Annotated in this window: 432 protein-coding genes, 5 tRNA genes, 2 other RNA genes and 6 pseudogenes (2 of these 445 only partly in view); 199 read left to right on the top strand and 246 right to left on the bottom strand. The window is 70.4% G+C overall.

The genetic code is table 11. The features are described from left to right. A protein-coding gene (locus HS109_10180; protein MBE7522737.1) for a TldE/PmbA family protein crosses the window boundary here: on the top strand, positions 1-879 show its 3' portion. Its footprint begins 465 nt before the window's first position; the window shows 879 of its 1,344 coding nt (coding positions 466-1,344); its start codon lies off the left edge, out of view; the stop codon is at positions 877-879. Positions 880-915: 36 nt separating this feature from the next. On the opposite strand, the gene HS109_10175 is transcribed toward HS109_10180, so the two are convergent. The 5 genes from HS109_10175 to HS109_10155 form a co-directional block, all read right to left on the bottom strand. After that, entirely contained in the window at positions 916-2,622 is a 1,707-nt protein-coding gene (locus tag HS109_10175; GenBank protein MBE7522736.1) for an ABC transporter ATP-binding protein, read from the bottom strand. Between the two features lie 19 nt (positions 2,623-2,641). After that, positions 2,642-3,835: an ABC transporter permease gene (locus HS109_10170; GenBank protein ID MBE7522735.1), complete on the bottom strand. Its 1,194-nt coding sequence runs from the start codon at positions 3,833-3,835 to the stop codon at positions 2,642-2,644. A gap of 14 nt (positions 3,836-3,849) precedes the next feature. Beyond that, positions 3,850-4,788, bottom strand: coding sequence for an ABC transporter permease (locus tag HS109_10165; protein MBE7522734.1), 939 nt, complete (start codon positions 4,786-4,788; stop codon positions 3,850-3,852). A 189-nt stretch (positions 4,789-4,977) separates the two neighbouring features. Beyond that, positions 4,978-6,774, bottom strand: a complete 1,797-nt coding sequence (locus HS109_10160; GenBank protein ID MBE7522733.1) for an ABC transporter substrate-binding protein — start codon at positions 6,772-6,774, stop codon at positions 4,978-4,980. After that, complete coding sequence (locus HS109_10155) at positions 6,771-8,552, bottom strand: ABC transporter substrate-binding protein (protein ID MBE7522732.1); 1,782 nt, start codon at positions 8,550-8,552, stop codon at positions 6,771-6,773. Before HS109_10155 ends, HS109_10160 begins: the two co-directional genes overlap by 4 nt. 47 nt (positions 8,553-8,599) lie before the next feature. Here HS109_10155 and HS109_10150 point away from each other — a divergent pair, with 47 nt between their 5' ends. Together HS109_10150 and HS109_10145 are read left to right on the top strand one after the other, a co-directional pair. Further along, complete coding sequence (locus tag HS109_10150) at positions 8,600-9,163, top strand: DUF2062 domain-containing protein (protein MBE7522731.1); 564 nt, start codon at positions 8,600-8,602, stop codon at positions 9,161-9,163. Then, positions 9,160-9,804 (top strand): DNA-3-methyladenine glycosylase 2 family protein, encoded by a 645-nt coding sequence (locus HS109_10145; protein ID MBE7522730.1) that lies wholly within the window; start codon positions 9,160-9,162, stop codon positions 9,802-9,804. The genes HS109_10150 and HS109_10145 overlap by 4 nt, the downstream gene beginning before the upstream one ends. Before the next feature lie 161 nt (positions 9,805-9,965). Here the strand turns inward: HS109_10145 and lolD are convergent, their stop codons facing one another. After that, the gene (gene lolD, locus HS109_10140) at positions 9,966-10,640 is read right to left on the bottom strand and encodes a lipoprotein-releasing ABC transporter ATP-binding protein LolD (GenBank protein MBE7522729.1); all 675 of its coding nucleotides are present in this window, start codon (positions 10,638-10,640) and stop codon (positions 9,966-9,968) included. Then, positions 10,633-11,880: a lipoprotein-releasing ABC transporter permease subunit gene (locus tag HS109_10135; protein MBE7522728.1), complete on the bottom strand. Its 1,248-nt coding sequence runs from the start codon at positions 11,878-11,880 to the stop codon at positions 10,633-10,635. Before HS109_10135 ends, lolD begins: the two co-directional genes overlap by 8 nt. A 1,517-nt stretch (positions 11,881-13,397) precedes the next feature. Here HS109_10135 and recJ point away from each other — a divergent pair. From recJ to HS109_10115, 4 genes are all read left to right on the top strand, one after another. Beyond that, positions 13,398-15,092 carry a single-stranded-DNA-specific exonuclease RecJ gene (recJ, locus tag HS109_10130; protein ID MBE7522727.1) on the top strand — a complete coding sequence of 565 codons (1,695 nt, stop codon included), beginning with the start codon at positions 13,398-13,400 and terminating at the stop codon, positions 15,090-15,092. Positions 15,093-15,399: 307 nt separating this feature from the next. After that, entirely contained in the window at positions 15,400-16,140 is a 741-nt protein-coding gene (gene fabG, locus HS109_10125; GenBank protein MBE7522726.1) for a 3-oxoacyl-ACP reductase FabG, read from the top strand. Positions 16,141-16,241: 101 nt separating this feature from the next. Next, a complete protein-coding gene (locus tag HS109_10120; GenBank protein MBE7522725.1) occupies positions 16,242-16,820 on the top strand; it encodes a hypothetical protein in 579 nt (192 codons plus the stop codon). Positions 16,821-16,874: 54 nt separating this feature from the next. After that, positions 16,875-18,878 carry an ATP-dependent DNA helicase gene (locus tag HS109_10115; GenBank protein MBE7522724.1) on the top strand — a complete coding sequence of 668 codons (2,004 nt, stop codon included), beginning with the start codon at positions 16,875-16,877 and terminating at the stop codon, positions 18,876-18,878. A 149-nt stretch (positions 18,879-19,027) separates the two neighbouring features. On the opposite strand, the gene HS109_10110 is transcribed toward HS109_10115, so the two are convergent. Beyond that, the gene (locus tag HS109_10110; GenBank protein ID MBE7522723.1) at positions 19,028-19,900 is read right to left on the bottom strand and encodes an outer membrane protein assembly factor BamD; all 873 of its coding nucleotides are present in this window, start codon (positions 19,898-19,900) and stop codon (positions 19,028-19,030) included. Positions 19,901-19,918: 18 nt separating this feature from the next. On the opposite strand from HS109_10110, the gene HS109_10105 reads away from it, so the two are divergent. The 3 genes from HS109_10105 to HS109_10095 are packed head-to-tail and all read left to right on the top strand — an operon-like array spanning position 19,919 to position 22,501. Further along, a complete protein-coding gene (locus HS109_10105) occupies positions 19,919-20,875 on the top strand; it encodes an RluA family pseudouridine synthase (GenBank protein MBE7522722.1) in 957 nt (318 codons plus the stop codon). Continuing rightward, positions 20,872-21,675 (top strand): peptidoglycan editing factor PgeF, encoded by an 804-nt coding sequence (gene pgeF, locus HS109_10100; protein MBE7522721.1) that lies wholly within the window; start codon positions 20,872-20,874, stop codon positions 21,673-21,675. The genes HS109_10105 and pgeF overlap by 4 nt, the downstream gene beginning before the upstream one ends. Positions 21,676-21,709: 34 nt before the next feature. Beyond that, positions 21,710-22,501, top strand: a complete 792-nt coding sequence (locus tag HS109_10095; GenBank protein ID MBE7522720.1) for a ZIP family metal transporter — start codon at positions 21,710-21,712, stop codon at positions 22,499-22,501. Here the strand turns inward: HS109_10095 and HS109_10090 are convergent. Beyond that, the gene (locus HS109_10090; protein ID MBE7522719.1) at positions 22,439-22,654 is read right to left on the bottom strand and encodes a hypothetical protein; all 216 of its coding nucleotides are present in this window, start codon (positions 22,652-22,654) and stop codon (positions 22,439-22,441) included. The two genes, HS109_10095 and HS109_10090, sit on opposite strands and share 63 nt — an antisense overlap. 69 nt (positions 22,655-22,723) lie before the next feature. On the opposite strand from HS109_10090, the gene phaC reads away from it, so the two are divergent. The 4 genes from phaC to HS109_10070 all read left to right on the top strand — a co-directional run bounded on the left by phaC (position 22,724) and on the right by HS109_10070 (position 28,638). Continuing rightward, positions 22,724-24,487 (top strand): class I poly(R)-hydroxyalkanoic acid synthase, encoded by a 1,764-nt coding sequence (phaC, locus tag HS109_10085; GenBank protein MBE7522718.1) that lies wholly within the window; start codon positions 22,724-22,726, stop codon positions 24,485-24,487. A gap of 155 nt (positions 24,488-24,642) precedes the next feature. Continuing rightward, positions 24,643-25,395: an acetoacetyl-CoA reductase gene (gene phbB / locus HS109_10080; protein MBE7522717.1), complete on the top strand. Its 753-nt coding sequence runs from the start codon at positions 24,643-24,645 to the stop codon at positions 25,393-25,395. Positions 25,396-25,720: 325 nt separating this feature from the next. Then, positions 25,721-28,144, top strand: coding sequence for a hypothetical protein (locus HS109_10075; GenBank protein ID MBE7522716.1), 2,424 nt, complete (start codon positions 25,721-25,723; stop codon positions 28,142-28,144). A gap of 26 nt (positions 28,145-28,170) precedes the next feature. Further along, a complete protein-coding gene (locus tag HS109_10070) occupies positions 28,171-28,638 on the top strand; it encodes a hypothetical protein (GenBank protein MBE7522715.1) in 468 nt (155 codons plus the stop codon). A 235-nt stretch (positions 28,639-28,873) separates the two neighbouring features. Here the strand turns inward: HS109_10070 and HS109_10065 are convergent, their stop codons facing one another. Then, on the bottom strand, positions 28,874-29,425 hold the full coding sequence (locus HS109_10065) for a phasin family protein (protein ID MBE7522714.1): 552 nt from the start codon (positions 29,423-29,425) through the stop codon (positions 28,874-28,876). Positions 29,426-29,679: 254 nt separating this feature from the next. Here HS109_10065 and phaR point away from each other — a divergent pair, with 254 nt between their 5' ends. The 5 genes from phaR to HS109_10040 all read left to right on the top strand — a co-directional run bounded on the left by phaR (position 29,680) and on the right by HS109_10040 (position 38,208). Next, positions 29,680-30,249 (top strand): polyhydroxyalkanoate synthesis repressor PhaR, encoded by a 570-nt coding sequence (gene phaR / locus HS109_10060; GenBank protein MBE7522713.1) that lies wholly within the window; start codon positions 29,680-29,682, stop codon positions 30,247-30,249. 70 nt (positions 30,250-30,319) lie between these two features. Continuing rightward, positions 30,320-31,714: a 30S ribosomal protein S12 methylthiotransferase RimO gene (gene rimO / locus HS109_10055; GenBank protein ID MBE7522712.1), complete on the top strand. Its 1,395-nt coding sequence runs from the start codon at positions 30,320-30,322 to the stop codon at positions 31,712-31,714. Between the two features lie 127 nt (positions 31,715-31,841). Further along, complete coding sequence (locus HS109_10050; GenBank protein ID MBE7522711.1) at positions 31,842-33,536, top strand: efflux RND transporter periplasmic adaptor subunit; 1,695 nt, start codon at positions 31,842-31,844, stop codon at positions 33,534-33,536. A gap of 15 nt (positions 33,537-33,551) precedes the next feature. Next, a complete protein-coding gene (locus HS109_10045) occupies positions 33,552-36,743 on the top strand; it encodes a multidrug efflux RND transporter permease subunit (protein ID MBE7522710.1) in 3,192 nt (1,063 codons plus the stop codon). A 1-nt stretch (position 36,744) separates the two neighbouring features. Then, positions 36,745-38,208 (top strand): efflux transporter outer membrane subunit, encoded by a 1,464-nt coding sequence (locus HS109_10040; protein ID MBE7522709.1) that lies wholly within the window; start codon positions 36,745-36,747, stop codon positions 38,206-38,208. 111 nt (positions 38,209-38,319) lie between these two features. Here the strand turns inward: HS109_10040 and HS109_10035 are convergent, their stop codons facing one another. The 6 genes from HS109_10035 to HS109_10010 all read right to left on the bottom strand — a co-directional run bounded on the left by HS109_10035 (position 38,320) and on the right by HS109_10010 (position 43,397). Continuing rightward, on the bottom strand, positions 38,320-38,931 hold the full coding sequence (locus HS109_10035) for a membrane integrity-associated transporter subunit PqiC (GenBank protein ID MBE7522708.1): 612 nt from the start codon (positions 38,929-38,931) through the stop codon (positions 38,320-38,322). Then, a complete protein-coding gene (locus tag HS109_10030) occupies positions 38,928-40,013 on the bottom strand; it encodes an MCE family protein (GenBank protein ID MBE7522707.1) in 1,086 nt (361 codons plus the stop codon). The genes HS109_10035 and HS109_10030 overlap by 4 nt, the downstream gene beginning before the upstream one ends. A gap of 145 nt (positions 40,014-40,158) precedes the next feature. After that, positions 40,159-40,968, bottom strand: coding sequence for an ATP-binding cassette domain-containing protein (locus tag HS109_10025; protein MBE7522706.1), 810 nt, complete (start codon positions 40,966-40,968; stop codon positions 40,159-40,161). A 5-nt stretch (positions 40,969-40,973) separates the two neighbouring features. After that, positions 40,974-42,086, bottom strand: coding sequence for an MlaE family lipid ABC transporter permease subunit (locus HS109_10020; GenBank protein MBE7522705.1), 1,113 nt, complete (start codon positions 42,084-42,086; stop codon positions 40,974-40,976). A gap of 10 nt (positions 42,087-42,096) precedes the next feature. Continuing rightward, positions 42,097-42,549 carry a hypothetical protein gene (locus tag HS109_10015; protein MBE7522704.1) on the bottom strand — a complete coding sequence of 151 codons (453 nt, stop codon included), beginning with the start codon at positions 42,547-42,549 and terminating at the stop codon, positions 42,097-42,099. Then, the gene (locus tag HS109_10010) at positions 42,546-43,397 is read right to left on the bottom strand and encodes an amino acid ABC transporter substrate-binding protein (protein MBE7522703.1); all 852 of its coding nucleotides are present in this window, start codon (positions 43,395-43,397) and stop codon (positions 42,546-42,548) included. The genes HS109_10015 and HS109_10010 overlap by 4 nt, the downstream gene beginning before the upstream one ends. Positions 43,398-43,553: 156 nt before the next feature. On the opposite strand from HS109_10010, the gene HS109_10005 reads away from it, so the two are divergent. Beyond that, positions 43,554-44,429, top strand: coding sequence for an amino acid ABC transporter substrate-binding protein (locus HS109_10005; protein ID MBE7522702.1), 876 nt, complete (start codon positions 43,554-43,556; stop codon positions 44,427-44,429). A gap of 11 nt (positions 44,430-44,440) precedes the next feature. Then, positions 44,441-44,887 (top strand): glycine zipper 2TM domain-containing protein, encoded by a 447-nt coding sequence (locus HS109_10000; GenBank protein ID MBE7522701.1) that lies wholly within the window; start codon positions 44,441-44,443, stop codon positions 44,885-44,887. A gap of 107 nt (positions 44,888-44,994) precedes the next feature. Here the strand turns inward: HS109_10000 and HS109_09995 are convergent, their stop codons facing one another. Beyond that, positions 44,995-45,684: a GntR family transcriptional regulator gene (locus HS109_09995; GenBank protein MBE7522700.1), complete on the bottom strand. Its 690-nt coding sequence runs from the start codon at positions 45,682-45,684 to the stop codon at positions 44,995-44,997. 263 nt (positions 45,685-45,947) lie between these two features. On the opposite strand from HS109_09995, the gene xdhA reads away from it, so the two are divergent. The 15 genes and pseudogenes from xdhA (at position 45,948) to HS109_09920 (ending at position 60,645) form a co-directional block, all read left to right on the top strand. Further along, a complete protein-coding gene (gene xdhA / locus HS109_09990; GenBank protein ID MBE7522699.1) occupies positions 45,948-47,477 on the top strand; it encodes a xanthine dehydrogenase small subunit in 1,530 nt (509 codons plus the stop codon). A 4-nt stretch (positions 47,478-47,481) separates the two neighbouring features. Then, a complete protein-coding gene (gene xdhB, locus HS109_09985; GenBank protein ID MBE7522698.1) occupies positions 47,482-49,830 on the top strand; it encodes a xanthine dehydrogenase molybdopterin binding subunit in 2,349 nt (782 codons plus the stop codon). Further along, on the top strand, positions 49,827-50,936 hold the full coding sequence (gene xdhC, locus HS109_09980) for a xanthine dehydrogenase accessory protein XdhC (protein MBE7522697.1): 1,110 nt from the start codon (positions 49,827-49,829) through the stop codon (positions 50,934-50,936). Before xdhB ends, xdhC begins: the two co-directional genes overlap by 4 nt. Next, positions 50,933-52,510 carry an ABC transporter ATP-binding protein gene (locus HS109_09975; GenBank protein MBE7522696.1) on the top strand — a complete coding sequence of 526 codons (1,578 nt, stop codon included), beginning with the start codon at positions 50,933-50,935 and terminating at the stop codon, positions 52,508-52,510. The genes xdhC and HS109_09975 overlap by 4 nt, the downstream gene beginning before the upstream one ends. Positions 52,511-52,577: 67 nt before the next feature. After that, the gene (locus HS109_09970; GenBank protein MBE7522695.1) at positions 52,578-53,651 is read left to right on the top strand and encodes an ABC transporter permease; all 1,074 of its coding nucleotides are present in this window, start codon (positions 52,578-52,580) and stop codon (positions 53,649-53,651) included. A gap of 89 nt (positions 53,652-53,740) precedes the next feature. Continuing rightward, complete coding sequence (locus HS109_09965) at positions 53,741-54,661, top strand: ABC transporter permease (protein ID MBE7522694.1); 921 nt, start codon at positions 53,741-53,743, stop codon at positions 54,659-54,661. Between the two features lie 175 nt (positions 54,662-54,836). After that, positions 54,837-55,937 (top strand): BMP family ABC transporter substrate-binding protein, encoded by a 1,101-nt coding sequence (locus tag HS109_09960; GenBank protein ID MBE7522693.1) that lies wholly within the window; start codon positions 54,837-54,839, stop codon positions 55,935-55,937. A 177-nt stretch (positions 55,938-56,114) separates the two neighbouring features. Then, complete coding sequence (locus tag HS109_09955; protein ID MBE7522692.1) at positions 56,115-56,948, top strand: DUF364 domain-containing protein; 834 nt, start codon at positions 56,115-56,117, stop codon at positions 56,946-56,948. Between the two features lie 57 nt (positions 56,949-57,005). Beyond that, positions 57,006-57,494, top strand: a complete 489-nt coding sequence (locus HS109_09950) for a 2,4'-dihydroxyacetophenone dioxygenase family protein (GenBank protein ID MBE7522691.1) — start codon at positions 57,006-57,008, stop codon at positions 57,492-57,494. Between the two features lie 79 nt (positions 57,495-57,573). After that, positions 57,574-58,032, top strand: coding sequence for a thioredoxin family protein (locus HS109_09945; protein ID MBE7522690.1), 459 nt, complete (start codon positions 57,574-57,576; stop codon positions 58,030-58,032). Positions 58,033-58,169: 137 nt separating this feature from the next. Further along, the gene (locus HS109_09940; protein MBE7522689.1) at positions 58,170-58,796 is read left to right on the top strand and encodes a LysE family translocator; all 627 of its coding nucleotides are present in this window, start codon (positions 58,170-58,172) and stop codon (positions 58,794-58,796) included. Between the two features lie 130 nt (positions 58,797-58,926). After that, positions 58,927-59,412 carry a GNAT family N-acetyltransferase gene (locus HS109_09935; protein MBE7522688.1) on the top strand — a complete coding sequence of 162 codons (486 nt, stop codon included), beginning with the start codon at positions 58,927-58,929 and terminating at the stop codon, positions 59,410-59,412. Next, a pseudogene (locus HS109_09930) lies at positions 59,412-59,525 on the top strand (GFA family protein). Before HS109_09935 ends, HS109_09930 begins: the two are co-directional and overlap by 1 nt. A 6-nt stretch (positions 59,526-59,531) precedes the next feature. Further along, the gene (locus HS109_09925; GenBank protein MBE7522687.1) at positions 59,532-59,852 is read left to right on the top strand and encodes a GNAT family N-acetyltransferase; all 321 of its coding nucleotides are present in this window, start codon (positions 59,532-59,534) and stop codon (positions 59,850-59,852) included. A 4-nt stretch (positions 59,853-59,856) separates the two neighbouring features. After that, positions 59,857-60,645, top strand: coding sequence for a class I SAM-dependent methyltransferase (locus HS109_09920; protein MBE7522686.1), 789 nt, complete (start codon positions 59,857-59,859; stop codon positions 60,643-60,645). Positions 60,646-60,774: 129 nt separating this feature from the next. Here the strand turns inward: HS109_09920 and HS109_09915 are convergent, their stop codons facing one another. After that, positions 60,775-61,461 carry a hypothetical protein gene (locus HS109_09915; GenBank protein ID MBE7522685.1) on the bottom strand — a complete coding sequence of 229 codons (687 nt, stop codon included), beginning with the start codon at positions 61,459-61,461 and terminating at the stop codon, positions 60,775-60,777. A 292-nt stretch (positions 61,462-61,753) separates the two neighbouring features. Here HS109_09915 and HS109_09910 point away from each other — a divergent pair, with 292 nt between their 5' ends. The 17 genes from HS109_09910 (at position 61,754) to HS109_09830 (ending at position 73,995) form a co-directional block, all read left to right on the top strand. After that, on the top strand, positions 61,754-62,044 hold the full coding sequence (locus tag HS109_09910; GenBank protein MBE7522684.1) for a GYD domain-containing protein: 291 nt from the start codon (positions 61,754-61,756) through the stop codon (positions 62,042-62,044). A 101-nt stretch (positions 62,045-62,145) separates the two neighbouring features. Next, positions 62,146-62,823 (top strand): GNAT family N-acetyltransferase, encoded by a 678-nt coding sequence (locus HS109_09905; protein MBE7522683.1) that lies wholly within the window; start codon positions 62,146-62,148, stop codon positions 62,821-62,823. A gap of 44 nt (positions 62,824-62,867) precedes the next feature. After that, positions 62,868-63,242: a hypothetical protein gene (locus tag HS109_09900; GenBank protein ID MBE7522682.1), complete on the top strand. Its 375-nt coding sequence runs from the start codon at positions 62,868-62,870 to the stop codon at positions 63,240-63,242. Continuing rightward, positions 63,239-63,451, top strand: a complete 213-nt coding sequence (locus HS109_09895; protein MBE7522681.1) for a hypothetical protein — start codon at positions 63,239-63,241, stop codon at positions 63,449-63,451. The genes HS109_09900 and HS109_09895 overlap by 4 nt, the downstream gene beginning before the upstream one ends. A gap of 163 nt (positions 63,452-63,614) precedes the next feature. Then, positions 63,615-64,052 carry a YciI family protein gene (locus HS109_09890; protein MBE7522680.1) on the top strand — a complete coding sequence of 146 codons (438 nt, stop codon included), beginning with the start codon at positions 63,615-63,617 and terminating at the stop codon, positions 64,050-64,052. 11 nt (positions 64,053-64,063) lie between these two features. Further along, complete coding sequence (locus HS109_09885; GenBank protein MBE7522679.1) at positions 64,064-64,480, top strand: VOC family protein; 417 nt, start codon at positions 64,064-64,066, stop codon at positions 64,478-64,480. A gap of 82 nt (positions 64,481-64,562) precedes the next feature. Beyond that, positions 64,563-65,846, top strand: a complete 1,284-nt coding sequence (locus HS109_09880) for an RNA polymerase sigma factor (GenBank protein ID MBE7522678.1) — start codon at positions 64,563-64,565, stop codon at positions 65,844-65,846. A 268-nt stretch (positions 65,847-66,114) separates the two neighbouring features. Beyond that, on the top strand, positions 66,115-66,390 hold the full coding sequence (locus HS109_09875) for a hypothetical protein (GenBank protein ID MBE7522677.1): 276 nt from the start codon (positions 66,115-66,117) through the stop codon (positions 66,388-66,390). Between the two features lie 248 nt (positions 66,391-66,638). After that, positions 66,639-67,007 (top strand): cytochrome-c oxidase, encoded by a 369-nt coding sequence (locus tag HS109_09870; protein MBE7522676.1) that lies wholly within the window; start codon positions 66,639-66,641, stop codon positions 67,005-67,007. A gap of 152 nt (positions 67,008-67,159) precedes the next feature. Beyond that, positions 67,160-67,312: a hypothetical protein gene (locus tag HS109_09865; GenBank protein ID MBE7522675.1), complete on the top strand. Its 153-nt coding sequence runs from the start codon at positions 67,160-67,162 to the stop codon at positions 67,310-67,312. A 64-nt stretch (positions 67,313-67,376) separates the two neighbouring features. Beyond that, the gene (locus HS109_09860; protein MBE7522674.1) at positions 67,377-67,670 is read left to right on the top strand and encodes a DUF1330 domain-containing protein; all 294 of its coding nucleotides are present in this window, start codon (positions 67,377-67,379) and stop codon (positions 67,668-67,670) included. Positions 67,671-67,772: 102 nt separating this feature from the next. Further along, entirely contained in the window at positions 67,773-68,840 is a 1,068-nt protein-coding gene (locus tag HS109_09855; GenBank protein ID MBE7522673.1) for a trypsin-like peptidase domain-containing protein, read from the top strand. Positions 68,841-68,904: 64 nt separating this feature from the next. After that, a complete protein-coding gene (locus tag HS109_09850; GenBank protein ID MBE7522672.1) occupies positions 68,905-69,921 on the top strand; it encodes a MoxR family ATPase in 1,017 nt (338 codons plus the stop codon). Then, on the top strand, positions 69,896-70,849 hold the full coding sequence (locus HS109_09845) for a DUF58 domain-containing protein (GenBank protein ID MBE7522671.1): 954 nt from the start codon (positions 69,896-69,898) through the stop codon (positions 70,847-70,849). Before HS109_09850 ends, HS109_09845 begins: the two co-directional genes overlap by 26 nt. Continuing rightward, the gene (locus HS109_09840; GenBank protein ID MBE7522670.1) at positions 70,830-71,882 is read left to right on the top strand and encodes a VWA domain-containing protein; all 1,053 of its coding nucleotides are present in this window, start codon (positions 70,830-70,832) and stop codon (positions 71,880-71,882) included. The genes HS109_09845 and HS109_09840 overlap by 20 nt, the downstream gene beginning before the upstream one ends. A gap of 147 nt (positions 71,883-72,029) precedes the next feature. Beyond that, the gene (locus tag HS109_09835) at positions 72,030-73,454 is read left to right on the top strand and encodes a flavin monoamine oxidase family protein (GenBank protein MBE7522669.1); all 1,425 of its coding nucleotides are present in this window, start codon (positions 72,030-72,032) and stop codon (positions 73,452-73,454) included. Next, complete coding sequence (locus HS109_09830) at positions 73,438-73,995, top strand: hypothetical protein (protein MBE7522668.1); 558 nt, start codon at positions 73,438-73,440, stop codon at positions 73,993-73,995. Before HS109_09835 ends, HS109_09830 begins: the two co-directional genes overlap by 17 nt. A gap of 369 nt (positions 73,996-74,364) precedes the next feature. On the opposite strand, the gene HS109_09825 is transcribed toward HS109_09830, so the two are convergent. From HS109_09825 to HS109_09800, 6 genes are all read right to left on the bottom strand, one after another. Then, complete coding sequence (locus HS109_09825; protein ID MBE7522667.1) at positions 74,365-75,765, bottom strand: coniferyl aldehyde dehydrogenase; 1,401 nt, start codon at positions 75,763-75,765, stop codon at positions 74,365-74,367. 35 nt (positions 75,766-75,800) lie between these two features. Beyond that, positions 75,801-77,252 carry a patatin-like phospholipase family protein gene (locus HS109_09820; protein ID MBE7522666.1) on the bottom strand — a complete coding sequence of 484 codons (1,452 nt, stop codon included), beginning with the start codon at positions 77,250-77,252 and terminating at the stop codon, positions 75,801-75,803. Continuing rightward, positions 77,249-78,148: a tetratricopeptide repeat protein gene (locus HS109_09815; protein ID MBE7522665.1), complete on the bottom strand. Its 900-nt coding sequence runs from the start codon at positions 78,146-78,148 to the stop codon at positions 77,249-77,251. The genes HS109_09820 and HS109_09815 overlap by 4 nt, the downstream gene beginning before the upstream one ends. 4 nt (positions 78,149-78,152) lie before the next feature. Continuing rightward, positions 78,153-79,076, bottom strand: a complete 924-nt coding sequence (locus HS109_09810; protein MBE7522664.1) for an alpha/beta hydrolase — start codon at positions 79,074-79,076, stop codon at positions 78,153-78,155. Between the two features lie 178 nt (positions 79,077-79,254). Beyond that, complete coding sequence (locus HS109_09805) at positions 79,255-79,791, bottom strand: methylated-DNA--[protein]-cysteine S-methyltransferase (GenBank protein ID MBE7522663.1); 537 nt, start codon at positions 79,789-79,791, stop codon at positions 79,255-79,257. Continuing rightward, positions 79,788-81,221 carry a helix-turn-helix domain-containing protein gene (locus HS109_09800; protein MBE7522662.1) on the bottom strand — a complete coding sequence of 478 codons (1,434 nt, stop codon included), beginning with the start codon at positions 81,219-81,221 and terminating at the stop codon, positions 79,788-79,790. Before HS109_09800 ends, HS109_09805 begins: the two co-directional genes overlap by 4 nt. A gap of 496 nt (positions 81,222-81,717) precedes the next feature. Here HS109_09800 and HS109_09795 point away from each other — a divergent pair, with 496 nt between their 5' ends. The 3 genes and pseudogenes from HS109_09795 to HS109_09785 all read left to right on the top strand — a co-directional run bounded on the left by HS109_09795 (position 81,718) and on the right by HS109_09785 (position 84,336). Further along, the gene (locus HS109_09795) at positions 81,718-82,713 is read left to right on the top strand and encodes an ABC transporter substrate-binding protein (GenBank protein ID MBE7522661.1); all 996 of its coding nucleotides are present in this window, start codon (positions 81,718-81,720) and stop codon (positions 82,711-82,713) included. Continuing rightward, the gene (locus HS109_09790) at positions 82,661-83,542 is read left to right on the top strand and encodes an ABC transporter ATP-binding protein (GenBank protein MBE7522660.1); all 882 of its coding nucleotides are present in this window, start codon (positions 82,661-82,663) and stop codon (positions 83,540-83,542) included. Before HS109_09795 ends, HS109_09790 begins: the two co-directional genes overlap by 53 nt. Further along, positions 83,539-84,336, top strand: a pseudogene (locus tag HS109_09785) (ABC transporter permease). Before HS109_09790 ends, HS109_09785 begins: the two are co-directional and overlap by 4 nt. Positions 84,337-84,409: 73 nt before the next feature. Here HS109_09785 and HS109_09780 read toward each other — a convergent pair. Both HS109_09780 and HS109_09775 read right to left on the bottom strand, forming a co-directional pair. Beyond that, positions 84,410-84,641 (bottom strand): annotated as a pseudogene (locus HS109_09780) (helix-turn-helix transcriptional regulator). Positions 84,642-85,095: 454 nt separating this feature from the next. After that, on the bottom strand, positions 85,096-85,395 hold the full coding sequence (locus HS109_09775) for a QacE family quaternary ammonium compound efflux SMR transporter (GenBank protein MBE7522659.1): 300 nt from the start codon (positions 85,393-85,395) through the stop codon (positions 85,096-85,098). 91 nt (positions 85,396-85,486) lie between these two features. Between HS109_09775 and HS109_09770 the strand changes: the two genes are divergently transcribed. From HS109_09770 to HS109_09735, 8 genes and pseudogenes are all read left to right on the top strand, one after another. Next, complete coding sequence (locus HS109_09770; protein MBE7522658.1) at positions 85,487-86,224, top strand: FAD-dependent oxidoreductase; 738 nt, start codon at positions 85,487-85,489, stop codon at positions 86,222-86,224. 103 nt (positions 86,225-86,327) lie between these two features. Then, positions 86,328-86,672 (top strand): FAD-binding oxidoreductase, encoded by a 345-nt coding sequence (locus HS109_09765; GenBank protein MBE7522657.1) that lies wholly within the window; start codon positions 86,328-86,330, stop codon positions 86,670-86,672. 76 nt (positions 86,673-86,748) lie between these two features. After that, a pseudogene (locus HS109_09760) lies at positions 86,749-87,720 on the top strand (TAXI family TRAP transporter solute-binding subunit). After that, positions 87,720-88,211 (top strand): DUF1850 domain-containing protein, encoded by a 492-nt coding sequence (locus tag HS109_09755; protein MBE7522656.1) that lies wholly within the window; start codon positions 87,720-87,722, stop codon positions 88,209-88,211. The pseudogene HS109_09760 and the gene HS109_09755 overlap by 1 nt, the downstream one beginning before the upstream one ends. A gap of 13 nt (positions 88,212-88,224) precedes the next feature. Next, positions 88,225-90,504: a TRAP transporter permease gene (locus HS109_09750; GenBank protein ID MBE7522655.1), complete on the top strand. Its 2,280-nt coding sequence runs from the start codon at positions 88,225-88,227 to the stop codon at positions 90,502-90,504. A 48-nt stretch (positions 90,505-90,552) separates the two neighbouring features. Further along, complete coding sequence (locus tag HS109_09745; protein MBE7522654.1) at positions 90,553-92,787, top strand: trehalose-6-phosphate synthase; 2,235 nt, start codon at positions 90,553-90,555, stop codon at positions 92,785-92,787. Further along, complete coding sequence (otsB, locus tag HS109_09740; GenBank protein MBE7522653.1) at positions 92,784-93,572, top strand: trehalose-phosphatase; 789 nt, start codon at positions 92,784-92,786, stop codon at positions 93,570-93,572. The genes HS109_09745 and otsB overlap by 4 nt, the downstream gene beginning before the upstream one ends. An 8-nt stretch (positions 93,573-93,580) precedes the next feature. Beyond that, positions 93,581-95,368, top strand: a complete 1,788-nt coding sequence (locus HS109_09735) for a glycoside hydrolase family 15 protein (protein ID MBE7522652.1) — start codon at positions 93,581-93,583, stop codon at positions 95,366-95,368. A 303-nt stretch (positions 95,369-95,671) separates the two neighbouring features. Here the strand turns inward: HS109_09735 and HS109_09730 are convergent, their stop codons facing one another. Continuing rightward, the gene (locus HS109_09730; GenBank protein MBE7522651.1) at positions 95,672-96,274 is read right to left on the bottom strand and encodes a hypothetical protein; all 603 of its coding nucleotides are present in this window, start codon (positions 96,272-96,274) and stop codon (positions 95,672-95,674) included. A gap of 159 nt (positions 96,275-96,433) precedes the next feature. Further along, positions 96,434-97,099 carry a DsbA family oxidoreductase gene (locus tag HS109_09725; GenBank protein MBE7522650.1) on the bottom strand — a complete coding sequence of 222 codons (666 nt, stop codon included), beginning with the start codon at positions 97,097-97,099 and terminating at the stop codon, positions 96,434-96,436. A gap of 151 nt (positions 97,100-97,250) precedes the next feature. On the opposite strand from HS109_09725, the gene earP reads away from it, so the two are divergent. Both earP and efp read left to right on the top strand, forming a co-directional pair. Next, positions 97,251-98,396, top strand: coding sequence for an elongation factor P maturation arginine rhamnosyltransferase EarP (gene earP / locus HS109_09720; GenBank protein MBE7522649.1), 1,146 nt, complete (start codon positions 97,251-97,253; stop codon positions 98,394-98,396). 63 nt (positions 98,397-98,459) lie between these two features. Next, positions 98,460-99,014: an elongation factor P gene (gene efp, locus HS109_09715; GenBank protein ID MBE7522648.1), complete on the top strand. Its 555-nt coding sequence runs from the start codon at positions 98,460-98,462 to the stop codon at positions 99,012-99,014. A gap of 142 nt (positions 99,015-99,156) precedes the next feature. Here the strand turns inward: efp and HS109_09710 are convergent, their stop codons facing one another. The 17 genes from HS109_09710 to HS109_09630 all read right to left on the bottom strand — a co-directional run bounded on the left by HS109_09710 (position 99,157) and on the right by HS109_09630 (position 116,092). Beyond that, positions 99,157-99,801, bottom strand: coding sequence for an energy transducer TonB (locus tag HS109_09710; protein ID MBE7522647.1), 645 nt, complete (start codon positions 99,799-99,801; stop codon positions 99,157-99,159). A gap of 231 nt (positions 99,802-100,032) precedes the next feature. Beyond that, positions 100,033-100,236: a hemin uptake protein HemP gene (locus tag HS109_09705; GenBank protein MBE7522646.1), complete on the bottom strand. Its 204-nt coding sequence runs from the start codon at positions 100,234-100,236 to the stop codon at positions 100,033-100,035. Between the two features lie 238 nt (positions 100,237-100,474). Further along, positions 100,475-101,350, bottom strand: coding sequence for a Kdo hydroxylase family protein (locus HS109_09700; protein ID MBE7522645.1), 876 nt, complete (start codon positions 101,348-101,350; stop codon positions 100,475-100,477). A gap of 56 nt (positions 101,351-101,406) precedes the next feature. After that, positions 101,407-104,997 (bottom strand): DUF748 domain-containing protein, encoded by a 3,591-nt coding sequence (locus HS109_09695; GenBank protein MBE7522644.1) that lies wholly within the window; start codon positions 104,995-104,997, stop codon positions 101,407-101,409. A gap of 101 nt (positions 104,998-105,098) precedes the next feature. Next, positions 105,099-105,431, bottom strand: a complete 333-nt coding sequence (locus HS109_09690) for a hypothetical protein (protein ID MBE7522643.1) — start codon at positions 105,429-105,431, stop codon at positions 105,099-105,101. Positions 105,432-105,535: 104 nt separating this feature from the next. Continuing rightward, positions 105,536-106,903 (bottom strand): guanine deaminase, encoded by a 1,368-nt coding sequence (guaD, locus tag HS109_09685; protein MBE7522642.1) that lies wholly within the window; start codon positions 106,901-106,903, stop codon positions 105,536-105,538. 255 nt (positions 106,904-107,158) lie between these two features. Then, complete coding sequence (locus HS109_09680) at positions 107,159-107,488, bottom strand: hypothetical protein (GenBank protein ID MBE7522641.1); 330 nt, start codon at positions 107,486-107,488, stop codon at positions 107,159-107,161. Positions 107,489-107,750: 262 nt separating this feature from the next. Beyond that, entirely contained in the window at positions 107,751-108,233 is a 483-nt protein-coding gene (locus HS109_09675) for a redoxin family protein (protein MBE7522640.1), read from the bottom strand. A gap of 109 nt (positions 108,234-108,342) precedes the next feature. Beyond that, positions 108,343-109,779: a TRAP transporter large permease gene (locus HS109_09670; protein MBE7522639.1), complete on the bottom strand. Its 1,437-nt coding sequence runs from the start codon at positions 109,777-109,779 to the stop codon at positions 108,343-108,345. Next, positions 109,730-110,251, bottom strand: a complete 522-nt coding sequence (locus HS109_09665; protein MBE7522638.1) for a TRAP transporter small permease — start codon at positions 110,249-110,251, stop codon at positions 109,730-109,732. The genes HS109_09670 and HS109_09665 overlap by 50 nt, the downstream gene beginning before the upstream one ends. A gap of 7 nt (positions 110,252-110,258) precedes the next feature. Next, positions 110,259-111,278 (bottom strand): TRAP transporter substrate-binding protein, encoded by a 1,020-nt coding sequence (locus tag HS109_09660; protein ID MBE7522637.1) that lies wholly within the window; start codon positions 111,276-111,278, stop codon positions 110,259-110,261. Continuing rightward, on the bottom strand, positions 111,275-112,267 hold the full coding sequence (locus HS109_09655; protein MBE7522636.1) for an NAD(P)-binding domain-containing protein: 993 nt from the start codon (positions 112,265-112,267) through the stop codon (positions 111,275-111,277). The genes HS109_09660 and HS109_09655 overlap by 4 nt, the downstream gene beginning before the upstream one ends. Further along, positions 112,267-113,070 (bottom strand): SDR family oxidoreductase, encoded by an 804-nt coding sequence (locus tag HS109_09650; protein ID MBE7522635.1) that lies wholly within the window; start codon positions 113,068-113,070, stop codon positions 112,267-112,269. Before HS109_09650 ends, HS109_09655 begins: the two co-directional genes overlap by 1 nt. Positions 113,071-113,118: 48 nt before the next feature. After that, positions 113,119-113,451: a cupin domain-containing protein gene (locus tag HS109_09645; GenBank protein MBE7522634.1), complete on the bottom strand. Its 333-nt coding sequence runs from the start codon at positions 113,449-113,451 to the stop codon at positions 113,119-113,121. Between the two features lie 7 nt (positions 113,452-113,458). Continuing rightward, positions 113,459-114,247 (bottom strand): cyclase family protein, encoded by a 789-nt coding sequence (locus HS109_09640; protein MBE7522633.1) that lies wholly within the window; start codon positions 114,245-114,247, stop codon positions 113,459-113,461. 22 nt (positions 114,248-114,269) lie between these two features. Beyond that, a complete protein-coding gene (locus HS109_09635) occupies positions 114,270-115,079 on the bottom strand; it encodes a cyclase family protein (GenBank protein MBE7522632.1) in 810 nt (269 codons plus the stop codon). A 113-nt stretch (positions 115,080-115,192) separates the two neighbouring features. Beyond that, positions 115,193-116,092, bottom strand: a complete 900-nt coding sequence (locus tag HS109_09630) for a LysR family transcriptional regulator (protein MBE7522631.1) — start codon at positions 116,090-116,092, stop codon at positions 115,193-115,195. A gap of 261 nt (positions 116,093-116,353) precedes the next feature. Here HS109_09630 and HS109_09625 point away from each other — a divergent pair, with 261 nt between their 5' ends. Then, positions 116,354-117,373: a LysR family transcriptional regulator gene (locus HS109_09625; protein MBE7522630.1), complete on the top strand. Its 1,020-nt coding sequence runs from the start codon at positions 116,354-116,356 to the stop codon at positions 117,371-117,373. Here the strand turns inward: HS109_09625 and HS109_09620 are convergent. The 14 genes from HS109_09620 to ssrA all read right to left on the bottom strand — a co-directional run bounded on the left by HS109_09620 (position 117,297) and on the right by ssrA (position 129,443). Then, a complete protein-coding gene (locus HS109_09620) occupies positions 117,297-118,088 on the bottom strand; it encodes an ABC transporter permease (protein ID MBE7522629.1) in 792 nt (263 codons plus the stop codon). The genes HS109_09625 and HS109_09620 overlap by 77 nt on opposite strands. Next, positions 118,085-119,020: an ABC transporter permease gene (locus tag HS109_09615; protein MBE7522628.1), complete on the bottom strand. Its 936-nt coding sequence runs from the start codon at positions 119,018-119,020 to the stop codon at positions 118,085-118,087. Before HS109_09615 ends, HS109_09620 begins: the two co-directional genes overlap by 4 nt. Further along, a complete protein-coding gene (locus HS109_09610) occupies positions 119,017-119,916 on the bottom strand; it encodes an amidohydrolase (protein ID MBE7522627.1) in 900 nt (299 codons plus the stop codon). The genes HS109_09615 and HS109_09610 overlap by 4 nt, the downstream gene beginning before the upstream one ends. A 23-nt stretch (positions 119,917-119,939) precedes the next feature. Next, a complete protein-coding gene (locus HS109_09605) occupies positions 119,940-121,364 on the bottom strand; it encodes an amidase (GenBank protein MBE7522626.1) in 1,425 nt (474 codons plus the stop codon). Positions 121,365-121,380: 16 nt separating this feature from the next. Continuing rightward, on the bottom strand, positions 121,381-123,030 hold the full coding sequence (locus tag HS109_09600) for an AMP-binding protein (protein ID MBE7522625.1): 1,650 nt from the start codon (positions 123,028-123,030) through the stop codon (positions 121,381-121,383). 22 nt (positions 123,031-123,052) lie between these two features. Then, a complete protein-coding gene (locus HS109_09595; GenBank protein MBE7522624.1) occupies positions 123,053-124,096 on the bottom strand; it encodes an extracellular solute-binding protein in 1,044 nt (347 codons plus the stop codon). A 26-nt stretch (positions 124,097-124,122) separates the two neighbouring features. Next, entirely contained in the window at positions 124,123-125,319 is a 1,197-nt protein-coding gene (locus HS109_09590; protein ID MBE7522623.1) for an ABC transporter ATP-binding protein, read from the bottom strand. Positions 125,320-125,534: 215 nt separating this feature from the next. Then, positions 125,535-126,323 (bottom strand): hypothetical protein, encoded by a 789-nt coding sequence (locus tag HS109_09585; protein MBE7522622.1) that lies wholly within the window; start codon positions 126,321-126,323, stop codon positions 125,535-125,537. A 113-nt stretch (positions 126,324-126,436) separates the two neighbouring features. Then, positions 126,437-126,859 (bottom strand): hypothetical protein, encoded by a 423-nt coding sequence (locus HS109_09580; protein ID MBE7522621.1) that lies wholly within the window; start codon positions 126,857-126,859, stop codon positions 126,437-126,439. A gap of 331 nt (positions 126,860-127,190) precedes the next feature. Next, the gene (locus HS109_09575) at positions 127,191-127,559 is read right to left on the bottom strand and encodes a type II toxin-antitoxin system RelE/ParE family toxin (GenBank protein ID MBE7522620.1); all 369 of its coding nucleotides are present in this window, start codon (positions 127,557-127,559) and stop codon (positions 127,191-127,193) included. Next, the gene (locus HS109_09570; GenBank protein MBE7522619.1) at positions 127,546-127,815 is read right to left on the bottom strand and encodes a CopG family transcriptional regulator; all 270 of its coding nucleotides are present in this window, start codon (positions 127,813-127,815) and stop codon (positions 127,546-127,548) included. Before HS109_09570 ends, HS109_09575 begins: the two co-directional genes overlap by 14 nt. Positions 127,816-128,100: 285 nt before the next feature. Next, on the bottom strand, positions 128,101-128,601 hold the full coding sequence (locus HS109_09565; protein ID MBE7522618.1) for a GNAT family N-acetyltransferase: 501 nt from the start codon (positions 128,599-128,601) through the stop codon (positions 128,101-128,103). Beyond that, a complete protein-coding gene (locus HS109_09560) occupies positions 128,598-128,876 on the bottom strand; it encodes a DUF1778 domain-containing protein (protein MBE7522617.1) in 279 nt (92 codons plus the stop codon). Before HS109_09560 ends, HS109_09565 begins: the two co-directional genes overlap by 4 nt. A gap of 191 nt (positions 128,877-129,067) precedes the next feature. Beyond that, positions 129,068-129,443, bottom strand: a transfer-messenger RNA (tmRNA) gene (gene ssrA / locus HS109_09555). Between the two features lie 139 nt (positions 129,444-129,582). On the opposite strand from ssrA, the gene HS109_09550 reads away from it, so the two are divergent. Beyond that, positions 129,583-130,179, top strand: a complete 597-nt coding sequence (locus tag HS109_09550) for a lipocalin family protein (GenBank protein ID MBE7522616.1) — start codon at positions 129,583-129,585, stop codon at positions 130,177-130,179. A gap of 66 nt (positions 130,180-130,245) precedes the next feature. Further along, positions 130,246-131,613, top strand: a complete 1,368-nt coding sequence (locus tag HS109_09545) for a CHASE3 domain-containing protein (GenBank protein MBE7522615.1) — start codon at positions 130,246-130,248, stop codon at positions 131,611-131,613. 11 nt (positions 131,614-131,624) lie between these two features. Here the strand turns inward: HS109_09545 and HS109_09540 are convergent, their stop codons facing one another. The 3 genes from HS109_09540 to HS109_09530 all read right to left on the bottom strand — a co-directional run bounded on the left by HS109_09540 (position 131,625) and on the right by HS109_09530 (position 133,262). Then, positions 131,625-132,023 carry a response regulator transcription factor gene (locus tag HS109_09540; protein ID MBE7522614.1) on the bottom strand — a complete coding sequence of 133 codons (399 nt, stop codon included), beginning with the start codon at positions 132,021-132,023 and terminating at the stop codon, positions 131,625-131,627. 74 nt (positions 132,024-132,097) lie between these two features. Next, the gene (locus HS109_09535; GenBank protein MBE7522613.1) at positions 132,098-132,730 is read right to left on the bottom strand and encodes a response regulator transcription factor; all 633 of its coding nucleotides are present in this window, start codon (positions 132,728-132,730) and stop codon (positions 132,098-132,100) included. A 31-nt stretch (positions 132,731-132,761) separates the two neighbouring features. After that, positions 132,762-133,262: a hypothetical protein gene (locus tag HS109_09530; protein MBE7522612.1), complete on the bottom strand. Its 501-nt coding sequence runs from the start codon at positions 133,260-133,262 to the stop codon at positions 132,762-132,764. Between HS109_09530 and HS109_09525 the strand changes: the two genes are divergently transcribed. Next, positions 133,255-134,700, top strand: a complete 1,446-nt coding sequence (locus tag HS109_09525) for a mannose-1-phosphate guanylyltransferase/mannose-6-phosphate isomerase (protein ID MBE7522611.1) — start codon at positions 133,255-133,257, stop codon at positions 134,698-134,700. The genes HS109_09530 and HS109_09525 overlap by 8 nt on opposite strands. 53 nt (positions 134,701-134,753) lie before the next feature. Here HS109_09525 and HS109_09520 read toward each other — a convergent pair whose 3' ends face one another. After that, positions 134,754-135,701: a DMT family transporter gene (locus HS109_09520; protein ID MBE7522610.1), complete on the bottom strand. Its 948-nt coding sequence runs from the start codon at positions 135,699-135,701 to the stop codon at positions 134,754-134,756. A 191-nt stretch (positions 135,702-135,892) separates the two neighbouring features. Here HS109_09520 and mfd point away from each other — a divergent pair, with 191 nt between their 5' ends. After that, the gene (gene mfd, locus HS109_09515) at positions 135,893-139,378 is read left to right on the top strand and encodes a transcription-repair coupling factor (protein MBE7522609.1); all 3,486 of its coding nucleotides are present in this window, start codon (positions 135,893-135,895) and stop codon (positions 139,376-139,378) included. Between the two features lie 255 nt (positions 139,379-139,633). Here the strand turns inward: mfd and HS109_09510 are convergent, their stop codons facing one another. After that, on the bottom strand, positions 139,634-140,467 hold the full coding sequence (locus HS109_09510) for an HDOD domain-containing protein (protein MBE7522608.1): 834 nt from the start codon (positions 140,465-140,467) through the stop codon (positions 139,634-139,636). Positions 140,468-140,754: 287 nt separating this feature from the next. On the opposite strand from HS109_09510, the gene HS109_09505 reads away from it, so the two are divergent. Further along, the gene (locus HS109_09505) at positions 140,755-141,705 is read left to right on the top strand and encodes an MBL fold metallo-hydrolase (protein MBE7522607.1); all 951 of its coding nucleotides are present in this window, start codon (positions 140,755-140,757) and stop codon (positions 141,703-141,705) included. Positions 141,706-141,800: 95 nt separating this feature from the next. Next, on the top strand, positions 141,801-142,259 hold the full coding sequence (locus HS109_09500) for a cytochrome c (protein MBE7522606.1): 459 nt from the start codon (positions 141,801-141,803) through the stop codon (positions 142,257-142,259). A gap of 52 nt (positions 142,260-142,311) precedes the next feature. On the opposite strand, the gene HS109_09495 is transcribed toward HS109_09500, so the two are convergent. The 19 genes from HS109_09495 to HS109_09405 form a co-directional block, all read right to left on the bottom strand. Further along, complete coding sequence (locus HS109_09495) at positions 142,312-143,028, bottom strand: cytochrome b/b6 domain-containing protein (GenBank protein ID MBE7522605.1); 717 nt, start codon at positions 143,026-143,028, stop codon at positions 142,312-142,314. Continuing rightward, positions 143,025-143,711, bottom strand: coding sequence for a hypothetical protein (locus HS109_09490; protein MBE7522604.1), 687 nt, complete (start codon positions 143,709-143,711; stop codon positions 143,025-143,027). The genes HS109_09495 and HS109_09490 overlap by 4 nt, the downstream gene beginning before the upstream one ends. A 5-nt stretch (positions 143,712-143,716) precedes the next feature. Next, positions 143,717-144,319, bottom strand: coding sequence for a MarC family protein (locus tag HS109_09485; protein MBE7522603.1), 603 nt, complete (start codon positions 144,317-144,319; stop codon positions 143,717-143,719). Positions 144,320-144,360: 41 nt separating this feature from the next. Continuing rightward, the gene (locus HS109_09480) at positions 144,361-145,677 is read right to left on the bottom strand and encodes an NAD(P)/FAD-dependent oxidoreductase (GenBank protein ID MBE7522602.1); all 1,317 of its coding nucleotides are present in this window, start codon (positions 145,675-145,677) and stop codon (positions 144,361-144,363) included. Positions 145,678-145,696: 19 nt separating this feature from the next. Then, positions 145,697-147,442 (bottom strand): gamma-glutamyltransferase, encoded by a 1,746-nt coding sequence (gene ggt / locus HS109_09475; GenBank protein ID MBE7522601.1) that lies wholly within the window; start codon positions 147,440-147,442, stop codon positions 145,697-145,699. Between the two features lie 54 nt (positions 147,443-147,496). Continuing rightward, complete coding sequence (locus HS109_09470; protein MBE7522600.1) at positions 147,497-148,432, bottom strand: phosphotransferase family protein; 936 nt, start codon at positions 148,430-148,432, stop codon at positions 147,497-147,499. 92 nt (positions 148,433-148,524) lie between these two features. After that, positions 148,525-149,754 carry an acyl-CoA dehydrogenase family protein gene (locus HS109_09465; protein MBE7522599.1) on the bottom strand — a complete coding sequence of 410 codons (1,230 nt, stop codon included), beginning with the start codon at positions 149,752-149,754 and terminating at the stop codon, positions 148,525-148,527. Positions 149,755-149,863: 109 nt separating this feature from the next. Further along, positions 149,864-151,453: a hypothetical protein gene (locus HS109_09460; protein ID MBE7522598.1), complete on the bottom strand. Its 1,590-nt coding sequence runs from the start codon at positions 151,451-151,453 to the stop codon at positions 149,864-149,866. Between the two features lie 157 nt (positions 151,454-151,610). After that, positions 151,611-154,058, bottom strand: coding sequence for a sodium-translocating pyrophosphatase (locus HS109_09455; protein MBE7522597.1), 2,448 nt, complete (start codon positions 154,056-154,058; stop codon positions 151,611-151,613). A gap of 167 nt (positions 154,059-154,225) precedes the next feature. Next, a complete protein-coding gene (locus HS109_09450; protein MBE7522596.1) occupies positions 154,226-154,825 on the bottom strand; it encodes a 2-hydroxychromene-2-carboxylate isomerase in 600 nt (199 codons plus the stop codon). Positions 154,826-154,968: 143 nt separating this feature from the next. Next, complete coding sequence (locus HS109_09445) at positions 154,969-156,231, bottom strand: 6-phosphofructokinase (protein MBE7522595.1); 1,263 nt, start codon at positions 156,229-156,231, stop codon at positions 154,969-154,971. Between the two features lie 51 nt (positions 156,232-156,282). Beyond that, positions 156,283-157,353, bottom strand: coding sequence for a glycosyltransferase (locus HS109_09440; protein MBE7522594.1), 1,071 nt, complete (start codon positions 157,351-157,353; stop codon positions 156,283-156,285). A 31-nt stretch (positions 157,354-157,384) separates the two neighbouring features. Next, a complete protein-coding gene (adk, locus tag HS109_09435) occupies positions 157,385-158,041 on the bottom strand; it encodes an adenylate kinase (protein MBE7522593.1) in 657 nt (218 codons plus the stop codon). Between the two features lie 141 nt (positions 158,042-158,182). After that, complete coding sequence (gene kdsB / locus HS109_09430; protein MBE7522592.1) at positions 158,183-158,962, bottom strand: 3-deoxy-manno-octulosonate cytidylyltransferase; 780 nt, start codon at positions 158,960-158,962, stop codon at positions 158,183-158,185. A 105-nt stretch (positions 158,963-159,067) separates the two neighbouring features. Beyond that, complete coding sequence (locus tag HS109_09425) at positions 159,068-159,262, bottom strand: Trm112 family protein (protein ID MBE7522591.1); 195 nt, start codon at positions 159,260-159,262, stop codon at positions 159,068-159,070. After that, on the bottom strand, positions 159,243-160,259 hold the full coding sequence (locus HS109_09420) for a tetraacyldisaccharide 4'-kinase (protein MBE7522590.1): 1,017 nt from the start codon (positions 160,257-160,259) through the stop codon (positions 159,243-159,245). The genes HS109_09425 and HS109_09420 overlap by 20 nt, the downstream gene beginning before the upstream one ends. 22 nt (positions 160,260-160,281) lie before the next feature. Continuing rightward, the gene (locus HS109_09415; GenBank protein ID MBE7522589.1) at positions 160,282-160,707 is read right to left on the bottom strand and encodes a biopolymer transporter ExbD; all 426 of its coding nucleotides are present in this window, start codon (positions 160,705-160,707) and stop codon (positions 160,282-160,284) included. Between the two features lie 13 nt (positions 160,708-160,720). Next, on the bottom strand, positions 160,721-161,326 hold the full coding sequence (locus HS109_09410; protein MBE7522588.1) for a MotA/TolQ/ExbB proton channel family protein: 606 nt from the start codon (positions 161,324-161,326) through the stop codon (positions 160,721-160,723). 88 nt (positions 161,327-161,414) lie between these two features. Beyond that, positions 161,415-162,227, bottom strand: a complete 813-nt coding sequence (locus HS109_09405) for a YihY family inner membrane protein (GenBank protein ID MBE7522587.1) — start codon at positions 162,225-162,227, stop codon at positions 161,415-161,417. A 154-nt stretch (positions 162,228-162,381) separates the two neighbouring features. Here HS109_09405 and msrA point away from each other — a divergent pair, with 154 nt between their 5' ends. Further along, entirely contained in the window at positions 162,382-162,927 is a 546-nt protein-coding gene (gene msrA, locus HS109_09400) for a peptide-methionine (S)-S-oxide reductase MsrA (protein MBE7522586.1), read from the top strand. A 6-nt stretch (positions 162,928-162,933) separates the two neighbouring features. Here msrA and HS109_09395 read toward each other — a convergent pair whose 3' ends face one another. Together HS109_09395 and pdxH are read right to left on the bottom strand one after the other, a co-directional pair. Further along, positions 162,934-164,088 (bottom strand): MFS transporter, encoded by a 1,155-nt coding sequence (locus tag HS109_09395; GenBank protein ID MBE7522585.1) that lies wholly within the window; start codon positions 164,086-164,088, stop codon positions 162,934-162,936. Beyond that, on the bottom strand, positions 164,085-164,729 hold the full coding sequence (pdxH, locus tag HS109_09390) for a pyridoxamine 5'-phosphate oxidase (GenBank protein ID MBE7522584.1): 645 nt from the start codon (positions 164,727-164,729) through the stop codon (positions 164,085-164,087). Before pdxH ends, HS109_09395 begins: the two co-directional genes overlap by 4 nt. A 462-nt stretch (positions 164,730-165,191) precedes the next feature. On the opposite strand from pdxH, the gene HS109_09385 reads away from it, so the two are divergent. Next, on the top strand, positions 165,192-165,590 hold the full coding sequence (locus HS109_09385; protein ID MBE7522583.1) for a hypothetical protein: 399 nt from the start codon (positions 165,192-165,194) through the stop codon (positions 165,588-165,590). Between the two features lie 152 nt (positions 165,591-165,742). Here the strand turns inward: HS109_09385 and HS109_09380 are convergent, their stop codons facing one another. The 3 genes from HS109_09380 to HS109_09370 form a co-directional block, all read right to left on the bottom strand. Beyond that, positions 165,743-166,450, bottom strand: coding sequence for a hypothetical protein (locus HS109_09380; protein ID MBE7522582.1), 708 nt, complete (start codon positions 166,448-166,450; stop codon positions 165,743-165,745). Positions 166,451-166,573: 123 nt separating this feature from the next. After that, positions 166,574-167,449, bottom strand: coding sequence for a protease HtpX (gene htpX, locus HS109_09375; protein MBE7522581.1), 876 nt, complete (start codon positions 167,447-167,449; stop codon positions 166,574-166,576). A 332-nt stretch (positions 167,450-167,781) separates the two neighbouring features. Beyond that, positions 167,782-169,626, bottom strand: a complete 1,845-nt coding sequence (locus HS109_09370) for a glutamine--tRNA ligase/YqeY domain fusion protein (protein ID MBE7522580.1) — start codon at positions 169,624-169,626, stop codon at positions 167,782-167,784. A gap of 431 nt (positions 169,627-170,057) precedes the next feature. Between HS109_09370 and HS109_09365 the strand changes: the two genes are divergently transcribed. Further along, positions 170,058-171,413, top strand: coding sequence for an exodeoxyribonuclease VII large subunit (locus HS109_09365; GenBank protein MBE7522579.1), 1,356 nt, complete (start codon positions 170,058-170,060; stop codon positions 171,411-171,413). Between the two features lie 104 nt (positions 171,414-171,517). Here HS109_09365 and aroC read toward each other — a convergent pair whose 3' ends face one another. Then, complete coding sequence (gene aroC, locus HS109_09360) at positions 171,518-172,681, bottom strand: chorismate synthase (GenBank protein MBE7522578.1); 1,164 nt, start codon at positions 172,679-172,681, stop codon at positions 171,518-171,520. A 6-nt stretch (positions 172,682-172,687) separates the two neighbouring features. On the opposite strand from aroC, the pseudogene HS109_09355 reads away from it, so the two are divergent. Next, positions 172,688-173,277: pseudogene (locus HS109_09355) on the top strand (hypothetical protein). On the opposite strand, the gene HS109_09350 reads toward HS109_09355, so the two are convergent. The 3 genes from HS109_09350 to HS109_09340 are packed head-to-tail and all read right to left on the bottom strand — an operon-like array spanning position 173,187 to position 178,300. Then, entirely contained in the window at positions 173,187-176,024 is a 2,838-nt protein-coding gene (locus HS109_09350; protein ID MBE7522577.1) for a DUF2339 domain-containing protein, read from the bottom strand. The pseudogene HS109_09355 and the gene HS109_09350 overlap by 91 nt on opposite strands. Before the next feature lie 22 nt (positions 176,025-176,046). After that, entirely contained in the window at positions 176,047-177,954 is a 1,908-nt protein-coding gene (locus HS109_09345) for an MFS transporter (GenBank protein MBE7522576.1), read from the bottom strand. 34 nt (positions 177,955-177,988) lie between these two features. Continuing rightward, the gene (locus HS109_09340; protein ID MBE7522575.1) at positions 177,989-178,300 is read right to left on the bottom strand and encodes a helix-turn-helix transcriptional regulator; all 312 of its coding nucleotides are present in this window, start codon (positions 178,298-178,300) and stop codon (positions 177,989-177,991) included. Between the two features lie 144 nt (positions 178,301-178,444). Here HS109_09340 and HS109_09335 point away from each other — a divergent pair, with 144 nt between their 5' ends. Further along, complete coding sequence (locus tag HS109_09335; protein ID MBE7522574.1) at positions 178,445-179,239, top strand: thymidylate synthase; 795 nt, start codon at positions 178,445-178,447, stop codon at positions 179,237-179,239. A 183-nt stretch (positions 179,240-179,422) separates the two neighbouring features. On the opposite strand, the gene HS109_09330 is transcribed toward HS109_09335, so the two are convergent. The 4 genes from HS109_09330 to HS109_09315 form a co-directional block, all read right to left on the bottom strand. Further along, on the bottom strand, positions 179,423-179,575 hold the full coding sequence (locus HS109_09330) for a hypothetical protein (protein ID MBE7522573.1): 153 nt from the start codon (positions 179,573-179,575) through the stop codon (positions 179,423-179,425). A gap of 258 nt (positions 179,576-179,833) precedes the next feature. Continuing rightward, a complete protein-coding gene (locus tag HS109_09325; GenBank protein ID MBE7522572.1) occupies positions 179,834-181,183 on the bottom strand; it encodes a sigma 54-interacting transcriptional regulator in 1,350 nt (449 codons plus the stop codon). A gap of 39 nt (positions 181,184-181,222) precedes the next feature. Then, a complete protein-coding gene (locus HS109_09320; protein ID MBE7522571.1) occupies positions 181,223-182,047 on the bottom strand; it encodes a hypothetical protein in 825 nt (274 codons plus the stop codon). Continuing rightward, the gene (locus tag HS109_09315) at positions 182,044-183,525 is read right to left on the bottom strand and encodes a HAMP domain-containing histidine kinase (GenBank protein MBE7522570.1); all 1,482 of its coding nucleotides are present in this window, start codon (positions 183,523-183,525) and stop codon (positions 182,044-182,046) included. Before HS109_09315 ends, HS109_09320 begins: the two co-directional genes overlap by 4 nt. A gap of 115 nt (positions 183,526-183,640) precedes the next feature. Between HS109_09315 and HS109_09310 the strand changes: the two genes are divergently transcribed. The 9 genes from HS109_09310 (at position 183,641) to HS109_09270 (ending at position 191,397) form a co-directional block, all read left to right on the top strand. After that, positions 183,641-184,138, top strand: a complete 498-nt coding sequence (locus HS109_09310; protein ID MBE7522569.1) for a dihydrofolate reductase — start codon at positions 183,641-183,643, stop codon at positions 184,136-184,138. A 76-nt stretch (positions 184,139-184,214) separates the two neighbouring features. Next, positions 184,215-184,300: transfer RNA gene (locus HS109_09305), tRNA-Leu, on the top strand. Positions 184,301-184,317: 17 nt separating this feature from the next. Beyond that, positions 184,318-185,367: a tRNA preQ1(34) S-adenosylmethionine ribosyltransferase-isomerase QueA gene (gene queA / locus HS109_09300; GenBank protein ID MBE7522568.1), complete on the top strand. Its 1,050-nt coding sequence runs from the start codon at positions 184,318-184,320 to the stop codon at positions 185,365-185,367. Between the two features lie 125 nt (positions 185,368-185,492). After that, a complete protein-coding gene (locus tag HS109_09295; protein ID MBE7522567.1) occupies positions 185,493-186,206 on the top strand; it encodes a hypothetical protein in 714 nt (237 codons plus the stop codon). A 16-nt stretch (positions 186,207-186,222) separates the two neighbouring features. After that, positions 186,223-187,347 (top strand): tRNA guanosine(34) transglycosylase Tgt, encoded by a 1,125-nt coding sequence (gene tgt / locus HS109_09290; protein ID MBE7522566.1) that lies wholly within the window; start codon positions 186,223-186,225, stop codon positions 187,345-187,347. Positions 187,348-187,514: 167 nt separating this feature from the next. Then, the gene (yajC, locus tag HS109_09285) at positions 187,515-187,841 is read left to right on the top strand and encodes a preprotein translocase subunit YajC (protein MBE7522565.1); all 327 of its coding nucleotides are present in this window, start codon (positions 187,515-187,517) and stop codon (positions 187,839-187,841) included. A 43-nt stretch (positions 187,842-187,884) separates the two neighbouring features. After that, entirely contained in the window at positions 187,885-189,753 is a 1,869-nt protein-coding gene (secD, locus tag HS109_09280; GenBank protein ID MBE7522564.1) for a protein translocase subunit SecD, read from the top strand. Between the two features lie 39 nt (positions 189,754-189,792). After that, positions 189,793-190,734: a protein translocase subunit SecF gene (gene secF / locus HS109_09275; GenBank protein MBE7522563.1), complete on the top strand. Its 942-nt coding sequence runs from the start codon at positions 189,793-189,795 to the stop codon at positions 190,732-190,734. 3 nt (positions 190,735-190,737) lie between these two features. Then, on the top strand, positions 190,738-191,397 hold the full coding sequence (locus HS109_09270; protein MBE7522562.1) for a DedA family protein: 660 nt from the start codon (positions 190,738-190,740) through the stop codon (positions 191,395-191,397). Here the strand turns inward: HS109_09270 and purB are convergent. Further along, positions 191,394-192,767: an adenylosuccinate lyase gene (gene purB, locus HS109_09265; protein MBE7522561.1), complete on the bottom strand. Its 1,374-nt coding sequence runs from the start codon at positions 192,765-192,767 to the stop codon at positions 191,394-191,396. The genes HS109_09270 and purB overlap by 4 nt on opposite strands. A 34-nt stretch (positions 192,768-192,801) precedes the next feature. After that, on the bottom strand, positions 192,802-194,784 hold the full coding sequence (gene acs / locus HS109_09260; GenBank protein ID MBE7522560.1) for an acetate--CoA ligase: 1,983 nt from the start codon (positions 194,782-194,784) through the stop codon (positions 192,802-192,804). A gap of 236 nt (positions 194,785-195,020) precedes the next feature. Here acs and HS109_09255 point away from each other — a divergent pair, with 236 nt between their 5' ends. From HS109_09255 to HS109_09245, 3 genes are all read left to right on the top strand, one after another. Further along, complete coding sequence (locus HS109_09255; protein ID MBE7522559.1) at positions 195,021-195,668, top strand: TIGR00645 family protein; 648 nt, start codon at positions 195,021-195,023, stop codon at positions 195,666-195,668. Between the two features lie 15 nt (positions 195,669-195,683). Further along, complete coding sequence (locus tag HS109_09250; protein MBE7522558.1) at positions 195,684-197,204, top strand: fumarate hydratase; 1,521 nt, start codon at positions 195,684-195,686, stop codon at positions 197,202-197,204. Positions 197,205-197,374: 170 nt separating this feature from the next. After that, on the top strand, positions 197,375-199,669 hold the full coding sequence (locus HS109_09245; GenBank protein MBE7522557.1) for an EAL domain-containing protein: 2,295 nt from the start codon (positions 197,375-197,377) through the stop codon (positions 199,667-199,669). A 212-nt stretch (positions 199,670-199,881) separates the two neighbouring features. Here the strand turns inward: HS109_09245 and HS109_09240 are convergent, their stop codons facing one another. The 8 genes from HS109_09240 to hrcA all read right to left on the bottom strand — a co-directional run bounded on the left by HS109_09240 (position 199,882) and on the right by hrcA (position 207,419). Next, positions 199,882-200,460, bottom strand: a complete 579-nt coding sequence (locus HS109_09240) for a nucleotidyltransferase family protein (GenBank protein MBE7522556.1) — start codon at positions 200,458-200,460, stop codon at positions 199,882-199,884. Between the two features lie 34 nt (positions 200,461-200,494). Further along, positions 200,495-201,631, bottom strand: a complete 1,137-nt coding sequence (gene dnaJ, locus HS109_09235; protein MBE7522555.1) for a molecular chaperone DnaJ — start codon at positions 201,629-201,631, stop codon at positions 200,495-200,497. A gap of 37 nt (positions 201,632-201,668) precedes the next feature. Beyond that, positions 201,669-202,007 (bottom strand): four helix bundle protein, encoded by a 339-nt coding sequence (locus tag HS109_09230; protein ID MBE7522554.1) that lies wholly within the window; start codon positions 202,005-202,007, stop codon positions 201,669-201,671. 54 nt (positions 202,008-202,061) lie between these two features. Continuing rightward, positions 202,062-204,023, bottom strand: a complete 1,962-nt coding sequence (gene dnaK / locus HS109_09225) for a molecular chaperone DnaK (protein ID MBE7522553.1) — start codon at positions 204,021-204,023, stop codon at positions 202,062-202,064. A 69-nt stretch (positions 204,024-204,092) separates the two neighbouring features. Then, positions 204,093-204,641: a nucleotide exchange factor GrpE gene (grpE, locus tag HS109_09220; GenBank protein ID MBE7522552.1), complete on the bottom strand. Its 549-nt coding sequence runs from the start codon at positions 204,639-204,641 to the stop codon at positions 204,093-204,095. 208 nt (positions 204,642-204,849) lie between these two features. After that, positions 204,850-205,890, bottom strand: coding sequence for a ferrochelatase (locus HS109_09215; GenBank protein ID MBE7522551.1), 1,041 nt, complete (start codon positions 205,888-205,890; stop codon positions 204,850-204,852). Positions 205,891-205,903: 13 nt separating this feature from the next. After that, entirely contained in the window at positions 205,904-206,386 is a 483-nt protein-coding gene (locus HS109_09210) for a nuclear transport factor 2 family protein (GenBank protein ID MBE7522550.1), read from the bottom strand. Positions 206,387-206,393: 7 nt separating this feature from the next. Next, positions 206,394-207,419 carry a heat-inducible transcriptional repressor HrcA gene (hrcA, locus tag HS109_09205; GenBank protein MBE7522549.1) on the bottom strand — a complete coding sequence of 342 codons (1,026 nt, stop codon included), beginning with the start codon at positions 207,417-207,419 and terminating at the stop codon, positions 206,394-206,396. A 117-nt stretch (positions 207,420-207,536) separates the two neighbouring features. Here hrcA and HS109_09200 point away from each other — a divergent pair, with 117 nt between their 5' ends. From HS109_09200 to HS109_09190, 3 genes are read left to right on the top strand one after another with little or no spacing between them, the layout of a single operon-like run. Continuing rightward, the gene (locus tag HS109_09200; protein MBE7522548.1) at positions 207,537-208,439 is read left to right on the top strand and encodes an NAD kinase; all 903 of its coding nucleotides are present in this window, start codon (positions 207,537-207,539) and stop codon (positions 208,437-208,439) included. Between the two features lies 1 nt (position 208,440). Then, positions 208,441-210,111 carry a DNA repair protein RecN gene (gene recN, locus HS109_09195; GenBank protein ID MBE7522547.1) on the top strand — a complete coding sequence of 557 codons (1,671 nt, stop codon included), beginning with the start codon at positions 208,441-208,443 and terminating at the stop codon, positions 210,109-210,111. Continuing rightward, complete coding sequence (locus HS109_09190; protein MBE7522546.1) at positions 210,108-210,860, top strand: galactosyltransferase; 753 nt, start codon at positions 210,108-210,110, stop codon at positions 210,858-210,860. The genes recN and HS109_09190 overlap by 4 nt, the downstream gene beginning before the upstream one ends. A 27-nt stretch (positions 210,861-210,887) precedes the next feature. Here the strand turns inward: HS109_09190 and pbpG are convergent, their stop codons facing one another. The 16 genes from pbpG to HS109_09110 form a co-directional block, all read right to left on the bottom strand. Then, on the bottom strand, positions 210,888-211,826 hold the full coding sequence (gene pbpG, locus HS109_09185) for a D-alanyl-D-alanine endopeptidase (protein MBE7522545.1): 939 nt from the start codon (positions 211,824-211,826) through the stop codon (positions 210,888-210,890). 183 nt (positions 211,827-212,009) lie between these two features. Next, positions 212,010-213,896 (bottom strand): ABC transporter ATP-binding protein/permease, encoded by a 1,887-nt coding sequence (locus HS109_09180; protein ID MBE7522544.1) that lies wholly within the window; start codon positions 213,894-213,896, stop codon positions 212,010-212,012. A gap of 69 nt (positions 213,897-213,965) precedes the next feature. After that, positions 213,966-215,153 carry a cardiolipin synthase ClsB gene (gene clsB, locus HS109_09175; GenBank protein ID MBE7522543.1) on the bottom strand — a complete coding sequence of 396 codons (1,188 nt, stop codon included), beginning with the start codon at positions 215,151-215,153 and terminating at the stop codon, positions 213,966-213,968. 10 nt (positions 215,154-215,163) lie between these two features. Continuing rightward, positions 215,164-215,925, bottom strand: a complete 762-nt coding sequence (locus HS109_09170; GenBank protein ID MBE7522542.1) for an endonuclease/exonuclease/phosphatase family protein — start codon at positions 215,923-215,925, stop codon at positions 215,164-215,166. A gap of 18 nt (positions 215,926-215,943) precedes the next feature. Beyond that, positions 215,944-216,852, bottom strand: coding sequence for a polyphosphate kinase 2 family protein (locus HS109_09165; protein ID MBE7522541.1), 909 nt, complete (start codon positions 216,850-216,852; stop codon positions 215,944-215,946). A gap of 139 nt (positions 216,853-216,991) precedes the next feature. Beyond that, complete coding sequence (locus HS109_09160) at positions 216,992-218,389, bottom strand: alkaline phosphatase (protein ID MBE7522540.1); 1,398 nt, start codon at positions 218,387-218,389, stop codon at positions 216,992-216,994. Positions 218,390-218,510: 121 nt separating this feature from the next. Next, positions 218,511-218,585: transfer RNA gene (locus HS109_09155), tRNA-His, on the bottom strand. 60 nt (positions 218,586-218,645) lie between these two features. After that, a tRNA-Arg gene (locus HS109_09150) sits at positions 218,646-218,722 on the bottom strand. A gap of 119 nt (positions 218,723-218,841) precedes the next feature. Next, positions 218,842-218,918: transfer RNA gene (locus HS109_09145), tRNA-Pro, on the bottom strand. Between the two features lie 81 nt (positions 218,919-218,999). Continuing rightward, positions 219,000-219,341, bottom strand: a complete 342-nt coding sequence (locus tag HS109_09140) for a metal-sensing transcriptional repressor (GenBank protein ID MBE7522539.1) — start codon at positions 219,339-219,341, stop codon at positions 219,000-219,002. Next, positions 219,325-219,534 (bottom strand): heavy-metal-associated domain-containing protein, encoded by a 210-nt coding sequence (locus HS109_09135; GenBank protein ID MBE7522538.1) that lies wholly within the window; start codon positions 219,532-219,534, stop codon positions 219,325-219,327. The genes HS109_09140 and HS109_09135 overlap by 17 nt, the downstream gene beginning before the upstream one ends. Before the next feature lie 11 nt (positions 219,535-219,545). Then, positions 219,546-221,828, bottom strand: coding sequence for a copper-translocating P-type ATPase (locus HS109_09130; GenBank protein MBE7522537.1), 2,283 nt, complete (start codon positions 221,826-221,828; stop codon positions 219,546-219,548). Between the two features lie 290 nt (positions 221,829-222,118). Then, positions 222,119-223,624, bottom strand: coding sequence for a lysine--tRNA ligase (gene lysS / locus HS109_09125; protein ID MBE7522536.1), 1,506 nt, complete (start codon positions 223,622-223,624; stop codon positions 222,119-222,121). Next, positions 223,621-224,280, bottom strand: a complete 660-nt coding sequence (locus HS109_09120) for an HAD-IA family hydrolase (protein MBE7522535.1) — start codon at positions 224,278-224,280, stop codon at positions 223,621-223,623. Before HS109_09120 ends, lysS begins: the two co-directional genes overlap by 4 nt. Before the next feature lie 53 nt (positions 224,281-224,333). Beyond that, a protein-coding gene (prfB, locus tag HS109_09115; protein ID MBE7522534.1) for a peptide chain release factor 2 occupies positions 224,334-225,441 on the bottom strand; the annotation gives its coding sequence in 2 pieces (ribosomal slippage) (positions 224,334-225,359 and positions 225,361-225,441; 1,107 coding nt in all). Then, the gene (locus tag HS109_09110) at positions 225,358-225,609 is read right to left on the bottom strand and encodes a hypothetical protein (GenBank protein ID MBE7522533.1); all 252 of its coding nucleotides are present in this window, start codon (positions 225,607-225,609) and stop codon (positions 225,358-225,360) included. The genes prfB and HS109_09110 overlap by 84 nt, the downstream gene beginning before the upstream one ends. A 73-nt stretch (positions 225,610-225,682) precedes the next feature. On the opposite strand from HS109_09110, the gene HS109_09105 reads away from it, so the two are divergent. The 9 genes from HS109_09105 to HS109_09065 all read left to right on the top strand — a co-directional run bounded on the left by HS109_09105 (position 225,683) and on the right by HS109_09065 (position 234,232). Further along, entirely contained in the window at positions 225,683-226,147 is a 465-nt protein-coding gene (locus HS109_09105) for a (2Fe-2S)-binding protein (GenBank protein MBE7522532.1), read from the top strand. Positions 226,148-226,158: 11 nt separating this feature from the next. Further along, the gene (locus tag HS109_09100; protein MBE7522531.1) at positions 226,159-228,372 is read left to right on the top strand and encodes a xanthine dehydrogenase family protein molybdopterin-binding subunit; all 2,214 of its coding nucleotides are present in this window, start codon (positions 226,159-226,161) and stop codon (positions 228,370-228,372) included. A gap of 109 nt (positions 228,373-228,481) precedes the next feature. Further along, complete coding sequence (locus tag HS109_09095) at positions 228,482-229,615, top strand: ABC transporter substrate-binding protein (GenBank protein ID MBE7522530.1); 1,134 nt, start codon at positions 228,482-228,484, stop codon at positions 229,613-229,615. A 96-nt stretch (positions 229,616-229,711) separates the two neighbouring features. Beyond that, entirely contained in the window at positions 229,712-230,542 is an 831-nt protein-coding gene (nudC, locus tag HS109_09090; protein MBE7522529.1) for an NAD(+) diphosphatase, read from the top strand. A gap of 75 nt (positions 230,543-230,617) precedes the next feature. Next, on the top strand, positions 230,618-231,208 hold the full coding sequence (locus tag HS109_09085) for a tetratricopeptide repeat protein (protein MBE7522528.1): 591 nt from the start codon (positions 230,618-230,620) through the stop codon (positions 231,206-231,208). Between the two features lie 26 nt (positions 231,209-231,234). Further along, positions 231,235-231,807, top strand: a complete 573-nt coding sequence (locus tag HS109_09080) for a peptidylprolyl isomerase (protein ID MBE7522527.1) — start codon at positions 231,235-231,237, stop codon at positions 231,805-231,807. A 46-nt stretch (positions 231,808-231,853) separates the two neighbouring features. Beyond that, positions 231,854-232,354 carry a peptidyl-prolyl cis-trans isomerase gene (locus tag HS109_09075; GenBank protein ID MBE7522526.1) on the top strand — a complete coding sequence of 167 codons (501 nt, stop codon included), beginning with the start codon at positions 231,854-231,856 and terminating at the stop codon, positions 232,352-232,354. A gap of 26 nt (positions 232,355-232,380) precedes the next feature. Further along, positions 232,381-233,109: a UDP-2,3-diacylglucosamine diphosphatase gene (locus tag HS109_09070; protein ID MBE7522525.1), complete on the top strand. Its 729-nt coding sequence runs from the start codon at positions 232,381-232,383 to the stop codon at positions 233,107-233,109. A gap of 232 nt (positions 233,110-233,341) precedes the next feature. Further along, positions 233,342-234,232, top strand: a complete 891-nt coding sequence (locus HS109_09065) for a TerC family protein (GenBank protein ID MBE7522524.1) — start codon at positions 233,342-233,344, stop codon at positions 234,230-234,232. Positions 234,233-234,242: 10 nt separating this feature from the next. On the opposite strand, the gene HS109_09060 is transcribed toward HS109_09065, so the two are convergent. The 24 genes from HS109_09060 to miaA form a co-directional block, all read right to left on the bottom strand. Further along, entirely contained in the window at positions 234,243-235,484 is a 1,242-nt protein-coding gene (locus tag HS109_09060) for a cystathionine gamma-synthase family protein (GenBank protein MBE7522523.1), read from the bottom strand. Positions 235,485-235,691: 207 nt separating this feature from the next. After that, entirely contained in the window at positions 235,692-235,943 is a 252-nt protein-coding gene (locus HS109_09055) for a hypothetical protein (protein ID MBE7522522.1), read from the bottom strand. A 15-nt stretch (positions 235,944-235,958) separates the two neighbouring features. Beyond that, a complete protein-coding gene (purF, locus tag HS109_09050) occupies positions 235,959-237,464 on the bottom strand; it encodes an amidophosphoribosyltransferase (protein ID MBE7522521.1) in 1,506 nt (501 codons plus the stop codon). A 3-nt stretch (positions 237,465-237,467) separates the two neighbouring features. Beyond that, positions 237,468-238,013 carry a CvpA family protein gene (locus tag HS109_09045; protein ID MBE7522520.1) on the bottom strand — a complete coding sequence of 182 codons (546 nt, stop codon included), beginning with the start codon at positions 238,011-238,013 and terminating at the stop codon, positions 237,468-237,470. A gap of 69 nt (positions 238,014-238,082) precedes the next feature. Further along, positions 238,083-238,805, bottom strand: coding sequence for an SPOR domain-containing protein (locus tag HS109_09040; GenBank protein ID MBE7522519.1), 723 nt, complete (start codon positions 238,803-238,805; stop codon positions 238,083-238,085). Between the two features lie 20 nt (positions 238,806-238,825). Continuing rightward, positions 238,826-240,121 carry a bifunctional tetrahydrofolate synthase/dihydrofolate synthase gene (gene folC, locus HS109_09035; protein MBE7522518.1) on the bottom strand — a complete coding sequence of 432 codons (1,296 nt, stop codon included), beginning with the start codon at positions 240,119-240,121 and terminating at the stop codon, positions 238,826-238,828. A gap of 16 nt (positions 240,122-240,137) precedes the next feature. Then, entirely contained in the window at positions 240,138-241,004 is an 867-nt protein-coding gene (locus HS109_09030; protein MBE7522517.1) for an acetyl-CoA carboxylase carboxyltransferase subunit beta, read from the bottom strand. Between the two features lie 61 nt (positions 241,005-241,065). After that, positions 241,066-241,884, bottom strand: coding sequence for a tryptophan synthase subunit alpha (locus HS109_09025; protein ID MBE7522516.1), 819 nt, complete (start codon positions 241,882-241,884; stop codon positions 241,066-241,068). Next, positions 241,881-242,132 (bottom strand): hypothetical protein, encoded by a 252-nt coding sequence (locus tag HS109_09020; protein MBE7522515.1) that lies wholly within the window; start codon positions 242,130-242,132, stop codon positions 241,881-241,883. The genes HS109_09025 and HS109_09020 overlap by 4 nt, the downstream gene beginning before the upstream one ends. A gap of 2 nt (positions 242,133-242,134) precedes the next feature. Next, positions 242,135-243,352, bottom strand: a complete 1,218-nt coding sequence (gene trpB / locus HS109_09015) for a tryptophan synthase subunit beta (GenBank protein ID MBE7522514.1) — start codon at positions 243,350-243,352, stop codon at positions 242,135-242,137. Beyond that, complete coding sequence (locus HS109_09010; GenBank protein MBE7522513.1) at positions 243,330-243,995, bottom strand: phosphoribosylanthranilate isomerase; 666 nt, start codon at positions 243,993-243,995, stop codon at positions 243,330-243,332. Before HS109_09010 ends, trpB begins: the two co-directional genes overlap by 23 nt. Then, positions 243,992-244,771, bottom strand: a complete 780-nt coding sequence (gene truA, locus HS109_09005) for a tRNA pseudouridine(38-40) synthase TruA (protein MBE7522512.1) — start codon at positions 244,769-244,771, stop codon at positions 243,992-243,994. Before truA ends, HS109_09010 begins: the two co-directional genes overlap by 4 nt. A 202-nt stretch (positions 244,772-244,973) precedes the next feature. Next, complete coding sequence (locus tag HS109_09000; GenBank protein ID MBE7522511.1) at positions 244,974-245,795, bottom strand: HAD-IIA family hydrolase; 822 nt, start codon at positions 245,793-245,795, stop codon at positions 244,974-244,976. 43 nt (positions 245,796-245,838) lie between these two features. Next, positions 245,839-247,572 carry an iron ABC transporter permease gene (locus HS109_08995; protein ID MBE7522510.1) on the bottom strand — a complete coding sequence of 578 codons (1,734 nt, stop codon included), beginning with the start codon at positions 247,570-247,572 and terminating at the stop codon, positions 245,839-245,841. Beyond that, positions 247,569-248,723 (bottom strand): ABC transporter ATP-binding protein, encoded by a 1,155-nt coding sequence (locus HS109_08990; protein MBE7522509.1) that lies wholly within the window; start codon positions 248,721-248,723, stop codon positions 247,569-247,571. The genes HS109_08995 and HS109_08990 overlap by 4 nt, the downstream gene beginning before the upstream one ends. Next, entirely contained in the window at positions 248,723-249,817 is a 1,095-nt protein-coding gene (locus HS109_08985; GenBank protein ID MBE7522508.1) for an extracellular solute-binding protein, read from the bottom strand. Before HS109_08985 ends, HS109_08990 begins: the two co-directional genes overlap by 1 nt. An 83-nt stretch (positions 249,818-249,900) precedes the next feature. Next, on the bottom strand, positions 249,901-250,707 hold the full coding sequence (locus HS109_08980; protein ID MBE7522507.1) for a DeoR/GlpR transcriptional regulator: 807 nt from the start codon (positions 250,705-250,707) through the stop codon (positions 249,901-249,903). Positions 250,708-250,895: 188 nt separating this feature from the next. Further along, complete coding sequence (locus HS109_08975) at positions 250,896-253,547, bottom strand: hypothetical protein (protein MBE7522506.1); 2,652 nt, start codon at positions 253,545-253,547, stop codon at positions 250,896-250,898. A gap of 336 nt (positions 253,548-253,883) precedes the next feature. Then, entirely contained in the window at positions 253,884-255,044 is a 1,161-nt protein-coding gene (gene asd, locus HS109_08970) for an aspartate-semialdehyde dehydrogenase (protein ID MBE7522505.1), read from the bottom strand. A 320-nt stretch (positions 255,045-255,364) separates the two neighbouring features. Beyond that, positions 255,365-256,429 carry a 3-isopropylmalate dehydrogenase gene (gene leuB, locus HS109_08965; GenBank protein MBE7522504.1) on the bottom strand — a complete coding sequence of 355 codons (1,065 nt, stop codon included), beginning with the start codon at positions 256,427-256,429 and terminating at the stop codon, positions 255,365-255,367. Positions 256,430-256,583: 154 nt separating this feature from the next. Beyond that, positions 256,584-257,222 carry a 3-isopropylmalate dehydratase small subunit gene (gene leuD, locus HS109_08960; protein ID MBE7522503.1) on the bottom strand — a complete coding sequence of 213 codons (639 nt, stop codon included), beginning with the start codon at positions 257,220-257,222 and terminating at the stop codon, positions 256,584-256,586. Between the two features lie 23 nt (positions 257,223-257,245). Then, entirely contained in the window at positions 257,246-257,389 is a 144-nt protein-coding gene (locus HS109_08955) for an entericidin A/B family lipoprotein (GenBank protein MBE7522502.1), read from the bottom strand. An 11-nt stretch (positions 257,390-257,400) separates the two neighbouring features. Next, positions 257,401-258,807 carry a 3-isopropylmalate dehydratase large subunit gene (gene leuC / locus HS109_08950; protein ID MBE7522501.1) on the bottom strand — a complete coding sequence of 469 codons (1,407 nt, stop codon included), beginning with the start codon at positions 258,805-258,807 and terminating at the stop codon, positions 257,401-257,403. A gap of 90 nt (positions 258,808-258,897) precedes the next feature. Further along, positions 258,898-259,821 carry a tRNA (adenosine(37)-N6)-dimethylallyltransferase MiaA gene (miaA, locus tag HS109_08945; GenBank protein MBE7522500.1) on the bottom strand — a complete coding sequence of 308 codons (924 nt, stop codon included), beginning with the start codon at positions 259,819-259,821 and terminating at the stop codon, positions 258,898-258,900. Positions 259,822-260,158: 337 nt separating this feature from the next. Between miaA and HS109_08940 the strand changes: the two genes are divergently transcribed. Both HS109_08940 and HS109_08935 read left to right on the top strand, forming a co-directional pair. Next, the gene (locus HS109_08940) at positions 260,159-260,404 is read left to right on the top strand and encodes a hypothetical protein (protein MBE7522499.1); all 246 of its coding nucleotides are present in this window, start codon (positions 260,159-260,161) and stop codon (positions 260,402-260,404) included. Continuing rightward, the gene (locus tag HS109_08935; GenBank protein ID MBE7522498.1) at positions 260,405-260,818 is read left to right on the top strand and encodes a putative toxin-antitoxin system toxin component, PIN family; all 414 of its coding nucleotides are present in this window, start codon (positions 260,405-260,407) and stop codon (positions 260,816-260,818) included. Positions 260,819-260,981: 163 nt separating this feature from the next. Here the strand turns inward: HS109_08935 and HS109_08930 are convergent, their stop codons facing one another. After that, positions 260,982-261,668, bottom strand: coding sequence for a hypothetical protein (locus HS109_08930; protein ID MBE7522497.1), 687 nt, complete (start codon positions 261,666-261,668; stop codon positions 260,982-260,984). Positions 261,669-262,993: 1,325 nt separating this feature from the next. On the opposite strand from HS109_08930, the gene HS109_08925 reads away from it, so the two are divergent. The 5 genes and pseudogenes from HS109_08925 to HS109_08905 all read left to right on the top strand — a co-directional run bounded on the left by HS109_08925 (position 262,994) and on the right by HS109_08905 (position 268,930). Beyond that, positions 262,994-263,356 carry an IS66 family insertion sequence element accessory protein TnpB gene (locus HS109_08925; protein MBE7522496.1) on the top strand — a complete coding sequence of 121 codons (363 nt, stop codon included), beginning with the start codon at positions 262,994-262,996 and terminating at the stop codon, positions 263,354-263,356. Beyond that, positions 263,356-263,715: an IS66 family insertion sequence element accessory protein TnpB gene (gene tnpB / locus HS109_08920; GenBank protein ID MBE7522495.1), complete on the top strand. Its 360-nt coding sequence runs from the start codon at positions 263,356-263,358 to the stop codon at positions 263,713-263,715. The genes HS109_08925 and tnpB overlap by 1 nt, the downstream gene beginning before the upstream one ends. Positions 263,716-263,745: 30 nt before the next feature. Continuing rightward, positions 263,746-265,359, top strand: coding sequence for an IS66 family transposase (locus HS109_08915; GenBank protein ID MBE7522494.1), 1,614 nt, complete (start codon positions 263,746-263,748; stop codon positions 265,357-265,359). A gap of 1,886 nt (positions 265,360-267,245) precedes the next feature. Beyond that, positions 267,246-268,574, top strand: a pseudogene (locus HS109_08910) (transposase). Between the two features lie 179 nt (positions 268,575-268,753). Beyond that, complete coding sequence (locus tag HS109_08905; protein ID MBE7522493.1) at positions 268,754-268,930, top strand: hypothetical protein; 177 nt, start codon at positions 268,754-268,756, stop codon at positions 268,928-268,930. A gap of 15 nt (positions 268,931-268,945) precedes the next feature. Here the strand turns inward: HS109_08905 and HS109_08900 are convergent, their stop codons facing one another. Beyond that, on the bottom strand, positions 268,946-269,203 hold the full coding sequence (locus HS109_08900) for a hypothetical protein (GenBank protein ID MBE7522492.1): 258 nt from the start codon (positions 269,201-269,203) through the stop codon (positions 268,946-268,948). Between the two features lie 172 nt (positions 269,204-269,375). After that, positions 269,376-269,618, bottom strand: coding sequence for an isochorismatase family protein (locus HS109_08895; protein MBE7522491.1), 243 nt, complete (start codon positions 269,616-269,618; stop codon positions 269,376-269,378). Between the two features lie 453 nt (positions 269,619-270,071). On the opposite strand from HS109_08895, the gene HS109_08890 reads away from it, so the two are divergent. The 6 genes from HS109_08890 (at position 270,072) to HS109_08865 (ending at position 274,080) form a co-directional block, all read left to right on the top strand. Then, entirely contained in the window at positions 270,072-270,890 is an 819-nt protein-coding gene (locus HS109_08890) for a helix-turn-helix transcriptional regulator (GenBank protein ID MBE7522490.1), read from the top strand. Positions 270,891-271,057: 167 nt separating this feature from the next. Then, positions 271,058-271,741, top strand: a complete 684-nt coding sequence (locus HS109_08885) for a beta/gamma crystallin family protein (protein ID MBE7522489.1) — start codon at positions 271,058-271,060, stop codon at positions 271,739-271,741. A 3-nt stretch (positions 271,742-271,744) separates the two neighbouring features. Beyond that, a complete protein-coding gene (locus HS109_08880; GenBank protein MBE7522488.1) occupies positions 271,745-272,416 on the top strand; it encodes a hypothetical protein in 672 nt (223 codons plus the stop codon). Next, a complete protein-coding gene (locus tag HS109_08875) occupies positions 272,413-273,162 on the top strand; it encodes a hypothetical protein (GenBank protein ID MBE7522487.1) in 750 nt (249 codons plus the stop codon). The genes HS109_08880 and HS109_08875 overlap by 4 nt, the downstream gene beginning before the upstream one ends. 145 nt (positions 273,163-273,307) lie before the next feature. After that, positions 273,308-273,676, top strand: coding sequence for a hypothetical protein (locus tag HS109_08870; GenBank protein ID MBE7522486.1), 369 nt, complete (start codon positions 273,308-273,310; stop codon positions 273,674-273,676). Between the two features lie 29 nt (positions 273,677-273,705). Beyond that, entirely contained in the window at positions 273,706-274,080 is a 375-nt protein-coding gene (locus tag HS109_08865; GenBank protein ID MBE7522485.1) for a hypothetical protein, read from the top strand. A 250-nt stretch (positions 274,081-274,330) separates the two neighbouring features. Here the strand turns inward: HS109_08865 and HS109_08860 are convergent, their stop codons facing one another. The 3 genes from HS109_08860 to HS109_08850 all read right to left on the bottom strand — a co-directional run bounded on the left by HS109_08860 (position 274,331) and on the right by HS109_08850 (position 277,765). After that, entirely contained in the window at positions 274,331-275,155 is an 825-nt protein-coding gene (locus HS109_08860; GenBank protein ID MBE7522484.1) for a hypothetical protein, read from the bottom strand. A gap of 127 nt (positions 275,156-275,282) precedes the next feature. Next, positions 275,283-275,621, bottom strand: a complete 339-nt coding sequence (locus HS109_08855) for a hypothetical protein (GenBank protein MBE7522483.1) — start codon at positions 275,619-275,621, stop codon at positions 275,283-275,285. Beyond that, positions 275,618-277,765 (bottom strand): RHS repeat-associated core domain-containing protein, encoded by a 2,148-nt coding sequence (locus tag HS109_08850; GenBank protein ID MBE7522482.1) that lies wholly within the window; start codon positions 277,763-277,765, stop codon positions 275,618-275,620. Before HS109_08850 ends, HS109_08855 begins: the two co-directional genes overlap by 4 nt. Before the next feature lie 261 nt (positions 277,766-278,026). Between HS109_08850 and HS109_08845 the strand changes: the two genes are divergently transcribed. Next, on the top strand, positions 278,027-279,571 hold the full coding sequence (locus HS109_08845) for an IS21 family transposase (protein MBE7522481.1): 1,545 nt from the start codon (positions 278,027-278,029) through the stop codon (positions 279,569-279,571). Positions 279,572-279,592: 21 nt separating this feature from the next. Then, on the top strand, positions 279,593-280,342 hold the full coding sequence (locus tag HS109_08840; GenBank protein MBE7522480.1) for an ATP-binding protein: 750 nt from the start codon (positions 279,593-279,595) through the stop codon (positions 280,340-280,342). A gap of 95 nt (positions 280,343-280,437) precedes the next feature. Here the strand turns inward: HS109_08840 and HS109_08835 are convergent, their stop codons facing one another. From HS109_08835 to HS109_08805, 7 genes are all read right to left on the bottom strand, one after another. Beyond that, positions 280,438-281,166, bottom strand: coding sequence for an RHS repeat protein (locus tag HS109_08835; protein ID MBE7522479.1), 729 nt, complete (start codon positions 281,164-281,166; stop codon positions 280,438-280,440). Between the two features lie 439 nt (positions 281,167-281,605). Next, positions 281,606-281,761 carry a hypothetical protein gene (locus HS109_08830; protein MBE7522478.1) on the bottom strand — a complete coding sequence of 52 codons (156 nt, stop codon included), beginning with the start codon at positions 281,759-281,761 and terminating at the stop codon, positions 281,606-281,608. A 601-nt stretch (positions 281,762-282,362) separates the two neighbouring features. Further along, positions 282,363-282,584, bottom strand: coding sequence for a hypothetical protein (locus HS109_08825; protein ID MBE7522477.1), 222 nt, complete (start codon positions 282,582-282,584; stop codon positions 282,363-282,365). Positions 282,585-282,829: 245 nt separating this feature from the next. Further along, positions 282,830-290,716 carry a VCBS repeat-containing protein gene (locus tag HS109_08820; protein ID MBE7522476.1) on the bottom strand — a complete coding sequence of 2,629 codons (7,887 nt, stop codon included), beginning with the start codon at positions 290,714-290,716 and terminating at the stop codon, positions 282,830-282,832. A 126-nt stretch (positions 290,717-290,842) separates the two neighbouring features. Further along, a complete protein-coding gene (locus tag HS109_08815; protein MBE7522475.1) occupies positions 290,843-291,619 on the bottom strand; it encodes a hypothetical protein in 777 nt (258 codons plus the stop codon). 625 nt (positions 291,620-292,244) lie between these two features. Further along, positions 292,245-294,023, bottom strand: a complete 1,779-nt coding sequence (mutL, locus tag HS109_08810) for a DNA mismatch repair endonuclease MutL (GenBank protein ID MBE7522474.1) — start codon at positions 294,021-294,023, stop codon at positions 292,245-292,247. 2 nt (positions 294,024-294,025) lie between these two features. Further along, entirely contained in the window at positions 294,026-294,733 is a 708-nt protein-coding gene (locus tag HS109_08805; protein MBE7522473.1) for a type 1 glutamine amidotransferase, read from the bottom strand. Positions 294,734-294,851: 118 nt separating this feature from the next. On the opposite strand from HS109_08805, the gene HS109_08800 reads away from it, so the two are divergent. Next, positions 294,852-296,918, top strand: coding sequence for a S9 family peptidase (locus tag HS109_08800; GenBank protein MBE7522472.1), 2,067 nt, complete (start codon positions 294,852-294,854; stop codon positions 296,916-296,918). 70 nt (positions 296,919-296,988) lie between these two features. On the opposite strand, the gene HS109_08795 is transcribed toward HS109_08800, so the two are convergent. The 4 genes from HS109_08795 to HS109_08780 are packed head-to-tail and all read right to left on the bottom strand — an operon-like array spanning position 296,989 to position 300,862. Beyond that, positions 296,989-297,807 carry a GTP cyclohydrolase I FolE2 gene (locus HS109_08795; protein MBE7522471.1) on the bottom strand — a complete coding sequence of 273 codons (819 nt, stop codon included), beginning with the start codon at positions 297,805-297,807 and terminating at the stop codon, positions 296,989-296,991. A gap of 17 nt (positions 297,808-297,824) precedes the next feature. Further along, a complete protein-coding gene (gene dxs, locus HS109_08790; GenBank protein ID MBE7522470.1) occupies positions 297,825-299,711 on the bottom strand; it encodes a 1-deoxy-D-xylulose-5-phosphate synthase in 1,887 nt (628 codons plus the stop codon). A gap of 1 nt (position 299,712) precedes the next feature. Then, complete coding sequence (locus tag HS109_08785; GenBank protein ID MBE7522469.1) at positions 299,713-300,597, bottom strand: polyprenyl synthetase family protein; 885 nt, start codon at positions 300,595-300,597, stop codon at positions 299,713-299,715. Between the two features lie 34 nt (positions 300,598-300,631). After that, positions 300,632-300,862 (bottom strand): exodeoxyribonuclease VII small subunit, encoded by a 231-nt coding sequence (locus HS109_08780; GenBank protein MBE7522468.1) that lies wholly within the window; start codon positions 300,860-300,862, stop codon positions 300,632-300,634. 287 nt (positions 300,863-301,149) lie between these two features. Here HS109_08780 and HS109_08775 point away from each other — a divergent pair, with 287 nt between their 5' ends. Together HS109_08775 and HS109_08770 are read left to right on the top strand one after the other, a co-directional pair. Beyond that, a complete protein-coding gene (locus HS109_08775) occupies positions 301,150-302,259 on the top strand; it encodes an aromatic ring-hydroxylating dioxygenase subunit alpha (protein ID MBE7522467.1) in 1,110 nt (369 codons plus the stop codon). Positions 302,260-302,291: 32 nt separating this feature from the next. Next, complete coding sequence (locus HS109_08770; GenBank protein MBE7522466.1) at positions 302,292-303,155, top strand: sulfurtransferase; 864 nt, start codon at positions 302,292-302,294, stop codon at positions 303,153-303,155. Positions 303,156-303,216: 61 nt separating this feature from the next. Here HS109_08770 and thpR read toward each other — a convergent pair whose 3' ends face one another. Further along, positions 303,217-303,744: an RNA 2',3'-cyclic phosphodiesterase gene (gene thpR, locus HS109_08765; protein ID MBE7522465.1), complete on the bottom strand. Its 528-nt coding sequence runs from the start codon at positions 303,742-303,744 to the stop codon at positions 303,217-303,219. Positions 303,745-303,788: 44 nt separating this feature from the next. Here thpR and HS109_08760 point away from each other — a divergent pair, with 44 nt between their 5' ends. After that, positions 303,789-304,568, top strand: coding sequence for an SDR family oxidoreductase (locus HS109_08760; protein ID MBE7522464.1), 780 nt, complete (start codon positions 303,789-303,791; stop codon positions 304,566-304,568). 124 nt (positions 304,569-304,692) lie between these two features. Here the strand turns inward: HS109_08760 and HS109_08755 are convergent, their stop codons facing one another. From HS109_08755 to HS109_08740, 4 genes are all read right to left on the bottom strand, one after another. Continuing rightward, the gene (locus tag HS109_08755) at positions 304,693-305,658 is read right to left on the bottom strand and encodes a tripartite tricarboxylate transporter substrate binding protein (GenBank protein ID MBE7522463.1); all 966 of its coding nucleotides are present in this window, start codon (positions 305,656-305,658) and stop codon (positions 304,693-304,695) included. Positions 305,659-305,734: 76 nt separating this feature from the next. After that, entirely contained in the window at positions 305,735-306,550 is an 816-nt protein-coding gene (locus tag HS109_08750) for an SDR family oxidoreductase (GenBank protein MBE7522462.1), read from the bottom strand. A gap of 79 nt (positions 306,551-306,629) precedes the next feature. Continuing rightward, the gene (locus tag HS109_08745; protein MBE7522461.1) at positions 306,630-307,274 is read right to left on the bottom strand and encodes an RraA family protein; all 645 of its coding nucleotides are present in this window, start codon (positions 307,272-307,274) and stop codon (positions 306,630-306,632) included. Positions 307,275-307,323: 49 nt separating this feature from the next. Then, positions 307,324-308,481, bottom strand: coding sequence for a mandelate racemase/muconate lactonizing enzyme family protein (locus tag HS109_08740; protein ID MBE7522460.1), 1,158 nt, complete (start codon positions 308,479-308,481; stop codon positions 307,324-307,326). A 155-nt stretch (positions 308,482-308,636) separates the two neighbouring features. Between HS109_08740 and HS109_08735 the strand changes: the two genes are divergently transcribed. Then, complete coding sequence (locus HS109_08735; protein MBE7522459.1) at positions 308,637-309,593, top strand: LysR family transcriptional regulator; 957 nt, start codon at positions 308,637-308,639, stop codon at positions 309,591-309,593. Between the two features lie 214 nt (positions 309,594-309,807). Here HS109_08735 and HS109_08730 read toward each other — a convergent pair whose 3' ends face one another. From HS109_08730 to HS109_08715, 4 genes are all read right to left on the bottom strand, one after another. Continuing rightward, positions 309,808-310,065, bottom strand: coding sequence for a hypothetical protein (locus HS109_08730; GenBank protein MBE7522458.1), 258 nt, complete (start codon positions 310,063-310,065; stop codon positions 309,808-309,810). 216 nt (positions 310,066-310,281) lie between these two features. Further along, on the bottom strand, positions 310,282-311,124 hold the full coding sequence (locus HS109_08725) for a DUF3883 domain-containing protein (protein MBE7522457.1): 843 nt from the start codon (positions 311,122-311,124) through the stop codon (positions 310,282-310,284). A 127-nt stretch (positions 311,125-311,251) separates the two neighbouring features. Further along, on the bottom strand, positions 311,252-312,562 hold the full coding sequence (gene aceA, locus HS109_08720; protein ID MBE7522456.1) for an isocitrate lyase: 1,311 nt from the start codon (positions 312,560-312,562) through the stop codon (positions 311,252-311,254). A gap of 545 nt (positions 312,563-313,107) precedes the next feature. Then, complete coding sequence (locus HS109_08715) at positions 313,108-314,583, bottom strand: MBL fold metallo-hydrolase (GenBank protein ID MBE7522455.1); 1,476 nt, start codon at positions 314,581-314,583, stop codon at positions 313,108-313,110. Positions 314,584-314,786: 203 nt separating this feature from the next. Here HS109_08715 and HS109_08710 point away from each other — a divergent pair, with 203 nt between their 5' ends. The 11 genes from HS109_08710 (at position 314,787) to HS109_08660 (ending at position 324,906) form a co-directional block, all read left to right on the top strand. Continuing rightward, complete coding sequence (locus HS109_08710; protein MBE7522454.1) at positions 314,787-315,092, top strand: c-type cytochrome; 306 nt, start codon at positions 314,787-314,789, stop codon at positions 315,090-315,092. A 16-nt stretch (positions 315,093-315,108) separates the two neighbouring features. Further along, positions 315,109-316,392, top strand: coding sequence for an FAD-dependent oxidoreductase (locus HS109_08705; protein MBE7522453.1), 1,284 nt, complete (start codon positions 315,109-315,111; stop codon positions 316,390-316,392). A gap of 182 nt (positions 316,393-316,574) precedes the next feature. Beyond that, positions 316,575-317,180: a hypothetical protein gene (locus HS109_08700; GenBank protein ID MBE7522452.1), complete on the top strand. Its 606-nt coding sequence runs from the start codon at positions 316,575-316,577 to the stop codon at positions 317,178-317,180. 318 nt (positions 317,181-317,498) lie between these two features. Beyond that, on the top strand, positions 317,499-318,485 hold the full coding sequence (locus tag HS109_08695) for a LysR family transcriptional regulator (protein ID MBE7522451.1): 987 nt from the start codon (positions 317,499-317,501) through the stop codon (positions 318,483-318,485). Further along, the gene (locus HS109_08690) at positions 318,475-319,887 is read left to right on the top strand and encodes an aspartate ammonia-lyase (GenBank protein MBE7522450.1); all 1,413 of its coding nucleotides are present in this window, start codon (positions 318,475-318,477) and stop codon (positions 319,885-319,887) included. The genes HS109_08695 and HS109_08690 overlap by 11 nt, the downstream gene beginning before the upstream one ends. Positions 319,888-319,927: 40 nt before the next feature. After that, positions 319,928-320,752 (top strand): transporter substrate-binding domain-containing protein, encoded by an 825-nt coding sequence (locus HS109_08685; protein MBE7522449.1) that lies wholly within the window; start codon positions 319,928-319,930, stop codon positions 320,750-320,752. Between the two features lie 28 nt (positions 320,753-320,780). After that, positions 320,781-322,121 (top strand): MmgE/PrpD family protein, encoded by a 1,341-nt coding sequence (locus HS109_08680; protein MBE7522448.1) that lies wholly within the window; start codon positions 320,781-320,783, stop codon positions 322,119-322,121. After that, positions 322,118-322,855 (top strand): amino acid ABC transporter permease, encoded by a 738-nt coding sequence (locus tag HS109_08675; protein MBE7522447.1) that lies wholly within the window; start codon positions 322,118-322,120, stop codon positions 322,853-322,855. Before HS109_08680 ends, HS109_08675 begins: the two co-directional genes overlap by 4 nt. Then, positions 322,855-323,619 carry an amino acid ABC transporter permease gene (locus tag HS109_08670; GenBank protein MBE7522446.1) on the top strand — a complete coding sequence of 255 codons (765 nt, stop codon included), beginning with the start codon at positions 322,855-322,857 and terminating at the stop codon, positions 323,617-323,619. Before HS109_08675 ends, HS109_08670 begins: the two co-directional genes overlap by 1 nt. A gap of 20 nt (positions 323,620-323,639) precedes the next feature. Further along, positions 323,640-324,386, top strand: a complete 747-nt coding sequence (locus tag HS109_08665) for an amino acid ABC transporter ATP-binding protein (protein ID MBE7522445.1) — start codon at positions 323,640-323,642, stop codon at positions 324,384-324,386. A 10-nt stretch (positions 324,387-324,396) separates the two neighbouring features. Beyond that, the gene (locus tag HS109_08660; GenBank protein ID MBE7522444.1) at positions 324,397-324,906 is read left to right on the top strand and encodes a hypothetical protein; all 510 of its coding nucleotides are present in this window, start codon (positions 324,397-324,399) and stop codon (positions 324,904-324,906) included. Between the two features lie 88 nt (positions 324,907-324,994). On the opposite strand, the gene clpA is transcribed toward HS109_08660, so the two are convergent. Both clpA and clpS read right to left on the bottom strand, forming a co-directional pair. After that, on the bottom strand, positions 324,995-327,271 hold the full coding sequence (clpA, locus tag HS109_08655; GenBank protein MBE7522443.1) for an ATP-dependent Clp protease ATP-binding subunit ClpA: 2,277 nt from the start codon (positions 327,269-327,271) through the stop codon (positions 324,995-324,997). Between the two features lie 88 nt (positions 327,272-327,359). Continuing rightward, positions 327,360-327,668, bottom strand: coding sequence for an ATP-dependent Clp protease adapter ClpS (clpS, locus tag HS109_08650; GenBank protein ID MBE7522442.1), 309 nt, complete (start codon positions 327,666-327,668; stop codon positions 327,360-327,362). Positions 327,669-327,925: 257 nt separating this feature from the next. Between clpS and HS109_08645 the strand changes: the two genes are divergently transcribed. Continuing rightward, positions 327,926-328,129 (top strand): cold-shock protein, encoded by a 204-nt coding sequence (locus tag HS109_08645; protein ID MBE7522441.1) that lies wholly within the window; start codon positions 327,926-327,928, stop codon positions 328,127-328,129. Between the two features lie 215 nt (positions 328,130-328,344). Here HS109_08645 and icd read toward each other — a convergent pair whose 3' ends face one another. Continuing rightward, positions 328,345-329,598 carry an NADP-dependent isocitrate dehydrogenase gene (icd, locus tag HS109_08640; protein ID MBE7522440.1) on the bottom strand — a complete coding sequence of 418 codons (1,254 nt, stop codon included), beginning with the start codon at positions 329,596-329,598 and terminating at the stop codon, positions 328,345-328,347. A gap of 89 nt (positions 329,599-329,687) precedes the next feature. Here icd and HS109_08635 point away from each other — a divergent pair, with 89 nt between their 5' ends. The 6 genes from HS109_08635 to HS109_08610 all read left to right on the top strand — a co-directional run bounded on the left by HS109_08635 (position 329,688) and on the right by HS109_08610 (position 334,872). Further along, positions 329,688-330,410 carry a pseudouridine synthase gene (locus HS109_08635; GenBank protein MBE7522439.1) on the top strand — a complete coding sequence of 241 codons (723 nt, stop codon included), beginning with the start codon at positions 329,688-329,690 and terminating at the stop codon, positions 330,408-330,410. Then, a complete protein-coding gene (gene pcnB / locus HS109_08630) occupies positions 330,407-331,783 on the top strand; it encodes a polynucleotide adenylyltransferase PcnB (GenBank protein MBE7522438.1) in 1,377 nt (458 codons plus the stop codon). The genes HS109_08635 and pcnB overlap by 4 nt, the downstream gene beginning before the upstream one ends. Continuing rightward, positions 331,780-332,286 (top strand): 2-amino-4-hydroxy-6-hydroxymethyldihydropteridine diphosphokinase, encoded by a 507-nt coding sequence (gene folK / locus HS109_08625; protein MBE7522437.1) that lies wholly within the window; start codon positions 331,780-331,782, stop codon positions 332,284-332,286. Before pcnB ends, folK begins: the two co-directional genes overlap by 4 nt. Positions 332,287-332,293: 7 nt before the next feature. Further along, on the top strand, positions 332,294-332,938 hold the full coding sequence (locus tag HS109_08620) for a deoxynucleoside kinase (GenBank protein MBE7522436.1): 645 nt from the start codon (positions 332,294-332,296) through the stop codon (positions 332,936-332,938). Further along, positions 332,935-333,792 (top strand): pantoate--beta-alanine ligase, encoded by an 858-nt coding sequence (locus tag HS109_08615; protein ID MBE7522435.1) that lies wholly within the window; start codon positions 332,935-332,937, stop codon positions 333,790-333,792. The genes HS109_08620 and HS109_08615 overlap by 4 nt, the downstream gene beginning before the upstream one ends. A 114-nt stretch (positions 333,793-333,906) precedes the next feature. Next, positions 333,907-334,872, top strand: coding sequence for a tripartite tricarboxylate transporter substrate binding protein (locus HS109_08610; protein MBE7522434.1), 966 nt, complete (start codon positions 333,907-333,909; stop codon positions 334,870-334,872). 31 nt (positions 334,873-334,903) lie between these two features. Here the strand turns inward: HS109_08610 and HS109_08605 are convergent, their stop codons facing one another. The 10 genes from HS109_08605 to HS109_08560 are packed head-to-tail and all read right to left on the bottom strand — an operon-like array spanning position 334,904 to position 343,469. Then, on the bottom strand, positions 334,904-335,779 hold the full coding sequence (locus HS109_08605) for an EamA family transporter (protein MBE7522433.1): 876 nt from the start codon (positions 335,777-335,779) through the stop codon (positions 334,904-334,906). Then, positions 335,776-335,919, bottom strand: a complete 144-nt coding sequence (locus HS109_08600; protein ID MBE7522432.1) for a hypothetical protein — start codon at positions 335,917-335,919, stop codon at positions 335,776-335,778. Before HS109_08600 ends, HS109_08605 begins: the two co-directional genes overlap by 4 nt. Continuing rightward, complete coding sequence (locus HS109_08595) at positions 335,916-337,082, bottom strand: ABC transporter permease (GenBank protein ID MBE7522431.1); 1,167 nt, start codon at positions 337,080-337,082, stop codon at positions 335,916-335,918. The genes HS109_08600 and HS109_08595 overlap by 4 nt, the downstream gene beginning before the upstream one ends. Positions 337,083-337,086: 4 nt before the next feature. Then, the gene (locus HS109_08590; protein ID MBE7522430.1) at positions 337,087-338,244 is read right to left on the bottom strand and encodes an ABC transporter permease; all 1,158 of its coding nucleotides are present in this window, start codon (positions 338,242-338,244) and stop codon (positions 337,087-337,089) included. An 18-nt stretch (positions 338,245-338,262) separates the two neighbouring features. Next, entirely contained in the window at positions 338,263-338,976 is a 714-nt protein-coding gene (locus HS109_08585) for an ABC transporter ATP-binding protein (GenBank protein ID MBE7522429.1), read from the bottom strand. A gap of 9 nt (positions 338,977-338,985) precedes the next feature. Beyond that, positions 338,986-340,197, bottom strand: coding sequence for an efflux RND transporter periplasmic adaptor subunit (locus HS109_08580; GenBank protein ID MBE7522428.1), 1,212 nt, complete (start codon positions 340,195-340,197; stop codon positions 338,986-338,988). A gap of 42 nt (positions 340,198-340,239) precedes the next feature. After that, positions 340,240-341,637: a 4Fe-4S binding protein gene (locus HS109_08575; GenBank protein ID MBE7522427.1), complete on the bottom strand. Its 1,398-nt coding sequence runs from the start codon at positions 341,635-341,637 to the stop codon at positions 340,240-340,242. Further along, entirely contained in the window at positions 341,634-342,473 is an 840-nt protein-coding gene (locus HS109_08570) for an FTR1 family protein (GenBank protein MBE7522426.1), read from the bottom strand. The genes HS109_08575 and HS109_08570 overlap by 4 nt, the downstream gene beginning before the upstream one ends. 13 nt (positions 342,474-342,486) lie before the next feature. After that, positions 342,487-342,828, bottom strand: a complete 342-nt coding sequence (locus HS109_08565) for a cupredoxin domain-containing protein (protein MBE7522425.1) — start codon at positions 342,826-342,828, stop codon at positions 342,487-342,489. 5 nt (positions 342,829-342,833) lie between these two features. Continuing rightward, complete coding sequence (locus tag HS109_08560; GenBank protein ID MBE7522424.1) at positions 342,834-343,469, bottom strand: iron transporter; 636 nt, start codon at positions 343,467-343,469, stop codon at positions 342,834-342,836. Between the two features lie 112 nt (positions 343,470-343,581). Here HS109_08560 and HS109_08555 point away from each other — a divergent pair, with 112 nt between their 5' ends. Then, a complete protein-coding gene (locus HS109_08555) occupies positions 343,582-343,779 on the top strand; it encodes a (2Fe-2S)-binding protein (GenBank protein MBE7522423.1) in 198 nt (65 codons plus the stop codon). Between the two features lie 69 nt (positions 343,780-343,848). Beyond that, on the top strand, positions 343,849-344,343 hold the full coding sequence (gene bfr, locus HS109_08550) for a bacterioferritin (protein MBE7522422.1): 495 nt from the start codon (positions 343,849-343,851) through the stop codon (positions 344,341-344,343). Between the two features lie 72 nt (positions 344,344-344,415). Here the strand turns inward: bfr and HS109_08545 are convergent, their stop codons facing one another. The 3 genes from HS109_08545 to HS109_08535 are packed head-to-tail and all read right to left on the bottom strand — an operon-like array spanning position 344,416 to position 346,560. Next, entirely contained in the window at positions 344,416-345,327 is a 912-nt protein-coding gene (locus HS109_08545) for a DMT family transporter (GenBank protein ID MBE7522421.1), read from the bottom strand. After that, positions 345,324-346,223 carry an alpha/beta hydrolase gene (locus tag HS109_08540; protein ID MBE7522420.1) on the bottom strand — a complete coding sequence of 300 codons (900 nt, stop codon included), beginning with the start codon at positions 346,221-346,223 and terminating at the stop codon, positions 345,324-345,326. Before HS109_08540 ends, HS109_08545 begins: the two co-directional genes overlap by 4 nt. A gap of 19 nt (positions 346,224-346,242) precedes the next feature. After that, positions 346,243-346,560 (bottom strand): hypothetical protein, encoded by a 318-nt coding sequence (locus HS109_08535; GenBank protein ID MBE7522419.1) that lies wholly within the window; start codon positions 346,558-346,560, stop codon positions 346,243-346,245. A gap of 145 nt (positions 346,561-346,705) precedes the next feature. Here HS109_08535 and dnaE point away from each other — a divergent pair, with 145 nt between their 5' ends. Continuing rightward, positions 346,706-350,137: a DNA polymerase III subunit alpha gene (dnaE, locus tag HS109_08530; protein MBE7522418.1), complete on the top strand. Its 3,432-nt coding sequence runs from the start codon at positions 346,706-346,708 to the stop codon at positions 350,135-350,137. Between the two features lie 73 nt (positions 350,138-350,210). Next, the gene (locus HS109_08525; GenBank protein ID MBE7522417.1) at positions 350,211-351,398 is read left to right on the top strand and encodes an MFS transporter; all 1,188 of its coding nucleotides are present in this window, start codon (positions 350,211-350,213) and stop codon (positions 351,396-351,398) included. On the opposite strand, the gene HS109_08520 is transcribed toward HS109_08525, so the two are convergent. Beyond that, positions 351,363-352,931: an AMP-binding protein gene (locus HS109_08520; GenBank protein ID MBE7522416.1), complete on the bottom strand. Its 1,569-nt coding sequence runs from the start codon at positions 352,929-352,931 to the stop codon at positions 351,363-351,365. The genes HS109_08525 and HS109_08520 overlap by 36 nt on opposite strands. Positions 352,932-352,985: 54 nt before the next feature. Beyond that, positions 352,986-353,732, bottom strand: coding sequence for an SDR family oxidoreductase (locus HS109_08515; protein MBE7522415.1), 747 nt, complete (start codon positions 353,730-353,732; stop codon positions 352,986-352,988). Positions 353,733-353,976: 244 nt separating this feature from the next. On the opposite strand from HS109_08515, the gene HS109_08510 reads away from it, so the two are divergent. Further along, the gene (locus tag HS109_08510; GenBank protein ID MBE7522414.1) at positions 353,977-355,875 is read left to right on the top strand and encodes an NAD(P)-binding protein; all 1,899 of its coding nucleotides are present in this window, start codon (positions 353,977-353,979) and stop codon (positions 355,873-355,875) included. A gap of 244 nt (positions 355,876-356,119) precedes the next feature. Then, positions 356,120-357,766 carry a hypothetical protein gene (locus HS109_08505; protein ID MBE7522413.1) on the top strand — a complete coding sequence of 549 codons (1,647 nt, stop codon included), beginning with the start codon at positions 356,120-356,122 and terminating at the stop codon, positions 357,764-357,766. A gap of 21 nt (positions 357,767-357,787) precedes the next feature. Here HS109_08505 and HS109_08500 read toward each other — a convergent pair whose 3' ends face one another. The 3 genes from HS109_08500 to HS109_08490 all read right to left on the bottom strand — a co-directional run bounded on the left by HS109_08500 (position 357,788) and on the right by HS109_08490 (position 359,948). Next, a complete protein-coding gene (locus tag HS109_08500) occupies positions 357,788-358,663 on the bottom strand; it encodes a tripartite tricarboxylate transporter substrate binding protein (GenBank protein MBE7522412.1) in 876 nt (291 codons plus the stop codon). Positions 358,664-358,895: 232 nt separating this feature from the next. Continuing rightward, positions 358,896-358,968, bottom strand: a tRNA-Thr gene (locus HS109_08495). Positions 358,969-359,012: 44 nt separating this feature from the next. Further along, positions 359,013-359,948, bottom strand: a complete 936-nt coding sequence (locus tag HS109_08490; protein MBE7522411.1) for a helix-turn-helix domain-containing protein — start codon at positions 359,946-359,948, stop codon at positions 359,013-359,015. Positions 359,949-360,299: 351 nt separating this feature from the next. Between HS109_08490 and HS109_08485 the strand changes: the two genes are divergently transcribed. From HS109_08485 to HS109_08475, 3 genes are read left to right on the top strand one after another with little or no spacing between them, the layout of a single operon-like run. After that, positions 360,300-361,220, top strand: coding sequence for an MBL fold metallo-hydrolase (locus HS109_08485; protein MBE7522410.1), 921 nt, complete (start codon positions 360,300-360,302; stop codon positions 361,218-361,220). Further along, positions 361,220-363,088, top strand: a complete 1,869-nt coding sequence (locus HS109_08480) for an arylsulfatase (protein ID MBE7522409.1) — start codon at positions 361,220-361,222, stop codon at positions 363,086-363,088. Before HS109_08485 ends, HS109_08480 begins: the two co-directional genes overlap by 1 nt. 41 nt (positions 363,089-363,129) lie before the next feature. Further along, positions 363,130-364,128 (top strand): transporter, encoded by a 999-nt coding sequence (locus HS109_08475; GenBank protein ID MBE7522408.1) that lies wholly within the window; start codon positions 363,130-363,132, stop codon positions 364,126-364,128. A gap of 58 nt (positions 364,129-364,186) precedes the next feature. Here HS109_08475 and HS109_08470 read toward each other — a convergent pair whose 3' ends face one another. The 5 genes from HS109_08470 to petA form a co-directional block, all read right to left on the bottom strand. Further along, positions 364,187-364,606 carry a ClpXP protease specificity-enhancing factor gene (locus tag HS109_08470; protein ID MBE7522407.1) on the bottom strand — a complete coding sequence of 140 codons (420 nt, stop codon included), beginning with the start codon at positions 364,604-364,606 and terminating at the stop codon, positions 364,187-364,189. A gap of 478 nt (positions 364,607-365,084) precedes the next feature. Then, on the bottom strand, positions 365,085-365,684 hold the full coding sequence (locus HS109_08465) for a glutathione S-transferase N-terminal domain-containing protein (protein MBE7522406.1): 600 nt from the start codon (positions 365,682-365,684) through the stop codon (positions 365,085-365,087). Positions 365,685-365,786: 102 nt separating this feature from the next. Further along, entirely contained in the window at positions 365,787-366,590 is an 804-nt protein-coding gene (locus HS109_08460) for a cytochrome c1 (protein MBE7522405.1), read from the bottom strand. Between the two features lie 20 nt (positions 366,591-366,610). Continuing rightward, positions 366,611-367,885: a cytochrome b N-terminal domain-containing protein gene (locus HS109_08455; protein ID MBE7522404.1), complete on the bottom strand. Its 1,275-nt coding sequence runs from the start codon at positions 367,883-367,885 to the stop codon at positions 366,611-366,613. A 13-nt stretch (positions 367,886-367,898) separates the two neighbouring features. Beyond that, complete coding sequence (petA, locus tag HS109_08450) at positions 367,899-368,486, bottom strand: ubiquinol-cytochrome c reductase iron-sulfur subunit (protein ID MBE7522403.1); 588 nt, start codon at positions 368,484-368,486, stop codon at positions 367,899-367,901. A gap of 272 nt (positions 368,487-368,758) precedes the next feature. Here petA and HS109_08445 point away from each other — a divergent pair, with 272 nt between their 5' ends. Beyond that, positions 368,759-369,925, top strand: a complete 1,167-nt coding sequence (locus HS109_08445; protein MBE7522402.1) for a trypsin-like peptidase domain-containing protein — start codon at positions 368,759-368,761, stop codon at positions 369,923-369,925. A 72-nt stretch (positions 369,926-369,997) separates the two neighbouring features. On the opposite strand, the gene tatC is transcribed toward HS109_08445, so the two are convergent. The 26 genes from tatC to HS109_08315 all read right to left on the bottom strand — a co-directional run bounded on the left by tatC (position 369,998) and on the right by HS109_08315 (position 389,911). Further along, positions 369,998-370,756: a twin-arginine translocase subunit TatC gene (gene tatC / locus HS109_08440; GenBank protein MBE7522401.1), complete on the bottom strand. Its 759-nt coding sequence runs from the start codon at positions 370,754-370,756 to the stop codon at positions 369,998-370,000. A gap of 12 nt (positions 370,757-370,768) precedes the next feature. Then, the gene (gene tatB / locus HS109_08435; GenBank protein ID MBE7522400.1) at positions 370,769-371,191 is read right to left on the bottom strand and encodes a twin-arginine translocase subunit TatB; all 423 of its coding nucleotides are present in this window, start codon (positions 371,189-371,191) and stop codon (positions 370,769-370,771) included. 51 nt (positions 371,192-371,242) lie between these two features. Beyond that, the gene (tatA, locus tag HS109_08430; GenBank protein ID MBE7522399.1) at positions 371,243-371,494 is read right to left on the bottom strand and encodes a Sec-independent protein translocase subunit TatA; all 252 of its coding nucleotides are present in this window, start codon (positions 371,492-371,494) and stop codon (positions 371,243-371,245) included. A 10-nt stretch (positions 371,495-371,504) separates the two neighbouring features. Beyond that, positions 371,505-371,867: a histidine triad nucleotide-binding protein gene (locus HS109_08425; GenBank protein MBE7522398.1), complete on the bottom strand. Its 363-nt coding sequence runs from the start codon at positions 371,865-371,867 to the stop codon at positions 371,505-371,507. A gap of 3 nt (positions 371,868-371,870) precedes the next feature. Further along, positions 371,871-372,338: a hypothetical protein gene (locus HS109_08420; protein ID MBE7522397.1), complete on the bottom strand. Its 468-nt coding sequence runs from the start codon at positions 372,336-372,338 to the stop codon at positions 371,871-371,873. 22 nt (positions 372,339-372,360) lie between these two features. Further along, positions 372,361-372,693, bottom strand: a complete 333-nt coding sequence (locus HS109_08415; GenBank protein MBE7522396.1) for a phosphoribosyl-ATP diphosphatase — start codon at positions 372,691-372,693, stop codon at positions 372,361-372,363. Continuing rightward, positions 372,683-373,066: a phosphoribosyl-AMP cyclohydrolase gene (hisI, locus tag HS109_08410; protein MBE7522395.1), complete on the bottom strand. Its 384-nt coding sequence runs from the start codon at positions 373,064-373,066 to the stop codon at positions 372,683-372,685. Before hisI ends, HS109_08415 begins: the two co-directional genes overlap by 11 nt. A 115-nt stretch (positions 373,067-373,181) precedes the next feature. Next, the gene (gene hisF / locus HS109_08405; GenBank protein ID MBE7522394.1) at positions 373,182-373,937 is read right to left on the bottom strand and encodes an imidazole glycerol phosphate synthase subunit HisF; all 756 of its coding nucleotides are present in this window, start codon (positions 373,935-373,937) and stop codon (positions 373,182-373,184) included. Between the two features lie 220 nt (positions 373,938-374,157). Continuing rightward, the gene (gene hisA / locus HS109_08400) at positions 374,158-374,904 is read right to left on the bottom strand and encodes a 1-(5-phosphoribosyl)-5-[(5-phosphoribosylamino)methylideneamino]imidazole-4-carboxamide isomerase (protein MBE7522393.1); all 747 of its coding nucleotides are present in this window, start codon (positions 374,902-374,904) and stop codon (positions 374,158-374,160) included. Positions 374,905-374,948: 44 nt separating this feature from the next. Then, positions 374,949-375,587 (bottom strand): imidazole glycerol phosphate synthase subunit HisH, encoded by a 639-nt coding sequence (hisH, locus tag HS109_08395; protein MBE7522392.1) that lies wholly within the window; start codon positions 375,585-375,587, stop codon positions 374,949-374,951. A gap of 224 nt (positions 375,588-375,811) precedes the next feature. After that, positions 375,812-376,417: an imidazoleglycerol-phosphate dehydratase HisB gene (hisB, locus tag HS109_08390; GenBank protein ID MBE7522391.1), complete on the bottom strand. Its 606-nt coding sequence runs from the start codon at positions 376,415-376,417 to the stop codon at positions 375,812-375,814. Then, a complete protein-coding gene (locus tag HS109_08385) occupies positions 376,414-377,520 on the bottom strand; it encodes a histidinol-phosphate transaminase (protein MBE7522390.1) in 1,107 nt (368 codons plus the stop codon). Before HS109_08385 ends, hisB begins: the two co-directional genes overlap by 4 nt. Beyond that, positions 377,517-378,857, bottom strand: coding sequence for a histidinol dehydrogenase (gene hisD, locus HS109_08380; GenBank protein ID MBE7522389.1), 1,341 nt, complete (start codon positions 378,855-378,857; stop codon positions 377,517-377,519). The genes HS109_08385 and hisD overlap by 4 nt, the downstream gene beginning before the upstream one ends. Further along, positions 378,854-379,513, bottom strand: coding sequence for an ATP phosphoribosyltransferase (locus HS109_08375; protein ID MBE7522388.1), 660 nt, complete (start codon positions 379,511-379,513; stop codon positions 378,854-378,856). Before HS109_08375 ends, hisD begins: the two co-directional genes overlap by 4 nt. Positions 379,514-379,623: 110 nt before the next feature. Continuing rightward, positions 379,624-380,436, bottom strand: coding sequence for an NADPH-dependent 7-cyano-7-deazaguanine reductase QueF (gene queF, locus HS109_08370; protein MBE7522387.1), 813 nt, complete (start codon positions 380,434-380,436; stop codon positions 379,624-379,626). Positions 380,437-380,540: 104 nt separating this feature from the next. Next, a complete protein-coding gene (gene murA, locus HS109_08365) occupies positions 380,541-381,869 on the bottom strand; it encodes a UDP-N-acetylglucosamine 1-carboxyvinyltransferase (GenBank protein ID MBE7522386.1) in 1,329 nt (442 codons plus the stop codon). A 75-nt stretch (positions 381,870-381,944) separates the two neighbouring features. Further along, positions 381,945-382,208, bottom strand: coding sequence for a BolA/IbaG family iron-sulfur metabolism protein (locus HS109_08360; protein MBE7522385.1), 264 nt, complete (start codon positions 382,206-382,208; stop codon positions 381,945-381,947). 8 nt (positions 382,209-382,216) lie between these two features. Further along, positions 382,217-382,990, bottom strand: coding sequence for an ABC transporter permease (locus tag HS109_08355; GenBank protein ID MBE7522384.1), 774 nt, complete (start codon positions 382,988-382,990; stop codon positions 382,217-382,219). A gap of 17 nt (positions 382,991-383,007) precedes the next feature. Next, entirely contained in the window at positions 383,008-383,973 is a 966-nt protein-coding gene (locus tag HS109_08350; GenBank protein ID MBE7522383.1) for an ABC transporter ATP-binding protein, read from the bottom strand. Continuing rightward, on the bottom strand, positions 383,970-384,206 hold the full coding sequence (locus tag HS109_08345) for an STAS domain-containing protein (GenBank protein MBE7522382.1): 237 nt from the start codon (positions 384,204-384,206) through the stop codon (positions 383,970-383,972). Before HS109_08345 ends, HS109_08350 begins: the two co-directional genes overlap by 4 nt. 68 nt (positions 384,207-384,274) lie before the next feature. Then, positions 384,275-384,901, bottom strand: a complete 627-nt coding sequence (locus HS109_08340) for an ABC transporter substrate-binding protein (protein MBE7522381.1) — start codon at positions 384,899-384,901, stop codon at positions 384,275-384,277. Next, positions 384,898-385,620, bottom strand: a complete 723-nt coding sequence (locus HS109_08335) for a VacJ family lipoprotein (GenBank protein ID MBE7522380.1) — start codon at positions 385,618-385,620, stop codon at positions 384,898-384,900. Before HS109_08335 ends, HS109_08340 begins: the two co-directional genes overlap by 4 nt. Further along, positions 385,617-386,087, bottom strand: a complete 471-nt coding sequence (gene mlaD / locus HS109_08330; protein MBE7522379.1) for an outer membrane lipid asymmetry maintenance protein MlaD — start codon at positions 386,085-386,087, stop codon at positions 385,617-385,619. Before mlaD ends, HS109_08335 begins: the two co-directional genes overlap by 4 nt. 160 nt (positions 386,088-386,247) lie before the next feature. Continuing rightward, positions 386,248-387,054: a lipid asymmetry maintenance ABC transporter permease subunit MlaE gene (gene mlaE / locus HS109_08325; GenBank protein MBE7522378.1), complete on the bottom strand. Its 807-nt coding sequence runs from the start codon at positions 387,052-387,054 to the stop codon at positions 386,248-386,250. After that, positions 387,044-387,910 (bottom strand): ABC transporter ATP-binding protein, encoded by an 867-nt coding sequence (locus HS109_08320; protein MBE7522377.1) that lies wholly within the window; start codon positions 387,908-387,910, stop codon positions 387,044-387,046. Before HS109_08320 ends, mlaE begins: the two co-directional genes overlap by 11 nt. A gap of 36 nt (positions 387,911-387,946) precedes the next feature. After that, entirely contained in the window at positions 387,947-389,911 is a 1,965-nt protein-coding gene (locus tag HS109_08315; protein ID MBE7522376.1) for a cation:proton antiporter, read from the bottom strand. Between the two features lie 84 nt (positions 389,912-389,995). On the opposite strand from HS109_08315, the gene HS109_08310 reads away from it, so the two are divergent. From HS109_08310 to HS109_08210, 21 genes are all read left to right on the top strand, one after another. Next, the gene (locus HS109_08310) at positions 389,996-391,000 is read left to right on the top strand and encodes a KpsF/GutQ family sugar-phosphate isomerase (protein ID MBE7522375.1); all 1,005 of its coding nucleotides are present in this window, start codon (positions 389,996-389,998) and stop codon (positions 390,998-391,000) included. A gap of 46 nt (positions 391,001-391,046) precedes the next feature. Then, on the top strand, positions 391,047-391,550 hold the full coding sequence (locus HS109_08305; GenBank protein ID MBE7522374.1) for an HAD hydrolase family protein: 504 nt from the start codon (positions 391,047-391,049) through the stop codon (positions 391,548-391,550). 135 nt (positions 391,551-391,685) lie between these two features. Next, positions 391,686-392,312 (top strand): LPS export ABC transporter periplasmic protein LptC, encoded by a 627-nt coding sequence (gene lptC / locus HS109_08300; GenBank protein ID MBE7522373.1) that lies wholly within the window; start codon positions 391,686-391,688, stop codon positions 392,310-392,312. Continuing rightward, a complete protein-coding gene (lptA, locus tag HS109_08295) occupies positions 392,309-392,965 on the top strand; it encodes a lipopolysaccharide transport periplasmic protein LptA (GenBank protein MBE7522372.1) in 657 nt (218 codons plus the stop codon). Before lptC ends, lptA begins: the two co-directional genes overlap by 4 nt. Next, the gene (gene lptB / locus HS109_08290; protein ID MBE7522371.1) at positions 392,962-393,684 is read left to right on the top strand and encodes an LPS export ABC transporter ATP-binding protein; all 723 of its coding nucleotides are present in this window, start codon (positions 392,962-392,964) and stop codon (positions 393,682-393,684) included. The genes lptA and lptB overlap by 4 nt, the downstream gene beginning before the upstream one ends. 101 nt (positions 393,685-393,785) lie before the next feature. Further along, complete coding sequence (locus HS109_08285) at positions 393,786-395,276, top strand: RNA polymerase factor sigma-54 (GenBank protein ID MBE7522370.1); 1,491 nt, start codon at positions 393,786-393,788, stop codon at positions 395,274-395,276. 55 nt (positions 395,277-395,331) lie between these two features. Further along, complete coding sequence (raiA, locus tag HS109_08280) at positions 395,332-395,676, top strand: ribosome-associated translation inhibitor RaiA (GenBank protein ID MBE7522369.1); 345 nt, start codon at positions 395,332-395,334, stop codon at positions 395,674-395,676. Positions 395,677-395,834: 158 nt separating this feature from the next. Further along, positions 395,835-396,293, top strand: a complete 459-nt coding sequence (locus HS109_08275; GenBank protein MBE7522368.1) for a PTS sugar transporter subunit IIA — start codon at positions 395,835-395,837, stop codon at positions 396,291-396,293. 29 nt (positions 396,294-396,322) lie between these two features. Next, entirely contained in the window at positions 396,323-397,276 is a 954-nt protein-coding gene (locus HS109_08270; GenBank protein ID MBE7522367.1) for an HPr kinase/phosphorylase, read from the top strand. A 29-nt stretch (positions 397,277-397,305) separates the two neighbouring features. Next, positions 397,306-398,145, top strand: a complete 840-nt coding sequence (gene rapZ / locus HS109_08265; protein ID MBE7522366.1) for an RNase adapter RapZ — start codon at positions 397,306-397,308, stop codon at positions 398,143-398,145. A gap of 11 nt (positions 398,146-398,156) precedes the next feature. Next, positions 398,157-398,762: an LON peptidase substrate-binding domain-containing protein gene (locus HS109_08260; protein ID MBE7522365.1), complete on the top strand. Its 606-nt coding sequence runs from the start codon at positions 398,157-398,159 to the stop codon at positions 398,760-398,762. A gap of 64 nt (positions 398,763-398,826) precedes the next feature. Beyond that, positions 398,827-399,555 carry a YebC/PmpR family DNA-binding transcriptional regulator gene (locus tag HS109_08255; protein ID MBE7522364.1) on the top strand — a complete coding sequence of 243 codons (729 nt, stop codon included), beginning with the start codon at positions 398,827-398,829 and terminating at the stop codon, positions 399,553-399,555. A 54-nt stretch (positions 399,556-399,609) separates the two neighbouring features. Further along, a complete protein-coding gene (gene ruvC / locus HS109_08250; GenBank protein MBE7522363.1) occupies positions 399,610-400,155 on the top strand; it encodes a crossover junction endodeoxyribonuclease RuvC in 546 nt (181 codons plus the stop codon). A 2-nt stretch (positions 400,156-400,157) separates the two neighbouring features. Then, positions 400,158-400,865 (top strand): HAD family phosphatase, encoded by a 708-nt coding sequence (locus tag HS109_08245; GenBank protein MBE7522362.1) that lies wholly within the window; start codon positions 400,158-400,160, stop codon positions 400,863-400,865. 29 nt (positions 400,866-400,894) lie between these two features. After that, positions 400,895-401,476, top strand: coding sequence for a Holliday junction branch migration protein RuvA (gene ruvA, locus HS109_08240; protein MBE7522361.1), 582 nt, complete (start codon positions 400,895-400,897; stop codon positions 401,474-401,476). A 23-nt stretch (positions 401,477-401,499) separates the two neighbouring features. After that, on the top strand, positions 401,500-402,552 hold the full coding sequence (gene ruvB, locus HS109_08235; protein ID MBE7522360.1) for a Holliday junction branch migration DNA helicase RuvB: 1,053 nt from the start codon (positions 401,500-401,502) through the stop codon (positions 402,550-402,552). Beyond that, positions 402,549-402,965, top strand: coding sequence for a tol-pal system-associated acyl-CoA thioesterase (gene ybgC / locus HS109_08230; GenBank protein MBE7522359.1), 417 nt, complete (start codon positions 402,549-402,551; stop codon positions 402,963-402,965). Before ruvB ends, ybgC begins: the two co-directional genes overlap by 4 nt. Further along, a complete protein-coding gene (gene tolQ, locus HS109_08225; GenBank protein MBE7522358.1) occupies positions 402,962-403,630 on the top strand; it encodes a protein TolQ in 669 nt (222 codons plus the stop codon). Before ybgC ends, tolQ begins: the two co-directional genes overlap by 4 nt. A 259-nt stretch (positions 403,631-403,889) precedes the next feature. Further along, complete coding sequence (locus tag HS109_08220) at positions 403,890-404,306, top strand: ExbD/TolR family protein (GenBank protein MBE7522357.1); 417 nt, start codon at positions 403,890-403,892, stop codon at positions 404,304-404,306. 13 nt (positions 404,307-404,319) lie between these two features. Further along, positions 404,320-405,186, top strand: coding sequence for a cell envelope integrity protein TolA (gene tolA, locus HS109_08215; GenBank protein MBE7522356.1), 867 nt, complete (start codon positions 404,320-404,322; stop codon positions 405,184-405,186). A gap of 12 nt (positions 405,187-405,198) precedes the next feature. Beyond that, positions 405,199-406,281 carry an NAD(P)/FAD-dependent oxidoreductase gene (locus tag HS109_08210; GenBank protein MBE7522355.1) on the top strand — a complete coding sequence of 361 codons (1,083 nt, stop codon included), beginning with the start codon at positions 405,199-405,201 and terminating at the stop codon, positions 406,279-406,281. Between the two features lie 272 nt (positions 406,282-406,553). Here HS109_08210 and HS109_08205 read toward each other — a convergent pair whose 3' ends face one another. Further along, positions 406,554-408,248, bottom strand: coding sequence for a hypothetical protein (locus HS109_08205; GenBank protein MBE7522354.1), 1,695 nt, complete (start codon positions 408,246-408,248; stop codon positions 406,554-406,556). 241 nt (positions 408,249-408,489) lie between these two features. Here HS109_08205 and HS109_08200 point away from each other — a divergent pair, with 241 nt between their 5' ends. After that, positions 408,490-408,960, top strand: coding sequence for an FKBP-type peptidyl-prolyl cis-trans isomerase (locus tag HS109_08200; protein ID MBE7522353.1), 471 nt, complete (start codon positions 408,490-408,492; stop codon positions 408,958-408,960). Between the two features lie 14 nt (positions 408,961-408,974). Further along, positions 408,975-411,626 carry an aminopeptidase N gene (gene pepN / locus HS109_08195; GenBank protein ID MBE7522352.1) on the top strand — a complete coding sequence of 884 codons (2,652 nt, stop codon included), beginning with the start codon at positions 408,975-408,977 and terminating at the stop codon, positions 411,624-411,626. Between the two features lie 20 nt (positions 411,627-411,646). Here pepN and HS109_08190 read toward each other — a convergent pair whose 3' ends face one another. Together HS109_08190 and HS109_08185 are read right to left on the bottom strand one after the other, a co-directional pair. After that, positions 411,647-412,768 (bottom strand): hypothetical protein, encoded by a 1,122-nt coding sequence (locus tag HS109_08190; protein ID MBE7522351.1) that lies wholly within the window; start codon positions 412,766-412,768, stop codon positions 411,647-411,649. Between the two features lie 554 nt (positions 412,769-413,322). Then, on the bottom strand, positions 413,323-414,078 hold the full coding sequence (locus HS109_08185) for a ferredoxin--NADP reductase (protein ID MBE7522350.1): 756 nt from the start codon (positions 414,076-414,078) through the stop codon (positions 413,323-413,325). Positions 414,079-414,110: 32 nt separating this feature from the next. Between HS109_08185 and HS109_08180 the strand changes: the two genes are divergently transcribed. The 3 genes from HS109_08180 to HS109_08170 are packed head-to-tail and all read left to right on the top strand — an operon-like array spanning position 414,111 to position 415,737. After that, positions 414,111-414,680 carry a GNAT family N-acetyltransferase gene (locus HS109_08180; GenBank protein ID MBE7522349.1) on the top strand — a complete coding sequence of 190 codons (570 nt, stop codon included), beginning with the start codon at positions 414,111-414,113 and terminating at the stop codon, positions 414,678-414,680. After that, on the top strand, positions 414,677-415,042 hold the full coding sequence (locus HS109_08175) for a hypothetical protein (protein ID MBE7522348.1): 366 nt from the start codon (positions 414,677-414,679) through the stop codon (positions 415,040-415,042). Before HS109_08180 ends, HS109_08175 begins: the two co-directional genes overlap by 4 nt. Next, positions 415,039-415,737 (top strand): HAD hydrolase-like protein, encoded by a 699-nt coding sequence (locus HS109_08170; protein MBE7522347.1) that lies wholly within the window; start codon positions 415,039-415,041, stop codon positions 415,735-415,737. The genes HS109_08175 and HS109_08170 overlap by 4 nt, the downstream gene beginning before the upstream one ends. A gap of 156 nt (positions 415,738-415,893) precedes the next feature. Here the strand turns inward: HS109_08170 and HS109_08165 are convergent, their stop codons facing one another. From HS109_08165 to HS109_08155, 3 genes are all read right to left on the bottom strand, one after another. Further along, positions 415,894-416,769, bottom strand: coding sequence for a histone deacetylase (locus HS109_08165; protein MBE7522346.1), 876 nt, complete (start codon positions 416,767-416,769; stop codon positions 415,894-415,896). Between the two features lie 78 nt (positions 416,770-416,847). After that, positions 416,848-417,411 carry an SDR family NAD(P)-dependent oxidoreductase gene (locus HS109_08160; protein ID MBE7522345.1) on the bottom strand — a complete coding sequence of 188 codons (564 nt, stop codon included), beginning with the start codon at positions 417,409-417,411 and terminating at the stop codon, positions 416,848-416,850. Between the two features lie 55 nt (positions 417,412-417,466). Continuing rightward, complete coding sequence (locus tag HS109_08155) at positions 417,467-419,182, bottom strand: IS1634 family transposase (protein ID MBE7522344.1); 1,716 nt, start codon at positions 419,180-419,182, stop codon at positions 417,467-417,469. Positions 419,183-419,207: 25 nt separating this feature from the next. Here HS109_08155 and HS109_08150 point away from each other — a divergent pair, with 25 nt between their 5' ends. After that, on the top strand, positions 419,208-419,579 hold the full coding sequence (locus HS109_08150) for a hypothetical protein (protein MBE7522343.1): 372 nt from the start codon (positions 419,208-419,210) through the stop codon (positions 419,577-419,579). On the opposite strand, the gene HS109_08145 is transcribed toward HS109_08150, so the two are convergent. The 9 genes from HS109_08145 to HS109_08105 form a co-directional block, all read right to left on the bottom strand. Then, entirely contained in the window at positions 419,548-419,844 is a 297-nt protein-coding gene (locus HS109_08145; protein MBE7522342.1) for an SDR family NAD(P)-dependent oxidoreductase, read from the bottom strand. The genes HS109_08150 and HS109_08145 overlap by 32 nt on opposite strands. A 13-nt stretch (positions 419,845-419,857) precedes the next feature. Further along, positions 419,858-420,964 (bottom strand): zinc ribbon domain-containing protein, encoded by a 1,107-nt coding sequence (locus HS109_08140; protein ID MBE7522341.1) that lies wholly within the window; start codon positions 420,962-420,964, stop codon positions 419,858-419,860. After that, positions 420,961-421,389, bottom strand: coding sequence for a DUF4019 domain-containing protein (locus HS109_08135; GenBank protein MBE7522340.1), 429 nt, complete (start codon positions 421,387-421,389; stop codon positions 420,961-420,963). The genes HS109_08140 and HS109_08135 overlap by 4 nt, the downstream gene beginning before the upstream one ends. Further along, positions 421,386-422,450, bottom strand: coding sequence for an SPFH domain-containing protein (locus HS109_08130; GenBank protein ID MBE7522339.1), 1,065 nt, complete (start codon positions 422,448-422,450; stop codon positions 421,386-421,388). Before HS109_08130 ends, HS109_08135 begins: the two co-directional genes overlap by 4 nt. Positions 422,451-422,576: 126 nt before the next feature. Continuing rightward, positions 422,577-423,392, bottom strand: a complete 816-nt coding sequence (locus tag HS109_08125; GenBank protein MBE7522338.1) for a DsbC family protein — start codon at positions 423,390-423,392, stop codon at positions 422,577-422,579. 41 nt (positions 423,393-423,433) lie between these two features. Then, complete coding sequence (locus HS109_08120; GenBank protein MBE7522337.1) at positions 423,434-424,606, bottom strand: FAD-dependent monooxygenase; 1,173 nt, start codon at positions 424,604-424,606, stop codon at positions 423,434-423,436. Between the two features lie 56 nt (positions 424,607-424,662). After that, positions 424,663-425,196: an ATP-dependent protease subunit HslV gene (hslV, locus tag HS109_08115; protein MBE7522336.1), complete on the bottom strand. Its 534-nt coding sequence runs from the start codon at positions 425,194-425,196 to the stop codon at positions 424,663-424,665. A 130-nt stretch (positions 425,197-425,326) separates the two neighbouring features. Next, on the bottom strand, positions 425,327-426,571 hold the full coding sequence (locus HS109_08110; GenBank protein MBE7522335.1) for an STAS domain-containing protein: 1,245 nt from the start codon (positions 426,569-426,571) through the stop codon (positions 425,327-425,329). 111 nt (positions 426,572-426,682) lie between these two features. Next, entirely contained in the window at positions 426,683-427,279 is a 597-nt protein-coding gene (locus HS109_08105; protein ID MBE7522334.1) for a superoxide dismutase, read from the bottom strand. 356 nt (positions 427,280-427,635) lie between these two features. Between HS109_08105 and HS109_08100 the strand changes: the two genes are divergently transcribed. Beyond that, positions 427,636-428,127, top strand: coding sequence for a urate hydroxylase PuuD (locus tag HS109_08100; GenBank protein MBE7522333.1), 492 nt, complete (start codon positions 427,636-427,638; stop codon positions 428,125-428,127). 95 nt (positions 428,128-428,222) lie between these two features. Here the strand turns inward: HS109_08100 and dksA are convergent, their stop codons facing one another. Further along, positions 428,223-428,669, bottom strand: coding sequence for an RNA polymerase-binding protein DksA (gene dksA, locus HS109_08095; GenBank protein MBE7522332.1), 447 nt, complete (start codon positions 428,667-428,669; stop codon positions 428,223-428,225). Between the two features lie 162 nt (positions 428,670-428,831). Between dksA and pyrC the strand changes: the two genes are divergently transcribed. The 3 genes from pyrC (at position 428,832) to HS109_08080 (ending at position 430,605) form a co-directional block, all read left to right on the top strand. Continuing rightward, on the top strand, positions 428,832-429,875 hold the full coding sequence (gene pyrC / locus HS109_08090; protein MBE7522331.1) for a dihydroorotase: 1,044 nt from the start codon (positions 428,832-428,834) through the stop codon (positions 429,873-429,875). Positions 429,876-429,938: 63 nt separating this feature from the next. Then, positions 429,939-430,293, top strand: an RNA gene (rnpB, locus tag HS109_08085) — RNase P RNA component class A. Positions 430,294-430,365: 72 nt separating this feature from the next. After that, positions 430,366-430,605 (top strand): hypothetical protein, encoded by a 240-nt coding sequence (locus HS109_08080; protein MBE7522330.1) that lies wholly within the window; start codon positions 430,366-430,368, stop codon positions 430,603-430,605. A 6-nt stretch (positions 430,606-430,611) separates the two neighbouring features. Here the strand turns inward: HS109_08080 and HS109_08075 are convergent, their stop codons facing one another. Genes HS109_08075 through HS109_08065 form a run of 3 tightly spaced genes read right to left on the bottom strand, consistent with a single transcriptional unit; the run spans position 430,612 to position 433,673 of the window. Further along, positions 430,612-432,240, bottom strand: coding sequence for an NAD(P)/FAD-dependent oxidoreductase (locus HS109_08075; protein ID MBE7522329.1), 1,629 nt, complete (start codon positions 432,238-432,240; stop codon positions 430,612-430,614). A 34-nt stretch (positions 432,241-432,274) separates the two neighbouring features. After that, positions 432,275-433,066: an SDR family oxidoreductase gene (locus HS109_08070; protein ID MBE7522328.1), complete on the bottom strand. Its 792-nt coding sequence runs from the start codon at positions 433,064-433,066 to the stop codon at positions 432,275-432,277. Positions 433,067-433,085: 19 nt separating this feature from the next. After that, a complete protein-coding gene (locus HS109_08065; protein MBE7522327.1) occupies positions 433,086-433,673 on the bottom strand; it encodes a superoxide dismutase family protein in 588 nt (195 codons plus the stop codon). Between the two features lie 114 nt (positions 433,674-433,787). Here HS109_08065 and hslU point away from each other — a divergent pair, with 114 nt between their 5' ends. The 3 genes from hslU to HS109_08050 all read left to right on the top strand — a co-directional run bounded on the left by hslU (position 433,788) and on the right by HS109_08050 (position 436,743). Beyond that, positions 433,788-435,116 (top strand): ATP-dependent protease ATPase subunit HslU, encoded by a 1,329-nt coding sequence (hslU, locus tag HS109_08060; GenBank protein MBE7522326.1) that lies wholly within the window; start codon positions 433,788-433,790, stop codon positions 435,114-435,116. 106 nt (positions 435,117-435,222) lie between these two features. Then, positions 435,223-436,098: an AEC family transporter gene (locus HS109_08055; protein ID MBE7522325.1), complete on the top strand. Its 876-nt coding sequence runs from the start codon at positions 435,223-435,225 to the stop codon at positions 436,096-436,098. Positions 436,099-436,113: 15 nt separating this feature from the next. Next, positions 436,114-436,743, top strand: coding sequence for an HAD-IA family hydrolase (locus HS109_08050; GenBank protein MBE7522324.1), 630 nt, complete (start codon positions 436,114-436,116; stop codon positions 436,741-436,743). A 78-nt stretch (positions 436,744-436,821) separates the two neighbouring features. On the opposite strand, the gene HS109_08045 is transcribed toward HS109_08050, so the two are convergent. Then, complete coding sequence (locus tag HS109_08045; GenBank protein MBE7522323.1) at positions 436,822-437,451, bottom strand: LysE family transporter; 630 nt, start codon at positions 437,449-437,451, stop codon at positions 436,822-436,824. Positions 437,452-437,650: 199 nt separating this feature from the next. Between HS109_08045 and HS109_08040 the strand changes: the two genes are divergently transcribed. The 5 genes from HS109_08040 (at position 437,651) to HS109_08020 (ending at position 442,851) form a co-directional block, all read left to right on the top strand. Then, positions 437,651-438,274 (top strand): TetR/AcrR family transcriptional regulator, encoded by a 624-nt coding sequence (locus HS109_08040; GenBank protein ID MBE7522322.1) that lies wholly within the window; start codon positions 437,651-437,653, stop codon positions 438,272-438,274. Positions 438,275-438,300: 26 nt separating this feature from the next. Continuing rightward, complete coding sequence (locus HS109_08035; protein MBE7522321.1) at positions 438,301-439,236, top strand: HlyD family efflux transporter periplasmic adaptor subunit; 936 nt, start codon at positions 438,301-438,303, stop codon at positions 439,234-439,236. Continuing rightward, the gene (locus HS109_08030; protein MBE7522320.1) at positions 439,233-440,177 is read left to right on the top strand and encodes an ABC transporter ATP-binding protein; all 945 of its coding nucleotides are present in this window, start codon (positions 439,233-439,235) and stop codon (positions 440,175-440,177) included. Before HS109_08035 ends, HS109_08030 begins: the two co-directional genes overlap by 4 nt. Positions 440,178-440,239: 62 nt before the next feature. Beyond that, entirely contained in the window at positions 440,240-441,340 is a 1,101-nt protein-coding gene (locus tag HS109_08025; protein ID MBE7522319.1) for an ABC transporter permease, read from the top strand. 11 nt (positions 441,341-441,351) lie between these two features. Continuing rightward, positions 441,352-442,851 (top strand): efflux transporter outer membrane subunit, encoded by a 1,500-nt coding sequence (locus HS109_08020; protein MBE7522318.1) that lies wholly within the window; start codon positions 441,352-441,354, stop codon positions 442,849-442,851. Positions 442,852-443,028: 177 nt separating this feature from the next. On the opposite strand, the gene HS109_08015 is transcribed toward HS109_08020, so the two are convergent. Then, entirely contained in the window at positions 443,029-445,170 is a 2,142-nt protein-coding gene (locus tag HS109_08015) for a thioredoxin family protein (GenBank protein MBE7522317.1), read from the bottom strand. A gap of 188 nt (positions 445,171-445,358) precedes the next feature. On the opposite strand from HS109_08015, the gene HS109_08010 reads away from it, so the two are divergent. The 4 genes from HS109_08010 to HS109_07995 are packed head-to-tail and all read left to right on the top strand — an operon-like array spanning position 445,359 to position 450,144. After that, entirely contained in the window at positions 445,359-445,928 is a 570-nt protein-coding gene (locus HS109_08010; GenBank protein MBE7522316.1) for a TMEM165/GDT1 family protein, read from the top strand. Between the two features lie 45 nt (positions 445,929-445,973). Next, a complete protein-coding gene (locus tag HS109_08005; GenBank protein MBE7522315.1) occupies positions 445,974-448,610 on the top strand; it encodes a leucine--tRNA ligase in 2,637 nt (878 codons plus the stop codon). Next, a complete protein-coding gene (locus tag HS109_08000) occupies positions 448,607-449,107 on the top strand; it encodes a hypothetical protein (protein ID MBE7522314.1) in 501 nt (166 codons plus the stop codon). Before HS109_08005 ends, HS109_08000 begins: the two co-directional genes overlap by 4 nt. Further along, the gene (locus tag HS109_07995) at positions 449,107-450,144 is read left to right on the top strand and encodes a DNA polymerase III subunit delta (protein ID MBE7522313.1); all 1,038 of its coding nucleotides are present in this window, start codon (positions 449,107-449,109) and stop codon (positions 450,142-450,144) included. Before HS109_08000 ends, HS109_07995 begins: the two co-directional genes overlap by 1 nt. Positions 450,145-450,952: 808 nt before the next feature. On the opposite strand, the gene HS109_07990 is transcribed toward HS109_07995, so the two are convergent. Continuing rightward, entirely contained in the window at positions 450,953-451,933 is a 981-nt protein-coding gene (locus HS109_07990) for a sugar-binding transcriptional regulator (GenBank protein ID MBE7522312.1), read from the bottom strand. A 56-nt stretch (positions 451,934-451,989) separates the two neighbouring features. Here HS109_07990 and HS109_07985 point away from each other — a divergent pair, with 56 nt between their 5' ends. The 6 genes from HS109_07985 to HS109_07960 form a co-directional block, all read left to right on the top strand. Then, positions 451,990-453,324, top strand: coding sequence for a homoserine dehydrogenase (locus HS109_07985; GenBank protein ID MBE7522311.1), 1,335 nt, complete (start codon positions 451,990-451,992; stop codon positions 453,322-453,324). A gap of 4 nt (positions 453,325-453,328) precedes the next feature. Continuing rightward, positions 453,329-454,336 (top strand): thiamine pyrophosphate-dependent dehydrogenase E1 component subunit alpha, encoded by a 1,008-nt coding sequence (locus HS109_07980; protein MBE7522310.1) that lies wholly within the window; start codon positions 453,329-453,331, stop codon positions 454,334-454,336. Beyond that, entirely contained in the window at positions 454,326-455,348 is a 1,023-nt protein-coding gene (locus HS109_07975; protein MBE7522309.1) for an alpha-ketoacid dehydrogenase subunit beta, read from the top strand. Before HS109_07980 ends, HS109_07975 begins: the two co-directional genes overlap by 11 nt. Next, the gene (locus HS109_07970) at positions 455,348-455,587 is read left to right on the top strand and encodes a biotin/lipoyl-binding protein (protein ID MBE7522308.1); all 240 of its coding nucleotides are present in this window, start codon (positions 455,348-455,350) and stop codon (positions 455,585-455,587) included. Before HS109_07975 ends, HS109_07970 begins: the two co-directional genes overlap by 1 nt. A 78-nt stretch (positions 455,588-455,665) precedes the next feature. Further along, positions 455,666-456,664: an ABC transporter substrate-binding protein gene (locus HS109_07965; protein ID MBE7522307.1), complete on the top strand. Its 999-nt coding sequence runs from the start codon at positions 455,666-455,668 to the stop codon at positions 456,662-456,664. Positions 456,665-456,682: 18 nt separating this feature from the next. Next, a protein-coding gene (locus tag HS109_07960; GenBank protein ID MBE7522306.1) for an iron ABC transporter permease crosses the window boundary here: on the top strand, positions 456,683-457,847 show its 5' portion. The gene runs 542 nt beyond the window's last position; only the first 1,165 of its 1,707 coding nucleotides appear in the window; it begins with the start codon at positions 456,683-456,685; its stop codon lies beyond the right edge, outside the window.

Genomic DNA, 457,847 nt, shown 5'->3' with positions numbered 1-457,847 from the left:
GGGCTCGCGAACGACGCGGGCCAGCGCAACTGGCACGCGGCGACGACGTTCAACCTCGACTGGAGCCTGTACGACCGCACCGACAAGGCGGTGAAGAGCGCGTACGCCGGCTTCGCCTGGGACCGCGCACAACTCGCGCGGCGCATGGGCGAGGCGCGCGAGCGGCTCGCGCTGGTCGCGCGCGGGTCGAAAGTCCTCGAACCGGGACGCCATCGCGCGTTCCTCGCGCCCTCGGCAGTCGAGGAGATCGCCTCGATCCTGGGCTGGGGCGGCTTCTCCGCGCGCGCGCTCGAGACGCGGCAGAGTTCGCTCACCCGCATGCGCGCCGGCGAGCGCCTCGATCCGCGCGTGTCGATCGTCGAGGACATCGCGGGCGGCGTCGCCCCGGGATTCCAGGCGGAAGGCTTCGCGCGGCCGGCGCGGGTGACGCTGGTGCGCGACGGCGAACTCGTCGGCGCGCTCACCTCGCCGCGCACGGCCCGCGAGTACACGCTCGACGCCAATGGCGCGAACGGCGACGAGTCGCCCGAGGCCCTCGCGATGGACGGCGGCGACCTTCCGCAGGCCGATGCGCTCGCCGCGCTCGACCGCGGCCTGTGGATCGGCAACCTCTGGTACACGAACTACTCGGACCGCCCGGCCTGCCGCATCACCGGCATGACGCGCTTCGCGACCTTCTGGGTCGAGCACGGGCGCATCGTGGCGCCGGTCGACGTGCTGCGTTTCGACGACACGATCTACCGCATGCTGGGCGCGAACCTCGAGGCGCTCACCCGCGAGTCCGAACTCTCGCTGTCCGCCGAGACCTACCACGGACGCCGGTTGTCGTCGGTGCGCGTGCCCGGCGCGCTGGTGCGCGAACTCGCCTTCACCCTCTGACGCCCCGGTGTCCGGCACCGGGTTCGCCGCCCGGGGTCAGGCGGCGGCGCGCTCGCCCTGCCACCCCTTCGGGATGGCGGAGAGGAGGCGGCGCGTGTAGTCCTCGCGCGGGCTGCGGTAGATGGTGTCCGCGTCCGCGATCTCGACCACCCGCCCCTCGTTCATCACCATCACCTCGTCGGAGATGTACTTGACGACCGCGAGGTCGTGCGAGATGAAGAGGTAGGCGAGCTTGAACTCGTCCTGCAGGTCTGCGAGCAGGTTCAGCACCTGCGCCTGCACCGACACGTCGAGCGCGGAGACCGACTCGTCGCAGATGAGGATCTCGGGCTTGAGCGTGAGGCAGCGCGCGATCGCGACGCGCTGGCGCTGGCCGCCCGAAAACTCGTGCGGATACTTGTAGAACGACGCGTCCGGCAGTCCGACCTTCCCGAGCAGGTCGAACACCAGGTCGGTGCGCTCGCGAGCGTCCGCACCGATGCCGTGGATCTGCATCGGCTCGGTCAGGATCTGGCCGATGGTGAAGCGCGGGTTGAGCGACGCGTAGGGATTCTGGAAGATGATCTGGATGCGCCGCTTGTAGGCCATGAACTCGCGGTCGCTCATCGCGAGGATGTCCTTCCCCTCGAAGAGCGCCCGGCCCGCGGTCGCCTCGTGCAGGCGCATCAGCGTCAGCCCCACCGTCGTCTTGCCCGAGCCCGACTCGCCGACGAGGCCGAGCGTGCGTCCGCGACGCAGCTTGAACGACACGTCGGCGGCGGCCTTGAACTCGCGCCGGCCGAAGATCCCCTCGCGCACGAAGAAGCTCTTGCCCAGGCCCTGCACGTCGAGCACGACCGGGTCGGCGGGGGTCACGCCGCGCTTGCGCTCCTCGAGGCGCTGCGGCCCCTTCCCGCCCATGAAGTCGTCGATGACCGGCAGCCGCATCGGACGGTGGTCGAGCGCCGGGCGGCATTCGAGCAGCGCCTTCGTGTACTCGTCCTTCGGCGATTCGAACACCTGCTTCGCCGCGCCCTGCTCGCGGACCTCACCGTTGCGCATGACGATGACGTGGTCGGCGATCTCGCCGACGACCGCGAGGTCGTGCGTGATGAACAGCACGCTCATCTGGTGGCGCTTCTTCAGCTCGGCGATCAGGTCGAGGATCTGTTTCTGGATCGTCACGTCGAGCGCCGTCGTCGGCTCGTCGGCGATCAGGAGCTTCGGCTCGCAGGCGATCGCCATCGCGATCATCACGCGCTGCTGCTGGCCGCCCGACATCTGCGACGGGAACGCGCGGACGCGCCGGCGCGGCTCGGGAATGCCGACTTCGTCGAGGAGTTCGATCGCGCGGCGGTGCGCCGCGCGCGGCGAGAGTCCGCGATGGAGCTGCAGCACCTCGGAGAGCTGGAACCCGACGGTGAACACCGGGTTCAACGAGGTCATCGGCTCCTGGAAGATCATCGAGATGTCGGCGCCGCGCAGGTCGCGCATCGTGCGCAGCGGCAGGCCGACGAGATTGCGTCCGCCGAAGAGGATGCGGCTCCGCGGATCGACGATCGAGTTCTCCGGCGGCAGCAGGCCCAGGATCGAGAGCGCGGTCACGCTCTTGCCCGAGCCCGATTCGCCGACCAGCGCGACGGTGCTGTCGGCCGGGATGTCGAACGAGACGCCCTTCACCGCGTCGAAGGTCGCGTCGCCGCCGAGGCGGAACGACACGCGCAAGTCGCGGACCGAGACCAGCGGCTCGCCGGACGAAGGCATAGCGGTCGGCGTGGCCATGTCAGTGCCCCTTCAGTCCCTTGAGCTTCGGGTCGAGCGCGTCGCGCAGCGCGTCGGTGAAGAGCGAGAACGCGGTGACGAGCGTCGCCATCGCGATCGTCGCCGCGACGAGCTGCCACCATTTGCCGAGGATCAGCTCGTTCTGCGCCTCGTTCAGCATCGAGCCCCAGGAGACGACGTCGACCGGCACGCCGAAGCCCAGGAACGACAGGATCACCTCGGCCTTGATGAAGCCGACCGCGAGGATCGAGAGCTGCACCAGCACCACGTGCGAGACGTTGGGGAAGATGTGGACGAACATGCGGCGCGCGTTCGACGCGCCGATCGCGTCGGCCGCCTGCACGTACTCGCGCGCCTTGTGCTTCAGGTACTCGGCCCGGATCAGGCGGAACACGCCGGTCCAGCCGGTCAAGCCGAGGATCAGGATGATCGTGAGGATCCCCTTCTGCTGCAGCACCGCCGCGACCGCGAGGATCAGGAGCAGGTAGGGTATCGAGTTGAACACCGAGTAGAACCAGTTGAACGCGTCGTCGACGAAGCCGCCGTAGTAGCCGGAGATCGCGCCGAACAGCGTGCCGAGCGCGACGGCGACGATCGCCGACATGATGCCGACGAAGATCGAGGTCTCGGAGCCCTTGATCGTCTTCGCGATCACGTCGCGGCCCCACTTGTCGCCGCCGAACGGCAGCGTCGCCTGACGGAGCTCCGCCGGCGCCGCGGCGGGCGTCACGCCCTTGCCGGCGCGGATGTCCGCCATCACGTCGGCGAGCGGGTCGACGCTCTTCGCGTCGGCCCCGGTCGAGGGCGCGGTCGGCGCCGGCTTCGCGCCGCGGATCTCCGCGATCGCGTCGGCGAGCGGGTCGACGATCTCGCTCTTCCACTCGGCGGCGGGGATCGGGGGCTCGGGCGCGGCGGCGGGCGAGGCCGGCGTGCCCGACTCGGCGTCGGCGCCGATGAACGACGGCGGCGCGTAGTTGACGCCGACCTCCTTCGACCAGTCGCGCGCGATGAGTCCGGTCGCCGAGAGGATCATCATCGCGATGAACGCGGCGACGATCGCGAGCGAGACCATGCCGACGCGGTCGACGAGAAGCCGCCGCCAGGCGAGCGTCCACAGACCGGGCGAGACGTTCTTGGGAACCGCGCGCGAACCGTCGGCGTTGCGCGGCAGCGTGGTGGCGAGGGGAGCGCTCATGGCCGGGGCTCCCGTCAGCGCAACTGCACGCGCGGGTCGACGGCCTTGTACATCAGGTCGGCGAGCAGGTTGAAGACCATCGTCGCGACCGCGACGTACACGGTGATCGCCTTGATGACCGGAAAATCGCTGCGCTCGACCGCGAGGATCACCTCGCGTCCGATGCCCGGGATCGAGAAGAAGCGCTCGATCAGGAAGGCGCCGATCAGAAGGCCCGGCAGCGACGCCATGATGTTGGTGATGATCGGGATCGAGGCGTTGCGCAGCACGTGCACCCACATGATGCGGTTCTCGGAGAGGCCCTTCGCGCGCGCGGTGCGCACGTAGTCCTGGTTGATCTCGTCGAGCACGAAGGTCCGGTAGAGCCGCAGGCTCGGCGCGATCGACACGACGAGACCGATCAGGATCGGCAGCGACGAGTAGCGGACGAGGTTCTCCCAGAACGAGTCACCCCAGCCCTGCACCGGGAACCAGCCGAGCTTGTAGGCGAACACGTACTGGAACACGATGATGTAGACGAGGATCGAGATCGACAGCCCGACCGTGCAGATCACCATCACCGCGCGGTCGGTGAGCGAGCCGCGCACGTAGGCGACCGCGAGCGCGAGGCCGATCGCGATCAGCGCGTCGAGGATCGTCAGCGGCACCAGCACCGTCAGCGACGGCGGCAGGCGGGTGAGGATGATCGAGCTGATGCGCTCGTTGGTGCTCCAGGAGGCGCCGAAGTCGCCGGTGACGATCTGCTTGACGAAGATCCAGAGCTGGACCCAGTAGGGCTGGTCGACGCCGAGCTGCCGCCGGATGTTGTCGATCTGCTCCTGGTTGCTGATCTTGCCGGCGAGCACGTAGGCCGGATCGCCGCCGACCCAGTTGAACAGGAAGAACACGAGGATCACGACGCCCGCGAGCGTCGGGACCATCTGCCACAGGCGCCGGATGATGTACGCCGTCATCGCCTCTCCTCGCCGGAGTCCCGGCCGTTCGCACGGCCGCCGGATCGCATGCCCGCGCTGCTCTGCCCCGCCCTCACACTCCGCGCCCGCCGCACGCCCGGGTGCCCCGGTTCTCGTCCGGCGGGCGCGGATCCGTGTGATGCCGCCCCGCGCGCGGCGGCCCCGCCGCCCGCGCGTCCTGCCCTCCCCCTACTTTCCCTTCGCCGCCGCGTCGACGTCGACGAACTTCCAGTGCGCGTGCAGGATCGGATGCCGGCGGTAGCCCAGCACCCACGGCTGCGCGAGCATGTTGCGGTAGCGGCTCACCGTCAGGCGCCACGGCGCGTAGGCCTCCATCACCTTCGTCATGTCGCGGTAGAGCGCGTCGCGTTCCGGTCCGGGCGGAAGCTTGACGGATTTCTCGTAGAGCCGGTCGAATTCGGGCATCTTCGCGCACGCGTTGTTGCTCTGGAACGTGTTGGGCCCGTAGAGCAGCTGCATGAAGTTGTCGCCGTCCGGATAGTCGGCGATCCACGCGGCGACGCGCATCTGGAGCTTGCACTGCTTCTCGGCCTTCAGGAGTTCCGGGAACTTGTCCTTGTGCACGTCCATGCGCACGCCGATCGCGTCGAGCGACTTCTTCCAGATCTCGTCCTGCTGGCGGCCCAGCGTGTCCGGCCGCGACGACAGCCGGACGGTGAGCGGCTTGCCGTCCGGAAGGGTACGCCATCCGTCCGCGCCGCGCTTGTAGCCGAAGCGGTCGAGCAGCGCGTTGGCGCCCGCGGGATCGTGGACGATGCCCGGCTTCCACGCGCTCTCGTGGCCCACCACGCCCGGCGGGATCGGGTATTTCGCCTCGATCGCCTGGCCGTTGCGGATGACCTTGATCTCCTCGGCGACGTCGTAGCTCATCGCCATCGCGCGGCGGAGCGCGACCTTCTCCTTCGAGAGCCCGCCGACGACCGGATCCTGCATGTTCCAGTAGGTGTAGGAGATCTCCGGATCGATGAGGCGCGAGAGCTTCACGCCCTTCGCCTTCATCTCGGGCCGCAGCGTCGCGCCGTCGAGCACCTTGGGCGCGAGCGGTCCCTCCATGTTCATCAGGTCGACCTCGCCGTTCTGGAACGCGAGGAGGCGCGCCTGGTCCTCCTCGATGATCGAGACCTCGACCCGGCCGACCGCGGGCATCGACTTGCCCTTCATCTCGCGGATCAGTTGCGCGTCCGCCGGGTCGGTCGACGAGAAGTTCCAGGTGAAGCCGCGATAGTGCGGATTCGCCTCCAGCACGATCTTCGAACTGCGCACCCAGCGCACGAGCCGGTAGGGGCCGGTGCCGACCGGATTCGCCTGCGCGCGCCCGTCGACCTCCGCGTACTTCGCGATCACCTCGCGCGCCACCGCGGCGGACGGCTCGTGCGCGAGGATGTAGGGCAGGTTGTAGTCGGTCGCCTCGAGCCGGATACGGATCGTGTAGCGGTCGACCGCCTCGAGGCCGGGCACCTTCGCGTCGTAGTCGAACCTGCCGCTCGCCTTCGCCTTCGCGGCGATCTCGTCCAATCCGACGATCTTGCCCTCGACGAGGAAGGCCCAGGGCGAACGGATCTTCGGGTCGATCAGGCGCTTGAGCGAATAGACGTAGTCCTCGGCGACCAGTTCGCGCGGCTTGCCTCCGAACACCGGGTCGTCGGCGAAGCGGATGCCCTTCTTCAGCCGGATCGTCCAGGTCCTGCCCTCGTCGGTGACCTCGGGCATCGCGTCCGCCGTGAGCGGCACGAGCTTCGAGGGCCGCGCGAGGTAGTCGTAGGTGTAGAGCGTCTCGAAGATGCCCTGCACGAGCGTTCCGGAGTACAGGTCGTGCACCGCGGCGGGGTCGAAGCCGGACTCCGCGGCCGGAAACACCTCGCGGATCACCTTGTTCATGTCCGGCGCCGCGAGCGCGGGCGCCGCGGCCGCCGCGATCAGGATCGCGAACGCGCGGCGCGCGAGTGCGAGCACGATGCGGGTCATGAGCGCGGGGCGAGGTCCATGTAGAGCCACTCGCCGTGCAGGATCGGGTGCTTCTTGTAGCCCAGCACCCACGGGCGGATCATCTGGTTGCGCTCGCGCGACACGTGCATGCCCCAGGCGCCGTCGACGTCCATCTGGCGCGTCATCTCGAGGAACAGCCGGTTGCGCTCCGGCGCGTCGATCGGCAGCGCGCGCATCTTGACGTAGAGCGCGTCGAAGGACTTCGACTCGTAGCAGCCGTTGTTGCTCTGGCCGGTGTTCGGCCCGTAGAGGAGCTGCATGAAGTTCTCGCCGTCGGGGTAGTCGGCGGTCCACGCGGCGCTCCACATCATGAGCTGGCAGGCCTTCGCCTGCTTCAGGTTGTCGGCGAACTTCCCGGCGTCGAACACCATGCGGACGTGGATCGAGTCGGCCGCCTTCTTCCACAGCTCGTTGAAGGTGCGGTCGATCTGCGTGGTGCCGGTCGCCTGGCGGATCACGAGCGGCTTGCCGTCGGGCTGCGTGCGCCAGCCGTCCGGGCCCTTCCTGTAGCCGAAGCGGTCGAGGAGCTTGTTGGCGAGATCCGGATCGTACGGGTTGACCGTGCGGTAGGACGGATCGTGGCCGACGACGCCGAACGGGATCGGCATCTGCGCGCGCACCGCCTGTCCCTTGCGGACCACCTCGATCTCCTCGCGCACGTCGTAGGCCATGATGATCGCGCGGCGCAGCGCGAGCTTCGCCGGCTCGAATCCGCCGACGACCGGGTCGCGGAAATTGAAGAACGTGTAGCTGATGTCCGGATCGATCGCCTTGTAGAGCTTGACGCCCTCGCCCGACCAGCGTGGCAGCAGTTCGCCGTTCGCGCCGATCGCCTGCGGGCGGAACGTGCCCGGCAGCGCCAGCACGTCGAGTTCCTTGCCGCCGAACGCGAGCCAGCGCGACTGGTCCTCCTCGATGATCGAGATCTCGACCCGACCGATCTGCGGCATCTTCTTGCCGCGCATGTCGCGCACGACCTGCTGGTCCCAGGGGTCGTCCGACGGCGCGAAGTCCCACACGAAGCCGCGATAGTCGGGATTCGCCTCGAGCACGATGCGCGCGGCGCGCTTCCATTCCTTCAGGAAGTACGGGCCGGTGCCGACCGGATGCGCGCCGACCTGCTCCTGTCCGTAGTGCTCGACCACCTCGCGCGCCTGCGCGCCGAACGGGACGTGGGCCACCGTATAGTTGAACAGGTAATCCGGCGCGACGAGCCGGATCACCAGCGTGTAGGGATCCGGCGTCTCGAGCCCGGGGATCTTCGCGTCGTAGTCGAACTTGCCGGTCTTCTTCGCCTGCTCGATCAGGCCGTCGAGCCCGACGATGCGCCCCTCGACCATGAAGACCCACGGCGAGCGGTTCTTCGGGTCGGCGTGGCGCTTGATCGTGTAGGCGAAGTCGGCCGCGACGAGTTCGCGCTTGACACCCTTGAACGCCGGGTCGGGCGTGAAGAAGATGCCCTTGCGCAGCTTGAACGTGTAGGTCTTGCCCCCGTCGGTCACCGCGGGCATCGTCTCGGCGACCAGCGGCACGAGCTTCGAGGGACGCGCGAGGTAGTCGTAGGTCAGGAGGCGCTCGAAGATCGCCTCGTTGACCGTGTTCGAATAGAGGTCGGAGACCCGGGCCGGGTCGAAGCTCGTCTCGGCGACGCCGAAGGCGATGCGGTAGACCTTCGCGGGGTCGGCCGCGCTCGCGCCGGTCGCGAGGGCGAGGGCCAGGGCGGCGGCCAACCCCCGGAACAGCGTGACGATCGACATGGACGACCCCGCGAAAAAAGCGGCGCATAGTACCATTTTCCCCACCCATGCTCCGGCAAGCCCTGAGGCAGCAGATCGAGCGGCTCAAGCCCTCGGTCGAGAAGATCACCCGCCATCCATGGGTGCTTCGCTACGTCCCGGCGCTGTCCGACCCGGACCTGTGGCACCTGAACCGCCGCTCGACCGCCCGCGCGGTCGCCGTCGGCCTCCTGTGCGGCCTCATTCCCGGGCCGGTCCAGGTCGCCGGCGCGATCGGACTCTCGCTGCTGTGGCGCGCGAACTTCCCGCTCGCGGCGATCACGACGCTCTACACCAATCCGTTCACCATCGTCCCGCTCTACGTGGTGGCCTACGAGTACGGGCGCCTGTTCTTCCCCGACGCCCCGCACGCCGTCTCGGTGACGCCGCCGACGTTCACGAATCTGTCCGGCTACCTGCCCGCGCTCGTCGCCTGGATGGGGGACCTCGGCAAGCCGCTGGCGGTGGGACTCGTCCTCCTCGCATTCACGCTCGCGACGCTGGGCTTCGTCGCCGTCCGCCTCGCGTGGCGCTGGCACGTCGTGGCCGCGTGGCGCCGCCGCGCACGGCTGCGGGCGCGGACCGCGCAATGAAGCCGCGCTGGTGGGACGACGCGGCGGCCGATCTCGCGCGCCGCGACCGCGTCATGCGCCGACTCGTGCGCGCCCATCCCGGCGTGAGCCTCAGGCGGCGGAGCGACGCGTTCACCGCGCTCGCCCGCGCGATCACCGGACAGCAGATCTCGGTGAAGGCGGCCGATGCGATCTGGCGCCGCTTCGTCGCGGCGGCCGCTCCGGCGGAGACGCGCAAGCGCTTTCCGCGCCTCGACCCGGTGGCGGTCGCGGCCCTCGACGCCCCCACGATGCGGGCGATCGGATTCTCCGAACGCAAGGCCGGCTACGTCCGGGACCTGGCCGACCACTTCGCGAGCGGCAGGCTCGATGCGCGCGCGTGGACGAGCCTCGACGACGAGGCGCTGATCGGCGCGCTCACCGGCGTGCGCGGTATCGGCCGCTGGACCGCCGAGATGTTCCTGATGTTCCACGAGCTGCGGCCCGACGTGTATCCGGTCGACGATCTCGGACTGCGCAAGGCGGTCGCGCAGCACTACCGGAAGGGCGCCGACATGCCGCTCGCCGACATCCGCGCGCAGGGCGAGCATTGGCGGCCGTGGCGCACCGCGGCGACGTGGTACCTCTGGCGTTCGCTCGACCCGGTGCCGATCGAGTATTGACCGGTTCCGCCGCCGGGGCGCGGCGCGCTACGAGAGGGTGGGTCGGCCTTCAGGCCGACGCCGTTTCCGCGCATCGGCACGGATTCCGTCGGGCTGAAGCCCGACCCACAGCCTCATCCCGTGGGTCGGCCTTCAGGCCGACGGGGTCAGCGCCTGCGCGATCAGGCGAGCTTGCCGTCGACGAGGTGGAGCGTGCGGTCGGCCCGCGCGGCGAGGTCGGGATCGTGCGTCACGATGACGAGCGCGGTGCCCGCGGCGCGGTTGAGTTCGACCATCAGGTCGAACACCGACTCGGCGGTGCGCCGGTCGAGGTTGCCGGTGGGTTCGTCGCCCAGCACGCAGCGCGGATTCGTGACGAGCGCGCGGGCGAGCGCGACGCGCTGGCGTTCGCCGCCCGAGAGTTCGCCCGGCACGTGGTCGAGGCGGTGGCCGAGGCCGACGCGCTCCAGCATCGCGCGCGCCTGACGACGCGCTTCCGCCGCCGGCGTCCGCCGGATCGCGAGCGGCATCGCGACGTTCTCGACTGCCGTGAACTCCGGCAGCAGGTGGTGGAACTGGTAGATGAAGCCCAGCGCGCGGTTGCGCACGCGGCCGCGCTCGGCCTCGGAGAGTCCGCCGAACGCGCGGCCCTCCACCGTGACTTCGCCCGCGGAGGGCAGGTCGAGGCCGCCGAGGAGGTGCAGGAGCGTGCTCTTGCCCGAACCCGACGCGCCGACGATCGCGATGCGCTCCCCCGGCGCGACGGCGAGGTCGACGCCGGTCAGCACCGCGACGTCCTGCGGGCCGCCGGTGTAGGTCTTCGCGAGCCCGCGGCAGGCGAGCACCGGCTCATTCATAGCGGAGTGCCGCCGCCGGGTTCACGCGCGCGGCGCGCCAGCTCGGGTAGAGCGTCGCCACGAGCGCCAGCACGAGCGCGATCGCCGCGATCGTGACCACGTCGCCGCGCTGCAGGTCGGACGGCAGGTCGCTGATGTAGTAGATGCTCCGGTCGAGGAAGGCGACGCCGAACGTGCGCTCGATCCAGGGGACGACCGTCTCGACGTTGAGCGCGAGCAGCACGCCGCCCGCGACCCCGATCAGCGTGCCGATGACGCCGATCAGCGCGCCCTGGATCACGAAGATCGTCAGGATCGACGCGGGCGACGCGCCGAGCGTGCGCAGGATCGCGATGTCGGCCTGCTTGTCGGTGACGAGCATCACCTGCGCCGACACGATGTTGAACGCCGCGACCGCGACGATCAGCGTCAGGATGATGAACATCACGCGCTTCTCGATCGCGACCGCGCGGAAGAAGTTCGCGTGGCTCTGCGTCCAGTCGCGCAACTCGGCGTCGAAGGTCATCGTGCGCGCGAGCGAGCGCGCCACCGCGGGCGCCTGGAACAGGTCGGCGAGCTTCAGCCGGACGCCGGTCACGCCGTCGACCCGGTAGAGTTTCTGCGCGTCCGCGAGATCGATCAGCGCGAGGCCGCTGTCGAACTCGTACATGCCGACCTCGAAGACGCCGACGACCTTGAAGCTCTTGACCCGCGGCAACGTGCCGGCAGGCGTCACCGTGCCCTGCGGCGTGATCGCGACGACGGTGTCGCCGACGGTCACCCCGAGCGCGCGCGCGATCTCCGCGCCGAGCACGATGCCGAATCCGCCGGGCTTCAGGTCCGCGAGCGACCCGAGCCGCATCGAGCGGCCGATGTCGGCGACCGTGTCCTCGCGCGCGGGATCGATGCCGCGCACGATCACGCCCCGGTTCACGTCGCCGGCCGAGAGCATCGCCTGCCCGGCCACGTAGGGCGCGGCGGCCAGGACGCGCGGATCGGCGAGCGCGGCCTTCGCGACTGCGTCCCAGTTGGCGAGCGACGGCAGGCCGCGCACCTCGATGTGCGACGCGACCGACAGGATGCGGCTGCGCAACTCCTGCTGGAAGCCGTTCATCACCGAGAGCACGACGATGAGCGCGGCGACGCCGAGCGCGATCCCGGCCATCGAGATCAGCGCGATGAACGAGATGAACGCGTTGCGGCCGGAGCCCTTGCGGGTGCGCGTGTAGCGCAGGCCGACGGCGAGTTCGTAGGGAGACACGGGGAGATTCGTCCGTCCGGCCGACGCGGCGCGCGATTATCGCATGCTAGACTCGAAGACGCGTCGCGGGTTCCCTCGCGATCGCTCGCGGCACCCGCCGATGCGCTTCACCTTCGTCGTCCCCGGACTCGCTTCGCTCGACCGCGCCGCGCTCGCGTCGTCGCGTTCGCTCGCGCGCATCGCGTCGTGGGCGAGCGTGCGATCGGAATCGCGCGGATGGCGGGCCGCGCTGCTCTCGGCGCTCGGCGCGCCGCACACCGACACCGCGCACGACCTCCCGGCCGCGCCGCTCGCCGCGCTCGGCGCCGGCGCGGACCCGCACGGCGGCTTCGCGCTCGCGGCCGACCCGGTCGCGCTCGTCGCCGGCCGCGAGGACGTCGCGATCGCCGGGCGCGTCGACGACCTCGGCGCCGCGGACGCGCGCGCGCTCGTCGCGGCGCTCGACGCGCACTTCGCCGACGACGGACTCGCGTTCGAGGCCCCGCGCCCCGACGCCTGGTTCGCGTTCGCGCGCCGGCGGCCGGACCTCCGCACGACGCCGCTCGACGCGGCACTGGGGAGTGCGATGTCCGGGCTCCTGCCGAAGGGCGGCGACGCGCGGACGTGGCTGCGCTGGGCGACCGAGATCCAGATGCTGCTCGCCGCGCACCCGGTCAACGCCGAGCGCGAACGCCGCGGTCTCGCGCCGATGAACGGCCTGTGGTTCTGGGGCGGCGGAACGCTCGCGGACGTGGGGCTCGTCGCGCCGTTCCGCGCGCACGCACCCGACGGCGCCGAAGGCGACTTCCTGCGCGGACTCGCGCGTCACGCGGGCGGCGAATCGCTCGCGCTGCCGTCGTCGTTCGAGGCCGCGATCGAAGCCGTGCCGGCCGCGCGGCCGGCAACGCACGTCGCCGCGATGCTGCCGCCGGTGGCGGACGCGCACGCGCTCGCGGCCCTCGACCGCGCGTGGCTCGAGCCGGCCACGCGCTGGCTCGAACGCGGACGGATCGCATCGCTCGCGCTCGTCGCCGACGAGGGCTCCGGCGCGGCGGCGACGACCTGGACCGCGCGCCGTGTCGATCCGCTTCGACGGACTGCGTTAGGCCGCCGCCTGGTTGCGTTCGCGCCGGGGCCTCCCCGACGCCGCGACGGGCCGTCGATTCGGCCCGCCGAAGGGCGACCGGACGGCGCGTGCCGATCAGATGCGCTCGCGCGCAGTACGCGCGCGACGCGCGGTCGCCGTGGCCGGTTCGGGCGGCGACGGCGTGGGCTCTCGCGTTCCGCCGACGCGCCAGGCGCGGGATCGCGTCACGCGGGCGGCATCGCTCGCTGCCGTCGTCTAGGCCGCGATCACCGTGCGCGCGCGGCCGCACGCGTGCGCATGCGCGGGCGGACGCCTGCCTCGACCGCCCGCGGCCGCGCTCGACGGATCGCATCGCGTGTGCGACGGCTCGCGCGGCGACGACGGACGCGCGGCCGTCGTCGCGGCTCCGCGCGAGCGTCGCTCCGCGCCGCTTCGCGCCCGCTCGGCGATGATGCCGGCGATCGTCCGCCGCCCGGTGCCCGCGGCGGCGGCCTCGCTCGCCGCGGCCGGCGTCGATCCGGTGCTCGCGCGGCTCTACGCGTCGCGCGGCGTGGGCGATGTCGCCGACCTCGACACTTCGCTCGCCGGACTGCCGCCGCCCGCATCGATGAAGGGCCTCGATGCGGCCGCCGACCGGCTCGCGCACGCGATCGCGTCGCGCGAGCGGATCCTGATCGTGGCGGACTACGACGCCGACGGCGCCACCGCCTGCGCGATCGGCATGCGCGCGCTCGCGGGCATGGGCGCCGACGTGCGCTTCCTCGTGCCGAACCGCTTCGAGCATGGCTACGGACTCACGCCGGAGATCGTCGCGCTCGCGGCAGCACAGTCGCCGAAGCTTCTCGTCACCGTCGACAACGGCATCGCGAGCGTCGAGGGCGTGGCGGCCGCGGCCGCGCGCGGCATCGACGTGCTCGTGACCGACCACCATCTGCCCGGCGAGCGGCTGCCCGAGCCCGCGCTGATCGTGAACCCGAACCAGCCGGGCTGCGCCTTTCCGTCGAAGCACCTCGCCGGCGTGGGCGTCATGTTCTACGTGCTCGCGGCGACGCGCGCGCTGCTGCGCTCGCGCGGCCGCGACGAGGCGTCGCTGCCCAAGCTCGCCGACCTGCTCGACCTCGTCGCCCTCGGCACCGTGGCAGACGTCGTGCGGCTCGACCGCACCAATCGCATCCTCGTCGATCAGGGCCTGCGCCGCATCCGCGCCGGACGCGCGCATCCCGGCGTCGCCGCGCTGTTCGCGGTCGCGTCGCGCGACGCCGCCCGCGCGAGGGCCACCGACCTGGGCTTCGTCGCCGGTCCGCGCGTCAACGCCGCCGGCCGCCTCGCGGACATGGCGATCGGCATCCGCTGCCTCGTCACCGACGACGCGCGCGAAGCGCAGGCGCTCGCGGCCGAACTCGACCGGATGAACCGCGAGCGCCGCGCGATCGAAGCGACGATCGAGGAGGAGGCGCTCGCCGATCTCGAGGAGTTCGCGGCGGAGTCGGCCGGGCGCGCCTCGGCGTGCGTGCATCGGGCGAACTGGCACCCGGGCGTGGTCGGCATCGTCGCGTCGCGCCTCAAGGATCGCGCGCACCGTCCGGTCATCGTCTTCGCCCCGGGGAACGACGGCGAGCTTCGCGGGTCGGGACGATCGATCGCCGGATTCCACCTGCGCGACGCGCTCGACCTCGTGTCCAAGCGCGCACCCGGATTGATCCTGCGCTTCGGCGGCCACGCGTTCGCGGCCGGGCTCTCGCTTCGCGCATCGGACTTCGATCGGTTCGCCGACGCGTTCGAAGGTGTCGCGCGCGAACGGCTGTCGCCCGACGACCTGCTGCAACGCTGCGAGACCGACGGTGAGCCCGCGCCGGGCGAACTGTCGGTCGATCTGGCGGGGCGCCTGTCCGAAGCGGTGTGGGGACAGGGCTTCCCCCCGCCCCGGTTCGATGCCGGCTTCCGGGTCGCCGGCCAGCGTGTCGTGGGCGCGCGGCACACCCGGCTCGTCCTCGACCGGGACGGTGAGCGCTTCGACGCGATCGTCTTCCGCCACGCGGACCCGCTGCCCGGTTCGATCCGCGCGGTCTTCCGGCCCGAGGTCAACCGCTGGCAGGGCGCCGAATCGCTCGAACTCGTGGTCGAGCACTGGGCGCCGGAACCCTGACGGGACGCAGGCAGGCTCCGGTTCAACCCCCGGTGGGCACCTCTCCAGGATCCAGCCTTCGCCGGCCGCCCGGGATGCGCTACACCGCAGCAGGCGTGTGGCGCCGCAGCCGGGCGAAGCGCTCACTTACCCACGGCGCTTTTCGGAGGAATTCGCATAACCTGTTGTTATCACGACGATAAACCAGCATTGGACCGACAGGGATATCATGCGATCGAGACTTGTGCGACGCATCATTTGCGGGTAGATTAGGCCAGTTTGGCCGCGGCCATGCTGCGCTGCGGCCCCAGGCTCCCGGAGGGCACGCATGCGTCTCAAGGACAAGGTCGCGATCATCACCGGCGCCGGCCAGGGCATCGGCCAGGCGACCGCGATGAAGTTCGCGCGGGAAGGCGCCAGGGTCGCGCTCTGCGACATCAATCGTTCGGCGGTCGACGCGACCGTCGAAACCATCGTCGCCAACGGCGGTCAGGCGCTCGGCTTCGTCGTCGACGTGACCGACAAGTCGTCGATCGCCCGGATGGTCGAGGGCGTGATGGGCGCGTGGGGGCGCATCGACACGCTGGTCAACAACGCGGGCATCGTGCAGGACGCGCAGTTCCGCAAGATGACCGACGAGCAGTTCGAGCGCGTGATCGACGTGAACCTGAAGGGCGTCTACAACGTCACCAAGGCCGTCGTCGACATCATGCTCGAGCAGAACTCGGGCTGCATCCTCAACGCATCGTCGATCGTCGGCCTCTACGGCAACTTCGGCCAGACCAACTACGCCGCCACCAAGTTCGGCGTGATCGGGATGGTGAAGACCTGGGCGCGCGAACTCGGCCGCAAGGGCATCCGCGCGAACGCGATCTGTCCGGGATTCATCAGCACGCCGATCCTCACCTCGATGCCGGACAAGATCGTCCGGATGATGGAGGAGAAGGTTCCGCTCGGCCGCCTGGGCAAGCCCGAGGAGATCGCCAACACCTACGCGTGGCTCGCCTCCGACGAGGCGTCCTACATCAACGGCGCGGTGATCGAGGTCTCCGGCGGCGTCACCATCTGACGCATCCGCGGTTCGCCGGGCGCCCGGCCGGCGCCCCGGCTTGAATCTTCCGCATCGACCGGCGTAGGATGCCCGGTTCGTGTCCGGGGGAGTTCCACGTCATGCCGTCTGTCCTGCCCGTCACCGCGCTGGCCGTCCTGGCCGCGCTCGCGTCCCCCGTCTCGGCGCAACGGACGATAGGCGGGAATTCCGGCCCGCAGTACAACTACGTGTGTCCGAACGCGGACGGCGGCCCGCCGCTCGACTGCTACTTCGACGCCGTGCGCCACCTCTACACGATGTGCCGCCACGTCAAGTCGATCGAGATCATCGAGTGGGGCTTCGAGAAATCGCAGGAAGGCGTCAACAACGCCAAGACCATCTCGTGCATCGACAAGCAGCGCGGCAACATGCACAAGCCCTACCAGGCGGCGTTGCGCGCCGCGTCGATCTCGAAGCAGGCGACCGACGCCGTCAGGGACCTGCAGACGGTCTGGGTCGCCTCGCTCGAAGATCTCACGTGGCGTCCCGGCGAGACCGGCGACGACTACCTCACCCGGACGGTGACGCCGTACATGGAGTTCGAGGAGCGGATCGCCGGCATCCAGATCATCGTCGACACCGTCAAGGCGCACGTGCGCCCGGCGCCTTCGAAGTCCGCGGCGCCGAAGGCCGCAACGCCGAAGTCCGCCGCGAAGTAGTCTCCAACCGTCGCCAGTCGCACGCTGCCGGCGGGCGCGCGCGCCGGGTCCGCCATGACTGAGCGCGACGCACCGGTGGTGGATGCGGTCGTCGAAGCGGAGATCGCGGCGGCCTTCGCCGCCGACGGTCCGCTCGCCCGGCGCCTGCCCGGCTACCGGGAACGCCCGCAGCAGGTCGCGATGGCGCTCGCGGTCGCACGCGCGATCGGCACACAGGGGCGTCTCGTCGCGGAAGCCGGCACCGGCACCGGCAAGACCTTCAGCTACCTCGTTCCCGCGCTCCTCGCCGGCGGCAAGGTGATCGTCTCGACCGGCACCAAGACGCTGCAGGACCAGCTCCACGAGCGCGACCTGCCGCTCGTCCGCGACGCACTGCGCTCGCCGGTGACGATCGCGCTCCTGAAGGGCCGCGCGAACTACCTGTGCCTGCATCATCTCGAGCGCACCTCGCGCGAAGGACGGCTGCCGTCGCGCGACGACGCGCGCCACCTCGCGACGATCGCGCGCTGGGCGCACGCGACCGAACGCGGCGACCGCGCGGAACTGGGCGACGTGCCGGAGAACGCGACGATCTGGCCGCTCGTGACCTCGACGCGCGACAACTGCCTCGGCTCGAATTGCGCGCACTACCGCGAGTGCCACGTGATGCATGCGCGCAAGGACGCGCTCGACGCGGACGTCGTCGTCGTCAACCACCACCTGTTCTTCGCCGACGTGATGCTGCGCGACGAGGGGCTCGCCCTCCTCCTCCCCGCGTGCAACACGGTGATCCTCGACGAGGCGCACCAGCTCCCCGACACGGCCACGACCTTCTTCGGCGAGCAGACGACTTCGGGCGCGCTCGCCGAACTCGCGCGCGACGCGGAAGTCGCCGCGCGCACGGCGCTCTCCGACATCCCGGGGCTCCCCGACGCCGCGGCCGACCTGGCTCCCGCGCTGCGCCGGCTCCGACTCGCCGGGGGCGAGCTGCCGGGGAAGCAATCGCGCGAGGTCGCGATGGGCCGCGACGGGTTCGCCGAGGCGCTCGACGAGCTGGCCGCCAGCGTCGACCGCGTCGCGACCGAACTCGGACACTTCGCCGAGCGGAGCGAAGACCTCGCGAGCATCGCGTCGCGCGCGCACGACGCGTCGCTCCGCATCGCGCGCTGGCGCGAAGCCGCCGACGCGCCGGACGACGGCGGCGAGCGGTGGATCCGCTGGCTCGACGTCACGCAGAACGGCTTCCAGCTCCACGCCTCGCCGCTGTCGGTCGCGAACCTGTTCCGGCGCCAGCTCGACGCGACCGCGCGGGCGTGGATCTTCACTTCCGCGACGCTCGCCGTGGGCGGCGACTTCACGCACTACACGCGCGAACTGGGGCTCGACGACGCCGCGACCGGCGCGTGGGAGAGTCCGTTCGACTACGGCGAGCAGGCGCTGCTCTACGTGCCGCGCGGCCTGCCCGAGCCGAACAGCGCCGCGCACACCGACGCCGTGATCGACGCGGCGCTCCCGGTGCTCGCCGCCTCGCGCGGCCGCGCGTTCCTGCTGTTCACGACGCTGCGCGCGCTCGCGCAGGCGCGCGAGCGCCTCGCCGGCGAACTCGCGAAGCTCGGCATCGACGGTCCGCTGCTGGTGCAGGGCGAGGGCTCGAAGACCGAACTGCTCGAGCGCTTCCGTCGCGCGGGCAACGCGGTGCTGCTGGGGAGCGCGAGCTTCTGGGAAGGCGTCGACGTCGCCGGCGACGCGCTGTCGGTCGTCGTGATCGACAAGCTGCCGTTCGCCCCGCCCGACGATCCGCTGCTCGCCGCGCGCCTGAAGCAATTGCGCGACGACGGCGGCAATCCGTTCCGCGACTGGCAGCTCCCGCAGGCCGCGATCGCGCTCAAGCAGGGCGCCGGGCGCTTGATCCGCACCGAGACCGACCGCGGCGTGCTCGTGATCGGCGATCCGCGCCTCGTCGACAAGCCCTACGGCAAGACGCTGTGGCGCTCGCTGCCGCCGATGCGCCGCACGCGCGAGATCGAGGAGGTGCAAGCGTTCTTCGGTGTCAGGAGTCAGGAGTCAGTTGACAGTTGACAGTTCCGGCGGCGATTCCGGTGGCGGCGGATCGACCGCCGTTGATCTGCTTCGGTTGATGAAGGAGATTCACCGCGCTCGACGCGCGGCCACCGGAGACTCCGGCGCCGCTGTCAACTGTCAACTGTCAACTGACTACGGACTCCTGCCTACCACCACTGCCACCACGGCTTCGCCGGCTCCGCACCGGCATCCATCCCGGAGTCGACGCCGCTGTAGATGTCGCTGCCCCAGAACTTCCACCACGGTTTGGTCGGGATGCCCGACAGATACGGGCTCTGCGGGTAGGTGCGCGCGAGGATGGCCTTGGTGTCGTCGCGGAGTTGCACCAAGCCGAGCCTGTCGTACGAACGCCACAGGACGTCGAGCGCGTGCTCGTTCGCGGGCGTCCGCGGATAGTTGACGAGCGACTGCTGCGCCCGTCCCGCGGACGCGACGTACGCGCCGCGGTTGTAGTAGTAGCGTGCGACGTGCACTTCGTACATCGACAGCGCGTTGACCAGGTAGACCATCCGCTGACGTGCGTCGTCGGAGTACCGGCCTTCCGGGAACTTCGCGACGAGTTCCCTGAACGCGGCGTAGGAATCCTTCATCGCCTTGGGATCACGCTCGGAGAGGTCGAACTCGTAGACGTAGCCGAACAGGCCCTGGTCCTCGCGGAAGTTGACGATGCCCTTCAGGTAGTACGCGTACTCGACGTTCGGATGGTTCGGATAGGTCCGGATGAAGCGGTCGAGCGCCGAGATCGCCGTCGGGACCTCGTTCGCGCGGAAGCTCGCGTACGCCCCTTCGAGCATCGCCTGCTGAGCGTAGCGTCCGTACGGATAGCGCGCTTCGAGCGACTGAAACAGCTTCACCGCGCGCGTATAATTGCCCTCCATCATCGCGTCGTGCGCGTTGCGGTAGATGCGCTCCGCGGTCCAGCCCGCGGTCTCGTCCTTGTCGGACGGCAGGAGTCCGCAGCCCGTCGCGAGGAGTGCCGCCGCGAGCAGGGTCGCGAGCGTACGAACGAAGGCGGACATCGGTCGGGAATCGCTGCGTTGAAGAGCGACAAGTATAGCCGACCGGTGCCCCCGGACGGCCTCGCGCTGACCGTGCCGCGCTCGTGCGCGGGCCTGCGGCTCGACCGGGCGCTCGCGGAACTCCTGCCCGACCATTCGCGCAGCCGTCTCAAGGGCTGGATCGTGGCCGGCCGCGTCACGGTCGACGGCGCGCTCGCGCCGCCGCGCCACCGGCTCGCGGGCGGCGAGCGCCTCGACATCGCGCGGGGTGACGACGCGGTGGAGCTCGCCGACGCGCCGCAGGCGATCGCGCTCGCGATCGTGCACGAGGACGCCCAGGTGTTCGTGATCGACAAGCCGGCCGGTCTCGTCGTGCACCCCGGCGCGGGCAACCGCGACGGCACGCTGCTGAACGCGCTGTTGCACCGCGATCCCGCGCTCGCGGCGGTCGCGCGCGCGGGCATCGTGCACCGCCTCGACAAGGACACGAGCGGGCTCATGGTCGTCGCGCGCACGCCGCGAGCGCAGACCGACCTCGTGCGCCAGCTCGCCTCGCGCAGCGTGCGCCGCGAGTACCTCGCGCTGGTCGCGGGCGACCTCGCGAAACCGGTCACGATCGACGCGGCCATCGGCCGCCATCCGGCGCACCGCACGTCGATGGCGGTGGTCGCGCGCGGCAAGACAGCGCGCACCCATGCAACGCCGGTGGAGCGCCACGGCACGACGACGCTGGTGCGCTGCGCGCTCGACACCGGCCGCACCCACCAGATCCGCGTGCACCTCGCGGCGGTCGGCCATCCGCTGGTCGGCGACCCGGTCTACGGCGGTCGGCGGGCGGCCACGGGTGTTCCCGCGTTTCCGCGCCAGGCGCTGCACGCGCAGACCCTCGCCTTCGTCCATCCCGCGACACGCAGGGCGCTCACGTTCGAGTCGCCGCTGCCCGCGGACTTCGCCGCATTGCTCGACACCGTGCGCGCGCGACGGAGCGCACGATGAGCGCGCGCGATGCGCTGCGCGCGCGCGTCGCGGCGGCGGGGCTCGACTGGATCGTCCCGCAGTGGGATGCGCCCGACGGCGTCGTCGCGATCTCGACCACGAGGCGGGGCGGCATGCGCGGCGACTTCGACCCGGGTCCGTCGCGCGTGTCGGAGGCAGCGGATCCGGCCGCCGTCGCCGCCGACCGGGCGCACCTGGCATCGTTCGTTCCCGCGGCTCCGGTGTACCTGCACCAGGTCCACGGGACGCGCGTCGTCGAGATCGACGTGGCCAACCGCACCTCGGCGATCGACGCCCCGCCGCATGCGGATGCTGCGGTCGTCCGCGACGCGGGCATCGCGATCGCGGTGCGCACCGCCGACTGCTTGCCGGTGCTGTTCGCGGACCGCGGCGGAACGGTCGTGGCCGCCGCGCACGCCGGGTGGCGCGGACTCGCCGCGGGCGTACTCGATGCCACGGTGGCCGCGATGCGCGTACCGCCGGGCGAACTCGTCGCCTGGATCGGCCCGGCCATCGGTCCGCGCGCCTTCGAGGTCGGGCGCGACGTGTTCGATGCGTTCACCGTCCGCGAACGTTCGGACGCGGCGTGCTTCGCGCCGCATCGCGACGGCAAGTGGCTCGCCGACCTGCCCGCGCTCGCGCGGCGCGCCCTCGCTCGTCTGGGCGTGGGTCGCGTGGCCGGCGGAGACTGGTGCACCGTCGAGGATCCGGCGCGCTTCTTCTCGTGGCGGCGCGACCGGAGCGCGGGCCGGATGGCCAGCGCGATCGCGCTCTCGCCGCGCGGCGCAGTCGTGCGATGATGCCCGGCCCTTCCGTCCCGCCACGCCGCCACGCATGACGCCGCTCACCTCCATCGTGCTCGCCGCGCTCGCCGGCGGCGTGCTGTCGACCCTCGTCGCCGCGTCCACGCTCGCGCTCGGCCCCGCGTGGATTCCGCGCCTCGTGAGCTTCGCTGTCGGTGCGCTGCTGGGCGCGGTGTTCCTCGAACTCGTTCCGCATGCGCTCGAACACGGCGAGTCGCAGCGCGTGATGGTCGTCATGCTCGCGGGCCTGCTCGCGTTCTTCCTGCTCGAGAAGCTCGTGCTGTGGCGCCACAGCCACGGGCACGTGGCGCACGACCACGCCGCCGACGAGAGCGAGCACGACCACGCGCTGCACGCGCCTCCGCCCGAGGGCGGCCGGTCGGGACTGATGATCCTGATCGGCAACGGCGTGCACAACCTGTGCGACGGCATCGTGATCGCCGCGGCGTTCCTCGCGAGCCCCGCGCTCGGCGTCGCGACGACGCTCGCGATCGTCGCGCACGCGGTGCCGCAGCAGGTCAGCGACTTCGCGGTGCTCGTGCACTCGGGCTACACACGCCCGCGCGCGTTCGCCACCAACACGGCGGCCGGCCTCGCCACGCTCGTCGGGGCGCTCGTCGCGTACTACGCGCTCGCCGACATGCAGCGGGCGCTGCCGGTCGTGCTCGCGATCGCCGCGGCCTCTCTCCTCTACGTCGCGGTGGCCGACCTGATCCCCAGCCTGCACCGCCGGCCGGAGCCGATCGAGACCGCGAAGCAGTCAGCGCTGATCGCGGCCGGCGTCGGCGTCATCGCGCTGGCGCGCGTCCTGTTCGAGTCGTGACCGCGACGCGAGGGCGCGGGCCTTGATCCACGCATGGAGCGCCACCGGCGCCACGCCCGCGAACGCGAAGAACGCGACGCCGCCGATCGCGCTGCCCGACGCGAGCGCCATCGTGCCGACGACGAAGAGCCACGCGGCGATGACGATGTGCACGTCGGCGTCGGCATTGATGGAGGACCGCGCGCACGATACCATCGACGGGACGATGCGCAGAACGACTGCATGAACGCCCACCCGGAACCCGGCGCCGCGATGCCCGTGCCGCCCGCCTGGGCGGCGCTCGCGCAGGAATGGACGCGCCTCGGACAGGAGTGGGGAGCGTGGTGGACGCGTGCGGTGCTCCCGCACGCACCGAAGGACGCGAGCGCCCCGCCCTCGGTGCCTGCCGCCCTTCCGGTCGATCCGCACGCCGCGATGGAGATCACCGAGCGCTACGCCGCGAAGCTGCAGTCGCTCTGGCAGGCGATGGCCGCGGCGGGCGGCGGCACCCCGCCCCGGCTGGTCGAGCCGAAGCCCGGCGATCGCCGATTCGAGGCGCGCGAGTGGCGCGAACTCCCCTGGTTCGCGTGGCTCGCGCAGAGCTACCTCGTGTACGCCGACTACCTGCGCGAACTCGCCGCCGCCAGCACGCTTCCCCCGGAGGACCGGCGGCGGCTCGCGTTCATGACGCGCCAGTTCGTCGACGCGATCGCGCCGTCCAATTTCGCCGCGACCAACCCCGAAGTGCTGGCGGAGGCCTTGCGCACCGAGGGCGCGAGCCTCGTGCACGGCCTCGCGAACCTGGTCGCCGACGCCGGCCGCGGCCGCATCTCGATGTCCGACGAGTCCGCGTTCGAGGTCGGACGCAATCTCGCGGTCACGCCCGGCCACGTGGTGTTCCGCAACGAGCTGATCGAGCTGATCCAGTACGCGCCGTCGACGCCGACGGTGTTCCGTCGCCCGCTCGTGATCGTGCCGCCCTGCATCAACAAGTACTACATCCTCGACCTCCAGCCGTCGAACTCGTTCGTGGCCCACGCGGTCGCGGAAGGGCACACCGTGTTCATGGTGTCGTGGCGCAACATCCCGCCCGAACTGGGACACCTGACCTGGGACGACTACCTCGTCGACGGCGTCATCGCCGCGATCGAGACGACGAAGGCGGTCACCGGCAGCCGGACCGTCAACGCACTCGGGTTCTGCGTGGGCGGGACGCTCCTCGCCTGCGCGCTCGCGGTGCTCGCCGCGCGCAAGGACCGCAGCGTGACGAGCGCGACCTTCCTCACCACGATGCTCGACTTCGCCGATCCCGGCGAGATCGGCGTGTACGTCACGCCGGAGTTCCTCGCCGCGCGCGAACCGGCGCTGCGATCCGGCCAGATCATGCGCGGCTCGGAGCTCGCGGGCGCCTTCGCGAGCCTTCGCGCGAACGAACTCGTCTGGAACTACGTCGTGCGCAACTACCTCAAGGGCAGGACGCCGCCGCCGTTCGACCTCCTCTACTGGAACGGCGACTCGGCGAACCTGCCCGGCCCGATGTACGGCACCTACCTCGCCGAGCTCTACCTCGGCAACCGGCTGACCGAGCCCGGCGCGCTGACGATGGCGGGCGAGGCGATCGACCTGGGCGAGGTCGCGATGCCGGTGTACCTCTATGCATCGCGCGACGACCACATCGTGCCGTGGAAGTCCGCGTGGCGGTCCACGACGCTCCTGGGCTCGACCGACCTCACCTTCGTGCTCGGCGCGTCCGGCCACATCGCGGGCGTCGTCAACCCGCCCGGGCCGAAGAAACGCAGCCATTGGGTGAACGAGCTCCTGCCCGACGACCCCGACGCCTGGTTCGCGCGCGCGGAGGAAGTCGAGGGGAGCTGGTGGCCCCATTGGTGGGGCTGGCTCGCGCCGCACGGTGGCCCGCGGGTCGCTGCGCCGGCGACGCCGGGCAGTCGCGCGTTTCCCCCGCTGGACCCGGCGCCCGGCCGCTACGTGCTCGAAACCGCGCGCTGATCGCTGCGGTGCAGCGAGCGCGGGCCGCGGAGCCTGCGCTACCATGACGCGGTCCTGCCCGCACGGCGGAGAAAGCCCGTGACGCCGGTGCGCGAGGTCCTCGCGCCGCAGGCGTCGACACGACAACCACGAACCCCCAACAAGGAGGCCGCATCATGGTCCTGAAGACTCCGCGCGTCGCACTCGTCACCGGCGGCATGGGAGGCCTGGGCGAGGCGATCTGCATCAAGCTCGCGGCGCTCGGCTACAAGGTCGTCACCACGCACTCGCCCGGCAACACCAAGGCGTCCGAGTGGCTCGACGCGATGAACAAGCAGGGCTACGGATTCCGCGCGTACCCGTGCGACGTCGCCGACTACGACTCCGCCGCGGCCTGCGCGCAGAAGGTCGCCGCCGAGGTCGGCCCGATCGACGTGCTCGTCAACAACGCCGGCATCACGCGCGACATGACCTTCAAGAAGATGGACAAGGTCAATTGGGACGCGGTGATCAAGACCAACCTCGATTCGTGCTTCAACATGACGAAGCAGGTGTGCGACGGCATGGTCGACCGCGGCTGGGGCCGCGTGATCAACATCTCGTCGGTCAACGGCCAGAAGGGCGCGTTCGGCCAGACCAACTACTCGGCGGCGAAGGCCGGCATGCACGGCTTCACCAAGGCGCTCGCGCTCGAGGTCGCGCGCAAGGGCGTCACCGTCAACACGATCTCGCCCGGTTACATCGGCACGAAGATGGTGATGGCGATCCCGAAGGACGTGCTCGACAGCAAGATCATTCCGCAGATCCCGATGGGCCGTCTCGGCAAGCCCGAGGAGGTCGCCGGACTCGTCGCGTACCTCGCGAGCGACGAGGCGGCGTTCCTCACCGGCGCGAACATCGCGATCAACGGCGGGCAACACATGCAGTAGCCGCGGTTCGGGCGGAAGCTTCGTCGCCCTCGCGCACGAGGGCGGCGAAGGTCGCCCGCGCCGTCGCACCGCACGCTGAAATCGCCGTCAGCTTTCGCGCCGCCGCGCGGTCGTCGAGTCCGCGAGGTCATCGGCGCGGCGCGCAGCGCGCGTGCGCCTCCCGTCAACGCTCCGGAGGCGTCGGAAATTCCCGTTGCGCGGGTCGCGGTGTCCGCGCTAGTGTCGCGGACCCGGTCGAAGGCGCGTGAGAAGGGCCTCGTCGAATCGCGACGATGCGGAACCCTCGGGCGCACCGCCGTATCCGATCATCAGGAGGGAATCGAACGTGACGCCAGACCCGAGGCCAGTAGCCACGATCGCGCTGTCGCTCCTCGCGGCGATGCCGCTGTTCGCGCAGCAGCCGGCACCCGGCCAGTCCGCAGCGCCCGCCACCGCGGCCGCAGCCCCCGAATGGCCGCACACGGTCACGACCGCGAACGGCACCGCGACCGTCTACCAGCCGCAGGTGATCTCGTGGCCGGAACGCCGGACGCTCAACACGCGCGGCGTCGTCGGCGTGACACCGGCGGGCGCGAAGCAGGCGACGCTCGGCACGGTCGAGATGGCATTCTCGACCGACGTCGACCTCGCCGGACGGACCGTCGTGCTGACCGAGCCGCGCCTCGTGTCCGCGCGCTTTCCGGCGCTCGACGCCGCGCGAAGCGCACAGTTGGAGCAACGGATCCGCGAGATCGCGACCGGACTCGGCGTGAAGCGCGTGCCGCTCGCCCTGGTCACGAAGAGCCTCGCCGAGCAGGCGGACAAGCCGCCCGCGATCGCCATCGACAACACGCCGCCCAGGATCTTCGCGAGCGCGCGGCCCGCGAGCCTCGTCGTCTACGACGGCGAACCGGTGCTCGCGCCGATCCCGGGCACGGCGCTCTCGTTCGTCGTGAACACCAACTGGGACGTGTTCCGCGACGCCGGAAGCGCGACCTGGTTCCTCCTCGTCAACGGCGGATGGCTCGCCGCTCCCGACGCGAAGGGTCCTTGGGCTCCGGCAGGCACGCTGCCCGCAGCGTTCGCCGCGCTGCCGGCGAACGAGAATTTCCGCGACGTGAAGGCGCAGATCCCCGGACGGCGCTACGGCCCGGCCGACGCACCGACGGTGTTCACGTCGACCACGCCCGCGGCGATCATCGTCACGCAGGGTCCGCCGCAGTGGACGGCGATTCCCGGCACCTCGCTCCAGTACGCGGCGAACAGCGACGCGGCGCTGTTCCGCGACCTGACGCAGGGCGGCAAGCTCTACTACCTCGTGTCGGGCCGCTGGTTCTCGGCGGCCACGCTCGCGGGACCGTGGACCTACGCGACGCCGTTGCTGCCGACCGACTTCGCGCGCATTCCGGCGGACGGCCCGCGCGGCTTCGTGCTGGTGTCGGTGCCGGGCACGCCGCAGGCGCAGGAGTCGCTGCTCGAAGCGCAACTGCCGCAGCAGGCGACGCTCGCGCGCGATTCCGCGAAGCTCGCCGTCTACTACGCCGGCGATCCGGTGTTCGCGCCGATTCCCGGCACCTCGCTCTACCGCGCGACCAACACGTCGTTCGTCGTCGTGCGCGACGGCGCGAGCTACTACTCGTGCTACCAGGGCGCGTGGTTCGTCGCGGCCGGGGCGAACGGCCCCTGGGTCCTCGCAGAGACGGTGCCCGGCGCGATCTACGCGATCCCGCCGTCGAGCCCGGTCTATCCGTGCACCTACGTGAAGGTGGTGTCCTCGACGCCGACGAGCGTGACCTACGCCTACACCTCCGGCTACACGATGAGCTACGTCTCCGCGGGCGTCGTCGTCTACGGGACCGGCTACTACTACCCGCCGTACCTGTATCCGGCGGTCGTGCCGATCTACTACCCGTATCCGTACAGCTACGCGGGCGCCACCTACTACAACCCGGCGACCGGCGCGTGGGCGCACGGCGGCGCGATCTACGGCCCCTGGGGCGGCGCGGCCAGGGGCGGCACCTACTACAACCCGACGACCGGGACCTGGGCCCGCGGTGGCGAGATCTACGGTCCGAACGGCGGCGCGGGCGCGTTCTCCGCGTACAACCCGACGACCGGCAGCTACGCGCACGGCAGCGCCGTGTGGGGGCCGGACGGCGCGTCGGGCAACGCGAGCTGGTACAACGCGAACACCGGACGCTCGGGTTCGACCAACCAGAACAGCAACGCGTACGGGCACTGGGGCTCGTCGACCGTCTCGGGCCCGAACCAGACGGTCCACACGCAGAGCCAGGGCGACTCGCGCGGCAACGTCGGCTCGTTCACGTCGTCGTCGGGCGCGCGCGGCGCGGGTTTCTCCGGCGCCGGTGGCAACAAGGGAGGCGTCGTGCAGGGTTCGGGCGGCGACGTCTACGCGGGCGCCGACGGCAACGTCTACAAGAAGACCGACAGCGGCTGGGAGAAGTACACGGGAACCGGCGGCAGCGGCACCTGGCAGCCGGTGCAGCCGGGACAGAACGCGCAAGCTTCGCGTTCGAACGCGTCGTCGCAGAACCTCTCCGGCGCGACGCAGGGCAGCGCGTCGCGGCAGGGCAACCTGTCCGGCGAGACCGAGCGCGGCGGCGCGGAGCGCCAGTCGTTCCAGGGACAAAGCCAGCTCGAGCACGACCGCTCGGCCCGGCTCGGCGGTGAACGCAGCTACCGGCAGTTCGGAGCGATGCGTGGCGGCAGCGGATTCCAGGGACGCGGCGGCGGCGGATTCCGCCGCTGATGCCAGCCCCTCACTCGGAGGACACCATGAACCGGTCTCGCAGTCTTCGTCTCGCCGTCGGGGCGGGCATCGCCTTCCTCGCAGTCTCCGGCATCGCGGAGGCGCAGTGGGTGATGCTGGCGCGCCACGTGGTCGGGCGCGTCGAGTCGATGTCGCAGCAATCGAAGGCTCCGGGCAGCGCGAGCTACGACACCGCGACCGTGGTGCTCGAAGCCGCTCCCGCCAAGGTCTACGACGCGGTCGTGCGGCACGTGCGCGCGCGCACCGACCTCACGATGACGCAGAACGATCCGTCGTCGATGGTCGTGCAGTTCACCAACGGCGAGCAGATCGCCGGCGTCAAGGTCAACCCGATGGGCGACAACCTGTCGCAGCTCCTCATCACCTCCGCGCACACCGCGGCGCAGCCGAATGCGGCGGATCTCGTCGTCGACGGCGTTCTGCGCGTGTGCGGCGAGTTGAAGGTCGAGTGCGCGCGGCCCGGGCCGCGCTGATCAAAGGGGTCAGACTCGATTGAAACTCCGAGAACGCATGCCCACGACAAGCAGGCCGGCACGGCCGTGTGTCCAGGGCGGATCGGCAGAGCATCAATCGAGTCTGACCCCATTGATGCACGAAGGCGGCCATCGGCCGCCTTCGTGCATTGCGTTCCCGCGACGTCACCCCTGCCGTGACGGGCCCGGCGACTCTGGGGGTGCGCCGGAACCCGCCCCGGGGGGCGATGCCGAGTTACGCGTACTTGCGGCCCTTGCCCTTGGCGGCAGCCTGGGTCGCGTTGGCGGCGGCAGCGCGGACGCTCGCGTCGGCGAGGTTCACGACCTGCTTGGTCGCCTTCTGGAACTGGTCGAACGCGGCCGTCGAGGCGGCGAACGTCGACTTGAGCGCGTTGACGGCGACGTCAGAGCCGGCCGGGGCCGACTTGCTCGCCTTGTCGACGAACGCGGCGACGCCCTTGGTGTAGCTCGCCCACGACTCTTCGGCGATCGACGAGTACTCGGCCTGCGCTTCCGACGCGAGGTCGTACAAGGTGCGCGAGTACGACAGCGCGGTCTGGACGCCCGACTCGGCGTACTTCGCGCGGATCGCGAACAGCTCCTGCACGTCCTTCACCGACGCGGCGGCCTGCGCGCCTTCGACGCCCTGCGCGAGCGCGATCTTGGCAGCGTTGAGGTTGAGCTTGAAGAGCTTCTCGGCGTTGTCGATCGAGAGCGCGGCCAGCTTGGTCGCGTTGGCGACGTTGACCTTGTTGAATTCGGCGAACTGCTCGGTGGCGTTGACCATGATTTCCTCGCTTGGGGTGACCGTGTGGGGACGACGGGTTCGGTTATGTGCCGCGCCCCGGAGGCCGGTGCCCGTTTCCGGGTCTTCCGGCGGCCGGTTTGCTGCACCGCACAAACCGAGTATAGGGACGGGAAACGCCCAAGTCAAGACTTTTTTTGTGCGACGCACCAAAGCCGCGCCGACACCCGGTCAACGCCGATCAAACGGCCGCCGAATCAACGGGTTATAATGCTCACCCCCCTCTGGAGGCGGCGATGAGCGCTCCGATCCGCACGATCAAGAAATACCCGAACCGCCGCCTCTACGACACGGCCAACAGCGGCTACATCACGCTCGCCGACGTGAAGCAGATGGTGCTCGAGCAGATCGACTTCCAGGTCATCGACGCGAAGTCGGGCGAGGATCTGACGCGCGCGATCCTCCTGCAGATCATCCTCGAGGAGGAATCGGGCGGGGTGCCGATGTTCAGTTCCGAGATGCTGACGCAGATGATCCGCTTCTACGGCACCGCGCAGCAGACGATGATGGGCCAGTACATGGAGCAGAACGTCAAGGCGTTCCTCGCGATCCAGAAGAAGCTCCAGGACCAGGCGAAGCAGGTCTACGGCGACAAGATGATGCTGACGCCCGACCTGTGGAAGCAGTTCATGCAGATGCAGGCCCCGGCGATGCAGGGCATGCTCGGCAACTACCTCGAGCAGAGCGCGAAGCTCTTCATGGACATGCAGCAGCGCATGCAGGACCAGACGCGCGGCATGTTCTCGTCGTTCCCGTTCCCCGGGTTCCCGCAGCCGTCGGGCGCCGACGACGACCGGAAGCGCTAGCCGCTGCGTCGTTGTCGGCTTGTGCGCCGCGGTTGTTGCGGCGCACGCGAACGTCTCCTCGCACCGCACCATGAGCGCGCCCCGCGCCCGCCCGCCCGCGCCGCCGCGCGTCGGCTTCGTGTCGCTCGGCTGTCCGAAGGCGCTCGTCGACAGCGAGCAGATCCTCACCGGACTCCGCGCCGAGGGCTACGCGATCGCGCCGACCTACGAGGGCGCCGACCTCGTCGTCGTCAACACCTGCGGCTTCATCGACTCGGCGGTCGCGGAATCGCTGGACGCCATCGGCGAGGCGCTCGCCGAGAACGGCAAGGTGATCGTCACCGGCTGCCTCGGTGCGAAGGACGGCGGCGCCTTCGTCCGCGAAGCGCACCCGAAGGTGCTCGCGGTCACCGGCCCGCAGGCGACCGCGGAAGTGCTCGGCGCGGTCCACGCGCACCTGCCGCGCCCGCACGACCCCTACACCGACCTCGTGCCGCCGCAGGGCATCCGGCTCACGCCGACGCACTACGCGTACCTCAAGATCAGCGAGGGCTGCAACCACCGCTGCACCTTCTGCATCATCCCGTCGATGCGCGGCGACCTCGTGTCGCGGCCGATCGGCGAGGTGCTCGCCGAGGCGCGCCACCTCTTGCGCGCGGGCGTGAAGGAACTCCTCGTCATCTCGCAGGACACGAGCGCCTACGGCGCCGACGTACGCTACCGCACCGGCTTTGTCGACGGCCGCCCGGTGCGCACGCGCATGACCGAACTCGCGCGCGAACTCGACCGGCTCGCGCGCGACCACGGCGCGTGGGTGCGCCTGCACTACGTCTATCCCTACCCGCACGTCGACGAGGTCATCGACCTTATGGCCGACGACCCGTCGAAAGGAGGGCTCGTCGCCTACCTCGACGTGCCGTTCCAGCACGCGAGCCCGCGCATCCTCAAGCAGATGAAACGTCCGGCCGCGCCCGAGCGCGTGCTCGAACGGGTGCGCGCGTGGCGGCGGGCGAAGCCCCAGCTCGCGATCCGCAGCACCTTCATCGCGGGTTTCCCCGGGGAGACCGCCGCCGAGTTCGACGAACTGCTGGCGTTCCTCGACGAGGCGAAGCTCGACCGCGTCGGCTGCTTCGCGTACTCGCCGGTCGAGGGCGCCGCCGCGAATGCATTGCCCGATCCGGTCGACGCGGGCGAACGCGAGGCGCGGCGCGCACGGTTCATGGAGAAGCAGGCCGCGATCAGCGCCGAGCGCCTCGCGGCGAAGGTCGGCCGCACGCTCGACGTGCTCGTCGACCGCATCGAAACCGCCGGCCGCGGCAAGGCGAAGCGCACGGTCGCGGTCGGCCGGACCGCCGGCGACGCGCCCGAGATCGACGGTGTCGTGCGCATCCGGGACGGCGCGGGACTCGCCCCCGGGACGTTCGCGCGGGTCGTGGTCACCGCGTCCGACGCGCACGACCTCGACGCGCGCCTCGCGGCGCGCTGACGCGGGCGAGTCGCCCCGCCGATCCGGCGACGCCGTCATCCGGCAACGGCTGCACGCGGCGCCCGTCCCCGCCTATAATCGCGCGGTCCGGCAGGCGGCGCATGCGCGCGTCGCGTGGAGGTTTGCGATGGCGTCGCGAGGGTCGTTCGCAGGGAAAACCGCGAAAGCGTTCGCGGCCATCGCCGTGCTCGGCATCGTCGCGGGCTGCGGACGGCAGCCCGCGCCCCCGGCGCCGCCCGCGGTCACGCAGGTCACCACGGTCACGGTCGCCGCGCGCGACGTGCCGGTCGTCCCCGAGTTCGTCGCGCAGACGCAGAGCTCCCAGTCGGTCAACATCCAGGCCCGCGTGTCGGGCTTCCTCGACAAGCGCGTCTACACCGAGGGAGCCATCGTCAAGGCGGGGCAGACGCTCTTCCTGATGGACCCGAAGCCGTTCCAGGCGCAGGTCGACGGCGCGCAGGCCGCGCTGTCCCGCCAGCAGGCCGCCTACGACGTCGCGAACGCCAACCTGAAGCGCGTTCAGCCGCTGGTCGAGCAGAACGCGCTGTCGCAGAAGGACCTCGACGACGCGAAGGGCCAGTTCGAGCAGGCCGGCGCCGCGGTCGAGCAGGCGAAATCGCAGCTCGAGGAGGCGAAGCTCAACCTCTCGTACACGACGATCACCTCGCCGGTCGACGGCATCACGAGCAACGCGGCGGTCGCCGACGGCACCTACGTCAACGCGCAGAACTCGCAGCTCACGACGGTGGCGGTGCTCTCGCCGATGTGGGTGAACTTCAGCGTCTCGGAGAACGAAATGGCGCGGATCCGGCGCGAGCAACGCTCCGGACAGTTGAAACTGCCGGAGGCGCAGGCGTTCGAGGCGGAGATCATCCTCGTCGACGGCACGGTGTTCCCGTTCACGGGACGCATCACCTTCACCGATCCGTCGTTCAACCCGCAGACCGGCACCTTCCTCGTGCGGATCTCCGTGCCCAACCCGAAGGGCTTGCTCCGCCCGAACCAGTACGTGCGCGTGCGCATCAAGGGCGCGACGCGGCCCGGCGCGATCGTCGTGCCGCAGCGCGCGGTGCAGCAGGGCGCGCGGGGCCATTTCGTCTGGGTCGTCGACAAGGACGGCAAGGCGCAGTCGCGACCGGTCGAGGTCGGCGACTGGCTCGGCGACGACTGGGTGATCCCGCAGGGACTCGCCGCCGGCGACGTCGTGATCGTCGAAGGCACGCTGCGGCTGCAGCCCGGCTCGCCGGTGAAGGCGGCGCCGTACGTGCCGCCGCGCGAGGCGCCGGCGGCCGGTGGCGCCGCAGTCGCGCCGTCTCCGGCCGCGGAAACCGCTGGCGCGAAGGCCGCCGCCACGGCGTCGGCGCCGGCCGCGACCGGAGCACCCGCTCCTTCTGCCGCGCCGCTGTCGCCTGCGCCGGCGTCCGCGCCTTCCACCACGCAACCGCGCGCTTCGTCGCCCGCGAGCGCGGGCGCGGTCACGTCCGCCGCGGGCGCGACGTCGTCCGGCGCCGCGGCCGCCGCGAGCGTGTTCTTCGAAACCGGAAGCGCGACGCTCGACGCGACCGCGCGCGGCATGTTGTCGCGCCTCGCCGCGAAGCTCGCCGCAGGCGGTCCGCGCGTCGCGATCGCCGGCTACACCGACCGCACCGGCGACTACGAGGCCAACGTCGCGCTCGCGAAGAACCGCGCCGTCGCGGTGCGCGACGCGCTCGCCACCGCCGGCGCGCCCGAGGCACGCATCGTCATGCGCCCCCCGGAGAACGTCATCGGCGATGGCACCGCACCGATGGCGCGCCGCGTCGACCTCTTCTTCGTCGACTAGGCACGACCACCGCGCATGTTCTCGCGCTTCTTCATCGAGCGGCCGATCTTCGCGACGGTCGTCGCGATCCTGCTGGTGATGGCGGGCGCCATCGCGATGCTGTTCCTGCCGGTCCAGCAGTACCCGACGATCACGCCGGTCCAGGTCACGGTGCAGGCGACCTATCCGGGCGCGGACTCGAAGACGCTCGCCGACTCGGTCGCCGCGCCGATCGAGGCCCAGATCAACGGCGTCGACAACATGCTCTACATGTCGTCGTCGAGTTCGTCGAACGGACAGCTGATCCTCACCGTCTACTTCTCGCTCGACACCGATCCCGACATCGCGCAGGTGCAGGTGCAAAACCGGGTGAACCTCGCGCTGCCGCAGCTCCCGACCGCGGTGACCCAGCTCGGCGTGTCGGTCCAGAAGAAGTCGTCGTCGATCATGATGCTGATCGCGGTCTACCCGAAGGGCGGCCGCTACTCGGGCGACTTCGTCGCGAACTACGCCAACGTCTACGTGCTCGACGCGATCAAGCGCGTCAAGGGCGCCGGACAGGCCAACATCATGGGCGTCGCCGACCAGGCGATGCGCATCTGGATGAACCCGGACCGCATGGCCTCGCTCGGCATCACGACGAGCGACATCGCCAACGCGGTCAACGCGCAGAACGCGCTGTTCGGCGCGGGCCAGGTCGGCGCGCAACCGACCGCGAGTCCGGTCGACCTGACGGTGCCGGTCGTCACCCAGCCGCCGTTCACCGACCCGAAGCAGTACGAGAACATCATCCTCCGCGCGAGCCAGGACGGCAGCGCGATCGTGCGGCTCGGGGACGTCGCGCGCGCCGAGGTGGGCCTCAAGCAGTACCTGGTCGATTCGCGCCTGAACGACGTCCCGGCGACCTTCATCGCGGTCTACCTGCAGCCGGGCGCGAACGGCCTCCAGGTCTCCGACGCGGTCCGCAAGACGCTCGCGGAGATGAGGACGCGCTTTCCCGAGGGCATCGACTACACGATCGCGCTCGACACCAACGACTTCGTCCGGATCTCGATCGAGGAGGTCATCAAGACGCTGTTCGAGGCGCTGGCGCTCGTGGTGCTGATCGTCTACCTGTTCCTGCAGAGCTTCCGCACGACGGTCATCTGCGCGGTGGCGATCCTGGTGTCGCTGGTGGCCACGTTCGCCGGCATGCTGGCGCTCGGTTTCTCGATCAACCTGCTCACGCTGTTCGGCCTCGTGCTCGCGATCGGCATGGTCGTCGACGACGCGATCGTCGTGGTCGAGAACGTCGAGCGCAACATGGCCGAGCACCACCTCGCGCCGAAGGAGGCGACGATCCGCTCGATGGAGGAGATCGGCACTTCGCTCGTCGCGGTGGTGCTGGTGATGGCGTCGGTGTTCGTTCCCGCGGCGTTCCTCCCGGGCTCGACCGGGCAGCTCTACAAGCAGTTCGCGATCACGATCGTCGTCTCGGTGGCGGTGTCGGGCTTCGTCGCGCTGACGCTCACGCCGGCGATGTGCGCGCTGATGCTCGAGCATCAGCCTCCGCGCGACCGCGGCTTCTTCGGCTGGTTCAACCGGCAGGTCGACCGCGTCACCGCCGCGTTCGGGCATGCGGTCGAGTTCATGATCGCGCGGATGCTCGTCGCGTTCGCGCTGCTCGCGGTGTTCCTCTACGCGATCTGGCACTTCTTCCACATCCTGCCCACCGCGTTCGTGCCGCAGGAGGACCAGGGCTACGGGATGGCGGCGGTGATGATGCCGACCTCGTCGTCGATGGAGCGCACGCAGGCGGTGATGGACGAGGTCAACGCCTCGCTCGCGAAGATTCCCGGCGTCGAGTACCGCGCGTCGGTGACCGGCTACAGCCTGATCGACGCCGGCCTCCAGACCAACTCCGGCACGGTGTTCATCACCTTCAAGCCGTTCGACGAGCGCTACGCGTCGCTCGCGACGACGAAGGAGCAGAACGCCCGCGCGATCCTGACGACGCTCTTCCGCGACGTCTCGGGCCTGACGAGCGGACTCGTGCTGCCGATCGCGCCGCCGTCGATTCCCGGCCTCGGCACCACCGGCGGGTTCGAGTTCTGGATCCAGGACACCGGCGCGGGCGACCCGACGCACCTGGGCGAAGTGCTGCAGGAGTTCCTCGCGAAGGCGCGGACGCGTCCTGAACTCACCGGGCTGGCGTCGACCTTCCGGCCGAACGTGCAGCAGCTCCGCACGACCGTCAACCGCGACAAGGCGACGCTCCTCGGCGTGCCGATCCAGGACGTCTACAGCGCGGTGCAGGCGCAGTTCGGCTCGCTCACCGCGAGCCAGTTCAACCAGTTCAGCCGCGTCTGGTGGGTCGTGCTGCAATCCGACGCGCGCTACCGCCAGGTGCCCGGCGACCTGACGCGCCTGTACACGCGCTCGGAGTCGGGCAAGATGATCCCGCTCTCGGCGCTCGTCGACGTCTCCTGGACCTCGGGGCCCGACATGCTGCCGCGCTTCAACGGCTTCCCCGCGGCCAAGGTCATCGGCAGCAACACCGCGGCGTTCAGTTCCGGCGACGCGATCGAGGCGATGGAGGAGGTCGCGCGGGAGACGCTGCCGCCCGGCTACACGTTCGCGTGGTCCGGCGTCGCGTTCGACGAGAAGCAGTCGGGGGGCACCTCGTCGATCGCGTTCCTGTTCGGCCTCATCATCGTGTTCCTCGTGCTCTCGGCGCAGTACGAGTCCTGGTCGCTGCCCGGCGCGGTGATGACCGCGGTGCCGTTCGGCATCTTGGGCGCGCTCGTGTTCGCGTGGCTGCGCGGCCTCAACAACGACGTCTACTTCCAGATCGGGCTCCTCGTGCTGATCGGGCTCGGCGCCAAGAACGCGGTGCTGCGCGTGACCGCCGCGGTCGAGTTCCGCCAGCAGGGCAAGTCGATCATGGAGGCGACGATCCTCGCGGGCGAGCAGCGGCTGCGGCCGATCATCATGACCTCGCTCGCGTTCGCGGTCGGCGTGCTGCCGCTCGCGCTCGCCGCCGGCGCGGGCGCGAACGCGCGCCATTCGATCGGCACCGGCATCATCGGCGGCATGTTGGGCGAGACGACGCTCGCGATGCTCTACGTCCCGCTGTTCTTCTACCTCTTCGACCAGATGAAGGAGCGCCGCGAGAAGCGCGGGGCGCCCTCCGGCGAGGACGCGCCATCGGAGCGGTCCGCCGGCGACAGCGCGCGCGCGGACGACTGACGTGCGACGACGCCTCGCCCTCGCCGCCTGCGCGCTCGTCGCCGCGTGCACCGTCGGCCCGGACTACCGCAAGCCGGAGGTGGACTCGCCCGCGCGGTTCCAATACCAGCCCGACGAGGTCGCCGACACCGCGAACACCGCGTGGTGGCGGCAGTTCGGCGACCCGGTGCTCGATGCGCTGATCGACGAGGCGCTCGCGAACAACCGCAACGTGAAGGTGGCCACGGCGAACGTCGAGCAGGCGGCGGCGGTCTTCACGCAGGCGCGCTCGTCGCTGTTCCCGCAGGTCGGCTACGGCGTCGACGCCGGGCGCGCGCGCCAGAGCGAGTCCGGCCTGCGCCCGGAGGTGGCCGCCGCGCTCCGCAACCCGGCATCCGCCTACCAGGCCGCGCTGTCGGTGAGCTGGGAAATCGATCTCTGGGGGCGCATCCGGCGCGAGAGCGAGGCGGCGCGCGCGAACCTGCTCGCCACGGCCGAGGCGCGGCGCGGCGTCGTGCTCTCGCTCGTCGCCGGCGTCGCGACCAACTACCTGCAACTGCGCGGGCTCGACGGCCAGCTCGAGGTCGCGAAGAAGACGCTCGGCGTCTACGCGGAGTCGGTCAAGCTTTTCCAACTGCAGTTCAAGTACGGTCAGGTCTCGCAGATGACGGTGGCGCAGGCGCAGTCGCAGTACGAGACCGCGGCCGCGCAGATCCCGCAGATCGAGACGCAGATCGCGCAGACCGAGGACGCGCTCGCGATCCTCGTCGGCCGCAATCCCGGCCCGATCGCGCGCGGCAAGGCCATCGACCAGCTCGCGTCCCCCGCGGTTCCCGCGGGGCTCCCCTCATCGCTCCTCGAGCGCCGGCCCGACCTCGCGCAATCCGAGCAGCAGCTCGTCGCGGCCAACGCCCAGATCGGCGCGGCGAAGGCGCTCTACTTTCCGCGCATCACGCTGACCGGCGCGCTCGGTTTCGCGAGCCCTGAACTCTCCGATCTGTTCAAGGGACCGTCGCGCATCTGGAGCTACGCGGGGCAGCTCGCGGGTCCGATCTTCACCTTCGGCGCCGTGAGCGGCCAGGTCGCGCAGGCCGAGGCCGCGCAGCGCGCGGCGCTCGAGAGCTACCGGCTCGCGATCCAGAACGCGTTCGGCGACGTCGACAACGCGCTCATCGCGAACGCGAAGGGCCGCGAGCAGGTCGCCGCGCAGCAGCGACTCGTCGCCGCGCTGTCCGACTACACGCGCCTCGCGCGGCTCCAGTACAACGGCGGCTACGCGCCCTACTCGACCGTGCTCCAGGCGGAGCAGGCGCTGTTCCCGGCCGAACTCAACCTCGTCGCGTTCCGCACCGCGCAGCTCAACACGTCGGTCAGCCTCTACAAGGCGATGGGCGGCGGCTGGGTCGATCTCGCCGCGGAGCGCGCGCGCTGGGGCGAGGATCCGCCGGCGGTCGGGAACCCGGCGCCGCCGCAGCCCTGGTTCTGACGCCGCCCGGCGGATCGAAGCGAACGGCGTCCGGCCTCAAGCCGGACCCACGCATGACCCGAGACGCTTCGCCTTCCTCGTGGGTCAGACTTCAGTCTGACGGGGTTCGCGTCAGCGCAATGCAGGCTCCGCAGCCATGTCGCGCGCGGCCTCGGCGAGGATGTCGCCCAGCGCGGCGCTCTGCGCGGCCACGTAGGTCGCGGCGGACGGCGCCGTCATCGCGCTGCGCCGGCTGTAGCTGCGCGACCAGATCGGCGCGCCGCTCCCGCCGCTCCGCGACACGTAGAACGTGATCGCGAGTTCCGCCGCGGGCGCCTTCGCGTCGCGGTTGTCGGCGTAGAGCGCGCCGACGAACGCGTCGATCGTGAGGTCGGCCTCCGGCGGCGCGCCGGGCGGGATCACCTTCGCGAACACGCGGGCCTGCGCGAACGAGCGGGCCATCGCCTCGGCGATCATCGCGGAGGGCGCGACCACGTACTGGTGGTAGAAGTCGTTGTCGAAACGCAGGTCGGCTTCGCGCACGACGAACCCGCGGTCGCGGTAGGGCGCGGCGACGGTCACCGTACCGATGCGCGCGGTCCGCGGGCTCATGGCGGGCACCGCGGTCGCGGCCGGCGGCTCGAGCAGATACATCTCCTTGACCGGCGCGGGGCGCGTGATCGAGCACGCGGCGAGCGTCGTCGCGGCGACGGCGAGGAACGCGATTGCGGGCATTCGGCTCATGGCTGGCGTCCCGGCAGCGGTTTCGGGGGTTCGCCGAACAAGAGGTTCGACGGGTAGCGCTTCGCTTCCTCGGTCAGGTCGCGCAGGTTGTCGGTGATCGCGCGCAGGTTCGCGATCGTCGACGCGAGATCCTGCTCGCCGCCGCCGAGGATGCGATCGACGCGCGACATCGTGCTGTTGAGGCGCGCGATCGTCGCCGCGAGCTTCGGATCGGAGACGAGTTCGCGCATGCGCGCGGCCGCGGCCGCCGTGTCCTCGGGCACCTTCCGCCATGCCGGGTCGCCGAGGAGCGCCTTCAGCTCCGCGTTGGTCTGGCGCAGTTCGGCGAGCAGCGCGCCCGCTTCGTCGCCGATCTTCTTCGCGTCGACGCCGGCGAGCGTGCTGTCGATGCGGGCGAGCGTCGTGTCCGCCCGGTCGAGCGCCTTCGACGCGCGGTCGGACAGGCCCTTCGTGTCGATCGCGGCGATGCGTTCGTTCGTCGTCGTCAGCAGGCGATTGATGTTCGTGAACGTGCCCTCGAGGTCGAGGCGCTGGAGTTTCTCGAGGATGTCGGAGGCGGCGTTGACGAACTGCGCCACCGTCGACGGCGCGCTCGGGATGTACAGGTTGCGGGGCGTCCACGACACCGGCAGGAGCGGCGGCGGCGGATCGACGTAGTCGAGTTCGAGGAACGAGGTGCCGGTGATGCCCTGCGGCGTGAGCCGGATGCGCAGTCCGCGCTCGATCTCCAGTTTGGCGTTGACCGGGTCGGTCATGTCGCCCGCCGCGGCGCGCCCGCCGACGAGCCGGGGCTGGATCTGCGCCTCGACCAGCACGAAGCGCGCGCGCTGGGCCATCGGCAGGTCCTGCTGATAGACGACGTAGGTGAACGAGATCTTCGTCACCTCGCCGATCGCGACGCCCTTGAACTTGATCTTCGAGCCGATGTCGAGGCCCTGCACCGACTCGTTGAAGTAGGTCTCGATGGTGATCTTGCGTTCGAACCAGCGACCGGAACCGATCACGAGCAGCACGACGATGCCCGCGACGACCGCGCCGATCACGAACAGGCCCAGCTTGAAGTAGTTCGCCTTCTGGCTCAAACGACCTCCCCCAGGCTAGCGCGCTTCGCGCGCGTCGCGCCCCCCCTCCGCAGGGCGGAGGGGGCACGGCGCCCGCGGTTCGACCTCGGGGCGGCCCGTCGGTCGGCGGGCGCCGGGTGGCCCCCCGAAGCGCGCTGCGCGCGGTTCATGCCGCCGCCTTCTCGGGTTCGCGGCGCAGGAACGCCCGCACGCGCGGATCGGGCGAGGCGTCGCGCAGTTCGCGCGGATCGCCCTCGGCGATGATGCCGCGCGCCTTCTTGTCGAGCAGCACGATGCGATCGATCGCCGCGAACACCGAGGGCAGGTCGTGCGTGATGATCACGAAGGTCATGCCGAGGCTCTCGGCCAGACGCCGGATCGTGGCGTCGAGCGTCGCCGAGGTGATCGGGTCGAGGCCCGACGACGGTTCGTCGAGGAACAGGATCGGCGGATCGAGCGCCATCGCGCGCGCGATGCCCGCGCGCTTCTGCATTCCTCCGGAGATTTCGGACGGCAGGTGCCCGGTGAACGCGTCGAGCCCCACCTGCGCGAGCTTCATCCGCGCGAGCAGGTTCATCGCATCGTCCGGCAGCTCGGTGTAGACCTCGATCGGCAGGCGCACGTTCTCGAGCAGCGTCATCGAGCCGAACAGCGCGCCCGACTGGTACATCACGCCGAACCGCCGGCGGATGCGCTCGAGTTCCGGCCCGTCCGCACCGACGATGTCCTCGCCTCCGAAGGTCACGCTGCCGGAGACCGGCGGCACCAGTCCGATCATGTGCTTGAGGATCGTGCTCTTCCCGCCTCCCGACCCGCCGAGGATGCCGAACACCTCGCCCGCGCGCACCGAGAAGTTGACGTCGTCGAGGAACGCCGTGCCGTCGTAGCCCGCGTAGAGCTTCGTGACCTCGATCAGCACTTCGCCGGGTTCGCGGCGTTTCGGTCCGGCGGCGGCGAGCGGATCGGAGGTCGCCATGGTCGTCAGAGGTCGAGGATGTAGAGCGCGACGGCGAAGATGCCGTCGACCACCACCAGCAGGATGATGCCCGAGACCACGGCGCGCGTGGCGGATTCTCCGACCGCGGAGGCCCCCGCGGCGGTCTGCAGGCCGCGCAGGCATCCGATGCCGGCGACGAGGATCGCGAACACGAACGACTTCACGAACCCGGCCATGAAGTCGGTGAAGGTCACCGCGCTCTCGACCTCGGTCATGAAGGTCACCACCGGGATCGAGAACGTCGTCATCGTGATCGCGCCGCCGACGAGACCGATCAGCATCGAGAACAGCGTGAGGAGCGGAGTCATGAGGATCGCGGCGACGATGCGCGGCGTCACCAGGAAACGCACCGGGTCGAGGCCCATCGTCGTGATCGCGTCGACTTCCTGGTTGACGCGCATCGTGCCGATCTCGGCGGCGAACGCGGCGCCGGAGCGGCCGGCGAGCAGGATCGCCGTCATCAGCGGCCCGAGTTCGCGCAGCATCGACAGGCCGATCAGGTCGGCGACGAAGATCTCGGCGCCGAAACGCTTCATCGGCACCGCCGACTGGAACGCGAGGATCATGCCGAGCAGGAAGCTGATCAGCGCGACGATCGGCAGCGCGTCCGCGCCGACGCGTTCGCAGACGTGCCAGACGTCCTTCCACCGCACCGAGCGCGGATGCCAGAGCGCGTGCCACAGCGCCCCGGTCAGTTCGCCCACGAAGGTGACCAGTTGCGCGATGTCGCGCCACGCCGCCCAGGCGGCGCGGCCGAGTTCCTCGATCGCGGGTCGTCGCTTCGCCTCCGGATCGAGGTCCTTCGCGAGCCGCGCGGGATCGAACTGCCGGAACAGCGCCTCGAACGGCGGCTTGAGGTTCGCGACCTCGACCGGCGCGCCGCGTTCCTGGGCCACGAGGTCGATCAGGAGCGCGACTCCGGCGTTGTCGCAGTAGTCGACGTTCGCGGCGTCGACGGTCACCGGGCGCCCGGCCGCCTCCCTGAGCGCGCGATGCGCCTCGCCCCACAGCGAGCGCACCGTTTCCGCTTCGAGCCGTCCGTCCAGCGCGACGACGCGCCGCCCGTCGGGGAGGTCGCGGATCGCGAGGGCGGCCACGGCTGTCCCGTCAGGGCTGGATCAGCTCGAGTTGCGTGCCGAAGACGCGCACGCGGTCGCCGACCCGGAACGGCGGATCGTAGGACATCGACACGGTGCGCGGAGGACCGCCGGCGTCCATCTTCACCGTCAGGTCATAGCGCGTCTGCGCGTATTCCTCGGGCCGCCGCGCGTAGCTCCCGCCGCCCGCCGAGCCCAGCAGCACCATGCCCTGGTTCTTGAGATCGCGGCCGACCTGGTAGGTCGCCGTCACGCGGCCCGGCGCGAACGTCTCGTCGCCCGACGTCGTCGTGCCCGGCGCGGTGCTGCCGAGCGGCGTCCAGGTGCTCCTCGACGTGGACTGCCGGATGTCGGCGATCGTGCCGCAGTGGTCGCAGCGTTCCGGCGCCTGCGCTTCCGCGCCCGGCGCCATGGCGGCGAGCGAGGCCGCGACGCCCATCCGCATCACCTGGCGAAAGCTCATGGGGGAAGGGTGTTGAGATAGAACATCGCGTGGAGCATCGGCCCCGGCCGCCCGAGCAGCCCGAACCAGCGCTGGAAGATCGGGTCGATACCGCCGCTGCGGTAGAGCTCGACGACCGCGCGGTTGACCGCGAGCCGGAAGTCCGGGTCGTCGCGGCGCATCACCAGACCGTAGGGCTCGTACGAGATGTCGCTCGGCAGGAAGTCGGTGCCGGTTCCGCCGGTCGCTTGCGAGCGCATCGTCGTGAGCGCGATGCGGTCGCCTGCGAGGCCGTCGACCTTGCCCGATTCGAGGAGGAGGATGCCTGCGCCGTAGGATTCGATCGGCACGATGATCGCGGGCGAGGCGATCGCGGTGAGCGTTCGCGTCAGCGCCAGCTCGGTGGTCGTGCCCGGTATGACCGCGACCCGCTTCCCCCGGAGATCGGCGAGGCGCACGAGCTTCGAGGTGTCGCGCACGAGGACCGCGCCGCCGTCGACGTAGATCGGCACGCTGAAGTCGACGTTCGCCATGCGCGAGAGCGAGATCGTCGTCATGCCGCATTCGAGGTCGACCTCGCCGCGCGCGACCGCCTCGAGTCGCGTCGCAGCGGTCAGCGGGCGCCAGTCGAGCCTCGGCGTCGCAACGCCCGCCGCCTTGCCGATCTCCACCGCGGCGCGCTCGCACAATTCGACCGAGTAGCCGCGCACGCGACCTTCGCGGTCCTTGAACGAGAACGGCGCCGCGTCGGCGCGGTAGCCCATCACGATGGTGCCCGACGACTTGATGCGGTCGAGCGTCGGCCCGGCGAACGCGGGCGGCGCCAGCGCCAAGGCGGCGAAGAGTCCGGAAACGAGCAGGGCGCGCATGTCGAAACGGTCGATCGTCCGGTGGCCGGGACGTGGATCGAGTGTAGCACCCCGCCTGCGCGAGCGAGGCGAACGCGGGGCACCGCACGGCGATTGCGCTACCATGTCGGCCTCGCGCACGACGATGCGCCCTCTCATCCGCGTCAGGAGACCTCCGTGAAACCGTCGCCCGCCCGCTTCGCCGCCACGACCGCCGCGTTCGCCGCCCTGCTGTGCGCCGCCGCGGTGCAGGCGCAGGCCCTGCCCGACACGCTCGGCAAGATCAAGGCCGCCGGCGAGATCAACGTCGCCTACTCGCCCGACTCGATCCCGTTCTCGGCCCAGGGCGCCGACGGCAAGCCCGCCGGCTATTCGATCGACCTGTGCAACAAGGTGATCGCGGCGATCGGGCGCTCGGTCGGCAACCCGAACCTCAAGGTCAACTGGACGCCGGGCACGGTGTCGGAGCGGCTCGCCGCGGTCAGCGCCGGCCGGGCCGACCTCGAATGCGCCAACACGTCGGCGACGCTCTCGCGCATGCAGCACGTCGACTTCAGCAACCTGTCGTTCGTCGATGCGGGCGGCTTCCTCGTCCGCGCCGACGGCCCGATCCAGAGCATCGCCGACATGATGGGCAAGAAGATCGCGGTGATCGGCGGGACCACGACCGAGCAGCGGCTCCATGCGACGCTGAAGGACCGCAAGGTCCAGGCCGGCGTCGTGGCGGTGCGCGACGCGAACGAAGGCGCGCAACTCCTCGAGACCAGGCAGGTCGACGCGTTCGCCGGCGACAAGATCAAGCTGATCGGCATCGCCGTGACCGCGAAGGACCCCGCGTTGTTCTCGCTCTTGGTCGCCGACTTCTCGATCGAGCCCTACGCGTTCGCGCTGCCGCGCGGCGACTCGGCGCTGCGCCTCGTCGTCAACCGCGAACTGACGCGCGTGTACGTCTCGGGCGAGATCGAGGAGATCTTCGCGCGCTGGCTCGGCAAGCTCGGCCGCCCGAGCGGGATGCTGGCCGCGATGTACGTGCTGAACGCGGTGCCCGACTGAACGGAGCGGCCATGACCATCGACAGCATCCTGAGGCGCAGCTCGACCGCGCTCGTCGCGCTCGCAGCGCTCGCGCTCGCGGCCTGCGCACCGCAACCCGCGTTCCAGGTGACCGATGTCCCGTCGACGCGCATCGGCACGGTCGAATCGGTGCAGCAGGTCGTCGCGAGCAACGACACCTCCGGCTTGGGCGCCATCGGCGGCGCGTTGATCGGCGGCGGGCTCGGGAGCCTCATCGGCGGAGGCACCGGCCGCACCGTCGCGACGGTCGTCGGCGCGGTCGGCGGCGCCTATGCCGGCAACCAGATCGAGGCGCGCAATCCGCGCATGGTCTGGCAGATCGCGGTTCGCTACGACGACGGCAGCTTCGCGACGATCCGGCAGGAGGCGACGCCGATCGTGCGTCCCGGCGACCGTGTCCGCGTCAACCCCAACGGCCTCGAACTGATCGGCCGGTAGCCCGCTGGTGGCATCGACGAAGGCCGGGCGCGCGCGCAGCACGCCGCGTCCGGCAAGCGCCGCGAGGCAGGGCGCCCGCTTCGCGGCGGGCGCCGCATCCGCCCCGGTCAGCGGGCGTCCGGCCCGAGCATCTGCGCGAGCGATTGCGCCGCCGCCGTGCCGTCGAGCGCGAGTCGCCGCTCCAGTTCATCGACGTGCGAGGCCATGAGCCGGGCGACGCGTTTCGCGTCGCGGCGCACGATGGCACCGAGGAGCGCCCCGTGCCCGGCGTGGTCGCGCGGGAGCCCGGCGCGCTCGTAGAGCGCGATCGCGAGCGAGGAATGGAGCACGAGTTCGCGCGCGTAGCGCGCGAGCACCGGGTTGCCCGAGGCGTCGGCCAGCCGATGGTGGAAGGCGAGCGAGAAACGCAGGCCGCGCCGGCGATCGTCTTCGGCGTAGGCCGCGTCCTCGTCGCGCACGAGCTTCCGCAGCGCATCGAGGTCGGCGCGGCGCAGTCGCGCGACCGCGGCCTCGGCGACCGCTGCCTCGACGACGCGCCGAGCCGCGAACACGTGCCGCACGTCGGCCGCGGAAGGCCGGGCGACGACCGCGACCCGTTTCTCGCGCAGCGCGACGACGCCCTCGTGATCGAGGCGGCGCAGCGCCTGCCGGACGATGGTGCGCGACACGCCGAAGAAGTCGCCGAGCGCGAGTTCCTGCAGCTTCGTGCCCGGCGCGAGGCGGCGCTCGAGGATCGCCTGCCGGATGGCCCGGCAGATGCGCGCCTCCGCACCGCCCGCCTGACGTCGTGCCGCCATCGCGCGAGCCTACTCCCGCGGGAGATCGCCGGTCAAACGATCCGGGATACACCGAGGGCGTCATCATGTATGCATGATCGGGCGGAGCCTCCGGCCGGTCGTGCCCCCCCGGCCTCCCGCCCCCGCCGCGCGGCGGCCCGGGCGCGTCGGCGCGCGATGCGGTATGCATTCCCGCGCGCGCGGTTGACAAACCCCCTCCGCGGCGGGAGCATCGCAGGCGACCCCCGGGCGCGCCGCCCGGCCCTTCCGGAACCGCGCCCCCGATGCCCGCCGACGGGACCGACCCGATCCGCCTCGTGCTGAACGGCGAGCGCGTCGACGTCGCGGGACGCTCGCCGCAGACGACGCTGCTCGCGTGGCTGCGCGAGGAACGCTCGCTCACCGGGACCAAGGAAGGCTGCGCCGAAGGCGACTGCGGCGCCTGCACCGTCGTCGTCGCAGGGTCGCGCGGCGACGGCACGCTCGACTGGAAGCCGGTCAACGCCTGCATCCGGCTCCTGCCCTCGCTCGACGGCAAGGCCGTGTTCACGGTCGAGGCGCTGCGCCCGTCCTCCGGGACGCTCCACCCGGTGCAGCAGGCGCTCGTGGAGTGCCACGCCTCGCAGTGCGGCTTCTGCACGCCGGGCTTCGCGATGAGCCTGTTCGGACTGTGGAAGAACGCGCACGCGCCCGAGCGGGAGGCGATCGACGACGCGCTCTCGGGCAACCTGTGCCGGTGCACCGGGTACCGGCCGATCGTCGACGCCGCGCAGCGCATGGGAGCCATCGACGCAAAGGCGTGCGGCGCCCTCGGCTGGCGCGGGCCCGGTGTCGCCGCGGACGGAAGCCGCATCGTCTCCCCGGAGGAACAGCGGCTCGCCGCGGAACTCGACGCGCTCGCACGCGACGCGACGTTCGACTACGAGGGCGCGGGACAGCGCTGGCTCGCCCCGATCGACGCGGACGGTCTCGCCGCGGCCTGCCTCGCGCACCCCGACGCACGCATCGTCGCCGGCGCGACCGATGTCGGCCTGTGGATCACCAAAGAGCACCGGGACCTGGGCACGCTCGTCTCCACCGGCGCGGTCCGCGACCTCGCGACGGTCCGCCGCGACGGGCACTCGATCGAGATCGGCGCGGCGGCGACGCTCGCCGACGCGTTCGAGGCGCTCGACGACGACTACCCCGAACTCCACGAAGCGTGGATGCGGTTCGCCTCTTCGCCGATCCGCAACGCCGGCACGCTCGGCGGCAACGTCGCCAACGGATCGCCGATCGGCGACTCGATGCCCGTGCTGATCGCGCTCCGCGCGTACGTCGTGCTGCGTCGCGGCGAAGCGACGCGCGCGATGCCGGTCGAGGACTACTACCTGGGCTACCAGAAGACCGCGCGCGTTCCCGGGGAGTTCGTGGCGTCGGTGCGCGTGCCGCGCCGGCCCGCGGGGCTCGCGCTCCGCGCCTACAAGCTCTCGAAGCGCTACGACCAGGACATCTCGTCGGTGTTCGCCGCGTTCGCGCTCACGCTCGACGCGGGCCGCGTGACGGCCGCGCGCATCGGTTGCGGCGGCGTCGCGGCGACGCCGAAGCGCGCGTCCTCGGCCGAGGCCGCGCTCGAGGGCAAGCCGTGGGACGAGGCCTCCGCCGAGGCCGCCGCCGTCGCGCTCGAGGCCGAGTTCGCGCCGATCGACGACATGCGGGCCTCCGCGGCGTATCGTCGCCGCGCGCTCGGCAACCTGATGCGCCGCTTCTGGCTCGAGACCGGCGCGAAGACCTCGGCGCCGACGCGGATCGGCGACCTGTCGCCGGTCGAATGACGCGATGAACGATCCGCGCACTCCGCTCGCGGCGTTCGGTGCCGCGCTCGAACCCGAACCGGCCGGCGCGGCGCTGCCGCACGAGTCCGCGGCGCTGCACGCGAGCGGCGAGGCGAACTACACCGACGACCTCGCCGAGCCGCGCGGGATGCTCCACGCCGCGGTCGGCGTCTCGCCGATGGCGCACGGGCGAGTGCGCTCGGTCGACCTTCACGCGGTCCGCGCGACACCCGGCGTCGTCGACGTGATCGTCGCCGCCGATCTTCCGGGCGCGAACGACGTCGGGCCGGTCCTCCACGACGACCCGATCCTCGCCGACGGCGTCGTCCACTTCGCCGGCCAGCCGGTGTTCGCCGTCGCCGCGACGAGCGTGGAGGCGGCCCGCCGCGCGGCGCGCGCGGCACGCTTCGACATCGAACCGCTGCCGCCGATCCTCACTGTCGCGGAAGCGATGGCCGCGCGGTCGTTCGTGCTGCCTCCTGTGCACGTCGCGCGCGGCGAGCCCGCCCCCGCGCTCGCCCGGGCGCCGCACCGTCTCGCCGGTACGATCGAGAGCGGCGGCCAGGACCACTTCTACCTCGAGGGTCAGATCGCGCTCGCGATCCCGCAGGAGGGCGGCGGGATGCGCGTCTGTTGCTCGACCCAGCATCCGGGCGAGGTGCAGCACACCGTCGCGCGAGCGCTCGCCATCGATGCGCACGACGTCGTCGTCGAATGCCGGCGCATGGGCGGCGGTTTCGGCGGCAAGGAATCGCAGATGTCGCTCTTCGCCTGCGTCGCCGCGGTGCTCGCGCGGCGCAGCGGCCGCGCGGTCAAGCTGCGCCTCGACCGCGACGACGACATGCGCTCGACCGGCAAGCGCCACGCGTTCGTGCACGGCTACGACGTCGGCTTCGACGACGACGGCCGCCTCCTCGCGCTCGACCTCACGCTGGCCTCGCGCTGCGGGTTCTCGGCCGACCTGTCCGGACCGGTCAACGATCGCGCGATGTTCCACGCCGACAACGCCTACTGGCTGCCCGACGTCGCGATCCACAGCTACCGCTGCAGGACCAACACGGTGTCCGACACGGCGTTTCGCGGTTTCGGCGGCCCGCAGGGCATGTTCGCGATCGAGGCGGTGATCGACGCGGTCGCGCGCGCCACCGGCCGCGACCCGCTCGACGTCCGCAAGGCGAACCTCTACGGCGTCGGCGAGCGCAACGTCACGCCGTTCGGCATGACGGTCGAGGACAACATCGCGCCCGCGCTGATCGAGCGCCTCGAGCGCACCTCGCGCTACCGCGAACGCCGCGCGGCGATCGCGCGATGGAACCGGACGAGCCCGGTGATCCGGCGCGGCCTCGCGCTCACGCCGGTGAAGTTCGGCATCTCGTTCACCGCGACGCACTACAATCAGGCCGGCGCGCTCGTCCACGTCTACACCGACGGCACCGTGCTGCTGAACCACGGCGGCACCGAGATGGGCCAGGGCCTGTTCACGAAGGTCCGGCAGGTCGTGGCGCAGGAACTCGGGATTCCGCCCTCGCGCGTGCGCGTGTCCGCGACCGACACGAGCAAGGTGCCCAATGCATCGGCCACCGCGGCCTCGTCGGGCACCGATCTCAACGGCATGGCCGCGCGCGACGCCTCGGTGCGCCTGCGCGCGCGCCTCGCCGCGCACGCGGCGCGCACGTTCGGCTGCGACGACGGCGCGGTCGCGTTTCGCGCCGGCGTCGTGACCGGCGGCGGGAAGTCGATGACCTTCGCCGAACTCGCCCGCTCCGCTTACCTCGCGCGCGTGTCGCTGTCGGCGACCGGCTTCTACGCCACGCCGAAGGTCCACTACGACACGAAGACGCTGACCGGCCGCCCGTTCTTCTACTACGCGTACGGCGCCGCGTGCGCGGAAGCGGCGATCGACACGCTGACCGGCGAGCACCGCCTGCTCGCCGTCGACATCCTGCACGACGTCGGCACCTCGCTCAACCCGGCGATCGACCGCGGGCAGATCGAGGGCGGGTTCCTGCAGGGCTGGGGCTGGCTCGCGATGGAGGAACTGGTCTTCGACGCCCGGGGCGAGTTGCGCACGCACGCGCCGTCGACCTACAAGATCCCGACCTCGCGCGACTGGCCCGCCCGCGTGCGCATCGACTTCTGGCCGGAGGCGAACCGCGAGGAGACGATCTACCGCAGCAAGGCGGTCGGCGAACCGCCGCTGATGCTCGCGCTCGCGGGCTACCACGCGTTGCGCGACGCGGTGTCGAGCCTGTCGGACTACCGGTTCGCGCCCGATCTCGACGCTCCCGCCACCGACGAGCGCATCCTGCGCGCGGTCGACGACATGCGGCGGCGCGCGAAGGCGGCGGCGTGAGCGGACTCGCGTCGGAACTCGCCCGCGCCATCGCCGCGGACGGCCGCGCCGCCATCGTCGCCGTCGCGCATGGCAGCGGCTCGATACCGCGCGAGCCGGGAGCATGGCAGGTGGTCTCCGCCGGCGGCGCCGCGGGCACGATCGGCGGCGGACACCTCGAGCACGAGGCCTCGAGGCTCGCGCGCGACGCGGTCGCGGGCACGACGCCCGCGGCGACCTGGCTCGTGCGTTTCCCGCTCGCCGCGCGGCTCGGCCAGTGCTGCGGCGGCGTCGCGACGGTCGCCTTCGCGGTCGTCGATGCGGCGGACGGCTGGCTCGACGTCGCGCTCGCCTGCGAGCGCACCGGCGCAGGCTTCGCGCTCGTGCATCGCCTGGGCGTGGCGGACGGCGCGGCGCGGCTGCTGGTCGTGACGGCCGACGATTCGCGCGGATCGATCGGGGACGCGGACCTCGACTCGGCCGCGGTGGCGGCCGCGCGGGGGCGCCTTGCCCCCGGCGGCGTCACCGGGCTCGCCGAGGTCGGCGCGGCGTCGCTCTTCATCCACGTCGTGCGACCGCAGGCGTTCGACCTGCTGGTCTTCGGCAACGGCCACGTCGGCCGCGCGCTCGTGCAGGTGCTGGGCGCGCTGGCCTGCCGGGTGCGCTGGATCGACGAGCGCGAGGCGGACTTCCCGGCGCACATCCCCGGCAACGTCGAGGTCGTCGTCACCGACGCGCCCGCCGACGAACTCGCCGACGCGCCGCGCGGCGCCTGCGTGGTCGTCACCACGCACTCGCACATCCTCGACTTCGAGATCGTCGAGGCCGCGCTCGCCCGCGACGACTGGACCTACCTCGGACTCATCGGCTCGGCCTCGAAGCGCGCGCAGTTCGCGCGGCGCCTCGCCTCGCGCGGCGTGTCCGTGGATGCGTTCGCGCGCGTCACCTGTCCGATCGGCGCGAGCGCCGGGCTCGCCGGCAAGGAGCCGGGCGTGATCGCGGTCGGCGTGGCGGCGGAGATCCTCGCGCTGCGCGAGCGCCGCGCGAGCGATGGCGATCACCGCGGCGAGACGACGAACGGGGGCGGCCTCCGTTCCGCGCCGGCCGCGCGAGGAACCCGGGCGTGACGGGCGACGCTGCCGGCTCCGCCTCGCGCCTCGCGCTCGCGGGCATCACGAAGGCCTATCCGTCCGTCGTCGCGAACGACGGCATCGACCTCGAGGTGGCGCCCGGCGAGATCCACGCGGTGCTGGGCGAGAACGGCGCCGGCAAGTCGACGCTGATGAAGGTGATCTACGGCGTCGTGAAGCCCGACGCGGGAACGATCCGCTGGGAAGGCAAGCCGGTCACGATCGCCAATCCCGCGCGCGCGCGCCGGCTCGGCATCGGCATGGTGTTCCAGCACTTCTCGCTGTTCGAGACGCTGACCGTGGCCGAGAACATCGCGCTCGCGCTCGACCGCGAACGCGCCGGCGGCGACCTGCCGGCGCGCATCCGCGACGTGTCCGCCCGCTACGGCCTGCCGCTCGACCCCGACCGCCACGTCCACTCGATGTCGGTCGGCGAGCGGCAGCGGGTCGAGATCGTGCGCTGCCTGCTGCAGGATCCGCGGCTCCTGATCATGGACGAGCCGACCTCGGTGCTGACGCCGCAGGCGGTCGAGAAGCTGTTCGCGACGCTGCGCCGGCTCGCGGGCGAAGGCTGCAGCATCCTCTACATCAGCCACAAGCTCGACGAGATCCGCGCGCTCTGCACGCGCGCGACGGTGCTGCGCGGCGGCAAGGTCACCGGCACCTGCGACCCGCGGCGCGAGTCCTCGGCATCGCTCGCGCGGATGATGATCGGCGGCGACCTGCCGCATCCGCGGCATCGCGACGTCAGCCGCGGCGAGCCGAGGCTCGTCGTCGAGGGACTTTCGCTTCCCTCCGACGACCCGTTCGGCACCTCGCTCGTCGACCTGCGGCTCGCGGTGCACGCGGGCGAGATCGTCGGCATCGCCGGCGTCTCGGGCAACGGCCAGAAGGAACTGATGGCGGCGCTCTCGGGCGAGCGGCGGATCGACGACGCGCGGGCGATCACGCTCATGGGCGTCGCCGCGGGCCGGCTCGACGCCGACGAACGGCGCGCGCTCGGACTCGCGTTCGTCCCGGAGGAGCGACTGGGGCGCGGCGCGGTGCCGGAGATGTCGCTCGCGGAGAACGCGCTCCTCACCGCGCACGCGCGAGGACTCGTGCGGCGCGGATTCGTGCAGGCCGCGGCCGTGCGTGCGTTCGCGCAGACGACGATCGAGCGCTACCACGTCAAGGCCGGGGGCCCGGACGCGGCCGCGCGCTCGCTCTCGGGCGGCAACCTGCAGAAGTTCATCGTCGGGCGCGAGATCGGGCAGAGTCCGAAGGTGATGGTCGCCGCGCAGCCGACCTGGGGCGTGGACGTCGGCGCCGCGGCACAGATCCGCCAGGCGCTGATCGACCTCCGGGACGCGGGCGTCGCGGTCCTCGTGGTCTCCGAGGAGCTGGACGAACTCTTCGAGATCTGCGACCGCATCGCGGTGATCGCGCAGGGCAGGCTCGCAGAGGCGCGGCCCGCTCGCGAGACGAGCGCCGCGGAGATCGGGATGCTGATGGCGGGTTCGTTCATCGCCCCGGGCGCTCAGGCCGCGCGCGGGTTCTCGCCGGCCGGGGCCATCGGGGCGGAGCCGTGATGTTCGACTCGACGGTCCTCACGAACCCGCGCTCCGTCCGGCGACGAATGGCGTCGCGGATCCCATGATGTTCCGCCTCGAAGCCCGCCCCGAACCGTCGCGCACCTTTCGCTGGGCGTCGCCGCTGATCGCGGTCGGCATGACGATCGCGGTCGGGCTCGTGCTGTTCCCGCTGATGGGCAAGAACGCGCTCGACGCGTTCCACGCGTTCTTCGTGAAGCCGGTCGACTCGCTCTACGGCGTGGGCGAACTGCTGCTCAAGGCGTCGCCGCTGATGCTGATCGCGACCGGCCTCGCGGCGGGCTACCGTGCGAACGTCTGGAACATCGGCGCCGAAGGCCAGCTCACGATGGGCGCGATCGCGGGCGGCGGCGTCGCGCTCGCGTTCGAGGGCAGCACCTCGCCGCTGCTGCTGCCGGTGATGTTCGCGGCGGGCATGGCGGGCGGGATGGCGTGGGCGGCGATCCCGGCGTTCCTGCGCACCCGCTTCAACGCGAACGAGATCCTCGTCTCGCTGATGCTGGTCTACGTCGCGACGTTCGTCCTGTCGATCCTCGTCCACGGCGCCTGGCGCGACCCCGAGGGCTTCAACTTCCCGCAGTCGAGGATGTTCACCGAAGGCGCGATCCTGCCGAACCTCCTCGCCGAGACGCGACTCAACGTCGGGCTCCTGGTCGCGCTCGCCGTCGTGGCCTCCGGCTGGGTGTTCATGGAGAAGAGCTTCGTCGGCTACCAGATGCGCGTCGCCGGCCTCGCGCCCGCCGCGGCGCACTACGCCGGCATCTCGTCGCCGCGCACCGTGTGGATCGGCATGCTCGTCGGCGGCGCGTGCGCGGGACTCGCGGGCGTCGGCGAGGTCGCCGGGCCGATCGGACAACTGCTGCCGTCGGTGTCGCCGGGCTACGGCTTCGCGGCGATCATCGTCGCGTTCGTCGGCCGGCTGAATCCGGTCGGGATCGTGTTCGCGAGCCTCCTCATGTCGCTCCTCTACCTCGGCGGGGAATCGGCGCAGCTGAATCTCGCGCTGCCGTCGTCGGTCACCGGACTGTTCCAGGGAACGCTGCTCTTCTTCCTGCTGGCGGCGGATGTCCTCATCGGCTACCGCTTCCGCCGGCGCCGGGTCGGAAGGGCGCCGGCGTGAAGCGCCCGGTTCCCGCGACCGGGTCGATCCGCGGCGCAACCGCGCCTCGCGCGCACGCGCGCCTCCGCCCGACGAAAGACTGACCGACGATGGACACCGTCGCGCAACTCGTCGTCCTGACGCTCGCCGCGGGCACGGCGCTCGTGTACGCGAGCCTGGGCGAACTCGTCACCGAGAAGTCGGGCGTGCTGAACCTCGGCGTCGAGGGCATGATGCTGGTCGGCGCGGTCGTCGCGTTCATCGTCGCGTCGAAGTCCGGATCGCCGTGGCTCGGCGTCGCCGCGGGCACCGCGGCGGGCGCCGCGGTATCGCTCGTCTTCGGCGTCATCGCGCTCTCGCTGATGGCGAACCAGGTCGCGACCGGACTCGCGCTGTCGCTCTTCGGCGTCGGGCTCTCGGCGTTCGTCGGCCTCGACTACGTGTCGGTCGTGATCGAGGGCATCAAGCCGCTCGCGATCAAGGGGCTCTCCGACCTGCCCCTCGTCGGGCCGCTGCTGTTCGGCCACAACCCGCTCGTCTACCTGTCGTTCGTGCTGTTCGCCGCCGTGCAGTGGTTCCTGACCCGATCGAGGGCGGGACTCGTGCTCCGCGCGGTCGGCGAGTCGCCGCAGTCGGCGCACGCGATCGGCTATCCGGTCGTCGCGATCCGCTACGCCGCGGTGGTGTTCGGCGGCGCCTGCTCGGGGCTCGCCGGCGCCTACCTGTCGGTCGCCTACACGCCGCTGTGGGTCGAGGGCATGGTGGCCGGACGCGGCTGGATCGCGCTGGCGCTGGTCGTGTTCGCGACCTGGCGGCCGTGGCGCGTGCTCGCCGGAGCGTACCTCTTCGGCGGCGTCACGCTCGCGCAGTTCCAGGCCCAGGCCGCGGGCTCGGCGATTCCCGCGCAGTACCTGTCGATGCTGCCCTACCTCGCGACCATCGTCGTGCTGGCGATCATCTCGCGCGACGCGGTCACCATCCGCCTGAACGCGCCGGCGTCGCTCGGCAAGCCGTTCCACCCCCACGCGTGAGCGCTGAATGCACGTTGATCGGCGCGGCCGGCGACCCGCTTCGGTGCCGCCGGACACCAGCAACCCCGCCGGCCGGCCCCGCGCCCGTTCCGGCGTAGAATCCGCCTCCGCACGACGCCATCCGCCGACGGGTGGCTTCCCCCTCCCGCCCCCGCATTCCAAGGAGATTGCCGCAATGCCGAAGATGAACCGCAGGACCGCGCTGGCGACGATGGCCGGCGCGCTCGCGTCCACCGCCATCCCGGCGCTCTCGCAGCCGAAGGCCGCCGGTCCGATGAAGATCGGCTTCGTCTACGTGAGCCCGATCGGCGACGCCGGCTGGACTTTCCAGCACGACATCGGCCGCAAGCAGATGGAGGCGGCGCTCGGCGGCAAGGTGACGAGCAAGTACATCGAGAACGTGCCGGAGGGCGCCGACGCCGAGCGCGTGATCCGCGAACTCGCGCAAAGCGGCCACCAGATGATCTTCACGACCTCGTTCGGCTACATGAACCCGACGATCAAGGTCGCGCAGAGCTTCCCGAAGACCCATTTCGACCACGCGACCGGATACAAGACCGCGGCCAACGTCGGCATCTACAACGCGCGCTTCTACGAGGGCCGCTATCTCGCCGGGATCGTCGCGGGCCGCATGACCAAGTCGAACGTCGCGGGCTACGTCGGCGCGTTCCCGATCCCCGAGGTGGTGATGGGCATCAACGCGTTCACGCGCGGGATGCGCAGCGTGAACCCGAAGGCCGAGGTGAAGGTCGTGTGGGTCAATTCCTGGTTCGACCCGGGCAAGGAGCGCACCGCCGCCGATACGCTCGTCTCGCAGGGCGCAGACGTGCTCACGCACCACACCGATTCGACCGCCGCCGTGCAGGCCGCGGAAGCGAAGGGCGTCTACGCGGTCGCCTACCACAGCGACATGTCGAAGTACGGCCCGAAGGCGCAGCTCACCGCGGTCACCCACCAGTGGGGCGACTACTACACGAAGACCGTGCAGGCGGCGGTCGACGGCAAGTGGAAGCCGTCGAGCCTCTGGGGCGGCATCAAGGAAGGCATGATCAAGATGGCGCCGTTCAACGCCGCCGTGCCGAAGTCGGTCCAGGACGAGGTCGGCAAGGTCGAGGCCGACATCCGGACCGGCAAGTTCCACCCGTTCACCGGCCCGGTGAAGGACAACGAGGGCAAGGAGCGGATCGCGGCGGGCAAGACGATCGACGACGCGACGCTGAACAAGATGGACTACTACGTCGAAGGCGTGCAGGGGAAGCTCCCGGCGTCGAAGTAGCGCATCGCGCAACGTTGCGGGCGGGCGCACCTCGGTGCGCCCGTTTCGCTGGTGCCGCGGAGGCCGACATGTGCAGGAGCTCAAGGAGGCTGTTCGACGTCGCGCCGCCGGCCTCCGACGACGGGAGCCGCGCGGCATCGCGGCAGCGCTGCCGCCGCCACCTGCCTCCGAGCCGCGATGCCGACGGTCACTGAGCGCTACGTCGAACTCGCCGGCCGCGTCGCGCATCGGCTCGGCGCGCCGCGGGTGCGGGCGTTCCACCTGCCGCCGGCGAGCGGCACCAAGGAGGCGGAGTTCTGCGCGCTGGAACTCGACGAGGGCTCGATCGGCTTCGCCTACATCCAGCTCGCAGGCACCGAATCGCCGTTGCGCGAACGCCACGGCGGACATGGCCTGGCGGGCATCGATGCCGCTTCGCTCGCGGCGGGGTTCGCGACGGACGATCCGGTCGCGCGCGCGCTCGGCTTCGCCACGATCAACGCGCTGTCGCAGGGCCTGTTCACGCGCGCGCGTTGGGTGCCGGACGCCGGCGGCGATCCGCTGGGCGCGATCGACCCGCGGCCCGGAGAGCACATCGGCATGATCGGGCTCTTCACTCCGCTCGTCCCGATCGTCCGTCGGTCGGGCGCGAGGCTCACGGTGCTCGAACTCAAGCCGGAGCTCGTGCGCGACGAGCCGGGCGTTCGCGTGACGCTCGACCCCGCGGAGCTCGAGACTTGCGACAAGGTCGTCTCGACCTGCACGATCATCCTGAACGACACGCTGGACGACGTGCTCGCAGCCTGCCGTCACGCGCGCCACGTCGCCGTGGTCGGCCCGACCGCGGGCACCCTGCCCGATCCGCTGTTCGAGCGCGGCGTCGCGACGCTCGGCGGGCGGCGCGTCGTCGACCGCGATGCGTTCCTGCGGGCATTCACGAGCGGCGGCAAGTGGGGCGGGTACGCCGCCAAGTACGTCATCGCGCGCGGCGACTACCCGGGCGTCGAGCGACTCATCGCGGCCGCGGCCTGATCGCAGGGGCGCGATGACCGCCGACTCCCCGAGAACACCGCAGGAAGGAGTTTCACGATGATCACGCAGGTTCCGCGCATCCAGCCCGAGATCGCAGAGCGGGCGATCCCCGACGACGAGCGCGTCTGGGTGCCGCAGGCGAAGGACGTCTGGTTCCGGCCGCTGCTCCTGAACACCGTCACCGGAAGCTGGTGCAACCTCCTGCGCGTGCGCAAGACCGGCGTGCTCTCGCGCCACGTCCACCCGTCGTGGGTGACCGGACTCGTGATGAAGGGCGCGTGGCGCTACCTCGAGCACGACTGGGTGGCGACCGAAGGGAGTTTCGTCTACGAGCCGCCCGGCGAGATCCACACACTCGTGGTCGACGAAGCCGTCGGCGCGCAGGAGATGATCACGTTCTTCAACATCCACGGCGCGATGATCTACGTCGACGACGAGGGGGCGGTCACCGGCTACGAGGACGTCTTCACCAAGGCCGAGATGTGCCGCAGGCACTACCGCGCCTGCGGGCTGGGCGAGCGGTTCGTCGACCAGTTCATCAGGTAGGGCCGGGGCGCGACGCGGGCCGGGCACCGTACGCCGCGCGCGGGAGTAAGCTTCCGCAATACCTGCGACCGCCGACGCCATGCGCCGAACCCTCACCGCCCTCTTGGCCGCGATCCCGCTCGCCGTCGCCGCCGCGACCGGCCCCTACGACGAGGGCGCGGACGCCCGCGCCGACATCGCCTCCGCGCTGTCGCGCTCCGCGCACACGCGGATGCCGGTGCTCGTCGTGTTCGGCGCCAACTGGTGCGCCGACTGCAAGATCCTCGACCTGGCGTTCCGGCAGGGCGCTGCGGCTCCGCTCATCGCCCGCCGCTTCAGCGTCGTGAAGGTCGACGTCGGGCGCTTCGACCGCAACGTCGACCTCGCCGCGAAATTCGGCGTCCCGCTGAAGAGCGGCATTCCCGCGGTGGCGGTGCTCTCGCCCGAAGGCACCGTGATCTACGCGACGCAGGCGGGCGAACTCGCCGACGCGCGCAACATGGGCGATCGCGCCATCTACGATTTCTTCGATCGCGTCGCCGCGCAGGGCGGGAGGTAGCGAACGCGCGATGGCGTGGCGCCGGGGGCCATCGCGCGGCCGGCGGCAGGATGCGGGATCCGGCCGCTTCTCAACCGGCGCCGCTTCGGGTACAAGGGACGTTTCGCCCGTCCTCCGCGCCTTCGCCCCGCCGACCCATGATCGACGCCACCTGGATCCTGTTCATCGTCGCCTCGCTCGTGCTGATCGTGACGCCGGGCCAGGACATGGTGCTCGTCATGTCGCGCTCGATCGCGCAAGGCGCGCACGCGGGCGTCGCGACCGCGGCAGGCGTGAGCGTCGGGCTGGTCGGCCACACGATCCTCGCGACCGCGGGATTGGGCGCGCTGCTGCGCGCCTCCGAGTGGCTGTTCCTCGCGTTGAAGCTCGTCGGCGCGGTCTACCTCGTCTACGTCGGCATCCAGTTGCTCTCCACCCGCCACGCGGAACTCGCGTTCGCAGGCGGCGCGCGGAAGTCGCCCGGCCGCCTGTTCGTCGAGGGCGCGCTGTCGAATCTCTCCAATCCGAAGATCGCGGTGTTCTACTTCGCGTTCCTGCCGCAGTTCGTCACGCCGGGCACCGCGCATCCGACGCTGTCGATCTTCGTGCTCGGCCTCGTCTTCGCCGGGCTCACGTTCGTCGTCAAGGGCCCGGTGGGCCTTTGCGCCGGCATGCTGTCCGGCGCGCTGCGCTCACGCCCGCGTGCGCTCGTCTGGCTCACCCGGACGAGCGGCGCGGTGCTCGTCGGGCTGGGCGTCGGGCTCGCGTTCGAACGGCGTGCCTGACCGGATCGACGCCGCCGTCCGCTGCTGCGCCAAGGCGCGCATCGGCGGACAAGGCAGGTCCACCCCCGCGTGACGGCGGGTTCGACGCGACGTACCGCACCCGATTCCGCAACCGACCCGAGGTCCATCGATGGCATTCCTGCCCCGGGATTTCGTCGTCCCGGCCGTCGTCGAGACCGCGCGTTTCCGCATGCGCTCGATCACGATCCACGACGCGTTCAAGGACTACGATGCGGTCATGTCGAGCCGCGAGCACCTGTGGCGCCGCTTCGGCGAGGTCTGGGGCTGGCCCGCGGACGACCTCACGATCGAGCAGAACATCGTCGACCTGGGCTGGCACCAGAAGGAGTTTCAGTTGCGCTCGTCGTTCGACTACGCGGTGATGTCGCGCGACGACGCGCGGCTCCTCGGCTGCGTCTACGTCGATCCCCCGCATGTCGGGGGCACCGACGCCGACGTCTGGTTCTGGGCGCGGGCGAGCGAACTTTCGAGCGGCCTCGAGGACGACTTGCACTCGTTCCTGCGCCGCTGGCTCGCGAACGACTGGCCGTTCTCGAAGGTCACGCTCAACGGCGAGCCCACCACGCTCGCGTCCTCCGACCGGAGCGGCGCCTGATGCTGAAGACCTACCGCGGGCGCTGCCATTGCGGCGCCGTCGTCTTCGAGGCGGACCTCGACCTGACGCAACCGTCGTTCCGCTGCAACTGCTCGATCTGCCGCCGCACGCGACCCTGAATGAGAAGTCCCGTCGATCCCGCGCCTTCGCCCCCCCTCGCGCGCCCTTCGCGCGTCGCGCAGACGGAGCGTCTCGTCGTCCACTGGTTCGAGCCGGACGACGCCCCGTTCGGGCTCGCGCTCCTGAACGATCCCGATTGGCTGCGCCACATCGGCGATCGGGGGGTGCGTGACCTCGACGGCGCGCGCATCGTCGCGATCGTCTCGCAGGAGAACCCACCGTCGCGACGGCTGCTCGAACGCCTCGGCTTCCGCCGCGAGGGGACGATCCGCCTGCCGCCCGGCGACGAGGAACTGCTGCACTACGTGTCGGAGGCCTGATGCGATGAGTCGCGCGCCGATCCCGTTCGACGACGGTGCCGCGTACGACCGGATGATGGGCGGCTGGAGCCGGCTCGCGGGCGACGTGTTCCTCGACTGGCTCGCGCTCCCCGCCGGGTTGCGCTGGCTCGACGTCGGCTGCGGCAACGGCGCGTTCACCGGCCGCATCGTCGCGCGCGCCGCGCCGTCGGGCGTCGACGCGATCGATCCGTCGGCGGGCCAGATCGAATGGGCGCGCGCGCAGGCCGCCACCGCAGAGGTGCGCTTCCGGACCGGCGACGCGGCATCGCTTCCCTATGCCGACGCCAGCTTCGACGTCGCGCTGATGGCGCTGGTGATCTTCTTCGTGCCCGACCCGGCGGCGTGCGTCGCCGAGATGGTGCGCGTCGTGCGTCCCGGCGGCGCGGTCGCCGCCTACGTCTGGGACATGCACGGCGGCGGCTTCCCGCACGCCGCGCTCGCCTCCGTGCTGCACGAGATGGGCACGCCGGCGCAAAAGCCGCCGAGCGTCGAAGCCTCGCGGATCGACACGATGCGTGTCCTGTGGCAGGACGCCGGGCTCGCCGGCATCGAGACCCGGCAGATCGCCGTCGAGCGCCGATTCGCGAACTTCGACGAGGTGTGGGCTTCCGGCATGTCGGGCGCGGCATTCCGCTCGATCCTCGACGCGCGACCCGCGGACGAGGTCGAGCAGATCCGTTCACGGGTGCGCGCGCGCCTCGCCATCGCAGCGGACGGCAGTGTCACGCAACGCGCGCGGGCCAACGCAGTCAAGGGACGACGGCCGGGTTGATCCCCTCGGCACGACCGGGCACGGTCCGCGCGCGGGCCATCATGCCTTCGACGCGAAGCGTGATCGGAGTTGCCCGTCCGGGAGTGCGGGGAGGCGGCGCGCGCCCCCCGCACGCGCCGGCGAACGCCGTCAATTCGTGGCGAAGCAGTAGAAGAGTCCGGCGCTGCCGGTCGCCCGGAGCTTCGCCGCGTCGCAACCCGCGCTCGGGTGCGACATGTTCCACGACTGCGCCCAGGGCACGGGCGCGAGCCCCGTGCGATCGTGGTGTCCCACCATCGCCGAGCCGTCCGGACCGCCCTTGGTCCAGTTGCCGCAGGTCATGTCGGGGTTGGTCCCTCCCCCCGGAAACGCGGTGCCGTCGAGGCGCGACCCGGTGAGGATGTCGTGGTTGTTCGGCGTGTCGCCCCGGCCGTTCACCGTCTGGCCCCGTTCGTCGATCGCCGTCTGCTTGTCGAGGTTGTTCGACGCGGAGTGCAGGTCGTTGACGCTCTGCGCGATCACCTCGCCTTTGTAGTTCCGCCACGGACCGCTCCCGATGCGGTCGCGCGCGTTCACCGCGCTCGCATCGGTGGGTGCGGGCGCCTGCGTGCTCAGGTAGGCCCGCCAGGTACGCCCGCCCGCCCCCGCGGCGGCGGCGAGCTTCTGGCAATGGGCATCCGCGCCCGCGAGGCCGCCGAGGTTCGCGCCCTGGCCCGGGCCGGCGCTCGTGACGAAGAACGTCATGTCCTGCGGTCCGCCCTGCGTCGCCATCCCCGCGCATCCGGTCAGCACCACGCCTGCGGCTGCCAGCGCCATTCCGAGCATCGTCCTTCGCATGGATCCTCCTCCAGGTTCACGCGTTGCGCGGCCGGATGCGCCGCGGTCCCGGCCCGTGCCTCGCCGGACATCCGGTACGACGCACGAGCCAAGGTGGACGAACAGTCGCCCGCGCAGGTTATTCCTCCGGGATGGCGAAGTTTCCGTCCCCAGCGCAATCGGCCCGCCGAGGCCGCGCGCCGTGCGCCCACCGGTTCGCGTATCCTGCGTGCGGGCCGGAGCATCGGACTTGCCGCGACACCTCGATCGCGGCGCGACGGCCGTCCGGCCGATCCGACGGAGGAGGTGCGACATGGCAACCTACGTGGTCCTCGCGAACTTCACCGACCAGGGCATCCGCAACGTCAAGGATTCGCCGGAACGCCTCGCGGCCTTCCGGGCCGCGGCCGAGAAGCTCGGCTTCTCGATCCGGCACGCGTACTACACCGTCGGCGCGCACGACATGGCGGTGGTCGTCGAAGGGCCGGACGACGCGATCACTGCGGGCCTGCTGAAACTGGGTTCGCTCGGCAACGTGCGCACGACCTCGATGCGTGCCTGGTCGGTCGACGAGATGAAGGCGATCATCGGCCGGATCGGCTGACGGCGGGTCCCGGCGGGAGCGGCATCGGTCGACGACTGCGGCGTGCGAACGACACGTACGCCGGCCGCACGGGCCTGCGCTCGGCGCGGCCGGCGAAACCCATGATCTCCCTGCTCGACAACATCGTGTGGCACGCGTTGTCCGGCGCGCAGGCCCGCTTCGCGCAGGGCGCGGGCGCGGCGCGCCGGTACACGCGCGGCTTTTCGCCGATCGTGGGGTTCGCCGACCAGGCGCGGCCCGACTTCGCCGCGCTCGCGCCGTTCTGCGGTCCGGACGAGCATTTCTACTGCGACGGCTGGTCGGGCACCGCGCCGCTGGGGTGGCGGGTCGAAGCCGAGACGACGATGTTCAAGATGGTGTGGGACCGGCCACCGCCCGGCCGCGACGAGGCGCCCGACGCGCTGCCGCTCGCGCCCGCGCACCACGAACAGGCACTCGCGCTCGCGACGCTGACGAAGCCCGGCCCCTTCGGCCCGCGCACGCCGGAACTCGGCGAGTATTTCGGCATCTTCGACGGCGAACGGCTGATCGCGATGGCGGGCGAACGCATGCAGGCGGGCACGCTGCGCGAGGTGAGCGGCGTGTGCACGCACCCGGAGGCCCAGGGGCGCGGCCTCGCGCGGCGGCTGATGGAGAAGCTCGTCTTCCGCCAGATGCGGCGCGGCGAGACGCCGTTCCTGCACGTCATGAGCGGCAACGCGAACGCGCGAAGGCTCTACGCGCGCATGGGATTTCGCGACTACCGCGAGGCCGTCGTGCGCGTCGTGGCGCCGGCCTGACGACACGCCGCGGTCGCGATGACTGCACCTGCCTCCGATCCGCCATGACGATCGACGCCCAACCCGAATCGAGCGACGGCCATTGCGTGTTCCGTCCGCGCGGCAACGCAACGCTGGTCGAGGCGGTGGACTTCGTCGCCGACTGCGTGGCCTACTGCCGCAGCCGGGCGCTCGGCCGGCTCCTGATCGACGGCCGGGGACTCGAAGGCATCCCGGTACCGTCGCTCGTCGATCGATTCCTGGCGGTGGAAGAATGGGCGCGGGCGGCGGGCGGGATGGTCGCGGTCGCGCTCGTCGTCGAGTCCCGGTTGATCCATCCGGACCGGTTCGGCGTGCGGGTCGCGGCGGACCTCGGCCTCACCGCCGAGGTGTTCGTCGACGAGTCGCTGGCGCGCTCGTGGCTCGGGAGCATCGCGTGAGGAGGCTCGGGTTCGGCGTGGTCGGCGTCATCGCGGGCTTCGCGCTCGGTGCGGTCGCAGGCTACGCCCTCGTGTCGCTGCTGTCGTCCAATGTGCACGACTCCGCGGTCGAGGCGAGCATGACGGCGGTGTTCGTCGCGGGTCCGATCGGGGCGCTCATTGGGCTCGTCGCGGGCATCGTGCGCGGCGGGCGCAAGCCGCCGGCGTGAGCACCCGCGGGGGCGATTCCGCCGCGCCGCTCGCGGCGTCCCGCACGGCGCTGGGCCGAACGTGCGTTCGGCGCGCGTCGATGTCGATTTCCCGCGCGCCCGATCGTCGTGCGGGTGAAGCCCGGCCGATCGGCGGCCGGGACGACAACCACGTGAGGCATCCATGAGGTTCATGGTCATCGTGCGGGCGACGAAGGATTCCGAGGCGGGCGTCATGCCCGACGAAAAGCTCTTCGCCGACATGGGCCGGTTCAACGAGGAACTGGTCAGGGCCGGCGTCATGCTCGCGGGCGAAGGCCTGCACCCGAGTTCGAAGGGCGCGCGCGTCCGGTTCGAGGGCACGAAGCGCACCGTCATCGACGGTCCGTTCGCCGAGACCAAGGAGCTGATCGCGGGCTTCTGGCTCTGGCAGGTCAAGTCGAAGGAGGAGGCGATCGAATGGGTCAGGCGCTGTCCGAACCCCTTCGCCATTCCGTGCGAGATCGAGATCCGCCAGGTCTGCGACGCCGAGGACTTCGGCGCGGCGCTGACCCCGGAGCTTCGCGCGCAGGAGGAACGGCTGCGCGCGGAAGTGTCGGCACGCAACGCATCCGGCCACTGAAGGAGACGACGATGCAGGTCCAGAGCTACCTGATGTTCGACGGACGCTGCGAGGAGGCGCTCGCGTTCTACGGCCGCGCGCTCGGCGCCACGGTCACGTTCCTGATGCGCAATCGCGAGAGCCCGGATCCTCATCCGCCCGGGATGCTCCCGCCGGGGAGCGAGGACCGCATCATGCACGCGGAGTTCAAGGTGGGCGACACGGTGGTCATGGCGTCCGACGGGTATTGCGCGGGCAAGCCGCAGTTCGCGGGCTTCGCGCTGGCGGTCAGCGTGCCGGACGACGCGATCGCGAAGCAGCGTTTCGACGCGCTCGCCGACGGCGGCCGAGTCGGGATGCCGCTCGGGCCCACGTTTTTCGCGACGAGCTTCGGCATGGTGCAGGACCGCTTCGGCGTCGACTGGATGGTGCTGGCGCGCAAGGCGTGATCGCACCATTCGCGCCGCGGAGATTCGCGGGCCGATCGCTGCGATCGCATGCCGCGAGCCGCGGCGGCGGGGCCCGCGTCCGGTGAGCGAGAACGCCACGCATCGCGCCATCGAGGCCGTCTGGCGCATCGAGTCGGCGAAGATCGTCGCGGTGCTCACGCGCATGCTTCGGGACGTGGGGCTCGCCGAGGAACTCGCGCAGGACGCGCTCGTCGCCGCGCTGGAGCACTGGGCGGCCTCGGGCGTGCCGGACAACCCCGGCGCGTGGCTCACCGCGACGGCGAAACGCCGCGCGCTCGACCTCCTGCGCCGCGACAGGCTCCTCGAACGCAAGCACGCGGAACTGCTGCACGAACTCGAGCTCGACCAGGAACTGGCCGACCGGCAGGCGGAAGCCGCGCGCGACGACGAGATCGGCGACGACCTGCTGCGCCTCGTGTTTGTGGCCTGCCATCCGGTGCTCTCGCCCGAGGCGCGGATCGCGCTCACGCTGCGGCTCCTCGGCGGACTCGCAACCGACGAGATCGCGCGCGCGTTCCTCGTGCCGGAAGCGACGGTCGCGCAGCGCATCGTCCGCGCGAAGCGCACGCTCTCCGAGGCGCACGTGCCGTTCGAAGTGCCCTCCGCCGCCGAGCTCGCGCCGCGCCTTTCGTCCGTGCTCGAGGTGATCTACCTGATCTTCAACGAAGGCTACGCCGCCACGGCGGGCGAGCACTGGATGCGGCCGCAACTCTGCGAGGAGGCGCTGCGGCTCGGCCGGATCCTCGCCGAACTCACGCCGCGCGAGAGCGAGGTGCACGGCCTGGTGGCGCTGATGGAGATCCAGGCCTCGCGCATGCACGCGCGCACCGGTCCGGGCGGCGAACCGGTCCTGCTCCTCGACCAGGACCGGGCGCGCTGGGACCGGCTCCTGATCGGACGCGGGCTCGCGGCGCTCGAACGCGCCGAGAAGCTCGGCGGCACGCTCGGCCCCTATGCGATCCAGGCCGCGATCGCGGCTTGCCATGCGCGCGCGCGCGTCGCCGGCGAGACCGACTGGTCGCGCATCGCCGCGCTCTACGACGCGCTCGCTCAGATCGCGCCCTCCCCGGTGGTCGAGTTGAATCGCGCGGTGGCCGTCGCGATGGCCTTCGGTCCGGCCGCCGGCCTCGAGATCGCCGACGCGCTGCGCGACGAGCCTTCGCTTCTTTGCTACCACCTGCTGCAGAGCGTGCGCGGCGACCTGCTCGCGAAGCTCGGATGCCGCGACGAGGCGCGCATCGCGTTCGAGCGCGCGGCCGCGCTCACGCGCAACGCCCGCGAGCGCGACCTCCTGCTCGCGCGGGCGGCGCGATGCGTCGTGAAGGCGCCTCCGGCCGAGCGATGACGCGACGAACCCCGCCAGGCCTGACCCACAAGACCTCCGACGCCTCTTGCATGTGGGTTCGGCTTCAGCCGAACGCCTTTCGCATCGACTCAGCGAACCCCGTCGGGCTGAAGCCCGACCTACAGGTTCCAGGCGACGGCATCCGATCCGCCGCCACCGGAGACACCGCCGCCATTGCCAACTGACAACTGACAACTGACAACTGACAACTGACAACTGACAACCGTACCCCCGCGATCCGGAGTACGCTCTGATCCACGGAGCGCCCGTGGAACCGTTCCTCGTGCTCGTCGTCCTGCCCGTCGCCATCGGCGCGCTCGCCGAGGCGGCCTTTCGCGACGCGAAGCGCGCGTCGCTCGCTGCGGCCCTCGGTGCCGCGTTCGCGGTGACGCTCTCGGTGCACCTGCTCGACCGCGATCCCGGCTGGGGTTGGCTCGCCGCGGTGCTGGTGTGGCCGCTTCCGGTCGCGCTCGCGATCGGCACCGTGCTGTTCTGGTACGGCCGCACGACGACGCACGGCCATCCCCCGCGCCGCAGCGCCTGAAACGCGGTGAACTGGCGCGGCGATCGCGCCGCAATCACGGCTTCCGTTCCGTCCCGACGCGCGCGACATGCGCACCGCGCGCGACATCGCGCCGCGCTCGACCGCGCGCGTCTCCTCGATCGCGACAGGGGCACGCACCGAGCCATCGACTGACGCGGCCGCAAGAAATTTCTGCTTGCTCCGGCTCTACGCGGCGCCCAGAATGCACGCCCGAAGAAACGCTTCGCCTGCGCGAAAGGAAAGCTCCCATGGGCCTTCGCTTCCTGAAGATCGCGGTCGTCTACCTCTTCGTCGGCGCGTCGCTCGGGCTGTACATGGGCATGATCGAGAAGTTCACGCTCGCTCCGGTACACGCGCACCTCGTCCTGCTCGGCTGGGCGACACTCGCGCTGGCGGGCGTCGTCTACCACTTCTACCCGGCGGCGTCGACGACACTGCTCGCGCGCATCCACTTCTGGGCGCACAACCTGCTGCTGCCGCCGCTCATGATCGCGCTGGGCGTGTTCCTGTCCGGCAATCCGGCGGCGGGGCCGTTCGTCGGCGTCTTCTCGATGGCGATGCTCGCCGCGCTGGGGTGCTTCGCGCTGAACGTCCTGTCGAACGCGAAGACGTCCTGACCGACGTCTGCCGGTCCTCCCGGCCCCGGACGCGCCACCCGGCGAACCCCGGGGACGGTCGCGAGCCGTTATGACAGAATCATGGGGCCGGTGCGCGGGTCCCGGCCGAAGCGCATGCACGCCGCCCCGCACGGCACCCTGTGGACCGGCACGTGGGCAACATCCTCGTCGCGCTGTTCGCCATCCTGCTCTGCCTCGTCAACGCGGTGGTGTGGACCTTCGTCTCGGACATGCCGATCGCCGGGTTCGGTTGGGTGATCGCGGCCGCATTCTGCTTCTGGCTGCAGAAGTGGTCGCGGGGATAGCGATCCTCCTCCGCGGACCGACCCTTCCCGGCGCACCCGCGGCGCCGATCTCACTGGACTTCCGATGCCTGCCTACCTGATCGCCCGCATCCACGTCACCGATCCGAAACGCTACCAGGACTACGCGGCGCTCGCGCCCGCGGCGATCGCGAAGCACGGCGGCCGCTACCTCGTGCGCGGCGGTCCGGTCACGACGCTCGAAGGCCCCGACGAGCGCGATCGCGTCGTCGTGCTGGAGTTTCCGACGATGGAGCACGCCCGGACCTTCTGGTCGTCGCCCGAATACGTGCACGCGAGGTCGGTGCGCTCGGACGCCGCGATCGGTCAGTTCTTCCTGATCGACGGCTACGCCGGGTGATACCCGCCCGCAAGGGCGACGCGGCGGCCTTGCGCGCGCCGCGATATTCTCTATGCTAGCGAGGGCGCGCCCGGCTCAGGTGGGCGCCCAGGCGAGGCCCCCATGCGCCGCACCGCGCTCTACAGCCGTTCGGTCCTCCGGGAGATCCCGGCACCCGCAGCCGTGCCCCCGCAACGCGCTGCCGCCTCGCCCCCCGCTCCGGATGCCCCTGCCGCGGTCGCATCCACCGCCGTGACGCCAGGCAACGGCCGTGCATTCGGCCGCCTGGTGCGCCGGCAAGAGCGCTGGATTTCCCCGTTCGCGGTACTCCTCATCGGCGCGCTGGCCTTCGCCTGGTGGCAGTCGACGCGTCCAGCGGGACGCATGCTCACGCAGAAGGACATCGACGGCGCGGTGCTGCACACTCTGGCGACGCAGTCGCTCCCTTCGCGCGCCGCGAAAGCCTACGAGGTGATCGAGCCCTCGGTCGTGAAGGTCATCGGCACCGGCTACGCGGATGACGACAAGGACGCGAAGCCGCCGAAGGACGGCGCGAAGAAGCCGGGTGCGAAACCCGCTGCGCCGGGGCCGGGCAAGGACGGCAAGCGCACCGACCGGCAACCGTTGCCCGAAGGCCATCCCGACATCGGCAAGGGCGTCGGCATCGGATCGGGCGTGGTCATCGTCGACAACGGAACCATCCTCACCAACCTGCACGTCGTGCTCGGAGCCTCCAAGCTCAAGGTGATCTTCTACGACGGCACCGAGTCCGACGCGAGCGTGATCGGCATCCAGACCGAGAACGACCTCGCGGTGCTCAAGGCGGCGAAGTTGCCCGACGATCTCAGGCCCGCCGCGCTGCGCTCGACGCAGGACCTCGCGCCCGGAGACGAAGTGGTGGCGGTCGGATTTCCGTTCGGCATCGGTCCTTCCGCGTCCTCGGGCATCATCTCGGGGCTCAAGCGCGAGTACCGCTCGTCGGACGGCAAGCGTTCGCTCACCAACCTGATCCAGTTCGACGCCGCGGCCAACCCCGGCAACTCGGGCGGCCCTCTCGTCACGATGGACGGCGAGGTCGTCGGCATCGTCACCGCGATCCTCAATCCGACCGACCAGCGCGTGTTCGTCGGCATCGGTTTCGCGGTGCCGATCGAGAACGCCGCCGCCGCGGCCGGGATGTCCCCCTTCTGAAGGAGCGTTGGACGTTGAGCGTTTGACGTCGAACGTTGAATCGCATCATCGACCGGACACCGACATGGACCCCCACGACCTCGCGCCGCCGACCCACGCCCCGCTGACCGAGCGGCTCCTCTACGAAGTCAAGAAGGTCGTCGTCGGCCAGGACGCGTTCCTCGAGCGCGTGCTGGTCGCGATCCTCGCGCAGGGCCACCTGCTGGTCGAGGGCGTGCCCGGGCTCGCGAAGACCCTCACGGTGAAGACGCTCGCGCGCACGATCCGCGGCACGTTCCGGCGCATCCAGTTCACGCCCGACCTCGTGCCCGCCGACCTCGTCGGCACGCGCATCTACAACCAGAAGACCGGCGAGTTCTCGACCGCGCTCGGCCCGGTGTTCACGAACCTGCTGCTCGCCGACGAGATCAACCGGGCGCCCGCCAAGGTGCAGAGCGCGCTGCTCGAGGTGATGCAGGAGCGCCAGGTGACGATCGCCGGCGAGACGCACAAGGTGCCCGACCCGTTTCTCGTGATGGCGACGCAGAATCCGATCGAGACCGAGGGCACCTATCCGCTGCCCGAAGCGCAGGTCGACCGGTTCATGATGAAGGTGCTGGTCGGCTATCCGAGCGAGACCGAGGAGTTCGTCATCGTCGAGCGCGTCACCGGGACGTCGCAGGACGTGATGCCGGTGGCTTCGACCGACCAGCTCGCCGCGCTCCACCGCGAGTGCCGGTCGGGCTACGTCGATCCGGCCCTGATGCAGTACGCGGTGAAGCTCGTCGCGGCGACGCGCGAGCCGGAGCGCCACGGCATCCGCGACATCGCGCGCTACATCACCTTCGGCGCGAGCCCGCGCGCCACCATCGCGCTGGTCGAGTGCGCGCGCGCGCTCGCGTTCCTGCGCGGCCGGTCCTACGCGCTGCCCGAGGACATGATCGACATCGCGCCCGACGTGCTGCGCCACCGCCTGTCGCTGTCCTACGAGGCGCTCGCCGACGGCGTGTCGGCGGACCGGCTGATCCTCGAGATCCTGCGCGGCATCGCCGCGCCGGACAAGCCGCTCGACACCCATGTCGCGCTCGCCGAACGATCCTGAGCGGCTGCTCTCCCGGCTCGAGTGGACGGTGATCCGCCGTCTCGACGGCCTCCTGCAGGGCGACTACCGGACGCTCTTCCGCGGCTTCGGCCTCGACCTCGCCGACCTGCGCGAGTACCAGTACCACGACGACGTCCGTCGCATCGACTGGAACGTGACCGCGCGGCTGCAGACGCCCTACGTGCGCGAGTACGTCGAGGACCGCGAAGTGACCGCGTGGTTCCTGCTCGACCTCTCGGCGTCGATCGACTTCGGCTCCTCCGAGGTCCGCAAGCGCAACGTGTCGACCGAGTTCGTCGCGGTGCTCGCGCGCCTGCTCACCCGGCACGGCAACCGGATCGGCGCCATCCTCTACGGCGACCGCGTCGACGCGGTGATCCCCGCGCGCGGCGGAAGGCGCCAGGTGCTGCACCTGATGGCGAGCCTCGGCAGGCGCCCGCCGGTCGCGAAGTCGTCCGGAACGAAGCTGTCCGATCTGCTGCAGGCCGCGATCGGGATCGTGCCCCGGCGCTCGCTGATGTTCATCGTCTCGGACTTCGTGAGCGCGCCGGGTTGGGACCGTCCGCTCGCCCATCTCGCGCGCCGCCACGAGGTCGTCGCGGTGCGCCTCTACGACCCGCTCGAACGCGCGCTGCCCGATCTCGGCATGGTCGTCATCGAGGACAGCGAGACCGGCGAGCAGATGTTCGTCGACACGCACGACCGCGGGTTCCGCAAGCGTTTCGCCGCCGCCGCCGAGCGCCGCGAGGCGATCGTGCGCGACGCCTTCGCGACCGCCGGGGTCGACGCGCTCGAACTCGCGACCGACGAGGACTTGACCGGCGCGGTGCTCCGTTTCGCCGATCTCCGCAAGCGGCGCACGCAACTCGCGGTCGGCGGCGGACTCCCGAAGCATCTCGAGGCCCGGCGTGTCGTTCCAGTGGCCTGAACTCCTCTGGGGGCTCGCCGCGCTGCCGCTGTGCGTCGGCGCGTACCTGCTGCTGCAGCGCCGGCGCAAGCACCTCGCGCTGCGCTACGCGAACCTGTCGCTGGTGCGCGACGCGCTCGCGCGCGGCGCGGGCTGGCGCCGCCACGTCCCGCCGCTGCTGATCCTCGCCGCGCTCGCGACGATGATCGTGGCGACCGCGCGGCCGGAAGCGACGATCCTGCTGCCGTCGAAGCAGGAAACGATCATCCTGGCGATCGACGTCTCCGGCAGCATGCGCGCGACCGACGTGCAGCCGACGCGCATCGCCGCGGCGCAGGCGGCGGCGCGCGCGTTCGTCGAGGACCTGCCGTCGACGGTGCGCGTCGGCATCGTCACCTTCGCGGGCACCGCGTCGCTCGTGCAGCCGCCGACGAGCGCCCGCGACGACCTGCTCGGAGCGATCGACCGTTTCCAGGTGCAGCGCGGCACGGCCGTCGGCAGCGCGATCCTGGTCTCCCTCAAGACCCTCGTGCCCGACGTCGTGTTCGATCTCCGCAGCCAGAACCCGCGTCCGAAGCAGGATGGCGGAGCGCGCGCGCTCGGGAGCGGCGACCCGACCAAACCGCCGAAGGAGCCGCCCGCCCCGGTCGAACCCGGTTCGCACGGCTCGGCCGTGATCGTGCTTCTGACCGACGGGCAGACGACCACCGGTCCCGATCCGATCGAGTCCGCGAAGATGGCGTCCGAGCGCGGCGTGCGCGTCTACACGGTCGGCGTCGGCACGCCCAAGGGCGAGGTCCTCGCCGCCGAGGGCTGGTCGATGCGCGTACGTCTCGACGAGGACACGCTGAAGAACATCGCCAACCTGACGCGCGGGGAGTACTTCTACGCGGGCAGCGCCGACGACCTGCGCAAGATCTACGACGCGCTCAACACGCGCTTCGTGTTCGAGAGGAAGACCATCGAGGTCACCGCGATCTTCGCCGCGGCGGCGGCGCTCCTCACCATCGCCGCCGCCGCGCTGTCGGTGCTCTGGTTCCACCGAATCGTCTGATCAATGGGGTCAGACTCGATTGATCCGCGCTCGCCGCCTCCCGCCGGACTCGACCAGGCCGATGACGAATCCTGAACCGTCGATCGGCGCCCCGGTGCCGCGGTCGCAGGGGCGCGCCTGATCCTGCATCGGCATGGACCTCCCTCGATGAATCCATCCGTCGAACGCGACCTCGCGACCATCCATCACGGCCTGCCGCCCCGGCACGGCAAGCGCCATCGCGTGATCGTCGTGGGGGCGGGCATGGCCGGGCTCGTCGCCGCGCGCGAACTGCTGCGCGCCGGCCACGATCCGCTGCTGCTGGAGGCGCGCGGGCGCGCCGGCGGCCGCATCTACACGATGCGCGAGCCGTTCGCGCCCGGGCTGTACGCCGAGGCGGGCGCGATGCGCATCCCGCGCTCGCACGAACTGACGCTCGCCTACGTCGACGCGTTCGGCATCGCGGTCAAGCCGTTCACGATGCACAACCCGAACGCGTACTGCCATCTGTTCGGCCGGAAGCTGCGGTTGGCGGAGTTCGAACGCAACCCCGATCTCCTCGGCAGCGAGCTCGCGGAGCACGATCGCGGACTCACGTCGGGTGCGCGCTTCGAGGCGCTGATGAAGCCTTTCGCCGAGAAGATCGAGCGCGACGGCGAACGGGGCTGGGCCGAGATCGCCGCGAAGTACGACGGCTACTCGACCCGGGAGTTCCTCGAGGAACAGGGCTGGTCGGAGGCGGCGATCGAGCTCTACGGCCTCGTGTGCAACCAGGAGTCGATCATCAGTGCCTGCTTCCTCGAACTGGTGCGCGAGGAGGTAGGCCGCTTCTACACCGACATGGTGCGCATCGACGGCGGCAGCGACCGGTTGCCCAACGCGTTCCTCGCGGGACTGCGCGAGCGCGTCCGCTTCGGCGCGCGCATGATCGCGATCGACCAGTCCGAGACCGAGGTCACCGTCCACTATCAGACCGACGCCGGAAGGATGCGCGCGACCGGCGACTATGCGATCGTCACCGTGCCGTTCCCGGTGTTGCGCCACGTCGAGGCGCTGAAGCCGTTCTCGCACGCGAAGCGGCGCGCCATCCGCCAGCTCCGCTACGACGCGGCCGCGAAGATCTTCTTCCAGTGCCGGCGGCGGTTCTGGGAGGTGGACGACGGCATCTTCGGCGGCGGCACCGTCACCGACCTGCCGGTGCGCAACGTCTACTATCCCGAATCGGGCCGCGCGACCGGCCGCGGCGTGCTGCTCGCGAGCTACACCTGGGCCGAGGACGCGCAGCGCTGGGGCTCCCTCTCCCCCGACGACCGCATCGAGCAGGCACTGGAAGATGTCGCGCAAATCCACCCGCAGGTCGTCGACGACTTCGAGGTCGGCGCGTCGTGGATGTGGCACGACGATCCCCACGCCGGAGGCGCGTACGCGCTGTTCGAGCCGTCCCAGCAGGGGCTCCTGCACGAGCACATCATCGCGCCCGAGGGGCGCATCCACTTCGCCGGCGAACACGCGTCGCTCGCGCACGCGTGGATCCAGGGCGCGATCGAATCCGGCCTGCGCGCGGCGCGCGAGATCCATGCGCACGCGGCGTAGCGTCGCGGCGCTGGCCTCGGCAGCCGCGGTCGTGACTGGATTGGCCGGCGGTGCGGGCACGGAGCGGCCGCCGGCCGGGCAGACGCTCGACGTGTCGCGCGAGATCACCCTGCCCGCTTCCGTCGCCCGGCCCTGTATCGCGGTGATCGCGTCGGGCGCCTCGATCCTCATCGCGCGCGATCCGCTCGAAGCCGCGGCCGCGGCCACGCCGCATGCGTGGAAGGACGAGCGCGAACGCCAGGCGCTCATTCGCGGCCGGCGCGCGAAGGCGCTGCTCGCGCAGGTCGCGGGTTCCGTCGACGACTCCGGATGTGCGCCGATCGAGGCGGTGAGGCTTGAGGACACCGCGCATCTCGTCGCCGAACTTCTCGAGGCGGGCGAGGCCGCGGTCGTCGCCCACGGCGCGACTTCGGCGGACCGCACGATCGCCGTTCGCTACCAGGGCCTGCGCGCCGGACCGACGTCCGGATTCGGCGAGATCCGCTTCCTTCGCGGCGAGCCCCGGAGGGAGTTCCTCACCGTCCATTGGTGGCGGAGCTGAACGCGCCCCACGCGGCAGCAACGGAACGGGTTGGCGGAAAGACGTCAGGCTGAAGCCGACCTTGCGCGGCGATCACCATGTCGCCGGACATCCTCGTAGGTCAGGCCCGACGGGGTTCGGTGCATCGGGGAGAAAGGCGATGCTCGCTGCATCGAAGCGAGAAGCGTCCGGCTGAAGCCGGACCCACCAGCCATCCGAAGCGTCCGCCTTCCCTGTGGGTCAGGCTTCAGCCTGACGGGGCTCGCCGGATGGAAGCGAAAGGCGTTCGACTGAAGTCGAACCTGCATGGAATTCGCAACGGCGCTCGATGCGCCGCCACCGGAGACGCCGCCGCCCCTGTCAACTGTCAACTGTCGACTGTCAACTGATTCACCCCGCCACCCGCTTCAACAGCGCGAGCACCTTCTCGAACGCCGCACCATAGGGCGGGCGCAGCAGCTTCGCCGCGGTGAACCGCGGCTGCACGTAGACGCCCTTCATGTGGCTGAACGTGCGGAAGCCGGTCTCGCCATGGTAGGCGCCCATGCCGGAGGCCCCGACGCCGCCGAACGGCAACCCCTCGTGCGCGAAATGCCACAGCGTGTCGTTGACCGTGACGCCGCCGGCGACGGTGCCGCGCAGGATGCGCGCGATCGCCGCGCGATCTTGGCCGAACGCATAGAGCGCGAGCGGGCGCGGCCGCACGTTCACCTTCGCGATCGCATCGTCGAGGTTCGCGCAGACCTCGACCGGCAGGATCGGTCCGAAGATCTCCTCGCGCATCACCTGCATGCGATCGTTCGCGCCGACGACGAGCGTCGGCGGCAGGCGTCGCGTCGCGGCGTCCGGCGCCGCGCCCTCCGGCAGCGTCACGATGCGCGCCCCTTGCGCGCGCGCGTCGTCGATGAGCCCCGCTAGCCGCGCGTAGTGCCGGTCGTCGACGATCGCCGTGTAGTCGTCCCCACGCATCGGATCGGGATAAAGGGTGCGCACCGCGCCGGCGAGGGCGGCGACGAACGCATCGAGCTGTGCCTGCGGCACCAGCGCGTAGTCCGGCGCGATGCAGGTCTGGCCCGCATTCAAGAGCTTGCCCGCCGCGAGTCGCGGAGCCACGAGGGCGAGGTCCGCGCTCGCATCGACGATCGCGGGACTCTTGCCGCCCAGTTCGAGCGTCACCGGCGTCAGGTTCTCCGCAGCCGCCTTTGCAACCAGGCGTCCGACCACGGTCGAGCCGGTGAAGAACAGGTGGTCGAACGGCAGGCGCGAGAACGCCGCACCGGTCGCGGCGCCCCCTGTCACGACCGCGAACTCGTCGGGAGCGAAACGCGCGGCGATCGTCCGGGCGAGGAGCGCGGAGGTCGCGGGCGTCACCTCGGAGGGCTTCAGCATCACGCGGTTCCCCGCGGCGAGCGCCGCGATCGCCGGCGCGAGCGCGAGTTGCACCGGGTAGTTCCACGGGCTGACGATCCCCGCGACGCCGAGCGGCTGCGGCAGGATGCGCGCGCGGCCGGGCTGCAACTGGATCGGCGTGGGCACCCGCACCGGACGCATCCATCGCGCGAGCCGCCGCATCGCGTGCCGCGCCTCGGAGGCGACGATGAAGAGTTCGGCGAGTCGGGTCTCGTGCGCCGAACGGTGCCCGAAGTCGCGGCCGATCGCCGCGACGAAGTCGTCCTCGTGGTCGCGCACGATCGCGGCGAGTCGCGCGATCCGGTCGCGGCGGTCCGAAAGATCGGGATACGGTTCGCGCGCGAACGCCGCGCGCAGCGCGTCGAAGCGGAGCCGAAGCAGCGCCTCGTCCGCGTCGGCTTCGCGGTGCGCGGCGCTCACTGCGCGGGACCTTCGCGCCGGGTCTTCGTGGCGTCGAGGTCCTCCAGCAGCAGCGCGAAATCGGCCGACGTGCGCAGGATCGCCGCGGGCGCCGCCCGCAGGCGATCGACCTGCTCGCGGGTGAGCACCCACGACGTCGGTGTCTGATTCAGGAACGTGCGCTCCTTCGGATCCGGGTGCGCGTCGATCGACACATCGATCGCGTAGAGGTCGATGTCGGGCACATCGATCCCCTGCCCTTTCGCGCCGCGGCCGCCCCGGAGCGCGCCCGATTCGCGCAGCTCGCGAACCGTGTCCCAGCGTGCCACGATGTCCTTCAGGATCTCGACCGCCTCGTACGAATAGCGGTCGATCGGCACGCCGGTCGCCTTGAGCAGGATCTGCAAGTCGTTCGGCGGACGCTCGGTGCGATCCCAGTTCGTGGCGGGCACCGACAGCGAGTTGACGACCAGCACGACGACGCGCCGGATGCGGTTGATGCGCTTGCTCTGGCGCAGCACGGCGGACGCCTCGATCTCCTCGAGCGATTCGATGATCGCGCGCACGCCGAGGTTGTCGGAGATGCCGCCGTCGACCAGATGCAGGTACGGGCGGTCCTTGCCGTCCTGGTAGGCGTTCATCTCCTTGATCCGCTGGAGCGCGCGCCCCGCTGGCCGGAGCCGGTTGTCCGGATCCTCGAACTGCCGCAGCCAGTACGGCGGCCGGAAACCGCAGGTGCCGCCGTAGTTGTTGATCGTCACCGGCGACATCACGAGCGGCACCGCCGAGGACGCCGCCGCCGCGCGCGAGACCGGCATCGTGAGCAGGTTCGAGCAGATCAGGTCGAACTCGGATTGCGAGAATGCGAGTCGCGAGCCGGTCGAGATGTCGGTCGCGGAGGCGAGGATCATCGGGCCGGGAGTCGCGTCGAGGTCGGCGTAGGTCTTGTGCTCGAACAGCAGGTCGTCGTAGAGCTGCGCCGCCATCTCCGAACGGCCCCATCCTTCGGAGACCAGGTCCGGCCAGGTCGCAGGATTGAGGAACCGCGCGACGAGGTCGCCTTGCACGTCGTGCTCGAGGAAGCGCGTCACGTAGTCGTCGAAGAGCTTCTCGCCGTAGAGCCCGTAGGCCAACGCCGTGAAGCTCCCGCCCGAAACGCCGGTGATGAGGTCGACCTGATCGAGGAGGCGCGTGGGCTTGCCGTCGATCGAGACTTCGATGCGCCGCAGTTCCTCCAGCACGCCGAACGAGAACGCGGCCGCGCGCATGCCGCCGCCGGAGAACGCGAGCACCACCACGGTCCCCGGGTCGTTGCCCGGCCGCTCGGGCCGATTCTCCAGCCGATAGCCGGCCCGCCGATCGAAGGTCTCGAGCGGCGGATTCACCGGACGGCTCGCGCAAGCGGCGAGCAAAGCAGCGACGAGCGTGAAGACGATCGCCGAGTAGACCCGTTGCGGGATCGCCTTCATCGCGCGCCCGGCGGCGGTGCCCGGCCGAGATCGCGCGCGAGTTGTCCCGCGCGCGTCCCCAACACCTCCGCGCACTCGGGCTGGAGCTGGGCGCAGCGCACCAGGTCCACGCCCGCCGCGGCGTCATCGCCGAGCTGGATCGACACCAGCGCGCGTTCTCCCAGCCATAGCGGTTCCCCGCCCGAGACGATCGCGCGATCGTAGGCCTCGCGCGCGCCCGCCCAATCGCCGGTCGACGCCAGTGCGAGGGCGAGGCGGTGCTGGTCCTCCGGCGCACCGCGCGCATCGGCGACCCGACGCAGATCCTCGAGCGCCCCCGCGTGATCGCCAGACACGACACGGGCGAGCGCGCGGTCCGCGCGCCAGCGCGTGAGCGTCGCCGCATCGACTCCCCCAGCGTCGCCGATCGCGAGCGCCCGGTCGAAATCCGGAATGCCGTTCGCCGGCTCGTTCGCCTGGATCCACGCGAGGCCGCGCGCCGCATGAGCGTCCGCGTCGTTGCCGTCGAGCTCGATCGCGCGCGTGAAATCGGCGATCGCCGCCTCGGGATTGCCGGCGGAGTATCCGCGTTGTCGCCACGCGGCCGCCCAGTCCGGTCGCTTCTCGATCACGCGGTCGAAGGCGATGCGCGCCGCATCGGTGCGTCCCGCGGAGAGCGCTTCCACGCCATCCGCGTATGCGCGCTCGACCGCCTGCCGCTCCACTGTCCGCCACGCGAGCACGGCGATCACGATCGCCACCGCGGCGAGCGCGATCCACGCCGAGGCGCGCAACGCCGGGCGGCGCGCGCCGATCGGAATGCCGCCCTGCCCGTCGTCGATGCCGGTCGGATCGTAGGGCGACACCGGCGGGCGCGGGCGCGGGCGCGGAGACGACGGCGGAACAGGATCGCTCATGGTCTCACCGATGAAGTGCCGTTCGCGCCACCGCACCGAGCGCTGCCTGCGCCGCGCGCGCGGCCGCGGCATACGGTGCGGCGCGCAGGAATCCGTGCGGCAGCGCCGTCGCCTCGGCGAGGCTCGCGTTCACGTCGGCCTCGGCGAATCGATCGGCGAGCGCGGCACCCTCGTCGCGCAGCGGATCGAGTTCGGCGATGACGATGTGCGCGGGCGGCAACCCCGCGAGCGTATCGCGTGCCGGCACCGCCCTCGCGCCGCCGTCGTCGGATTCCGGCGGCAGGTAAGCCCGCCAGTACCCCTGCATGTCCTCGCGCGTGAGCGTCGGCGATGCTGCGTGCGCGAGGTAGCTCGAGGTGTCGAATTCGGGCGCGACGACCGGATAGATCAGCAACTGGAACGCGATGGCCGGACCGCCGCGGTCGCGGGCCTCGATCGCGCAACCGAGCGCGAGGTGCGCGCCGGCGCTGTCGCCCGCCACGGCGATGCGGCGCGGATCGACGTCGAGGGAGCGGGCGTTCGCGTGGAACCACGCGAGCGCGGCGTATGCGTCGTCGTTGGGCGCCGGATAGGGATTCTCCGGCGCGCGGCGGTACTGCACGCTCGCCACGACCGCGTTCGCATCGCGCGCGAGCGCGGCGGCCGCGCCGTCGTGCGTCGCGAGGCTGCCCGCGACCCAGCCGCCGCCGTGCAGGTAGACGATGCCGGGCAGCGTGCCGGACTCCGGGCGGTAGATGCGGACGGAGAGTTCGCGTCCCGGCAGCGTGATCCACGCATCGCCGCGTGCCACCGCATCCTCGGGCGCCGGGAACCGGCGCGCGATCACCTCCATGCGCTGGCGTCTCGCCTCGGGCGTGGTCGAGGCGAGCGGCGGGACCTCCGCGGCGACGCGGGCGAGGTAGTCGGCGAGTCCGGGATCGAGGGGCATCGAGGCTTCGTCGAGGCGCGGCGCGCCGCGCCCCCGCACTATGAACGCGTGGACGCCGCCGGGCAAGCCGAGGCCGGGATCAAGCGGCCGGGGCCGCGACGCCGCACGGCATGCAGCGGGCGAAGCACCATCGGGGCACCGGGAACGGCGAGCGCGGCGTCGGCACGGCGCAACGCGCTCAGCGCGTGGATGCAGGCCCTCCGGCGACGGCATCGCGGCGCGCGTCGAGCGCGACGTGCTCGAGCGCGAGCAGCACGCGCTTGCGCTCGAGCCCGCCCGCGTAGCCGGTGAGCGAACCGTCGGACCCGACGATCCGATGGCAGGGCACGACCACCGACACCGGATTTCGCCCGACCGCCGCGCCGACCGCCCGCACCGAGCGCGGACTTCCGATCCGTCGCGCCAGATCGGCGTACGAAGCGGTGCGCCCCACGGGCACCTTCGCGATCGCGCGCCAGACCCGCTGCTGGAACGCCGTGCCCTCGGGCGCGACCTCGAGTTCGAAGCGGTCCCGCCTGCCGTCGAAATAGTCGCGCACCTGACGCGCCGCGTCGCGCAACAACGGATCGCCCGGCGCCTCCCGCCAGTCGTCGCCGGGCGGCACGTCGTGCTTCTGGCCCACGAACCACAGGCCGACGAGCGTTCCGCCGCGCGCGGCGAGTCGCACCCGTCCGAGTCGCGTGTCGCAATGGCACCACCTGATCGCATCGTTCATGTCGTCGCTCCGTTCCACAAGTGCATCACCGCATAGGCGCGCCACGGGCGCCACGCGCCGCTGCGCGCCTCGGCCTCCTTGGCGGAGGCGACGCCCATCGCCCGCCGGACGACGAGGTCGCCGGCGAGGAATGCGTCGGGCCAGCGCAGAGCGCGCATCGCGATGTAGTTCGCCGTCCAGTCGCCGACGCCCGGCAGCGCCGTCAGCGCGCGTATCGTCGCGTCGACGTCGGCGCCCGGATCGAGCGACAGGGCGCCCTCGTCCACTGCCGCCGCGAGCGCGTGCACCGCCCGTGCCCTTGCGGCGACGAGGCCGATTCCCGCGAGTTCGCCCGGCGCGAGTGCAGCGAGGGCGTGCGCAGGCGGGAAGAGCCGCGCCGGACCGTCGCGTGAAACGTCCACCGCGATGCCGTGCGCCGCGACGAGCCGGCCGAGCAAGGTGCGCGCGGCCTTGACCGACACCTGCTGGCCGACGATCGCACGCACGGCGAGTTCGAAGCCGTCGAACGTGCCCGGCACGCGCAGGCCCGGACGCGCACCGGCGAGCGACCCCAGCGCCGAGTCGATCTCAGCCGGATCGGCGGCGAGGTCGAACGCGTGGCGCACCCGGCCGAGCACCGAAGGCACGACGCGGGCGAGCGAAGACGACAGAACGACGCCGATCGCGCTCCGGCGCGCCCGATGGCGCACGGTCACGCGGCCCACGTGCGTCTGCGCGCCGCGTCCCACGGCGAGCGTGCGCGTGTAGCTCGCCTCGTCGGCCGACTCGATGCCGTCGACCGCGCGGTCGCGCAGAAAGCCGAGCAGCGCATCGAAGGCGAACGGAGGACGGTAGGCGAGTTCGAACGCGAGGACCTCGGCGTCCGCCGCGCCGGACTCGCGGCGCAGGCGCGACGGCGCCATCCGGTAGCGTTCGCGGAACAACGCGTTGAAGCGGCGCACGCTGGCGAATCCGCTCGCGAGCGCGACGTCGGTCACCGGGAGGCGCGTGTCGGTGAGCAGGCGCTTCGCGAGCAGCAGGCGATGGGTCTGCGCGTACTCGACCGGAGACACGCCGAACTCGGCGTCGAACACGCGGCGCAGATGACGATCGGACACGCCGACCCTCGCGGCGAGTCCGGCGGCGCCGTCGTCGTCCATCACGCCCGACTCGATCAGTTCGATGGCGCCCTGCGCGAGTCGCGACGAGGCGTCGATCGCGGCACGGCCGGGCGCGAGTTCCGGACGGCAACGCAGGCAGGGGCGAAAGCCGCGCGCCTCGGCGGCCGCGGCGCTCGTGAAGAAGCGGACGTTCTCGCGTCGCGGCGTGCGCACGCGGCAGACCGGCCGGCAGTAGATGCCGGTGGTAGCGACGCCCACGTAGACGCGACCGTCGAAGCGGGCATCATGGGTCGAGAGCGCGCGCCAGCAGGCTTCCGCGTCGAGGTTCATGGGCGCCATCCTACGCCCGGCACCGAGGGCGGACTCGCCGTTTTCGGACCACGTATCCGACCCCGCGTGTTCCCACCGTCGTGTCGGGCTGAAGCCCGACCCACAACCGCGCCCCGTGGGTCGGCCTTCAGGCCGACATCGCGCCCGCCGTCGTAGGTCGGCCTTCAGGCCGACATCGCGCCCGCCGTCGTAGGTCGGCCTTCATGCCGACATCGCCTCTCACCGTTGTAGGTCGGCCTTCAGGCCGACATCAGGGATCAGGAATCAATCAGGACGCAAAGGACAGACGCGCCGGCGACTCCCGGGGCGGCGCATCGAGCGCCGGTGAGCGTCCTCGGTGTCGGACTGAAGCCCGACCCACAGCAGACGTTGGTGGGTCGGCCTTCAGGCCGACGCCGTTCCTTCGCATCGGCACGGATTCCGTCGGGCTGAAGCCCGACCCACGGCGATGCGCGTTCCCGGCATAATCGGCCCTCGCATTCGCCCGGGAGGTCCGATGGAATCGCCAGGCCGCCGACGCTTCGCGCTCCTCGCGCTGTGCGCGCTCGCCGCTGCATCGCTCGCGGGGCTCGCGCATGCGCAGGGCAGGGACCGGGTCGTCTTCGCCACCGACTGGTTCGCCCAGGCCGAGCACGGCGGTTTCTACCAGGCGCAGGCCGAAGGCATCTACGCGAAGCACGGGCTCGACGTGACGATCAGGATGGGCGGTCCGCAGGTCAACGGACTGCAACTCCTCGCGGCCGGACAGCTCGACGTCGCGATGGCGGACGGGCTGCAGGTCCTGAGCGCGATCGAGCAGAAGGTCCCGCTCGTCGCGATCGCGGCGACGTTCCAGAAGAATCCGACCGTGGTCATCGCGCACCCCGGCGTATCCCGCCTCGAACAACTGAAGGGCAAGCCCATCGCGATCGCTTCGGCCGCGAACACGACGTTCTGGCCGTGGCTCAAGGCGCAATTCGGTTTCGACGACGCGCAGAAGCGCCCGTACGCGTTCTCGGTGCAGCCGTTCCTCGCAGATCCGACGCTCTCGCAGCAGGGCTTCGCGACCTCCGAGCCGTTCTCGATCGAGAAGGCCGGCGTGAAGCCGGTCGTGTTCCTGCTCGCCGACTTCGGCTATCCGCCCTACTCCGAAGCGCTGGTCGTCCGGCGCGACACGCTCGTCCGCCGCGCCGACGTGCTCGAACGCTTCGTGCGCGCGTCCGCCGAAGGGTGGAAGAGCTACCTCGCGAATCCGGCGCCGGGGAACGCGCTCATCCGGAAGGACAATCCGCAGATGAGCGACGAACTGCTGGCCTTCAGCGTCGACCAGATGAAGAAGCACGCGATCGTCGAGGGCGGCAGCGCGAAGCGGGACGGACTGCTGTCGATGACCGACGCGCGCTGGCGCGCCACCGTCGATTTCCTGAAACTCACGCGGCTCGCGAAGCCGGACGTCGACTATGCGAAGGCGTGGAGCCTCGCGATCGTGCACGGCGTCAAGGTCCTGCCCTGAGCATTCCCGCGCACCGGCCGGCGCGGAACGACGCTCCGCGGTCGCCTTGTCGGGCGCCGCCAAGACCTGGCCCAACGGCACCCGCGCGCTCGACCCGATCGATCTCGAGGTCCGCCGCGGCGAGTTCCTGACGGTGCTCGGCCCTTCGGGCTGCGGGAAGTCGACGCTGCTGCATCTGATCGCGGGCCTCGAAGCGCCGACCTCGGGCGACATCGCGTGGTGGGGCGCCCCGTTCGAGCGGACCGGCACTTCCGGCCGCCGTCTCGCGATGGTGTTCCAGGCCCCGACGCTGATGCCCTGGGCGCGGGTCGACGCCAATGTGCGCCTGCCGCTCTCGCTCGCCGGCACGCCGCGCGACGAGGCGGATCGCGCGGTGGATGACGCACTCGCCCTCGTCGGGCTCGCCGACAGCGCGCGTCGCTGGCCGCGCGAACTCTCCGGCGGCATGCAGATGCGCGCCTCCATCGCGCGCGCGCTCGTCACCCGCCCCGACCTCCTCCTGATGGACGAGCCGTTCGGCGCGCTCGACGAGTTCACGCGCGCGCGCCTCGACGACGAACTCTCCGCGCTGTGGCGCGAGCGCGGACTGACCGTCGTGTTCGTCACGCACAGCATCCACGAGGCGGTGTACCTGTCGACGCGCGTCGCGGTCATGGGCCCGCGCCCTGGCCGCCTGGTCGACGAGGTCGAGATCGACGAACCGTTCCCGCGCGGCGAGCGCTTTCGCGTGACCACCGCATTCGCGGGCTACGCCGAACGGCTGTCCCGGCGCATCGCCGAGGCCGGCGGCGGCATCCCGGATGACGCCGGCAGAAGCAGGCGCAGATGAATCGCGCGGCCTCCGAGGGCGCGTCGCGCTGGCGCTTCGCGGCCCCGGCGATCGTCGCCGTCGCGGTGCTCGCGCTGTGGCAGGCGTGGACGGTCGCCTGGGACGTCCCCGCGTGGCTCGTTCCGTCTCCGCTCACCGTCGCGCGCACGCTCGTCGCCGATGCGCCGCTGCTCTTCGCCTCGCTCGGTGTCACCGTCTCGATCGCCCTGACCGCGCTCGCGCTCGCCATCGTCTGCGGGGTCGCGATCGCGCTCGTCTTCGTCCAGAGCCGCTGGATCGAGACCGCATTCACGCCCTGGGTCGTGCTGCTGCAGGTCACGCCGATCGTCGCGATCGCGCCGCTCATCATCATCTGGGTGAAGGACACCCGCACCGCGCTCGTCCTGTGCGCCGTCGTCGTCGCGATCTTTCCGATCGTCTCCGACACCACGCTCGGACTGCGGAGCGTCGATCCGCGCCTCGCCGACCTGTTCCGCATGAACCGCGCGACGCTGGCAGGTGCTGACGCGCCTGCGCATCCCGAGCGCGCTGCCGTACTTCTTCGGCGGGCTGCGCATCGCGAGCGGCCTCGCGCTGATCGGCGCGGTCGTCGCCGAGTTCGTCGCCGGCACCGGCGGCCAGGGCGCCGGCCTCGCCTACCAGATCCTGATGGCGGGCATCCAGCTCGACATCCCGCGCCTGTTCGCCGCGCTGGTGCTGATCGCGCTCGCCGGCGTCGCGTTCTACCTCGGGCGGCGCTCGCCTCGAAACTCGCGCTCGGGCAGTGGCACGAGAGCGAGCTGTCCGGGCGCTGAGAGCTGTGAAAGAACCCGGCAGCGGCGCGATCGAGGCCAACGCTTGGTCAAGCCGCCGGCTCGAGCGGCACCTCCAGCCCGGGAACAGGGCACGGCAGGGTGGCAATTCAGCGCCCGGGCGAGAACCTTCGCGCGCTCGACCCCAGGTTGACCCGGCCGTTCTCGATGGCAGAGATGTTCGCCTGCGACATGCCGGTCAGCTTGGACAACTGGCTCTGGCTCAGCTCCTGCAACTCGCGCAGGATGCGCACGGACTCGCCCACGCTCACCTCCACGCGCCGCCTGGCGGGACGAAAGGTCTTCATGTCAGGTTCTTCGATAGTCGTGAGGCGTCACGTGGACCACCTGGATCAGCTGCACCTCTGCGGCGACGCGATAGATCACCCGCCACTGCGCTCCCAGGCGTGACGATCGATGTCCTTCCATTCGCCGGACAGCGCTTCGTCGCGAAATCCCTGATCGCGCGCAGTCCCGGTGGTCCGGAGAGCACGGCGATGTCCTTCCACTTCTCGTAGCGCTTCAGGATCTCGATCGGCACGGAACCCGACGGCTGCCTGTCGACGCGGCGGTGCTCCTCGAGGCGCCACATGTATCATCATGGATATGCCGCATATGGCATGTCAAGCCCCGCGTGTCCGCGAATCAGTCGGCCTGCCCGCATTCCGAGGCGGCCAGCCGCCGGCGACGATGTTCGCGGGTGCAGCCCTGATCCACGGTGGCCAAAGGCTCCCGGCGATACGCCTCAATCCGTCACGAGCTTCAAGCCGACGATCCCGCGACGATCAATCCCACGCACGAGAGCCGCGCGACCGTGGCCGCCTCGCCGAACAGCACGATGCCGAGCGCCACCGTCCCGACCGCGCCGATGCCGGTCCACACCGCGTAGGCCGTGCCGACCGGCAGCGTCTTCATCGCCCAGCCGAGCAGCACGACGCTCGCGACCATCGCCGCGCCGGTCCCGAGGCTGGGCCAGGTCCGCGTGAATCCCTCGGTACTGCCCGGCCCGATCGCCCAGCCGACCTCGAAGAGTCCCGCGACGAACAACGCGAACCACGCCATGCTCCGCCCCTTGCGATGGGAAAGCGCCGATTATCGCTCCGCCTGTGGTCCAATACGCTCGATGCCCCGCGCCCGCAGCCGCTGAAAGGCCATGGAGAGCTTCGACGTCGTGGTCGTCGGCGGAGGCGTGGTCGGGACGTCGATCGCCTGCCACCTCGCGATGCTCGGCGCCCGCCGCGTCGCGCTCCTCGAACGCGGCACGCTGGGCGGCGGCACCACCGCGCAGTCCTCGTGCATCCTGCGCACGCACTACTCGGTGCGCGAGGACGCGGAACTCGCGCACGCGGCGATCGGCATCTTCGCGCGCTTCGCCGAGTACCTCGAAGACCCCGAGGCGGTCTCCGGCTACAACCGCTGCGGGCTGATGATCGTCGCGCCGGAAGGGGCGCGCCGAGGCGCTGAAGGCGACGCTCGCGGTCGAGCGCTCGCTCGGCATCGACGCGCGCGACCTCCCGATCGCCGAGGCGCGCGAGCGTCATCCGCTCGTGTCGTTCGACGACATCGCGCACGTCGGCTTCGAGCCCGACGCGGGCTACGCGGACGCGCACCTCGTGCTCTCGTCGTTCGTGCGCGCCGCCCGCCGTCGCGGCGTGTCGTTCCGCGAAGGCGTGAACGTGACCGGCCTCGTCCGCGACGCCGCCGGACGGGTCACCGGCGTGCGCACGCCGGCGGGCGAGCTACGCGCCGGCGCCGTCGTCTGCGCCCAGAACATCTGGTCGCGCGAGGTCGCGGCGTGGACCGGGATCGACCTGCCGCTCACGATCTCGCGCCACGCCGTATTCACGCTCGAAGGGCCCGCGGCCCTACACGAAGGACCTGCCGGTGCTGAAGGATCTCGCGTCGCACGCGAAGCTCTACCTGCGGAGCTACGCGACGCGCCAGCTCCTGGTCGGCGACGGCAACGAAGGCGAGACGCTCGACCACCCGACACCGTGCAGGCCGACGTCCCGCTCGACCACGTCGTCGAACTGGGTGCGGAGGTCGCGCACCGCCTGCCCTCGTTCGCCGAGGCCGGGCTCGCGTCGTCGTGGACCGGCGTCTACGACGTGACGCCCGACTGGAATCCGGTGCTGGGCGCGCTCCCCGGGGTCGAGGGGCTAGCGGTCGCCTACGGGTTCTCCGGGCACGGGTTCAAGCTCTCGCCGATCGTCGGCCGGCTCCTCGCCCAGCAGGTGCTGGGCCTTCCCACCGACTACCCGCTCGAACCCTACGCGCTCGAGCGCTTCGTCACGGGACGGCTCCTCTCCGGCCGCTACGGCTCCGGGGCGGTCTCCTGACCGCTCCGGACGCGCTCGCCGTGGCATACTGACCGGACGATCGCCCGCCGCGTCCGCGGGCTCCTGGGGAGGTTCCATGCGTCAACAGCGCCTTATCGCCGCGGCCGCGATCGCGGCCGCCGTCGCCTTCGCGGGCCACGCCACCGCGCAGGAGCGTGTGTTCTTCGGCATCGCCACCGGCGGCACCGGCGGCACCTACTATCCGCTCGGCGGGATGCTCGCCCAGCTCATCAGCAACAAAGTGACGATCGGCGGCAAGAAACTCTCCGCGACCGCCGAGACCGCGGGCGCGTCGGTCGCGAACGCGCAACTCCTCGGCCGCAAGGACATCGAGAGCGCGCGTCGTCGCGGCCGACATCCTCGACGCCGCGTACAACGGCAAGGGCCAGTTCGACGGCAAGCCGCTCAAGAACCTGCGCGCGCTGGGCGCGCTCTATCCCGAGCAGGTGCAGCTCGTGACGCTCGCGTCGGCCAACGTCAACACGTTCCGCGACCTGAAGGGCAAGAGCATTTCGTCGGGCTCGCCCGGTTCCGGCCAGTGGCAACTGCTGGGCGACCTGCTCGAGACCTACGGCATGACGCGCAAGGACATCGGCGAGGACCTGTCGTCGTTCACCCAGTCGGTCGACAAGATCAGGACGGCAACCTCGTCGCCTCGCTCATCACCGCCGGCGCGCCGACCTCGTCGATCACCGACCTCGCGAACGCCCGCGACATCCGCATCGTGCCGCTCGCGGGGCCGGAGATCGAGGCGCTGCGCAAGAAGCAGCCGTACTACGCGAACGTGCAGCTTCCGGCGAACACCTACAAGGGCCAGGCGGCGCCGGTCGACACGCTCGCGGTGATGGCGGTGTGGGCGACGCACGACGGACTCTCCGACGCGATGGCCTACGAGGTGACCAAGGCGCTCTACGAGAACACCGCGACGTTGGGCCAAGTGCACCCGAAGGGCAAGGAGATCTCGCTCAAGACGGCGCTGCTGTCGGTATCGATCCCGCTGCATCCGGGCGCGGAGCGCTACTACCGCGAGAAGGGCCTCATCAAGTGATGCCCGGGCCCGGGATCGGGCTCCTGCTCGTCCCGGGCCTCGCCTTCGCCGCTGCGGGCGCCGACACGGCCTGCCTCGCCATCGCCTCGCACCCCGACGGCCGGCCGCTCGCGCAGGTCGAGGCAGGACGCGAAGCGTTCACGGTGTCCTACGTGCATTCGGTCACGCGCACCCCGGTCGAGGAGCGTTACCGCGTGGAGGGCGACGCCATCGTCGAGACCGAGATCCGCTTCCGCCGGCACGGCCCGGGCCTCCCGACCGAAGCGGACGCGGGCGGGCAATGGCGCCGCGACGGCGATGCGTGGGTGGTCTCGATGGCGCGCCGATTCCATACGATCGCGATGCGCGTGCACGCCGACCAGCGGTGGCGCCTCGTCGCCGAAGGCGACCCGCGTCCGGTGAACCTCGCCCAGTGGGGCAATCGCGCCGTCGCACTCAGTGCGCGACCGGGACCGTGCCTCACCGGCCCCACCGGCTTCGGCGCGCGCTGAACCACGTTCCGCGATGAGCAGGCACGACCGCGCCCACGCACCGTCGCCGCACGGCGGCGCGCTCACCGACTCGATCGAGGCCGTCTCGCAGGAGAAGCAGGCCGAACTCATCCGCGCCTACGACGCGGAATCGAATTTCCGCAAGCTGGTCGGCCCGATCGGGCTCTTCGTCACCACGATCGCGGTCGTCCTGTCGTCGTTCCACATCTACACCGCCGGATTCGGACTGCTGGACGAGATCAAGCACCGCTCGTTCCATCTCGCGCTGGTGCTGGGCCTGATCTTCCTCGTGTTCCCGCGTCCGGCGCTGCCGAAACGCACGGCCGACGCGGCGAAGGCCTGGGGCTGGAGCCTCGTCTTCTCCGCGTTCTACGTCTATCTCGCGTGGTCGCTGGTCGACCGGCTCTCGACGCTGGGCGAGGTCCGGAACGGCGCGGCCTTCGTCGGATTCATCGCGCTGGTGGCGCTCATCTCGCTCCCGTTCCCGCAGTTCGGGGGCACCGGCGATCGCGTGTCCTGGCTCGACTGGCCGCTCGCCGCCTGCGCCGCATCGATCTCCGGGTACTTCCTCGTCTTCTTCGACGACGTGTTCATCGGTCGCGTCGGCGCACCGATCGCGCAGGACTACATGATGGGCGTGCTCGCGATCGTGATCGTGATGGAGGCGACGCGGCGCACGATGGGCCCGCTGCTGCCCGCGATCGGCATGACCTGCCTGCTCTACGCGCTCCTCGGCCGGCACATGCCCGGCATCCTCGCGCACCGCGGTTATCCGGTCGACCGCGTCGTCAACCACATCTACGTGGGCACCGAAGGCATCTACGGAATCGCGGTGGGCGTCGTCGCCACCTACGTGTTCCACTTCGTGCTGTTCGGGATCCTCGCGCAGATCACCGGGCTCGGCCGCCTGTTCATGGACCTGGCGACGATCGTGGCGGGACGGTTCTCGGGCGGGCCGGCGAAGGCCAGTGTCGTCTCGTCCGGACTCTTCGGGATGATCTCGGGCTCCGCCATCGCCAACGCGGTGACGACCGGGTCGCTGACGATCCCGCTGATGAAGAAATACGGCTTCTCCGCGCGGTTCTCCGGCGCCGTCGAAGCCTCGGCGTCCTGCGGCGGGCAGGTCACGCCCCCGGTGATGGGCGCCTCCGCGTTCGTGATGGCGGAACTCCTCGGCGTGCCCTACAAGCTCCTCGTGATCGTCGCGATCGTACCGGCGCTGTTCCACTACTTCGCCTGCCTCACGATGGTCCATCTCGAGGCGAAGCGGCTGCGGCTGAAAGGCGTCGAGCCGCATCTGATCCCGAAACTCTCGCGCGTGATCGGCGAGAGCTGGCACCTCGTGTTCCCGCTCATCGCGCTGGTGACGATGCTGCTGCTCGACTACACGCCGTTCCTGTCGGCGTTCTGGGGCATCGTGCTGTGCTTCGTCTGCTCCTACATTCCGCTCATCGCGCGGAAGCTCGGCTGGGGCGAGTTGCAGGGCCGCACGCTCACCTGGGGACCGCTCGTCGAAGGATTGTCCGAGGGCGCCAAGTACGCGCTCGCGATCGGTGCGGCGTGCGCGTGCGTCGGCCTGATCCTCGGCACGCTGACGCTCTCCGGGCTCGGATTCAAGTTCTCGGGCGCGGTCGTCGACCTCGCCGGACAGGCGGGCACGGCGATCCGCGCGATCGATCCGACCGGAACGATCACCCAGAACGGCGCTCAGGTGTTCTTCGGCCTCATCTTCGTCGCGATCGCCTGCATCCTGATGGGCACCGGCATCCCGACGACGCCGACCTACATCATCCTCGCGTCGATCGCCGCCCCCGCGCTCGCGACGCTCGGCGTGCCTCTGCTCGCCACCCACTTCTTCGTCTTCTACTACGGCGTGCTCGCCGACGTGACGCCGCCGGTCGCGCTCGCCGCCTACGCCGCCGCGGGCATCGCCGGATCGGAGCCGATGCGCACCGGCCTCACCGCGTTCCGGCTCTCGATGGGCAAGGCGCTCGTGCCGTTCATGTTCACCTACACGCCGGCGCTGCTGTTCATCGACTTCACCTGGAGCGCGTTCGTCTCCGCGCTCGTCGCGGGCGTCGTCGGCATCCTCGCGCTGTCGGCCGCCTTCTCGCGCCACTTCGCGACCTCGATCACGCGCGTCGAACAGGCGCTGCTGTCGATCGGCGGGATCGTGCTGGTGTTCAACCAGTTCTGGCTGAACCTCGCCGGCTTCGTCATCGTCGGCGCGATGCTCGCCGCCAACGTGCTGCGCTCGCGCCGGGCGCCCGGCCACGCACCGGACCCGGGTTAGGGGTTTGTCCGACAGACCCTCGGAGGGCGTCCGGCTAACGTCGACCGGATGCGCCTGTCGCTCCGGTTCCTGCTGCCGCTGATGCTGGTCGTCGGCCTGTTCGCCTACGCGGCGGTGCCGCTCGCCGATACGCTGATGCTGCGCTGGTTCGTGCGCGACCTCGACACGCGCAGTTCCCTCATCGCCTCCGCGGTCAGCGAGCCGCTGTCCGGCCTCGTCCTGACCGGGTCGACGCCGCGCATCGAGCAGTTCTTCGAGCGCCTGACGAAGGACGAGCGCCTCTACGCGGTCGGACTGTGCATCGCCGGGCGCACGGTGCCGATCGCCACCCCCGGGTTTCCGTCGGACATCGCCTGTGCGGCGCTGCGCGACCACGCCGCCGCCGCGCGGGCGCTGATCCGCACCGCCCACGGGATGCTGCACCTGTCGGTCGCGCCGATCGACACCGGCGGCGCGGGACCGGCGGAGCTCGCGATCCTGCACGACATGAGCTTCGTCGAGAAGCGCAGCGCGGAGACGCGGGGCTACCTGTTCGCGTTCTTCGCGGTGCTCGCGTTCCTCGTGGCGCTCATCACCGTGATCGTCGCGCAGCTCTCATGGCGGGGCTGGGTGAGCGGGTTGCGTGCGCTCCTGCGCGGCGAGGGGCTGGTGCGGCCCGCGACCGGCGGCGGCCTCGCGACGCCGGAACTGCGGCCGATCGCGGGCGACGTGCGCGAACTGATCCGCGAACTCGAGGAGCGCTACCGCCCGCGCGACGAAGGGCAGCTCGCCTGGTCGTCGGCGAGCCTGCGCGCGATCCTGGAGCGTGAACCCGGCGGCGGCGACGTGATCGTCGTGTCGAACCGCGAGCCCTACATCCACGTCCGGACCGACGCCGGCATCCGGGTCCAGCATCCCGCCTCCGGGCTCGTCACCGCGCTCGAGCCGGTCATGCGCGCGACCGCGGGCACCTGGATCGCGCACGGCAGCGGCAGCGCGGACCGCGAGACGGTCGATGGGCACGATCGCGTCGACGTGCCGCCCGGCGAGGCGGCCTACCGGTTGCGCCGGATCTGGCTCTCCAAGGAGGAGGAGGACGGCTACTACAGCGGCTTCGCGAACGAGGGCCTGTGGCCGCTGTGCCACATCGCGCACGTGCGGCCGGTCTTCCGCTCGTCGGACTTCGCGCGTTACCGCGAGGTGAACGCGAAGTTCGCCGACGCGGTCGCGCGCGAGGCCCGCACCGACGCGCCGATCGTGCTGGTCCAGGACTACCACTTCGCGCTGTTGCCGAAGATGATCCGCGAGCGGCTGCCGAACGCGACCATCGTCACCTTCTGGCACATCCCATGGCCGAATCCGGAGGCGTTCTCGATCTGCCCGTGGCGCGCCGAACTGCTCGACGGCATGCTCGGCAGCAGCATCCTCGGGTTCCACACGCAGTTCCACTGCAACAACTTCCTCGACACCGTCGACCGCGTGCTGGAGGCGCGGGTCGACCGCGAGACCTCGGAGGTCCACGTCGCCGGCCACGCGACCGCGGTGCGGCGCTACCCGATCTCGATCGCGTGGCCGCCCGAACCGCTCGCCCGCCAGTGGGGCGTCGGGCACGCGCGCGCCGCGGTGCGCGAACGCCTGGGGCTCGCGCACGACGTGAAACTCGGCATCGGCATCGACCGTCTCGACTACACCAAGGGCATCCTCGAGCGCTTCCACGCGATCGACCGCCTGCTCGACCGGCATCCCGAGTGGGCGGGCCGCTTCGTGTTCGTGCAGGTGGCGGCGCCCTCGCGCGGCATGATCGCCGACTACCGCGACTACGCTTCGCGCGCGAAAGCGCTCGCCGACGAGATCAACGCGAAGCATGCGGCCGGGGGCGCCGCCCCGATCCGCCTCATCGCGGAACACCACGAGGCGGACGCCGTCTACGAGTACTACCGGGCCTCCGACCTCTGCATCGTGTCGAGCCTGCACGACGGCATGAACCTCGTCGCCAAGGAGTTCGTGTCCGCCCGCGACGACGAGCGGGGCGTGCTGGTGCTCTCGCAGTTCGCGGGGGCCTCGCGCGAACTGCCCGAGGCGCTGGTCATCAACCCCTACGACGCCGACTCGTTCGCCGCCGCGATCCATCGCGCGCTGACGATGCCGGTGGACGAACAGCGCGACCGCATGCGGCTCATGCGCGGCCTGTTGCGCGAGTTCAACGTCTACCGCTGGGCCGGCCGCATGCTGATGGACGCCGCGGCGATCCGCCAGCGACGCAAGCTCGGACGTCGCGCGCGCGAAACGGCCCTCTCCGCATGATCGGAGCGGCCGCACACGAGGGCACGGCGGCGAAGCACGTTTCCCGTCGTCGGCTCCCGCCGCCGCTGCAGAGGACCGACGCCCTGTTCCTCGACATCGACGGCACGCTGCTCGAGCTCGCTCCGACGCCCGATCGCGTGGACATCGACCCGGCGCTGCGCTCGACCCTGGCGGCGACGGCCCGCTCGCTCGGAGGCGCGCTGGCGCTCATCACCGGCCGGTCGATCCGCAGCGCCGACAGCCTCTTCCCCGGCCTCGCGCTGCCGATCGCCGGGCAGCACGGATGCGAGCGGCGCGGCGCGGACGGCGCGATGCACCTCCACTCGAGCCATCCCGGCACGCTCGATCGCCTGCGCGATCTCGTCTCGGCGTTCGCGACGCGCCATCCGGGCCTCCTCGTCGAGCACAAGGGCGCGTCGCTCGCCGTCCACTACCGCGCGGTGCCCGAACTCGCGAGCCTCGTCCATCGTGAGATTCGCCACGTCGTCACCGAAGTCGACGGCTGGACCGCCGAAGGCGGCAAGATGCTGGTCGAGGTGCGCCCCGGCGGTCCCGACAAGGGCCGCGCGATCGGCGAATTCCTCGCCGAGGCGCCGTTCGCGGGACGAAGGCCGGTGTTCGTCGGCGACGACCGCGGCGACGAGCCGGGGTTTCGCATCGTGGAGCGCGCCGGCGGCATCGGCGTGAAGGTCGGCGCCGGTCGCACCTACGCGCGCCATCGGCTGGCCGACGTCGATGCGGTGCGCGCCTGGCTCGCCGCCCTCGCGCCGCCGGCCAGCGCTTGAGCCGCGTCGTGCGCCATCTGGACCTCGCGCTCGTGGGCAACGGGCGCATCGGGCTCCTCGTCGACCCGGAAGGGACGATCGTCTGGGGCTGCTACCCGCGATTCGACGGCGATCCGGCCTTCTGCGCGCTCCTCGACGACGCGCCGCCGGCCGAGGCCCGCGGCCTGTTCGCGATCGAGCTCGACGGCCTCGCCGACGCGGAGTCGACCTACGTCCGCAACACCGCGGTGCTCTCGACCCGCCTCATCGACCGCGACGGCGGCGAGATCGAGATCATCGACTGCGTGCCGCGCCACGTGGAGCACGGTCGTGTCCACGTCCCGCACATGCTGGTGCGGCAGGTCCGGCGCATCGCCGGCCGCCCGCGCATCACGATCCGTCTGCGACCGTCGCGCGACTGGGGCGCGGCGCGTCCGGCCACGACCGCGGGCAGCCATCACATTCGCTACGAGACGCGCGAAGGCGTGCTGCGGCTCACGACCGACGCGTCGCTCACCGCGATCGCCGACGAGCGCGCGTTCCTGCTCGAGGACGAGTGCACGCTCCTGTTCGGCCCCGACGAGCCGCTGCCCGGCGCTCCGTCGGCGTACGCGCGCCGCGCGATCGACGAGACCGTCATGTGGTGGCAGGACTGGGTGCGCCGGCTCGCCATTCCCTACGAATGGCAGGCCGACGTGATCCGCGCCGCGATCACGTTGAAGCTCAATGCGGACGAGGACACCGGCGCCATCGTCGCCGCGATGACCACGTCGATCCCCGAGTCGCCGCACGCGCAGCGCAACTGGGACTACCGCTACTGCTGGCTGCGCGACGGCTACTTCGTCGTCGACGCGCTGAACCGGCTGGGCGCCACCGCGACGCTCGAAGGCTACATGCGCTACCTGGCGACGATCGCCTCGGGCGTCGACGGAGCGCCGCTGCAGCCGGTGTACTCGATCGCCGGCGACGCCGCGCTCGACGAGCGCATCGTGACCTCGCTGCCCGGCTATCGCGGCATCGGGCCGGTGCGCGTCGGCAACCAGGCCTACCTGCAGGCGCAGCACGACGCCTACGGGTCGGTGGTGCTGGCCGTGACGCACGCGTTCTTCGACGAGCGGCTCGCGCGAGTCGGCGACGCGGCGCTCTTCGCCCGACTCGAGCCGCTCGGAGTGCGGGCGATCGCATTGCACGACCAGCCGGACGCCGGATTGTGGGAGCTGCGCGGGAAGCTGCGCGTGCATACCTGGTCGGCCGTCATGTGCTGGGCCGCGTGCGACCGTCTCGCGCGGATCGCCGCGCAGCTCGGGCTCGCCGATCGCGCCACGCGCTGGCGCGCCGAGTCGAAGCGCATCCGCGACTTCATCCTGGCCCGTTGCTGGAACGAGCAGCGCGGCGCCTACGTCGCGACCATGGGCGGCGAGGCGCTCGACGCGAGTCTGCTCCTGCTCGCCGACCTCAACTTCCTCGCATCCGACGACCCGCGCTTCGCCTCCACCGTCGAGGCGATCGGCCGTGAACTCAAGCGCGGCGACTTCGTGTTCCGCTACGTCGAGCACGACGACTTCGGCGCGCCCGACCACGCGTTCGTCGTCTGCACGTTCTGGTACGTGAACGCCCTCGCGCGGCTCGGTCGCCGTGACGAGGCCCGCGACCTCTACGGCCGGCTCCTCGACTGCCGCACACGGTTGGGCCTCCTCGCCGAGCACGTCGACCCGGTGACGCGAGAGCCCTGGGGCAACTTCGTGCAGACCTACAGCATGGTCGGCGTCATCGCCGCCGCGAAGCGGCTGTCGATGCCGTGGGACGAGGCGTTCTGAGTCTCAGGTGTCAGAAGTCAGTTGACAGTTGACAGTGGCGGCAGAGTCTCCGGTGGCGGCGCATTCAGCGCCGTTGCGAGATTGCCGTGGGTCAGATTGGCGGACGCGCACCGGCCACGGCTTTGCGGTCACTCGGCAGCCGTGAACCCATCTATTCGTCGTACGTCGGGCATCCCCATTCGGGGGCTCGCCGCATCGAAGCGAATCGCGTCCGACCGAAGCTCAACCTCGCAACGGCGCTTGATGCGCCGCCACCGGTTACGCCGGCGCCACTGCCAACTGTCAACTGTCAACTGTCAACTGTCAACTGACTCCTGACCTGCGCGCCGCGAACCGCATGCCCAGACCGAGGCAGGCGAGCGCCAGCGCGAGGAGCGCGGCCGGCGAATCGACCGGAACCGCCATCGCCGACGGGGGCCGGATGTCGTCGACGACATCGACGATCGAGGCATTGCCGTTGACGTCGCACTGGAGGGTAAACCGGGCCGACGTGCCGACGACGTTGCCCGACCCGTCGATCGGCGAACCGACGATCGTGCCCACCCAAGGCTGCGTCGGAGCGCCCGGAACCGGGATCGACCCGCCGAATTCGGCGTCGAACCAGTCCTGCACGTCCATCTGGACCGCGGATTCCGGGTCGAACCAGAAGTTCATCGTCTGGTTGATGACCGGCCCCACCGACGGCGTGATCGTCCAGGTGAACCGGATGTTGTAGACGTTCGTTCCGTTGTCGAGGAGGTTGTAGGAGACCGCGAGATCCTGGACATTGGTGATGACCGAGTTCGCGCAGACGCCGGACGGTGCCTGTCCGATCGAGATCAGCGTGAAGTCGATGGCTTGGGCGGCGGGCGCTACGGCGAGCGCTCCGGCCAGGGTGAATGCACGGAACAGGTGGTCCGGTCGCATGATGGCCCTCGCTTGATCGACCGGCGCGACGCCCGCACCGGCCGGGTTCGCCCCTCCCTGGGGACCGCCCTTCCCAATCCTAGGCTGGCGGTGTGGACAACGGCAACGGGTGGAACGTGACGCGAAGGTGACATCCGCGCCGCGGCGCGGCGGCGCGAATCAGTCGGCGGCCTGCGGCTGGCGGGCTCGGCGCATGGCGTCGGCGATCGCCTCGGGCGGTTGCGCGCCCGAGAGACCGAAGCGGCCGTCGATGATGAAGAACGGCACGCCGCGGATGCCGAGCGACGCTGCACGGGATTCGGCGGCCTCGATTTCGGCATCGCCGACCGGCGAGAGCAGGAACGCCACCGCGGCCGCGCGGTCCTCGCCGGCCTCGGCGGCGAGATCGGCGAGGACCTCGTGCGAACCCACGAACCGGCCTTCGACGAAGAACGCGCGAAAGAGCTTCTCGACCAGCGGCCCCGCGTCGCCGCGATGCTGGGCCCACGCGATCAAACGATGGGCGTCGCGCGTGTTGGGCTGGCGCGCGATGCGCCCGAAGTCGAACGCGATGCCGGCCTGCGTTCCCGCGCTGTGCAGCCGTTCGTGGACCTGCGCGAGACGCGAGCCCCCGCCGAACTTGCGTTCCAGGTACTCGCGCCGGTCGATGCCGTCGCGCGGCACGCCCGGGTCGAGTTCGTAGGGGTGCCAGCGAACGGTCGGACGCGTAACGCCCTCGCGCTCGAGTTGCGCGAGCGCGGCGTCGAGGTGGCGCTTGCCGACGTAGCACCACGGGCAGACGACGTCGGAGACGACGTCGACGGTCGGCGAATCGGGGGTGCTCATCGTGGACGTTCCGTGCTCCGGGGAATTCTGCTCGATCCGCGTTGCGCACGGTCGCGCAGGGCCTCCTTGCCGGTCATTGTAGCAAGCGGGCCAGCAAGCTCCGCGCCAGTCCGCGGGCGGCGATAATGGCGAGCGCAAGGGTGCCGATGCGATGCGACCGAAGCTCGACTGGAACGTCCTCTGCAAGGTGGTCGACAACTACGGCGACGCCGGCGTCGCGTGGCGGCTCTCGCGCCAGCTCGTGCACGAGCACGCGCAACGCGTGACGCTGTGGATCGACGATCCGGCGCCGCTAGCGCGGATGGTCCCCGGCATCGATCCCGCCGCAGAGGAATCGCGCGCGGAAGGCGTTCTCGTCCGGCGCGGTCCCGCGGACGCGCCCTGGGTACCCGGCGATGTCGTCGTCGACGCGTTCGGCGCCGGGTTGCCGCCCACGTGGATCGACACGATGGCGCACGCGTTGCGGCCGCCGGCGTGGATCGTCCTCGAGTACCTGTCCGCGGAAGCCTGGGTCGACGGCGCCCACCTGCGCGCTTCGCCCGAACCGCGCACCGGTCTCGCGCGGCACTACTGGTGCCCGGGGTTCACGCCGGCCAGCGGGGGCCTGCTGCGCGAACACGACCTCGTCGCGCGCCGCGACGCGTTCCTGCGCGATCCTGCCGCCCGGGCGGCCACGCTCGCCTCGGTCGGAGCGGAACCGCCCACGCACGGCGGCGTCGTGCTGCTGTTCTGCTATCCGACACCTTCACTCGCCGAACTCTTCGACGCATGGAGCGAGGCCGATGCGCCGTGGGTCGTGCTCGTGCCGCAAGGCGTGGCGGCCGATGCGATCGACCGCTGGAGCGGCGGCCGCGTGCCGCATCCGGGCGCGCCCCTGGTGCGCGGCGCGCTCACGCTCGTGTCCATCCCGTTCGTCACCCAGCGCGACTTCGATGCGCTCCTGTGGTCGTGCGACATCGCGATCGTGCGCGGCGAGGACTCGTTCGTGCGCGCGCAGTGGGCGGGCCTGCCGTTCGCGTGGCACGCCTACCCGCAGGAGGGCCTCGCGCACCTCGCGAAGGTCGAGGCGTTCCTCGACCGCTCGCTCGGATCCGCCCCGCGCGAGGCGGCGGACGCGATGCGGGCGTTCACGCTCGCGTTGAATCGCGGCGACGGCCCCGCCCTGGCGGGGGCATGGGCGCCCTTCGATCGCGCCCGCGGCGCGCTCGCGGCATCGGCCAGGCACTGGGCGGACCGACTCGCGTCCCGGACCGACCTCGCCGCGGGATTGGTGCAATGGGTAGAATCCCGGCTATAATCAAAGGTTCCCCAAATTCAAACGGGCGGCCCGGCGCGAGCCCCGCCGCCCCCGGAGACCCCGATGAAGATCGCCCAGGAAGTCCGGGCCGGCAACGTGATCATGGTCGGCAAGGACCCGATGGTCGTGCAGAAGGCCGAGTTCTCGAAATCCGGCCGCAACGCGTCCGTCGTCAAGATGAAGCTCAGGAACCTCCTCTCGGGCACCGGCACCGAGACGATCTACCGCGCCGACGAGAAGTTCGAGACGATCCAGCTCGACAAGAAGGAAGTGACCTACTCGTACTTCTCCGATCCGATGTACGTGTTCATGGACGGCGAGTTCAACCAGTACGAGGTCGAGAAGGAGTCGATGGGCGACGCGCTCAACTACCTCGAGGAAGGCCTCGAGTGCGAGATCACCTTCTACGAAGGGCGCGCGATCGCCGTCGACATGCCGAACACCGTCGTGCGCGAGGTCACCTACACCGAGCCCGCGGTCAAGGGGGACACGTCGGGCAAGGTGCTGAAGCCCGCGAAGCTCTCGACCGGCTTCGAGGTCCCGGTGCCGCTGTTCGTCAACACCGGCGACCGGATCGAAGTCGACACGCGCACCGGCGAGTACAAGCGCCGCGTGTAGCCCGCGGATCGGCCGCGCGAGGGCCGTCCGCGTTCGTCCGGACATCGAAGGCGACGGCCCGTGCCGTCGCCTTCGTTCGTTTCGCCGGCCGCGGCACCGGGATGACGAGCTTCCCTTCGGACTCCGCGGCACCGGCGCCGCGTCAGCGCGACTCGAGCGCGAAGGAGATCGGGACGAAGACGTGCGCCGCGACCGCGGCGTCGCCGCGCTTCGCCGGGACGAAGCGCCAGCGTCGAACGGCGTCGAGCGCCGCCTGGTCGAGGCGCTCCGAACCGCTCGAGGTCGCGACCTCGATCGAACCGGCGCGTCCGTCCGCCGTCACGAGCACGCGGAGCAGCACACGGCCTTCCTCGCGCAACCGGCGCGCCATCGCCGGGTACGCCGGCGGCGGATTGTCGAGGTAGGCGGCGTCGAACCGCGGCGGAACGAGCGGCTCGGGCGCGGGTGCCGCCGCGACCGGCGCGGCAGGTGCCGGCACGGCCGGCTGCGGGACCGGATCGGGCGGCGCGGGCGGCAGCGTGATCGTCGGCAGGTCCTGCGCCCGCGGCACATCGGGGACGATGACCGGAGGCGGCGCGACGACCGCCTGCGGCGCAATCGTCCTGGCCGGCAGCGGCGTGCGCTTCGGCGGCGGCGGCGGCGGCTTCGGCGGTTCGACCGGCCGCACGATCTCGACGGTGATCGCCGACGGCGCCTTCGCGACCCGCAGCGGCGAGGTCTGCGTGACCAGAATCCCGATCAGGACGGCGTGGAAGGCGATGATCGCGGCGATGGCCGGCCAGTTCATGCGGGGCTTGGCGTACTCCACGGGCGGCCGCACCGCCGCGACGGCGGCGAGCCTGGCGCGCGGCGCTGGACGGGGCGAAGGCGGAAGCGGCCCCAACGCGGCGGTACCGACGGCCGCCGCGCGCATCAGCAGCCCGTTCTGGAATGCGGCCGAACCTGCCGCGACGCAGTCGTCGCGAGCCGCCGGGACACGCGATCTGCGAAGGTGCGACGCTGCGGATCCACGGTCGTGCTACGCAGTGAGGATGAGCTTGCCGTTCTGCGTGATCCGCAGACGGTACTCGCGCCCCTCGTGGTCGATCACGAGTTCGCGGGCGTCGCCCAGGAGCGCGCGCGAACTCGTCCGCGGCGCCGGCACCCTCGCGACGGCCGGACGCGGCGATGGCGGCGCGTCGCCCGGCGTGGTCTCGGGGGGTGTGGTCGGCGTGGGGCTCATGCGGCGAATGATAACGATTCGCATTATCACGGTCAACGAACGACGCCCTCGCCCGCCCGGCGACTCCGCTTCATCGGGAACGACCTCGCCCGGTCGCCGGTGGGCCGCGCCGTTGAAGCGCAACCCTTCGTCCCGCACGTGCCTCGAAGATTCGGGAGTCTCCCGGAGGCCGACGCGGATGCCCGCTTCCCCCCGTGCCGACGAGAGCGGCCGCCGTCCGGAGGGAACGCGAGGCCCGTCAGCCCATCGCCCGGCCGGCGAGGCGCTCGAGCAAAGCGAACGGCGAGCGCGCCGGGTGGACCATCGCGTCGAGCGGCAGATGCAGCGTCTGCTCCATCATGTACTGCCCGGAGATCACCGCGTGCATCACCTGGTCGGAGAAGACGAGCCAGGTCGTGCCCGGCGCGAAACGCACCTCGCGCCGCGGCGAATCGCGCTGGTAGTCGGCGTCGAGCTTGGCGCGATCGTGCAAGAGCAGCATCACGTGGTCGTATTCGCTGCGCGTCCCGCGCGTCACGCGCAGGGCCGACAGCATCGCGGCCTTGCCCGGCGGCTGCGGCCGGATCGACGGCAGGAAGCGCGCGGCCATGTCAGCGAAGGGCTCACCGACGCGCCAGACGCGGTCCGCGCCGGAAGGGTTGACGTTGCAGAACACGCGCAGGATGCGTTCCCCGCCCGTGGGCCGCGACGGGAACGCGTCGACGTGCAGCCTCGTGTCGTCGTGCCGGGGCGACTGCGCCCGGCCGGCGACGGCAGCAGGGCGGAAGCTCGTGCGCGCGCGCCGGATGCGATGCGCGTACGCCGGCAGCAGGCGCTCGACCAGTGTCGTGGCCGAGCGCGCGAACCGCGCGATCGTCGCCGCGAGCGCCCGTGCGTCCTCGCCCCGCGCGGTGGTGCCCCGCACCGCCTCGCCGTCGAGACCGATGTTCTTGCGCGAGCCGTCGAGCCAGCGCGCATCGAGGAACCGACGCTCCTCCGGTGCGAAGGCGAAACCGCAGTCGGGCAGCACCAGCACGCCGCCCGACTCCAGGATCAGGACAGCGCGCGCGCTCTCCTCCGCGGTCCAGTCGGACGTCCAGGTTCGCGCCTGCCAGGATTCGATCGGAACATCCATCGTTCGATGCGACGCGGGGTCGCCCGATGCGGAGAAACCCGAAGTGTACCGTCCGCTCAGCGCAGCGCGAGATCGACGCGCGCGGGCGGCAGCGGCGCGCCCGGTGGTGCCGCGGCTCGTCCGCCAGGCCCGACCGTCTCGCCGCCGAGTTTGGGCGCGAGGAGGAACAATCGCTCGCCCGCCACGCCCTTCGCGACGAGCGCGTCCTTCACCGCCTGCGCACGCGCATGGGCGAGCTGACGCAACGCCTCGTCATCGACCGTCGCGTTCGCGAGGAGCATCGCCTCCATCTCGGCGGGTGCGACATCCTTCAGCATGCCGATGACGTTGCGCGGCCGCTCCTTGATCGGCGCCTCGCGATACGCCGCGGTCAGCCAGCGCACCCGCTCGTCGGCCCCGATCGCGACCGCGTCGACCGACGCAGGCGCATTGCCCTCCGACGCCAGCGACTTCAGCTTCGCGCGCTTCATCGCGTTCTCGACGCTCGCGCGCCGCAACGCCTCGCGGTCGCCGGCCGGGTCCGCGCGTCCGCCGATGTCGAGCTTCAGTCCCGGGCGGTCCGCGAGCGCCCTGGAGAGCGTGTCGACGCGCTTCTGCGCCTCGGGTCCGAACGCGGCGCTGCCCGCGGTGAACGGGATCGTCGAGAGTTCCTCTCCGCCGCCGAATGCCGCGGAGAGCAGGGCGAAGGGCGCCGTGATCGCCTTGGTGATCAGGTTGACGATCACCTGCACGATCAGTCCGCCCACCGAGAACTTCGGATCGTCGAGCGAACCGGAGATCGGAAGCCGGATGTCGATCACGCCGTTGCGGTCCTTGAGCAACGACACGGCGAGGAGTACCGGGAGCTTCGTCGCGGTCGGGCTATCCACGCGTTCCCGGTTGAACACGAGCTGGTCGAGCACGAGCTGGTTCTCGGCGGCGAGCTTGCGGTCCTCGATCTTGTAGTGGACGTCGAACGACAGCTTGCCCTTCTCGATCCCGTAGCCCGCGTACTTGATCGCATAGGGCGAGAGCGGCGGCAGGTCGACGTCGCGCGCCTTGCCGGTGAGGTCGAGCGCGAGTTCGCGCGCGAACGGCTGGAGCGTGCCCCGCACCTCGACCGGCGCCGCCTGGTCGACGCGCGCCGCGATCGCCACCTCGCCCGCCTTCTCCGGCGACATCGCGCCGATGGTCCCCGCGACGTCGGTGAGGTTCGCCGAGTAGTTCGGGCGCACGAACTGGTCCGAGAAATTGACGTTGCCGCCGGACAGCTCGATCCGGCCGATCGACACCGGCGTGTCCTCGCGCGGCTCCGCCGCGGCCACCGACGCCGGCTTGGCATCGGGTGCAGGCTCGGGCTCAGCGCCCGGCGTGAGCAGGCGCGTGAGGTTGAGCGTGCCGTCCGGATAGACGATGACGCGCGCGTAGAAATCCGCGGCGACGATTCGCTCGATCGAGGTGCGGAAGGGCGAGGTCGTGACGTCGAGTCCCTCGATCGCGAGCGATTTCCAGCGCGCGAGGTCGGAGGCGGTCGGCTTGTCGAGCGCCGCGAACTCGGTCACCGTCACGTTGCCCTTCCAGCTCGCCTTGGCGGGCGCGTTCTCGCGCGTCTCGACCGACAGGTCGCCTTTCGCGGCAAAGCGCCCGCCGGTCACCGAAACGTTGACCTGCGACTCCACGTAGGGCCGGATCGACACGAGGTTCAGTCCCGACGCCTCGAGCCGGCCGGAGATCGAGAACGGATTGGTGACGACCGGCCCTTCGAAGGCGAGCCGGCCGCGATCGCCCAGCCGCGTGCGCAGCGTGAGTTCCGACTTCGCGCCGCGCGCGTTCGAGTAGTCGCCGATCGAAAACGACAGGTCGCGCGCCGCGAGCTTCACCGGCGGATTCGGCACCCGGTCCTCCAGGTCGGCGGTCACGCGCTCGATCGAGGTCTGCCTCACCAGCAGCGTCCAGGTGCGGTCGTCGCTGTCCGCGGTTCCGGTCGCGTGGGTCGTCTTCATGATGCGTGCCGCTTCGAGCGTGCCGTCGCGTTCGCGCGCGATCCGCAGCACGGCGCCGCTGCCTGCGATCGTGCCGATCGACACGCGGCGCGCCGCGACGTCGACGTCGAGGCCCGTGCCCCGCAGTTGCGGAACGCGCCACAGCGGCTCGCGCGCGCCGGGGAACGCGAGACGCAGATCGTCGACCGTCGCCGTCCCGTCCGACAGGCGCAGGTTGCCGTCGGCGCCGTACGCGAACGTCGTCGCGAGCGCGAGCGAACCCTTCTGAACCTCGACCGCGAGCACGTCCTTGTAGTACGGGAAGAGCAGCCCGAGCGAGAACTTCGCGAGTTCGAAGCGCCCGCTCGCGGCGGGGACCGTGGGCTCCACATCGGCCTCGCCCTTGAACGTGGCGATGCGATCGCCGGAGACGAACGCGAGTGCGACATGCGCCTTCTCGCCGGCCTTCGTCGAGAGGTTGGTCGCGTCGACCGACACGTCGACGAGCGACGAGCGGAACCCGGACGACTCGTCGGCGAGGCCGAGGCTGCCGCGGGCGACCGTCGCCTTGGCGAGTGTCACGGTCCAGGGCTTCTCTGCCGACTTCGCCGGTTCCGAGACGCGCGACGCCGGCGTGGCGCGCGCCGGCGCCTCGAACAGCGGCTGCGCGAGTTCGAGCGTCCCGTCGGCGAGGCGCTTGAGGTCGATCGTCGGTGCGTCGATCGCCACCGACGCGACGCGCGCCTCGTGACGGACGAGGTCGACCGCGTCGAGCGAAATCGCGATCCGGTCCGCCGCGACGAGCGATGAGCCGTCGCGGCGCTTCACCGCGAGACCGTCGATGCGCGCATCGCCGCGCAGATCCAGGCGCTGCGCGGCGCCCCGCCCCCCGACGAACACGAGCTTGAGCTTCGTGGTGAGCGCGCCGCCCGCGAGATCCACGCGGGGCTTCGCGGGCAGGTAGGCGAGATATTCCCGGAGCGGCAGCGCGTCGAGGTCGAGGTCGAGCGACGCTTCGGGAGGATCCGCGAACGGCACCGTGGACCCGCCGAGCGCGACCTGCGACCCGTTGAGCGAGCCCTCCGCGCGCGGAGTCACCCGGATCTCGGTCTGGTAGGGCAGCGACGACAGGAACGGAATGCCGAGCACGAGCGAGGTGAGCTTGTGCTCGCGCCCCGCGACGGCGTCGGCGAAGGTGACGGTCCCGTCCTCGACCTCGATGTTGTTGAGCGAGAAGCGGGGCGGCGGGCCATCGGGTCCCGAGGTCGCCCGGTCGATCAGGTCGGAGACGTTGTAGCGGCCCTGCGGGTCGCGCGAGAGCGAGACCGACGGACGCACGATCTTCAGCGCATCGAGCACAGGGGCACGGTGCACGATCGACGCGGTCGACAGGTCGGCGTCGAGTTCGTCGAACGCGAGGAGCGGCCGGGGTCCCGCAGCGTCGGCGATCGAGAGGCCGCGAATCGTCACGCGCAGCGTGAACGGGTTGAACGCGACCGACTCGACCGTGGTCTTGCGGCCGAGCGCCTCGGTGAGGCGGGACTCGAGCTGCGCGCGCAGGATCGGCGGGACCGCGAGCCAGGCCGCGAGGATCAGCAGCGCCAGAATGCCCGCGACCCACGCGAACCGCCGCAACCAGCGACTGCGCGGGGTTCGAATCGCGGATGCAGCGGCGCCGTCGCTCATCGGGAAACGCGCGCGGCGCCGGGACCTCGTCCCCGGCGCCTGGCACGTGCCCCGATTCTACGCGTGGCGGCCCGCGCAGTCGAAGACCGCGAACTCCGCGGTCATGGTTTCGTGCGCGTGATCGAAGCGTCGATCGTGCCGTCGGCGTTGCGCGAGCGGTCGACGGTGGTCGTGCCGCCGTTGGGACCCGTGGTCGTGCTGTCGACGACGCCATCGGCGCCCCGATACCGATCGACGCTCTGCGTCTTTCCGTTCGGCCCGGTCGTCGTGCGGTCGGTGAGACCGTCGGCGCCGCGCGACCGGTGCACGGTCGTGGTGCCTTCGCGGACGTGGTGCTGCTTCGTCCCTCTCGCCCAGGCGGCGTCGGACCAGGTAACCTGCGCGGTGGCGACGATCGTCGCGGCGACGGCGACAGCGAGCGTGTGCTTCGACATGGTGTGCTCCCGATGTTCGCGGCACCCATGGCGCCGCACGCGATCCACAACGCCATCAGAGCACGGCGGGCCTACCCGGGACCGTGACCAAACGTAACCGCGTGTTACCGAACGCGCGCCGGAGCCGTGTCGCGATCGTGGAGCCTGCGCCCGCCGATCCAGGTCTGCCGGATCGCGCGGTCGTCGCCCATCGTCATCTGGACGAACAGCGCCTCGTCGACCCCGCCCACGCGTTCCATGCGCTGCGCGATCGCCGGCGTCGACGCGAGGTCGAGCACGACGAGGTCCGCCTCGTGGCCGGGCGCGAGATTGCCGATGTGCGACGCGAGGCCGAGCGCCCGAGCGCTCCCCTGCGTCGCGAGCCAGAACGCGTGCACCGGCGGCATCGACCAACCGGAGAGTTGCGCGACCTGGTAAGCCGCGCCCATCGTGCGCAGGATCGAGAGCGAGGTCCCGCCTCCCACATCGGTCGCGAGCCCCACCTCGACCGGCCTTGCCGGCTTCTTCGCGCGATCCCAGCGAAAGAGCCCGCTGCCGAGGAACAGGTTCGACGTCGGGCAATGCGCGATCGCGCTGCCCGACGCGGCGAGCGCACGCCACTCGCGCTCCGCGAGATGGATGCCGTGTCCGTAGATCGCGCGGGGCCCGACGAGGCCGAACCGCGCGTACACGTCGATGTAGTCGCGCGCGCGCGGGAAGAGCTTGCGTACCCACTCGACCTCGCCGCGGTTCTCCGAGACGTGCGACTGCACCCAGCAGTCCGGATGCTCGCGCCACAGCGCGCCCGCCGCCTCGAGCTGCGCGGGGGACGAGGTCACCGCGAAGCGCGGCGTGATCGCGTAGCCCAGGCGTCCGCGGCCGTGCCATCGGGCGATCAGCGCCTTCGACTCGTCGTAACCGCGTTTCGCGCTGTCGGTGAGCCTCCGCGGCGCGTTGCGGTCCATCAGCACCTTGCCGGCGATCAGGCGGAATCCGCGCGCGCGCGCCTCGCGCATCAGCGCGTCGACCGAGCCCGGATGCACGGTGCAGAAGACCGCGGCGGACGTGATGCCCTGCCGCAGGTTCTCGTCGAGGTAGGCGCGCGCGACGCGGGACGCGAGCCTCGAGTCGGAGAACGCAGCCTCGGACGGGAACGTGTGGTTCGCGAGCCAGTCGAGCAGTTGGGCGCCGTGGCTCGCGACCATCGGCCATTGCGGATAGTGGACGTGCGCGTCGACGAAGCCCGGCGCCATCAGCGAATGGCGCGGCAGGCGCTCGACCCGCGTGCGCGGCGGCAGCTTCCGCAGCACCAGCGATGCGGGCCCGGCATGCACGATGCGCCCGCCTGTCATCGCGACGATGGCGTCCGGTTCGTGGAGCAGCGCGCGGCGTGCTCCGACCTCGAACGGGTCGCCGCGCCACGCGATCATCGGGCCGCGCAGGGCGACAACTGCATCAACCGTGGGCAGGGACCGTCTGGTGTTCCGGGGCATCGTGGCGCGAGCATACCGGACGCGCGCTGGTCGGCCGCGACATGCGGGTCGGGCTGCCGCTTGACGGAACCCGGAACATCGACACGAAGGTCGTCCGACTGAAGTCGGACCTGCAGGGCGTTCGCGACGCCCGGCAGCATCGTCGTAGGTCAGGCTGAAGCCTGACCCGCGAGGAGATTGCACGGCGCTCAATGCGCCGCCACCGGAAACTCGGGCGCGTCTGTCCTCTGTCCTCTGTCCTCTGACTCCTGAAAGTCAGGACCCCTCGCTCGCAGGCGCGCGCCGGTTGATCGGAAACACGAAGAAGTTGCGCACCATGCCGCCGACCGCGACGACGATCAGGAACACCGTGCCGCCGGCCATCACCGCGAGGTACATCGGCATCCCGGCGTGGTTGCCGCGAATGACGACCGCATCTTCGAAGAGCTTCCATCCGGCGACGGCGCCCGACGGTATCGCGAGGAGGAAGACCGCCACGTTGTACAGCAGCAGTCCGCGCACCGGCGCGCCCTTCGGATTCAACTGGAAGAAGAACCACACGGCCAGTCCGAGCAGGACGGCGAGCAACAGGATCATGAAGGCCATGGCGGTCCACTCAGGGTTGCGATCTCTCGATGGTCGCCCGGCGGATTCGCCGGAGCCTTGATCCGGATCAGAGCGGGGACGTGCGAGAGGCGACGTCGGGGGGACGACGCGGCCCTTCGCACGGAACGTCCCGGGCGGGCAGGGGGCCATCGCCGCCGGGTCTCAGCGGGGCGGGTTGCCTCCGGGCGGCGGTGCAACGCCCGGGACGGAGCCGAGAAGCCGCAATGTCCCTACTAGCGACAGGGGGACCGCGAGTATCGCGCTACGATGGACCGCGCTCTTCGCTGACGAGACGCATGACCCCTGCGGCGACGGCGAAATCGTCGATCTGCCCGAACTGTTGCGTCCGCAACCGGCCCTGCCGGTCGATCAGCATCAGCGTCGGCGTGCCCTGCATCCCGTAGGCGCGCATCGTGCGCGGGATCGCCCCAGCGGGGTCCGCGACGTCCACGCCGATCGGGTGCGTAACGCGGAACTCGTGCAGGAACACGCGCAGCGCCGCGACCGTCATCACGTCGTGGTGCTCGAACACGGTGTGCAGTCCGACCACCGCCACATCGTCCTTCGAATAGTGTCGGTGCATCCGCTCGGCCTGCGGCACCGCGTGCAGCACGCAACCGGGACACAGCATCTGGAACGCGTGCAGCACGACGACCTTGCCGCGCAGCGCGCCGAGGCTGAGCGGCGATGCCGTGTTCAGCCACTCGCTGACCTGCAGTTCGGGGGCGGGGATGGGAATGTCCATGAACTCGCGTTCCGGAAGACGAGGCGTCGACGCGGCTGCAGACGATGATATCGAGCCCGGTCGAGCACGCCAAGACGCGCGGCGACGCCGCACCGTCCCGGCGCTCCGCCTATTTCACCACTCCCGCGAACACCAGCGTGATCGACGGAAACACGACGAGCAGCGTCAACCGCACGAAGTCGGCGGCGAGGAACGGCAGCACGCCCTTGACCACGGTGCCGAGCTTGAGCCCCGGCTGCGACGCCTGCACGACGAACAGGTTCATGCCGAACGGCGGGTGGATGAGGCCGATTTCGATCACCGTGACCATCAGGATGCCGAACCACACGGCGTCGAACCCGAGCCGGTGGACGACCGGGTACACGAACGAGATCGTGAGCAGCAGCATCGACAGGCTGTCGAGCAGGCAGCCGAGGATCAGGTAGCCGACCAGGATCACGACCAGCACCCAGTACCGGCCGATGTCGAGCCCCTGCACGAAGGCCACCGACGCCTGGGGCAGGCCGGACAGGTCCATGAAGAATCCGAAGATGCCCGCGCCGATCAGCACGAGGAAGATGAGCCCCATCGACAGCGCGGTGTCCCACAGCGAGGACTTGACGAATTCGCGCGTGAGCCTCCCCTGGATCGCGGTCAGGACCACCGCGCCCGCGACACCCACCGCGGCGGCTTCCGTCGGCGAGAACCAGCCGAGGAAGAGTCCCCCCAGCACCAGCACGAACAGCACGAGCACGTCCCACACCTGCACCAGCGCCTCGACGCGCTGGCGCCACGTGTAGCGTGCGCCCGCGGGGCCGACGTCCGGGCGGCGCCACGTCGTCACCCACACCGCGCCCATGTAGAGCACGGCGCCGAGGACCCCGGGCAGGATCGCCGCGGCGTAGAGCGCGCCGATCGAGGTCTGGGTCAGGAGGCCGTAGAGCGCGAGCGGAATGCTCGGCGGAATCATGATGCCGAGCGTCCCGCCGGCCGCGACCGCGCCGGTCGCGAGTCCTTCGCCGTAGCCGCGTTCCTTCATCTCCGGCAACGCGACCTTCGACATCGTCGCGGCGGTCGCGAGACTCGAACCGCACACCGCGCCGAACACGGCGGACGCGCTGATGGTCGCCACCGCGAGCCCACCGGGTCGATGGCCGACGAACGCGTTGGCGCCGACGAACAGGTTGCGCGACATGCCCGAGTAGGCCGCGAACACGCCCATCATGATGAACAGCGGAAGCACCGACAGGCTGTACGGGAACAACGCGTTGAACGGCGCGGTGCCGAGCCCGAACTTGAACGTGTCGAAGCCGCCCAGGAGCCACGTGCCTCCCGCGCCGATCACGGCCATCGCGATGCCGATCGGCACGCGCGCCATGATGAGCGCGAGTACCGCCGCGAATCCCGTGAGTCCCCAGATCTCGTGGGTCACCGGCGGGCCTCCGCAGCGTTCGCGGCGGCGGCGCGCATCCGCGCGCCGAGCGGGAGACGGGCATCGCCGAGCGGCCGCGTCGTGCTCATGCCGGCTCTCCTGCGCTCGAGGCCGGCGCTCCCCTCCCCTGCGCATACTCGAGCGCACGCCCCAGCGCGCACGCGGCCGACAGTCCGAAGCCCAGAATCACCGGCACCCAGTACCAGAAGAGCGGGATGGCGAGGATCATCGAGCGGTCGCCGATCGCGGCCTCCTGCAGCGCCTTGGCCGCCGACGCCCAGCACGCGACCGCGAGCAGGACCGCCGAGACGAACGCGCCCGCGCAGAACACCTGCCGCCGGCGACGGAGTTCCAGCCGGTCGGTGAACAGGACGACGCTGATGTGGTTGTCGAGGTGGAACGCGACCGGGATCGACAGGAACGCCGCCCACATCACGCAGAGCTGCGTCAGGTCGACGACGCCGGGGACCGGCGTGCCGACCGTGTGACGCAGCACGATGTCGATCACGGTGACGCCCACCGACACGGCGAGCGCCACCGCCGCGACGTAGGCGGCACCGAGGCTCACCCGGTGCAGCCACCGGTTGAGCCCGGCGACCATCGGCATCGCCCCTCTACTTCTTCTGCTTCGCGACCGCGTCCTTCATGTCCCGGTAGACCGAACGCGCGTCGGAGACTCCCGCCTTCTCGAGTTCGGCCAGGCGGTCCTCGATGACCTTCTGCGAGTCCTTCTCCCAGCGGGCGAGTTCGGCGTCGGAGAGCTTCGCGATCGGGGAATTGCGCGCCTTCGCCGCGTCGATGCCGAGGCGGTTCCAGCGCTCGAACCAGCCGTCGAACTTCGGGATCAGATGGTCGCCCGATGCCGCGTCGATCGCCGCCCGCACGTCCGGCGGCAGTGCGTTGTACTTCTGCTCGTTGATCGCGAACCAGAACGCCACGGCCGTCACGACCGTGTCGACGTGGAAGTTCAGCACCTCGGCGAGCTTGTAGGAGGCGATCGGGTCCCAGGCGAACACCGCGCCGTCGATCACGCCCTTCTCGAGGTTCTCGTAGACCTGCACCGGCGGCAGGTTGACCGGGACCGCGCCGACCGCCAGCAGGACCTTGTTGACGGTGACCGAGGGCGCCCGGATGCGCAGGCCCTTGAGGTCATCGAGCGACTTGATCGGCTTGTTGCGCGTGTGCAGCCGCGTCATGTCGTTGGTGAGCGCGAGCAGCTTCAGTCCCGAGTACTCCTTCGCGAGATCCTTCTGCGCCACCGCCCACAGCGCGCGGTTCGCGACGTCGCGGTTCTGCGTGAGGAACGGCAGCTCGATCAGCTCGGTGCGCGGGAGCCGATCGCGCGGCACGCCGACCAGCCCGAACGCGACGTCGACCACGCCCGAGCGCACCTGGTCGAGCTGGCGGTCGATCGATCCGAACGCCGAGCCGGCCGGGAACACGGTGATCTTCACCTTGCCGGCCGAGCGCTTCTCGACCTCCGCGGCCCAGGGCATCAGAAAGTCCGTCGTGATGACGTTCACGGCGGGCAGGTAGTGGCTCATCTTGAGCTCGATCGGCTGCGCCAGCGCACCCGTCGCCGCCCAGGCTGCCACCAGGAGCACCGTCGCGCCCCGAATCAGAATCGCCTTCATGTCGTTCCTCCGCGAATGCCTCGTTGGGTTTCGGTTCGCTGGTTCGTGCCGGTGCCGATCGACGCACCGGTGCCGCGATGTCGCAATCGTTCGCGCGCCGTCGCCACGAGGTGGCGGTCGAGCCGCGACTTCACCTCGGCCGCCTCCTCGGGCGTCCAGGCGCGGAAGCCTCGGCTCGCCGCCATGCCGGTCTCGCCCGCGGCCACGCGCGCGCGAAGGTAGGGATGGGGACCGGGCGTGCGGTCGAGGTCGGCGATCAGGACCTCGTGGATCGCGAGCGTCAGATCGAGGCCGACCATGTCGGATTGTTCGAGCGGCCCCAGCACCGAGAGTCGTGCGCCGAAGCCATCCTTCACGACGCGGTCGAGCGTCGCTGCATCGCACACGCCCGCCGCGACCAGCGCGATCGCCTCGCGCTTGAGCGCGTGCTGCAAGCGATTGCCGATGAATCCGGGGACGTCGCGCTTCACATGCACCGGCGACATGCCGACCGACTCGAGCAGGTTCATCGCCCGCGCGATCGCGGAGGCGTCGCTGCGCGGGCCCTGGACGACCTCGACGAGCGGCACGAGGTGCGGCGGATTCCAGAAGTGCATGCCCAGCACGCGCCCCGGCCGGCCGAGTCCTTCCGCGATGGCCCCGATCGGGATGGCCGACGTGTTGGTCGCGAGGAGCGCGTCCGGCCCTGCCGAGGCCTCGAGCCGTGCGAACACCTCGCGCTTCAAGGCGAGCCGCTCGGGCACCGCCTCGATCACGACGCTCGCGCCGCGCACCGCGGCGGCGAAGTCGGCGGTGCACACGAGCTCCGCCATCGTCGCGGCATCCTGTCCAAGGAGATCGCCGTGATCGCGGATCGTGGCGGGCGCCTTCGCGAGCGCCTCCGGGGAGGCGTCGTGCAGGGCCACCGGGTGCCCGGAGGCGCAGAACACCTGCGCGATGCCGCAGCCCATCCGGCCCGCGCCCAGCACCGCGATGCGCTCGGCTCCCATCAGGCCGCCGTGTAGCCGCCGTCGACGTACATCACCTGGCCGGTGCAGAAGTCGGACGCCGGCGCGAGCAGGTAGATCGCCATGCCGATCAGGTCCTCGACTTCGCCCAGCCGCCCGGTCGGTATGCGCGAGAGCGACCGCTGGCGCGTCTGCGTGCCGAGCGAGTCGTCGCCGAACATCCACGCGGTGAGCTTCGAGCGGAACACGGTGGGTGCGATCGCATTGACCGTGATCCCGTGTTTCGCCCACTCGGTGGCGAGCACGCGCGTCAAGCCGTCGGTGGCGGCCTTCGACGTGCAGTAGCCGCCGTAGCCCGAGTAGTTGCCGTGCCGCCCGCGCACCGACGACATCAGCAGGACCTTGCCCCGGCGCGCGTTCGCGATCCAGTGCCCGCCGACCGCTTTGCACAGGAGCCAGGGCGCGCGGACGTTCGCATCCATCACCGCCTGCCACTCGTCGAGGCCCTGGTCCTGGATGAATCCGGCCTTGTTGAAACCGGACGCGACGACCAGCATGTCGAGGGCGCCGAAACGTTCGAGCGCCGCCGCAAGCATCGCCTGCGCGTCGGCCAGCGTGTCCGGCCGCCGTGCGACGGTCGCCACCTCGCCGCCGAGGCTCCTCGCCTCGTCCGCGACCGCATCGAGTTCGTCCTTCGAGCCCGACGCCAGCACCAGCTTCACCTTCATCGCCGCGAGCGCGAGCGCGACGCCGCGGCCGAACGCGCCCGACGCTCCGGTGACGAGCGCGGTCCTCCCGGCCAGGTCGAACAGGCGCATCGGGTCGCGAAGGGTCTCGGAGATCATGGCGCGTTCCGTGGGTTCGTGGCGTCCGGGGTCGTCGCGAAAGCGGGTTCAGGACTTCGGAATCACCGTGATCATCACGCACGGCAACACGCCGTGGTTGCGAAGCGCGCGGGCCTCGCCGGCCGGGATGAAGCAACTGTCGCATTCGCGCAGCAGCGTCTCGGCGCCGTCCACGACGACCGCGATCTCGCCGGACACGACCACGTAGGCGCGGTCGACGCTCGACGACGAGAGTTCCGCCCCGCCCCCCGGCTCGAACACCGACAGACCGACCTGCGCTCCGAACGGGCTCACCTCCCCGCCCTGCAGGCGGTAGCCCCGCATGCCGAAATGGCGCGGCGCGTCGTAGGGCTGCGCGTCGAGGATCGGTGTCACCTGCATGGCGGCTTCACGCTCCGGTCTCGAAGCGGAACGACTGGTCCGGGTCGACGAGCGCGACCACGCGCACGCCGCAGCCCTCGCCCTCGTACCAGCGGAACGGGAAGCACAGGAACGTGCAGCGCTTGCCGGTGATCTCGTCGATGTCGCCGCCGATGTTCTCGATGCCCGGAATGCCCGCCGAGAGCATCACCTTGTGCGCGGGCTCCCACCAGGGGAAGTCCTGCTCGAGCGGCCGCCCGGAGAACGCCCGGTACTCGTCCTCGAGCCACGGGTGCGACGGGCCGGTGCCGTGCGAGACGAGTTTCGTCCCCAGCGGATGATCGAGCGCCTGCACGTCGATGCCCACGAGCTTCACCTTGCGATCGACGAGCCACCGCGCCGCGTCCCGGTAGAGCCCCGGCGAATAGGCGAAGTAATCGTCGTTGTCGCCCCACAGACGGTGCGCGCCGGTGTTGATCATCACGATGTCGTTCTCGCGGATCGCCGGCGTCGCGCGCTCGAGGTCCTCGGGCGTGATCACGCCCCACTTGCCTTTCGGGATCGACACGGCGACTCCGGTGCCGAAGAAGCGCCACAGCGGGAAGTCGGTGATGGTCGGCGTGTTCTCGAGCACGTGGATCGGCGCGTCCATGTGCGTGCCGCGGTGCATCGACGACTCGATCTCCTTGACCTGCACGCCCTCCTTCGCGTGGAACTGCAGCGTGCGGACGTTGAGCGAAGCGGCCGACGGCCACTCGGGCATGCCGTGGCCCCAGCGTTGCGAGAGGTCGTAGAAGCGGAAGGACGAGGTGCTCATCGCGATATTCGAGGGTGGACGGTCAGGTGGCCGCGCCGGACTCGATCCGGTTGCGGCCCGAGGGGTCGTGGATCGCGACGAAGCGCACGACGCAGGCGTCGCCCTCGTGCCAGTTCCACGGCAACGCCTGGAAGCTGCAGCGCCTGCCGGCGACCCGGTCGACGTCGCCGCCGACGTTCTCGATCGTCGGGATGCCCGCGGCGAGGAGCTTCCGATGCGCGGCGTTCCACACCGGGTGGTCGGCCTTGGCGTCGCGCCCGGTGGCGGCGCGGTAGTCGGACGCCAGGTACTTCATCTGCGGGCCGTTGCGATGCGGTCCGAGCGAGGTCGCGAGCGGATGGTCGATCGCGGCGGTGTCGACCGCGACGAGCTTCGCCCGCCGCGCGATCAACCAGTCGGCCGCGTCGGGCGCGAGCCCCGGGGCGTGGCCGAAGTATTCCTGGCTGTCCGCGTACTTCCGGTGCCAGCCGGTGACGATGACGACGATGTCGTCGGCTTGCACCGCGGGCGTCGCCCGCTCGAGATCATCCGCGGTCACGAGCTCCCACTTGCCCTTCGGAGTCGACAGCACGACGCCGTTGCCGAAGAAGCGGTCGACCGGCAACTGGCCCACGCCCTTCGCTCCGGCAACGAGGTGCAGCGGGGCGTTCACGTGCGTCGACACGTGCATCGAGCCCTTGTAGATCTGCGTCATCACGCCGTGCTTCGCGTGGTTGACGATCCGGTGGATCCTGAGATCCTCGAACCCCGGCCAGGTGGGAGAGTTGTAGCCCCAGCGATGCGACAGCTCGGTGAACTCGAGGCCACTGACCGGATCGACGACGGCGCTCATCGGCTCCACTCCACACAGGTGCGCTGCGCCCGCGAGGGGCGCCGCTCACGCGATCGTAGGGAGCGCGCCGCGCCGCGTCCATTGAGGTCTTTTCATGCGCCCATTCCCGGCGGTTATGCCCGGGGCTGCAGGCGTTCGTGCAGCGCGCGCACCAGCAGGTTCGCGAGCGGCGTGGCCTGCGGCGCGCGCCGGTAGACGATCCCGCCGCGGAAGCGCCAGAACGAGCCGTCGATCGGCACGCGCGCGAGCCCGATCTGGCGGCCGCGCGCCATCACTTCCGAAGACAGGCTGGCCACGAACTCACCGGTCCCCAGCAGCGAGAACACCATCTCGAGCGAACTCGCCTCGACCGCGAGTCCGGGCGATTCGAGGCCATGCATCGCGAAGTACTCCTCCATCCGCCCCAGCCCGGCGTAATCCTGGGTGAAGCCCACGAACGGGCACTCCGCGAGTTGCGCCGCCTCGACGCGCGTCGACTGCACGAGCGGATGGCGCTCGTGCGCGATCACGACGTGCTCGCTGTCGCAGAGCTGCTCCTTCACCAGGTCTGGGTGGTCGGGAAAGTCGAGCGCCGAACACACGAGGTCGAGCTCGCCCTTCAGGAGCTGGGGCAGCAGCGTGTCGAGCACGCCGGAGATCACCTTCACCCGCGCCTTCGACTGCTGCCGGACGAGGCCGGCGATCACCTCCGGCAGCACGTGAACCGACCACAGCGGCCCGATGCCCACTGTCATTGTGCCGAATCCGCCTTCGAGCAGCACCTGCAACTCCGTGCGCGCGCTGCGCGACTCGAGGTCGATCAGCCGCGCGTGGCGCGCGAGCGCGATCCCGTAGGTCGTGGGCACCATCCCCGACGGCGTGCGCTGGAAGAGCGGCACGCCCAGCTCGTCCTCGAGCCGCTTCAGGCTCTTCGAGAGCGCGGGCTGCGTCACGCAGAGTTCGTCGGCGGCCGCGGTCAGCTTGCGGTGCTCGAGGACGGCCAGGAAACAGCGGAGCAGGTTGGAGTCGAGCATGGCGAAGGTCGGGGAGAGGACCGCGTTCGGGCCCGGTACGTGGACGGGCCGGCGGAGCCATGCCCGCCGGTTCGTCCGGGAGCATAGCGCCGGAGACGGCGACGCGCCGTTGCGCGGGCGACGGTCCGGCATGGCGCCGAATACTCGCGACGTTGCCGCCACGTCGCGGCCGTCGCCGCGGGTTCGCCGATTTCCATGACTTCACCGACGGTTCTTTGCAGGAACGATGACCGAACGCTATGCTTCCGAAGGGAGCGGGCGATGGCGGCACCAACCTATCGGCAGATCGAAGCGTTCAAGGCGATCATGGACGCGGGAAGCGTCACCGGCGCGGCGCAACGGCTCAATCTCTCGCAGCCCGCCGTCAGCAAGCTCCTGGCGAGCTTCGAGTCGGTCGTCGGCATGCGGCTCTTCTCGAGACACAAGAAGCGTCTGACCCCGGGCGCCGAGGCGCACGCGCTCCTGCGCGAAATCAACAGGGTGTACGTCGGAGTCGAAGGCGTCACCCGCTTCGCCGGAGACCTCCGGAGCCTGCGTGCCGGCGCCCTGACCATCGCGAGCGTGGCGGCGCTCGGACAGCGACACGTGCCGCGCATCCTGGCCGAGTTCGTGAAGGCGCGCGGCTCGGCCGACGTCGGCCTGCACCTGCGCAGCTCCCACGAGGTGGCCGACTGGACGGCTTCGCAGAAGGCCGACGTCGGCATCTCGATGATGCCGGTCGATCACCCGGCGGTCCGCGACGAGATCCTGTGCGAAGTCGACGCGGTTTGCGTGATCCCCAACGGTCACCGCCTGCGCTCGAAACCGTTCATCGAACCGCGCGACCTCGCGGGCGAGAACTTCATCTCGTTCATGCGCGACGGACGCCTTCGGCACGTCATCGACAGCGTGTTCGAGGCCGCTCGCGTGTCGAGACAGCTCAGGATCGACACGTTCATGTCCGACTCGGCGTGCGCCTTCGTGGCCGCTGGCGTTGGGGTGTCGATCGTCGAGCCGTTCACCGCCGGCGAGTACGCCCGATACCGCCAACTGCTGGTCAGGCCGTTTCGTCCTTCCGTCGTCTATCAGTTCCGGCTGCTGTACCCGCGCTTCCGCGAACCCTCCCTGCTGACGCAGGCGTTCGTCGCGCACCTGAAGGAATCGATTCGCGCGCTCGATCTGCCGCCGGCCAACGGCTTCCCGGGCAATCCCGTGCCGCTGGCGGTCAGCGCGCCTTCTCGGCCTCGACGAAGAGCTCCAGTCCGACCGCGCGCTCGAGCACGAGCACGAGCACGATCGTGAGCGCCACGAGCGCCGTGGAGATCGCCGCGACCACCGGCCGTCCGCTCTCCAGAATGTACGAGTAGATGCTCACCGGAAGCGTGGTCACTTCCGGGCCGACGAGAAACATGCTGATCGTGATCTCGTCGAACGAGATGATGAAAGTGAACAGCAACGCGGTCACGAGTCCCGGCCGCATCAGGGGCAGCGTGACCCGCACGAACGTGTTCCACGGCCGTGAACCGAGGCTCATCGCGGCCTCCTCCAGCGAGCCGTCCGCCTTGCGCAGGCTCACCGAGACCGGCCGGTACGCGAACGGGAGCGTGATGATGCAGTGTGCCAGCAGCAGGCCGGCGAAGGTGCCGTAGACGTCGAACGCCACCGCGAGCGCCACCATCGTCATCCCCAGCGCGGCGTGCGGGAAGACCAGCGGAGCGAGAACCATCGATTCGAACAGGGACGCGACCCGACTGCTGGACTTCCGAGCCACCGCCAGCGCGGCCATCAGCGCCACCGCGGTCGTCAGCACGGCGGCGGCGACGGCCAACGCAACGCTGGTCAGCATCGCATCGAGCCAGCGCTGGTCGGAGAGGAACTCGGCGTACCAGCGGAGCGAGAGTTCGCCGGGCGGGAACCGAAGGTATCCGACGCTGGTGAACGAGACGGCCACGACGATGAGAATCGGGCCGGGAAGGAGCAGGAACAGCGCGGCGATGAGGAGTCGGTTCCAGCTCACGCGCGGCTCCGGCCCGGCACGGCGATGCCCATCCGCATGCTGATCCTCCCCTCGAGCCACTGCATCGGCAGCACGACCGCGAGCGCGCCGACGAGCAGCAGCACCGCCAGCGTGGACGCCTTGGGGAAGTTGAAGGTCTGCATGACCTCCTGGTAGATCTGGGTGCCGATCATGCGTTCGTGGACTCCACCGAGCAGGAGCGGCGTCACGATGGCCCCGGTGGACATCAGGTAGATCACGGTCGCGCCACCCAGGACGCCCGGCAGGGAGAGGGGCAGGACGACGCGCGTGAACGTGAAGGAGTGATTGCCGCCGAGACTCATGCTCGCTTCCTCGAGCCCCCGGTCCAGGTGGACCAGCACCGAGAGCACGGAGATGACCATGAACGGGAGCAACACATGGACGAGGCCGATCACGATTCCGGTCGTGTTGAACATGAGCTTGAGCGGCGCGTCGATGACGCCGAGCCACGCCAGGGTTTCGTTGATGACTCCTCGCGGTCCCAGGATGACCATCCACGCGTAGGTGCGCACCACGACGCTCACCAGCCACGGCAACGCGACCAGGATCATCGGCAGATTCCGGTTGCCCGGATAGCGCCAGATCGCGTAGGCGATCGGATAGCCGACGGCGATGGAGCAGAAGGTGACGAGCGCCGCGACCTGCAACGTGCGGAAGTAGGTCGCGACATAGTCCGGCCGCGCGAAGAACGCCCGGTAGTGCTGGAGGCCGAAGCCCCCCCCGTCGCGGAACGAAAGCGACACCATCTGGCCCACGCTCGCGACGAACAGGGCGAGCAGGACCAGCGACGGCGCGAGCAGGAGCAGCGACCGCCAGTCGACATCCGGTCTCCCGCCGTCGGCGGTCGCCGGATCGACGGATCCCGGCGGGCGGCCATCGGCTGCTCCATTCGGCACGGCGCCCCTCCTCATGCGCGCTGGCGGCGCTCCGCGTCCGGCGCCGCGTCCGCTCCGGGCAGGCGGAGGAAGTTGCAGGCGTTCTGGAACAGCCACTTGTGGCGAATGGCCGGCTCCAGTCCCAGCGCGTCGATGTCGTCGAGCGAGCTCTGGACCGGCGTCAACGGGTACGACGATCCGAAGATGATCCGATCCTGAAGGAGCGTGCGGCCGTACTGCAGCAGCGGCTCGTACCCCGAGTGATCGACCTTCAGGTACCGCGGGCGCACCGCGACCAGCCCGATGTGCACGTTCGGGTGGCGCCATGCCACGCCGATCAATTCCTGGATCCAGGGAAATCCGGGCGGCGCGGCGCACACGCGCAACTCCGGGAAATGAACCATGACCTGATCGAGGAGCATTGGACGCCCGTACTCCATCAGCGACATCGAGGAGAAGTTGATGCCGGCATGGATGTTCACCGGGATGTCGAGCTCGATGCATTTCGCGTAGAGCGGGTACATCCGCGGATCGTTGATGGCGATCCTGTGCTCGAAGCACTGCAGGTTGAGTCCCTTGAGCCCGAGCGCGCGCACCGCGTACTCGAGTTCCCGAACCGCCGTCATTCCCTTGTGCGGGTCCACGCCGGCAAAGCCGATGAACCGGTCTCCGCGGGTGCGGCAGAACGCGGCGACGTCCTCGTTCCGAATGCGCCAACCGAACGTCGATTCGACGTCGCGCGCCTTGACGACCACGTGCCGGGCGCCCACCCGGTCGTACATCGCGAGGTAGTCGTCCATCGTGCCCGTGCCGGCGGCCTCCGCCACCCTGCCCTCGCTGGCGGCGTACACCCGTCGGTAGTTCGCCAGGTGCGACACCGTCGACTGATCGAACTCCGGGGCGGGCGGGCGACTTGCGTAGTCGATGATCATGGCGTGAGCGCCTTCCGATGCCTTCACGCGAAGGCGAGCGGCGGCCACCGGTGACGCCAACCGATGACCGGTTCCAGAGCCTGCGCCAGGGCGATCAGCGTTCGCTCGCTGTGCCAGGGCCCGACGAGTTGCATGCCGACCGGCAGTCCGTCCGACGCGACGCCGCAGGGTACCGAGATGGCCGGGTGGCCGGTGGGATTGAAGGGAACCGTGTAGCCGTACCAGGACCGGCGCAGCGGACCCGGGGTCGCTCCGGCGACGGCGAAGGGCTCATCCGCGCGCTGTTCGACTCCAGGCGGTGGCGCCGAGACCGTCGGCGTCACCAGCACGTCGGCGTCGTCGAAGAGCGCCTGGACGCGGCGAAACAGCGCGCTGCGCTCCAGGATGACGTGTCGCATCTGCGCAGCGCTCATGTCGAGGCCTTCCTCGACGCCCTGAACGAGTACCGGATCGAGAAGATCGCGCCACCGCTCGAGCAACGGTGCATGTCGGGCCGCCTGATTGGCGCGCAAGAGCAGCCTGCACGCGTCGGGGGCCCAGTCGAGTTCGTGGGGACCGTCGAGCACGACCGCTCCGGCCTCGGCCATCGACGCGATCGCCCCGCGGACCAGCCGTTCGACCTCCGGATCGATCGCCGGGTTGCCCATCGTTCGTATCCACCGCACGCGCAGTCCGCGGAATTCCGCGGCATCGATCGGGGAACGCCCGGCGCGACCGCCACCGAGGGTCCACGGATCTCGCGAACTCGGTCCGGCGATGACCGAGTGCAGCAATGCGACGTCGGCGGCGGTGCGAGCCATGACGCCGACGCAGGACAATCCGCCGAAGAGGTCCGCCGCCGCCTCCATGGGCACGGCGCCCAGCGTGGGCTTCAAACCCACGACGCCGCAGCACGCCGCGGGAACCCGCGAGGAGCCCGCCCCGTCGGTGGCGAGCGCCAGCGGTCCGAAGCCCATGGCCGCGGCGACCGCCGCTCCACCGCTCGATCCGCCGGGCGTCCTGTCCGGATTCCAGGGATTCCGCGTCACGCCGTGCAGCGGGCTGTCGGTGAGGATCTTGCAGCCGAACTCGGGCGTGGTCGTCTTGCCGAATACGATCCCGCCCGCGGCGCGAACCCGCGCGATCGCCTCCGCATCCGCGTCCGGAACGTTGTTCGCGAACGCGCGCGAACCATGCGCGGTCCGCATGCCCTTCGTGCTGATGAGGTCCTTGGCGGAGATCGGCAGACCGTGCAGCGGACCGAGCGATGCTCCCGCGGCTCGCGCCCGATCAGCGCGATCGGCCTCGCGTCGCGCGGCGTCGCGATCGACCAGCGCGAAGGCGTTCGTGCGCGCGTCGAACCGGTCGATTCGATCGAGCACCGCGTCGATGACCTCGCGACAGGAGACCTCTCCCCGGGCGATCCGGTCCGAGAGGTCGACTGCCGACATCTGCCAGATCTCGTTCAATGCGGCTCCAGTCCGGTCACCGCCAGCGTCCTTCGACGCGATCGTAGCTGCCGAGTCGCAGGTCCGGCTTGCTCTTCAGCAGCACGCCCTTGGCGATCTTCTCCGACGGCGTCTTGGGCAACCCATCGATGAACTCCACGTAGCGCGGAATCTTGAACGCCGCGAGGCTGGCCTGGCAGTGCGCGAAGATCGTCTCGACCGGGACGCCCCGTTCGCGCGCTTCGGGTTGGAGCACGATGTAGGCCTTGACCTCCTCGCCGCGGATGTCGTCGGGCACGGCGACGATCGCCGCTTCGAGCACTTCGGGGAGGCCTCGCAGCACGGCCTCGACTTCGCGCGCCGCGATGTTCTCGCTGCTGCGGCGGACCATGTCCTTCAGCCGGCCGACGATGTAGTGAAAGCCCCGGTCGTCCTTGCGAAAGAGATCTCCGGTGCGGAACCATTCCCCGAAGTACGAATCCCGGTTGGCCTCGGGTTTGCGGAAGTAGCCGGACATGATTCCCGGGCCGCGAACGACGAGTTCTCCGGTCTGCCCCACCGGCACGTCGCTGCCCGTTTCGTCGACGATCCGGCACTCCCTGAGCGGTGCCGGGATGCCGCAGGACCCCGATCCGATCATCTCGGTGCGATCGAGGGGCACATAGAGGCACGGGCCGACCTCGGTCATGCCGAACGCCTCCATCGCCGGCACGTTGAAACGGCGCCGAAGATCCTCGTGGATCTCTTTGCGCACGCCATAGATGTTCGCGCGCGCGAGCACCGTTTTCGCATCGTCCGGATGCGGCGGCTGCTTGTACACCGCCTCCGGGAACAGGCAGAAATGGATGCGGTGATCGCGCAGCCACCCGGCGAACCGGCTGGCGCTCTGCCGGTAGGCCACGTACAGCGTACCGCGCTGGTAGAACGCCACCAGCAGCAGCCACTGCGGGTCGAGATAGAAGAACGGCGTCGCGGCGAGAATCCGCTCGAACCGCTTCCCGTCCCGGAGGCCGTTCACCTTTCCGCTGGTGAGCCAGTATCGCTGCGTCAGCATGCAGCCCTTCGGAAACCCGGTGGTTCCGGACGTGTACTGGATGTTGAGCAGGTCGTCCTGTGTGACGTCACGGCCGACCTCCAACTCATCGCTCCGTCCTTCGAGGAGCGCCTCGAGAGATCGGTACGGCGCGGGATCGGCCGATTCGAACAACGCGATGCGTTCGGGATCGAGTCTCGCCCCGGCGTCCCCGCCGCCCGGTGGGCCGAGCAGCGCGCGATGCTCGGCGTGAACGATCAGGAACTCGACGCGGGCGTCGTCCACCACGTATCGCAACTCCCGCGCCGTGTAACGGACGTTGACCGGAACCATGACCGCGCCCAGGCGCGCCAGCGCGAGCCAGATCGTGGGCATCGTCGGGATATTCGGCAGCATCGCGGCCACGTGCGTGCCCTGTCCGACGCCCCAGTGCCGGAGCGCGTTGGCCATCCTGTTCACCGAACGCTGCAGCTCGCGATAGGTGATCGTGCCGCCGCCTTCGAAGAAGTTCCAGGCGTGCCGTTCGGGCACCTCGGCGGCCGCCTGGTCGAGGAGCGCGCCGACGTTGACCGGAAGCGGCTCGGTTTCGATGAACCTGTGCCGCTCACCGGTCGTCATCGACCCGAGCTGCGCGATGTACGCATCGATGTTCATGGCTTCGCGCCCGGAATCCCGTTCATTTCGCGCCCGCGAGGATCTGCTCGGCGAGGTTCGTGCGATCCTTGTCCGCCGCCGAAATGACCGCCCAGTCGGGCTGGTGCAGCTTCGGCAGGAGTTCCTTCAGCGTGAAGCCCATGTCCTTCTCGAGTTCCGCGGGCATGCGCGCGTCCCGGTTCAGAGGGAAGTAGCCGCCCAGTTCGAGCGCCTGGACCTGCGGTGGCGCGGTGGAGATGAAGTCGAGCCACTTCTTCACCACCGGCAGGTTCTTCGCCCCCTTCGGAACCACGACGATGTACGGAATCATCAGCGCCCCTTCCCTGGGGATGACCATGTCGACGTCCTTCACCCCCTCGTGGCGCATCTGCCACACGCGTCCCGAGTAGTAGGATCCGGCGGCCACTTCGCCGCGCGTGAGGAGGCCGTTCATGTGCGCGATCGAGCTGTACTGGGTCAGGGCGTTGGGCGCGATCCGCTTCAGCAGATCGACACCCGGACCGATGTCCTTCTCGCTCCCGCCCTGGGCGATCGCCAGCATCGGCAGGTCGTACGACGAGAGATAGATCGGACGGGTCAGCGCGATCTTTCCCTTCCACTTCGGGTCGGCGAGGTTGGACCAGGAGGTGAAGTCGCTCTTCTTCGCCTGCGTGGTGTTGATGGCGATGCCGTAGTACATGAAGTAGGGGCTCGCGCCCGCCAGCCTGCCGTCCGGCGCCTTCATCAGGTACTTCTGGTCGGTGGCCGCGGCGGCCGGAAGATCGGCGCTCGCGAACGTCTCGATCAGCCCGTCCCTGAGCAGGTTCGCGGCCTGCGGATAGGTGACCAGGGCCACGTTGTACTGGGACCGGGACGCCGGGTTGCGCAACTGCGCCTCCGGGCTGGGCACAGGGACGATCTTCACCGTGGCCCCGGTGGAGCGGGCGAACGGCTGCGCGAACGCCGTCTCCCAGACCTTCTCCACGCCGCCGCCGAACGTCGCCATCGTGATGTCCTGCGCGTGCACGTCGGCGGACAGCGTCGCAATCGCTGCAACGACGCCCGCCACGATCGATGTCAATCGCATGTTCCTGCTCCTCCTCGTTGGGTCGATCATGTTGCTCGGGGTGATGCGTCTGGTTCGGTTCTGGCGTCGCCCTGCGCCGAACGGCCGGGCATCGGCGCGACCGGCGCCGCCGCCACGGACTCGCGGTCCGGCACGAGCGCGGCGTGGTCGAGGCCGAGGGAGAGCGGCACGGTTTCTCCGATCCGGTAGGTTCGACCGCCGGCGTCGGCGCTCGACACCTGTGCGACGATCGACATGCCGGCGGCGCGCAGGACGTAGCGGGTGGTCGCGCCGACGTACGCCCGGCCTTCGACCGTCGCACTCGAACCCGCGCCCGCGGACAGCGCTTCGTCGCCCAGTCGAACGTGCTCCGGCCGCACCGAGAGCATGACGCGGCTGCCCGCCTCGACCTGCGTCGCGGCGGGCAGCCGCACCTTGCCCACCAGGGATCCGAGTTCGATTTCGAGCCATTCCGAACCCACGGTCCGCACCTTGCCCTCGAGCAGATTGGTATCGCCGACGAAGCGCGCGACGAAGGCGCTGGACGGGCGCCGATAGACGGCCTCCGGCTCGTCGATCTGCTCGATCCGCCCGCGATGGAACACGGCGATCCGGTCGGACATGGTCAGCGCTTCTTCCTGGTCGTGCGTCACGAACAGGAATGTCGTGCCGACGCGGCGCTGGATCTCCTTCAGTTCGTATTGCAACTGGCGACGCAGCTTCAGGTCCAATGCGCCCAGCGGTTCGTCGAGCAACAGGACGTCCGGCTGCAGAACGAGCGCCCTCGCCAGCGCGACCCGCTGCTTCTGACCCCCGCTCAACTCGTGGATCCGGCGCCGCTCCAGCCCGGCCAACTCGACCAGTCCGAGGGCGTCCGCGACCTGCCTGCGGCGTTGGGCATTCGCGACTCGGCGCGCTGCGAGGCCGAACGCGACGTTCTCACCGACCGACAGGTGCGGAAACAGGGCGAGGTTCTGGAACACGATCCCGACCGGCCGCCTGTAGGGCCTGACGCGGGCCATCGAGAGGCCGCCGATGCGCACGTCTCCCCGGGTCGGTGTTTCGAAACCCGCGATGATGCGCAACAGCGTCGTCTTGCCGCAGCCGCTCGGCCCGAGGAACGTCAGGAACTCGCCGCGCCTGACCGATATCGACACGTCATCGACGGCGGTGAACTCGCCGAAGCGCTTGCTGACCCGCTGGATCTCCAGGATCGGCCGCTCCGCGTCCTGCCTGCTCGACATCGCCGCTACGCCTCCGGGTCACGACGCGCTGCCGACCGGTCTCGACGGCGCGCACCACAACGCGCGCCCATGGTAGGAGGGCGATTCGCCGACCGTCAATTGACGAATTGCCGGAAGTTCATTCCAGAACGTTATGCATGGTTGCCGGCGCCCGCGAGGACGGCGAATCGAGTTCGAGCGGGTTCCTTGCGACCTGTCGCGCAACTGCGCCGGTGTCATTCCGCACGCCGCGACTCGACACTCCGGCGGCCGCGTCGCATGCGCTGGAACGAGATCCCCTGCGCCAGCAGCGCCGCGACGATCGCGACGGCGTAGGACACGACGAGATCGAACCGCGGCAGCATCAGGCCCAGCGCGTAGAAGAACACCGCGAACCCGAAGAGCCCGGCGACCATCCCGTGCATCACGTGCTGCGCCGCGGCGGGACCGGCCATGCGGTGCGCGAACAGCGCGAGGATCACGCCCATCAGCGGAAACGCGGCGAGCACGCCGCTCATCACCGGGCCGACGTAGGGGGCGACGAGCGTCACCGCGACGATCAGGCTGACGACGAGCGCGACGCGCGCCGGCAGATCCCACCAGGGCGGCGCAAGACGGTTGTCCTCGACCTCGCCGCGCGGGCTCGACCGCAGCGAGATCAGCACCGCCACGAGTGCAACGGAGAAGAGCGTGCCCTGCGAGAAGTCCGCGAGCTGAAGCGGAATCGCGGTGACGACGAACGACGCGCAACCGCCCGCCAGTGCGATTGGCCAGCCCCGTGTCGCCAGCAGGCACCAGGCGAGCGCCAGCGCCGCCTGCGCCGCGGTCGCGATGAGCGAGCCCGACGCCGCCTGCGCGGCGAACATCGGTCCCTGCTCGAGCGCGAGGAACACCGAGATCGGGCCCGACGTCAGCGGCAGCCCGACGATGAAGCCGCCGATCCGTTCACCCCAGCGCCGGATGGCGAGGCTCGCGCCCACGAGGAGCAGCGGCGTGATGAGGAGCTTGAAGGCGAGGAGGTTCAAGGTGCGGCGCTGGTGGTTGTCGGACGGGGGCCCGGCAATCGTCGGGGCAAGGCGGGCGGGGCGCAAGCGTTCCGGCACGCGCACGCCGCCATGTCCGCAGAGCGGGTGACCCTTCAATTGCGCCGCGCTGCGCGAGATCTTATCGGGTCCGGGGCGCCTGCCGCCAGGCAGTGGGCTTTGATGCGCGCGCTCGACCTCGCGCACCGCTGGCAAAGGCTGATGGACGAAGGACGCGTTCGGGCGCTCATCGAAGTGCTCGTCGCCATGCCCTGCACACCTTGCGCGTTCCAACGCCCGACCAGCTCGCGAAACGGCTCGACCGAGGAAATCGTGCTGCGCGCCCGGCGTGCCTCGCCGACGACCGAGGCAATCTGCGCGTCCTCCGGCAGCGGCGTGCCGGCGTCGAGCCAGCCACGCTGCACCGCCAGCGCCCGAAACGCGGCCACCTTGCGCCGCCCCATCAGCCTTGCGCGCGCGACGTCGCGCTCGGAATCGCCCTGGCGCAGCCGCACCAGGACCGCTCGATACTGGAACATCTCGATTCTCCTGCGCCCCACCGCGACCCCCTCGGACAAAAGTCCGGGAGCGTACCGGTGGCACGAATCAGTTCGAGACGTCCGTCATTCCCTCAACTGGCTCCTATATGCCGATCAGCGACTGGCTCCATTACGGCGATCGCGCCGTGGCTCCTTTATGCCGACCACGCCCTGGTGCCCATATGCCGATCACCGATTGGCTCCAATATGCCGATCGCTCGGAGAAAACCCGAGCCCTTGTATATGGTGGCGGACGGACCCCGGTTCAATTCCGTCTCTGTCGCTTGAATAGCAATGCAGCGGGCGTGAGCGGCAATGGGCGGGGCCGCGATCAGGCTTTCCGCTTCAACCGTTCTACTTCAGCGTGGAAGGCCGGGGTCAGTTCGGCGATCAGGGTTTCGATGTCGCGCACCTGATGCTGAATCGTCAGCACCGCGACACCTTCCGGCACGAGGTCGTAGATTACGTAGTGCTGCCGAGCTGAAACCATCAAAAATGGTGTCGAGCGGTGCTGCCGCAGACGGCCCTTTTCCGGGTTGACGGCGGCGTCGGCCATTGTTGCGTACAGGTCGGCGAGGTAGCGATCAGCGACGTCGTCGCCCCATTCTCGGCGTGAGCGCGCGTGGATGCGGCGCAGATCCAGTGCCGCATTCCGGGTCAGGTGGAACGTGGCGGGCGACGGTGCGTCATTGCCAGCCATCGGCTTCCTTGCGGTCGAGCGCCGCCATGTCGGCCTTGAAGTCGCCGGTGGACGCGAAGATGCGACCCGCAGCCAAGTCGCGGTAACCGGTGAGGATGGCGTCCTGCAAGAACTGGCCGTCGCGCCGCTCCATGTCGCGGCGAATCAGGTCGCGGACGTACTCGCTGGGCGTTTCGTAAAGACCCGCCTCGCCGACCATTCGATCCACGAACTCGGCCAAGGGCCGGGACAGGCGGGCGTTGATGCGTTCGGACATGGGAACCTCCCGACTCGATTCGATGGCGACATTGTCGCAAAATTAGGATCGTTTGTCGCAATTGTTGCCCACACGGTAACCGCATTGTCACGCCAGCACCTGTTTTCGCTCGCGCTGCACCAGGACCTTATTGAGTAGACTCAAACGTAACTTGGCAATTCCGGCTCTCTTCGCCCTTCCCAACCGCAACTGCTACACCCTTACCCTAGCGCGAGCGGTTCTCCTGCGCTGCGCGGCAAGCGTCGGGCATACATTTGCCGAATCGAAAGCCATTGCCCGCGACGCTTAAAGCAAACTCTTGAGGTCCTTGAGCATCAGGAACAGGTGATACGGGCCGGTCGGGCTGGGTTCAAACTCCCACGACTCGTACCACCGGCGCGCAGCATCGTCCTTGGCGTGCACCAGCAGGCAGCGGATGCCGGCGATGTCGGCCGCCTGCGCCGTGCGCAGCAGCGCATCCTTGAGCAAGGCCTTGCCCAGGCCATTGCCTTGGTGTTCCTTGTCCACCGCGAGGCGCGCCAGGATCATCACCGGCACCGGGTGTCGCGCCAGGCCCTTCGTCACTCTCGACGGCGAGGCTTGCGGATCGACGCTGCCGACGGCGAGACTGTAGAAGCCGACCACCGTGTCCCCAAAACAGCAGACGTAGGTTTGCGCACTGTTGGCCTTCTGGTTGACGAGCGCGTAGCGTTGCAGGAACTGGTTCAGTGCGGGCTGGCCGCAATCGAAGGCGTCAACGCGATCGGTTGTCGCGAGCTTGCGAACGGATGTGTAGCCGCCGCTCAACCCAACGCCCCGGGCTCGCGCAGCAGCTTCTTCAAGCGCGGCTTGGCTTGCACCGGACGGTCCAGCGCCTCCTGGAACGCCCGCCACTGCGCCTCGCTCAGCACGAACTGATGGCGATCGGCCAACGTCTGCGCGGCCGCCGTCACGCCCGCGTCGAGGAGGAACTCGCTGACGTTCTTGTGGCTGGCGCGCGCCGCTTCCTGCAGCAGACGCTTGACCGGGCTGCTGGCGCGGACGTCGATGCGTTCGGTCTTGGAGAGATTCTCGGCGCTCACGGCGTACCTCGTTCGATCGTCCACGGCGCCATTCTAGTGTCCGGACATTGTCCTGACAAGCCCTCCATCCGCGTTCCTGGCCGGCGACGCGGGAGCGCGGTCAATCGCAAGGCGGTGGGCGCGATGCTCGCGCCAGCGCCAAAATCCAGGCGAAAAAAATCCCGGCCTGTGAGGACCGGGATCTTGCGGATTGGTGGAGGTGGGCGGAATCGAACCGCCGTCCGAAGACCCTACGCAGTCGGGACTACATGCTTAGCCGTGTCGATTGGATCTCGCCCCCTCGCCGCCGGCCGGCAGGCTGCGGGGGAGCCAGTCACCTTGATTTGACGCCTCGACCAAGTGACCCGGCCGGGCGCGATCGTCCAGAATGTCCTCGCTGCGGCTCGCGGTTACCCGCTCACCGCCCGGGCCGGACGCTGCCCGGAGCGAGGTCCGGCGGGTTTAGGCCGCCAGAGCGTAGGTTTCGTCGTTCGCAGTTAAGTTTGCGAGTGCCCGTTTTTTACGAGGACGAACGCCTCGGCATGCCCCGCGCTGTTTCGATGCCCCCGTCGAGACCAGGTCACCCCCGGTGATCGGGCGGACGTCGGCGGCCCGCACTGCGTGTGCGATGCCGCGGCGCCGAGAGATTCATTGTAGCATCGGCCTGCGCACCTCTTCCTTCCCGCGCCGATGACCACCTCCCCGATATGGGGCAGGAGGGGCTCCGATGCAAGCGACCTGGCTTCGGAAGTTCGCCGCGCCGCTCCGACGGACGCCGCGGCTCACGCTCGCCGCCGTCGCCGCGCTCGCCGTCCTCGCGCCGACCATCGCGCCGGCGCGCGCCCAGCCGCTCGAGACCGTGCGCCGCGTCGACGCCGAGCGCTACGCCGGCGTCTGGCACGAGATCGCGCGGCTGCCCTACAAGATGGAGGAGCGCTGCGTCGCCGACGTCACCACCGCGTTCGTGCGCCGCGGCATGACGACCTTCGACATCGAGACGCGTTGCCGGCGCGCCGACGGTTCGTGGGAAACCGACGCCGGCATCGTGCGCATCCAGGACACGGCGACCAACGCGAAGATGGAGATCCGATTCCTGCCGCTCGCGCTCGCGTGGTGGCCGTTCGCGTGGTCCGACTACTGGATCCTCGATCTCGCGCCCGACTACTCGTACGCGCTCGTCGGCGCGCCAGCGCGCGACGCGCTGTGGATCCTCGCGCGCCATCCGGTCCTCGAGACCGTGGTGGTCGAGCGGCTCGTCGCGAAGGCGCGCGCGCTCGGCTTCCCGGTCGACAAGCTCATCCGTTCGCAGTCCGCGGCGGGCTGAGCGTCCGGTTCGGGCGCCGCGCACCGACGGCGTTCGTCCGTCGGACACGCGCGGTATAGTCGCCCCATGGCCGCGCGCGCCCGACGCATGCCGATGCTGATCGCCCTGCCGCTCACGCTCGGCATCCTTTCCGCGCTCGCCCTGCTCGTGTTCGCGGAACTGGGCTACCAGCGGCTCGAATCGGCGACGCAGCGCGTGGCGACCGCACTCGAACTCCAGGCGACGATCAACGAGATCCAGGCGCACATCGTCGATGCCGAGACCGGCCAGCGCGGCTTCCTCCTGACCGGCAACGACAGCTACCTGCAGCCCTACCGCGACGCGCTCCCGCAGATCGAGAAGACGCACGACCGCCTGCGCGAACTGGTCGCGGCGATCGGCTCGCCCGAGCTGTCGCAGTCGGCGGCGCGTCTCAACAACCTGATCGGCCGCAAGATCTCGGACATCGAGGCGACGCTCGCGCTGTACGAACGCGGAGGACCGGTCGCGGCGTCCGAACTCATCAACACCGGCGTCGGCAAGCGCTCGATGGACGACATCCGGGCGCAGGTCGCTCTGATGAGCCGCCAGCAGCGCGACATCTGGACCGAGGGCGCGGCGCGCTGGTCGCGGGACCTCGAACTGCTCCGCGTCGGCCTGCAGGTGATGACGGTGCTCGCGATCCTGCTGCTCGCCACCGTCTGGATGCTGTTCCGCCGCGACCAGAAGCGCCGCGACGCGGAGATCGCGCGCCGCGCCGAGGAGCAGTCGCGCCTCGCGGGCATCGTCGACGACCGCACCGCCGAGCTCTCCGAACTCTCCAACTACCTGCAGACGGTGCGCGAGGACGAGAAGGCGCGGATCGCGCGCGACCTGCACGACGAGATGGGCGGCATCCTGGTCAGCACGAAGATGGACATGACCGCGGCGATGAAACGGATCGGCGAGTCGAACCCCGAGGCCGCCGCGCGGCTCGCCCGCGCGCTCAAGTCGCTCGACGAGGGGATCACGGTCAAGCGCCGGATCATCGAGGACCTGCGCCCGACGCTGCTCGACAACCTCGGACTCGCCGCCGCGCTCGACTGGCTCGTGCGCGGTACCTGCGAGCGCGCCGGTCTCGGGTGCACGCTCAACCTCGACGAGGGCGACGGCGACCTGCCGCCCGAGGTGTCGATCGCGATCTACCGCATCGTGCAGGAGGCGATGACCAACGTGGTCCGCTACGCGAAGGCGAACCAGGTGACGGTGGACCTCGTGCGCTCGGCCGGCCGCATGTCGCTCTCGTTCCGCGACGACGGCGTGGGCCTGCCGCAGAGCGTCTCCGCGAGCCGGCTGTCGCACGGGATCGCCGGCATGCGCCAGCGCGTGCGGGCGCTGAACGGCGAGTTCCGCATCGAGGGCGCGCCCGGCGCGGGCACGACGCTCGAAGTCCACCTCCCGGTCGCGAGCGGCTGAACCGCGCCGCGTCAGGAGGCTGCGGGACGCGCCTGCGCGAAGTCGACGAGGTAGTCCACCGCGCGATCGTACTCGTAGGCCTTGTCCATGAACGCGTCGGCGCCGAGCGCGAGGCTCCGGTCGCGCAGCATCGGAATCGCGTAGGTCGTGAGCACGACGATCTTCGCGCCCTCGGGACGCGACCGGCCGATCGCGCGCAGCACGCCGAAACCGGTTCCGTGGCGCAACTGCAGGTCGAGCACCAGCGCGTCCCACGGCGTGTTGCCGAGCGCCTCGACCGCCTCGTACTCGGTGTCGGCCTGCCCGACGACGTCGATGCGCCCGGTGGCGGTCAGCGACTCGACCAGCCGTTCGCGAATCAGCGGATTGTCCTCGACGACGAAGACACGGAGGCGTGCGGTGTCGTTCACGGGGCGCGGACGCGCGGAAGAGGAACGGCGCGCCGGCGCGCCCTCGACGCGGCGCCCCGGGCACCGGAGTCCGGTCACTCGATCAGCGTGTTCTTGATGGCGTAGTAGGTGAGGTCCGCGTTGGTCTTCATGCCCATCTTCTCGAGCACCCGCGACCGGTAGGTCGACACCGTCTTCACCGACAGGAACAGTTCCTTCGCGATCTTCGACACCGGCATGCCGGCCGCGAGCTTGCAGAAGATCTGGAACTCGCGCTGCGACAATCGCGCGTGCAGCGGCTCGTCGCCGTCGCCGGCGAGGCCGTCGGCGAGCTGCTGCGCGAGGTCCTGGCTCACGTACTTGCGCCCGTGCGCGACGGTGCGGATCGCCGAGACGAGCTGCGCGGAGGCCGAGTCCTTGCCGACGTAGCCGGCCGCACCGGCGCGCAACAGGTTCACCGCGTACTGCTCCTCGGCGTGCGCCGAGAGCATCAGCACCGGCATCTCCGGCCGGATCTGCTTCAACTGCTTCAGCGTGTCGACGCCGTTGCGGTCGGGCATCGAGATGTCGAGGAGCACGACGTCGTAGGGCTCGGCGCGGACGAGCGACACCGTCTCGGCGCCGGTGGCGGCTTCGCCCGCGACCGACATGTCGGCCTGGTCGGCGATGAACTGCCGCAACCCCGCGCGCACGATCGCGTGGTCGTCGGCGATCAGGATGCGGATCATCGCCCGCCCGTCCGAGGGTTTCGCGCCGCGCTCATCGCGCGATCCCGTCCGCGTCCGCCTTCCGGTAGGCCGCGAGACGGTTGTACAGCGTCTTGAGGCTCACGCCGCACAATTCCGCGCACCGCTTCTTGTTGCCGTCGCAGAAGTCGAGCGTGGCGAGCAGCGCGCGCCGTTCGAGATCGGCGAGCGGGGTGCCGATCTCGAACTCGATGCGGCCGTCCATCGCCGCGGCGGACGACGAAGGCACGCGCCCGCGCGCACGGGCGCCGAGGTCGACGACGTTGGGCGGTCGCGCGGCAACGTCGCGCACGTCGGGCAGGGACAGGAGTTCGGCCATCGGGTGCATCGAAACCTCGGGCGGCAACAGGCGCAAGGGCCGATCGTAGGGGGCGCGAAGCATCGCCCGGATCGGCCCGGCGACGATATCCCTGTCGGAGAGCGTCCTACAATGCGCCTCGGCGATCAAGGCCCGCGGGGCCTGCAGTGCCCGCTTGGTAGAGTAGCGCCCAGCCGCGCGCCGTCCGATGACCATTCCGACCGTCGTTCCCCTGATCCTCTCCGGCGGTGCCGGGACTCGGCTCTGGCCGCTGTCCCGCGACGCCGCGCCCAAGCCGCTGATGCACCTGCCGCAAGGGGGGACGCTGATCGGGCGCACCGCCGCGCGGGCGCTGGCAGTCCCCGGGGCCGGTCCGCTCGTGACGGTCACGCGCGACGAGCACTACTTCGCGACGCGCGACGCGTTCGCGGACCTGCCCGCCCACGCGCGCGAGCGCGCCGTGTTCCTGCTCGAGCCGTTCGGCCGCAACACCGCGCCCGCGATCGCGCTCTCCGCGCTGTGGGCCTCCCGGCACGTCGGCGACGACGTCCCGCTCATCGTGCTGCCCGCGGATCACCTGATCCACGACGTCGCGGCGTTCGTCGCGGCGGTCGAGCGCGCGCGGCTGTGGGCCGCCCGCGGACGGCTGGTCACCTTCGGCGTGGCGCCCACGCGCCCCGAGACCGGCTACGGCTACCTCGAATGCGGCGCGCCGCTCGACGCGGAGCATCCGGGCGTGGTCGCCGTCGAGCGTTTCGTCGAGAAGCCGCCGCGCGCGACCGCGGAGCGTTACGCGGTGTCGGGTCGGCACCTGTGGAACTCGGGCATGTTCTGCTTCACCCCGAGGTCGATCCTCGCCGCGTTCGCGGCGCATGCGCCCGACATCGAACGCGCCGCGCGCGCGACCTTCGCGCTCCTGCCGCCCGATGCGCGGCAGGGGCGGATCGCGTTCGATCCGACCGCGTTCGACGCGATGCCGGAGCGCTCGATCGACTACGCGGTGATGGAGAAGGCCGACGGCGTCGTCGCGGTGCGCGGCGCCTTCGACTGGAGCGACATCGGTTCCTGGCAGGCGGTGGGCGAACTGGTCGCCGCCGACGCCGAGGGCAACCGGCGCCAGGGCACGAGCGTCGCGATCGGCACGCGCGACACGATGGTCCACGCCGAGGACCGTGTCGTCGCCACCGTCGGGGTGCGTGACCTCGTCATCGTCGACACCGCCGATGCCACGCTCGTCGCGCACCGCGATCACCTGCAGGACGTGAAGGAGGTCGTCGCGGCGCTGAAGGCGCTCGGCCACGAGGCGTGGCGCAACCACCGCACCGTCGCGCGCCCCTGGGGGGCCTACACGGTGCTGCTCGACGCGCCGCAGTTCAAGATCAAGCGCATCGAGGTGTCGCCGGGCCACGCGCTCTCGCTGCAGCGGCACCGCCACCGTTCCGAGCACTGGGTCGTCGTGCAGGGACGCGCGAGCGTGACGCGCGGCGACGAACGCTTCGAGGTCGGGACGAACGAGTCGACGTTCGTGCCCGCATCGACGATGCACCGGCTCGAGAACGAGGGCGAGTCGCCGCTCGTGGTGATCGAGGTGCAGTGCGGCGACTACCTGGGCGAGGACGACATCGAGCGGTTCGACGACCGCTACGGCCGCTGACGGGTGCGCGGCGCCGGCACGCGCCGGGGTGGCGAGTCCGGCGATCGCGCCGGTCAGCGCGTGGCGGGCCGCGCCGCGCCGCGGCTCGTGATCGCGATGCCGGCGAGGATCAGCGCGATGCCGGCGACGTGGTGGAGACCGAGCGTCTCACCGAGGAACAGCCACGCGAGCAGCACGCCGTAGACCGGCATCAGGTGCACGAAGAGCCCCGCGACCGGTGCGCCGACTTCCTCGACGCCGCGGTTCCAGAAGATGTACGCGAGTACCGAACTGAACAGCGCCACCGACGCGAGCGCGAGGAGCGCCTGCCACGACCACGCGATGACGTGCCCGAGCGCCATCTCGCCGAGCCACAGCGGCAGCATGCACAGGTCGCCCACCAGCGCGATCGTGAAGAGGAACGACAGCGGATGGAGTCCCGAGGGCCGCCAGCGCAGCGCGATCGTGTAGACCGACCACATCGCCATCGACAGGATCACGAACAGGTCGCCTGCGTTCAGCCGGAACGCGACGAGCGTCGCGAGCGAGCCCTGCGACAGGATCGCGAGCACGCCGCCAAGCGAGATCGCGACGCCGGCGATCTGCACCGGCCTCAGGCGCTCGCGCAGGAAGATCCAGGAGAACGTGACGATCATCACCGGGATGAACGAGTTGAGGATGAGCCCGTTGGTCGCGGTGGTGAAGTTGAGGCCGAGGTAGGCGAGCGCGTTGTGCGTGCCGATGCCGATCGCGCCCAGCCCGAGCATCGTGCGCGCGTTGGCGCGCACGATCGGCCAGTCGCGGCGCAGGTGCGGCAGCGCGAACGGCGCGAGGATCAGCACCGCGAAGAACCAGCGGAAGAACGTCATCCCCATCGGCGGGATGTCGTGGTGCAGTCCGCGCCCGATCACCCAGTTGCACGCCCACAGGAACGGCGTGAGCGCGAGGAGCGCGTAGGGCGACACGCCGCGGTGCGGCGAGGCCGCCGCGCCGGGCGATGCGTCGGTGGCGCGCCGGGCCATCGCGCGATTGTCGCATGCGCGGGTCGCGGGCCCGCCCGATGCGGGCACGTATACTGGCGGAGCCCTCGCGGCGGTCGGCGCGATGTGCCCGGCGGACGCGATTCCCCCGGCGGCCGGCCACCGGCACGATCCGCGTCCCGGTCGCGGGGCGCTGCGCCCGCCCCTGCGGCAGGCGCTCCGCTGCTTCGTGAATGAACGCCCCTGACGCTCCCGTTTCGGCCGCCCCGACGCCGCCCGCGTCGGTGCCGCGCCTCGGCCCTCCGGTGCCCGCGCCGGGCCGGCGCGCCGCCCTCCCGGCGCTCGCGGGCTCCGCCGACGCGCTCGCGCTCGCGCAACTCGCGCTCGAATGCGCGCGCGAAGGCCGCGTGCTCGCGGTGCTTACGGCCGACGCCCAGGCAGCGCAGCGCCTGGCCGAAGAGATCCCGTGGTTCGCACCGGGCGTCGACTGCGCGTACTTCCCCGACTGGGAGACGCTGCCCTACGACCCGATCTCGCCGCACGAGGATCTCGTCTCCGCGCGGCTCGCGACGCTCTACCGGCTCGCGCAGGGCGAGGCGCGCGTCGTGGTCGCGGCGGCATCCACCGCCATGCACCGCCTGCCGCCGGCGTCGTTCCTCGCCGGACGCGCGTTCTTCCTGAAGCAGGGCCAGCGCCTCGACGCGGAGAAGCTCCGCGCGCAGCTCGCGCTCGCCGGCTACGCGAACGTCACGCAGGTCGTCTCGCCGGGCGAGTACTCGGTGCGCGGGGGGCTGATCGACCTCTTCCCGATGGGCGCGTCGCTGCCCTACCGGCTCGACCTCTTCGGCGACGAACTGGAGAGCATCAAGACCTTCGACGCGGACACGCAGCGAACGGTGTTCCCGGTGCCCGAGGTGCGCCTCCTGCCCGCGCGCGAGTTCCCGCAGGACGACGAGGGCCGCACGCGCTTCCGGTCGCGCTTCCGCGAGGTGTTCGAGGGCGACCCCTCGCGCTCCGCGCTCTACAAGGACGTGAGCAACGGCGTGTTCGCCGGCGGCATCGAGTACTTCCTGCCGCTCTTCTTCGAGGCCACCGCGGCGTTCGCCGACTACCTGCCCGCGGACAGCGTCGTCGCGCTGCACGGCGATGTGCATGCCGCCGCGGAACGCTTCTTCACCGAGGCGGAAGGCCGCTACCGCCTGCTGCGCGGCGAGAAGGCGCGCCCGCTCTTGCCGCCGCGCGAGGTCTTCCTGCCCGCGGACGAGTTCGCCGGCCGCCTGAAGGCGTTCGGGCGCGTCGACCTGCCGGTGCCTGCCGCCGGCGCGGCGTTCCCGGTCGACGCTCCGGCCGTGACGCTGCCGAACGTCGCGGTGGACCGGCGCGCCGACGATCCGCTCGCGGCGTTGAAGGCGCTCGTCGCGACCCCGGAGGTGCGCGTCCTCGTGTGCGCCGAGAGCGCGGGCCGGCGCGAGACCATGCACTCGTACTTCCTCGAGTACGGATTGAAGCTGCCGGTCGCCGAGGGTTTCGCCGCGTTCGCCGCTAGTGAAGCGCCCGCGGCGATCGCGATCTCGCCGCTGCACGCGGGCTTCGCCTGGCGCGAGGCGCGCATCGCGTTCGTCACCGAGGCCGAGCTCTACGCCGGCGTCGTGCGCCGCGCGCGTCGCGACGCGGGGCGCCGGTCGAACGTCGACGCGATGGTGCGCGACCTCTCGGAGGTGCGCGTCGGCGACCCGGTCGTCCACGAGCAGCACGGCATCGGCCGCTACCTCGGCCTCACCCACCTCGACCTGGGCGACGGACCTTCCGAGTTCCTCGAACTCGTCTACGCCAACGACGCGAAGCTCTACGTCCCGGTGTCGAGCCTGCATCTCATCTCGCGCTACAGCGGCGCGTCGCCCGAGAGCGCGCCGCTGCACGAACTGGGCAGCGGCCAGTGGGAGAAGGCGAAGCGGCGCGCCGCGCAGAAGGCGCACGACACCGCCGCGGAACTCCTGAATCTCTACGCGCAGCGCGCCGCGCGCAAGGGCCACGCCTTCGCGTTCCAGTCGCACGACTACGAGGCGTTCGCCGAAGGCTTCGGTTTCGACGAGACCCCCGACCAGCAGGCGGCGATCGAGGCCGTGATCGGGGATCTCAAATCCGGCAAGCCGATGGACCGGCTCGTCTGCGGCGACGTCGGCTTCGGCAAGACCGAGGTCGCGCTGCGCGCGGCGTTCGTCGCGCTCGCCGACGGCAAGCAGGTCGCGGTGCTGGTGCCGACGACGCTCCTCGCCGAGCAGCACTTCCAGGTGTTCTCCGACCGCTTCGCCGACTGGCCGGTGAAACTCGCCGAGCTGTCGCGCTTCCGCACCGCGAAGGAGGCGAAGGCCGCCCTCGACGGCCTCGCGCGCGGGGCGATCGACCTCGTGATCGGCACCCACCGGCTGATCCAGCCCGACGTGAAGTTCGCGAACCTCGGGCTCGTCATCATCGACGAGGAGCATCGCTTCGGCGTGCGCCAGAAGGAGCGGTTGAAGCGCCTGCGCGCCGAGGTGGACGTGCTGACGCTCACCGCGACGCCGATCCCGCGCACGCTCGCGATGTCGCTCGAAGGCATTCGCGACTTCTCGGTCATCGCGACCGCGCCGCAGAGGCGCCTCGCGATCCGGACGATCGTCACCGCGTACTCGTCGGGCATCGTGCGCGAGGCGGCGCTGCGCGAGCTGAAGCGCGGCGGCCAGGTCTACTTCCTGCACAACGACGTCGACACGATCCGGTCGGCGGCGGAGCGGCTCGCCGCGCTCGTGCCCGAGGCGCGCGTGGCGATCGCGCACGGCCAGATGGGCGAGCGCGAGCTCGAGCACGTGATGCGCGACTTCTACGCCCGGCGCGTGAACCTCCTGGTGTGCTCGACCATCATCGAGACCGGCATCGACGTGCCGTCCGCGAACACCATCATCATCGAACGGGCCGACCGCTTCGGCCTCGCGCAGCTCCACCAGCTCCGCGGGCGCGTCGGCCGCTCGCACCACCAGGCCTACGCCTACCTCCTGACGCCGCCAGAGGAGGCGCTGTCGGCGCAGGCGAAGAAGCGCCTCGAGGCGATCCAGCTCATGGAGGACCTGGGTTCGGGCTTCTACCTCGCGATGCACGACCTCGAGATCCGCGGCGCGGGCGAGGTGCTGGGCGACGAGCAGTCGGGCGAGATGGCGGAAGTCGGCTTCCAGCTCTACGCCGACATGCTGAAGTCGGCGGTGTCGGCGCTCAAGGCCGGCCGCGAGCCCAACCTCGCCGAGCCGCTCGGCGTCACGACCGAGATCCAGCTCCACGTGCCCGCGCGACTGCCGGAGCAGTACTGCAATGACGTGCACGAGCGCCTCGTCCTCTACAAGCGGCTCGCCACGGCCGAGGACGCCGCCGGAATCGACGCGATCGTCGAGGAACTGGCCGACCGCTTCGGCCCGCTGCCCGAGCCGGCGCTCGCGCTCGTCGCGTCGCACCGGCTGCGGCTCGCCGCGAAGCCGCTCGGCGTGCGCAAGGTCGACGCCGGCCCCGAGCGCACGACGATCCAGTTCGTCCCCGATCCGCCGTTCGATCCCGGGAAACTCGTCGCGCGCATGCAGCGCGACGGGCGCTCGCGCTTCGCCGGGCCGGACCGGGTGCGCATCGACCGCGCCGCGCCGCTGCTCGAGGAGCGTATTGCGCTGGTGCGGGAGTTCCTGGGAACGCTGGCGTGAAGGGGACCAGACTCGACTGAACGTCTGATGGCGATCGCCGTCCGTCGAGCCGCCTGCCGCGGACTCTCTTGCAGCGGCATCCCCGAAGCCGACCTGTGCCTCATTCGCGACGCGGCTCAACACGCATGGGCGCCCGGGGCGCCGTTTTCCTCTCGAACGTCGATGCCTCGGGCGGACGAGCCGTGCGGCTCCCTCTTGGCGGAGGCAGGAAATCGACTCGATCCGGCAATCGAGTCCGACCCCTTCGGCCTTCGATCAGGCGCGCAGCGCGTGCACCAGCCCGCGAATTTCGGGTTGAGCTTCGGCGAGCGCGGCAACGAGCTGCGGGTCCGGCGGCGTCACGGCGGTCTTCGACAGGCGGACCGGATTGGTCGGCGCGCAGAACTGATTGGCGAGCGTGATGACATCGAGCAGCGTCCGCGGCGGCGTGTGCGCCCGTCCGTCCTCGTGCTCGGCGATCGCAGTCAACGCGGCGTCGCTCAACCCGAACGTGTGGAGCACCGACTGGCCGATCGGCGCGTGCCAATCGGCGAGGCCCGCGTCGAGGGCCTCGGGGCTCGCTTCGAGCTCCGGATAGCGGCCCGCCTTCGACAACAGATAGAAATAGCCGATGTCGTGGACCAGTCCGACGAACAGCGCCTCGTCGGCATTGAGCCGCGTCATCCTGTTCGCGATGAAGTACGCGTGCGCAGCGACTTCGACACTGTGGTACCACGCGAGTTCGGCGCGGTGCGAGTACTTCGCGAGTTCGTTCGACGAGCGGAGTTGCTGGACCGCAACGGCGGCGGCGACCGTTCGGACGGTGACGAATCCGACTCGCGCGATCGCGCTCCGCACGTCTGCAACCGGCTTGCCGCCCCGGCTGACCGCCGCCGAGTTGGCGACCTGGACGATCTTGGCGCAGACCATCGGCTCGGCGCAGACGGCCCGCGCGACCGTGACGGTATCGACCGAGGGGTCGTCGACGGCGTGGCGTATCCGCAGGGTCGCGTCCCGGAACGTCGGAAAAGTGATCTCGCCTGCAGACAGATCGGCGGCGATATCCTTGAGGAATCGGAAGGCAACGTCGGCGGCGGCCGCGTTGGTCATGGGCGATGATCCGTCGAAGGTCGGCGAACGCCAGCATGGGGTGCGCCCCGGCCGCTCGATCCTCCGATCAGCGGTCGAAACCCCCCGTTGTTCGCGACGACGGCCCGATGCGGCATGGCGGGCTCACTCGCCCAGGTGCGATGGACGCCCCCGAGAGCCCGCATGCCGCGAGGCGCCCGGCCGACACTCCACCCTGTGGTACGGTAAGGCCGCGCAACGCCGCATGGCGGTCGGTTCCGCCGCGAACGATCGAGCGGTTATCCGACTCGGCAGACCAGACTGAACCGATGTCGGCCTTCAGATCGGAGCTTCTTTCGCTCCCTCCCTCCGTCCACGTCTTCGTGCGCGACTGGCTGTCCGCGAACCACGTGCTGCTGAAGAGCCGCGACGGGCACGTCCTCGTCGACACCGGTTACTCACGCCATGTTCCGCTGACGCTCGCGCTCGTCGCGGGGCGCCGCGGGCTCGCCGGCGAACCGCTCGCGAAGATCGTCAACACGCACGGACACTCGGACCACGTCGGCGGCAACGCGGCGTTCGCCGCGCGCTACGGCTGTCCGATCGCGGTGCCCGCGGCCGAGGCGGCGCTGTTCCGCGCATGGGACGAGAAGGCGCTCCTCTACGGCTACGCCGACCAGCGCGTCGACCGCTTCGAGGTCGACGAGACGATCGACGCGGGCAGCACCGCCACCTGGGGCGACCTCGAATGGCGCGCGCTCGCGGCGCCCGGCCACGACATGGGCGCGCTCGTGTTCTTCAATCCGGAGCACCGCATTCTGATCTCGGGCGACGCGCTGTGGCAGCGCGGCTTCGGATTCCTGATGCCGCGCGCCCTCGATCCGAGGGCGATGCCGGCCGCGCGCGCGACGCTCGACCTGATCGCCTCGCTCGACCCGCGCGTCGTGATCCCCGGCCACGGCGAGCCGTTCAGCGAAGTGGGTGCCGCGCTCGAGTTCGCCTACGCCCGCCTGGCGTCGCTCGAAGCCGACGACGAGCGCGTCGCGCGCTACGCGGTCAAGGCGATCTTCGCGTTCGCCCTGCTCGACCGGCGGCGCTTCCCCGAGGCGGCGCTGCCGGACTACGTGCGCGATGTCGGCCTGTACCGCGACGTGAACGACGCGGTGCTCCGTCTCGCGCCCGAGGCGCTCTCGTCGCTCGTCATCGACGAACTGCTCCGCGCCGGGGCGATCCGCCGGGAGGGCGGCGACCTCGTGTCCACCGCGGTCGAGGCCGGGTGACGGGGGTCGTGGAATAATCCGCGCGCAGCCCGTGTTGTCGTCCTGTGCCGCAGGGAGCCGCGGCGCGCCCCGCCACCCCACCCGAGAGGACCTGAATGAAGCCCGTCGTACCCGTCGTGATCGCGCTGGCCGTGGCCGGCGCCTTCTCCGCAGCCGTCGCCGCGCAAACCCCCGCCGACCGGGCGATCAAGTACCGCCAGTCCGCCCTGTCCACGATGGGGTTCCACTTCTTCGGCATCCTCGCGCCGATGGCGAAGGGCGATCGGCCCTACGACGCGCAGGTCGCCGCCCGCAGCGCGAAGTTCGTCGCCGAACTCTCCGAGATGCCGTGGCACGACGGCTTCCCCGCCGGCTCGGAAACCGGCGCGCCGACCAAGGCGAAACCGGAGATCTGGAAGGACAAGGCGAAGTTCGAAGACCTCGCGAAAGCGATGCAGGCGGAAGCGGTCAAGCTCGGGCAGGTCGCCGGCACCGACCTCGCCACGATGCGCGCGCAGGTGCAGGCCACCGCGAAGGCGTGCACCAATTGCCACGACCAGTTCCGCGCGCGCTGACCGGGCTGCGCACGCAGTCACGAAGGCCGGGGCATTCCCGGCCTTCGCCGTTTCAGCCGGCCGAAGGTGTCGTTCGCACGATCCACCAGACGACCGCGGCGCACAGGATCAGGAGCGCGATCGCCTTCGCCGACGAGGCGCGGGCCGCCTCCGGCGTGCCGAAGCCCGCGGGCAGGCGCTTGCTGCCGACGAACATCGGGCGGATCAGGTTCTCGCGGAACGCGACGAGGTAGACGAACACCGCGAGAATGTGGAACGCGGCCAGCCCGACGACGACCCACGCGAGGCGGCGGTGGATCGACGACAGCAGGTCGGAGGTTTCCTTCGCGACCGTCTTCGCGAGCGGACCGTCCCAGAACACGTCGTCGTTCGCGTAGAGCCCGAGCGTGGCCTGCAGGAGCATCGCGACGAGCAGCGCGACGACCATCCAGCCGCCGACCGGATTGTGCGTGACGTGGATCTCGTGCGGCGGCTTCAGCCGAGAGCGCACGTAGCGGGCGGCCGCGCGCGGCCCGCGCAGGAACGACGCGAAGCGCGCGTTGCCGCTCCCGGCGAAGCCCCACAGGATGCGGAACAGCACCAGCGCGAGCAGCACCTCGCCCAGGCGCATGTGCCAGGCCATCGCGTCGCCCTTGCGCAGCCCGGTGACCACCAGTCCGACGAGGCAGACCACCATCGCCCAATGGACCACCCGCACCGGCCAGTCCCAGACCGGCACCGCCGCGCGGTCGACCATGGGCGCGGGAAAACTCGTCGACGGCTTGCTCATCGCCGGTCGCTCCGCGACGCCGCATCGGCGATCCACACGACCGCCGGCGGAACGTTGCGCCAGATCCGCTCCGCCCGCCGCCAGGCGATCGACGGCGCGGAAAACGCGAACGGCGGCCTCAGGCCGTAGCTGTATTGCACCAGCCGGCGGGCGGGATCGTCGAGGAGGAAGCGTTCGATCACCGCCACCGTGGGCCGCACGAGGTCCTCGGGGAGCGAGCGGAACGGCAGCGACGACACGGCGACCGAGCCCGGCGGCTGCGCGAGGAGCGCGTCGGGACGCTCGTGCACGCAGGCCGACACGACGCGCGCGCGCGGCCAGCGCCGCACGATGCGCCGGGCCATCGCGCCATCGCGCTCGACGATCGTGAGCCGCGCACGCGGGTGGTCGACCGCGAGCCAGCGCGTCACCGAGCCCGCGCCCGCGCCGAGTTCGACGATGCTCTCGAAGCCGGCCGCATGGCGCGACAGCGCGCGCGCGAGCACGCGCGACGACGGGACGATGCCGCCGACGAGCGCGGGGGCGCGCAGGAAATGGACGAGGAAGCTCTCGGCGAACACGCCGGACGCCTCCGGCGAACGGGCCGGGGATCGCATGCCGGCGACGCCGGACGGGACGCGGCCGTCGTCGAGCGCGCGGGCCTGCGAAGCGTACGGGTCGGGACGGGTGTCGGGAGGCGGCATGAGGGTCAGTGGGGCAAGGCTGCGACGAAGGTGCGCACGCCGGACAGGAGCATCTCCACGGCGAGCGCGGTCAACACGAGGCCCATCAGGCGCTCGAGCGCGAGCACGCCGCGTTCGCCGATCACCCGCTGCACGCGATCCGCGCCGGCGAGCACGACGAGCGTCACGAGCATCGCGATCGTGACGGCGGCGACCATCGCCGGCATGGTGCCGGGGCCACGCGATGCCATCAGCATCACCGTCGCGAGCGCGGACGGCCCGGCGATGGCGGGGATCGCGAGCGGGACGATGAACGGCTCGGAGGTCGATGCGTCGCCGAACACGCCGTCCGGGTGCGAGAACACCATCCGCAACGCGATCAGGAACAGGATGACGCCGCCGGCGATCTCGATCGAGGTGGGGGTGAGGTGCATCAGCGACAGGAAGGCCTTGCCCCCGTACAGGAACACGACGAGGAGCGCGTAGGCGATCGCACACTCGCGCACGATCACCCGCCGGCGCCGTTCGATGGGCACGCCGCGCATCGCCGCGACCACGAGGGGCACGTTGCCGAAGGGATCGAGCACGAGGACCAGCAGGACGACCGCGGAGATGAGCTCGGGGGTCATGACGGGCCGTCCGAGTATAACCGCGCGGACCCTCGGGCGCCTCAGTGCAGCTTGACGCGCGGTGCCACGCCGCCGCGCAGGAACCGGCCGGCCGTATCGAGAATCACTCGCGGGATCCCGTGCAGCGCGACCTGGTGCGCCTTGTAGAGCGAGGCGTACATCGCCCGCGCGACGAGCCCCTGCACGACGAGGCTGCCGCCGATCAGCGCGCCCATCAGCGTGCCGACCGCGGAGAGTTCGCCCAGCGACACGAGCGAGCCGTAGTCGCGGAAGCGGAACTCCGGCAACGGCCGGCCCTCGAGACGCGCGCGCATCGCATTCGCGAGCAGGTTCGCCTGCTGGTGCGCGACCTGCGCGCGCGGCGGCAGGATCGCGCCCTCCCCATGCCGCGGCCACGGACAGGCCGCGCAGTCGCCGAACGCGAACACATCGGCGTCGCGCGTCGCCTGCAGGGTCTCGCGCACGACGAGTTGATGGGCGCGGTTGGTCTCGAGGCCGTCGAGTTCCGCGAGCCAGCGTGGGGCGCGGATGCCCGCCGCCCACACGACGAGGTCCGCGGGGAAGCGCCTGCCGCCCGCGGTGCGTACCTCGGCGTCCGTCACTTCGACGACGCGCTCGCCGGTGTGCACGTCCACGCCGAGCTCGGCGAGCAGGCGCGTCGCCGCATCCGCGATGTCCGCAGACAACGGCGGCAGGATGCGCGGGGCCGCCTCGACCAGCGCGATGCGGAGGTCGCGGTCCGGCTCGAGATGGTCGAGGCCGTAGGCCGCGTGCTCGCGCGCCGTCTGCCGGATCTCGGCGGCGAGTTCGACGCCGGTGGCGCCCGCGCCGATGATCACGACGTCGATGCGTCCTTCGCCTCCTTCGGCCTTGCGCGCGTCCGCGCGCACCGACGCCGCGAGCAGGCGGCGGTGGAAGCGTTCCGCCTGCGGCGGCGTGTCGAGCGCTATCGCGTGCCCGGCGACCCCGGGAACGCCGAAGTCGTTCGACTCGGAACCGACGGCGATGATCAGCGTGTCGTAGCGGAGGTCACGGGCCGGCAGGATCTCCGCGCCTTCATCGTCGACGACGGCCGCGACGCGGATCGTGCGCGCCGCGCGATCGAGGCCGGTCATCGCGCCCTGCCGGAAGCGGAAGCCGTGCCGGTGCGCGAGCGCGGGGTAGTCGACGCCGTGCAGGTCCGCGTCCATGCGGCCGGCGGCGACCTCGTGGAGGAGCGGCTTCCAGACGTGCGTCGGGAACGGGTCGACGAGCGTGACCTCAGCGCGAGCGCGCCGGCCGAGGCTCCGTCCGAGCGAACACGCGAGCGGCAGTCCGCCCGCTCCGCCGCCGACGATCACGATACGGTGCGCCGCCATGGGGCTCCGGCGCGGCGCGTCAGCGCCCACGCACCGTGCCTTCGCGCCGCGGGTCGGCTCCGCCGACGAGGCCCTCGCGCGTTCTGACGATCGCCTGCGTGCCGCTCGTCATCGGGATCACGGCGACTTCGTGCCCCATCGCGCGAAGCTTCGGCGCGAGTCCCGCGGCCTTCGTGCCGGCCTCGAGTTCGGTCGGGCCGTTGCGGCTGCCGACGTTGGGCAGCGCGACCGCGGCCTGCGGGTCGAGACCCCAGTCGAGGACCGCGACGATCGTCTTCGCGACGTAGTTGATGATCGACGATCCGCCCGGCGAGCCGACGACGAGGCGCACGCGCCCCGAAGGATCGTAGACGATCGTCGGCGCCATCGACGAGCGCGGGCGCTTGCCGGGCTCGACGCGGTTGGCGAAGGCGCGACCGTCGACCTGCGGCGCGAACGAGAAATCGGTGAGCTGATTGTTGAGCAGGAACCCGCCCTCGGTCATCAGGCGCGAGCCGAAGCCGTCCTCGATCGTCGTGGTCATCGACACCGCGCCGCCCTGCGCATCGACGATCGACAGGTGCGACGTGGAGGGCAGTTCGAGCGCATCGGCCGCTGCGCGCGCGACCTTGCGCACCCGCGCATCGCGCGGCGGGTCGCCGGCTTTCGCGCGGCCGAGGCTCCCCGTCGTCGGGATCAGCCGCGAGCGCTCGCGCAGGTAGGCCGGATCGACGATGCCCGACGGCATGTCGACGAACGCCGGATCGCCGATGAACGCGTTGCGATCCGCGTAGGCGAGCCTTCCGGCCTCGCTCGCGAAGTGGACGCTCCAGAAGGACTCGACGCCCATCGCCGCGAGGTCGTAGGGTTCGAGCATGCCGAGGATCGCGAGCACCGTCGTGCCTCCGGACGACGGCGGCGGCATCCCGCACACGCGATGGCGGCGGTACGTTCCGCAGACCGGCTCACGGTCGATCGCCCGATACGCCGCGAGATCGGCGAGCGTCATGTCGCCCGGCCGCCGCGGGTGCGAATGCACCGTCGCCACGATGTCGCGGGCGATCGCTCCACGGTAGAACGCGTCGGCCCCTTCGCGCGCGAGCGTGCGCAACGTGGCCGCATAGGCGGGATTCTCGAGCAACGTGCCCGCGGCGAGCGGCCGGCCCGCGGCGTCGAAGAAGTACGCGGCCGCGCGGGCGCTGCCCGCGAGGTGGCGGTCCGCCGCGACCAACTTCGCAAGGCGCGGGGACACCACGAAGCCATTTTCGGCGAGCGCGATCGCCGGCGCGAAGAGGCTCGCCCAGGGCAGCCGGCCGTGCTTCCGATGCGCGAGTTCGAGGAGGCGCGCGAGGCCGGGAACGCCCACCGAGATGCCGGTCGCCACGACGTCGTCGAACGTCGCCGGCGACCCGCCTGCCGTCAGGAAGCGTGCGGGCGTCGCGGCTGCCGGCGCAGTTTCGCGGCCGTCGTACGCATGCAGCCGGCCGGTGCGGGGGTCGTGAACGAGCATGAACGCACCGCCACCCAGCCCCGACGACTGCGGCTCGACGAGCCCGAGCACCAGTTGCGCGGCGATCGCGGCGTCGACCGCAGAGCCACCGCGAGCGAGCATCGCATACGCCGCGTCGGTCGCGTGCGGATTCGCGGTCGCTGCCATGAAATGCTGCGCATGGACCGGCGGCTTCGCGGACCAGCCGCTCGCGCCTTCCGGCGGCCGTTGCGCGGCAGCCGGCCCCGCCGCGAGCGCGATGGCGAGTACGACGATCCAGCGGCGCGTGCGGAACATGGAGGAAGATTCTACGTGGCGATGCAGGGGCACGCGTCGGGTCCGCGGCCCGATTCAGGCGCCGACGAGTTCCGCCGCGCGTAGCGCGAATGCCGAGGCGAGCCTCCCGGTCTCCGCCGCGTCGTCGGATGCGGCGTTGCCCGCGGCCGCGCGCGCGGCGATGCCCTCGAAGATCACCGCGAACCGGAACAGCGCGAACGCGACGTGGAACGGCGCGATGCCATCGTCGCGGCCGGCTGCGCGGAGGTACTCCGCGACGTAGCCGTCGAGCGGCGGAATGCCGAGCGCGTCGAGATCGAGCCCGCGGAGGCCGCCGTACTCGCCGGGCCGCGTGTGCCAGGCCATCGCGTTGAATCCCAGGTCGGCGAGCGGATGGCCGAGCGTCGAGAGCTCCCAGTCGAGCACCGCGACCACGCGCGGCTCGACCGGTTCGAACATCAGGTTGCCGATCCGGTAGTCGCCGTGACAGATCGCCGTCTCCTCGCCGTCGGGGATGTGGCCGGGCAGCCACCCGATCAGCCGATCGAGCGCCGGATTCTCGCGCGTGCGCGACCCCTCCCACTGCTTCGACCAGCGCGCGACCTGGCGCGCGAAGTAATTGCCCGGCCGCCCGTAGTCGGCGAGCCCGACGCGCGCAGGATCGACGCGGTGCAGCGCGGCGAGCGTCGAGGCCATCGAGCGGTACATCGCGGAGCGCTCGTCGGGAGCAAGTCCGGGCAGCGCGTGCGCGGCGAAGACTCGCCCCGCGACCTTCTCCATCAGCACGAACGGCGTGCCGACGACGTCGCGACCCGGATGGAACAGCACGACGCGCGGCACCGGCACGCCGGAGTCCGCGAGCGAGCGCATCACGCGCGCCTCGCGGTCGACCGCGTGCGCGGAGGGCAGCAACGCGCCGGGCGGCTGCTTGCGCAGCACGAGCGCCACGTCGTCGTAGTCGACGAAGAACGTCGGGTTCGACTGGCCGCCGGCGACGCGCGCGAGGCGCATCGGGCCGTGGACGCCCGGCACCGCGCCGCGCAGGAACGCGTCGAGCCGTGCCGCGTCGAAACCGGCGGCGCGCGCGACGTCCGCGGCGCCGCTCACCCGCCCGGCGATCGCTTCGGGCGATCGACGTGGTTCCAGTCGAAGAACGCGTCCGGGGCTTCAGAGAGTCGGCGCGCCACCACCATCCGGTGCACCTCGGAGGCGCCGTCGACGAGGCGCGCCTGCCGCGCGTAGCGGTAGATCCATTCGAGCAGCGTGTCCTTCGAGTAGCCGAGCCCGCCGCAGAGCTGGATCGCGGTGTCGACGGCGCGGTGCAGCGCATCGGCGACCTGCACCTTCGCCATCGACAACTCGGTGCGCGCCATGCCGCCCGCGTCGAGTCTCGCCGCCGCCTGCATGACGAGCAGGCGCCCGATGCGGATCTGCATCGCCGCGTCGCCCATCAAGAGTTGCACCGACTCGCGGTCGGCGAGCCGCGACCCGCCGCTCATCCGCTCGCCGATGTAGCCGCTCGCCACCTCGAGACTGCGGCGCGCGAGGCCGAGCCAGCGCATGCAATGCGTGAGCCGCGCGGGACCGAGCCGGATCTGCGCCACCTTGAGGCCGTCGCCGACGCCGAGCAGGCGATTTTCGTCGGGAATTTCGAGACCTTCGAACTCGAGTTCTCCGTGGCCGCCGTGCTCCTCGGGTCCCATGATCGGAATCCGGCGCACGAGGCGCCAGCCGGGCTGGTCGCGGTGGAACATGAACGCCGTGAGCCCCCGGCGCGCGTCGTCGGAGGTGCGCGCGATCAACAGGAAGTGCTCCGCCGCGGCCGCGCCGGTGATGAACCACTTGCGGCCGTGGACGATCCAGCGGTCGCCGCGCCGCTCGGCGGTCGTGCGCATCATCGACGGATCGGAGCCCGCGCCCGGATGAGGCTCGGTCATGACGATCGACGAGCGTACCTGGCCGTCGATGATCGGCTGCAGCCAGCGCGCCTTCTGCGCGTCGCTCGCCACGCGCTCGAGCACCATCATGTTGCCGTCGTCGGGCGCCGCGCAGTTGAACGCGACCGGACCGAAGATCGACCGGTTCATCTCCTCGTAGCAGGCCGCCATCCCGACGAACGGCAGTCCGCCGCCGCCGCGCGCCTTCGGCGACTGCAGCGCCCACAGCCCCGCCGCACGCGTCTCGCCGCGTACTCGCGCGAGCACGTCCTCGCGAATGTTCTCGTGCTCGTCGTAGTTCGCGCGATCCGCCTCGAGCGGAACGAGCTTCTCGTCGACGAACGCGCGCACGCGCCGCCGCAGGCTGTCGGTCGCGGGATCGAGCGTGAAATCCATGGCCCCTCCTCGCGGCAAGTGTACCGAACCCGGTGGGCCGTTCGGCACCCGGCGCACCGCCTCACGCGCCCGCGTGCTCCCGCACCCGCGGATGCCGCGTACGCCGCGGTCACCGCTCGTGGAAGATGTGCGGCGCCTTGCCGGTCGCGGTGCGGCGCGGCGCCTCGCGCACCATGCGCAGCACGTTTCCTTCGCGCCACTGCAGTTCCATCACGCGCTCGCCGCCCTCCCCGCCGCCGATCGCGTCGAGGAACACGTCGATCACGCGAGGCTCGTCGAGCGGGCCGATCGACGGCTCGACGACGAGCGCCACGTCCGGCCGCGCGAGCGCCCCGTCCATGCGCTCGACGAGTTGCCAGTCGCCCGGCCGGCCGCCGAACGCCGCCGGCATCGTCTCCTCGAGCACGCGGATCACGTCGATGTCGAGGAAGGTGATGCCGCCCGCCGTCAGCTTGTCGAACGAGCGCACGTCGCGCACGTGCGTCCGCCAGCCGTCGCGCTCGAGCCCGCAGCCGCAGGAGGACGTCGACACGATCGCGCGATCGCCGAGACAGACGTTCAGGAGGCGCAGCGGCGCGCTCGCGAGGAGCGAGGTGACGAGCATCGCGCCGTGCGGCACGCCGGGCGCCTCCTCGCCCGCTCCGGGTTGCACCAGCGCGTGGCGGTCGTCGAGGAAGTGCATGTCGTCGGGGGCACCCGAGTGCGCGCACGCGTAGGCGAGGATGTCGGTCTCGGTCGCGCCCATGCGCGGCAGCGCGAAGGCGCCCGCCGCCTCCACGACGGCGCGACGCGCCGCGGTCGTCGGTTCGCCGCCCATCGTGAACCGCGTTCCGCGCAGGTCGACGCCCGCCTCCGCCGCTGCCTGGCACAGCCGCACCGCCGTGCTCGCATAGCCCCACAGGTGCGGCGTGCGGCCGCTCGCGAGCACCGAGGCGATCCAGCGCAGCGCCGGCGACGGGTCGTCGAACGGCGCGTGGGTCGCAGGGGGCAGCGGGACTCCGGCGGCGAGACTGCCTGCGCGCAGCGCCTTCGCGCCCCAGCGATAGCGCGGGGCGAGCCCGGGGGCGTCGAGCCGGGTCGGCGTGAACCAGCGATCCGGCGGCCGCCCGCCTTTGGCGAACTCGAGCGGGTTGGTCACGGCGGTGCTGCCCGGCGCGCCGTGGTGGGCGTGGACCCAGTCGCGGCCGCCGTGGGCGTCGAGCGTGACGTGGGTGTTCACCGCGTGGTCGCGCACGAACGCGAGGTCGATCGGGACCGGCGTGCGCGCGCCGCGGCTGCCCGAAGTCTCCGCGAGCCCGTGCACGACGGCGCGCGGGTTCACGAGCGTCGCGGGATCGACCGTGAAGCTGAGGCTGCCGCGCACGACCGGCGCGCGCGCCTTGAACTCGTCGCAGTCGAGATACACGCCGGCGCGGAAGAGCCGTCCGAGCGTGCCCTCGACGCCGTCGTGACGCACCCACGCCGCGAGGTCGACGGGCGCGATGCCGGCATGGTCGAAGAGGCGCGCGTACGGCGAGCCGGGAATCGCCAGCGCCAGCGCTGCGGCATCGAGGAAGTTCTGCTCGCGCCGCGCGAAGCGCTGCCGCACTTCGTCCTGCATCGCCGCGAGCGTCATCGGCGTGCGCAGGAAGCGCGGCAGCGCCGCGAGGAAGCGCAGGCCGACCGACAGGTCGTCGCGCCGCAGCCGTACCGTGCTCATCCGGCGCTCGCGGGATCTCGCCGGATGCGACCACCTCCGGCGCCGCCTTCCGACCCCGATCCGCCGCGGCGCCGGCTCGCGCGCTTCCGGGGCTCGAAACGAGTACAGCAGCGGTCGCCCGCTGCCGTCTCGTCGGCGTGGTGCATCGGCCGGCGCGTCAGTCGACGCGAACCTCCACGCGGCGCGCCTCGGCGTCCGAAGCACCCGAGCCCTGCGAAATCTCGGGCTTCTTCAGGTCGAAACGGTCGTCGCCGGCGCCGGAGGCCACCTTGATGGCCTCGCGGACCGCGAGCGCGCGCTGCTTCGCGAGTTCCTGGTTCTGCTCGAGATTGCCGGTCGCGTCGTGGTAGCCGGAGATCGTCACCTTCGACCCCGCGCTCGCCTTCGCCTTCTCGATCGCGGACGCGAGCTTCGCCCCGGCGTCGGCGGGAAGCTCCGCCTTGCCGGAATCGAAGTAGATCTTGATGACGTCGACCGCGACGACGGCCACCGGCGCGGACTGCGCCGCCGGTGCGGCCGGCGTGGCCGTGGCGACCTTGCCGATGCCCCAGGCGCCGAGCAGCGGCACGATCATCAGCGCGACGATGTTGATGATCTTGATCAGCGGGTTCACCGCGGGGCCCGCGGTGTCCTTGTACGGGTCGCCGACGGTGTCGCCGGTCACCGCCGCCTTGTGCGCGTCGCTGCCCTTGCCGCCGTGGTGGCCGTCCTCGATGTACTTCTTCGCGTTGTCCCACGCGCCGCCGCCGGTCGTCATCGAGATCGCGACGAAGATGCCGGTGACGATCGTGCCCATCAGGAGACCGCCGAGCGCCTGCGGCCCGAGCGCGAGGCCGACGATGACCGGCACGACGACCGGCAGGATCGACGGGACGATCATCTCCTTGATCGCGGCCTTGGTCAGCATGTCGACCGCCGCGCCGTACTCGGGCTTCGCCTTCCCTTCCATGATGCCCTTGATCTCGCGGAACTGGCGCCGGACCTCGAGCACCACCGCACCGGCCGCGCGCCCCACCGCTTCCATCGCCATCGCGCCGAAGAGGTAGGGGATGAGGCCGCCGATGAACAGACCGACGATGACCTTCGGGTTCGACAGGTCGAACGCGGTCGAGATCGAGAAGCGCTCGAGCGCGTGCGTGTAGTCGGCGAAGAGCACCAGTGCGGCGAGCCCCGCCGAGCCGATCGCGTAGCCCTTGGTCACCGCCTTGGTCGTATTGCCGACCGCGTCGAGCGGATCGGTGACCGCGCGCACGCTGTCGGGCAATTCGCTCATCTCGGCGATGCCGCCGGCGTTGTCGGTGATCGGGCCGTAGGCGTCGAGCGCGACGATGATCCCCGCCATCGACAGCATCGACGTCGCGGCGACCGCGATGCCGTAGAGTCCGGCGCACCAGTACGACGCGAGGATCGCGACGCACACGGCGATGACCGGCCAGGCGGTCGACTTCATCGACACGCCCAGGCCCGCGATGATGTTGGTCGCGTGGCCGGTGGTCGAGGCTTCCGCGACGTGCTTGACCGGCGAGTAGTCGGTGCCGGTGTAGTACTCGGTGATCACCACCATCGCCGCGGTCAGCGCGAGGCCGATCAGCGTGGCGACCCACAGGCGCATCGGCGTGAGCGACGGATCGACGGCGGCGACGCCGGTCATCATCCACTGCGTGATGAACCAGAACCCCGCCGCGGAGATGACGCCGGCGACGATCAGGCCCTTGTAGAGGGCCTTCATGATCTTGCCGTCGGTCGACTTCACGAAGAAGCAGCCGACGATCGACGCGAGGATCGAGAAGCCGCCGAGCGCGAGCGGGTAGGTCACCGCCGCCTCGGCCACCGTCGGCAGCATCAGCGCGCCGAGCAGCATCGTCGCGACGATGGTCACCGCATAGGTCTCGAACAGGTCCGCCGCCATGCCGGCGCAGTCGCCGACGTTGTCGCCGACGTTGTCCGCGATCACCGCCGGGTTGCGCGGATCGTCCTCGGGGATGCCCGCCTCGACCTTGCCGACGAGGTCGGCGCCGACGTCGGCGCCCTTGGTGAAGATGCCGCCGCCCAGACGCGCGAAGATCGAGATGAGCGAGCCGCCGAACGCGAGGCCGACGAGCGGCTCGATCGCGTGGTGCAGGCCCTCGCGCATCAGGTTCGGCGCGTGGTGCGCGGAGTTCACGAGGAACCAGTAGAACCCGGCGACGCCGAGGAGGCCGAGGCCCACGACCAGCATGCCGGTGATCGCGCCGCCGCGGAACGCGACCGCGAGCGCCTCATTGAGGCCGGTGCGCGCCGCCTCGGCCGTGCGCACGTTCGAGCGCACCGAGACGTTCATGCCGATGTAGCCGGCGAGGCCCGACAGGATCGCGCCGACCGCGAAGCCCGCCGCGGTCATCCACGACAGGAACACGCCGATCACGACGAACAGGATGACGCCGACGATGCCGATCGTCGTGTACTGGCGGTTGAGGTAGGCCTTGGCGCCCGCCTGCACGGCCGCCGCGATCTCCTGCATGCGGGCGTTGCCGGCCGGCTTGGCCAGGATCCAGTTGATCGACCAGGCGCCGTAGGCGATGGCCGCGATCGCGCAGACGAGCGCGAAGACGAGCGCGGTGGACATGCTTGCTTCTCCCAGTGATGCGAAACGTGAGCGGTGGCCGGGCGGAAGCGCGCGTCTGCGCCCGTCGCCCGCGCGCGCCCGGGACACGCCGATGCGCGCACCCCGGAATCCGCGGATTCCCCGTCCCGGACCGGCTTCTCGATCGCGCCGGCCGCGGGCCAAACACGCTATTTTGCCAGAGCGCGGGCCAGGAAGTCCAACCGGTCCTGCCCCCAGAACGGTTCGCCCCGGTAGACGTACCAGGGGGAGCCGAACACCCGGGCCTCGATCGCCCGCTCGGTGTTGGCATCGAACTTCGCCTGGATCCCGGGACTTTGCGCCAGTGCCGCGAGTGCGGTTGCATCGAGACCGGCACGCCGCGCGATCCCGCCCAGCGCGGCCGGATCAGCGGTGTCCGCCTCCTCGGCCCAGCGTGCGCGCATCACGCCGCCGGCCATCGCGAGCCCGGCGTCGATCCCCTGTTCCAGCGCCGCCAGCACCCACCGTGCGCCGACATCCGCCGGTGCGGCCAGGTATTTCGGCTCCAGGTGGATCGGGATGCCGAGGTACTCGCTCCAGCGCCGGAGTTCGACCAGCCGGTACTCCTGCCGCTGCGGCGCGCGCTTGGCGAGCGGCAAGCCGCCCGAGACCGGGAAGACCCGGGCGAGATCCACCGGAACGAGGTCGATCGACGCGCCGTGCGCCGCCGCGAGCGCGACGAAGCGTTCGTGCCCGAGGTAGGCCCAGGGCGAATTGGTCGCGAGGTAGTAGTCGATGGCACGGGACATGCGATGCGACTCCTTTCGTGTCGTCGATCACCGGCGCATCGCGCGGGTGACGGGTCTCCGACGGGTCAGGCGCAGCCGCAGGGCCGGCCTTCGTCCGTCGTACGCGGTCCCCGCGGGAACGAAACCGCGCACCCGGGCCCGCGTCACACCTTGAACCCGCCCGCGAGTTTCCTCGCGACCGGCGCGTTCTTCAATCGCACGTAGCGCGGCAGGCCGTCCCTGAACGGCGGCGGCGCCTCGCCCCGGATGAGCGGCGCGAGGTAGGCGCGCGCCTTCGCCGTGATGCCGTAGCCGTCCTTCGAGATGAAGTCGCGCGGCAGTTTCTTCTCGACGTTCGCGACCGCGGTGAGCGGCGCCTCGACGATCTTCCAGCGGTACGGCCGGTCGGACACGCGCGCGATCGCCGGCATCACCGCGTTCTTCCCCGCGAGCGCGTACTCGACCGCGGCGCGGCCGACCGCGTAGCTCTGGTCGAGGTCGGTCTTCGACGCCAGGTGGCGCGCCGCGCGCTGCAGGTAGTCGGCGACCGCCCAGTGGAACTTGTAGCCGAGCTTCTCCTTCACGCGCGCGGCGATGAGCGGACCGACGCCGCCCAGTTGCGCATGGCCGAACGCGTCCTTCGTGCCCGCCTCGGCGAGGAGCCGCCCGCCCGCGTCGGCGAGGCCCTCCGACACGCCGATGCAGCAGTAACCGTGCTCCTTCGTGTTCGCGTCGACGGCGGCGAGGAACGCCGCCTCGTCGTAGGGGATCTCGGGAAACAGGAGCACGAGCGGAATCGGCGTCTCGTCGTCGCCGGCCATCCCGACGGCGGAGGTGATCCAGCCCGCGTGGCGCCCCATCACCTCGAGCACGAAGACCTTGGTCGAGGTCTTCGCCATCGACGCGACGTCGAACGCGGCCTCGCGCATCGACGTCGCGACGTACTTCGCGACCGAGCCGAAGCCCGGGCAGTTGTCGGTGACCGCGAGGTCGTTGTCGACCGTCTTCGGCACGTGGATCGCCTGCAGCGGATAGCCGAGCGAGCCCGCGATCTGCGAGACCTTGAGGCAGGTGTCGGCCGAGTCGTTGCCGCCGTTGTAGAAGAAGAAGCCGATGTCGTGCGCGCGGAACACCTCGATCAGGCGCTCGTACTGCGCGCGCGACTCGTCGAGGCTCTTCAGCTTGTAGCGGCAGGAGCCGAACGCGCCCGACGGCGTGTGCTTGAGCGCGCGGATCGACGCCGCCGGTTCCTTCGACGTGTCGATCAGGTCCTCGGTCAGCGCGCCGATGATCCCGTTGCGGCCGGCGTAGACCTTGCCGATCTTCGTGCGGTGCCTGCGCGCGGTCTCGATGACGCCCGCGGCGGAGGCGTTGATCACGGCGGTGACGCCGCCGGACTGGGCATAGAAGGCGTTGCGCTTGGGCATGACGTCAGGACTTCCCGGGGATCGGCGCCCGCGACAGGCGATCCGGCGATTCTAGCGCGCGTCCCCCGCCTCCTTCGCGAGGCGCGCGAGCCAAGCGCGCGCTCCCCTCTGGTCGGGCGCGAGTTCGAGCGCGCGCTCGAAGCAGCGTCGCGCCGCCCGCGGCATCGACGCTCCGGCGCAGGCGATGCCGCTGTTGAACCACAGATTCGGGTCGTCAGGCCGGGCGCGCACCGCCCGCTCCATCAGCATGGCGGCCTCGCGCGCGTCGCCGGCGCGGGCGCGCAGCATCGCCTGCAGGTTCAGGATGTCGGGATCCTCGGCCGCATCGGCGGCGAGCGCACGAAGCGTCGCCTCGGCGCCGGCGATGTCGTTCGCGCCCGCCTGCGCGCTCGCGCGCGCCATGCCCTCGGCGAAGCGCGCCGCATGCCGCTCGCGGACCGCGGCCCACTTGTCGAGCACGTAGCGACGCTGGCGTTGGTACTTGTCGGCGTCGAAGTTGCCGGCGCCGCCGCCGCCCGAGGTGCCGGTGTCCGCATGCCAGCGGAACGAGGTGCGCTCGACGTAGGCAAAGCGCGTCCGCTCGCAGAGCTGGAGCACGAAGTCCCAGTCGTCGTGGATGTCGAGCGCGCCGTCGTAGCGGATGCCGGTGTCGAGCAGGGAGCGACGGTAGAGGAGCGCCGAATGGTGGATGTACGACTTCTCGAAGAGCGCGAGGCGGTGGAACGGGCGGCCGACCTTCGTGAACAGTTCGCCCGCTTCGGCGACCTCGAAGCCCGAGTAGGCCGCACCGGCGAGCGGATCGGCGTCGAGCGCGGCGGCGAGCGCGGACAGGTGGCCGGCGAGGAACTCATCGTCGTGGTCGAGCATCGTGACGTACTCGCCGCTCGCGGCTTCGATGCCCGCGTTCGCCGCCGCCGGACGCATGAGCGGGCCGTCGCGCACGACGACTGCGAGTCGGAACGGATAGGCGGACGCGTCGATCGGCCGGTGCGACGGTCCGCACGCGGCGACCAGCACGACCTCGATCGCCGGATGGTCCTGCAGCGCCACCGACGCGAGCGCGCGCGGCAGCGTCGGCGGATCCATGCTCCGCACGACGACGCTGATCAGGGGAGCGCTCACGGGATCGGCGCCGCCGGAGCGCCCGCGCGGATCAGGACGCGAGCGCCGCGAAGCAGGCGTCGCGGATCTCCTCGACGCCGCCCATGCCGTCCACCTTCCGGTAGCGCGGCGCGCGCGGATCTCCGGTCGCGGCCCAGCGCGCGTAGAACGCCAGCAGCGGCCTGGTCTGCGCGTGGTAGACGTCGAGGCGCTTGCGCACCGTCTCCTCGCGGTCGTCGTCGCGCTGGATCAGCGCCTCGCCGGTCGCGTCGTCGCGGCCGGCGACCTTCGGCGGATTGAACCGGACGTGGTAGGTGCGGCCCGACGCGAGGTGGACGCGCCGCCCGCCCATGCGCTCCACGATGGCCGCGTCGGGCACGTCGATCTCGAGCACGACCTCGATCGCGACGCCCGCGCCGCGCATCGCCTCCGCCTGCGGAATCGTGCGCGGGAAGCCGTCGAACAGGTAGCCGTTCGCGCAGTCCGGCGCGCGCAGGCGCTCGAGCACGAGTCCGACGATGATGTCGTCGGACACGAGTCCACCCGCGTCCATCACCTGCTTCGCCGCGACGCCGAGCGAGGTCCCCGCCTTCACCGCGGCGCGCAGCATGTCGCCGGTCGAGATCTGCGGGATGGCGTACCGCTCCTTGATGAAGGCGGCCTGGGTTCCCTTGCCGGCACCCGGCGGTCCGAGCAGGATCAGTCTCATGGTCGTGGCGTCGGGAGGAAGGCCGGCGTTCGCGCGGAATCCCGTATCGCGCGGCCGCGTCGATTGTCTCCGCAACCGGCGCGGACGGTCAATCGCCAGCGGGACCACGATCCCGCCGACGTGGTCGGGCGAAGGTCCGGCTCAGCCCGGCGCGCGAACGGGGCCGGCACCCGCGTAGATCGCGCGCACGCGCTCGAGGTCTTCGGGCGTGTCGACACCGGGTGCCGGCGTGCCGTCGGTCACGTCGACGATGATCCGGTGCCCGTGCCACAGCGCGCGCAACTGCTCGAGCGCTTCGAAGCGCTCGATCGGCGCGGGCGGCAGCGTCGGATAGCGCTGGAGGAACGCGACGCGGTACGCGTAGAGGCCGTAGTGGCGGAAGATCGGCAGGCCCGGAGGCAGGCTCGCGCGATCGGCGGCGAACGCGTCGCGCGCCCAGGGGATCGTCGCGCGGCTGAAGTACAGCGCGTAGCCGTGCGCGTCGCGCACCACCTTCACCACGTTCGGGTTGAACGCCTCGGACGGGTCGTCGATCGCATGGCACGCGGTGGCGATCGACGCGTCGCCGTGACGCGCGAGCAGGCGCGCCATGCGCTCGATCAGCGCGGGCGCGAGCAGCGGTTCGTCGCCCTGCACGTTGACGACGATCGCTTCGGCCGGCAGTTCGAGCAGGGCGGCAGCTTCCGCGAGCCGGTCGGTGCCGGTCGGGTGGTCGGCGCGCGTCAGCAGCGCCTCGACGCCGTGCGCCTCGCAGGCGCGCTTCACGCGTTCGTCGTCGGTCGCGACGACCACGCGCGCGGCACCGCTCGCGCGCGCGCGCTCCGCGACGCGCACCACCATCGGACGTCCGGCGATGTCGGCGAGCGGCTTGCCGGGCAGCCGGGTCGACGCGTAGCGCGCCGGGATCAGGACCGTGAACACGCCGCGCTCGAGCCTTCGATGCGGCGTACCGCGCGGCAGGAACCGGAGCCGGTCCCACGATCGACACGCGCCGTCACGCCGGCGGCGACGCGTGCGGGCTCGGCGTCACGCTTCACGGAGCTTCTCGATCTCCTCCGGGGTGAGCCTGCGCGCCTCGTCCTCGAGCATCACCGGGATGCCGTCGCGGATCGGATAGGCGAGCCCGGCGGATCTCGAGACGAGTTCCTGCTTCGTCCGATCGAAGACGAGCGGGCCCTTGGTCACTGGGCAAACGAGGATGTCAAGCAGCTTGGCGTCCACGGAGGATCTCCTCGATGCGGTCGACGAGCGAGGGGTCGATGCGCGCCCGGATGTCGAGCGCCCAACATCGCGGGTCGGCGAATCGCATGCATTTTACCGCGTCCTTCGCGGTCATCAGGATCGCCTGCGCCCCCGGCAGTTCGAGGTCGGCGGCGGAGAACCGGTGGTGGTCGGGAAAGGCGCGGGTCCGCGCGGCGACGCCGAGCGCGGCGACGAGCGCGAAGAAGCGCGCCGGGTGCGCGGTGCCCGCGATCGCCCACGCCGCCTCCGGCCGGAACGAGGCCGCCGGCTCCGTGCGCGTGGGATCGGCCAGGTTGCGCCAGCCCAGGGGCTCGTGCGCCATCAGGCTCTCGCGCGCATCGCCGGTGGCGCGCCACGCCGCCGCATCGACCAGCCGCACGACCGCGTCGACCTCGGCGAGCCGCGACGCCGGCTCGCGCAGCGGGCCCGCGGGCAGCATGCGGCCGTTTCCGAAGCCACGCGACGCGTCGATGGCCACGATCTCCACGTCGCGCGCGAGCGCGAGGTGCTGCAACCCGTCGTCGGCGACCACGACATCGCAGGATGGCTCGCGCGCGAGCAGCAGCCGCGCGGCGTCGGCCCGCCGGGCGCCGACCGCGACCGGACGGCCGCTCGCCGCGAGGAGCAGCGGTTCATCGCCGACGTCGACCGGATCGTCGCCGGCGGACACCATCCGCGGCTCGCTCCCCTCGCGGCCGTGGCCGCGACTCACGAGGCCCGGATGCCAGCCGCGATCGGCGAGCGCCTCGGCGATGGCGATCGAGAGCGGTGTCTTGCCCGATCCGCCCGCCGTCAGGTTGCCGACCACGACGACCGGGACCGGCAGGCGCTCCGCGCGCAGCGCCCCCGATGCATAGAGTCCGCGCCGCACCGCCACCACGATGCGGTAGACGGCAGCCAACGGAGAGAGCGCGAGCGCGAGCGGCGTCGCGCGCGGGGCGTACCAGGACGACACGACGCGGTCGGCGAACGCCATCGCGTCGCGGCCGGCGGGCCCGCTACTTGCGCGCGCCGGCGGACTGCGTCGCGAACGTGATGTGCACGAGCCCGGCCTGCCGCGCGGCTTCCATCACGTTGATCACCGACTGGTGGGTCGCGGACGCGTCGGCGCTGATGACGATCACCGGTTCCTTCGCGCCGCCCGCCGCCCGCTTCAGCTCGTCCGCCAGCGCGGCGGCGTTGGTCCAGGTGAACAGCGTCTTGTCGATCAGGTAGCGCCCCTGTCCGTCGATGCCGACGTTGATCTCGCGGGGCCGCTCCTTCACCGGGTTGGCGTCGGCCTCGGGCAAGGTGATCTGGAGCTCGGCGAAGCGCTGGTAGGTCGTCGTCACCATCAGGAAGATCAGGATGACGAGCAGCACGTCGATCAACGGGATGAAGTTGATCTCCGGGTCCTCGCGCTCGAGGCGCTTGCGCAGGTTCATCGGCGCTCCCGCGTCACGCACGCTCGCCGTGCGCGAGGTCGACGAGCTTGGTCGCCTGCTGTTCCATCTCGATCACCAGCGCGTCGACCTTCGCGCGGAAGTGGCGGTAGAAGATCATGGTCGGGATCGCGAGCGCGATGCCGAACGCGGTGTTGTAGAGCGCGATCGAGATGCCGTGCGCGAGCTGGATCGGGTTGTTCCCGGTCGGTCCCTGCGAACCGAAGATCTCGATCATGCCGACCACGGTGCCGAACAGGCCCATCAGCGGCGCCATCGCGGCGATGGTGCCGAGCGAGGTCAGGAAGCGGTCCAGTTCGTGGACCACGACGCGCCCGACCTCCTCGATCGCCTCCTTCATCACCGGCCGCGGGCTCTTGACGTTGGCGAGCCCGGCCGCGAGCAGGCGGCCGAGCGGCGAACTGCGCGCGGTCTTCGCGAGCAGTTCGGGCGTCGCGCCGGTCTGGCGGAATTCGAGCAGCACCTGGTCGACGAGGCCGGGCGGCGCGACGACGCGCTGGCGAAGGCTGTAGATGCGCTCGAAGATCAGCGCGAGCGCGATGACGGATGCCGCGAGCAGCGGCCAGATGGGCCAGCCGGCCGCCTGGATCAACGACCACACGTTGCGATTCTCCCGGGAGCGAGGTCGGGCGGACTGTAGCTTCCGGCGCCCGTTTCGGCAAGGCGAACGCTCCGGCGGCTTCCGGAGTTCACCGGAAGGCTCCCCGGGGGCTTCCCGGCGTCAACGCCGCGACCACCGCGGCGCCGACGAGCACGACGTACCAGCACACGTAGACCCAGAGCATGAAGAGCGGCAGCACCGCGAGCGCGCCGTAGACCTGCCGGTGGGTCGGCACGTTCACGACGTACCAGGCGAACACCGCCTTCGCGACTTCGATGCCCGCGGCCGCGAGCACGCCGCCGACGATGGCATGGCGCCAGCGCACGTCGCAGTAGGGCACGATCCGGTAGGCGAGCGTGAACGCCACGGCGCCGATCGCGCCGGGCAGCCACGAACTCGCCGTCCGCACGACCGACGCGTCGACCGGCACCACGTCGAACGACTGCGCGACGAGCCAGGTCGTGGCCGACACCGACAGTCCGGCCGCGATCGGCCCCAGCGTCACGCCCAGCACGATCGTGGCGACGCGGCGCGCGAACGGGCGGCGGCGTCTGACGCCGAAGATCGCGTTGAACTCCCGCTCGATCGTCGCGACGAGGAGCGCCGCGGTCACCGCGATGAAGGTGACCGTCAGCGCCTGCAGCCGCGACGCCTGCTCCGCGAAGCCGACGATCGCGTTGCGCACCACGCCCTGCGCCCCGCCCGGCGCGAAGGCGGCCAGCACCCAGCCTTCGAGGGCGGACAGCGCATCGCGGAACACCGGGAACTGCGCGACGACCGCGAAGGTCACCGTCGCGACCGGAACGAGCGCGAGCAGTGTCGTGAACGCGAGGCTCGCGGCCGTGGAGGAGACGCCGACGCCCTGCAGGCGCGAGACGATGCGGCGGAGGAAGGCGATCATGGCGGGCGTCGCGACCGGGTCGGGTCGTTCCGCGCATTATCGCGCGGCCGATCCCGCGCGCGGTCGCCGCGACCGCGTCCGGCCCCGCGTTCACCCGCGACGTGCCGCCTTCGAGCCGGCGGGCGTAGCATGGCCGCATCGTCAGGAGGAAGCGATGAACCCAACGGATCCCGAGATCGCCGTGCTCGGCGGCGGATGCTTCTGGTGCCTCGACGCCGTGTTCCGCGAGCTCGCGGGCGTCGCGCGCGTCGAGTCGGGCTACGCGGGGGGCGCCACCGCGAATCCGGGCTACGAGGAGGTGTGCAGCGGACGCACCGGACACGCCGAGGTCGTGCGCGTGACCTTCGACCCGTCGGCGCTCGCGTTCCGCGACCTCCTGGGCGTGTTCTTCGCGATCCACGACCCGACGACGAAGGATCGACAGGGCCCCGACGTCGGCACGCAGTACCGTTCGGTGATCTTCGCGCAGTCGCCCGGACAGCGGCGCATCGCCGAGGAGGTGGTGCGCGAACTCGACGCGAGGAAGCTCTGGCCGGGGCCGATCGTGACCGAGATCGCCGGCGCCGCGACGTTCTGGCCGGCCGAGGTCTACCACCAGGACTACTTCGCGCAGAACCCGCGGCAGCCGTACTGCATGGGCGTCGTCGCGCCGAAAGTCGCGAAGTTCCGCAAGCAGTTCATCGAGCGCCTGAAGCGGTAGCCGGCGTTACGCTCCCCGTCGGGCGACGACGCTGCCGCCCAGGAGCAGCGCGCCGATGCCCCAGAACACCGGAAAGAGCCCGAGCGTCGAACCGATCGCGCCGAACGCGAGCGGCACCGCGACCGCCGAGGTCTGCACGAGCGACATGCGCAGACCCGCCGCTTCGCCCATGCGGCCGGGCGGCGCCCGCGCGGCCAGCAGCGCCATCACCATCGGCTGCCCGCTGCCCAGACCCAGCCCGAGCGTGAACGACAGCGCCGCGAGCGTCGGCGCCCCGGTCGCGAACGGGAATCCGGCGTAGGCGGCCGCCGCGACGAACAGCGCCCCGGCGAGCACGCTCGTCTCCGAGACCCGTGACGCTACCCAGGGCATCGCGAAGCGCACCACGAAGGTCGCGAGGCCGAACAACGCGATCACCGAGCCGATCTCGCTCGCCGACAGCCCGATGTTCGCGCCGACGATCGGCAGGAACACCGTGTGGAGATCCCAGCCGATCGCGAACAGCGCGTTGATCGCGAGAATGCGGCGCATCGCCGGCCGGCGCACGAGGTCGAACGCGCCGTGCCGATGCGCGTGGACGTCGTGCGCGATCGGCCCGGGGAGCGCGAGGCGCTTCGACGCGAGGATCGCGAGCGGCCCGATCGGAATCAGCGCGAGCAGCGCGAACGTCGCCCGGAATCCCATGTGGTCGATCGCGAATCCGGCGACGAGCGGACCCAGCATGCCCGACACCGAATAGGCGAGCGCCACGAGCGCGAAGCGCTTCGCGCGCTTGGCGGGTTCGCCGAGTTCGCCGGTCACGTGCTGCAGCGCCACCTGGAACACGATCGACGAGAACCCGACCAGCGTCGCGGCGACGTACAGCGCCGGGTACCCGGGGACGAGCGCCGGAAGCACGGTCGCGACGACGAGCCCGATGCAGCCGGCGATCATCGGCACGCGGCAGTTGAAGCGGTCGGAGAAGCGGCCGACCCACAGGCCGAGCAGCATCGGCAGCAGCGCGAACAGCGCCATCAGCGTGCCCACCGTCGCCGGAGTAGCGCCGTGCGCGAGCGCCTCGAGCGACACCGCGACGCGCGCGCCCGCGAGCACCGTGTGGTTCGCGATGCCGAGCGCGATGAGCGCCGCGAAGAGCCGTCGTCGCTCGCGCGCGCCGCTCACGGCGCGAGGCGCACGCGCGCCCAGCGGTCGCCCTCCCGCCGATACGCGATGCGGTCGTGCAGGCGCGAGGCCCGTCCCTGCCAGAACTCGAAGCCGGAGGGCAGCACGCAGTAGCCGCCCCAGTGCGCCGGTCGCGGCACGCGCTCGGCATCCTCGGCGAGGAAGCGCCGGTCCGCGTCCTCGAACGCGCGCACGAGCCAATCACGGTCGGGAATCGCGTCGCTCTGCGGGGACGCCCAGGCGCCGACGCGCGAGAGGCGCGGACGGCTCGCGAAATACGTATCGGCCTCGTCGTCCGGCACGCGCTCGATCGCGCCTTCGATGCGCACCTGCCGCTCGAGGTCGATCCAGTGGAAGAGAAGCGCCGCGTACGGGCGGTGCTCGAGTTCGCGGCCCTTGCGCGAGCGGAGGTTGGTGAAGAACGTGAAACCGCGCCCGCTCACGCCCTTCAGCAGAACGATGCGCGCGGACGGACGGCCGTCCGCGCCGACGGTCGCGAGCGTCATCGCATTGGTTTCGGGGAGCTTCGCGGCGCGCGCGTCGCCGAACCAGCGCGCGAACTGCCGGAACGGGTCGGGGTCGACGTCGGACGCGTCGAGCGACGCGCGCAGGTACTCTTGCCGGAGGCTCGCGAGATCCATCGTGGGCCGGCGCCGTCCCGAGCGAACGCGTGGCACCGGAGCGGATGTGCGCCCGATGTCGACGCTCGATTCCATGCGACGGCGACCCGCGGATTCTAGCACCGCGACGCATCGGCCTCCCCGGACGGCGTTCGACGCCGGGCGCAGCCGTGCCGACACCTCCACCGGGCTCGTCGCGATCCGCTGCGCCCGCGGTACGCCCCGGGCATCGGCGGCCGCGCGACCCGCGTCGGCGCCGAGGCGCGTCTTCGTTCCGCCACTCCGGCGGAGCGCCGTCGCCCCACGGCGCGTTGTGCGCGCGCCACCACCGCGGCGAAGCGTGATTCTCCCTATGAAAAACCCGCTTGCGCCCAGCGAAAATGCGGTATAGTCGCCGCCGATGGAGCGGGGTTCCCATGACAGGAGGGCCGCTTCAGTGTGATCGGCACCGTCCGCTCGCCCACGATGACAGGAAGGAGAACCATGGCTACTGCCAAGAAAGCCGCGAAGAAAGCCGCCAAGAAGCCCGCCGCCAGGAAGCCCGCCAAGAAGGCCCCGGCGAAGAAAGCTCCCGCGAAGAAAGCTCCCGTGAAGAAGGCGCCGGCCAGGAAGGCCAAGAAGGCTGGCGCGAAGCGCAAGCCGAACGCCGCGTTCATGAAGGCGATGACGCCGTCCGCGTCGCTCGCCGCGATCGTCGGCAATGCCTCGCTGCCGCGCACCGAGGTCACGAAGAAAGTGTGGGACTACATCAAGAAGAACAAGCTCCAGGACGCCGTCAACCGGCGCATGATCAACGCCGACGAGAAGCTGAAGGCGGTCCTGGGCAAGGCGAAGGTCACGATGTTCGAGATGACCAAGCTCATCTCGAATCACCTGAAGTAAGGCACCCTCTCCAGTCGCCCGAATCGACGGCCGGCGCAGGCGGATCGCTCCGCATGCGCCGGCCGTCGTCTTTCCGGGATCCACGCGCGGGGCGCGGGACGGGCGGACGATCCGCGAAGCCGCGGATCGCCTCGCCCGGGTCGCCGGGGCGCTCAGCCGGTGAGCCTTCCGCGCTCCTTGCCGGTATTGCAGATCTTGTCGATGTCGACGTCGATCGTCTTGTTCTGCTCCTTGGCCTTGGGTTCGAGCGCCTTGCGCGTCGATTCCATCAAGGTCTTGCACTCGGAGACGGTCTTGATCGCCCGGACCTTCTCGCGATAGGCGGCCAACTCTTCTTTGGTCTGGAAGCTCGAGAACGCCCGCTGCATCCCGCCGCCGTGCGGCCGCGGCTTCGCGCCACCGCCGCTTCCTCCCGTGGAAGCATTCGTCCCGCGGGCCGCGTTCGAGGAAGCGGAAGGCGACTGACCCGGCAGGATCGGCGTCGCGTCGGGGTTCGCGGGCATGAAGTTTCCGCCGCGTCGTCCGCGCTTGGGTTGGTCGGGTGGCAGCGGGTTGCCGTTGCTGTCGTAGCGCAGCGGAGGCGGCGTCGTCGGCGTGAGGCCGGGGGGATTGGCTCGCTGGCCGGGCGCGCCCGGCTGCGCCTCCGGCGACCCGGCGCCTGCCCCGAGGGCGGGCGTCGCCGTGGTGGCCGGAGCGCCTGCCGCGGCGGGCGGCAGGTTCTGCGCGAGCACGGCGCAGGGCGCCGCGAAGGCCACGGCCAGGAGCGCGATGCTGATCGTTGGATGAGACACGGACACTACTCCCCGCTTGACGATGGACGACTGACCGTTAGGGGGCGCACGAGTTCCACGCTCGCCCACGATCCGAGATCCGCCCATTCTACCGATACCCCGACGGCGAGGGCGCCGGAACCCTTCGGGCGGTCGTCGATCGGCGGTGCCCGAACGCCCGCTTCGGCGGATTGGCCTCTCGGCCCCCGCCGGTCAGGCAGCGCGACCCTGCAGCGCGGCGATGCGCGTCTCGATCGGCGGGTGCGTCGAGAAGAGCGCCGCCCAGCCCGGCTTGTCGGTGATCCCCGAGGCCTGCATCGACTGCGGCAGCGCGCCCGGCTCGAGGCCGCCGAGGCGCTTCAGCGCGTTGACCATCGGCATCGGCGTGCCGAGGTACTTCGCGGCGCCCGCGTCGGCGCGGAACTCGCGCTGGCGCGAGAACCACGCGACGACGATCGACGCGAGGATGCCGAACACGATCTGGCACACGATCACGGTGATGAAGTAGCCGGGCCCGGTACCGCGCTCGGTCTTGAAGATCGCGCGGTCGACGATCGTGCCGACGATGCGCGACAGGAACACGACGAAGGTGTTCACCACGCCCTGGATCAGCGTGAGCGTGACCATGTCGCCGTTCGCGACGTGCGCGACCTCGTGGCCGAGCACCGCCTCGACTTCCTCCTTGTTCATCGATTGCAGGAGCCCGGTCGAAACCGCGACCAGCGCGGAATTCTTGAACGCGCCGGTCGCGAACGCGTTGGGCTCCCCTTCGTAGATCGCGACCTCCGGCATCCCGATGCCGGCGGTGGCGGCGAGCTTGCGCACCGTCTCGACGAGCCAGGCCTCCGCCTGGTTCTGCGGCGTGTCGATCACGCGCGCGCCGGTCGACCACTTGGCCATCGACTTCGACATGAGGAGCGAGATGATCGCGCCGGTGAATCCGACGACCGCGGAGAACGCGAGCAGGCCGCCGTAGTCGAGGCCGGTCTGCGAATGCATCGCGCGGTCGAGGCCGAACAGGCGCAGCACGATCGACAGCACCACCAGGACGGCGATGTTGGTGACGAGGAAGAGCACGATGCGTTTCATGGTGCGTCCACAGGTGGGGGTCGGTGGAGGGGTTGCAAGTCTAGCAGCAGGAGTCAGGAGTCAGGAGTCAGAGGACAGGGGACAGAGGTGGCAGTGTCTACGGTGGCGGCGCATTGAGCGCCGTTGCGGGGTTCTCATGGGGCGGGCCTGGGGCAGACAGGCACATCGACCATCGCGACCGACCGGGGGCTGCGCTACGAGGATCAACCGCGGCCGGTCGGGCGGAACCCCGGCTTGCCCGGACCCCGCATCGGCGCTCAATGCGCCGCCCCCGTAGACACCGCCGCGCCTGTCAACTGTCAACTGTCAACTGACCCCTGAACGCGTCCGCCTTACCGCGCCGGACCGGAGGCCTTGCCCCAGGAGTCGCGCAGCGTGACGGCCCGGTTGAAGACCGGCCGGCCCGGCGCGTGGTCGGCGAGGTCGGCGACGAAGTAGCCGTGCCGCTCGAACTGGAACCGCTCCTCGCGGCCGGCGGTCGCGAGCGCGGGCTCGACGAGCGCGCGGATCACGCGCTTCGAGTCCGGATTGAGGTCGTCCCGGTAGTCGCGCTCGGCGGCTTCCGCATCGGCATCGTCGTCGCCCGCGACCGCGATCGCATGCACCGGTGCCGGCTCGTCGGTGGCGCCGCTTCGTCCGAACGGATGGCGCGCCCCCGGGAAGGGCACCTTGAACAGGCGGTCGTACAGGCGGACCTCGGCTTCGACCGCGTCGTCGACCGCGAGCCAGTGGATGTTGCCCTTCACCTTGCGCGATTCGGCGCCGGGCGTGCCGCTCCGGGTGTCCGGATCGTAGGTGCAGTGGACGACCACCGGGTTGCCGGACGCGTCCTTCTCGACGCCGGTGCAGCGCACGACGAACGCGTAACGCAGCCGGACCTCGGCTCCCGGCGTGAGCCGGAAGTAGCCCTTCGGCGGGGACTCGGCGAAATCGTCGCGCTCGATCCACAACTCGCGGCCGAAGCGCCGCTCACGCTGCCCGAGTTCCGGCTTCTGCGGGTGGTTCGGCGCGAGGCAGGTCTCGAAGGCGCCGTCCGGGAAGTTGTCGATCACGAGCTTCAGCGGATCGAGCACCGCGATGCGGCGCTCCGCGCTCTCGTTCAGATCGTCGCGCATCGCCTGCTCGAGGAGACTCATGTCGATCCACGAGTCGGATTTCGAGACGCCGATGCGCTCCGCGAACAGCTTGAAGCCGCCCGGCGTGAAGCCCCTCCGTCGGGCGCCGACGAGCGTCGGCATTCGCGGGTCGTCCCAGCCGTCGACGTGACCGCCGTCGACGAGCTGGATCAGCCTGCGCTTCGAGAGGACGACGTAGGTGAGGTTGAGCCGCGCGAACTCGTACTGCTGCGGCAACGGCCGCTCGAGCAGCCCGCCGTCGGCGAGCTTGCCGATGACCCAGTCGTAGAGCGGACGATGGTCCTGGAACTCGAGCGTGCAGATCGAATGCGTGATGCGTTCGAGCGCGTCGCTGATCGCGTGCGTGTAGTCGTAGAGCGGGTAGATGCACCACCGGTCGCCGGTGCGGTGGTGCGGCGCGTGGCGGATCCGGTAGATCGCCGGGTCCCGGAGGTTGACGTTCGGGCTCGCCATGTCGATCTTCAGGCGCAGCACGTGCGCGCCGTCCGGGAACTCGCCCGCGCGCATGCGGCGCAGCAGGTCGAGGTTCTCGGAGGGCGTGCGCGACCGGTAGGGGCTCTCGCGGCCGGGCTCGGTCAGCGTGCCGCGGCTCCTCCGCATCTCGTCGGCCGACTGGCTGTCGACGTAGGCTTCGCCCTGCTCGACGAACCACTCGGCGAACGCGTACAGGCGGTCGTAGTAGTCCGACGCGTGGTAGCGGTGCGAGCCCCAGTCGTAGCCCAGCCAGCGCACCGCGTCGGCGATCGAATCCTCGTACTCGACGTCCTCCTTCAACGGATTGGTGTCGTCGAAACGCAGGTGGCAGGTGCCGCCGTTCTCGACGGCGAGCCCGAAGTTGAGCGCGATCGACTTCGCGTGGCCGTAGTGCAGGTAGCCGTTGGGCTCGGGCGGGAAGCGGGTGACGACGCGCCCGCCGTACTTGCCCGAGCGCTGGTCCTGCGCGATCTGTGCGCGCAGGAAGTTGGGCGCGGCCGACGTGCCGTCGCGCACCGCCGTTGCGGCGGTTGCAGGGGGATGTCCGGTTCGGATCGACTTGTCCATGAACAATCCGGCTTCGACGATCATTCTAACCGGCGCCCGCACCCCCCCGGCGCGCCGCGCGTACGGGGTGCCCGAGGGACCGCCTCGGAATCGCGCGCCGGACAACGCGTTCGGGCGTGCGCGCGCGAACGCCCGCATCGCGTTGTCCACAAATCCTGTGGATACCGGTGTGCATATCTTGTACATTCGCGCGCTAAGTACCGCCGCCGATTGCGAAACATCTGCGATGCCCAAAGATGCGCCGCAGGAAAGCCCCGGCGCGTCAATGGGTTGCGCTGCGCGTCCGGCGGAGCGTCCTCGCGGTCTTCCACCCGAGGCATGCGCGATGACATGATCGCCCTGTCGATGCGGCGACCTGGCGTCGTCCTGGACATTTCATCACGCGCGAACATGGTGCGCCCCGAGTTCCTCCACCTGCCGTCGCTTCCGACATGACGCTTCCCCGTTCCGGGCCATCCGGGACCTCGGCGATCCCGGTGGGACGCTTCGTTGCAGCCGCGCGACTCGCCATCGAACGCACCCTCGGCCTCGCCTGGGTGAGCGGCGAGGTGTCGGGGTTCCTGCGTGCCGCCTCGGGCCATTGCTACTTCACGCTCAAGGACGCGCAAGCGCAGGTCCGATGCGTGCTCTGGCGCCAGAAGGCCCAGCTCCTCGACCTGCGCCTCGCCGACGGCATGGCGGTCGAGGTGCGCGCGACGCCGACCCTCTACGAGGCGCGCGGCGACTTCCAGCTCGTCGTCGATGCCGTCAGGCTCGCCGGCCGCGGCACGCTGCACGAGCAGTTCGAGCGGCTCAAGGCGAAGCTCGAGGCCGCCGGATGGTTCGCCGCGGGCCGCAAGCGCGCGCTGCCGCCGTTTCCGCGGGCGGTCGGCCTCGTCACCTCGCCGCAGGGCGCCGCGCTGCACGACATGCTCACGACGTTCGCGGCGCGCTGGCCCGCACTGCGCATCGTGCTCTATCCGTCGCCGGTCCAGGGCGACGGCGCCGCCGAGCGCATCGCGGAGGCGATCCGCACCGCGAACGCGCGCGCCGAGGTCGATCTCCTGATCGTCGGACGCGGCGGCGGATCGATCGAGGATCTGTGGGCGTTCAACGAGGAGAGCGTCGCGCGTGCGGTGTTCGAGTCGCGGCTGCCGGTCGTCTCCGCGGTCGGCCACGAGACCGACTTCACGATCTGCGACTTCGTGGCGGACCTGCGCGCGCCCACGCCGACCGGCGCCGCCGCGATCGTCGCGCCCGACGGCGAGGCGATCGCCCTCGCCGTGGGAGGTCTCGCGGGCCGCCTCGCGCGCGCCGGCCGCCACGCGCTGTCGGCGCGCTCGCAGCGCGTCGACCTCGCCGCGCGCGGCCTCGTGCATCCGCGCTCGCGCCTCGATGCGCAGCGCGAGCGCCTGGCCGAACTCGCTGCCCGCCTCGCGGGCGCGGCGCGGCGCGTGCACGCCGCCTCCGCCTCGCTCGCCGAGGGCGCCGCGTTGCGTCTGTCGCGCGAGTTCGGGCGACCGTTGCCGCAGCGCCAGGCGCTCGCCTCGATGACCGAGCGCTGGCAGCGCTCCGGTCGGGCCTGGCGCGACACCGCGGCGAGCCGGGTCGGAGCGCTCGCGCAGAGCCTCGCGCACCTCAATCCGTCGGCCGTGCTCGAACGCGGCTACGCGATCGTCACCGCGTCCGACGGTCGCGTCGTGCAGGACGCGGCGACGCTCTCGCGCGGCGAACGCATCGACATCGCGCTCGCGCGCGGGGGCGCGCGGGCGGTGGTGGACGACACCAGGAGCTCGGACGCGAACTAGCCGCAGGTCGGAGCGGCGCGGGCCGCGGGATGCGTCCGGACGGTCCCGGCCGTCGCGTTGCGGATCCGCGCCACCGCTCGCGGCGCCGACGTCGCGGGGATGCGCTACGCCTCGTCGGGCTCGGGGTCGTCGACGCTCGCCGCAGCGCGCAGCTTCGCGATCGCCTCCGCGGGCGCCTGCGCGGCGATGCGCGGCGTCGAGGTGACGACGTCGGCGCACTGCGCCCGGTGGCGCAGCGCGTGGTCGATCAGCACGAGCGCGAGCATCGCCTCGGCGATCGGCGTCGCGCGGATGCCGACGCAGGGATCGTGGCGGCCGTGCGTGTTCACGACGACCGGGCGACCCGCCTTGTCGATCGAGTGGCGGTCGAGACGGATCGACGAGGTCGGCTTGACCGCGATCGTGACGACGACGTCCTGGCCGGTCGAGATGCCGCCCAGGATCCCGCCGGCGTGGTTGGTCGCGAAGCCCTCGGGCGTCATCTCGTCGGAGTGCTCGGTGCCCTTCTGCCCGACCGACGCGAAGCCCGCGCCGATCTCGACGCCCTTCACCGCGTTGATGCCCATCATCGCCGAAGCGAGGTCGGCGTCGAGCCTGCCGTAGACCGGCTCGCCCCAGCCGACCGGAACGCCGCTCGCGACCACGCGCACCTTCGCGCCGCACGAGTCGCCCGAGGCGCGCAGGCGGTCCATCGCCGCCTCGAGTTCGCCGATCATCGACGCGTTCGCCGCGAAGAACGGGTTGCGGTCGACATGCTCGTAACCTTCGAACGGGATCGCGCGTTCCCCGATCTGGACGATCGAGCCGCGCACCGTCACGCCGTGCCGCTCCGCGAGCCACTTGCGCGCGATCGCCCCCGCGGCGACGCGCACCGCGGTCTCGCGCGCCGACGCCCGACCGCCGCCGCGGTGGTCGCGTATGCCGTACTTCTGCCAATAGGTGTAGTCGGCGTGGCCGGGACGAAACGTCTGCGCGATCGACGCGTAGTCGCCGCTGCGCGCGTCCTGGTTGCGGATGAGGAGCGCGATCGGCGTTCCGGTCGTTCGGCCCTCGAACACGCCGGAGAGGATCTCGACCGTGTCGGGCTCGCGCCGCTGCGTGACATGACGCGACGTGCCGGGCCGGCGGCGGTCGAGGTCGTGCTGGATCGCCGCCGCGTCGAGTTCGAGTCCGGGCGGGCAGCCGTCGACCACGCAGCCGATCGCCGGGCCGTGCGATTCGCCGAACGACGTGACGCGAAACAGGTGGCCGAACGTGTTGCCCGACATGGAGAAATGCTAGCACGCGCGCACGCCGGTTCCGCGTGCGCCGGTTACGCGGTGCCCGGTCCGGAGTCGAGTTCGCCGCGCACGAACATCGCCCCGCCGCGCCGCGTCGTCGTGCTCACCGGCGCCGGCGTGTCGGCGGAGTCGGGCGTGCCGACCTTTCGCGACGCGCAGACCGGGCTGTGGGCCCGATTCGATCCGCGCGAACTCGCGACACCCTCGGCGTTCGCGCGGCATCCCGAGCTCGTGTGGGACTGGTACGCCGAACGCCGCGCTGCACGGACTGCGGCGCGTTCCTGCGTCCCGACGTCGTGTGGTTCGAGGAGGCGTTGCCGGCGGAAGCGCTCGCGCGCGCCGAGGACGAAGCGCGGCGGGCCGACCTGATGATCGTCGCCGGCACCTCCGCCGAGGTCTACCCGGCCGCGGCGCTGCCGCGGAGCGCGAAGGCGGCGGGCGCGGTCGTGGTCGAGGTGAATCCGCGCCTGACTCCGCTCTCCTCGATCGCCGATCACGTCCTGCGCGCGCCGTCCGCCTCGGCGTTGCCGGCACTCGTTTCCGCGGCCTGGCCGGTCGGGGCGGACGGTGGCGGCGCGAAATAGCCGATCGCGAGCACCATCGCGCCGACGCCGAGGAACGCCGCGATGCGCGGCAGGCCGGAGAGCGCGGCGAGGTCGACGACGAAGAGTTTCACGACCACCGCGGCCAGGAGCGCCGCCCCGGTCAGCCAGCGTGCGCGCGACGCCTTGCGCGACGCCCACACCATCAGCACGAGCGCGGTCGCGGTCCATGCGAGCGTGATCGCGGCCTGGACCGGCTTCGACGCCATCAGCGACGACAGCCTCCAGGGCACCCCGCCCCACTGATGGGCGACGCGCAGGATGAAGCCGTTCCCCGCGATGAAGAACGCCGCGCCGAGCGCGTGCTCGCGCGCCGGCGCGGACATGCCGGAGTGGTCGCGGGCCCAGAGCGCCGCGACGACGAGTGCCGCCGCGAACGTCAGGTCGAGCGGGTTCCCGAGCGGCAGCCACGGAAGGGGCGCGGGATTGCCCGGCGAGACGATGTTCGTGCCCACGAACCACACCGCGAGCGCGCATGCGACCACGGTGCCGGCGTCGCGCAGGTACGCGCCGGGGAAGCGCGCGGCCGGCCAACGCGTCGCGAACGGCGCACGAAGCGTCCCGGCGAGCATCGCGATGCCCGGGAGCGCGGCCGCGCACGCGATCCACGCCGTTCCGGACGGCGTCCACCGGCCGGTCCACTCGCTCGCCTCCCACGCGGCCCAGGCGACGAGCGCGACCATGGAGGCCGCGTGAGCAATGGCGAGCCACGACGGGGGCGCCTCGTCGCGCGGATCGCGCAGGTGGAGCGCGACCCAGTGCAGCGCCCAGGCGGCCGGCCACACGAGGAAGCCCGGCCAGGCGAGCGTCGTGCGCGCATCGTGGAACTGCGAGAGGAAGGCGAGCACGATCGCGGGCGCGAGCGCCGCGCCGAACCACGCGAGGCGCGGCCAGTCGATCGCGCGCGCCAGCGCGAGCGCGGCCGCGACGCTCGCGACCACCCAGGCGAGCGCGGCGTTGCCCGGTCCGGGCCCGAGCCAGCCGGGGCGCGCACGGACCACGTCGGTGACGCCGGCGACGAGCCACCAGGCGATGCCCCACGCGACCAGGACGGCGGTGAACGAGCGCTCCCCCGCGTCGAGCACCGCGCGGTGGCGGTCCGCCGACCACCCGCTGGCGAGAGCGGCGACGCCGATCATCGCAGCGCCGAGGAAGGTCGCGTTCGCGAACACCGGCATCGCCCCCTGCGGCCATCCGCCCAGCACGAACGCCGCCGCCGCGCCGGCTTGCAGGACCAGTGCGAACACACGCGCGCGGCGCTGGTCCTGCGCGCAGCCGAGCCAGTACACGCCGGCGGCCTCCAGTGCCCACCACGCGGAGGTCCAGCGCGCGTCGAACGCGAACGGGATCGCGATCGTCGCGAACACGACGGCGAGCGCGAGGAACGACCGGGCGAGCAGCCGGAGTCCCGGCTCCGCCCGCGGGCGCAGCAGCGTGAACAGGACGGCGTAGACCGCCGCATACGCCACCGCGGCCCAGGCGGCTCCGTAGCGCAGGTCGGACACGAGCCCGGCCTGCAGCGCGAACGCCGCGACCGGCACGCCGAACACGATCAGCGCATCGACCGGCTTGCGATCCTCGAGCGGCGCGCGCCGCGCGTAGAGGATCGCCACGCCGAGATAGAACGCGACGTACAGCGCGAGGAACGGCTGCACCACCGCGAAGTGCGCCGGCGTGTAGTAGCGAGAGCCCCAGACGATCCCGAGCACGAAGGTGAACACCGCACCGAGCGCGTTGAGCGCACGCCACGCGCGATGCCAGGCGAGCGCGAAGACGGCCGCGTTCAGCACGGCGAACCACCCGAACAGCGCCGCGGGGGCTCCGGCTTCGCGCGCCACGAGGAACGGGGCGAGGAAGCCGCCGGCGATCGCGAGCGCGGCGAGCGCCTGCGAGTCGGTGCGCCAGGCGAGCGCCACGGTGAGCGCGGCGACCGCCACCAGGGCGAGGAGCGCCGGGACCGGCGGCAGCACGTCGAACACCCGCGATGCGGCGAACGTCGTGAGGTACAGGATGCCCGCGCCCGCGCCTTCGAGCGACAGCGCGTAGCCGGGGCGGCCGGCCGCGAGCTTCGCGCCCAACGCGATCAGCGCGGCTCCGGCGCCCGCGACGAGCGCGAGCGCGACTTCCACCGACAGCGTCAACTGGTCGGCGAACCACGAGAGCAGGAAGGCGACGCCGAAGAACAGGATGACGACGCCGACGCGCGTCATCGTGTTGCCTTCGGTGAACCAGGTCCACGCGCTGCGCCGCGCCGCGACGGGCGTTGCGGCCGGCGTCGCGCACACGCCTTCGACCACCGCGCCCGGCACGGGCGAAGTCGGAGCGGCGCCGTAGGCGGGCCGCGGCGGCGGCGCCGCCATCGAGTCCGCTTCCGCGATCCGGCCGTCGTCCGTGGCGGCGGCGGCGGTGATCGCAATCCCGGCGCCGCGCACTTCCGCTTCCGGGATCTCCGAATTCGCGTCGGCAGGCGGCGCCGGTTCCCGCGGCGCGAGCACGGGGCGCGCGCCGGTGACCGCGGCTTCGATCGCGTCCATCCGGCGCTCGAGACGCGCGAGCCTCTGCATGAGTTCGAGCGGCGCACCCGCCGTGCCGCCGGGAGGCTTGCGCCGGCGGTCGAGCTCGATGCCGACCCCGAGCCCGAGCGCGATGAGCGCGACCGAAGCGAGGAACTCCGGGTCGAGGACCCATGCGATCGCGCATCCTGCCGCGAATCCGATCCACTTGAACATCGCCGTCCTCCGGGTCGCGCCTTCAGCGCTCGTTGCCGCGCAGCGCCGCGATCTCGTCGCGCAACCGCGCGGGCGTGGCCTCCTGCGCGGCGATCGGCGCACCCACGACGAGTCCGATGCGCGCGAACGCGCGGAAGCGCTTCGCCTTCGCGGCCTTCGCGCGCGACCAATAGCTGCCCCACAGCCCGCGCAGCGCCATCGGCACCACCGGCGCGGGACAGCGCTGCAGGATCTCCGAGAGGCCCGGCCGGAACACGCCGATCTCGCCGTCGGGCGTGAGTTGTCCCTCGGGGAAGATGCCGAGCACCTCGCCCCGGGCGAGCACCGCGGCCGCCTCGGCGAATCCCCGCTCCTTCATCGCCGCGTCCTCCTTCGCCGGGGCGATCGGGATCGCGCCCATGTTGCGGAACACGAACGACAGCACCGGGATCGCGAAAATGCGGTGGTCCATGACGAAGCGCACCGGGCGCACGACGCAGCCCGCGACGGCGACGGCGTCGACGTAGCTCACGTGGTTGCACACGACGACGCAGGGTCCCGACTCCGGAATGCGCTCGAGGCCGCGAGCGCGCACCCGGTAGACGAGGTTGATCAGGACCCAGGCGAGGAAGCGCATCAGGAACTCGGGCACCAGCCGGAAGATGAACAGCGCGACCGCCGCGTTCATGAGTCCGGTGACGAGGAACAGGTCGGGGATCGAGAGCCCGGCCTTCAGCAGCGCGATGGCGAGGGCCGCGGCCGCGACGATGAACAGCGCGTTCAGGATGTTGTTCGCCGCGATGATGCGCGACCGATGGGTCGGCGCGCTGCGTTCCTGGATCAGCGCGTACAGCGGCACGATGTAGAACCCGCCGAACACGCCGATCGCGACGAGGTCGAACGCCACGCGCCAGTGCGCGGGCTCACCGAGGAACGCGCCGAATCCGGCGATCGCGCCGGCCGTGAGGCCCCGGCTCGCGAACCACAGGTCGATCGCGAAGAGCGTGAGGCCGATCGAGCCGAAGGGCACGAGGCCGAGTTCGACGCGGTGCCGCGACATCTTCTCGCACAGCAGCGAGCCGGTTCCGATCCCCACCGAGAACAGCGCGAGCAGGACGGTGACGACCGTCTCGTTGCCGCCCAGGTGGTCGCGCGAGTAGCCGGCGAACTGGGCGAGGAACACCGCGCCGTAGAACCAGAACCACGAGATGCCCATCATCGCGAGCCACACGACGCGGTTGCGCGCGGCGAAGCGCAGGTTGCGCCAGGTTTCGGTAAACGGATTCCAGCCGAACGCGAGCGCCGGGTCGACGGCCGGCGTGTCGGGGATCCTCCGGCTCGTCCACCAGCCGGCGACCGCGACCGCCAGCGCCAGCGCACCGGCGAGGAGCGGTCCGTGCGGCTCGACCCCGACGACGAGCCCGCCCGCGATCGTGCCGACGAGGATCGCGACGAAGGTCCCCATCTCGACCATCCCGTTGCCGCCGACCAGTTCCTCCGGCGCGAGCTTCTGCGGAAGGATCGCGTACTTGACCGGCCCGAACAGCGTCGAGTGCACCCCGAGGAGCGCGAGCGCGGCGAACAGCAGCACGAGATCGCGCAGCCAGAAGCCCGCAAGCCCGACCAGCATGATCGCGATCTCGAAGAGCTTGATCGCGCGGATCAGCCGCGACTTCTCGAACTTGTCGGCGAGCTGCCCGCCGGTGGCCGAGAGGAGCATGAACGGTGCGATGAACACGGCGCCCGCGAGATTCACCAGCGTGTTCGGGTCCATCGAGGTCATCGACGCCGCGTGGAACGCCACGAAGATCACCAGCGCGTTCTTGTACACGTTGTCGTTCGCGGCGCCGAGGAACTGGGTCCAGAAGAACGGCGCGAAACGCCGCTGGCGCAGCAGGTCGAACTGGCTGGAGGGGCGCCGGGGCGCGGCGGGCGGGTTGGCGGCGGGCATGTCGGTCCTCGCGGGCGCGGCGGCGTCGAAGGTCTCAGTGGTTCGCGCGGAGATAGTCTTCGACGGCGTCGAGCGCCGAGCGCACCGGCGCCGGGTCGGGCCAGTACCAGACCTCGCGGCCGACCTTCTCGGAGCGCAGCACGCCGGCCTCGCGCAGGACGCGCAGGTGGTGCGCGACGGCGGTGCGCGACAGCGTGGACGCCGCGACGATCTCGGCGATCGACAGCCGCTCGCCGCGCTCGAACATGAGCAGGATGCGCTGGCGGTGCGGATCGCCGAGCGCGGTGAACACGCGGGCGACCGGGGACCAGGCGCGCGGCAGCGCGCGGCGGTAGGTGGAGCGCATCGAGGGGTGCCCCTAAATGCCTACATGACTAGTCATATAGGCACAAGAAGCTACTCCGCGCGGGCGCCACGGTCAAGCCCCGCCGACGGACGGCCCGCGCGGAGGGCGCGTCGGGGCTCCGATACAATCGGCACGAGTCCCACGATGCAGCCCTACCTCGACCTGCTCCGGCACGTGCGCGACCACGGCGCGCGCAAGGCCGACCGCACCGGGACCGGCACGCTGTCGGTGTTCGGCCACCAGATGCGCTTCGACCTCGCGCGCGGTTTTCCGGTCGTCACGACCAAGCGCGTGCACCTGAAGTCGGTGATCGTCGAGCTGTTGTGGTTCCTGCGCGGCGAGTCGAACGTCGGCTACCTGCGCGAACACGGCGTGACGATCTGGGACGAATGGGCCGACGCGAACGGCGAACTCGGCCCGGTGTACGGCGTGCAATGGCGCTCGTGGCCCGCGCCCGACGGCTCGCGCATCGACCAGATCGCAGGGCTCCTCGCCGAACTGAGGCGCAATCCCGATTCGCGGCGGCTCATCGTGTCGGCCTGGAACGTGGCCGAGATTCCGCGGATGGCGCTGCCGCCCTGCCACGCGTTCTTCCAGTTCCACGTGGCGGAGGGCCGCCTGTCATGCCAGCTCTACCAGCGCAGCGCCGACCTCTTCCTCGGCGTGCCGTTCAACATCGCGAGCTACGCGCTGCTGACCCACATGGTCGCGCAACAGTGCGACCTCGCGGTCGGCGACTTCGTCTGGACCGGGGGCGATTGCCACCTGTACCTGAACCACCTCGCCCAGGTCGAGGAGCAGCTCGCGCGGGCCCCTTTTCCGCCGCCGCGGCTCGCGTTCCGCCGCAAGCCCGCTTCGCTCTTCGACTACACGCTCGACGACATCGAGGTCGTCGACTACCGCCACCATCCGGCGATCAAGGCGCCGGTGGCGGTCTGATGGGCGGTGCTCCCCTGATCGACCGGATACGCCAGCGGTCGGCCGCGTAAGTAGGCCTTCACTTCCAGGCCAGGCGCAAAAAGAAGCCCGCCGGGAGGAGTGGGCGGGCAAGGGGGATTCCGATAGAGGAAGCGACGGTGCCCCGCTTCCGGAGGGCGCGGCCTCGCGGCCGCCGAAGAACGGTCAGACGATGCTGCGTGCCGCCAAGACGCGCTCGGCGAGTTCCGCGAGCGCCTCGTCGTCGCCCGCCGTGCTCCGTTCGTCCTGGCGCGCGACGGCATCGTCGTCGGCATCGGCGAACCAGTGGCTCACGAACTCGGGCGAAAACGCATCCATGTCAAACTCCTGCGGCAGTCACCACAGGTCTAGCACGCACCGTGCCAGAACTCGACTGCGTAGACAACATGGCGTCATCTCCGCCCAAATCAACGCGATCGTTCATCTAACCGCACCAACCGCCCGAGCACGCGTCGGCGACCGTCCGGGCGAGTTGTCGCATCGGCACGACATCGCCGCGACGCGGCGATGCAAGCCATTGATTTCATGAGATTCTCCGCGTCGCCTTTTCCCGACAGTCGCGGAGGGGCGGGATGACTACTGCTTCGATTCCTTGAACATCGCCGGTTCGAGGCGGTGCCGCTGCAGCAGTTTGTAGAACTCGGTCCGGTTGCGCTTGGCGAGCTGCGCCGCCTGGGTGACGTTACCGCCGGTGATCTTGAGCAGGCGCACCAGGTAGTCGCGCTCGAAGGTCTTGCGGGCTTCCTCGAAGGGAACGAGCGCGGCGGCGTCCTCCCGGAGCGCGCTCTGGACGAGCGTCGCCGGAATGACGCCGGTAGTGGTCAAGGCGACCGCCTGCTCGAGGAGATTCAGGAGCTGGCGCACGTTGCCGGGCCAGGGCGCCGCCACCAGCGCCTGCATCGCGTCGGGGGCGAGTGTCGGCACGGCCTTCCGGTAACGCTCGGCGAGGCCGCGCAGGAAGTGGGTCGCGAGCAGCGGGATGTCCTCGCGTCTCTCGGCGAGCGGCGGCAGGCGCAGCGACACGACATTGAGGCGGTAGTACAGGTCCTCGCGGAAGAGGCCCGCGGCCCGCTGCGCCGCGAGATCGCGGTGGGTCGCCGAGATCACGCGTACATCGACCGGGATGGCCTGGGTCGAGCCGACCGGACGCACCTCGCCCTGCTGCAGCACGCGCAGGAGCTTCACCTGCAGCGGAAGCGGCATGTCGCCGATCTCGTCCAGCAGGAGCGAGCCGCCGTCGGCCGACTGGAACAGTCCCTTGTGCGCCTGGACGGCTCCGGTGAAGGCGCCGCGCGCGTGCCCGAAGAGTTCGGATTCGAGGAGTTCGCCGGGGATCGCGCCGCAGTTCACCGCGACGAAGGGCCGCGCTCCGCGCCGGCTCGCGCGGTGGATGGCCTGCGCGAGGAGTTCCTTCCCGGTTCCCGACTCGCCGGTGATGAGCACCGCCGCATCGGAATCGGCGACGAGCCGCGCCTGGCGGAGCAGATCCTCCATCGCGGGGCTGCGCGTGATGATGCCGGACCGCCAGTCGTCCTCCGAAGGCGCCGCCGGCCCGTCGCCGGACAGCGAGATGGCGGCTGAAACCTTCTGCAGCAGTTCCTGGCTGTCGAAGGGCTTGGTGAGGAAGCCGAAGACCCCGCGCTGGGTCGCGTCGACCGCATCGGGGATCGTGCCGTGTGCGGTGAGGATGATCACCGGCAACGCGGGGTGCTGGCGCCAGATCGCGTCGAACAGCGCGAGCCCGTCGATGCCGGGCATGCGCATGTCGCTGATCACGAGCGAGGGCCGCGTGACCGCGATGGCGGCGAGCGCGGCTTCCCCGCTCTCCGCGGTCCGCACGCGATAGCCCGCGGAAGTGAGCCGCAGGCTGATGAGCTTCAGGAGGTCGGGATCGTCATCGACCAGGAGCAGATCGCCGTTCTTCATCGTGTCATGTCCCCGCGCGGGGTCCGGGGCCCGAAGGCCCTAGCGCCCGCCGCTGCCGCCTCCGCCCCCGCCGCCGCCGCCTCCTCCACCCCCGCTGCGCACGCGATCGCGCAGCAGGCTGCGCTCCATCGCGCGCAGGGCCTCGAGTTTCTGGACGGCTTCGTTCCCACGGACCTGCTCGTCGCGCACCGAGCGGACCCGAACGCTCACCTGCACGTGCAGGATCGCCGCGATCGCCTTCACCGGCGTGCTGCCGCCGCCGCTCTTCGCGACGTTCTCGAGCAGTTGCAAGGCGCGCTGGTCGTCCTGGGGGTTGCCGTGCGAAAGCGTGTAGAGCACCGCGAGCCTGACTCGGTTGGCGTCGCTCCGGTCGCGGGCCATTGCGTTGGTCACGACGCCGATTTCGCGCTTGACGTCGTCGGGGGCGAGCGCGTTGTAGCGGACGAGGTCGCCGATCAGGGCGAGCGCGGCGAGGTCCTCGGGCGGAATCGGCGCGGGCGCCGGCAGCGTCGTCGGTGGGGCCGCCGCGACGACGTTGCCCGCCGGCACCGTGCCCTGCGGGGTGGCGGCCGGCTCCGGAGCGCGCGTCGCCGCGGCGTCGGGACCGCTGCCGCCCGCCGCCGGAGACGGCGCGGGCAGCAGAGGCGGCGCGATCATCGGCGGCTCGACCGGCTCGAACGGCTCGATCGGTGGGGCGTCCATCGCCGTCGTGTTCTCGACATCGAGCGGCGTGACGTCCTCGTCGTAGAGCGCGATGTCGGACGGCGAAGTCTCCGGCAGCGAGGCACAGGCCGCGAGCAGCGCGGCGGCCGCGACGGCGAGGATGTCGCGGCCGCGCCGGGACCGACCCCATGCGGGCGTCATCGCTCGACTCCCGCGGCAAGGCCATGCCGCGCCGCCGCGCCCGCGCGCACGCCGATGGCGAGCGGCAGCGTGAACCGGAAGCGCGCACCGCGCGCGCCGTCGGTCCGCTCGAGCGCCTCGATGCGCCCGCCGTGCGCGATCGCGTATTCGCGCGCGATCGCGAGCCCGAGCCCGCTGCCCTTCACCCGGCCGTCGGCGGGCGGCGGCCCCTGGAAGAACGACTCGAACACGCGTTCGCGATCCGCGGGCGCCACGCCCGGCCCCCCGTCGACGACCTCGAGCACCGCCCGGCCGTCGCGTGCGCGCAGATCCACGTCGATCGTGCCCGAGCGCGGCGAGTACTTGATCGCGTTCGACACGAGGTTGTCGACGACGGTTCGCAGCCGCTCGGCATCGCCGGTGACCACGGCGGGCTCGAGCCGCGTCTCGAACGCGATCATCCGGGCGAGCGCCGCGAGTTTCTGTTCGCGCAGCACGCGGCGGACGATGTCGGGCAGCTCGACCGGCCCGACCGTCGCGGGCTCGACCTCGCGCGTCTGGTGCCACTTGAGCAGATCCTCGATCAGCTTCTGCAGCGACAGCGTGTTCTCGCGCACGATGCGCACGATGTCCTGCTGTTCTCGCGTGAGCTTGCCGCCGACCTCGTCGCGCAGGAGTTCGGCGCCCTCGCGCACCGCGGTGAGCGGCGTCTTGAGTTCGTGCGACACGTGACGCAGGAAGCGCGTCTGCTGCTCCTCGAGTTCGCGCAGGCGCGTGCGCAGCCATTCGAGGCGCTGGCCGACGTAGCGGAGGTCCTGCGGGCCGTTGACGACGATCGCGTGCGTGAAGTCGGCCGTGCCCATCTGGCGGATCGCGAGGTCGAGCTGGCGGATCGGTCGCGCGATCAGCACGGCGAACAGGATCGCGAGGCCGAGCGCGATGGCGGCGGTCGCGAGCGCGAGCCACAGCCAGGTCTCGCGCGCGTCCGTCGCCGTCTCCTGCAGCCGCTCGATCGCTCGCTGCGTGAGCTGAGCCGACGCGCCCAGCATCGACTGGGCGCCCTCGACCAGCGACGCGAACCCCTCCGCGAGTTCGGTCGCGCCCTCGCTGCCGGTCCTCGGCGCGGAGAGCCGCGCGGCGAGCCGCGCCTCGTCCTCGAGGAGCCGCTCGAGCGTCCTGCGCTCGGTCTCCTCGAGCGGCAGCGTCGCGAGCTGCGCGCCGGTCGCGCGAAAGTCCTGCCGCACCTTCGCGTAGTCCTCGAGCAGCGCCGGATCTTCGAGGATGATCTGCTGGCGCACGATCCGCTCGAGCGTCGTCGCCTGCTCGAAGAACAGCCGGCTCGTGCGCGCGGCCTGCGCCGCCTGCAGCACTTCCTCCCGACTCTGCGACGCGAGCCGGTCGACCGAAAGCAGCAGCTCGGCGAGCGCGTAGAGCAGCGGCAAGCTCACCAGCAGGAACGACAGCAGGATGAACTTGAGGAAGGATCGCGGGTAATACACGGCGGACGCCGGCTGCTATGATCCGCGCGATTATGACACCGCCCCCCGCTGGGGCAGCATCGCAGTGTCGAAGCCACCCGAGGCGAGCGAGGGCGCAGGGCCGGGCGGGTCGCGCGTGCGCGACTTCGCGATCGTCGCGGCCGTCGCGTCCAACGGCGTCATCGGGGCGTCGGGCGCCCTCCCCTGGCGGCTCAAACACGACCTGCGCCATTTTCGCGAGCTGACGCTGGGCCACGCGGTCGTCATGGGCCGGCGTACCTGGGAGTCGCTCGCCGGTCCGCTCGCCGGACGGGAAAACATCGTGGTCACCGCGCGCGCCGGCTACGTCGCGACCGGCGCGAGGATCGCGCACGACCTCGACCACGCGCTCGCGCTCGTCACGATGCCGCCGCCCGTGTTCTGCATCGGGGGCGGCGAACTCTACCGCGAGGCCCTCGCTCGCGCGGCCACGATGCATCTCACCGAGATCGCCCGCGCCTACGAGGGCGACGTCCGGTTTCCGGCATACGAGCGCGGCGACTGGCTCGAGGTCGCGCGCGAGGCGCATCGCGGCGACGACGGTCCCGACTACGCGTTCGTCACCTACGAGCGCGCGCGTCCGGCGGGCGGCTGAACCGGCCCTCCAGGCGGCACCGGTGCCAAATGCGCGATAATCGCGCCGCGACGCGCTGCCAGCAGCAGCGGACGACGCCGGGGTGGCGGAACGGCAGACGCAGCGGACTCAAAATCCGCCGGTAGCAATACCGTGAGGGTTCGAGTCCCTCTCCCGGCACCAGGCGCGTGCGCGCGCCGATGGCCGACCGCAAGCCCACGCTCGACGACTTCGATTACGCGCTGCCCGAGGAATTGATCGCGCAGGTGCCGTCGGCCGAGCGCACGGGCAGCCGGCTGCTCCACGTCGACGGCGAGCGGCTCGCCGACCTCGCGTTCGTCGACCTGGAGTCGCTCGTCGAGGCGGGCGACGTCGTCGTCATGAACGACACGCGCGTGATCCGGGCCCGGCTCCACGGCACGAAGCCCACCGGCGGCCGGGTCGAACTCCTGATCGAGCGCCTCACCGGCGAGGCGGACGCGGTGGCGCAGGTTCGGGCGAGCCATCCGCCGAAGTCCGGAAGCGAGATCCTGCTCGCCTCCGGCGCCCGCGCCGAGGTACTCGAGCGTGACGGCGGTTTCGTCCGCCTGAGATTCGACGGCACCGGACCGCTCGACGCCTGGCTCGAACGGCACGGCGCGATGCCGCTGCCCCCGTACATCGCACGCCCGCCCTCGCCCGAGGACGCCGAGCGCTACCAGACCGTCTACGCCCGCCATCCCGGTGCGGCCGCCGCGCCGACCGCCGGCCTGCACTTCGACCGTCCGATGCTCGCTCGCCTCGCCTCGCGCGGCGTGTCGCTCGCGCGCGTCACGCTGCACGTCGGCGCTGGCACGTTCCTGCCGGTGCGCAGCCGCGACCTCGACCGCCACCGGATGCACGCCGAGCGGTACGAGGTTTCGAAGGCCACGGTGCGCGAGATTGCCATCGCGCGGGCGCGCGGAAACCGCGTGCTCGCGATCGGCACGACGACCGCGCGCGCGCTCGAAGCCGCGTCCGAGGGCGGCAGCCTCGCGGCCGGCGCGGGCGAAACGGATCTCTTCATTCGTCCCGGCTACCGCTTCCGCAGCGTCGACCGGCTCCTCACCAATTTCCACCTGCCGCGCTCGACGCTGCTGATGCTCGTCAGCGCGTTCGCGGGGCGCGAAACCATCGCGCGCGCCTATGCCCACGCCGTCGCCCGGCGCTACCGCTTCTTCAGCTATGGCGACGCGATGCTGCTCGAAAAGGCCTCCGATCCGGCCGGTTGACGGGGATTTCCGTCGCCGTTTGGCGACATTTCTGGTCTTCCGGCGAAGTTTTCGCCACTTTTCGTCGGTTTTCTCGATCCGGATGCCGGTTCCGCCTTGGCAAGCGCTCCAGAGTCCCGCTAAGCTTGGACAACGCAATTGCATGGTGGGCGGGCGCCGGCCGGATGTCGGACCGCGCGATCGCCTGCTCCAGTCCATTGAAGATCGCCTCCCGGTGGCTCGGTGCCACCCCGTCCGGCGTTTCGGCCGGCGAAGGTCCGACGCTGCGCGCGTCGCGTGCGGCCCGCGCATGCCTCGCGGCGCTCGCGGTCGCCGGCATGCTCGTGACCGGGTCCGCGTCCGCGAAGTCCAGCGGCGAGCGCGGCGAACCCGCGCCGGCGGTCAAGGTCGTGAACGACGCCCTCACCTATTCGAACTTCGCCGGCGAATGCTCGCAGACGGCGTTCGTCGTGAACGCCACCGGCAACCTGGCGGTGGTCGGCGGGCCGGTCTCCGGCCCGGGGTCGACCACGCTCGACGGCCTGCCCTACGACACCTACGAACTCGACCTCAAGACCGGTCCGGCGACCTTCGTCACCAAGTTCGACCGGGTGTTCCCGGCACCGCTTCCGTCAGCGACCTACGAGATGGTGTTCACGACCCGCGTGATGCTGGGGGGCGTCCAGCAGGGAGTGTCGATCACCACGATCCGGTGCACCAACGGCGTCGTGTCGGCCAGGAACCGCGCGATCCCGTCGACGCCGATGCTGGTTCCGGTGGGCGGGCCGCTGATGTGGCTCGCGCTGAGCCTGCTCCTCGCGGCGTCGGCGCTGACGCTCGTCCCGGTTCGCCGTCGCTAGACGGCAAGACGTGACGATGGCGTTCACCGTCCTCGCGACGGACGGCGCGGCGCGCCGCGCGCGCCTTGCGCTCGCCCACGGCGTCGTCGAGACGCCGGTGTTCATGCCGGTCGGCACCTACGGCACGGTCAAGGCGATGTCGCCCGACGAACTCGCCGCCGCCGGGGCGTCGATCGTGCTCGGCAACACCTTCCACCTGTGGCTGCGCCCCGGCACCGAGGTGATCGACGCGCACGGCGGCCTCCACCGCTTCATGAACTGGCCGCACCCGATCCTCACCGATTCGGGCGGGTTCCAGGTGTTCAGCCTGGGGGCATTGCGCAAGATCTCCGAGGAGGGGGTCGCCTTCGCCTCGCCGGTGAACGGGGACCGCCTGTTCCTCACCCCCGAGACGTCGATGGCGATCCAGCGCTCGCTCGACTCCGACATCGTCATGGCGTTCGACGAATGCACGCCGTACCCGGCGTCGCGGGACGAGGCGGCGCAGTCGATGGGACTGTCGATGCGCTGGGCCCGACGCTCGCGCGCCGCGCACGAGGGCAACGCGAACCGGCTGTTCGGGATCGTTCAGGGCGGCATGTACGAGGACCTGCGGGACGAGTCGATCGCCGAACTCGCGTCGATCGGCTTCGACGGCTACGCGATCGGCGGCCTTTCGGTGGGCGAACCCAAACCCGAGATGCTGCGCATGCTCGCGCACACGGCGCCGCGGCTTCCCGCGGACCGGCCGCGCTACCTGATGGGCGTCGGGACCCCCGAGGACATCGTCGCGGGCGTCGCCGCCGGCATCGACATGTTCGACTGCGTGATGCCCACGCGCAACGCCCGCAACGGCTGGCTCTTCACGCGCCACGGCGACGTCAAGATCCGCAACGCCCGCCACCGGAGCGACACCGGCCCGGTCGATCCGACCTGCGCCTGTCCGACCTGCCGCGGCTACTCGCGCGCCTACCTCCACCACCTGCAACGCGTCGGCGAGATCCTGGGCGCCCGGCTCGCGACGATCCACAACCTCCACTACTACCTGACGCTCGCCGCGGAGATGCGCGCGGCGATCGCGGCGGGCCGCTTCGCGGCCTGGGCCGCCGGCTTCCACGCCGACCGGACACGGAACGGCGCTCCCGGCGGCGAGGTCGAATAGCAGGAGCGCCGGGCACGCCCGGAAGGAGGTCGGGTGCGTGGTAGACTTTCGGGTTCGCCCGACCCGACCGTCCGATTCGTCGTCCGGCCGCGTGTCCCCGCCCGGGGACGATCGGCCGGGGTTCGAGACCCCGATCGGGTTCGCGCCCCACTTCCGGAGCCTTTAACGTGCTGATCTCCCCCGCGTACGCCCAAGCCGCCGCTTCCGGCGGCACCGAGAGCCTGCTCGCCACGATGCTGCCGATGGTCGCGATCTTCGCGATCTTCTATTTTCTGATGATCCGGCCGCAGCAGAAGAAGCAGAAGGAACACCGGGCGATGATCGATGCGCTCGAGAAGGGCAACGAGGTGGTCACGGCGGGCGGCGTCGTCGGGCGCGTGTCGAAGGTCGAGGACCAGTACGTGACCCTCGAGATCGCGCAGGGCGTCGAGATCCGCGTGCAGCGCCACGCGGTCTCGCAGCTGCTCCCGAAGGGCACCCTCAAGTCCTTGTAGGAGAAACGCGCCGCGGCCGTCCTGCACCCGGAAACCAGCCGACATGAACCGCTATCCGCTCTGGAAATTCGTCGTGATCGGCATCGCCGTCACGATCGGCTTCCTCTACACGCTCCCGAACTTCTTCCCCAACGCGCCGGCGGTCCAGGTCTCCACCTCGCAGGCCGGCGTGAAGCTCGACAGCGCGCTCCTGGCGTCGGTCGAGAAGACGCTCGAGGCGGCGTCGATCCCGTTCACCGGCGCGGTCCTCGACGCGACCGGGGTCAAGGTCCGCTTCGACGACACGGACACGCAACTGAAGGCGCGCGACGCGATCGCCGCGAAGCTCGGCGACGGCTACATCGTCGCGCTCAACCTGCTGTCGACCTCCCCGCGCTGGCTCGCTTCGATCGGCGCGCTGCCGATGTTCCTCGGCCTCGACCTGCGCGGCGGCGTGCACTTCCTGCTGCAGGTCGACATGAAGGCCGCGATGGAGAAGGCCGGCGACCGCTACGCCGCCGACCTCCGCAGCCTGATGCGCAACGAGAAGATCCAGTATTCGGGCGTCGCGCGCGACGGCAGCGGCGTGTTGCTCCGCTTCCGCGACGAGGCCGAGCGCAACAAGGCGCTGCTCGCGATCGACCGGAGCTATCCCGACCTCGTGGCGCGCGCGCAGGACGGCGTCCCGGGCGAGTACCGCATCGCCGCCACGCTGCGCCCGGAGGCGCAGAAGCGGCTGCAGGACGGCGCGATCCAGCAGAACGTCCAGATCCTGCGCAACCGGGTGAACGAACTCGGCGTGGCCGAACCGATCATCCAGCAGCAGGGCGCCGAGCGTGTCGTCGTGCAACTGCCCGGCGTGCAGGACACCGCGCACGCCAAGGACATCCTCGGGCGCACAGCGACGCTCGAGGTCCGGATGGTCAACGAGGATCCGGGCGCGTTCGAGCAGGCGATGTCCGGCAACATCCCGTTCGGCAACGACCTCCTCACCGAGCGTCGCGGCGGGAAGGTGCTGGTCAAACGACAGGTCGTGCTCACCGGCGACCGGATCAACGACGCCCAGCCCGGCTTCGACCAGCAGACGAACGAACCCGCCGTCCACGTGAACCTCGACGGCACCGGGGCGCGGATCTTCAAGGAGATCACGCGCGAGAACGTCGGCAAGCGCATGGCCATCGTCCTGGTCGAGAAGAACCGCGCCGAACTCATCACCGCGCCGGTGATCCGCACCGAGATCGGCGGCGGCCGGGTGCAGATCTCGGGCGCGATGACCACGCGCGAGGCGAACGACATCGCGCTGCTGATGCGCGCGGGCGCGCTGGCGGCGCCGATGGAGATCGTCGAGGAGCGCACCGTCGGCCCGTCGCTCGGCAAGGAGAACATCGACAAGGGCTTTCACTCGGTCCTGTGGGGCTTCCTGGTCCTGTCGACGTTCATCTGCGCCTACTACATGCTGATGGGCGTGATCTCGACGATCTGCCTGACGATCAACCTGCTGCTGCTGGTCTCGATCCTGTCGATGCTTCAGGCCACGCTGACCCTGCCCGGCATCGCCGCGATCGCGCTGACGCTCGGCATGGCGATCGACGCGAACGTGCTCGTCAACGAGCGCATCCGCGAGGAGCTGCGCTGGGGCGCGACGCCGCACGCCGCCATCCAGGCGGGCTACGAGCGCGCCTGGGGCACCATCCTCGACTCGAACATCACGACGCTGATCGCCGGCATCGCGCTGTTCCTGTTCGGCACCGGGCCGGTCAAGGGCTTCGCCGTCGTCCACTGCATCGGCATCCTGACGTCGATGTTCTCGGCGGTGTTCGTCTCGCGCGGCATCGTCGCGCTGGTCTACGGCGGTCGCCGCAAGCTCGACCGCATCTCGATCGGCCAGATCTGGCGGCCGGGTCCGCCCGCCGCCACGCCCGCGAAGGGCTGACGCGCGCGCCGACGAACGCACGAACACGGAACCCGCACCATGGAATTCTTCCGCTTCAAGCGCGACATCCCGTTCATGCGGCACGCGCTGGTGTTCAACGTGATCTCGGTCGTCACGTTCCTCGCCGCCGTGTTCTTCCTCGCGCATCGCGGTCTCAACTTCGGCGTCGACTTCCGCGGCGGCACCGTGATCGAGGTCGAGTACGCGCACGCGGTCGACTTCAACCGCGTGCGCGCCGTGATCGACAAGCTCGACGTGGGCGAGTACTCGGCCCAGGCGTTCGGATCGGCGAACACCGCGCTCGTGCGCCTGCCGCTCAAGCCGGGCGTCTCCTCCGCGCAACTCTCCGAGCGGGTGATGGCCGCGCTCAAGGCGGACGACCCGACGGCGACGCAGGTGCGCGTCGAGTTCGTCGGGCCGCAGGTCGGCAAGGAGCTCTACGAGAACGGCGCGCTCGCCCTGCTGCTCGTCGTGATCGGGATCGTCGGCTACCTGGCGATGCGCTTCGAGTGGCGCTTCGCGGTCGCGGCGATCGTCGCGAACCTGCACGACGTCATCATCATCATGGGCTTCTTCGCCTTCTTCCAGTGGGAGTTCTCGCTCCCGGTGCTGGCGGCGCTGCTCGCGGTGCTGGGCTACTCGGTCAACGAGTCGGTCGTCGTCGCCGACCGGATCCGGGAGAATTTCCGCAAGATGCGCAAGGCGACGGTCACGCACGTGATCGACAACGCGATCACGAGCACGATGTCGCGCACCGTCATCACGCACGGCAGCACGCAGATCATGGTGACCTCGATGCTGATCTTCGGCGGCGAGACGCTGCACTACTTCGCGCTGGCGCTCACGATCGGCATCCTGTTCGGCATCTACTCGTCGGTGCTGGTGATGGCCCCGCTCGTCATGTGGATGGGCGTGTCGCGCGAGGACCTGGTCCGTCCGGAGAAGCGCGAGGGCGCCGCCGGCGACAAGATCCTCCCGTAGCCGGTGCTGACCACCCTCTTCTATTCGCTCCTCTCGCTCGACCAGACGCTCGCGCAGTTCGCCTCCGTCTACGGGCCCTGGCTCTACGCGCTGCTGTTCGTCGTCATCTTCGCGGAGACCGGGCTCGTCGTCTTCCCGTTCCTGCCCGGCGACTCGCTGCTGTTCATCGCCGGTACGGTCGTCGCGGTCGCGGGCCTCAACGTCCACCTGCTCGTGCTCGCGCTCGCGGCGGCCGCGATCCTCGGCGACTCGGTCAACTACGCGATCGGACGCACGATCGGACCGAAGGTCTACCGCCGGCCCGATTCGCGCTGGATCCGCCAGGCGCACCTCAAGCGCACGCAGGACTTCTACGACCGCTACGGCGGCGTGACCATCGTCATCGGGCGCTTCGTGCCGATCGTGCGGACCTTCGCGCCGTTCCTCGCGGGCGTCGCGCAGATGTCCTACCCGCGCTTCCTGTCGTACAACATCGCCGGCGGCGTGCTGTGGATCGCCTCGCTCGTCTACGCGGGCTACCTGTTCGGCAACATTCCCTGGGTCAGGGACAACCTGACGTTCATCGTGATCGGCATCGTCGTCGTGTCGCTGATGCCGGTGGCCGCGACCTTCCTCAGGGAACGCCGCGCGCGCGCCGGCCTCGGGTCCGGCGAGTCGGGCTAGACGTCGCGCGCGAGCTTCGCGGCGATCCCGGTGTAGGTGGCCGGCGTCAGCGCCTTGAGCCGCGCCTTCGCATCGGCAGGCAGCGCGAGGCCGTCGATGAACACGTGCAGCGTCACGCGCGACATGCCGCGCTGTCCGCGCGTGAGCGCCTTCAACTGCTCGTAGGGTTCGGGGAGTCCGTAGCGCCGCATCACCGTCTGGATCGGCTCCGCCAGCACCTCCCAGTTCGCGTCGAGGTCCGCGTCGAGCCGCGCGCCGTCCACCTCGAGCTTCGCGAGGCCGCGGCGGAGCGCGTTCCAGCCGATCAGCGCGTGGCCGATCGCCACGCCCATGTTGCGGAGCACCGTCGAGTCGGTCAGGTCGCGCTGCCAGCGCGAGACCGGGAGCTTGTCGGCGAAGTGGCGCGCGAGCGCGTTCGCGATGCCGAGGTTGCCTTCCGAGTTCTCGAAGTCGATCGGATTGACCTTGTGCGGCATCGTCGAGCTGCCGACTTCGCCCGCCTTCGTGCGCTGCCGGAAGTAGCCGAGCGACACGTAGCCCCACAGGTCGCGGTCCAGGTCGATCGCGATCGTGCCGATGCGCGCGAGCGCGTCGAAGTACTCGGCGACGCAGTCGTGCGGCTCGATCTGCGTCGTGTACCGGTTGAACGCGAGGCCCAGCGACGCGACGACGCGCGCGGCGAGCTTCTCCCAGTCGACCTCCGGGTACGCGGCGACGTGCGCGTTGTAACTGCCCGTCGCGCCGTTCATCTTGCCCAGCAGCTCGACGCGCTCGAACGCGGCGCCCGCGCGCTCGAAGCGGGCGAGCGGATTGGCGATCTCCTTGCCGAGCGTCGTCGGCGTCGCCGGCTGGCCGTGGGTGCGGGCGAGCATCGCGCGGCCGGCCTGCGCGTGCGCCATGACGCGCAGGTCGGAGGTGAGCGCGGCGAGCGCGGGCAGCAGGATGTCGCGGCGCGCCTCGGCGAGCGCGAGCGCGTGCGCGAGGTTGTTGATGTCCTCGGAGGTGCACGCGAAGTGGACGAACTCCAGCACCTTCGCGACGCCGGGCACCTGTCCCAGACGCTCCTTCAGCCAGTACTCGACCGCCTTGACGTCGTGGTTGGTCGTCGCCTCGATCGCCTTGACCCGCGCGGCGTCGGCGGTGGAGAACGAGGCGAGCGCCTGCGCGATCGCGCGCCTCGACGCCTCGTCGAAGGCCGGCACCTCGGCGATCGCGGCTTCCGACGCGAGCGCGTCGAGCCAGGCGAGCTCGACGCGGATCCGGTTGCGGATCAGCCCGAACTCGGAGAAGTGCGCGCGCAGCGCCTCGACCTGCGCCGCGTAGCGCCCGTCGAGCGGCGAGAGCGCGACGAGCGCGTCGTGGTCGGACATCGCGCGGCGGCCGGCTCCGGGGTTCCGGCGCGCGTCAGGCCGACTGCTTCAGCTGGTCGAGGATCGCCGGATTCTCGAGCGTCGACACGTCCTGCGTGATCGCCTCGCCCTTCGCGATCGAACGCAGGAGCCGGCGCATGATCTTGCCGGACCGGGTCTTCGGCAGGTTGTCGCCGAAGCGGATGTCCTTGGGCTTCGCGATCGGTCCGATCTCCTTGCCGACCCAGTCGCGCAGCTCCTTCGCGAGCTTCTGGGCCTCGTCGCCGGTGGGCCGCGGGCGCTTCAGCACCACGAACGCACACACCGCCTCGCCGGTCATGTCGTCCGGGCGGCCGACGACCGCGGCCTCCGCCACGATCGGATTCGCCACCAGCGCCGACTCCACTTCCATCGTGCCGAGCCGGTGCCCCGACACGTTGAGCACGTCGTCGATGCGGCCCATGATCGTGAAGTACCCGTGCTCGGGGTCGCGCACCGACCCGTCGCCCGCGAGGTAGAGCCGCCCGCCGAGCTCGTCGGGGAAATAGCTCTTGCGGTAGCGGTCCGGGTCGCCCCAGATCGTGCGGATCATCGCGGGCCACGGCTTCTTCACCACCAGCATGCCGCCCTGCCCGTTCGGAACGTCGTGGCCGGTCTCGTCGACGATCGCGGCCATGATGCCGGGGAGCGGCAGCGTGCACGACCCGGGGCGCAGCGCGGTGACGCCGGGCAGCGGCGTGATCATGTGGCCGCCGGTCTCGGTCTGCCACCAGGTGTCGACGATCGGGCACTTCTCGCGGCCGACGTTGCGGTAGTACCACATCCACGCCTCGGGATTGATCGGCTCGCCGACCGAGCCCAGGAGGCGCAGCGACGAGAGGTCGTAGCGCGACGGATGCACCGCGGCGTCCGAATCGGCGAGCTTGATGAGCGAGCGGATCGCGGTCGGCGCGGTGTAGAAGACGGTGACCTTGTGCCGCGCGATGATCTCCCAGAAGCGGCCCGCGTTCGGCCAGGTCGGCACGCCTTCGAACACCACCTCGGTGCCGCCGACGGCGGTCGGGCCGTAGGTGATGTACGAGTGGCCGGTCACCCAGCCGATGTCGGCGGTGCACCAGAAGACGTCGTTCGGCTTGAGATCGAACACCCACTTCATCGTGAGCGCGCACCACAGCAGGTAGCCGGCGGTCGAGTGCTGCACGCCCTTCGGTTTGCCGGTCGAGCCCGACGTGTAGAGGACGAACAGCGGGTGTTCGGCGCCGACCCAGGTCGGCGGGCAGGCGTCCGCCTGCTTCGCGACGAGATCGTGCATCCACACGTCGCGCCCGGCCTTCATCGTCACCGCGTTGCCGGTGCGCCGGTAGACCACGACGCTCTTCACGTGCTCGCAGCCGCCCAGTCCGATCGCCTCGTCGACGATCGCCTTGATCGGCAGCGCCTTGCCGCCGCGCATCTGCTCGTCCGCCGTGATCACGTACTTCGCACCGGCGTCGATGATCCGTTCCTGCAGCGACTTCGCCGAGAAGCCGCCGAACACCACCGAGTGCGTCGCGCCGATGCGCGCGCAGGCCTGCATCGCGACCACGCCCTCGACCGACATCGGGACATAGATGATCACCCGATCGCCCTTCTGCACGCCGAGAGACTTGAGCCCGTTGGCGAGGCGGCAGGTGCGCGCGAGGAGGTCACGGTAGGTCACTTTCGTGACCTTGCCGTCGTCGCTCTCGAAGACGATGGCGACCCGGTCGCCCCGGCCCGCCTCGACGTTGCGGTCGAGGCAGTTGTACGACGCGTTCAATTCGCCGTCGGCGAACCAGCGGTAGAACGGCGGGTTCGACTGGTCGAGGACCTGCGTGAACGGCTTGTGCCAGGCGAGATTCTCGCGCGCGAGCCGCGCCCAGAAGCCCTCGTAGTCGCGCGCCGCCTCGGCGTTGAGCGCGGCGAAGTCGGCCGGCTTGACGTTCGCCTGCGCGACGAACGCCGCCGACGGGGCGAAATGGCGATTCTCCTGAAGCACCGATTGGATGTTCGTGGACATGCTGGCCGGCTCCTCGTCGTGACGCGGGACACCGCTGGCCTCGGCCGCGGCGCTTCCTCATCGGGGGACGACCAGTCTACCGAAGGCATGCGCGCAGGCGCAATGCGCAGGTCTTGACGCGCGACAAGGCGGCGCGGCCGGTCCGGTCGGCGACCCTCGATCCGGGACCGTCGGCGCCCGGGCGGCCCGCGCGACGCCGATGCTAGACTTGCCGGTCCGCCTTCCGTGTCCTCCCCATGCCCCGGTCCCTCCATGCTCCTCCTCCGGGGGCAGCGCGCACGATGCACCCGTTGCCCCGGATCATCTTCCTGTCCCGCTGGCTCCAGTTGCCGCTCTACCTGGGCCTCATCCTCGCGCAGTGCGTCTACGTCTGGCAGTTCTGGGTCGAACTCGTCCACCTGCTGCAGGCGTCGTTCGGCGACGCGGACGCCCTCGAGGCCATCCGCAGGTCCGTGGCGGTGCCCGGCGCGGCCGGGAGCACCGAGCAGTCGCGCGAGACGCTCACGATGCTGCTCGTGCTCGGCTTGATCGACGTGGTGATGATCTCGAACCTCCTCATCATGGTGATCATCGGCGGCTACGAGACCTTCGTCTCGCGCATGCGGCTCGAGGGCCATCCGGACCAGCCGGAGTGGCTCTCGCACGTCAACGCGAGCGTGCTCAAGGTGAAGCTCGCCACCGCGATCATCGGCATCTCGTCGATCCACCTGCTGCGCACGTTCATCAACGCATCCGCGTACGACGAGAAGACGCTGCTGTGGCAGACCGCGATCCACATCACCTTCCTGCTGTCGGCGATGGCGATCGCCGTCACCGACCGGCTGATGCCGCAGCCGAAGGCGCACGCGGCGCGCCACGCGGGCGCCGCGGCCGACGCACACTGACCTCGGAGGCCGGCCATGCGCGCGATTCGACAGGACGACCTGATCACGAGCGTCGCCGACGCCCTTCAGTACATCTCGTACTACCACCCGGTCGACTACATCGAGGCGCTCGGCGAGGCCTGGGCCGCCGAGGCGTCGCCGGCCGCGAAGGACGCGATCGCGCAGATCCTCACCAATTCGCGCATGTGCGCCGAGGGTCACCGGCCGATCTGCCAGGACACCGGCATCGTCGTCGCGTTCGTGAAGGTCGGCATGGACGTGCGCTTCGAGGGCGCGACGATGTCGGTCACCGAGATGGTCAACGAAGGCGTGCGCCGCGCCTACAACCATCCGGACAACCGGCTGCGCGCCTCCGTGCTCGTCGACCCCGCGGGCCGGCGCACGAACACGAAGGACAACGCGCCGGCGGTCGTGCACTTCGACCTGGTGCCCGGCGACACGATCGACGTCCGCATCTCGGCGAAAGGCGGCGGCAGCGAGAACAAGTCGAAGCTCGCGATGCTGAACCCGTCCGACTCGATCGTCGACTGGGTGCTGAAGACGGTGCCGACGATGGGCGCCGGCTGGTGCCCGCCGGGCATGCTGGGGATCGGCATCGGCGGAACCGCCGAGAAGGCGATGGTGCTCGCGAAGGAAGCGCTGATGGAGCGAATCGACATCCACGAGCTTCGCGCGCGCGGGCCGAAGAACCGCCTGGAGGAGTTGCGGCTCGAACTGATGGACAAGGTCAACGCGCTCGGCATCGGCGCGCAGGGACTCGGCGGCCTTTCGACCGTGCTCGACGTGAAGATCCTCGACTACCCGACGCACGCGGCGAGCCTGCCGGTGGCGATGATCCCGAACTGCGCGGCCACGCGGCACGCGCACTTCACGCTCGACGGCGGCGGGCCGGCGAGGCTCGACCCGCCGGACCTGTCGCGCTGGCCGAAGGTCGAGTGGACGCCCGCGCCCGAGTCGCGGCGCGTCGACCTCGACACGCTGACCCCCGCCCAAGTCGCATCGTGGAAGCCGGGCGAGCGCCTGCTGCTGAACGGCCGGATGCTCACCGGCCGCGACGCCGCGCACAAGCGCATCGTCGACATGCTGGCGAAGGGCGAGACGCTCCCGGTCGACTTCACCCGCCGGGTCATCTACTACGTCGGCCCGGTCGACCCGGTGCGCGACGAGGTCGTCGGACCGGCCGGCCCCACGACGTCGACGCGCATGGACAAGTTCACCGAGACGATGCTCGCGCAGACCGGGCTCGTCGCGATGGTGGGGAAAGCCGAGCGCGGTCCGGTCGCGATCGAGGCGATCCGCAAGCACCGCGCGGCGTACCTGATGGCGGTCGGAGGCGCGGCGTACCTCGTCGCGAAAGCGATCCGCGGCGCGCGGGTGCTCGCGTTCCCGGACCTCGGGATGGAGGCGATCTACGAGTTCGACGTCCGCGACATGCCGGTGACGGTGGCGGTCGACGCGAACGGCACTTCGGTGCACGAGACCGGCCCGCGCGAGTGGCAGGCGCGGATCGGCGGGATTCCGGTCGCCTCCGCCTGATCGGCGGAGTCGGAGCGGCCGTGGCACGCGGGTTGCTCCGGGTTGACGATTCGGCCGGTGCGCCGAAGCCCGGGCGTTCGTCCGGCGTTTCGTCGTCCGGCTCAACCGCAGCGTGACATGACCTCCCTGCCCGCGCCCGCACCCCGTCGCCCTGCGCGAGGCCGCGCGCGATGAGCGGGACGGGAGCGCCGCCCGAACGCGAAGGCCGGCGCTCGCGGCTCCTGCGCCGCCTGCGCCGTCACAGTCCGCCGCTCGCCGCGGACACCGTCGCGCCCATCGTCCTGCCGCCGGTCCGTGTCGGGCTCCTCACCAAGTTCCAGTTCCTGACCGCGAGCCTCGTGTTCCTGACCGCGGTCGCGATCACCGGCTACACGTTCTGGCGCGAGTGGGCCGGAGGAGAGATCGAGCTTCGCGCCCGGGCCACCACGCTCGCGACGATGCTCGCGGAGATCGCCGCCGAACCGCTCGCCACCGGCGATCGCGCGTCGATCGAGCAGGTGCTGAGGACGCTCGAACCGGGTACGATCCTCGGCTACGTCATCGTCATCGACACGAAGGGCCGTCGGGTCGCGGAGCGGCGCTACGGGGACTCCGCCTCGGCCGAACCGCTGCCGCCGCCTGCGCCCGGCTCGAACCAGGCTCCGGTATCGCTGCGCCGGACCCTCGGGTCGTCGACGTACGTGGAGACGGTGGCGCCGATCCGCGTCGGCTCCTCGCTGGCCGCGCGGGCCTCGCTCCGCGCGGGCGAGGTGATCGGCCGGGTCCAGGTGGGGCTCTCGCTGCAGACGCAGGCCGCGCGGTTTCGCACCTATGCCGCCGGCGTGCTGACCGTCGTCGCGATCGTGCTCGTGCTGGCGATGCTGATGGCGCTCGTCGTGTCGCACCGGCTGGTCGCGCCGATGCGGCGGCTGATGCGCGCGGCGCGCTCGGTCGCCGGCGGCCGCCTCGACGTGCACGTGCCGACCCGCTCGCGCGACGAACTGGGCCTTCTGACCCACACGTTCAACCACATGACCAAGCGGCTCGCCGAGTCGCAGGCCGAGGTCGTGAGCTACCAGCGCACGCTCGAGGACAAGGTGGCGCAGCGCACGCGCGAGCTCGAGATCGCCACCGCGCACGCCTACAAGCTCGCGCAGCACGACATCCTGACCGGACTGCCGAACCGCTCGCTCTTGAACCAGCGGCTGCGCCAGATCATCGCCACCGCGCAGCGCGACGGCACGCAGGTCGCCTGCCTGTTCCTCGACTTCGACCATTTCAAGCGCATCAACGACACGCTCGGACACGACGCGGGAGACCAGTTGCTGCAGTCGATCGCGCAGCGGCTCGGCGGCGCGGTGCGCGAGTCGGACACGGTCGCGCGCCTGGGCGGCGACGAATTCGTGCTGGTGCTGCCGGGCCTCGACCCGGCGCACGCGACCTTCGAGGTGATGAGCGTCGTCCATCGCGTGCGCGAATCGTTCCTCGCGCCGTTCAAGGTGGCCGACCAGTCGCCGACGCTCACCTGCTCGGTCGGCGTGTCGATCTTCCCGCTCGATGCCCAGGATCCGGCGACGCTGATCAAGCAGGCGGACACCGCGATGTACGCCGCGAAGGAAGCGGGCCGCAACGCCTACCGCTTCTACACGGCCGACATGAACGCTCGTGTCCAGCAGCGCCTGCAGATCGAGACCGACATGCGCCGCGGCCTGATGGACGACGAGTTCTTCCTCGTCTACCAGCCGCAGGTCGCGACCGCCACCGGGCGCGCGCTCGCGGTCGAGGCGCTCCTGCGCTGGCGCGACCCCGAGCGCGGCGTCATCGGGCCGTCGGAGTTCATTCCGATCGCCGAGGAGTCCGGCATGATCCAGGCGCTCGGCGCGCGCGTGCTGCGCGAGGCCTGCCGGCAGGTCGCCGACTGGCATCGCCGCGGAATGCCGATGCGTCTGTCGGTCAACCTGTCGGTGCAGCAACTCCAGCACGAGAGCTGGCTCGCGATCGTCACCGAGGCGCTCGCGAGTTCGGGCCTCGCCGCGCGCGAACTCGACCTCGAGATCACCGAGAGCGTGATCATCACGCACCCGGACAAGGTGGTCGCGACGCTCGGCAAGCTGAAGGAGATGGGGGTGTCGATCACCGTGGACGACTTCGGCACCGGCTACTCGTCGCTCTCCTACCTCGCGCGGCTGCCGATCCAGGGGCTCAAGATCGACCAGCGCTTCGTCCACGGCATCGAGCGCAATCCCAACGACGAGACGATCACGCAGGCGATCATCGCGCTCGCCCGCTCGCTCGGCCTGCGTTGCGTCGCGGAGGGCGTCGAGACGCGCCCGCAGATCGAGTTCCTGCGCCGGCACGGCTGCGAGTACGCGCAGGGCTTCCTCGTGTGCCCGCCGCTCGAGAGCGAGGAGCTTCGCGCCTGGTGGACGACGCGCGCGAGCGAGCCCTCCGCCGCACAGCCCGAGCTGTTCCCGGCGGGTACCTGATATCGGAAGAACGAGCCGATCGCGAGCCCGGCGAGCGCCGCGGCCATCGCGACGCCGAGCATCTGCGCGACCGTGCGGCCCCATGGGTTTCAGGTGATCGAACTGCGCGCCCCGCCGAGCACCGTCATCACAGGGCTACACGACCGTGCCGAGCGACGCCCGGAACGACGTCGCGATGCGGCGCGACCCGTCCTCGTTCGGCTCGGGTTCGGTCATGGCGCGAGATCGGACGGCCGGTCGACGTCGCGCAGCGCGCCGGGATCGTCGACCTCGATGCGCATGATCTCGTCGCGGCGGGACGCGAGGATCGACCGCGCGCCTTCATCGCCGCCGAGCGCGGCGAGCGCATCGCGAAACGCCGACGAGAAGCCCACCGGGTGCCCGCGTTCGCCGCGGACGCAGGGTGCCGCGATGCCTGCGCCGGCATCGAGCGCCGCGCGCACGCGGGCGATCGTCGTGCGCGCGATCCAGGGCATGTCGGCGAGCGCGACGACCCAGCCCGACGCGCCGGAGGTCGCCCCCACGCCGCAGGCGAGGCTCGCGCCCATGCCTTCGTCGGCACGCGCGCAGCGCACGATCGTCGCGCCCGCATCGGCGAGCGCATCGGCGAGCGCATCGTCGCCGGACCGCACGACCGCCACCGTGCGCGGCAGCACCGCGACGAGCGTGCGAGCGGACGCGACGCCGACCGGCGTGCCGTCGGGCAGCAACGCGAGCAGCTTGTCTCCGCCGAAGCGGCGCGCGGATCCCGCGGCGAGCAGGATGCCGACCGGGGCGTTCGGCGAGGTCACGAGGAGGCTCGCGGCCGGTCCCGGTGCAGCGCGGTCAGCCGAAGAACGCCTTCAGCTTGTCGAAGAAGGTCTTCTGCTTCGGGCTGTGCGCTTCGGGATCTTCCTGGTTGATCGACTCGAACTCGCGCAGGATCTCCTTCTGGCGCGAGGTGAGCTTCACCGGCGTCTCGAGCGCGACGTGGCAATAGAGGTCGCCGGTGACCGAGCCGCGCACAGGCCGGATGCCCTTGTTGCGCAGGCGGAACACCTGCCCGGTCTGCGTCTCGGGCGGGATCTTCACTTTCGCGTGGCCGTCGAGCGTCGGGATCTCGATCTCGCCGCCGAGCGCGGCGGTCGCGAAGCTGATCGGCATCTCGCAGTGCAGGTCGGCGCCCTCGCGCTGGAACACCGCGTGCGGCTTCAGTTGCACGACGACGTAGAGATCGCCGGGCGGGCCGCCGTTGACGCCCGCCTCGCCTTCGCCCGAGAGCCGGATGCGGTCGTCCTGGTCGACGCCCGCGGGGATCTTCACCGACAGCGTCTTGTGCTTGCGCACGCGCCCCGCTCCTCCGCAGGTCGCGCAGGGATCGGGGACGTACTTCCCGGTGCCGTGGCACTGCGGGCAGGTCTGCTGGATCGAGAAGAAGCCCTGCGACACGCGCACCTGGCCCCGCCCCTGGCACGACGGGCAGGGCTTCGACGAGGTGCCCGGCTTCGCGCCGCTGCCGTGGCAGGTCTCGCAGCCTTCCATCGCCGGGATGCGGATGCGCGCCTCGGTGCCACGCGCCGCCTCCTCGAGCGTGAGTTCGAGGTTGTAGCGCAGGTCGGCGCCGCGGAACACGCCGTTGCCGCCGCCGCCGCGCCCTTGGCCGAAGATCTCTCCGAAGATGTCGCCGAAGGCGTCCGCGAAGCCGCCGAAACCTTCCGGGCCCGCGCCGCGCGCGCCGGCCCCGAATCCCGCGGACGGATCGACGCCCGCGTGGCCGAACTGGTCGTACGCGGCGCGTTTCTTCGCGTCGGCGAGGATCTCGTAGGCTTCCTTCGCCTCCTTGAATTTCTCCTCGGCCGCCTTGTCGCCCTGGTTGCGGTCCGGGTGGTGCTTCATCGCGAGCTTCCGGTACGACTTCTTGATGTCATCCTCGGAGGCGTCGCGATTCACGCCCAGCACGGTGTAGTAGTCGCGTTTGGCCATGAGGCGGGGAAGGGGGAAGAGGGAAGGGGGAAGGGAGTCAGCGCACGCGGCGCTCGATGGATGCCGCGAGCCCCATGACGAGTCCGCTCGTGCGGTCGACGCGGCGACTCAGTTCCGCCACGTCTTCGAGAAGGCCCAGTCGCGACGACAGCTCGACCAGGGTGTCGAGTTCGGAGAGGGATCCGGCCCCGATCGAGAGAAACTGCAGGAGCTCCTTCGACGAGCGCCGCGCGAATCCCTCCGCAATGTTGGCAGGAACGGAAATAGCCGCACGTCGCATCTGCGCCGTGAGGCCATAGCGTTCCGCCACAGGATAGCCACGCGTCGAATGGTAGACCGATTCGGCCAACCCCATCGCTTCCTTCCAGGCGTCCAGGTCGCGATGGTTGCGACGCACTCTTCCCCCTTCCCTCTTCCCCCTTCGCGCCTGCTATTTCTTGTCCTTCACCTCCGTGTACTCGGCGTCGACGACCTTCTCGTCGCCCGCCGACGAACCGTGCGCGCCGCCCTGGTCACCCGAGGCGCCCGCGCCGCCCGCCCCGCCCGATGCCGCCTGGGCTTCCGCCTGCGCCTTCGCGTACATCGCTTCGCCGAGCTTCTGCGAGGACTTCGCGAGCTCCTCGGTCTTCGCCTCGAGCGCGTCCTTCGCGGCATCCTTCTGCTTCAGGAGTTCCTCGGCGTCCTTCAGCGCGGCTTCGATCTTCGCCTTCTCGTCGGCGCCGATCCTGTCGCCGTGCTCGCCCATCGACTTCTTCACGCTGTGGACCAGCGCGTCGAGGCCGTTGCGCGCCTGCACGGTCTCCATGAGCTTGCGGTCTTCCTCGGCGTGCGCCTCGGCGTCCTTCACCATCCGCTGGATCTCGTCGTCGGACAGTCCCGAGTTCGCCTTGATCGTGATCTTGGCTTCCTTCTGCGTCGCCTTGTCCTTCGCCGACACGTGCAGGATGCCGTTCGCGTCGATGTCGAAGGTCACCTCGATCTGCGGCACGCCGCGCGGGGCGGGCGGGATGCCCTCGAGGTTGAACTGCCCGAGACTCTTGTTGCCCGACGCCATCTGGCGCTCGCCCTGCAGCACGTGGATCGTCACCGCCGACTGGTTGTCGTCCGCGGTCGAGAACACGTTCTGCGCCTTGGTCGGGATCGTCGTGTTCTTCTTGATGAGCGACGTCAGCACGCCGCCCAGCGTTTCGATGCCGAGCGTCAGCGGGGTCACGTCGAGCAGCAGGACGTCCTTGCGGTCGCCCGCGAGCACGGAGGCCTGGACCGCGGCGCCGGCGGCGACCGCCTCGTCCGGGTTCACGTCCTTGCGCGGCTCCTTGCCGAAGAACGCCTTGACCACGTCCTGCACCTTCGGCATGCGCGTCTGGCCGCCGACGAGGATCACGTCGGCGATGTCGGCGAGCTTGACGTCGGCGTCCTTGATCGCGGTGCGGCAGGGCTCGATCGTGCGCTCGATCAGGTCCTCGACGAGCGCCTCGAACTTCGCGCGCGTCACCTTGATCGACAGGTGCTTCGGGCCGTTCTGGTCGGCCGTGACGTAGGGCAGGTTGATCTCGGTCTGCTGCGAGGACGACAGCTCGATCTTCGCCTTCTCCGCGGCCTCCTTGAGGCGCTGCAGCGCGAGCACGTCGTTCTTGAGGTCGACGCCCTGCTCCTTCTTGAACTCGGTGACGATGTAGTCGATCAGGCGCTGGTCGAAGTCCTCGCCGCCGAGGAAGGTGTCGCCGTTGGTCGACAGCACCTCGAACTGGTGCTCGCCGTCGACGTCCGCGATTTCGATGATCGAGATGTCGAACGTGCCGCCGCCCAGGTCGTACACCGCGATCTTGCGGTTGCCCTCCTTCTTGTCGAGCCCGAACGCGAGCGCGGCCGCGGTCGGCTCGTTGATGATGCGCTTGACCTCGAGGCCCGCGATCTTCCCCGCGTCCTTGGTCGCCTGGCGCTGCGAATCGTTGAAGTAGGCCGGGACCGTGATGACGGCCTCGGTGACTTCCTCGCCGAGGTAGTCCTCGGCGGTCTTCTTCATCTTGCGCAGGATCTCGGCGGACACCTGCTGCGGCGCGATCTTCTTGCCGCGCGCCTCGACCCACGCGTCGCCGTTGTCGGCCTTGACGATCCGGTAGGGCATGAGGCCGATGTCCTTCTGGACCTCCTTCTCCTCGAAGCGGCGCCCGATCAGGCGCTTCACCGCGAAGATCGTGTTGCGCGCGTTGGTGACCGCCTGGCGCCGGGCGGGCGCGCCGACGAGGATCTCGCCGTCGTCCGCGTACGCGACGACCGAAGGCGTGGTCCGCGTTCCTTCCGAGTTCTCGATCACCTTGGTCTGGCCGCCTTCCACGATGGCGACGCAGCTGTTGGTGGTCCCGAGGTCGATGCCGATGATCTTGGCCATGGAAATGCTCCGATGCGTAGGGATGTGCCTGAAGCGAAAATGGGGTCCGGGGCGGTCAACGCAAGGCGGTCACGCGTCGCCCGCGGCGGGCTCGGCGGGTCCGCTCGACACCGCGACCAGCGCGGGGCGCAGCACCCGGTCGTGCAGCAGGTAGCCGCGCTGGAACACCTGGAGCACGGTCTGCGCGGGCTTCGCCGACGGGATCATCGTCATCGCCTGGTGGAAGTTGGGGTCGAACCTCTCGCCGGCGGGATCGATCACCGCGATCGACGAACGCTCGAACGCCGAGGCGAGCGTCTTCAGCGTGAGTTCGACGCCCTCGCGCAACTGCTCGGTCGTGGCCGTCGGGGTCGCGAGCGCCTGCTCCAGCGCGTCGCGAACCGGCAGCAGTTCGGACGCGAAGCGCTCGATCGCGAACTTGTGCGCCCGGGCGACGTCGGCCTGCCCGATCTTGCGGACGTTCTCGGTCTCGGCCTTCGCCCGCAGCCAGGCGTCCTTGAGGTCGGCGACCTCGGTCTCGGCCTTCCGGAGGATCTCGGCCAGGTCCGGTGCGGGGTCGGCGACCCGGTCGATGCCGGGCAGGTCCTCGCCGTCGGTCGGAAGGTCGGACGGATTCATTGCGGGTCGGTCGGGGGCTCGTAGACTATCCGGTTATCATGGGGACGATGCGGCGGGGTTCAATGGGGTCAGACTCGATTGATCCCATCAAACATGCCCGAAGGGGTCGGTCTCGGCCGCCCCTTCGACAGGTTCGAAGGCGTCAGGCCCGATGGATCCGCCAGTCGAGTCTGACCCCATTGAACCCTGATGGAGCGGTTCAGGGCTGTCAAACGAGCCACCCCGCGAAGTTCCGCCACGCGAGGTCGGCGAGCGCGGCGATCCAGCGCGGGTGCTCGTTCAGGCACGGGATCGCGTGGAACTCGCCGCCGCCGGCCTTCTCGAACCGCGCGCGGCCCTCGATGCCGATCTCCTCGAGCGTCTCGAGGCAGTCGGCGACGAAGCCGGGGCAGAACACGTCGACGCGCCTTGCCTTCGCCGCCCCGAGCGCGGCCAGCACCTCGGCCGTGTAGGGCGTGAGCCACTCGGCGCGCCCGAAGCGCGACTGGAACGCGATCGCCCACTGATCGGCGGAGAGGCCGAGTTCGCGTACGAGGAGCCGCGCGGTGGCCTCGCACTGCGCGCGGTAGGGGTCGCCGCGCTCGATCGCGCGCCGCGGAATGCCGTGGAACGAGAGCACCAGCCGCTCGGGCTGGCCGTGCTTCGTCCAGTAGTCGTTGACGTTCCGCGCGAGTGCCTTGACGTAGCCGTCGTCGTCGTGGAACGCGTCGACGAAGCGCAGCGCGGGCGCGCGGCGGACCTTCGCAAGGTGCGCCGCGACCGCGTCGAGCACCGACCCCGACGCGCTGGACGCGTACTGCGGATAGAGCGGGAGCACGAGGAGCTTCGTCGCGCCGGCCGCGCGCAGCGCGTCGATGCCCGCGGGAATCGACGGCTCGCCGTAGCGCATCGCGAGTTCGACCTGCGCGTGGTCCGCGGGCCAGCCTTCGCGCTTCATGCGCTGCCCGAGCATCCCGAAGAGCAGCACGCGCTGGCGCACCGAGTGGATCGCGAGCGGCGAGCCGTCCTTGGTCCAGATCTTCGCGTACTTCTTCGCCGAGGCCTGCGGGCGCGTCGTCAGCACGACGCCGTGCAGGATCGGCTGCCAGATCGCCGGCGGCACCTCGACCACGCGGCGGTCGGACAGGAACTCCGCCAGATAGCGGCGCACCGCCGCAGGCGTCGGCGCGCCCGGCGTGCCGAGATTGACGAGCAGGACGCCGAGCTTCTCCGGGCGGTCGCCGCGCGGCGGCTCGGGCAGGAAACTCATCGGCGATCGCTTGTCACTCGGCCTGCTCGCGCCTGCGCCACGCGGCGAGCGCGCCCTTCGCCTGCCGGCGCACCATCGGCGTGAGCAGCGGCGTGAAGCCGAGCACGCGTCCGGAGAGCCCGAGCGCCTGCGTGGCCCAGCGCTTCAGGTCGAATCGGTCGACGTGCTCGACGATGAGTCCCCGACGGAAACGGAAGCTCGCGTCGATCTCGTTCGCCACCGGCCGCGCGGTCGGACCGTACGAGTAGGTCGCCCGGCAGTGCGCGCGCCCCCCTTCCGCGTCGGCGTGGACGCCGGTGGTCGTGATCGCGAGATCCTTGCCGCGCGCGCACAGCATCCGCCACATCGCCGCGGTGTCGGCGGCGTCGAGCTCGCCGAACACCGGGTCGCGGAACGTCGCATCGCGCGCGTAGCAGGCGGCCATCACGGCCGCGTCGCGCCGCGCGAGCGCGTCGTAGAAGCGCACGATCAGCGCGCGGTGGTCGGCGGCGCTCATCGCGTCATCACGAGTCGGCGCGCTGCTGCGCCAGCGCGCTCGACAGGAGCTTCGCGGTCACGTCGACGATCGGGATCACGCGCTCGTAGGCCATGCGCGTCGGCCCGATGACGCCGAGCGTGCCGATCAGCTGCCCGTCGACCTCGTAGCGTGCGGTGACCACGCTCATCTCGTCGAGCGGCGCGAGCCCCGATTCGCCGCCGATGAAGATCTGCACGCCCTCGGCGCGCTGCGCGAGGTCGAGCAGGTGCAGCAGCGAGGTCTTCTGCTCGAACAGGTCGAAGAGCCGGCGCACGCGCTCCATGCTGGACGCGACGCCGTCGGAGGCGAGGAGGTTGCGCTCGCCGGCGAGCACCACGGTGTCGCCCTCGTCGATCGCGCCCGCGCCCGCGGCGATGGCGGCCGACATCAGCGAGGCGATGTCGTCGGACAGGCGCTTCAGCTCGTCGGCGAGTCCGGCGCGGATCGCGGGCAGCGAGCGTCCGGCGAAGTTCTGGTTGAAGTAGTTGGTCGCCTCGACGAGCTGCGCCTGCGTGTAGGCGTGCTCGGTGTGCAGGATGCGGTTCTGCACGTCGCCCTGCGAGGTCACGACGATCAGCAGCACGCGGCGGTCGGCGAGCCGCAGGAACTCGAGGTGCCGAAGGCTCGGCTCGCGGCGCGGTGCCATCACGACGCCGGCGAAGTGCGTGAGCTGCGAGAGCATCTGGGCGGCCGCGCTCACGAGCTGCTGCGGCCGGTCGGCGACGAGCCCGCCCTCGAGCCGGTGGATCTCCTGCTGCTCGAGCGGCTGCACGACGACGAGGCTGTCGACGAAGAAGCGATAGCCCTTCGGCGTCGGCACGCGTCCGGCGGAGGTGTGCGGGCTCGTGACGAAGCCCATCTCCTCCAGGTCCGCCATCACGTTGCGGACCGTGGCGGGCGAGAGTTCGAGCCCCGACTGCTTCGAGAGCGCGCGCGAGCCGACCGGCTGTCCGTCGGCGATGTAGCGCTCGACGAGCGTCTTCAACAGGTGGGCGGCGCGGGGATCGATCACGCGGGGCTTCCGTTCGGACCGATTCTAACCCCCGCGCCGAGGGTCCCGGTGCCTGCGCGCCGTTCGTCCGCCGAGCCGACCGCGGCCGGGCGGGGGGCTGTGGAATAATCCTCCGCCATGTCCGCGACTCCCGCCCGCTTCCCCCGCGTCGCGATCGTCGGGCGGCCCGGCACGCCGGACCTCGCGGCCCCGCTCGCGCGGCTGGCCGACTTCCTGGCCGCGCGCGGGCACGCCGTCGTGATCGAGACGGAGACCGCGTTGCACGCGCCGCTCGCCGGGCGCGCGACCGCCGGGGCAGACGAACTCGGCGGCCGCGCCGACCTGGCGATCGTGCTGGGCGGCGACGGCACGATGCTCTCGATCGCCCGGCGCCTCGCGCCGCACGACGTGCCGCTGATCGGCGTCAATCTCGGCCGGCTCGGATTCCTCACCGACATTCCGCTCACGCGAATGGAAGACGAACTCGGACCGATGCTGGCCGGCCGCCACCTCGAGGAGCGGCGCACGATGCTCGCCGCGACGATCGTCCGGCCGGGACGGCGCGAGAACGACGAGATCGCGCTGAACGACGTCGCGGTCAACCGCGGCGGCGGCGGGACGATGCTCGAATGCGCGGTCGAGATCGACGGGCGTTTCGCCTATGCGATGCGCTCCGACGGCCTCATCGTCGCGACGCCCACCGGGTCGACGGCGTACGCGCTGTCCGCGGGCGGGCCGATCCTCGACCCGCGCATCGCGGCGATCGCGCTCGTGCCGGTCGCACCGCATGCGCTCACGCACCGGCCGATCGCGCTCTCCGACCTCGCGACCGTCACGATCGAGGTCGTGCGCGGCAGCGACGCGACCGTGCACTGCGACGGCCACGCGCACCTGCCGCTCGCGGAAGGCGATCGCGTCGTCATTCGCCGCGCTCCGCATCCGGCGCGCTTCCTGCACCCCGAGGGACACGACCATTTCGCGATGCTGCGCGAGAAGCTCCATTGGAGCGAGACGCCCGAACGGCTGACCGCGCGTCGCTGACATGCTGCGGCTCCTGTCGATCCGCGATTTCGTGGTGGTGCGCGCGCTCGAACTCGAGCTCGGCCCCGGCTTCACCGTGCTCACCGGCGAGACCGGCGCCGGCAAGTCGATCCTGCTCGACGCGCTCGGGCTCCTCCTCGGCGACCGGTTCGAGCCGCGCCAGATCCGCGAAGGCGCCGAGCGCGCCGAACTCGCCGCGGCGTTCGACGTCGACGACGCGCCGGCCGTGCGCGCGTGGCTCGCCGAGGAAGGTCTCGCGCCAGGCGACGGCGAGGTGCTGCTGCGCCGGGTCCTCGACGCGCAGGGACGCAGCCGCGCGTGGATCAACGGCTCGCCCGCGACGCTCGCGCAGATGAAGGCGGTGGGCGAGCGCCTGGTCGAGATCACCGGCCAGCACGCGCACCAGTCGCTCTCGGCGGCCGCGACCCAGCGCGAACTCGTCGACGGCTTCGGCGGCTTCACCGCGCTCGCCGACGAGACTGCCGCCGCGTGGCGCGCCTCGCGGGACGCCGCGGCGGCGCTCGAGGCGGCGCGCGCGGACGCGGGACGCGACGCCGCAGCGCGCGCGGAACTCGAGGTCCGGCGCGACGAACTCTCCGCGCTGCGCATGCACGAAGGCGAATGGGCCGAACTCAACGCGTCGCAGTCGCGCCTCGCCCATGCCGCGTCGCTGTTGGCGACCTGCGAGGAGGCCGGCGAAGCGCTCGAGTCCGCGGACGACGCGCTCACGCGGCGCGTGTCGCAGCTCGCCGCCCGGCTCGCGGCGGCGTCCGCGCACGATCCCGCGCTCGCGGACGTGGCCGCGCAGCTCGAGCCCGCGCGCGTGCAACTCGTCGAGACCGCGCGCGCGCTGCGCGACTACCGCCGCCGGCTCGACCTCGATCCCGCCGACCTCGCGCGGATCGACGAACGCCTCTCCGCCTTGCACGATGCGGCGCGCCGCCATCGCGTGCGCCCCGAAGGTCTCCCCGAACTCCTCGCCGCGACGACGGCCGCGCTCGCCGCGCTCGCCGCCGCCTCCGACGTCGAGGCGCTGGAGCGCCGCGCGGGCGAGGCGGAGCGCGCGTTCCACAAGCTCGCGCACGAACTTCGCGCCAAGCGCCGGTTCGCCGCCTCCGAACTCGAGCACCGCGTCACCGCCGCGATGCGCACGCTCGCGATGGCCGGCGGCAAGCTCGAGATCGCGATGGAGCCGCTCGCCGCGCCGACCAGCCACGGCCTCGACGCGATCGAGTTCCGGATCGCGACGCACGCGAAGCAGCCGCCGGGTCCGCTCGCCCGCGTCGCCTCGGGCGGCGAACTCTCGCGCATCGGGCTCGCGATCCAGGTCGCCTCCAGCGACGCCGCGCACGTGCCCTCGCTCGTGCTCGACGAGGTGGACGCGGGCATCGGCGGCGCCGTCGCGGCGACCGTCGGCCGGCTGATGCAGTCGCTCGGGGATCGCCGGCAGGTGCTGTGCGTCACCCACCTGCCGCAGGTCGCCTCGTTCGCCGACCGCCATTTCCGCGTCGAGAAGCAAGCCGCGGCCTCCGGCGTGGTGTCGAGCGTGACCGCACTCGAAGGCGAGGCGCGCGTCGACGAACTGGCGCGGATGCTCTCGGGCGAGTCGACGACGCCGAAGACCCGCGCGCACGCGCGCGAACTCCACGAATCGAACCGCCGCCGCCGATGATCCCGCCCCGCGCCCCGCTCCCCGAACTCGACGCAGACGCCCACGCCGGACGCATCGCGATCGTCGTGCCCTACCGCGACCGTGCGGAGCACCTCGCGAGGCTCGTCCCGCACCTCGTCACCTATTTCGAGCGCGACAGCCTCGCCCGCGCGATTCCCTACGAGATCCACATCGCGGAACAGGCGCCCGGCCGCCCGTTCAACCGCGGCGCGATCAAGAACGCCGGCTTCGCGCTCGCGCAGGCCAACGCCGACTGCGTGGTGTTCCACGACGTCGACTACCTGCCGATCTGGGCCGACTACTCGCGCGTGACCGGCCCCACTAGCCTCATCGCATGGGGCGTGCAGGAGGCGGTCGACGACGAGCCGGTGCAGTCGCCCGGCTGCGTGCTCTCGCTGCCGGTCGAGGACTTCGTGCGCGTCAACGGCTACAGCAACGACTACTGGGCGTGGGGATTCGAGGACGTCGACCTGCAGGCGCGGCTCAACCTCGCTGGCCTCACCTGGTCGTGGCGGCGCGGCACCTTCATGCCGCTCGCGCACCGCCACCAGGGTTACACGACCGACGGGATGAGCCCGGAACTCCTGCAGACACGCTCGATCTTCAAGGCCAAGGAGGCGATGGGCGCCGCGGGCTTCGGCAGCGAGGGCCTGTCGACGCTGCGCTTCCGGGTGGAACGCACGACGAACCACGCGCGAAACGGCGTGGCGCTCCGCCACGTGTTCCACCACCACATCGTGCTCGAGTAGCGACCCGCTCCGTTCGGAACGGCGGGATCAGCGCTTCGACTTGACGCCCCGCGTGGACGACGCCGTGGCCGAGACCTTCGCCTTCGCCGGCTTCTTCGCCTTCGAGGCCGCCTTGAGCGCCGCGCGGGCAACCGTCGTCGACTTGCCGGTCTCGAGCCAGGTCTTGACGCGCGTCGCATCGGCGAGGCGCGTGTACTTGCCGACCGAGTCGAGCAGCACGATCACGACCGGGCGGCTCGCGATCTGCGCGAGCATCACGAGGCAGCGCCCCGCCTCGCTGATGTAGCCGGTCTTCTGCAGCGTGATGTCCCACGCCGACGAGTTCACGAGGCGGTTCGAGTTCGAGAAGCCGAGCGCGCGTCCGGTGGGCTGCACCTCGACCACGTGCGTCGGCGCGACCGAGTCCTCGCGGATCAGCGGGTAGCCAGAGGCCGCCTCGACCATGCGCGCGAGGTCGCGCGCGGTCGACACGTTCTTCGGCGAGAGGCCGGTCGGATCCTCGAATCTCGTGCGCGTCATCCCGAGCGCTTCCGCCTTGGCGTTCATCGCGGCGACGAAGGCCGGCGTGCCGCCCGGATAGTGCCGCGCGAGCGTCGACGCGGCGCGATTCTCGGAGGCCATCAGCGCGAGGCGCAGCATGTCGCGGCGCGGCAATGCGACGCCCATCGACAGGCGCGAGCGCGTGCCCTTCAGGTAGTCGAAGTCGTCCATGTCGACGTCGAGCACCTCGTCGAGCGGCTGGTTCGCGTCGAGCACGACCATCGCGGTCATGAGCTTGGTGACCGACGCGATCGGCGTGACCTCGTCGGCGCCCTTGCCGTAGAGTTCGCGGCCGTTCGCCGAGTCGAGGACGAGCGCGTTCGACGACCCGAGCGTCAGTTTCGCCGGGTCGGGCGGGTCGGCCGCGGCCGCCACCCCGCAGGCGGCGGCGAACAGCGCGAAAACAAGGACTCGGGCAGGAATCATCAGGTACGGCCTGAAGTCGGTCCGGCTTTATACCATCGCCGGGGCCGGACGCCAAAGCCCGGGCGCGGCGGGCCCCTGCCCCGAACCCGGCAAGCACGCGAGATGCCAGCGGCCCTGTCCCGGGTGGGCGGAGCGGCCAGTCGAGCCCCTTCGGGCGCCGCGGAACGCGGCCCGGGAGCGAGATCAGTCCGCGTCCACCCGAACCGGCTCCGGTCCCGAGGTCCCCGGCCGGTCCGCGGGGCCGGTGTCGCGGCGCTCGGCCTCGATCTCCGCCTCGTGCTGCTGCAACTGCCACATCCGGGCGTAGGCGCCTCCGGCGGCGATCAGGGCGGCGTGGCGCCCGCGCTCGACGATGCGCCCGGCGTCGAGCACGAGGATCTCGTCGGCGTCGACGATCGTCGAGAGCCGGTGCGCGATGGTGAGCGCCGTGCGTTCGCGGGCGATCGCCGCGAGTTCGGCCTGGATCGCGCGCTCGTTCGCCGAGTCGAGCGCCGAAGTCGCTTCGTCGAACACGAGGATCGCCGGGCGCTTCAGGATCGCGCGCGCGATCGCGACGCGCTGCTTCTCGCCGCCGGAGAGCTTGAGCCCCCGCTCGCCGACCGGCGTCGCGTAGCCCTGCGGCAGCGAGACGACGAAGTCGTGGATGCGCGCGAGCTGCGCGGCGGCGACCACGTCTTCGTGCGAGGCGCCGGGCCGGCCGTAGGCGATGTTGTACTCGATCGTGTCGTTGAAGAGCACGGTGTCCTGCGGGACGATGCCGATCGCAGCGCGCACGCTCGCCTGCGTCACGTCGCGCAGGTCCTGGCCGTCGATCGTGATGCGCCCGCCGGTCACGTCGTAGAAGCGGAACAGCAGCCGCGCGATCGTCGACTTGCCCGAGCCCGACGGCCCGACGATCGCCACCGTCCGCCCGGCCGGCACCGCGAACGAGACGCCGGCGAGGATCGTACGGTCCGCCTCGTAGCGGAAGACCACGTCGTCGAAGCGCACCTCGCCGCCCCGCACCTCGAGCGTCCGTGCTCCGGGCGCGTCGCGCACCTCGGTGTGCTCGTCGATCAGCGCGAACAGCCGCTCCATGTCGGCGAGCGCCTGCCGGATCTCGCGGTAGATGACGCCGAGGAAGTTGAGCGGCACGTAGAGCTGCAGCATGAACGCGTTGACCAGCACCAGGTCGCCCACCGTCATCGTGCCGTCGACGACGCCCTCGGTCGCGCGCCACATGATGAGCGTGACCGCCACCGCGATGATCGCGCTCTGCCCGACGTTGAGGAGCGACAGCGAGGTCTGGCTCACCACGGCGGCCTGCTCCCACCTCTGCATGCTCTCGTCGTAGCGGCGCGCCTCCCACTCCTCGTTGCCGAAGTACTTGACCGTCTCGTAGTTGATCAGGCTGTCGATCGCGCGCGTGTTCGCCCGGCTGTCGAGTTCGTTCGCCTGCCGCCGGAAGTGCGTCCGCCACTCGGTGACCGCCACGGTGAACGCGACGTAGAGCACCAGCGCGCCGCCGGTGATCGCGACGAAGCTCCAGTCGTAGTGCGTCGCGAGGATCGCACAGACCAGCGTGATCTCGACCGCGGTCGGCAGGATCGAGAAGAGCGCGTAGCTCACCAAGGTCGAGATGCCGCGCTGTCCGCGCTCGACGTCGCGGGTGAGCCCCCCGGTCTGCCGCGCGAGGTGGAAGCGCAACGACAGCGCGTGCAGGTGGCGGAACACCCTGAGCGCGATCGCGCGGACCGCGCGCTGCGTGACCTTCGCGAACAGGTACTCGCGCAGCTCGGTGAAGAACGTCGTCGACAGGCGCAGCAGGCCGTAGGCCGCCAGCAGTACGAACGGCACCACGAGGAGCGCGCGCTCCCGGTCGAGACCGTCGACGATCTCCTTCAGGAGCAGCGGCACGCCGACCTGCGCGACCTTCGCCGCCACGAGGCAGGCGAGCGCGAAGCCCACGCGCGCCCGCCACTCCCACAGGTAGGGCAGGAGCGTGCGGATGGTCTGCCACGCACCCCGCTCGGTGCGGGCGACGCCCTGCTCCGCGGGCAGCGGCAGGCGTCCCGAGCGTGCGCCGCGCATGACCGCAGTCTAGCAGGCGGGGGGGGCGCGCTTCGCCGGTCCGCGCGGCCCGGTGGCGCGACGCGGAAATCAGCGCCTGCGCGGCCGCCCGCGCCACCACTCGTTGCCGCCGTAGCCCAGGACGCCCATGCCCACGCGCACGATGCCGTAGGCGATCCAGCAGGCCGCCTTCGAGACGAGCGAGCGGCCGAGCCAGCGCTTCGGATCGACCGGGCGCGCGCCCGCGTCGATCATCGCGCGGAGATCGACGCGCAGGCGGTCGGCGAAGCCCGCGTCGCGCACGAACAGGTTCGCTTCGCGCGCCATCAGGAGCGAGTAGGGATCGATGTTCGACGACCCGACGGTCGCCCAGCGGTCGTCGATCACCGCGACCTTCGCGTGCAGGAACGAGCGGTGGTACTCCTGGATCACGATGCCGGCCCCGACGAAGTGGCCGTACAGCGCGCGGCTCGCGAAATGCAGCAGCCGGTACTCGACCTTCGCCTGCAGGAGCAGCGTGACCTTCACGCCGCGCGCGGCGGCGGCGATCAGCGCGTGGCGGAAACGGATGCCGGGGAAGAAGTAGGCGTTCGCGATCAGGATCTCGCGCCGCGCCGCACGGATGCCCGCGAGGTAGGCCACCTCGATGTCCCGGCGGTGGCGCAGGTTGTCGCGGATCGCGAGCCGCGCCGTCTGCGTCCCCGCTCGGTCGACCGGCACGAGGTCGGGGAACAGCGGCACGTCGCTCGTCCGGAACTGGACGAGTTCGTTCAGCGCCCACAGGCGCGCCATCGCCTGCACCACCGACGCGGCGACCGGGCCGCGCACGCGCACCGCGAAGTCGACACGGGGCGGGCGGTGCCCCGGCGTGTTCATGTCGTCGATGATGTTGATCCCGCCGACGAACGCGATGCGCCCGTCGATGTGGCAGAGCTTGCGATGCAGGCGGCGGAGCCGGTGCGAGCGGAAGTGCCAGGGCCGGACCTCGGGGCGGTACTTGAGCAGGTACACGCCGCCGGAGACGAGCATCCGTTCGAGGCGCGGCGTCAGGTAGTGCTTGGCGCCCCAGCCGTCGACCAGCACGCGCACGGCGACGCCCCGCTGCGCGGCGCGCACCAGCGCGTCGGCGACCGCACGTCCGGCCGGATCGTCGGCGAAGATGTAGGTCTCGAGCCAGATCTCGCGTTCCGCCGTGTCCAGTGCCGCGACGAGCGCGGGGAAGAACGTCGCACCGCCCTTCAGGAGCACGAGCTCGTTGCCGGGCGAGTAGCGCTTCATCGTCGCGCGGTCACTGCCGGGTCCGCGCCGCCAGCTCGAAGGTCGCGGCGAGCGCCGCGTGGTCGGAGAGCCGTCGCCCCGGGTAGGCGTAGTGCACGCGCGCGTCGATCACGTCGAGTCCGCGCACGTAGATGCGGTCGAGGCGGAACACCGGCAGCATCGACGGGAAGGTGCGCGCCGTGCGCCCCTTGACCGCCTCGAACACCTCGATCAGCGCGAGCTGGTCGACGAGCTGGCGGTTGGCGCGGTGACGCCAGTCGTTGAAGTCGCCGGCGACGATCAGCGGCGCCGATCGCGGCACCGTGCGCCGGATGCGCTCGCACAGCGCGCGGACCTGCCACTGGCGGCCGCGCTCGAACAGCCCGAGGTGGACGTTGATGCAGTGGAGGTCGGGCATGCGTCGGCCGAGGCGCACGACGCAATGCAGCAGGCCACGGCTCTCGAACGGATGCGCCGATATGTCCTCGTTCTCCTGCACGACGATCGGGTAGCGCGACAGCAGTGCGTTGCCGTGGTGGCCGTGCCGGTAGACCGCGTTCTTGCCGTAGGCGGTCTCGCGCCAGACCTGGTCCGCGATGAACTCGTGCTGCGGCTTGCCCGGCCAGTCGTCGTAGCGGACCGCGTGGTGCTCGTGCGAGCCCAGCACCTCCTGCAGGAACAGCACGTCGGCGTCGAGGTGGCGCAGCCGCTCGCGCAGTTCGTGGATCACCATGCGCCGCACGAGGTGCGAGAACCCCTTGTGGATGTTGTAGGTCGCGATCGTGAAGCGCATCGAGGAGGCGGGCCGCGGTCAGTTCCGCTCGGCGACGAGCGCCTTCTTCGCCCGGGCGAGCTCGGCCAGTTCGGTCTTCGAGAGGCGCGGGTAGCGGAGGTCGAGGCCCGAGAGCGCGTCGACGATCGCCGCGCCGACGACGATGCGCGTGTACCACTTGTTGTCGGCCGGGACCACGTACCACGGCGCGTGCGGCGCGGCGGTCTCGCGGATCATCGTCTCGTAGGCGTCCTGGTACTCGTTCCAATGGGCGCGTTCCTTGACGTCGCCCGCCGAGAACTTCCAGTTCTTCGCCGGCTCCTCGATGCGCTCGAGGAAGCGCTTCTTCTGCTCGCCGCGCGAGACGTTGAGGAAGAACTTGAGGATCAGCGTGCCGTTTCGCGCGAGGTGCCGCTCGAAGCCGCGGATGTCCTGGTAGCGTTCCTTCCAGATGCGCCGGCCGACGAGCGAGGGCGGCAGCTTCTGCGCGCGGAGGATCTCCGGATGGACCTTCACCACCAGCACTTCCTCGTAGTAGCTGCGGTTGAAGATGCCGATGCGGCCGCGCTCGGGCAGCGCGCGCGCGCAGCGCCACATCCAGTCGTGGTCGAGTTCCTCGGGCGAAGGCGCCTTGAATGAATACACCTGGCAGCCCTGCGGATTGACGCCCGACATCACGTGCTTGATGACGCCGTCCTTGCCGGCCGCGTCCATCGCCTGGAAGACCAGCAGCACCGACCAGCGGTCCTGCGCGTAGAGCTTGTCCTGCAGCAGGGCGAGCGCGGCCTTGCCCGCCTCGAGCGCTTCCTTCGCCCGCGGTTTGTCCTCGTCGTCGAGCGGCCCGGTGTCGCCCGGATCGTGGTCCTTCAACCGGAACTTCGCGCCCCGCTCGACGCGGTGGCGGCGGACGATCGCGCCCGCGTTCGAATGCACCCGCTTCCCGGCCATCGTGGTCCTCCCCGGTTCGCGCGTGCGTCGGGGCACGCGGACAGCCGCAAGCATAACCGGTGCGCTGCGGCGCGAGCGCCGCGCGGGCGCGCAAGGGAACCGATGTCGGCGGTCCTCCGCGGACCGCGCGATGCGAAGCCTACGGCCGTTCCAGCAGGCCCTGCAGGATGCGTCCGAAATCGGCGTTGTCCATGTAGCCCTTGAACCGCTCCGCGCCGGGCCCGACGGCGCCGACGACGACCGGTTCCGTGCTGTGGCCGGACGTTCCCCAATAGATGCCGGTCTGGCGCGACACCATGCGGCCGAGCGAATTCTGGGTCGGATAGCTGAAATTGCGCTCCAGCGGCCGCTGCTCGAGGATCGCGCTGCGCAGGTCGTCGTCGAGCTTGAAGCCGGGGAAATGCTCCGCGACGAGCTTGTCGAGCGCCGCGGCGTCGGGCTTCTTGCCCAGCACCCCGGCCGCCTTGTCGAGCGAGAGGCTGATCGACATGAGCATCTCGAGCTGCGCGTTCCCCGCATAGAAGCGGTTCCGGCTCGACGTCGAGGTCAGGTCCTTGAGCGCGTAGGTGACCGAGAGCGCACCGGTCTCGTGGTCGCCGGTGACGATCACGAGCGTGTCGGGCGAGCGCCGCTGGAACTCGAGGGCGACCTCGACCGCATCGTCGAAGGCCCACATCTCCCGCATCAATCCGGCGGCGTCGTTGCGGTGTCCGAGCGTGTCGGTGCTCTCGTTCTCCACGAACAGGAAGAACCCCGGCGAACCCGGGGCGGCGAGTACGCGCAGCGCCGCTTCGGTCATCTCGGCGAGCGTGGGCTCGTTCGTCCCCGCGCGGTCGATCGTGTGGTCGAGCGCATCGCCGGAGAAGAGGCCGAGCAGGCGCCCGGTGCCCGCGGCGCGCAGTTCGGCGGTGTTGCGTGCGATCGTGTAGCCCTTGGCACCGAAGCCCGCGATCACGTCCTTGCCGTCGCCGCGCTTGCCGCCCGGCTTCGGCAGGAAGAAATCCGCGCCGCCGCCGAGCAGCACGTCGGGCTCGAGCGCGAGGTACTGGTCCACGATCGCCGCGCCCTCGCTGCGGCTCTTCGCGTGCACCGAGAACGCGGCGGGCGATGCGTCCCAGATCTCGGACGTCGTGACGAGTCCGACGCGCCGTCCTCCGGCCTTCGCCGCCTCCGCGGCGGCGCGGACCGGCTTCCCGTCCGGCCCGACGCCGATCGCGCCGATCGTGGTCTTCACGCCGGTCGACATCGCCGACGCGGTGGCCGCCGAATCGGTCGCGAACGCTTCGTACGGATAGGTGGAGACGAGGCCGATCGTGCCCTGCTTCAGCACGGTGTCGGTCACCGCGAAGGGTTTCTTGCGGATCGCCTGGCTCGAGTAGCGGCCGAACTCGAGTTGCGTGGCCGCCACGCCGTCGGCGTACATGATGATGACGTTGCGCGGCGCCTGCGCGGACTGAGGCGTGGCGCATCCGGCGGTCGCGAGCGCGACGAGGAACATCGCGAGCGCGTGGACGAACGGGCGGCGAGCGTCGGTCATGAGAGCCTCTCTGGGTGGCGCGGCCGGTCGTGCCGGGACGTCCGACGTGGGGTCGGAGGCTGGCGCGCGCCGCGACGGCGGACGAGGGAAGCGGCCCGCCCGCGCAGGACGCGGGGAGGGGTGGGGTGGCTGATGGGATTCGAACCCACGACAACCGGAATCACAATCCGGGACTCTACCGCTGAGCTACAGCCACCACTGAAACCTTCGTCGCGCCGGCCGCTGCGGCAGGCGCCGCGCGCCGGCTTGCGGGAAGTGGCGCGCCCGACAGGACTCGAACCTGTTACCCCCGGCTTAGAAGGCCGGTGCTCTATCCGATTGAGCTACGGGCGCGGTGCCGGTCGGTCGGGCCGGAAAACGCGATGCCGGCCCGTTGCTGCGAGGCGCGCAGTGTAGCACGGTGAACCCTGCAGCTCCCGCAGGGCCGCCGCGCGTTGTCTGCCGCGTGGACATGGTCGGGGTGAGAGGATTCGAACCTCCGACATCTTGCTCCCAAAGCAAGCGCGCTACCGGGCTGCGCCACACCCCGCCGGGCGCGATTATCCCATCCCGGCGACCGGCCGCCGCGCCGTCCCGTTGTCGGGCACGCGCGCGATGCCGCAGGCGCCGTTCAGGCGGCGAACCGACGGATGACGTGCATCGCCTCGTCGATCGCGGGATCGCCCTTGCCCGACTTCACCGCGTCGGCCACGCAGCCGTGCAGGTGGTGCTCGAGCAGTTCGAGCCCGAGCGCGTCGAGCGCCGAACGCACGGCGGAGACCTGGGTCAGGATGTCGACGCAGTAGCGGTCGTCGGCGAGCATCTTCGCGATGCCGCGTACCTGGCCCTCGATGCGCGCGATGCGCTTGCCGAGAAGCGCGCGCTGCGCCTCGCCGCGCGGCGTTGCCGGATGCTCGTGACCGGCGTGCGCGTGACCGGTCTGCGCGGGCGCGGCCTTACGCCGCGACGTCATAGCCCGCATCCTCGATCGCGGCCTTGAGCTTCGGCACCGCCACCTTCGCCGCGTCGTAGCGGATCGTCGCCTGGCCGGGCCTGAGCTGGACGTCGACCGCGTCGACGCCGGGCAGCGCCTTCAGCACCCGGGTCACGCTGCCGACGCATCCGCCGCAGGTCATGCCGTTCACTTTCAGGGTCACCGTTTCCATCGCCTCTCCTTTCACTTCGTCGAAGCCGACGCACCCGCGCGCCAGCGCTTGAGCAGCAGGGCATTGCCCACGACCGAGACCGACGACGCCGCCATCGCGGCGCCGGCGATCATCGGGCTCAGCCAGCCGAACGCCGCGAGCGGGATGCCGAGCACGTTGTACGCGAACGCGAAGAACAGGTTCTGGCGGATCTTCGAGAGCGTCGCGCGCGACAAGAGGATCGCATCCGCCACCGCGTCGAGGTCGTCGCGCACCAGCGTGATGTCCGCGCTCTCGATCGCGATGCCGGAGCCCGCGCCCATCGCGAAGCTCACGTCGGCCTCGGCCAGCGCCGGCGCATCGTTCACGCCGTCGCCGACCATGCCGGTCACCGCGCCCGACGCCTTCGCCGCGCGCACCGCCTCGAGCTTTCCGGCGGGCAGCACGCCGGCGCGCCAGCGGTCGATGCCGACCGCCCTCGCCACCGCCGCCGCGGTCGCCTCGTGGTCGCCGGTGAGCATCGTCACGCTTATGCCGGCCTCCCGCAAACGCGCGATCGCCGCGGCGGAGGTCGGCCGGATCCGGTCCGCGAGCGCGATGACCGCGAGAAGCCGCGCGCCCTCGCTCACCGCGACGATCGTGTGGCCGTCGCGCGCGACCTCATCGACCGCTTCGCCCTCGACCGCCACGCCCTCCGACGCGAGCCAGCCCGGAGCGCCGATCCGCACCGTCTCGCCGCTGTCGGCCGCGCGCGCCTGCGCGCCCTTCCCCGGTATCGACCGGTAGGCGTCGATCGCGATCGGCGTGGCGCCTTCGGTGCCGGCGAACCGCAGGACCGCCTGCGCGAGCGGATGGGTCGATCCCTGTTCGAGGGCCCCGGCGATCGCGAGCGCGCGCGAACGCGTGCCTCGCTCGACCTCGATCACGCCGGTGACCGCGGGACGTCCCTCGGTGAGCGTGCCGGTCTTGTCGACGACGAGGCTCGTCAACCGTCCCGCATGCTCGAGGGCGGCGGCATTGCGGATCAGGATGCCGCTCTGCGCGGCCCGCCCGGTGCCGACGATGATCGCCGTAGGCGTCGCGAGTCCGAGCGCGCAGGGGCAGGCGATCACGAGCACCGCCACCGCATGGATCAGCGCGCGCGCACCTTCGCCGGTCACGAGGAACGTCGCGATGAAGGTCACGATGGCGATCGCCACGACGACCGGCACGAACACGCCCGAGACGCGATCGGCGAGCCGCTGGATCGGCGCCTTGCTGCCCTGCGCTTCCGCGACGAGACGCACGATGCCCGCGAGCAGCGTCGTCGCGCCGACGCCGGTCGCGGTGGCGACGAGCATCCCGTCCTGGTTCACCGTGCCCGCGAAGATCCGCTCGCCCGGCGCCTTCGGCACCAGCCGGCTCTCGCCGGTCAGCATGCTCTCGTCGACCGCCGATGTTCCGGTCGCGACCTTGCCGTCGACCGGGACGACGTCCCCCGCGCGCACGACGATGCGGTCGCCCGCGTGGACCTCCGCGAGCGGGACTTCGACGAGCGCGCCGTCGCGCTCGACGCGCGCGGTCTTCGGCTGCAGCTTGACGAGGCCTTCGAGCGCCGCCGAGGTCCCGGCCTTCGCGCGCGCTTCGAGGAGCTTCCCGAGCAGCACGAGCGTGATGACCGCCGCGCCCGCCTCGAAATAGACGTGCTGGTGGAGGCCGAGCACGGTCACGACCGCCGACAGGGCCCACGCCATCGACGTGCCGAGCGCCACGAGCACGTCCATGTTGGCGCCGCCGCCGCGCAGCGCGTGGAACGCGCCGACGTAGAAGCGCCGGCCGATCCAGAACTGGACCGGCGTCGCGAGCGCGAACTGCAGCCACCGCGGCAGGACGTCGTGGTGCGCGTCGGGGCCGAACCACGCCAGCGGTCCCTGCTGCAGGAACGCCGGCACCATCTGCGCCACGAGCGGGAGCGTGAGCAGCGCGGCGACGATGAACTCGCGCCGCAGCGAGCGGTACGCCGCCGCCTTGCGCTTCTGCTCTTTCGCGCGCTCCTCTTCGAGTTCGGCCTTGACGCGCGCCTTGTAGCCGGCGCGCTCGACCGCGGCGAGGAGCGCCTCGACCGGCGTCGACACGGGATCGAAGCGCACCTGCGCCGACTCGGTCGCGAAGTTGACGGCCGCCTGCGTGCCGGGCAGCCGGTTCAGCACTTTCTCGATGCGCGTCGCGCACGCGGCGCAGGTCATGCCCTCGAGGGCGAGGTCCACGCGATCGGCGGCCGGTGCTTCCGGGCGGCTCGAAACGGAGGCGGGGGAATCGACGGCGAGCGCATCCATGGGGACACTGTATACCCTGCTAGGGTATCCGTCAAGTACCCCCTACCAGTATCTGCGCGAATCCTGAAACCCGTCGGGCTGAAGCCCGACCCACGGCGCCGCGAACGTCGGGCTGAAGACCGACCCACGGCGCCTCGCCCGTCGGGCTGAAGCCCGACCTACGGGAGAGGTTGTGGGTCGGCCTTCAGGCCGACATCGCGTCCCACCATGGTAGGTCGGCCTTCAGGCCGACGCCTTTGCGTGGCATCGGCACGGATCGGTCGGGCTGAAGCCCGACCCACAGGGCGCGCCTACGCCTCGGCCTTGAGCTGCGGAAACAGGATCACGTCGCGAATCGACGGGCTGTCGGTGAGGAGCATCACGAGGCGGTCGATGCCGATGCCCTCGCCCGCCGTCGGCGGGAGGCCCGACTCGAGCGTGCGCACGTAGTCGGCGTCGTAGTACATCGCCTCCTCGTCGCCCGCTTCCTTGGCCGCGGCCTGCGCGGCGAAGCGCGCGGCCTGGTCCTCCGGGTCGTTCAGCTCCGAGAACCCGTTGGCGATCTCGCGGCGCGTGATGAAGAGTTCGAACCGATCGGTGACCGACGGATCGGCGTCGTTCGCGCGCGCGAGCGGCGAGACGTCGGTCGGGTGCGCGACGATGAAGGTCGGCTGCACGAGCTTCTCCTCGGTCGTCTGCTCGAAGAGCTTCAACTGCAGCAGGCCCACGCCGTCGGTCGGAAACACTTCCTCGTCGAAAGGCGCGAGCGCGACGCGCAGGTACTCGGGCTTCGAGAGCTCGTGCAGCGGGTAGCGCGGGTTGTGTTTGTGGATCGCCTCGGCCATCGTCAGTCGGTCGAACTTCGCGCCCAAGTCGATCGTCTCGCCCTGATAGGTGACGATCGTCGTGCCGAGCACGCGCATCGCGACCGTGCGCAGGAGCTCCTCGGTCAGGTCCATCAGGTAGCGGTAGTCCCGGTACGCCTCGTAGAACTCGAGCATCGTGAACTCGGGATTGTGGCGCGTCGAGATGCCCTCGTTGCGGAAGTTGCGGTTGATCTCGAATACGCGCTCGAGCCCGCCCACCACCAGCCGCTTCAGGTAGAGCTCCGGCGCGATGCGCAGGAAGAGCTGCATGTCGAGCGCGTTGTGGTGGGTCACGAACGGCCGCGCGGCCGCGCCGCCGGGGATCGGATGCATCATCGGCGTCTCGACCTCGAGGTAGCCCCGCGCCACGAAGAACTCGCGGATCGCCTGCACGATCTGCGAGCGCCGGACGAACACGTCGCGCGACGCCGGATTGGTGATGAGGTCGAGGTGGCGCTGCCGGTACTTCTGCTCCTGGTCGGCGAGCCCGTGGAACTTCTCCGGCAGCGGGCGCAGCGCCTTCGAGAGCAGGCGCACCGAGTCGCACTTGACCGACAGCTCGCCGGTCTTGGTCTTGAAGAGCGTGCCGGTCGCGCCGACGATGTCGCCCAGGTCCCAGTGCTTGAACGCGTCGAGCGCCTGCGCCCCGACACCGTCGAGCGTCACGTAGAGCTGGATGCGGCCGGACATGTCCTGCAGCGTCGCGAAGCAGGCCTTGCCCATCACGCGCTTCAGCATCATGCGGCCGGCGACCGCGACGCGGATCGCCCTCGGCTCGAGCGTGTCGTTCGCCTCCGCGTCGTGGTGCGCGTGGAGGTCCGCCGCGAGCGCGTCGCGCCGGAAGTCGTTCGGATACGCCTGGCCGGCGCGCCGCAACTCGGCGAGCTTCGCGCGGCGCTCGGCGATGATCTGGTTCTCGTCCTGCGCGGGCGGAGTGGTGGCGTCGGTCATGGGCTTCCTGACAGGCTGCGGTCGGCGGCACGCGCCGTCGCGCGCGCGGCGTGCGCGAGGTGGAGGACGTCGCGCGGGCGCACCGTCCGGTAGTCGGGGATCGTCGCGATGACATGCGAGCCGGCGAGACGCTCGGCGCTCTCGCCCGAGGTAACGCCGACCGCCAGCATTCCCGCGCGCCGCGCGCCCTCGATGCCGAGCGGCGCGTCCTCGAACACGATGCAGGACGCGGGGTCGGCGCCCATCCGCTGCGCGGCGAGCAGGAAGAGATCGGGCGCCGGTTTGCCGTTCGCGACGTCGTGCGCGCCGGCCAGCGCGTCGAATTCGCCCGCCATGCCCAGGCCCTCCAGCGCGAACGCGATGTTGTTCGCGTCCCCGGCGGTCGCGCAGCCGATGCGGATGCCTTCGCCGCGCGCCGCGCGCGCGAACGCGCGGAAGCCGTCGATCTCGCGGAAGGCCGGCCGGAAGAGCTCGCGGTAGACGTCCTCCTTCTCGTGCACGAGCGCCCACGCGGCATCGTCGCTCATCGGGCCGAAGAGTTCGCGCATGATCTCGACGCCGGTGCGTCCCGCCGTGCTGCGCAGGAAGCGCTCGCCGTCGTAGGGGATGCCCCGGCGCACGAGGAACGCCTCCCACGAGCTGCCGTGGAACGGCATCGAGTCGATGATCGTGCCGTCGATGTCGAAGATGAAGGAAATCACGCCAACGCCTACTGCACGCCTTGTTTGAGGCTGGCGGCGATGAAGTCGTCGAGGTCGCCGTCGAGGACGCGCTGGGTGTCGCCGACCTCGTGGTTCGTGCGGAGGTCCTTGATGCGCGACTGGTCGAGCACGTAGCTGCGGATCTGGTGGCCCCAGCCGATGTCGGTCTTGCTGTCCTCGAGCTTCTGCTGCTCGGCCTGGCGCTTGCGCAGCTCGAGTTCGTAGAGCTTCGCCTTCAGCATCGCCATCGCCTCGGCGCGGTTGCGGTGCTGCGAGCGGTCGTTCTGGCATTGCACGACGATGTTGGTCGGCAGATGCGTGATCCGCACCGCCGAGTCGGTCTTGTTGATGTGCTGGCCGCCGGCGCCCGACGAGCGATAGGTGTCGATGCGCAAGTCGGCGGGATTGATTTCGATCTCGATCGAGTCGTCGACCTCCGGGTAGACGAACACGCTCGCGAACGACGTGTGTCGCCGGGCGTTCGAGTCGAACGGGCTCTTGCGCACGAGGCGGTGGACGCCGGTCTCGGTGCGCAGATGGCCGAACGCGTAGTCGCCGCCGACCTTGATCGACGCGCTCTTGAGCCCCGCGACCTCGCCTTCCGACTCCTCGAGCACCTCGACCGCGTAGCCCTTGCGCTCGCAGTAGCGCACGTACATGCGCAGGAGCATCGCCGCCCAGTCCTGCGCCTCGGTCCCGCCGCTGCCCGCCTGGATGTCGACGAAGCAGTTGTTCGGATCCATCGGGTTTCCGAACATCCGCCGGAACTCGAGGTCCTCGAGCGTCTTCGCGAGACGCGCGACGTCGTCGCGGACCGCCGCGAGCGTCGCGTCGTCGCCGTCGTCGCGCGCGAGTTCGAACAGTTCGCTGCTGTCGGCGAGCCCCTGTCCGAGATCGGTGAGCGTCGTCACGACGCCTTCGAGCGCCTTCTTCTCGCGCCCGAGCTGCTGCGCCTTCTCCGGGTCGCTCCAGACCTGCGGATCCTCGAGCGCGCGGCGGACTTCCTCCAGCGTCTTCGACTTCAGGTCGAAGTCAAAGGAACCTCCGCATCTCGGCCGTCCTCGATTCGAGGTCGGCGAGCGTGTGGGCGATCAGGTTCAGTTGTTCCGCTTCCATCGGGGTCACCGAGACGTTCGCAACCTGCGATTTTACCACGGCGAGCGCCAAGTCCTTGTCGCGCCGGGCGTTTTCCGAGTACGCGGCCGGCCCCGGGCGCCTCGCGCCCATCCCCGTCCGACGCGCCGCGCAGCCGCGCGGCTGCACCGGGCTTCGCAGAATGGCCAAGCGCCGCGCCTTCGCCTACCATCGCCGCTTCGCCGCGCGGCCGAGCGTGCCCGCGGCTCCCGGAGCCGTCCCCATGCCCGTCCTGTTCGTCAACAAGGAGCGCGTCGACATCGCCGCCGGCGTCGCCGGCGACACGCCGCTCCTGTGGATCCTGCGCGATTCGCTGAAGCTCACCGGCACGAAGTACGGTTGCGGCGTGGCGCAGTGCGGCGCCTGCACCGTCTACCTCGAAGGGGCGCCGGTGCGCTCGTGCCAGGTGCCGCTCTCCTCGCTCAAGCAGGGTGCCGAGATCACCACGATCGAGGGCCTGAAGTCGAAGGAAGGCCAGGCGATTCAGGCCGCGTGGGTCAAGCTCGACGTGCCGCAGTGCGGCTACTGCCAGTCGGGCCAGGTCATGAGCGCGGCCGCGCTGCTCGCGAAGAACCGGCGTCCGACCGACGCCGACATCGACCAGGCGATGGCCGGCAACCTGTGCCGCTGCGCCACCTACGTCCGCATCCGCGCTGCGATCCACGAAGCGGCACGCGCGCTGGCGTGACGGAGGCCGCGATGACCGACACTCGCATCGTCAACCTGTCGCGCTCGCGCCGGGCGTTCCTCAAGGCCGGCGGCGCGGCCGGCGCGGGCCTCGTCCTCGGCGTGGTCCTTCCCGCGGCCGCGCAGTCCGGCGCTCCGGGCAAGGCCGGCGCCACGGCGATCGCGCCGCCGTTCGAACCCAACGCGTTCGTGCGCATCGGCCGCGACAACACGGTGACCGTGGTCGCGAAGCACGTCGAGATGGGCCAGGGCGCGTACACCGGGCTCGCCACGATCGTCGCCGAGGAACTCGACGCCGCGTGGAGCCAGGTCCGTGTCGTCGGCGCGCCGGCCGACGCGTCGCGCTACAACAACCTCTCGTGGGGGCCGATGCAGGGCACCGGCGGATCGTCGGCGATCGCGAATTCGTGGGAGCAGTTGCGCAACGCCGGCGCGAGCGCGCGCGCGATGCTGGTCGCCGCGGCGGCGAAGAAGTGGAACGTCCCCGCCGGCGCGATCGAGGTGTCGGGCGGCGTCGTGTCCCACGCTTCCGGCCGCAAGGCGAGCTTCGGCGAACTCGCCTCGGACGCGGCCGCGATGCCGGTGCCCGCGACGGTCACGCTCAAGGACCCGAAGGACTTCGTGTTCGTCGGCAAGACATTTCCTCGCGTCGACGCGCTCGCGAAGTCGAACGGCACCGCGCAGTTCACGCAGGACGTGCAGTTCCCGGGCATGCTGACCGCCGTCGTGCTGCACCCGCCGCGCTTCGGCGCGCGCGTGAGGAGCTTCGACGCGAGCGGCGTGCGCGACGTGCCGGGGGTGCGCGGCGTGCTCGAACTCCCGTCCGGCATCGCGGTGCTCGCCAACGGGTTCTGGGCGGCGAAGAAGGGACGCGACGCGCTGAAGGTCGAGTGGAACGAGAACCGCGCGTGGAAGGGCTCGACCGGCGAACTGATGGACGAGTACCGCAAGCTCGCGCAGAAGCCGGGCAAGGTCGCGCGCGCCGACGGCGACGCGGCGGCCGCCATCGCGGCGGCGGCGACGAAGCTCGAGGCGAGCTTCGAGTTTCCCTACCTCGCGCACGCGGCGATGGAGCCGATGAACTGCGTGATGCGCCTGTCGGACGACAAGTGCGAGGTGTGGAACGGCGAGCAGTTCCAGACCGGCGACCAGAAGGCGATCGCACAGGTCGTCGGGTTGAAGCCGGAGCAGGTCTCGATCACGATGCTCTACGCCGGCGGCAGCTTCGGCCGGCGCGCGAATCCCCAGTCGGACTACGTCGTCGAATGCGCGGAGATCGTGTCGCGGCTCGCGAAGTCGGGCACGAAGGGTGTCCCGGTGAAGCTCGTCTGGACGCGCGAGGACGACATGCGCGGCGGCATGTACCGGCCGATGTACCTGCACACGCTGCGCGCCGGGCTCGACGCGGGCGGCGCCATCGTCGGCTGGCAGCACCGCATCGTCGGCCAGTCGATCCTCGAGGACACGATCTTCGGAGGCGCGGTCCGCAAGACCGGGATCGACCCGACCTCGGTGGAAGGTGCCAGGAACCTGCCCTACGCGATCCCGGCGATCGCCGTGGACCTCCATTCGACCGCCGAGGCTCCGACCGTGCAGTGGTGGCGATCGGTGGGCTCGTCGCACACCGCATTCTCGACCGAGACCTTCCTCGACGAACTCGCCGTCGCGGCGAAACAGGATCCGGTCGAACTGCGCCGCAAGCTCCTCGCGCAGCACCCGCGCCACCTCGCGGCGCTCGAACTCGCGGCGAGCAAGGCCGGATGGGGCAGCCCGCTCGCGGCAGGCAAGGCGGGCGAGAAGCGGGGCCGCGGCATCGCGGTGCACGAGTCGTTCGGCACCGTCGTGGCGCAGGCGGTCGACGCAACGGTGAAAGCCGACGGCGGCATCGCGGTCGATCGCGTGGTGTGCGCGGTCGAATGCGGCCTCGCGGTCAATCCCGACGGCGTGCGCGCGCAGATGGAAGGCGGGATCGGGTATGGACTCTCCGCGGCGCTCTTCGGCGCGATCACCGTCAAGGACGGGCTGGTCGAACAGTCGAACTTCCACGACTACCGGGTGCTCCGCATCCACGAAATGCCGGCGGTGGAGGTCCACATCGTGCCGTCGGCGGGCAAGCCGACCGGGGTGGGCGAGCCCGGGACGCCGGTGATCGCTCCGGCGCTCGCGAACGCCGTTTACGCGGCGACCGGCAAGCGGCTGCGGACCCTGCCGCTGCGGCTCGGCTGACGGGGGGAGGAGTGCGGCGCCGAGACATCGCCGCTGGCCCGATGCTTGCTCCCGAATGGTGTCGGCCACGGCTCGCCGCGACGCCTCTCCACCCACCCCGAGGTCGCCCATGACGTTGCGCTCGTTCCTCGCTGCCGCCCTGCTGGCCGCGTCCGTTCCGGTCACGGTGGCGGCGCAGGGCATCACCTCGACCACGATCGTCATCGGCCAGTCCGCGGCCACCTCGGGCCAGGCCTCCGACCTCGGCACCGAGATGCGCGCCGGCGCCCTCGCCTACTTCAACGCGGTGAACGCGCGCGGCGGCGTCAACGGCCGCCGGATCGAACTGCGGACGCTCGACGACGGCTACGAGCCCGACCGCTCGCTCGCCAACACGCGCCGCTTCGTCGAGACCGACCAGGTCTTCGCGCTGTTCGGCTACGTCGGCACGCCGACGACGCTCGCCTCGATGCCGGTGTTCACGCGCGCGCAGGTGCCGCTCGTCGGGCCGTTCACCGGCGCCGAGGTGTTCCGCAAGCCGTTCAACCGCTACGTGTTCAACGTCCGCGCGAGCTACTTCGTCGAGACCGAGAAGCTCGTCGAACTGCTCGCGACGCTGCGCATGCAGCGCATCGCGGTGTTCTACCAGAACGACGCCTACGGCAAGGCGGGCCTCGAAGGCGTCGAGCGCGCGATGAAGGCGCGCAACATGCCGATCACCGGCACCGCCACGGTCGAGCGCAATTCGACCGACGTGAAGGCGGCGGTCGCGACGCTGTCGAAGCTCGACCCGCAGGCGGTGATCATGATCGGCGCCTACAAGGGCTGCGCCGCGTTCATCAAGGCGATGATGGCCGCCGGCATCCACGCGCAGTTCCTCAACGTGTCGTTCGTCGGCAGCCGGGGCCTCGCCGAAGCGCTGGGTCCCGAAGGGCGCGGCGTCGGCATCTCGCAGGTCGTTCCGTTCCCGTGGAACATCGGCACGCCGGTGGTCAAGGAGTACCAGAAGCTCATCGCGGCCGAGGCCGGCAAGGACAAACTCTCGTTCACGAGCCTCGAAGGTTTCATCGCCGCGAAGGTCCTGGTCGAGGGCCTGCGCCGCGCGGGGCGGGACCTGACGCGCGAGAAGCTCATCGCGGCCCTCGAGACGATGAACGACTACGACGTCGGTGGCTTCACCGTGACCTACACGCCGACCGACCACAGCGGCTCGCGGTTCATCGAACTGACCGCGATCGGGAAGGACGGCGCGTTCGTGAGGTGACGGGCCGCGCGGGAGCCTGGCATCCGTGCCGGGCTCATTGACGGCTCCGAAGCTGCCGCGCTGCTGCGGCATAATCGACGGCGCGATCGCGCCGTCATGCACACGCCTCCCGGATTCGCACCTTCGCACCGGCTGCCCGCCGACCTCCCGGGCGGCACGCTCGCCTTCGCGTTCTCCGGCACGAAGCTCGTCGCGCGCGGCGACGCCGGCGCCGCGACGATCGCCACGCTCGCGGACCTCGACGCCGCCGGCCTCGCCGGGGAACGGCATTTCCTCGGCGATCTCGCCGGCGTGCCCTGCGTGGCGGTCGCGCTCGGCGACGACATCTCCGCCCCGCCGGGCTTCATCGCCGCCGGGTTGCGGACCTACTTTACGAGGTTGCCGGACGCGCTCCTCGCGCTCGCCGCGCGCGCGTTCCAGGTCGCCGACTTCGACCGCTCGCACCGCTACTGCGGGCGCTGCGCGACGCCGACGCGATCCCGCCCCGACGAACGCGCGCGCGAATGTCCGTCGTGCGGGCTCGTCGCCTATCCGCGGGTGTCGCCGGCGATGATGACGCTGGTGACGCGCGGCCGCGAAGTGCTCCTCGCGCGCTCCGAGCGGTTCGCTCCCGGGATGTACTCGGCGCTCGCCGGCTTCGTCGAGCCCGGCGAGACGATCGAGGACTGCATCCGGCGCGAAGTGCGCGAGGAGGTCGGCATGGAGGTGCGCGATCCGGCGTACTTCGCGAGCCAGTCGTGGGCGTTCCCGCATTCGCTGATGATCGCGTACACCGCCGAGTACGCGGGCGGCGAGATCCGCCTCGAGGATCCCGAGATCACCGACGCGCGATGGTTCGCGCTCGACGCGCTCCCCACGCTCCCCTCGCCGGTGTCGATCGCGCGCCGCCTGATCGACGCGACCGTCCTCCGCCTGCGCTCGGCCTGACGCCACGCGCGCTTCGACCCGGGTCTCCGCCTCCGCGGGCTTGCGGGGGCTTGCGCTAGAATCGGCTCCTTCCGCATGGTCCGCGCCCGTCTCCTCGTCGCCTCGTTCGCCGCGCTCGTCGCCTCGCACGCGCTCGCGCAGGCGCCCGCGACGAAGCCGCCGCCCGAGCCGCCGCCCACGCCGCTACCGGCCGAGTTCTCCGCCGAAGCGATGAAGGCCTACGCGGCCGGCCTGAAGGAGGCGCGCGAACTCCTCGCGCAGAAGCGCTACGACGAGGCGATCGCGAAGCTCGACGCGCTCTCGCGCGAGCGGCCGCGCGAGCCGCAGGCGCGGTTCCTGAAGGCGGTAGCGCAGTCGGATCGCGGCGACGCCGATGCCGCGATCGCGACCTTGCGCGGTCTCGCGGCCGACTTCCCCGAGTTGCCCGAGGTGCACAACAACCTCGCCGTCCACTACGCCGCGCGGGGCAACCTCGATCTCGCGAAAGCCGAACTCGATCTCGCGATCGCGGCGTCGCCCGAGTACGCGCCCGCGATCGAGAACCTGGGCGACGTGTACGCCCAGCTCGCCGCGCGCCAGTACGAGCGCGCCGTCGCGCTGGAAAAGGGCAAGGGCGCCGCGCCGGCCAAGCTCAAGCTCGTGCGCGAAGCGCTCGCCACCCGATAGTTCCCGCCATTCCCCGGAGGTTCCGCATGACCCGCAGCATCCTCGCCGTTGTCTTCGCCGCCGCGCTCGCGTCGGCCCCTGCGCTCGCCCAGAAGGTCGAACTCGACACCACCGCGGGCAAGATCGTGCTCGAACTCGACGCGAAGGCGGCGCCGAAGACGGTCGAGAACTTCCTCGCCTACGTGAAGGCGGGCCACTACGACGGCACGCAGTTCCACCGCGTCATCGACGGCTTCATGATCCAGGGCGGCGGCTACACGACCGACTTCTCCGAGAAGCCGACGCGCCCGGGCATCCGCAACGAGGCCGACGCCTCGTCGAAGGCCGGGCTCCTCAACACGCCGGGCACGATCGCGATGGCGCGGACCCGGGATCCGCACTCCGCGTCCGCGCAGTTCTTCATCAACGTCGCCGACAACAAGTTCCTCAACTACCGCGACTCCACGGTGGAGGGCTACGGGTACACGGTGTTCGGCAAGGTCGTGCAGGGCATGGACGTCGTGAACCGGATCGCGAAGGCCCCGACGGGCAAGGGCGGCCCGTTCCCGAAGGACGTGCCCGCGACGCACGTGGTGATCACCCGCGCCAGGGTGCTGTAACGCCGGACGACGGCGAACGCCCCCGCGGGCGCGAACGGAGAGACGCATGACGAACGTGAGACTCGAAACGAACCAGGGCGACATCGTGCTTTCGCTCGACGACGCCAACGCGCCGGCGACCGTCGCGAACTTCCTGCAGTACGTGCGCGACGGCCACTACGACAACACGGTGTTCCACCGCGTGATCGACGGCTTCATGGTCCAGGGCGGCGGCTTCGAACCGGGGATGCGACAGAAGCCCACGCGCAAACCGGTCGCCCACGAGGGCGCGAACGGCCTCAAGAACAAGCGCCACACGGTGGCGATGGCGCGCACCGGCGACCCGCACTCGGCGACCGCGCAGTTCTTCATCAACGTCGCCGACAACGACTTCCTCGACTTCAAGTCGCCCGGCGGCAACGGATGGGGCTACACGGTGTTCGGGAAGGTCGTCGAGGGCGGCGACGTCGTCGATCGCATCAAGGCCGTGGCGACCGCCCGCAGCGGCATGCACGAGAACGTGCCCATCGCCGACGTGGTGATCCGCAAGGCGGAGGTCGTGGTCTAGGCGAGCTCCGGGCAGGGGTAGCGGCGATGGCTCCCGACCTTTTCGCCTCCGACCTGCATCTGTCGCCCGCGCGGCCGGGCATCGCGGAGGCCTTCCATGCGTGGGCGCGCGGACCGGCCCGCACAGCGCGGTCGGTGCGCATCCTGGGCGACCTCTTCGACACCTGGATCGGCGACGAGGGCATCCACGAGCGTTTTGCGGCGTCGGTCGTCGCCTCGCTGCGGGGCATCGCGGACGCAGGCGTCGCGCTCGGCGTGATGCACGGCAACCGCGACTTCCTGCTGGGCCCGCGCTTCGCCCGGGCCGCCGGCGCGACGCTCCTGCCCGAGCGCGTCGTCGCCGACGTCGGCGGCGTGCCGACGCTGCTCCTGCACGGCGACGAACTGTGCACCGGCGACGCCGACTACCAGCGCTACCGCGCATGGGTCCGCGACCCTGCGCGACTTCGACGGTTCCTCGCGCTCCCCTGGCCGGTCCGGCGCGCCGTCGCGGCGTGGCTGCGCCGGCGCAGCCGGATCGCGACGCGCGACAAGCCGGACGAGATCATGGACGTGAGCGACGACGCGGTGATTCGCGCGTTCCGCGACGCCGGGACGACGCGCATGGTGCACGGCCACACCCACCGGCCGGCGACGCATCGGCACGACGTCGACGGCCGGGCCTGCGAGCGGATCGTCCTCTCCGACTGGCGCGACCGCGCCACGTGGCTCGAGGTCGGCGCGGCGGGGGTGCGGCCGTGCGAGCTCGAGGCCTGACAGTGGTCAGGAGTCAGTTGACAGTTGACAGTGGCGCCCGTGTTTCCGCTGGCGGCGCGTCGAGCGCCGATGCGGCGTTGCTGCGGGTGGGCCCGTTGCCCGACCCACGAGGACATTGCCACGGCGCTCAATGCGCCGCCACCGGTGACTCGCAGCTACTGTCAACTGCCAACTGACTCCTGACAACTGAAACCCGACTACACTAGCGGAATCTCGAGCCCGGGAGCACGCGATGGCCGTCGAACTGTTCTCCAACGCCTGGTGGTCGGCGCTCGCCGCCATCATCGTGATCGACCTCGTGCTCGCCGGCGACAACGCCATCGTCATCGGGCTCGCCGCGCGCAACGTCCCGCGCGAGCACCAGCGCCGCGTGATCCTCTGGGGCACGTTCGGCGCGATCGCGGTGCGCGTCGCGCTGACCTCGGTCGTCGTGTGGCTGCTGAAGATCCCCGGCTTCCTGCTGATCGGCGGCGCCGCGCTCGCCTGGATCGGCTGGAAGCTCACCGACGAGACCGGCGGCGGTGAGCACAAGATCGCCTCGACTTCGTCGATCCGCGGCGCGATCCAGACCATCATCGTCGCGGACGCCGTGATGGGCGTCGACAACGTGCTGGCGATCGGAGGCGCGGCGCACGGCAGTGTCCTGCTCGTGCTGATCGGCCTCGCGATCTCGATCCCGATCGTGGTCTGGGGCTCCACCATCGTTCTGAAGGCGGTCGAGCGTTTCCCGCAGATCCTGTGGATCGGCGCCGGTGTGCTCGGCTGGACCGCCGCCAAGATGATCGCGAGCGAGCCGCTGCTCCTGCAGACTTTCGACACGCACCCCGTGCTGCGCACGGTGCTCTACGTCGCCATCGTGGGCCTGCTCGTCGCCGCGCCGATGTGGCGGCACGCCTCGCCGCAGGGCCGCGCGAAGGGAGCGATCCTGGCGTTCCTCGCCGCGTGGCTCAGTTTCTGGGGCTACGTCGAGGACCGCCTCGACCTGCACTTCGACGCGATCGACGACTGGCACTGGGACAACGAAATCGTCGACCTCGTGCGCTGGATCGGCTGGATCCCGTTCGCGATCGCGCTGCACCGCCGGTTGCTGCCTTCGCAGCCGGCCGCGAAGCACGCGTCGTAAGGCTCCGGGTCTACGCGAGCGCGTCGGCGAAGTCGGCGACGAGATCCGCCTCGTCCTCGATGCCGACCGAGACGCGCACCAGCGTCTCCGCGATTCCCATCGCCGCGCGCCGCTCGCGCCCCATCTCCCAGAAGATCGTCTGCGCGACCGGAATGGCGAGCGTCCGGTTGTCGCCGAGGTTCGACGACAGCACGACGACCTTCAGGCGGTTGAGGATCGCGAAGGTGTCGACGCCCTCGTCGAGTTCGAACGCGAAAAGCGCCCCGAAGGAACGGAAGAGCTTCGCCGCGAGCGCGTGCTGCGCGTGCGAGGCGAGTCCGGGGTAGTGGACCGCGCGCACGCGCGGATGGGTCTCGAGCAAGCGTGCGAGCGCGAGCGCGTTGGCGCACTGGCGGTCCATCCGCAGCGCGAGGGTCTCGGCGCCGACCGCGAGGTGGTGCGCCTGCTCGGGCGAGAGCGTCCCGCCGAAGTCGCGCAGCCCCTTCTTGCGGATCTGCAGGATCGCCCAGCGCTTCGCATCGCCGGTCTTGTAGTTGTCGATGATCCGCGGATGGCGGGTCCAGTCGTAGCGGCCCGTGTCGGTCACCGCGCCGCCCAGCGCGTTGCCGTGGCCGCCGATGTACTTGGTCAGCGCGTTGACGACGAGGCTCGCGCCGACGTCGATCGGCCGGAAGAGCCACGGCGAGGTCATCGTGTTGTCGACGACGTACACGATGCCGCGCCGCGCGCAGATCTCGCCGATCCGCGCGAGGTCGGCCACCTGCGTGCGCGGGTTCGCGATCGTCTCGACGAACACCAGGCGGGTCGCGGGCGTGATCGCCGCCTCGACCGCCGCGGCGTCGGTCGCATCGACGTAGCTCACGAGCGTGCCGTGCGCCTCGAGCGTCTGCAGCATGCTCGCGGTGTTGCCGAACAGGAAGCGGCTCGCGACCACGTGGTCGCCGGCCGCGGTGAGCGTGAGGAGGACCGCCCCGATCGCCGCCATGCCGGTCGCGAAGGTCACGCTCGCGACGCCGCCTTCCATCGCGGTGACCTTGGCCTCCAGCGCCGCGGTGGTCGGATTGCCCTGCCGCCCGTAGACGTGGCCGGTCTGGCGGTTCTGGAACACCGCCGCCAGGTCGTTCACGTCGCGGTAGCCGTACGCGACCGACACGTGCAGCGGCTTGTGCAGCGCGCCGTGCTCGATGGCGGATTCGCGGTCGGAATGGAGGATCGCGGTCGTGAAGCCGCGGGCACGGGAAGGTGTGGTCATGGCGGTCGTCAAACGAAAAACCCGTCGGGCGTGTTGGCCGAAAAGGCCGCCGGACGGGTTTCGCGTGCCCCGGCCCGGAATCTCCGGACTCGAGGCGAACCTCGCTTTAGCGGCATTTGTAATGCGCCCGCAAGCTGAAGCTCAAATCGGCGCAACGCAATCCTACTCCGGCGCGCCGCCGCGGTCAAACGGCGGTGCGCTGGCGCATCACGCGCCGTCTCCCGCGTCGGCATCGGTCCGGTTCGCGTCGGCCGCATCGGCCTTCGTTCCCGGCGGCCCGGCGCTGGTCGGAGCGGCGGTCGAGGTCGTGCTCCGGCCGATCCATCGCTCGCGCATCACCGTGACCGGTCCGCGCGCGGAGCGCATCACGCGGCCGGCCTTGACGTCGCGCCGCCACACGATGAACCCGATCACGACGACCACGGCGGCGAGCACGAGGAACATCTCGAACGTGATCATCGCGGCCTCCTTCGGTCAGGCGGACGTCCCCACGGTGTCGTCGTCGCGCATCGGCTCGCCGCGTCCCTCGTGGCGCGCGCCGGCGAGCTGCTGCAGGTACTCGGGCGTCACGTCGCCGGTCACGTAGCGGCCGTCGAAGCACGACGCCTCGAACTCGCCGAGCCTCGGGTTCGCGGCGCGCACCGCAGCCTTCAGGGCGGCGAGGTCCTGGTAGATGAGCCGGTCCGCGCCGATCTCGTTCGCCACCTCGTCCTCGCTGCGCCCGTGCGCGACGAGTTCGGCCTGGTTCGGCATGTCGATGCCGTAGACGTTCGGATAGCGCACCGGCGGGCTCGCGGACGCGAAATACACCTTGCGCGCGCCGGCGTCGCGCGCCATCTGCACGATCTCGCGCGAGGTCGTGCCGCGCACGATCGAGTCGTCGACCAGGAGGACCACCTTGCCCTCGAACTCCATGCCGATCGGATTCAGCTTCTGCCGCACGCTCTTCCGGCGCATCCCCTGCCCCGGCATGATGAAGGTGCGCCCGACGTAGCGGCTCTTGACGAAGCCCTCACGGTAGGTGAGCCCGAGATCGCCGGCGAGCTGCATCGCCGACGGGCGGCTCGAGTCGGGGATCGGGATCACGACGTCGATGTCGCGCACGTCCGGCATGGCGCGCAGGCGCTTCGCGAGCTCGGCGCCCATGTGGATGCGCGACTCGTAGACGCTGGTGCCGTCGATCACGCTGTCGGGGCGGGCGAGGTAGACGTACTCGAAGATGCAGGGGACGAGCCGCGGCGCGTCCGCGCACTGGCGCGCGTGCATCGTGCCGGCGAAGTCGACGTAGACCGCCTCGCCCGGCTCGAGGTCGCGCAGCACGCGGAACCCGCAGGCCTCGAGCGCGACCGACTCGGAGGCGACCATGTACTCGGGCCCCGCGAGCGTCTCGTTGACGCCGACGATCAGCGGGCGGATGCCGAACGGGTCGCGGAACGCGAGCATCCCGTAGCCCGCGATCATCGCGACGATCGCGTAGGCGCCCCTGCAGCGGCGGTGCACGCCCGCGACCGCGCGGAAGATCGCGTCGGGATCGAGTCGGTGGTGCTGCGCCGAGCGTTCGAGCTCGAGCGCGAGCACGTTCAGCAGCACCTCGCTGTCGCTGTTCGTGTTCACGTGGCGGAAGTCGAGCTGGAACAGCTCGCGTTTCAGCGCCTCGCTGTTGGTCAGGTTGCCGTTGTGGCCGAGCGTGATCCCGAACGGGGCGTTGACGTAGAACGGCTGCGTCTCGAGGTCGGAGAACGCGCTGCCCGCCGTCGGATAGCGGCAGTGCCCGATGCCCGCCGCGCCGGTCAGCTCGCGCATGTTCCGGGTGCGGAACACGTCGCGCACGTAGCCCTGCGCCTTGTACATGTGGAACACGTTGCCTTCGCTCGTGACGATGCCGGCGGCGTCCTGCCCGCGGTGCTGCAGCAGCATGAGCCCGTCGTAGAGGAGCTGGTTGACCGGCGCGTGCGAGACGGCGCCGACGATGCCGCACATGGGTCAGGCCTCGCTCACGGACAGGCGCGGCGCGAGGCCGGCGGCGGCCTTCGGCGGCGGCGAGAAATCCAGCCGCTCGGCCCACGCATGCGGCAGCCACGGCCGCAGGCCGAGGGCCGCGGCGCCGAGCGACGGCGAGAGAAACGCGTTCTGCCACCAGTCCCGCTGCGCCCATCCGATCGCGCCGGCGACGAGCGCGAACGCGACGACGATCGCGATGCCCCGGACGAAGCCGAAGGTCGCGCCGAGCGCGGCGTCGAGGAAGCCCATGCCGGCCTTGCGCACGATCGCGCGCAACGGCCACGCGACGAGCGCACCCGCGACGATCGCCAGGACGAACACGAGCACGAATGCGATCACGTAGGGCACCGCCGGGGCTTCCTTCACCTCCGGCAACTGCGCGCCGATGAGCGGCGCGAACCCGAGCGCGACGACGAAGCCGACGAGCCACGCCGCGGTGCCGATGAGCGAGCGGATCACGCCGCGCGCGTAGGCGAACAGCACGGAGAGCGCGACGACGAGGAAGGCGCCGAAATCGAGCCAGGTCATCGCTGGCGCTCCGCCCTGGCTGCCGGTCGTGGCGTGCGCGCACTCATCGGCGTCGCCGCGCTCGCGCCGCTACTTCGACGGCACGACGATGCCGGCGTGCCCTTCGCCCTTCAGCCGGTCGCGCGCCTGCGCGGCGGCGTCGCGCGCCGGGTAAGGGCCGACGCGCACGCGCCACAGCGTGCCGCGCGAGGTCGAGAGCGTCTCGGTGAACGCGGGGTAGCCCGCGCGCTTGAGCTTCGCCGCGAGCGCATTCGCACCCTTGTCGTCGGAGAACGCGGCGAGTTGCACGGCGTAGCCGGCGTCCTTCGGGGCATCGGCCCTGGCCGCGGCCGGCGGTGGATCGACCGCCTTGCCCGATGCCGCCTTGCCGGAAGCGGTCGCGGCGACTGGTGCGGTCGAAGCCGGCGCCGTGGCTGCCGGCTTCGCGGGCGGCGGCGCGGCGGGGGCCGGCGATGCCGACGTTGGTTCGGCCTGGGGTTCGGCCTTGGCCTCGGTTCTCTGTTCGGCCTTCGCGTCGGCCGCGGGCGCAGGGCGGGCGCCCGGCGTCAGCACCGACCTTTCCGCGTCCGCGAGCGACTTCTTCGGCGCGGCGCCGTTGAGCTTGCCGACGAACTTGCCGTCGTCGACCGGCGGGATGCGCACCGAGACGTCTTCGCCGAGCGGCTTCGGATCGCTCTCGAGCAGCATCGGCACGACGACCGCCGCGACCAGCGCGAGCACGATCGCGCCGATCAGGCGGCGGCGCCCGCGGCGCTTCAGTTCGTCGAGATTCTGGTCGGCGGTGTCGGCCATCGCGCGGATCGGCCGCTCATTCACCGGGCCGCGGCGAGCACGGCGGCCACCGTGAGGAACGAACCGAAGGCGACGATTCTATCAGCCTCGCCGGCCGCGGCGAGCGCGGCCCGCCAGGCGTCGCCGACGTCCGCCTCGAGGCGGATCGCCTCGCGCGGGACGCCGGAGCGTTCCAGCGCCTGCGCGAGGCGCTCGGCGCTCGCGCCGCGCGGCCCCGGGAGCGGCGCGACGAACCAGCGGTCGATCGCCGGACGCACGGCGTCGGCGACGGCCTCGATGTCCTTGTCGGCGAGCATCCCGAAGACGGCGAAGGTCGCCGGGTGGAAGCCCATCGATCCGAGCGACGCGGCGAGCGCTCGGGCGGCCTCGGGATTGTGCGCGACGTCGAGCACGCGCGTCGGGCGACCGGGCAGCACCTGGAAGCGTCCGGGCAACTCCACGCTCACGAGCGCTTCGCGCAGCGCCCCCGCCGGCACCGGCAGCCGGTCGCGCAGCGCATCGACCGCCGTGATCGCGCAGGCGGCGTTGCCGAGTTGCGGCGCGCCGCGCAGCGCGGGCATCGGGAGCCCGTAGCGGTTCCCGCCCGGACCGCGGTAGCGCCACTGCGCACCCTCGGAGGTCGCCGCGAAGTCGCGGCCGCGCACGAGCAGGTTCGCGCCGACACGCGCCGCCTCGTCGACCACGGAGCGCGGCGGATCGGGATCGCCGCACACCACGACGCGACCGCGCCGGAAGATGCCCGCCTTCTCGCGGCCGACCGACTCGCGCGTGTCGCCGAGGAAGTCGCGATGGTCGAGGTCGATGCTCGTGACCACCGCCACTTCCGCGTCGATGACGTTGACCGCGTCGAGCCGTCCGCCGAGGCCGACTTCGAGCACGAGCCCGTCGAGCCCGGCGCGCGAGAAGAGGTGGAGCGCGGCGAGCGTGCCGAACTCGAAATAGGTGAGCGGCACCGCGGGCTCGATCGAGGTGCGCGCGTCCTCGACCGCGTCGAGCGCGCCGACGAGCGCTTCGTCGCTCGCCTCGACGCCGGCGACGCGCACCCGCTCGTTGTAGCGCATCAGATGCGGCGAGCCGTACAGCCCGGTGCGGTAGCCGGCGGCGCGCCACATGGTCTCGATCATCGCCGAGGTCGAGCCCTTGCCGTTGGTGCCGGTCACCGTGACGACCGGGCAGCGGATCGGCGCGTCGAGCCGCGCGAGCACCGCGCGCACGCGGTCGAGCCCGAGCGCGATCGCCTTCGGGTGCAGCGTCTCGAGATAGGCGAGCCAGCCGGGGAGGTCGCGCGGACGGCGCGCGCGAGCGAGCGGCGTCACGCGGTCGCGGGCCCGGTCAGGCCGGCGCGGGCGCGCGCGTGAGGAGCGCCAGCAGGCGCGCGAGTTCTTCGCGCAGCGCCCGGCGGTCGACGATCATGTCGAGCGCGCCCTTCTCGAGCAGGAACTCGGCGCGCTGGAAGCCTTCGGGCAGCTTCTCGCGCACCGTCTGCTCGATCACGCGCGGGCCGGCGAAGCCGATCAGCGCGCCCGGCTCCGCGAGCACGAGATCGGCGACGAATGCGAACGACGCGGAGACGCCGCCCATCGTCGGGTCGGTGAGGATCGACACGAACGGCAGCTTCGCCCGCGCGAGTTCCTGCAGCACGGCCGTGGTCTTCGCCATCTGGAACAGCGAATTGACGCCCTCCTGCATGCGCGCGCCGCCGGAAGCCGAGACGCAGACGAACGGCACGCGATTCTCGTAAGCGACGCGCACGCCGCGCACGAAGCGCTCGCCGACCACCGAGCCCATCGAGCCGCCCATGAACTCGAACTCGAACGCCGCGACCACCAGCGGCACGCCCGCGATGCTCCCCTGCATCACGACGATGCCGTCGGTCTCGCCGGTTTCCTCGAGCGCGGCCGCGAGCCGCTCCGGATACTTCTTCTGGTCCTTGAACTTGAGCGAGTCGACGGGCACGACCTCCGAGCCGATCTCGAAGCGGCCCTCGGGGTCGAGCAACTGGTCGAGCCGGGCGCGCGCGGCGATCCGCGAGTGGTGGCCGCACTTCGGGCACACCGACAGGTTCTTCTCGAGGTCGGTGCGGTAGAGCACCGCCTCGCAGGCCGGGCACTTGATCCACAACCCCTCGGGCACCGCCTGCTTGCGCGTGCCCGGCGTGCTCTTGATGCGCGGCGGCAACAGCTTCTGCAACCAGCTCATCTTTGCCCTCCCCCCGCGCGGATCATTCGCCGTTTCGACCCGGTTGTCGAGTCCGGCACGACTACGGGGCCCGCTTGGCGGGCATCGCGTCGAGCGCCCGGCGGATCGTCGCGAGCCACGCCCCGGCGCGCGCCGCGGCGTCCGCGGCGGGTCCGTTCTCGATTTCCTGGATGATGCGGCTGCCGATGACGACCGCGTCGGCGTGCGCGGCGATCGCCTGCGCGCTCGCGGCGTCGCGGATGCCGAAGCCCACGCCCACCGGCAGCTTCACGTGGCGGCGGATCTCCGCGACCTTCTGCGCGACCTCCGCGGTGTCGAGGTGGCCCGCGCCGGTCACGCCCTTGAGCGAGACGTAGTAGACGTAACCGCGCGCGAGCGCGGCGACCGCATCGATGCGCGATGCGGGCGTCGTCGGGGCGACGAGGAAGATCGTCACGAGGCCGCGTTCCTGCAGCTTCGCGGCGAAGTCGCGCGCTTCCTCGGGCGGGTAGTCGACGACGAGCACGCCGTCGACGCCCGCCGCGCGCGCGCGGTCGGCGAAGGCGGCCGCGCCCATCGCCTCGATCGGATTCGCGTAACCCATCAGCACGACCGGCGTCGCGGTGTCGCGCTCGCGGAAGCGGTGCACGACGTCGAGCACGTCGGCGAGGCTCGTACCGCGGGCGAGCGCGCGTTCGGACGCGCGCTGGATCACCGGTCCGTCGGCCATCGGATCGGAGAACGGCACGCCCAGTTCGATCACGTCGGCGCCGGCGTCGACCAGCGCGCGCATCACGTCGAGCGTCGCCTCGAGCGACGGATCGCCGGTCGTCACGTAGGGAACGAGCGCGGTGCCGCCCGAATCGCGCAGGCGCGCGAACGTCGCGTCGATGCGGTTCATGTCGCCGACCCCTGTGGGTCGGGCTTCAGCCCGACAAGACGCCCGATGCTGGCGAGGGCGTCGGCCTGAAGGCCGACCCACGACATCCGCTGTGGGTCGGGCTTCAGCCCGACAAGATGCCCGATGCTGGCGAGGGCGTCGGCCTGAAGGCCGACCCACGACATCCTCTGTGGGTCGGGCTTCATCCTCTGTGGGTCGGGCTTCATCCTCTGTGGGTCGGGCTTCAGCCCGACGATCGGCGCGCACATCATCACGCGGACTTCGGCACGGCGAAGTCGAGCCCCGAACGCTCGGCGACGGTCGCCATGTCCTTGTCGCCGCGCCCCGAGAGATTGACGAGCAGGATGCGGTCCTTCGGCATCGAAGGCGCGATCTTCGCGGCGTAGGCGAGCGCATGCGCGGATTCGAGCGCCGGGATGATGCCCTCGATGCGGCAGCAGGCGTGGAACGCCGCGAGCGCCTCGGTGTCGTCGATCGTCACGTAGCTCGCGCGTCCGCTGTCCTTGAGCCACGCGTGCTCGGGACCGACGCCCGGATAGTCGAGCCCCGCCGACACCGAATGGGTCTCGACGATCTGGCCGTTCGCGTCCTGCAAGAGGTAGGTGCGGTTGCCGTGGAGCACGCCGGGCCGCCCGGCGGTGAGCGACGCGGCGTGCCGGCCGGTCGCGACGCCCTCGCCGCCCGCCTCGACGCCGACGAGCTTCACGTCGTCGTGCGCAATGTACGGATGGAAGATGCCCATCGCGTTCGAACCGCCGCCGACGCAGGCGATGACGACGTCGGGCTGACGTCCGGCCGCCTCGGGCATCTGCACCAGGCACTCCTTGCCGATCACGGTCTGGAAATCGCGCACCATCATCGGGTAGGGGTGCGGGCCTGCGACGGTGCCGATGATGTAGAACGTGGTCTCGACGTTGGTCACCCAGTCGCGCATCGCCTCGTTCAGCGCGTCCTTCAGCGTCTTCGATCCCGACTCGACCGGTACCACTGTCGCGCCGAGGAGCTTCATCCGGTAGACGTTCTGCACCTGGCGCTTCACGTCCTCCGAGCCCATGTAGACGACGCATTCGAGGCCGTAGCGCGCGGCGACCGTCGACGCGGCGACGCCGTGCATGCCCGCGCCGGTCTCGGCGATCACGCGCGGCTTGCCCAGGCGGCGCGCGAGCAGCGCCTGCCCGATGCAGTTGTTCACCTTGTGCGCGCCGGTGTGGTTGAGGTCCTCGCGCTTCAGCCAGATCTGCGCGCCGCCGAGTTCGCGCGACCAGCGCTCCGCGTGGTAGACCGGCGACGGACGTCCGACGTAGTGCTTCAACTCGCGCGCGAACTCCGCGTGGAACGCCGGATCGGCGCGCGCCGCGTCGTACTGCCGCTTCAAGTCGTCGAGCGCGCGCATCAGCGTCTCGGCGACGAAGACGCCTCCGTAGGGGCCGAAGTGGCCGTGCGCGTCAGGCAGGTCGTTCGGTTTCATCGGCTTCGCGTACCTCGGCGACGAATGCGGCGATGCGTGCCGCGTCCTTGATGCCCTTCAACGGCGCACCGTGCGCGTCCTGCGCCTCGACGCCGGACGACACGTCGACCGCCCACGGGCGCACGCGGACGACGGCTTCGCGGACGTTGTGCGGCGACAGTCCGCCCGACAGGACGATGGGCACCGGGCACACGCGCGGCACCCGGCTCCAGTCGAACGCGCGTCCGGTGCCGCCCGGCAATCCGCCCGCGGGCGGGTGGTCGAGCAGCCAGCCTGCCGCGTCGCCGTAGGACGCCCCCGATTCTAGCAAATCGACCCCCTCGGCCATCGGCAGCGCCTTGAGGTAGGGCCGCCCGAACGCCCGGCAGAACGCCGCGCTCTCGCGGCCGTGGAACTGCAAGAGCGCGAGCGGCACGGCGTCGAGCACCGCGCGCACCTCGTCCGCCGACGGATCGACGAAGAGCCCAACCGTCGTGACGAACGGCGGCAGCGCGGCGACGATCTCGCGCGCGCGTTCGACCGCGACCACGCGCGGCGTCCCCGGCCAGAACACCATGCCGATCGCGTCCGCGCCCTCGCGCGCCGCGGCGAGCGCGTGCTCGACGCAGGTGAGTCCGCAGATCTTGATGCGCGTGCGGCTCACGCGACCGTCGCGTCGCGCCGCGTCGGCGGCAGGCCGAACGACGCGTCGTAGTCCGCGCCGCAGAAGTAGAGGCCGTCGGCCGAAAACGTCGCGGGCCCCTTCGTGCGGTCGCGCGCGGCGACGAGGTCTGCCACCCATCCGGGCGGCGCCTTGCCCGCGCCGACGTCGACGAGCGCACCGACGAGGTTGCGCACCATGTGGTGCAGGAACGCGTCGGCGCTCACCTCGAAGCGCAGCAGGTCGCCTGCCGACGAGAGGTCGAACCGGTGGATCGTCTTCACGGGCGATTTCGCCTGGCATCCGGCGGCGCGGAACGACGTGAAGTCGTGCTGCCCGGCCACGAGCGCCGCCGCTTCGCGCATGGCCACGAGATCGAGCGGACGATGATACCAACCGACTCGGCCGGCCATGAGGCCCGGCCGTTCGCTCCGCGCGAGCAAGAGGTAGGTGTAGTGGCGTGCGGTGGCCGAGAAGCGCGCGTGGAAGGCGTCAGGTACCGGCCGCGCCCACAGCACGGCGACCGCGGGCGGAAGGTTCGCGTTGACGCCGCGCACCCACGCGGACAGCGGACGGTGGTCGGGGACGTCGGCGTGGACGATCTGCGAGACCGCGTGCACGCCGGCGTCGGTGCGTCCCGCGGGGATCGTGACGATGGGCGACTGCGCGATCGCGCCGAGTGCGTGCTCGAGCGCGTCCTGCACGCCGCAGCGCGAGGACTGCGACTGGAAGCCGCAGAAGCCGCGGCCGTCGTATTCGAGGGCGAGGGCGAGGCGCATGGATGGGGGTCGTTGCATGGATGGGGGTCAGACTCGACTTTCCGGCTCGACGATTCACGCAATCCCTCGCCGCAACGTCCCATGGAAAGGGGTCGGAGTCGCAAGATCGAGGATACACGGCGATGGCGAAGCACCCCGAGCCAAACCCTTCCGCACCCTCACATGGACGCCTGGACCACCCGTATTGTGACCACCCTGCGGATCACCGATAGCGCGCCGGCAGCACTTCGAGAAGGTTTCTGAGCAAATACGTCGGCTGCATCGACGAACGATTGACCATCGTCTCGGACGTGGCACCGGTCAGCACCAACGCGGAAGCCATCCCGGCCTCGTTGGCCATGCGGATGTCAGTCTCGAGCCGGTCGCCGACCATGAGGCATTCGCCCAGCGGCAAGCCGATCCGCTCGCGCAGGTAGGCCACCGTCAACTGCGAGGGCTTGCCCACGACCACCTCGCACCGGACACCGCTGCATGCCTCGATCGCGGCGATCATCGCAGCCGCGTCGGGTTCCCCCCCCCCGGCAGTGGGGCGATAGCGGTCCGCGTTGGTGGCGAAGAAGCGCGCGCCACGGCGCAGCGCGTCGAACGCGATCTGCAGCTTCGCATAGGTGAATCCGCGATCAAAGCTCGCGATCACGGCGTCGATCTCCTCGACGCGCGACGAGATGCGGAATCCCGCTCCGAGGAGGTCTTCGATCAACGCCGACTCTCCGATCACGTGCAGGGTCCCGCCGGGCAACTCGCGCTCGAGGAAGGCGATCAGCACCTGCGCCGCGTTCACGACCTCGCTCGCATGTGTCTGTATCCCCCGCGCCGTCAGTTGCGCTCCGTAGCCCGCGGCGCTTCGGGTGGTGTTGTTGCTGAGGAACAACGTGCGGCGCCCGAGCGTGCGCAGGCGATCGATCGTGCGGGTGACCGTCGGCAAGAGCGATTCGCCGAGGCAGATCGTCCCGTCGATGTCGAAGACGTACGCCCCGTAGAGGTGCGAGGGGGTGGAAGCGCCGGCCGCTTCGGAAGTCGGCATGGAGGACGCGAGGCGCGAAGGAGCCGCCGGGCCGCCGGCCGGATCAGAACAGCGCCTTCTCGCCCATCAGGCGGAAGACGGCGATCTGCACGGCCATCACCACGAGGATCAGGATCATCGAGATCGCGGCGGACGTGTAGAACTCGCCCCGAAGCAAACCCTCGAAGATCACGAGGCTCATCGGCTTCCAGCCGTCGGGGGCGAGCAGGATCGTGGCGCTTATCTCGCGGACCGACGTGAGGAAAACCATGATGCCGCCGGCGACGATGCCGGGGAGCATCAACGGCAGCGTCACGCTCCACAAACTCAGGAACCGCGACGCGCCGTGGACGAGCGACGCGCCCTCGATATCCGTGGAAATCGTCTGAATCGAGGCCGAAGTCGAGCGGAGCGCGTAGGGCATGCGCCGGATCACGTAGGCCATGATCAGCAGAAACGCGGTTCCCGTGATCTGCAGCGGAGGCGTGTTGAAGGCCAGGATCAGGGCAATCGCGAGTGCCGTTCCCGGCAGTGCCAGCGGCAGGAAGCCGAGGTAGTCGAGATAGTGGCGCCCCCGGCGCTGCACGAGGTAGGGTATGACCGCCGATAGCACGACGCTGATCGCGAGCGCTGCGCCTCCGAGCAGGAAGCTGTTGACGACCGCGCCCATCGAGCGTTCCCACACGTAGCGGTAGTTGTCGAGCGTGAAGCCCTCGGGGACCATCCGCGCGGCCCAGCTCGTCGCGAACGACTGCAGTGCCGTCGTGTAGATCGCGAGGATCGGAAGCGACAGCACGATGATGCAGTACGCCAGAAGCCCCCAGCAGACCCAGGGATCGCGCACGCGCTCACGCGTCGCCGGCTTGCCTCCCACCGTCCTCGACCGGTCGTGTCGCAGCAGCCAGCGCTGCACGAGGAGGAGGAGCGCGGAGATCAGCACGAGCAGCACCGCGATCACGGACGCGCCGCCCCAGTTGAAATAGCCGACCATCTCGCGATACGCCTCGACGATCATCAGCGGAAAGCCGCGCGGAGACAGGATCATCGGCGTGCCGAAGTCCTCGATCGACACGATCAGCACGAGCAGGAGGCCCGCCCAGATACCCGGCGCCGCGAGCGGCATCGTCGTCGTGAGGAACGCGAACGGGCGACGCGCCCCGAGCGTGTGCGACGCCTCCTCCAGTACCGGATCCATCGACTTGAAGACCGCCAGCATCGGAAGCAGCGCGTAGGGGAAGAAAAAGAACACCTGCACGAGGCCGATGCCGAACGGCGAATGGATGTCGACGAGTTGCTCGATGCCGATCCAGCCGAACATCTGGTTGATCCAGCCGGTGCGCCCGAACATCAGGATGAACGCGAACGACGAGATGAACGTCGGCACCATCAGCGGCACGATGCACAGCGCACCGATGAGCCGGCGCCCCGGCATCCGCGTGCGGGCGAGCGCGTAGGCAATCGGCATCGCGACCAGCACCGAGGCGACCGCCACCAGGAAGCCCAGCGTCATGCTGTTGACGAACGCGCGCACGTACCGCGGGAACGAGAACAGCTGGCCGAAGAACTGGAGCGACGCGTTGGCCGCGATCTCGCTGCCGAGCTTGCGCGCGCCCTCGAGTCCCGTAAGCGCGTCGAGCAATGCGACCGGCTTGCCGGTGAAACTCACGATCAGGATCGTCGCAAAGGGGACGATCAGGAACAGCGTGAAGACGAGCAGGATGACGATCGTCGCGAGGTTGTCGAAGTCGACCAGCCGCGCGACACGGCCCCGCCCCCCCGCTTCGGCAGCGGCCGTCACGCCGGCACCAGGATGACGCTGGCCGAAGCGAAGGCGAGACTCACCGAATCGCCCGCGGCGAGCAGCGCCCCCGGACGGGGATCGGGGACGTCGACGACGAAGACCGCGTCGCCGACCGCGACCTCGTAGCGCGCGGTCGTGCCGAGATAGGAACCGAAGCGGACGACCCCTGCGAAGCGGTTGTCGGCATCCAGCGCCGCGCCGCGCGGAACGAGCTGGATCGACTGCGGGCGTACCACGACGCGAACTTGCGCGCCGGCGACGCGAATGCCCGGCTCGCTCCCCTCGCGCACCGCCGCGCGGATGTCGAGTTCGCCGCAGCGCACGCTCAGGTTCGCCCCGTCGCTCACGACGACCTCGCCCGGCAGCAGGTTCTCGGCGCCGACGAAATCGGCAACGAACGCGGTGGCCGGCCGGTCGTAGATCTCGGCCGGCGTGCCGAGCTGCACCACGCGGCCACGATCCATGATCGCCATCCGGTCGGCGAGGCTAAGCGCCTCTTCCTGGTCGTGCGTGACGTAGAGCGCCGTCATGCGCAACTGCTGCTGGAGCTTTCGGATCGTCGCGCGCATGCCGACACGCAGCTTTCGGTCGAGATTCGACAGCGGTTCGTCGAGCAGAAGCACCGCGGGTTCGGTGACGATCGCGCGAGCGAGCGCGACGCGCTGCTGCATGCCTCCCGAAAGCTGGCCGGGCATGCGGTCGGCTTCGCCCGCGAGATTGACCAGTGCGAGCGCATCGCCGACCCTGCGTCGCAACTCTGAAGTAGGGGGAAAGAGCCGGCGACTGACGAACGCGCCGAGCACGCGCAGTTTGCCCAACGGTCCGCCCTGCGCGTAGGCGCGTGCACGAAGTCCGTACGCGACGTTGTCGAACACGGAGAGGTGCGGGAACAACGCATAGCTCTGGAACACCATCCCGATCGGCCGCTCGTACGGCTGGCGGCCCCGGACCGAGTGGCCACCGATCAGGACGTCGCCCGCGTCCGGATGCTCGAGTCCGGCGACGCAGCGGAGGGCCGTGGTCTTCCCCGAGCCCGACGAACCGAGCAGGGCGAAGAGTTCGCCCTCCGCGATGGTCAGCGTGACGCCGTCGAGCGCCTTCAGTGCGCCGAAGCGCTTCTCCAGCGCCTGCAGGCGAACCTCGGCCATCAGCCGAACCTACCGCGCCATTCGTTGCGGATCCGGTCGTAATTCGCCTGTGCCCAGTTGACGTCCAGGGGCATCGCGTTGCGGCTCACCTGGTCGAACGACATCGGAGTCGTGGGCTTGACCTTCTTGTTGAGGACGATCTGCGAGTAGTCGGCGAGGATCTGTTGGCCCTTGACGCCGAGGATGAAGTCGTAAAGCCGCTTTCCGTTCTCCGGCCGCTTCGAGCCCTTGACCAGCGCGACCGGATTTGCGATGACCGGCGTCTGTGTCGGTAGTATGAAGTCGACCGACTCGCCACGCGCGGCGAGCCCCCAGGGCATGAACGAGAAGCAGATGCCGATCTTCGCGTCGCCCTTCGCGACGGCACGCGTGGGCGCGGCGCCCGATTCGGGATAGAGCGAGACGTTCTTGTTGAGCTTCTCCCAGAACTCCCACGCCTCCTTCTCGGTGCGGCCCGCACGGATCGTCTGCATGATCTGCGCGAGCACCGACAGCGTGGCCGTCCCGGACGCCGCCGGATTGGGCATCTGGATCTGCCCTTTCCACTTCGGATCGAGCAGATCGTCCCAGGTCTTCGGCACCTGCTCCTTCGGCAGCGTCTTCGGGTTGTAGGCGAATCCGATCACGAACACCTCGGCGCCCACGAAATGCCAGTCAGCGTCGCGCAGGTAGACGTTGCCCTGCTGGACCGGCATGTCCTTGAACTCCGGCGGCACATAGGGGGTCGTGACGCCTTCGCGCTTCGCGAACAGGAACGACAACAGGCCGCCGCCCCCGTACCAGACGTCCGCGTTCGGGTTCGCCCGTTCGGCGATCAGTCGGTTGACGATCACGTTGGTCCCGCCGTATTGCACGTTGACCGGGATCCCGGTCTCGGCCTCGAACGCCTTGGCGATCTTGCTCGAGAGATCGGGCGATTCGGGGCAATAGAGCACGACGCGCTTCTCCTCCTGGGCGCGGACGATCGCGGGAAATCCGAACGTCGCGGTTACGGCGGCAGCGGCGCCAAGGAATCCACGACGCGTAACCGGCAGCCTGCCCGCGGTGGTGGACGAGTCGGAATCGACTGTCGCCGTTTGCTTGATGTCGTTCATCGCGTGTTCCTCCTTCGTGGTCGCGGGCTTCGACCGCCCTGCCCGCGAATGGGACGATGTTTCGCCGCGGAGTCGCGCCCGGGTTACGCGGCTCGGTCCATCGATACCGACAGCGCATGGACGCGAATACCCGACTCGGCGACGACGGGCGCGAAGGCCTCGGGAATCGCCTGGTCGGTAAAAAGGTGGTCGAGGTCGCGCAAGTGGCCGCCGCGCACCGTCGCATTGCGGCCGAACTTGCTCACATCCGCGACCAGGATCGCGCTTCGGCAGGACTCGACCATCGACTTGCGTGCCTCGACCTCGCCTTCGTTGAAGTCGAGGAGCATGCCTTCCTCGTCCAGGCCGCCGACGCCGAAGATCGCGAAGTCCGCCTTGAACTTCGCGTAGAACGCGGCCGCCGCTTCGCCGATGATGTCGCGGTCGTGGAGTCGGTAGGTTCCGCCGGCGAGCGTGATCTCGATCTCGGGATTGCGCGTCAGCGCCGCCGCCACGTTCAAGCTGTTGGTGAACACCTTGAGGTCGCGGCGGCCCGCGAGCGCGTGCGCGACGAACTCGGGCGTGGTCCCGAGTCCGATGAACAACGATGCCGACGGCGGAATGAAATGCGCGACCGCCTCTCCGATCAGCCGCTTCGCACCGGGATTGAGAATCTGGCGGCGCTCGTAGGCGATGTTCTGGGTCGGCGCAGGCAGCGCCACACCTCCGTGCACGCGACGCAACAGGCCCATTTCGCACAGACGGTTTACGGTGCGCCGGATCGTCTGCGGCGTGACCTCGAAGCGCGTGGCGAGCTCGTCGATCGATGCCGCCCCTGCAAGGCGAACGAGACTTAGAATGCGGTCTTGCCGTTCATCTGAAAACACGCGATTCTCGAGTCCGACTTCCATGGCGACATGAAAGCACCCACCGCCGAATCCGTCAAGGCCCGGTGTTCAAGTGAACATCCATCACCTCAGAATGGCGCATCGCAATATGCCGAACCGGAGCGTCGCCGACGTTGACAGCAGGTCTGCAGGAACGAAAAACGACGACGGCGGGAACTCGCCCGCCGTCGTTGCGATCGAGAAGCGGGCGCCTAGCCGAGCTTGCCCAGGATCGCCTGCGCTTCCTTCTTCTGCTCGTCGTCGCCCTCGTGCAGCACTTCCTGCAGGATTTCGCGCGCGCCTTCGACGTCGCCCATCTCCTGGTAGGCCTTCGCGAGATCGAGCTTCGTCGCGGCGTCGTGCCATTGCCCGTCGAGCACCGACGGCGTCGGATCCTCGAAGGTCGCCTTGTCGGGATCGAACGAGAGGTCGAGCTTGTCGAGTTCGAGCGCAGCGGCCGGCCGCGCGAGCTTGTCTGCGGCGCCGGACACCGCCGCGGTCGCGGTGGCGAGCGCCGGCTCCGGCTTCGGCTTCAGCGGCGCGGGCTTGTCCGCATCGTCGAGGTGGAAGTCGAGGTCGAACTTGTCGGCCGCGGCCTTGACCTTGTCGGCGATCGACTCGTGCGCCGCTTCGGCCTTCGCGCCCAGGCCGTGCATCGCGGCACCGGCCGTGGCGGCGACCGCCGCACCGGCGGCGGCGACTTTCGCCGCGACGCCTGCACCTGCCCCCTGGGCATGCGTCGACGCGCCCTGCGCGTGGACGATCGTATCCTCGCCGGTGAACGCCTCGAAGCGCGTCTCGGGCTTCGGCGCCGCGCCGGAAGTCGGCGTCAGCGAGATCTCCTCATCGAGGCCGAGATCGAATTCCTTGTCGGTCTTCGACGCCGCGGGCTTGTAGTCGCCGCCCACGGTGAACGTGTCGCTCTCGACGCGCGCGGGACGCGACGCCGGGCTGCCGCCCTCCGCGAACATCGGATTGGACGGGTCGAGCTGGCGGCCGATGCCGACCGCCTTGTGCCACACCTCGCCCTGTCCCTGCGACACGGCGTAGAGCTCGGAGGCGACCGTCTCGAACGCGGACGGCTTGTTGTGCTGCGCGTGGATCTCGAGCAGCTTGAGGTAGATCTCCTGGCGCTGCGGGTCCTTCTTGAGCGCGTCCTTGAGGATTTCCTCGGCCTGCGCATCGCGTCCGTACGCGAGGTAGACCTCGGCTTCCGCGATCGGATCGACCTCGTCGGTGTCGATGTTGCCCAGGCCCTCGCGGCTGAAGTCGCTGCCGAGCGAGTTGTCGCCGGTGTTGACGACGCCGCCGCCGGTCGAGCCGAACACCGTGTTGGTCTTGATGTCGGTGCCCGAGATGATGCTGTCCTCGAACTTCGTCGTCTTGCGCCGGCGCATCGCGACGATCGCCGCGATGCCCGCGAGGATCGCGAGCGCGCCGCCGCCGATCGCCCAGGTCGGCGTGTTGGCGAACAGGTCCTCGAAGAAGCCCGGCGCAGACTTCGGCGCCTCGGCGATCTTCGGCGCGCCCTTCCGCACCGTGGCCTTCGGCGGCGCGGCCGGGGCTTCGGCCTTCGGCGGCTCGGCCTTCGGCGCTTCCGCGGCCTTCTCGGGCGCCGGCGCTTCGGCCTTCGGAGGTTCAGCCTTCGGTGCTTCCACCTTGGGCGGCTCGGCCTTCGCCGGTTCTGCCTTGGCGGGTTCCGCCTTCGGCGCCGCGGTGATCGGTGTCGGGGCGGTTTCCGGCCCCTTGGCCGCCGGCGTCGCCGCCTTGCCCGACGCCGCTTCGGCCTGCGCCTGCGCCTGTGCCATCGCGGGGCTGCGCAACTGCATCGCCTGCTGCATGTCGGCGATCGTGCGTTCGAGCATCGCGATGCGCGCCTGCGCCTCGCGCAGTTGCTGCCCCTGCGCCACGGCGTCCTCGGTCGCGGCGGCCGCCCCGCGGCCACCCGCCGCGGCCTTCGACACGCGCAACTGGTCGCCGCCCGGACGCGCCGCCGGCGTGGCTTCGGACACCGCCGCGCCGATCTGTCCCGTCGCGCTGCGGCCCGCGCCCTGCGACGTCGGCGCCGCCGCGGCGATGCGGTCGCGGTACGCGCGCCAGTCGGACGCCTGCACCTGCACGACGCGCGTGGCTTCCTGCGCCGGCGTCGCTGCGGCCTCGTCCGCGCTCGGCACCGTGATGATGGCGCCGGTGCGCAGCCGGTTCATGTTGCTGTCGTCGAACGCGCCGGCGTTGCTCTTGAACAGCGCCACGAGCATCTGGTCGAGCGTGACGGTCGCGGGCTTCGTGTCGGCGGCGATCTTCGACAGCGTGTCGCCGCGCTTGACGGTGTATCCCTCGCCCGCGGCGATCGCGGGCGCGGTGGGCGCGGCCGCGCGCGCGGCGGGCGCGGGTTGCGGCGCGGGTTGCGGCGCGGGAGCGGCGCTGCGCACCGGAGTAACCGGCTCCACCGGGGTCTGCGCCTGGATGCCGGGCGGGTCGAGCAGGAACGTGTAGCTGCGGACGATGCGGCCCGACGCCCAGCTCGCCTCGACGATCAGGTCGAGGTAGGGCTCGTTCACCGCCGTGGGCGAGGTCACGCGGAGGTACGGGCCGTTGGGGCCCTGCTCGACGGTGACGCGCGTGCGGGCGAGCGCCGGCTGGAACGTCATGCTGTTCTGCCGGTAGAGCGACGGATCGGAGATCCGCGCGGCGAGCGTGTCGAGTTCGTCGCGCGACGCGGACGTGAGCTCGATCCGCGCGGACAGTGGCTGCCCCAGCGCCGACTCGACGGTCAGGCGGCCGAGACCGAGCGCCTGCACGGCGCCCGAGGCCATCAGGGCCGCCGCCAGCAGCGTCAGTTGGAAGACCGGTTTCGCACGCATGCCGTCCCCTCGCCGAATGCGCAATGTCTCAAGCGAACATAACATCATGGATTTAGCCCCGCAAGCTAAACCTCAGTATTAGCTTGGCTTTTTGCCGACAGACCGGGGACGATACCTGCAAGCTTCATGCCGACGTGCTGAAGCCGGGGCCAGCGCTGGTGGCCCGCCCTCGCGCGATCCACAAGATGTAGTGGCGCGGGCGCATCGCTGACCGGATGCCTCGCGGTGTTGCTTTCCTGCGCCGGCGTCCAGCCCGCATCTCGCCCGGGACAGGCGAGCGCGGGGCCCCGCGGACGTCGTTGACTCGGGCAGGTCCAGCCTGCCGCGGCCGGTCGATCAGGCGGCCTGCAGGATGCGCAGCATGCGCCGCAGCGGTTCGGCGGCGCCCCACAGCAACTGGTCGCCGACGGTGAACGCGCCGACGTAATGCCCGCCCATCGCGAGCTTGCGCACGCGACCGACCGGAATCTCGAGCTTGCCGGTCGCCGCCGCGGGCGTGAGGTGCCGGATGCTCTCGTCGCGCGTGTTCGGGACGAGCCGCACCCATTCGTTCGCGCCGGCGATCAGGCCCTCGATCTCCTCGATCGGCAGGTCCTCGGTGAGCTTCATCGTGATCGCCTGCGAGTGGCAGCGCATCGCGCCGATCCGCACGCAGATCGACTCCACCGGAATCGGCGGCTTCGCGCCGTTGCCGTTGCGCGTGGTCGCGGACGCGTGATCTCCCGACGGCGATCCTCGGCCGAGAATCTTGTTGAGTTCCGCGCCGCCCTTCCACTCCTCGCGGCTCATGCCGTTGCCGAGGTCCTTGTCGATCCACGGGATCAGGCTGCCCGCGAGCGGCACGCCGAAGTGATCGGTCGGGAAGCGGTCGTCGCGCAGGATGCCGGCCACCTCGCGGTCGATGTCGAGGATCGACGAGTCGGGCGCGGCGAGCAGCGACTTCGCGGCGAGGTGGGCCTCGCCCATCTGCTGCAGCAGCTCGCGCATGTTCTGCGCGCCGGCGCCCGAGGCCGCCTGGTAGGTCATGCAGGTCATCCACTCGACGAGGTCGCGTTCGAGCAGGCCCGCGAGTCCCATCATCATCAGGCTGACCGTGCAGTTGCCGCCGATCCAGTCCTTGACGCCGCGCGATCGCGCCGCATCGATCACCGGACGGTTCACCGGGTCGAGGACGATGACCGCGTCGTCCTTCATGCGCAGCGCGGACGCCGCATCGATCCAGTGGCCCTGCCATCCGGATGCGCGGATCTTCGGATGCATCGCGTTGGTCCAGTCGCCGCCCTGGCAGGTCACGATCGCGTCGAGGTCCGCGAACGCCGCGGGATCGTTCCCGTCCTTCAACGTACCCGTCGCCTTGCCGACGTCGGGCGACGCGCCGCCCGCCTTCGAAGTGGAGAAGAACACCGGATCGATGCGCTCGAAGTCCCGCTCGGCGCGCATGCGCTCGAGCAGCACCGACCCGACCATGCCGCGCCAACCGACGAAACCGACTCGCATGAGATTCACCTGCTCCCCCCGCCGTGGTCCTTCGGCGTCCCCGCCGCTCGCGGGGACGAAAGCGGTGGCGAAGCCCGACCCGTCAGGTCGTGATCGTGGTGACTTTTTTCGTGAACGCTGCGCGCGCTGCCGCCGGGGGAGCGGGACGGGCCGGGAGGACCGGGGTGGCGCGGGCATGCATGCGGGCGATCCTAACAGGCGTATTGCGTTGCAGCAAGGGGCTCGGGCCGGGCCTTGGCCCCCGGTTCGGTGGGTCGGGCTTCAGCCCGACGATGTTCATGCGGCAGAAAAGGCGTCTGGCTGAAGCCCGACCCACAAGGTCAAAGCGCCGCGACGACGGCGTCGCCCATCGCCCGGGTGCCGATGACCTTCTCGCCGGGAAGCGCGATGTCGCCGGTCCGCTTGCCGTCGGCGAGGACCTTGCGGACGGCGCGTTCGATGCGGTCGGCGACCTCGGCGCGCGCGAAGGTGTGGCGGAACATCATCGCGAGCGAGAGGATGGTCGCGAGCGGGTTCGCCTTGTCCTGCCCAGCGATGTCGGGCGCGGAGCCGTGGATCGGCTCGTAGAGGCCCTTCTGCTTCGCGTCGAGCGAGGCCGACGGCAGCATCCCGATCGAGCCGGCGAGCATCGACGCCTCGTCGGACAGGATGTCGCCGAAGATGTTGCCGGTCACGATGACGTCGAACTGCTTCGGCGCGCGCACGAGCTGCATCGCCGCGTTGTCGACGTACATGTGCGACAGCGCGACATCCGGATACTCCTTGCCGACACGCGTGACGACCTCGCGCCACAGGATCGAGGTGTCGAGCACGTTGGCCTTGTCGACCGAGCAGAGCCGGCGCGCGCGGCGGCGCGCGGTCTCGAAGCCCACGCGCGCGATGCGCTCGATCTCCGGCACGCTGTAGAGCATCGTGTCGAAGCCCTCGTCGTGGCCTTCGGCGTTGCGGCGGCGTCCGCGCGGCTGGCCGAAGTAGATGTCGCCGGTGAGTTCGCGCAGGATCATGAGGTCGAGGCCGGCGACCACTTCCGGCTTGAGCGTCGACGCCGCGGCGAGTTCCGGATACAGGATCGCGGGCCGCAGGTTCGCGAACAGCCCCAGCGCCTTGCGGATGCCGAGGATGCCCTGCTCGGGCCGCAGTTCGCGCGGCAGCGTGTCGTACTTCGGGCCGCCGACCGCGCCGAGCAGCACGGCGTCGGCCGAGCGTGCGAGGTCGAGCGTCGCCTCGGGCAGCGGATGGCCGGCGGCGTCGTGGCCGGCGCCGCCGATCGCGGCGAATTCGGTCTCGATCGGCAGGCCGTCGCGACGCAGGTGGTCGAGCACGCGGGAGGCTTCGCGCACGATCTCGGGGCCGATGCCGTCGCCGGGGAGGAGGCAGATCTTCATGGAGCGTTCGTCGAAGGGGGGAAGGGAGAAGAGAGAAGGGAGAAGGGAGAAGGGGGAAGGGTGGGGAGATCAGTCAGCCCGCGTCGGCCCGCTGAGGCCGCACAGAACCCTTCCCCCATCCCCCTTCCCCCTTCTCCCTTCGCCCTTCGCCGACTCAGGCGAGCCAGGGCTGCTCCGCGAGCCGCTTCGCCTCGAACGCGCGGATCTCGTCGGCGTGCGCGAGCGTGAGGCCGATGTCGTCCAGCCCTTCGAGCAGGCAGTGCTTGCGGAACGGCTCGACCTCGAAGCGGAACGCGAGCGAACCGTCCTTCGTCGCGACCGTCTGGCGCTCGAGATCGATCGTGAGCGAGAAGCCGGGGAACGCGGCTGTCGCGTCGAAGAGCTTCGCGACCTCGGTCTCGGTGAGCACGATCGGCAACAGGCCGTTCTTGTAGCAGTTGTTGTGGAAGATGTCGGCGTAGGACGGCGCGATGACCGCGCGGAAGCCGAAGTCCGCGAGCGCCCACGGCGCGTGCTCGCGTGAACTGCCGCAGCCGAAGTTCCGGCGCGCGAGCAGGATCGTCGTCCCGCGGTAGCGCTCCTGGTTCAGCACGAAGTCCGGATTGACCGGGCGCCGCGCGTGGTCCATGCCCGGCTCGCCGTGGTCGAGGTAGCGCCACGCGTCGAACAGATTGGGCCCGAACCCGGTGCGCTTGATCGACTTCAGGAACTGCTTGGGGATGATCGCGTCGGTGTCGACGTTCGCGCGGTCGAGCGGCGCGACGATTCCCGAATGCACGCGAAACGGCTCCATCGTGGGGCTCCTCGTACGGCGGACTACTTCGGCTTCGACTTCTCGGCCGCGGTTTCGAGCGCCTGGCCGCCGGCCTTCACGTCCTTGCCGATGCCCGCCATCGTGTTGCAGCCGGCGAGCGTGAGCACGAAGAGCGCCAGTGCGACGAGCGAAACGATTCGTTCCATCGGTGTTCCTCCTACGCCATCCGCCGCACGTCGACGAAGTGCCCGGCGATCGCCGCGGCCGCCGCCATCGCCGGACTCACCAGATGCGTGCGCCCGCCCGCACCCTGCCGTCCCTCGAAGTTGCGATTCGACGTCGACGCGCAGCGTTCACCCGGTTCAAGCCGGTCGTCGTTCATCGCGAGGCACATCGAGCAGCCCGGCTCGCGCCATTCGAATCCGGCGGCGCGGAACACGCCGTCGAGTCCTTCCTTCTCGGCCTGCGCTTTCACGCTGCCCGAGCCCGGCACGACCATCGCGAGTCGGACGTTCCGCGCGACCTTGCGCCCGCGCACGACCGCCGCCGCCGCGCGCAGGTCCTCGATGCGCGAGTTCGTGCACGATCCGATGAACACCTTGTCGATCGCGATGTCGGTGATCGGCGTGTTCGGCGCGAGCCCCATGTAGACGAGCGCGTTCTCGATGCCGTCGCGCCGGGTCGCGTCGCGCTCGCGCTCCGGATCGGGCACCCGGCCGCCGACCGGCACCACCATCTCCGGCGACGTGCCCCAGGTCACCTGCGGCTCGATCTCCGCGGCGTCGAACAGGTGCGTCGCGTCGAAGGTCGCTCCCTCGTCGGAGACGAGCGTGCGCCAGTGCGCCACCGCGCGGTCCCAGCGCTCGCCGGACGGCGCGAACGGGCGGCCGCGCAGGTAGTCGATCGTCGTGTCGTCGACCGCGACGAGGCCCGCGCGCGCGCCCGCCTCGATCGCCATGTTGCAGACGGTCATGCGGCCTTCCATCGACAGCGCGCGGATGGCGCTGCCGCCGAACTCGATCGCGTGCCCGGTGCCGCCCGCGGTGCCGATGCGCCCGATCACCGCGAGCACGATGTCCTTCGCGGTCACGCCGGCGCCCAGCCGGCCGTCGACGCGCACCAGCATCGTCTTCGCGCGCTTCGCGAGCAGGCACTGCGTCGCGAGCACGTGCTCGACCTCGGAGGTGCCGATGCCCCACGCGAGGCAGGCGAACGCGCCGTGCGTGCTCGTGTGCGAATCGCCGCACACGACGGTCATCCCCGGCAGCGTCGCGCCGGTCTCCGGCCCGATCACGTGCACGATGCCCTGGCGCTTGTCGAGGAACGGGAAGTACGCCTTCGCGCCGAACGCGCGGATGTTCGCGTCGAGCGTCTCGACCTGCGTGCGCGAGATCGGGTCGGCGATACCCTTCGCCCAGTCGCGCGTCGGCGTGTTGTGGTCGGCGGTCGCGACGATCGAGCCGACGCGCCAGGGCTTGCGCCCCGCGAGCCGCAGGCCTTCGTACGCCTGCGGGCTCGTCACCTCGTGGACGAGGTGGCGGTCGATGTAGAGGAGCGCGGTGCCGTCCGTCTCGGTCCGGACGACGTGGCTGTCGAAGAGCTTGTCGTAGAGCGTGCGGCGCATGGTCGTGACCCGGGCGTCGAGCCGGTCATTATCGCACGCGCGGGAATCGCGTTTCGTGCCGTCCGCGGGACGACCCTGCGCACGTCAGGGTCAGGCGCGCATCGACGCGGCTTCCTCGCCCACCCGGCGCAACACGCGCTCGTGCAGGTCGGGCGCCCAGGGATCGAACGCCTCGCCCGGCATCGACCGCATCCAGGTCATCTGGCGCTTGGCGAGCTGGCGCGTCGCCGAGATGCCGGTCGCGCGAAGCGTTTCGCGGTCGATCTCGCCGTCGAGGAAGCGCCACGCCTGTCGGTAGCCGACCGAGCGCATCGAGGGCATCGTCGGTGCGAGTGCGTGCGTTCGCCTCAGCGCCGCGACTTCGTCGACGAGCCCCGCGACGAGCATCGCGTCGAAGCGCCGCGCGATCTCGCGGTGCAGGCGCTCGCGGTCGGCGGGGACGAGCGCGATCCGCAGCGCGTCGAAGGCCGTCGCGCCGCGCCGCCCCTGCCACTGCGACAGCGGCCGGCCGGTCAACCGCCACACTTCGAGCGCGCGCTGGATGCGTTGCGCGTCGTTTGGCGCGAGCCGCGCCGCCGTGACCGGATCGACGCGCGCGAGCTCCGCGTGCATCCGCGGCCAGCCGACGCGCGCCGCCTCGGCGTCGATCTCTGCCCGCGTCGCCGCGTCCGCGCGCGGCAGCGCCGAGAGGCCCTCGGTCAGCGCCTTCACATAGAGCATCGTGCCGCCCGCGAGGATCGGGACACGCCCGCGCGCGCGGATCGCGGCCATCGCGGCGTTCGCGTCCGCGCAGAAGCGCGCCGCCGAATAGCTCTCGGTCGGCTCGATCAGGTCGATCAGGTGGTGCGGAATACGCGCGCGCGTCGCCGCATCGGGCTTCGCGGTGCCGACGTCCATGCCGCAGTAGACCTGCGCCGAGTCGACGCTCACGATCTCGCCGTCGAGCGCTTCGGCCAGCGCGAGCGCGAGCGCGCTCTTGCCGCTGGCGGTGGGGCCGGTCAGCAGGATCGTCATCGCGGCGCGATCTTGCCACAGCGCCGCGCTGGGTCGGTCGCGATACGATCGAATCGCCGGCGCGCACCATCGGCCGAAGGGCGAGCCCGTGCGCTACGTCCTTGCGGTCGCCAACTCGCCCTTCAGCCGTTCCTGCTCTGCCTCCGGGATGCGCGCCGTACGCCCCGCGGGCCCCGCCTCCGCCCCGGCTCGCCAAACACTCTCACGGGTCTCATACAATGCTTGGCGTCTGCGTGCGTCGGCCTCGCGGCAGGAGCTGTAGCCGCTCGACTCCTTCGTCGAGCGCGGAACGCTCGAGCGCCGTTCAGAAAGTCGTTTCAGCGGCTGAGGAAAGGTCATGACCACCGTCGAGATCACGCTGCCCGATCAGCTCGCCCAGGAGGCCCAACGCGCCGGCCTGCTCACGCCCGAGCGTATCGAGCTCATGCTGCGCGAGGAGCTCAAGGCGCAGCGCGTCGAGAACCTCTTCACCGCCATGCAGCGCATGGACCGCGTCGCCGAACCCGCGTTCATGGGCCCAGAGGACGTCGCCGCCGAGATCGCCGCGATGCGCGCCGAGCGGCGCGCCCGGAACGCGCCCTGAATGCGCCTGGTCCTCGACACCAACGTCGTGGTCGCGGCGTTGCTGTGGAGCGGGCCGCCGCGGCAACTGCTTCATGCCGCGCGCGAACGGCGCGTTGAGCTTTTCACCAGCACGCCGCTCCTGATCGAACTCGGCGACGTCCTCGCGCGGCCGAAGTTCGCGCCCAGGATCGGCGCGTCAGACCAGAGCGTCGAGGCGCTCATCCTCGGTTACGCGGCGCTCGCCGCCGTCGTGCGGCCAGCAACGATCCCGCGCGTCGCACCCGATCCCGACGACGACATCGTCATCGCCACGGCGATCGCAGCCATGGCGGAATTCGTGGTGACCGGGGCTCGAGCGCTGCTCTCCGTGAGAAATCATCAAGACTTCGAGATCCTCGACAGCACAAGTGCCGTAGCGCAGCTTCCCGTTTGATGCTCCTGCCACATCCACTCGAACTCTTCTCGAGTACATGTCGCGCTGTCAGATTGAAGGTCGACCAAAGCCCCATCGAAAAGTCCTCTTTCAAGCCGATTGTCGACTCGCCGAGGTGCGCGATGGATGACTGCGCCGGAGGTGTCTACTCCGATCTCTCGGGTTACGTGCCCGGCCACTTCCCTAAGACGTGCAATTGCCCGCTCACGCTCCCCGACTGGGTGATCGACACCGACTTCAGCGGACCCACGACGCTGCCCTCGACCGTGAGCGAGGGCGTGACGCCGTAGGCGTAGCTCGAGGTGAGCGACAAGGTCCCCGCGCTGGTCGTGATCGATTCGCTCGCCAGGCGATTGAGCGTGTCGTAGGCCCAGCTCGTCGTCACCACGTACTGGCCGGCCGGCTTGGTCGCGCTGCTCTTGCGGCCCGCCGCGTCGTAGCCGAGCGTGGTGGTGGCGTAGGTCGCGTCGATGAACGCCTTGCTCCTGCGCCTCACCTCGCGTTGGAGTTCGTCGTGGTAGACCTCGACCTCCCCTCCCCCCGACGCCTTCTGCCGCTGCCGGTACTTCTCGTTGCCGACGATGCCGGCCGTCTCCACCGCGCTGAACGTCTCGCCGACCTTCTGGTTCGCCTGGTTGAAACTGCGCTCCCCGTACACCCGCCCGAAACCGTCCACGAGCTTCGTCGTGTAGACGCCGTTCGCATCCGTCACCTTGGTCGCGATCCCGAAGCGCGGGTCGACCACCCGCGCCTCGGAGAGCACCACCGGGTTGAGCGTCGAGGTCGGGTGGGTGGTCGACGTGGCGAACCGCCCACGGCTGTCGTAGCCCGTCGTCGTCGTGCGCGTCACCAATCGAGTCTAAGCTCCATTGGTTCCCGCAAACGCTGTCTACCCTCGCGCGCGCCGGAAGATTTGGTTGTCCTGTAGTAGCCTGTTTGAAGGTCCGAGAATTCAATCCGATCCGCCCGCGCAAGGTCAAGAATCGGCTGCAGGTCTACCCTAGCAACTTCAATCTCATAGATATTTCCAGCTTTATCCGCGAAGGCGGTGACGAACACAACGTGTCCATCCGAGTCCCAATATCGCCCCTGAACAGGGGAGGGTGGCCACGACGAATCGAGATACCATCACTCAACTGAACCACAATGGAGCTTCCGTCTTCTGCACTAATCGTGGTTGCTCGTGCGGTCGGCGATAAGCGGAATGAGCTTCGTTCGATTGCAGTTGCTAAAAGTGTTCCGGAAGCATCGACCAAGATCCAAGTCGAAGCAAAGCTCCTTACCGCCCGTCAACGTCTTTGATGGAACGACAAACCAGAGACCGGGCTGGGCAGAGTGCCCTGGGATGCCAAAGCGGAACGCGGTAAAGGTCACGCCGGTGTTATTGGCTGCTGCTCGTATGTCCATTCGCCGCGGTCGGACCATACGAGCGTGCCGTTCTCATACAGACTGTTGGTGTATTTGCCGTCGTCACCGATGACCACTACTTCCCTTACGCTTCCAGGACGAACTCGTAGGTGCCAAGCACTTCCGTCTTCTCGAGCGGTCGCGCGCACGCCCCAACAAGCGGCACAAGAAGCAGGTACAGGACCACATTTCTCATCACGGCCGCCAAGGCTCCGTCCACCAATAGGTCTGACGCATATTGCCCGCCGGCGCCAACGTGGTCCGCTCCCAGGCAGGAGCAATTCCGTACGCGAAGGACCTGAAGCTTGAGTTGTTGTTCAAAACGAACATCAGGTCGGAACCGCCTTTAACGGGGAAGATGTCCACGCGATAGCTGCCTACAAACTGTTGCGTCGGAGAACTGGTCGTAAACAGGTCGAAGACGCCGAAGCTGGCCGCGTAGTTCGTTACTGGTTGCAACGAGTCATACGAGCCACGGGCAATAGCCGCGGCATTCTTGCTGTAAAGAATGCACGCGCATCGATTACACCTGGGGCGTCCATCATATCTACGACTTGAATCGACCCGGACCAAAGACTCGCGTGTTGGACCCTTGACCTGTTGCCCAGTCGTAGGTCATGGCGGCCGCATCTTTGAACGCGTTCCAACAGCCGCCTTGGACATGGCTGCAGTGGTTAAATAGTAAGCGTTCGCCCATCGGCGTTCTTCCCTGCCGCTGACTTGCCGTGAATACTCGATCCCGTTGGCAACCACGAACGGGGATCGGTGATGGGCGAAGGAACGAAGGCGGTATCGGTGGAGGTCAGAGGCAAGGCCTGGCAACGCCACGGCGAAGAGACGTGGCGGGCGATGATCGAGCGACAGCGGGCGAGCGGCATGAGCATCCAGACCTTCTGCGAACGGGAGGGCGTGAGCCGCTCGAGCTTTGGACGTTGGCGTTCGTTGCTCGCAGAACGCGCGACCGGTGCGCAGCGCCTTGAGGAGTGCACTGTCGGCGAACGTGCGGCGGTCGCGGGGCCGCGTAGTGGATTCGTCGACGCTGGAATGCTGCACATGGGTGGCGTGTCCGAGCCCGTCGAGATGCGTCTGGAACTGGGAGGCGGAATCGTGGTGACGATCCGTCGTGGCTGATGTTCTTCCCCGAGGGCACGGTGCGCGTGCACGTCTACGGGCAGCCCGTGGATATGCGCAAATCGTTCGACGGACTGTACGCGCTGACCCGTCACGCGCTGGGGCTCGATCCACTGTCGGGCACCCTGTTCGTGTTCATCAACCGGCGCGGTTCTCAGGTCAAGGTGCTGTACTGGGACCGCAGTGGATTTTGCATCTGGGGCAAGCGTCTGGAGCGTGGTTGCTTCGTGTCGGACTGGTCGCAGATGAAGAGTTGCGAGATCGACTGGACGCAGTTCAAGCTGATGCTCGAAGGCTTCGTTGTAACGCGACAACGACTGCGCTACAACGTGGCGAGAATCACGCGCGAGGCCGCATGAGCACACGGTCTTTCCGCTATCATCGTAGTCATGTCGACACCGACCGCGCTGCACGCCGCTACTCTCGACGAGGTGGCGCACTGGTCGGCGCAGGAAGTGCTCGACACGCTGCGCAGCAGCGAAGAGCGCAACGCCCGGTTGCAACGCGACGTGGAGTCGCTCAAGCAGCAGCTCGAGTGGTTTCGCCGGCAGATCTTCGGCAGCACCAGCGAGCGGCGCATCGTGCCACCCGACGCCTTGCAACTGCACCTGGGCGAGCTGCTGGCGGTGCCCGAGGCAGCGCCGCCGGCACCGACCAAACAGGTGCCCGCGCATACGCGACGAGTGCCACGGAGCGACTTGGCCGCCACCGGCCTCGACGAGTCGAGCCTGTTCTTCGACGAGTCCCGGGTGCCGGTGCGGGTGATCGAGGTGCCCAACGCCGAAGCGCAGGGGTTGCGCCCCGAGCAGTACGAGGTGATCGGGCAGAAGGTGTCGCATCGCCTCGCGCAGCAGCCCGGCAGCTACGTGGTGCTCAAGTACGTGCGACCGGTGATCAAGCGCCGCGACACGCAGGCGCTGTCGTGCCCGCCGGCACCGGCGGGGGTGATCGAGGGCAGCCGTGCCGACGTGAGCCTGCTCGCCGGCCTGCTGATCGACAAGATGCAGTGGCACCTGCCGCTGCACCGGCAGCACCAGCGCATGGTGCAGGCCGGGATTCGGGTCAGCCGCGGCTGGCTCACCGAGATCACGGCGCAGGCGGTCGGGCTGCTCGAGCCGATCTACGACGCACAGCTCGAATCGATCCGCGGCTCGCGGGTGAAGGCGATCGACGAGACGCCGATCAAGGCGGGGCGCTCGGCGCCGGGCAAGATGAAGGCCTGCTACTTCTGGCCGGTGTACGGCGAGCTCGACGAGGTGTGCTTTCCGTTCTTCGCGACCCGCGCGCACGCGAGTGTCGAGGCGATCCTGGGCTTGCAGCCGCGCCGCGATGCGGTGCTGCTGAGCGACGGCTACGGCGCCTACGCGGCCTACGCCGAGAAGACCGGCATCGCTCACGCACAGTGCTGGGCGCATTGCCGGCGCGAGTTCTTCAAGGCGCAGGCGGTGAGGCCCGAACTCGCCGGCCAGGCGCTGGCCCGGATCGGCCGGATCTACGAGATCGAGGAAGACATCCGCACCCGCAAGCTCGCGGGTGCCAACAAGCACCTGCATCGACTGACGCACTCGAAGTCAGAGGTGGAGGCCTTCTTCGAGTGGGTCCGGCAGCGGCTCGAGGACCAGGCGCTGTTGCCGACCAGCCGGTTCGTGCAGGCGCTGGGCTACGCGCACGCGCGACGACACGCGCTGTCGCTGTTCCTCGGCGATCCGGAGTTGCCGGTCGACACCAACCACCTCGAACGCAGCCTGCGTCCCATCCCGCTCGGTCGGAAAAACTGGATGTTCAGCTGGACCGAGCTCGGTGCCCGGCAGATCGGCATCGTGCAGAGTCTGCTCGTGACCTGCCAGTTGCACGACATCAACGCCTACGATTACCTGGTCGATGTCTTGCAGCGTGTCGACCGCCATCCCGCCGCCGAGGTCGAGCAACTCACGCCGCGGCTGTGGAAGCAGCACTTCGCCCACCAACGGCTGCGTTCCGAGATCGAGCGCCTCGCGCTCTGACAAGTACGCCGCTCGGCGAGCGGTTACGTTAAATAGATATCCGAATGCGCCAGTCACTGCCCCGTTCTCAAACTTTCCCCCCGCGAGCTTCGCGCCGATGCCGCCAGCGATTGCGTGCGCAGCGACTCCATAAGCAACGTTGCCACTTCCAAAGGAAACGACAGGCCCCGCAAGCTCCGCAAATCCGGCTGCGGCGGCCTGCTTTCCGCAGCTCCCTCCCGCAGCCGCCCCTGATGCGCAACCCGCTACGGCGTGAAGCGCAATTCTGCCCACCTCGCCATGTCCGAAACCAGCAATCCCCTCTGCCGTCACAGCACCTGCAATGCTTCCCGCCGCGAAGAACGCTCCCGCGGAAACGGCTCCGGTGACCGCACTTTCAATGTTGCCACCGGCTATGCCACCAGAAGCGAAACCTGACGCCACTGCAGCCGTTGCCGACCCTGTCGGCGTGAGCGCCGCGACCGTTGCTCCGTACTGAAAGTCTGCCACGGCTGCAAACGCAGTTGCACCTCCTGGCGCGGACACGGCCGCCGTCGTCATCAGCCAACTTGCGGCTCCGTAGGTTGCCGCCGCAACGGCAATCGCGATAACCGGCTTCCTCCACTTGGTCCACCAACTGTAGCCGGACGGGTCGGTGAAGGAGAGCGGATTGTTCCTGACGTAGCTGTAGCGGTTGTAGCTCTGCGCGTCGTACGGATCCTGGATCAGCGGGTCCGCCGCGAGGAACCTGCCGGTGATCGGGTCGTACACCCGCCCGTTCATGTGGATCAGTCCCACCTCCACCAGGTGCTCGTGGCCGGTGAATCCGCGATCCTCGGCCCTCGGGTCGGCCTGCACGACCTGCGTCCGGTCTCCCCACGCCCCGAATGTCGCGCTCTGTTTGAGTGCCCCGGCCTGATCGACTTCGCCTACCACGCTCCCCAGGTGATCGGTGAGCCAGTAGCGCGGCGCGGTGGTGCCGTCGCTTCTGCTGATGTGGATCCCCGCCGTCCCGTCCGGCGTGGCCAGATAGTGCCGCCGCTCGGTGATCCCGTCGGTCCGGGTGAGCTCCTCGTAGCCGCCCAGGTAGTAGGTCGTGGTCGTGCCGCCGGCGGTGGTCGAGGTCTCCTTGATCCGCCGGTGCCCGCCGTCGTAGACGTAGGCGAGGCTCGTGGTCCCCTGCACGATCGTGTTCGGGAGGTTGAACGCGGTCGGGGTGATCGTCCTCGTGGTGCCCCCGCTGATGCCAGTCACGTTCCCGTTGGCGTCGTAGCCGTAGCCGGTACTCCCGTAGCTCGTGATCCGGTGGCTGCCGGCCTGATAGCTGTAGCTCGTCCCCGCACGGCTGGTGAGGTTCCCCGCCGCGTCGTAGGCAGCGCTCTGCCCCGCGTAGCTCGTGAGCCGGTCGACCGGGTCGTAGGCGAAGCTCTGCGTGCCCGGGTTGAGCACGCTCTCGCTGCGCTGGGTCAGGTTCCCCAGCGCGTCGAACGTGTAGTGCGCGTTCTGCAGCGAGATCGGGTTGCCGCCCACCCCCGCGGTGATGTCGGACACCCTCCCGAACCCGTCGTAGTTGCGCGCGAAGCTCGTCCCGGCCAGCGACCCGTATCCCGCCTGTCCGTCCGGGTGCCGGGCTCCCATCGTCCAGTGCACCTGTCCCACCGCGCTGCCGGTCCATTCCGCTACCCGATCGAGCGCGCCGCTCCAGCTCGTGTAGCGGTTCACCACCATGTATCCCGACGGGTACTGCAGCTTGTCCACCCGGCCGTTGGCGTCGAACGAGGTGGTCGACACGTAGCTGCGCCCGTCGATCATCGTCGTGCCGCTCGTGGCCCGGCCGGCGTTGTCGAACACCGTCCACTGCTGCACTTGCGGATTCGCGAGCTGCCCTCCTACCGTCGCGCGCGTTCCAGCAACACCTCGAGACCTGGCTCGCCCGCTGCCGCGACGGTCACGACGATGAGTGGTCGGTGCCGGCATATGTGGAGCGCGAGTTCCGCCGTTACCTGGAATGCGGAATCCTTGCCCATGGCTTTGCCCGGGCCCGGTGCGGGCAGTGCGGGCATGACTTCCTGATCGCCTTCTCGTGCAAGGGGCGCGGGGTGTGCCCCTCGTGCAACGCCCGGCGCATGGTGGCGACGGCGGCGCATCTGACCGATCACGTCCTGCCGGAGCTGCCCCTGCGCCAGTGGGTCCTGGCGGTGCCCAAGCGCCTGCGCTACTTCCTGGAACGCGATGCCGACCTGCAGGGTGCTGCCTTGCGGCTCTTCCTGCGCGCGGTGGAGTCCTGCCTGCGCGCGCACAGTCCTGGTTCAGGCCCCGCGGCGCGTCTGGGCGCGGTGGCCTTCATCCATCGCTTCGGCTCGACACTCAATGCGCATCTGCACTTCCACTGCGCGGTCATCGACGGGGTGTTCGAGCCCGGCGCGGGCGGAGTCGTCTTTCATGCCGCTACCGGCCTTGATGCCACCGCCATCACGAAGGTGCAGGCGCAGGTGCGCCGGCGGCTGTTGCGCGGGTTCGTGCGCCGCGGCCTGCTGCCGGGCGATGACGCGCAGGCAATGGCGCAATGGCAACACGGCGGCGGCTTCTCCCTCGATGCCTCGGTACGCATCGCGGCTGCCGACCGTGCCGGGCGCGAGCGGCTGCTGCGTTACTGCACCCGCCCGCCATTCGCCCTGGACCGGCTGCGCGAGCGCGATCCCGAGCACCTGCTCTACGAGAGCGCCAAGCCCGGTCCGGGCGGGAACGGCCCGCAGATCCTGACCCCGCTGCAGCTGCTCGACCGCCTCGCCGTACTCGTCCCGCCACCGCGGGTCCACCGCCACCGCTACTTCGGCGTGCTGGCACCCAACTCGCCCCTGCGTGCTGCGGTCACCGCCCTCGCGCCGGGGGCAACCACCGCGCCGCCCGCACCGCCGCCCGAGCCGCCTACCGTCGAACCGGCTTATCGTCGTGCCGCTCGCTACGCCTGGGCCATGCTGCTCGCCCGCATCTACGAAGTGTTTCCGCTGGTGTGTTCCCGTTGTGGCGCCGAGATGAGGATCATCGCCTTCATCACCGATCCGTCCACCATCCGCAACATCCTCCTCCACGTCGGCGAACCGACCGCGCCACCGCACATCGCGCCAGCCCGAGGCCCGCCGCTGTGGGACCTGCCCGATGCCAGGACGGATGAGTTCTACCCCCACGCCCAGCCGGCACCCGAGGTCGAGTTCGATCAACGCATCACTTGGTAACGCCGAGCGTCGACCGCCCGCCGCGCGCGACGCCGGGCCGGTGCGTGTCCCACGGCCGCCGGCGCGCGCTGCGAACTCCCTGACCCTCGCGAAACACCCGCCCGCAGGGCTCCCCGAGCCGCGCAGCGACCCCTCATCGCCCCCAGCTTCCCGTCGCTCCGAGTGAGTCGCGGCCTGCTATGCTGCCTCCGACGACTCCGGAGGCGTTGGATTTACTATCCCTCGGCAGCAAGATGGGCATCGACGCGACGTCGAAGTGGCCCGGCGAGACCACGCGCGCCTGGGGACGCCCGATCGCGATGGACGCGGCGGTTACCGAGCGCGTCGACGCGATGCTGCGCGACCTCGCGATCTGATCCGATCAGGCGTCGTCAGGCCGGACGCGCCGGCGGGCGGGCGCCGCTCCCGCGGGCGTCGGCGAGCCGCCGGGTCATCCGCTCGACGGCGGACAGCACCAGCGGCAGCGACTCGACGGCGCGCGGAGGCGTGTGGCGCAGTGCGATCGGCGCGAGGAACGGATCCTCGACCAACGTCGTCGCGCCGGCTTCCCGCCACTCGCCCTTCGGCACCGACCAGTTGCAGGCCGCGAGCGCGAGCGCGTCGATGTCGACGGATTCCCCGGCGCGCAAGCGCTCCCAGGACGCCTGCGAGGCCGCGTCCGGCTTCCAGTCGATGCGCGCGGCGACCCGGCCGAGTTTCTTCCGCGACCTTCGCGACGAACTGCTCGACGCTGCGGATCGGCACGTGCGCGACCGCCGCGATCCGCCCGGGGATCGGGGCGTGCGCCCGCCGTTGGATTTACTATCCCTCGACACAGTGCGGCGGCCACGGGCCGCCTTGCTGCACGAACGAACGGTGGTCGGCCGGGTGCCAGTCGCGCGACAGAACGATCGGCCGGCCCGCGGCGGCGAACGCGGCCATCGCGGCATTGAGCGGCGCGATGGCCTCGGCGCCTCCCGGAACGGCGAGGCTGCCGCTCACGAAGTCGTTCTGGACGTCGACGACGAGCAAGGCGTCGTCGGGGCCGGGTCGGAAACTCGTCATCGTGCGCGACTCCCTGAACGCCGAGCGGAACCGCGCCGCGGCGTAGACCCGATCCTGCCGGGGCGCGTCCCGGCTGCCCTCGCGGCGGACGGCGCGCGAAGGCAGCGCGAACGAACGCGAATCTTACCGCGAAGGGCCTGCGTGGCCGACGCTCGTCGACGACGCGACTGCGCGCCGCCCGGCACGGGCGCCTGGCAGGCGAGGCAGCCGACCGTGGCGCCGCCGGAGCGGGTCGCCCGTCGCGAAGCCGTGCGGACACGACGCGACGCGCCATGGCCATGGCGGTGGTAAATTCTCTGCGCCATGAGCACGACCGCGCGCCGCCCTGCGTTCCGCCCGCCGCCGCCGCCCATTCACGCATCGACCTTTCGCTCGGACGATGTCGACGAGGCCCGCGCGTTCGTCGCGCGATCCGATGGCGAACACTCGCGGGTGGTCCACGGGACGGGCCCGTTGTCCTTCGAACGGCACGTGCTGGCCAGAGGCCGCGTGGCCGTCGGCTGGGGCCGGGCGGGGCTCGCGCAGACCATTCGAGGCGCGGCCGGAAGCCTGCTCCTGCAAGTGCCGGTGGACGCGCCGAACGACTATGCGCTCGGGCGACGCCGGATCCGGGTTGCGCCGGGATCCGCGATGATCGTCGCACCGGGTTGGGAGTTCACCCGCCGTGGCGAACCGGGCTTGAGCATGGCGCTGGCCGCCAGCGTCGATGCCGTCGTCGACGAGGTCGAAGCGCGGATGCCGACGCTCCTCGGGCGGGCGGCGATCCAGTCCCGCGCGATCGACCTGCGAGAGAGCGACCGGGTCGCCCTCGAAGCAGCCGTCGCCGAACTCTCCGCACCGCCGGCGGCGGCGTCGCCCGCGTCTCGGCATGCGCTCGGCGAAGCTCGCTCGATCGCCCTGCTCGCCGAGATCCTGCTGCGCGGGAAGGGAGTCGCGCAGGCGACACCGCTGGGGGCAGCCCGGTGCGCAGTGCTGGAAGGATGGATCGATGCCCATCTGCACGAGCCGCTCACGATCGGCGATCTCTGCCGCGTCGCAGGCGTCGGCGAGCGCAGCCTGCAGCTGACGTTCGCATCGCTGCGCGGAGTCTCGCCCATGCGGTACGTCGCCGAACGGCGGCTCGCCGCCGCACGCCGGCTGCTGGTGCGCCTCGAACCGGGCACCGACGTCACGAGCGTCGCCACCGCCGTCGGACTCCCGCACCTCGGCCGGTTCGCCGCGATGTACCGGCGGGCCTACGGCGAGTCGCCGTCCCGGACGCTCAAGTCCTGATCGAGCCCCGTCGCCCGGACGGAGGGCGATGTCAATGGGATTCGCGTTGTCCAGCGGCGATTTCGCTTTTCGGATAGCGCGCCGGCGACCGTCCCGATCTAATGCACGCCGCACGAAGGGACGCGGACAGGTCCGTCCCGGAAGCGAATCCCGACAGGAGAAAGACGATGAAGACCACCTTCGCGGCCGGTCTAGCGGCCGGCTTGGCCGCGCTTTCGGTCGCCGGCGCATCCAGCGCCCAGATCGCGCTGTACGAGAACGAGGGCTTCAGCGGCCGCAACTACTCGTCCAGCCACAGCGTCTCGAATCTCGCCGACAGCGGCTTCAACGACCGGGCGTCGTCGGCGATCGTGCGCGGCGGGCGTTGGCAGATCTGCGCCGATGCGTATTTCGCCGGCCGGTGCACGACGCTCGGTCCCGGCGAGTACCCGTCGCTCGAAGCGATGGGCTTGAGCAACCGCGTCTCGTCGGTGCGCTCGCTGGGCTGGACGCCCGACGGCGGCGGCGGCTGGAACAACCAGCCGCAGTGGGGCGGGGGCGGCGGGAACTGGGGATCCGGTTCGCGCGCGATCCTCTACTCGGGCTACAGCCTGTCGGGCGAGACGCTCGTCGTCGAGCCCGGCGGGATGTCCAACCTCGACCGGCGGGGATTCAACGACAAGGCGCGATCGCTGCGCGTGGAGTCCGGCTACTGGATCTTCTGCACCGACGCGAACTTCCAGGGCGACTGCCACACCTACGGGCCCGGCGACTACCCGAACCTGCCGATGGGGCAGAGCCACGCCATTTCGTCCGGGCGCCGGGTGTCGGGCAACTACCCCTATCGGAACAATCCGAACTGGGGTTATTGAGCGATGCATCGCAGCTGCTTCCTCGCCGTTGCGTTGTCGGCCTCCGTGAGCGTGTCGGCCGCGACGACCTACCAGTACGTCGGTCCGACCTACTCGATCGTCTCGGGGCCGTACGCGACCTCGCAGCGGGTGACCGGGCAATTCACGACCGCCACGCCGCTCGCGCCGAATCTCCCGTCGGCGAACATCCTCGCGCAGGTGACGTCGTACTCGTTCTCGGACGGGGTCCACACCTACGCGTCGTCGGACCCGAACGCGCGCGTGTACTCGTTCGTCGCCGGGACCGATGCGACCGGCGCGATCGCCAACTGGGCATTGGATTTCCAGGTCTGGACGAGCGGATCGATCCCGCACGGCGCCGGCGACCACTACAACGAGGTGCGTATTCTCAGCACTGGAGACTATGCCATGGAAGGCGCCACCTGCAGCACAACGGGGACCAGCGTGGCCGGCGTCGCCGACAGCTGCACGGTGCTCGATGTGTCGGGGCTGGTGACGGGACAGGCCTACACGCCCCAAGCGGCGGGCACGTGGACGAAGATCGCGCCAGTCGTGCCGGTGCCCACGAACTCGCAGGAGGGCGTGACGGCGCTGGCAGTCGCGCTCATGGCGATCGCGGCCGCGACGTTGCGACGCAGACGGACCGCTGCCGGTCCAAGGGGAGGGCGGAGATGAAGCGGTCCGTGTGGGTGCTCGCGCTGGGATTCGCGTTCGTAGCGGCGAGTCACGAAGCGCCGGCGGCGAGCGGCATCGAGACGCGGCAGGTCAGGTTCGCGGCGGGCGCGACGTCGGCCACGACCAACGGGTCGATCAAGGGCGACCAGACGATCGACTACAAGCTGCGCGCCAAGGCCGGCCAGACGATGAGCGTGTGGCTCAAGACGAAGCACGGCGCGAATTACTTCAACGTGCTCCCGCCGGGCTCGAAGGACGTGGCCGTCTACAACAGCTCGTCGGGCGGCAACGAGTGGTCGGGCACGCTGGAAGCCGACGGCGAGTACACGGTCCGCGTCTACCTGATGCGCAGCGCTGCGCGGCGGAACGAGACCGCGAACTACACCCTCACGGTCGGCGTCACCGGCAGCCCCGTAGCCAAGCCTGCGCTGGGCGCGGCGCCGGCCAGCGACGCCAAGGTCAAGGGCACGCCTTATCACGCCACCGGGCCGGTGCCCTGCTGGATGGGCAACGCGCCCGTCGGGTCTTCGCAATGCGAGTTCGGCGTCATCCGCGGCAAGCCGGGCAACGCGGAAGTTCACATCAAGCCTGCGGGCGGCCTCGAGCGCGTCCTCACGTTCATCGGCGACAAGGTGACCAGCGGGAACGAGAAGGTCAAGGCGTCGAAGGCCGACGACATGTGGACGATCGAGGTCAACGACTACGAGCACTACCAGATTCCACAGGCCGTGATATCGGGCGGCTGAACGCGACGGCGCCGGCGTCGTTTTGCGCGACGCGGCCCGACACGTTGCCCGTGCCCAGTGGAAGGCAGCCGGTATCTTGCCCCGTGCAGGAGATCGTTCTTGTGCAGGGCGCGTGACAACCAACCAAGTTCATGAGGACCTTTGTATGAAGCATCTCAACTCCGGGCTGATGGCCGCTTGCGCTTTGGGAGTCGCGTTGTTCGGCGGGGAACCGGGAACTGCACTGGCTCAGAAGCTTCGTGACACCGGCCTCTGCCACCTGGCGAATGTCAACGCTCAAAAGGTGATCTACAACGGACAGTGCAAGATCACTCAGGAGTCAACGCAGTACGGCTTCGTGATCACCGTCAGAATGGGAAATGCCGAGCCTTGGAAGGTCGCCTGTCAGCGTGACGGGTCGTCGTGCATGCACGGGCCGACAGAGGTCCGCATGCGCGACCGCGGGAACGGCGAAGCCAGCTTCCGTTGGCAAGAGGGTGGGCAAGCCTTCCGCCTCGACGTCGAAGCCGATTAGCAGCGCCTGTCTTCACCGCGCCGACGGCCTTGAACGGTCCGGCGAATACCGACGCTTTCACCGCCCCGTCGGGGAAGACGATGGTCGAGGTCCTTGCCCGCGTGTTGGTCGCGCACCCGCTCCACGTATTCGCGGTGGCGTTGGTCCACTTCGGCTTTTGGGCCGGTATCGGCATGACTGCAATGCGCGGGTCGCCGACGGGCAACGTCATGTGGGTCCCCGCCTTGCTGTGGCTCGCGTATGCCGCGTGGGAATGGCTGGTCGGGGCAGTCACGCCGGAGGCGAACATACGCGTCGACCTGCTGCTCATCTGGCCACTGATCGCCATCGTTACCCTTTGGGCGGTCATACGGACGACGATTGCCTGGCGGTCGGCTCGCCGGCGCGGGAAGACGCGTCGGTGATATTCGTCTTCGCCGCAAGGAGCCTCGACGGCGCGGGTTTCGGCGGCGGTCACGGCATCGGGCGCGTCACGAACCGGCTGGCGCCACCGACGTGAGACCCGTCCCGGACGGGCCGTCCGGGACGGCGACGAGGGCGGTCCCACGGCGCGTGCGCAGCACGCGCGTTTGCCACGGGTATCGCCTGTTCGGCGAACGATCATCCTGATCGCGGGCCCGTACGACGGACGCATCGCCGGCGACATCGTCGTACTCACCGAGGGTATCCACGTAACGCCGAGCGTCGACCGCCCGCCGCGCGCGACGCCGGGCCGGTGCGTGTCCCACGGCCGCCGGCGCGCGCTGCGAACTCCCTGACCCTCGCGAAACACCCGCCCGCAGGGCTCCCCGAGCCGCGCAGCGACCCCTCATCGCCCCCAGCTTCCCGTCGCTCGAGTGAGTCGCGGCCTGCTATGCTGCCTCCGACGACTCCGGAGGCGTTGGATTTACTATCCCTGACGACCCAGTTCGTCGTGTTCGCCGCCGCGTAAGTGTTGGTGGTCGTCTTGAGGTAGCTACCGCCCGACGCGTCGCTCGTCGATACGGTCACCGTGAGCGGGTTGCCGTAAGCGTCGATGCTCGCGATGTCCTCGGCGCCGCTCAACTCCCCTACTCTCGTGGTCGTGATCGCGAGCGCGCTGCCGTCGAGCTCGAACGCCTCCTCCTGCGACACCATCAGGTGCGCTTCGTAGATGTACGGATGCGGCGGGTCGCCGACCGGCAATCCACCCGTCCCCGCGGGCTGGCAGTTCGCGACCGTGCAGGACTGCGAGCGGCGTGCTCGCCAGGTGTTCGTCGTACGGTTGACGAGTCGCAGGCTGCCGCCGAACAGGTCGTGGTCGCGAGCGCGCTGCCGTCGAGCTCGAAGGACTCCTCGACGGCGACGACCAGATGAGCCGACCGTCGCGTCTGATCCGAACTTCTCTACGCTTTCGACTTCGCGTCGCCCGCTGCCGACGAAGTGGGTTACGCGACCGCCGAAATCAGCCAGTAGACCCAACCGCTCGATAGACCCGAGTGTCGGAGAAATACTGAACATGTACACTCGCAGAAATACTGAACTTGTACATCGATCACCGCGCATCAATGGAGTCCGACCCCAATGATCTTCCCATTGATCTTCAAACCGGAACGACTCGGCGAGCTGCTGCTCAAGCTCCGGCTGTTCAACTGATGTCGAATTCCCATCGCATATGCTCGCGTAGCTGGGACACGACCGAAGCCCAGTCTTGCCCCTCCACTTCGGCCAAGAGCTCCGACACTGCTTCGCTGACCCGCATCGGATCAAATGCCTGCATCATCAGCGTTTTCCCGGCCCAGGCATATCCACCCGATCCAAAATCCTGCGCGTCGACACCGACTCGAACCGAAAAGTCGAAGAGTTCATCACCATCACCTGGGTCCGGCCCTAGAACTGCCTGGACAGTTACTTCCAAACAACGAGGCGATAGCTGCTCCAGGGGCAGCCCGCTGGCGAGCGTCAGTTCCCGCAGCCGCGCCTTCACGGTCGTATGCTCAGGTGCGCGTTGGACATGGCACGCCCATTGTCGGGATTGATGCGCATGAAGTTCGCCTGGTACTCGCCCCATGTTGGTTTCATGTTTGGCGGTCGATAGACCTTGGTCCCATCTAGGCTAAGCCACGCTCGCCCGCTGTCGGATACCCGGTAGCCAGGTCCCACCCAGGCTTTGCCGAGTGCATTCGCATCGGCGATGCTGTCCACAGTTCCTACCGAGAAATTCCCGAGGCGGCTTCCCGCTTCTCGAAGGAGACCCATCTGTTCGGCATGTGCAGCTTGCCTCGCCGCCGAACCGAGTTGCGCTCCGCGGCCCGCGAATCCCAAGCCGACCGATGCGGCGTCCAGAACCTCCCAACCGGTCCAACTCCCATCGCCCCAAATCTGATTGTGAAGCAAAGTCCCGGCCTTGTACCCGGGCCACCAGTCGTACATCAACTGCTCAAACTCGGTCGCACAGGAGCCGTGAGCACATTGGTTGAAGAGGTAGCCGAACGCTCCGGTCATAGCTCCATTTTCAAACTTGCCTCCAGCCGCGATCGATCCTAGCCCACCTCCAACCGCGTGCGCGACTACACCAAACGCGGCATTCGTGCTCGCACGATCCACGATCGGCCCAGCGAGCTCTGAAAAGCCTCCGGCGACGGCTTGTTTCCCGCAGCTTCCGCCCATAGAAGCACCGGTGAAGCACCCGGCACCTGCGTGGAGTGCCACCCTGCCGATTTCCCCACGACCGAACCCCGCGATCTGATCTGCAGTCGCTGCACCAGCGATGCTTCCCGCCGCGAAGAATACGCTCGCCGACATTGCTCCGGCGACGGCACTCTCGATGTTCCCACCCTGAATTCCACCAGCAGCGAAGCCACCCGCAACCGCTCCCGCGAGTTCGCCAATTGCAGCTGCATTCGCGGAAGTTGGCGCCAGCGCCCACATTACTTCCGCCGCGACTAATGGGCTGATGATCGCCGCTGCCGCGATCGCGATAACCGGCTTCCTCCACTTGGTCCACCAACTGTAGCCGGACGGGTCGGTGAAGGAGAGCGGATTGTTCCTGACGTAGCTGTAGCGGTTGTAGCTCTGCGCGTCGTACGGATCCTGGATCAGCGGGTCTGCCGCGAGGAATCTGCCGGTGATCGGGTCGTAGACCCGCCCGTTCATGTGGATCAGTCCCACCTCCACCAGGTGCTCGTGGCCGGTGAATCCGCGATCCTCGGCCCTCGGGTCGGCCTGCACGACCTGCGTCCGGTCTCCCCACGCCCCGAATGTCGCGCTCTGTTTGAGTGCCCCGGCCTGATCGACTTCGCCTACCACGCTCCCCAGGTGATCGGTGAGCCAGTAGCGCGGCGCGGTGGTGCCGTCGCTTCTGCTGATGTGGATCCCCGCCGTCCCGTCCGGCGTGGCCAGGTAATGGCGCCGCTCGGCGATCCCGTCGGTGCGGGTGAGCTCCTCGTAGCCCCCAAGGTAGTAGGTCGTGGTCGTGCCGGCGGCGCTGGTCGAGGTCTCCTTGATCCGCCGGTGCCCGCCGTCGTAGACGTAGGCGAGCGTCGTGCCGCCTTGGGTAATCGTCGCGGGCAGGTTGAACGCGGTCGGGGTGATCGTGCGGGGGGTGCTCCCGCTGATGCCAGTCACGTTCCCGTTGGCGTCGTAGCCGTAGCCGGTGCCCCCGTAGCTCGTGATCCGGTGGCTGCCGGCCTGATAGCTGTAGCTCGTGCCCGCGCGGCTGGTGAGGTTCCCCGCCGCGTCGTAGGCAGCGCTCTGCCCGGCATAGCTCGTGAGCCGGTCGACCTGGTCGTAGGCGAAGCTCTGCGTGCCCGGGTTGAGCACGCTCTCGCTGCGCTGGGTCAGGTTCCCCAGCGCGTCGAACGTGTAGTGCGCGTTCTGCAGCGAGATCGGGTTGCCGCCCACCCCCGCGGTGATGTCGGACACCCTCCCGAACCCGTCGTAGTTGCGCGCGAAGCTCGTCCCGGCCAGCGACCCGTATCCCGCCTGCCCGTCCGGGTGCCGGGCTCCCATCGTCCAGTGCACCTGACCGATGGCCGTGCCGGTCCACTGCGCCACCTGGTCGAGCGCGCCGCTCCAGCTCGTGTAGCGGTTCACCACCATGTATCCCGACGGGTACTGCAGCTTGTCCACCCGGCCGTTGGTGTGTATTCCGACTGAACGTGACCGCGGTTTCCGACGGATGATGACCGCTGAATCCGACGATGTTGACCGGTGAATCCGACGGATGTTGACCGCTTTGGCGGGTACGTCGGAAACCGCGGTCAAGATGGTCGGATCGGCGGTCACGATGCCCGGATTTCGGGCTCGTGATCGCGCTGGCGACGTTGCGGTGCGTGGTAATTCGAACCTTCGGCTCGGTACCCTCGATCCCTTTTGCTCAGGGAGCCTGCGGTGCCAGCCAACCGGATTGCCATGCGACGAATTCGAGAAGTTCTCCGCCTCAAGCATGAGTGTGGGCTGTCCAATGCCCGGATCGCCGCCGCGCTGGGCATCGCCAAGGGCTCGGTAGCGAACTATCTGGCCGCGGCCACGGGCGCTGAGCTGACGCACAACGAAGCGCTGGAGCTCGATGACGCCGCGCTGGACGCGCGGCTGCATGGACAGCGCTACGTCTACCCGCAGTTTGCCGCTCCCGACTTCGCCGCCATCCATCGCGAGCTACGGCGCAAGGGCGTCACGCTGCAATTGCTGTGGGAGGAGTACCGGGCGCAAGCCCAGGGCATTCCCTACAGCCGGTCGCGCTTCTGCGAGCGCTACATCGAGTTCCGGCAGTTGCTGCGTCGCTCGATGCGGCAGATCCATGTCGCCGGCGAGAAGCTGTTCGTCGACTACGCCGGCCCGACCGTCCCGCTGATCGACCCGGCCAGCGGGGAGATCACCCGTGCGCACATCTTCGTCGCGGTGTGGGGCGCGTCGAACTACACCTACGCCGAGGCCACCGCCGCCGAGTCGAAAGCCGACTGGATCGCGGCGCACGTCAACGCGCTGACGTTCTTCGGCGGCGCGCCGGCACTCCTGGTGCCCGACAATCCGCGGGCCTTGATCCGCGACCCGGACCGCTACGAGCCGATCGCCAATCGCACCTACGAGGCGCTGGCCGAGCATTACGGCTGCGCCATCTTGCCGGCGCGGCCGCGCAAACCGCAGGACAAGGCCAAGGTGGAAGCCGGGGTGCTGCTGGTCGAGCGTTGGATTCTGGCCCGGCTGCGGCGTTGGCGTTTCCACAGCCTGGCCGAACTCAACACCGCGATCCGGCAGCTGCTCGGCGAACTCAACGACCGGCCGTTCCAGAAGCTCGAGGGCTCGCGCCGCAGCTGGTTCGACCTGCTCGACCGGCCGGCGTTGCGGCCGCTGCCGGGTACCGCCTTCGAGTACGCCGACTTCAAGAAGGCACGGGTCTCCCGTCTCGATTACCACGTCGAGTTCGCGCATCACTACTACTCGGTGCCGCACGCCCTGGTCGGCCAGGAAGTCGAACTGCGGATCACCCGTACCACGGTCGAGGTGCTGTTCCGCCATCAACGGGTGGCGAGCCACGCCCGTTCGCATCGTCGCGGCGGGTACACCACGGTCGCCGAGCACATGCCGGCGGCGCATCGCGCGCATCGGGAATGGACCCCGGCGCGGCTGCTGCACTGGGCGGGAACCATCGGCGTGGCGACCGGGAACCTGGTCGCGCATCTGCTCGAATCCAAGCCGCATCCCGAGCAAGGCTACCGGGCCTGCCTCGGGTTGCTGGCGCTGGCGCGCAAGTACGGCGACGCCCGGCTCGAAGCCGGCTGCGCGCGGGCCCTCGCGCTCGGCGCCAAGACCCGCAAGTCGGTCGCCTCCATCCTCGCCGCCGGCCTTGACCGCCAACCGACCACCGCCACGCTGTTCGACGACGCCGTCCTGCCCGCGCACGCCAACGTGCGCGGCCCCGAGTACTACCACTGACCCGTTGAAGGAGATCGTTCAATGTTGACCCAACAAACCGTGACCCACCTGCGCTCCTTGCGCCTCGATGGCATGGCCCGCGCCTTCGAAGAGCAACTCACCCAACCGGCGGCTACCGGTCTCGCCTTCGAAGACCGCTTCGGCCTGCTGGTCGACCGCGAACTCGCCTGGCGCGACACCCGGCGCCTGGAACGTCTGCTCAAGCAGGCCAAGCTCAAGTATCCCGATGCCTGCATCGAGGACCTCGACTCCCGCAGCGCCCGCGGTCTCGATCCGCGTCAGCTCGCGAGCCTCGCCGGCGCCGACTGGATTCGCAGCGGCCACAGCATCCTCATCACCGGCGCTACCGGCCTCGGCAAGACCTGGCTCGCCTGCGCGCTGGGCCAAGCCGCCTGTCGTCAGGGCTTCGCCGTCTTCTACACCCGCTTCGGCCGACTGCTCGAAGAACTGCGCATCGCCCACGGCGACGGCAGCTTCAGCCGGCGCCTGCAGCAACTCGCCCGGACCGACCTCCTGATTCTCGACGATTGGGGCCTCGCGCCGATCGGCCAGTCCGAACGCAACGACTTGCTCGAACTGCTCGACGACCGCACGACCGGCAAGGCCACCCTGATCACCAGCCAGGTCCCGGTCGAGCATTGGTACACCTACCTCAACGATCCCACCCTGGCCGATGCCATCCTCGACCGCATCGTGCATGGCAGTCATCGGCTCGCACTCAAGGGCGAATCGCTACGCAAGAAAGCCGCCGCGCCGGCGGCCAAGAAATGATCCCCCGACCCCAGCATCAACCACGATGATGACCGCCCACGCTAGAATCTGAACCCCACGCACCGCGGCTCTCCACGCGGTCATCATCGTCGGATTCAGCGGTCAACTTCGCCGGAATGCGCACCGTTGGCGTCGAACGAGGTGGTCGACACGTAGCTGCGGCCGTCGATCACCGTGGTCCCGGTCGTAGCCCGGCCGGCGTTGTCGAACGCGCTGAACCGGCGCACCTGCGGATTGGCCAGTGCGCCTCCCACCGAAGCGCGCGTCACCGTCGCGGTGCGCACCTCGCAGGCCTTGCCCTTGCCGAAGGCGCATGCCGAGGTGTCTGCGTAGCGGTCGTAGCTCGTCACCGTCACGAACGGGGTCGTGGCCTCCGAGCCGGGATGCTCCCGCCGCTCGACAACCCGCCCCAGGCTGTCGTGGAAGTTGCGCGTGACCTGGCCCTTCGCGTCGGTCTGGCGCACCAGCTCGCCCGCGCCGTTGTACTCGTAGCTCCAGCTGCCGCTGTCCGGGTTCGCGAGCGTGACCTTGCGACCGCGCAGGTCGTAGGTCATGGTTTCCGTGATTCCCGTCGGCCCGATCGCCTTCAGCAGGTTCCCGATCGCGTCGTAGACGAAGCTCGTGTGATTCCCGAGCCCGTCGGTCACCCGCACGCTCTGGCCTTGGCTGTTGGTGGTCTTGACGCTGGTCCGGGCGGTGATGCCGGTCCCCGACTGCGTGATCGACACCGACTTCAGCGGGCCCACCGTCGCGCCGTCGACCACCAGCGACCCGGTCACGCCGTAGGCGTAGCTCGAGGTGAGCGACAAGCCGGTCCCGGTCATCGTCTCCGAGGCGAGACGGTTGAGCGCGTCGTAGGTCCACGCCGTGGTGACCAGTCCGCCACCCGCGGGCTTGGACGCGGTGACCTTGCGGCCCGCCGCGTCGTAGGCGAGCGTGGTGGTGGCGTAGGTACCGTCGATGAACGCCTTGCTCGCGCGCCGAACTTCGCGCTGCAGCTCGTCGTAGTAGACCTCGACCTCGCCTCCGCCCGATGCCTTCTGCCGCTGCCGGTACTTCTCGTTGCCCGAGAGGCCGGCGGTCTCGACCGCAATCAGTGAGCACTCGGTCGATCACCGCGTATCAATCGAGTCTGATCCGATTGATCTCTCAGTCGAAAGTCGAATCTGACCCTACTTATTCGCTCGCTTGCTCACTTCGATGACGCCCGACCAGATCGTTCGACGCCGCCCAGGCCAATTTACAGAAACGAGTTTGCACTAGCTATTTTTCCAGCACCTTCTCGCAGGCAATGATCCAGTCTGCCCACAACGCCGGGTCTGCCGGACGACCATCCGGCTGGAGCGCTAGCGCGCCCAGCAAGATTGCAATGTCGTCGGAACGGTCATATTCCCAATACAGCTGCAGGAACTCGAACATTGCCGCATATCCCTGCTCCTTCGTAAGTTCTCTCAACGACTGATGTTGGCTACTCACGGCTTTTCGAGGCTTGATAGCCCTGTATGAGGATTGAATGTCCGGGGCGTCGAATTCACTCCCCCATTAACAATTTGGCCATTGCGAATCTGTACCCATGCTTGTGTGCCATCCTCTCTCGTCGCTGCATTCCAAATGTTCCCGAATCGATCCTTACCCAATCGCGCGGCACGATTGTTTGCGACATCAACAAGCAATGCGCGATTGGCGGGCGTATCGAGTAGATGGCCTTCTGCATCACGGAAGATATGCCCGAGTCTCCCTTCGCTAATTGCAACTCGCGAACCTACTCCAAAGAATCGGGTCAAGCCGCCGAGTACTCGACCGCCTATGCTACCAATTCCGAGCCAACCGAGTTCCTCAATTACGACCGTCCCGTTCTCGGCCGCTCTCACTCCGGCCTCATGCATCGCACTTAGCTGCTGCTGACCCGGCGTTCCGTTCGCGAACTCATCGTCACCCGGATGTGCCACTTGGTTGAATAGATATCCGAAGGCCCCGGTGATCGCACCATTTTCAAATCTCCCTCCAGCCACCATCGATCCTAGACCGCCTGCAACAGCGTGCGCGACGACACCGAATGCGACATTGGTACTCGCCCGATCCACAATCGGCCCAGCGAGCTCTGAAAAGCCTCCAGCGACAGCTTGCTTCCCACAACTTCCACCCATAGCAGCGCCGGTGAAGCACCCAGCTCCTGCGTGTAGGGCCACTCGGCCGATTCCCCCGCGACCGAATCCCACGATTTGATCTGCAGCCGCTGCACCGGCAATGCTTCCTGCCGCGAAGAATATGCTCGCCGACATCGCTCCGGCGACGGCACTCTGAACGTTCCCTCCCTGAATTCCACCAGCGGCGAAGCCACCTGCAACTGCCCCCGCGAGTTCGCCGATTGCTGCTGCGTTCGCAGAAGTTGGCGCCAGCGCCCACATTACTTCCGCCGCGTGTTGGCGCGCGAATGAAAGTACCCAGTTTTAGGAGGTAGTGCGCGGCGAAAATTACCCAGGGTGATTAACTCCCCGGCTCGAGGTTTGAGCAGGGCTCACAGGAGATGATCACCATGAAGGATCTGGGAATAATCCGCCGCATGTACTTCCGGGAGTCCTGGATCAGCGGGTCGGCGGCGAGGAAGCGTCCGGTGAGCGGGTCGTAGACCCGCCCGTTCATGTGAATCAGCCCCACCTCCACCAGGTGCTCGTGGCCGGTGAATCCGCGATCCTCGGCCCTCGGGTCCGCCTGCACGACCTGCGTCCGGTCGCCCCACGCCCCGAACGTCGCGCTCTGCTTAAGTGCTCCTGACTGATCGACCTCCGCCACCACGCTCCCCAGGTGATCGGTGAGCCAATAGCGCGGCGCCGTGGTCCCGTCGCTCCTCCTGATGACGATCCCGGCCGTCCCGTCCGGCGTGGCCAGGTAGTGGCGCCGCTCGGTGATGCCGTCGGTGCGGGTGAGCTCCTCGTAGCCGCCCAGGTAGTAGGTCGTGGTCGTGCCGCCGGCGGTGGTGGAGGTCTCCTTGATCCGCTTGTGTCCCCCGTCGTAGATATAGCTCAGGCTGGTGGTGCCCTGCACGATCGTGTTCGGGAGGTTGAACGCCGTCGGCGTAATCGTGCGGGTGGTGCCCCCGCTGATGCTGGTCACGTTCCCGTTGGCGTCGTAGCCGTAGCCGGTACTCCCGTACCCGCTCATCCGGTGCGTGCCGGCCTGGTAGCTGTAGCTCGTCCCCGCACGGGAGGTGAGGTTCCCCGCCGCGTCGTAGGCAGCGCTCTGCCCCGCGTAGCTCGTGAGCCGGTCGACTTGGTCGTAGGCGAAGCTCTGCGTGCCCGGGTTGAGCACGCTCTCGCTGCGCTGGGTCAGGTTCCCCAGCGCGTCGAACGTGTAGTGCGCGTTCTGCAGCGAGATCGGGTTGCCGCCCACCCCCGCGGTGATGTCGGACACCCTCCCGAACCCGTCGTAGTTGCGCGCGAAGCTCGTCCCGGCCAGCGACCCGTATCCCGCCTGTCCGTCCGGGTGCCGGGCTCCCATCGTCCAGTGCACCTGTCCCACCGCGCTGCCGGTCCATTCCGCTACCCGATCGAGCGCGCCGCTCCAGCTCGTGTAGCGGTTCACCACCATGTATCCCGACGGGTACTGCAGCTTGTCCACCCGCCCGTTGGCGTCGAACGAGGTGGTCGACACGTAGCTGCGGCCGTCGATCACCGTGGTCCCGGTCGTGGCCCGGCCGGCGTTGTCGAACGCGCTGAACCGGCGCACCTGCGGATTGGCCAGTGCGCCTCCCACCGAAGCGCGCGTCACCGTCGCGGTGCGCACCTCGCAGGCCTTGCCCTTGCCGAAGGCGCATGCCGAGGTGTCTGCGTAGCGGTCGTAGCTCGTCACCGTCACGAACGGGGTCGTGGCCTCCGAGCCGGGATGCTCCCGCCGCTCGACAACCCGCCCCAGGCTGTCGTGGAAGTTGCGCGTGACCTGGCCCTTCGCGTCGGTCTGGCGCACCAGCTCGCCCGCGCCGTTGTACTCGTAGCTCCAGCTGCCGCTGTCCGGGTTCGCGAGCGTGACCTTGCGACCGCGCAGGTCGTAGGTCATCACCTCGGCGATTCCGGTCGGGCCGATCGCCTTGGTCAGATTCCCGATTGCGTCGTAGACGAAGCTCGTGTGATTCCCGAGCCCGTCGGTCACCCGCACGCTCTGGCCTTGGCTGTTGGTGTATTTGACGCTGGTCCGGGCGGTGATGCCGGTCCCGGACTGGGTGATCGACACCGACTTCAGCGGGCCCACCGTCGCGCCGTCGACCACCAGCGACCCGGTCACGCCGTAGGCGTAGCTCGAGGTGAGCGACAAGGTCCCCGCGCTGGTCGTGATCGATTCGCTCGCCAGGCGATTGAGCGTGTCGTAGGCCCAGCTCGTCGTCACCACGTACTGACCGGCCGGCTTGGTCGCGGTGACCTTGCGGCCCGCCGCGTCGTAGGCGAGCGTGGTCGTGGCGTAGGTACCGCCGATGAACGCCTTGCTCGCGCGCCGAACTTCGCGCTGCAGCTCGTCGTGGTAGACCTCGACCTCCCCTCCCCCCGATGCCTTCTGCCGCTGCCGGTACTTCTCGTTGCCCGAGAGGCCGGCGGTCTCGACCGGCGAGTACGTCTCGCCGACCTTCTGTCCCGCGGCGTTGTACGTCCGCTCGCCGAAGACCCGGCCGAAGCCGTCCAGGAGCTTCGTCGCGTACACCCCGTTCGCATCGGTTACCTGTATCGCGATCCCGAAGCGAGCGTCGAACACCCGCGTCTCGCTGAGCACCACCGGGTTGAGCAACGCCGAACTCGGGTACGTCGTCGAGGTCGGGAACCGCCCGCGACTGTCGTAGGCCGTCGTCGTCGTGCGCGTCACCTGCGTGCCGTCGCGCTCCTTGAACGTGACCGCCGCACTCGTCCGGTTGCCGCGCGTGTCGTACCCGTAGCTCGTCTGCTGCCACAGGCTGTACGCGCTCCCGCTCCCGCTCTCGCTCGCACGATCCGGCTCGATCGTCTCGGAGCAGAGCTGACCGATCGCCCCGCCCGTGCAGCTCCCTCCCGCGATCCCCTTGTACGTGAAGCTCGACTTGCGCGTCACCGTCGCCGCGCCGGGCTTGCTGCTCGCCACGATGCTCGTCGCGAGACGATCGACGACCCAGTTCGTCGTGTTCGCCGCCGCGTAGGTGTTGGTGGTCGTCTTGAGGTAGCTACCGCCCGACGCGTCGCTCGTCGATACGGTCACCGTGAGCGGGTTGCCGTAGGCGTCGATGCCGGCGATGTTCTCCTCGCCGCTCAACTCCCCTACTCTCGTGGTCGTGATCGCGAGCGCGCTGCCGTCGAGCTCGAACGCCTCCTCCTGCGACACCATCAGGTGCGCTTCGTAGATGTACGGGTGCGGCGGGTCGCCGACCGCCAACCCGCCCGTCCCCGCGGGCTGGCAGTTCGCGACCGTGCAGGACTGCGAGCGGCGTGCTCGCCAGGTGCTCGTCGTACGGTTGACGAGTCGCAGGCTGCCGCCGAACAGGCTCGAGCCCCCGGTGAATGCCGTCGTATCGTGGATCGGCGCGGCGAAGCCCGGGCTCGCCGGAGCGTACTTGCGCACCACCGTCGGCCGGCCGACCAGCGCCCACTTGGTAGCGTACTTGTCCGTGGCGAGTTCGGGACGCGCGTACTCGGTTTCGGTGACGAGCCCCACGCCGTCGCGGCTACGGACCTTGGCGAAGCCGTAGAGTCCCCGTCCCGATGTTCTGCCGCGAAGGCCCTCGTAGAAGTACTCGGTCTCGAAGCGCGACGCTCCGCCCAGCCCCGTGCTCGCGGAGGTCTTCTGCACCACGTACATCGGCGACTGGATATCGAGCTCCAGTCGCGCCACCAAAGCCCCCGAGCCCTTAGCGTAGACCGTGGTATCGGTCAGCGGCTTGTAGGTGACCTCCGTCACCGCGCCGAGACCCGTGGTGACCTTGACCAGAACGTCGCCCGTGGCGGGACCCGCCGACAAGGCCAGCTTGGGCGCCGCCAGACTTTCGGGCATGTAGAGAACGTCGGTCTTCCCGTCGCCGTTGAAGTCGCCTGTGACGATCTGCTGGTTGAGGTCCGGATTGGACGCGGAGATCGCCGGTCCCGGCCAGGTGGAGCAGACGAACTCGCTGCCGTTCGACAGACACACCTGCCAGGAGGCGGTCGCCGGGATCCAGGCCAGGAGGTCGGTCCTGCCGTCGCCGTTGAAGTCGCCGAAGGTGATCTTGTCGGCACCGCCGATGGAGGGGCTGTTCCATTGCCGACAGCGGTTGTCCGCGTAGTAGTCGACCGCGGTACCGTTGTTCTTTTCGTACCGATTGTTGGCGGGATTCCAATGGACGTTGATGTCCCGGAATTCGAACGCCCCGTCGCCGGTGGACAGACAGACGAGCGTCGTGTTGGCCGAGTCGAAGTTGGCCGCGTCGGCCAATCCGTCGCCGTTGAAGTCGTAGATGAGCGAGTTCTCGATCTTGCCGACCGGCCCCTTGATGAACTCGGCGTGACAGCGCCACTCACCCCCGCCGGTACGGCTGAACCGGGAGAGGCAGACCTTCCACTCGTTGACGCTTTCGTTGTCGCTACGCCGACGCACGAGATCGGCCTTGCCGTCGCCGTCCACGTCGGCGACGAGGATCTGGAACTTGGCGTCCTGCGTGTAAAACGCTTCCGTGCCGGGGATCGTCGGCGGCGCCGGGTCGTACACCTGCAGGTCCTGTGTGCTGCAGGTGAATCCCGTATCCCGGGTCAAGCAGGTCTCGAACTGCTGGTCGTCGAACCAGGTGATGAAGTCGATCCGACCGTCGCCGTCGAAGTCGCCTCGATAGTTGGGCTGCGTACCGTCGCTTTGCGGCTTGGTGGTCCAGGTCCCCGACACCGGCGCGCAACCGGTGTTCCCGTCCGAGCGGCATAGCGCCCAGGTGCTGAGGCCGTTCTGGCGCTCGACGAGATCGACCCGGCCATCGTTGTCGATGTCCATGATCTCGATGTGCTTGCTCGGCCAGGGGCTTCCCGTCGGCTCGGAGAGGATCGGGCTACCGCAGGTGAACCCCGTGCCCGTCGACAGGCACACGATGAGCTCGTGATCCCACAGGCCGCCACCTCTGTCGGTGTTCTTCCACCCGATGAGGTCGCTCCTGCCGTCGCCGTTCCAGTCGCCGACGTAGACGCCGTTGTTGCTGGCCGCATTGAGCGTGAGGCCGAAGGGGATCGTCCCGGCCGGAATCGTGGTCGTGGCGAACTGTTTGCCGGTGGCGTTCCAGGTTTCCTGCGCCCAGTTGAAGGTGGTCGACGGCAGGCACACACCGTCCGCGTCGCACTCGCGGATCGACGAGACGAGCTCGCGCTGCGTCTGGGCGCTGGTCAGGTAGCCAAGCTCATAGCGCCGCACCAACGTGCCCTGCCCGTTGGCCGGAGCATCGGCGCGCATCTCAACCGAAGTCAGGCGCTTGGAGATCGAGGTCTGGCCGGCGCCTTGCCCGTAGTAGCGGTTGCGGCTCCCCACGGACGCCTGGCTCGGGATGTCCGCATAGTTGAAGACGACCTGGCTGTGGGCCGAGAAGCAAGGGTCGCTGCCGGCGGCGTAGTAGCGCATGCCGGACACCCAGTATTCGACGTTCGGGTAGGCCCCGATCGGGCGCGGATCGATGCCGCCGGCCATGGCGCCCGCGCCGCAAGCACCGTCGACCGGCTGGATGACACCCACGCCGTCCCGATCGGCGTAGTTGATGTCGATGAAGTTGCCGGCGCGATCGCGCACGCGATCGAGCACGAATACCTTGGTCGAATTGCTGCGCAGCGGGCCGAGGCCGTTGACCCCGCTCTGCATCCAGCCCGAAGTGACGACCCACCAGCGCGAGCCGAACTCCATGATCTGGCCGGTCTTCGTCGTCACGCGGAAGCGATAGGGCCCGATCACGGCCAGAGGGCTCGTCTCTTCGAAACTCTCGACCCTGGCGTAGCTCTCGAGCTCGGTTCGATACTCCTGACGTTTCGCTGCATTGCCGAACACGTCGTCGGTTACCGACGCCTCCGAGCCGACCGGCACCAGCCGCTGACCGTCGAGGCACCACCGATCGTTGTTGGCGTTGTCGTCGTAGTTGATGCCCGCCGACAGCCCATCCTGCGCCTCGGTCATCGGACACCGCCCGATCGAGGAGAGCCCTCCCAGCGTGAAGCCGACGCCGAGCTGACCGTAGCTCCCCTGGCTCGAGTAGTTGAGCGAGAGCGACGGCTCCATTCCCGCGGTGCCGGGCACCACCTTGAGCGGAATCGAATAGCTCGCCGCCCCCGACTCGCTCACCGCGAACGTTCCGGCGAGCGTCCCGATCGCCGGGGTCGGGTAGCTGCCCGGGATGACGGACTCCGGACTCGGCGTGGCGGAGGTCGGCGGCGCGCTCACGTCGACGCTCACCGCCTGCGAGGCCGTCGCGTAGGCGTCGGCGACCTGGACGGTGAGGTTGTAGTTACCCGCGCTCGAAGGCGTCCAGCTCAGCGAGTGCGTCCCCGCACTCACTGGCCCGAGCGTGGCGAGCAGCGTGCCCCCGTTCCACAGGGTCAGGGTCAGATTGCCCGAATCCGCATCGGCGATGATGATCGAGAACGAGACGCTGCTTCCGGTGATCGTCTGCGCGGCCATGGGACTCACGCCGTTGATTACGGGCGGGCTGTTGTTGACGATCTGGATCGTGGTTTGCGATTCGCTCCACTGGCCGACATTGTCGTAGGCGCGCGCCTTGACGATGTGCGACCCGGCAGCGGTGACGTTGTTCCAGGACTGGTTGTAGGGCGAAGACGTGTCGGTGGCGATCAGGCTCGCCCCGTCGTAGAACTCCACCTTCTGGATCCCGCAGGCGCTGCTCGCGTCGGCCGAAAGCGTGAAGTTCGCCGGGGCCGCGTAGGTGCCGCTAGCCGGAGAGGTCAAGGACACCGACGGCGCTCCGCAAACGACCACCGCGACCGCGGAGGAGGTCGAGGTAGCGCCGCGATTGTCGACCGCGACGGCGGTAAGCGAGTAGGAGCCCGCGGAAACCGGTGTCCAGGCGTACGCGAAGGGCGTCGACGTGTCGGTGTTGAGCAGCGTCGCGCCGTTGTAGAACCGCACCTCGGTGATCGTGCCGTCCGGGTCCGAGGCGCTCGCGGCGAGGCTCACGGTGGCCGGGGCCGCGAAGGCGGTCCCGCTCGTCGGCGAGGTGAGACTCACCGAGGGCAACTGGTTGACGATGATCGGGACGGCTGCCGACGTCGTCGTCGCACCCTGGTTGTCGGTCGCCTTCGCCGTCAGCGAATAGCTTCCACCGGCCACGCCGTTCCACGCGCACGTGAACGGCGAGCTCGTATCGGTGCAGACGAGCGTCGATCCCTGGAAGAACTCGACCTTCGCGATCGTGCCGTCCGGATCGGCGGCCGTCGCGTTGATGGTGATGTTCGCCGGATTGGCGTAGATCGTCCCGGAGGCGGGCGCGGTGATCGACACCGTCGGGGCCTGCGTCACGATGATCGGGACGGCTGCGCTGGTGCCGGTCGCGTTCAGGTTGTCGAACGCCTTGGCGGTGAGCGAGTAGTTTCCTTTCGCCACGCCGGCCCACGCGTGGGTCCAGGGTGCCGCGGTCTTGGTGCCGAGCAGCGTAGCGCCCTGGTAGAACTCGACCTTCGAGATCGTGCCATCGGCGTCGGCCGGGACCGCGGTGATCGAGACGGTCGAGGCGGGGGCGAAGACCTGATCCGTGGTCGGCGCGCTGATCGAGACCGTCGGAGTCGAGTTGACCGTGACAGCCACGCCCGCCGAGGTGGTCGCGACATCGCGCTCGTCATAGGCCTTTGCGGTCAGCGTGTAGGCGCCCGAGATGGCGGGCGTCCAGTTGATCTGGTGCGGCGGCAGGCCGAGCGCGGTGCCCACCAGGACCGGCGCGCCCGCACCGAGTTGCGCGTAGAACTCGACCCTGGCGATGTCGCAGCCGCCGCCGGGGCTCGCGGCGCTCGCCTGGACGGTGCTTGCCGCCCCTGTCGTCAGGTCGGCCCCCGCTGTGGGTGCCGTCAGCGATACGGTGGGAAGGTCGCATACGCGCACTTCCACGGGCACCGACGTCGTCGTGATGCCGTAACTCGAGCGCGCCCGGGCCGTGACCTTGTAGCGGCCCGCCGGAATCGCGGTCCAGCTGTAGGCATACGGTGCCGAGGTGTCCGCGTGGATGAGCGTCGAGTCGCGGTAGAAGTCGATCTTCTGGATCGTGCCGGAGGGAACCGATGCGGTGGCAGCGAGCTCGATGCTCGCGGGAGCGGTGTTGGGCGCGCCTGGGACTGGAGACGTGAGGGTGACCTTGGGCGACCCGATCGCGACCAGTTCATCGTCGTCGGACTGGGCAAGGCCCGCGGAAGCAGGCGCCAACAGAGCGACCAACGCGACAGCGCGCGCGCATCCATTCAGGACAAAGCTGCCGCGTCGAGTGCGCATTGCCCGCTCTGCAGCGAATCGCCGAGGATCACACTTGCCGTCGAGCGACGGATCCCGCGCTCAGCGAGGGAACACGTCCATTTCGCTGAGCGTGGAGCCGTTCGCATCGGTCTTCGCGAGCGTCCCGACGACCGTGCCGGGCGCGCCGTTGTGCATGATGTAAACGGGGCGCGAGTTCGAGAAGCCGCCGGAGAACAGCGCGCTGATGTTCCCGCTGCCGCGCCGCTCGGGAAGCAACGTGACATCGGACGACTTTCCCGTGGTCGGAACGTAGAACGAGGCCGTGACGTTGGTCGTGCCGAGGTTGTACAGCCGGTACTCCCAGTTGTTGCTGCCCGATCCGACTTGCCCCGAGACCAGCGTCGTCTCGACCACCCGGACCCGAACGAAGCCGCTGTCGCCGCTGCCACCGGCGATCGGGACGTTGACCCGGAACGAGCGCAACGTCGACGGCGCCGGCGAACTCGTCGTCAACGACTGGGTCGACGCGTAGCAGATGCGCGCGCCCTTGTTCATGCCGGGCTCGGACGTGCCATCCGAGTTGGCCGCAAGCTGCGTGGTGCCTGCGCCATCCGAATAGAGCGTGAGATTCGGGTCGAGCGGGACATAGGTCGCAACGCCGACACCGGCCTCGATGCAGTAGGACCGGCCGCCCACCTCGCGAAACACGAACCAGCGGTCCTGCGCCGCTTCGTCGATCGCGTGCGTCACCCACCCCTGGTTCACCTCGTAGCTCACCGCACCCGCAGCGGTCGTGTTCGGCGTTCCCGCGAACGCGGACGGGATGGCGTTCGCGCAGATCGATAACGCGAGGCCGAGCAGACAGAAGCGGTTCATGGTCGAGGTCTCACCGGATTTGGGACGAGCAAGACCACGCGCCTGACAAACGCAGGTGCTGTCGAGTCCTACTGGGGAAAGCCTGTCAGGACACCTTTGCGGGTGAGTGAGTTTCGCCGTCGATCTGTGGTCGACCGGCAGTCGCGCGCCTGCTCCGTGCCAACTCCCTCGAGAGACTCTATCGCCACTCGCAGTCGGGACTGTAACACACAGAATCCCCAATTCGAATGTCCGTGCATTTTTCTTGATCCAGACTAACTTGTTTATTTACCTACGGAAGCCGGCATGGAAAATGTGCGGCGACGCTGACGCGGTGGCTTCGATCGCCTGCACAATGCATATCTGTTCGCTACAAGCACTCGTCGCCTTGTCCGAATTGCAGGCGAACGCCTCGCTGCCAACGAACGTCGAGCGCTCGTCGGGTTTCAGCACGACCATGCGTCCGACGCCGCCGTCTTTGAAGCCGTCGCGGCCAGGGCGGTCAGACTCCCTTCAACGGTCATCCATGGAGTCGAACCCTCAATGTCGGACAATGGAACCCGCAACGCAGCACAACTGTGCGATGCGAACGCGAGGGCCCCTCCGAAGGCGCGACTCCACGGAGAGCGCTGAATCGATGTTGCATTTAGCGCCCGCGCATGAACAGCCGGTCGAGCTCCGGCAGCGTGAGCTGGTACCACGTGGGCCGCCCGTGGTTGCACTGGCCCGCGCGCTCGGTCGCCTCCATCTCGCGCAGCAGCGCGTTCATCTCGGGAATCGCGAGCAGGCGGTTCGCGCGCACCGCGCCGTGGCAGGCCATCGAGGCGAGCATCTCGTCCCGGCGCGCCTCGACGCCGCCGCTTCGTCCGTGCTCGCGCAGGTCGTGCAGCACGCTCCGCGCGAGCGTCGTGGCGTCGGCATCCGCGAGCGGCGCGGGAATCGCGCGCACGGCGAGCGTGCCGGGGCCCATGCGCGAGATCGCGAAGCCGAGGCGCGTGAGTTCCGCGTCGTGCTCCTCGGCGGCCGCGATCTCCACCGGTTCGGCGGCGAACGTCGCGGGCACCAAGAGCGGCTGCGCGGGCAGCCGGCCGCCATGCGCGGCCTTGAGCTTCTCGTAGACGATGCGCTCGTGGGCGGCGTGCATGTCGACCAGCACGAGCCCGGCGCGGTTCTGCGCGAGCACGTAGATGCCGTGCAACTGCGCGAGCGCGAAGCCGAGCGGATGGTCGTCGCCGGTCGCCGGCAACGCCGGAGCGTCGTCGCGACGCTCGCCGAAGAGCCGCGCGTAGAACGCGGAGGGCTCGGTCGCGAGCGCGAGCCCATCCTGCGTCGTCGCACGACCCGTCACGTTGCCGCCGGAGGAGGTCGACCCCGGAGGCGGGATCCGCGCCGCCGCGATCCCGAGCCGGTCGGCGGCGGAGACCGCGGGGGCTTGTGACGCGCTCGCCGCGAGCGCGCGCTCGACCGCCCCGCGCACGAACGGGTGGAGCGCGCCGCTGTCGCGGAACCGGACCTCGGTCTTCTGCGGATGCACGTTCACGTCGACGCGGCGCGGATCGATGGTGAGCCAGAGCGCGTAGGCCGGCTGCCGGTCGTGGTGCAGCACGTCGCGGTAGGCCTCGCGCAGCGCGTGTGCGAGCATCCGGTCGCGCACGAACCGGCCGTTGACGAACAGCATCTGCGTCGAAGCGGCCTGCGTGGCATGCGTCGGCCGGATCGCGTAGCCCGAGAGCTTCGCGTCCGCGCTCTCCGCGTCGACCAGCGCCGAACCGCGCACGAACTCCTCGCCGAGCAGCGCCTCGACGCGCGCGGCGCGCGAGCCCGGCAGCAGCCGGTGGACCGCCCGCCCGTTGTGCGCGAGGGTGAATCCCACCTCCGGGTGCGCGAGCGCGAGACGGGTGAACGCCGCTTCGCAATGCGCCCACTCGGTCGCGTCGGAGCGCAGGAACTTCCGGCGCGCCGGCGTGTTGAAGTACAGCTCCTCGATCGAGATCGAGGTTCCCCCCGACAATGCCGCCGGCGCGATCGGCGCGATCGTGCCCCCGTCGACCTCGATGCGCCAGGCGTGCGGCCGGCCGGCGCCGCGCGAGGTGAGCGCGAGCCGCGACACCGCGGCGATCGACGCGAGCGCCTCGCCGCGGAACCCGAGCGTCGCGATCGCCTCGAGGTCGGAGGGCGCGGCGATCTTCGAGGTCGCGTGGCGCGCGACCGCGAGCGGCAGGTCCTCGCGGTCGATGCCGGCGCCGTCGTCGACGACGCGGATGCGCTTCACCCCGCCGCCGGCGAGGTCGACGTCGATGCGCGTCGCGCCCGCGTCGAGGCTGTTCTCGATCAGTTCCTTGAGCGCCGCCGCGGGACGCTCGACCACCTCGCCCGCGGCGATCTGGTTGATCAGGAGGTCCGGCAGCGCCCGGATCGCGCCCATCGTTACGCGAGGTGGCGCGCCCAGCGCGCGTAGACGCCGTCGGCGAGCGCGTTGAGCGAGGCGATCCGCGCCTCGACCCCGCTCAGGATGTCCGCGCGCGACTGCCGCTCGGGCGACGACGTGTCGGGCAGTTCGCCGGGCGCCATGTCGCACCAGGCCTCCAGCATCTCGGCGGTCATCTCGATGTGGCACTGCATGCCGATGTGGCGGTCGTCGACCACGTAGGCCTGGTTCGGGTTGTACGCGTTGGCGAGCACGCGCGTCGCGCCCGGCGGGATCGTGAACGCGTCCTGGTGCCACTGGAACACGGTCATGGCGTTGCGGCCGCCGAACCACTCGCGCGACGCCTCCGCGTCGGTGGCCTCGACGTCGATCCAGCCGATCTCGGTCGTCGCCGCGCGCGACACGACGCCGCCCAGCGCGCGCGACAGGATCTGGCCGCCGAGGCAGTGGCCGATCACCGGCACGCGCGCGTCGACGGCGCGGCGCAGCAATACCGCGAGCGGATCGCGCCAGTCGAACGCGTCGTTCGCGCCCATCGGGCCGCCCATCATGCCGATCCCCGCGAACGCGGTCGGGTCGTCGGGCACGCTCTCCCCGAGGTCGAGCGCGACGAGGCGCCAGGGGCGCTCGTTCGCTTCGAGCCATTGGGCGAAGTGGCCCGGCCCTTCCGAGCGCGAAAACCGGAACACGGCGACGGGACGGGTCATCGGTCGGCGGGGAGCGACGCGAGGGGCCTCGCGCGCGGCACGGATCGCGCAGCGCGCGTCTACAATCGCGGGTCGCTCATTCTAGCAGCGGCGCCGTGCGCGGCCGCCGCCCGACCCCATGCCTCGATCGTCGATCGTCCGTCGCAGCGCGGCCCTGCTCGCGGGTGCGGCCCTCGTCGCCTCCTGCGCGAGCACGCCCGAACCCGCGGTCGTCCCGAACGCGAACCTGAAGGTCGAGGGCATCCCGCCGATCCCGGCCTCGCTCGCGGCGAAGGTCGCGCCCTACACCGAATTCCGGCCGCGCTTCCTCGCATCGTGGCATCCAGAGCGGCACGAACTCGTCGTCAGGACGCGCGCGACCAACACCACGCAGCTCTTCGACGTGCGCGCGCCGCTCGCCGCTCCGGCGCAACTCACCGATTTCGCCGAGCCGGTGCGGTTCGGCGCATGGTGGCCCGCGAAGCCGGACACGCTGGTGTTCGTGCGCGACAGCGGCGGCAACGAGCGTTCGCAGCTCTACCGCCTCGATCCGGGCGCGAAGGAACCGGTGCTGCTGACCGATCCGGCGCGCCTGCACCAGTTCCTCACCGTCAACCGCGCACGCGACCGGATGCTGATCGGCTCCACCGACGTCGACCGGCCCGGCGTGCGCCGCGAGAATCCGACGCTCGACGTCACGCTGCTCGATCCGCTCGATCCGGCGAGCGCACGCAGGATCGCGACGCTGCCGGGCACCGGCTGGGGTGATTTCAGCTACTCGTTCGACGGCGCGCGCCTCGCGATGACCGAGTTCCGGTCGGTGACCGACACCACCGTCTGGGTGATGGACCTCGCGACCGGCGAGCGCAGGCGCGTGCTGCCGGGTCCCGCCGACGATCCGAAGCGCACGATCGCGTCGACCCAGCTCTCGTTCTCGCGTGAAGGCAAGGGGCTGTTCCTCACGACCGACCGCGACGGCGAGTTCCAGCGCGCGGCGTTCCTCGATCTTTCGACCGGCAGGCTCGAGGCCTTCGGCCCCGACCGCTGGGACGTCGAGGAACTCGCGCTCTCGCGCGACGGCCGGACGCTGGCGCTGGTGGTCAACGAAGCCGGCGCCGGCGTGCTGCGGCTCTACGACGCCGACACCCGCCGCGAGCTGCCACGGCCGGACGTGCCGATCGGCACCGTGAGCGGCGTGCAGTGGCACGCGGACTCGACCGCGCTCGCGTTCGACCTCGACTCGTCGCGCAGCCCGGGCGACGTCTACGTGCTCGAGCTCGCGGGCAATCGCGTCGCGCGCTGGACCGACACGAAGGTCGCGGGTCTCGACGCGTCACGTTTCGCGGTGCAGACGCCGATCGAGTGGAAGAGCTTCGACGGCCGCACGATCACCGGATTCATCGCGAGGCCGCCCGCGGCCGCGGCGACCGCCGGGCCGCCCCAAGGTCGCCGAGCCCCCCTCGGGGGGGAGGCGAGCGAGGCTCGCATCGCGGGGCCCGCATTCGCGGGCAGGCGCCCGGTGATGATCCAGATCCACGGCGGCCCCGAGGGCCAGGCGCGGCCCGGCTTCCTCGGCCGCTGGAACTACTACATCAACGAACTCGGCATCGCGATCATCGAGCCGAACGTGCGCGGCTCGACCGGCTACGGCCGGACTTTCGTGTCGCTCGACAACGGCGTGAAGCGCGAGGATTCGGTGCGCGACATCGGCGCGCTGCTCGATTGGATCGCGGCGCAACCCGACCTCGATCCGTCGCGCGTCGTCGTCGCCGGAGGCAGCTACGGCGGCTACATGACGCTCGCCGTCGCGACGAACTACGCCGACCGCATCGCCGGCGCGATCGACATCGTCGGCGTCGCGAACTTCGTCACCTTCCTCGAACGCACCGAGACCTACCGGCGCGACCTGCGCCGCGTCGAGTACGGCGACGAGCGCGATCCGGCGATGCGCGCGTTCCTCGAGAAGATCTCGCCGGTGAACAACGCCGCGAAGATCGGCAAGCCGCTCTTCGTCGTGCACGGCCGCAACGATCCGCGGGTGCCCTACACCGAGGCCGAGCAGATCGTCGAGACCGTCCGCGGGCACGGCACGCCGGTCTGGTACCTCCTCGCCGCGAACGAGGGGCACGGCTTCGCGAAGAAGGAGAACGCCGACTTCCTGTTCTACGCGACGATCCGCTTCCTGCAGGACACCGTGCTCAGGTAACGCGCGGCGAAGGGGCGCGCGACGGGCGGCTCCCCATCGCGGGAGCGCGACAGCTCGCGGTGAGGGCCGACTACAGCCCCTTCGCGATCCGCGCGAAGGCCGAGTGGTTGTGGATCGACTCGAAGTTCTCGGCTTCGACGACGAACGCCGCGATGCGCGGGTCGGCGGCGAGCCGCGCGGCGACGCCGCGGACCAGGTCCTCGACGAAGCGCGGATTGTCGTAGGCGCGCTCGGTCAGGTACTTCTCGTCCGCGCGCTTGAGGATCCCGTAGAGCTCGGAGGACGCCTCGGTCTCGGCGACGCGCAACAGTTCGCCGACGCCGACCGCCTCGCGCGGCCGCACGCCGATCGAGATCGTCGAGCGCTGGTTGTGCGCGCCGTACTCGGCGATCTCCTTCGAGCAGGGGCAAAGCGAGGTGACCGGCACCGCGACCGTGACGAGCGAGCGGTAGCGGCCGTCGTGCAACTCGCCTTCGAGGCGCACTTCGTAGTCGAGCAGGCTCGCCACGCCCGAGATCGGCGCCGACTTGCGCACGAACCACGGGAACGCGATCTCGATCCGTCCGCCGGGGGCGTCGAGCCGCGTCACGAGGTCGTCGAGGAGCGCGCGCAGGTTCGCGACGGTCAGCGGCGCGGCGCCGGGCGCGGCCAGGTCTTCGAGGAGTTGCACGAGCCGCGACATGTGGGTGCCCTTGCGGTCGGCGGGCAGGGCCACGCTCACCGCGAAGGTCGCGATCGTCGACTGCGCGGGCGCGTCGCCGTCGGCGAACGCGAGCGGGTAGCGCAGGCCGCGGATGCCGACCTGGTCGATCGCGAGTTCGCGGTCGTCGCTCCCCGATTGCGTGTCGGGGATCGCGAGCAGCGTCGAGGGATTCTCGGGGCGGTTCATCGGGAAAGGAGAGCCTATCATGCGGCCGGCTTGACGCGCGCGGGGGCGGCGCGCGCGGGGAAACGCGCCTCGATCGAGCGCAGGATGCCCGCGGCGTCGAGCCCGCAGCGCGCGAGCATCGCCGACGGGTCGCCGTGGTCGACGAATTCGTCGGGCAGGCCGAGGTGGAGGAGCGGCAGCACGACGCCGTGGGCCGCGAGCGCCTCCGCCACGCCGCTGCCGGCACCGCCGGCAACCACGTTCTCCTCGACGGTCACGATCGCCTCGTGGGTGCGCGCGATCTCGAGCACGAGTTCGACGTCGAGCGGCTTCACGAAGCGCATGTCGACCACGGTCGCGTCGAGGCGCTCGGCAGCCGCGAGCGCAGGGGCCACCGGCGCGCCGAACGCGAGGATCGCGACCCGGCCGGATTCGCGGTCCGACGTGCGGAGCCGGCGCGCCTTGCCGAGGGGCAGCGCGTCGAGCGCCGGGTCGATCGCGACGCCGGGGCCCGCGCCGCGCGGGTAGCGCACCACGGCGGTCGAGTTCATCCGGAACGCGGTCGTGAGCATCCTGCGGCACTCGTCCTCGTCGGAGGGCGCCATCACCGTGACGTCCGGCAGGCAGCGCAGGAACGAGAGGTCGAACGCGCCCTGGTGCGTCGCGCCGTCCGCGCCGACGAGACCCGCGCGGTCGACGGCGAAGACCACCGGCAGTTTCTGCAGCGCGACGTCGTGGATCACCTGGTCGTAGGCGCGCTGCAGGAAGGTCGAGTAGATCGCCACCACCGGCTTCATCCCCTCGCACGCGAGGCCGGCGGCGAAGGTGACCGCGTGCTGCTCGGCGATGCCGACGTCGAAGTAGCGGTCGGGGAACTGGCGCGAGTAGCGCACGAGCCCGGAGCCTTCGCGCATCGCCGGCGTGATCGCGACGAGCTTCGGGTCGGCGAGCGCCATGTCGCACAGCCAGTCGCCGAACACCTGCGTGTAGGTGGGCGCGCCGGCGGGCTTCGCGACGATGCCGACCTCGGGGTCGAACCGGCCGACGCCGTGGTAGAGGATCGGGTCGGCCTCGGCGCGCGGATAGCCGTAACCCTTCTTCGTCACGACGTGCAGGAACTGCGGGCCCTCGAGCTTGCGCACGTTCGCGAGCGTGCGGACGAGCCCCTCGACGTCGTGGCCGTCGATCGGCCCGATGTAGTTGAACCCGAACTCCTCGAACAGCGTGCCGGGCAGCACCATGCCCTTCGCGTGTTCCTCGACGCGCTTCGCGATCTCGTGCGCCGGTCCGGGCAGCTTGGCGAGCACTTCCTTGCCGCCGCGCCGCACCGTGTCGTACAGGCGCGAGGAGAGCACCTTCGCGAGGTAGCTGTTGAGCGCGCCGACCGGCTCGGAGATCGACATGTCGTTGTCGTTCAGGATCACGAGCAGGTTCGCGCCCTCGGCGTTGTTCAGCGCCTCGAACGCCATGCCCGCGGACATCGCGCCGTCGCCGATCACCGCGACCACGCGGCGCGAATCCCCCTGCAGGCGCGCCGCCACGGCCATGCCGAGCGCCGCCGAGATCGAGGTCGACGAGTGCGCGGTGCCGAAGGTGTCGAACGGGCTCTCGCTGCGCTTCGGGAAGCCGGACGGGCCGCCTTCCTGCCGCAGTTTCGCCATCGCCTCGCGCCGCCCGGTCAGCACCTTGTGCGCGTAGGTCTGGTGGCCCACGTCCCAGACGATGCGGTCGCGCGGCGTGTCGAACGCGTAATGCAGCGCCACCGTCAGCTCGACCGTGCCGAGGTTCGACGACAGATGGCCGCCGGTCGAGGCCACCGAGCGGAGCAGGAACGCGCGCAACTCGGCCGCGAGACGCGGGAGTTCGGCGCGATCGAGCCGGCGCAGGTCCGAAGGCGAGGCGATGCGTTCGAGGAGCGATGCCATGTCAGTGCGTGCGCGACACGATGTCGTCGGCGATCTCGGTGAGGCGCCGCGCTCCGGTGAACGGAGCGAGCGCGGCGCGCGCCTCGCCTCCGAGCGAACGCGCCTTCGCGCGCGCGGCGTCGAGCCCGAGGAGCGACACGTAGGTGGGCTTGCCGGCCGCGGCGTCCTTGCCCGCGGTCTTGCCGAGCGTCGCCGTCGTGCCCGCGACGTCGAGCACGTCGTCGACGACCTGGAACGCGAGGCCCGCCGCGCGCGCGTAGGTCTCGAGCGCGCGCTCGCCCGCCGCGTCGAGCGGTTGCCCGGCCGCCGCGCCCAGCAGCACCGCCGCGCGGATCAGCGCGCCGGTCTTCAGCCGGTGCATCGTCTCGAGGTCGCGTTCGGTCATCGCCCTCCCGGTCGCGGCGAGGTCGATCGCCTGTCCGCCCGCCATGCCGGCGGCGCCGGACGCCTCGGCGAGGAGCGCGCACGCGCGTCCCGCGTCGCGCCATCCCGCGCGAGCGAGGACCGCGAACGCCTGCGCCTGCAGCGCGTCGCCCGCGAGCAGCGCGGTCGCCTCGCCGAACGCGACGTGGCAGGTCGGACGCCCCCGTCGCATCGTGTCGTTGTCCATCGACGGCAGATCGTCGTGCACCAGCGAATAGGCGTGGATCATCTCGACGGCCACCGCCGCGGCATCGACGTCGGCCGGATCCGCGTGCGCGAACTCGCCGGCGGCGTAGGCGAGGAGCGCGCGGATGCGCTTGCCGCCGCCGAGGCTCGCGTAGCGCATCGCTTCGACCAGCGTCGCCACGCCGTCGCCGGGCACGGGCAGCGCGCGCGCGAGCGCCGATTCGACGCGCGCGCGCCGTTCGGCGGCCCACACGGCGTAGGCGACGTCGTCCTTCATCGTGCGAAGCTTCCGGTCATCGTCGATCGGCCGCTCACGCATCCTCGGGCTTGAACGGCTTCAGCACGCCCTTCTCCAGCACCTCAATCTCCTGCTGCGCGTCCTTGAGCGTCGCCTGGCAGTACTTGAGGAGTTCGGCGCCGCGCCGGTAGGCATCGAGCGCCTCCTTGAGCGGCACCTGCCCGCCTTCCATCGTCTCGACGATGGTTTCGAGTTCGGCGAGCGCGGCCTCGAAACTCGCGGGCGCGTTCGTGGTCTTGGGCATGAGGGTCCTCGTACGTCGGACCTGGCCGGCGGAACCGTCCGCGGATTCCGCCCGACACGGTGGCCGGGCCGGGCATCCCGCCGTGGGGCTCCGCCGCGCCGGCACCGGTAAGGTCTTGACCTGATTAGGAAAAGCAGTCTATCATAGCACCTTTTACGACGCAGCCAGGCGTCCGAATCACCCCGCCGTGGGGCAATAGCGGAAGAAGCGGCCAGCTTGGCACAGCGGTCCGGGCAGATCCGGATTGTCGGGTTGAGTCGGCGTTTCTTTCCAGAGGACCTACGGTCATGTCGAACCTGGCGACCGCAGCGGAGCTGCGGCATCCCGTTTCGCAGTTCCCTTCGCACTGGTACTCCGATCCCCGGGTCCACGAGGCCGAGATGCGCACGCTCTACGCGCGCGCGCCGGGCTACGTCGGCCATGAACTGATGGTGCCCGAGGTCGGCGACTACCAGACGCTCCCGGGGCGCCACGACGCGCAGATGCTCGTCCGCAACGCGGACGGCATCGAATTGCTTTCGAACGTCTGCCGCCACCGGCAGGCGCTGATGCTCACGGGCAAGGGCAACGCGCCGGCGATCGTCTGCCCGATCCACCGTTGGACCTACGACCTCGGCGGCGAGTTGATCGGCGCGCCGAAGTTCGCCGAGAAGCCCTGCGCGAGCCTGCGCCGCTCGCCGATCCAGCGCTGGAACGGCCTCCTGTTCGACGGCCCGCGCGACGTCGCGGCCGACCTGTCGTCGCTCACGACGCGCGCGTTCGACTTCTCCGGCTACGTGCTCGACCACGTCGAGACGCACGAGTGCAAGTACAACTGGAAGACCTTCATCGAGGTCTACCTCGAGGACTACCACGTCGGCCCGTTCCATCCGGGGCTCGGCAAGTTCGTCACCTGCGACGACCTCGAATGGGAGTTCGCGCCCTGGGCGTCGCTGCAGACGGTCGGCCTCAACGCGAGCTTCGCGAAGGCGGGCACGGCGACCTACGAGCGCTGGCACCGCGCGGTGCTCGACTACTACCGCGGCGAGTTGCCCACGCAGGGCGCGATCTGGCTCACCTACTACCCGAACGTGATGGTCGAGTGGTATCCGCACGTGCTCGTGGTCAGCACGCTGTATCCGCGCGGGCCCGACCGGACGCAGAACGTGGTCGAGTTCTACTATCCCGAGGACATCGCGCTGTTCGAACGCGAGTTCGTCGAGGCGGAGCGGGCGGCCTACAACGAGACCGCGCGCGAGGACGACGAGATCGGCGAGCGGATGGACGCCGGACGTCGCGCGCTCGTCGCGCAGGGATTGAGCGAGGTCGGTCCGTACCAGTCGCCGATGGAGGACGGGATGCAGCACTTCCACGAGTTCTACCGCGACCAGATGGCCGACGTACTCGCCGGACTGTAACGCCGCCCGCCCCCGCCAGAAGGCACGACGACATGACGACACGCACCGTGCACGACACGCTGATCGACCCGGCCACGCTCGCGCGCCATCTCGGCGATCCGGGCTGGGTCGTTCTCGACCTGCGCCACGACCTCGCCGAACCCGAGGACTGGGGCCGCATGCAGTACCGCAGGGGGCATGTCCCGGGCGCGCGGTTCGTGCACCTCGACGACGACCTCTCGGCGCCGAAGTCCGGGTCCAACGGCCGCCATCCGCTGCCCGCGCCCGAGACGGCGGCCTCGCTCTTCGGGCGCTGCGGCATCGACGACACGACGCAGGTCGTCTGCTACGACCAGGGCGGCGGCATGATGGCCGCGCGCGCGTGGTGGATGCTGCGCTGGCTCGGCCATCGCGCCGTCGCGGTGCTCGACGGCGGCTTCGTCCGCTGGACCCGCGAAGGGCACCCGGTCACGGCCGATGTGCCCCCGACGGCCCCGCGCGACTTCCGCTCCGATGCATGCCTCCCCATCGCGGACGCGGGCGAACTGCGCGCGAGCCTCGACGCACGGTCGCTCGCGATCGTCGATGCGCGCGCGCCGGAGCGCTTCCGCGGCGAGGTCGAGCCGCTCGACCCGGTCGCGGGCCACATTCCCGGCGCGCGCAACCGCCCGTGCCAGATGAACCTGCGCGCCGATGCGACGTTCAAGGACGCCGCGACGCTGAAGGTCGAGTTCGACGCGCTCCTCGCGGGCGTGCCGCTCGATCGCGTCGTGCACCAGTGCGGCAGCGGCGTGACCGCCTGCCACAACGTCCTCGCGATGGCGATCGCCGGATATCCGCTGACGCGGGTCTATCCGGGCTCGTGGAGCGAGTGGGTCGCCGACCGTTCGCGTCCGGTGGCGACCGGACCGGCCTGACGTCGCGGCGCGGCGCTGCGCGCGCCGCGCAGCTTCCGCGCACGCGGGCGCGCCCCCGCGATCACATCGGCCACGACGCGACCTCGCGGTAGCGCGGCCCCTCCGAGAGCAGCCGCGACGACATCAGCACCAGGCGGTCCGCGTGCCACGCGATCGGCGGTTCGAGCGGCCCGTTGACCGCGCGGGCGCAACGGCGGGCGAGCGTCACGTGCGGCCGGAACGCGCGCGCCTCGGTCGCGATGCCGTGCCCCGAGAGCGCATGTACCAGGGCGCGATTCGCGGAGACGAGTTCCTCCGGCGGCGCCGAGGGCGCGGCCCAGGCGATGCCCGCGCGCGTGAACGTTCCTAGCGTGTCGAGCGTGAGCCGGAACGCGTTCGCCCGCAGCGCCGCACCCGAGTCCTCGACCGACGCCGCCCTCGCGGCGTCGACGGTCCCGACGAACACGACGGTGAGGTGCAGCGTGTGCGGCGCGCTCGCGCGCCCTTCCGCCCGCTCCGCGGTCGCGCGCGCGAGCGTGTCGAGCCGCGCGCGCACCGCGTCGTCGGGCAGGATCGCGAAGAAGAGCCGCAGTTTCTCGCCGGTCGCCATGCCGTAGCATACTGAACCGGTCCACGCCCCGAACGGAGTTCCCCATGGCACGACTCGAAGACCGCGTCGCGATCGTCACCGGCGCCGCGCAGGGCATCGGCCACGCGATCGCCGAGCGCCTGCTCGCCGAAGGCGCGCGCGTCGTGATGGGCGACCTGGTCGAGGCGAGCGTCGCCGACGCCGCGCGCGCGCTCGACCCGCGCGGCGCACGCACCCGCGTGTGCGCCGGCGACGTGTCGCGGCGCGCGACCGCCGACGCGCTCGTCGCGCTCGCCGTCGAGGCGTTCGGCGGCGTCGACATCCTCGTCAACAACGCCGGCATCACGCACGCCGCCGAGTTCCTCGACCTCGACGAGGCCGACTTCGACCGCGTGATCGCGGTGAACCTGAAGTCGATGTTCCTGTGCGGGCAGGCCGCAGCGCGCAGGATGGTCGCGCAGCGCCGCGGCGGCGCCATCATCAACCTGTCGTCGGTGAACGCGGTCCTCGCGATCCCCAACCAGGTGCCCTACGTCGTCAGCAAGGGGGGCATCAACCAGTTGACGAAGGTGATGGCGATCGCGCTCGCGCCGCACGACATCCGCGTCAACGCGATCGGACCGGGCACGATCGCGACCGAGCTCGCGAAGAAGGCGGTGCTCGGCAGCGACGAAGCGAAGCGCCGGATCCTCTCGCGCACGCCGATGCGCCGGCTGGGCGAGCCCGAGGAGGTCGCGTCGGTCGCAGCCTTCCTCGCCTCCGACGACGCCTCCTACCTCACCGGGCAGACGATCTACCCGGACGGCGGACGACTCGGCCTCAACTACACGGTGCCCGTCGACTGAAGTCGCCGCAGGTCGCGAAGCTCGCCCCGGGATCTCGGCCTCGACCAGTTGCGCGAGCAGGACGAGCGACTCCTGCCAGCCCAGCGTGCAGGCTTCCGGCGGGATCATCCCCGCTGCCCACGGGTCAGTTCTGGCCGATCTTCGCGTCGCGCACGACCTTCGCCCACTTGTCGATCTCGGAGCGCAGGAACGCGGCGAACGCGTCGGGGCCGAGCGGCTTCGCGGCCGGCACGAACGTCGCCTTGCGCAACCGTTCCTGCACCGTCGGATCGGTGAACGTGGCCAGGAGCGCGGCGTGGATGCGGTCGCGGTCGGCCGCGGGCGTGCCCTTCGGCAGCACGAAGCCGGCCCAGTCGCTCACCTTCATGTCGGGATAGCCGGCCTCCGCCATCGTCGGCACGTCGGGCAACTGCTGCAGACGCTCGGTGGTCGTCACCGCGAGCGCGCGCACCTTGCCGCCGGTGACCTGGCCGATCGCCGACGACGCGGTGGCGAACATGTAGGCGACCTCGCCGGTCACGACCGCGAGCACCGCGGGCGGCGCGCCCTTGTACGGCACGTGCGTGGCGGGCGCTCCGGTCTGCGCCTTCAGCATCTCGCCCGCGAGTTGGCCGGGACTGCCGACGCCGCCCGACGCGAAGTTCGCGCCGCCGCGCGCCTTCAACGCGTCGACGAGGCCCTTCACGTTGTCCGCAGGGAACGCGGGATTCACGATCAGCACGTTCGACGGGTACAGGTACAGGCCGACCGGCTCGAAGTCCGCCATCAGCTTGTACGTCTTGTTCGCGATGATGGCCTCGTTGGCCGCGGCCGCGACGTTGATCATGCCGAGCGTCAGGCCGTCGGGCTTCGCGTTGCGCACGAATTCCAGCGCGACCGCGCCGCCGGCGCCGGGCCGGTTGTCGATCACCACCGGGCCGCCGAGATGGCGCTCGAGTTCGGTCGAGACGTGGCGCAGCGCAATGTCGAACAGCCCGCCCGGCGGCCCGCCGACCACGATCTTCGTCACCGGCTGCGCCTGCGCCGGTCCCACCGCGAGCGCGAACCCCAGCGCCGCGAGCATTGCGATCCCACCGCTGTGCCTGGCCATCGCGTCCTCCTTCATCGCACGCCGCGGCGCGTGCCGCGGACGGTTCGTCAGTGCCCCGGCGCGCTCCCGCCGGGCCCTACTTCGCGTCGTCGTCGCCCGCGCCGCGGCGTCCCGCGATCTGCGCGCCGCCGGCGACGAACAGGTTTTCGCCGGTGACGAACGACGCGCCCGGTGCGCAGAACATCGCGACCGCGCAGGCGATCTCCTCCGGCTCGCCCGCGCGCCCGGCATGGCTGCAGCTTCGGGCGAACGCCTCCCAGTCGCCGCCCGGTTCGCGCCGCCACGCGTTGCGGTCGGTGCGGACGAGTCCCGGCGCCACGTTGTTGATCGTCACCCCGCGCGGCGCGTAGCGCACCGCGAGCCCGCGGACGAGCGCGAGCTGCGCGGCCTTCATCGCCCCGTACACCGGCAGGCTCGCGAGCGGCGCCTGCTGCACGATGCTGCCGATCGTCACGACGCGTCCGAAGCCGCGCCGCGCCATCGAGGGCAAGGTCGCGTTCAGCAGGCGCACCGTCGCCTTGAAGTTGGTCTCGACCAGGAGATCGACGTCCTCCTCGCGGCCTTCCTCGAGCGTCGCGTGGATCGAGCGCGCCGCGCAGGCCACGAGCACGTCGATCGGCCCGAGGTCACGCTCCGCCGCGCCGACGAGCGCCTCGGCCACGTCGCGACGCGCGATGTCGACGTCGTAGGCCTGCGCCCGGCCACCGGCGGCCACGAGTTCGGCGACGAGCGCGCCGGCCGCCGCCGCGTCGTCGAGGTGGTTGACCGCGACGGCGGCGCCCATCTGCCCGAGGATGCGGGCGATCGCGGCGCCGATGCCGCGCGAGGCGCCGGTGACGAGCGCCGTTCGGCCAGCAAGCGAGTAGAGCGCGCTGAAGGTCGAGGGGGTCATGACAACGCTCCCCGCCGCCGCGATCGCGACGCGCCTGAAGTCGCGCTGCGCCGAACCGGCCCGGTTCGCCGCGCGCGCATCAGACCTCGTCCCACGAGCGCACCGCGTCGTCGCGCACCTGCTCCTCGAGCGCGCGCTCCTGCGCCTCGATGCGTTCGAGCAACGCGAGCGTCTCATTCGCGCGAGCGGAGGGGACGCACACCGCGCCGCTCTCGTCGGCCACGATGACGTCGCCCGGCGCAACCGCGACGCCGGCGACCTCGATCGGCTCGTTGATCGAGCCGAACGCGAACTCGTTGCGGCTGCGGCGCGGGCACACACCCACCGCCCACACCGGATAGCCGACCGCGCGAATCTCCTCCAGGTCGCGGCAGGTGCCCCACAGGATCGTGCCGCGCACGCCGCGGCGCTGCGCGAGCCGCGATGCGAGGCCGCCCCACGCGGAGGCGTTGGTCGCGCCGTCGAGATCCATCACGACCACGTCGCCCGCGCGCATCGTCTTCAGCACGATCTCGAGCGGCTTGCCGACGCCGCCGCCGAAGCGGTAGGCGTCCGGAGCCTTCGCCTTGCGCACGAACCGGACCGGCAGCGCGCGCCCGCACACGCGCCCGAGGCCCTCGCGCATCGCACCGATGCCCGAGAACGCCCCGGCGATGCCGAGTTCGTCGAGCGCGTCGGAGATCGACGACGTCGGATACCGCGCGAACGTCGCGACGGGATTCACCGGTTCCATGCTCGGCAACCTTCCAGTGCGGTGGGCGCGCGCGCGGCGATCACAACGCGATCCGGTACGGCGCGAGCCGCTTGTCGTTCACGCGCAATCCCAGGCCCGGCTCGTGGCCCAGCACCAGCGCGCCGCCGACGATCGGCGCGTCGAGCAGCGTGTCGCGCGCCGGATTCGCGCCGACCCCGTATTCGAGCATGCCGTCGGCCGCGCCGCTCGCCGCGAGCAGGTGCGCGGACGCGAGCACGCCCGGCGCGCCGGTGAACATGTGCGGACACAGCCGCCGCCCCGCCGCGACGATCCGCCGGGCGAGCGGCATCCCGCCCGACAGCCCGCCCCATTTGGTGATGTCCGGCTGCAGGACGGCGAGCGAGCGTTCCGCGAGCGCGTCGTCGAACTCGGCTTCGGCGAGCAGGTTCTCGCCGCCGGCGAGCGGCATCGGGGCGGCCTGCGCGAGCCTGCGCCAGAGCGCGGCGGGGGCGTCGGCCGGGATCGGCTCCTCCAGCCACGTCAGCCGAACGTCGCGAAGCGCGCCGATCGTCGCGATCGCCGTCTCCGCGTCCCACGACGCGTTGACGTCGAGCATGAGGCCGCACGCCTCGCCCACCTGCGCGCGTACCGGCACCACGACCGCGAGGTGGTCGGCGATCGATCCGGACGACCGCAGCTTCAGCGCGCGAAAGCCCTGCGCGAACGCGCGCTCGATCGTCGGCCACAGGTCATCGGCGCGCCCGAGGCTCGCGTACACCTGCACCTCGCCGCGGGTGCCGCCGAGCATCCGCCACAGCGGCAGCCCGGCGCGCTTCGCCGCGATGTCGTGGAGCGCGATGTCGATGCCCGCGATCGCCGCGGCGATCGGTCCGTGCTCCCCCGACTGCAACCGCAGCAGCCGGCTCGACGCGTTCATCGCCGCCCAAGCGTCCGCCGGCGAGCCGAAGCTGCGCCCGGCGAGCATCGGCGCGAACACCTCGGAGACGAGGAGCGCGCGGTGGCGCAGGCCGAAGCGGGGGAAGTTGCACCAGACCTCGCCCCAGCCCTCGACGCCGTCGTCGTCGACGACGCGCACGAGGAGCGCCACGGTGCTCGCGAACGCCATGATCGGGTTCGCCACGGCCCGGTCGAGCGGCACCTCGAGCGCCACCGGCTCGACCGAGCGGATCGCGATCGGCGCGGTGGCGGCGGCGGGCGCCGGCGCTTCGAGCTTCACGGCCGCGCGCCTCCTGCGGCCCCCGCCCTGCCGCGGCGATGCGCGTACGGCTTCGTTACCGACATGTCCGGCCCCGGTCGTCCATGAGGGGCATTGTGGATCCGGCGGACTTGTCGTTCAATGATGGATACCTGAATGACCCATATCCTTTTCCTATGCCTCGATCCGCGCCGCCGCCCGAAGCCGCCCACGCCCACCGCAGCGATCGCCTGCGCCTGCGGCACCTGCGGCTGCTCGAACTCGTCCGCCGCGAAGGCTCGATCGGCGCCGCCGCGCGCGGACTGGGCGTGAGCCAGCCCGCCGCGACGCTGCTCCTGCGCGAACTCGAGACCGTCTTCGCGGCGAAGCTCGTCGAACGCGACCCGCGGGGCGGCCGCCTGACCGCCGCCGGGCGGCACGCGCTCGAGCGGCTCGCGATCGCGCTCGCCTCGGTCGACCGCGCGATCGACGCCGCGCGAAGCGCATCGGTCGAACCGCTCGTGCGCATCGGGTGCGCCCAGGTCGCCGGCGTGAGCCTCGTCCCCGCGATGCTGGCGCGGCTCGAACGCTCGGGCGTGCCCGGCAGGCTCGAGATCCGCGAGGGGCGCACGCGCGACCTGCTCGCGCTGCTCGGCGAAGGGACGATCGACTGCGTGATCGGATGGACCGACGAGTCGCTCGCCGACGCGCTGCCCTCCGTTCCCCTCCACATCGAAGCGGTCGGGAGCGGCCGCATGCAGGTCGTCGCCTCGGCGCGCCACCCGCTCGCGCGGCGGCGCGCGGTCGGTGTCGCCGAGCTCGCCCGCTGGCGCTGGATCGTGCCGCCGCGCGAATCGCGCACCCATGCCGCGTTTCTGCGGCTCTTCCTCGGCAACGGCTTGCCCGCCCCGCCCGTCGCGGTCGAGTGCTCCGCCCTGCACACCACGCTGCACCTCGTCGGCGCGACGCGCCTTCTCGCGGTCGCGCCCGACGCCGCGGTCGCGCACTACGCGAAGCGCGGCATGGTGGCGGCGCTGAAGGGCGCCGCGCTCGACCTGGGACGCGATCGGCTGTCGGTGATCACGCGGCGGGACAGCGATGCGCTGGAGGGGGTGGTGCGGTTGAGGGAGGCGTTGCGGGGGGCGGCCGCGTGAGCCTGCATGAATGGCCCGTCGATTCGACGCGTACTGCGCGTCCATTCGGTTTCGCCCCCGCTCACCCGGCATCGCACCGAAGGGTCTGGATCTGCGCATCCGAAAGAACCTCGTACTCGACATCGAAGGCCGATACTCCGCTCCCGGCGTGGATCGCCCGGTCGAATCCCACGGCCTTCAACCTGGCGACCTCTCCGATGTCGTCGAGCAGCCGTTAGGAGAGGAAGTACAACTCGACCCATCCGGACGGATGGACTGCGAGGAACTCCGATACCGAACGATGACGGCCCGCGAAGCGCTCCTCCCAGTTGTCGGTGCGCACGATGTCATCGGCGAACCGCAACGCGATGCGCTGCGCCTCGGCTGGACCCAGTATCTCCGCCATCCTCGACAATTCGAGGAACGGATCGTCGCTCTGGTCGATGAACGGATTCGCCATGACGAGCCGCGCCTCGATGACGCGCGGCTCCATCGCGGCTCCGTCGCACGTTCGGTCATTCGGCCGGTGCGCGTAGGCCCATGCGGTCCGGGGATTGTCGACGAAAGAAATGGACACGCGACGGGACTGGACGATCCTGTGGTCGCGCCTGCCATGCTCGCCGCGATAGACCACGGCGGGCCGTTCGCGCGGGCAGGGGCCTTCGACTCGCTGACAGATGTCCGTACCGATAGTCGTCCTGACTTCAACTCAACGAACCGTCGCCATGAAACTCGCCGCCGTGAGCCGGCAGGTGGAGCGCAGCGCCCCATGGAGCGTGAACAATCGTGGACCGGACCGGAACCCGAACAATCGATAGAGGTGGTAGTTCGCCGCGCGAACCTCGGACACATCGCGCTCGTTCCGGGACACGAAAAACGGTGTTTCCGCACCGTACTTCGTCGTCTTCACTTCGATGAAGCGGTCGATACCCGACTCCTCGAACGAACGGATGTCGTAGCCGTCGCCGTCGCCGCGTTCGCGGGACGTATGCTCGATCCTGTCGGCGAGCTTCTCCTTGCCGGCACCGATCAATCGGGCCCGCTCGTAGTTGATCGCGAAGAGTTCGCCCGCTGCGCCGAGGGAACGATTGTGCGCCTCGCGTTCGAGGTAGTTGGTGTGAATCGGCCTGCGTTCACGCGTGGAATCGGCGGCGTGTTGGTCCCGGTTGCGACCCGACGGCGGCTTCGCCAGGATCGACAGGATGTCGTCCACCTCTGGAACGACTGCGGGCGCATCGGCGCTCGCGGCAGCCATCGTCGCCAACTCGGAGTTCGAGGCCACCCGATCCGCGACGACGTCGAAGAGCAACTGCTGGTAGTTGGATCGCCGCTTGTAGCCGGAGAGGTAAGGAAATCCAAGCTCGACCAGCACCGCGCTGATGTTGCAGTGCTTGAATTCGACCGATGACTCGCTCCGCCCAGACAATCGTTGCAGCAACGCCCGCCGGTGGGCGGCCTTGTTGTAGGGGACTCCCGCCAGATCCATCGACAACATGGCGAGATAGTCGGCCACGGTCGCCTCGACCTCCGCGCGAGACCAGTCGGCAGGCATGATGTGCCGAGATTAGCGGCAACGTGCGGCCGCAGGCAAGACCCCGCACGGCGGGCACGAGGGAAAGACAAAGGGCCGCGCCCTCCCGGACACGGCCCTCGCTCGAATCGAACCCGATGCGCCAGCGCTAGTCCGCCGCCATCGTCGCCTTCTTCTTCTCGTCGAAGAACTGCTCGTCCTCGGTCGAGTGCTTGAGCGCGGTGGTGGACGACTGGCTGCCCTGCACGGTCGTCGTGACCGCGTCGAAGTAGCCGGTGCCGACCTCTCGCTGGTGCTTGACCGCGGTGAAGCCCTTCTCCGCCGCGGCGAACTCGGCCTCCTGCATCTCGACGAACGCGCTCATGCCGCGGCGCGCGTAGCCGTGCGCGAGGTTGAACATCGAGTAGTTGAGGCTGTGGAACCCGGCCAGCGTGATGAACTGGAACTTGTAGCCCATCGCGCCCAGCTCGCGCTGGAAGCGGGCGATCGTCGCGTCGTCGAGGTTCTTCTTCCAGTTGAACGACGGCGAGCAGTTGTACGCGAGGAGCTTGCCGGGGAACTTCGCGTGGATCGCATCGGCGAAGGCCTTCGCGAACTCGAGGTCCGGCTTGCCGGTCTCGCACCAGATGAGATCGGCGTAGGGCGCGTAGGCCAATCCGCGCGAGACCGCCTGGTCGAGGCCCTTGCGCGTGCGGTAGAAGCCCTCGACGGTGCGCTCGCCGGTGAGGTACGGCTGGTCGTTCTCGTCGACGTCGGTGGTGACGAGGTCGGCCGCTTCCGCGTCGGTGCGCGCGAGCAGGATCGTCGGCACACCGAGGCAGTCGGCGGCGAGCCGCGCGGCGATCAGTTTCTCGACCGCCTCGCGCGTCGGCACCAGCACCTTGCCGCCCATGTGGCCGCACTTCTTGACCGAGGCCAACTGGTCTTCGAAGTGGACGCCCGCGGCGCCGGCCTCGATCATCGACTTCATCAGCTCGAAGGCGTTCAGCACGCCGCCGAATCCGGCCTCGGCGTCGGCGACGATCGGTGCGAAGTAGTCGACGTCCCCCTTGCCTTCCGCGTGCTGGATCTGGTCGGCGCGCATGAACGCGTTGTTGATGCGCTTGACCACGCCGGGCACCGAGTTGACCGGGTAGAGCGACTGGTCCGGGTACATCTCGCCGGAGACGTTCGCGTCGGCCGCGACCTGCCAGCCCGACAGGTAGATCGCCTTGAGGCCCGCCTTCACCTGCTGCATCGCCTGGTTGCCGGTGAGCGCGCCCAGCGTGCTGACGTAGGGTTCGTCGTGCATGAGCTTCCACAGCTTCTCGGCGCCGCGCCGCGCGAGCGTGTGCTCGATGTGCAGCGAACCGCGCAGGCGCACGACGTCCTCCGCCGTGTAGCCGCGCCGGATGCCCTTCCAGCGCGAGTTCTCCGCCCAGTCCTTCTTGAGTCTTGCCGCTTCCAGGTCGTAGTTCATCGTCGATCTCCCATCGTGTCGTCGGGCCTCGCCCGCCCCGCGGGCGGACGTCGATTCGGTGGTGCGCGACGGCCACTGACGGCCGACGCGCCCCCCGATGTGACTCCGGGCGACGCCCCAGGCGTCGCTCGGGTCACGCCACGCGCCGTCGGGGATCGCCCTTCGGCGTCGGCGGGCTTGGGAGGGGTGACTTGGAACCAGGCCCTGCTAGCCGGTTTCGCCGATGTGCCGGCGGAACCGCTCGTGACTGGCTCTCACGCTAACGCAGGACGGACCTGCGGCGCAAGCATTATTTTGCGCGGCGCAGTATCAAAAAAACGTCAGTATTTCAATGGTATAGAACTCGTTTCCATCAGGCGGAAAACTTCGGCCTGCGTAGAGGCACCGGCGTGCTGCAACGCGCGTGCTGCGGCGCGTTTCATCGGGTGACTCGAGGCCTGGGGTGCGGCTACCCCATTGTTTTTCAGGCATTTATCACAACTGCGAAATCGGCAGCCGCCATGCGCGCCATTTCCACGATCCAGCAATCATTTTCGCCCGAACCGTCACCGGCCGACGAGCGGAAACCGTGCTCCGCGCACCGGAACCTCCACACCGGTCCATCCGAGTCGCTCACCGATCGCCGCGGCGAACGCGAGCGAGACCTCGTGCTCGCCGTGCACGACGAAAGTTCTCTCGGGCGGCGACCGGAATCCCCCGAGCCACGCGAGGAGCCCCGCCTGGTCCGCGTGCGCCGACAGCCCGCCGATCGTGTGCACCGACGCACGCACCGGCACGCGTTCGCGGAACAGCGTCACCTCCTTCGCGCCGTCGACGAGCGCACGCCCGAGCGTCCCCTGCGCCTGGAAGCCGGTGAACATGACCGCGCACTCCTCGCGCGGCAGGGCGTGGCGCAGGTGGTGTCGGATGCGCCCTGCGTCCGCCATGCCGCTCGCCGAGACGATCACCGCGCCCGCACGGATCGTGTTGATGCGCATCGAGTCCTCGACCGACTCCGTGAACGCCACGCGCATCGCCTCCGGGTGCGCGGCCTGCCACGCCGCGAGTTCGCGCGTCTCGCGGTCGAGCAGCGCCACGTGCCGCGCGGTGATCTCGGTGGCGGCGGCCGCGAGCGGCGAGTCGACGAAGACGGTGAGCGGGGGGACTCGCCCGGCGCGCGCGAGTTGGGCGAACACGTGGAGGATCTCCTGCGTGCGCCCGACCGCGAACGCGGGCACGACGACGTTGCCGCGCGGCAGCGTCGCATGGAGGAGCGCGGCGATCTCGTCGAAGGTCGATGCGAGCGAGCGGTGCAGCCGATTGCCGTAGGTCGATTCGACCACGACCAGGTCGGCGCGTTCGATCCGCTCGGGATCGGGCAGCACCGGCCGGTCGCTCTGGCCGAGGTCGCCCGAGAACACCAGACGGCGCGACTGCGTCCCGAGTTCGACATCGAGCACCGCGATCGCGGAGCCCAGGATGTGGCCGGCGTCGCGGAAGTCGAGCGCCACGCCGGGCGCGAGCGTGCGCCGCGTCCTGTACGGCACTTGCTCGAGACGCCGGAGCGCGTCCCGGGCGTCGGCCTGCGTATACAGCGGTTCGGCTTCGTCGTCGGCCGCATCCTGCGCCCGTCGCGGGGGGCGCGCGGCCCTCGGCCCCGGCTCCCGGAGCGGATGCTCGCGGCGCCACGCGGCGGTCGACTCCTGGATGTGCGCGGCATCGGGCAGCATCACCCCCAGGAGATCGCAGGTAGCCGGCGTCGCGTGGATCGGTCCGCGGAATCCGCGACGGACGAGCAGCGGCAGGAGCCCCGAGTGGTCGATGTGCGCGTGCGTCAGGACGACGAAGTCGATCGCAGAGACATCGACGACGAGCGCGGCCGCGTTCTTCTCGCCGCTGTCGCGCCCCTGGAACATGCCGCAGTCGACGAGGAAGCGCGCCTGCGGAGTTTCGACCAGGAACGCGCTGCCGGTGACTTCGCCGGCGGCCCCGAGGAACGTGAGCGCCGCTTCGCGGCGCACCTGGCCGGCGGCCCGGCTCATGGCCATCCGCCCGCCGCCCTGCGGCGATCGTGCACCGTTCCCGTCGCCACCGGACGAGCCGCGACCAGCGACTCCCTTCCGGAGATCCACGTCTTCCGTCCGGCGTGTATACCCATGAAACTTAAAAGGCTATCCTATCGATGCCCTGCGTGCCGCACGACGGCCGGCGACATGCGTCCGGGCTCACTTCGGAGGAAACGATTATGCAGGCGATCTTGGCGATTCCGGTCTTCGCCCTCGCGGCGACGACCGCCCTCGCGCAGACACCCGACGCGACGCAGGCGCGCGACGTTGCCGCGACGTGCGCAAACTGCCACGGCACGAACGGCGTGAGCCGCGGCGGCACCGACTCGCTCGCGGGCAGGTCGAAGGACGACACGGCGAGCAAGATGCGCGGATTCAAGGCCGGCACACGCCCCGGCACCGTGATGCCGCAACTCGCGAAGGGATTCACCGACGCGCAGATCGACGCGATGGCGGGCTGGTTCGCCGCGCAACCGGCGAAGTGAGGAGACAGCCATGACGATGCACAGACGCGAGTTCCTGCAGGCGGCCGCGGCGGCGGCGGGCGTGAGTGTCCTCCCGGGCTGCGCGACCACGCCGGGCGGCGGCGCCCGCGGCAAGGTCGTGGTCGTGGGCGGCGGCTACGGCGGCGCGACCGCGGCGAAGTACCTGCGCATGTGGAGCGGCGGCAGCGTCGAGGTGACGCTGATCGAGCCGCGCGAAGCCTTCGTCTCCTGTCCGATGTCGAACCTCGTGATCGGCGGCAGCAAGACCATCGCCGACGTGACGACCCCCTACGACGCGCTGGCGTCCCGCTGGGGCGTGAACTTCGTGCGCGACACCGCGACCGGCATCGACGCCGATCGTCGCGTCGTGACGACCGCGGGCGGAAAGTCGTTCACGTACGACCGCCTCGTCCTGTCGCCGGGCATCGAGTTCATGTTCGGCGCGATCCCGTCGTACCGCGCCGACCCCTCGCGCGCGGTCGAGATCGCGCCGCACGCGTGGCAGGCGGGCCCGCAGACCGTGCTGCTGCGCCGTCAGCTCGAGGCGATGCCGGACGGCGGCGTCTACGCGCTCTCGATCCCGCTCGCGCCCTACCGCTGCCCGCCCGGACCCTACGAGCGCGCCTGCCAGGTCGCGTGGTACTTCAAGCGCCAGAAGCCGCGCTCGAAGGTCCTCATCCTCGACGCCAACCCCGACGTCACGTCGAAGAAGGGACTCTTCACGAAGGCCTGGAACGAGGAGTACAAGGGCATCGTCGAGTATCGGCCGAACCACGCGCTCGCCGACGTCGACCTCGCCACCCGCACGCTCAAGTTCGAGTTCGGGAACGACGTGCGCGCGAACGTGATCAACGTCGTACCGCCGCAACGCGCCGGCGCGATCGCGCGCACCGCGGGCGTCGTGACCGCGAACGACCGCTGGTGCGAGGTGGACTTCCTGACGTTCGAGTCGATCCGCGGCAAGGGCATTCACGTGCTGGGCGACTCGACCCAGAGCGCGTCCGGGATGCCGAAGTCCGGACACATGGCGAACAACCACGCCAAGGTGGCCGCCTCCGCGATCCTCAGCCTGCTCGCGGGGAAACCGGTCAACCCGGCGCCCGTGCTGACCAACACCTGCTACAGCTTCATCACCGACAAGGAGGTGGTGCACGTCGCGTCGGTGCACCAGTACGACGCCGCGAAGAAGTCGATCCTGCCGGTGCCCGGCTCGGGGGGACTGTCGCCCGCGATGAGCGAACTCGAGGGCCGCTTCGCCTTCGCGTGGGCGCAGAACATCTGGGCCGATGCATTGATGTAATTGCGTAGACCGGTCAAGGGCGCGCGGAGCCTGATGGCCGCGCGCCCTGACTCCGGTCGGGCCGCCGGCCCGGCGGTTCCTCCCGACCTTGATGGAGGTCGTGGTCCCGACGCGCGGTCCGGGTCACCATGGCGGTTCCGCGGGGATGCCACGACCCCGCCGCTTCGACCCGGAGCAGGCCCATGCAGGTCCCGGCATTCTTCCAGGCGGTCCCGCCGATCGTCACGCACGATCCGCTCGCCGAAACGCTCGGCGCCGCGGAAGGCGGCGTGATCGAGTACGCCTACGTCGACGCCGTGAAGCTCGCCGGGCATTCGTGCCCGACCGTCGCCGGGGCCTGGCTGATGACGGCGAAGGCGCTCGCGCGGCTCTACGGCGACGCGCTGCCGCGTCGCGGCGAGGTGCGCGTCGAGGTGCGACAGATGCACGACGAGGGCGTCGCCGGCGTGATCGGCGCAGTGGTCGGTCTCGTCACCGGCGCCGCGGGCGACGGCGGCTTCAAGGGACTCGCCGGCCGACACTCGCGGCGCAACCTGATTTCCTACGGCGCGAAGATCACCGGCGACCTGCGCTTCACGCGCATCGACACCGGCGCCTTCGTCGAGGTCGCCTGCCACCCCGAGGTCGTCGAGCGCCCCGCCGGCTTGCGCGCGCTGATGCAGTCGGCGCTGGCCGAATCCGCGGATGCCGGCGCGCGGCGCGCGTTCGCCCTCGCATGGCAGGAGTGGGTCCGACGCATGCTGGTCGAACGCGCGGACGATCCCGAACTGGTGACGTTCGCGGATTGAACGCCTGAAGTCCGGGACCTCGATCGCGCGGCGAGCGTTTCTCGTCGGCGCCCCGCCCCGTCGGTTTCCCGCATCTCGCACGTCGCCCCGACGGTCGGATCGCGCGGCGCACACCAACGATCGGCCGCGGCGGTCACGCCGCTGAGACCCGCGCATTTCATCCGGCGCCGCCGGATCCGTCCCCCGCGACGACCGGTGGTCGCGGCGCCGGCTCGCGCGGTTCGCGGCCTGGGTAATCTTCAGTATTAGGTTTGCTAATGTAGTGGCAATCGTCATTTACATATCTTCTACCACTGCCTACGATCTCCTTCGCCTGCCATGCGCAAATCGCACCTGATCGACATGCACTCGCTGGAAGTCTTCCTCGCCACCGCCCGTGACTGCAACATGTCGCGCGCCGCCAAGCGCCTCGGCATTTCGCAGTCGGCGGTGTCGCAGACGATTCGCGCCATGGAGGACGACCTCGGCGCCGTGCTGATCAATCGCAGCGCCCGTCCGCTGACGCTGACACCCGCCGGCCTCGCCCTGCGCAACCGCGGCGACGTCCTGTTCGAGGAAGCGACGCGCCTGCGCAGCGTGGTCGTGGATGCGAGCCGGTGGATCAAGCCGGACGTCAACCTCGGACTGGTCGACTCGTTCGCGGCGACCTGCGGGGCGCGTGTCGTGCAGCGCCTGTTGGGCGACGTCGCGCAACTCTCCGTGCGCACCGGCCTCACGCCGGGCCTGGGAGAAGCCCTCGTGCGGCGGGAACTGGACCTCGTCGTCTCGACCGATCCCCTCGAAGACGTCGACGGCATCGTCGGCCACTGCCTGCTCTCCGAGCAGTTCCTCGTCATCACGCCGAAAACCTGGCGCGGCCGGATCGCGTCGATCGCCGACCTCGCGACCCTGTCGCGGCAATTGCCGATCGTCCGGTTCAATGCGCAATCGCACCTCGGCCTCCAGATCGACCGCACGCTGAGACGCCATCGTCTCAATCTCCCACGCCGCCTCGAAGTCGACACGGCGGACACGATGACCGCCATGGTCGCCGGCGGCGTCGGCTGGGGCGTGACGACGCCGCTGTGCCTGCTGCAGGCGGCGCGCTTCTCCCGCGCGGTCGCTCCGGCAATCGTCCCCGCCCTCGCGGCGTCGAGACGGATGTACCTGGTGGCGCGCAAGGGTGAGTACGAGGAACTCGTGCGACGGACGTTCGCCGTCGTGCGGGAAGTCCTCGGGAGCGAGATCGAGACCGGGCTGCGACGGTTCGAGGTTCCGCTGGCCCCGCTCGTGCAACTGCAGACGTGGAAAGACGATGAGTCCTGACAACGCCCCCCCGGGGAACGCGCGCACTGAATCGGACCATCTCGGGACGGTGCCGATCGCCGCGCATCTTCTGTACGGGGTGAATACGTCGCGCGCCCTGCGCAACTTCGCCGTGTCCGGGCGCCGTCTCTCCGACGAACCGGAGTTCGTCAAGGCCTTCGCCCAGTGCAAGTGGGCCGCCGCCCGGGCCAACGCCGAACTCGGCGCGATCACGCCCGTTCAGGCGGACGCCATCGCCGATGCGTGCGCGGAAATCGTCGACGGCAAGCTGCACGAGCACATGGTGGTCGATCTGCTGGAAGGCTCGGGCGGCACCTCGACCAACATGAACGTCAACGAGGTCATCGCCAATCGCGCCGAGCAACGGCTCGGCGGCGAACCGGGGCGCTACTCGCAGGTGCACCCGAACGATCACGTCAATCGTTCGCAATCCACCAACGACGTGTATCCCGCGGCGATGAAGATCGCCGCGCACGCGATGCTGGGGCCGCTCATCGACGAGGTCTCCGCGCTCGCCGGCAGCCTGTCCGCCAAGGCCGCCGCCTTCGCGACGATCCTGCACCTGGGTCGGACCTGCCTGCAGGACGCCCAGCCGATGACGCTCGGTCAGGCGTTCGGCGGTTACGCGGCGCTCGCGGCGCGCCTCGCGGACTCGCTCGCCCGCGTGCGCGAGCAACTGCTCGCCCTGCCGCTCGGCGGCACCGCGATCGGCACGGGTTTCGGGTCGCCCGCGGGATATCGAACCTGCGTGCTTCGCCATCTGGCATCGATCACCGGTACGTCCTGGTCTCCGCCGCAGGACGCCTTCGACGCGATGCAGAACCTCGACGTGTTCTGCCGCGTCTCCGCGGAGTTGCGCACCTGCGCCACCTCGCTCGCGAAAGTCGCGTCGGACCTCATCGTGCTGTCGTCCGGGCCCCGCGGCGGCATCGCCGAGATCGAGCTTCCCGCCGTCCAGGCCGGGTCGTCGATCATGCCGGGCAAGATCAATCCGGTGCTGCCGATGTCGATCGTGCAGATCGGCTTCGCGGTCGCGGGCAACGACACCTGCATCGCGCAGGCCAACCTGGCAGGCCAGCTCGAGATCAATCACTTCGAGCCGGTGGTGGCCGATCGCCTGTTCGACTCGATCCGCTTGCTGCGCAACGGCGTGCGCCTGTTCCACGAGCGCTGCATCGACGGGATCCGAGCCGATGCGGCGGCCAACGAGCGCAACCTGATGGCGTCGACGGCGATCGCCACGGCACTCGTTCCGCGCCTCGGCTATTCGGCGGTCAGCGCGATCGTGCGCGAGGCGCACGCCGCGGGCCGCTCGCTGTGCGACGAGCTCGACGGGCGCGGCATCCTCGACGCGGCGGAAGCCCGACGGCAAGTGCGCGCTTCGACGGAAACACGGTTCTGATTCGTTTCGCTAACGGTGGCAACCTGACCGAGGAGGAGACATGAAGAAGTTCGTCGCCGGTGTGCTGGTCCTGTTCGGCCTGATCTCGACCGCGGTGGCGTGGGCGCAAAGCCCGGCGCTCGACCGCATCAAGAAGGAAGGCGTCGTCCGCGTGGGCGTCAAGACCGACTACAAGCCGTTCGGCCACCTGGATCCCAGCGGGCGCGCCGTCGGCCTCGAGGCCGACCTCGCCGCGGACATCGCGCGCCGCCTGAACGTGAAGCTGGAGCTCGTGCCGGTGCAGACGGCCAATCGCATCGAGTTCCTCCAGCAGGGCCGCATCGACCTGATCATCGCGACCATGTCGGTGAACGACCAGCGCAGGAAGGTCGTCGGAGTGATCGAGCCGTTCTACTACGCCGGCGGGACGTCGCTGCTGACCCGCAAGAACTCCGGCATCAAGCGTTGGGAAGACGTCCGCGGCCGCGCGATCTGCGGCACCCAGGGGGCCTATTACAACCGGCCGGTGGCGACGAAGTACGGCGCCAACATCGTGGCCTTCCCGGGAAGCACCGAGGCGCTCAACGCGCTCCTGACCGGTGCGTGCGAAGGCTTCGTCCAGGACAGCACGCTGATCGAGTCGATCCTCCTGAGCGGAGATCCGAAGTGGGCCGACTACGACGCTCCGTTGCCGGTCGAGGACTACCAGCCCTGGGCGTTGGCCGTACCCCTCGACGAACTGAAGGGCCCGTGGGGCGATTTCATCCGCAAGGTCGTGATCGACTGGCACAGCAGCGGGTTTCTGATCGCCGCGGAGAAGAAGTGGGGGCTGAAGCCGAGCGACTTCCTGAAGGACATGAAAGCAAGTCCGGGCAAGTCCTCCTGACGGGACGGCGCGGCGAGCGGCTGCGGCCATGGACGCGGAAGACCGCATCGCGCACTGGGTCGCGACGCTCGATCTGGCGGGCATTCCGCCCGCGGTGCGGAGCGCGGCGGAAACCTGCCTGATCGACGGTGTCGGCGTCTGGATGGCCGGCCGCGCGACCGACGTCTATGCGCGTTCTTCGTCGTTGACCGGGATTCCGCTCGGTGCCGCGGAATCCGCCTTCCTCGGCGGCGTCGCGATTCACGCGCTCGACTACGACGACACGAGCTACGCCGGCATCGTCCATGGAACCGCAGGGGTCCTTCCGGCGGTAATGGCCGCCTGCGACCACCGCGACGGCGACGGCCGGCTCTTGCTCGAAGCCTTCGTTGCCGGGGTCGAGGTTCTGTACGCCATGGGCGAGACCGTCACCGACCACCTGTACCAAGGCGGCCATTGGTGCACGACGACGCTGGGCATTCTCGGCGCGTCGTGCGGCGCGGCCCGGGCGCTCGGGCTGAGAGCCTTCGAGACGGCGAATGCCCTTCGACTGGCCGCGAACATGCCGCTCGGACTTCGCGTTTCCCACGGCAGCACGGCGAAGCCCTATCTGAACGGGGTCGCCGCGCGCCTCGGCTACGAGGCCGCGCAAGCGGCACGCGCCGGGATCACCGGAACGCCCGGAACACTCGAGGGCCATTTCGGCTTCGCCGACGTGCACAATGCCGGAATCTGGAGCGGCGATCGCCTGACCCGTCTCGGCGATCAATGGGGACTGACCGACCCCGGCGTCGCGATCAAGCGCCATCCGCTCTGCTCGGCCGCACAGGCCGCCATCGAGGCGACCCTCGCGTTGCGCGCGACGCATTCGATCGCGGCCGACGATGTCGCATCGGTCGAGTGCCGCGGGACGCCGCTGGTCACGAGCTGCCTCACCTACCGCGGACCGGCAACGATCCCGCAGGCGCAGTTCAGCATGCCGTTCGCGATCGCCTGCGCCCTCGTGTTCGGCGAGGTCGGCCTCGCGCAGCTTCGTGACGACGTGCTGCGATCGCCGGCCATCACCCGGTTGATGGCTCGCGTTGCCCTGCGCGAAGACCCGGCCCTGGTCGCGCCCGGCGATCGCCGCGACGCCCCCGAGGCGTCCGCCGTGACGATCCACCTGCGCGACGGCAACAAGGTGTCGAAGATCGTGCTGGCCGCGACGGGCATGCCCACGCGGCCGCTCACGCACGAGCAGGTTTCTGCGAAGTTCCTCGATTGCGCCCGCTTCGGCGGCGTCGACGAGACGCGCGCCACGATGCTCGCCTCCCTGTTGCGGTCACCGGCCGGCATCGCGCACACGCGGCGGATCGCCGAGCTCGCCGCTCCGGAGCCGCTCGCGGCATGAACGCTCTCCCCGAGTTCCTGCGTTCCCTGGCCGCGAGCTCGGGCTTCAGCCTGACGATCCTCTTCGACGCCTACGACCGGACGCTGTTCCTCCAGGGCATCGCGTACACGGCCCTGCTCTCCGTCGGCTCGATCGTCGGCTGCCTGCTGGCCGGTGCGCTGGGCGCGTATCTCCAGTTCAGGAAGGTCCGCTTCGGCGCGCGGCTGACCGATCTCTACGTGCAGGTGTTTCGCAACACGCCGCCGCTGGTCCAGCTCTACTTCTTCTACTTCGCGCTCGGTCCGACCCTGAGCGGCGCATTCGGAAGCGCGCAACCGGTGCTGAGCAACGTCAGCTGGGCCATCGTCGCGCTTACGCTCTACGCGGGCGCGTTCAACGTCGAGATCTTCCGAGCCGGCATCGAGGCGGTGCCGGCGACGACGCTGGAGGCGGCCGAGGCGCTCGGCCTCAATCGCGGCCAGGCTTTTCGCCGGATCGTCCTGCCGCTCGCGCTCAGGATCAGCCTGCCGAGCCTCAACAACAACCTCATCAACCTGATCAAGACGACGACGAACGCCTATGCGATCGCCGTGCCCGAACTGCTGTACGCGTCGTCGCAGATCTGGTCGGAGAACCTCAATACCTTCGAGATGATGGTCATCCTCCTGGCGTTCTACATGCTGGTGATCGGACTGTTCTCGTGGGCCATGGGACGGGTCGAGCGCGCCGTCGCCGTTCCGGGATGGGGGCGCTGATGAGCCTGCGCCACCGACCACCGGGCTGCCTCGCGGGCATCGGCCTCGTCGTGGCGGCCACGCCGGCGCTCGCAGCCGAGGGCGATCCCGGGAGCGTGCTCGCGCTCGTGAAATGGCTGCCGCTGCTCCTGCAGGGTTTCGCCGTCGATCTCGGCATCAGCGTGGCGTCGATGGCCATCGGCACCCTGCTCGGCGCGCTGGTCGGCGTCGGTCAGATCGCCACCCGCCGCTGGGTGCGCGTGAGCTGCCAATGGATCACGCAGTTCTTCCGCAACGCGCCGTGGCTCGTCCTGCTCTTCTTCTGCGTGTTGCTGCTGCCCTACCACTTCTCGGTGTTCGGCATGTCCATTCCCTTTCCCGCGTGGGCCAAGGGCATCGTCGGCCTCGCGCTCCCCGTCATGGGAAATGTGGCCGAGGTCGTGCGCGGTGGCATCCAGTCGATCCCCTCGGGGCAGTGGGAGGCCGCGGATGCGATGGCGCTCGGCCGGATGCAGACGCTGCGCCTGGTGATCTTTCCCCAGGCGATCAAGCGCATGCTCCCGCCGTGGATGAACGTGTACGCCGTGCTGATGATGGCCACGCCACTCGTCTCGATCGTCGGCGTGGAGGACAGCGTCACGGTCGCCCGGTCCGTTCTCGCCGCCGAAGGGAGCCCGGCACTGCTGATGCCCGTCTACGGCCTGGTGCTCCTGCTCTTCTTCGTCTACTGCGCGCCGATCGCGCGCTGGACGCGGCGCCTCGAAGCACGCTACGCCGTCGCATGATCGTCGCCCGGAAAGGTGCCATGAACGACGCCACTCCCGTCATCGACATCCGCCACGTCGAGAAATCCTTCGGTGCCAATCGCGTGCTGCACGATGTCTCCCTGCAGGTGCGCCGGGGAGAGGCCGTTGCTCTCATCGGCCCGTCGGGGTCGGGGAAGTCCACGCTCCTGCGCTGCATCAACGGACTGGTCCGCGTCGACAAGGGCGAAGTGTTCGCGGCGGGGCACGCCGTGCACGAACTCTCGACCGATGCCGAGCGCATCGCGCTCCGCAAGGACGTGTCGATGGTGTTCCAGCAGTACAACCTCTTTCCGCACCTCACGGTGCTGCAGAACCTCATGCTCGCGCCGGTCGAGGTCTTGCGTCAGGACCGCTCCGAAGTCGAGGAGCGCGCCCACCAGCTCCTCGGCAAGGTCCGGCTCAAGGGCAAGGAGAACGCCTTCCCGGGCCAACTCTCGGGCGGCCAGCAGCAACGCGTGGCGATTGCGCGGGCGCTGGCCATGCGGCCCAGCATCATGCTGTTCGACGAGGTGACCGCCGCGCTGGATCCGGAGACGGTGAAGGAAGTGCTCGCCACGATCCGCGAACTGGTCGACGAGGGCATGACCAGCATCCTCGTGACGCACGAAATGCGTTTCGCGCGCGAGGTCGCGCATCACGTGCACTTCACCGATCGCGGCGTCATCGTCGAGCACGGCGACCCGGCGACGTTCTTCGACAACCCGCAGGACCCGCGCACGCGGGAGTTCCTGAGCCACGTCCTGTAGCGCCGCCGTCGTGTCCGACTGGAACCAAGATCGTCTGCTGCGTTTTCTCGACGCGCGCGGAATCGCCTACCTCTCTGCGGAGCACGCTCCGGTGGCCACGATGGCCGATTCGGCGCAGCTCGCGCTGTCGCTGGAGGGATTGCGGTGCAAGAGCCTGGCGGTGCGAGGCAAGGCGGCGAACCGGAAGTTCCTGGTCGTCGCTGTGCCGGACAAGGCGGTCGACCTCGCCGGTCTGGGGCGCGAACTCGGCGCCGGGCGACTGTCGCTGTGCCCGCACCACGAGCTGCCTGATCTGCTCGGCGTTCGTCCCGGGGCGCTGAGCCCCCTGGCGCTCGTCGCCGACGGGCCTCCGGCGAAATTCACGCTCGTTCTGGACCGCTCCGTCGCGCAGGCGCCCCGCCTGCTGATGCACCCGATGGCCAGCACGGCGACCGTAAGCATGTCGCAGTCCGATTTTCGGAGGTTCCTGCAGGCCGTCGACCGTGAGGCTCTCGTCCGGGACATTCCCGCACGACGGTGACATCGCCTGTCGGGACAACGCCCGCGGACCGATGCCTCCGGGACCCGCGGTCGCCGGGCGCCGCGCGTTCCCCGAACTGCCCTCGACCTCAGGCCGGCTCCGCCTCCGGCGTGGGCGCCTGCGCGACCTCCTCGAACACGAGCTTCACCTTGTCGTGCTCGTCGAGGTCGACCGTGACCTTGCCGCCGCTCGCGAGCCGGCCGAACAGGAGTTCGTCGGCGAGCGCCTTGCGGATCAGGTCCTGGATCAGGCGCGCCATCGGGCGCGCGCCCATCTTCGGGTCGAAGCCCTTCTTCGCGAGGTACGCCTTGAGCGGCGCGGTGAACGTCGGCTCGACCTTCTTCTCGACGAGCTGCTGCTCGAGTTCGAGCAGGAACTTGTCGACGACGCGCAGGATCACCTCCGGGTCGAGCGAGCGGAACGAGATCGTCGCGTCGAGCCGGTTGCGGAACTCCGGCGTGAAGAGGCGCTTGATCTCGGCCATCTCGTCGCCGGCCTCGATCGCGTTGGTGAAGCCGATCGTGCCCTTCGCGAGTTCCGCGGCGCCCGCGTTCGTCGTCATGATGATCGTGACGTTGCGGAAGTCCGCCTTGCGCCCGTTGTTGTCGGTCAGCGTGCCGTGGTCCATCACCTGCAGGAGCACGCTGTAGATGTCCGGGTGCGCCTTCTCGATCTCGTCCAGCAGCAGCACGCTGTACGGGTGCTTGGTGATCGCCTCGGTGAGCTGGCCGCCCTGGTCGAAGCCGACGTAGCCCGGCGGCGCGCCGATGAGGCGCGACACCGCGTGGCGTTCCATGTACTCGGACATGTCGAAGCGGATCAGCTCGACGCCGAGGCAGTAGGCGAGCTGCTTCGCGACCTCGGTCTTGCCGACCCCGGTCGGCCCGGAGAACAGGAAGTTGCCGATCGGCTTGGCGGGGTGTCCCAGGCCCGACCGCGCCATGCGGATCGCGGCGACGAGCGCGTCGATCGCCTGGTCCTGGCCGAACACGACGTTCTTCAGGTCGCGGTCGAGCGTGCGGAGCGCGTTGCGGTCGTCCGACGAGACGTTCTTCGCCGGGATGCGGGCGATCTTCGCGACGATGTCCTCGACCTCGCCCTTGCCGATCACCTTCTTCTGCTTCGACTTCGGCAGGATCTTCTGCGCCGCGCCCGCCTCGTCGATCACGTCGATCGCCTTGTCCGGCAGGTGGCGGTCGTTGATGTAGCGCGCGGCCAGCTCGGCGGCGCTGGTGATCGCCGCCGGCGAGTACTTGACGCCGTGGTGCTGCTCGAAGCGGCTCTTCAGCCCCTTCAGGATCTCGATCGTCTCGGCGACCGTCGGCTCGGGCACGTCGATCTTCTGGAAACGGCGCGACAGCGCGTGATCCTTCTCGAAGATCTGGCGAAACTCGGTGTAGGTCGTCGCGCCGATGCACTTGAGCGTGCCCTGCGACAGCGCGGGCTTCAGCAGGTTCGACGCGTCGAGCGTCCCGCCGGACGCCGCGCCGGCGCCGATGATCGTGTGGATCTCGTCGATGAACAGGATCGACTTCGGGTTGTCGACGAGCTGCTTCAGCACCGCCTTCAGGCGCTGCTCGAAGTCGCCCCGATACTTGGTGCCCGCGAGGAGCGCGCCCATGTCGAGCGCGTAGACCTGGTGCTCGAGCAGGAGCTCGGGCACCTCGCCCTCGTTGATGCGCCGTGCGAGCCCTTCCGCGATCGCGGTCTTGCCCACGCCGGCCTCGCCGACCAGCAGCGGATTGTTCTTGCGCCGGCGGCACAGCACCTGCACGACGCGCTCCAGCTCGTTCGCGCGGCCGATCAGCGGATCGAGCTTGCCGTTCCGCGCGAGCTGGTTCAGGTTGATCGTGTAGTTGTCGAGCGCGCCCTGCGACTCGCCGCCTCCCTCGCCCTCTTCCTTCGACTCCGCCTTCTCCTCCTTCTTCTGCGGGGTCTTGGTGATGCCGTGCGCGATGTAGTTGACGACGTCGAGCCGCGTCACGCCGCGCTGGTTGAGGAAATAGACCGCGTGCGATTCCTTCTCGCCGAAGATCGCCACCAGCACGTTGGCGCCGGTGACCTCCTTCTTGCCCGACGATTGCACGTGCAGGATCGCGCGCTGGATCACGCGCTGGAAGCCCTGCGTCGGCTGGGTGTCCGCGTCGGAATGGGCGGCGAGCCGCGGCGTGTGCTCCGCGATGAAGTCGTTGAGGACGCCGCGGAGTTCCTCGAGGTCGACGCCGCAGGCCTTCAGCACCTCGGCCGCCGACGGGTTGTCGAGCATCGCGAGCAGCAGGTGCTCGACGGTGATGAATTCGTGCTGCTTCTGCCTGGCCTCGACGAAGGCCATGTGCAGGGAGACTTCGAGTTCCTGCGCGATCATTGCGTGACTCCGACCTCGACACTGCCTGCCGGGATCCACGCCGGCACGTCATCCCCCACCACACCCGCCTTCTTGTTGTCCGTAACGTTCAAGTCTCTTCCATCGTGCACTGGAGCGGGTGCTGGTGCTTCCGGGCGAGGCCGATCACCTGGTCGACCTTCGCGGCGGCGATCTCCCGCGTGAACGTGCCGCACACGCCCATGCCTTCGCGATGCACCTGCAGCATCACCCGGGTCGCCTTCTCCCGGCCCATGGCGAATACAGTCTGAAGGACGACGACCACAAAGTCCATCGGGGTGTAGTCGTCGTTCAGGAGCAGGACCTTGTACAGCGGCGGCGGCTTGGTCTTGACCTTCTCGGCCTCGAGCAGGCCGCCGTGTCGCTCCTGGGTGGCCATCGCCGTGGGATCCGCAGGGGAATTGGGGACTATGTTTGATGATTGCAACAGTTTTTTCAAGGGGAAGCCCCGTCGGCCGGGAGGTTCTTGACGTCACAGGCCGCGGGCGCGTAAAAACATCGCGTTTGGCTCCGGGCAGGCCTGTGCCCGAGAGCGGTCGTCGCCCCGGTCCGCCGGTCTTCCGCCGTGCGTCCGACGAACGGCGCCCGCGCCCGCCGACCAAGCACCCGTTCCAATCTTCGAGAGGTACAAGCAATATGCCTACCGGCACCGTGAAGTGGTTCAACGACGCCAAGGGGTTCGGATTCATCACGCCGGACGGCGGCGGCGAGGACCTGTTCGCCCATTTCTCCGCGATCAACATGCAGGGCTTCAAATCCCTCAAGGAAGGCCAGAAGGTGAGCTTCGAGGTCACCCAGGGCCCGAAGGGAAAGCAGGCCTCGAACATCCAGACGACCTGAACCTTTCCGGCCCCTCGGGGCCGGAGGCGTTCGACGAAGGCCCGCCCTGCGGGCCTTCGCTTTTTCCGGCGTCCGCCACGGCGGACCTGGCGCGCGCGGCGGGCGGGGGAGTTGCACCGGAACGGCGCGGCGGTCGCGCGCGCGTATCGCGGAACGTCCGAGGGGCGCCGCAGCGCCCCCCCCCCAAGGCAAGTCCCCACCGCCGTCGCGGGAACCTACATGCGCTCGATCATCGCCTGGCCGAATCCCGAGCACGACACCTGCTTCGCCCCCTCCATCAGACGGGCGAAATCGTAGGTCACGACCTTGTCGCCGATGGTCTTCTCGAGCGAGTCGATGATCACCTTCGCCGCCTCGCGCCAGCCCATGTGGACCAGCATCATCTCGGCCGACAGGATCTCGGAGCCGGGATTCACGTAGTCCTTGCCGGCGTACTTCGGCGCCGTGCCGTGCGTCGCCTCGAAGTTGGCGACGACGTCGGAGAGGTTCGCGCCCGGCGCGATGCCGATGCCGCCGACTTCCGCGGCCAGCGCGTCGCTGATGTAGTCGCCGTTGAGGTTGAGCGTCGCGATCACGTCGTACTCGGCGGGCCGCAGCAGGATCTGCTGCAGCATCGCGTCGGTGATCACGTCCTTGATCACGATGTCCTTGCCCGACTTCGGGCTCCTGAACGACATCCACGGTCCGCCGTCGAGCGGCTTCGCGCCGAACTCGCGCGCGGCGAGCGCGTAGCCCCAGTCGCGGAACGCGCCCTCGGTGAACTTCTGGATGTTGCCCTTGTGCACGAGCGTGACCGAGCGGCGGTCGTTGTCGATCGCGTACTGGATCGCGCGCCGGATCAGGCGGTCCGAGCCTTCGCGCGACACCGGCTTGATGCCGATGCCCGAGGTCGCCGGGAAGCGGATCTTCTTGACCCCCATCTCCTTCACGAGGAAGTCGATGACCTTCTTCGCCTGCGGGGTCTCCGCGGCCCACTCGATGCCCGCGTAGATGTCTTCCGAGTTCTCGCGGAAGATCACCATGTCGACCTTCTCGGGCTCCTTGACCGGCGAGGGCACGCCGCGGAACCAGCGCACCGGGCGCAGGCAGACGTAGAGGTCGAGTTCCTGGCGCAGCGCGACGTTGAGCGAGCGGATGCCGCCGCCGACCGGCGTGGTGAGCGGCCCCTTGATCGAGACGACGTAGTCCTTGACGATCGCGAGCGTCTCGTCGGGCAGCCACACGTCGGGACCGTAGACGCGGGTGGCCTTCTCGCCCGCGTAGATCTCCATCCAGTGGATCTTGCGCTTGCCGCCGTAGGCCTTCGCGACCGCGGCATCGACCACCTTGATCATCACCGGCGTGATGTCGACACCGGTGCCATCGCCCTCGATGTAGGGGATGATCGGGTGGTCGGGGACGTTGAGCGTGAAGTCCTTGTTGACGGTGATCTTCTGGCCGCCGGCGGGGACCTTGACGTGCTGGTACATGCTGGAGACTCTCCGTGGAAGGGATCGGCGCGCCGTGCGGCCGGACGTCCGGCGAAGGCACGCCGCCGCATGGGGCGGCAAAGCCCGTCATTATCCGCCATTTCGCCCCCCATGCCCATCGCGCCGTGACTCCCGCCCGCCCGACCCGGCACGCTCCCGGGGCACGCGCCGCGCGCTCCACCGTCGTGCTGCTCAACAAGCCGTTCGGCGTGCTCTGCCAGTTCCGTTCGCCCGCCGGCCGGCCGTCGCTCGCGGACTTCATCGACCGCCGGGACGTCTATCCCGCGGGCCGGCTCGACGCCGACAGCGAAGGGCTCGTGGTCCTCACCGCCGACGGCGCGCTGCAGGCGCGCATCGCGCATCCGCGCCACAAGCTCGCGAAGACCTACTGGGCGCAGGTGGAAGGCATCGCGGGCGATGCCGCGCTCGCCGCGCTCGCGAACGGCGTGACGCTCGCGGACGGTCCGACCGCGCCTGCACGCGCGCGACGCATCGGGGCGCCGGCGTCGCTGTGGACGCGCGAGCCCCCGATCCGGTACCGCGCGGCGATCCCGACCTCGTGGCTCGAGATCACGCTCACGGAAGGACGCAACCGCCAGGTGCGTCGGATGACCGCGGCGGTCGGCCTGCCCACGCTGCGGCTCGTGCGTGTCGCCGTCGGGCCGTGGACGCTGGGCGCCCTGCGTCCGGGCGAGTCGCGCGAGGAGACCGCCGACGCGCGCGTGCTATCATCCGCCGCCGTTTCGTTGCCCCGGTCCCCGGCGCCGCGGCCGCACGCGCGCCCCCCGTCCCGCCGTTCACGCCCAGGATGATCCGCCGCCTGATCGCACGCTTCTGGCCGGGCCGCGCGTCGGGCGAGCCGACGATCCACCGCGCCGACGCGCACCCGGTCCGGCGCGACCAGGTGAGCTACGCCGCGCGCACCGTGACCCGGCGATTGCAGGACGCGGGCTTCAAGGCGTTCGTCGTCGGCGGTGCGGTGCGCGACCTGATGCTGGGCCTCGCGCCCAAGGACTTCGACGTCGCGACCGACGCGACGCCCGAGCAGGTGAAGCCGCTGTTCCGGCGCGCGTTCATCATCGGCCGGCGCTTCCGCCTCGTGCACGTGCACGTCGGCAACGAGGTCATCGAGGTGTCGACCTTCCGGGCGCCGCAGAAGGCCGAGGACGCGACCGACGAGCACGGGCGCCTCATCTCGGACAACGTGTACGGGACGCAGGGCGAGGACGCCGTCCGCCGCGACTTCACGATCAACGCGTTGTACTTCGACCCGGCGACCGAGGAGGTCTGGGACTACGTGGGCGGCGTCGCGGACGTGCGTTCGCGGCGCCTGCGACTCATCGGCCCGCCGGTCACGCGTTTCCGCGAGGATCCGGTCCGCATGCTGCGCGCGGTGCGCCTCGCGACCAAGGTCGGCGTCACCGTCGACAAGCGCACCGCGGCGCCGATCCCGAAGCTCGCGCCGCTGGTCTCGAACGTGCCGCCCGCCCGGCTGTTCGACGAGATGCAGAAGCTCCTGCTCTCCGGGCACGCGGCGAAGACGCTCGAGGCGCTGCGTGCGCACGGCCTCGCGCACGGGCTCCTGCCGCTGCTCGACGTGATCCTCGAGCAGCCGCTCGGCCAGAAGTTCATCGACGTGGCGCTCGCGCACACCGACCGCCGCGTGCGCGAGGACCTGGGCGTGTCGCCCGCGTTCCTGTTCGCGACGCTCCTGTGGCACGAGGTCATCGTCCACTGGAACGCGGCGAAGAAGTCCGGCGCCAAGCCGCTGCCCTCGCTCCTCGAGGCGATGGACCGCGTGCTCGAGCAGCAGGCGCAGCGCATCGCGATCCCGCGGCGCTTCGAGGCGACGATCAAGGAGATCTGGTCGCTGCAGCCGCGCTTCGAGCAGCGCGCCGGCGCGCGGCCGGCGAAGCTCCTCGAGCACCCGCGCTTCCGTGCCGCCTACGACTTCCTCGCGATCCGCGCCGAAGCGGGCGAAGTCGACCCCGCGCTGGTCGACTGGTGGACACGCTTCCAGGACGCGTCGCACGGCGAGCGCGAGGCGATGCTGAAGCCCGACGAGGCGCCGAAGCGCAAGCGCCGCCGCTCGCGTGGCCGCGGCCGCCGCGCCGGCGGAGATGGCGGCACGGACCCGGCCGCCGCGCAAGGCGACGCGCCGGCGGGCGATGCCGAACCGGCATGAGCGTCGCGCACGTCGGCCTCGGCAGCAACCTGGAGCATCCGCGCCGCCAGCTCGCACGCGCGGTCCGCGCGCTCGGACGCCTGCCGCTGACGCGCGTCGTCGCGGTGTCGCCCGCCTACCTCTCCGCGCCGGTGGGCACGAACGGCGCGCAGCCCGACTACGTCAACGCGGTCGCGCAGCTCGACACGCGGCTCGCGCCGCGCGCGCTGCTCGCGCGGCTGTTCGCGATCGAACGGAGGCACGGCCGCCGGCGCGTCGCCGGCGCTCCGGCGCGCGCGCCGCGCACGCTCGACCTCGACCTGCTGCTCTTCGGGCGCAGGCGGCTCGCCGCGCCGGGAATCGTGATCCCGCATCCGCGGATGCACGAACGGGCCTTCGTGCTGAGACCGCTCACCGACGTCGCGCCGGCGGCGCGGATCCCCGGCAGGGGTCTCGCGCGCGCGGCGTTGCCGCGGGTGCGGGGGCAGCGGATCGAGCGCACGCGATCGCACGGCGGCGCCTGAGACGGTCGTGGACCTCGCGAAGCTCCGCTACGTCGTCGTCGAGGGCCCGATCGGAGCGGGCAAGACCTCGCTCGCCCGCGAGCTCGCGCACGCCATGCACGCGGACCCGCTGCTCGAGCAGCCCGAGGACAACCCGTTCCTCGCGCGCTTCTACGAGGACCGCGCGCGCTTTGCGCTGCCGACGCAGCTCACCTTCCTGTTCCAGCGCGTCGACCAGTTGCGCTCGCTCGCGCAGCTCGACCTCTTCCGCCGCCCGACGGTGGCCGACTTCCTGTTCGACAAGGACCCGCTGTTCGCGCGGCTCAACCTGACCGACGACGAGTACGCGCTCTACGAGAAGATCTACCGGCACCTCGCGCCGCAGGTGGCGGTGCCCGAACTCGTGATCTACCTGCAGGCGCCGGTGCAGGTGCTGGCGGAACGGGTGCAGCGGCGCGGCGCCGACTACGAACGTACGCTCGAGGGCGCGTACCTCGCGCGCGTCGCCGACACCTATACGCGCTTCTTCTACGGCTACGAGGGGGCGCCGCTCCTGATCGTCAACAGCGAGCGCCTCAACTTCGTCGACAATCCGCAGCACTTCGCGCTCCTGCTCGAACGGGTCGCCGCGATGCGCGGCAGGCGCGAGTTCTTCAACCTGGGGGGCGCATGAAAATCGTCTCGACCGCCGCGGAGCTCGCGCAGGCGACCGCGCGCTTCAAGCGCGTCGCGTTCGTGCCCACGATGGGCAACCTGCACGAAGGACATCTCTCGCTGGTGCGCGTCGCGAGGCAGCACGGCGACGGCGTGGTCGCGAGCATCTTCGTCAACCGGCTGCAGTTCGGGCCGAACGAGGACTTCGACCGCTACCCGCGCACGATGGAGCCCGACCGCGCGGGCCTCGAACGCGAGGGCGTCGACATCCTGTTCGCGCCGACCGAGCAGGAGATGTACCCGGTGCCGCAGCTCTACCGCGTGCAGCCGCCGCCGCTCGGCGACGAACTCGAAGGCGCGTTCCGCCCGGGATTCTTCGACGGCGTGTGCACCGTGGTCCTGAAGCTCTTCAACCTCGTCCGCCCGCAGGTCGCGGTGTTCGGCAAGAAGGACCGCCAGCAGCTCAAGATCGTGCGCGGCATGGTCCAGCAGTTCAACCTGGGCATCGAGATCGTCGCGGGCGAGACGGTGCGCGCGGCCGACGGCCTCGCGCTCTCGTCGCGCAACGGTTATCTCACGCCGTTCGAGCGCGCCGAAGCCCCGCGCCTCCACCGCGTGCTGCGCGACATCGCCGACGCCATCGCGGCCGGTCGCCGCGACTACGCGAACCTCGAGGCCAGCGGGCGCGCCGAACTCGCGCAGCACGGCTGGAAGCCCGACTACGTCGTCGTGCGCCACGGCCTGGGGCTGCGCATCCTGCACCCGGAAGCCTTCGACCACCCCAACCTGCTGATCGTGCTGGGCGCCGCCAGGCTCGGAGCCACGCGGCTGATCGACAACGTCGACGTGGTGCCCGGCCAGGCGAAGGACTGATCGCTCCGGCGGAACCGGCCGCCGGCTCCCGGTTCCGTCTGGCCCGGGGCCGTGCCGCCGCCGTCCAGTCGTGTCAACATTCGCCCTCGTCCTCCCGGGAAGTCCCCTCCACCCATGACCCTCCTGCGCCGACTCGCCGCCGTCCTTCTGTCGCTCGCCGCGCTGTCCGCCTTCGCGCAGGGGGCCTACCCGACGAAGCCGATCCGGCTCGTCGTGCCGTTCACGCCGGGCGCGGGCACCGACACCGTCGCGCGCTTCGTCGCGCACAAGCTCTCCGATCGCCTGGGGCAGCAGGTCGTGGTCGAGAACCGGACCGGCGCGGGCGGCGCGATCGGCGCCGCGGAAGTCGCGAAGTCGGAAGCCGACGGCTACACGCTCCTGTTCGTCGCCTCCCCGTTCACGACCGTGGCCGCATCGTCGAAGAATCCGGGCTACGACCCGATCGCGCAGTTCGTGCCGGTCGCGCCGATCGCGTCGGGCCCGCTCGCGTTCGTCGTCGCGCCGTCGGTGCCGGCCTCGACGATGCGCGAGTTCATCGAACTCGCGCGACGCGAACCCGGCCGGCTCAACTACGGCTCGGCCGGCGCCGGGAGCGTCAACCACCTCGCGCTCGAACTCTTCATGGCGCGCACCGGCACGACGCTCGTCCACGTGCCCTACCGCGGCATCGCCGACGCGACGAAGGACCTCCTCGGCGGCACGCTGCAGGCGATGACCGCGTCGATTCCGGCGACGCTGCCGCTCGCCGCCGAGAAGCGCGTGCGCGTGCTCGCGGTGACCGGCCACAAGCGCATCCCGCAGATGCCCGACGTGCCGTCGTGGCAGGAGCAGGGGGTCGAGAACGCCGAGGTGATCAACTACTGGGGCATCGTCGCGCCCGCCGGCACGCCTCGCGAGCCGATCGCGAGGATCGCCGCCGAGGTGCAGCGCGTGCTCGCGCAGCCCGACGTCCGCGAGCGCCTCGAACGCGAGGGCGCCGAACTCATCCCCGGCGAGCCGGCGGCGCTCGGCGCGCTGATCGCGAAGGACCTCGCGAACTGGAAGAAGCTCGTCGCGGATGCCCGGCTGACGTTCCAGTGATCGGTGTCGCCGCGCGTCGCCCGCGGGCGGCTCATTTGCGGCCGGAGCGCAGCGCCATGACGTTCCCCGCGATGGCGAGCGCCACGCCGGCGAACGCCGTGGGCGTCCAGCGGTAACCCTCGAAGATCGTCGAGAGCGCCATCGCGATCACCGGCGTCGACACGCCGACGTAGGCCGCGGGCTGCGCGCCCACCTGCCGGATGAGCAGCAGGTACGCCGTGAACGCCGCGACGCTCCCGAACACCGTCAGGTAGAGGAGCGACAGCACGTAGGGCATCCGCGCGTCGAAGGTCCATTCGACGCCCTGGACGAGCGCGACCACCGCCGCGCTCGCGGCGCCCCAGGTCATGCCCCACGCGGTCGCGGGCAGCAGCGGCAGGCCCCATGCGTGGTTGCGCACCGCCGCGAGATTGCCGCCGGTCGCGATCGCGGTGCCGGCGAGCGCCCAGAGCATGCCCGCGGCCGCCGAACCGCCGCCGCCCGCCGAGCGCAGCTCCGGCAGGAACATGAGCGCGACGCCCGCGACGCCGAGGGTCGCGGCGACGAACATCCGCGCGGTGAGCGCTGCGCCGAAGAAAACCCGCATGCCGAGCGGGCTCATGAACACCATCGTCGAGAAGATGACCGCGACGAACCCGGACGACACGTGCTGCTCGGCGTAGTAGACCGCGACGTAGTTGAAGCCGAACATCATCGCGCCCCAGAACGCGAGCCAGGCGTGGACGCGCGGCGCGAAGGCGATCGACCGTCCGGTCGCGACGCACCACGCTCCGAGCAGCACGGCGGCGAGTGCGAAGCGGTAGACGACCGACACCTCGGGCGGCACGACGCCCAGCTGGAAGGTGATCGCGAGCCAGGTCGAGCCCCAGATCATCGTGCTGATCGCGAACAGCGCGGTCGAGCTCATGGCGCCGGGGCGTCCGTGGCGGGCAGGCCGCGCGCGGGGGTGCGCGCGAACGCGCGCAAGCGGTCGACCTCGTCGTCGTGAAGACCCCGTCCGCCGACGAGCCGCGCGAGGTGGCGCAGCGTCGCGAGGTCGAGCGTCACGCCGCCCTCAGCGCGTCGACGATTCGCAGGCGCGCCGCGCGGGCGGCGGGGAGGAAGCCGCCGACGAACCCCATCGCCAGCGCGAAGGCGAGCGACGCCGCGACGATGGAGGGCGTCAGCGCGAACGAGAACGCGACTTCGGCGAAGGTCTGGAAGTTCATCGTCGAGATCGAGAACGCCTGCATCACCGACGCGCCCGCGAGCCCGACGAGGCCGCCGGCGAGCCCGAGCAGCAGCGACTCGACCAGGAACGCGACGAGGATCGCGCCGCGCGAGAACCCGAGCGCGCGCAGCGTGCCGATCTCGCCGGTGCGCGAGGCGACCGACGCGTACATCGTGATCATCGCCCCGATGATCGCGCCGAGCGAGAAGATCACCGAGATCGACGTGCCGAGGTAGGTGATGAACTTCGCGAGCGCCTCGGACTGGTCGGCGTAGAAGCGGGTCTCGCGCTTCGCCTCCAGCGTGAGCCGCGGATCGGCGGCGATCGCGTCGCGCACCGCGTCGAAGCGCGAACCGTCGGCGAGCCTGAAGATCACCGACGAATAGCCCAGCCGGCGGAACGCCTGCAGCATCTGCTCGGCGTCGCCCCAGATCTCCGAGTCGAAGCCGGTGCCCCCCGCGTCGAACACGCCGACGACGGTCCAGTCGCGCGAGGCGAAGCGCACCGACTCGTCGAGGCCGGCGCCGCGAAAGCCGTCCGCGATCGCGCGACCCGCGACGACCTCCGCGGTGCCCGGCCGCGGCAGCCGCCCCGCGACGATGCGCGCCTGCGGCCGCAGCGCGAACCCCTCGGGTGTCACGCCCCGGATCACCACGTTCGACGGCTTGCCCGACGCGCGCTTCGGCAGGCTGATCAGCACGACCGGCTCCTTCGAGACCAGCCGCCGGCTGTCCGCGCCGGTCGCGATCCCCGGCAGCGATTCGACGATCGCCGCCTGCGTGCGGTCGATGCCGCTCTGGATCTCGGTCTGCGATCCGCGCCGGATCACGACGACGTTGTCGTCGCTGCCGGTCGCGACCAGCGTGCGTTCGAGCCCGGCCGCCAGCATCAGCACCGTCGCGAACACGTAGACGACGAGCGCCATGCCGCCGGCCGTGAGCGCGGTCGTGAGCCGGCGCGCGGCGAGGTTGCGCACGACGTAGGAGAACGGGACGGTCATCGCGTCAGGCCACCGCGCGCAGGCCGTCCACGATGCGGATGCGCCCGGCGCGCCAGGCCGGAACTGCCGCGGCGACGAGCCCCACCACCAACGCCGCGGCGACCTGCAGCGTCATCGTCCGGTCGGAGACGAAGAACACCGGGAACAGCGTGCCCATCGCGTCGGCGAAGGCCCCCGCGAGCGGCCAGGTGAGCGTGACGCCCGCGAGCCCGGCGATGAGCGCGAGGCCGAGCGACTCGGCGACGACGAGTCCCGCCACGAACGTGCCGGAGAAGCCCAGCGCCTTCAGCGTCGCGTACTCGCCGTAGCGTTCGCGCGCGGTCATCGCCATCGTGTTCGCCATCACCGCCATGATGATCAGGATCACGACGTAGGACACCGCCTGGATCGCGACGAGGATCGCCTCGGTCATCGAGACGAACGAGAGCTGGAACGCCTTCTCGGTCTCGGTCATCGTCTCGGCGAGCGAGTTCGCGAACTGGGCGTCGATCGCCTGCGAGATCTCCGCCGCGCGGTCCGGATCGCGGATCTTCACGACGAAGAGCCCCGCCTGGTTGCCAAACCGCGGCGCGGTCTTGCGGACGCTCTCGTTCAGGTAGTCCCAGTGGAAGAAGAACGTGGACTCGTCGACCGTGCGGTCGGCGCCGTCGTAGATGCCGCGCAGGTGGAAGCTCCAGGTGCCGGGGAAGATCGTGCCGCGGATCGGGATCGTGTCGCCGATCTTCCAGCCGTACTGGGCGGCGAGCTTGCGCCCGGCGATCGCGCCCTGGCGGTCGGTGAGGAACGCCTTGCGCTCGGCGTCCGGCAGCACGAGTTCCGGGTACATCGCGAGGTACTCGGGCGCCTGGATCGCGAACTGCGGGAAGAAGTTGCGCTCGGTGACGTACACGCCGCCGAACCAGTTGACGGCGGCGACCGATTCGACGCCGCCGACCTGCCGGAGCTTCGCCGCGTAGGTGAGCGGCAGCGGGAACACGAGCGACACCGAGCTTCGCGTGACGAGCCGCGCCGAACTCGACGCGTTCGCGCCCGCGTACCACGCGTCGACGACCGTCCGCAGCAGCCCGAACGACGCGATCGCGATCACGATGCCGAGCGCGGTCAGGAGCGTCCGCAGCTTGTGCCGCAGCAGGTTGCGCAGGACGAGGAGCGGAACGAACACGATGCGCGGCGCGGGCGGTCAGTCCGCCAGCACGCCCTTCTCGAGGTGGACGATGCGGTGCGCGCGCTCGGCCGCCTTCGGGTCGTGCGTCACCATGAGGATCGTCTTGCCGAGTTCGCGGTTCAGCCGGTCGAGCAGGTCGAGGATCTCGCCCGCGGTCGTGCGGTCGAGGTCGCCCGTCGGCTCGTCGGCGACGATCAGCGTCGGGTCGGTGATGAGCGCGCGCGCGATCGCGACCCGTTGCTGCTGCCCGCCGGAGAGTTCGCTCGGCGTGTGGTCGGCGCGGTCGGTGAGGCCGACCAGCGCGAGCGCCACCTCGACGCGCTCCCGGCGCTCGCTGCGGGAGAGCGAGGTGAGGAGGAGCGGCAGTTCGACGTTGGCGGCCGCCGTGAGCACCGGCATCAGGTTGTAGAACTGGAAGATGAAGCCGACGTGCGCGGCGCGCCAGGCGGCGAGTTCGCCCTCCGAGAGCGTCGCGATGTCCACGCCCGCGACCCGGATCTCGCCCGACGACGGCTTGTCGATGCCCGCGACGAGGTTCAGCAGCGTCGACTTGCCCGATCCGGACGGCCCCATCAGCGCCACGAAGTCGCCCTCCTCGACGTCGAGCGCGATGTCCACGAGCACCGGGATCACCTGGTCGCCGCGGACGTAGTATTTCGCCAGGTCGCGGATCGACACCAGCGGCGCGACGGCCGCGCTGGCCCGGGACGGTGCCGGCGGGTCCGCCACTTCCTCGCCTCACTTCGTCGCGACGCGCAGGTGCGCGCCGGAGGCGAGATCCGCCGGCGGCTTCTGCACCACCCGTTCGCCCGCCTCGACCGCGCCGGTGATCGCGCGGAGGTCGCCGAGCTTCATGCCGGTCGTGACCGGCACCGCTTCCGCAATCCCGTCGCGCACGGCGAACACGACGCTCCCGCCGTCGCGCTCGACGATCGCGTCTCCCGCCACCGCGGTCAGCGGCTTCTGCTCGTCGGGGGTCACCGGCCGCGACAGGAACGACACCTTGGCACTCATTTCGGGCAGTACGCGCGGGTCGATCCGGTCGAAGCGGACCTTGGTCATCACCGTCGCTTTCGCGCGGTCGACGGTCGGCACCATGCGGCTGATCGTGCCGGTGAAGCGGGCATCGGGGAGCGCGTCGAGCAGGATCTCCGCCGGCTGCCCGACGCGCACCTTCGCGAGGCTCGATTCCGAGACGTCGGCCTCGACTTCGAGCGTCGACATGTCGGCCATCGTCACGACCGCACCCTTGGAGTCCGCGGCGCTCGAGAACGGCGTCACCATGTCACCGACGTTCGCGCTCTTCGACAGGATGACGCCGTCGAACGGCGCGCGGATCAGCGTGTAGTCGACCGCGACGTGCGCGTTGCGCGCGGCGGCCTCGGCGGCCGCGAGTGAGGCCCGCGCGCTGCCGACGCCCGCGACTGCACGGTCGGCGCGCGCCTTCGAGGTGTCGAGCGCCGACTTCGACACGAATCCCTTCGCGACCAGGTCGACGTTGCGGCGGTACTGAGCGAGCGCGTCGCGCTCCTCGGCCTCCGCCTCCGCGACGGCGGCGCGTGCAGCCTCGGCCTGCGCCGCCGCGGCCTGCGCCTGCGCGACGACGTCGCGGTTGTCGAGCCGCGCGATGACCTCGCCCGCCTTCACTTGCGAACCTTCGGCGACCCCGAGCCACTCGAGGCGTCCCGTCGCCTTCGACGCGATCGACGCCTTGCGCTGCGCGACGACATAGCCGGTCGCGTTGAGCACGACGAACTGCTGCGAGGGGAACGCCGTCACGACGGCCACGGCCTGCACGTCGAAGACCTTCGGCCGCCATGCGAGCCAGGCGCCGCCGGCGACGATCGCGACCGCGAGCAACGCGAGGACGACCCAGCGCCGGGCGCGCCTGCGTCGGATCGGCGCGAGACTGCGGTCGATCCGGAGTTTCGAGAGGTCGGGCGAAGTCACGGGGCGGTCATTGTACCGTCCCCATTCCGCGCTTCCCCGGCATCAACTCCAGTGGAAGAACAGCAGCGCCCACGCGGCGACGACGACGCCGACCGCAGAGGCGAATGCGGCCATCGCGCGCCAGCGCGCGCCAGGGTCCGGCGCGTCGGCGAGCTGCAGCCACGCGAGCTTCAGGCTCCACGCCGCGCCCGCGGCGAGCACGAGCGCGCGGAGCGCAGGCACGGCGCCGAGCGGGAGTCCCTCGGCTTTCGCGAGCGTGAAGGTCAGGCTCGAGAGCCCGAGAAACACGCCGAGCCCCGCGAGCGGCACCAGCGCGTAGGCGAGCCGCACGGCGCGCGCGGTGCGCGGACGCGGGAATGCGCCGGCCGCGGCGACGAGGCAGCCCCAGACGAGCGAGGCGAGCACGGCCGCGGTCGTCGCGATGTAGCCGACGATCAGCATGCCGTCGAGCCAGGTGAACACGTCGTTCGCTTCCGGGTAGTGCGTGAGCAGCCACCAGGGCGCCTGGTCCGAGAGGAGCCACGCGGGACCGTGATCGACGACGAACGCCGCGGCGGCGAGCTTCGCCTGCACGAACCACGGGCTCGCCGACCAATGGAACGCGCCGACGGCGATGCCGGCGAGCCCGACGACGATGAGCGCGGCGTCCCAGCCCGATGCGCGATCCTGCGCGAGCGTGGCGACCTCGCGGTTGGGCGGACGGAACGAGAGCGCGATCGCGTCGAGGTGTCCGCTGCAGCGGCCGCACATCTGGCACTCGGACGGCCCCTCCATGCGCTTGATCCGCACGAGCGGCGCGCAGTTCACCGGATGTACGGCGACGCGGCCCGAGTTCCGCGCCCACGCGTCGCGGTCGACGCGGAAGTGTACCGGCGCGACGCGCGCGAGCACCGAGAACACACCGTTCACCGGGCACAGGTGGCGGCACCACACGCGCTTCTCGCGGCCGTAGACGAGTCCGACCGCGATCGCCGCGACGGTCGACCCGCCGAGGACGATGAGCGCCGCAGGCGCGTACTGATAGACGCTCACGAGTTGGCCGAACACCGTCGTCAGCGCGAACGCGGTGAACGGCCAGCCGCCCCAGCGCATCCAGCGCGGGATCGCGCGCTGGAGCCCGACGCGGCTCGCCGCCTCGGTCAGCGTGCCCTCCGGGCACAGCACGCCGCACCAGGTCCGGCCGGCGACGAGCATCGACAGGAGGACGAACGGCCACCACAGGCCCCAGAACGCCCACTGCGCGAACACCGTGAGGTTGTCGAGCGCGTGCGCGTCGCCGTCGGGCAGCGGCAGGAGCGCCGGTACGACGAGCAGGATCAGGTACGCCGCGACGACGAGCCACTGGACGATGCGCACCGCGCCCGCGTGATCGCGCAGCCAGTCGCCGTAGCCGGCGAGCCACATCGATGCCCGCGAACGGGCGGCGAGCGCCGTCGTCATCGCGCGGCCGCGGGCGCCGGCCCTTTCGAGGGCGCCGCCGCCGGAGCGCGCAGCAGCAGCGCCATCGCGACCCAGTAGGCCGCGAGGGCGAGGAGCGGCAGCAGCGCGGGCTGCGAACGGTAGCCGGTGAACGCGGCGACGAAGCCCCCGAAGCGCGTCGAGTCGTCGAGGAGCGCGGTCGTGTTCCAGACCTGGTCGACGATCGGCGGCAGCAGGTCCAGCGCGATCAGCTTCTCGAGACCCGAGACCAGGAGCGCGCCCGCGAGCAGCAGCAGCATGATCTCGCTCGCGCGGAAGAAGGCGCGCCAAGAAAAGAGCTTCCCGCCCTGCTGCAGCAGCCAGAACGTGAGCCAGGCGAGCGCGAACCCGCCGGCGAGCACCGCCGCGAACTCGGCGGCGCTCATCTGCGCGAGGCCGACGCCGTAGAGGAACACGACGGTCTCCGAGGTCTCGCGCGCGATCGCCAGCGCGACCACGACGAGCATCCCCCACCAGTTCGCGCGCTCGGCCTGTTCGCCGAGCCGTGATTCGAGGTCGCGCTTCATCGTGCGGCCGTGGCGGCGCATCCAGAACACCATCTGCACGATGAGCGCCGCGGCGACGAGCATCGTGGCGACGCCGAAGATCTCGAGCGCCTCGCCGGAGAGGAAGTGCGCGATGCCCAGCATCGCGAGCGCGAGGGCGATCGCGAGAGCGAGCCCGGCCGCGACACCGCCCCACAGGTAGCGCATGCCGGTGCGCGCGTCGGGCTGGCGAGCGAGCCAGGCGTAGACGATGCCGACCACGAGGAGCGCCTCGGCCGATTCCCGCCACACGATGAAGAGCGCGTTGCCCATCGCGGCGCGCCGCCTACTTCGCGACGATCGTCCCCTTCGAGGTGTCCGGATGGAACTCGTCGAAGAACGGGTAGCTGCCGGGCTTCAACGGGTTGATCACGACCGAGGAGCGCGCGCCGGGACCGAGCACCTTCTCCTGCTTGAGCGGCAGGCTCTCGAACTCGATCGGCGTGGCTCCCTCGTTCGCGATTTCGATCTTGATCCGCCTGCCCGCGGGCACCTCGAGGTTGGGCGGCGTGAAGCGTCCGTCCTTCGCGACGAGCCGGAAGAGCACCGGCTCGTCCGCGGCGAGCGGAGAGGACATCGGCAGCAGGAGGAACGCGGCGAATGCGACGCGGTGCAGGACGGACGGCATGGCGCTCAGTAGCCGCCCTTCTTGCCGACGCCCGCGTAGACGAATTCGTAGTCGAGCGTGAACGGCTTGAACCACGGCCCGACGCCGGTCTCCTTGTCGGTGTGGCGGCCGAAATGCACGTGCGGATCGGAGCCGGGCGGCGACACCGTGACGCGCAGCGTGTAGCGGCCCGGACCGGCGAGCTTCACGTTGTCGCCGTAGTGCGGACCGTCGCTCGCGACCATCGGCATCATCGGTCCCTTGATGACCTCGCTCGAGCCCTGCTTGCGCAGTTCGTAGCTGACCGAGAGGAACGGGATCCAGGTGCCGTCGGCGAATCCGTTGGGGTTCTTGTCGGTCGCCTTGATGTCGGCTTCGAGATGGATGTCGGAGGCCTTGGCGTCGCGCATCATGCCCGGCGGCTCCATCGCGATCGGCTGCAGGTAGACCGCGGCCACCTCCATGCCGTCGCGGATCTGCGGCTTGCCGATCGGGTACTCCAAGGCTGCCGCGGGGCCGCTCGCGAGCGCGAGGACGACCAGCGCGGCAGCCGCCGCACCGAGCGGCCCAGCGCCGAACCGGCTCCCGTCGGCGGGGCCTGCGTGTCGGGTCGTTCGCGTAACACTTTGTTGTTCCAAGGTATTTCTCCTGCGCTCGGACATCGAGCTTCCACTATAGGCCGGCGATCGCCCCATGTAAATAGGAATGATTTGCGTTTTCGCAATGATTGATCTAGGATAAGCGCGTCCGAGCCGCCACCCCGCCTGCGACCCCATGTACGTGTGCGTCTGCCATGCGATCACCGACCGCGAGATCCGCGCGGCGGCGGACCTCGGCACGCGCACCTTCGAGGACCTGCAGGCGACGCTCGGCGTCGCGACCTGCTGCCGCCGCTGCACCGACTGCGCGCGCGGCGTGTTCGCGAGCGCGCTCTGCGCGCAGCCCGCGTGCGCGGCGGGCGGCGACGACTGAGAATCGTTCCTGCGGCGCGGGCCGCGCTCCGCTATCATGGCCTCGGCCCCACACCATCGGGAGCGAGGCATGAAGGGCGACAAGCAAGTCATCAAGCATCTGAACGCGGTGCTCACCAACGAGCTGACCGCGATCAACCAGTATTTCCTGCACGCGAAGATGTTCCGCCACTGGGGCTTCGCGCGTCTCGCCGAACTCGAGCACCACGAGTCGATCGACGAGATGAAGCACGCCGATCGGCTGATCGAGCGGATCCTCTTCCTCGAGGGACTGCCCAACCTGCAGGACATCCACAAGGTCCGCGTCGGCGAAGACGTGAAGGAGGCGCTCGCGTGCGACCTCGCGCTCGAGCACGACGCCTGTCCGGAGCTCAAGGCGGCGATCGCGCACTGCGAGAGCGTCAAGGACTACGTGTCGCGCGAACTGTTCGAGTCGATCCTCGAGAGCGAGGAGGAGCACATCGACTTCCTCGAGACGCAGCTCGAGCTGATCGGCAAGCTCGGCATGCCGAACTACCTGCAATCGGCGATCGCCGAACTCGAGTCCGGGTCCGGAGCGAGCTGAACACGCGGCAGAGGACGACAATCCCACACGCGGCGCCTCGCTTCTGACGGCGCCGCGCCAGCGCAATCTCGCCTATCCGCCCTCGGCCGGTGAGGTCGGCGCGCCCCCGTCGCGCCGAACCGCGAGGACGGCGAGGATCGCGAGCCCCGCGCCGATCAGCGCGATGCCCGTCCACTCGTTCGCCGTCAGCGCTTCGCCGAACACCGCCATCGACGAGACGAGCGCGATCGGCGGGATGGCGAAGATGTTGAGCGAGGCGGTGCCGGCCGGCAGGTGCCGCAGCACCTCGATCCACAGCAGGAAACCCAGCGCCGTCGAGACCGCGCCGACGTAACCCAGCAGCGCGACCTGCTCGAGGCTCCAGCGCGTCGCCGGGAGGTCCATCAGGTACGCGAGCGCGGTCAGCGGCAGCACGCCGACGAGCATCTGCCACGCGAGGAAGTTGACCGGATCGGACGGCGCGCGCTCCTGGAAGTGCTTGATCGCGACGCTGCCTGCGGCCCACCCGAATCCCGACAGCGTCGCCCAGAGCCTCGGCGCGAGGTCGCCGCGCCAGTCCCAGGGCGCGACGACGAGCACGAGCCCGACGAAGGCGAACGCGACGGCGAGCCACTGGATGCCGCGCACGCGCTCGCCCAGCACCATGCGCGCGATCACCAGCGTCCAGAACGGCATCGTGAACACCAGCACCGACGTGCGTCCCGCGCCGCCGCCGGCGAGCGCGACCGTCGTCGCGCCGAAGTTGATCGTCGTCTGGAAGAACCCGGTCACGACGATCGCGGTCCACGTCGCCTTCGGCGCGATCGGTCCGCCCTGCGCGGCGATCACGGCGAACAGCACGACGACGGCGAGCCAGATGCGTTCGACGGTGAAGACCACCGGGTCCGCGTCGCGCAGCGCGAGCTTCATCATGATCCAGTTGACACCCCACACCGCCACCAGCACCGCGAGTGCGACGTAGGCGCCGCGTCGCGTCGCGATCACGATGGCGCGTCCAGGAACCGTTCGACCGCTTCGGCCACGGCTTCCGGCTGGTCGTGATGGAGCATGTGCCCGGCCTCGGGGACGACCACGAGGCGCGCGTCGCGGATCTCGCTCATCCGCCGGCGCACCGCGTCGAGCCCGTCGCCCGGCACCTCGCCATCGGGACGAGGCTCGAGCCAGCGCACGATACGCGACTCGGCTCCGGCCACCCACAGCACCGGCGCTGCAATCCTCCGCCAGATCGCGACCATCTCGCCGTAGCGATACACCGTCGGGAACGGCAGTTTGTGGCGCGGGTCGGACGTGAGCTCCGCGCCACCCTCTGGCAGCACCCTCGCCCACCAGCGGGCGAGGAACTCCGCGCGCTCGCGCGAGAGCCGCGGGTTGTTCTTCTGCAGCCGGTCGGCCACCGCGCCGAGGTCCGCGTAGGGCGCGAAGCGCGGCGGGTCGCGCAACGCGTCGAGCCAGGCTTCGAACTTCCGCGGCGCATCGTCGTCGGATCCGGCGGGGATACCGAAGCCGTCGAGCGAGATCGCCCGCCGCACCCGCGCCGGGCGCACGCCTGCGTAGGTCATCGTGACGTTGCCGCCGAGGCTGTGCCCGGCGATGTCCACCGGTTCGCCCGGAGCGTACTCGTCGACGAGCGCGTCGAGGTCGGCGACGTAGTCGGCGAACCAGTAGCCCTGCGGCTGCCAGTCGCTGCCGCCGTAGCCGCGCAGGTCGGGCGCGATCACGTGACGCTCGCGCGCGAAGGCGTCGACGAGGAACTGGAACGACGCGCCCACGTCCATCCAGCCGTGCAGCGCGAAGAGCTTCGGCGCACCGCTCTCGCCCCACTCGAGCACGCGATGCCCAAGGCCGCGCAGCGACACGCGGCGCGTGCGCGCGGTCTTCAACCCTGCCCCGGCGATCGCATCAGCGCTTCTTGCAGAGGCTCGCGCCGTCCAGCCAGCCGGTCCGATAGTTCGCGTCCTGCCCGTAGCGCTGCGCGTCGCGCCGCTGCGGTCCGGTCGCGCTCGCGCAGCCGTCCGCGTAACCCTGTCGATAGGGCAGCGGGAATCCGGACAGGTTGACCGGCGGCGGCGGCGGCTCCGCGGTGCGCGGCAGAGGAGGTGCGCTCGGCACCGCGGGGGGCGTCGGCGCTCGCGGCTCCGGCGCGGGTGCGGTCGTGGCGCAGCCCGCGACGAGGAGCACGAGCGGAAGTCCGGCGACGAGGCGCGGCAGGGTGAACATTCGGGTGATTGTCCGAACCGTCGCCCGCCACGGTGGTGGCACGGCGCGGTAAAATTCGAGTGTACCGAATCGGGCGAAGGGCCGGTAGTTCGCGCCGCGCGCCGTCGCCCCGCCGCGGCCCGCGCCGGATCGGTACACTTCGACCATGTCCGTCCCCACGTTCGTCCACCTCCGGATGCACGGCGAGTACTCGATCGCCGACGGGACGGTGCGCATCGACGATGCGGTGCGCGCCGCGGCGGACGACCACATGCCGGCGTTGGCGCAGACCGACCTCGCGAACCTGTTCGGCCTGGTCAAGTTCTACACCGCGGCCCGCGACGCCGGCGTGAAGCCGATCGCCGGCTGCGACGCCTGGATCACCCATGCGGCCGAGCGCGACGCCCCGCACCGTGCGCTGCTGCTCGCCGCCGACCGCGCCGGCTATCTGAGGCTGTGCGAATGGCTCACGCGCGCGCATCTGGGGAACCGCCACCGCGGACGCGCCGAGATCGACCCGGCGTGGTTCGACGAAGGCACCGAGGGCCTCATCGTCCTCGCAGGAGCGCGCGAGAGCGACGTCGGCGCGGCGCTGCTGCAGGGAAACACCGCGGCGGCGAAGGCCGCCGCGCAGGCGTGGGCGCGGCGCTTCCCGGATCGCGCCTGCCTCGAAGTGCAACGCGCGGGACACCCCGACGACGATGCGCTGGTCGACGCCGTCGTCCGGCTCGCGGCCACCGCCGCCCTGCCGGTCGTCGCGACCCACCCGGTGCAGTTCCTGCGGGCGGAGGACTTCCGCGCGCACGAGGCGCGCGTGTGCATCGCCGAGGGGCACGTGCTGTCCGACCCGCGGCGGCCGCGCGCCTTCACGCCGCAACAATACTTCCTCACGCAACGCGAGATGGCGGAGAAGTTCGCCGATCTGCCCGAAGCGCTCGCCAACAGCGTCGCGATCGCGCAGCGCTGCAACCTGACGATCCCGCTCGGCAAGCCGCACCTGCCCGCGTTCCCGACGCCGCCGGGCGTCACGCTCGACGAACACCTGGAGCGCGAGGCCGCGGCCGGGCTCGAACGCCGCCTCGCGCAGCTCTATCCCGACGAGGCCGCGCGCATGAAGGCGCGCGACGCGTACGTCGAGCGGCTCTCGTTCGAGACGAAGACCATCGTGCAGATGGGCTTCGCCGGCTACTTCCTGATCGTCGCGGACTTCATCAACTGGGCGAAGACCCACGACGTGCCGGTCGGACCGGGGCGCGGGTCGGGCGCCGGCTCGCTCGTCGCCTACAGCCTCGGCATCACCGACCTCGATCCGCTCCGCTACCAGCTGCTGTTCGAGCGATTCCTCAACCCCGAGCGCGTGTCGATGCCGGACTTCGACATCGACTTCTGCCAGGACGGCCGCGACCGCGTGATCGACTACGTGCGCGCGAAGTACGGCGCCGCGTCGGTGTCGCAGATCGCGACCTTCGGCACGATGGCCGCCAAGGCCGCGGTGCGCGACGTCGGCCGCGTGCTCGACCTCCCGTACCTGTTCTGCGACGGCCTCGCGAAGCTGATCCCGTTCCAGCCGGGCAAGCTCATCACGCTGAAGCAGGCGCGCGAGATGGAGCCGCTCCTCGCGGAGCGAGAGTCCAACGAGGAGGAGGTGCGCGAACTCCTCGCGCTCGCCGAATCGCTCGAGGGTCTCACGCGCAACGTCGGCATGCACGCGGGCGGCGTGCTGATCGCCCCGGGGCAGCTCACCGACTTCTGCCCGCTCTATGCGCCGTCGGGCGCCGAGGCCGCGGTATCGCAGTTCGACAAGGACGACGTCGAGGCGATCGGTCTCGTCAAGTTCGACTTCCTCGGGCTCACGACGCTCACGATCCTCGCGCGCACGCTCGAGTACGTGCGCAAGCTCGACCCGTCCTCGACGCTCGCGCTCGACGACATTCCGCTCGACGATCCGGCCACCTACAAGCTGTTCCAGCAGGCGCAGACCTCGGCGGTGTTCCAGTTCGAATCGCGCGGGATGCGCGACCTCCTCAAGCAGGCGAAGCCGGACCGCCTCGACGACCTGATCGCGCTGAACGCGCTCTACCGCCCGGGGCCGATGGACCTGATCCCCGATTACGTCGAGCGCAAGAACGGTCGCGCGCGCGCCGACTACGTGGACCGCCGCCTCGAGCCTATCCTCGGGTCGACCTACGGCGTCATGGTCTACCAGGAACAGGTGATGCAGATCGCGCAGGTGATCGGCGGCTACACGCTGGGCGGCGCCGACCTCCTGCGCCGCGCGATGGGCAAGAAGAAGCCCGAGGAGATGGCGAAGCACCGCGACGTGTTCGTCGCGGGCGCCGAGAAGAACGGCCTCGCGCGCGCGAAGGCGGTGCAACTCTTCGACCTGATGGAGAAGTTCGCGGGCTACGGCTTCAACAAGTCGCACTCCGCGGCCTACGCGCTCGTCGCCTACCAGACCGCGTGGCTCAAGGTGCACCACCCGGCGGCGTTCATGGCGGCGAACCTCTCGCTCGTGATGGACGACACCGACAAGGTGCGCGCGCTCCGCGACGACGCGCTCGCGATGGGGCTCGAGGTGCTGCCGCCCGACGTCAACGCGTCGCTCTGGCGCTTCGAACCGGTCGACGCGAAGCGCATCCGCTATGGATTGGGCGGCATCAAGGGCACCGGCGAGCAGGCTGTCGCCTCGATCGTCGCGGCGCGCGAGGCGGGCGGCGCCTTCCGCGGCCTCGCGGACCTCGCCGCACGGGTCGACAAGCGCCTCGTCAACCGTCGCGTGCTCGAAGCGCTCGTCAAGGCCGGCGCGTTCGACGCGATCGACGCGAGGCGCGCGACGCTCTTCGCGTCGGTCGCCAACGCCATGCAGGAGGCCGAGCGTGCGCAGGCGCAGGCCGCGCAGTCGTCGCTCTTCGGCGGCGAGGTCGCCGCCCCCGCGCCGGTGCTGGTGGAGACGCGCGAGTGGAGCGACGCCGAGCGGTTGCAGCACGAGAAGACGGCGCTCGGCTTCTACCTGTCCGGGCACCCGTACGCCGCCTACGCCGCCGAACTCGCGCCGCTGGTGCGCACCGCGCTGCCGGACGTCGCGCCGCGTGCCGAGCGCTACCTGATCGCCGGCGTCGTCACGGCGCAGCGCACCCAGTCGGGGCGCAAGGGCAAGATCGCGTTCGTCACGCTCGACGACGGCAAGGGCTCGCAGGAGGTCGTCGTCTTCAACGAAGCCTACGAGCAGGCGCGCGCGCTCCTGCGCGAGGACGCGCTCGTCGTCATCGAGGTCAAGGTCACGCAGCGCATGGCCGAGGACGGCGAGGTCACCGGTCTCCGCATCCTCGCCGAGCAGGTGTTCGACCTCCCCGCGGTACGCAAGCGCTGGGGCCGGAAGCTCAGGCTCTCGTGCAACGGGAACGCGACCGTCGAGCGCCTCGAGTCCATCCTCGCGCCGTTCAAGGCCGGCGGATTGCCGGTCCTCGTGCACTACGCGGGCAACGCGTCGGAGGGCGACCTCGATCTCCCCGACGACTGGCGCGTGACGCCCGACGAGGCGCTCATCGCCCGGCTGGCCGACTGGCTCGCGCCGCAGAACGTGACGGTCCAGTATTGATCGCGCGCGACGCGGGGCCGGCGCGCCGCCGGCGACGCTCGATCCGCCGTTCCCGCGCGTCGCGCCCTGAAGCATGCTGAGCACGCTACGCACGCGCTATGCCGCGCTCGCCGCGACCCCGGGCGCGGCTGCCTTCCTCGCGCTCTCGCTGCCGATGCGCCTGCCGATCGGCACCGTGGGCCTCGGCATGCTGCTGCACCTGCGCGAGCTGACCGGCTCGATCGCCTACGCGGGCAGCATCGTCGGCGCCCAGTTCGTGGCGATGGCGGCGACGGCGCCGTTGCTCGGCCGGCTCATCGACCGTCGCGGCCCGCGCGGCGTGCTCGTCGCCTGCGGCATCGTGAGCCCGCTCGCGCTCGTGGCGGTGCTCGCCGCCGGGCCGCTCGGCCTCTCGAAGTCCGCGATCCTCGTGTGCGCGATCGCAGCCGGCGCGTTCACGCCGCCGCTCACCGTGCTGATCCGCACGCTGTGGCGGATGCGCCTCGACGATCCCGTGCTGCGCCAGACCGCGTTCGCGATCGACGCGGTGGCGCTCGAACTCGCCTACACGATCGGTCCCGCGCTGATCGCGATCGCCGTGGCCGCGGGCACGCCCGGCGGTCCGCTCGCGCTCGCGGTGGCATGCGCCGCCGCGGCGGTGCCGATCATGTTCTCGTCGGGCGGCCTCGAGTGGTGGCGGTCGAGCCGGCCGGCCGAACGGCACCTGCTCGGCCCGCTGCGCGACCGCAGGCTCCTCATGCTCTATGCGGCGACGTTCGTGTTCACCGTGGCGTTCGGCACGATCGAAGTCGCCTATCCCGCGTTCGGGCGGGCTGCCGGAGCCGACGCGTGGGGCCCGGCATTGCTCGCGATCTGCTCGATCGGCAGCGCGGTCGGCGGTGCGGTCTACGGCGGGTTGCACCTGCGCGTGCCGCTCGCGCGCCAGGTGCCCGTCGCGATGGCGTTGTTCGCCGTCGGCCTCGTCGTGCACGTCCCGATCACCGACCCGTGGCTGCTCGCCGTCGTGGCGGCGGTCGCGGGCGTCCTGATCGCGCCCGCGATGACGATGGTGTCGCTCCTCGTGGCCGAGTTCGCGCCGCCCGAATACGCCACCGAGGCCTTCACGTGGTCGACGACGGCGATCGTGATCGGCATCGGCACCGGCATGGCGGTCGCGGGCACGCTCGCCGAACGGTTCGGCACATCGAGCACCTTCGCATTGGCCGCGGCGACGGCCGCGGCGGCGTCAGTCCTGGCGATCGGATTGCGCCGCGGGCGCTGACCCCAGCGATTCGCGCAACGCCGACTTCAGCACCTTGCCGGCGGCGTTCTTCGGCAATTCAGGGACGATCGCGTAGGCGCGCGGCCGCTTGAACCGCGCGATCTCGGCGAGGCAATGCGCGTCGAGCGCGGCCTCGAACCGCCCCCGCTCACCCGCACCGGCGAGCGCGGACCGCGGCACGACGCACGCCAGGACTTCCTCGCCCCACTCGGGATGCCGCCGCCCGATGACCGCGACCTCCGCCACGTCGGGATGGCGCAGCAGCACTTCCTCGACCTCGCGCGGATAGATGTTCGAGCCGCCGCTGATGATGAGATCCTTGCTGCGGTCCTTGAGCGTGAGGAACCCCTGCGCGTCGAGGACCCCGACGTCGCCGGTGTGGAGCCAGCCTCCGGCGAGCGTGCGCGCGCTCGCTTCGGGGTTCTGCCAATAGCCGCGCATCACCGTCGCGCCGCGCACCAGCACCTCGCCCGGCTCGTCCCCGGGAGCATCGACGACGACCTCGATGCCGGTCTGCGCGACGCCCACCGATCCCAATCGCGCGTCGTCGCCGCGGGCGACCGCGTCGGCGATCGCGTGCCGGTCCATCGCCGTGATGGTCATCGGCGACTCGCCCTGTCCGTAGATCTGCGCGAGCCGCGGCCCCAGAGCCGCGAACGCGGCCTTCGCGTCCTCGACGTACATCGGGCCGCCGCCGTAGACGATCGCCTTCAATCGGTCGAGCCGCGCGTCGGCGAGCGAGGGCGAGGCGACGAGGCGCTTCACCATCGTCGGCGCGGCGAAGAGGAGCGAGCGATTCCAGTGCGCTGCCAGGTCGATCACTTCGGCAGGGTCGAATCCGCCCGACTCCGGCACGACGTTGACCGCCGCGCGCGCCACGTGCGGCACCGCGTACAGGCCGGACCCGTGCGACAGCGGCGCCGCGTGGACGATCGCATCGCCCGGCGCGATCGCCTCGACATCCGCGAGGAAGCAGGAGGTCATCGCGACGAGGTTCGCGTGCGTGATCTCCACGCCCTTCGGCCGGCCGGTCGTGCCGCTCGTGTAGAAGAGCCACGCCGGATCGTCCGAGTCGGCCGCCGCGAGCGGCGCGGGCGCATCGTCGGCGAGCGCATCTTGATCGCGCCCGCCGACGACGATCGCGCGTTCGAGCGTTGCGAGCGAGAGTCCGCCCAGCGACGCGTGCCAGTCGGCATCGACGAACGCCCAACGTGCCCCGCAGTCGTCGAGCACCCACGCGAGTTCCCTCGGGTGCAGCTTGGCGTTCACCGGCACCGCCACGAGACCCGCCCACCAGCACGCGAACATCGCTTCGAGCGTCGCGGGATGGTTCTTCGCCACGAGCGCGACTCGGTCGCCGGGCGCGAGCCCCGATGTGCGCATCGCCGCTGCCTGGCGCGCGACGCGCGACGCGAAACTCGCGTAGTCGTGCAGGACGCGACCGCCCTGTGCGATCGCGGGGAGCGCCGGCCAGAGGCTCGCGGACCGTGCGAGGAGCGAGGCGACGTTGCGTTGCGGCGACCGCGCATTCATCGGCGCTGTGCTCGCCCCGTCCGCGCGTGCCGCACCGGCCGGGCTGCGGTGCGGTCAGTACGTCGCCCGCCCGCCCGAGAGGTCGAACACCGCCCCGGTCGAGAACGAGCAGTCCTCGCTCGCGAGCCAGCACACCATCGCGGCGATCTCGTCGACGGTGCCGAAGCGTCCCATCGGAATCTTCGACAGCATGAAGTCGATGTGCTGCTGCGACATCTGGTCGAAGATCGCGGTGCGCACCGCCGCGGGCGTCACGCAGTTGACGCGGATGCCGGTCTTCGCGAGTTCCTTGCCGAGCGACTTGGTGAGCCCGATCACCGCCGACTTCGACGCGCTGTAGGCCGACGCGTTCGGATTGCCCTCCTTGCCGGCGATCGACGCGATGTTGACGATGCGGCCGTAGTCGTGCTTCAGCATCGCGGGCACCGCCGCGCGGTTGCAGTAGAAGACGCCGTGCACGTTGATGTCGAACACGCGCTGCCAGGCGTCGACCGGATACTCCCAGACCGTGTGGTTCGGACCGGCGACGCCGGCCGAGCAGACCAGAGCGTCGATGCGGCCGAACGCGTGCGCGGTGGCCTCCGCCGCGCGCTCGACCGCGTGCGGATCCGCGACGTCGAACGCGTGGGTCACGGCGCCGTGGCCGAGCGACGCCGCGGCGGCGACCAGCGCCTGCGCGTCGAGATCCCAGAGCGCGACGCGGGCGCCCGACAGCGCGAGACGCTTCGCAACCGCGAGGCCGATCCCGGCCGCGCCCCCGGTGACGACCGCCGTGCGGCCTTCGAAATCCAGTCGATTCATCGTGGTCCTCCGTGGACGCCATGGTACCAAGCCGACGCACCGGGCATCCCGAACCCGGCACGACCGCGAAGGTTGGGCGAATAATCGCGTTGAAGCCGGGAGGCGCGGCCGCGACGCTGTGAACGGCCGGATGCGCGCAACGTTCCGGCCGACGAAATCCCCCTCCCTCGCCCCTGCGCCAACGCGGGGGCTTCTTTTGCCCTCCCGGATTCCAACGCTCGCACCCGACGCAGTACCATCGCGCATGGCCGAAAGCGACGACGGCGTCACCCGGCGCGATTTCCTGAACGGCATGGCGGTCGCCATCGCCGCCGGCCTCGCGCCTTCCGTGCTCCTCGGCGTACGCGACGCCAGCGCTGCCTACCCGCCCGCGGAGACCGGTTTTCGCGGCAGCGATCCGGGTTCCTACGAAGTCGCGCACGCGATGCGCGACGGCAAGCGCTACGACCTCGACCGGGTCAAGGCGAGCGAGTCCGCGGACCTTGTCGTCGTGGGCGCCGGCATCTCGGGTCTCGCAGCGGCTACCTACTGGCGGTCGCGGCGCCCGAACGCGCGCATCCTGATCCTCGACAACCACCCCGACTTCGGCGGCCACGCACGGCGCAACGAGTTTCGCGTCGACGGCCGGCTGCTTCTCGGGTACGGCGGCAGCGAATCGCTGCAGTCGCCCTCCACGCTGTGGAGCGACGAGGCGCGCGCGTTCATCGCCGACCTCGGCGTGGACCTCGCGCGCTTCGAAACCGCGTTCGACCGCAAGCTCTACCCGTCGCTCGGTCTCTCGCGCGGCGTGTTCTTCACGCGCGAGGCGTTCGGGGCAGACACGCTCGTGACCGGCGATCCGATGCGCATGGTCGCCGATGACATTCCGCCCGACCGGATGAACGCGCGGCCGGTCGAGGTGTTCGTCGCCGATTTCCCGCTGCCGCCGGACTCGCGCGCGAAGCTCGTCGAAATGTGGACCTCGAAACGCGACCCGCTCGCCGGCAAAAGCGTTGCGGAGAAGGAAGCCTATCTCGACCGGATCAGCTACCGGGACTGGCTCATCCGCCACTGGGGACTCGATGAACGGGCCGCGGACGTGTTCTACGGCCGCACGCTCGATTTCTTCGCGGTCGGCACCGACGCGGTCTCGGCGCGCGAGGCGTTCGACACCGGCTATCCCGGCTTCCTCGGCGTCGGTGTCGAACGCGACGAGGACGCGAAGAAGGAGATGGAGGAACCCTACATCCACCACTTCCCCGACGGCAACGCATCGCTCGCGCGGCTGATGGTGCGACGGCTGGTGCCCGGTGTCGCGCCCGGCTCGACGATGGACGACATCGTCACCGCGCGTTTCGACTACGACAAGCTCGACCAGACGGGCGCGAAGACGCGGCTTCGTCTCGACAGCACGGTCGTCGCGGTGCGCAACCGCGACGGCGGCGTCGACCTGGGCTATGTGCGCGACGGCAGGCTCGTGCGCGTGCGCGCGGGCGCCGCCATCCTCGCCGGCTACCACATGATGATCCCCTACCTTGCACGCGACCTGCCGAAGCGGCAGCGCGATGCGCTGTCGGCGAACGTCAAGGCGCCGCTCGTCTACGTGAAGGTCGTCGTGCGGAACTGGAAGTCCTGGGTCGCGCGCGGCGTGCACGAGATTTCGAACCCGATGGGCTTCTACTCGCGCGTGAAGCTCGACTATCCGGTGAGCATGGGCGACTACCGCTTCGCGCGCGGGCCCGACGAGCCGATGGTGCTGCACATGGTCCACGTGCCCGCGATTCGTGGGACGGGAATCGACCTGCGCACGCGGCTGCGCGCGCAGCGCGCGCAGCTCTACGCGATGCCGTTCGAGGCTTTCGAGAACCAGGCGCGCGACGAACTCGCGCGGATGGTCGGCCCCGGCGGCTTCGACGCCCGTCGCGACATCGTCGCGATCACGGTGAATCGATGGGGCCACGGCTATTCGTACTCGGGTTCCGTGCTCGACGGCGACGACGGCGATGGCGGCAAGGTGCCCGAACGCGCCCGCAGGCGCGCCGGACGCATCGCGTTCGCGAACGCCGATGCGAACTGGGAACCCTATGCGCACGCCGCGATCGACCAGGCGCGCCGGTCGGTCGACGACCTCCTCGGCAAGCCTGCGAAGAAGGCGAAACGCTGATTCGACGTTCGGCGGCCTGTGGGTCGGCCTTCAGGCCGACGCCCTTTCGTCGCATCGGCACGATCCCGTCGGGCTGAAGCCCGACCCACAAGCCTATCCCGTAGGTCGGCCTTCAGGCCGACATGGACCGGCGCGTCGGGCTGAAGCCCGACCCACAGCGCATAAGCTCGCCGGGCTGAAACCCGTCGCCAGCGTGCCCCACGGCCGGTTATCCTTCGACGATGGCCGACGAATCCGTCATTTCATGATTTCTTCGCGTTCGCGAGCTCGCCAGGCGACGTCGGGCGTTCGACGCTGGCGCGCGCTCGCCGACGAGGCCGCGATGGGCGCGCGCTTCCTCGCGGGCCTGCGACCGTTCCTGCGGCACCGCCTCGCGGAGGCCGACTGCGAAGCGCTGCTGGCGCGCTCGCTCGCCACCCGCGACGAGCGCTTCCTCGAACTCGTGCGCCGCGGCATCTTCGAGCGCGACGACGGCCCCTACCGGCCGCTCTTCCGGCACGCGGGGATCGGCTACGGTGATCTCGAGCGCATGGTGCGCGAATGCGGCGTCGAAGGCACGCTCGAGCGCCTCTACGACGCCGGCGTGCGCGTCACGCTCGACGAATTCAAGGGTCGGGTGCCGATCCGCCGCGCGGGCGAGGACATCGCAACGGGCCGCGGCGCGTTCGACAATCCGCTGCTGACGCGGCACTACGAAACGCAATCGAGCGGATCGCGCGGCGCGCCCACGCGGCTCATCATCGACCTGGAGCTGCTCGCGCACGAAGCGGCCTACGAGAAGGTATTCCTGCGCTCGTTCGGGCTGACCGACCGGCCGAAGGGCCTGTGGCACCCGGCGCCGCCGGGATCGGCCGGGCTCAAGCTGGTCCTGCGCCTCGCGCGTCTGGGGCAGCCGGTCGAGCGCTGGTTCTCGCAGACGCCGGTCTCGTTCCGCGACGACCGCCGCCATGCGGTGTTCGTCCACGCGATGCGCCTGGCGAGCCGCCTCCACGGCCGGCCGCTCGCGCGCCCCGAGCATGTGCATCTCGACGACGCGGCCACCGTCGCCGCATGGCTCGCGCAATGCGCCGCGCGCGGCACGCCGGCGTTCCTGAGCGCCACCACGTCGAGCGCGGTGCGAGCGTGCCAGGCCGCCGTCGCGCGCGGGCTCGACATCCGCGGCACGTTCATCCGGGCGTCGGGAGAGCCGCTGACACCGGGCAAGCTTCGCGCGATCACGGCGGCGGGCTGCGACGTCCACTGTCACTACGCGATGGCCGAGGTGAGCCGGATCGCGATCGCCTGCGCGCGGCCCGGGCAGGCCGACGACGTGCATGTGGCGCTGGACAAGGTCGCGCTGCTCGAGCGTCCGGTCGCGCTGCCGGGCGGATCGACGGTGGACGCACTGATGCTGACGACGCTCCACTGGAGCGTGCCGAAGATCATGATCAACGTCGAGCTGGGCGACCACGGCGTGCTCACGCGACGGTCCTGCGGCTGTCCGTGGGACGCGCTTGGGTTCACGCAGCACCTGCACACGATCCGCAGCTACGAGAAGCTCGTCTCCGAAGGCATGCATTTCGTCGGGGCCGACCTCACCACGCTGGTGGACGAGGTGCTGCCCTCGCGTTTCGGCGGTGACGCGACCGACTACCAGTTCACCGAGGTCGAGCGCGGCGGACTCACGCGCGTCGAACTATGCGTCGATCCGAGACTGGGCCCGCTGGACGAGCGGGCGGTCGAGGACGCGGTGCTGGAGAGCCTGGGCGGCCGCGACGCCGCGAGCCGCATGATGGCTGGCGTGTGGGACGACGGACGAACCTTGCGCGTCGTGCGCCGCAAGCCCAGGGCGACGCGGACCGGCAAGATCCACGTCCTGTACGTCGAGCGCGAACCCGACGCGGGCGAGTGAGGCGTCACCCGCGTCACGCGCTCACTTCAGCGCGAGCCCGGCGTCGGCCGCGACCTTCGCCCAGCGCTCGGTCTCCCGCCTGATCTCCTGCGTGAACGCCGCCGGCGTTCCGAACACCGGCGTGAACCCCATCGACCGCAGCTTCGCGTCGAATTCGGCATTGCGGCCCGCGCGCACCAGCGCCTCGTGGAGGCGCTGGACGATGCCCGGCGGCGTGCCCGCGGGCGCGAGCATCCCCTGCCAGTTCGTCGACTCGAATCCCGCGACGCCGTCCTCGCCGACCGTCGGGATCGACGGAGCCGCCGCCAGCCGCTCCGCGCTCGTCACGGCGATGCCCTTCAACTTGCCCTCGCGCACGAGCGGCAGCGCCGAGCCCGCGAAGGTGAACGCGAACGGCACCTCGCCGGACACCACGTCGCGGAACGACACGGAGCCCGAGTACGGCACGTGGAGCATCTCGACCCCGGCGAGCGAGAGCAGCCACAGCGCCGTGAGGTGCGCGAAGCTGCCGACGCCAGAGGTCGCGTAGGTGATCGGCAGCGGGGCGCTCCGCGCGGCGGCGACCAGGTCGGCGAAGGAGCGGCCTTGGAACGAGGGATGCGCGACGATCACGATCGGCTGCGTGGCGACGATGCCGATCGGCACCAGTGCCACGAGCGGGTCGACCGCGCGCGCGCCGATGAGCGCGGGCAGCGTGGTGATCGAATTCGACGTGAACAGGAACGTGGTGCCGTCGGGAGCGGCGCGCGCGACCGCCTCGGCGGCGATGTTGCCCGACGCGCCCGCGCGGTTCTCGACCACCACGTTCTGCCCGAGCCCCGCCTCGAGGTGCGTCGCCGTCAGCCGCGCCAGCGTGTCGAGCGAACTGCCCGCCGCGACCGACGCCACGATGCGCATCGCGCGCGCGGGCCACGTCTTCCCGGCGTCGGTCGATGCGGACGCGAGGGCGCTACCCCGCAGCGCGCTCCAGGCTGCCGCGCCGGACAATGCTGCGAGCGCGCGGCGGCGCGGGCGGCTCGTGCATGCTCTTTCCCCCATGCCGTTCCTCCGCATGCATCGATGCAATCCGGATACGCGCTCCTTCGGAGATGACCCCGGGTCCGGATCGCTCTGATCGTGAAGACTGGAATGCCGGCACCAGGGCTCGAACCCGGGACCTTCGGTTTACAAAACCGCTGCTCTGCCAACTGAGCTATGCCGGCGCGGATGCAATTCTAACGGGCGCCCGTAACATGCGCCCGCCGCGTCAGGAGCCGCGGCCGGCACGTGGCGGCGCGGCCGATCCCCCCGGGGTCGGTTCCTCGAGCGACTTGCGTCGCAGCGTGTCGGAAGGAAGCTCGCCGAAGCACGCCTTGTAGGCGCGCGAGAATTCGCCGAAGTGCCAGAAGCCTCCGTTGAGCGCCTCGGTCGAAACGGTCGTGGTGCCCTGGCTGGCCGCCAGCAGCGCCTGACGCACGCGATGCAGCCTCAGGCGGATCAGGTAAGTCACCGGCGAGAGCCCCAGGCACTCCTTGAACGCGTATTCGAGCGTTCGCTCGCTCACGCCCGCCGCGCGACACAGCTCGCTCACGTGCAGGTGCTCTCCGATTCGGGAAAGCGCATGATCCTCGGCGGTCTTGACCACGAGGCTGTACGACTGGCGGGTCGCGTCGCTTCGCGAAGGCTCGAGACGCTCGGCCGTCCCCACCGCCCGTAACAACATCTCCAGCAACTCGACTTCGGCGGCCGCGCGTTGGTCGGGCCGGTCGTCGAAGATCGCGGGCTGGCGTGCCGCCGTGGTCGCCAGCCGTCGCCCCCAATCGAACAACGCCAGGACTTCGTCGGTGCCCGCCTCCATGAGTTCGACGTCTCGGGGCCACCGGAAGGCGTGCTCCCGCTGCCGTGCTTTCAACTGTTCGCCCAGGATTCGCGGGGGTACCAGCAGCGTGACGCTCTCCCAGTCGGTGTCGACGACGAATCGCGCCTCGACGCCGGGCGCGGCGGCGACCAGAAGACCCGCTCGCACCGGCAGGCCGTCGACGGTGCCTTTCGTCCGCGGGCCGAACGTCACATAGCCGAGCAGGTCGCCATGCGCGCGCGTGCGCGTACGGACGCGAAATTGCGTCGCGTGGAACAAGACTGCCGTCGTCGCGAGACGCACGGTGATGCGGCGTGCGAGAAACGGCGCCGGCAGGAGCTTCACCGCATCCTGGCCGATCAGCTCGATGCCCGCGCCCGCCGCCGTCGGGTCGCGGATGTCGATGACGGTAACGGCCGGCGGTGGCGGCGTATCGACGGCTGTCATGACTTTCGTCGTTTGCGGAAATCCGATAGACGCCCTTCGGCGCGGCGCGCGAAAGTACGCCGGACCGCGACGAGGTAGTTACCACGCTCACAGATCGAGCCGGGACCGGGGCGACAAGGGCCGGAGCGGACCGCATCCCGGGATGCGGTCCGCCCGCCAGTATGCCGCAGTCGGACGCCACGGCGCCCCCAAGTGAAGCTGCAACAGGTCAGCGACAATTGCTTCGCGGTCCTCAACGAGAGGAACCGCATGTTCGACGCCAATTCCGGGCTCGTCAACCGGGGCGGCGGCGTCGTCGTCGACACGCAGCCCGACCTGCACCACGCGCGACGGATGATCGAACTCTTCGGCCTCGTGCGGCCGAGCATGCCGACACGCGTGATCAACACGAACGAGGACTGCGACCACATGGGGGGCAACCAGCTGTTCGCGGGCGCGGAAATCATCGCGCACCGGACGGTGCCCGAGGCGATGCGCCACGCTGCCGATCCGCGGGCACTGCGCGAGCTCGTCGAACGCTCCGAGCGTCTGCTCCCTCGACTCCCGCTGCAGGCCAGGCACCCCGGCGCGCTGGCGTGCGCACAGCAGTTGCGACAGGACTTCGACTTCGAAGGCCTCGAGCCCCTCGCACCGACGACGCTCTTCGACGAACGCTGCGTGCTCGACCTCGAAGGCACGGAGGTGCACCTGATCCACGTCGGGCCCTGCCACCGGTCGGGCGACACGATCGTCCACGTCCCCTGCGAGCGCGTGGTGTTCGCGGGAGACGTCGTCTTCCGCGGATGCACGCCGCTGGGCTGGACCGGCACGTTCCAGCGGTGGCAGGCGACGCTCGATCTCGTTCTCTGGCTCGATCCGGACGTCATCGTTCCCGGACACGGCCCGGTGTGCGGAATCGAGGGCGCGATGGAAATGAAGGCATACCTCGACTACGTGCGTGAGGAGTCGCGCCGCTGGTTCGACCACGGACTGTCCGCGGTGGAGGCCTGCGGGCGCATCGACCTCGGACCGTACGGAGAGTGGCGAAGTCCGGCGCGCATCTACATGAATGTCGAGCGCGCGTACCGCGAGTTTCGCCATGAACCGCCGGACGCGCCGTGGGATCTCGCAAGCACATTCGACGCGATCTACCGGGTCGCGAAAGCGCGGGGCATGGAGGTGGAATTCTGATGGACACCGACGACGCGAAGCACGCATCACGGCCCGAAACACGATGCGCGGAAGCGCGACCGTCGCGCGGCCGGCACGGTCCGCGCGGGCGGTACATTGCGATCGGCATCGCCGCGATCGCGACGCTCGCCGCGCCCGTCGCCGGCGTGGCAGCCGACGCGACGCGACGGCCCAACATCGTCATCATCCTCGGCGACGACCTCGGCTACGCCGACATGGGATCGTTCGGGAGCGAGATCGCCACGCCGAACCTCGACTCGCTGGCGAAAGTCGGGGTGCGCTTCACCAACTTCTACACGCACGCGACCTGCTCGCCCACGCGATCCGTGTTGCTAACCGGCGTCGATACGCACCTGAACGGCCTGGGCAACATGGACGAGTGGACCGCGCCCAACCAGCGCGGCGCGGTCGGTTACGAGGGCTACCTCAATGACCGCGTCGCCACGCTGCCGCAACTGCTCAAGGGCGCCGGCTACCACACCTACATGGTCGGCAAGTGGCACCTCGGCAAGCAGCCCGACCAGATCCCGGCCGCGCGCGGGTTCGAGCGCGACTTCTCGCTGCTCGACGGCGCGGGCAGCTACTGGGACATGACGAACTTCACCGGCGCGTCGCCGAAGTCCTCCTTCACCGAGGACGGGCGCTATCTCACGAAGCTGCCCGACGACTACTACGCGACGAAGACCTACACCGACAAGCTGATCGGCTACATCGACGCCAACCGCGGCGACGGCAAGCCGTTCTTCGCCTACGTCGCCCACCAGGCGCCGCACGACCCCTACCACCTGCCGAAGGAGTGGCGCTCGCGCCACGTCGGCGAGTACGACAGGGGCTGGGACGCGGTGCGGCAGGAGCGTCTCAAGCGCCAGGTCGAGCTCGGCATCGTGCCCGCCGGCACCGAGCTCGCCGAGCGCATGTGGTTCCTGCCCGATCCCATCGTGCTGGCGCCGGCGACCCGCGCCATCCTCGGCAAGAAGATGGAGCTCTACGCCGGCATGGTCGAGAACATGGACTACCACGTCGGGCGCCTGATCGACCACCTGAAGAAGATCGGCGAGTACGAGAACACGATCTTCATCGTGTTCGGCGACAACGGCGCCGAGGGCACCGATCTGTTCAAGATGATCGCGGGCTCGCCCGGCACGCGCGACTTCCTCTTCGCGGCAATCAACTGGTCGCAGACCCATCCCAACGCGTGGGGCGATCCGGGCTCGTACGTCGGCTACGGCCCGATGTGGGCGCAGGTGTCGATGACGCCGTTCAGCCAGTACAAGGGGTGGACCGCGGAAGGCGGCATCCGCAATGCGCTCATCGTCAGCGGGCCGAACGTGAAGCGGCCGAAGGGCAGCATCAACCGTGGCCTCATGCACGTGGCCGACATCATGCCGACGCTGCTCGAGGTCGCCGGCGCCGGCTATCCGAAGACCCTCGACGGGCACGAATTGCCCCCGCTCGCCGGCAAGTCGTGGGGCCGCGTGCTGGCCGGACAGGCGGAGTCGCCGAGGACGAGCGACGACTACCTCGCGTGGGAGATCTTCGGCAATCGCGCGCTCCGCCAGGGCGACTGGAAGATCCGCGGGGAATGGAAGCCGTACGGCACCGGCGAGTGGCAGCTCTTCAACCTCGCGGACGACCTCGGCGAGCGCCAGGACCTCGCGCGCGAGCGCCCCGACAAGCTGAAGGCGCTGCTCGCGCTCTGGGACGCGTACGCGCGAGCGAACAACGTGATCCTGCCGAGCCGCTCGCCGTACGAAACGCTCGAGGACCAGCTCCCACCGCGGGTGCCCGACGACGCCGGCTATCCGCCGCTCATCTACAAACGCCAGTTCGTGCCGCCCAAGGACAAGCTGGCCGATCCGAAGCCCTGAGCATTGCCGATCCGAAACGCCATCGACGGAGACGACGAACCATGAACGCACACGCACGTTTGACCCAGTCGGCGCACCGGACGCGATGGACCGTCGCGACGACGCTCGCCGTGTTCCTGCTCGGGGCGTCGCAGGCCGGGGCGCAGGTGCCTGCGCGCTTCTACTGGAAGACGCTGTCGGACGGGAACGCCGTGCCGCTCATCGTGAACTCGATCGACGGAAACACGAACCCGTTCGATCCCGCGCACACGGTGACGCCCGGCGCGGACTTCAGCGGGACGCTGGCGATCGCCGGCTACGCGCGCACGTTCACGCTGTTCGACCGCTCGGCGATGGCGGCGATCCTGCTGCCGATGGGGCGTGTCTCGGGCGACGTGACCGTGGCCGGCAACACGTTCAACCAGTCGGCCAGCGGTTTCGGCGATCCGATGCTCGAGTTCAACCTCAACATCCTCGGGCCGAAGGCGCAGAAGAACATCCCCGACGCGCTGCGCTACGAGCCGGGGTTCTCGGTCGACGTGCTCGCCGACCTCGCGCTGCCGATCGGCGAGTACGACAGCGACCAGCCGCTCAACCTCGGGCAGAACCGCTGGTACGGCCGCCTCGGCATGCCGGTCGTCTGGCAGCTCGGCGAATGGGTGCCCGGCCGGCGCACGACGCTCGAGTTCCTGCCTGCCGTGTGGCTCTTCGGCAACAACACCGACTACCTCGGGCAGACGCTCGAGACCGACCCGATGTTCCAGCTCGACGCGCACCTGACGCGCGACTTCACCGAGCGCTTCTGGGGCTCGATCGACGCCTCCTGGTACAGCGGCGGCAAGGCGACGATCAACGGCGTCGCCGGCGAGAAGCTCAACAACCTCGGCGTCGGGCTCACGCTCGGCTACCAGGTCAACGAGAACCTGAACCTCACCTTCGGCTACAAGTCGACCGTGAACGACAGCGCGCCCGGTGACCTCAAGATGGACGGCTTCATGCTCACGCTCGTCTACGGCTGGCACCCGCTCATCGAAGGCTCGCGCAGGCTGAAGAGCGAGTAGCCGGGCGCGGACGCCCGCGCGCGGCGCGACACGGCGTCGACATCGCCGGCTCGCCGGGCTACTTGATGACCTGCAGATGCGCGGGCCGCGTGCGCGGCTTGCGGTCATCGTCGCCGCCGGCGGAGGGCGCCTCGGCCGGCGTGTTCACGCCGGCGGCCATCGGTTCCTGCGCGACCGTGAACGCGAAGCCGTAGCCGGTTTCCTTCGCGAAGATGCCGGCGACGCTCGATACCGGCACCGCGACCTCCTGCGACTGGCCGTTGAAGCGCGCGGTGAACTGGATCCAGTCGTTGTCGATCGTGAGCTTGCGCGTCGCCGCGTGGCTCACGTTCAACACGATCTCGCCGTTCTTCACGAACGCCGCCGGCACGCGCGTCTGGGCGTTCACCTTGACCGCGAGATAGGGCGTCAAGCCGTTGTCCGCGCACCACTCGCAGATCGCGCGGATCAGGTAGGGCTTGGCGGATTGTTCCGACATTTCAGTTGGCAGTTGGCAGTTGACAGTTGGCAGCGGCGGCGGCGGCGGCGTGTCCGGTGGCGGCGCATCGAGCGCCGGATTCAGCAGTCAGGAGTCAGTTGACAGGAGTCAGGGGCAGCGGAGTTTCCGCTGGCGGCGCATCGAGCGCCGGGAGCCGTCATAGCTGAGCCAAGGGTCGTGGTCCGCATCCTCCGGATAGGCTAGCAGGATTCGAGCCCGGGCGGGGCCCACCTGCCCGAACGGCCACCCGGAGGGGCGGGACGGCGGCTGGCGGGACTGCGGATCGCGGCGAAAGGCGTCCGGTTACTGAAGCCGGACCTACGAGGACATCGCAACGGCGCTAGCTGAGGCCGGACCTACGAGGACGTCGCAACGGCGCTGGCTGAAGCCGGACCTACGAGGACATCGCAACGGCGCTCGATGCGCCGCCACCGGAGACTCCGGCGCCACTGTCAACTGTCAACTGTCAACTGACAACTCACTTGCGCATCCCCCGCTCCGCGCTCGTCAGCGCCTCGGAGAACGCGGGACGCGAGAACAGGCGCTCGGCGTACTTGAGGAGCGGCGCGGCGGGCTTGGACATCGGGACGCCGTAGTAGTCGAGCCGCCAGAGCAGCGGCGTGATCGCGACGTCGAGCATCGAGTACTCGTCGCCCAGCATGTACTTGTGCTTGGTGAACACCGGCGCGATCTGCAGGAGCGCGTCGCGGACGAGGTTGCGGGCCTTTTCCGCGTTCTTCTGGTTGTTGCCCTCGAGCGCGTCGACGTGGATGAAGAGTTCCTTCTCGAAGCGGTGCAGGAACAGCCGCGCGCGGGCGCGCATCACCGGGTCCGCCGGCATGAGCTGCGGATGCGGGAAGCGCTCGTCGATGTACTCGTTGATGATGTTGGACTCGTGCAGCACCAGGTCGCGCTCGACCAGCACCGGCACCTGGTTGTACGGGTTCATCACCGCGAGGTCCTCGGGCTTGTGGTCGAGGTCGACGTCGATGATCTGGAAGTCCATGCCCTTCTCGTGCAGCACGATGCGGCAGCGCTGCGAGAACGGGTCGGTGGTCCCGGAATAGAGGGTCATCATGGCGGGTGGTTCTCCCTGAAGCGGGGCCGCGGGCGCGACTTCGCGCGCCCGGCGCCCGGGAACGCTCACCGTGCCGCCGCGTCGCGACGGCCGGGCGAACGGTCAGTGCACGTCCTTCCAGTACTCGCGCTTCAGCCAGTAGGCGAAGAAGAACAGGACGCCGAGGAACATCAGCACGACGATCCCGAGCCTGATCCGCTGGTTGCGCGAGGGGTCGCCCATGTAGTCGAGGTAGTTCACGAGGTCGGCGACCATCGTGCGGTACTGGACCGGCGTCATCGATCCCGGCGTGTCGACCTCCACCGTCCGCACGACGAACTTGCCGCCCGGCACCGGCTCGACCAGGGCGAGCGCCTTCGTCGCGATGGCGGCGGCGACCGCCTTCTCGTGATCGTCGAACTCGGCGGTCACCAGCTTGTTCTGGCCCGACGCGGTCCACAGCACGTGCGGCATCCCGACGTTGGGGAACACCAGGTTGTTCCATCCGGTCGGGGTGCCGGCGTCGCGGTAGAAGCCGAGGAAGTAGTTGTAGAGCCAGTCGCGGCCGCGCACGCGCGCGATCACCGAGAGGTCCGGCGGCGGCGCGCCGAACCACGCCTTCGCGTCGGCCGGACGCATCGCGACGTTCATCACGTCGCCGATCTTCGCGTCGCCGAGGATCAGATTGTCGCGGATCTGGTCCTCGGTGAGCCCGAGGTCGGTCAGCCGGTTGTAGCGCATGTACTTCGCGCTGTGGCAATTGAGGCAATAGTTGACGAAGGTCCGCGCGCCGCGCTGCAACGAGGCGTCGTCGAGGCGGTTCGTCGGGGCCCGCTCCATGCGCAGGTCGGCGCCCCCGGAGGCGGCCGCCGGCGCGGCGAGCACGAGCGCCACGGCGGCGAGGAACGCCGCCGCGGCGGCGCGCATCTTCTGGGTGGTCATCGGCGTCATCCCGTCACCCGCGTCGGCTCGGGCTTGCACTTGTCGATCTTCGTGTACCAGGGCATGAGCAGGAAGAAGGCGAAATAGAGAGCGGTGAAGACGCGCGCCACCAGCGTCGCGCGGTCCCCGCCGCCGATGATCGGCACGCCGTCGGCGAACTGGCCCCACACGGTGACCGGAACCACGCCGAGGTAGCCCAGCACGAGGAAGCTCACCACGAAGATCGCGATCCAGACCTTGTAGAGCGTGCCGCGGTAGCGGATCGACCGCACCGGGCCGCGGTCGAGCCAGGGCAGCGCGAAGAAGATCAGCACCGCGAGGCCCATCACGATGACGCCCCAGACCTGCGAGCCCAGGAACGACGGCACGGCGCGCAGCATCGCGTAGTACGGCGTGAAGTACCAGACCGGCGCGATGTGCTCCGGCGTCTTCAGCGGGTCCGCCGGGATGAAGTTGTTCGCCTCGATGAAGTACCCGCCCATCTCGGGCATGAAGAACATGATGATCGAGAACACCACCAGGAACACGATCACGCCGACGATGTCCTTGATCGTGTAGTACGGGTGCGAATAGATGCCGTCGAGCGGCAGCCCGGTCTTCGGGTCCTTCGGCTGGTGCTTGACGTCGACGCCGTCCGGGTTGTTCGATCCGGTCTCGTGCAGCGCCATCAGATGCGCCGCGACGAGCCCGATCAGCACCAGCGGCAGCGCGATCACGTGGAACGCGAAGAAGCGGTTGAGGGTGATGTCCGAGATCGTGTAGTCGCCGCGGATCCACACCGCGAGGTCCTCGCCGATCAGCGGGATCGAGCTGAACAGGTTCACGATCACCTGCGCGCCCCAGTAGGACATCTGGCCCCAGGGGAGCAGGTAGCCGAAGAACGCCTCCGCCATCAGCGACAGGTAGATGAGGCAGCCGAAGATCCAGGTCAACTCGCGCGGATTGCGGTAGCTGCCGTAGATCAGCCCGCGGTACATGTGCAGGTACACGACGATGAAGAACATCGACGCGCCGGTCGTGTGCATGTAGCGGATCAGCCAGCCCCACTGCACGTCCCGCATGATGTACTCGACCGACTCGAACGCCTTCTGCGCGTCGGGCTTGTAGTTCATCGTGAGGAAGATGCCGGTCACGATCTGCAGGACCAGCACGAAGGCGGCGAGCGAGCCGAAGTAGTACCAGAAGTTGAAGTTCTTCGGCGCGATGTACTTGCCCCACTGCGACTCCCAGAGCGCGGTGAGCGGGAAGCGTGCGTCGATCCAGGCGAGCATTTTCTGCATGGCGTCCTCGCGTTCAGGCCTTGTCGTCGCCGATCAGCACCCGCGTGTCCGACAGGTACTTGTGCGGGGGGACGACGAGGTTGAGCGGCGCGGGCATGCCCTTGTAGACGCGCCCGGCGAGGTCGAACTTCGACTGGTGGCAGGGGCAGAAGAACCCGCCGAGCCAGTCCGGCCCGAGGTCGGCCGGCGCGATGTCCTTGCGGTAGGTCGGCGAGCAGCCGAGGTGGGTGCAGATGCCGACCGCGATCCACAGCGGCGGCTTGATCGCGCGGCTCTCGTTCTTCGCGTAGGACGGCTGCTGGTCCTGATTGGAGTTCGGGTCCGCGAGGCGGTCGGTCAGTTTCGGCAGCGTCGCGAGCATGTCCGGCGTGCGCGAGACGAGCCAGCACACCTTGCCGCGCCATTCGACGTCGATCTTCTGGCCGGGCTCGATCTTCGAGATGTCGATTTCGACCGGCGCGCCCGCGGCTTTCGCGCGCTCGCTCGGGAAGAACGACATCACGAACGGAACGGCCGCGGCGACCGCGCCCACGCCGCCGACGACGCCCGTCGCGCCGATCAGGAAACGGCGCTTCCCCTTGTCCACCAGTGCTTCGTCCATGATCGCCTTGCGCGGAGGATGCTTCTCGAGGAGTCCGGGGCGTTGCACCGACCTGCCTTGAACCCTGTCCCGCTGCGCCAGATTCGCGCGGTTGCCCCTTGTGACCCGCAAAAACCCGCCGATTATACGGGATTCGCCCGGTCCGCCGGAAGCGCTTGCCGAAAAGCGTTTCAGGATCAGCATCTTGCGCCGAAAACCCGGCGCCGGCGGCGATGGCCGGCCGCCGGTCCGGCGCTATACTCGATCTCCCGCCGCCTTCCGGTCACCCAACCGTGCTTCGACGTTTCTGGCTCCTCTTCGCGCAGGCCTCCACGCTGTGCGTCGCCGCGCTGTTCGTCGTGGCGACGCTGCGTCCCGACCTCCTGCCCCGGAACGCCGCCCGCATCAGCCCGGTCGTGCTCACGCAGGAAGCGCCCGCCGTTCCGACGGGAACGGTGCGCACGGCCCCGCCGGCATCGCTCGCGCTGGCGGCACGCAAGGCCACGCCGGCGGTCGTCAGCATCCGGACCAGCAAGGAGACGGCCGCGCGCGTCAACCCGATGTTCGACGACGAGATCCTGCGCCGATTCTTCCCGGAACTCGCGCAGCGCGCCGCGCCGCAGAAGCTCACCTCGCTCGGTTCCGGCGTGATCGTCTCGCCCGAGGGTTACGTCCTCACCAACCACCATGTGATCGCGGGCGCCGACGACATCGAACTCGCGCTCGCCGACGGGCGCCCGCTGTCGGCGCGCATCGTCGGGACCGATCCGGAGAGCGATCTCGCGGTCCTGAAGGCCAACGCGACCGGACTGCCGTCGATCACCTTCGGGTCGCTCGATCACGTCGAGGTCGGCGACCCGGTGCTCGCGATCGGCAACGCGTACGGCTTCGGACACACCGTCACGTCGGGCATCGTCTCGGCGCTCGGGCGCAAGGCGCTCAACCTCAACCGGTTCGAGGACTTCATCCAGACCGACGCGCCGATCAACCCGGGCAACTCGGGCGGCGCGCTGGTCGATGCGAACGGCAACCTGATCGGCATCAACAGCGCGATCTTCTCGCCGTCGGGCGGCTCGCTCGGCATCGCGTTCGCGATTCCGGTCACGCTCGCGCGCTCCGTCCTCGAGCAGATCATCCGCGACGGCGAAGTCACGCGCGGCTGGCTCGGTGTCGAGCCGCAGGACCTGAACCCGGAGCTGCAGCGCGCGCTCGCGCTCGATCGCAGCGACGGCGTGGTCGTGCGGGCGCTCGTCCGCGACGGACCGGCCGACAAGGCGGGGCTCCGCCCGCTCGACCTCGTCGTCGAACTCGAGGGCAAGCCGACGCGCGATACCGCGGCACTCCTCTCGCGCATCGCCGAGCTCGAGCCCGGGTCGAGCGCGAAGGTCGTGGTCGTGCGCGCGAAACAGCCGGTGAGTCTCGTCGTGGTGGTCGGCAAGCGGCCGAAGGTCACGTCCTGAGGCCGGGCGTCCGACGCCGGCTCTACCAGGGCACCGCGATGTGCCCGCCCCCACGGGCGGGGGACAGCTTCGCTACGCCGCTTCGTCGCCGACCGGCGCGGCGCCGGTCCCGATGATCCGCGCGAGCACGAGTCCCAGTTCGAAGAGCACCCACAGCGGGATCGCGAGCATGAGCTGCGAGACCACGTCGGGCGGCGTGAAGATCGCGCCGATCACGAACGCGCCGACGATCACGTAGGGGCGCGCCGCCCGGAGCTTCTCGAGCGACACGATGCGCAGGCGCACGAGCACGATGACGACGACCGGCGTCTCGAACGTGAGTCCGAACGCGATGAACATCGTCAGCACGAACGACAGGTACTTGTCGATGTCGGTCATCATCTGCACGCCCGCGGGCGCGTAGCCGGCGAAGAAGCCGAACGCGACCGGGAACACGAAGAAGTACGCGAACGCCATCCCGACCGCGAAGAACACCACCGACGACACGATCACCGGCAGCGCGAGCCGCTTCTCGTGGTGGTAGAGGCCGGGCGCGACGAACGCCCACGCCTGCCACAGCACGTAGGGCAGCGCCAGCACGAACGCGGCCATCGCGGTCACCTTGAGCGGCACGAGGAAGGTGCCGGTGACGTCGGTGGCGATCATCGTCGCGCCGTGCGGCAGCACCGCGAGGAGCGGCCGCGCGAGCAGCGCGTAGATGTCCTTCGCCCACGGGAACAGCGCCAGCATCACGACGACGACGGCGATGATCGCGCGCAGCAGCCGGTCGCGCAGCTCGACCAGGTGCGAGATGAACGTCTCCTGCTGCGTGGCGTCGGCGGGCTCGCTCAACCCGGGCTCCCGTCAGATCCGATCGAAGCCGGGCAGGCTCGGCTGGCGCGCGGGTTCGCCCGCGGGCGCCTCGACGCCCGCCGTCACGGCGGGCGGTGCCGGATCGGAGGAAGGCTGCGGCTCGGCCGTCGGGGTCTCTCCCGCCGTGTTGAGCTGGCGCTCGACGTCGCGCACGCCGCTCTCGACGTCCTGCGCGGCGGTCGTGACCGACTGCTCGAATTCGCGCGCCGCGGACTTGACCTCCTGCTGCACCTTCCTCAGTTCCTCCAGCTCCATCTCGCGGCTGATGTCCGACTTCACCTCGTTCACGTAGCGCTGCAGCCGCCCGAACAGGTGGCCGAGCGTGCGCGCGGCCTTGGGCAGACGCTCGGGGCCGAGCACGATCAGCGCCACGACGGCGATGACGACGATTTCGGAGAAGCCGATGTCGAACATGACGGTGCCGCGCGCGCGGCGCGGCGCCGGGCGCGAGGACTCGCGCGGAGGCTACGACCGGGTCGTCGTTTCCTTGCGGACCTCGCCTTCGAGGGTCTGTCCGCCGAGCTTCGCCGGGTTCGTGGCGTCGGCGGCCGCCGACTTCGCGGCGTTCGCGTCGTCCTCGGCGCCCTTCACGCCTTCCTTGAAACCCTTGACCGCGCCACCGAGGTCCTGCCCGATATTGCGAAGCTTCTTCGTGCCGAAGATCAGCACGACGACCAGAAGCACGATCAGCCAGTGCCAGATCGAGAGACCGCCCATGTCCTTCTCCTTACGGTTCCTTGCGGGGGAGCATCCGGCCCAGCGGGTCCGGCCCCCCGATCACGTGCAGATGAACGTGCTGCACTTCCTGATTGCCGACGCGTCCGGTGTTCACGATGACCCGGAACCCGTCGTTCGCGCCCTGCGCCTTCGCGATCGAGGGCGCCAGCGCCAGCATGCGCCCCAGGAGCGCCTCGTCGGCGGGCGCCGCATCGTACAGCGTCGCGATGTGCTTCTTCGGGATCAACAGCACATGCACCGGCGCCTGCGGCTGGATGTCGTGGAACGCCAGGACCTCGCCGTCCTCGTGCGCTTTCCGGCAGGGAATCCTGCCGGCGACGATCTTGCAGAAGATGCAGTCCGGATCGTGCATGGATCAGCGTGGTCGGTTGGCCGCGGCCCGCGCGGCTTCGATGGCGTCGTGGAGCCCTCCCGGGTCGTCGCTCCCGATCATGACCGCCCGCTCGGAGGCGAGTTCCAGCCGGACTGCCCAGCGGCCGCCGACATTGTATAGCCAACCGGCCGGCGTCAGATGGACGCCCCATCCCCACAGGACCCGCGTCCGGACGACCTCGGCCTTGCGCACGTCGGCGATCTCGACCGATTTGCGCAGCAGTCCGACGCCCATGACCGCGTGCAACCTGCGATCGTCGACACGCACGCGCATCCAGCCCACGAGCAGGAATCCCGCGACGAGCACGCCGCAGAGCGCCCAAGTCAGCCAGGGGACGGCCTCGCGCGTCGCGGGCGACACGACGAACGCGAGCACGTAACCCGCGGCGGCGAAGCCCAGGAGCGTCCCCACCGCCATCAGGGTCCCGAACTGGGTGCGCTCGTAGGGCACGCGCCGCGGATCGCGCGCCGCCTCAGCGCCGCGAGGCCTTCTCGTCGTGTCCGGAGCGGCCCTCGCGCCGCTCGAGTTCCTCGAGCACGTCATCGGGCGAGAGTCCGTGATGCGCGAGCAGCACGAGGCAATGGAACCAGAGGTCCGCCATCTCCGCGGCGACACGCGAGGGGACGCCGTCCTTCGACGCCATGACCGTTTCGGTCGCCTCCTCGCCGATCTTCTTCAGGATCGCGTCGCGGCCCTTCGCGAGAAGGCTAGCGACATAGGACGATGCCGGATCCGCGCCGCGGCGCGACTCGATCGTCGCCGCCAGGCGCGCGAGAACGTCCGCGCGCGTGCCGTCAGTCGCCATAGATCGCCTTCGGGTCGCGCAGCACCGGTTCGTCGACGCGCCACGCGCCGTCGTCGAGCCGCTGGTGGAAGCAGCGCGCGCGGCCGGTGTGGCAGGCGATGCCGCCCGCCTGCTCGACGACGATGAGGATCGCGTCCTCGTCGCAGTCGAGCCGGATCTCGCGCACGTGCTGGACGTGGCCCGAGGATTCGCCCTTGCGCCACAGGCGTCCCCGCGAACGCGACCAGTAGTGCGCCTCGCGCGTGGCGGCGGTGCGCTCGAGCGCCTCGCGGTTCATCCAGGCGAGCGTCAGCACCCGCCCGGTCGCCTGGTCCTGGGCGATCGCGGGAACGAGACCGTCGGCGTTCCAGCGGACGGCGTCGAGATAGCTCATGGCCGGAGCGCCGCGTTCGAACCGCCCGCGCCGCGAGGATCCGTCGTGCGGGTCGCGTATCCGGTCGAGCGGCCGCGAAGTGCGGCAGGCATCGGACAACGGAGGTCCCGGCGCATCATCGCACCTCGATGCCCGCGCCGCGCATCGCGGACTTCGCCTGCGCGATCGTGTACTCGCCGTAATGGAAGATCGACGCGGCGAGCACCGCGTCCGCGCCCCCCAGGACGATGCCGTCGACCAGATGTTCGAGCGACCCGACGCCCCCCGACGCGATGACCGGAACGTCGACCGCGTCGGCCACCGCGCGCGTGAGCTTCAGGTCGAAGCCGGTCTTCGCGCCGTCGCGGTCCATGCTCGTGAGCAGGATCTCGCCGGCGCCGAGCGACGCGACCTCCCGCGCCCAGTCGATCGCGTCGAGCCCGGTCGGCGTGCGTCCGCCGTGGATGACGACCTGCCAGGCGTCCACCGCGCATTGCTTCGCGTCGATCGCCGCGACCACGCACTGCGCGCCGAAGCGCGCCGACGCCTCGGCGATGAACTCGGGGCGCTTCACGCCGGCCGTGTTGATGCTGACCTTGTCGGCGCCCGCGTTCAGAAGCGCGCGGATGTCCTCGATCGTGTTGACGCCGCCGCCCACGGTCAGCGGGATGAACACCTGGTCGGCGACCGCCTCGATCATGTCGCACAGCAGTCCGCGCGTCTCGATGCTCGCGCGGATGTCGAGGAACGCGAGCTCGTCCGCGCCCTCTTCGTCGTAGCGCCGCGCGACTTCGACCGGGTCGCCCGCGTCACGCAGGTTCACGAAGTTGACGCCCTTCACGACGCGGCCGGCGGCGACGTCGAGGCAGGGGATGATCCGTTTGGCCAGCATCAGTGTTCAGTTGGCAGTTGGCAGTTGACAGTGCGGTCGGCGTTTCCGGTGGCGGCGCATTCAGCGCCGTTGCGGGTCGGCGGCAGGTCCGACTTGAGTCGGACGCTCTTCGCGTCGACACATCGAAATTCGCAGGCTGACGGTTGACCTACCACGATCTCGCAGCGGCGCTCCACGCGCCGCCACTGGAGACTCCGGCGCCACTGCCAACTGCCAACTGTCAACTGTCAACTGACTTCTGCCTTCCCGCCTCGACCGCCTGCGCGAAGTCGAGCGTGCCCTCGTAGATCGCCCGGCCCGCGATCGCGCCGACGATGCCGTCGGCCTCGTGCTTCATCAGCGTGCGGACGTTGTCGAGCGAGGACAGGCCGCCGGACGCGATCACCGGCACCTTGATCGCCTTCGCGAGCCGCACCGTCGCCTCGACGTTGATGCCGGTCAGCATGCCGTCGCGCCCGATGTCGGTGTAGACGACCGCCTCGACGCCGTAGTCCTCGAACTTGCGGGCGAGGTCGATCACGTCGTGGCCGGTCATCTTCGACCAGCCGTCGGTCGCCACCTTGCCGTCGCGCGCGTCGAGGCCGACGATGATGTGGCCGGGGAACGCGTAGCACGCATCGTGCAGGAAGCCCGGATTCTTCACCGCGGCGGTGCCGATCACCACGTAGGTGATGCCGTCGTCGAGGTAGCGCTCGATCGTGTCGAGGTCGCGGATGCCGCCGCCCAGCTGGACCGGGATCTCCTCGCCGACGACGCTCACGATCTCGCGGATGGCGAGTTCGTTCTTCGGCCGCCCGGCGACCGCGCCGTTCAGGTCGACGATGTGCAGCCGCTCCGCGCCGCGCTCGAGCCAGTGCTGCGCCATGGCGGCGGGATCCTCGGAGAACACGGTCACCGCCTGCATGTCGCCCTGCTTCAGGCGGACGCAGTGGCCGTCCTTGATGTCGATGGCGGGAATGATCAGCATGGCCGCGGGCGTGGGGGATGGCGGCGGTGCGGAGGGCGCGCCCGTCAGGCGCGTCCGTTCCAGGCGACGAAGTTGGCGAGCAACTGCAGACCGGCGCGGTGGCTCTTCTCCGGATGGAACTGGGTCGCGAAGATATTAGCCCGTGCCACCGCGCAAGTAAACGGCGCGGGATAGTCGGTGGTGGCCGCGACCACGCTCCGGTCCCCCGGGACCGGATGGTAGCTGTGCGCGAAGTAGAAGCGCTCGTCGTCGGCGATGCGCTCCCAGAGCGGGTGCGCACGCGCCTGGTGCACGCGGCTCCAGCCCATGTGCGGGACCTTCAGGCGCTCGCCGTCCGGAAGCGCCATCGCGTCGTCGCGGAAACGCACGACCTGTCCGGCCAGGATCCCCAGGCACGCCGTCGGCCCTTCCTCGCTCGCGTCGAACAGCATCTGCAGCCCGAGGCAGACGCCGAGGAACGGCCGGTCGCGCGCGACCTCGATCACGACTTCGCGCAGCCCGGACGCATCCAGGCAGCGCATGCAATCCGGCATCGCCGCCTGCCCCGGCAGCACGACGCGCTCCGCGCGCCGCACGACCGCTGCGTCGCCCGTCACGACGACCTCGCTCGCCGGCGCGACATGCCGCAGCGCCTTCGCCACCGAGCGAAGGTTGCCCATGCCGTAGTCGATGACCGCGATCATTCAGTGTTCAGTTGACAGTTGTCCGTTGGCAGTAGCGACGGAGTCTCCGGTGGCGGCGCGTCGAGCGCCGGGTTCAGGAGTCAGTTCACAGTTGACAGTTGGCAGTGATGCCGGTGTCTCCGGTGGCGGCGCATCGAGCGCCGGGTTCGGTAGTCAGTTGAAAGGCGTAGTACCACCGGAAGCGCCGCCACCACTGCCAACTGTCAACTGACAACTGACAACTGTCAAAGCGCTCCCTTGGTCGAGGGAATGGCCCCCGCCGCGCGCGGATCGCGGGCGACCGCCATGCGCAGCGCGCGCCCGAACGCCTTGAACACCGTCTCGCACTGGTGATGGGCGTTCGCGCCGCGCAGGTTGTCGACGTGCAGCGTCGCGAACGCGTGGTTGGCGAATCCCTGGAAGAATTCGTGCGTGAGATCGACGTCGAAGGTCCCGACGCGCGCGCGCGTGAAGGCGACGTGGAACTCGAGGCCCGGCCGCCCCGACAGGTCGATCACGACGCGCGAGAGCGCCTCGTCGAGCGGCACGTAGGCGTGGCCGTAGCGCGCGAGCCCGGTCTTGTCGCCGACGGCCTTCGCGAGCGCCTGCCCGAGCACGATGCCGATGTCCTCGACCGTGTGGTGCGCGTCGATTTCGAGATCGCCCTCGGCTCGGACGGTCAGGTCGACCATACCGTGGCGGGCCACCTGGTCGAGCATGTGGTCGAGGAACGGGATCCCCGACGCGAGGTCGGAGCGCCCGGTGCCGTCGAGGCCGAGTTCGACGACGATCCGGGTCTCGCGCGTGTGGCGCTCGACGCGGGCGGTGCGGGCAGGAGGCGGGGCGTTCATGGCGGGGTCATCGCGCGAACCAGCGCATCGTTCTCGGCGGGCGTGCCGACGGTGATCCGCAGGCAGTTCGCGGTCAGCGGATGCCCGCCGTGCAGATTCTTCACCAGGATGCCGGCGGCGCGCAATCGCGTCGCCATGGCGTCCGCATCGGGCACGCGCACCAGCAGGAAGTTCGCGTCGCTCTGCGTCACCTCCGCGCCGGGGACGGCGGCGAGCGCGGCAGCGAGGCGCGCGCGTTCAGCGACGATCTTCGCCACCTGGGCCGCGAGCACGTCGGCGGCAGCGAGCACCACCGGGACCGCGGCCTGCGTCAGCGCGTTCACGTTGTAGGGCGATCGCACCTTGTCGAGTTCCGCGATCCAGGCCGGATGCCCGACCGCGTAGCCCAGGCGCGCGCCGGCGAGCCCGATCTTGGAGAGCGTCCGCAGCACGACCAGGTTGGGGAAGTCGAGCACGCGCGGCAGGAAGGAGGTCCCGGCGAAGTCGGCGTAGGCCTCGTCGACGACCACGAGGCCGGGCGCGGCGCCGAGGATGCGCTCGATCGAGGCGCGCGGCAGCGCGCGCCCGGTCGGGTTGTTCGGGCTCGCGAGCCACACGAGCGCGGGACGTTCGCGTCCGATCGCCGCGGCGAACGCTTCGTCGTCGAGCGTGAAATCCGCGCGCAGCGGCACCGACACGTAGCGCACCGCCGATTGCGCGGCGTAGATCCGGTACATGACGAAGGTCGGATCGGGCGCGAGGATCGCGGCGCCCGGGCGCGCCACCGCCGCGGTGATCACCTGGATCAGTTCGTCGGAACCGTTGCCCAGCACCATCTCCGCGCCGTGCGGGATCGGCAGCGCGGCGGCGAGCGCGCGCTTCACGCCTTCACCCGCGCCTTCGGGATAGCGGTTCACCGCCGCCTCCGCCAGCACGGCGGCGAGTTCGCCGCGCAGCGACGCGGGCAGCGGAAAGGGATTCTCGTTCGCGTGGAGCTCGATCATGCCCGCGGGCTTCGCGGTCGCGTAGCTCGTCGTCGCGAGGATCTCCCCTCGAATGGTCGCGGCCACGCGGGCCTCGACCGCCGACGCCTCGACCGCGCGAACGGGCGCCGGGCCGCTCATGTCGCGGCCGGTTCCCGCCGCCCTGCCGCGGCGGCGAGCCGGGCTTCCGCCGAGCGTGCGTGCGCGGTGAGGCCCTCGCCGTGCGCGAGCGTCGCGGCGATCGGCGCGAGCGTGCGCGCGCCGGCCGCGGAGATGCGCAGCACGCTCGAGCGCTTCTGGAAATCGTGGACGCCGAGCGGCGACGAGAAGCGCGCGGTGCGGCCGGTCGGCAGCACGTGGTTGGGTCCGGCGCAGTAGTCGCCGAGCGCCTCGCAGGCGTGGTGGCCGACGAAGATCGCGCCGGCGTGCCGGATGCGCGGCAGGAGCGCGTCGGGGTCGGCCACCGCGAGTTCGAGGTGCTCGGCCGCGATGCGGTTCGCGACCTCGCAGGCTTCCGCGAGGTCGCGAACCTTCACCAGCGCGCCGCGCTTCGCGAACGACGCCTCGATGACGGCGGCCCGGGGCATCGACGCGAGCGCGCGGTGCATCGCCGCGTCCACCGCGTCGAGCAGCGCGTCGTCGGGGGTGAGCAGGATCGCCTGCGCCATCTCGTCGTGCTCGGCCTGCGAGAAGAGGTCGATGGCGACCCAGTCCGGATTCGCCGACGCGTCCGCGATCACCAGGATCTCGGAGACGCCGGCCACCATGTCGATGCCGACCGCGCCGAACACCCGGCGCTTGGCCGCCGCGACGTAGGCGTTCCCCGGCCCGCAGATCTTGTCGACCGCGGGGATCGTCTCGGTGCCGTACGCGAGCGCGGCGATCGCCTGCGCGCCGCCGACCGTGAACGCGCGCGTCACACCCGCGAGGTGCGCCGCAGCCAGCACCAGCGCGTTGCGCACGCCGCCCGGTGTCGGAACCACCATCACGATCTCGCGCACGCCGGCGACCTGCGCCGGGATCGCGTTCATCAGCACCGACGACGGGTACGCCGCCTTGCCGCCCGGCACGTAGATGCCGACGCGGTCGAGCGGCGTGACGCGCTGGCCGAGCACGGTGCCGTCGGGTTCGACGACCTCGAAGCCGCCGCCGTGCGCCCTCTGCGCCTCGTGGAACGCGCGGATGCGCGCCGCGGCGGCCGCGAGCGCGTCGCGCTGGCCGTCGGGCAGGAGTTCGTACGCGCGGCGCATCTCGTCGGCCGAGATCTCGAACGCCGCCGCCGAGGGCAACTCGAGCCGGTCATGCTTGCGGGAGAGTTCGAGGAGGGCGTCGTCGCCGTGCCGGCGCACCTCGTCGACGATGCGCGCGACCGCGTCGTCGATGTCCGGGTCCTGGCCCGCCTCGAACGCGATCAGCCGCCCGAGTTCGGCGTCGAACTCGGCCGAGACGGTCGACAGCCGGCGAAACACGACGGTCACGCCGCCGCCTCCGCGCGCGCGGGCACGGCCGCCGCGATCGCGTCGACGAGCGGCTTGACGACGTCGCGCTTCAGCTTGAGCGCGGCCGGGTTCACGACGAGCCGCGCGGTGATCGGCATGACCGTCTCGACCTCGACGAGATCGTTGGCCCTGAGCGTGTTGCCGCTCGACACGAGGTCGACGATCGCGTCGGCGAGCCCCGAGATCGGCGCGAGTTCCATCGACCCGTAGAGCTTGATCAGGTCGACGTGCATGCCCTTCGAGGCGAAGTGCTCGCGGGCGATCGTCACGTACTTGGTCGCGACGCGGATCCTCGCGCCGCGCTGCACGTTGCCGGCCCAGTCGTAGCCGCGGCGCGTGGCCACCGACATCCGGCAGCGCGCGACGCCGAGATCCACCGGCTGGTAGAGCCCGTCGCCGCCGTGCTCGAGCAGCACGTCCTTGCCCGCGATGCCCACGTCGGCGGCGCCCCACTGCACGTAGGTCGGCACGTCGGTGGCCCGCACGACCATCAGCGACACGCCGCTCCGGTTCGTCGGCAGCACGAGCTTGCGCGAGACGTCCGGATCCTCGGCCGGCACGATCCCCGCCAGCGCGAGGAGCGGCAGCGTTTCGTCGAGGATGCGTCCTTTCGACAGGGCGATCGTGAGCGACATGGAACCGGGGATTCTACCCGTTCGCCCGCGCTCGCCTCCCGGGCCGTCGCCGGGCCACGCCTCATCGATCGCCGGGCAACGTGATGTCGCGGCCGGCGGGCCGGCCCGCGCTATTGGCGCACGTCGGGCGCCGAGCGCGCGCGCCAGGTCGCCTCGCTCGAACGGAACGGATTGATGTCGATCCCGCCGCGACGGGTGAAGCGCGCCTCGACGGCGAGCTTGCTCGGACGGCACGCGGCCGCGACGTCGACGAAGATGCGCTCGACGCAATGCTCGTGGAAACCGGGGTGGTGCCGGTAGCCGACGAGGTAGGCGAGGAGCGAGCCGCGCTCGATGCGCGGGCCGCGGTAGCGCAGGCTCACGGCCGCGTAGTCGGGCTGGCCGGTGACCGGGCAGACCGAACGGAACAGCGAGGTGAAGAGCGTCTCGTCGCCGTCCCACGGCGTGGTCGCGAGGCGCGAGGCGTCCGGCGCGTCGGGCACCGAGACGAGCGGCGCCTGGTCGATCGACGCCCCATCCATCGGTTCGCGGGCGAGCCCGCCATAGGCCGGCGGCAGCGCGAGCGTCACACGCACCTCCGCGCCCGTCGCGCGCCCGAGGTCGCGTCCGATCGCCGCGACGACCTGTTCCCGCGACTCGAAGCGTTCGTCGTGCAGCGACGCGAGGAAGAGCTTCATCGACTTCGACTCGACGATGCGCGGCGACGCGGCGGGAACCTCGAAACGCGCCACCGCCGCCTGCGGGCGGCCGTGCGCGTCGAGCCAGGTGAGTTCCCACGCGGTCCACGCGTCGTGGCCGACGAACGGCAACGGCGGCGCGAGCCCGATCGCGGCGCGCGCGTCGGCACGATCGACCGGGAACAGCAACTCCGGGTCGTAGCGTCCGGGCTGCGGCGTCGGACGGGCGAGCGGCGAGGCACCCAAGTCTGTCAGTTTGTCACTCCGCGCATCGCAGCGGGCGGCCTCCGTCCCCAAGGGGCAGGCCCCCGCCGATCCGCCTCAATGACCCGCATGGCTCGCGTCATCGCTCATTTGACGCGATGGATGGAAGCGCCGAGCGCGGCGAGCTTCTCCTCGAGCCGCTCGTAGCCCCGGTCGAGATGATAGATCCGATCGATCGTCGTGGCCCCGTCGGCGACGAGCCCGGCGATCACGAGGCAGGCCGAGGCGCGCAGATCGGTCGCCATGACGTTCGCGCCGGTCAGGCGTCCGACGCCGCGCACGATCGCGGTGCTCCCCTCGACCTCGATGTCGGCGCCGAGCCGGACGAGTTCCTGCACGTGCATCATCCGGTTCTCGAAGATCGTCTCGGTGACGACCGACGTGCCCGAAGCGCGCGTCGCCAGCGCCATGAACTGGGCCTGCATGTCGGTCGGGAACGCGGGATAGGGCGCGGTGCGCACGTTCGCCGCGACGAGCGGCCCGTCGCGCACGATCCGCAGCGCGCCGGGCGCGACGTCGATCCTCGCGCCGGCTTCCACGAGCTTGTCGATCACCGCTTCGAGCGTGTCGGCGCGCGCGCCGGTGAGCGTCGCGTCGCCGCCCGCCGCCGCCACCGCCGCGAGGAACGTGCCGGTTTCGATGCGGTCCGGCATGATTCGGTGCCTCGCTCCGCCCAGGCGCTCCACGCCCTCGACGACGATGCGGTCGCTGCCCGCTCCGCTGATGCGCGCGCCCATCGAAACCAGGCATTGCGCGAGATCGACGACTTCCGGCTCGCGCGCCGCGTTCTCGAGGACGGTCGTCCCCTCGGCGAGCGTGGCCGCCATCAGCAGGTTCTCGGTGCCGGTCACGGTGACGACGTCGAACACGAAGCGCGCGCCGCGAAGCCGCGTCGTGCGGGCGCCGATGTAGCCGTGGTCGAGGTCGATCTCGGCGCCCATCGCCTGCAGCCCCTTGACGTGCTGGTCGACCGGCCGCAGGCCGATCGCGCAGCCGCCGGGCAGCGACACCCGCGCCTCGCGGCAGCGCGCGAGCAGGGGGCCGAGCACGAGGATCGACGCCCGCATCGTCTTGACGAGCTCGTAGGGCGCGAGCGGCCATTCGATGCGGGAGGCATCGAGCGCGAGCGCGCCTCCCGCCGTCTCGTCGATCCGCACGCCCATCTGCGACAGCAGCGTGCGCATCGTGCGCACGTCGTTCAGTTTCGGCACCTGCGAGAGCTCGAGCGGCTCGTCGGCGAGGAGCGCCGCGCAGAGGATCGGCAGCGCGGCGTTCTTCGCGCCCGAGACGGCGACCGTGCCCTCGAGGGGCCGGCCGCCTTCGATCACGAGCTTGTCCACGACGTCGTTCCGCGAAGCGTCAGGCCGGGCCGATGCCGCGCGGAGCGGCAGCGCGAAGGGGGCGAGCGTAGCCATGCGCCGAGCATCGCCCGCGAACCGGGCGGCGGACCGGCGAACCGCCGGGCGAACCGCGGCGGGATTCGGGCTTTCTCATGGCGCGCCGGCCTCGCGCGGGCGGCGCGCCTCCCACTCGGCGGGGGTGAGCGTCGTCATCGACAGCGCGTGGATCTCCTCGCGCATCCGCTCGCCGAGCGCGGCGTAGACGCGCTGGTGGCGCTGCACGCGGGGCAAACCCTCGAACGCGGCGGAGACCACCAGCGCGGCGAAGTGGTGCCCGTCGTCGCCTTCCACGTCGAGGTGTTCGCAGGCGAAGCCGGCGGCGATCGAGGCACGGATCGATTCGGGAGTGACCATGGTGTGGTTCAGGGACGGAGCTTCCAGCCGCGGCCGATCAGCGCGAGCGCCGCGCCCGCCAGCGCGAACGCGAATCCCGCGACGATCGCGAGGCTCGCGAGCGGCGGCGAGTCGGAGAGGCCGAAGAAGCCGTAGCGGAAGCCGTCGATCATGTAGAAGAACGGGTTGAACTGCGACGCTGCCTGCCAGGCCGGCGGCAGCGAGTGGATCGAGTAGAACACGCCGGACAGGAAGGTGAGCGGCACGACGATGAAGTTCTGGAACGCCGCGAGCTGGTCGAACTTGTCGGCCCAGATGCCGGCGAGGAGCCCGAGCGTCCCGAGGATCGCGCTGCCGAGGAGCGCGAAGACGACGACCCAGCCGGGATGCGCCGGGAACATGAGCGCCGGCGCGAACGCGAGCGTCACGACGAACACGCCGAGCCCGACGGCGAGGCCGCGCACCATCGCGCCGGCGACGTACGCGGTGAACAGTCCCTGCGGACTCAACGGGGCCAGCAGCACGAACACGAGGTTCCCGGTGACCTTCGACTGGATGAGCGACGACGACGTGTTGGCGAAGGCGTTCTGCAGCACCGACATCATCACGAGTCCGGGCACGAGGAACTCGGTGTAGCGGACCCGCCCGTCGAACACCGCGACGTGGGACTCCAGCACGTGCGAGAAGATCAGGAGGTACAGGAGCGCCGTCAGGATCGGCGCGGCGATGGTCTGGAAGCTCACCTTCCAGAAGCGCAGGACCTCCTTGCGGAACAGCGTCCAAGCGCCGACGCCAGTCGGCATCGGGGCCGCAGCGAGGCTCACCACGACACCTCATCGGCGCTCGTGGGCATCCCGGGCCGGTTTCCATGCGCCACGGGCGCCGCCGGGGCGGGACCCGACTGCATGATGCGCAGGAACACCTGTTCGAGGTCCGCCTCGTCGAGCGTGAGTTCCTGGACGGGGATGCCGGCGAGCCGCATCGCCGAGAGCAGCGACTCGAGTTCGGCGGGGCGTTCGATGCCGAGGTGCCAGGTGTCGCCGGTGCGGCGGAGGAGCCTCGGCTTCCAGGCGTCGGGCAGGTCGCGCGCGACGAGGCGAACGGTGAGCCCCGCGTTGCGCGACAGCAGCGCCTGCGTCGTGTCGAGCGCGACCACGCGCCCGGCCTTCAGCATCGCGATGCGCCCGCACAGCGCCTCGGCCTCCTCGAGATAGTGCGTCGTGAGGATCACCGTGTGGCCGTCGGCGTTGAGCCGGCGGACGAAGGTCCACAGGTTCCGGCGCAACTCGACGTCGACGCCCGCCGTCGGCTCGTCGAGCACGATGACCGGCGGACGGTGCACCAGCGCCTGCCCGACCAGCACGCGGCGCTTCATGCCGCCGGAGAGCGAGCGCATGTTCGCGTCCGCCTTCTCGGTGAGGTCGAGGTGGTGCAGGATCTCGTCGATCCAGTCGTCGTTCCGCGCGAGCCCGAAGTAACCGGACTGGATGCGCAGCGTCTCGCGCACCGAGAAGAACGGATCGAACACGAGCTCCTGCGGCACGACGCCGAGCGCCCGGCGTGCCTCGCGGTAGTCGGCGACGACGTCGTGGCCCATGACGCGCGCGTACCCGGCGTCCGCGCGCACCAGCCCCGCGAGGATCGAGATCAGCGTCGTCTTGCCGGCGCCGTTCGGGCCGAGGAGGCCGAAGAACTCGCCCTGCGCGACCGCGAGGTCGACGCCGTCGAGCGCCTGGACCGGCCCGAACCGGCGCGCGAGAGCGACGATGTCGACGGCCGCGGTCACGCGCCGATCAGTTCGTCGACCCCGTAGACGCGCGCGAGCGACGCGAGCAGCGGCGGCATCGACACGAACGCCAGCGCGGCCCCTTCCGCGACGGCGCGGCGCCGCAGCGCGAGCAGCACGGCGAGTGCCGCGGAGTCGGCGTGACCGAGTCCCGAGAGGTCGACCTGCCCGTCGGACGGCAGCGGGAGCGCACGCGCCGCGTCGAGCACCGTCGTGGCGTTGTCGAAGGTGATCTGGCCCGCGCAGTTCCAGCGCGCGCCCCCTTCGGCGAGCGCGAAGCCTCCCGCGGGGGCCGTACCGCTCACTTGGCCGCGCCGCCCTTGTTGCGCGCTGCGAGCGACGCGATCAGGCCGTCGACGCCGCCCGAGCGGACCTGTTCGTTGAACTCGTCGCGGTAGTTGGTGACGAGCGACACGCCGCCGATGATGACGTCGTAGGCGCGCCAGCCGTCCGGGCCCTTCGCCATGCTGTAGTCGATCGGCACCGGCGCCTGGCCGGAACGCACCACCTCGGTTCGCACCGTGACGTCGGTCGCGCCCGCATCCGCGCGGAGCGGCTTGTAGTCGATCGTCTGGTTGCGGTACTGCACCAGCGCGCCGGAGTAGGTGCGCACCAGCAGCGAACGGAACTCGTCGGCGAGGCGCTTCTGCTGGTCCGGCGACGCCTTGCGCCAGTTGCGGCCCATCGCCAGCGCGGTCATCCGCGGGAAGTCGAAGTGCTGCAGGAGCTTCGTCTCGACCACCTCGCGGATGCGCGCCTGGTCGCCGTCCTGGACCTTCGGGTCGGTCTTGATGATCTGCAGCACCTCCTGCGACACGCGCTTCACGAGCGCGTCGGGCGCCTCCTGCGCGTACGCGGGGCCGGCGACGAGCGCCACGAGCGAGGCGAGGACGATCCCGCGGCGTCCCCGGTCGAATCCGCGAATCATTCGTCGTCCTCCCGTTTCGGCGGATTGCCGTCCCAGACCAGGTACTCGCGGCGCTGCAGGTACGAGCGCCGGATGAACGTGTAGCGGTCGATCGCGGCCTTGTCGATCATCGCGGACGCATCGAGCGCCTGCACGCGCAGGTCGAGCGCGCCGATGAAGTACAGGACGTTCCGCAGCGGCACGTCGCTGACCGCGTAGTAGATCGGCGACATGTAGGCGCGGATGACGAGCCCGGTCCCGTCGCGGAAGGTCGTCGGCCCGATGATCGGCACGAACAGGTACGGGCCCTGCGGGAAGCCCCAGTAGCCGAAGGTCTGGCCGAAGTCCTCCTCGCCCTTCGGAATGCCGGCGTCGGTCGCGATGTCGATGAACCCGAAGCCCCACACGTTGACGGTCAGGCGCCCGAGATCGTTGCCGGCCTTCTCCCACTTGCCCTGCAAGAGGCCGTTCAGCGCCGAGAAGCCGTCGTCGATGTTGCCGAAGAACGTGCGCACCGCCGCCTGCACCGGCGACGGCACGTAGTCGACCCAGGCCTGCGCGAGCGGGCGGAACGCGTGCTGGTCGATCGGCTCGTGGATCGCGTACATCGCCCGATTCATCGGCTCGAACGGGTCGGCCTTGTTCGCCTCGCTGCCGTCCGGCAGCGTCGCGCAGCCGGCGAGCGCCGCCGCGAGCACGAGCGCCGCGCCGGCGCGGCCGATGCGTGACGGTATCGTCACTTCCCGCTCCCCTGCTGCTGCGCCTTGTCGAACAGGAACTGGCTGATGAGCTTCTCGAGCACGACCGCCGACTGCGTCTTCGCGATGCGCCCGCCGTCGGCGATCATCTGCGGATCCCCGCCGGCGTCGAGACCGATGTACACCTCGCCCAGGAGGCCCGAGGTGTTGATCGACGCGATCGTGTCCTTGCTGAACTTGTACTGCGGGTCGATGACGAGCGTCACGACGGCCTCGAAGGTCTTCGGGTCGAGCCGGATGCGCTCGACGCGCCCGACGACCACGCCGGCCGCCTTCGCGGGGGCGCGCATCTTGAGGCCGCCGATGTTGTCGAACGCCGCCTCGATGTGGTAGCCCTCGCGGGTGTTCGTCTGCAGCAGGTTGCCGACCTTGAGCGAGAGGAACAGGATCGCGCCCAGGCCCAGCAGGACGAAGATGCCGACCCAGAGGTCGATGGTCGATCGGTTCATGGCAGTGGGTTCGTGGACGTGACCGGCGAACGCGCCGGGCGGGTTCGCCCGCGCCGCGCGGTGGACGATCGTTCGCGGCGCCGGTCCCGTCGCAGGTCTGCCCCAGCGTAGCACGCGCGGCGCAGGGACGAGCGGGAGGGAGGCGGACGCGACGGCGCCATCAGATCACCCCGACGCCGCGGAACATGAATACGGTGAGGACGAAGTCCGCCGCGAGGATCGCGAGCGACGAGCCGACGACGGTGCGCGTGGTCGCGCCCGACACGCCTTCGGCGGTGGGCGCGGCGTCGTACCCCTCGAACACGGCGATGAGGCTCACGATCAGGCCGAAAACGACGCTCTTGATGATCCCGTTGACGATGTCGCTGCGGAAATCGACGACCGACTGCATGTTGCCCCAGAACGAGCCGGCGTCGATCCCGATCAGGCGGACGCCGACCAGGTAGGCGCCGAAGATGCCCAGCGTCGAGAACAGCGCGGCGAGGAGCGGCATCGAGATCACGCCGCCCCAGAAGCGCGGCGCGACGACCCGGGCGAGCGGATCGACCGCCATCATCTCCATCGCCGAGAGCTGTTCGGTGGCCTTCATCAACCCGATCTCGGCGGTGATCGCGCTGCCGGCGCGGCTCGCGAACAGGAGGCCGGCGACCACCGGTCCGAGTTCGCGCACGAGCGAGAGGGCGACGAGGATCCCGAGCGATTCGGACGCGCCGTAGCGCTGCAGCACGTCGTAGCCCTGCAGTGCGAGGACCATGCCGACGAACAGGCCCGACACCAGGATGATGACGAGCGACAGCACTCCGGCGAAGTAGATCTCGCGCAGCGTCAGCCGGATGCGACGCAGGCCCGCGGGCGAGTGCGCGATGACCGCGACGAAGAAACGCGCCGCGAACCCCAGCCGCGCGACCGCGCGCCGCGTTCCCGCGCCGATCCGGCGCACGCCGTCGGCGATGGCGCTAGCCGGCATGGCCGATCGCGAACGAGCGCTCGAGCGGCGGCGCGGCCACGTGGAACGGAACCGGTCCGTCCACCTCGCCGTCGACGAACTGGCGCACGAACGCGTCGCCGGAGGCTCGCACCTCGTCGGGCGTGCCCTGCGCGACGATGCGCCCGTCCGAGACGAAGTACAGGTAGTCGACGATCTTGAGCGACTCGTACACGTCGTGGGTGACGACCACCGAGGTGATGCCCAGCGCGTCGTTGAGCTTGCGGATCAACTGGCCCACGACGCCGAGCGAGATGGGATCGAGCCCGGCGAACGGCTCGTCGTACATGACGAGCATCGGATCGAGGGCGATCGCGCGCGCGAGCGCGACGCGGCGGGCCATGCCTCCGGAGAGTTGCGAGGGCCTGAGCGCGGCAGCGCCCCGCAGGCCGACCGCGTTCAGCTTCATCAGCACGAGGTCGCGGATGAGCTCGTCGGAGAGATCGGTGAGCTCGCGCAACGGGAACGCGACGTTCTCGAACACCGACAGATCGGTGAACAGGGCGCCGAACTGGAACAGCATGCCCACCTGCCGGCGCAATTGGTAGAGGCCTTCGCGGTCGAGGTCGGGCACCGACTGCCCGGCGACGACCACCCGTCCCGCCGTCGGCCGCACCTGGCCGCCGATCAGGCGCAGGATCGTGGTCTTGCCGCATCCGGATCCGCCCATGATCGCGACGACCTTGCCTTGCGGAATCGTCATCGACATGCCCTTGAGGATCGGGCGCGTGCGGTCGTATCCGAACGTCACGTCGGCCAATTCCACCGCGGTCGCCTGGCGGCGATCGAAGGTCGCGGCCGGTCGGGCCGTGGAGGATGGGGTCACGTTCGGGGGCATCGAGGGCGGAACCCGCCATTGTAGCGGGCCGGCTCCTCAACCGTCGAGCAAGCGGCCCTCCGCGATCGCGAGACTCTCCGGCCGGCCGAGCAGCACGATGACGTCGCCGGGTTCGAAGCGCCAGTCCGGCGTCGGACGCGCCGGACGCGCGCCGCGCCGCCGCACGCCGTTGACCTCGACCAGGCCCGCGAGCGCGACCTCGTCGAGCGTGCGCCCGACCGCCGCGGCGCGCTCGGTGAGCACCACCGTGTGCAATCGCGGCTGCAGGTTCTCGGCGGCGTCGGCGGCGTCGGTCGCGCCATGGAAGAAGCCGCGGAACAGGTTGTAGCGCTCCTCGCGGATCGCCCGGATGCGCGCGAGCACGCGGTTCAGCGGCACGCCGAGGAGCAGGAGCGAGTGCGACGCGAGCATCAGGCTGCCTTCGAGCACCTCGGGCACCACCTCGGTCGCGCCCGCCCGGAGCAGGCGGTCGAGTTCCGCGTCGTCGACCGTGCGCACCACGACCGGAAGTTCCGGCCGCACGGCTTGCACCAGGTGCAGGATCTTGAGCGCGAGCGGCACGTCGGCGAAGGTCACGACCACCGCACGAGCCTTCGGGAGTCCGGCCGCGACGAGCGTCTCGCGCCGGCCGGCGTCGCCGTAGACGACGCTTCCGCCCGCGCCCGCGGCCTCGCGCACGCGTTGCGGATCGTTGTCGAGCGCGACGTAGGGAATGTCCTCGGCGTCGAGGAGCCGCGCGAGATTCTGCCCGCTCCGTCCGTAGCCGCAGACGATCACGTGCTCCTGCCGGGCCATCGCCTGCGACGCGATCGCGGTGACCTGCGCCGCGCGCGCGAGCCAGTCGTTCGCGGTCAGCCGCCGCACGATCGGCTCGATGAACTGGATCTGCACCGGCGCGGCGAGCATCGACAGCACCATCGCGGCCAGCACGATCTGCAGACTCGCCCCGTCGATAAGTCGGTTCTGCGCCGCCAAGGCGAGCATCACGAGCGCGAGTTCGCCGGCCTGCGCGAGGTAGAGGCCGGTGCGCATCGCGGTCGCGAGCGGCGAGCCGAACGCCCGCGCGAGCAGCACGATCAGCGCGAGTTTCGCCGCGACCGGGACGATGAGGAGCGCGAGGACCCAGCCGATGTTGGCGCCGACGACCGCGAGGTCGAGCGCCATCCCGATCGTCACGAAGAACAGGCCGAGCAGCACGTCGCGGAACGGCGCGATGTCCTCCTCGACCTGGTAGCGGAACTCGGTCTCGGCGATCAGCATCCCGGCGAGGAAGGCCCCGAGTTCCAGCGACAGCCCGGCGAAGTCGGTGAGCGCGGCCAGTCCCAGCGTGACGAACAGCACGTTCAGCGTGAAGAGTTCGCGCGAGCGCTGCCGGGCCACCAGCGAGAACCACCAGCGCATCGGCCGCTGTCCGGCATAGAGGACGACCACCAGCGCGACGGCCGCCTTGAGCGCGGCGAGAGAGAGCGCGAGCGCGAGCGTGGATGCTTCCGCGTGCAGCGACGGGATCACGATCAGGAACGCGACGACGGCCAGGTCCTGGAACAGCAGGATGGCGATCGCGTCGCGCGCATGGGGCGTCGCGAGTTCCCCGCGCTCGGCGAGCATCTTCGAGACGATCGCGGTCGAACTCATCGCGAGCGCTCCGCCCAGCACCAGTCCGGCTTGCCAGCCGAATCCCGCGACCGACAGGGCGGCGACGCCCGCCAGCGTGGTGATCGCCACCTGCGCGAGGCCGAGTCCGAAGACCGCGCGGCGCATCGCGCGAAGCTTGGGCAGGCTGAACTCGAGGCCGACCGAGAAGAGCAGGAACACGATCCCGAACTCGGCGACCTTGCGCGTGGCCTCGTCGTCGGCGACCCATCCGAGCGCGTGCGGACCGATCGCGGTCCCGACGATCAGGTAGCCCAGGATCGGCGGCAGGCGCGCGAGCCGGCAGGCGACGACCACCACCACCGCCGCGGCGAGGAGGACGAGAACGAGCGGAAGGGCGTGGAGCATGGTCGCGGTTCGGTGCTCCGACGTTAGCACGCCCGCGGCGGCGCCGCCGCGCGCGTTTCGACGCGGACCGTATACTTGGCCGCCGTGGACCGTCCCGCCTCCCCGTCCCCGCCAGGCGTCGTCGCAGGACGCGCGCTCGCGCTCGCGCGCGAGGTGCTCGCGACCGAGGCACGCGCCATCGACCGTCTCGCCGAGCGCCTCGGCGCGTCGTTCGTCGACGCGGCGCGACGGATCCACGACTGCCGGGGGCGCGTCGTCGTGTCGGGACTCGGCAAGTCGGGCCACATCGCCCGCAAGCTCGCGGCCACGCTCGCCTCGACCGGAACGCCGGCGTTCTTCGTGCATCCGGCGGAAGCGCAGCACGGCGACCTCGGCATGATCACCGCCGACGACGTCGTCGTCATGCTGTCGAACTCGGGCGAGACCGATGAGCTCGTGACGCTGGTGCCGCATGTCAAGCGCCAGGGCGCGGGCATCGTGGCGATCACCGGGAACCGCGAGAGCTCGCTCGCGGCCGCCGCGGACGTCCACCTCGACGCGGCGGTCGACGCGGAGGCCTGCCCGCTCGGCCTCGCGCCCACCGCGAGCACGACCGCGGCGCTCGCGCTCGGCGACGCGCTGGCGCTCGCGCTCCTCGATGCGAGAGGATTCTCGGCCGACGACTTCGCCCGTTCGCACCCGGGTGGCGCGCTCGGCCGGCGCCTCATCCGCGTCGCCGACGTCATGCGCACCGACGCGGCCGTGCCGTCGGTGGAGAGCGGCGCCGCGCTCCCGGCGGCGATCGCCGAGATGAGCGCCAAGGGGCTCGGCATGACCGCGGTCGTCGATCGCCGGCGGCGCGTGCTCGGCATCTTCACCGACGGCGACCTGCGCCGCGCGGTGGCCCGCGTGCGCGATCTCCCCTCTGCCCGAGTCGACGACGTCATGACGGCCGGGCCGCGCACGATCGGCGCCGACCGGCTCGCGATCGACTGCGTCGGCCTGATGGAGACTGCGCCGAAGGTGTCGCAACTGCTGGTGGTGGACGGGGAAGGCGTGCTGGTCGGCGCGCTGCACCTGCACGACCTGTTCCGCGCGAGGGTGGTCTGACGTGGACGATCGGAGGTTCACGCCCGAGGACCACGATCCCGCGCCGATCGACGCCGCGCTCGCCGCGCGCGCACGCGCGGTGCGTCTCCTCACCTGCGACGTCGACGGCGTCCTGACCGACGGACGCATCCACGTCGACGACGACGGCCGCGAGAGCAAGGCGTTCCACGCCCACGACGGGGTCGGCCTCAAGCGGCTGATGGCTGCCGGCGTCGCGGTGGCCTGGATCACCGGCAGCGCCTCGTCCTCGGTCGTCCACCGGGCGCGCGCGCTCGGCGTCGTCCACCTCGTCCGCGGCACCGACGACAAGCTGCCCCACTGGGAACGGCTCCGCGCGGACCTCGGCGTCGAGCCGGCCGCCTGCGCGCACATCGGCGACGACCTGCCCGACCTGCCGCTGATGCGCGCCTGCGGCTTCGCCGCGACCGTCCCGAACGCGCCACCGGTCGTGCTGCGCCGCGCGCATTACGTGACGCGGCTTCGAGGCGGATGCGGCGCGGTGCGCGAACTCGCCGACCTGATCCTCGCCGCGCGCGACCGGATTGCATGAAGGCGGTTGCGCCGCCGCCGGGAATCCCCCACGCTAGCGGCTGCGGCGCCGTTCCGCGCGTCCCCGGCGGATGTCGGGGCGCCGCGAACGCGCTCCGCGAACCCTGACGCATCCACCGCACCGATCGCCGCCGACATGAACTTCCGACGCTTCCTCGATCGGCTGACCGCGTGGTCGCCGGCGCTGATGCTGGGCGGTCTCGCGGCGCTGACGTACTGGCTCGACGCGCAGGTGGGTCCGGCACCGGACAAGGACGCCCGGACGGCGCGCCACGAACCCGACATGTACATCGAGAACTTCCGCGCGGTCGGCCTCGGCCCGGACGGCACGCCGCGCCAGTCGCTGACCGCGAAGCGCGCCGAGCACTTCCCCGACGACCGGACGAGCGAGTTCACCGAACCGCGTCTCGTGCTCACCGAGGCGGGCAAGCCCTCGCTCGAACTGACGGCGAAGCACGGGAGGCTCTCCGCCGACCAGGACGACGCGTGGTTCAGCGGCGACGTGCGCGCGGTGCGCGATGCGCCGAAAGACGGCGCGCCGGACGGCTCTCCAGGCGGGAAGATGACGCTCAGGACCGAGGCGCTGCACGTCGCGACGCGCGAGGAGCGCATCGACACCGCGGAGCCGGTGACGATCGAGGACGCGCGTGGCATCATCCGCGGCGTCGGCCTCGATTTCGACAATCTGGCGAAGACCGCGTCGCTCCGCGGCCAGGTCACCGGCACCATCGAGCCGCAGTCCCCGCCCGCCAAGACCCCGTGACCCGACCGACGCGCCTGCTCACCGCGATCCTCGCCGCCGTCGTCGCCACGGTCTCGAACGCCGAGACCGGCGACCGCGAGAAGCCGATCAACTTCTCGGCGGACCGGGGCGACCTCAACTACGAGACGAAGCTCGGCAAGCTCGACGGCAATGTCGTGCTGACGCAGGGAACGATCACCGTGCGCGCCGACAGGCTCACGTTCCGCCAGAATCCCGACAACTCGATGCAGGTCACCGCGACCGGCAACCCGGTGTCGTTCCGCCAGAAGCGCGACGGCAGCGACGAGTACTACGAGGGGTTCGCGCAGCGCATCGAGTACGACGGCGCGAAGGACCTGCTCGAACTCTTCGACCGCGCGCTCCTGAAGCGCGGCGTCGACGAGATCCGCAGCAACTACGTGTCCTACAACACGAAGACCGAGGTGTTCAAGGCCGAGGGACGCCCGGACACCCCGGCCGCGGCGGCCTCCGACACCGGACCGGGCGCGCGCGTGCGCGGCACGTTCCAGCCGCGCGAGGGCGAGTCCCTCGCGCCGAACTCCGCGCCGAAGGGCGGCGCGAAGGCCGCGCCGAAGGGGTCCGCCGCCGGACAGGGCGCGAAGGCGACCGACTCGCTCGAGCTCCGTCCGGCGGGCGAGACGGCCGCGAAGTGAGCCAGCTCTCGGCGACCCACCTGCGCAAGCGCTACAAGTCGCGCACCGTCGTGCACGACGTGTCGCTCGAGGTCGCGAGCGGGGAGGTCGTCGGATTGCTCGGGCCCAACGGAGCCGGCAAGACCACCTGCTTCTACATGATCGTCGGCCTCGTGCCCGGCGACGGCGGCCAGATCACGATCGACGGCCGGAACCTGTCGCGCCTCGCGATCCACCAGCGCGCCCGGCTCGGACTCTCCTACCTGCCGCAGGAGGCGTCGATCTTCCGCAAGCTCACGGTCGCGGAGAACGTGCGCGCGATCCTGGAACTGCAGGAGTCCGATCCCGACGCGATCGCCAACCGGCTCGACGCGCTGCTCGAGGACCTGTCGATCGCGCATCTCGCCGACGCGCCGGCGGTGTCGCTCTCCGGGGGGGAGCGCCGCCGCTGCGAGATCGCCCGGGCGCTGGCCACGCGGCCGCGCTTCATCCTCCTCGACGAGCCCTTCGCGGGCGTCGACCCGATCGCGGTGCTGGACATCCAGCGCATCATCGGCTTCCTCAAGGAGCGCGGCATCGGCGTGCTGATCACCGACCACAACGTGCGGGAGACGCTCGGCATCTGCGACCGCGCCTACATCATCAACGAGGGCAGCGTGCTGGCCTCGGGCGCGCCGGACGAGATTGTCTATAATGAAGCGGTCCGCAAGGTCTATCTCGGAGAGCACTTCCGCCTGTAGATGACGCCACGCCGGCACTCGTCGCGCCTTCCCGTCCCGCCCGCGCAGACACGCTCGCGCAGCCATCGCGAGAACGTGCCGGGCCCCTTCACCGGCGGCCGATGAAGCCGACGCTGCAGCTCAAGCTCTCGCAGCACCTCACGCTGACGCCCCAGCTGCAGCAGTCGATCCGGCTCCTGCAGCTCTCGACGCTCGAGTTGAACGCCGAGGTGGAGCGCATGCTGCAGGAGAACCCGCTGCTCGAGAAGGAGAACGAGGACGAGGACGCCCCCCCCGCAGAGGCCCTCGTCACCGCGCCCGGCAGCGCGCCTTCCGAATCCGGGGACAGCGCGCGCGCCGGAGACGGCGACGACGAACGCGCCGAGGAGCCGGTCGACACCGCGGAGGCCGCGGAAGGCTCGGCGCCCGCGTCCGAGACGGATTTCGGCGACGAAGGGGGAAGCGACGGCGACTGGGGCAGCGCGGGCCCCGGCGACGACGACGACGAGTTCTACCCTCAGCAGATCGCCTCCTCGACGCTGCGCGACCACCTGATGGCGCAGCTCGGCATGCTGTCGCTGCCGCAGCGCGACCGCCAGCTCGTCGCGGCGTTGATCGATGCGCTCGACGAGGACGGTTTCCTCTCGAGTTCGCTCGAGGAACTCGCCGAGCTGTTCCCCGAGGAACTCGAGATCGATGTCGGGGATCTCGCGATCGCGCTCCGGTACCTGCAGGGCCTCGAGCCCACCGGCGTCGGCGCCCGCGACATCGGCGAGGCGCTCGCGCTGCAACTGCGGGCGCTGCCGGAAGGAACGCCGTTCCGCGAGGCCGCGCTCAAGGTCGTCGACGGCCACCTCGAACTCCTCGCCAACCGCGACGTGACGCGGCTGCGGCGGCTCCTGCACTGCGACGAGGCGACGGTCCGCGCGATCCGCGACCTGATCCGGACGCTCAAGCCCAAGCCCGGTGCCGCGTTCGCGAACGCGGAGGCCAACTACGTCGTGCCCGACGTGCTCGTGCGGAAGGTGCGCGGCCAGTGGGTCGCCTCGCTGAACGAGGCGGCGATGCCGAAGCTGCGCGTCAACCGCATCTACGCCGACATCCTGTCGCGCAGCCGCGACGCGTCGAACCAGCAGCTCGCCGCCCAGTTGCAGGAGGCGAAGTGGCTGATCCGCAACGTGCAGCAGCGCTTCGAGACCATCCTTCGGGTCGCGCAGGCGATCGTCGACCGGCAGCGCCGATTCTTCGAGCATGGCGAGGTCGCGATGCGCCCGATGGTGCTGCGCGAGATCGCCGACATGCTCGGGCTGCACGAATCGACGATCTCGCGCGTCACCACCCAGAAGTACCTGCTGACCCCGCGCGGCACCTACGAGCTCAAGTATTTCTTCGGCAGCCACGTGGCGACCGACACCGGCGGCGCGGCCTCCGCGACCGCCATCCGTGCGTTGATACGCCAGTTGATCGGGGCGGAGGACCCGAAGGCGCCGTTGACCGACAGCAAGATCGCCGAGGTGCTGGGCGAGCAGGGCATCCTCGTCGCCCGCCGCACCGTGGCGAAGTACCGGGAGGCGTTGTCCATCCCTCCCGTCAACCTGCGCAAGTCGCTGTGACGCGCGTCCCGCGCACACGGCTCGCGCGATCCGCAGACGTCCGGAAGGAGTACGCATGAACCTGAACCTCACCGGCAATCACCTCGAGATCACGCCCGCGATCCGCGACTACGTCGTGGCCAAGCTCGACCGCGTCACGCGTCATTTCGACCACGTCATCGACGTCAACGTGGTGCTGTCGGTGGACAAGCTGCGACAGAAGGTGGAGGCGAACCTGCACATACGCGGCAAGGACATCCATGCGGAGAGCGTCGAGCCGGACATGTACGCCGCGATCGACGCGCTCGCCGACAAGCTCGATCGCCAGGTCCTGAAGGCGAAGGAGAAACGCGTCGATGGGCGCCACGACCCGGCGGTCAAGCGCGATCCCGAGACATGGGCGCGCAATGCCGACGGCTGAACGTCCCGCGGCCCGGCATCCGGGCGTCGCGCCCTTCCCGGACGCACGCGGTGCGACGTCCGTCGAGGGCGCCCCCCGCGTGTAGAATCGACGATCGGTCCTCGACCCTCGCCGGCGGACTCCGCGGTCCGCCGGTCGTCATTTCGGGGACCTCCACGATGAACCGAATCGCCGAGCTCCTGCCGGAATCCCACGTCGCCGTCGGCCTCGACGTCGCGACGAAACGCGACCTGTTCGCGACCGTCGCAGCGATGTTCGAGGCGGGCGGGTTGGCCCGGACCGCCGTGATCGATGCGCTCTCCGCGCGCGAGAAGCTCGGCTCGACCGGGCTCGGACAGGGCATCGCCATCCCCCACGGCCGCATCAAGGGGCTGAAGGACGCGCTCGGGGCGTTCGTGCGCCTGGCGCAGCCGGTGGCGTTCGACGCGCCCGACGGTCGACCGGTCAACCAGGTGTTCGTGCTGCTCGTGCCCGAGCACGCGACCGAGCAGCACCTCGAGCTCCTCTCGGAACTGGCGCAGATGTTCAGCGAGCGCGCGTTCCGGGAACGCCTCGCCGCGGCCGCGGACGCGCACGCCGCCTGGATCGCGATCCGCGACTGGGTGGCGAGGGCCTGACCGGCGGCACGATGTCGGCCGACACGCACCTGCGGCAGGTCAGCGTCGAGCGGCTCTACGCGGACAACCGCGAGCGCCTCGGACTCGAGTGGGTCGCGGGCCGCGACGGCGGCAACCGGGTGCTCACCGGCGAGGCCGCGATGAAACCCACCGTCGGCCAGGTCGGGCACATGAACTTCATCCACCCGTTCCGCGTCCAGCTCCTGGGCGCGGCCGAGGTCGCCCACCTGAAGGCACTGCCGCCCGGCGAGTTCGCCTCGTCGCTCCGCCGGCTGTTCGACGGCGAACTCGTCGCGATCGTCGTCGCGAACGGCGAGGCCATGCCGCCCGATCTCGAGGAGAACTGCGACGCGCACCACGTCCCGCTCTTCACCTCGCCCCAACCCTCGCCGCACGTCGTCGACGTGTTCAGGCTCTACCTGTCGCGCGTGCTGGCCGAGTCGACGACGCTGCACGGCGTGTTCCTCGACGTGCTCGAGATGGGCGTGCTCATCACCGGCGCGTCCGCGATCGGCAAGAGCGAACTCGCGCTCGAACTCATCTCGCGCGGGAACGGCCTCGTCGCCGACGACATCGTCGAGCTCTACCGGATCTCGCCGGACACGGTCGAAGGCCGCTGCCCCGCCGTGCTCCGCGACTTCCTCGAGGTACGCGGCATCGGCGTGCTGAACATCCGGACGATCTTCGGCGAGACCGCGGTGCGCCCGCGCAAGCTCCTGAAGCTCATCGTCCATCTCGAGGACCACGGGCACGAGGCGTTCTCCGAGCTCGACCGCCTGAAGGTCGATGCGAACACCCAGGAAGTGCTCGGCGTCCCGATCCGGCGCGTGACGATTCCGGTCGCGGCGGGGCGCAACCTCGCCGTGCTCGTCGAGGCCGCCGTGCGCAACTTCGTGCTGCACCAGCGCGGCATCGACAGCACGATGGAGTTCATCGAGCGCCAGCAGAAGCTGATGGACGATCAGGGCTCAGGAGTCAGTTGACAGTTGGCAACTGACAACTGACTCCTGACATGGATCTCCTGCTCATCGGCGGCGTCTCGGGCTCGGGCAAGAGCGTGGCGCTGGCCGCGCTCGAGGATGCGGGCTACGACACCGTCGGCAACCTGCCGCTCGCGCTCGTCGTGCCGACCGCCGACCATCTCGCGCGCGAGGCGGCCGGGACGCGCGTGGCGATCGCGCTCGACGCGAAGAGCAGTCCGGGGCTTCCCGGGCTCGAAACCACGATCGCGGCGCTCAAGGCGCGCGGCTGGCACGTGCGTTTCGTGTTCCTCGACGCCAAGGTCGAGACGCTGGTCAAGCGCTTCTCCGAGACGCGCCGCCGGCATCCGTTCTCGAGCGACGACCGCACGCTCGTCGAGGCGATCGTCCACGAACGCAGCCAGCTCGAGGGAGCACGGCTCCTCGGCACGGTGTTCGACACGAGCGACCTGCCCGCGGCGGCGTTGCGTCACTGGGTCCGCGACTTCCTGAGCGTCGATCCCACGCGCCTCGCGCTGCTGTTCGAGTCGTTCGGCTTCAAACTCGGCGTCCCGCTCGACGCCGACCTCGTGTTCGACGTGCGCTGCCTCCCCAATCCGCACTACGAGCCGTCGCTCGCGCCCAGGACCGGCGAGGACGCCGAGGTCATCGCGTTCCTCGAACGCCATCCGGAAGTCGAGCGCATGTACGGCGACATCTACCATTTCGTCGCGAGCTGGCTGCCCGACTACGCGCGCGACAACCGCAACTACCTGACGGTCGCGATCGGCTGCACCGGTGGACGGCATCGGTCGGTCTACCTGGTCGAGCGGCTCGCGCGCGCGTTCGCGCCGCGCTACCAGGTGCTGCGCCGGCATCGCGAACTCGGTTGACCGGGCATTCGATGCGGCCCGCGCGCGGCGCCACGATCCCGCTGTTTCCGCTGCGCGCGGTGCTGTTCCCGGGCGGCATCCTGCCGCTCAAGGTGTTCGAGCAGCGCTACATCGACATGACGAAGACCTGCATGAAGGAGCGCAGGCCGTTCGGCGTCGTGACGATCACCTCGGGTGACGAGGTGGCCGGGCAAGGCGGGACACCGTCGTTCTCGAAGGTCGGGACGCTCGCGGCCATCACCGGCTGGGACATGCCCGAACTCGGCATCCTCCACGTCGCGACCGAGGGTGGCTCCCGCTTTCAGGTGCGCGAGCACCGGGTGCAGCCGAACCACCTCGTCGTCGCGGACGTCGCCGACATCCCGGACGAGCCGCGAGTGCCGCTTCCGTCGGACGCGGAGCCGCTCGCGCGCCTGCTCGAACTCGCGGCCGCGCGCGTGGGCGCGCGGAATTTCCCGGCCGTGCAGGACTACGGCGACGCGAGCTGGGTGGGCTACCGGCTCGCCGAACTGCTGCCGCTGCCGCTCTCCGTCAAGCAGGGCATGCTCGAGATCAACGATGCCGTCGTGCGGCTGTCGGTGCTGCGGCGGTTCCTCGAGCAGCAAGGCGTGCTGTAGGGCCGATCCCGCCGCCCGCGGAGGCTATAATTCCGGCCCCGGCACACCGATTCGTCGACGCGTCATGGCAGGCCACAGCAAGTGGGCGAACATCAAGCACAAGAAGGCCGCGGCGGACGCGAAGCGCGGCAAGATCTTCACGCGCCTCATCAAGGAGATCACCGTCAGCGCCCGCCTCGGCGGTCCCGACGCGTCGTCGAATCCGCGGCTGCGGCTCGCGATCGACAAGGCCCGCGAGCAGAACATGCCGAAGGACACGATCGACAACGCGATCCGGCGCGGCGCGGGCCAGCTGGACGGCGTGAGCTACGAGGAGATCCGCTACGAGGGCTACGGCATCAACGGCGCGGCGGTGATCGTCGACTGCATGACGGACAACCGCACGCGCACCGCGGGTGACGTGCGCCACGCGTTCTCGAAGCACGGCGGCAACCTCGGGACCGACGGATCGGTCGCCTTCCTGTTCCGGCACTGCGGCCAGATCGTGTTCGCGCCCGGCACGAACGAGGACAAGGTGATGGAAGCGGCGATCGACGCCGGCGCGGACGACGTCGTGACCCACGACGACGGCAGCATCGAGGTAGTCACCGGCCCCTACGATCTCGTCGCGGTCAAGGACGCGCTCGCGAAGGCGGGCCTCGTGCCCGACGTCGCCGAGGTCGTGATGAAGCCGCAGAACGAGGTCGAGATGGCCGGCGAGGACGCCGTGCGCATGCAGAAGCTCATCGACGCGCTCGAATCGCTGGACGACGTGCAGGAGGTCTACACGTCGGCGGTGTTCGAGGACGCCTGATGCCCGCGACGGCGAAGCCCGGCGCGAGCACGGCCGTCGCCGATTGAATCCCGGATGTCTCCCGCCAGACGCATCCTCGGCATCGATCCGGGGTTGCGCCTGACGGGCTTCGGAATCGTCGACTGCACGGGCGGCGCGCTCGCCTGCGTCGCGAGCGGCGTCGTGCGCACCGGCACCGGCGACATGCCGGGGCGGCTCGGCGTCATCGTCCGCGACCTCGCGCACGTGATCGCGGAGTTCTCGCCGGCGGAAGTCGTCGTCGAACGCGTGTTCGTCAACGTGAACCCGACGTCGACGCTGGCGCTCGGACAGGCGCGTGGCGCCGCGATCGCCGCCGCGGTGCTCGCGGGACTTCCGGTGCACGAGTACACCGCCGGCCAGATCAAGCAGGCGGTGGTCGGCGGCGGCCGCGCGGCGAAAACGCAGGTCCAGGCGATGGTGAGCCGGCTGCTCGCGCTGCCGGGCCTCCCTTCGCCCGACGCGGCGGACGCGCTGGCGGCGGCCATCTGCCACGCGCACGCCACGTCCGGCATCGGCGCGCTCGCGCGCGGCACGCCGCGCATGCGCGGCGGACGGATGCTGCGCATCCGCACCCGCTGATCGTGCGCGACCCCCTGCCGCTATGCGCCGTCGTCCTCGACATGGACGGCACGCTGCTCGACACCGAGCCGCTCGCCGCGCGCGCATGGCTGGAAGCGGCCTCGAATCTCGGCGTCCGGTTCGACGAAGCACTGCTGCCGTCGATGGTCGGCCGCACCTACGTCGACTGCCGCGCGCTCCTGGTCGCGAGCGTCGGCGACTCCGACGCGGTCGACCGCCTGATGCATGGCTGGCACGCCGCGTACGACCGGATCGTCGAGCGCGAGGGCCTCGCGTTCAAGGTCGGCGTCGCCGAACTCTTCGACTGGCTCGACGACGCGGACGTTCCACGCGCCGTCGCCACCTCGACCCGGCGTGGCCGTGCGCTCGCGAAGCTCCAGAGCGCCGGCCTCGCTGCGCGTCTCCACGCGGTCGTCGGCGGCGACGAGGTCGCGCGCGGGAAGCCCGCTCCGGACATTTTCCTCGAAGCCGCGGCACGTCTCGCCATCGCGCCCGCGGACTGCGCGGTGCTCGAGGACTCGGACGCGGGCGTACTGGGCGCGCTCGCCGCCGGCATGACGCCGATCATGATCCCGGACGGGCGGCCGCCCTCGCAGGAGGTGCTCCGCGCGAAGCCGCTGGTCGTGGAGACGCTGCAGCATGCGATTCCCCATCTCGTTGCGCTGATCGGCGGAGAGCGCACCGCCCGCCATCGAACGATCGTGCGATAATCGCCCACCTCTTCGCACGGCGCGCGACGATGATCGGCCGACTGTCCGGCACCCTGCTCGAGAAGAACCCGCCGCAGATCCTGCTCGACGTCGGCGGCGTCGCCTACGAGGTCGACGTCCCGATGAGCACGTTCTACAACCTGCCGGACGCCGGCGGGAAGGTGACGCTCTTCACCCACCTCGTCGTCCGCGAGGACGCGCACCTCCTCTACGGTTTCGGGTCGGAGGGCGAGCGCCGCGCGTTCCGGCTGCTGACGCGGATCAGCGGCATCGGCGCGAAGATCGCGCTCGCGGTCCTCTCGGGCCTGTCGGTCGCCGAACTCGCGCAGGCGATCACGTTGCAGGAGTCCGGCCGGCTGACGAAGATCCCGGGCATCGGCAAGAAGACCGCCGAGCGGATCCTCCTCGAGATGAAGGACAGGCTCGGCGCGGATCTCTCGTCCGCGGTCGGCGTGCACCGGGCCGCGCCGGCGTCGTCGGACATCCTGAACGCGCTCGTCGCGCTGGGCTACAGCGACAAGGAGGCGGTCGCGGCGGTGAAGGACCTGCCCGAGGGCATCGCGGTCGCCGACGGGATCCGGCAGGCGCTCAAGCGCCTCGCGAAGGCCTGACCCGGGCGGCTTAAGATAGCGCGATGGCCATCGAGAGCGACGCCTTCCACCGCGTGGTCGGCACGAAACCCGCGGACGCGCGCGAGGAGGCGTTCGAACGCGCGCTGCGTCCTCGCATGCTCGACGAGTACGTCGGCCAGGAGAAGGTGCGCGGCCAGCTCTCGATCTTCATCGAGGCCGCGCGCAGGCGGAACGAGGCGCTCGACCACGTGCTCTTGTTCGGCCCGCCCGGCCTCGGCAAGACGACGCTGTCGCACATCGTGGCGCACGAACTGGGCGTCAACCTGCGGCAGACCTCCGGCCCGGTGCTCGAACGCCCCGGCGACCTCGCGGCGCTGCTCACCAACCTAGAGCCGCGCGACGTCCTGTTCATCGACGAGATCCACCGGCTGTCCCCGATCGTCGAGGAGATCCTCTACCCGGCGCTCGAGGACTTCCAGATCGACATCATGATCGGCGAGGGTCCGGCGGCGCGCAGCGTCAAGCTCGACCTGCCGCCGTTCACGCTGGTGGGCGCGACCACCCGCGCCGGCATGCTCACCAATCCGCTGCGCGACCGCTTCGGGATCGTCGCGAGGCTCGAGTTCTACACGCCAGGCGAACTCACGCGGATCGTGTCGCGCTCGGCGAAGCTCCTCGCGATCGGCGTCGACGCCGAGGGCTCGCTCGAGATCGCGCGCCGCTCGCGCGGCACGCCGCGCATCGCCAACCGGCTCTTGCGCCGGGTGCGCGACTACGCGGAGGTGCGGGCGGGCGGCAGCGTCGACCGCGGCGTCGCCGACGCGGCGCTGTCGATGCTCGACGTCGACGCGTCCGGCCTGGACGCGATGGACCGCCGACTGCTCGACACCGTCGTGCGCAAGTTCGACGGCGGCCCGGTCGGCGTCGAGAGCCTCGCCGCCGCGATCGGCGAGGAGCGCGACACGATCGAGGACGTCCTCGAGCCGTTCCTGATCCAGCAGGGCTACCTCCAGCGCACGCCGCGCGGCCGTGTCGCGACCTCGCAGACCTGGCGCCTCCTCGGCCTCTCGCCGCCCTCTCCCGGCGCCGCGGCCGACCTGTTCCCCGGCGCATGAACCCCGCCGCCGGGCCGTTCGCGTTATCCGTCCGGGTGTACTACGAGGACACCGATGCCGCCGGCGTCGTCTACTACGCGAACTACCTCAAGTTCCTCGAACGCGCGCGCACCGAGTGGCTCGAGCGCCATGCGCTGCCGCTGCCGGAACTCGAACGCGCGCACGGCGTCGTATTCGTCGTGACCCGGGCCGAGATCGACTTCCGCGGCGCCGCCCGCCTGGGCGACCGCCTCGAGGCCACCGCCGCGTTCGAGGCGGCCGGCCGCGCGCAACTCGTGGCACGCCAGAGCGTGCGGCGCGACGGCGAGGTGCTGGTCGACGCGCGCATCCGACTCGCCTGCCTCGCGCGCGAAGGCTGGAAGCCCGCGCGCGTACCCGCCGAACTCGCCCGCCTGCTGGAGGATGACCGTTGAACGTCCACGCCGACCTGTCGTTCCTCGCGATGGTCGCCAACGCTTCGTTCGTCGTGCAGGCGGTGATGGCGCTGCTCGCGCTGCTGTCGATGTGGAGCTGGTGGCAGATCTTCCTCAAGATGTTCCAACTGCGCGCCGCGAAGCGCGACGCCGACCGGTTCGAGGACGAGTTCTGGAAGGGCGGCGACCTGAACGAGCTCTACCAGCGCTCGGCGCAGGGGCGAAGCGGCGCCGGCCTCGAGCCGATCTTCGTCGCGGGTTTCCGCGAGTACGCGAAGCACCGGAGGCAGGGATCGAGCGCGACGCTGACGCTCGACGCCGCGCGTCGCGCGATGCGCGCGGCCTGCCAGCGCGAGATCGACGCGATGGAAGCGCACCTGTCGGGCCTCGCGAGCGTCGGATCGGTGTCGCCCTACATCGGCCTCTTCGGCACCGTGTGGGGGATCATGAACGCCTTCCGCGGCCTCGCGAACGTCGCGCAGGCGACGCTCACCCAGGTCGCGCCCGGCATCGCCGAGGCGCTCGTCGCCACGGCGATGGGCCTGTTCGCCGCCATTCCGGCCGTGGTCGCCTACAACCGCTACACCCACGACGTCGACCGCCTCGCCACGCGCTACGAGACGTTCATCGAGGAGTTTTCGAACATCCTGCAGCGGCAGGGGTAGCAGTTGTCAGTTGTCAGTTGTCAGTTGTCAGTTGTCAGTTGCGGCGGTGTTTCCGGTGGCGGCGCATCGAGCGCCGTTGGGGCGTCATCGTTGGAAGGACGGCATGGCATGCGAAGAGTAGTCGTCCCGGGAGTGCTGGTCGAGGCCGTGTCGCGACGCGCCTCTGGCCACTCGACGGGATCTCCCATCCGCGCTCGATGCGCGGCCGCGGGAATCGCCGCCGCAACTGCCAACTGTCAACTGTCAACTGTCAACTGACATGCGCCGCGCGAGAAAATCGATGAGCCAGATCAACGTCGTGCCGTACATCGACGTGATGCTGGTGCTGCTCGTGATCTTCATGGTCACGGCTCCGCTCGTGTCGCCCGGCGAGATCGCGCTGCCGTCGGTCGGATCGAGGCTCACCGTGCCGGTCGCGCCGATGGAGGTGACGCTGCGGACCGATCAGTCGCTGTGGTTGCGCGACCGCGCGGCCGCCGGCACTTCGCCGATCCGGTTGTCGCGCGACGAACTGGTCGCGCGCATCGTCGAGAAGCAGGCGCGCTCGCCCGACCAGGGCGTCGTGATCGCCGCGGACAAGGCCTCGCGCTACGAGGACGTCCTCGCGATCCTCGACCTCCTGCAACGCAACGGCGTGCGCAAGGTCGGACTACTCGCCCGGCCGCCGCAGACGTGACCCGAGGCATGCGATGAAGGGCGAGCGCCGTGCGGGCAACGGCAGCGCGCGCCGGAGTCCGGGCCGGACGCTCGCGCTGGTGCTCGCGATCCTCGTGCACGTCGCGTTCGTCGGCGTGCTGATCTGGTCGGTGCGCTGGCAGAGCCGGCCGCCCGAGCCGATCGTCGCGGAGCTCTACGCACCGCCCCCGAAAGTTCGCGCGCCCGACCCTGAGCCGAAGGTGGAGCCGCCGCCGCCCCGGACCGAGCCGAAGGTCGAGCCGCCCCCTCCTCCGCCTCCGCCGAAGGCGGAACCCGACCAGGCGGAGATCGCGCTCAAGGCGAAGCGGGAGGAGGAACGCAGGGAGCGGGAGCGAGAACGTCTCGCCGACGAGAAACGCAAGGCCGACGAGAAACGGGCCGCGGAAGAAAAACGGATCGCGGACGAAAAACGCAAGGCCGACGAGAAGCGCGCGGCCGAGGCGCGCGAGCGCCAGAAACGCGAGACCGACGCGATGCTCGCTCAGGCGCAGAAGGAGGCGACGCAGCGCGCCGAGCAGGACGCAAGGGCGCGCGTCGAGGCGGAGGCGCGCGCGAAGGCACAGGCGGAAGCGAACGCGCGCGCGACCGCGCAGGCCGACTGGATTCGGCGCATCCAGGCGAAGATCCGCGGCAACGTGACGCTGCCGCCGGGCATGCCCGGCAATCCGGAAGCGGTGTTCCGGGTGATCCAGTTGCCGACCGGCGAGATCCTCGACGTGCGCTTGGCGAAGTCCAGCGGCGTCAAGGCCTACGACGATGCGGTCAACCGCGCGATCCTCAAGTCGAGCCCGCTGCCGCGCCCGGATCGGCAGGAGATGTTCCAGCGCGAACTCGAACTGAAGTTCCGCCCGCTCGACTGATCCGCCCGACCGGTGCGCCACGACCTCCTGATCGCCGGCGCGAGCTTCGCCGGCATCGCCTGCGCGGTCGCCGCCGCGCGCGCGGGCGCGCGGGTCGCGCTGCTCGAGCGCAAGCGCGACGCGGGCGAACGGCTCCACACCACCGGAATCGTCGTCAAGGACGCTCTCTCGTCGATCGAGGCGATCGCTCCGATCCCGCCGGCGATCGTGCGTCCGGTCGAAGGGGTGAGACTGCACGCGCCGGGCGGTGCGAGCCTCGCGCTCGACTCCCCCGGCTACTTCTTTCTCGCGACCGACACGCCGGCGATGATGCGCTGGCTCGTCGATTGCGCCCGCGAGTCGGGGGCGGCGGTGGCGCTCGGCGAGCCCTGGGCGGGCGCCGAGCGAACGTCGTCCGGCTGGCGCACGAGTTCCGGGCGCGAGGCGCACTTCCTCGTCGGCGCGGACGGCCCCGCGTCGCGGGTCGCACGCGATTGCGGCCTCGGCATCAACGCGCGCTTCCTGTTCGGCGCCGAACTCGAAATCCGCGGCGCGACGCTCACGGAACCCGATCGCCTGCACTGCTTCCTCGACGCGAAACGCGCGCGCGGCTACCTCGGCTGGGCGTTCGCCGGGGTCGGCGTCATCCAGGTCGGGCTCGCCTGCGCCCGCGACGCGCGACGGGATTTCCCCGACGCGGAAGCGTTCGCGCAGGCGATCGCGCCACGCATCGGGCTCGCTGGAGGAACGGTCGTCGCGAAGCGCGCCGGGCTGATCCCGGTCGGCGGTCCCGTGCGTCCGCGCGCAGGCGATCGCGTCACGCTCGTGGGCGACGCCGCGGGACTCGTGTCACCGCTCACCGCGGGCGGCATCCACACCGCGCTCGATTCCGGCTTTCGTGCCGGACGCGCGATCGCCGCCGCGCTGGCGGAAGACCGCGGAGGGGCGCTCTTCGTCGATCCGCCAGTGCCCGACTTCACCGTCAAGCGCTGGCTGCGCCGGGTCTACGATCGGGTGCAGCACGACCGCCTGTTCGACCTCGCGATCCGCACCGGCGCGTTCGCCGCGTTCGCCCGCCGCGTGTTCTTCCATCGGAGGGGGTCAGGCGTCAGTTGACAGTTGTCAGTTGTCAGTTGTCAGTAGCGCCGGGTTCAGGAATCAGGAGTCAGAGGACAGAAGCCGAGGTGATTCCGGTGGCGGCGCATTGAGCGCCGTTGCGGAACCGCCATGTCTCGAGACCCGAGCTGGCGGGGGTTGCCGCATTGAAGCGAAAGGCATGCGGCTGCCGCCGGGCCCAATGGGGGCCTCGCAGCGGCGCTGAATGCGCCGCCACCGGACACACCGACGCGTCTGTCCTCTGACTCCTGAACGCCGCCGAAGTCGGCGTATCAGACGCGCGCCTTCTTCTCGAGGATCTGGATCGTCGCCCAGCTCCACTCGGCGCGCTGCTCGACCAGGTGGCGCATCGCGACGGTGTAGATCGAGCGCCCGGTCATCAGGATGACGCTGCGGCCCTCCGAGTACTCGGAGGTGGGGACGATGAGCGTCTTCACCGCGAGCGGCTTGTCGGGCCGCGACGGCGGCGGCAGGTAGAGGCCGTCGAAGCGCGAGCCGATCGTCGCGACTTCGATGCCGTTGACGACGAACCCCAGGTCATCGCGCGGCTCGCGGCGCATGTGCAGCGTGACCGGCACGAAGCGCTCGGCGATGATCGATACGCCGGCCTCGACCTCATCGTTGCTGACCTTGTTCAGGCGCCTCACGACGCCCAGCACGAAATCGGACACATCGCTCTGACGCACCGCGACGATCCCGCCGAGCGCGAGACTCTGCCCGATGCCGCCGGATGCGGCGATGCGCAGGCCCGCGATGCTGCGGTCCTTGACCTGCCACATCGGGTCGGAGAACGAAGAGAGGCTCGCGACGAGCGAATCGTGCTCGTCGTGGGCGGGCCGCCGGGGGCGGGGGGAATCCGCGACCGCGTAGACCTCGATCTGCTCGGCGCCGCCGCTGTCGGGCACGGCGTCCGCCACGCCCTTCGTCGCGAGTTCGCGGCAGATGCGCGCGAGCCCGATGCGTACGCGCGCCGAGACCTTGCAGGCGATGCGCGGGTCGCGCCGCAGATCGCTCAACAGGCTGGGCGCCACCGACGGCCGCACCTTCTCCAGCGTCGCGATGCGAAGCTGGTTGATCGGCGCCGCGGGTCCCGCGTCGGTCGACTCCGCGTGGCGCAGCGCCGCGATGGCGCGGTCGATCTGGTCGGCGAGCGGCGAGGTGTCGAGGTAGCGCAGCATCGAACCGGAATCGTTGCCGGTTCGCCGCTGCAGCCCGGTGCGACCGGCGATGTCGACGAAGAACCCCTCGGGCGTGCGCGGCACCGCGTCGAGTTGCAGGCGGCGGCTCCAGGCGCGAAGCTGCGAGCACGCCCAGTCGATCTCGCCGGGTGTCATGTTGCCGGTGTTGAGCTGGTGCACGAGCAGCGTGTAGACGTACTCCTGCTCGAGCGTCCACTGCGTCGCGTTCGCGCCGGTGCCCACGAGCGAGGTGGGCGTGCGCTCGACGCCGAGTTCGGTCGCGCGCAGGAACGTACGGTGCAGTTCGGCCCATTTCGCCGGGATCCAGCGCTCGTAGCGATACACGCGCAGCTTGGCGTCGGTGCCCGCGTAGTGCGTGAGCCGCGTGAACAGGAGCGGGATCAGCGGCTTCCAGCGGGCGTTCGCGGGCTGCGACAGGGCCTCCTCGAGCGACGCCTGGTACGCCGACATGAACCCCTGCGCGAGTTCATAGACCGCCTGCCACAGCCGTTCCGCGAGCTTTGGGCTGGTTTCGGCGTTCTCGACGTACTGCTTGATCAACTGGCGGCGATCGGTGCCGAGCGCGGAGTCGAGGAACTGCACCGCGAGCACGCGAGCGGGATCGAACGGCTTGCGCGACAGACGCATGCCGTCGAACGCACGCATCACGTGCTGCTGCCGTCCGACGACGTCGAGCGCGGGCAACTGGCGCAGCCAGCTCGACACCGATTTCGCCGACACCAGCGGATCGGTGCTGTCCTTGCCCGGCGATGTCAGGAACTCGAACATGCCCTCAGAATCCGCCCACGGCCTTCGCGACTGCGACGCGCTCCCCTGCCGGCCCGGGAGGTATGCCGACAATCCAGGTTCGTAACGCGAACCTTGATTTATAGACCAATTCGCACGGCCCCGCCAGAACCGGGAATCGGCGCTCCGATACAATGGCCGCCCCCGAAACCCGGCGCGCGATGGCGCGCGGCCGGGCCGGCAGCTCCCTGCGGGTCAGCCCCGCACCAACATGACCGAGCCCATGACCCGATTGACGTTCCATGCCCTGTCCCTGGTAGCCCTTCTGGCCGTCTGCATGTCGCCGGCGACCGCCCAGCAGGGTTCCGCTCCCACGCCCAAGGAGGCCAGCAAGATGGATGCCACGGTGACCAGTCTCAAGAAAATCGATACGAAACAAGGCGCTGGCGCCGAAGCCGTCAAGGGCAAGCCGGTGGCCGTCCATTACACCGGCTGGCTCTACGACCCGTCGAAGCCGGAGGGCAAGGGGGCAAAGTTCGACAGTTCGCTCGACCGCCGCGAGCCGTTCGTGTTTCCGTTGGGTGGGGGGCGCGTCATCCGCGGCTGGGACGAGGGCGTCGTCGGCATGAAGGTCGGCGGCAAGCGCACCCTGATCATCCCGGCGGACCTGGCGTACGGCGCGCGCGGCGCGGGCGGCGTCATTCCGCCCAACGCCGTGCTCGTGTTCGACGTCGAACTCCTCGAGGTCCGTTGAGCGCACTCTCCCCGCTGGACGGCCGCCCGAGCGCGAAACGGCGCTCGGATTACCGTCCACCGGCATTCCTCGTCGACAAGGTCGCGCTCGAACTCGACCTCGACCCGGCCGCGACCGAGGTCACCACGACGCTCTTCTTCCGGCGCAATCCGGAGGCCACCGGCGAGGACCGCTATGCGCCGCTCGTCCTCGACGGCGAAATGCAGGATCAGGTCCGCGTCGAGTTGAACGGCCGGGCGCTCGGCGCCGCGGAGGCGGTGCTCTCCGATGTCGCGCTCGCGCTGCCCGACGCACCCGACCGCGGCACCGTCGTCGTGCGTTCGCGCATCGCACCGGCGAAGAACATCGCGCTCGAAGGGCTCTACGTATCGTCGGGCGTCTTCTGCACCCAGTGCGAGCCGGAAGGGTTCCGCCGCATCGCGTACTTCCCCGATCGTCCGGACGTGCTCGCGTCGTTCACCGTCACCTTGCGGGCCGATCGCGAGCGCTATCCGGTCCTGCTGTCGAACGGCAACCTCGTCGCCACCGGCGGGCTCTCCGACGGCCGCCACTTCGCGACCTGGCACGACCCGTTCCCCAAACCCACCTATCTGTTCGCGCTCGTCGCGGGCGACCTCGCCTCGCTCGAGGACAGTTTCACGACGATGTCGGGACGGCGCGTGCACCTCGCGATCTACTCGACGCCCGCGAACCTGCCGCGCTGCGCGTTCGCGATGGAGAGCCTGAAGCGCGCGATGCGCTGGGACGAGGAGCGCTTCGGACGCGAGTACGACCTCGACCGCTTCATGATCTTCTGCGCCGACGACTTCAACATGGGCGCGATGGAGAACAAGGGCCTCAACATCTTCAACAGCAAGCTCGTCCTCGCCGACCCGCAGACGGCGACCGACGACGACTACGGCGCGGTCGAGGCGGTGGTCGGCCACGAGTACTTCCACAACTGGACCGGCAACCGCGTGACCTGCCGCGACTGGTTCCAGCTCTCGCTCAAGGAGGGGCTCACGGTCTTCCGCGACCAGGAGTTCTCGAGCGACCTGGGTTCGCGCGCGGTCGAGCGCATCGGCGCGGTCGAGGGCCTGCGCCGCATGCAGATGCCCGAGGACGCGGGCCCGATGGCGCATCCGGTGCGCCCCGACGAGTACCAGGAGATCAACAACTTCTACACCGCGACCGTCTACGAGAAGGGCGCCGAGGTGATCCGGATGCAGCACACGCTGCTCGGGCCGGAGCGCTTCCGGCGCGGCATGGACCTCTACTTCGAGCGCCACGACGGGCAGGCGGTCACCTGCGACGACTTCGTGCAGGCGATGAGCGACGCGTCGGGCGTCGACCTCACGCAGTTCCGGCGCTGGTACGCGCAGGCGGGCACGCCGGTCGTGCGCGCGCGCGGCCGCTACGATGCGGCGGCGAGGACCTACGCGCTCGAGGTCCTCCAGCACACCGACCCGACGCCCGGACAGGCGGAGAAGCTGCCGTTCCACATCCCGTTCGCGGTCGGACTCGTCGGTCCGGACGGACGCGATCTCGCGCTCCGCCTCGACGGCGAAGCGGAATCGCCCGGGACGACGCGCGTGCTCGACGTCGTCGCGCCGAGCCAGACGTTCACCTTCGTCGACGTGCCTGAGCCGCCGGTTCCCTCGCTCGCCCGCGGTTTCTCGGCCCCGGTGCGCGTCGAGTTCGACTACGGCGACGACGACCTCGCGCTCCTCGCCGCGCACGACAGCGATCCGGTCAACCGCTGGGACGCCGCGCAGCGGACCTTCACGCAGGCGGTCCGGGCGATCGCGGCGCAGCACCGCGCGGGACTTCCCGAGGCGCTGCCGCCGACGCTCGTCCGCGTCGCCGCGGCGCTCCTCGACGATCGCACGAGCGATCCGGCGCTGATCGCGCTGGCGTTGACGCCGCCCGATCCGGCCGTCGTCGCCGCGCTCGACCCGGTGCTCGACATCGACGGCGTCGATCACGCCCGCGCCTTCGTGCTGCGCGAACTCGCGCGCGCGCTCGCCGATCGCTTCGAGCGCGTCCACGCCGCGCAACAGCGTCGCGGACCCTACGAACCCACGCCGAAGCAGGTCGCGATGCGCAAGCTCGCGAACACCTGCCTGCGCTACCTGGGCGAGCGCGGCGACCCCGCCGGCCGGGCGTTCGCGGTCGCGCAGTTCGAGGCCGCCGACAACATGACCGACACGATCGGCGCGCTGGCGGCGCTCGGCGACCAGGCGTCCGACGAACGGAACCGCCTGTTCGCGAGCTTCGAAGAGACCTGGCAGCACGAGCCGCTGGTACTCGACAAGTGGTTCGCCCTGGAGGCGCAGTCGCGCCGCGAGGGCACGCTCGCGCGCGTGCGCGAACTCGTGCGGCATCCGCGCTACAACGCCAAGAATCCGAACCGCGTGCGCTCGCTCCTCGGGGCCTTCGCGCTGCGCAACTTCGGGCGCTTCCACGCCGCCGACGGCTCCGGCTACGCGTTCGTCGCCGACCAGGTGCTCGCGATCGACCCGATGAATCCGCAACTCGCCGCGCGCCTCGCCGGCGCCTTCGAGCTGTGGAAGCGGCTGCCCGAACCGCGCCGCGCCCGCGCGGAGATCGAACTCCGGCGCATCGGCGCCGCGCCGGCGTTGTCGCCGGACGTGGGCGAGATCGTCTCGCGCAGCCTCGCCGACTGACGAGGTCGCGCGGCGCAGGCTCAGCGCCAGCCGTTGCCGACCTGCAGGTAGAACGCCGTGTCCTCGGGGCCGCGCGCGACGTCGATGCCGACGTAGAGTCCGAGCCGGCGTGCGATCAGGTAGCGCAGGCCTGCGCCCTTCGACACCTCGGTCGGTGAGTCGGCGAACGACGCGTTACGGCCCCAGGCGCGCCCGGCCCCGATGAATCCGACGACCGACCAGCGCCCGTTCACGTCGTAGCGCACCTCGGTCTCCAGCACGCCGGTGTTCTGGTCCTGATACCGCGCGGCGGGAATGCCGCGCATGTCGATGAACGGCAGGAAGTAGAACGGGACGTCGCCGCGCGCCGCGCGACCGTCGACGCGCAGCCCGACCGTCAGGTCGTCGCGGGCGGGCCAGTACGCGAACACGTGGGCCCGATACGCCTGGAAGCGGTTCGCGCCGCCGAAGTCCGGTTCGTAGAACGTCGCTTCCACCGCGCCGATCCACCCCTTGTTCGGCGTGAAGATGTTGTCGCGCGAGTCGTGCTCGACGACGAGCCCCAGGCCGGAGTTGCGCTTGGCGAGTTCCCTCGACGTGAGGCCGGCGTCGCCCGCGCCCACGTCGAGCGAGGTCGAGAGGTCGGTGTAGATCCAGCGCGCACCGACGAAGGTGTCGCCCTTCCCCAGCCGGTACATGCCCTGCTGGAACGAGCCGAAGCCCTGCAACGTATAGCCGATGCTGGCGACCGGGATCGGGAGCCGGCCGCCGATGCCGTAGAAGTCGAGGTTGACGCGGAAGTCGCCTACGCCGCCACGGTAGCGCCAGCGATCGTCCTGAAAGGTGAACTGCCCGCCGATCGCGACGCCGCGCGTGCCGTTCTCCGTCGCGAAGCCCGCCAACGCCCAGATGTCCGGCGGCACGAGGTGGCCGCCTTCCGCCTTCGCCTTCTCGATCGCGTTGCCGATCGTGCCGCTGATGAACACGAGCGCGACTCCCGCGCCGTACCCGACCGCGGGCTCAGTGATGATGATCGGGACCGGCAGGAAGCCCTTGCGGTCGAGCAGCCATTCGGACAGGTCGAGTTGGCCGTCCTGAGGATCGATGAAGCGTTTGAAGGTCTCGCGCACGTCGGCAGCGAACGCGGCGTGCGGTGCCAGCATCGCCAGGACGAGCGCGGCCCGCGCGGACCAGGTTGCCCACGGGCGCGTGCGTGGGGGAGTCGAGCGTGTCATGAACTCAGGCGGGGCAGGTGACGGCCACGATCGCCGCGCAAGGACCGATCCGTCCGCGTTGAGCGTCGCAAACGGAACGCTGCGAGGAGGGCAGTCGCTGCGGCAGTAACCGGCGACCGCTCGCGAGTGGGCCAGCACATTCGCACGCGCTCCAATCGGCCAGCGTTGAACGTCGCAAACAGGACACCGCGGGGTGGGCAATCGCTGCGGCAATACCCGTCGATGGTTCGCGAATGCGCCACCCTTTCTTCACGCCCCCAGTCGTCCGCGTTGAGCGTCGCTACGGCGACGCTCGAACGCGGACCGATATTCCGGCGCGATGCTGGATTCATTCGGAGCTTCGGAACACGCACCAACCCGTCCGTGTTGAGCGTCGCAACCGCGACGCTCCAACGCGGACCGATATTCCGGCGGGGCCGCCGGCGGCGCATGTCTTCCCGCATCGCGAACACCATCGCCCGCCGCCGGCCCCGTCCGGAATATCACCAGTAGGTTTCGAGCGTCACGTGCCCCGGCTCCTTCCGCCGGTGCCGCCGCATCCCGCGCGAGGCGAGCACCGCCTGCACGTCGTCGACCATCGCGGGATTGCCGCACAGCATCGCGTGCGCGCTGTCGGCGGTCAGCGGCATGCCCGCGCGCGCCTCGAGCCGGCCGTCGGCGATCAATGCGGGAATGCGCCCGGTCAGCGCTGCGGGGTGAGGCTCGCGGCTCACGACCGGCACGAACGTGAACACGCCGGCACGCTCGCGGGCGAGCGTCGCGATCACCTCGGGATAGATGAGCGCGCCCGCCTGCCGCACCGCGTGCACGAGCACCACGCGACCGAACTTCTCCCACGGTTCGGCGGTACGCAGGATCGACAGGAACGGCCCGATGCCGGTGCCGGTCGCGAAACACCACAGCGCGTCGGCGGCGGGCACCTCGGGAATGCTGAAGAAGCCGTTCGCGCGCGCGCCGAGCCACAACGGATCGCCGGGCCGCAACGCGGCGAGACGCGGGGACAGCGGCCCGCTTGGCACCACGTTGAACGTGAACTCGTGGTGCGGCGTGCCGGGCGGATTCACGAACGAATAGGGCCGTCCGACCATCGGGTCCTTCTCGCCCGGCGGCGCGGGGAGTCCCAGGCGGGCGAACTGGCCGGCGACGAAGTCGAGCGCCGGTGCCTCGACCTCGAGCGAGAACAACGCGTCGGTCCAGGCGCGGCACGCCGCGACGCGGCCTTCGATCCACGATGACATGATGCGCGGTCCGGGACGGTAATATGCGGATTATGCCTACCGTGCGGCGGGGGGACGTTCTGGTGCGACATCCCGCGAACGCGGATCGTGCCGCGTTCCTCGCCGCCGCCCGCGCGAGCCGGCGCCTGCACGGGTCCTGGGTGCGCGCTCCGGACACGCCCGCCACGTTCAGCGCCTATGTGAAGCGCTACGGCGATGCCGGCCCGCGCGCGAACCACGCGGGACTCCTCGCGGTCCGGCGCGCGGACGGCGCGCTCGTCGGCGTCCTCAACTTCAGCAACATCGTTCGCGGGCCGTTCCGCAACGCCTTCCTCGGCTACTACGCGTTCGCGCCGCACGCCGGGCAGGGCTACATGGCCGAGGCGCTCGCGCGCGCACTCGACTTCGCGTTCGGGAAGCTGCGGCTCCATCGCGTCGAGGTGAACGTGCAGCCGGCGAACCGCAGGTCGGTCGCGCTCGTCACGCGGACCGGCTTCGTCCGCGAAGGCTATTCGCGCCGCTATCTGAAGATCGGCGGGCGCTGGCGCGACCACGTGCGCTTCGCGATGCTCGCCGAGGATTGGCGGGCGTTGAAGCGCAAGCACAGGGAACGCCGGCGATGAAGGCCCATACCGGGGCGTTCGTGCTCACGATCGCGTTGGCTTCATGCGCCACGCCGGCGCCGGATGCCGCCCGCACGGCCGACGCGCTCTGGATCCAGCCCTACGCGATCCACGAGGTCTGCTTCAAGCTCGCCGAAGGCGACCGGGTCGACTGGCGCTTCGAGTCGCGCCAGCCGGTCGATTTCAACTTCCACTACCACGAGGGCGCGGCCGTCGTGTCGCCGCTCGTGAAGACCGCGAGCTTCGGCGACTCCGGCATCTTCCCGGTGCGCGTGCCGCAGGACTACTGCGCGATGTGGGAGGCCGGGCCGCTCGGCGCGTTGATCAGCTACCGCGTCGTGCCGGTCCGCGCTGCGCGATGAGCGATCCACCGCGCGTCACCGGATCCGGCGCGGCCGACGCGCTGCTGTTCGACCTCGACGGCACGCTCACCGACAACTTCACCGGCATCGCGCGCTCGATCGTCTACGCGCTCGACCACCTCGGGGTCGAGACGCCCACCGCCGCGGAACTGCGGCAGTTCGTCGGGCCGCCGCTCCGCACGACCTTCGCCGCGCTGCTCGACACCGGGGAGTCCGACGCGATCGAGCACGCGATCGCGCTCTACCGCGAACGCTATTCCGACCTGGGCTGGCGCGAGAACGTCGTCTACGACGGCATTCCCGAGGCGCTCGCCTCGCTCGCGCGCACGCGGCGGCTCTTCCTGTGCACCGCCAAGCCGGAACTCTACGCGCGCCGCATCGTGACGCTGTTCGGACTCTCCGAGTTCCTCGACGGCGTCTACGGCTCCGAACTCGGCGGGCGCCACGACGACAAGGCGGAACTCCTCGCGCACCTCGCGGCGACCGAACGGATCGACGCGGCGCGCGCGGTGATGATCGGCGATCGCAGCCACGACATCCGCGCGGCCCGCGTCAACGGCGCTCGCGCGGTCGGCGTGCTCTGGGGCTACGGATCGCAGGATGAACTGGCGGGTGCCGATGCGATCGCACGCACGCCGGCGGAGCTTCCCGGCGTTCTCGAGGCGCTGGAGTCGCGGATGAGCGCGCCGGGCTGAAGGCGAGTACGCGTCGGGCTGAAGCCGGATACGCGTCGGGCTGAAGCCGGATACGCGTCGGGCTGAAGCCGGATACGCGTCGGGCTGAAGCCCGACCCACGGGAGAGGTTGTGGGTCGGCCTTCAGGCCGACATTGCATCCCGCCGCGAGGGATCGTCACCGCCACGCCGCCGCGCAGGCCGCCATCGTCCGGTCGTGGATGTCGAGGACGCGCGCGAGCGGCTCCTGATAGCCGCCGGCGAGGTTCCACGCGATCGGCAGCCCGGCCGCGCGCGCTTCGGTGAACACGATCGCGTCGCGCCGCGCGAGCTCGTCGTCGTCGAGGTAGCCGCCCAGCGGATCGTCGACGTGCGGATCGGCGCCGGCCTGGTAGAGCACGAGGTCGCATCCGGCGAACGACCGCACGATGCCGGGCAATGCCTCGAGGAAGCGGGCCGCGTGGCGCGGGTAGTCGCGACCGGCGGTGATGTGTCGCACGACGTCGCGGGCGCCGGTGCGCGCGATGATGTCCTCGGTGCCGTCGCCGTAATGCTGGTCGCAATCGAGTATCCCGATCCGCCGCGCCGCGCCTTCCGCGCGCAAGGCGAGCACCGTCACCATCAGCCCGTTGAACGTGCAGAAGCCTGCCGCACCGTCCCAGTGCGCGTGGTGGAAGCCGGAACACGGCGCGCAGGCGACCGCGCGGGTCGCGAGCGCATGGCGCGCGGCGGACAGCATCGCGCCGCTCGTCCACGGCAGCGATGCGGCCACGGAGGCGCTGCGGTTGCCGAAACCGTTGTCCTCGCGCAGCGAGAGGACCGCCTCGACGTACTCCGGATCGTGGGCGCGCGCGAGTTCGTCCGGCGTCACCGGACTCGGCCTGCGCTGGACGATGGGCCGGTGGCGCTCGTGCCAGCGCGCGACGACGTCGCGCGGCTTGCTGGCCGACGGGGAGCCGAACTGCGGTTCGGCGACCTGCTCCGCCGCGAAGTACACGGGGATCGGCAGGTGGGTGGAAGGGGTCGGGGTCTCGTTCCGGAGGGAGTCGGTCATGCCCGGACGATACGTTGCGCGAGGCTCAGGGCGTGAGCCAGGTAGCCGCGCGGTCGCGGCAGCCCGCGTTCGGGCATCCTAGACTTCCGGGAGCGGCTTCAACAGGTCCGGCCACGCGTAGGTCGCGCCGTTGCGGACCTTGCCGAGGATCACCTGCTCGACGATCTTCGCGGCCGCGACCTCGGGCGCGACGAGCCTGCGGTCGGCGTGGAACTTGCGGAACATCGCAACCGACGGGAGCACGTCCTCGGACTGCTCGCGCGCGCGGGTCTGCATGTCGGTGTCGATGACGCCGGGACGCAGCGACACCGCGCGGAACGCCGGATCCTGCGATTCGACCGCGAGCACGCGGGTCAGCATCTCGAGGCCGGCCTTCCCCGCGCAGTAGAGCCCGGAGCCCGCGATCGCGGCGCGCGCGGTGCCCGACGAGACGTTCACGATCCTGCGCTCGACGGTTGCCTCGGGGAACGCGCGCAGGAACAGCGCGGCGAGCGCGACCGGCGCCCCCAGGTTCACCGCGAGCGAGCCCGCCACCGCGGCGCCGTCGTGGCGCGGAACGACACCGAACGGTTCGGTCGTCGCGGCGTTGTTGACGAGGCACGCGAACTCCGGCGCGAGCCCGGCCAGCCTTACATTCCGCACATCGGCGGACGCAATTGGAGTGAATTTCCGGAGGCGAGGCCGGAAGGCTGGGGCGTCACGCGCAGACGCGGTAGGCGTGTGCGGGAACTCCGAGCAACGCGAGGACTTGGCGCTGCAGGTCGGTGAGGTCGGCGTCAAAGGTCTGGACGGTTTGGCCGTCGCGCAACAGGCGGTGGCGTTGGGCGAGGCTGAACAGGCGCAGCACCTGCTCGGTGGTAGGCCGCCGACATTGACGCTGCTCCGGATACAGCGGTAGCTCGGCGATCACCTCGTGGCGCATCGCGCCGCGTAATTCACGCTCGATGAGCGCCTGCACGAGCAGGGCCAGGAAGTACAGCGTGAACAGGGCCTCGATGCGCCCTTCGTTCTTGAGGAAGATCGGGGCGATCTCGTGCACGGTCTTCACCTGCTCGAAACGCTTCTCGATGGTGGGCTGGCCCTTGTGGGCCTCGAGCACTTGGGCGGGGGTGAGGGTCCGGTCGTTGCTGAGCAACGGATACATGCCATCGCTCTTCTGGTCGTAGGCCACGGCGGCGGCGTCGATCGACCATTCGATGTCGAAGCGCCGGCGGGTGATCTTGCGGTACGCGGTGTCGGGGCCAGGACGACCACGGCGGACCTGCTTGAAGCTGTGCTCCTCGCGCACCACGCGTTTGACCTTGAGGTAGCGGGTGACCCGGTACTGCTCGAGGATCTCGGCCACGCGCTGATCGATCTCGGCAGCACCCCGCAGCCGCGCGCGGGTTGCGATCAGGCGCCGGTGCAACTGTTCGAGCGCTTCGCTGGCCGCGGCGAGCTGGCGGTCGCGTCGGGCACGCTGGTGCAGCGTGAGCAGCGTGCTCCACACCCAGGTGATCGGCCAGACCTCCATCGAGGGCAACGGTTGGCGGTAGACGTACCAGCAGTCCCGTGGTCCGTCACGGTGCCGAGTATTCGGCCGATCCCAGACTTGTTCCCAGGCCGGGTCATGGGTCTGGATCCACTGGCGAAAGCGTGCATCCTCCTGGCGGCTGCGTGGCATCACGGTAACGAAACGCCCGCCCGCGGCATCGATGTGACGCATGTTCTCGTAGGAGCACAGCTTGGAATCGGCGACATACAGGAAGTCGGCACGGCCGGCCACCGCCCGCAATGCCTCCCAGGTCTGGACGTGGGTGACCGAGTCGCTGGTATTGCCGTCGGCGCAGCGAAACGACGCCGGAACCCCCTCGGCGGTGACGGTGAGGATGAACAGCAGCTGGCGCAAATCCGGGCGGTGGTCCTTGGAAAAGCCGAAGGCGATCGCCGGTGCGGTGCGCCCGCGCAGCTCGCGGCCGGTCGCCGCCCGGTACTGGCCGCAGAAGGCGATCGAGGTCGAGTCGTTGTGCAGCCGCTCGAAGGTCACCCCGAAGCGCTGCCCCACTGCGACCACCACCGCGGTGAGCAGGGCTCCACGGTCGGCGTCGAAGAGCCGATCGAGCGCGCGCCCAATGCGGTCGTCGGTCAGCCGCACCATCTGCGCCGCGTCGATGCCGAAGCACCCCGGCGCAAAGCCGTGCACGGTCTCCTGCTGGCGGTAGACGGGCTCGCGCTCGACCAGGATCGAGCGCAGCAGCACGCCGAGTGCCTGCGCGTGGCTGACGGCACGGCGTCGATCGGCGGTGGGCACGAACTTCTCGAGCAGCGCCGGCAACCCCATGCGCTCGAGGAAGTGATTGACCAGGGGTAGCGGTCCCAGTCGCTCGCTGTTCAGGGCGAAGCGTTCGGGCGGGTAGACTTGTGGTTTCTTCAACCTGACGATAGTATTATCGCCAGACATGACCAAGTCAAGCCCCCCATCCAAGCGATCCCTCGCCACCCAGGCCAGACGGTCGCGGCAACGCATCGAGAAGATTCGCGCTGCCGTCGGCACGATCGACTACCTGTGCACCGGCACGCTCTACGAACATCTGAGCCGCTGCGGCAAGGCTGGCTGTCGCTGCGCCACCGACCTGGCAGCTCGCCACGGGCCGTACTACGACTGGGGGTACATGCAGGACGGCAAGCTCGTGCGTCGCCGCCTCTCGGCCGAGCAGGCCCGCCTCATGCGCCTGGCGATCGCCAACTACCGCAAGCTCAAGAAACTGCTACGCGAATGGGAGAGAGAATCCGCGCGACTCATCGAAGCCGAACAACCCCGCGATCACTGACTCCGACGTGCGATCGGGAAATTACCGAGAAATGCGTCTGCCGATGTGCGGAATGTAAGGCCAGCGCGCCGAACGCGCCCGCGAGCGCGGCGTCGATGCCCGCGAGATCGGCGAGGTCGCAGGGCGCGAACCGGTAGCGATCGCCTTCGAGCCCCGCGGCCGACGAGCGCCCGACGCCGAGCACCGTGAGCCCCCGGTCGAGCAGTACGCGCGCGATCGCCGGACCGAGTCCGCGCGACACGCCGGTGACGATCACCACGCGCATGGAGCCTCCGAAGTCAGCGACCCGACATCGCCCCGAAGACGAGGAACAGCACCAGGATGCCGAGCGCGACGAACGCGATCTTCCAGAAGCTCTTCGGATACTCGCCGGCGACCTTGCCGGTCACGCCGTTGATCGCGCACTGGAACGCGCGGCGACCGTAGTCGTACGAGAGCAGCCATACCGGCGCGAGGATGTGCTTGTAGGTCTGCCCCGACCAGTCGGCCCGCACCGACAGGTTGCGATACGTGTCGCCGGGGACCTGCCGTCCGCACATCGCCTCCAGTTGCGCCGCCATCGCGGCGCGCGCGCGTTCCGCGGCCGCGGCGAGGTCGATCTGGTAGCGCTCGACGACCCAGCCGGCGACGAAACCCGGATCGTAGGCCCGAAGTTCGCCGGTAGGGAAGGGTTCGATCCCGCGCATGAGTCCCGGATGCACGCCGATCGACGCGCAGACGAGGTCGTCGTCGAAGAAGTGGGAGACGTGCCCGGAGGCGGGCACCCAGCGGACGTGGCGCACCTGCCGGGTGCGCGTCTGGCCGTTCTCGACGTACGTCTCGGTCGTGTAGTAATAGTGTCCCGCCTCGGCGGTCCAGTCGGCCTCGACCTTCGCGTCGAAGGTCCAGTAGGGCAGGTAGACGCCGCGCACCGTGTCGGTGAGCGCACGGCGCTTCAGGGCGTTCGGCGCGAACCACAGCTTGCCGAACCAGGCGCGCAGCCGGTCGCGTGCATCGCTCTCCGCGATGCGGAACGGCAGCACGCTCTCGGGACGGAACGCCGGCGCAGTCTCGTCGTAGGGCACGAGCTGCGCGGAACCGCAGAATTCGCAGTTCTGCGCCTGGCGCGCGGGATCGAGTACCGAGATCGCCCGGCAGCTCTGGCAGCGCACCTGCCGCTTCGCCTCGGTCCAGTCCGGCGCATCGCGCACGAGGCTCGCGAGCGCGCCGGCGAGATCGTGCTCCTGCGCCGTCGCCGCGACTTCCGGCGGCGCGGGCGACTCGGTGCCGCAGAACGGGCACACGAGCTTCTGCCGGCCGGGATGCCAGACTGCCTCGCCACCGCAGGCGGGGCAAGCGAACTTCGCGAGTGCGTCGCGCTCGGTTTCCGGCCGGGTGCCGGTCATCGCTGGATCGAGTAGCCGACCACGCGCCAGCGGTATCCGTCGACTTCGAGCGTCACCAGTTCGCGCGCCACCGACTGGTTGGCGAACGAGGTGCGGAAGGTGATGAGCGCGAACTCGCCCGCGGGCCTGCCCGCGATCTCGTTCGAGAAGGTCGTGCGAACCGCGGTGCGCTGGACCACCGCACCCAGCGGCTGGCGCACCTTGCGCATCGCCGCGACCCAGCCGTCGGCCTTGAGCGCCTCGCGGAAGAGCGCGCCGGCGGCCTCGAAACTTCCCTCGATGTCGAAGCGGTCGACGATCGCGAGCCATTCGCGCGCCGCATCCTGCGCCGCCGCGGAGCGTGGGTCCTGCGCGCGCGCGAGCGGCGCGAGGACGCCCGCGGCGATCGCCGCGAGCGCGGCGCGTCGTCCGGCGAACCGTGTCATGAGTGGAGGAACGTCTCGACCGCGGCGCGCGTGACGCGCCATTGCGTGCCGATCTTCTTGCCCTTGAGATCGCCCGAGTCGAGGCTCGCGAGCACGTCGGACTCCGACACCCCGAGCGCCTGCGCGACCTGCGCGGGGGTCAGCAGTTCCGGCAGCGGGGCACCGCCCGGCGCCGCCGGCCCCTTCACTCCCGGCGTCGTCTGGGCCATCAGGCCGCCCGACTGGTTCATCATCTGCTGCGCCATCGCCATGCCGACCGCCATCTCGGCCGCCATGCCGCCGGCGCCGCCACCGCCCTTCTCCATGCCCTGCGCCATCTGGAACTTGACGTAGTCGTTCAGGTTGCCGACCGCCGCCATCGAACTGCGCTTGTCGATCGCCTGCTCGACCTCCGGCGGCACCGACACGTTCTCGACCACGAACGTCGTCATCTCGAGGCCGTACTTCTCGTGCAGAGCGGGATTGATGAGCGGCAGCAGCGCCTCACCGAGCTCTCCATAGCGCGACGCGACGTCGAGCGCCGGGATCTTCGCGCCGGCGAGCGCCTCGGAGAACACCGAGACGAGCCGCGAGCGCATCACGTCGGCGAACTCGTCGAGGCGGAAGTGGTGATCGGTCCCCGCGACCTCCTTGAGGAAGCGCGGCGCGTCGACGATGCGGAAGTCGTAGGTGCCGTACGCGCGGAGCCGCACGACGCCGAAGTCCGCGTCGCGCATCATCACCGGATTCGCGGTGCCCCACTTGTTGCCGGTGAACACCCGCGTGACGACATAGTAGACGTCCGCCTTGAACGGGCTCTCGAGCGCGTACTTCCAGCTCTTGAGATTCGTGAGGATCGGGATGTTGTCGGTCGTGAGCGTGTGCTTGCCCGGGCCGAACGCGTCGCCGAATTGCCCGAGGTAGACGAACTGCGCGAGCTGGCTCTCGCGGACGACGAGCTGCGCGCCGTTCTTGATCTCCTTGTCCTCGTCGGGGAACCGCCACGACAGCGTGTCGCGCGAGTCGTCGGTCCACTCGATGATGTCGATGAACTGCTTCTTCAGGAAATCGATGATCGCCATGCGCGCGTGTCCCCTCGTCTCGTCAGTGTCGCATCAATGGGGTCAGACTCGATTGATCCAATCGCCCTCGATCAATCGGATCAATCGAGTCTGGATCAATCGAGTCTGACCCCATTGATCTGTGGGTTACTTCTTCGCGAGCTTCTTCGCCTCAGCCTCGGCGGTCTTCATCTCGGCCTCGAGGCGCGTGAGCGGCAGCGCGCCGGGCAGCACCGAGCCGTCGGCGAGGATCATCGTCGGCGTGGCCTGGATGCGGAGCTTCTGCCCGAGCGCCTGCGTCGCAGCCACCGGGTTCGGGCAGTCGCCCTTGTTGTCGGGGACCTTGCCGGTCGCGTAGTAGGCGTCCCAGGCCTTGGTCGGATTGTCGGAGCACCAGATCTGGCGCGACTTCTGCGCGGCCTGCGGATGGAGCTGGTCGATCGGGAAGAGGAACGTGTAGACGGTCACGTTGTCGAGTCCCTTCATCTCCTCCTCGAGCTTGTGGCAGAACGGGCAGTCGGCGTCCGAGAACACGACGAGCTTGCGCTCGCCGTTACCCTTGACCTTCTTGATCGCGAGTTCGAGCGGCAGGCTGCTCCAGGCGACGCGGTTCAGCTTGCGCAGGCGGTCCTCGGTGAGGTTGGTTTTCGCGACCGAGTCCCACAGCGCGCCGACCAGCACGTGGTTCGCCTTCGCATCGGTGTAGACGAGGCGGTCGTCGAACTGCACCTCGTAGAGCCCGCCGAGGTAGTTGGTCCGGGTGATCGCGCCGATCTCGGCGCCGGGGAAGCGCTCGGCGAGCACCTTGCGCAGCGCCGCGACGTCGGGCGAGGCGGCCGTGGAGGCCTGCGGGGCGGTCGCCGGAGCGGGCGACTGCGCCGAGGCGATGCCCGTCGTCAGGGCGGCCAGGAGGAGCGGCAGCGAAGGTCGGGCGAGGCGGGCGAGAACGAGGGTCAGGGACATGGCGACTCCAGGGCGACGTGATCGGAAACAGGGGGGAGGGGTCAGCGCAGCGCAGGCTCGGCCAGCGCGTGGCGGACCGGCGGGAGCTTCGACACCGCTGCCAGCCCAAGGTTGCGCAGGAAGGCGACGCCCGGCGTCCGGGCGCCGAACAGGCGGGCGAGACCATCGGTGACCGCCTGCATCGCCAGAACCGGGGCGGCGCGGCGCCGGGCATACCGCTCGACGAGGATCGGGGCGCCGGGGTCGGCCACCGGACCACGCGTGGCCAGCACCGCCGCGAGCGCCTGGGCATCGCCGAAACCGAGGTTCACGCCCTGTCCGGCCAGCGGATGGACCCCATGGGCGGCGTCGCCCACAAGGGCCAGGCGATGGGCGATGACCGTGGGGAGGCGCAGGAATGCCAGCGGGAATCGGGCCGCCGGCGTGACGAGCGAGAGGCGCCCGAGCCTGCGACCGCCGGTGTCGGCCACGCGCGCGGCCAGGTCCTCCGGCGCCAGCGCGGCCAGTTCGTCAGCCAGCGCGGCGGGCGCCGACCAGACGATCGAGATCCGGTTGCCGGGAAGCGGCAGCCAAGCCAGCACCCCGCCGTCGGGCAGGAACCATTGGTGCGCGACGCCCCGGTGCGGAGTCTCGGTGGCGAAATTCGCGACGACCGCCGTCTGCCCATAGGCTCTCGGGGTCGCGTGGATGCCGGCGGCCGCCCGGACCCAGGAGCGCAGGCCATCGGCGCCGACCACGAGCCGGGCCGCTATCCGGCGTCCGTCCCCGAGGACGAGCGTTCCTGCCGGCGCAGACCACTCGAGCGAGGCGAAGGCCGCCGGCGCGACCACCTCGACGCCCGCCTCGTGTACCTGCGCGACCAGCGCCGCACGCAATGCACGTTCCTCGACGATCCAGGCGAGCGCGCGTTCGTGGAGGTCGTAGGCGTCGAAGCCCAGGTTCGCGCCGCGATCGCCTTCGATCGCCATCGCCTCGACCGGCGCCAGCCGATCCTCGGGCAGGACCTGCCAGGCGCCGAGCGAGCGCAGGAACGCCGCACTCCCCGGGCTGATCGCGTAGATGCGCGCGTCCCAGGTGGCCGGGTCCGGTTCAGGCGCCGCAACCGGGTGCCGGTCCGCGAGCACCACCGACAGTCCGGCGCGGGCGAGCGCGATGGCCGTCGCGAGCCCGGGTAGGCCCGCTCCGGCGACGAGCACGTCGCAAACTGCGTCCACGCGCCCCTCGGCGTGCTGCTCGTCGCAGGTCGTACCGTCATGCGTGGACTTCGCCGTCACAGCGTCTCGATCACGTGGTTCTGGTTGGTATAGATGCAGAGCTCGCCGGCGATAGTGAGCGCTTGCTTCACAATCTCGGCCGCCGACAAGGTACTGTGTTCCAGCAAGGCCCGTGCCGCCGCTTGGGCGTAGGCGCCGCCCGAGCCGATGGCGACGATCCCGTGTTCGGGCTCCAGCACGTCGCCGTTGCCGGTGATCACGAGCGACGCCGACGCGTCGGCGATCGCGAGCATCGCCTCCAGCCGGCGCAGGATGCGGTCGGAGCGCCAGTCCTTCGCGAGTTCGACGGCGGCGCGCGTCAGGTGCCCCTGGTGCTTTTCGAGCTTGCCCTCGAAGCGCTCGAACAGCGTGAAGGCATCGGCGGTCGCGCCGGCGAAACCCGCCAGCACCTTGTCGTGGTAGAGGCGGCGAACCTTGCGCGCGGTCGCCTTGATGACGACCGCGCCGAGCGTGACCTGGCCGTCGCCTCCCAACGCGACGGCGCCGTCGCGCCGGACCGACAGGATCGTGGTGCCGTGAAAGACGTCCATGAAGTTGCCGAGCTCGGCTTTCAAACGGGGCCAATTTCAAAGGGGTCAGACTCGATTGGCAACGACAAGCACGTGACCGGAGCACGTTGTAGCCGGACCAATCGAGTCTGACCCCTTCGCCGGAGGCGCGCTACTGTGCCTTCCTGAGGAAATGCCGGGGCGAGATTCCGATGAGCAGCAGCAGCGCGCGGACGATCGGCGTGGCTCCGACGATCTGGACCGACTTCCGTTGCGCCTCGATGCGGTTGATCGCGTTCAGCATCGAACCCGCGCAGACGAAGTCGACGCGCTCGACCGACGACATGTCGACCGGCACGATCGCGCGACCTTGCGCGTACTCGGCGAGCTTCGCGAGCTGCGGCAGCGCTGCACCCGCCATCACGCCGCTCCACACGAGCATATCGCCTTCGTGCACCGGCGCCGCCGCTTCGCCGGTAGCATCGACCGCGGCGTCCTGGGCTGCGGCGGGCGGCGTGGGTGGCGGCTCCCACGACGGCGGTGACAGTTCGAAGGCGACCGCATACTCGATCGCGAGGTTCTCGAACGCGTCGCGCTGCTGCTGCCACTGCAGGAGTTCGAGCGCGAGGAGCCATGCGCCCTCGCCGCCCTGGACACCCTGCTTCACCGCGGCGGCAAGCCAGGTGCGCAACTTCTCCGGACGCTGGACGGCGAGCGGGCAGGCGCGCTTGCGGGCCGCCGCGAGCGCCCCCGCGAGGAGCTTCGCGCCTTCGTCGTCAAAGCCGGAGACCTGCGAGAGGTCGACGCGGGCCTGCGTCATGCCTTTGTCGATCGCGCGGCGCACGCCGTCGACCTGTGCGGCGGAGGCGCCGGTGAGCTTGCCGCTGATCGCGACATAGCCGCCCTGCCCGGCCCTCGCGGCCTGCGACCTGTCCGCGGAATCCTCCCACGACGGCGCCGAGCGCTCGAATTGCACGACGTACTGGAGCGAGAACTGGTCGAAGGCGGCGCGATCGCCGCCCCGCTGCAGCAGGTCGAAGAGCGCGAGCCAGGCGAGTTGCGAGAGCTTCGTGTCGTGGTCGTTGGCCACGCCCTGCTCGAGCAACGCGCGGGCAGGTGCCGCCTGTCCGCTCGCGAAGAGGAGCGCCGCGTTCTCGAGCACGGCGCACAGCCCCGGGTTCGCCTGCACCACCTCGAATCCCGGCTGGTCGCGCCCGGTGTCGAGGAGACTCGCGCCGGTCACCGTGATGTCGTTGCCGGCGGGCTCCGCGGGCGCCCGATCGGGTTCGACCTTGCGCCCCTGTGCCTTCGATGCGAGTTCGTGCGCCGACGGCCGCTTCGGCGGCGGTGGCACCGGACGCGTCGCGGGCGGCGTTGCGGCAGACTTCTTGACCGGCGGCTTGGAGAACAGCGCCATCGTGAGACCGGGCTCCTCGAAACGTCGGGGCCCCCGAAGGGGCCCCCGATTATCGTCCCGGGGTCGCCCCGGGGACAACCCGCCCGCGCGGGTTCATGCCGACCGCCCGCGTCATCCGCGAGCGAGATTCTCCTCGGCGAAGCCCCAGTTCAGCAGCCGGTCGATGACCGCATCGACGTAGGCCGCGCGCTTGTTCTGGTGGTCGAGGTAGTACGCATGCTCCCAGACGTCGATCGTGAGGAGCGGTTTCTGGCCCTTCGTGAACGGCACTTCGGCGTTCGCGGTCTTCACGACCTTGAGCGCGCCGCCCTCGGCGACGAGCCAGCCCCAGCCGGAGCCGAACTGCGACACCGTGGTCGCGGAGAGCTGCTTGCGGAACTCGTCGAAGCTGCCGAACGACGCGTCGATCATCGACGCGAGCGTCGCGCCCGGCTTCCCGCCGCCGCCGTGCTTCATGCTGTGCCAGTAGAACGTGTGGTTCCAGATCTGCGCGGCGTTGTTGAAGAGCGCGGCCTTGTCCGCCTTCCCCGCCGTCGCATGGACGATCGCCTCGAGGGTCTTCCCCTCGAACTCGGTGCCCTTGACGAGGTTGTTCAGGTTGTCGACGTAGGTCTTGTGGTGCTTGCCGTAGTGGAACGAGATCGTGTTGGCCGAGATCACCGGGTCGAGGGCATTGTCGGCGTAGGGGAGCGCGGGGAGCGTGAACATGGCTGGCCTCGTTTGGCGGGCTGTCGATACGAACCGCACATGATACGACACCCTCGCCGCGCCGGCCGCCGGGGTGAACGCTCATGGCCAAAGGGATCAAAGGGGTCAGACTCGATTGACGGACGCGTTGGGGCCCGCCTTGGATCAATCGAGTCTGACCCCTTTGATCTGATACGCTCATGGGCGCGTCGGACGCATTCCGACGATCCGCCCGCCCGCCAAGGGATTCGCGCAACGGCGTCCCGATGAAGTCACCGCTCGACTCGCTCGCCGCAACCATCGCCTGCGGCGTAGCCCTGACCGCGGTCCTCTACGCGATCGTGCACGCACTCGCGTCCTGACCGATCCGGATTCCAGTGGACGTCGTCCCCGCCCTCGCCCGCTTCATCCATTTCGCCGCCGCGATCATGTGGCTCGGCCTGCTCTACTACTTCACCTTCGTGCAGCATCCCGCGTTGCAGGCCGCCGCAGCCGACCAGACGGCGACCGGCATCCTGCGGCACGTCGCGCCGCGCGCCCTCTTCTGGTTCCGCTGGTCGGCCGTCGTCACCTGGCTCGCGGGAGCGGCGCTCCTCGGCGGGCGATTCGCCGACGCGTTCACGCTCTCCGGCGGCATGGCGGGCATCGGCGTCGGCGCGTGGCTCGGCACGATCATGCTCGTCAACGTCTGGGCGATCCTCTGGCCCGCGCAGAAGAAGGTGCTGGGAATCGTCGCCGCGTCCGACGACGAGAAGGCGAGGGCGCGCCGCACGGCGTTCCTCGTGTCGCGGATCAACCTGATGCTGTCGATCCCGATGCTGTTCTTCATGGCCGGAGGATGGTCGCATCGCGCGACCTTCGGCCTGTGACGGTGCCAGCGGGCATGCCGCAGGCGCCGGGGAGCGCCCGCCCTGCCGACCGTGCGGAACGACGCCTGCCGCGGGGGGGCCCGCGCGTGCCGCGGTCAATCGTCGCCGTAGAGCTTCTGCACGCGCTCGCGGCGCTCCTGCGCCTCGAGCGAGAGCGTCGCGGTCGGGCGCGCGATGAGGCGCGCGACGCCGATCGGCTCGCCGGTTTCCTCGCAGAAGCCGTAGCTGCCGTCGTCGATCATGCGTATCGACTTCTCGACCTTCTTCAGCAGCTTGCGCTCGCGGTCGCGGGTGCGGAGCTCGAGCGTGTACTCCTCCTCGAGCGTCGCGCGGTCGGACGGGTCGGTCGTCACCTCGTTTTCGCGCAGGTGCTCGCCGGTGTCGTCGGCGTTCTGCAGGAGCTGGTCGCGAAGTTCGACGAGCTTGCGCTTGAAGAACGCGAGCTGCGCCTCGTTCATGTAGTCCTTCTCGGGCGCCTTGAGGACGTCCTCCTCGGACAACTCGCGGACCTTCTTGACGGCGGTTGCGGTCTTCCCTGCCATGCTGTGCCCTGTTCGGTTCGGGTCTCGTGACAAGGTGGCGTTCGGGCCGGCCACCAGAAACAGGGGATTATAGCGTCTCGCACCCGGTCCTGGCCAGCGCGGGTCGTCCGCTCGGGCCGTTGGAGTCTCCCACCTAGAATCTTGATATCTCAAGCAAATCCGATGCCCGACGCCCCCGAACGCCTGACGCTCCGCCGGCCCGACGACTGGCATCTCCACCTGCGCGACGGCCCCGCGCTCGCCGCGGTCGTCGGTGCGACCGCGCGCGTGTTCGGCCGGGCGCTGGTCATGCCCAACCTGCGGCCGCCGGTGACGACCGTGGATGCCGCGCTGGCCTATCGCGACCGCATCGTGGCGGCAGCCGGAAACGGGACGCGATTCGCGCCGCTGATGACGCTCTACCTCACCGACGCGACCTCCGCCGACGAGATCGCGCGCGCCAAGGCATCGGGCGCGATCGTCGCGGTGAAGGCGTATCCGGCGGGCGCGACGACGAACTCCGACGCGGGCATCTCCTCGCTCGCTGCCGTGCGCGGCGCCATCGCCGCGATCGAGAAGCACGGTCTCGTGCTGTCGCTGCACGGCGAGGTGACCGACCCGGACGTCGACGTCTTCGACCGCGAGCGCGTGTTCGTCGAGCGCGAGCTGATCCGCCTCGTCCGCGACTTCCCCGGGCTCCGCATCGCGCTCGAGCACGTCACGACGCGGGAAGCGGCCCAGTACGTCGCCTCCGCGCCGCCGACGGTCGCGGCGACGATCACGCCGCAGCACCTCGTCTACTCGCGCAACGCGATGCTCGTCGGCGGCATCCGTCCGCACCTCTACTGCCTGCCGATCCTCAAGCGCGAAACGCACCGCCGCGCGCTCGTCGAGGCCGCGACCTCGGGGAGCCCGAAGTTCTTCCTCGGCACCGACAGCGCCCCGCACGCGCGCGACACCAAGGAACACGCGTGCGGCTGCGCGGGCTGCTACAGCGCGCCCTCGGCGCTCGAGTTGTACGCCGAAGCCTTCGATGCGGTCGACGCGCTCGACCGGCTCGAAGGCTTCGCCAGCCTCCACGGCGCGGCGTTCTACGGCCTGCCCGCGCACGACGAGGCGATCACGCTCGTGCGCGAGCCCTGGCAGGTGCCCGCCGAGTACCCGTACGGGGACGACACGATCGTGCCGCTGCGCGCGGGCGAAGTGGTTCGGTGGCGGGTGGACTGACGCCGGCCCGGCGTCGCCGATCGGCCCGGGAACTCCTGCGGTGCGGTGCTATCCTACCTGTCCGAAGTCCGCCAGACCGTCGCTGCCCGCCCGGTGAAAGCCGGAACGGGGAGAGGAAAGTCCGGGCTCCAGAGAGCGGGATGCCGGGTAACCCCCGGCCGCAGCAGCCGCGGCTTCGCCGCCGCGGTCAAGGCGAGGAACAGGGCCACAGAGACGAGTCGCTTCCGGTCACACGGAAGCGGGTGAAACGCGGCAACCTCCATCCGGAGCAACGCCAAATAGGCGGACCATGACGTGGCTCGCGTCGTCCGCGGGTAGGCGGCTCGAGCGTTCCGGCAACGGAACGCCTAGAGGAATGACGGTCATAGCGCGCGCGAGCGCGCCGTAACAGAACCCGGCTTACCGGCGGACTTCGACTTTTTCCAGCGGTCAGCGCCGAAACCCCGCAGGTGCTCCCGGGTTTCGGCGCCGATCCCCTCGGGAGCAGGTGATGGACGAAGAAGCGCTCAACCAATCGATCCGGCGGTTTCTCAAGATGGTGGGCATCCGCTCGCAGCGCGAGATCGAGCAGGCGGTCGCGAAGGGACTCGCCGAACGCGCGATCTCGGAGAAGGACACGCCGTTCCCGGCGACGATGCGCTTGCACGTCGAGAGCCTCGGGATCGACGTGACCTTCGACGGCGAGATCGACCTCGCGCCGCGCGCACCGGCCTCCGGCGGCGATCGCTGAGCCCGGTCAGCGCCGTCGCCGGACGTCCTTCAGGATCTCGCGCGCGGCGTTGCGCCCCGGAATGCCGGTAACGCCTCCGCCCGGGTGCGCGCCCGCGCCGCACAGGTAGAGCCCCTTCACCGGCATCCGGTAGTTCGCCGCGCCGAGCGTGGGCCGCGTCGCGAAGAGCTGGTCGAGGCCGAGCGCGCCGTGGAAGATGTCGCCGCCCGAGAGCCCGAACTCGCGCTCGAGGTCGAGCGGCGTGAGCGCGCGCCGGCCGACCACGCTCGCGCGGAAGCCCGGCGCCATCGCGTCGACCGTGTCGATCATCAGGTCGGCCACCTCGTCGCGCGCATCGTCCCAGCCGCGATCGGGACGCACCGACCCCAGGTCCGGATGGACGTGCTGGCAGAAGAGGCTCGCGACGTGCATCCCCTTCGGCGCGAGCGTGTCGTCGACGACCGAGGGAATCAGCATCTCGACGATCGGCGCGCGCGACCAGCCCGAGGTCTTCGCGTCGAAGTACGCGCGCTCCATGTAGCCGAGCGATGGCGCGATCACGATGCCGCTCGCGTGGTGCGTCGCGGGTTCTTCGCCGGGCAGGCACGCGAAGCCGGGCAGTCGCGACAGCGCGACGTTCATCCGGAACGTGCCCGACCCGCAGCGGTACGCGGCCATCCGCGCGCGGAAGTCCGCGTCGACGTGCTCGGAGGCGACGAGCCGCTCGAACAGGAGCTTCGGGTTGACGTTCGCGACGACGCGCTTCGCCTCGACGACCTCGCCGCCCTCGAGTTCCACGCCCGCGGCGCGCCCCGCCTTGACGATCACGCGCGCGACCGGCGCACCGATGCGGATCGTCACCCCGCGCGCGGCGCACTCCTTCGCCATCGCCCGGGTGATCGCGCCCATGCCGCCCTTCGCGTGTCCCCACTGCCCGCGCTTGCCGTTCACCTCGCCGAACACGTGGTGCAGCAGCACGTACGCCGAGCCCGGGGCGTAAGGGGACGCGAAGTTGCCGACCACCGCGTCGAAACCGAAGGCCGCCTTCACCGGCGCGGACTCGAACCGGCGGTCGAGGATCTCGCCCGCGCTCTTCGTGAACAGGTCGACGACGTCGCGCCGCGCGGAGAGCGGCAGCGCCTTGAACGAACGCAGCGTCTTCCAGGCATCGAGGATCGCCCCGAGGTCCCGGCGCGCGGGGTCGGCGACGTCGGGCGGCGTGCGGTGCACGAGTTCGCGCAGCACGTCCGCCACGCGGTCGAGCATGGCGTAGTAGGCGGGCAGCGCGTCGGCGTCGCGGCGCGAGTGGCGCGCGAATTCGCGCCGCGTCGCCTCGAGCCCGCCGCCCACCTTCAGGTAGTCGCCCGGCCGCGCCGACAGCGGCAGGAAGTTCGTGATCGGCCGCTCGACGATCGAAAGCCCGTGCTCGGCGAGACGCAGGTCGCGGATCACCCGCGGGTCGAGCAGGCTCACCGTGTAGCTCGCCGTCGAGTTGCGGAAGCCCGGGTGGAACGCTTCGGTGACCGCCGCGCCGCCGACCACCTCGCGGCGTTCGCACACGCACACGTCGAGTCCGGCCGCCGCGAGATACGCTGCGCAGACGAGGCCGTTGTGGCCCCCGCCGACGAACACCGCGTCGAAGACGCGCGAAGTCATCGCGACAGGTCGCGCGGCGCAGGGGGCGGGCGCGTCAGCCTTCCGGGTCGCCGCCGACCGCGACGGTCGAGTAGCCGCCGTCCACGTAGAGGATCTCGCCGGTGATCGCGCTCGACAGCGACGAGAACAGGAACGCGGCGGCGTTGCCGACCTCGTCGATCGTGACGCTGCGGTGCAACGGCGCGGTGGCCTCGAAGCGCGCCTGCAGCTTGCCGAAGTTGCCGATGCCCGACGCCGCGAGCGTACGGATCGGGCCGGCCGAGATGCCGTTCGCGCGGATGCCTTCCGGCCCGAGGCAGGTCGCGAGATAGCGCACGTTGGCCTCGAGGCTCGCCTTCGCGAGGCCCATCACGTTGTAGTTGGGCACCGAACGGATCGCGCCGAGGTAGGTGAGCGTGACGATCGACCCCGGCCGTCCGCGCATCAGCGGTCGCGCGCCCTTCGCGAGCGCGGCCAGGCTGTAGCTCGAGATGTCGTGGGCGATGCCGAACGCCTGGCGCGAGATCGTGTCGAGGAAGTCGCCGGCGAGCGCCTCGCGCGGAGCGAACGCGATCGAGTGCAAGAGTCCGTCGAGCGCGCCCCACTCGCGGCCGAGCGTGTCGAACACCGCGTCGATGTCCTCGTCGCGCGCGACGTCGCAGCGGTAGAGCGGGGCCGGGCCGAAGTCCGCGGCGAGTTTCGCCACGCGATCCCGCAACTCGTCGTTCACGTAGGTGAACGCGAGCGTCGCGCCCTCGCGCCTGCAGGCGCGCGCGACGCCGTAGGCGATCGAACGGCTCGACAGCATGCCGGTGATGAGGATCCTGCGGTCGGCGAGAAATCCCATGGGACGTCCTTCGAGGCGGTCAGTCGCGAAACAGGTCCATGAACGAGCGCACCGGCCCGAGCACTCCGCACAGCACGAGGCGGTTCGGCACGCCCGGAACGACGTTGTCGTCGACGCGCGCGCCCGAGTGCACGACGACCGAGCGGCCCTCGACGCCGTCCGGCGCGGCGAGCGTCACGCCGCGCAGCGTCGTCGACAGCACGCCGTTGCCGTTGCTGCCGATCATGATCTCCGGCAGCATCTCGCCGGCCGGCCGCGGGAATCCGGGCGGTGCCCACGGTTTTCCGGCCGAAAAGCCGTTCGGCGAACTGCAGTTGCCGCGCTCGTGGATCGCGAAGCGGTAGACGCCGGTCATCAGATTGTTGACCGTGCCCACGACCGTCAGGGTCCCGTTGCGATCGACCATCTTCAGCGAGCCCTGCGCGGCGCTGCCGTTCACCGGCGTGAGGACGGCTTCCACGCCCGGCCCGCGCGCACGTTCGCGCGGGCCCTGGTCGGGCATCTCGAGCGGGCCGGTCGCGCTGCCGCAGGCGCCGAGCAGGAAGGCGAGCGTCCAAAGCGCGAGCGCTCGCACGACCGGGCGGATGGATGCTTCGGACGAGCGCATGGGCTCGCATGATAGGCGATGGCGCGCCGCGCCGCCATCGGTCGCCGCAGCGTGTCGCGGTACAATGAACCCTCCCGGGCGCGCTCGCGCCCGTCGTCCCGCTCCCCGCAAACCATGTCGTCGATGACGCCGCAGGAGATCGTCTCCGAACTCGACAAGCACATCGTCGGCCAGCACGAGGCGAAGCGGGCCGTGGCGATCGCGATGCGCAACCGCTGGCGCCGCCAGCAGGTGCCCGAACCGCTGCGCGGGGAGATCACGCCGAAGAACATCCTGATGATCGGACCGACCGGCGTCGGCAAGACCGAGATCTCGCGCCGCCTCGCCCGGCTCGTCGACGCGCCGTTCGTGAAGGTCGAGGCGACCAAGTTCACCGAGGTGGGTTACGTGGGTCGCGACGTCGACACGATCGTGCGCGACTTGATCGACGCCGCGGTCAAGCAGACGCGCGAGTCCGAGATGCGCAAGGTCCGCGACCGCGCGACCGACGCCGCGGAGGACCGCGTCCTCGATCTGCTGCTGCCGCCGGTGCGCGAGGTGAACCTCGACGACATGAAGCCGACCGACTCGGGCACGCGCCAGAAATTCCGCAAGATGCTGCGCGAAGGCCGGCTCGACGACAAGGACGTCGACGTCGAGGTGGCCGCGCCGGCGCCGTCGATGGAGATCATGGCGCCGCCGGGCATGGAGGAACTGACCTCGCAGATCCAGGGCATGTTCCAGCAGATGGGCGGCGCCCGGCGCAAGGTGCAGCGCATGAAGGTCGCCGACGCGATGAAGGCGCTGACCGACGAGGAGGCCGCGCGGCTCCTGAACGAGGACGACATCAAGTCGAAGGCGCTCGCGGCCGTCGAGCAGAACGGCATCGTGTTCCTGGACGAGATCGACAAGATCGCTTCGCGCTCGGACCTGCAGGGTGCCGACGTGTCGCGGCAGGGCGTCCAGCGCGACCTGCTGCCGCTCGTCGAGGGCACGACGGTGACGACCAAGTACGGCATGGTGCGCACCGACCACATCCTGTTCATCGCTTCGGGCGCGTTCCACCTGTCGAAGCCCTCCGACCTCATTCCCGAGCTGCAGGGCCGCTTTCCGATCCGCGTCGAGCTCGCCTCGCTCACGGTCGAGGATTTCGTCCAGATCCTCACCGCGACCGACGCGTGCCTCGTGCGCCAGTACGAGGCGCTGCTCCGCACCGAGAACGTCGAGCTCGACTTCCGCCCGGACGCGATCCGCCGCATCGCCGAGATCGCGCACGCGGTCAACGAGAAGCAGGAGAACATCGGTGCGCGGCGCCTCTACACGGTGATGGAGCGCCTGCTCGAGGAGATCTCGTACTCGGCCTCGAAGCACGACCGCGAGACCATCGCGATCGACGCCGCCTACGTCGACGCCCGGCTCGCCGGGGTGGCGGGCGACGACAATCTCGCCAAGTACATCCTGTAGCGGGAATCCGGGATCAGCCGGGCGCCGCATGCAGGAGCACCGGGGACCGCCGACGACGCCCTGTTCCCTGTTCCCTGTTCCCTGTTCCCTGATTCCTGATCCCCCGATGCTCGAACGCCTGCTCGGCATCATCCTCCCGGTGTTCGCCGTGGTCGCGCTCGGCTGGTTCTGGGGGCGCCGGGCCAATCCGGACATGTCGGTCGTCAACCGGCTGTCGATCAACGTGCTCGCTCCGGCGCTCATCTTCTCGGCGCTGTCGTCGAAGTCCTTCGACCTCTGGGAGAACCGCCTGCTGATCGCCGGCAGCATCGGTATCGTGCTGGGCTCCGGGCTCCTCGCGTGGCCGTTCGCGCGCCTGTTGCGCGTCGACCATCGGACCTTCGTGCCGCCGATGATGTTCAACAACTGCGGCAACCTCGGGTTGCCGCTCGCGGTGCTCGCGTTCGGCGACGCCGGCTTGACCGCGATGGTCGCGCTCTTCACGATCAGCAACCTGCTGCATTTCACGCTGGGCGTGTGGATCATCGACCACCGCGCGAAGTTCGGGAACCTGCTGAAGAACCCGATGGTGTGGTCGACGGTGGCGGGTTTCGCGTTCGCGGTCGTCCATCCGCCGATGCCCGAGGTCGCCGCGGTCACGCTGAAACTCGTCGGCGACGCGATGATCCCGCTGATGCTGCTCTCGCTCGGCGTGCGCATGACGGCGATCCGCTGGGGCGACGCGCAGCTCGGCGTCATCGGCGGCCTCGTGTGCCCGTTGACCGGACTCGCCTGCGCGGGCCTCATCGCGCCGCTGCTCGGGCTCGACCGGACGCAGACCGGGCTCCTGTTCCTGTTCGGCTGCCTGCCGCCGGCGGTGCTCAACTTCATGGTGGCCGAGCAGTTCCGGCAGGAGCCGGGACGGGTCGCCTCGATCGTGCTGATCGGCAACGCGATGGCGGTGATCTTCGTGCCGATCGGGCTCGCGATCGCGCTCCACTGATCCGGAGGGATGGCGATGGCGAGGATCGAGGCGATCCTGTTCGACCTGGGCGGCGTGCTGATCGAACTCGCGGGCGTCGAGCGGATGCTCGCCTGGAGCCCGTCGCTTTGCACGACCGAGGAGCTGTGGCGCCGCTGGCTCGCTTCGCCGGCGGTGCGCGGCTACGAGTCGGGCAGGACCGGCCGCGACGCCTTCGCCGACGGCATCATCGAGGAGTTCGCCCTGCCGGTGTCGCGCGAGGCGTTCCTCGCCGAGTTCGCCCTTTGGCCGCGCACGCTCAACGCCGGCGCTCGCGGCTTCCTCGCCGCGCTCGCCCCGCGCTACACGCTCGCGTCGCTGTCGAACACCAACGAGCTGCACTGGGAGCGCTTCGAGCGCGAGTGGTCGCTGCCCGCGATGTTCCACCGCAACTTTCCGTCGTACGCCGTGGGCCGGCTGAAACCGGATGCCGACTACTTCGAACACGTGATCGGCGAACTCGGCGTGGATCCCGCGCGCGCGCTCTTCGTCGACGACAACCGCATCAACGTCGAGGCGGCCCGCGCCGTGGGGCTCCACGCCCGGCAGGTGCCCCGGTTCGAAGCACTGTCCGCGGCACTGGCTGAATTCGGCATCGAGGCCGCGCCCGCGCGACCGGTTGCCTGATCCTTCCGGACCCCGGTACCTGTCCGGGTCCGGGGACTTGACTGCGGGGCGCTCGCGGAGGATGGCGAGCGCGCGGCTTCAGGCGCGGCGAAACGCGGCGAGCGCCGCGCCCGCCGCGACGAACAGGCCGCCGAACGTGCGGTTCACCCAGCGCACGTGGTGCGGCTCGCGCAGCAGTCCCAGCACCTTCGCCGCGAGCCCGGTGTAGCCGCTCATCACGACGAGGTCGGTGAAGAAGAGCGTCGCGCCGCAGATCGCGTACTGCGGCAGTTGCGGCAGCGCCGGGTCGATGAACTGCGGCAGCACGGCCAGCATGAACACGATGCCCTTCGGGTTGGTCGCGTTCACGAGGAAGCCGCGCAGCACGAGCCGGCCCGGCGACCCCTGCGAGGCATCGACGTCGCCCGCGTCGCGCACCGGGGAGGCCGGTGCACGCCACTGCATCACGCCGAGGTAGACGAGATACGCGGCGCCCAGCCACTTCACCGCGGCGAAGAGCGTCGTCGATGCCGCGATGATCGCGCCCAACCCCAGCGCCACGATCACGAGCACGAACAGGATGCCGAGCTGCAGGCCCGCGATGTTCCACATCGCGCGGGAGTAGCCGTAGCGCATGCCCGCGGCCATGCACGAGATCGCGCCCGCGCCCGGCGACAGGCTGATGAGCCAGGAGGCGACGAAGAACGCGAGCCAGGTGTCGAGCGGCATCGCGCCATTGTAGCGGCGCCGGGGGGCGTCGAGCCGCGAAGGCGGGTCGCCGGAGGCAACGCGGCGCCGGGGACTTGAAAGTAATTGGCCATTTAATTAACATCGACGCGTGAACGCCACCGTCACCCGACTGACCCCGCCCGCGGCGCGGGCACGCGGACGCCCGGCGCGTTCGGCCGACCGCGACGCGCGCGAAGCGCTGCTCGATGCCGCCGTCGCGCTCTTCGCCGAGCGCGGCGTCGCCGCGACGACCGCCGTCGACATCGCTGCGCGCGCGGGGGTCACGCCTGCGATGATCCACTACTACTTTCGCGGCCGCGAAAGACTGATCGACGCCGTTGTCGAGGAGCGCATTTCGCGCTTCGTGACCCGCGTCTTCGCGCCGCCGGCCGATCCCGCCGCGCCTCCGCTCGCGACGTTGTCCTCGCTCGTCGGGCGCATCTTCGACGCCGCGCGCGCGATGCCGTGGATGCCGCCGATCTGGATCCGCGAGATCGCCGCCGAGGGCGGGGCGCTGCGCGAACGAGCGCTCCGCTGGCCTCCGCCCGCCGCGGTCGCCACGATCGGTGCGATCGGCGACGCGCTCGCCGGCGCCCGTCGCCGGGGCGCGATCGCGCCCGGCATCGAGCCCCGCCTCGTCTTCGTCTCGATCATGGGGCTCACGATGTTCCCGCTCGCGACGCGCGAGGTCTGGCGGCGCCTGCCCGGCGCGGAGCGCGTGACCGCCGACGATCTGGCGCGCCACGCGATCGCGATGCTCGCGACCGGACTCGCGGGGAGCCGGCCACCCCCAAGCAAGCCAGCCCGGAGGTCACGGCGATGAACCTCGGAACGATCCTCAAACCGCCGATGGCGCTCGCCGCGGTGGCGTTCACGCTCGCCGCCTGCGGCGAGCCGCCGCCCGCGGGACGCCAAGGGTACGTCGAAGGCGAGTTCGTCAACGTCGCCTCGCCGATCGCAGGCCGCCTCGACCGGCTCTCCGTGCATCGCGGCGACACCATCGCCGCCGGAGCGCCGCTGTTCGCGCTCGAGGCGCAGAGCGAAGCCGCGGCCGAGCGGCAGGCCGCCGAACAGTTGCGCGCGGCCGAGGCGACCCTCGCCGACCTCCACTCCGGCAAGCGGCCGCAGGAGCTCGACGTGACCCGCGCGCAGCTCGCGCAGGCACGCGCCGAGGAGCGCAAGTCCGCCGTGCGTCTCGCGCGCGACGAAGCACAGTTCGCGATCGGCGGCATCGCGAAGCAGCAGCTCGACGACGGCCGCGCCGCGCACGAGGCGAACCTCGCCCGCGTGAAGCAACTCGAGAGCGAGATCGCGGTGGGCGAGTTGCCCGGCCGCGCCGCGCAGGTGCGGGCTCAGGCCGCGCAGGTCGCGGCGGCGCGAGCCGCGCTCGACCAGGCGAAGTGGCGGCTCGACCAGAAGTCGATCGCCGCGACGCTCGGAGGGCTCGTGCAGGACACGCTCTACCGCGAAGGCGAGTGGGTCGCCGCCGGCAATGCGGTCGTCCGGATGCTGCCGCCCGCCAACGTGAAGGTGCGGTTCTTCGTGCCGCAGACCGAGATCGGCTCGATCGCGCCGGGCCGGCAGGCGGTCGTGCGCTGCGACGGCTGCGCGGCGGAGGTTCCGGTCGTCGTGAGCTTCGTGTCGACCGAGGCCGAGTTCACGCCGCCCGTCATCTACAGCAACGAGACGCGCTCGAAGCTCGTGTTCATGGTCGAGGCGCGGCCGTCGGCCGCCGACGCGCCGAAGCTGCGGCCGGGCCAGCCGGTCTCCGTGCTGCTGCGATGACCGCCGCGGCCGACCCGGTCATCGACGTGCGCGGGCTCGACAAGAGTTTCGGCGCCAAGCACGTGGTCGTCGATCTCGCGCTCAGAGTCGGGCGGGGCGAGATCTTCGGCTTCCTCGGGCCCAACGGCAGCGGCAAGACGACGTCGATCCGACTGATGTGCGGGCTTCTCACGCCGGACGCGGGCAGCGGCACTTGCCTCGGCTACGACATCCGCACGCAGAGCGCAGAGATCAAACGCAACGTCGGCTACATGACGCAGCGGTTCTCGTACTGGGACGACCTCACGATCCGCGAAAACCTGGAGTTCGTCGCGCGCGTCTACGACATGCCCGACCGCAAGGTGGCGGTCGACCGCGCGCTCGACGGACTGTGCCTCGCCACGCGGGCCCACCAGCTCACCGGCGCGCTGTCGGGCGGCTGGAAGCAGCGGCTCGCGCTCGCCGCGTGCATGCTGCACCGGCCGCGGCTCCTCCTCCTCGACGAACCGACGGCCGGCGTCGATCCGAACGCGCGCCGCGAGTTCTGGGAGGAGTTGCACCGGCTCACCGCGCAGGGCATCTCGGTGCTCGTCTCGACCCACTACATGGACGAGGCGGAGCGCTGCCACAAGCTCGCCTACATCGCCTACGGCCGGCTGCTCGCGCAGGGCACCGCCGCCGCGATCGTGGCGAGCCGCGGTCTCGTCACCTACGCCGTCGAAGGCAGCGGTGCGGGCGAACTGGTCGAGAAGCTTCGCGGCGCGGCGGGCATCGAGCAGGTGGCCTCGTTCGGCGCCTCGGTCCACGTCACCGGTCGCGACGCGCAGGCGGTGGAAGCGACGCTCGCGCAGGCGGCCGGCGGAATGCCGTGGCGCTGGACGCGCACCGACACCGGGCTCGAGGATGTCTTCATCCACCTGATGCGCGAGGCGACCGACAACTGGGGCGGAGCGAACCTGTGAGCACCGCGACCGCGCCCTCCGGCACGAACGCACGCTCGTTCTCGCTCGCGCGCTGGTGGAGCATGGTCACGAAGGAGTTCCTGCAGCTCCGGCGGGACCGCGTCACGTTCGGAATGATCATCGGCATCCCGATCATCCAGCTCACGCTGTTCGGCTACGCGATCAACTCGGATCCGAAGCACATGCCGACCGCGGTGATCGCGGGCGAATCGTCCGAGTTCACGCGCTCGGTGATCGAGGGCATGAGGCACTCCGAGTACTTCGCCATCGTCGCCGAGCTTCCCGACGAGGAAGCCGGCCGCCGGGCGCTCGCCCGGGGCGACGCGCAATTCGTGCTCTCGATTCCCGCCGGATTCACGCGAAGCCTCCTGCGCGGCGAACACCCTTCGCTGCTCCTCGAGGCGGACGCGTCCGACCCGACCGCGACCGGCCCGGCGCTCGCGGCGATGGCGCCGATCGCCGACCAGGCGGCGCGACGCGACCTCGTGGGCCCCCATGCGCACCTCCGGCAGGGACCGCCCCCCTTCGACATCCGCGTGCACCGGCTCTACAACCCCGAGTCGATCACCCAGTACAACATCGTGCCGGGGCTCATGGGCGTGATCCTCACGATGACGATGGTGATGATGACCGGGCTCGCGATCACGCGCGAGCGCGAGCGCGGCACGATGGAGAACCTGCTCGCGATGCCCATCTCGCCGCTCGAGGTGATGACCGGCAAGATCGTGCCATACGTGGCGATCGGCCTCGTCCAGGCGGCGATCATCCTCGTCGCCGCGCGCTACGTGTTCGGCGTGCCGTTCGTCGGCGACCTGACGGCGCTCTTCCTGTCCTCGCTCCTGTTCATCGCCGCGAACCTCACCGTCGGCATCACGATGTCGTCGCTCGCCGCCAACCAGCTCCAGGCGATGCAGCTCACCTTCTTCTACTTCCTGCCGAACATCCTGCTGTCCGGGTTCATGTTCCCGTTCCGCGGGATGCCCGAATGGGCGCAGTGGATCGGCTCGGTGCTGCCGCTCACGCACTTCAACCGGCTCGTGCGCGGCATCCTGCTCAAGGGCAACGGCTGGCCCGACCTCTGGCCGTCGCTGTGGCCGATGATGCTCTTCACGCTGATCGTGATGGTCGTGGCGCTGCGGTTCTACCGGCGCACGCTCGACTGACGGAGGTTGCGATGACCCCTTTCGCCCGTAGGTTCGCGAAACGCGCCGCGCCGCTCGCCGCCGCGTGGATCGCCACCGCCTGCACGGTGGGGCCGGACTTCCGCGCGCCCGATCCGCCGACGGCGGGCGTCTACACGGTCGGCGCGAAACCCGGTGCGACGATCGCCGCCGACGGAGTCGCGCAGCGCTTCGTGCCCGCGCGCGATCTCCCCGCCGACTGGTGGAGGCTCTACGCGTCGCCGAAGCTCGACGTGCTGGTGCGCGCCGCGCTCGACGCGAGCCCCACGCTGCCGCAGGCGCGCGCGCGGCTCGCGCAGGCGCAGGAGGACCGCAACGCACGCACGTCGTCGGTCACGCTGCCCGCGATCGACGGATCGCTCGGACTCTCGCGCAACCAGATCGATCCGGCGGCGCTCGGATTCCCCGACGCGCCGAAGACCGGGCCCTTCACGCTCTACAGCGTCGGCGTCTCGGTCTCGTACACGGTCGACGCGTTCGGCGGCGCACGCCGCGAACTGGAATCGCTCGACGCCGTGGTCGAGGCGCGGCGCTACGAACTCGACGCGGCGCAGGTCGCGCTCACCGCGAACGTCGTCACCGCCGCGATCCGCTCGGCCGCGCTGCGCGACCAGATCGCCTCGGCGCGCGCGATCCTCGCGACGCAGACGAGACTCCTCGCGATCGCCGAGGAGCGCCAGGCGCTCGGCGCGGTCTCCGCGGTCGAGGTCGCGAACGAGCGTGTGCTCGTCGCGCAAACGCGCGCGACGATCCCGCCGCTCGAGCGCGACCTCGCGCAGTCGATGCACGCACTCGCCGTCTACACCGGCCGCACGCCGGGCGACGCGGCGCTGCCGGCGATCACGCTCGCCGACCTCACGCTGCCGCAGGACGTTCCGCTCGTCGTGCCCGCCGACCTCGTGCGCCAGCGGCCCGACATCCGCGCGAGCGAGGCGATGCTGCATCGCGCGAGCGCCGCGATCGGCGTCGCCGAGGCGAACCGCTATCCGCGCCTCACGCTGTCGGGCGGCCTCTCGTCGGATCGCACGCGGATCGAGGACGTGCTCGGCCAGGGGGTCAACGTGTGGAACATCGGCATCGCGCTCGTGCAACCGCTCCTGCGCCAGAGCGAGCTGAAGGCGCGCCAGCGCGAGGCGGTCGCCGCCTGGGAGGAGGCGCTCGCGGCATACCGCGCGTCGGTGCTGACTGGCGTCGCGAACGTCGCCGACGCGCTGCGCGCGCTCGAAGAGGACGCGCATGCGCTCGCGGCGCGCAGCGAGCAGGCGCGCGAGGCCGAGCGCGCCTGGGCGATCACGCGCGAGCGCCTCGCGCTGGGCGGCGTGAGCCAGCTCGAGGTCCTCGACGCGGAGCGGGGGCGGCTGCAGGCCGAACTCGAGCGCTCGCAGGCGGCGGCCGCGCGGCTCGCCGACACCGCGGCGCTGTTCCAGGCGATGGGCGGGGGGTGGTGGGGAGAGCGGACCGAGACGACGCCCGTGGCCGGCTCGCGTCCGTGAACCCGGCGGGGTGGCGCACAAAGCAAAGGGCCGGTCGCCCGGCCCTTCGCCTCACCCGCGCGGCGGTGATCGCGCCGCGCCCTTCAAGAGGTTCCGAAGCTTCGACCCGACCGGCGGCGGCAAAGTTCCGTCCGGAGGCGGTCCGGCCCGGTCCCGGTCGGCGCCGGCCGGCGCCGGTCAGAGGGTCGCGAGCGCATCATGCACCACTCGCGACGTGAGGACCTCGGGCAGCAGCAGCGGTTCGCGGCCGGGGCGGTAGAGCACGTAGACCGGCACGCCGTTGCGCCCGAGTGCGGCGAGCGCGCGCGTGATGTCGGGGTCGCGCCGCGTCCAGTCGGCACGCACGAGCGTCACCTGCTTCGCGCCGAACGCGTCGACCACGCCGCGGTCGTTCAGCACGAGGCGCTTGTTCACCTGGCAGGTCACGCACCACGCGGCCGTGAAGTCGACGAAGACCGGGCCGGTCGTGCGCAGCGTCGCGAGCGACGCCGGCGAGAACGGCTGCCACGGTCCGGCGGGCGATGCCGTTGCCCTCGACGCCTCGGACGGCGCGGGTCCGGAAGCCGCGAGCGGCATGCCGATCGCGACCGCACCGATCGCCGCGACGGCGGCGACCCAGCGCCAGGGCTTGCCGCCGCCCATCCTGGCCGCGTGCAGCGCCCACAGCGCGAACGCCACCGCGATCAGCACGAACGCGAGGCGCAGCACCGCGTCGACGTCGAGTTGCACGCCGAGCACCCACGCGAGCCACGCGACCGTCGCGTAGAGCGGGAACGCGAGGACCTGCTTGAAGCGGACCATCCACGCTCCGGGCTTCGGCAGCAGACGGCGCCACGCCGGGAACCACGCGAACAGCACGTAGGGGAGCGCCATGCCGAGCCCGAGCGCGACGAACACGGCGAGTGTCTGGACCGCCGGCTGGCCGAGCGCGAAACCGAGCGCGGCGCCCATGAACGGCGCGGTGCAGGGTGAGGCGATGACCACGGCGAGGATGCCGGTCGAGAACGCGTCGAGCGTGCGGTTCTTCGCGGTCCAGCCGCGCACCGACGCGGGCGCGAACTGGCCGAACTCGTAGACGCCGGAGAGGTTGAGGCCGAGCGCGAAGAACAGCACCGCGAGCAGCGTGACGAAGATCGGCGACTGGAGCTGGAAGCCCCAGCCCAGCTCCTCGCCCGCCGCGCGCAGCGCGAGCAGCAGGAGGGCGAGCGCGATGAAGGTCACGAGCACGCCCGCGCCGTACGCGAGTCCTTCGCGGCGCATCGTGGCCCGCGAATCGTGGTGCTGCGCGAACCCCAGCACCTTGATCGACAGCACCGGCAGCACGCAGGGCATGAGGTTCAGGATGAGACCTCCCCCGAACGCGAACAGCGCGGCGAGCGCGAGCGACATCGTGCTGACCGCGGGCGCGCTCGGCAGCGCCGCCGCGGCGGTGTCGATCGGCTTCGGACCCGCGACCACGCTGCCGGCGAGCGGCACGTCGATCGTCGCGGCCTTTGCGCCGGCGAAACCGTTCGTGCCCGTGACGACGCCCGCGACGCGCGTGAAGCCGGGCACGAGCTGGTAGGCGACCGGCAGCGACAGCACGTGCGCCGCGCCTTCCTTCGTCGCGACCTGCGGGGAGGACGCCTCGATGCGGCCTTCGTCGTTGGGGAAGAAGCGGAGCTGGCCCGGATCGGCGGCGCCTTCGGGCGGAGCGAGCGTGAGCTTGACGCGCTGGCCTTCGCCCTGCGCGGCGACCGTCCAGCCGGCGAGGGGCTTCGGGAGCGCCGCGATCGTCGCTGCGATCGGCGCGCCCCAGCGCGGATGCGCCTCCGCGGCCGTTGCGACCGGCAGCGCGAGCGTGAGGTCCGCGCCCTCGGGGATGCAGGTCTCCTTGCAGACCAGCCAATCGACGCGCGCGGCGATCGCGAGCGTGCTGCCCGGCTTCGCGTTTTCCGGAATGGCCAGCGCGCTCGGCAGGAAGATCTCGCCCTCGTAGCCGTAGTTGACGAGCGGGCCGATCGGCAGCGCGTGCGGTGCGGGCCAGTCGATCTGTCCGGCGGTCACGCCATCCGGGAGCTTCCATTCGATCGTCGTCGGGAGCCCGGTGTCGCCGGGGTTGCGCCAGTAGGTGTGCCAGCCTTCGCGCATGGCGAGGCGCAATGCCACGGTGACCGGCTTCCCCGGAACCCCGGCAGTGGTTGCGGGCACCAGTTCGGCCTCGACGTTCGGAGTCCGGACCGGCTGGGCGAATGCCGCAGTCGCCGTCGCGAGCGCGAGCGCCGCCGCGGCGGCCAGGCGCCGGAGCGGACGGTCCAGGTGTCGTGGTCGCGTCGGCATGTCGAACTGCCCGCGGGATCGGGCCCCGGATAAGAGGGGCGAACCCGCAGCGGGGTTCCGCCATTGTGCCACCCGGGGGGCGGCCGCTCCGCGGGCGCGCCGGAGGAACGGCGGCAAGCGCCTGATAGAATGGAAATTCTTCGCGGATCCGCCACGGTGGCTCCCCGGCCGGTCCGCAAAGCCCCTCCTTGGAAGCCCTCTTCGTATCGTTCGGCGTCGTCGCCCTGGGCGAGATCGGCGACAAGACGCAGCTCCTGTCGCTCGTGCTGGCCGCACGCTACCGGCGGCCATGGCCGATCGTGGCCGGCATCCTCGTCGCGACGCTCGCGAACCACGCGCTCGCCGGATGGGCCGGCAACCTCGTGCGCGCGGCCGTGCCCGCCGACCTGCTCCGCTTCATCCTGGGGCTTTCGTTCTTCGCGGTCGCGCTGTGGGCGCTCAGACCGGACTCGCTCGCCGAGGCGACGGCGAAGCCGCTCGGCCGCTGGGGGGTCTTCGGCGTGACGGTCGTCGCCTTCTTCCTCGCGGAGATGGGCGACAAGACGCAGATCGCGACCGTGATGCTCGCGGCGAAGTACGACGCGCTCGCCGCGGTCGTCGTCGGCACGACGGCGGGCATGATGGCCGCGAACGTTCCGGTCGTGTTCGCCGGCGGATTCGCCGCGGAGCGAATGCCGCTGCGCGCCATCCGCATCGCCGCCGCGGCGGTGTTCGCCGCGCTCGGCGTCTGGACGCTCGTCGCCGGGACGCCCGGGTAAAATCCCGGGGTCAGACACCTGTCTGGCACCCGAAAGTCGCCTTCCATGTCCGACACGCAGAGCTTCGACCCGAAATCGATCGAGTCCGCCGCCCAGGCCGCCTGGCGCGACGCCGACGCCTACCGCGCGCGCGACGACGACACCGGCCGCCCGAAGGGCAAGTTCTACTGCGTGTCGATGCTGCCCTACCCGTCGGGGCGGCTGCACATGGGACACGTGCGCAACTACACGATCAACGACGTGATGGCGCGCCACCTGCGGATGCGCGGCCACAACGTGCTGATGCCGATGGGCTGGGACGCGTTCGGCCTGCCCGCGGAGAACGCGGCGATGAAGAGCGGCCAGCCGCCGGCGAAGTGGACCTACGACAACATCGCCACGATGAAGCGGCAGATGCAGTCGATGGGGCTCGCGATCGACTGGTCGCGCGAGATCGCCGCCTGCGATCCCGCGTACTACCGCTGGAACCAGTGGTTCTTCCTGAAGATGCTCGAGCGCGGCGTCGCCTACCGCAAGACCCAGGTCGTGAACTGGGACCCGGTCGACCAGACGGTGCTCGCGAACGAGCAGGTGATCGACGGGCGCGGCTGGCGCACCGGCGCGCTGGTCGAGAAGCGCGAGATTCCCGGCTACTACCTGAAGATCACCGACTACGCCGAGGAACTCCTCGCCTCGCTCGACCGGATGGACGGCTGGCCCGAGCGCGTGCGCACGATGCAGGCGAACTGGATCGGCCGCAGCGAAGGCGTGCGCTTCGCCTTCCCGCACGCCATCCGCGACGACCGCGGCGGCCTCGTCGGCGACGGCCGGATGTACGTGTTCACGACGCGCGCCGACACGATCATGGGCGTGACCTTCGTCGCGGTCGCACCCGAACACCCGCTCGCATCGGTCGCGGCGGAGCGCTCGCCGCAGGTCCGCGCGTTCGTCGAGAAGGCGCGACGCGGCTCGGTCATCGAGGCCGACCTCGCGACGATGGAGAAGGAAGGCGTGCCGACCGGCCTCCACGTCGAGCATCCGCTCACCGGAGCACAGGTCGAAGTCTGGGTCGGCAACTACGTGCTGATGTCCTACGGCGACGGCGCGGTGATGGGCGTGCCCGCGCACGACGAGCGCGACTTCGCGTTCGCGCGCAAGTACGGCCTCTCCATCCTGCCGGTCGTCGCGGTCGAAGGCGAGAGGTTCGACGACACGCGCTGGCAGCCGTGGTACGAGGACAAGGCGCGCGGGCGCTGCGTCAACTCCGGCAAGTACGACGGCCTCGCGTACGGTCCGGCGGTCGACGCGATCGCCGCCGACCTCGCGTCGAAGGGGCTCGGCGAGAAGAAGGTGACCTTCCGGCTGCGCGACTGGGGCGTCTCGCGCCAGCGCTACTGGGGCACGCCGATCCCGATCATCCACTGCGGCGCCTGCGGCGCGGTGCCGGTGCCGGAGAAGGACCTGCCGGTCGTGCTGCCCGAGGACTGCGTGCCCGACGGCAGCGGCAACCCGCTCGCGAAGCGCCGCGACTTCCTCGACGTGCCCTGCCCGCGCTGCGGCGCGCCCGCGCAACGCGAAACCGACACCCTGGACACCTTCGTCGACTCGTCGTGGTACTACATGCGCTACGCGTGCCCGGACGCGCCGACGATGGTCGACGCGCGCAACGACTACTGGATGCCGATGGACCAGTACATCGGCGGCATCGAGCACGCGATCCTGCACCTCCTCTACGCGCGTTTCTGGACCAAGGTCATGCGCGACATGGGGCTCGTGCGCTTCGACGAACCGTTCACGCGCCTGATGACGCAGGGCATGGTGCTGAACCACTCGTGGTTCACGCGGAGCGACAAGGGCGCGGTCGAATACCATCCGCCGGCGACGGTCACGCCGACGCTCGAGGACGGCCGCATCGTCGGCGGGCGGCTCGCCGACGGCACCGCGGTCGAGTACGGCGGCGTGTCGAAGATGTCGAAGTCCGAGAGGAACGGCGTCGATCCCGAAGACATCATCGGCCGTTACGGCGCCGACACCGCGCGCCATTTCGTGATGTTCGCCTCGCCGCCCGAGGCGACGCTCGAATGGTCGGACGCGGGCGTCGAGGGCAGCTACCGGTTCCTCCGGCGCCTGTGGGGCTACGCGCAGGGTCGCCTCGTCGCGGTGCGCGGTGCGCAGGGCATCGCCGCGGGCGCGGATGCGGGCGAGGCCGCGAAGGCGGCGCGCCGCGAGGTGCACCTCGCGCTGCGGCAGGCGAACTACGACTACGAGCGCGTCCAGTACAACACGGTGGTTTCCGCCGGCTACAAGATGCTGAACGCGCTCGAAGCGCTGGCGCCCGACGCGCCCGGCGCTGCCGCCGTGGTCCGCGAAGGCCTGTCGATCCTGCTGCGCGTCCTCTACCCGGTCGTCCCGCACACCGCGTGGGTGCTGTGGCGGGACCTGGGATACGCGGGCGAGTCGGGTGGCCTGCTCGACGCCCCCTGGCCCGAGGTGGACGAACGCGCGCTCGCCCAGGACGCGATCGAACTCGTGCTGCAGGTCAACGGCAAGCTGCGCGGCAAGCTCGTCGTGCCCTCGACCGCCGACCGTGCCGCGATCGAGTCCGCCGCGCGGGCGTCCGGCGAAGTCGCGAAGCACGCGAACGGCGCGCCGGTGAAGAAGGTCGTCGTCGTGCCCGGCCGGCTCGTGAACGTGGTCACATGACGCCGCTCCCGAAGCGACGCACGCTCGCCGCGCTCGCGGCCGCCGGCTTCGTCGCCGCGTGCGGGTTCCAGTTGCGCGGCAGCGCGAACTTCACCTTCGAGTCGATCTACGTCGGCGCGCCCGCCGGACTGCCGTTCACCCAGGAACTGAAGCGCGCGCTCGCCGGAGCGGGTTCGGCGAAGGTGGTCGACGCCCCGCAGGGCGCTCAGGTGGTGCTGGAGATCCAGAACATCGGCAACGACAAGGCGGTGCTGTCGCTCTCGCCGGGCGGCCGCGCGCGCGAGTTCCTGCTGACGATGCGCGTCGACTTCATGCTGCGCGGCGGCGACGGCGCCGTCTGGCTGCCGCAGGACCAGATCACGATCCGCCGCACCTACCTGTACGACGACACCGAGCGCCTCGCCCGCGAGATCCAGGAACAGCGGCTGATCGGCCAGATGCAGTCGGACGCGATCTCGCAGATCGTGCGCCGCCTGCAAGCCGCGAAGAAGCCCTGATGCAGGTTCGCACGGAAGCGCTCGCCGGCCACCTCGCGAAGACGCTCGCGCCGCTCTACGTCGTCCACGGCGACGAGCCGCTGATCGCGCTGGAGGCCGGCGACGCGATCCGCGCCGCAACGCGGCGCGCCGGCTGCGAGGAGCGCGAGGTCTTCGTCGTCGAGCCGGGATTCCGCTGGGACGCCCTCCTCGCGAACCACGCGAACCTCGGACTCTTCGGGTCGCGCAGGATGATCGACCTGCGCATTCCCACCGGCAAGCCCGGCACCGAAGGCGCGAAGGCGCTCGAGACCTGGGCCGCGAGCCACAATCCCGACGACGTGACGCTCGTGAGCCTGCCCAAGCTCGACAAGGCGGCCCAGGGCTCCGCGTGGTTCACCGCGCTCACGCGCGCGGGCGTCGAGGTTCCGGTGTGGCCGCTCTCCCGCGACGAGTTGCCGCGCTGGATCGGAGCGCGGCTCGCGCGGCAGGGCCAGAAGGCCTCGCCGGACACCCTCGCGTTCCTCGCCGAATCGAGCGAAGGCAACCTGCTCGCCGCGCGCCAGGAGATCGAGAAACTCGCGCTGCTGCTCCCCGAAGGCACGCTCGACCACGACGGCGTCGTCGCCGCGGTCGCCGACGTCGCGCGCTACGACACCGCGGCGCTCTCCGAAGCGTGGCTCGGCGGCGAGGCCGCACGGGCGCTTCGCATCCTCTCGGTGCTGCGCGACGAAGGGACCTCGCCGGTGTTGCCGGTGTGGCAGCTCACCGAGGACGTGCACGCGCTCGCGATCGTTCAGGGCCTCGTCGCGCACGGAACACCGGCGGGCGTCGCCGTGAAGCAGGCGCGCGTCTGGGGCGGTCGCGCGAAGGCGCTCGAGCGCGCCGCAACGCGCATTCCCCGCGAGATCGCCCCTTCGCTCGTCCCCGAGGTCGCGCGCCTCGACGCGCTGTCGAAGGGCCTCGGCCGCGAGGATCCCTGGGACGAACTCGCCGCGGTCGCGCTCGTGCTCTGCGGCCAGCCGGCACGGCCGCTTGCGCGCAGCCCGTCGGCCTGAAGGCCGACCCACCACCGCTCCCCGTGGGTCGGGCTTCAGCCCGACACCGAGGACGCGTCCCGGCGCTCGATGCGCCGCCCCGGGGATCGCCGGCGCGACTGTCCTCTGATTCCTGATCCCTGATCCCAGTTGTCGGCCTGAAGGCCGACCTACAACGGCGGGGCGCGATGTCGCCCTGAAGGCCGACCCACCACCGCTTCCCGTGGGTCGGGCTTCAGCCCGACACCGAGGACGCGTCCCGGCGCTCGATGCGCCGCCCCGGGGATCGCCGGCGCGACTGTCCTCTGATTCCTGATCCCTGATCCCTGTTGTCGGCCTGAAGGCCGACCTACAACGGCGGGGCGCGATGTCGCCCTGAAGGCCGACCCACCACCGCTTCCCGTGGGTCGGGCTTCAGCCCGACACCGAGGACGCGTCCCGGCGCTCGATGCGCCGCCCCGGGGATCGCCGGCGCGACTGTCCTCTGATTCCTGATCCCTGATCCCTGTTGTCGGCCTGAAGGCCGACCTACAACGGCGGGGCGCGATGTCGCCCTGAAGGCCGACCTACGACGGCGGGGCGCGATGTCGCCCTGAAGGCCGACCCACCACCGCTTCCCGTGGGTCGGGCTTCAGCCCGACACCGAGGACGCGTCCCGGCGCTCGATGCGCCGCCGCGGGAATCGCCGGCGCGACTGTCCTCTGATTCCTGATCCCTGATCCCTGTTGTCGGCCTGAAGGCCGACCTACGACGGCGTGATGCGATGTCGGCCTGAAGGCCGACCCACAACCCCTCCCGTAGGTCGGGCATGAGCCCGACAGCCTGGCCTTCAGCCCGACGCCACTCCGCGGGAATCGACGAGCGCGCGCGCGGCGCCCTCGTCGGTGACGAGGATCCGCGCGCCGGTCGCGCGGAGCGCCGCATCGATCACCGCCGCCTTCCGCCGGCCGCCCGCCGCGACGGCGATGCGCGGAACCTTGCGGAGGTCCGCGATCCCGACCGCCACGACGCGCCGATTCACCGGATGGTCGACGACACGACCGCCGGCATCGATGAAATGGCCGAGCACGTCGCCGACCGCTCCGGCGGCGGCGAGCGCACGCAGCGCCGCGCGCGGAAGGAGTCCCTCGCGGAAGAGCGTCGCGTCGGCCGAAAGGTCGCCGACGCTCACGATCGCGAGATCCGCCTTGCGCGCGCGCTCGAGCAGCGCGTTCAATCCGGGCTCCTTCCACAGCGCATCGCGCATCGCGCCCTGCGACACCACCAGCGGCGCGGTGAGCTGGTAGCACTCGGCGCCCAACGCGTCCGCGACACGCCGCGCGACGGCGGAGGGATTCACCGTGTGCGAATGCGTCATGCCGCCCAGCAGCGAGACGACCGACAGCCGCTCGACGGTGCGCTCCCGCAGCGCCGCGAGGCTCGCGTGCAGCGTCCTGCCCCAACCGATACCGAGCGTCATGCCCTCGCGCACCTCGCGCGACAGCCAAGTTCCCGCGGCGTGGCCGACGACGTCCGCGACCGCGCTCTCGCGGGTGGGCGAAGGGGCCACGATGGCGAGTTCGAGCCGGTAGCGCTCGACGAGGCGCCGCTCGAGCGCGAGTCCCGCGGTGTCGCGCGCGTCCAGTTCGACGCGGACGACGCCGCGCTCGCGCGCCGCGGAGAGCAGCCGGATCACCTTGGCGCGCGAGAGCCCGAGCGCGCGCGCGATCTCCGCCTGCGTCAGTTCCTCGACGTAGTAGAGCCACGCCGCGCGCACGCCGAGATCCGCCTGCGCGGAGGAATCGGGAGGATCGGCTTCGCTGCGCCGCACGTTGACACCGGGTCGGGTTGGAGATATGTTCCCCGAACATTACAAATGTCCGGGCCATGACGCAAGCCGCCTCCGCCGACCCCGGTTCGCTCGCCGAAGCGCTCGACGCGCGCGAACGCCAGGGACGCCCCGTGCGCGTCGGCCTGGTCGGCGCCGGCCAGATGGGCACCGACATCCTGGTGCAGACCGGCCTCATGCGCGGCATCGAGGTCGTGGCCGCCGCGGACGCGATCCCGGAGAACGTCGCCACCGCCGCCACCACCGCGAGCGTGCCGCTGCGACCGCTCGAGACCGTGGACGACGCGGCTTCGGCCGCCCGCGCGATCGCCCGCGGCCGGCTCGCCGTGTGCCGCTCGCACCGCGATGTCTGCCTCGCCGAGGGCGTCGATGTCGTCATCGACGCGACCGGCAACCCGAACGTGGGCGCCGAGGTGGCGCTGACGGCGTTCGCCGCGCGCAAGCACATGGTGATGATGAACGTCGAGGCCGACGTCACGATCGGCGCGCTGCTCTCGGCGAAGGCCCGCGAGGCGGGCGTCGTCTACACGCTCGGCGCGGGCGACGAGCCGTCCTCGACGATGGAACTCGTGAACTTCCTGCGCGCGCTGGGCTACCCGATCGTCGCCGCCGGCAAGGGCAAGAACAACGCGTTCCGCGTCGATGCGATGCCCGACCAGTACCGCGAGGAGGCCGCGCGCCGCAACATGAACCCGCGCATGCTGGTCGAGTTCGTCGACGGCAGCAAGACGATGGTCGAGATGGTGGCGCTCGCGAACGCCACCGGCCTGAGGCCCGACATCCCGGGCATGCACGGACCGAACGCGGCGCTCGACACGCTGCACCGGGTGCTCTGCCCGAAGGAGGAAGGCGGCGTGCTCGGCCGCAAGGGCGTGGTCGATTTCACCGTCGCCCCGGGCGTCGCGCCCGGCGTCTTCGCGATCGCGGAGATCCGCCATCCGCGCCTGATGGAGCGCATGAGCGATCTTCGCATCGGCGAGCCGCCCTACGTCACGTTCTACCGCCCCTACCACCTGACGAGCCTCGAGGTTCCGCTCTCCGCGGCCGCGGCCGTGCTGCACGGCCAGAGCCATATGCGCCCGCTTCCGGTGCCCTCGGCCGAGGTCGGCGCCCGCGCGAAGCGCGACCTCGCACCCGGCGAGACGCTCGACGCGATCGGCGAGACCAGCTACCGCGGCTTCGCGTTCGCGCGCGAGGACGCCGAGCGCCTCGGCGCCCTCCCGCTCGGCCTCGCCCAGGGTGCGCGCGTCACGAAGCGGATCGCGAAGGGCGACACCCTCACCTACGCGAACGCTTCGCCGGACGAGCGCCTGCGCATCGTGCAACTGCGCCGCGAACAGGACGCGATGGTGCGCGTGGCGGCCGCGGCCTGATCCGATGCCCAACGACCGTCCCACCGCCCTCCCCGAGCGGCCCGAACTCGCCGCGCTCGACCACGCGACGCTCGCGCTCGCGCTCACCCGCATGCACCTGATCCGCCAGTTCGAGGAGGCGGCGGAACAGAGCTACATGCGCGGCCTCGTCCACGGCACGATGCACCTGTCGATCGGGCAGGAGGCGAGCGCGGTGGGCGCGATCCTTCCGCTTCGTCCCGACGACTACATCCTCTCCACGCACCGCGGTCACGGCCACTGCATCGCGAAGGGCGCGGACGTGGCGCGCATGCTCGCCGAATTCTTCGGCAAGGAAACCGGCTACTGCCGCGGCCGCGGCGGCTCGATGCACATCGCCGACCTCGAGACCGGGAACCTCGGCGCCAACGGCATCGTCGCGGGCGGACTGCCGATCGCCGTGGGTGTCGGCATGAGCATCAGGGCGCAGCGCCAGGACCGCGTGTGCATGGTCTTCTTCGGCGACGGCGCCGCGAACGAGGGCGCGTTCCACGAGTCGCTCAACATGGCGTCGATCTGGACGCTGCCGGTCGTGTTCGTCTGCGAGAACAACCAGTACGGCATGTCGATGGACGTCGCGAAGGCGATGGCGGTGAAGAACGTCGCCGACCGCGCGTCGGCCTACGCGATCCCCGGCGTGACGATCGACGGCAACGACCTCCCCGCGGTCGCCGCGGCGTCCGCCCGGGCGGTCGAGCGCGCGCGCGGCGGCGGCGGCGCCACGCTCCTCGAATGCAGGACCTACCGCTGGCGCGGGCACTCGAAGAGCGATCGCAACCTCTACCGGACGCGCGAGGAGATCGAGGCGTGGCGCGCGCGCGACCCGATCGCGCGCCTCGAAGCCGAGCTCATCGCCCAGCAGCGCTTCGACGACGCCGAGCTCACCGCGATCCGCGCCGCCGCGCAGGCCGAGATCGCCGCAGCGCTCGAATTCGCGAAGTCGAGCCCCGCTCCCGATCCCGCCGAACTCGCGCGCGACGTCTATGCCGCTTGACGAGTCCCCACCGGACACCGCGGTCCGGACGCTCTCGTATGCGGAGGCGATCCGCGAGGCGCTCGCGCAGGCGATGGAGGCCGACCCGCGCGTGTTCCTGTTCGGCGAGGACGTCGGCGTCTACGGCGGCGCCTTCGGCGTGTCCGGCGATCTCTTCCATCGCTTCGGCGCCGAGCGCGTCATCGACACGCCGATCAGCGAGCTCGGCCTCGCCGGCGCGGCGGTGGGCGCGGCGCTCACCGGCATGCGTCCGGTGCTCGAGATCCAGTTCTCGGACTTCGCGACGCTCGCGATGGAGCAACTCGTCAACCAGGCCGCGAAGATCCGCTTCATGTTCGGCGGCAAGGCGAGCGTGCCGATGGTCGTGCGCCTGCCCGCGGGATCGGGCACCGGTGCAGCGGCGCAGCACAGCCAGAGCCTCGAGGCCTGGTTCGCGCACGTCCCCGGGCTCAAGGTCGTGCAGCCGTCGACGCCCCACGACGCCAAGGGCCTCCTGCTCGCCGCCATCGACGATCCCAATCCGGTGCTGGTGTTCGAGCACAAGCTGCTGTACCGGACCAAGGGCGACGTGCCCGCGGCCCCGTACCGGGTGGCGATCGGCGCGGCGGCCGTGCGGCGCGAGGGACGCGACGTGACGATCGTCGGCTCGTCGATCATGGCGCTGCGCGCCGCCGCCGCGGCCGAGAGGCTGGCGCAGGAAGGCATCGATGCGGAGGTCATCGATCTCCGCTCGCTCCGCCCGCTCGACACGAGGACGATCCTCGCGAGCGTCGCGAAGACGCGCCGTCTCGCGATCGTCTACGAGGGCGTGAAGACGATGGGCATCGGCGCCGAGATCGCCGCATGCGTCGCCGGCCACGACGTGGTGCGCCGGCTCGAGGCGCCGATCCTGCGGCTCGGCGGCGCGGAAACCCCGATTCCCTACAATCCGGTGCTCGAGAAGGCCGCGGTTCCGCAGGAGGCGGACATCGTGACCGCCGTGCGCACGCTGGTGAAGGAAGGGAGGGCCTGATGGCGGCGGTCGAGGTGATCCTTCCGAAGGTGGACATGGACATGGAATCGGGCACGATCGCGAAGTGGCTGGTCGAAGAGGGCCAGCGGGTCCGCGAAGGCGATATCCTGTTCGAGATGGAGACCGGCAAGTCGGTGATGGAGGTCGAGGCGCCGGCTTCGGGCATCATCCGGAACCTCGCTCCGGTCGACGGGCGCGAGTTGCCGGTCGGCACGCAGGTGGCCTTCATCGATCCCTGACCGGGGTCACGAGGCCGTCACAGAGGCATCGGATAATCGGGGGGCGGGTCCCACGACGCCCCGCGCAACGAGGAGGAAATGACGATGGTTTCGCGCCGCACTGTTCTCGCCTTCGCGACCCTCGCCGCGACGCTCGCCTTCGGCGGCGCGCAGGCGCAGGCGCCGTCGGGCAAGCTCGTCCTGTACACGTCGCAGCCGGAGCGCGACGCCACCCGGACGGTGGAGGCGTTCCGCAAGGTCCACCCGCAGGTCGAGGTCGACGTGTTCCGCTCGGGCACGACCGAGGTGATGGGCAAGCTCGCCGCGGAGTTCGCCGCGGGCGCGCCCCGGCCCGACGTGCTGCTGCTCGCCGACGCCGCGACGATGGAGACGCTCAAGAAGGACGGCCGCCTCCTCGCCTATCCGCAGGCGAAGGTCGACGGCATCGACCCGGGCGTGATCGACGCCGATCGCACCTACTTCGGATCCAAGCTCATCACCACCGGCATCGCGGTCAACACCGCGGCGAAGAGCCGGCCCGCCTCGTGGGCGGACCTCGCGAAGCCCGAGTACAAGGGCCAGATCGCGATGCCGAGCCCGCTTTATTCCGGCGCGGCGGCGATCATGCTCGGCACGATGACCGAGCGGTCGGACCTGGGCTGGTCGTTCTTCGAGAAGCTCAAGGCCGCCGACGCGGTCGCGGTGCGCGGCAACGGCGCCGTGCTGAACGCGGTTGCCAACGGCGAGAAGTCCTACGGCGTGCTCGTCGACTTCATGGCGTTCAACGCGAAGGCCAAGGGCTCGCCGATCGACTTCGTGTTCCCGACCGAGGGCAATCCGGCGGTGACCGAGCCGGTGGCGATCCTGAAGACGACGCACAACGCCGCCGCCGCGCGCGCGTTCGTCGACTTCATCCTGTCCGACGAGGGCCAGAAGCTCGCGGCTTCGATGGGCTACATCCCGGCGCGCACGAGCGTCGGCATGCCGTCCTGGTATCCGGCCGGCGTCACGATCAAGCTGATGCCCACGAACATCGCCGAGGTCGCGCGGGACAACAGCGAGAATCTCAAGCGTTTCGCGCAGATCTTCGGCAAGTAGTCCGGGCCGGGCGCGCGCATGACGGAGCGAGCGGGCGCGCGCGAGCGGGGCGAGCAGGTCGCGCTGCTCTGGGCGCTCTCGGCCGTCGTCTTCGTCCTCTCCGCGCTGCCCCTCGCGCGCCTGCTCTTCGAGGGCATCGCGCCGAGGGGCAGCCTCTCGCCCGACACGCTCGCGCGCGTCCTCTCCGATCCGACGACCTGGACCGCGACCGCGCACAGCCTCGTCACCGCGCTCGGCGGCACCGCGCTCGCGGTGCTGGTCGGGACCGTGGCGGCGCTCGCCGTCTCGCTGACCGACGTCCGGTGCCGCAGCGCGTTCGTCTTCTGCTTCGTGGCGCCGCTGCTCCTCGCGCCGCAGGTCGTGGCGCTCGCCTGGCTGCAGCTCTTCGGCCCCTCGAGCACGCTGCTCAAGGTCGTCGGGCTCGCACCGCCGCTCGGCCAGCGCAATCCGCTCTACTCGGCGGGCGGGATCATGCTGGTCCTGGGCGTGCAGTACGCGCCGCTCGTGTTCCTCACGCTCCGCGCCGGCCTGCGGACGCTGCCCCAGGAACTGATCGAGGCCGGGCTCGCGGGCGGCGCTCGTCCGCTCGGCGTGCTGCGCACGATCGTGCTGCCGCTGATGACGCCGCCGCTCCTCGCGGGCATCGCGCTCTGCTTCGTCTCCTGCCTCGGCAACTTCGGCATCCCGGCGCTCCTCGGCATTCCCGGCAACTACCTGGTGCTGCCGACGCTCATCTACCAGCGGCTCGCCGGGCTCGGGCCCGACGCGCTCTCGGACGTCGCGGTCCTCTCGGCCCTGATCGGCGCGATCGCGCTCGCCGGCATCCTGGCGCAGGACACGCTCCTGCGCCGCCGCGATTTCCGCACGACCACGTCGACCGCCATGGCGCGCGCGTTCGAACTCGGACGCTTGCGGCTGCCGGCCGAGCTGGCGCTCTGGGCGCTCGCTGGCTTCGTGCTGGTCGCCCCGCTCGTCGCGCTGGTGCTGACCTCGCTCGTTCCCGCGCTCGGCGTGCCGCTCACCGCCGGTTCCGCGACGCTCGACAATTTCCGCTTCGTGCTGTTCGAGCACGCGGCCACGCGCCGCGCCTTCGTGAACAGCTTCAGCCTGTCGATGAGCGCGGCCGTGCTGATCGCGGTGGTGGCGATCCCGCTCGCCTACTTCCTCGTCTGGCAGAAGAGCC

Source organism: Burkholderiales bacterium, from assembly GCA_015075645.1.
Lineage (GTDB): Bacteria > Pseudomonadota > Gammaproteobacteria > Burkholderiales > Casimicrobiaceae > VBCG01.
The sequence above is the reverse complement of the archived record's forward strand: the minus strand, read 5'-3'. Positions and strand labels throughout refer to the sequence as shown.

Bases quoted from the DNA above. Each gene is read 5' to 3' on its own strand.
- HS109_10175 (MBE7522736.1), bottom strand. From the start codon at position 2,622: ATGCCTTCGTCCGGCGAGCCGCTGGTCTCGGTCCGCGACTTGCGCGTG.
- HS109_10170 (MBE7522735.1), bottom strand. From the start codon at position 3,835: ATGAGCGCTCCCCTCGCCACCACGCTGCCGCGCAACGCCGACGGTTCG.
- HS109_10165 (MBE7522734.1), bottom strand. From the start codon at position 4,788: ATGACGGCGTACATCATCCGGCGCCTGTGGCAGATGGTCCCGACGCTC.
- HS109_10160 (MBE7522733.1), bottom strand. From the start codon at position 6,774: ATGACCCGCATCGTGCTCGCACTCGCGCGCCGCGCGTTCGCGATCCTG.
- HS109_10155 (MBE7522732.1), bottom strand. From the start codon at position 8,552: ATGTCGATCGTCACGCTGTTCCGGGGGTTGGCCGCCGCCCTGGCCCTC.
- HS109_10150 (MBE7522731.1), top strand. From the start codon at position 8,600: ATGCTCCGGCAAGCCCTGAGGCAGCAGATCGAGCGGCTCAAGCCCTCG.
- HS109_10145 (MBE7522730.1), top strand. From the start codon at position 9,160: ATGAAGCCGCGCTGGTGGGACGACGCGGCGGCCGATCTCGCGCGCCGC.
- lolD (MBE7522729.1), bottom strand. From the start codon at position 10,640: ATGAATGAGCCGGTGCTCGCCTGCCGCGGGCTCGCGAAGACCTACACC.
- recJ (MBE7522727.1), top strand. From the start codon at position 13,398: ATGCCGGCGATCGTCCGCCGCCCGGTGCCCGCGGCGGCGGCCTCGCTC.
- fabG (MBE7522726.1), top strand. From the start codon at position 15,400: ATGCGTCTCAAGGACAAGGTCGCGATCATCACCGGCGCCGGCCAGGGC.
- HS109_10120 (MBE7522725.1), top strand. From the start codon at position 16,242: ATGCCGTCTGTCCTGCCCGTCACCGCGCTGGCCGTCCTGGCCGCGCTC.
- HS109_10115 (MBE7522724.1), top strand. From the start codon at position 16,875: ATGACTGAGCGCGACGCACCGGTGGTGGATGCGGTCGTCGAAGCGGAG.
- HS109_10110 (MBE7522723.1), bottom strand. From the start codon at position 19,900: ATGTCCGCCTTCGTTCGTACGCTCGCGACCCTGCTCGCGGCGGCACTC.
- pgeF (MBE7522721.1), top strand. From the start codon at position 20,872: ATGAGCGCGCGCGATGCGCTGCGCGCGCGCGTCGCGGCGGCGGGGCTC.
- HS109_10095 (MBE7522720.1), top strand. From the start codon at position 21,710: ATGACGCCGCTCACCTCCATCGTGCTCGCCGCGCTCGCCGGCGGCGTG.
- phaC (MBE7522718.1), top strand. From the start codon at position 22,724: ATGAACGCCCACCCGGAACCCGGCGCCGCGATGCCCGTGCCGCCCGCC.
- phbB (MBE7522717.1), top strand. From the start codon at position 24,643: ATGGTCCTGAAGACTCCGCGCGTCGCACTCGTCACCGGCGGCATGGGA.
- HS109_10070 (MBE7522715.1), top strand. From the start codon at position 28,171: ATGAACCGGTCTCGCAGTCTTCGTCTCGCCGTCGGGGCGGGCATCGCC.
- HS109_10065 (MBE7522714.1), bottom strand. From the start codon at position 29,425: ATGGTCAACGCCACCGAGCAGTTCGCCGAATTCAACAAGGTCAACGTC.
- phaR (MBE7522713.1), top strand. From the start codon at position 29,680: ATGAGCGCTCCGATCCGCACGATCAAGAAATACCCGAACCGCCGCCTC.
- rimO (MBE7522712.1), top strand. From the start codon at position 30,320: ATGAGCGCGCCCCGCGCCCGCCCGCCCGCGCCGCCGCGCGTCGGCTTC.
- HS109_10050 (MBE7522711.1), top strand. From the start codon at position 31,842: ATGGCGTCGCGAGGGTCGTTCGCAGGGAAAACCGCGAAAGCGTTCGCG.
- HS109_10045 (MBE7522710.1), top strand. From the start codon at position 33,552: ATGTTCTCGCGCTTCTTCATCGAGCGGCCGATCTTCGCGACGGTCGTC.
- HS109_10035 (MBE7522708.1), bottom strand. From the start codon at position 38,931: ATGAGCCGAATGCCCGCAATCGCGTTCCTCGCCGTCGCCGCGACGACG.
- HS109_10025 (MBE7522706.1), bottom strand. From the start codon at position 40,968: ATGGCGACCTCCGATCCGCTCGCCGCCGCCGGACCGAAACGCCGCGAA.
- HS109_10015 (MBE7522704.1), bottom strand. From the start codon at position 42,549: ATGAGCTTTCGCCAGGTGATGCGGATGGGCGTCGCGGCCTCGCTCGCC.
- HS109_10010 (MBE7522703.1), bottom strand. From the start codon at position 43,397: ATGCGCGCCCTGCTCGTTTCCGGACTCTTCGCCGCCTTGGCGCTGGCG.
- HS109_10000 (MBE7522701.1), top strand. From the start codon at position 44,441: ATGACCATCGACAGCATCCTGAGGCGCAGCTCGACCGCGCTCGTCGCG.
- HS109_09995 (MBE7522700.1), bottom strand. From the start codon at position 45,684: ATGGCGGCACGACGTCAGGCGGGCGGTGCGGAGGCGCGCATCTGCCGG.
- xdhA (MBE7522699.1), top strand. From the start codon at position 45,948: ATGCCCGCCGACGGGACCGACCCGATCCGCCTCGTGCTGAACGGCGAG.
- xdhB (MBE7522698.1), top strand. From the start codon at position 47,482: ATGAACGATCCGCGCACTCCGCTCGCGGCGTTCGGTGCCGCGCTCGAA.
- HS109_09970 (MBE7522695.1), top strand. From the start codon at position 52,578: ATGTTCCGCCTCGAAGCCCGCCCCGAACCGTCGCGCACCTTTCGCTGG.
- HS109_09965 (MBE7522694.1), top strand. From the start codon at position 53,741: ATGGACACCGTCGCGCAACTCGTCGTCCTGACGCTCGCCGCGGGCACG.
- HS109_09960 (MBE7522693.1), top strand. From the start codon at position 54,837: ATGCCGAAGATGAACCGCAGGACCGCGCTGGCGACGATGGCCGGCGCG.
- HS109_09955 (MBE7522692.1), top strand. From the start codon at position 56,115: ATGCCGACGGTCACTGAGCGCTACGTCGAACTCGCCGGCCGCGTCGCG.
- HS109_09950 (MBE7522691.1), top strand. From the start codon at position 57,006: ATGATCACGCAGGTTCCGCGCATCCAGCCCGAGATCGCAGAGCGGGCG.
- HS109_09945 (MBE7522690.1), top strand. From the start codon at position 57,574: ATGCGCCGAACCCTCACCGCCCTCTTGGCCGCGATCCCGCTCGCCGTC.
- HS109_09940 (MBE7522689.1), top strand. From the start codon at position 58,170: ATGATCGACGCCACCTGGATCCTGTTCATCGTCGCCTCGCTCGTGCTG.
- HS109_09935 (MBE7522688.1), top strand. From the start codon at position 58,927: ATGGCATTCCTGCCCCGGGATTTCGTCGTCCCGGCCGTCGTCGAGACC.
- HS109_09925 (MBE7522687.1), top strand. From the start codon at position 59,532: ATGAGAAGTCCCGTCGATCCCGCGCCTTCGCCCCCCCTCGCGCGCCCT.
- HS109_09920 (MBE7522686.1), top strand. From the start codon at position 59,857: ATGAGTCGCGCGCCGATCCCGTTCGACGACGGTGCCGCGTACGACCGG.
- HS109_09915 (MBE7522685.1), bottom strand. From the start codon at position 61,461: ATGCGAAGGACGATGCTCGGAATGGCGCTGGCAGCCGCAGGCGTGGTG.
- HS109_09910 (MBE7522684.1), top strand. From the start codon at position 61,754: ATGGCAACCTACGTGGTCCTCGCGAACTTCACCGACCAGGGCATCCGC.
- HS109_09905 (MBE7522683.1), top strand. From the start codon at position 62,146: ATGATCTCCCTGCTCGACAACATCGTGTGGCACGCGTTGTCCGGCGCG.
- HS109_09900 (MBE7522682.1), top strand. From the start codon at position 62,868: ATGACGATCGACGCCCAACCCGAATCGAGCGACGGCCATTGCGTGTTC.
- HS109_09890 (MBE7522680.1), top strand. From the start codon at position 63,615: ATGAGGTTCATGGTCATCGTGCGGGCGACGAAGGATTCCGAGGCGGGC.
- HS109_09885 (MBE7522679.1), top strand. From the start codon at position 64,064: ATGCAGGTCCAGAGCTACCTGATGTTCGACGGACGCTGCGAGGAGGCG.
- HS109_09870 (MBE7522676.1), top strand. From the start codon at position 66,639: ATGGGCCTTCGCTTCCTGAAGATCGCGGTCGTCTACCTCTTCGTCGGC.
- HS109_09860 (MBE7522674.1), top strand. From the start codon at position 67,377: ATGCCTGCCTACCTGATCGCCCGCATCCACGTCACCGATCCGAAACGC.
- HS109_09855 (MBE7522673.1), top strand. From the start codon at position 67,773: ATGCGCCGCACCGCGCTCTACAGCCGTTCGGTCCTCCGGGAGATCCCG.
- HS109_09850 (MBE7522672.1), top strand. From the start codon at position 68,905: ATGGACCCCCACGACCTCGCGCCGCCGACCCACGCCCCGCTGACCGAG.
- HS109_09845 (MBE7522671.1), top strand. From the start codon at position 69,896: ATGTCGCGCTCGCCGAACGATCCTGAGCGGCTGCTCTCCCGGCTCGAG.
- HS109_09835 (MBE7522669.1), top strand. From the start codon at position 72,030: ATGAATCCATCCGTCGAACGCGACCTCGCGACCATCCATCACGGCCTG.
- HS109_09830 (MBE7522668.1), top strand. From the start codon at position 73,438: ATGCGCACGCGGCGTAGCGTCGCGGCGCTGGCCTCGGCAGCCGCGGTC.
- HS109_09820 (MBE7522666.1), bottom strand. From the start codon at position 77,252: ATGAAGGCGATCCCGCAACGGGTCTACTCGGCGATCGTCTTCACGCTC.
- HS109_09815 (MBE7522665.1), bottom strand. From the start codon at position 78,148: ATGAGCGATCCTGTTCCGCCGTCGTCTCCGCGCCCGCGCCCGCGCCCG.
- HS109_09810 (MBE7522664.1), bottom strand. From the start codon at position 79,076: ATGCCCCTCGATCCCGGACTCGCCGACTACCTCGCCCGCGTCGCCGCG.
- HS109_09805 (MBE7522663.1), bottom strand. From the start codon at position 79,791: ATGAACGATGCGATCAGGTGGTGCCATTGCGACACGCGACTCGGACGG.
- HS109_09800 (MBE7522662.1), bottom strand. From the start codon at position 81,221: ATGAACCTCGACGCGGAAGCCTGCTGGCGCGCGCTCTCGACCCATGAT.
- HS109_09795 (MBE7522661.1), top strand. From the start codon at position 81,718: ATGGAATCGCCAGGCCGCCGACGCTTCGCGCTCCTCGCGCTGTGCGCG.
- HS109_09790 (MBE7522660.1), top strand. From the start codon at position 82,661: ATGCGAAGGCGTGGAGCCTCGCGATCGTGCACGGCGTCAAGGTCCTGC.
- HS109_09775 (MBE7522659.1), bottom strand. From the start codon at position 85,395: ATGGCGTGGTTCGCGTTGTTCGTCGCGGGACTCTTCGAGGTCGGCTGG.
- HS109_09770 (MBE7522658.1), top strand. From the start codon at position 85,487: ATGGAGAGCTTCGACGTCGTGGTCGTCGGCGGAGGCGTGGTCGGGACG.
- HS109_09755 (MBE7522656.1), top strand. From the start codon at position 87,720: ATGCCCGGGCCCGGGATCGGGCTCCTGCTCGTCCCGGGCCTCGCCTTC.
- HS109_09750 (MBE7522655.1), top strand. From the start codon at position 88,225: ATGAGCAGGCACGACCGCGCCCACGCACCGTCGCCGCACGGCGGCGCG.
- HS109_09745 (MBE7522654.1), top strand. From the start codon at position 90,553: ATGCGCCTGTCGCTCCGGTTCCTGCTGCCGCTGATGCTGGTCGTCGGC.
- otsB (MBE7522653.1), top strand. From the start codon at position 92,784: ATGATCGGAGCGGCCGCACACGAGGGCACGGCGGCGAAGCACGTTTCC.
- HS109_09730 (MBE7522651.1), bottom strand. From the start codon at position 96,274: ATGCGACCGGACCACCTGTTCCGTGCATTCACCCTGGCCGGAGCGCTC.
- HS109_09725 (MBE7522650.1), bottom strand. From the start codon at position 97,099: ATGAGCACCCCCGATTCGCCGACCGTCGACGTCGTCTCCGACGTCGTC.
- earP (MBE7522649.1), top strand. From the start codon at position 97,251: ATGCGACCGAAGCTCGACTGGAACGTCCTCTGCAAGGTGGTCGACAAC.
- efp (MBE7522648.1), top strand. From the start codon at position 98,460: ATGAAGATCGCCCAGGAAGTCCGGGCCGGCAACGTGATCATGGTCGGC.
- HS109_09710 (MBE7522647.1), bottom strand. From the start codon at position 99,801: ATGAACTGGCCGGCCATCGCCGCGATCATCGCCTTCCACGCCGTCCTG.
- HS109_09705 (MBE7522646.1), bottom strand. From the start codon at position 100,236: ATGAGCCCCACGCCGACCACACCCCCCGAGACCACGCCGGGCGACGCG.
- HS109_09700 (MBE7522645.1), bottom strand. From the start codon at position 101,350: ATGGATGTTCCGATCGAATCCTGGCAGGCGCGAACCTGGACGTCCGAC.
- HS109_09695 (MBE7522644.1), bottom strand. From the start codon at position 104,997: ATGAGCGACGGCGCCGCTGCATCCGCGATTCGAACCCCGCGCAGTCGC.
- HS109_09690 (MBE7522643.1), bottom strand. From the start codon at position 105,431: ATGTCGAAGCACACGCTCGCTGTCGCCGTCGCCGCGACGATCGTCGCC.
- guaD (MBE7522642.1), bottom strand. From the start codon at position 106,903: ATGCCCCGGAACACCAGACGGTCCCTGCCCACGGTTGATGCAGTTGTC.
- HS109_09680 (MBE7522641.1), bottom strand. From the start codon at position 107,488: ATGGCCTTCATGATCCTGTTGCTCGCCGTCCTGCTCGGACTGGCCGTG.
- HS109_09675 (MBE7522640.1), bottom strand. From the start codon at position 108,233: ATGGACATTCCCATCCCCGCCCCCGAACTGCAGGTCAGCGAGTGGCTG.
- HS109_09670 (MBE7522639.1), bottom strand. From the start codon at position 109,779: ATGCGCAGGGGAGGGGAGCGCCGGCCTCGAGCGCAGGAGAGCCGGCAT.
- HS109_09665 (MBE7522638.1), bottom strand. From the start codon at position 110,251: ATGCCGATGGTCGCCGGGCTCAACCGGTGGCTGCACCGGGTGAGCCTC.
- HS109_09660 (MBE7522637.1), bottom strand. From the start codon at position 111,278: ATGAAGGCGATTCTGATTCGGGGCGCGACGGTGCTCCTGGTGGCAGCC.
- HS109_09655 (MBE7522636.1), bottom strand. From the start codon at position 112,267: ATGGGAGCCGAGCGCATCGCGGTGCTGGGCGCGGGCCGGATGGGCTGC.
- HS109_09650 (MBE7522635.1), bottom strand. From the start codon at position 113,070: ATGATCTCCGAGACCCTTCGCGACCCGATGCGCCTGTTCGACCTGGCC.
- HS109_09645 (MBE7522634.1), bottom strand. From the start codon at position 113,451: ATGCAGGTGACACCGATCCTCGACGCGCAGCCCTACGACGCGCCGCGC.
- HS109_09640 (MBE7522633.1), bottom strand. From the start codon at position 114,247: ATGAGCACCTCGTCCTTCCGCTTCTACGACCTCTCGCAACGCTGGGGC.
- HS109_09635 (MBE7522632.1), bottom strand. From the start codon at position 115,079: ATGAGCGCCGTCGTCGATCCGGTCAGTGGCCTCGAGTTCACCGAGCTG.
- HS109_09630 (MBE7522631.1), bottom strand. From the start codon at position 116,092: ATGCTCGACTCCAACCTGCTCCGCTGTTTCCTGGCCGTCCTCGAGCAC.
- HS109_09625 (MBE7522630.1), top strand. From the start codon at position 116,354: ATGGCGGCACCAACCTATCGGCAGATCGAAGCGTTCAAGGCGATCATG.
- HS109_09615 (MBE7522628.1), bottom strand. From the start codon at position 119,020: ATGAGGAGGGGCGCCGTGCCGAATGGAGCAGCCGATGGCCGCCCGCCG.
- HS109_09610 (MBE7522627.1), bottom strand. From the start codon at position 119,916: ATGATCATCGACTACGCAAGTCGCCCGCCCGCCCCGGAGTTCGATCAG.
- HS109_09600 (MBE7522625.1), bottom strand. From the start codon at position 123,030: ATGAACATCGATGCGTACATCGCGCAGCTCGGGTCGATGACGACCGGT.
- HS109_09595 (MBE7522624.1), bottom strand. From the start codon at position 124,096: ATGCGATTGACATCGATCGTGGCGGGCGTCGTTGCAGCGATTGCGACG.
- HS109_09590 (MBE7522623.1), bottom strand. From the start codon at position 125,319: ATGTCGAGCAGGCAGGACGCGGAGCGGCCGATCCTGGAGATCCAGCGG.
- HS109_09580 (MBE7522621.1), bottom strand. From the start codon at position 126,859: ATGTTCCAGTATCGAGCGGTCCTGGTGCGGCTGCGCCAGGGCGATTCC.
- HS109_09575 (MBE7522620.1), bottom strand. From the start codon at position 127,559: ATGGCTGGCAATGACGCACCGTCGCCCGCCACGTTCCACCTGACCCGG.
- HS109_09570 (MBE7522619.1), bottom strand. From the start codon at position 127,815: ATGTCCGAACGCATCAACGCCCGCCTGTCCCGGCCCTTGGCCGAGTTC.
- HS109_09550 (MBE7522616.1), top strand. From the start codon at position 129,583: ATGCAAGCGACCTGGCTTCGGAAGTTCGCCGCGCCGCTCCGACGGACG.
- HS109_09545 (MBE7522615.1), top strand. From the start codon at position 130,246: ATGGCCGCGCGCGCCCGACGCATGCCGATGCTGATCGCCCTGCCGCTC.
- HS109_09535 (MBE7522613.1), bottom strand. From the start codon at position 132,730: ATGATCCGCATCCTGATCGCCGACGACCACGCGATCGTGCGCGCGGGG.
- HS109_09525 (MBE7522611.1), top strand. From the start codon at position 133,255: ATGACCATTCCGACCGTCGTTCCCCTGATCCTCTCCGGCGGTGCCGGG.
- HS109_09530 (MBE7522612.1), bottom strand. From the start codon at position 133,262: ATGGTCATCGGACGGCGCGCGGCTGGGCGCTACTCTACCAAGCGGGCA.
- HS109_09520 (MBE7522610.1), bottom strand. From the start codon at position 135,701: ATGGCCCGGCGCGCCACCGACGCATCGCCCGGCGCGGCGGCCTCGCCG.
- mfd (MBE7522609.1), top strand. From the start codon at position 135,893: ATGAACGCCCCTGACGCTCCCGTTTCGGCCGCCCCGACGCCGCCCGCG.
- HS109_09510 (MBE7522608.1), bottom strand. From the start codon at position 140,467: ATGACCAACGCGGCCGCCGCCGACGTTGCCTTCCGATTCCTCAAGGAT.
- HS109_09505 (MBE7522607.1), top strand. From the start codon at position 140,755: ATGTCGGCCTTCAGATCGGAGCTTCTTTCGCTCCCTCCCTCCGTCCAC.
- HS109_09500 (MBE7522606.1), top strand. From the start codon at position 141,801: ATGAAGCCCGTCGTACCCGTCGTGATCGCGCTGGCCGTGGCCGGCGCC.
- HS109_09495 (MBE7522605.1), bottom strand. From the start codon at position 143,028: ATGAGCAAGCCGTCGACGAGTTTTCCCGCGCCCATGGTCGACCGCGCG.
- HS109_09490 (MBE7522604.1), bottom strand. From the start codon at position 143,711: ATGCCGCCTCCCGACACCCGTCCCGACCCGTACGCTTCGCAGGCCCGC.
- HS109_09485 (MBE7522603.1), bottom strand. From the start codon at position 144,319: ATGACCCCCGAGCTCATCTCCGCGGTCGTCCTGCTGGTCCTCGTGCTC.
- HS109_09480 (MBE7522602.1), bottom strand. From the start codon at position 145,677: ATGGCGGCGCACCGTATCGTGATCGTCGGCGGCGGAGCGGGCGGACTG.
- ggt (MBE7522601.1), bottom strand. From the start codon at position 147,442: ATGTTCCGCACGCGCCGCTGGATCGTCGTACTCGCCATCGCGCTCGCG.
- HS109_09470 (MBE7522600.1), bottom strand. From the start codon at position 148,432: ATGCGCCTCGCGCGCGTCGCCGGCGGCCAGTCGAACCCGACGTTCTTC.
- HS109_09465 (MBE7522599.1), bottom strand. From the start codon at position 149,754: ATGGATTTCACGCTCGATCCCGCGACCGACAGCCTGCGGCGGCGCGTG.
- HS109_09460 (MBE7522598.1), bottom strand. From the start codon at position 151,453: ATGAGCACGGTACGGCTGCGGCGCGACGACCTGTCGGTCGGCCTGCGC.
- HS109_09455 (MBE7522597.1), bottom strand. From the start codon at position 154,058: ATGTCCACCGCGCTCGTCTTCGCGCTCGTCTGCGCGATCGCGGCCATC.
- HS109_09450 (MBE7522596.1), bottom strand. From the start codon at position 154,825: ATGTCCCGTGCCATCGACTACTACCTCGCGACCAATTCGCCCTGGGCC.
- HS109_09445 (MBE7522595.1), bottom strand. From the start codon at position 156,231: ATGCCCAAGCGCAACGCCTTCTATGCCCAGTCCGGCGGCGTCACCGCC.
- adk (MBE7522593.1), bottom strand. From the start codon at position 158,041: ATGAGACTGATCCTGCTCGGACCGCCGGGTGCCGGCAAGGGAACCCAG.
- HS109_09420 (MBE7522590.1), bottom strand. From the start codon at position 160,259: ATGGCGTTCGCCGACCGCGTCGTGTCGTCCTGGTACGCCCCGCGCGCG.
- HS109_09415 (MBE7522589.1), bottom strand. From the start codon at position 160,707: ATGAACCTGCGCAAGCGCCTCGAGCGCGAGGACCCGGAGATCAACTTC.
- HS109_09405 (MBE7522587.1), bottom strand. From the start codon at position 162,227: ATGATCGCCTTCCTCCGCCGCATCGTCTCGCGCCTGCAGGGCGTCGGC.
- msrA (MBE7522586.1), top strand. From the start codon at position 162,382: ATGAACCCAACGGATCCCGAGATCGCCGTGCTCGGCGGCGGATGCTTC.
- pdxH (MBE7522584.1), bottom strand. From the start codon at position 164,729: ATGGATCTCGCGAGCCTCCGGCAAGAGTACCTGCGCGCGTCGCTCGAC.
- HS109_09385 (MBE7522583.1), top strand. From the start codon at position 165,192: ATGGCTACTGCCAAGAAAGCCGCGAAGAAAGCCGCCAAGAAGCCCGCC.
- htpX (MBE7522581.1), bottom strand. From the start codon at position 167,449: ATGAAACGCATCGTGCTCTTCCTCGTCACCAACATCGCCGTCCTGGTG.
- HS109_09370 (MBE7522580.1), bottom strand. From the start codon at position 169,626: ATGGACAAGTCGATCCGAACCGGACATCCCCCTGCAACCGCCGCAACG.
- HS109_09365 (MBE7522579.1), top strand. From the start codon at position 170,058: ATGACGCTTCCCCGTTCCGGGCCATCCGGGACCTCGGCGATCCCGGTG.
- aroC (MBE7522578.1), bottom strand. From the start codon at position 172,681: ATGTCGGGCAACACGTTCGGCCACCTGTTTCGCGTCACGTCGTTCGGC.
- HS109_09350 (MBE7522577.1), bottom strand. From the start codon at position 176,024: ATGTTCAAGTGGATCGGATTCGCGGCAGGATGCGCGATCGCATGGGTC.
- HS109_09345 (MBE7522576.1), bottom strand. From the start codon at position 177,954: ATGCCCGCCGCCAACCCGCCCGCCGCGCCCCGGCGCCCCTCCAGCCAG.
- HS109_09340 (MBE7522575.1), bottom strand. From the start codon at position 178,300: ATGCGCTCCACCTACCGCCGCGCGCTGCCGCGCGCCTGGTCCCCGGTC.
- HS109_09335 (MBE7522574.1), top strand. From the start codon at position 178,445: ATGCAGCCCTACCTCGACCTGCTCCGGCACGTGCGCGACCACGGCGCG.
- HS109_09330 (MBE7522573.1), bottom strand. From the start codon at position 179,575: ATGGATGCGTTTTCGCCCGAGTTCGTGAGCCACTGGTTCGCCGATGCC.
- HS109_09325 (MBE7522572.1), bottom strand. From the start codon at position 181,183: ATGAAGAACGGCGATCTGCTCCTGGTCGATGACGATCCCGACCTCCTG.
- HS109_09320 (MBE7522571.1), bottom strand. From the start codon at position 182,047: ATGACGCCCGCATGGGGTCGGTCCCGGCGCGGCCGCGACATCCTCGCC.
- queA (MBE7522568.1), top strand. From the start codon at position 184,318: ATGGCCGACCGCAAGCCCACGCTCGACGACTTCGATTACGCGCTGCCC.
- tgt (MBE7522566.1), top strand. From the start codon at position 186,223: ATGGCGTTCACCGTCCTCGCGACGGACGGCGCGGCGCGCCGCGCGCGC.
- secD (MBE7522564.1), top strand. From the start codon at position 187,885: ATGAACCGCTATCCGCTCTGGAAATTCGTCGTGATCGGCATCGCCGTC.
- secF (MBE7522563.1), top strand. From the start codon at position 189,793: ATGGAATTCTTCCGCTTCAAGCGCGACATCCCGTTCATGCGGCACGCG.
- purB (MBE7522561.1), bottom strand. From the start codon at position 192,767: ATGTCCGACCACGACGCGCTCGTCGCGCTCTCGCCGCTCGACGGGCGC.
- acs (MBE7522560.1), bottom strand. From the start codon at position 194,784: ATGTCCACGAACATCCAATCGGTGCTTCAGGAGAATCGCCATTTCGCC.
- HS109_09255 (MBE7522559.1), top strand. From the start codon at position 195,021: ATGCCCCGGTCCCTCCATGCTCCTCCTCCGGGGGCAGCGCGCACGATG.
- HS109_09250 (MBE7522558.1), top strand. From the start codon at position 195,684: ATGCGCGCGATTCGACAGGACGACCTGATCACGAGCGTCGCCGACGCC.
- HS109_09245 (MBE7522557.1), top strand. From the start codon at position 197,375: ATGAGCGGGACGGGAGCGCCGCCCGAACGCGAAGGCCGGCGCTCGCGG.
- dnaJ (MBE7522555.1), bottom strand. From the start codon at position 201,631: ATGGCCAAACGCGACTACTACACCGTGCTGGGCGTGAATCGCGACGCC.
- dnaK (MBE7522553.1), bottom strand. From the start codon at position 204,023: ATGGCCAAGATCATCGGCATCGACCTCGGGACCACCAACAGCTGCGTC.
- grpE (MBE7522552.1), bottom strand. From the start codon at position 204,641: ATGAATCCGTCCGACCTTCCGACCGACGGCGAGGACCTGCCCGGCATC.
- HS109_09215 (MBE7522551.1), bottom strand. From the start codon at position 205,890: ATGAGTTTCCTGCCCGAGCCGCCGCGCGGCGACCGCCCGGAGAAGCTC.
- HS109_09210 (MBE7522550.1), bottom strand. From the start codon at position 206,386: ATGAGCGCCGCCGACCACCGCGCGCTGATCGTGCGCTTCTACGACGCG.
- HS109_09200 (MBE7522548.1), top strand. From the start codon at position 207,537: ATGTCCGCGACTCCCGCCCGCTTCCCCCGCGTCGCGATCGTCGGGCGG.
- recN (MBE7522547.1), top strand. From the start codon at position 208,441: ATGCTGCGGCTCCTGTCGATCCGCGATTTCGTGGTGGTGCGCGCGCTC.
- HS109_09190 (MBE7522546.1), top strand. From the start codon at position 210,108: ATGATCCCGCCCCGCGCCCCGCTCCCCGAACTCGACGCAGACGCCCAC.
- pbpG (MBE7522545.1), bottom strand. From the start codon at position 211,826: ATGATTCCTGCCCGAGTCCTTGTTTTCGCGCTGTTCGCCGCCGCCTGC.
- HS109_09180 (MBE7522544.1), bottom strand. From the start codon at position 213,896: ATGCGCGGCGCACGCTCGGGACGCCTGCCGCTGCCCGCGGAGCAGGGC.
- clsB (MBE7522543.1), bottom strand. From the start codon at position 215,153: ATGAAGCGCTACTCGCCCGGCAACGAGCTCGTGCTCCTGAAGGGCGGT.
- HS109_09170 (MBE7522542.1), bottom strand. From the start codon at position 215,925: ATGCGCTTCACGATCGCGACCTACAACATCCACAAGGGGTTCTCGCAC.
- HS109_09165 (MBE7522541.1), bottom strand. From the start codon at position 216,852: ATGGCCGGGAAGCGGGTGCATTCGAACGCGGGCGCGATCGTCCGCCGC.
- HS109_09160 (MBE7522540.1), bottom strand. From the start codon at position 218,389: ATGACCGACGCTCGCCGCCCGTTCGTCCACGCGCTCGCGATGTTCCTC.
- HS109_09140 (MBE7522539.1), bottom strand. From the start codon at position 219,341: ATGACGTCGCGGCGTAAGGCCGCGCCCGCGCAGACCGGTCACGCGCAC.
- HS109_09135 (MBE7522538.1), bottom strand. From the start codon at position 219,534: ATGGAAACGGTGACCCTGAAAGTGAACGGCATGACCTGCGGCGGATGC.
- HS109_09130 (MBE7522537.1), bottom strand. From the start codon at position 221,828: ATGGATGCGCTCGCCGTCGATTCCCCCGCCTCCGTTTCGAGCCGCCCG.
- lysS (MBE7522536.1), bottom strand. From the start codon at position 223,624: ATGACCGACGCCACCACTCCGCCCGCGCAGGACGAGAACCAGATCATC.
- HS109_09120 (MBE7522535.1), bottom strand. From the start codon at position 224,280: ATGCCGTTCCACGGCAGCTCGTGGGAGGCGTTCCTCGTGCGCCGGGGC.
- HS109_09105 (MBE7522532.1), top strand. From the start codon at position 225,683: ATGCCCGTCCTGTTCGTCAACAAGGAGCGCGTCGACATCGCCGCCGGC.
- HS109_09100 (MBE7522531.1), top strand. From the start codon at position 226,159: ATGACCGACACTCGCATCGTCAACCTGTCGCGCTCGCGCCGGGCGTTC.
- HS109_09095 (MBE7522530.1), top strand. From the start codon at position 228,482: ATGACGTTGCGCTCGTTCCTCGCTGCCGCCCTGCTGGCCGCGTCCGTT.
- nudC (MBE7522529.1), top strand. From the start codon at position 229,712: ATGCACACGCCTCCCGGATTCGCACCTTCGCACCGGCTGCCCGCCGAC.
- HS109_09085 (MBE7522528.1), top strand. From the start codon at position 230,618: ATGGTCCGCGCCCGTCTCCTCGTCGCCTCGTTCGCCGCGCTCGTCGCC.
- HS109_09080 (MBE7522527.1), top strand. From the start codon at position 231,235: ATGACCCGCAGCATCCTCGCCGTTGTCTTCGCCGCCGCGCTCGCGTCG.
- HS109_09075 (MBE7522526.1), top strand. From the start codon at position 231,854: ATGACGAACGTGAGACTCGAAACGAACCAGGGCGACATCGTGCTTTCG.
- HS109_09070 (MBE7522525.1), top strand. From the start codon at position 232,381: ATGGCTCCCGACCTTTTCGCCTCCGACCTGCATCTGTCGCCCGCGCGG.
- HS109_09065 (MBE7522524.1), top strand. From the start codon at position 233,342: ATGGCCGTCGAACTGTTCTCCAACGCCTGGTGGTCGGCGCTCGCCGCC.
- HS109_09060 (MBE7522523.1), bottom strand. From the start codon at position 235,484: ATGACCACACCTTCCCGTGCCCGCGGCTTCACGACCGCGATCCTCCAT.
- HS109_09055 (MBE7522522.1), bottom strand. From the start codon at position 235,943: ATGATCACGTTCGAGATGTTCCTCGTGCTCGCCGCCGTGGTCGTCGTG.
- purF (MBE7522521.1), bottom strand. From the start codon at position 237,464: ATGTGCGGCATCGTCGGCGCCGTCTCGCACGCGCCGGTCAACCAGCTC.
- HS109_09045 (MBE7522520.1), bottom strand. From the start codon at position 238,013: ATGACCTGGCTCGATTTCGGCGCCTTCCTCGTCGTCGCGCTCTCCGTG.
- HS109_09040 (MBE7522519.1), bottom strand. From the start codon at position 238,805: ATGGCCGACACCGCCGACCAGAATCTCGACGAACTGAAGCGCCGCGGG.
- HS109_09030 (MBE7522517.1), bottom strand. From the start codon at position 241,004: ATGAGCTGGTTGCAGAAGCTGTTGCCGCCGCGCATCAAGAGCACGCCG.
- HS109_09025 (MBE7522516.1), bottom strand. From the start codon at position 241,884: ATGAACCGCATCGACGCGACGTTCGCGCGCCTGCGCGATTCGGGCGGC.
- HS109_09020 (MBE7522515.1), bottom strand. From the start codon at position 242,132: ATGTGCGCGCCGATCGTCGGGCTGAAGCCCGACCCACAGAGGATGAAG.
- trpB (MBE7522514.1), bottom strand. From the start codon at position 243,352: ATGAAACCGAACGACCTGCCTGACGCGCACGGCCACTTCGGCCCCTAC.
- truA (MBE7522512.1), bottom strand. From the start codon at position 244,771: ATGCGCCTCGCCCTCGCCCTCGAATACGACGGCCGCGGCTTCTGCGGC.
- HS109_09000 (MBE7522511.1), bottom strand. From the start codon at position 245,795: ATGCCGACTTCCGAAGCGGCCGGCGCTTCCACCCCCTCGCACCTCTAC.
- HS109_08990 (MBE7522509.1), bottom strand. From the start codon at position 248,723: ATGGCCGAGGTTCGCCTGCAGGCGCTGGAGAAGCGCTTCGGCGCACTG.
- HS109_08985 (MBE7522508.1), bottom strand. From the start codon at position 249,817: ATGAACGACATCAAGCAAACGGCGACAGTCGATTCCGACTCGTCCACC.
- HS109_08980 (MBE7522507.1), bottom strand. From the start codon at position 250,707: ATGGAAGTCGGACTCGAGAATCGCGTGTTTTCAGATGAACGGCAAGAC.
- HS109_08975 (MBE7522506.1), bottom strand. From the start codon at position 253,547: ATGCGTGCGAAACCGGTCTTCCAACTGACGCTGCTGGCGGCGGCCCTG.
- asd (MBE7522505.1), bottom strand. From the start codon at position 255,044: ATGCGAGTCGGTTTCGTCGGTTGGCGCGGCATGGTCGGGTCGGTGCTG.
- leuB (MBE7522504.1), bottom strand. From the start codon at position 256,429: ATGAAGATCTGCCTCCTCCCCGGCGACGGCATCGGCCCCGAGATCGTG.
- leuD (MBE7522503.1), bottom strand. From the start codon at position 257,222: ATGGAGCCGTTTCGCGTGCATTCGGGAATCGTCGCGCCGCTCGACCGC.
- HS109_08955 (MBE7522502.1), bottom strand. From the start codon at position 257,389: ATGGAACGAATCGTTTCGCTCGTCGCACTGGCGCTCTTCGTGCTCACG.
- leuC (MBE7522501.1), bottom strand. From the start codon at position 258,807: ATGCGCCGCACGCTCTACGACAAGCTCTTCGACAGCCACGTCGTCCGG.
- miaA (MBE7522500.1), bottom strand. From the start codon at position 259,821: ATGACGATCCTGCTGACCGGCCCCACCGCCAGCGGCAAGAGCGCGCTC.
- HS109_08940 (MBE7522499.1), top strand. From the start codon at position 260,159: ATGACCACCGTCGAGATCACGCTGCCCGATCAGCTCGCCCAGGAGGCC.
- HS109_08935 (MBE7522498.1), top strand. From the start codon at position 260,405: ATGCGCCTGGTCCTCGACACCAACGTCGTGGTCGCGGCGTTGCTGTGG.
- HS109_08925 (MBE7522496.1), top strand. From the start codon at position 262,994: ATGGGCGAAGGAACGAAGGCGGTATCGGTGGAGGTCAGAGGCAAGGCC.
- tnpB (MBE7522495.1), top strand. From the start codon at position 263,356: ATGTTCTTCCCCGAGGGCACGGTGCGCGTGCACGTCTACGGGCAGCCC.
- HS109_08915 (MBE7522494.1), top strand. From the start codon at position 263,746: ATGTCGACACCGACCGCGCTGCACGCCGCTACTCTCGACGAGGTGGCG.
- HS109_08905 (MBE7522493.1), top strand. From the start codon at position 268,754: ATGCTGCCTCCGACGACTCCGGAGGCGTTGGATTTACTATCCCTCGGC.
- HS109_08895 (MBE7522491.1), bottom strand. From the start codon at position 269,618: ATGACGAGTTTCCGACCCGGCCCCGACGACGCCTTGCTCGTCGTCGAC.
- HS109_08885 (MBE7522489.1), top strand. From the start codon at position 271,058: ATGAAGACCACCTTCGCGGCCGGTCTAGCGGCCGGCTTGGCCGCGCTT.
- HS109_08880 (MBE7522488.1), top strand. From the start codon at position 271,745: ATGCATCGCAGCTGCTTCCTCGCCGTTGCGTTGTCGGCCTCCGTGAGC.
- HS109_08875 (MBE7522487.1), top strand. From the start codon at position 272,413: ATGAAGCGGTCCGTGTGGGTGCTCGCGCTGGGATTCGCGTTCGTAGCG.
- HS109_08870 (MBE7522486.1), top strand. From the start codon at position 273,308: ATGAAGCATCTCAACTCCGGGCTGATGGCCGCTTGCGCTTTGGGAGTC.
- HS109_08860 (MBE7522484.1), bottom strand. From the start codon at position 275,155: ATGTTCAGTATTTCTCCGACACTCGGGTCTATCGAGCGGTTGGGTCTA.
- HS109_08840 (MBE7522480.1), top strand. From the start codon at position 279,593: ATGTTGACCCAACAAACCGTGACCCACCTGCGCTCCTTGCGCCTCGAT.
- HS109_08835 (MBE7522479.1), bottom strand. From the start codon at position 281,166: ATGACCGGGACCGGCTTGTCGCTCACCTCGAGCTACGCCTACGGCGTG.
- HS109_08830 (MBE7522478.1), bottom strand. From the start codon at position 281,761: ATGTTCGAGTTCCTGCAGCTGTATTGGGAATATGACCGTTCCGACGAC.
- HS109_08815 (MBE7522475.1), bottom strand. From the start codon at position 291,619: ATGAACCGCTTCTGTCTGCTCGGCCTCGCGTTATCGATCTGCGCGAAC.
- mutL (MBE7522474.1), bottom strand. From the start codon at position 294,023: ATGGGCGCGATCCGGGCGCTGCCGGACCTCCTGATCAACCAGATCGCC.
- HS109_08805 (MBE7522473.1), bottom strand. From the start codon at position 294,733: ATGACCCGTCCCGTCGCCGTGTTCCGGTTTTCGCGCTCGGAAGGGCCG.
- HS109_08800 (MBE7522472.1), top strand. From the start codon at position 294,852: ATGCCTCGATCGTCGATCGTCCGTCGCAGCGCGGCCCTGCTCGCGGGT.
- HS109_08795 (MBE7522471.1), bottom strand. From the start codon at position 297,807: ATGAACCGCCCCGAGAATCCCTCGACGCTGCTCGCGATCCCCGACACG.
- dxs (MBE7522470.1), bottom strand. From the start codon at position 299,711: ATGGCATCGCTCCTCGAACGCATCGCCTCGCCTTCGGACCTGCGCCGG.
- HS109_08785 (MBE7522469.1), bottom strand. From the start codon at position 300,597: ATGAAGGACGACGTCGCCTACGCCGTGTGGGCCGCCGAACGGCGCGCG.
- HS109_08780 (MBE7522468.1), bottom strand. From the start codon at position 300,862: ATGCCCAAGACCACGAACGCGCCCGCGAGTTTCGAGGCCGCGCTCGCC.
- HS109_08775 (MBE7522467.1), top strand. From the start codon at position 301,150: ATGTCGAACCTGGCGACCGCAGCGGAGCTGCGGCATCCCGTTTCGCAG.
- HS109_08770 (MBE7522466.1), top strand. From the start codon at position 302,292: ATGACGACACGCACCGTGCACGACACGCTGATCGACCCGGCCACGCTC.
- thpR (MBE7522465.1), bottom strand. From the start codon at position 303,744: ATGGCGACCGGCGAGAAACTGCGGCTCTTCTTCGCGATCCTGCCCGAC.
- HS109_08760 (MBE7522464.1), top strand. From the start codon at position 303,789: ATGGCACGACTCGAAGACCGCGTCGCGATCGTCACCGGCGCCGCGCAG.
- HS109_08755 (MBE7522463.1), bottom strand. From the start codon at position 305,658: ATGGCCAGGCACAGCGGTGGGATCGCAATGCTCGCGGCGCTGGGGTTC.
- HS109_08750 (MBE7522462.1), bottom strand. From the start codon at position 306,550: ATGACCCCCTCGACCTTCAGCGCGCTCTACTCGCTTGCTGGCCGAACG.
- HS109_08735 (MBE7522459.1), top strand. From the start codon at position 308,637: ATGCCTCGATCCGCGCCGCCGCCCGAAGCCGCCCACGCCCACCGCAGC.
- HS109_08730 (MBE7522458.1), bottom strand. From the start codon at position 310,065: ATGGAGCCGCGCGTCATCGAGGCGCGGCTCGTCATGGCGAATCCGTTC.
- HS109_08725 (MBE7522457.1), bottom strand. From the start codon at position 311,124: ATGCCTGCCGACTGGTCTCGCGCGGAGGTCGAGGCGACCGTGGCCGAC.
- aceA (MBE7522456.1), bottom strand. From the start codon at position 312,562: ATGAACTACGACCTGGAAGCGGCAAGACTCAAGAAGGACTGGGCGGAG.
- HS109_08715 (MBE7522455.1), bottom strand. From the start codon at position 314,583: ATGAGCCGGGCCGCCGGCCAGGTGCGCCGCGAAGCGGCGCTCACGTTC.
- HS109_08710 (MBE7522454.1), top strand. From the start codon at position 314,787: ATGCAGGCGATCTTGGCGATTCCGGTCTTCGCCCTCGCGGCGACGACC.
- HS109_08705 (MBE7522453.1), top strand. From the start codon at position 315,109: ATGCACAGACGCGAGTTCCTGCAGGCGGCCGCGGCGGCGGCGGGCGTG.
- HS109_08700 (MBE7522452.1), top strand. From the start codon at position 316,575: ATGCAGGTCCCGGCATTCTTCCAGGCGGTCCCGCCGATCGTCACGCAC.
- HS109_08695 (MBE7522451.1), top strand. From the start codon at position 317,499: ATGCGCAAATCGCACCTGATCGACATGCACTCGCTGGAAGTCTTCCTC.
- HS109_08690 (MBE7522450.1), top strand. From the start codon at position 318,475: ATGAGTCCTGACAACGCCCCCCCGGGGAACGCGCGCACTGAATCGGAC.
- HS109_08685 (MBE7522449.1), top strand. From the start codon at position 319,928: ATGAAGAAGTTCGTCGCCGGTGTGCTGGTCCTGTTCGGCCTGATCTCG.
- HS109_08680 (MBE7522448.1), top strand. From the start codon at position 320,781: ATGGACGCGGAAGACCGCATCGCGCACTGGGTCGCGACGCTCGATCTG.
- HS109_08675 (MBE7522447.1), top strand. From the start codon at position 322,118: ATGAACGCTCTCCCCGAGTTCCTGCGTTCCCTGGCCGCGAGCTCGGGC.
- HS109_08670 (MBE7522446.1), top strand. From the start codon at position 322,855: ATGAGCCTGCGCCACCGACCACCGGGCTGCCTCGCGGGCATCGGCCTC.
- HS109_08665 (MBE7522445.1), top strand. From the start codon at position 323,640: ATGAACGACGCCACTCCCGTCATCGACATCCGCCACGTCGAGAAATCC.
- clpA (MBE7522443.1), bottom strand. From the start codon at position 327,271: ATGATCGCGCAGGAACTCGAAGTCTCCCTGCACATGGCCTTCGTCGAG.
- clpS (MBE7522442.1), bottom strand. From the start codon at position 327,668: ATGGCCACCCAGGAGCGACACGGCGGCCTGCTCGAGGCCGAGAAGGTC.
- HS109_08645 (MBE7522441.1), top strand. From the start codon at position 327,926: ATGCCTACCGGCACCGTGAAGTGGTTCAACGACGCCAAGGGGTTCGGA.
- icd (MBE7522440.1), bottom strand. From the start codon at position 329,598: ATGTACCAGCACGTCAAGGTCCCCGCCGGCGGCCAGAAGATCACCGTC.
- pcnB (MBE7522438.1), top strand. From the start codon at position 330,407: ATGATCCGCCGCCTGATCGCACGCTTCTGGCCGGGCCGCGCGTCGGGC.
- folK (MBE7522437.1), top strand. From the start codon at position 331,780: ATGAGCGTCGCGCACGTCGGCCTCGGCAGCAACCTGGAGCATCCGCGC.
- HS109_08615 (MBE7522435.1), top strand. From the start codon at position 332,935: ATGAAAATCGTCTCGACCGCCGCGGAGCTCGCGCAGGCGACCGCGCGC.
- HS109_08610 (MBE7522434.1), top strand. From the start codon at position 333,907: ATGACCCTCCTGCGCCGACTCGCCGCCGTCCTTCTGTCGCTCGCCGCG.
- HS109_08605 (MBE7522433.1), bottom strand. From the start codon at position 335,779: ATGAGCTCGACCGCGCTGTTCGCGATCAGCACGATGATCTGGGGCTCG.
- HS109_08595 (MBE7522431.1), bottom strand. From the start codon at position 337,082: ATGACCGTCCCGTTCTCCTACGTCGTGCGCAACCTCGCCGCGCGCCGG.
- HS109_08575 (MBE7522427.1), bottom strand. From the start codon at position 341,637: ATGACGACGGCGCTCGCCGCCCGTTCGCGGGCATCGATGTGGCTCGCC.
- HS109_08570 (MBE7522426.1), bottom strand. From the start codon at position 342,473: ATGGGCAACGCGCTCTTCATCGTGTGGCGGGAATCGGCCGAGGCGCTC.
- HS109_08565 (MBE7522425.1), bottom strand. From the start codon at position 342,828: ATGCCGTCCGTCCTGCACCGCGTCGCATTCGCCGCGTTCCTCCTGCTG.
- HS109_08560 (MBE7522424.1), bottom strand. From the start codon at position 343,469: ATGTCCGAGCGCAGGAGAAATACCTTGGAACAACAAAGTGTTACGCGA.
- HS109_08555 (MBE7522423.1), top strand. From the start codon at position 343,582: ATGTACGTGTGCGTCTGCCATGCGATCACCGACCGCGAGATCCGCGCG.
- bfr (MBE7522422.1), top strand. From the start codon at position 343,849: ATGAAGGGCGACAAGCAAGTCATCAAGCATCTGAACGCGGTGCTCACC.
- HS109_08535 (MBE7522419.1), bottom strand. From the start codon at position 346,560: ATGTTCACCCTGCCGCGCCTCGTCGCCGGACTTCCGCTCGTGCTCCTC.
- dnaE (MBE7522418.1), top strand. From the start codon at position 346,706: ATGTCCGTCCCCACGTTCGTCCACCTCCGGATGCACGGCGAGTACTCG.
- HS109_08525 (MBE7522417.1), top strand. From the start codon at position 350,211: ATGCTGAGCACGCTACGCACGCGCTATGCCGCGCTCGCCGCGACCCCG.
- HS109_08520 (MBE7522416.1), bottom strand. From the start codon at position 352,931: ATGAATGCGCGGTCGCCGCAACGCAACGTCGCCTCGCTCCTCGCACGG.
- HS109_08515 (MBE7522415.1), bottom strand. From the start codon at position 353,732: ATGAATCGACTGGATTTCGAAGGCCGCACGGCGGTCGTCACCGGGGGC.
- HS109_08510 (MBE7522414.1), top strand. From the start codon at position 353,977: ATGGCCGAAAGCGACGACGGCGTCACCCGGCGCGATTTCCTGAACGGC.
- HS109_08505 (MBE7522413.1), top strand. From the start codon at position 356,120: ATGATTTCTTCGCGTTCGCGAGCTCGCCAGGCGACGTCGGGCGTTCGA.
- HS109_08500 (MBE7522412.1), bottom strand. From the start codon at position 358,663: ATGCGCATCGTGGCGTCGGTCGCGGCGGGCAGTTCGCTCGACACGCTG.
- HS109_08485 (MBE7522410.1), top strand. From the start codon at position 360,300: ATGTTCGACGCCAATTCCGGGCTCGTCAACCGGGGCGGCGGCGTCGTC.
- HS109_08480 (MBE7522409.1), top strand. From the start codon at position 361,220: ATGGACACCGACGACGCGAAGCACGCATCACGGCCCGAAACACGATGC.
- HS109_08475 (MBE7522408.1), top strand. From the start codon at position 363,130: ATGAACGCACACGCACGTTTGACCCAGTCGGCGCACCGGACGCGATGG.
- HS109_08470 (MBE7522407.1), bottom strand. From the start codon at position 364,606: ATGTCGGAACAATCCGCCAAGCCCTACCTGATCCGCGCGATCTGCGAG.
- HS109_08465 (MBE7522406.1), bottom strand. From the start codon at position 365,684: ATGATGACCCTCTATTCCGGGACCACCGACCCGTTCTCGCAGCGCTGC.
- HS109_08460 (MBE7522405.1), bottom strand. From the start codon at position 366,590: ATGCGCGCCGCCGCGGCGGCGTTCCTCGCCGCCGTGGCGCTCGTGCTC.
- HS109_08455 (MBE7522404.1), bottom strand. From the start codon at position 367,885: ATGCAGAAAATGCTCGCCTGGATCGACGCACGCTTCCCGCTCACCGCG.
- petA (MBE7522403.1), bottom strand. From the start codon at position 368,486: ATGGACGAAGCACTGGTGGACAAGGGGAAGCGCCGTTTCCTGATCGGC.
- tatB (MBE7522400.1), bottom strand. From the start codon at position 371,191: ATGTTCGACATCGGCTTCTCCGAAATCGTCGTCATCGCCGTCGTGGCG.
- tatA (MBE7522399.1), bottom strand. From the start codon at position 371,494: ATGGGCGGTCTCTCGATCTGGCACTGGCTGATCGTGCTTCTGGTCGTC.
- HS109_08425 (MBE7522398.1), bottom strand. From the start codon at position 371,867: ATGCACGATCCGGACTGCATCTTCTGCAAGATCGTCGCCGGCAGGATT.
- HS109_08415 (MBE7522396.1), bottom strand. From the start codon at position 372,693: ATGGCGACTGACGGCACGCGCGCGGACGTTCTCGCGCGCCTGGCGGCG.
- hisI (MBE7522395.1), bottom strand. From the start codon at position 373,066: ATGAGCTATCTCGACGCCGTCCGCTGGAACGCCGACGGTCTCGTTCCC.
- hisF (MBE7522394.1), bottom strand. From the start codon at position 373,937: ATGCTGGCCAAACGGATCATCCCCTGCCTCGACGTCGCCGCCGGCCGC.
- hisA (MBE7522393.1), bottom strand. From the start codon at position 374,904: ATGCTGATCATTCCCGCCATCGACATCAAGGACGGCCACTGCGTCCGC.
- hisH (MBE7522392.1), bottom strand. From the start codon at position 375,587: ATGATCGCGGTCATCGACTACGGCATGGGCAACCTTCGCTCGGTGGCG.
- hisB (MBE7522391.1), bottom strand. From the start codon at position 376,417: ATGAACGCCCCGCCTCCTGCCCGCACCGCCCGCGTCGAGCGCCACACG.
- HS109_08385 (MBE7522390.1), bottom strand. From the start codon at position 377,520: ATGAGCGGCCCGGCGCCCGTTCGCGCGGTCGAGGCGTCGGCGGTCGAG.
- HS109_08375 (MBE7522388.1), bottom strand. From the start codon at position 379,513: ATGTCGCTCACGATCGCCCTGTCGAAAGGACGCATCCTCGACGAAACG.
- murA (MBE7522386.1), bottom strand. From the start codon at position 381,869: ATGGCTACGCTCGCCCCCTTCGCGCTGCCGCTCCGCGCGGCATCGGCC.
- HS109_08360 (MBE7522385.1), bottom strand. From the start codon at position 382,208: ATGGTCACTCCCGAATCGATCCGTGCCTCGATCGCCGCCGGCTTCGCC.
- HS109_08355 (MBE7522384.1), bottom strand. From the start codon at position 382,990: ATGCCGACTGGCGTCGGCGCTTGGACGCTGTTCCGCAAGGAGGTCCTG.
- HS109_08340 (MBE7522381.1), bottom strand. From the start codon at position 384,901: ATGATTCGCGGATTCGACCGGGGACGCCGCGGGATCGTCCTCGCCTCG.
- mlaD (MBE7522379.1), bottom strand. From the start codon at position 386,087: ATGAACCGATCGACCATCGACCTCTGGGTCGGCATCTTCGTCCTGCTG.
- mlaE (MBE7522378.1), bottom strand. From the start codon at position 387,054: ATGCCGGCTAGCGCCATCGCCGACGGCGTGCGCCGGATCGGCGCGGGA.
- HS109_08320 (MBE7522377.1), bottom strand. From the start codon at position 387,910: ATGCCCCCGAACGTGACCCCATCCTCCACGGCCCGACCGGCCGCGACC.
- HS109_08315 (MBE7522376.1), bottom strand. From the start codon at position 389,911: ATGCTCCACGCCCTTCCGCTCGTTCTCGTCCTCCTCGCCGCGGCGGTG.
- lptC (MBE7522373.1), top strand. From the start codon at position 391,686: ATGAACTTCCGACGCTTCCTCGATCGGCTGACCGCGTGGTCGCCGGCG.
- HS109_08285 (MBE7522370.1), top strand. From the start codon at position 393,786: ATGAAGCCGACGCTGCAGCTCAAGCTCTCGCAGCACCTCACGCTGACG.
- raiA (MBE7522369.1), top strand. From the start codon at position 395,332: ATGAACCTGAACCTCACCGGCAATCACCTCGAGATCACGCCCGCGATC.
- HS109_08275 (MBE7522368.1), top strand. From the start codon at position 395,835: ATGAACCGAATCGCCGAGCTCCTGCCGGAATCCCACGTCGCCGTCGGC.
- rapZ (MBE7522366.1), top strand. From the start codon at position 397,306: ATGGATCTCCTGCTCATCGGCGGCGTCTCGGGCTCGGGCAAGAGCGTG.
- HS109_08260 (MBE7522365.1), top strand. From the start codon at position 398,157: ATGCGGCCCGCGCGCGGCGCCACGATCCCGCTGTTTCCGCTGCGCGCG.
- HS109_08255 (MBE7522364.1), top strand. From the start codon at position 398,827: ATGGCAGGCCACAGCAAGTGGGCGAACATCAAGCACAAGAAGGCCGCG.
- ruvC (MBE7522363.1), top strand. From the start codon at position 399,610: ATGTCTCCCGCCAGACGCATCCTCGGCATCGATCCGGGGTTGCGCCTG.
- ruvA (MBE7522361.1), top strand. From the start codon at position 400,895: ATGATCGGCCGACTGTCCGGCACCCTGCTCGAGAAGAACCCGCCGCAG.
- ruvB (MBE7522360.1), top strand. From the start codon at position 401,500: ATGGCCATCGAGAGCGACGCCTTCCACCGCGTGGTCGGCACGAAACCC.
- ybgC (MBE7522359.1), top strand. From the start codon at position 402,549: ATGAACCCCGCCGCCGGGCCGTTCGCGTTATCCGTCCGGGTGTACTAC.
- HS109_08220 (MBE7522357.1), top strand. From the start codon at position 403,890: ATGCGCCGCGCGAGAAAATCGATGAGCCAGATCAACGTCGTGCCGTAC.
- tolA (MBE7522356.1), top strand. From the start codon at position 404,320: ATGAAGGGCGAGCGCCGTGCGGGCAACGGCAGCGCGCGCCGGAGTCCG.
- HS109_08205 (MBE7522354.1), bottom strand. From the start codon at position 408,248: ATGTTCGAGTTCCTGACATCGCCGGGCAAGGACAGCACCGATCCGCTG.
- HS109_08200 (MBE7522353.1), top strand. From the start codon at position 408,490: ATGACCCGATTGACGTTCCATGCCCTGTCCCTGGTAGCCCTTCTGGCC.
- HS109_08190 (MBE7522351.1), bottom strand. From the start codon at position 412,768: ATGCTGGCACCGCACGCCGCGTTCGCTGCCGACGTGCGCGAGACCTTC.
- HS109_08185 (MBE7522350.1), bottom strand. From the start codon at position 414,078: ATGTCATCGTGGATCGAAGGCCGCGTCGCGGCGTGCCGCGCCTGGACC.
- HS109_08180 (MBE7522349.1), top strand. From the start codon at position 414,111: ATGCCTACCGTGCGGCGGGGGGACGTTCTGGTGCGACATCCCGCGAAC.
- HS109_08175 (MBE7522348.1), top strand. From the start codon at position 414,677: ATGAAGGCCCATACCGGGGCGTTCGTGCTCACGATCGCGTTGGCTTCA.
- HS109_08170 (MBE7522347.1), top strand. From the start codon at position 415,039: ATGAGCGATCCACCGCGCGTCACCGGATCCGGCGCGGCCGACGCGCTG.
- HS109_08165 (MBE7522346.1), bottom strand. From the start codon at position 416,769: ATGACCGACTCCCTCCGGAACGAGACCCCGACCCCTTCCACCCACCTG.
- HS109_08150 (MBE7522343.1), top strand. From the start codon at position 419,208: ATGACCAAGTCAAGCCCCCCATCCAAGCGATCCCTCGCCACCCAGGCC.
- HS109_08145 (MBE7522342.1), bottom strand. From the start codon at position 419,844: ATGCGCGTGGTGATCGTCACCGGCGTGTCGCGCGGACTCGGTCCGGCG.
- HS109_08140 (MBE7522341.1), bottom strand. From the start codon at position 420,964: ATGACCGGCACCCGGCCGGAAACCGAGCGCGACGCACTCGCGAAGTTC.
- HS109_08135 (MBE7522340.1), bottom strand. From the start codon at position 421,389: ATGACACGGTTCGCCGGACGACGCGCCGCGCTCGCGGCGATCGCCGCG.
- HS109_08130 (MBE7522339.1), bottom strand. From the start codon at position 422,450: ATGGCGATCATCGATTTCCTGAAGAAGCAGTTCATCGACATCATCGAG.
- HS109_08125 (MBE7522338.1), bottom strand. From the start codon at position 423,392: ATGTCCCTGACCCTCGTTCTCGCCCGCCTCGCCCGACCTTCGCTGCCG.
- hslV (MBE7522336.1), bottom strand. From the start codon at position 425,196: ATGGACGTCTTTCACGGCACCACGATCCTGTCGGTCCGGCGCGACGGC.
- HS109_08110 (MBE7522335.1), bottom strand. From the start codon at position 426,571: ATGGCGCTGTTCTCCAAGCCGCCGGTCAAGAAGTCTGCCGCAACGCCG.
- HS109_08105 (MBE7522334.1), bottom strand. From the start codon at position 427,279: ATGTTCACGCTCCCCGCGCTCCCCTACGCCGACAATGCCCTCGACCCG.
- dksA (MBE7522332.1), bottom strand. From the start codon at position 428,669: ATGGCAGGGAAGACCGCAACCGCCGTCAAGAAGGTCCGCGAGTTGTCC.
- pyrC (MBE7522331.1), top strand. From the start codon at position 428,832: ATGCCCGACGCCCCCGAACGCCTGACGCTCCGCCGGCCCGACGACTGG.
- HS109_08080 (MBE7522330.1), top strand. From the start codon at position 430,366: ATGGACGAAGAAGCGCTCAACCAATCGATCCGGCGGTTTCTCAAGATG.
- HS109_08075 (MBE7522329.1), bottom strand. From the start codon at position 432,240: ATGACTTCGCGCGTCTTCGACGCGGTGTTCGTCGGCGGGGGCCACAAC.
- HS109_08070 (MBE7522328.1), bottom strand. From the start codon at position 433,066: ATGGGATTTCTCGCCGACCGCAGGATCCTCATCACCGGCATGCTGTCG.
- HS109_08065 (MBE7522327.1), bottom strand. From the start codon at position 433,673: ATGCGCTCGTCCGAAGCATCCATCCGCCCGGTCGTGCGAGCGCTCGCG.
- hslU (MBE7522326.1), top strand. From the start codon at position 433,788: ATGTCGTCGATGACGCCGCAGGAGATCGTCTCCGAACTCGACAAGCAC.
- HS109_08055 (MBE7522325.1), top strand. From the start codon at position 435,223: ATGCTCGAACGCCTGCTCGGCATCATCCTCCCGGTGTTCGCCGTGGTC.
- HS109_08050 (MBE7522324.1), top strand. From the start codon at position 436,114: ATGGCGAGGATCGAGGCGATCCTGTTCGACCTGGGCGGCGTGCTGATC.
- HS109_08045 (MBE7522323.1), bottom strand. From the start codon at position 437,451: ATGCCGCTCGACACCTGGCTCGCGTTCTTCGTCGCCTCCTGGCTCATC.
- HS109_08035 (MBE7522321.1), top strand. From the start codon at position 438,301: ATGGCGCTCGCCGCGGTGGCGTTCACGCTCGCCGCCTGCGGCGAGCCG.
- HS109_08030 (MBE7522320.1), top strand. From the start codon at position 439,233: ATGACCGCCGCGGCCGACCCGGTCATCGACGTGCGCGGGCTCGACAAG.
- HS109_08025 (MBE7522319.1), top strand. From the start codon at position 440,240: ATGGTCACGAAGGAGTTCCTGCAGCTCCGGCGGGACCGCGTCACGTTC.
- HS109_08020 (MBE7522318.1), top strand. From the start codon at position 441,352: ATGACCCCTTTCGCCCGTAGGTTCGCGAAACGCGCCGCGCCGCTCGCC.
- HS109_08015 (MBE7522317.1), bottom strand. From the start codon at position 445,170: ATGCCGACGCGACCACGACACCTGGACCGTCCGCTCCGGCGCCTGGCC.
- HS109_08005 (MBE7522315.1), top strand. From the start codon at position 445,974: ATGTCCGACACGCAGAGCTTCGACCCGAAATCGATCGAGTCCGCCGCC.
- HS109_08000 (MBE7522314.1), top strand. From the start codon at position 448,607: ATGACGCCGCTCCCGAAGCGACGCACGCTCGCCGCGCTCGCGGCCGCC.
- HS109_07995 (MBE7522313.1), top strand. From the start codon at position 449,107: ATGCAGGTTCGCACGGAAGCGCTCGCCGGCCACCTCGCGAAGACGCTC.
- HS109_07985 (MBE7522311.1), top strand. From the start codon at position 451,990: ATGACGCAAGCCGCCTCCGCCGACCCCGGTTCGCTCGCCGAAGCGCTC.
- HS109_07980 (MBE7522310.1), top strand. From the start codon at position 453,329: ATGCCCAACGACCGTCCCACCGCCCTCCCCGAGCGGCCCGAACTCGCC.
- HS109_07975 (MBE7522309.1), top strand. From the start codon at position 454,326: ATGCCGCTTGACGAGTCCCCACCGGACACCGCGGTCCGGACGCTCTCG.
- HS109_07970 (MBE7522308.1), top strand. From the start codon at position 455,348: ATGGCGGCGGTCGAGGTGATCCTTCCGAAGGTGGACATGGACATGGAA.
- HS109_07965 (MBE7522307.1), top strand. From the start codon at position 455,666: ATGACGATGGTTTCGCGCCGCACTGTTCTCGCCTTCGCGACCCTCGCC.